The organism is Pseudomonas sp. S12(2018) (assembly GCF_024355235.1).
Classification (GTDB): Bacteria; Pseudomonadota; Gammaproteobacteria; order Pseudomonadales; family Pseudomonadaceae; genus Aquipseudomonas; species Aquipseudomonas palmensis.
Genome location: NZ_QLAD01000004.1, coordinates 57,672 through 420,192 on the forward strand (window position 1 = coordinate 57,672; position 362,521 = coordinate 420,192).

Sequence of the window (362,521 nt, forward strand, 5' to 3'; positions counted from 1 at the left end):
CGCTGCAACTGAGCTGGGTGCCGGCCTGGCAGGCCGATGCCAACCAGGAACAGGTGTACCTGCTCGACGCCACCGGCAAGCTCGATGCGCAACGCATCATTGCCCCCCATGAAGGCCGCGGCCAGCTGAGCTGGCCACTTACCGCCGGCACCGGCACCTACCAGGTGGCCATCCCCGGCTACAGTTTCAGGCGCTACCGCCTCGAATACGACGATACCACCGGCGCCCAGTTCGCCCCCGCCAAGGTGCACTTCAGCCTCGAAACGGACCGCGCCACCACCCTGTACTTTCGCGTGAAAGCCGGTGAAACGGCGGTGCTTGCCGGCAAGTATCACGACGGCGTGCGCAACCTGACCCTGGAGCGCGTGGACGATGGCAAGCGCCTCAGGCTGGCGCTGCTCGAACACCGGGCCTATTGGCAGTTCGATCAGGTGAATCTGCCCGCCAGCGCCCAGGACCAGACATGGCGCCTGAACTTCGAAGGCACCGGCAAGGTGGCCTTCTGGCTGGACGGCAGCGCCAACCTGTTCGCCCTGCGCCCCCAGGACCTCGCCCCACTGGTGCACCGCGACGGCCAGGTAAGCCTGCGCAGCAGTGCCAAGATACTGGGCCCCACGCCCAGGCTGGGCAACAACCTGCCCTACGTGATGCCGCCACCGTCCAGCCATGCGGTGATCGATGCGCTGCAACTGCAGGCCGCCGGCTACTACACCTTTGCCGACGTGCTGGCACGCAAGCCGCGCTACGAACTGCCGTTTCGCCAGCTGTACCAGGAACGCTTCGGCATTCACCACGACATCACCCTGATGGCCGCCACCGGGCGCAAGTCCGACCTGATGCGCAGCCGCGCCAACGATGGCGCGCTGGACGACTGGCTGGCCACCAGCGTCGCCCTGGGCGGCAAGGGCCTGCATTACATCGCCTTTGCCGACGAACCCAACCTCAACTACGCCGACTACGCCACCTACCGCACCTTCTTCGCGGCCATGGCCCAGCGTGTGCGCGCCTACCCCGGCGCCCATGAAGCCGGCGTGCGCATCGCCATGCCGGCCAGCTCGCGGCTGGTCAACGGCCCGTTGCGCGGCGATGCGGCGCAGCGCGTCGGCCTGGACTGGGCACGGCGCCTGCTCAAGGAATTCGAACCGCAGATCGACGCCATGGCCTGGCACGAGTGGATGGTCCGCGACCTGCTCGCCACCCGCACCTACCGCGACTCGGTACGCCGCGCCGCCGAACTGGTGGGGCTGGACGCCAACGGTCGCCCGCGCAAGGCGTTGCTGCTCGACCAGACCAACCTGTCCAGTGGCTCGACCCTGAGCCTGTACGAGCAGAACACCCACTATGCCGGCGTATGGTGGGCCTCGGTGGTCATCAATGCCTCCCAGGACGGCCTGCTGGACATGCTCAACTGGTTCCACATCGCCGACGAGCCCGAGTGGCCCAAAGGCATGGTCAAGGTGCTGGGCAACAACCGCTTCGAGCTCAAGCCGGTGGGCCTGGCCCAGCAGTTCATCGCCCAGCACTGGCTCGACCAGGTGCTGCACCTGGACAACGACGCCTTCGAGGTCGATGCACTGGCCATGGCACGCGGCGCACAGCGCAGCCTGCTGGGCGTCAACAAGGGCGAACGCCTGCAACACGTCAGCTTCGCCACCCCGGCCAGCCGATGCCCACAGGCCGCTGCCACGCTCACCCTGTTCGGGCCGGACAACCAGCCGCGCGCCGCGGCACTGGATTGCCAGCACGGCCAGGTACGTTTCGAACTGCCCGGGCAGACCCTGTTTGCCCTGCGATGGAGCGCCTCATGAACACAGTGCCGAAGATCTCTTCCCCTGCCGGATACGGGAGCCACCATGAATATCGTCAGCAAGTTCAGCCAGCGCGTACACCAGAAAGGCCTGCGCGCCACCCTTCGCAGCGCGTACAAGCGCTACGTGTTCTTTCACTGGGAGCTGCTGTGGATGGAGCGCGACCTGGTCAGCCCGGTGCCGCCGCATACCCTCAAGCCCTATGCGCCGCTACGCGTGGAGCGCATCACGGTGCACAACGTGCAAGGCTTTGCCAAGCACTTCGGCGACCGTGTCGAAACCATGCGTGAACTGGCGGCCGAAGGGCATACCGGGCTGATGTTCCTGGACGAAGACAGCCACGTGGTGGCGTTCATCTGGGGCAGCCCGCGTCACTACCACGACCGTCATTACTATGGCTGCTGGTTCCCGGTCGAGCCGGGCGAGTTCTTCGAGTTCGGCGGTGAACTGGCGCGCCAGTACTGGGGTACGTCGCTGTCGGTCGACCTGCAACTGGCCCTGTGGCGCGCCATGGCCGAACAGGGCTGCGACAAGGTGGTCGACGTGTGCGAGACCCACAACATTCCGGCGCTCAAGCTGCACCTGCGCATGGGCTACGTCGAGCAGGGCCGTGTGATGCACGTGTACTGCCTGTTCGGTCGCTGGAAATTCTTCCGCGAAACGCGCTACAGCGGCTCGCGCCTGGATGCCTTGCGCAAACCGGCGCCGCGCAGCACTACTGCCACGGTGTCCTGAACCGATGACCCTGACCTTTACCTGGCACGCCTCGTTGCGTGCCGACGACTTCCCCGCCGACGCCTACGAGCAGTTGCGCGAGCGGCTGCCCGATGCCACCCCCTTCAACAGCCTGGCCTGGCTGCGCGCCGCCGAGGCTGCCTTGCCGGCCAGCCAGCACCTGCAGGTACTGCTGGGGCACGCACAAGGACGCCTGGTGCTGTGCCTGCCGTTGGTCCGCACCCTTGAGCGCCACGGGCCGCTGGACTTTGCCGTGGTGCACCACCTGGGCTACCCCATGAGCGACCGCATCGGCCTGCTCATCGACCTGCCGACCAGTGCCGCCGGCCAGGTACTGGCAGCCATTCGCACGCGCCTGCCCCATGCCCTGCTGCAACTCAACGAGGTAACGGGCGATTCGCCCTGGCTGCAGCAGTGGGCACGCCGCAGTTCCACCCACGAACAGCGCACCGCCTGCCGTGCGCCGGTGCACCAGATAAGCGAAGCCGACCGCCAGGAAGTCAGTGGCGACCCGCGCTACAAGTTGCGCCGCGCGCGCAAGCGCATCGCCGCCTGCGGGGCACAGGTGCGCCGAGTAACCCCCAATACCGCCAACGCAGCTTCCTGGCTGGAAGCCGTCAGCGCGGTCGAGGCCGTGAGCTGGAAAGGCGACGACGGGGTCGGCATCTTCTCGGTGCCCGCGCAGCGCCAATGGATGTTCCAGGCCTTCACCGCGCTGGCGGCCGATGGCCGTCTGCGCCTGGTGGTGCTGGAACTGGACGGGCGCTGCATCAGCTACCGCCTGGGCCTGCTCGAACGGGGCCGCCTGTACGACTACAACCTCGCCTTCGTGCCGCAGTATGCCGACCTTGGCAGCGGCCGGGTGCTGCTGCAGGAATGGATCGACTGGGGGCTGGACGAAGGCTGGACGTGGATCGACGCTTCAAGGGTGAGCCTGGAGAACTCCAGCCACCAGCTGCATGAGCGCATGACCGGCCAGGTCGAGCACCTGCGCCACAGTTTCTACAGCTGGCGCCCGTCGGGCCTGTGCCTGGGCATGGCGCTGCGCCTGTGGCAACGCATCAAGCCCTGGATCAAACGCCGCCAACAACAGCCCGTGCCGGCACCTGCCACTTCCCCCACTGCCACACCGACAGCACAGGAGCGCCCGGATGCCGTCCCAAGTCATAGTCAACGCTGACGATTTTGGCCTCAACGAACACACCAACGCGGTGATCCTGCGCGCGTTCCAGTGCGGCCTGATCAGCTCTGCCACCGCCATGGCCAGCATGCCGGCATTCAAGGCCGCCTGCGCGCTGGCCCAGCAACCGGCCCTGCGCGGGCGCGTGGGCCTGCATTTCAACCTGACCTACGGGCGCCCGCTGAGCGAGCCGATCCGCGCGCTGGCGCAGTTCTGCAATGCCGAGGGCGAGTTCGACCTGGGCCTGTCGCGCAAGCGCCTGTGGCTGGGGCGCGCGGCCCGCCAGGCGGTGCACGAGGAACTGGCCGCGCAATGGCAGCGCTGCCTGGACCATGGGCTGACCCCCAGCCACCTGGACTCCCACCAGCACGTGCACAACCTGTGGCCCATCGGCGAAATCGTCGCCCGCTTCGCCGCCCGCGAAGGGGTGCCGATACGCCTGGCCCGCAATGTGGGGCACAACATCGGCCCGGCAAAACGCCTGTTCAAGACGTTGCTCAACCAGCGCCTGCGCCAGTTGGCCAGGCTGACCGCCGACCATGTGTGTACCCCGGTCGACCTGCGTGACGGCCTGGCCCCACGCCATGGCGTGCTCGAAGTGGTGGCGCACCCCAGTGCCCTGGGCAGCCACGACTTCGGCGATGCCTACCTGGGCAGTGGCGAGTCCTTGCAGGCCTTGCTTGACCAGCGCCTGGCGGGCGTGCCCAGGGTCGGCTACGCGTCGCTGCGCGAGGCGCGCCAGAGCACCCTGGACACTGCCTCCAACAGATAACTACCACCGCTTCGCCCGGCTGATCGGTTGTGCTGTCGGTCCACGGACCGGAGCACGACCATGCCTACCTCCCCTTCACGCATTCCCCACTCACCGTTCATCGTCCAGCGCCTGCCCACCTGGCTGAAACACACCAGCGCCCAGGACGCCGAAGACCTTCGGCGCCATCTGGCCCTGACCCATGTCATCCCCGATGCCGAACCGGACTGGCTGGCCAACGGCCTGCCCGATCAGCGTGACGCCGTGCGTGCAGCCAGGCGTCGCTATCGGCGGGCCAGCCAGACACTGGCAGGCACCCTCAAGGCCTTCCAGGGGTTGCTGGCATTTGCCGAGCCGCTGCTGCAGGCGCGCCTTGACGCCGAACTTGGCGAAACCCTGAACCTGCACACCACCGACCTGGTGCAGTTTCACGAAGAGGCCGACCTCTGGCAGCTCGCCACACGTACCACCTACCAGAAGCAGAGCCTGCTGCAGGCAGCGCTGCAGAACTTCGGTGACGACGTGACTTTCCTCGGCAAGAGTGCGATCACCCTGCAAGGCCATTTCCACCTCGACCTGACCGACGCCGGCCTTGCCTACCGCTATACCCGCCATCGCCTGTCACCGGCCGTGTTCGCCCGCCTGTGCCGCGAACTGGACCTGGGCGCCCGCTACCAGCAGCACCTGCAGGCAGTCTTCGAAACACCTGCCACGCAAGACAGGGTGCGTCGCGACTCGATCGATGCCAATCGCCAGTTGCTGCGCCTGGAGGTCACCGTGGCGAAAGCGCGCCAGCGCATCGGGCCAACCGCCAGCCGCCGGTTGCTGGCGCTGCTGGACGCGCCCGCCGCAGCAGGCGCCGAGGCCCCGCCAGTGCAGGCCAGCCTGCTGAGCATGAGCGGCGTACCGTTGCACGACATCCTGCTGTTTGCCCTGGCATCTGAGCAGCAGGCAGACAGCCTGCTGCTGTACCTGCCCGGCGACCCGGACGATGCCCTCACCGAGCATGCGTCGATGCCGGCGCTGGAGCGCTACCTCAAAGGGCGCCTCAACCACCCCGGGTTTCGCAGACTGTTTCAGCGCTACGTACCGCTGCAACAGCAGCAACACCTGTTCGATGTGCTCGGACACAACCTGGCCCGGCAGGTGGTCGACAAGGACGGACCGTGGCACTCGCAGGAGCAGGACAGCCTGTACCTGAGCCTTGCCCCGGTTGCCGGCGAGCTGTTCGGCGTGCTGCAGGACCGCCACCTGCAACGCCTGAAGGATGAAGCACGGGTACTGATGGTGCCCACCGCTGAAGCCGACGAGAAAGCGCGCAAGGACCGCCTGGAACAATGGGAGACAGGCGCGCTGAACGTGCTCAATGCCGCGGCGATGTTCGTGCCGGCGCTGGGCCCGGTCATGCTGGCGGTCACTGCGGTACAGCTGATCAAGGAGGTGTATGAAGGCGTGGAGGACTGGCAGGACGGCGACGTCGAGGGCGCCATGGCGCACCTGCAGTCGGTGGCGATCACTGCCGGCATGCTGGCCGGTTCGGTGCTGGCGATCAAGACAGCACCAGCGCTGGTCGATGCGTTGATCGAAGTGCCGCTGCCCGATGGCAGTACGCGCCTGTACCTGCCCGACCTGGCACCCTACCGGCTGGACACGTCGCTGCCCGCCGAGGTGACAGCCAACGACCAGGGCCAGTACCGGCACGCGGAGCGGCACTACATCAGGCTCGGCGCCGACCTGTACGAGCAGCAGTTCGATGCGCACCAGCAACAATGGCAACTGCGCCACCCCGAGCGTGAAGACGCCTATCGCCCCGCGCTGGAGCACAACGGCCAGGGTGCCTGGCGCAGCGTGCATGAACAGCCGCTGAGCTGGTCGCGAGCCACCCTGCTGCGCCGTCTGGGCCCGCTTGCGCAAGGCCTGAGCGATGCAGAACTCGAACAGGCCTGCCAGGTCAGCGGCACCCGCGAAGACGCGCTGCGTCGGTTGCACGCCGCCAATCTGGGCCTGCCACCCTTGCTGGCCGATACGCTGCAACGGCTCAGGATCGTCCGGCAACTGCGCGCCGAAAACGTCACGGGCAGCGTCGGCAAGGCCCTGTTCGAGCAGCGTTACCTGGCCCTGGTGCCCCCGCAGCCGCACATCACGGCCCTGTGCGCACGCTTGCCCGGGTTGAGCCCGGTGCTCGCCCGCAGCCTGCTGGACACAGTCGGCCCGGCCCGACTGGCACGCTGGGTGCCACCGGCAGCCATCCCCACCAAATTGCTGGAAGAGGCCGCCACGCTGGCCGCCCGTGTTCCCCTGGTACGCGCGACCGAAGGCCTGTATTGGCCAGCCCTGGCAACGCCGCAAAGCACGCGCCTGGCGCTGTTGTGCCTGGAGCACGCCCCCGGCTGGGATGCCTCGGTGGTGCTGGAAGCACGCACGGGTGGCCCGCGCGGCCCTCTGCTGCAGCGCGTGGGTCGTGCCACCCAGGCGCAGCGCAGGGTTCTGGTGCACGGTGCAGAAGGCTACCAGGCCTTCAAGGACGACCTCCCGCTGCACGCGCCCGGCGACGACCTGTTCGCGGCCCTGCATGACAGCATCGCTCCCCGCTATCGCCAGGTGCTGGGCCTGGACACCAGGGCGGCGCTGCAGCAACGCGTGCTGTCGATGCTCGAACGCCCCCGCGGCGAACTTGCCACCTGGCTGTGGTCCGGCGAGGTCCGCGGCTGGGCCAGCGAAGCACGCCTGCTGGGCGGCAGTGACCGCCCCGGCTACCCGCCGGTGTCGGCTGCCAGCTCTTCACAGGAGGCCCGCTACCGCACGCTCTATCCGCATGCCAGCGGCGAAGAGGCGCGTGCCACACTGGCGGCCTGGGAGGCCAGCGAGATTCCGGCACAGGCGCGGTTGCGCACGCTCGAACAAACCCTGCAACGCCTGAAAAGCGCGTTGACCCTGTGGGCCCTGCCCAGTACAGCACGGCAATCGGCGCGGGAGGAAATCATCGCCGCCTGGCAGCGCCTGTCGGTGCGCGAGGTCGCCGACGGCGAAGCCATCATTCAACTGAACCTGGACTTTCTAGACCTGACCGACGGCGACCTGGAAAGCTTCCCTGCGCTGGAGGCCAACTTCGATCACGTGAATGAGCTGTCACTGGAGCAGAACTCCCTGACCCGGCTGCCTGACGCCTTTCTGCGCCACTTCACCCAGCTGCATCGCGTCAGCCTGAACGGCTGCGAACTCACCAGCCTGCCCACCGGGCTGGGTGATCGGCTCAGCGTGCTGGACCTGGCCAACAACCGCCTGGTCTGGGACGAGCACCTGCAGCACGCCCTCGAAGGTTACCCGCAGCTGCACAGCCTGAGCCTGGCGAACAACCCGCTGGCAACCCCGCCCGACTTCGCCCGCCTGAACCGGCTGCAGGGCGTGGACCTGTACAACTGCAGCCTGGCGACCTATCCGGCAGGGCTTGATCAGCTGGACGCGCCGAACCTGGTGGACCTGTCCGGCAACCAGCTGCAGGAGCTGCCACCGACCGCCATCCTCTCACCTCCGCTGGCCCGGGCGCTGCGCCTGGAACACAATCCGCTGAGCGATGCTGCCTTGCAGGCGGCCGATGCCTACTACACCACCCACCGTATCGACCTGCTGGTGGCCGAGATCGATTACAACGAACTGCTCGACGACGCCACGCCACAACAGCGGGCCAGCTGGCAACGACTGCAGCAGAGCCTGCCGTCGGGGTTCTTCCGGGACCTGCGTGCCATGTTCGACAGCCCGCCCTACATCGTCGCCCCCCTGACCTACCGGCGCCGCCTGTGGCGCCTGCTGACCTGGATGGACGCCAATGCGCCCCTGCGTGAGCAGATTCTCGCCCGCACAGGCGGCACCCTGCTCGACCTCGAACAGTTGGGCGAGGTGTCACAGGCCCTGGCCATCCCGGACCTGGCAACCCGCTCGCGCACCTTGCTGGCGACCATCGTCAACCACGTGCGTCTCAGAAAGCTCGGCTTCGGCGTGCTGAGCCTTTCGTTCAACATGTCCGAAGACAGCTACGCGACGCTCTACCAGTGGGCGCTCAAACGTATCACCCGCCTGCCGGGCCTGGACCTGGCCCAGGCGGCGCGTGCCGACGAGCCGGTGATCATCGACGCACTGATCGATGTGATGCCGCTGCCGGGCGAAGCCTGGATAGAACAGCAGCGCAACCTGCTGCTGGCGGTCGACCCGACCACCTCCCACGGCCTGGACGAAGTACTGGCCATGAACCATGAAGAGGAACCGGTCTACCCTGCATGGGAGCACCACTTGCGCGAACGCTTCGCCGCACAGTTCGCCGCCTCGCGGGCAGCGCTGGACGACAGCCTGGAGCAGGCAGCCGAAACGCTGAGCGAAGGTGAACTGCTGGTGGAGGCGCAGCGCTTGCGGCAGGTGTACGAACAACGCCTAGTCGACCTGCGCAGAACCCTGACCGAGGGAGTGGCGCGAGGCACCATCGACTGACAGGCGGGCGCCGGCCCGGAGCGTACCCGGGCCAGGCTGGCTTTTGTGCCGGGGCCGGCGTTATGCTCGGCTGAACCGTTTCATTCACCATGGAAAAGAGGTATTGCGTCATGGATCGTCTGGACTCGCTGTTTCCCGCTGCCACGGATATTCCCGAGGCCTATCGCCTGGGCGACCCGCTCGAGCAGCGCGACTACCTGGTGGATGGGCAGCTGCACCGCTGGGAAGGCCCGCTGGCCACGGTGCGCAGCCCGGTGTGGCTCAAGACCGACGACGGTGAGCAGCAGGTGATACTCGGCAGCGCCCCGCTGCTGGACGCCGATACCGCCCTCACCGCCCTGGACGCCGCCGTGCGTGCCTACGACAAGGGCCGCGGCGTGTGGCCGAACATGCGCGTGGCCGAGCGCATCCAGCATGTGGAGGCGTTCCTGGCCCGCATGCGCGAGCAGCGCGCGGTGGTGGTCAAGTGGCTGATGTGGGAAATCGGCAAGAACCTCAAGGACTCCGAGAAGGAGTTCGACCGCACCTGCGACTACATCGTCGAGACCATCGGCGCCCTCAAGGAACTCGACCGGCGCTCCAGTCGCTTCGAACTGGAGCAGGACACCCTCGGCCAGATCCGTCGCGCGCCCCTGGGCGTGGCGCTGTGCATGGGCCCCTACAACTACCCGCTCAACGAGACCTTCACCACCTTGATCCCGGCGCTGATCATGGGCAACACCGTGGTGTTCAAGCCGGCCAAGTTCGGCGTGCTGCTGATTCGCCCGTTGCTGGAGGCGTTTCGCGACAGCTTCCCGGCCGGGGTGATCAATGTCATCTACGGGCGTGGCCGCGAGACCGTCAGCGCGCTGATGGCCAGCGGCAAGGTCGACGTGTTCGCCTTCATCGGCACCAACAAGGCCGCCAGCGACCTGAAGAAGCTTCACCCGCGCCCGCACCGCCTGCGCGCCGCGCTGGGGCTGGACGCCAAGAACCCGGGCATCGTGCTGCCCGAGGTCGACCTGGACAACGCGGTCAACGAGGCGGTCACCGGCGCCCTCTCGTTCAACGGCCAGCGCTGCACGGCGCTGAAGATCCTGTTCGTGCACGAGCAGGTGGTGGACGCCTTTCTCGACAAGTTCCAGCGCAAGCTGGCCGACCTCAAGCCCGGCATGCCATGGGACCCGGGCGTCAGCCTGACCCCGTTGCCCGAAGCAGGCAAGGTCGACTACCTGGGCGGCCTAGTAACCGATGCAGTAGCCCACGGTGCCAAGGTGATCAACCAGGGCGGCGGCCAGAGCCGCGGTTCGTTCTTCTACCCGGCGCTGCTGTACCCGGTGAACCCACAGATGCGCGTGTACCACGAAGAGCAGTTCGGGCCGGTGATCCCGGTGGTGCCCTACCGCGACCTGCAGACAGTGATCGACTACGTGCTGGATTCGGATTTCGGTCAGCAGTTGAGCATTTTCGGCACCGATTCGGCCACCGTGGGCCGGCTGGTCGACACCTTCGCCAACCAGGTCGGGCGCATCAACCTCAACGCCCAGTGCCAGCGCGGGCCGGACACCTACCCCTTCAACGGGCGCAAGAACTCGGCCGAAGGCACCCTGTCGGTGCATGACGCACTGCGCGTGTTCTCGATCCGCACCCTGGTGGCCACCAAGTTCCAGGAGGCCAACAAACAGCTGATCAGCCAGATCATCCGCAACCGCGAGTCGAGTTTCCTGACGACTGACTACATCTTCTGATTGCGTGGTGGGCAAAACGGTACAAGCATAGGCTTGGATCGCGGCGCACCTATCGCGGGTCAAGCCCGCTCCCACAAAGGCAGTGATGAACACGTGGGAGCGGGCTTGACCCGCGATAGGGCCCGTGTAGGCAACACACTTTTTGCGTACCAATGGAGGAAAAAATGGCCACCCAACCCATCCCCGACGGTCAGCACAGCATCACCCCCTACCTGGGCATCAAGGACGCTGCCAGGGCCATCGACTTCTACAAGGCCGCCTTCGGCGCCACCGAAATGTTCCGCCTCGACGCCCCCGATGGCCGTATCGGCCATGCCGAGCTGAAAATCGGCGATTCCTCGCTGATGCTGGCCGACCCCTGCGACCAGGCCGGCGGGCTCACCAGCAGCCAATCCCTGCAGGGCAGCGCCATCGGCCTGCACCTGTACGTCAAAGATGTCGACGCTACCTTCGCCCAGGCGCTGAAGGCCGGCGCCACCCAGGTCAACGCCGTGCAGAACCAGTTCTACGGCGACCGCAGCGGCACCCTCAAGGACCCTTTCGGCAACCTCTGGTTCGTCGCCACCCACGTCGAAGACGTGTCGGTCGAGGAAATCCGCGCCCGCGCGGCAAAAATGTTCAGCCCGCAATGAACGCCACCTGCACGCGGCGATGGTCGCGTGCAGGGCTTTGAATTAAGGTGGCAGGCACAGGAAGGCTGGCCAGGATCGTCCATGCGAATCATCGAGAAAAACGCCGCGCTGGTGCGCACCCTTACCCCCGCCGAAGAGGAACTGCTGCGCGGGTTCGTGCTGGGCGCCCTGGAGGGCCCACGGCTGCTGCAGGCCAACCAGTTGCTGATGAAGGTACGCGCCGCCGGGCAGTGGCTGGCCTGCGAATGCCAGCCCAAAAGCATGCCGGTACTCAACGTCAACCTCAACGGCAGCACCGGCACGCTGTTTCTCAAGAACAACCCCGGCACCGCCGAACATGCGCCGGGCTGTGCCTTCACCAAGGACGAACGCGACACCGACGCCAGCCATAACGAGGCCGACACCCCGCCGGCGGCCTGGCTGGCACCGGACGCGCCGTTGCGCCTGATCGGTGATTTCCAGCGTGCCGCTGCCGGCAGCGGCGAAGGCAACGGCAGCGGCGACAGGCGCGAACAGCATCGCCTGCTCTCGCTGCTGCTGACCCTGATCGAAGCCAGCGGCCTGAACGTCTATGCCACCCACCTCAAAAAGGACCTGACCGCCCAGTTCGCCGAGCTGCGCAGCGTCGCCACCCGCTACCCGCTGATCGACCGCGTGCCCGCCAGCAACTACCTGGAAACCCGCCTGGACATGAAGCACATGATGATGCTCAAGGCACGTCTGCGCGACGCCACGGTGTTCGGCACACATCGGCGCCATGGCCTGCTGCTGGACTGCGTCAGCCAGATCAAGGCGCGCAAGGTGCTCACCGAACGCAGCGAAGACGGGTTCGACTTCCAGGGCCACCACCTGCTGTGGGGCGGTAGCCGCACCCCCGGCCCGCTGCTGGCGCTGGCCATCTATTCCCCCGCCACCGCCGGCAGCCACTTCTACGAACTGATCCATGTGGCCAGCGTGCCGGTGCTGTCACGCGCTCACCTGTTCCCGGTGTACCGCGACGAAGAGCGCGAACCGCTGAAGATGCTCGTCTCGCTGATCGACTGGATGGCCGGCAAGGGTGTGAAGGTGGTGATGCGCCGGCCGGTGATCGGCGGTCGGGTGATGGACGAACTGGTGCTCAGCTCCGACCAGGACCGGGTGCTGTCCGTGTCGCTGACCGAACAGCCGCTGGGCCCGGAGCCCGAAACGGAAAACTTCAGGCGCTTTGCCGATTTCAAAGGCCTGGACACCTTCCGCAAGTACGTGGCGGGCTTCTTCATGCGGGGTCGCGACTAGACCGTCCGTCGCTCACGCCGCACCCTCGGCGCATGACGACGGACCAATGTCAGGTAGCCCACATGAAAGGAGTTCGACCATGACCCGCACCCCGATCACCGCTCTGCTGTTCGCCGCGCTGCTGGGCGCCCAGGCCACCGTGGCCCTGGCCGCAGGTACCGGCCCGACCAACCCTGCCCCCGGCAACGGCGTGCCCAACTCCACCCTTCCTGGGGCCGGGGTGGATGTACCGGCCCCGTCCAACGAGCCGTCCATGCCCAACGGCACCGACCCACGTACCCAGGGCAACGACGACGGCCGCCAGGGCGGCATGAACACCGATGACACCCGTGGGCAGATGCCCGAGGGCACCGGTTCCGAGAGAAATGGCCACGAAGGCTCCGAAAGCAACAACAGCGGCGGTGTCAGCGGCCCGGCTGGCAGCTGACCGCTGCGCCCGCAAGCTGGCTCCTACCGGCAATACACACCCTGTAGGAGCCGGCCTTGCCGGCGAAGGCCCAAGCACTGCAACCGCTTGAGTGCCGCCCCTGCTGCCCCTATCATCCCCAGCCTCTTCCACCTGGGGCTCCCCGTGTCTGACCCTCGCCTGAAACGCCTTGGCGCTTGCCTGTTGGCAATCCTTGGCAGCGCCTACCTGGCGCAGAACATCGTGCCATGGCGCCAATTGATGGCCGATGAACGCACCGGGCCGGCCCAGACACGCCTGCTGCAATTGAGCGATGGCAGCCAGCTTGCGCTCAACCACGCCACCCATGTGGACATCCGCTTCACCGCGCAGCAACGACGCCTGGTGCTGCACGACGGCGAAGTGCTGGTGCAGGCCAGCAGCGACCCGCGCCCGCTGATCGTCGAAACCCCGAGCGGTGAAGTCCGCGCACACTCCGGGACGTTCAGTGTCGATCATCTGCACAGGGGCTCCCAGGTCAACGCCTACGCGGCTGACGTACAGGTCCTGCCACGGCTGGGCACCCCCAGCCTGCTGCCCAGCGGCAGCGGGCTATGGTTGCGCCGTGCCGGCAGCAGCTGGCAATGGCCAGCCCGGCCCAGCCGAATCAACACCCGGGCCTGGCCCGCCGGTAGCTAGCAGTCGAAGCGGTCCACCGCGCGGCGCCGCTCGTTGTCGTCGCGCATGTCGTAGTTGGCCGTGGTCTGGATGTTGCTGTGGTGCGCCAGCTTCTGCGCGATCGACAGGTCGTGCTCCTCGATCACCCGGGTGATGAACGAACGGCGAAAATCGTGGGGCATGATCTTTACGCCCACCTGGGTTCCGCGTTGGCGGGCGATGTAGTAGATCGCGTGCTTGGTGATGCGCTCGCGGGTGATATGGCTGCCGCGGCGGATACGGTTGAACAGGAAGGTATCGTCGGCCTGGCCCTCGGGCAGCTGCGAGCGGCGAAACTCCAGCCAGGCATTGAGCTTGTCGAAGGCCCACACCGGGGCGTACTTGATCAGCTGCTTGTTGCCCTTGCCCAGCACCTGCAGGCTGCGCTCGGCAAAGTCGATCTGCTTGAGGTCGAGGTTGACCGACTCGCTCTTGCGCATGCCGGTGCCGTACAGCAAGGCGATCACCGCCGCGTCGCGCAGCCCCTGCGGGCGCGGGTCGGCAGCGCAGGCCTCCATCAGTTCGCGGATCAGCGTGCGCTTGAGGTTGCGCCCCACCGGCAGGCGCGTGCCCTGGGCGGCCTTGACCGTGCGCATGCGCAGCAGCTGGTCCTGGCTGATCAGGCCCAGGCGCCAGGCCTCGTTCATCACCCCGCGAATCGCGTTGACGTACAGCGACGTGGTGTTCGGCGCATAGCCGTCGGCGCGCAACGCCGCCACCAGCGCAGTGACATGCCCCGGTTCGAGCAAGTGCCAGGGCACCTCCTTGATGTCGATGTCCTCGAAGTCCAGACGGTCGGCGGCGTCCTGCAGGATGTACTTCATGGTCAACTGGCTCGACGGGGCCAGTCGGGCGAGGTATTGCAGCAGGGGGTTGTGGAGCGATGCGTGCAGTGAATCAGGCAAACCGTGGGGTTCCTCTAGCGCAGTAGGGCAAATTCAGCCGGGGATGATACCCCTAGTCCACCAGGTAAAGCTTGATGGTTTCCCGGGTCAGCGAGATCACCTCGTGGGTGTAGCCCTCGGCATCGCTGGTGCCGTATTCCAGATACCCGTCCTTGCGCTGGATCACGTAGGCCACGCGTGGCAGCGGCCTGCCGGTTTCGCTGTCGGTGATGGGCAGGCGTGCACTGTAGAGCGGCGCCTCGACCTGCCTGGCGAAGGGTGCCAGCGGCGTGGCGTCGTCCAGCGTCGGCGCGGCCCACACAAAAGGTGGTATGTACGGGCTGTAGTCGTGCTTGTTCACTTCGGCCAGCAGCACCGAAACCGGGATGCGCATCACCAGTGAAAAGTACGCGTGATACGGGAACGCGGTGATGTACAGCTTGCACGGGATTGTGGTTCTGTTCTCGAGCAGGCGCTGGATGGTTTCGCGGGTCAGTTCAGTGCTGCTGGAGCGGCTCGGCAGGGTCTTGTCGAAGCTCATCTGCGCCAGGTAGTTGAAACTGCCATCGGGCGCGCGGCTTTCGAACTCGGGCGAGCCGGACAGGTTGTAGGTGATGACGTGCTCGAGGTCGAAGTTCTCGTCGCCGTCCAGCGCGCACACCAGCCGCTCGCTGATCTGGCCATTGCCGGTGTGGCGTTCGAACAGGCTGAGCAGGTCTTCGTCGGCCTGAAAACGCAGGTCGTAGCGATACGGGTTGTCGCTGAACGACACAAAGCGCAGGGGCAACGGGTCGATGCCGTGGTCCTTGACGCAGCCACTGCTCAACAGTGCACCGGCGGCCAGCGTGAAGCCGAGGGCGAAGCGGTGAAACACAGGCATGCGCCCTTCTTCCATGAGTGTGGCGGGCGCGCAGGATGCCCTAGCAGGCACTCTGCGGCAAGTGTCACGGCGCTTTGTGCGATGCCTCGTGAACCGCTGGCGCAGCGTGACCAACTGGTGTATCAAGGCGCCCTCCCGCCCCCATGGATGACACATGCGCCTGCTTCCACTGATCGTACTTGGCCTGCTGGCTGCCCAGCTCAGTGCCTGTTCACTGTTCATCCCGCGCGCCAAGGCCACGGTCGAACCGATTTCCCTGCAAAAGCAACTCGACAGCAACCACAGTGTGTACACCCTGACCTTCGCGGCAGATGTGGATGTGCTCGACGCCTTCCGGGGCAAGACCAGCCAGTTGGGCACGCGCATCGAATGCTCGATCACCGAGGATGAGAACCTCGCCTATGACCACCGCATGACGTATTCGCTGATCGGTGAGATCGAACGCGATGACCGACCGCCCCGTGATGGCCTGTTCACCTCGAAACTGAGCTTTCAGAAAAAAGACCAGTACCGCGACCTGAGCGACGCAGCGGCCCTCGACATGCTGGCAAGAAAGCCGGTACTGCCATGCACCATGAAGGCGTCCGGCTTCTTTGTGGGCTACTACTATTCGAAGCCGTTCACCTTGCAGGCCAGCGACCTGATCCGACTGATCAAGGGGCCGGTGCCTTCGCAGCGCCTATTTCTCAAACACTACTGAAGAACGTGCGGCGCCCTTGAAAACAGGTGCTTGACCTCAACCTAACTTGAGGTTTTACCCTTGCGCCTCCCTTGAGTGGAGTCGCCCCATGAGCACCAGCCAACCCGCTGTATTTGTGTTGTCCAACCCCGAAGGCCTGTACGACCCCAGCGCCAATGCCTATTCACACGTGGCCGAGGTCAGCACCGCCGCCAAGCTGCTGTACATCGCCGGCCAGGGGGGTGAAGACCCTGCCGGTACGCTGTCGCCCGACTTTGCCGAACAGGCGAGCCAGGCACTGCTCAACCTGCGCACCGCGCTGGAATCAAAAGGTGCGAGCCTGGCCGATGTATTCAAGCTGACCCTGCTGATCGTGGACCATAGCGAAGCCAGGCTGGCGCTGTGGGTGGCGGCTGCGAACGCCGCCTGGGGCCAGCTCAGCAAACCGACCTGCACCCTGATACCCGTGCCGCGCCTGGCACTGGACGGCATGCAGATCGAAGTCGATGCCGTGGCGGCCCTGCCCGCTACGAGCTGATGGCCCCTAGCGCAGCGTGCACTGCGTCTGCACGATCGAGCGGTTGATGCGGTCCAGCTCGCTCTCGGCAACAACCCTGTTGTGGACGTTGAAGGCCATTTCATAGGCCTGGTTGGCAAACGCGGTGCAGTTGGGCCGCTCGAGAATCACCGCATCCATGCGCAACGCGTAGATGACCAGGGCGTCCGCCGACTGACCGGCGCGTTCGCGGTAGGCATAGCGTTGCTGGCGGGCCTGCTCGAAGTTGGCCTGCACTGCCTTTTCATAGTTGGCCTTTTGCGTGCGCTGCACAGTGGCCACCGGCACAGTGAGCAATTGATACACCGCCTGCTCGTAGGTCTTGGGGAAGCGGACTTCGTTGGTTTCGTGCAGCAACGTCTGGTTCATCACGTACAAGGTGGTGGTCGGACAGTAGTCGAAGCGCCCGCAGGCCTTGCTTGCCTTGGCTTGCAGGGCATCTGGCTGAAACCGCTGCGCCGACCAGCCCAGGGCCAGGTTGTACTGCTTGAGCGCCGTGTAATCGGCCTTCAACGCCTTGTTGAACGCCGCGAAGCACGCCGTGGTCTGCGCCGTCTGCGCATCGCCACAGCCTTTCACGCCAGAGATGTCGTCCAGCGAGTCGCCGCTGTAGTCGAGGGTCAGCGCTGGCCGTGCAGGCGTTGTCGACACCGCCACACCCTGGGTCTTGAGTGCACTGTAGCGGGCCGTCATTGCTTGCAACCTGGCACCGTCGGCTTTCTGCACGGCGGCGATTTCCAGCAGTTGCTTGACTGCGTCGAGGTCCTGGGGCTTGAGGTCCTTGTTGCCGGTCAGTGCCTCCAGCAGGTCCAGCGTGGCATTGGCATCACCGGCTTCGGAGTCCATGCGCAGCGCGCTCAAGGTCGACGCATAGCGGCTCTGTTGCACGAACTCGCCAAGGTTCATTTCTTCAAGGCTTGCGTACTTGAGCGGCTGTGCAATCTGCTGGCTCATGTCCTGGGCACACGCCAGCGAGGCGTACAGCAGGGTGATGGCAAGGGTAAGGCTGGTCTTCATGGACGTCCTGACAAGGCAACGCCACCGCAATGGTCGCGGTGGCCCACACCTGCATCGGCACGGCTGGCGCTTCCTTTAACTCAGTACACGGCCCCCACCGGGTACACGAATGCATTCACGTCATAGAAGGGCGTGCGCTGGTAAAACCAGTGCAGGCGCGCACTCGGGCTGTCGGCGAACGCCTTGTCGTCCTTGAGGCGGGCCTCGAACTCGGCCTTGAGTGCCGGGCTCGCGGCCAGCATCTTGCGCGCCATCGGCTCCATCACGTATTCCTCTGGCTCCTCCGCCGCCACCAGGGTCGCGTTGAAGAAACCCCAGGCCCAGAACGAGTCGGGGCTTTGCGGGTGCAACAGGTTGATCGCCAGCACGCCCAGCGGCTGGTCGATGTCGATCAGCACCGAACCCGCCGCAAAGGTCTGCATACGCTCCAGCGGGTTGGCCACGCCACTGACCAGCAGATGCCCTTCATAGCCCGGAATCTCGTTGGCTGCCGCACGGTCCGGCTCGAAGCCACCGGCCACCTTCACCTCATCCATGCGGTACAGCGTCACCGCCATCGCCGTGGGCTGCTCGAGGGTGCGCATGCGGATGCCATGCGCCTTGAGCCGCGCGATCACCTCGGCCCACTGCGCCGGCACCACGTACTGGCGTGGGCGCTTGACCACCAGGTCGGGCTCGGTGTTGCCAGTGACCGGCACCGTCAGCGGCTTGGGCACGTTGCCCCACACGATCGTCCTGGCACCGGTGATCGGCGACTGTTCGTAGCGGTAGTCGCCCACCTTGAAATCCACCTGCTCCTCCTTGCCCGGCTTCCAGGTCAGCACCACCTCGCGCTGGGCCGCGAGCCGGGCACGGTCACTGGCAATGGCCTGCTGCAGCGAAGATGCCTGCTCGCCGATCACCTGGAACATCGTCTTGAGCATCACGTAGTTGCCCAGCACCTGGGTCTGGTACGGGTGCAGTGCATGCTGCTCGATCAGAATCGACGGCACGTTGCGGATATCGCCGTACTGGTTGGAGAAGCGCGCCAGGTCGGTGCGGTACGGGTAGTAGCCCTGAGTCGGGTCCTGGTTGTCGTTCATGCTGATGCACTCGTGCACCACATGCCCCTCGCCCTCCAGCGCCTGGTACACCGGCGCACGCATCACCGTGTCCATCCACGCGCTGCTGGCCGGCGACCAGCCATTGCCGTTATGGCAATACGAGCTGTCGTAGGGGTACATCGCGCCATCGGTGGAGTGGGTGTCGGCGAAGAAGCTCAGCTCGTAGGTGTTGAACACCCAGGCCACGTTGCGGATCTCGGCGCTGTCGAGCTTGGTGAAATCGCGGTTCAGGTTGAGGTTGCGCCCGTTCACGCGCCAGCCACTCTGGCGGGGGCCGTTCTGGTTGATTCGGCCATAGGCGCTGCGACGGATATCGCCGTCCACGTTGACACTGGGGATGAACAGGATGTTGACCTTCTGCAGCAGGCCGGCCAGCGGCTTGCTGCCGGTGGTCATGTCGCGCAGCAGCATGAACATCGCGTCCTTGCCGTTGGACTCGCCGGGGTGGATACCGGCCTCGATAAAGAGCGTCGGCTTGCCCGAACGCTTGAGCGCGGCGGGTGACTTGTCGGCCTCCAGCGAGGCCACCACCAGCAGCATCGGGTGGCCCTCGGCGCTTTTCTCCGGCAGCTCGCTGAGCACGATGGCGCCATTGGCGGCGGATACCAGTTGCTGAAGGTAATCGCGGGTTTGCGCGTAGGTGCTGGTGTCGGCAAAGCCGGTGGCTTCGGCGACGGTGATCAGGGGGTTGCCGGCGGGCGCGATATAGCGGGTACTGGTGAGGGTCTGCTCGAACATTGCCGGCAGAATGCGTTGCTTGGCGGCCTCGGGGTAGCCGCTGTCATCGATATAGGCCGGGGCGCCGGGCAAGGCCGCAAGGGCGGGCAGGCTGCCGAGCAGCAGCAAGGTGGCCAGCAGGGGCTGCGGGTGCAGGTCGTTCATGATGGGTCCTTATCATGCGTAAGCAGGCAACCTTAGCTGATAAGGGGCAATGTCACCGCGACGGGATGCCGGCGAAGCGCCGCGCGAGCGGCGCTCGGTGCCGGGAGCGCCGTTGCGCCACGCCGTTCTACCGCGCCGCCAACCCCATCTGCCAGAAATCCGCCTCCAGCCGCGACGCCTGGGCAAAGATCGCCACCAGCTCGGTGAAGCGCTGCTCGGTCATGCTGCGCGCCGCCAGTTCGTCCAGGTGCAGGCGCGCTGCAGCAGCCACGCCCTGATACCCCTCCCCGGCATACTCGCCAATCCACTCGCGGTACGGATGATCACCCAGCGCCGCCACCCCGTCGGGGCTCAGCGCCCGGCCGATCTCGGCGTAGCCGATCACACAGGGCGACAGCGCCACATGCAGGTCCAGCAAGTCGCCCGCCGCGCCGCAATCGAGCACGAAGCGCGTATAGGCCACGGTGGCCTGGTGCTCCGGCGCGGCCTCGATGTCAGCCTTGGACAAGCCCCAGCGCGCGCACAGGCGTACATGCAGGTCGGTCTCGTCCAGAATCGCCGCAAGCCCCGCCTGGGCGGCACGGATGTCCGAAGGCCGGCGGCTCTTGTACGCGGCCAGCGCCCAGGCCCGCGCGAACTGGATCAGGAACAGGTAATCCTGCACCAGGTAGGTACGAAACGCCGTTTCGGGCAAGCTGCCCTGGCCCATCTGGCGCACGAAGCTGTGGTCCACGTAACTGGCCCACTCGGTCGGTGCAGCAGCTTTCAAACGGTCGAAAATATCCATCCTTCACTCCCCCTGTGGGTACACGGCATCGAAAAACTCAAGCTCCAGCGCCACGGCACGCAAGAAGAAATCGGTGCTCAGCGCCTCTTCCTGCGGGCCCACGCGGTCGAGTTCGGCGCCCAGGAACGCGACGAAGTCGGCGAAGGCCGGGTTGTCGTGCAAGGTGATCCACTCGGCGTGCACGAAGTTGTCCGGCAGCGGCCTGGGCGCCTTGAGCGCCCAGTCCAGGTACAGGCCCTCGGCCACGTTGAGCACCGCCAGCACTGCCGCATAGGATCGGGTGGCCGCCGCCTGGCGCATGATCGCCTTGAAGCCGGCCGTGGGCTGTGTGTCGGCCGGCGCGGTACGTTGCGCCTCGCTCACGCCCAGTGCCTCAAAGGCGCGCAGGAAATAGGTGTTTTCATCGCTGGCGATCATGCCGGCGAAACGCGCCAGGCGCAGGCGCGCATCGAAGGTGTCGGCGGTGGCAATGGCCGCGCCGAGCAGGGTCAGGAAGCTGTCGATGAAGCGATGGTCCTGCACCAGGTAACGCACCATCACCGGGTCCGGCAGGCTGCCGTCGCACAGCTGGGTGACGAAACGGTGGCCGACGGCGGCCGACCAGGTGGGTTCGCTTTGTTTGCGCAGGTGTTCGGTGAAACGTGGGGCAGTCATGGAGCGGCCTCGCAGTGAGACCGGCAAAGAAGGCAGGCGCTAGATCCCATCCCTTCGCCGGCATGATCCGGATCAGGTTCGAAGGGTCACCGCGCTGCAGATGCCAGCGGTTTCTCAGCCCGTTGCCGGGGCTCCCCTTGGTGCGCACACTGTATACAGCGATGTGGGCAATGTGCAATGCGCAGGCACCGCATCGATGCCATCGCGGGTCAAGCCCGCTCCCACAGGAGCTGGCGCCGTCCTTGTGGGAGCGGGCTTGACCCGCGATAGGCATTCACACCGAAACCGGTTTCAACATCCCCCGCTCGACAATGAACCCGATCACCGCCTGCAAACCCTGCCCCGTCTTCAGGTTGCTGAACGTCCACGGCCGCTCGGGCCGCATGCGCCGGGTGTCCTTTTCCATGACCTCCAGCGACGCACCCACATAGGGCGCCAGGTCGATCTTGTTGATCACCAGAAAATCCGACTTGGTGATCCCCGGCCCGCCCTTGCGCGGGATCTTCTCGCCCTCGGCCACGTCGATCACGTAGATCGTCAGGTCGGCCAGCTCCGGGCTGAAGGTGGCACTCAGGTTGTCACCGCCACTCTCGACGAAGATCACTTCCAGGTTGCCGAACTTGCGCGCCAGATCCTCCACCGCCGCCAGGTTCATCGAGGCATCTTCACGGATCGCGGTATGCGGGCAGCCGCCGGTCTCCACGCCGACGATACGCTCGGGTTCGAGCGCGCCGGCTTCGGTAAGGATGCGCTGGTCTTCCTTGGTGTAGATGTCGTTGGTGACCACGGCGATCTGGTAGTCATCGCGCATGGCCTTGCACAGCGCTTCGAGCAGCGCGGTCTTGCCGGAGCCGACCGGGCCGCCGACACCGACGCGCAGGGGTTGCTGGTAGCTTTGCATGGCAGTTTCCTCAGGATCGGAACAATCGAGTGTATTGGGTTTCATGGCGGGCAGAGGCAATCGCTAGCAACGGCAGGCCGCCGCCCAGGTGTTCATCAGGTACGTCCAGCGCCCACTCCAGTACCGCAGGCAGCTCCTCGCACAACTCGCGCAGCAGGGTCTGGGCTGCCTGCTGACCGAACGGCACCAGCTTGACCCCGGCCATCACCGCCCCTTCCAGCCAGGCAAAACCATGCCCCAAGGCCAGCTCACGCAGCGGGATCTGCCAGTGCACGGCCAGCCAGGCCATGCCGCCCAGCTGGCTCAGTTCGACGCTGCTGCGCCAGGCCGACGCCTGACACAGCTGCCAGCCATCGAGCAGGCGCGCCAGGGCCTTGCCACGCTGGCGTTCCTCCAGGCGCAGCTCGGCGGTTTCGCGGTTGGCCAGCAAAAAGCTGCTCCAGTGGGCGAACGCATCGGCATCTTGCGCGCGGCACGCGCTGTACAGCCGTTGCAGCAGCGGCCAGTCGAGGTGGCCGAGGGTGTCGTGCAACTGCTCGCGCTGCCAGGCGCCAAAGCCGTCGGCCCCCGTCACCCAGCCCGCCTCCACCGCCCACTCCAACCCCTGGGAATAGGTGAAGCCCCCCACCGGCAGGTTGGCGCTGACCAGTTGCAGCAGGCGCAGCAACTGCAGGTTGGCGCTCATCAGCCGGCCAGCACCAGGGCGGCACCGGCCAGCAGGCCGCCGCCACAGGCCTTCTGCAGCCCGGGGTGACGGCGCAACAGGCGCCCGGCGCCATAGCCTGCCAGCAGCAACAGGCCGCTGACCGCGACAAAGCCTGCGCTGAACACCCAGAACGCGCCCGGGCTGGCTTCGACGCCGTGGGCCCAGCCGTGAAACAGCGCGAACACCGGCATGACCAGCGCCAGCAGCACCTGGCGGCTGGGCAGCAGCAGCGCCGCGGCGGCCACCAGCAGCGAGCCGATGATCATGCTCTCCATGCCGATCACGCCCCCGAACAGATGGCCCATCAGCGCGCCGCCGAACATCGCCGCCAGCGTGGCCAGCGGCAGCGCCAGGGTGCGCCCGGTCAGGGCGGCCAGCACCCCGGTGCCCAGCAGCATCAGCAGGTGGTCAAGCCCGGTGAGCGGGTGCAGCAACCCGTCCTGCAGGGGGTTGCTGTCGTGGCCGGGGTGGGCGAACGCAGGGACGGCGATCAGCAGCAAGGCAAACGCGAGGGTCTTTTTCATCGTGCAACTCCATGTCGAAATCAGTGGGCGTGGCCAGGCACGCGAACAAAGGGGTGATCGTTGTGGCTATGGCTGTGCGGCGCGCTCTGGTAGGCGCCGGCCTCGGGCTCGAACGGCGCCTGCTCCACCGCCACCTCAAGGCCGAAGCCACGCACCATGTCGTCCAGCACATGGTCGTGCTGGTACCGCACGAAATCGCGCTCGATCTGCAACGGCACATGCCGATTGCCCAGGTGATAGGCGGCGCGGGCCAGCGCCAGCGGGTCGGCGCAGCGCACCGTCGAGACCTGCTCCGGCGCCGCCAGCACGCGAATCACCTCACGCCCCTGGGCGTCGGCCAGCAGCTCGCCGCCGCGAATCAGCTGGCCGCGTTCGAGCATCAGCCCGGCCTCGCGCCCGTCATCCAGGGTGATGCGCACGCGGCTCTTGATGCGCGTATCCAGGCTCAGGGTGGCAGTGGCGCCGATGTGTGCGGCCTGGTTCAGGCGTTGCGTCAACAGGATCATGCTCGCTCCTCAAAACAGAAAATAACGCTGCGCCATCGGCAGCACGCTGGCCGGCTCGCACACCAGCAGCTCGCCGTCGGCGCGTACCTCATAGGTTTGTGAATCCACTTCGATGGTGGGCATCAGCCCGTTGTGCAGCATGTCGGCCTTGCGCACCGTGCGACAGCCCCGGGCCACGCCGATCAGGCTGCGCAGGCGCAGTTCATGGTGAACGCCACGCTCCACCGCGGCCTGGGACAGGAACGTCATGCGCGTGGCGTTGCGCGCCTGGCCCAGGGCGCCGAACATCGGCCGGTAGTGCACCGGCTGCGGCGTGGGGATCGAGCCGTTGATGTCGCCCATCGGCGCCATCACGATCATCCCGCCCTTGAGCACCAGTGCGGGCTTGACCCCGAAGAACGCCGGCGACCACAGCACCAGGTCGGCCAGCTTGCCGGCCTCCAGCGAACCGACTTCATGGGCGATGCCATGGGTCAGCGCCGGGTTGATGGTGTACTTGGCGATGTAGCGCTTGACCCGGAAGTTGTCGCTGCGCGCGGTGTCAGGCGCCAATGGGCCGCGGCGCAGTTTCATCTGGTGCGCCACCTGCCAGGTGCGCAGCACCACCTCGCCCACCCGGCCCATGGCCTGGGAGTCTGACGAGGTCATCGAGAACGCGCCGATGTCGTGCAGGATGTCTTCGGCGGCAATCGTCTCGCGGCGGATGCGCGACTCGGCGAAGGCCACGTCCTCGGGGATGCTGGTGTCCAGGTGGTGGCACACCATCAGCATGTCCAGGTGCTCGTCCACGGTGTTGACGGTGTACGGCAGGGTCGGGTTGGTGGAGGACGGCAGCACGTTGGCGTAGCCCGCCGCACGGATGATGTCCGGCGCATGCCCGCCGCCCGCGCCCTCGGTATGGAAGGTGTGAATGGTGCGGTCGCCGATGGCGGCCAGGGTGTCTTCGATGCAGCCGCTTTCGTTGAGGGTGTCGCTGTGCAGCGCCACCTGCACGTCCATCGCCTCGGCCACGGCCAGGCAACAGTCGATGGCCGCCGGGGTGGAGCCCCAGTCTTCGTGCAGCTTGAGCCCCACCGCCCCGGCCTCGATCTGCTCGCGCAGGGCCTGGGGTTGCGAGGCATTGCCCTTGCCCAGCAGGCCGATGTTGATCGGCAGTTCGTCGGCGGCCTGGAGCATGCGCGCCAGGTACCAGGTGCCCGAAGTACAGGTGGTGGCGTTGGTGCCGGTGGCCGGCCCGGTGCCGCCGCCGATGAAGGTGGTGATGCCCGACACCAGCGCCTCGTCGACCTGCTGCGGGCAGATGAAATGAATGTGCGAGTCGATGCCGCCGGCGGTGACGATCTTGCCCTCGGCGGCGATCACCTCGGTGCCAGGCCCCACCGCCAGGGTCACGCCGGGCTGCACGTCGGGGTTGCCGGCCTTGCCGATGCCGAAGATGCGCCCGTTCTTCACGCCGATATCGGCCTTGACGATGCCCCAGTGGTCGATGATCAGGGCGTTGGTCAGCACCAGGTCCATGGCCTCGGCGGCCAGCATCTGGCCCTGGCCCATGCCGTCGCGGATCACCTTGCCGCCGCCGAACTTGACCTCTTCACCGTAGACCGTGAAGTCCTGCTCGACCTCCACCCACAGCTCGGTGTCGGCCAGGCGCACGCGGTCGCCCACGGTGGGGCCGAACATGTCGGCATAGGCACGCCGGGAAATACGGCTCATGCCACGGCCTCCAGCTTGCCCATCACCCGGCCCTGGAAGCCATACACCTCGCGCTTGCCGGCATAGGCCACCAGGTTGACGGTGCGCGCCTGGCCCGGTTCGAAGCGCACGGCAGTGCCGGCGGCGATGTCCAGGCGAAAGCCGCGGGTGGCCTCGCGCTCGAACACCAGAAAGGCGTTGACCTCGTAGAAGTGATAGTGCGAGCCGACCTGGATCGGCCGGTCGCCATGGTTGGCCACGCTGACGCTGATCGTGGCGCGACCGGCGTTGAGTTCGATGTCGCCGTCGGCGACCTGGATTTCTCCGGGAATCATGGGCTGCTCCTGGGCAGGTCAGACGATAGGGTCGTGGACGGTGACCAGCTTGGTCCCGTCGGGAAAGGTCGCTTCCACCTGCACGTCGTGGATCATCTCGCTGACACCTTCCATCACCTGGTCACGCCCGAGCACTTCGCGGCCCAGGCTCATCAGCTCGGCCACCGTGCGCCCGTCGCGGGCACCTTCCATCACGCTGGCACTGATCAGCGCCACCGCCTCGGGGTAGTTGAGCTTCAGCCCACGGGCCAGGCGGCGCTCGGCGAGCAACGCGGCGGTGAACAGCAGCAGTTTGTCTTTCTCTCTCGGGGTCAGCTCCATGGTGCGGTCTCTCAAGTGGCCCAGATGCGCGGCGGGCATGGCGGCAAGCCGACGACGGTCGGTCGCAGGGCGCGCCACAGCCGCTGCAGGGTGGATTGCAGGCGTTGGTTGTCGTGGTCGAGCAGGCGCACCACCAGCAGCTGGCCAAGCAGCGTGGCGCCGGCGGGCACCGGCAGCGGGTGGATCAGTTCGCGCACCTGTTCAAGCAGTTGCTCGTTGGCCGGGGCGGCGCAGAAGGTGGCCAGCAGCGGGTGGCCGCCCAGCTTGTGCAGGTGCCCACCCTGCAGGCGCAGGCGCTCGTGCAGGCCGGGATCGTCGGGCATGTCCACCTGCAGCCGGCTGTCCACGGCGCCATGGCTGAAGGCCTCGCCCATTACCGGGCGGCCCAGGCACAGGGTTTCCCAGGCCAGCAGGCGCGCGCCGGGGGCCAGGCTGAAATGGCTGTGCAGCGATACCCGCGCGCCGGGGAAGCAGATGCTGTCCTGGGGCAGCCACTCCAGGGTGCTGCCCTCGGCCAGGTGAAAGCGCTGGCGCAGCACCGAGGTGGGCCCGGCGCTGCGGTAGAACTTGGTGGCACCGGGCATGGTCAGCAGCGCATGGCTGCCCGGCTCCAGGTGCAGGTTCAGGGCCAGGCGATCCCCCCCCACCACCCCGCCCGGGGGGTGCAGCACATACACATGGCAGGGGTCGCCTTCGGGGTAGAACGGGCGCTGCACCAGAAGTGGGCCGAAATGCTGGCGTGCACCAATTCGGGTCCGCCCCTGACCTGCGACGAAGCGCAGGTTCAGTTCGGCGTTCCAGCCGGCCGGATCAACCGGCGCGGGGATAAATCGTTGAGCTAGCGTCATGCACGGCGGCCCTGGGCAATGGAGTGGCGACACGGCAAGGCCGGTGTCTGACCAATCGATCAGCTATCGATGCCTGGGGCAATGCAGGTTGCGAGCCAATGTTGTGCATTGGCGTGGTCACGGCGTAGGAAACGCCCTGCGATGGTTACTGCTGGCCAAACAGGTCATGGGCGTCGAGCAGCCGGTAGGCGATCTCGGGACGTTTTTCGAGGGCGCGGCGGATGGCCGCCGGTATGCTCTGGCGGGTCTTGCGGCACAACCCTGGCGGGCCTTCGACCTCGATACGGATACCGCGCATGGTGCGCACTTCATTGGGGCCGGGGGCGATGTGCACCTGGATGCCGAGCTGATCGAACAGGCGGCGCTGCAGGTGTTCGAGGTCGGGCAGGCTCTGCAGGTTTTCCAGGCGTTGGAGCAGGCGGTTTTCTTCCTGGCGGGTCAGGCGCAGAATGCGCAGGTCGGCGCCCGGCGTTTCGAGCAGGCGTTCGCGCTCGCAGATGCAGGCACCGGGTGGGCAGGGTTGGCGCAGCGGTATGATGGGCTCCATGAGGCCCAAGCATAGTCACCGGTCCCTTCGCCGGCAACGCCCGCTCCTGCCCGGTTTGCGTCGCCTGCAGGCGCTGGCGTTGCCGGCGAAGGCGTCACTGGAGATCCTTGCATGAAACAACCCGAACTCGACCTGTTCGGCCCACCCGCCCTCGGCGCCCCCGAATGGATCGGCAAGCAGACGCTGCTGCTGCCAGGCTTTGCCCTGGACCTCGTCGAGCCCCTGCTGCCGGCCCTGCGCACGGTGCTGCGCGCCGCACCGTTTCGCAACCAGCTCACCCCCGGCGGGCGCACCATCGAGGTGGCGGTCACCAATTGCGGGCCACTGGGCTGGGTCAGCGACCGCCTGGGCTACCGCTACAGCCCCTTCGACCCGCTCACCGGCAAGCCCTGGCCTGCCCTGCCCACGCTGCTCGCCGAGCTGGCCGCTGCCGCCGCAGAGGCCGCCGGCTTCGCCCATTTCAGGCCCGACGCCTGCCTGATCAACCACTACCAGCCCGGCAACCGCCTGACCCTGCACCAGGACCGCAACGAACGCGACTTCAGCCAGCCCATCGTGTCGATCTCGCTGGGCCTGCCGGCGGTGTTCCTGTTCGGCGGGCACACCCGCAGCGAGCCCACCCGCAAGGTCGGCCTGCAGCACGGCGACGTGATGGTCTGGGGCGGCGAGGATCGCCTGCGCTTTCACGGGGTCAACCCGCTCAAGGACGGCGAGCACCCACTGCTGGGCGCCCGCCGCATCAACCTGACCCTGCGCAAGGCCGGTCAACCCGATTGAACTCCCGCCGGTCTGCGCCCCTCCCACTTCATAGGGTTTGTATGAACGATGGAGCACGGCAATGGCCAAGCCACTGCAGGAATACCAGCGCAAGCGCAACTTCGACGCCACCCCGGAGCCGGCCGGCAAGGCCCGCCGCGGTGCGCGCGCGCAGGCATTGCAGTTCTGCATCCAGAAGCACGACGCCAGCCACCTGCATTACGACTTTCGCCTGGAGCTGAACGGCACCCTCAAGAGCTGGGCCATCCCCAAGGGCCCGTCACTGGACCCCAAGGTCAAGCGCCTGGCCGTCCACGTCGAAGACCACCCGCTGGACTACGCCAGCTTCGAGGGCAGCATCCCCGCAGGCCATTACGGTGCGGGCGAAGTGATCGTGTGGGACCGCGGCGTGTGGCTGCCCGAGGGCGACCCGGCCCAGGCCTATGCCAGCGGCAAGCTGCGCTTTCGCCTGCAGGGCGAAAAGCTGAACGGCACCTGGCATCTGTTTCGCACCCGCCTTGGCGGCAAGAAGGAACAGTGGATGCTGGTCAAGTCCGACGACGAGGCTGCCCGCGCCGAGGCCGACTACGACGTGCTGCAGGCCCAACCCGACAGCGTGCTCAGCGAGCGCAGCCTGATCCCCCGCACCAAGGGCAAGGACAAGGACAAGCCCAAGGCCGCACCCCCGCCTCGCCGCCCAGCCAGGGCCGGCACACTGAGTGCGGCCAGGAAGGCCACCCTGCCCGCCGCCCTCACGCCGCAACTGGCCACCCTGGTGGAAACCCCGCCGCAAGGCGACTGGCGCTACGAGGTCAAGTTCGACGGCTACCGCATCCTGGCGCGCATCGACGGCGACGACGTGCGCCTGTTCACCCGCAACGGCCACGACTGGACCACGCGCATGCCGCTGCAGGCCAAGGCCCTGGCCGGCCTGGGGCTGAGCTCGGCCTGGCTGGATGGCGAAGTGGTGGTGGCCAACGCCGAGGGTATCGCCGACTTCCAGGCCCTGCAGAACGCCTTCGACAGCGACACCGATGCCAATATCGTCTACTACCTGTTCGACCTGCCCTACCTCAATGGCATGGACCTGCGCCAATGCCCGTTGCAGGAGCGGCGCGCCGCCCTGGCGGCCGTGCTTGAACCGGCCGACGAACAACGCCTGCGTTTGAGTGCCGACTTCGACGAAGCCCCCGAGTCCCTGCTGGCCAGCGCCTGCCAGATGCAGATGGAGGGCCTGATCGGCAAACGTGCCGACAGCCTCTATGTATCGCGGCGCAGTCACGACTGGATCAAGCTCAAGTGCAAGCAGCGCCAGGAATTCGTGATCGTCGGCTTCACCGAACCCAAGGGCAGCCGCGCCGCGTTCGGCGCCCTGCTGCTGGGGGTGCACGACGCCGACAGCGGCCAGCTGCGCTACGCCGGCAAGGTCGGCACCGGCTTCAATACCGCCACCCTGCAGAGCCTGCTCCAGCGCCTCACCCCGCTCGAGGTGAAAAAGCCCGCGGTCGCCAACCCACCCACCGGCGCCGAAGCCCGCGGCGTGCACTGGCTCAGGCCACAGCTGCTGGCCGAGGTGGCCTACGCCCAGATGACCCGCGAAGGGGTGGTACGCCATTCGGTGTTCCATGGCCTGCGCGAAGACAAGCCGGCCCGCGCCATCGGCCTGGAGAAACCCGTGAAAGCGCCTACCCGCAAAGCCTCCGACAACACCCTGCGCATCACCCACCCCGACCGGGTGATCGATGCCAGCAGCGGCACCGACAAACGCCAGGTGGCCGAGTACTACGCCCAGGTCGCCGAATGGATCCTGCCGCACCTCAAGCGTCGCCCCGTGGCGCTGGTGCGCGCACCGGAGGGCCTGAGCGGTGAGCTGTTCTTCCAGAAGAACGCCGCCCAGCTGAACATCCCGGGCCTGGAGAGTCACGACAAGGCCGAGGCCGGCCAGGCAGTGATGATCATCGACCGCGCCGACACCCTGCTGGGCGCGGTACAGATGAACACCCTGGAACTGCACACCTGGAACGCCACCGCCAGGGACTTCGACAAACCCGACCGTTTCGTGCTCGACCTCGACCCCGACCCGGCATTGCCCTGGAAGGCCATGGTCGAAGCGACCCAGCTGACCCTGGCGCTGCTCGACGAACTGGGCCTGCAGGCGTTTCTGAAAACCAGTGGCGGCAAGGGCATGCACGTGGTGGTGCCGCTGACCCGGCGTGCCGGCTGGGACGAAGTCAAGGCGTTCAGCCATGCCATCGTCACGCACATGGCCGGGTTGTTCCCCGACCGGCTGTCCGCCGTTTCGGGGCCGAAGAACCGCGTGGGGCGCATCTTCATCGACTACCTGCGCAACGCCCGTGGCGCCACCACCGTGTGCGCCTATTCGCTGCGCGCCCGCGAAGGGCTGCCGGTGTCGGTACCGATCCGCCGCGAAGAGCTCACCGAACTCAAGGGCGCCAACCAGTGGAACCTGCACAACCTGGGCGAGCGCCTGGCCAATGGCGACGACCCCTGGGCCGACTACGACAAGACCCGCCAGTCGCTCACCGTGGCGCTGCGCAAGCGCATGGGCGTGGCATGAAGGGCCTGGACTGGATCGACCTGCTGCAGTGGCCGGCCATGCTGCTCACCCTGGTGGCAGCATGGTGGATCGGCTCGCGTCAGCCGCGTCGGCGGCGCATCGGCTTCTGCTGCTTCATGGCCAGCAACCTGCTGTGGGTGGTGTGGGGCTGGCAGACCGAGGCCTGGGCATTGATCGTGCTGCAGTTCTGCCTGTGCGCCATGAACCTGCGCGGCCTGAAAAAGAATACCTCGACCCACGCTGCGTGCCCCAAGGAGTCCGCCTCATGAGCATTGTTCAAACCTTCGACCTGGGCCGCCTGGACACCCTGCTGCGCCAGTTCGCCGAGCGCCCGCAACCGCTGAACCTGGACAGCCAGCTGCTCGAACTGATGCAGGCCCTGCAGGCAGCCGGCCTGGAACGCCTGCCGTTGCCCGGCCAGGGCCAGACGCTGCAGCGCTGGCAGACCCTGGCGCGGGTGGCCGGCGCCGACCTGGCCCTGGCCAAGCTGTATGAAGGGCATACCGATGCCCTGGCGATACTCGCCGAATGCGCCGGGGCGCACCTGGCCGGCAGCGGGATCTGGGGCGTATGGGCGGCCGAGCCGCCCAGCGCACGGGTGCGCATCGTGGCTCGCGACAACCAGCGGGTGTACCTGCAGGGGCGCAAGGCCTGGTGCTCCGGCGCGCTGCAGATCGACCACGGCCTGCTCACCGCCTGGGACGAAGACGAACAGCCGCAACTGGTGGCGCTGGACCTTGCCGAGACGGGTCTGCACCGGGTGGCAGACGGCTGGCAGGCGGTGGGCATGGGCATTACCGCCAGCGTCGAGCTGGAACTGGAACACACCCCGGCGCACCTGGTGGGTGGCCCTGGCCAGTACCTCAGTCGCCCCGGCTTCTGGCACGGCGGCGCCGGCATCGCCGCCTGCTGGTACGGCGCCGCCGAGGCCCTGGCCGACTACCTGCGCGAACACTGTCGCCAGCCACGCCCCGACCCCCACGCCGACGCCCACCTGGGCGCGGTGGACGCTGCCCTGTGCGGCGCCGCTGCTGCCCTGCGCGAGTGCGCCGCACAGATCGACGCACAGCCCCAGGCCGATGCCCAGTTCGCCGTACGCCGGGTGCGCGCCCAGGTCGAATACGCCGCCACCCTGGTGCTGACCCACGTGGGCCGCGCCCTGGGTGCCACCCCGTTCTGCCGCAACAGCCACTTCGCCCGGCTCAGCGCCGACCTGCCGGTGTTCCTGCGCCAGAGCCACGCCGAGCGCGACCTGGCCGAACTGGGCCGGCAACTGGCCGGGCGTGAAGCCGGCGGGTGGCAGCTATGAGCGTCGACAACCCGATCAAGGCAGCCGGCAGTGGCACGCCATTGTCGCTGTGGCAGGCGTCCAGCGCCCTGGCCCAGGTCGCCACGGTGCAGGCCGATGAGCTGCTGCCCCCCGGTGCGCGCCTGGTGGTGGTGGCGCCCCACCCGGATGACGAGGTGCTCGGTTGCGGTGGCCTGCTGTCGACCTTCTGCGGCCGTGAGCAGGCGTTGCTGCTGGTGTCGGTGACCGATGGCGAAGGCAGCCACCCCGGCTCGCTCGCCTGGCCAGGCGAGCGCCTGCGCGTGCAGCGCCCCCTGGAAAGCCGCGCAGCCCTGGCCGCGCTGGGGCTGGACGTCGACCGGGTGGCCTGGCAGCGCCTGCACCTGGCCGACAGTGGCGTGGCCGCGCACGAAGCGCAGCTGGCCCATGCGCTGGTGCGTTGCCTGCGCCCCGGCGACCGGGTGCTGAGCACCTGGCGCCTGGACGGCCACTGCGACCACGAGGCCGTGGGCCGTGCCAGCGCACAGGCGGCGCAGACCGTGGGCGCGCAGCTGATCGAGGTGCCGGTCTGGGCCTGGCACTGGGCCCGCCCGGACGACCCGCGCCTGCCGTGGCGCCGTGCGCGCAAGCTGGCGCTCAGCCCGCAGCAACTTGCGCGCAAGCGCGCCGCCATCGCCGCGCATGCCAGCCAGCTCCATGCCGATGGCGAGCAGCCACCGGTGTTGAGCCAGACCACCCTGCAACGCCTTCTGCAACCTTTCGAACTGCTGTTTCTATGACGGGTGTTTCCATGAGCGTATCGCCGCAGTATTTCGAACAGCTGTTCGAGCACGATGAAGACCCCTGGGCCTTTCGGACCCGCTGGTACGAGAAGCGCAAGCGCGACCTGACCCTGGCCTGCCTGCCGCGCCAGTACTACACGCGCATCTTCGAGCCCGCCTGCGCCAACGGCGAGCTCAGTGCAGCGCTGGCCGAGCGCACCGAGGCCCTGCTGTGCCAGGACCTCAATGCCACTGCCGTGGAGCTTGCGCGCCGGCGCCTGGCAGCCTGCCCCCAGGCCAGTGTGAGCCAGGGCCACCTGCCCGGCGACTGGCCGGGTGGCGAGTTCGACCTGATCGTGCTCAGCGAGGTCGGCTACTACCTCGACCCCGCGCAGTGGCTGCAGGTGATCGAACAGGCCGTGGCCAGCCTGAGCCCTGGCGGTGCGCTGCTGGCCTGCCACTGGCTGCACCCCATCGACGGCTGCCCGCAGGATGGCCGCCAGGTACACGCCCTGCTCGATCAGCGCCTGCCGCTGTACCGCGCCGTGCGCCACGAAGAAGCCGACTTCCTGCTCGAATACTGGTGTTGCCAGCCGTGTGCCATTGACCTGCAGGAGCCTTGCCTATGATCGGCGTGATCGTCCCCGCGCATAACGAAGAACAGTACCTGCCGGCCTGCCTGCGCGCCCTCGGGCAGGCGGCGGCGCAGGCCGAGGCCCTTGGCGAGCGCGTAGAGATCGTGGTGGTGCTCGACCAGTGCAGCGATGCCAGCCAAGCCATTGCCCTGGCGCACGGCGTGCACACCCTGCAGGTCACTGCGCGCAACGTGGGCTACGCCCGGCGTGCCGGCGCCAGCTGGATGCTCGAGCGCGGCGCGCGCTGGCTGGCCTGCACCGACGCCGACAGCTGCGTGCCGGCCGACTGGCTGGTGTGCCAGCTGGACTGCGCCGCCGACGCCGTGTGCGGCACGGTGCACGTGGAGCAATGGCAGGCGCACCAGGATGCGGCGTTGCAGGCGCGTTACCTGGCCCACTACCAGGCCCGCGAGGACCACCGGCACATCCATGGCGCCAACCTGGGCATCTGCGCCAGGGCCTACCAGCGGGTCGGCGGGTTCCGGCCCGTGCCGCTGGACGAAGACGTGCAACTGATCAGCGACCTTGAGCTGAGCGGCGCGCGCATCGTGTGGACGGCACGCAACAGCGTGTCCACCAGCAGCCGTGGCGACTGCCGGGCGCGGGGCGGCTTCGGCGACTTCCTCACCACGCTGGCGGCTACCCCGTGAGCCGTGGCGCGGCGCAGGTGCATATCGGCATCTCGGGCTGGCGCTATGTGCCGTGGCGGGGCGACTTCTACCCCGAGGGCCTGCGCCAGAAGGACGAGCTGCACTTCGCCTCGCGGGCGGTCAACAGCATCGAGATCAACGGCACCTTCTATGCGCTGCAACGTCCCGAGCGTTTCGCCGGCTGGGCGGCCGAAACGCCGCCAGGCTTCGTGTTCAGCGTCAAGGCGCCGCGCTTCATCACCCACGTGAAGCGCCTGCGCGAGATCGACGAACCGCTGGCCAACTTCTATGCCTCCGGCCCCCTGTCGCTGGGCAGCAAGCTGGGGCCGACCTTGTGGCAGTTCCCGCCGAACATGCGTTTTGACGAGGGGTTGTTCGATGCGTTTCTGGCGCGCCTGCCGCACACCGGCAAGCAGGCCAAGGCCCTGGCCGCGCAGTGTGCCGAGCGGATGCAGCGTGCGGGTTACCTGGAGGGCGCCGACCGGCAGGTGGTGCGCCATGCAGTGGAGGTGCGTCACGAGAGCTTTCTGGACCCGGCGTTCGTGGCGTTGCTGCGCAAGTACCGGGTAGCGCTGGTGGTGGCCGACACGGCGAAGAAGTGGCCGCATGTGGAGGACTTGACCAGCGACTTCGTGTACATGCGCCTGCATGGGGATGTGGCGCTGTACAGCAGCGGTTATTCAGAGGCGGCCTTGCGCGGCTGGCAAAAGCGTATCCAGGCGTGGAAACGCGGGGCGCAGCCTGGGGATGCGCGGTTGATCGATGCGGCAAGTGCGGCGCCGAAGGCGGCGCATCGCGATGTGTACTGCTACTTCGACAACGACATCAAGGTGCGCGCGCCCTATGACGCCAGACGGTTGCTGGAGCTGCTGAAGCTGGACAAGGGCCTGGAAGCGACACCGGGTGCTGCGCTGTAGGAGCCAGCCAGGCTGGCGAACCGGACACCGCGAAACACCGGCCAACGCAGCGCGCCCTTCGCCGGCAACGCCGGCGCCTACATGCCGTTCACATACCCCTTGAGATAGTCGATCCAGGCCCGCACCTTGCGCGGCACGTGGTTGCTGGCCGGGTACAGCGCGTACACGCTCTGCTCGGCAAAGCGATACCCGGGCAATGCATCCAGCAGGCGCCCGGTACGCAGGTCGTCCTCGATCAACCACGCCGGCAGCAGCGCCACGCCCAGCCCCTGCAAGGCGAACGAGCGCAGGATAGAGGCATTGTCTGCCACCATCACCGCCCGGCCCGAAGGCTCGTACACCGCCGCCTCCCCCCTCTGATCGAGCAACGCCCAACCGGCCTGGCGCTCGAAACGCCCATGCACCAGCCTGGGCAAGGCGTTCACCTGGGCAAGCGTCGCCCCCGGCACGCCCACGCCCGGCGCCATCACCAGGTGCACTGCATAGGTCTCCAGGCACACCCCGCGGTAGCCTGAATCCTGCGCCTGCCCTAACCGGATGGCCACGTCGAAGCGCTCCTGCACCAGGTCCGCGTGGCTGGTGTGGGTTTCCAGCCGCACGTTGAGCAACGGGTGCTCGCGCATGAACAGCTGCAAGGCCGGCGCAACCACGCGCAAACCGTACTCCACCGTGGAGGTGACCCGCAGGCTGCCCTGCAACCCGCCATGCTCGGCACGCGCCTGCTCGATGGCCAACCGCGCCTGCTCCAGCACCAGCAGGCACTGACGGTAGAACCCCTCGCCGGCATCGGTCAACGCCACCCGGCGCGTGGTGCGGATCAGCAGGGTCACGCCCAACTGCGCCTCCAGTTGCTTGATACCGAAGCTGACCGCGGCACGGGTCTGGCACAGGCGTGTGGCCGCCGCCGTGAACGACCCCGCCTCCACCACGGCGCAAAACAGCTCGAAACGGTCCAGGCTGACCATGCAAAGGCCCCTTGATTGTCAAAATAATTCGACCAATCTGGCAGTATTGCGGGGCTTATTCAATCATCAGCACCGCCCTACACTGCGCCCATCGTTCTCCAGCGGCGCCCCGTCATGCCTTTTCGCAGCAAAGTCAGCCTGATCTTCCTGATGGGTTTTGCCCTCGACCTGCTCAACCTGTTCGTGCTCAACAGCGCCTACCCCGCCCTGCAGCGCCAGCTCGGCGCCTCGGTCACGCAGCTGGGCTGGGTCGGCAACGCCTACATGCTCGGCCTGACCCTGATCATCCCGCTGGGTAACGGGCTGGCGCAGCGCATCGGCGAGCGCGCCACCCTGCTGCTGTCGCTGGCCCTGTTCGGCCTGGGCTGTGCCCTGGCAGGCTCGGCCCGGAGCATCGAGGCACTGATCGTCTGGCGCCTGCTGCAGGGCCTGGGTGGCGGCCTGCTGATCCCGGTGGGCCAGGCGCTGGCCTACCGCGCCTGCCCCGCCAGCGAGCGCGCCGGCCTCACCTCGCGGGTGATGATGGTGGCCCTGCTGGTGCCGGCGCTGTCGCCGGCGCTGGGCGGGCTGATGGCCGACCAGGGCGACTGGCGCTGGGTGTTCTTCGCCCTGCTTGCGCCCACCCTGGCGTGCGCCGCGCTGGTGCTGGCCTGGCTGCCCGGCGGTCGGCCCCAGCCCAGCGTACGGCCGGCCCTGGACCTGCGCCTGTTGCGCCAGCCACTGCTGCACACCGCCATGCTCATCTACCTGTGCGTACCGGGCGTGTTCATGGGGCTCAACCTGGTGGCGGCGCTGTACCTGCAAGGCACGCTTGGCCTGAGCGCCACTGCCACCGGCGGGCTGATGCTGCCGTGGGCCGCCGGTGCGCTGGCGGCGATCGCCCTGAGCCGGTGGCGCTTCAACGCACTGGGCCCACGCCCGCTGCTGCTGGCCGGCATGGGCATTCAAAGCCTGGCGGTGCTGGCGTTGGCCAGCCCCTGGCTGGTCGCCCACCCCGGTTGGCTGGTGCTGCTGTATGCGTTGCTGGGCCTGGGCAGCAGCCTGTGCAGCAGCACCGCGCAGACGGCGGCGTTCGTGGCGATCCCCGAGGCGGCCATGGGCGCGGCCAGTGCGTTGTGGAGCCTGAACCGGCAGTTGAGTTTCTTTTTCGGGGTGGCGTTGCTCGGCGCAGTGCTCGACTGGCGATTGCCGGAGCCTACAGCCTACGCGCAAGCGCTGGCGCTGGGCGCCGCGCTGACCTTGCTGCCCTTGCCCTGGGTGCTGCGCCTGCCGGGCGCCGGGGCCGTGTTTGTTCAACCTGTGGAGTGAATGCAATGCCAGAGCGTAATGCGGGGTTTGAAGAGGTGCTGGAGGCGCATGTGCAGATCCGCCAGTGGCTGGCCGGCGAGGCACGGCCGCCGTTGCTGGAGCGCTTTGCCGAGGGGTTCTCGATGTTCACGCTCAAGGGCACGGTGCTCGACAAGGCGCAGCTGGAGGTTTTTTTTGCCCAGGCCTATGGCTCACGGCCTGGCCTGCGCATCGAGATCGATGAGATGCACGACGTGGCGCCGGGGGTGGTGACCTATCGCGAGCATCAGCAGGATGACAGCGGCCAGACCACGCTGCGCTGGTCGACGGTGGTGTTCGATGGGCAGGGCAAGTGGCTGCATTTGCAGGAGACCGCGGCCCTTGCGTAACCCCATCGCGGGTCAAGCCCGCTCCCACAGGGCCTCGCAGTGGGTGTGGGAGCGGGCTCGACCCGCGATGAAGCCGCCGCGGTCAGGCTTTCTTGCGCGAAGGCGCTGCCTTCCTGGCCGGCGCCTTCTTGCCCCCACCCAGGCTGCGCTTGAGCAGCTCGGTGAGGTCGATGATGTCCGCCCCCTTGCCTGCTGCCTGGTCTTCGGGCGCCTCCACGGTGGCGATCTTGCCCTGGCTGGCCTTCTCCTCCACCAGCGCCATGATGGTGTCCTTGAAGTCGTTGTGGTACTCCTGCGGCGTCCAGTGCCCGGCCATGTCCTCCACCAGACGCTTGGCCATCTGCAGCTCCTTCTTGTCCACCGTGGCCGCGCTCACGCTCTTGTCCAGCTCCAGCCCTTCGAGCCCGCGGACCTCATCGGGCCAGCGCAGGGTGATCATCACCAGGGCGTCCTCCAGCGGGCGCAGCAGCGCCAGGTGCTGCTGGGTATGCAGCACCACCTTGGCCAGCGCCACCTTGCCGGTGCTCTCCAGGGTCTGGCGCAACAGCGCGTAGACCTTGCCACCGCGCTTGTCCGGCGCCAGGTAGTACGGCGTGTCGAAGTGCTGCAGCGGGATCTCGTCACTGCCCACGAACGAGAAGATATCGATGGTCTGGGTGGCCTCGGGCCGCGCCTTGCGGATCTCGTCCTCGCTGATCACCACATAGCGGCCCTTCTCGAACGCCACGCCCTTGACGATATGCTCCTTGTCGATCTCCTTGCCGGTGACCTTGTTCACCCGCTTGTAGCCCACCGGGTCCATGCTGCGCTTGTCGAGCCAGTCGAAATCGACCCGGTCGCTGCTGACCGCCGTGGTCAGCGACACCGGGATATGCACCAGCCCGAAACTGATCGCGCCCTTCCAGATCGCCCTGCTGGCCATGCTCGTCTCCTCGCCTAAGGCAATGGGTTGCCACCGGTCACGCCAAACACTTCACCGGTGATGTAACTGGATTCCTGCGACGCCAGCAGCACGTACAACGGCGCACACTCGGCCGGCTGGCCGGGGCGCTTCATCGGCGTGTGCCCGCCGAAGTCGGGGATCTTCTCCGGCGGCTGCCCGCCGCTGGGCTGCAGCACCGTCCAGATCGGCCCCGGTGCCACCGCGTTGACGCGGATGCCGCGCTCGATCACCTGCTTGGCCAGGGCCTTGGTAAAGGCCACGATCGCCGCCTTGGTGGTGGCGTAGTCGAGCAGGGTCGCCGACGGCTGGTATGACTGGATCGATGCGGTGTTGATGATGGTGGCCCCGGCCGGCATCAGCGGCACGGCCGCCTGGCACAGCCAGAACAGCGCGTACACGTTGGTCTTCATGGTGGCGTCGAACTGTTCGCTGCTGACCTGGCCCACCTGCTTGCGTGCCACCTGCTTGCCTGCCACGTTGACCAGGATGTCCAGCCCACCCAACTGGTCGTGGGCCTGGCTGACCAGTTCGCGGCAAAAGGCCTCGTCCTTGAGGTCGCCCGGCAAGGCGATGGCACGCCGGCCCTCGGCCTCGATCAACTGGATGACCTCCTTGGCATCGCTGTGCTCGATGGGCAGGTAGTTGAGCACGATGTCCGCACCCTCGCGGGCAAAGGCGATGGCCACCGCACGGCCGATACCGGAGTCGGCGCCCGTGATCAGCGCCTTGCGCCCCTGGAGCCGGCCAAAACCCTGGTAGCTGTGCTCACCGTGGTCCGGCTTGGGTTGCATGCCGCTGTCCAGCCCAGGCGCCGACTGGCCCTGGGCCGGAAACGGCGGTTGCGGGTACTGGGTCAGCGGGTTGCGCATGCTGTACTGGTTGCTGGGTTTTGGCGTCGACATCGGGATCCTCCGGTACGGTTCAGTGCCTCAGTGCGTGGGGGCCTGCCTGGCGCAGCCGCAGCCACTGGCAGAACAGGGTTTGCCGGCCGGGTGATGATCGGCGCAGGCCTGACAGCAATAAGACTTGCCTTCGCGTTGCACGGGGTTGTCGCCAACCTTGCAGTTGCAGTCCGGGCAGGCACAGGTCTGTTGGTCCATGTTCTTGACTCCTGAAGGTGATGGTCGTCATCGGTGGCGCCGTTTGGCGCCCCTGCAAGAAGTGACCGGCCCGCGCGCGCAATGGTTCAAGGCAGTTGGTCCGCTTGCGGCAAAGCCGATGAAACCCTGGCCGCTTTGTGACCTCCACAGAACACGAGGGGCCCTTTCGCCCCGGTACCGGAGACCGCCATGACAAGCCACCTGGTCAAGCTGTTCACCCAACCCAACTCGGCGTGGGCCGATATTCGCCACGACGAGGAAGCCCACCCGCGTCACTACCTGTCACACCTGCTGTTGCTGGCACTGATACCCACCGTATGCCTGTTCATCGGGATCACCTCGGTGGGCTGGAGCCTGGCCGAAAACGAGAACGTGCGCCTGAGTGCCAGCAGCGCGTTGCAGCTGTGCATCCTGCTGTTTCTGGCGATCATGGCGGGCACGGTGCTGATGGGGGCATTCATCCGCTGGATGTCGCGTACCTTCGATGCACGCCCCACCCTCAACCAGTGCATCGGCTTTGCTGCCTACACCGCCACACCGTATTTCATAGCCGGGCTGGCCGGGCTGTACCCGAGCCGTTGGCTGGCGGTCACGATACTGGGCGCGGCCACGGTGTACGCGACCTTTCTGCTGTTCACCGGTCTGCCGACCTTCATGCGCATCCGCAAGGAAGACGGCCTGCTGTACTCGGCCAGCGTGTGGGGGGTGGGGTTGCTGGTGCAGGTGACCATCCTGGTGTCGATGATCCTGTTCTGGTTCAACACCCTGCAACCGGAATACCTGCGCCCGGCCGGCCTGGGCTAGCCGGGCGCATGGGGGTCAGGCGCGGTACAGCCTGCGCGGCTGCAGGCCCATGGTGCGGCGCTCTTCGCGGATCTGACCCACCAGGTCCGCGATGGCCCGCACGTCGGGCAAGGCGCTCAGCTGGATACCCGTGACCGTAAGCTCGGCATACTCGGCATCGGCCGGCAGGTGGATGGTCAGCGCCAATCCGTCGCTGCACGCCACTTCACAGCGCCATGGCAGAAAGGCGCCTTCTATCAGGCGACGCAGTTCCAGATCACACACTCCGTTCATTGGCATGATGCAACCCTCGATGTCTCAGGTGTAACCACTAGTAAGGGCCCCCCGGGCCCGACATTCAAATCGAAAACTCCAATACAGCCCCCGGCATCTGATTGACCGGGGCAATGAAACCGCACCGGCATGTTCAGCCGTTGCGCGTCACCGTCAGCCCCACCGCTGCAATGCGCTCGACCTGCTCGTAGCCAGGTTCGAGCAGTTGCTCGCCAAACACGTCAGGGTCCAGCTCCTGGTAGTGCCACGACCATTGCGGGGCGGTGAGCTGGGCACGGATGGCGGCAAGGAACGGGTCGTGCCCGTCGACCATCGCCACCCCGGTGTACAGCAGCAGCGTGCCGCCCTGGCTCAGGCGCCCGATTGCCTCGTTGACGATGCGCAGCGACAGGTCGGCGCCCAGGCTGCCGCCACCGTGCCGATAGGCGCGGCGGCCGGCATCGAGCATGTACGGCGGGTTGGCGACGATCAGGTCGAAGTTGCCGGTAATGCCCTGCAGTACATCGCTGTGCGCCACCGACACATTGGCCAGCCCGGCCAGGGCCACGTTGATCGCGCTCAGGCGCAGGGCGTCGGGGTTGATGTCCAGCGCGGTGACCTGGGCGTGCCGGCGTGCACGGCCGATCAGTATCGCCCCTACCCCGGCCCCGCAGCCGATATCCACCGCGTGGTTGATTTCGCTGAAGCGGCCCTGCAGGTGGCTGGCGATGAAGTGTGCGAAGCGATAGCTGTCGGGCCCGAAGAACACCGCATCGGCCTGCGTGGTGGGAAAGCCCGAATGCACGAACAGCAGGTCCTCCAGGCTCGACCAGCGCACCCGGCTGCGCCAGCAGTCGCCGTCTTCGTCGAGAATCTGTGCCACGCGCATCTGCGCCAGTTCGTCGGCCGACAGCAGCGAAGCGGTGAACGGACGGTTCCAGCCAAAAATGTCGCGCAGGGTGCGCGCCCGCGCCGCGCTCTGGCGCTCGTTGTTGCGCTGCTGGGTCAGCGGGGTGACGCAGGTGAAGCGGTAGCCGTCGGCCTGCAGACGCCGGCCCAGTTGCAGCAGGGCCTTGTCCGCTTCAGGCTGGCAGGTGTTCAGCAGCATGGTGCACTCCTTCAGTTTAGGCCGGTGAGCTGGCGGTACATCCGCGTGGCCTGCAGGCCGCGCGGCAGTGCATGGCGGTTGCCGGCCATGGCGTCGATCAGGCGTTCGATACGGCACTGTGCGGGCAGCGCCTGCAGCTCGATGTCGAGCGCGGTGTCGTCCGAAGGCATCGAGGGTTGCAGGGCGCTGCCCTGGGTACGCTCGGGGTTGCTGGCCGGCTGCCAGTCGCCGGCAATCCAGTCATGCAGCAGCTGCTTTTCATACACGCTGAACACCCCGAACATCGCCGCGCCCGGCCCCTCGATCACCTGCCAGAAGCGGCTGAGCTGTGGGTCCTGCCCGCGCTTGATCCAGCCCTTCTGTTCCAGTACGCCAAGAAAGCCCGGCATGCTGCCCGGCTCGGCCAGCCATTGATTGACGGTGCGCCCCTGGAAGCGGCAGTAGTCCGAATGCATGTGCTGGCCGAAGGCGCGTTTGCGTTCGAGCAGCGCCACCACCTCGGCCTCCGGGTCAAAGCCTGCGATGATCGCCGCCGAGCCCTGGCCCAGGTCGTTGAGCCGGTAGCCGGCGGCCACGCGCTGGTAGAAACGCCCGTCGTCCTGCTCCGGGCGCAACTGCTGCAGGGCCTGCACGGCCTTGCGTGCATGGCCGCTGCTGGCGTTGTCGATGGTGACGTGCAGGCGAAAGTACTGGGCATCCAGGCCCAGTTCGTCGAGCTCATAGGCGCTGATCAGCAGGTGCAACGGCAGCTGCTCATAGCCCAGGTTGTAGCCGATCACCTCGGGCAGGAACATGTCGCTGTTGGCCCCCAGCGCCAGTTGCAGGCAGCCTTGCAGGTAACGCTCGTCGGGCAGCGGCACCGGCTCGTGGCAACCGGCCTCGGCCAGCAGGCGGCGATAGATCAGCACATGGTTGCAGGCCGGGTCGCCATCGCCCAGCTCTTCGAGGTAGATACGGATCAGCCCGTGATAGCGCGGGTCGGCCCAGTGTCGCAGCAGCCCGTGCAGCCAGGCGCCGTCCACCGCCTTGGTGGGGGCCACATGGTGCAGAAAGTACAGCGCGTGAGCGCGAGTGCTGAAATAGCGCCGGGGCGCGCCAGCCTTGCGCCCGGCCAGGTACTCGGCGTATTCGCCGGCAACTGCGGCGGTGCGCCGGTCGGTCCACGCGTCCAGTTCGCCCGGGGTTGCCGGCAGGTCGTCCTGCAGACCCTGGGTGCGCAGCAGTTGCTCGGCCAGCCAGGCGGCACTGCCCACCAGGTCACCGCGCAGCAGCGCCTGGTAGCGGTTGAGCAGGTCGCCGGCCTGAACCTGCGCCAGGTCGGCAGTCGGGCGGGTTGCGTTCATCACGGTCATGGCCGTTGTCCTCTTGGCTGCCCCTTGCAGTCGATATGCAAGGGAATGGGCGCTGCGCTGCAAAGTTCCACAGCCCCGCCAAGCGGATGAAAAAGTCGTGCGGGCTTACCGTTCGTCTCATGCACGCAAAGATTTTAAAACTTTGCCCCGTGGCCTATCTCCACACCTATGTGAGGTCCACAAGGCTTCGCATCCCAATGACATGAGGATCAGCATCATGGACAAGAAAGAAAACTCGGGAAACTTTGCCAACGACAAGAACAAGGCGTCGGAAGCCGGCAAAAAAGGTGGGCAGGCCTCCGGAGGCGGCGCTGGCAGCCAGGGCAACAAGAAGCCTGACGCCACCAAGTCTGACACCCGCAAACCAAGTGGTGGTGGTCGTAGCTGACGCTCGAGCGACCGGCGCACCGAGGGTGCGTCGGTCTTGAGGACTCTTGATGAAGCAGTACGTCATCCACTTTCATTGCCCGATCGATCAGGGCACCACCGAGCGCTTTCGCGACCGTTGCCTGCAGGCGATCGACGAAGGGGCCAGCGCCCTGCTGCTCAACCTGTCGACCATCGGCGGCAGCACCCACCTGGGGTTCTCGATCTACAGCTTCCTCAAGTCGCTGCCGGTGCCGGTCAGCGCGGTGAATGCGGGCAACATCGAATCCATGGGCATCGTGATGTACCTGGCCGCCAGCGAACGCCTGGCCGTGCCCCACTCGCGGTTTCTGATCCACCCCATGACCTGGCACTTCAGCCAGAGCGCGGTGGACCACTCGCGCCTGCGTGAATACCTGTCGAGCCTGAACAACGACCTGGAGCGCTATGCGCGGATCTTCGAACTGGAGACCGCCCATGCCGAGCGCAAACTGGACATCATCCACTGCCTGTCGGCCGAGGAACGGGTGATCCCTGCCTACGATTCGTTGGCCTGCGGCATGGCCCACCGGCTGGAACAGGTAGTGTTCGACACCGATGCTCGCCACCTCACCGTCAGCGCCGAACACTGATGTCGAACAATCAGACTGAATTATTTGGTGGCTGGAAGGTACTTAGTTAGGCGGTATGAGTGAACACGCATCGGTCACCACGTTGAAAGGATTTTCAGGGAACCATGAACAACGCAAAACTCTTCGTCATCGACTATCAATTGCACGGCAAACAGAAGTCCTTCGTGATTCGTGCCGAGGCGATGGACAACGCCGAAGCCTGGCACTGGGCCAGCTGTGACGCCGGGGTGGGGCATATTCCGCGCTATGGGCGCGAGAAGGTAAAGAAGGTCAGCAAGCCACTGGCCGAGCGGTACGGAATCACCGAGGTGACGTGGCGCCAGAGCCACTGAGACGGCGCTGCGGTCAGCGCGGGCCAGGCCCGCGCTGACCGCAGCACAACCCGGTCAACCCGGAATCAGCAAGCCGCGCTGCACCGCCGGCCGCGCCAGAAACGCCTCCAGCACGCGGCGAACCTCGACGAACTCTTCGATCCGCACCAGATCCCCCGCTTCGTAGAAACCGATCAGGTTGCGCACCCACGGCAGCGTGGCGATATCCGCGATGCCGTACTCGTCCATGATCCAGTCGCGCCCGTGCAGGCGCCGGTCCAGCACGCCCAGCAGGCGCCGCGCCTCGTCCACGTAGCGCTGCAGCGGGCGCTTGTCTTCATAGGCCTTGCCGGCGAACTTGTTGAAGAAGCCCACCTGGCCGAACATCGGGCCGATACCGCCCATCTGGAACATCAGCCACTGGATCGTCTCGTAGCGCGCAGCCGGGTCTTCAGGCAGCAGCTGGCCGGTCTTCTCGGCCAGGTACAGCAGGATCGCCCCCGACTCGAACAGCCCCAGCGGTTTGCCCCCCGGCCCGTGCGGGTCGAGGATCGCGGGGATCTTGTTGTTGGCACTGAGCGAGATGAACTCGGCGCTCAGTTGATCCTCGGTGGCAAAGTCCACCTTGTGCGCCTCGTAGGCCAGGCCCGTCTCTTCGAGCATGATCGACACCTTCACCCCGTTGGGCGTGGGCAGCGAATACAGTTGCAGGCGCTCGGGGTGGCGGGCAGGCCATTTGCGGGTGATGGGGTAGGCAGAAAGATCAGTCATCGGCAGCCTCTGGTTCGGCAGTGGCGCAGGCGCGCACCATCACCCAGTCACGGTGACGTTCCGGCCCGCAGACAAAAATGGCCTCGCCCACCTGGCGGAAGCCATTGCGTTGGTAAAAGCGGATCGCCCGGCTGTTGTGTTCGTTGACCGTCAGGCGGATCGCCCCGCCCACCTGGGCCAGGGTGTCCTCAAGCAGGCGCTGGGCCGCGCCCTGGCCATGGTGCTCGGGCAGTACGTAGCAGCGGCTCAGTTCCGGCAGGCCGTCGGCCGCCTCGATACCCAGCGCCTGCGCCGCCTTGTCGATCAGGGTGTAGCCCACCACCACGCCGTCATGCTCCAGCACGCGCAATTGCTTGGCGCGGCTGATCAGGTGCAGGCAGAAGTGTTCGGGCTGAAGATGGCCTCGGATATAGGCGGCAAGCGCCTTGGCCGATGAATCGGCGGGGCTTGCCAGGGCGAAGGTCTGGCTGGCGATGTCGCTGAGGGCTTCAGCATCGGCCGGCCGGGCAGTACGGGTACTGAAAAGCATGCTGCAACATCCTGTCCAACGGGCGAACCTGCATGGTAGCCCGTTCCATCACCGACGCGACAGCACCCTACGCACTCAACGTCGCCGAAACAGCGGCCTGGGCTCGATCACCGAACGCCCGTAGAGCACGCTCATGCCCTGCAGGCCCTTGAGCGCGTCGGCTGCCGACTTGTCCTCGCGCACGGCAAAACTGTCGAAACCGCACTGGCGCATATGGCTCAGCTGGTCGCGCAGCACATCGCCGACAGCACGCAATTCGCCCTGCCAGCCCAGCCGCGTGCGCAGCAGGTAGGCCTGGCTGTAGCCACGGCCATCGCGAAACGAGGGGAAGTCGATGGCGATCAGCGGCAGCACGCCCAGCCACAGCTGCAGCGACTCGACATCGTCATCCGGCCCCAGCCACAGCCCGTGATAACCACTGGGCTGCGCCAGCCAGCGGTGCAGCGGCAAAATCAGCGCGCCCGTCGGCAGCGGCGCCTCCTGCTCGCGCAGCAACTGCCAGCTGTCGCCCTCCACAAGCTGCGCCTGCCCTTGGCGTATCGCGATCACATTGCGCATGTGGACACCTCCGGCTGCCTGGCATAGACGCGCTCCTTGAACGGCTCCAGCCCCACCCGCGCCACGGTGTCGACGAAGGGCTCGTCGAGTTCGCGGTAGGCGCAGTAGGTGGCCACGATCTGCTCGATCACGCGGGGGATCTCGGCGGCGCTGAACGACGGGCCGATCACCTTGCCCAGTGCGCTGGCCTTGCCCTGCGCCCCGCCCAGGGTCACCTGGTACCACTCGCTGCCGTTCTTGTCGACGCCCAGGATGCCGATGTTGCCGATGTGGTGGTGGCCACAGGCGTTGATGCAGCCCGAGATGTTCAGGCTCAGCTCGCCCAGGTCGTGCAGGTAGTCGAGGTCGTCGAAGCGGCTCTGGATGGCCTGGGCGATGGGGATCGACTTGGCGTTGGCCAGCGCGCAGAAGTCGCCGCCCGGGCAGGCGATGATATCGGTCAACAGGCCGATGTTGGCGGTGCCCAGGCCCTGCTCGCAGGCCAGACGCCACAGCGGGTACAGGTCGGCCTTGCGGACATCGGGCAGGATCAGGTTCTGCTCGTGGGCGATGCGGATTTCACCGAAACCGAAGTGCTCCGACCAGTCGGCCACGTTGTCCATCTGCTCGGCGGTGAGGTCGCCGGGGGGCGCCGCCGGGCCGGGCTTGGTCGACAGCACCACGCTGGCATAGCCGGCCACCTTGTGCGGCTGCACGTTGCGCGAGACCCAGCGGGCGAAGGAGCGGTCCATGGCCAGGTGGGTGCCGTAGTCCAGGTCGCCGTCGGGCTGCGCGGCGTAGCATGGCGGCGCGAAGCCTTCGGCCACCCGCTGGAACTCGGCTTCGGTGAGCTGCGCCGGGCCGTCCTTGATGTGTTGCCATTCCTGTTCGACTTCACGGGCAAAAGCCTCGATGCCCAGTGCCTTGACCAGGATCTTGATGCGCGCCTTGTACTTGTTGTCGCGCCGGCCATGGCGGTTGTACACCCGCAGGATGGCCTCGACGTACGACAGCAGGTGCTCCCACGGCAGGCCCTCGCGGATCTGCAGGCCCAGGATCGGCGTGCGCCCCAGGCCGCCGCCGACCATCACCCGCAGGCGCATCTGCTGGCGCCCGTCGCGGTAAAGGTACAGGCCGATGTCGTGCATCATGATCGCTGCGCGGTCCTGGCGGGCCGAGCAGATGGCGATCTTGAACTTGCGCGGCAGGAACAGGAACTCGGGGTTGATGGTCGACCACTGGCGCAGGATCTCGGCCAGCGGGCGCGGGTCGATGATCTCGTCGGCGGCGACGCCGGCGAAGGCCTCGGTGGTGATGTTGCGCACGCAGTTGCCAGAGGTCTGGATCGCATGCATGTCGACCTCGGCCAGGCGCTGCAGGATATCCGGCACCTGGGCCAGTTCGACCCAGTTGAACTGGATGTTCTGGCGCGTGGTGAAGTGGCCGTAGCCGCGGTCGTAGTCGCGCGCGATGCTGGCCAGGGTGCGCATCTGGCGGGCGCCGAGGGTGCCGTAGGGGATGGCCACGCGCAGCATGTAGGCATGCTTTTGCAGGTACAGGCCATTTTGCAGGCGCAGTGGCAGGAATTCTTCTTCGCTCAGTTCACCGGCAGTGAAGCGCTGCACCTGGTCGCGGAACTGGGCTACGCGCTCGAACACCAGTGCACGATCGTATTCGTCGTAGTGATACATGGTCGGACCTCATCAGGGAGGCCGCTACTATGGCTTCGAGGTGTACTGGGTTACAGATTCAGGTTGGGGGGATTAATGCGGATCAGTTGACCCGGTGGCGCCTGTATCGCGGGTCAAGCCCGCTCCCACAGAACGTTCACAGCCCCTCAAGTCGGTGCACAACCTGTGGACCCGCGAAGAGCCCTTACAGGCCGACAGTATCGCTACGCTTGAGCTCGCCGATCTTCTCCAGACGCGCCCGCACGATGTTGCGGCTGATGTTGAGCAGGCGCCCGGTCTGCAGCTGGTTGCCGTGGCAGTAGCGGTACGCGGTGCGAAACACCGTCTCTTCGATATGCTCGTACAAATCCTCGACGTTCTGCTCGAACAGCGCCGTCAGCGCCGCCTCCAGGCTTGGCGCCTCTGGCGTCTGCAGGCGCAGCGGCTGGGCGCTCTCCTCCTGGCGGATACCCACCGAGCGCATGTCCACCAGGTGCAGGTCGGCCGGCTGCACCACCTGCTGGCGGCACACCAGCAAGGCATGGTGAATGGCATTTTCCAGCTCGCGGATGTTGCCTGGCCAGCTGTGCCCCAGCAGCTTGCGCTCGCTCTCCAGGCTCAGGCTGGCGCGGCTGTAGCCCAGGCGCTGGCAATGCTCCTCGAGAAAGAACTCGGCCAGCGGCAGGATGTCGCCGGGGCGCTCGCGCAGCGGCGGCAGGCGGATGGTCGCCACGTGCAGGCGGTAGAACAGGTCTTCGCGAAAGTGCCCCGCCACCACCGCATCGGCCAGGTTGACGTTGGTGGCCGCCACCAGGCGCACGTTGATCGGGATCGGCGTGCGCGACCCCAGCCGCACCACTTCGCGTTCCTGCAGCACACGCAGCAGCTTGACCTGCATGTTCAACGGCAGGTCGCCGATCTCGTCGAGAAACAGCGTGCCGCCATTGGCCGCCTCGAACCAGCCCGCCTTGCTGTTGGTGGCCCCGGTGAATGCGCCCTTTTCATGGCCGAACAACTCGCTCTCCACCAGGGTTTCGGCAAAGGCGCCGCAGTTGACCGCCACGAACGGTTCGCGACCGCGCCGGCTCAACTGGTGAATATGCCGCGCCACCAGTTCCTTGCCGGTGCCGGTCTCGCCGATGATCAGGGTGTTGGCCTCGCTCGGCGCCAGGCGCTCGATACGGGCCAGCAGTTCCTGGGAGCGAGGGTCCTTGAACACCAGCACGGTGGCACGAACGGATTTGGTCAGTTCCCGGGCATGGGGATGGGTAATCAGCGACATGGTGCATTCCTGGCATTGATAGCGCCGGCCCATAGTGCACGAAACAAATTAGAACAAATAATTATTAATTCATCTTTGTATATTCCAATTTCACCTATCAGAAACCACCTGCTGAGGCACTGCTGCCACAGCAGCAATCCGGCCCAGGGGGTTGCTTGCGAATCAGCAGCGCGGTGCTGGGCAGCGTCTGTATGAAACCAGGAAAACCCTGCTGATTCAGCAGGTTGCGTGAATATTTCAGCACCTGGCACGGCTTTCGCTCTGCACCCGGCATCGTTGTTTCGCCCAAGGAAGCCCCTGATGAAATTCCCGCACTCCGTGGCCTTCGGCCTGAGCCTGCTCGCCCTCTCCTGCGCCGCCATGGCCGCCGACACCTACGCCCCCACGCCCGACCTGCTGCAGGGCGACGGGCGCGTTTCGGCGTTCTACCACTGGGAACAGGCGATCCCGGCCACCCCCGGCACGTTGCTGCGCAGCGAGCCGCTGGAGCAGACCCTCAGCCTGCCCGGCGCGGCCAGCCAGTTGCGCATTCTCTACAGCTCCACCGACGGCATCGACGGCAAGACCCCGATCGCGGTCTCCGGCGCGCTGTTCATTCCCCAGGGCAAGGCCCCGGCCGGCGGCTGGCCGGTGGTCACCTGGGGGCATGGCACCGTCGGCGTGGCCGACATCTGCGCGCCGTCCTGGTCGGGCCGCTCGTACCGCGACGTGCAGTACCTGGCGCGCTGGCTGAACGAGGGCTATGCCATCGTCGCCACCGACTACCAGGGCCTGGGCGTGCCCGGCGGCCACCCGCTGCTGAACAACCGCATGGCCGCCTACGGCATCCTCGATGCGGCCCGCGCCGTGGTCAGCGGGGTGCCGGGCCTGGCCAACAAGGTGCTGGTGGTCGGCCAGTCCCAGGGCGGCGCCGGGGCCTTCGCCTCTGCCGCCTATGCCCCCACCTACGCTCCGGACCTGGGCCTGAAGGGCAGCGTCGGTACCGGGGTGATCTACACCGTGGGCGCCAGCAACGTGGGTGAGCAGGACCCGAACAAGGTCGACGCGTCACTGGCCTACGGTTTCTACACCCTGCTGGCCGCGCAGCAATACGACCCGAGCATCGACCCGCGCGACTTCTACACCGACAAGGCCCTGCCACTGTTCGAACAGGCTCGCACCACCTGCCTGGCGTCGCTCACCGCCGATGTGATCGGCACCGGGCTGACCCCGGCCAACACGCGCAAGGCCACCGACGGCGCACAACTCAAGCCGTGGCTGGCGCAGGTCTCCTACCCGACGCTCAAGCTTGCGCAGCCGATCTTCATCGGCACCGGCGCCGAGGACAAGACCCCCGCTGCCGTCACCCAGGTCAGCCTGATGAAGGACGCCTGCGCTGCCGGCTCGGTGGTGGAGGGCCACCTGTACAAGGGCCTGGGCCACAGCGAGACGGTCAATGCCTCGCTCAAGGACTCGCTGCCCTTCGCGCGCAAGGTGTTCAGCGACCAGCCCGTCACCCCTATCTGCAACCCCAGCGTGCAATAAGCCAGGAGCCTGCCCATGAGCATCGAATTCTTTACCCGCCTGCCGCTGCACGGTGAAACCCAGTTCCTGCCCGGCGACCCGCGCAACCGCGGCGACTGGCATGCCGGCGGCGCCAGCACCGGCGCGGTGTCGGGGTTTGCGGTCGGTGACCACTTCACCTACATCGACTACCTGGGGCAGATTGCCCGGGCCGCCGAAATCAACGGCTTCGGCGGTGCGCTGATGGTCAATGCGCCGTCCGGCGAAGAGCCCTGGACGGTGTGCTCGCTGCTGGCCCGCGAAACCCGCACGCTGAAGTTCGTCACCGCGTTCCAGCCCTACCACTACACCCCGTGGGTGGCGGTGCAGCAGGCCGCCACCTACCAGCGCGCCAGCGGCAACCGGCTGGTGTGGAACATCATCAACGGCGGCTCGGACGCCCTCCAGCGCCAGGTCGGCGACCTGGCCGAGCACGACGAGCGCTACGCCCGCGCCACCGAGTTCATGGATGTGGTCAAGGGCTACTGGCACTCGGAGCACTTCCACTACGACGGGCGCTTCTACAAGGCCGAAGGCGGCGGCCTGCGCGGGCCGCAGAAAAAGGCTGAGCTGCCGCTGATCTGCACCGCCGGCTCGTCGATTGCCGCCCGCGAGTTCGCTGCAAAGCATGCCGACTTCTACCTGATGCGCGCCGAGCACCCCGACGAGATCGCCGCACTGATCGCCGACATCCGCCAGCGTGCGCTCACGTTCGGCCGCAGCGACATCCGCTTCGGCCTGTCGATCGACGTGATCGCCCGCGAGACCGAGGCACTGGCGCTGGCCGAAGCCAAGCGCTTTTTCGACGAGGGCGTGGCCAGGGGGGCCGCCAAGGCCAAGGCGGCCCACGAAGGGCTGCGTACCGCGCGCAAGCTCAGCTACGAGGAGGACTACCGGCCCGAGCACGACGAGCGTGGCTTCGACGATTTCTTCATCTACCCCAACGTGTGGTCGGGCTTCAGCCACATCGGCATCCCGCCGGGCCTGGCGCTGGTGGGCAGCTACGCCAACGTGGTGGCGCGCATTCGCGAGTACAACGCGCTGGGCATCGACCTGTTCTTCCTGGCCGGCTACCCGCACCTGGAAGAAGCCTACCGCCTGGGCGAGCACGTCCTGCCGCACTTTCGCGGTGAACGGCAGGCGCTGAGCCGGCCCGTGCAGGCCACCGCGCAGTTGCGCGCGGCAGGAGCCTGAGCCATGAACCCCAACCACTACAGCCGGCGCCAGTTCATCGGCCAGGGCCTGGCCATGGGCGGCGGCCTGCTGCTGGGCACCAGCCTGCTCAGCGGCTGCGGCCCGGATGACGCCCCCGCCCCCGCCGCCGGGGTTGCCCAGCCGCGGCACGGCGGGCGCCTGCGCCTGGGCATCCTGGACGGCGGCCAGACCGGCAACCTCGACGCCCACAAGCCCATCGGCAGCGGCATCGTGCGCGGCTTTGCGCTGTACAGCAAACTGTGGGAATGGGACGAGCAGATGCAGCCGCGCCTGGCCCTGGCCGAGTTCGCCGAGGCCAGCAGCGACGCGCGCAGCTGGACCCTGCGCCTGCGCCAGGGCCTGGAATTCCACAACGCCAAGACCATCGATGCCGACGACCTGATCTTCTCGATCCGCCGCCTCACCGACCCGCAGCTGGCTTCGCCCTACGCCGCCTTGCTGCACTGGGTGGACCGCGACAACCTGGTCAAGCTCGACAACCGCACGGTGCGCCTGAGTTTCAAGGACGGCCGCAGCTTCCTGCCACTGCCGGAAACCTGGGTGAATTTCGGTGGCATCGTGCCGGTGGACTATCACCCGGTCACCAACCCGGTCGGCGCAGGGCCCTACCGGTTCAAGAGTTTCACCCCCGGCCAGCGCTCGGTGTTCAGCCGCTTCGAGAACTACTACAAGGCCGGCAGGCCGTATGCCGATGAACTGGAGATCATCGACTTCAAGGACCAGGTCTCGCGCCTGGCCGCGCTGCGTGCCGGGCAGATCGACATGGCCAACGGCATGCCCAGCGAGCAGTTGCAGGTGCTCGAGCGCGACCCGCGGCTGAACCTGGTGACGTCGATCAGCGGCAACTGGCTGTCGTTCGAAATGAACACCAGCAAGCCGCCATTCAACGACCCGCGGGTGCGCGAGGCACTGCGCCTGCTGGCCGACCGCGACGAGCTGGTGCGCCGCGCCCTCAACGGCCAGGGCCGCGTGGCCAACGACCTGTACGCCCCGTTCGACCCCACCTTCAACCACGCCCTGCCCCCGCGTGCCCATGACCCGCAGCGCGCCGCGCAACTGCTGCGCGAGGCTGGCCAGGAACACCTGCGGGTGGAACTGGTGACCACCGCCGGGCCGGCGCTGGCCTCGGCGCTGGTGCTGGCCGAGCAGGCCAGGCGCATCGGCGTGACCCTCGATGTGCGCCAGGTCGACAGCGCCACCTTCAACGGCCCGCAGCAGGACCAGTGGCTGCTGAGCACCGGCGGCACCATCGGTGCGCCGTTCCTGGCCAGCGCCATGCACACCGACGCGCCGTTCGCGGTGGCCAACAAGACCCACTTCGACGACCCGCAGTTCACCCAGCTGTTTCTGCAGGCCATGGCCCAGCCGGACCTGGCCAGGCGCACCGCACTGGTCCACCAGGCGCAGCAGATCCAGTACGACAAGGGCGGCCTGCTGATCTGGGGCTATGCCAACCTGCTCGATGCGTTTTCACGCAAGGTCGGCGGCGCGGCGCCGGAGCAGACGTTGTTCAGCACCTGGCGTTTTGAAAACCTGTGGTTGAACAACGCCGCCTGAGCGCTCTGAAAAGTACAAGCGCACCCCTGTAAAAGGCATTTTTCCGTTACACCGCTACCGCCATCATGGCGGCAGCGGCGCTTGCCGCGCCTAACAACAAAAACGGAAAAATGCCATGTCAGCGCACGCCCGCCTGCCGTTGGCGGTACTCGCCCGGCGTCACCTGCGCATAGCGCAGGAAAAACCGGCTGAAGTACGCCGGGTCCTTGAAGCCCAGGCTGTAACAGATCTCGTTGGCCGAACTGCCGGTGAACACCAGCAGGCGCTTGGCTTCCTGCATCAGGCGCTCCAGGATCAGGCGCTTGGACGACAGGTCGGCGATACGCCGGCACACGTCATTGAGCCGCGCCTCGGTCACCCCTACCCCCAGCGCATAGCGCGACAGCGGCCAGTGCTCCAGGTAATGCGCCTCGATCAGCTCGTTGAAGCGGTGGAACACCTGCAGGTCCTCATGCCGGGTCTGGCGCGCCGGCAGCGAGCGCGCGCACAGGCGCAGCAGGCTGAGCATGATCAGCCGGGTCAGGCTGTCCAGCGCCGGGCCACGGCCCACCTGCGCGGCATTGATCTCGCGGTGCAGCTCGTCGAACAGCAACACCAGGCGCCGCGCCTCGTCGGCAAACCGTCCCTCCAGCCCGCTCAGCGCCACGCACGCCGGCGCCACCTGCGGCCCAGGCGCCAGCGCAGGGTCGGCTTCGAGCAGTTGCCATACCAGTTGCTGGCGCACGGTCAGCACGTGGCCGTCGGCGTCGGGCTCGGTGACGAACGAGTGCGGGGTGGTCGGCGGGGTAAGGAAGAACATCGGCCCCGACTCCACGTACTGCTGGTCATCCAGGTACACCCGCACCGTGCCGCTCTTGACGTAATGCACCTGAAAGTAGCGGTCGTGGCGGTGCACCGGCATGTTGCGGCCGAAAAAGCCGGCCAGGTTGCCGAGCTTGTCGTAATGCACCTCGGCATCGCTGTACCGCTGGTCGTAGACCTGCCCGATGTTGATGTTGGGAATCGGCGTGCGTTCGTTCATGACGGGGTTTCCTGCTGTGTTCCTGTTCTGCCGGCAGCTTAACGCCTGACACGCGCCGCTTGCCTTTCGTTAACATCTTAATTATAACGTTAACACATTAACGATTTGTCCCGCAGGGTGCTTGCCGCCCTGCCCTTGCCAGGAGAAGAGCATGAGCCGTGCCCTGCACGACGTTGCCACCGGCACCCTGTTCGGCGTTGCGCTGAACTACCAGGGGTTGCTGAACCAGCGTCTCGCCGAATTCGAACAGGCGCCGTACCAGAAGCCCCCGGTCAAGCCGGTGCTGTTCATCAAGACCCCCAACACGCGCAACCGCCATGGCGCCCCGGTGGTGTACCCGCAAGGTGTCGAACGCCTGCAGCCGGGCCCGGCGCTGGGCGTGGTGATCGGCAAGCGCGCCAGCCGCGTGAGCGTCGAACAGGCCCTGGAGCACGTGGCCGGCTACACCATCGTCAACGAGTTCAGCCTGCCCGAAGACAGCTACTACCGCCCGGCGGTCAAGGCCAAGTGCCGCGATGGTTTCTGCGTACTCGGCCCTGAGCTGGTGCCGACCGCGCAGGTGGCCGACCCGCATCAGCTGGCCATCGAGCTGTTCGTCAATGGCGAACTGCGCCAGCACAACAGCACCGCCAACCTGGTGCGCAACATCCCGCAGCTGATCGCCGAGATCAGCGAGTTCATGACCCTGCACGCAGGCGACGTGCTGATTACCGGCACCCCCGAAGGCCGCGTGGACGTGCTGCCAGGCGATCAGGTCGAGGTCCGGATCAGCGGCCTGGGCCGCCTGGCCAACCCGATCGTGGCCGAACAGGAGCAACGCTGATGAAACACGCCCATATCCGTTACCAGGGCCAGGACCACGCCGTGACCGTGGAAGATGGCAACAACGTGCGCCTGGCCGATGGCCGCCTGCTCGCCGAGCACGAGGTGCAGTGGTTGCCGCCGGCCACCGGCAGCATGTTCGCGCTGGGCCTGAACTACGCCGACCACGCCGCCGAACTGGCCTTTGCCGCACCCACCGAGCCGCTGGCCTTCGTCAAGTCGCCCGGTACCTACACCGGCCACAACCAGGTCACCTGGCGCCCGGACAACGTCAAGTACATGCACTACGAGTGCGAGCTGGTGGCGGTGATCGGCAAGCCGGCGCGCAACGTCAGGCGCGAGGACGCGCTGCAGTACCTGGCCGGCTACACGGTGTGCAACGACTACGCGATCCGCGACTACCTGGAGAACTACTACCGCCCCAACCTGCGGGTGAAGAACCGCGACGCCACCACCCCGGTGGGCCCGTGGATGGTCGATGTGGCCGATGTGCCGGATGCGTCCAACCTCACCCTGCGCACCTGGATCAACGGTGAGCTCAAGCAGCAGGGCAGCACCCGCGACATGATCTTCGACATCCCCTACCTGATCGAATACCTGTCCAGCTTCATGACCCTGCAACCGGGCGACATGATCGCCACCGGCACCCCCGAAGGCCTGGCCGACGTGGTGCCGGGTGATGAAGTGGTGGTGGAAGTGGAAGGTGTCGGCCGCCTGGTCAACCGCATTGTCAGCGAAGCCGAGTTCTTCGCGCTGAACCCGCAAGAGGCATGAACCCGATGATCAAGCACTGGATCAATGGCCGTGAGGTCGAAAGCAAGGACGTCTTCGTCAACTACAACCCGGCCACCGGCGAGGCCATCGGCGAAGTCGCCAGCGGCGGCGCCGAAGAAGTTGCCCAGGCAGTTGCAGCAGCCCGGGAGGCGTTCCCCAAATGGGCCGGCACCCCGGCCAGGGAGCGTGCGCGGCTGATGCGCAGGCTGGGCGAGCTGATCGAGCAGAACGTGCCCCGGCTGGCCGAGCTGGAAACCCTGGATACCGGCCTGCCGATTCACCAGACCAAGAACGTGCTGATCCCGCGGGCCTCGCACAACTTCGACTTCTTCGCCGAAGTGTGCACGCGCATGGATGGCCACACCTACCCGGTCGACGACCAGATGCTCAACTACACCCTGTACCAGCCGGTCGGCGTGTGTGCGCTGGTGTCGCCGTGGAACGTGCCGTTCATGACCGCCACCTGGAAGACCGCGCCCTGCCTGGCCCTGGGCAACACGGCGGTGCTGAAGATGAGCGAACTGTCGCCGCTGACCGCCAACGAACTGGGCCGCCTGGCGGTAGAGGCCGGCATCCCCAATGGCGTGCTCAACGTGATCCAGGGCTACGGCGCCACCGCAGGCGATGCCCTGGTGCGTCACCCGGACGTACGCGCCATTTCGTTCACCGGCGGCACCGCCACCGGCAAGAAGATCATGCAGACCGCGGGCCTTAAGAAGTACTCGATGGAACTGGGCGGCAAGTCGCCGGTGCTGATCTTCGAGGACGCCGACCTCGAGCGCGCGCTGGACGCTGCGCTGTTCACCATCTTCTCGCTCAACGGCGAGCGCTGCACCGCCGGCAGCCGCATCTTCATTCAAGAGAGCGTGTACCCGCAGTTCGTGGCCGAGTTCGCGGCGCGGGCCAGGCGCCTGATCGTGGGCGACCCGCAAGACCCCAGGACCCAGGTCGGCTCGATGATCACCCAGGCCCACTACGACAAGGTGACCGGCTATATCCGCATCGGCATCGAGGAAGGCGCCACCCTGCTGGCCGGTGGCCTGGAGCGCCCGGCCAACCTGCCGGCGCACCTGGCGCGCGGGCAGTTCATCCAGCCCACGGTGTTTGCCGACGTGAGCAACAGCATGCGCATCGCCCAGGAGGAGATCTTCGGCCCGGTGGTGTGCCTGATCCCGTTCAAGGACGAGGCCGAGGCACTGAAGCTGGCCAACGACACCGAGTACGGGCTGGCCTCGTACATCTGGACCCAGGACATCGGCAAGGCGCATCGCCTGGCCCATGGCATCGAGGCCGGCATGGTGTTCATCAACAGCCAGAACGTGCGTGACCTGCGCCAGCCGTTCGGCGGGGTGAAGGGCTCCGGTACCGGCCGCGAAGGTGGCCAGTACAGCTTCGAGGTGTTTGCCGAGATCAAGAACGTGTGCGTGTCGATGGGCAGCCACGCCATTCCGCGCTGGGGCCTCTAAGCGCATCGCGGGTCAAGCCCGCTCCTACAGGGACCGCAATGATCCTTGTGGGAGCGGGCTTGACCCGCGATGGCGAACTCACTGACCCACCACAAGAACAACAGATCCAGGAGTACCCCACCATGGGCGAAGTCGTCCTCGCAGCCAAAGTCTGCCACGTCCCCTCGATGTACCTGTCCGAACTGCCCGGCAAGCACCACGGTTGCCGCGAGGCCGCCATCGCCGGCCACAAGGAGATCGGCCGCCGCGCCCGCGAACTGGGCGCCGATACCGCCGTGGTGTTCGATGTGCACTGGCTGGTCAACAGCGGCTACCACATCAACTGCGGCGAGCACTTCAAGGGCACCTACACCAGCAACGAACTGCCGCACTTCATCAAGAACATGGACTTCGAGTACCCCGGCCTGCCGGCACTGGGCGAGTTGATCGCACAGGAGGCCAATGCCGCCGACGTGCGCACCCTGGCCCACAACATCCCGAGCCTGGAGCTGGAATACGGCACCCTGGTACCGATGCGCTACATGCACATGGACGTGCCCGCCGCCGACAGACTCAAGGTGGTGTCCATCGCCGCCTGGTGCGCCTGGCACCGCCTGGAAGACAGCTTCACGTTCGGCGCCGCCGTGCGCCGGGCCATCGAGAAGAGCGACCGCAAGGTGCTGGTGCTGGCCTCCGGCTCGCTCTCGCACCGCTTCTCGGACGACCGCAACGCCGAGGCCAACATCCACAACTGGACCCGCGAATTCGACAAGCAGATGGACCTGCGCGTGGTGGAACTGTGGAAGCAGGGCCGCTTCAGGGAGTTCTGCGCGATGCTGCCCGACTACGCCAGCCACTGCTACGGCGAAGGTGGCATGCACGACACCGCGATGCTGCTGGGCCTGCTTGGCGGCGCCGACTACGACAGGCCGGTGGAGGTGCTGACCGAGCCGTTCGGCAGCTCCGGCACCGGCCAGATCAACGCCATCTTCCCCGTCTGACCCCGCCAAGGAGCCCAGGATGCCCCACTTCATCGCCGAGTACACCGACAACCTCCAAGCCCAGGCCGACCTGCCCGGCCTGTTCGAAAAGGTCCACCACTGCCTGGGCGCCACGGGCGTGTTCCCGCTGGGCGGCATCCGCAGCCGTGCGGTGCGCCTGGACACCTGGCGCATGGCCGACGGGCAGCACGACTACGCCTTCGTGCACATGACCCTCAAGGTCGGCCACGGGCGCGACCTGGCCACCCGCGAACAGGTGGCCAAGGCCCTGTTCGCGGTGATCACCGAGCACTTTGCCGACCTGCAGAGCCAGCGCCTGCTGGCCCTGTCGTTCGAAATGATCGAGCTGCACCCGCAACTGAACTTCAAGCAGAACAACGTGCACGCGTTTCTGAACCAGCAGCAGCCGGGCTGAACCCGGCCCTGCGCTCCCCCATCGGCCCTCTGACCAAAAAGAACAAGATCATGAGCACAGCCAATACCGCCGCATCGGCCAGCCTTGCCCAGCACGACTCCACCCACGGCACCGTCACCTGGCGGCTGATGCCGCTGCTGCTGGTCTGCTACCTGTTTGCCCACCTGGACCGCATCAACATCGGCTTCGCCAAGATGCAGATGAGCAGCGACCTGCACTTCAGCGACACGGTGTACGGCTTCGGTGCCGGCCTGTTCTTCATCGCCTACGCGCTGTTCGGCGTACCCAGCAACATGGCCCTGGACCGGGTCGGCCCGCGGCGCTGGATCGCCACCCTGATGATCGTGTGGGGCGCGCTGTCCACCGGCATGCTGTGGGTCGAGTCGGCCTCGGGCTTCTACGTGCTGCGCTTTCTGCTGGGCGTGGCCGAGGCCGGGTTCTTCCCCGGCATCCTGGTGTACCTCAACCGCTGGTACCCGGCCCGGCGCCGTGGCCAGATCACCGCGCTGTTCGCGATTGCCGTGCCGATGGCCGGGGTGATCGGCGGGCCGCTGTCGGGCGGCATCCTGGAACTGTTTCACGACGCCGCCGGCCTGCGCGGCTGGCAGTGGATGTTCCTGATCGAAGGGGCCCCGGTGATGCTGCTGGGCCTGGTGGTGCTCAAGCGCCTGCCCGACAGCTTCGAGCACGTCAGCTGGCTGGACGCCGGCCAGAAGCAGCACCTGCGCGAGCAGTTGGCCAGCGAAGAGCAACGCAAGTCGATCACCTCGTTCGGCGGCATCCTGCGCAACCGTCAGGTATGGCTGCTGGTGGCGGTGTACTTCGCGGTGATGCTGGCGGTCAACACCCTGGCCTTCTGGATGCCGACCCTGATCCACGGCGCCGGTATCGGCAGCGACGGCCGCGTGGGCCTGCTCAGCGCCATCCCCTACCTGGCCGGCTGCCTGTTCATGATCGCCTGCGGGCGCTCGTCCGACCGCCAGCGCGAGCGGCGCTGGCACCTGTGCGTGCCGCTGCTGATGTCGGCACTCGGCATCGCCGTGGCCGGGCTGGCCCCGGGCAACCCGCTGATGGTGCTGGGCGGCCTGATCGTCGCCGGCATGGGCGCCAGCGCCGCCCTGCCGATGTTCTGGCAGCTGCCGCCGGCGTTTCTGTCCAACACCACGCAGGCGGCCGGTATCGCGCTGATCAGCTCGTTCGGCAGCATCGCCTCGTTCCTTGCGCCCTACCTGATCGGCTGGATGCGCGACACCACCCACAGCGCCAGCCTTGCGCTGTACGTGCTGGCCCTGTTCATCGCCCTGGGTGGCCTGCTGGTGCTGCGCACCCGGGCTGCCATCGTCAACCCCCAGTAAGAGATGCCGAACATGCTCGACCCTAGCCAGATCCTTCAAGCCGCCGCCCAGCTCGACCGCGCCGAGCGCAGCCGCGAGCAGGTGCGCCAGTTTTCCCTCGATCACCCGGCCATCGGCATCGAGGACGCCTACGCCATCCAGCGCGCCTGGGTGGCGCAGAAGATCAAGGACGGGCGCAAGCTGGTCGGGCACAAGATCGGCCTGACCTCGCGCGCCATGCAGGTGTCGTCCAACATCACCGAGCCGGACTTCGGCGCGCTGCTCGACGACATGTTTTTCGACGAAGGCAGCGACATCCCCTTCGAACGCTTCATCGTGCCGCGGGTGGAGGTGGAGCTGGCGTTCATCCTCGGCAAACCCCTCAAGGGGCCCAATGTGACCCTGTTCGATGTACTGGATGCCACCGAATGGGTGATCCCGGCGCTGGAGATCATCGATGCGCGCATCCAGCAGGTGGACCCGCACAGTGGCGCCACGCGCAAGGTGTTCGACACCATCTCCGACAACGCCGCCAATGCCGGGGTGGTGATGGGTGGGCGCGCGGTGCGCCCGGGCGACATCGACCTGCGCAAGGTGCCGGCGGTGCTGTACCGCAACGGCGTGATCGAGGAATCCGGGGTGTCGGCGGCGGTGCTCAACCACCCGGCCAAGGGCGTGGCGTGGCTGGCCAACAAGCTGGCGCCGTATGACGTGGCGCTGGAGGCCGGCCAGGTGATCCTGGGCGGTTCGTTCACCCGGCCGGTGGCCGCCAACCCCGGCGATACCTTCCATGTCGACTACGACATGCTCGGTTCCATCGCCTGCCGTTTTGTCTGACCTTCGGAGACTGCCATGCACCTGCCTGTGAACCGTTTCAAACAACGCCTGGCCAGTGGCGAGCCGCAGATCGGCCTGTGGCTGGGGCTGGCCAGCGCATATTGCGCGGAGCTGGCGGCCAATGCCGGCTTCGACTGGCTGCTGATCGATGGCGAGCATGCGCCCAACGACCTGCGCGGCATGCTCGCGCAGCTGCAGGCGGTGGCGCCCTACCCTGGCGAGGCGATCATCCGCCCGGTGATCGGCGACACCGCGCTGATCAAGCAGGTGCTGGACATCGGCGTGCAGACGCTGCTGGTGCCGATGGTGGAAAGCGCGGCCCAGGCCGGCGAGCTGGTGCGCGCCATGCGCTACCCGCCACTGGGCGTGCGCGGGGTGGGCAGTGCACTGGCGCGGGCCTCGCGCTGGAACAGCATCCCCGGCTACCTGGACCAGGCCGATGCGCAGATGTGCCTGCTGGTACAGATCGAGAGCGTCGAGGGGCTGGCGCAGCTGGACCGGATTGCGGCCGTGGAGGGGGTGGACGGGGTGTTCATCGGCCCGGCCGACCTGAGTGCGTCGATGGGGCACCGGGGCAATCCGGGGCACCCTGACGTGCAGGCGGCAATCGAAGACGCGATCGTGCGGATTCAGCGTGCGGGCAAGGCGGCCGGGATTCTCAGCGCCGATGAAGCGCTGGCGCGCCGCTACATCGAACTGGGCGCGGCGTTCGTGGCGGTGGGGGTGGATACCACGGTGCTGATTCGCGGGTTGCAGGGGTTGGTGGGCAAGTTCAAGGGTGAGGCGGCACCTGTCGACAAGGCTGGCGGGGTGTATTGATCTGACGGGCCGCTTCGCCGGCAAGGCCGGCTCCTACACAGGCTGCGGTGTCTGCAGGAGCCGGCCTTGCCGGCGAATGAGTTAGCGCCGTACTTGCTTCAGTTCTTCCAGCAACCCCAGCAACTGCTGCAGCTTCTGTTCACCGAACTGGTCCTGCAGCTGCTGGTAGTTGGCCTCCATGCTCTGGCTCATGGAGTCGAAACACGCCACGCCCTTGTCCGCCAGCTTGACCAGCACCCGCCGCTGGTCCTGCTCGGCCTTGCGCCGGCACACCAGCCCCGCCGCCTCCATGCGCACCAGCACACCGGTCATGCTCGGCTTGAGGATGCACGCCTGTTCGGCCAGCCGGTAGATCTCCAGCTCGCCCTGCTGGCTGAGGATACGAATGACCCGCCACTGCTGCTCGGTCAGGCCATGCTGGTTGAGCGAGGGGCGGAAGAAGCTCATTGCCGCCTCGCGGGCTTGCAACAAGGTAAGAGTCAGCGAAACACGAGGTTTGGACATGGAAGGCTACGGTCATCAGGTTATTTGTTAACACTTTAACAAAGAAGCCGGCGGCCACCTACCCGCCTGCGCAGCGCTGGCACCCGCGGTCAAGGCACGCGGCACGCAGGATCAAGACACGCCACCCCGCCAAGCCCCCTAATAGGCCTCGAAAGCTCCTCCACTTTTCAGGCTGCGCCATGATCACGATCGAAACGCCGACCTACTACACGGCAACCAAGAAATACAACCTGAGCTTCCCGACCCTGGAACACGATGAAGACGCGGACGTGGTCATCATCGGCGGCGGGTTTTCCGGCATCAACACGGCGCTGGAGCTGGCCGAAAAGGGCATCACCAACATCGTCGTGCTCGAGGCCCGCTACCTGGGCTTTGGCGGCACCGGGCGCAACGGCGGGCAGATCATGGCCGGCATCGGCCACGACCTTGAAAAGATCAAATCAGCCGTGGGCGAAGATGGCCTGCGCCAGATCTTCGAGATCAGCGACCTGGGCGCCGACATCATCAAGCAGCGCATCGCCCGGTACGCCATCGATGCCGACTTCTGCCACGGCTATGGCTACATGGGCTTCAATGCCCGCCAGGAGAAAACCCTGCGCGCCTGGGAGAAAGACTTCAAGTCGGTGAATTCCCAGCACGAGATCCGCTTTCTGGGCGGCAGCGAGGTCAGCCAGATCATCGGCTCCAACGCCTACGGCAGCGCCCTGCTGCACATGGGCGGCGGGCATGTGCACTCGCTCAACCTGCTGCTGGGCGAGGCCAAGGCCGTGGCCGGGCATGGCGTGCGCATCTTCGAGAACAGCCCGGCGCTGCAGGTGCAGTACGGCGAGCGCATCACCGTGCGCACCGGCCGCGGCTCGGTACGCGCCAGCAAGCTGCTGTGGGCCTGCGACAGCTTTCTGAACAGGCTTGAACCCGAACTGCACCGCTCCACCATCAACACCTACGCCTTCCAGATGATGACCGAGCCGCTGCCCGAGGATCTGATCCGGCGCATCAGCCCGATTCGCGGCGCCTACAGCGACATCCGCCCGGTGATCGACTACTACCGCGTGACCAACGAGAACCGTCTGCTGTTCGGCGCCGCGACGCCGCTGGTGGAGCATATCCCACGCGACCTCAAGGCCTGGAACCGGGCATTGATGCTGAAGATCTTCCCGTACCTGAAGGACGTGAAGATCGACCTGGCCTGGGGTGGCCCGATGGCCTGCAGCCCCAACCTGTTCCCGCAGGTCGGCACCCTGCCCGGGCGCAGCAATGCGTTCTACGTGCAGGGCTACTCCGGGTTCGGCGTGACGCCCAGCCACATCATCTGCAAGGTGCTGGCCGAGGGCATGAGCGAAGGCTCGGCCCGCTATGACCTGGTCAGTTCGATCCCGCGCCCGACGATTGTCGGCAAGGACCATATCCGCCCGCTGCTGCTCACGGCCGGCAAATCCTGGCACCAGCTGTCGGGGTACTGGAATGGCCGGCGCTGACCCCCCTTTTTTTCCACTGTTCAAGGAACACTGCCATGACCCTGACTGCACTCAAGCACAACATCCAGCTCGGCGAACTCGACGCCTGGGGCACCGTTGCCGACCTGGGCTCGGAGATTCTCGAAGGCGAGGTGCGTGCCTTCGGCAAGATGACCTTCGGCGCGCCGACCGACGCGCTCAGCAGCGCCTACTTCGGTACCACCCAGGGCAGGTTCCGCATGGTCTACCCGTTCAACGAGCAGGCCACGGTGATGACCGGCCAAGTGCGCCTGACCGATGAAAGCACCGGGCAGAGCACGCTGTACAAGGTGGGCGACAGCTGGTTCGTGACCAAGGGCACGCCGGTGCTGTGGGAGGTGCTGAGCGAGAGCTTCGTGAAGCATTACCTGGCGGTGGCCTGACGGGCCTCTTCGCCGGCAAGGCCGGCTCCTACGGGATGACGCGGTGCCTGTAGGAGCCGGCCTTGCCGGCGAAGGCATCACCTCGGTGCCGCGCCCAGCGCATCCCCGAACACCACCCACATCGCCCGCAACCGCCGCGCGTACGCCTGCGGCCCGGCATAGATCAGCTCTACATTCAGGCTGTCCACCACCCCCAGGTACGCGTCCACATACACCCCCCGCCGCGCCACCGGCACCTGCGGCAGGCACGTGCCCAGCGCCTGCTCGAACACCTCGCCCAGCCGCGCCAGGTACCCCTCGAAGCCTGCCGAGATGATCGGCCGCAGCGCCGCCGGCGGAAAGAACGCGGTACGCAGCAGAAACCGCAGGTGCGCCGACTGCTGATAGCGCTCACCCAGGCAGTGGGCATAGCCGGCCCCCGGCAACGCGTCGTCGCACTGCGCAAAGCACTGCTCCACATACAGCCGCTCGGCCTCCACCGCACGCTCGAACACCGCCTCGAACAGGTCGTCCTTGCTGCTGAAGTGCGCATACAGCGACGGCTTGCGCATGCCGGCCGCCGCCGCGATGTCGTTGAGCGAGGCGGCATCGTAGCCATGCTCGGCAAACTGCTCGACCGCGATCGCGCAGACCTTCTGCGCCGAAGGCGTGAGGGTTCTCATGCAGGGTTCTCCCGTATCAATGCCCGGCCAGGCTGCTCGCCTCGACCGGCGCGTGCCGGGTGCAGGCGCGCACCAGCAGCGCCACGACAACACCCGAAATCACCAGCAGCGACGCCCAGTGCGCCGCGCCCAAAGGCGCCATGATGCCCGACAACGGCGTGGCGAACGACGAAATGATCAACTGGAAGGCGCCCAGCAACGCCGCCGTGGAGCCCAGCGCGCGGCTTTGCGAAGACATCACCAGCGACATCAGCGTGGCCTCGAGAATGCCCAGGCCGAACATCGCCAGCGCCATGCCGGCAACGATGCCGGCCAGCCCCGCCGCGCTCAGGGCCCCTGCCAGTACCACCAGGGAACCGATCAGCAGGCACCCCGCACCGGCCTTGGCCAGGCGCAGCAGGCCCTTGCGCGCCACCAGCCGACCCGCCGCGATGGCGCCGAGCAGAATTGCCACCCCGGTGGCGCCGAACAGCGTGCCGAAGGCTTGCACCGACAGGCCGAAGTGGGTCTGGTAGACGAACGCCGCACCGCCGATGTAGGCAAACAGAAAGAAGAACACCGCCGCCAGCGCCAGCGCCGGGCGCAGGAACTGGCCATCGCTGCCGATGCGCAGGTAGGTGCGCAGGATGTCCCGCGGCTGCCAGGGCTGGCGCTTGTCGGCGGCCAGGGTTTCCTTGAGCACCCAGGCCGAGTTCAACAGCACCAGCACGCCGAGCCCGGCCAGGGTGAGCATGATCGCGCGCCAGCCAAGGTGCGCCCCCACAAAACCGCCCACCGCCGGTGCGAGCACCGGCGCCAGGCCCTCTACGGTCATCAGCAGGGCGAAGATCTGCGCGGCGCGCGCCCCTTCGGCCACATCGCGGACCATGCTCATGATCACCACCAGGGTCAGCGCACTGCCCAGGCCCTGGACAAAGCGCGCCGCCAGCAGGGTTTCGAGGCTGGGCGCCTGGGCCGCGGCCAGCGAACTGAGCACGAACACCAGTAGCCCGGCCAGCAGCGGCCGGCGCCGGCCCAGGGTGTCGACCAGCGGGCCGAACAGCAATTGACCGGCGCCCATGGCCAGCAGAAACACCGTCAGCGTCAGTTGCACCCCGGCATAGGTCGCGCCGTACTCGGCGGCGATGCTCGGCATGCTGGCCAGGTACATGTCGATGGCCGACGGCCCCAGGGCGCCGATCAGCGCCAGGGACACGGCAAATTTCACGTGGGGGGACTGCGGGGTGTGCATAGCTCGAATCCACAAAAAGGTCACAGGTCTGGCTGCCGAATGCCAACCTACCGACCGGTAGGTAGCCAGAACGTGCGAGCCTATACACTGTGCCCCGCAGGGTCAAGCCAGTGGTTTATCAGGCCGGGCCGGCCAGGCTATGGGAGCGGTAGTCCTTGGGCGAGCGTTCGAACTGTTTCTTGAACGAGCGGCTGAAGTGCGCCGAATCGGTGAAGCCCCATTTGTAGGCGATGGTGGTGATCGACTCGGTCTTGAGGATCGGGTTGGCCAGGTCGTCGGCGCTGCGTTGCAGGCGCGTGCGCTGGATGTAGCGGCACACGCTGTCGCCCTGCTCTTCGAACAGGCGGTAGAGGTGGCGCACCGAAATGTTCAGGCGGTTGGCCAGGTTCACCGGCGACAGGCCAGGCTGGCCCAGGGACTCGTCGATCACCTTCTGCACATAGCTGCGCAGGTTGGCGCCGTGCAGCGCCGCGCCCGGCTGCACCTGGTCATCGCCGCCCTCCAGGGCCGACCCCAGCAGCGACAGAAATGCACTGTGCAGGGCCTGGCCCTCGGCCAGCTCGCCCTCCCCCGGAGCGCTTTCCTTGCACAGCTGATCCATCAGCACATGCAGCATGCGCCCGCAGGCCTTGGTCTGGGAGATCTTGCCGAAGGTACGCGCATCGCCCCCCAGCTGCCGGCACACCGCCTCGCGCGAGAGCGACAGCGAGGCGTGTTCGATCAGGCCGAACGGCATGATTTCACAGGCCCCGACCGCGTCCATCAGCAGCATCTCGCCCGGTGCCAGCTGCACGCTGACCCCGTTCTGGGTGACCTGGGAGAAACCGGTGCGCTGGCTGACCAGAAAGCAGTGCTGGTCGTTGTCGCGGTCGGGCTTGATGCCGTCGCGGCGGATCAGCCCGGCGTTGGTGCGCAGGTTGGCCAGGGCCAGGCCGCCGCGTGACCAGGTGGAAATCTCGCCGATGAACAGCGAGCGGTTGAATGCAAGTTCGGTCTCGAAATGCCCGCAAATGTGCTGCATGTCGGCATTCCAGCGGTCCAGCGCAGTGCCGGCGAGCTGATGAGTACTCATGGGTAACTCCACGATGGCATCTTGTTTTTGTTGGGCAATAGTTAACATGTTAGCTATATGCACGCAACACGTTCGTCGTCGCCAGGGTGGAAGCAGTTTTGGTGCCAGTCTGCGGGTTCAGAGGCCTTCGACAAGCCGCGCCAGACCTTTCAATGCGGCCAGCAGCAGGTCACGCTGTGCGGGGTTCAGGCTGATGTAGCGACGAAACGCCGGCATGCGGTTGACCACCTCGCTGCCGCCCATGTGCTCCAGGGTCAGGGTCCAGCAGCCGCCTGCCAGGTCCAGGTGCAGGCGCTTGAAATCCAGCGGCATCAGCGCCTGTTGCAGGGCCGGGTCGTGGGTCAGGGCCTGCTCCAGCCGCGCCTGCCAGGACCGCTCGCCACGCAGCCGGTGCCAGCGCAGGCCGCTGCGCCGCAGTGCACCGGTATGCTGCAACGCCAGCCGCGCCGTGCCCTGTTGCGGGCCGGGCACCTGCAGGCGGAACTCGCACAGCACCAGGTGCATCAGCAACTGCGACTCGGTGCGCTCGCGCACCTCGAACGCCAGGCTGCCATCGGCCAGGGCGTAGCGTGCACTGCCCGGCCCCAGCACCTCGCAACCGGCCAGGCCGAGGTTGCGCTGCAGGTGCGCCAGCGTCACCCCGGGGCGGTAGCCCGAGGGCGCGCGGTCAAACAGCCTTTGCCACAGTGTGGGCAGGGTATGCGCCATGCTCGACTCCCGGTTGGTGGGCAAATTCGCGCGCCAGCACCTCTTCGACCGAGGCCGGCTTGAACGGGTTGACCTTCTGCACCACCAGGGTCCAGAACAGCGCGTACACCGCCGTGGCGCCGAGCATCCAGGCGAATGGCACGTACACCTGGGCCGGGTTCATGCCCGGCGGGGTGATGAACCACATGCCCAGGCCGATGCCGACGCTCGACAGCAATTGCGGCAGCGGGAACAGCGGCGAGCGGTAGGCCCGTGGCAGGTCGGGCCGGCGAATGCGCAGGATCACCACCGACAGCGTCACCAGCAGGTAGGCGGTGCTCCAGGCACACACCGCCGCCAGTACCAGGTGCAGGATGGTGTCGGTGTTGCCGCCCAGCCACCAGGCGTGCAGGCACGGGATCAGCATCGCCACCAGAATGCACACGATGGGGGTCTTGAAGCGTGGGTGCAGGTAGGTGAACACCCGGGGCAATGCGCCATCCACCGCCATGCCATAGAGGATGCGCGGCACCCCGGCCATCAGGGTGTTGATGGTGGCGGCGCCGGCGAACAGAAAGCCGATGCCCAGCCACAACGGGCCGATGTCGCCCATCACCTGTTGGGCAAAATGCGGAATGGCCATGGGCGTGTCCAGCAGGTGCGTGCCGCTGGCGGCGTCGAGCAGCACGTTGTCGACCTGGCGCTTCATCGCCGCGCCATAGATGAACATGCACGAGGCCACGCCCAACAGCCCCAGCGCCATGGCCCTGGGCAGGGTGCGCGCCGACTGGCGCAGGTCGGGTGCCAGCGGGGTGACGAACTCGCAGCCGACGAACATGAACATCGCCATGCCCACCAGCGACAGCACGGTGATCAGGTCGGTGCCCACCAGCGACGCGCCGAACCAGCCGTCCAGTTGCACCGCCGGGGCGGCGATCAGGCCGAGCACGCCGAACACCATCAGCGTGGTCCACATGCCGAAGGTGAGGATGATCTCGGCCTTGCTGAACACACTGATGCCGAACGCATTGAGGATGCCGAACACCACCACGAAGCCCACCCCCAGCAGCCACGAGCCACCGGCGGATTCGGCCAGGGTGTTGAGGTGTTCGAAGTTCACCAGCGCCATCACCCCGGCCAGGATGGTTTCGGCGGTGCCAGCGAACACGTGCACGATCAGGTAGGCCGACAGCGTGCCGGTGATGGCGAAGAAGCGCCCCATGCCGCAGTTGATGTAGTCGTACACCGAGCCGGTGGTGGGCAGGATGGCGGCGGCTTCGGCGAAGGTGGTCGACTGGGCGAGCATCATCAGCATGGCGATCAGCATGGCCACGGCGAACGCACCGCCGCCGATGCCGAAACCGGTGGTGGCGGTGAGGATCACCGGGCTGGCCATGATCAGGCCGATGGTGCTGGCCAGCGCTGTGGGGAACCCGACCGTGCCACGGTTCAGGTGCACGCTGAGGGTGTGGTTGAGCGACATGATGAGCGACCTCGAATGCCGTTGTTGTGGTTATGCGCCACTGTGCGCTGGCGGTTGACTGGCGTCTTGCCCGTGGCTGCCTGGGGTTTTGTTGCAGGCTGCCAGCGCACTTCTGGCCGTAGCCGGTTTGCCTGACACACCCTGCACTCAGGTTTTACGACCGCTTCGCGCTCGATCGTCGGCCAAGCCAACTCCCACGCCCTGCGGGCAGAAGCCGACCTCACAGCCCCAAACAACCTGCTTCTGGCCGCAAGGCCGTGGGAGCGGGCTTGCCCCGCGATCTGGCGCGAAGCGGCAGCAAAACCTGCGCACGCGGTTTGCCTGACACACCCTGCACTCAGGTTTTACGACCGCTTCGCGCTCGATCGTCGGCCAAGCCAACTCCCACGCCCTGCGGGCAGAAGCCGACCTCACAGCCCCAAACAACCTGCTTCTGGCCGCAAGGCCGTGGGAGCGGGCTTGCCCCGCGATCTGGCGCAAAGCGGCAGCAAAACCAGCGCACCCGGTTTGCCTGACACACCCTGCGGGCAGAAGCCGACCTCACAGCCCCAAGCAACCTGCTTCTGGCAAGCACCCCGGCACCTACCCGCCTGGCGCACACAATCAATCCATGTGGCAGCCAGATCAAAGACAGCCCCCACCGTCCCCGCCCTAAATGGCCACCACTCACGCCAACCCGGGGACCCCACCACCATGAACCTGCACCCTCACCTGCTTGCCGCCCTCAGCCTGGCTGCGCTGCTGGCCCAGCCATCAGCCCAGGCCATCGAGCTCTACGCCGATGACGAGTCCCACCTGAATGCCGACATCCTGGCGGTGTACGGCCTGTTCAACAGCCGCAAGAACTACGACGCCACGCCCGGCGGCTCGACCTGGCGCGAGGGCTTCATCAAGTATGGAATCAGCGGCGACCAGCGCCTGGCCGGCAACGGCAGTGCCTACGGCGCACTCAGCTGGGTCAGTTCCGCCACCTGGGGCGATGGCGACGCAGCCGGCAACACCGACGGCACCGAGCGCACCACCAAGCTGGAGGACGCCTACCTCGGCTGGCGCTCCGGCGAGCTGTTCCCGTTGCTGGGCAAGGATGGCGTGGATGCCTCGTTCGGCCGTCAGGTGGTCAAGCTGGGCCGCGGCTTTCTGATCAACGACGACGGCCCCAACCTCGGCAAGGGCCCCGCCGACGGCGCGCTGAACCGTGGCGGCGCCTATTACCTGGCGGCGCGCCACGCGTTCGACCGCACCGCCGTGCTGCGCCTGGGCGGCGAGCGTGGCGTGCACGCCAGCGTGCTGTGGCTCAAGTCCGACAACCGCGCCCAGGCCGAGACCGAACTGGCCGCCGGCACCCTGGACTACACCACCGCGGCCGGCACCCTGGGGCTGACCTGGATTCACGGCCTGGGCGTCACCGAGCAATGGGCCAGCGAATTCCAGCGCCAACGCGACGGCATGGACACCTACAGCCTGCGCGGCGAAGGCAACGCCGGTATCGACAACGCCAGCTTCGCCTTCGAGTACGCCTGGCAGGACAAGCAGGCCGGCCCGGAAAAGGCCTGGTACGCCGAGGCCGGCTACACCTTCGCCGAGCTGCCCTGGGCACCGAGCCTGACCTACCGCTACACCCGCTATTCCGAAGGCTGGGATGCCTTGTTCACCGGGCTGAGCACCGGCTACGGCACCTGGTTCCAGGGTGAGGTGGCGGCCAACTACGCGGGGCCGTTCAACAGCAATACCGGGGTGCATCACCTGGGCCTGGTGGCCAAGCCACTGGAAAACCTGACCCTGGGCGCGCTGTATTTCGACTTCGATACCCTGCACACACGCAACGCGCTGAACCTAGGTGCCCGCGAGCTGGACCTGTACGTGGAATGGACAGTCAGCCCGCACCTGATCGTCAGCCCGCTGGTGGGGCTGTACCAGCCGAAAAAGGACGAGAACACGGGGGGCAATCAGGTGGGCGGCAATGGCACCAACCTGTACAGCCAGGTGACGCTGGCGATGCCGTTCTGAGTTGGCTGGGGCGACGGCCAGGGACATGTCCAAGGCCATCGCCCCCGGGGTTACACGGTCGCGTGGGCCTGTTGCTTGAGGCGTTCGGTGTCGACGCGCACGAACACCGAGTCGGCCGTCACGGTGAGCACGTCGCCGGCCCAGACTTCGCAGATGACCCGGCTCTTGCGCCCCACCTCACCCTCGACCCACGCCTTGAGCACCAGCTCCACGCCCATCGGGGTGGGCTTGAGGTAGGTCAGCGAAAGCTTGCCGGTGACGCAGTCGATGCGCGGCAGGCTGCCCGGCTCGCGGCCTTCGGCGCGGTAGTGCCAGGCCATGGCGGTCCAGTTCGAATGGCAGTCCACCAGCATCGCCAGCAACCCGCCGTACACCAGCCCCGGCCAGCCGGTGAAGGTGGCATCGGGTTCGTGCCGGCACAGCACGTGGCTGCCGTCCTCGGCCCAGTGGCTTTTCAGGTGCAGGCCGCTGGGGTGCGAGGTACCGCAGCCGTAGCACACGCCCTCTGGCGCGGCGAGGTCTTGCAGGGGTAAGGCTTGGGCGTTCATAGGCTTCCTGATTGTTTTTATGGAAAGTCAGACCGTCGATGGTAACGCTGCCAGGCCCGCGCGCGAAAGCGCCAGGGGCCGCCGCAGAGGCTCAGGCCTCCACCGGCAGCCCTGCCGCCTGCCAGTCCGGCAGGCCGCTGTCGAGCCGGCGCACCTTGAAGCCGTGCTCGCGCAAGGCCGCGGTGGCGGTACTCGACAGCACGCACCAGGGGCCCCGGCAGTAGGCAACGATCTCCTGGTCCTGCGGCAGTTCGGCCAGGCGCTGCTGCAGCTCGTCCAGTGGCATGCTGATCGCCCCCGGCAAGTGCCCCAGGGCGTATTCCTCGTGGGAGCGCACATCCAGCAGGGTGATGCTCTGCTCGTGCAGGCGCTGCACCAGTTCGTCGCGCGACATCGCCTCCAGGCGCTCCTGCGCACTCATGCTGTCGGCCAGCAGCTCGCGCACCGCCAGGCGGTTGTGCTCGGCGAACTGCCCCAGTGCCGCCAGCACCTCCAGGATCGGCCCACCACCCAGGCGGTACAGCACGCGCTTGCCGTCGCGGCGGGTCTGTACCACGCCGGCGCGACGCAGGTGCTGCAGGTGCTGGGAGGTGTTGGCCACGGACAACCCGCACAGTTCGGCCAGGCGCTCGACCGCACGCTCGCCCTGGGCGATGTGTTCGAGCAGGTGCAGCCGATGCGCATGGCCCAGGGTGCGGGCCAGCTCGGCGATATCGATGAAATGTTGCTGAGGAAGGTCGGTCATTGACAGGAAGCTATCATTCGCCAATCATTCAATCAATTCATTGAATGTTTTATTCAGGAGCAACGCCATGTCCCCTCTGCTTCACTTCATCGCCAGTGCCAGCCTGATCGGGCTGCTGGGCACGGCGCTGGCCGACCTGTGGGCCGAAACACAGAAGCGGCTGCTGAAGGTGCCCACGCCCAGCTGGCCGATGGTCGGGCGCTGGGTGGCGCACCTGCGACATGGTCAGTTCATTCATGACAGCATCGCCAAGGCGCCGCCCGTACCGGGCGAAGCCCTGCTGGGCTGGGCGACGCACTATGTGATCGGGGTGCTGTACGCCGGGCTGCTGCTGGCGATCTTCGGCATCGGCTGGGCCCACAGCCCTACCCTGCTGCCGGCGCTGGCGATCGGTATCGGCACGCTGGTGGCGCCGTTCTTCATTCTGCAGCCGGGCATGGGCGCAGGCGTACTGGCCCGTCGCACCCCCAACCCCAAGGTGGCACGCCTGCGTAGCCTGGCAGCGCACACGGCGTTCGGGGTCAGCCTGTTCGTCGCGGCGCTGCTGCTCAATGGCCTGGGCCTGATGCCCCGGGGCTGAGCTCAGGCCTCACGCTGGCACCAGGCGTCTATCAGTACGTCCAGCAATGCCTGCGCATCCGTGGTGTTGGCGTCGACCAGGGCAATGGCCCAGCCACAGCCGGCCAGCTCGAAGTGTTCGCGCCAGTTGGGCCACGCCACAAGCCCGGCCAGGTCGAAGGAAAGCATGCCGCCCCGCTCGCCATGGCCGCCGTGAATCGACTCGCCCAGGCCGAATGGCTGCGGGTCGAAGGGCTTGAGGCTCACGTAGTACACGTGGTGGGTGTCGTGCTCCGGGGTGGGCGCGCGGTTGCACTGGGAGAAGTCCACCGACTGCCAGCCCAGCTCGCGCTCGTTCATCGGCTGTGCCTGCGCGAGCAGGTAGTCGAGCCCCAGCGTACGCCCACCCGGCCAACCGAGCTGGGTGGCACTGAAGGTTCGCTGGCGCGCCTTGCGTGGGTTGGCAAGCTCGCTCCAGCCCAGCTCGCGGGTCAGCACCAGGCCCTTGAGCAAGCGGTGCTCGCCATTGTTCAGCTCCAGCACGAACTGGCCGTAATCGGTGGGTATCACCCGCACCAGGTGCGTCGGTGCCCCGTGGTCCTGCCCCATGTCTTCTTCCCCTGATGTTACAAAGAATTTCGGCAACGCCGCAGGGTCTACCCAGTAGATCCCCACACAAGAGTCTGCCATGAAATTCGAACGCTTCGCCCAGGGCCTGGCCAAACAGGCCGGTCGCTCGCGCACCTTCCTCATCGCACTGGTACTGATCGTGGTCTGGGCCGTCACCGGGCCGTGGTTCGACTACAACGACACCTGGCAGCTGATCATCAACACCTCGACCACCATCGTCACCTTCCTGATGGTGTTCGTCATCCAGAACACCCAGAACCGCGACAACGACGTGCTGCACATCAAGCTCGACGAACTGCTGCGCTCGACCAAGGCGGCGCACAACGCGCTGATGAACCTCGACCAGCTGGACAACAGCCAGCTCAAGCAGTTGCTCAAGGAGTACCGGGAGATCGGCGAAGACCGCGCCACCGACCTGCCCGCCGATGAAACCGGGGGCAGGCGCGGCGACGCGCAGTGAGGCGGGCTACTGGTTGGCGCCGGTGAGGGTGTTGTAGCTGGTGATCAGGTTGCGGTAGTCGGGGATGTGGTTGGAGAACAGCGCGCCCAACCCCTCGACATCGTTGCGCCAGTCGCGGTGCAGTTCGCAGGCTGCGCCGAACCAGGTCATCAGTTGCGCACCGGCCGACGACATGCGGTCCCAGGCCGCGTCGCGGGTGATCGGGTTGAAGGTGCCGGAGGCGTCGGTGATCACGAACACCTCGAAGCCTTCGGCAATCGCCGACAGCGCCGGGAACGCCACGCACACCTCGGTGACCACACCGGCGATGATCAGCTGCTTCTTGCCGGTGGCCTTGACCGCCTTGACGAAGTCCTCGTTGTCCCAGGCGTTGATCTGGCCGGGGCGCGCGATGTACGGCGCGTCAGGGAACTGCGCCTTGAGCTCGGGCACCAGCGGGCCGTTGGGGCCGCTTTCAAAGCTGGTGGTGAGGATGGTGGGCAGTTTGAAGTACTCGGCCAGGTCGGCCAGCGCCAGCACGTTGTTCTTGAACTTGTCCGGCTCGATGTCACGCACCAGCGAGAGCAGCCCGGCCTGATGGTCGACCAGCAGCACGGCGGCGTTGTTCTTGTCCAGACGGGTGTAGGGAACACTCATGGTAATACTCCTTGCAGGGGTGGTCCGGCGCCGTGGCGCCGGAGTTGGGACAAACGTGAGTTGCATACAGACCCTAGTCGGCGCGTGTGACAGTGCCGCCGCCATTGGTCATCTGGCCGAAGCGCCCGGCGCGAAAATCGGCGAACGCCGCCTCGATCTCGGCATCGCTGTTCATCACGAACGGGCCGTAGCCGACGATGGGTTCATCCAGCGGCTCGCCGCTGAGCCACAGCACCGCCGCCTCGCTGTCGGCCTGCAGCAGCACTTCGTCGCCGGCACGCTCCAGCAGCACCAGTTGTGCCGGGCCCACCGAACGCTCGCCATTGACCGTGACCTGGCCGCGCAGCACCACCAGGGCGCTGCTGTGACCGGCCTGGGCAGGCAACCGCACGGGCTTGCCGGACTTGAGCTGCATGTCCCACACCTGCATCGGCGTGAAGGTGCGCGCCGGGCCGCGATGGCCGTGGTAGTCACCGGCGATCACCCGCAGGCTGCCGGCACCGCCGTGCAGCGCCACGCTGGGGATGTCGGCGGCCAGCAGGGTCTGGTAGCCGGCAGGGGCAGACTTGTGCCGGGCCGGCAGGTTGACCCACAACTGCACCATCTCCAGGGTGCCGCCACTGCGGGCGAACGACGGCGCATGGAACTCTTCATGCAGGATGCCGCCTGCGGCCGTCATCCACTGCACATCGCCCGGGCCGATCAGGCCGCCGGCACCGGTGGAGTCGCGGTGCTCCAGTTCGCCCTGGTAGACGATGGTCACCGTTTCGAAACCGCGGTGCGGGTGCTGGCCGACGCCGCGACGGGCGCTGGTGGGGGTGAAGGCATGGGGCCCGGCGTAGTCGAGCAGCAGGAACGGGCTGATGTGCTGGGCCAGGTTGTCGTAGGTGAACAGGCTGCGTACCGGGAAGCCGTCACCCACCCAATGCGGGTGCGGGCTGCTGTAGACGCCTTGGATCTTTTTCATGAGCTACCTCCTCTCGTGCATGAAGCCAACGATAAGGGCGCAACGCTGAGGGCGGTAGATAGCGTAAAGTGCCCTCAGCGTTCCATTTGGAGAACAGTGGTGGAAGACCTCAACGACCTGTACTACTTCGCCCAGGTGGTCGAGCACGGTGGCTTTGCCGCCGCCGGCCGTGCCCTGGACATGCCCAAGTCCAAACTCAGCCGGCGGGTGGCCGGGCTGGAGGAGCGCCTCGGGGTGCGCCTGATCCAGCGTTCCACCCGGCATTTTTCGGTAACCGACATCGGGCAGGCCTACCACCGCCATTGCGTGGCCATGCTGGTGGAGGCCGAGGGTGCGGCCGAGCTGATCGAGCGCCACCGTGCCGAGCCCCAGGGCATCGTGCGCCTGAGCTGCCCCACGGCGCTGCTGGATTTCTGGGTGGGGCCGATGCTGTCGCGCTTCATGGTGCAGTGCCCGCTGGTGCAGCTGCATATCGAGAGCACCAACCGCCATGTGGACCTGATCCAGGAAGGCATCGACATTGCGCTGCGGGTGCGGGTGCCGCCGCTGGAGAGCAGCGACCTGGTGATGAAGGTGCTGGCCAACAGCACGCAGTTGCTGGTGGCCGCGCCCGGCTTGCTGGCGTCGTTGCCCAGGCCCATCGTGCCCGCCGACCTGGCCGCCTTGCCGAGCCTGCACTGGGGCAACCCGCAGCGCGATTATCAATGGCAGCTCAATGGCCCGGACGGCGCCACGGCCAGCTTGCGGCACACGCCGCGGCTGGTGACCGACGACCTGGTGGTATTGCGCCAGGCGGCGCTGGCGGGCGTGGGGGTGGTGCACCTGCCACTGGTGGTGATCCGCGACGAGCTTGCCCGTGGCGAGCTGGTGCAGCCCACCCCGCACTGGGCACCGCAATGCGGGCTGGTGCACGCGGTGTTTGCCTCACGGCGCGGGCTGCTGCCTTCGGTGCGGCACCTGCTGGATTTTCTGGCCCAGGAGTTTGCCCAGAGCGGGATCGATTGATGTGCCAGGGTTTGCTGGCGCTATGCGCCAGATCGCGGGTCAAGCCCGCTCCCACGGGGATTGCGGCACTCTTTGAATAGGCGCTGTACCTGTGGGAGCGGGCTTGCCCCGCGATCGAATGCACAGCATTCGCTGAACCTGCACCCACCGTTCATCAGGCATACTGCCCCCCCACCCTCAATCCCAACGCACCGCCATGCAGCCGATTGTCCCCCTGGCAGAAAACTACCCCCACGGCGAGCGCATCGCCCCGCACTGCCACAACCGCGCCCAGCTGATCCATGCCCTGAGCGGGGTGATCACGGTCAACTCCAGCCAGGGCTGCTGGGTGGTTCCGCCAGGGCGCGGCGTATGGGTGCCCGCCGCCGTCGAACACGACCTGAAGATGGCCGGCCAGGTCCGCATGCGCACCCTGTTCGTCGCCTCCGACGCGCGCCCCGACCTGCCGCTGACCTGCCGCGTGGTGGACATCCCGCCGCTGCTGCGCCAACTGATCATCAGCGCCATGCTCATCCCCGCCGACTACCCGCCCGGGGGGCGTGACGAGCGGGTGATGCAGTTGATTCTGGACGAGATCCGCGTGCTGCCGATTCTGGCCCTGCACGTGCCGCTGCCGGTCGACCCGCAACTGGCCGCGCTGTGCCAGGCCCTGCGCGACGACCCGGCCAGCCCCTGGAGCCTGCAGCGCGCCGCCGCCCACAGCGGCCTCAACGCACGCACCCTGACCCGCGCCTTCCAGCGCGAAACCGGCCTGAGCTTCATCCAGTGGCTGCGCCGCCTGCGCCTGCTGGCCAGCCTCGACGCGCTGGCCGCCGGGCACTCGATCCTGAACGTGGCGCTGGACCTGGGCTATGACAGCCCCAGCGCCTTCAGCGCCATGTTCCGCCGCACCCTGGGGGTCTCGCCCAGTGCCTACTTCGGCAAGACCCCGGCCTACGGCCAGCCCGACGCCGACTAGTCAGCGTGCATGCTGGCGCAGCAGCAGCGACGCCAGCGCACACACCGCCAACGCCACGCACGACACATAGAACGCATCCGAATATGCCATCAGGTAGGCCTGCTGATGCACCGTCTGGTCCAGCTGCGCCAGCACCTGCAGGTGCGCCGGGGCCTGTGCATCGAGCACCCCGCCGGGCAGACGCTGCTGCACGGGTGCATCGAACAGCGTCAGGCTCTCATTGATGCGCTGCCCGTGAAACCGTTCGCGCAACGACACCAGCTGCGTCAGCAGCGCCGTGCCCACCGCACCGCCCAGGTTGCGCAGCATCGAGATCAGCGCCGAGGCCGAGCCGGCCTGGGCCTTGTCCAGCCCTTTCACCGCCAGCACCGACAGCGCCACCATGATCAGCGGCTGGCCCAGCCCGCGCACCACCGTGGAGGGGATGATCACGTTCTTTGCCGCGTCCGCCGACAGGTGCGCCCCCAGCCAGCAGCCCAGCGCCATGATCGCGAAGCCGCTGGCCACCAGCACCTTGGCGTTGAGCCAGCGCATCAGGCGCGGCAGCAGCGGCGCCAGCAGCAACTGCACCATGCCGTAGGCGATCAGGCTGATGCCGATTTCGCGGGCGTTGTAGCCCTGCACCTGGGACAGGTAGTTGGGCACCAGAAACACCAGCCCGAAGGTCGCCGCCCCGAACACCGCCATGGCCAGGCTGGCCACGCCGAAGTTGTAGCTGGCCAGCAGGCGCAGGTTGATGAAGGGCCGCGCGCCCCACAGCTGGCGCTGCACGAACAGCGCCAGCGCCACCACGGCAATCACGCTGAAGGTGACGATGAACGCCGAATCGAACCAGTCCTCGCGCCCGCCCTCCTCCAGCACGATCTGCAGCGCGCCCAGCCCCAGCGCCATGGCCGCGATGCCCAGCCAGTCGGCGCCGCGCAACTGGGCGCGGTCGCCGGCCTGCGCCGGGATCGACCACGCCACCGCCGCCAGCAGCGCCACCCCGGGCAGCAGTTGCAGCAGGAAGATCCAGCGCCATGAATAGGCGTCGGTCAGCCAGCCGCCGATCGACGGCCCGGCAGCCTGGGCCACGCTGTTGGAGAGGCTGAACAAGGCCATGCCCAGGGCGATCTTGCTCGGCGGCAGCTCGGTGATGATCAATTGCATCGACAGCGGGATCAGCACCGCCCCCGAAGCGCCCTGGATCACGCGGATGGCGATCATCGCCTGCAGGTTCGGCGCCAGCGCGCAACTGACCGAGCTGATCAGGAACACCAGCGAGCCCACCAGCATCACCCGGCGCAGGGAGAACACCTGCACCAGCCAGGCGGTGAGCGGAATCATGGTGATTTCCGCCACCAGGTAGGCGGTGGAGATCCACGAGCCTTCCTCGAACGTCGCCCCCAGCGCGCCTTCGATTTCCGGCAGCGCGGCACTGGTGACGTGCACGTTCATGCCCGCCATGAAGCAGCCGAACAAGCCACCGATCACCGCCACCCACGCGCGCAGCGATACCTTGTCTTCAGTGCTCATCGCGCACCTGCGCCGTGCGCGTATCGATGGTGGCGATCACCGACATGCCCGGCAGCAGCCGCGGCGTGCCGGGTTCCACCGGGTCGAGGTGAATACGCACGGCAAAGCGCTGCACGATCTTGGTGAAGTTGCCGGTGGCGTTGTCGGGCGGCAACAGCGCGAACACCGCCCCCGAGCCGGGCGAGACGCTGTCGACCGTGCCCTGCCAGTGCCGGCCGAAGGTGTCCACCTCCAGGGTCGCGCGCTGCCCCGGGCGCATGTGTTCGAGCTGGGTTTCCTTGAAGTTGGCCACCACGTAGGCCTGCTCCACCGGCACCACTGCCAGCAGTGGCAGGCCGGGGCTGACGTACTGCTGCACACGCACCTTGCGCTGCCCCACCACGCCGTCGAAGGGCGCCCGTACCTGGGTGTCGGCCAGGGCGTTCTCGGCCAGGGCCAGGGCCGCCTCGGCCTGTTCCAGCTCGGCCTCGCGGCGCACCAGTTCGGCCCGGGCCTCGCGCTGCTGGCTGGCCAGCACCTGGTGCCGGGCCCGCTGCATGGCCCAGCCGGCGTCTGCGCCCTTGAGCGTGGCCTGCGCCTGGGTGCGTGTGGTGCTGGCGCGTTCGGCACGCTGGGCACTCACCGCGTTCATGCCGATCAACTGGCGGTAACGCTGCCAGTCGAGTTCGGCGCGCCGCGCCTCGGCGCCGCCCGCCTCGCGCTCGGCGGCGGCACGGGCAATCGCCTGCCCTTGCCCCTCCAGCTGCGCCGCCAGGGTCACCAGCACGGCCTGCTGCGCCTGCACCGAAGCCGTACTGGCGGCCAGCGCCGCACGGGCCTGGCGCACCTGCTGGCGATAGTCGCGGTCGTCCAGCTGCACCAGCAGGTCGCCGGCCTTGACCACGGCATTGTCGGCCACGCTGACCTGGGCCACATAGCCGCCCACCCGCGCACTGATCGGCGCCCAGTCGGCGCGCACGTAGGCATCGTCGGTCTGTTCGTTGAAGCGCCCGCTGTGCCACACATACAAGGCAACCCCTAGTACCGCCAGCGTGCCGGCTGCGCCCAGGGCGCGGCGCAGCGTCATCACGCGCACGCGCTCGGTGGCTTGGGTAACCGGTGGTTCGGGGCTGACCGCCTGGTTCATGTTCGTGCTCCCTGTTGTTGTTCAAGGAAGCACTCTAAGGGGGTCAGCGGTTGGCGTTCGCTAGCGTACAGGCCAGTATTCGTCGCGAAATGGACAACCTGCCATCAGCCCAGCAGGTAGGTTTGCACCTCGTTCGCACAGGCCTGCGGATCTTCCTGCATGAAGCAGTGCCCGCCGGGCACCTCGCGCAGCTCGACCCTTGGGTTCAGACGCGCCCAGCGCGCCAGCGACACGGGTACGAAGGGATAGGTGGTGATGCCATGCAGCACCCGTGCGGGTGTCTGCACCTGGGCCAGGGCAGCCCACAGCCCGCGAGGGAACGAACTGAACACGTCCACTTCGCGCGCAGGCCGGCACTTGAGCACTACCCCTTCGCCGCAGTCGCCGATGGCGTGGTCCACATAGGCCTGCAGCGCCTCGTCGTGCCAGCCCTTGAAAATGCCGCGCCCGTGCAGCGCGGCGTAGGCCGCCTCGCGGTCGGGCCAGTGGCTGCGCCGGGTGGCGGCCTTGCGTGCCAGGCCGTGGCGACGGTGCATGCCGAACAGCGTGGCCACGCTCATCACCCCCAGCATCGAGCGGCTGAACACCACAGGGTCAAGCAATACCGCCCGCTGAAACAGGCCCGGTTGCAGCGCCAGCATCAAGCCGGTCAGCACCCCGCCGAAACTGTGGCCCATGGCAAAGCACGCCACCTGCCCGTATTCGCCACGGCCTGCCTGGAAGGCCTCGATCGCCAGCGCGGCGCTGCGGTTCCAGCCCACGAAGGCGCCGCCATGATCGCTGTCGCCATGGCCCTGCACATCGCACAGCCACAGGTCGAAATGCTCGGCCAGGCGCTCCAGCAACGGCTGGTAGGCCAGGCAGCAGAACCCGGTGCCGTGGATGAAATGCAGCAGCGGCTTGCCGCTGGCAGGTGAGCGCCAGCCGCGCAGGGTGAAGTGTTCGGCGCAGTCATGCGACCAGGGGATCAGTTCCATCGGGACTCGCTGTGGGGGTTACACAAAACCGGATTCTACAAACAGCAGTGGATACAGCGATAGCACCAGCAGTGCGGCCATCAGCCAATTGAACAGCTTGAGCCAGCGTGGGTCCTGCAGCACGGTGCGCAGCGCGCTGCCGAACATCACCCACACGCACACGCTGGGCAGGTTGACCACGGCGAACACCGCGGCGATCACGATCACGTTGGTCAGGTAGCCCTGGCTGGGTGCATAGGTGGTGATGGCGCCCACGGCCATGACCCAGGCCTTGGGGTTGACCCACTGGAAGGCTGCCGCGCCCCAGAAACCCAGGGGCTTGCGCGTGCCGGGTTCGGCGCTGGTCAGCGGGCCTGAATTGGCGATCTTCCAGGCCAGGTACAGCAGGTAGCTGGCGCCCACGTAGCGCAGCACGCCGTAGGCCAGCGGATAGGCCTTGAACACCTCGCCCAGGCCAAGGCCCACCGCCAGTACCAGCACCATGAAGCCGATACTGATGCCCAGCGCGTGGGGAATGGTGCGACGCACACCGAAGTTCACGCCGGAGGCCAGCAACATGGTGTTGTTGGGGCCGGGGGTGATCGAGGAGACGAAGGCGAACAGCACGAAGGCCATCAGCAGGTTGAGCGAGGTGAGCATGGCGGGTGTCCGGCGGTGTGTTGTTGTGAAGTGACACTAACCAAGTCGGTGCGCAGCGCTGCGATACAGTTGGGGGCAATTGTGGCACTACACTTGGCGAGCCCTCACCACCCTCCAGGCTTCCCGTGCCCTCGAGGGGCAATTGCCTTAGGATAACCCTCCTCGATTTCCGGAACAGAAGCCCTGCCATGCCCGTACATATCCGCCCCGCGCGCGTCGAAGACGCCAGCCAGATTCTCACCTTCATCACCGAGCTTGCCGAGTACGAGCGTGCCCGCCACGAGGTGATCGCCACGGTCGCCGATATCGAGCGCACGCTGTTCGGCGAAGGCAGCAGCACCCAGGCGCTGATCTGCGAGCGTGACGGCCAGGCCATCGGCTTTGCGGTGTACTTCTTCAGTTATTCGACCTGGCTCGGCACCCAGGGCATCTACCTCGAAGACCTGTACGTCACGCCCCAGGCCCGCGGCACGGGTGCGGGCAAGGCGTTGCTGCGCCACCTGGCGCAAGAGGCCTGTGCCAAGGGCTGCGGGCGCCTGGAGTGGAGCGTGCTGGACTGGAACGAACCGGCCATCCAGTTCTACAAGTCCATCGGCGCGCAGCCGCAGGACGAGTGGGTGCGTTATCGCATGGAAGGTGAAACGCTGCGCAGCTTCGCCCAGGGTTGAGACCACGCCATGTTCTTTCGATTGGCCGCCGACGGGCTGGTACTGTTTCATCTGACGTTCATCGTGTTCGTGATGCTGGGCGGGTTGCTGGTGCTCAGGTGGCCGCGGCTGTGCTGGCTGCACCTGCCGGCCGTGACCTGGGGCGTGCTGGTGGAGGTGCTGCACCTGCCCTGCCCGCTGACCGAATGGGAAAACCGCCTGCGTGCAGCGGCGGGTGACACCGGCTACCCCGACAGCTTTGTGGAGCATTACCTGATACCGCTGATCTACCCGGCCAAGCTGACGGCAGGCATCCAGCTGTGGCTGGGGGCATTGGTGTTCGTGGTGAATGCGGGGGTCTATGCGTGGTTGTGCTACTCGCGCAGGCGCCGTGCCTTGCGGTGAGTGCTCAGGCCGCTTCGCCGGCAAGGCCGGCTCCTACGAGAGCCTGCCTTGCCGGCGAAGTGGTCACCACAGCACCTGAATCAGGCGCTCACCTCCTCCCGCGCCGCATAGCGCTGCGCCAGCACCGCACACACCATCAGCTGGATCTGGTGGAACAGCATCAGCGGCAAAATCATCGCGCCAATCGCCCCCCCGGCAAACAGCACCTGGGCCATCGGCACACCGGTGGCCATGCTTTTCTTGGAGCCGGCAAACAGGATGGTGATGCGGTCTTCCACGTTGAACCCCAGCCGCTTGCCCAGCAACTGCGTGCACCACAGCACCACCGCCAGCAACACGCAGCACACCAGCGCCAGCCCCAGCAGCCGCACCAGCGGCACCGACTGCCACAACCCGCTGATCACCGCGTCGCTGAACGCGGTGTACACCACCAGCAGGATCGAGCCCTGGTCGACGGTCTTCAGCCAGCGTGCATTGCGAGCCACCCAGGCGCCGATCCAGCGCCGCGCCAGTTGCCCGGCCACGAACGGCACCAGCAGTTGCAGCACGATCTTCAACACCGCATCGAGGTTGGATCCGGTATCGCCCTGCACGCCCATCAGCACCATCACCAGCAGCGGCGTCAGCACGATGCCCAGCAGGCTGGAGGCCGCCGCGCTGCAGATCGCCGCCGGGATGTTGCCCCGCGCCAGCGAGGTGAAGGCAATCGCCGACTGCACGGTGGCCGGCAACGCGCACAGGTACAGCACGCCCAGGTACAGCTCGTCGCCCACCAGCGGCAGGAACAGCGGCTTGAACAGCATGCCCAGCAGCGGAAACATCACGAAGGTGCAGCCAAAAACCAGCAGGTGCAGGCGCCAGTGCCCTGCCCCGGCCGCCACCGCCTCGCGCGACAGCTTGGCGCCGTGCAGAAAGAACAGCAGCCCGATGGCCAGGTTGGTCAGCCAGCCAAACACCACCGCGCCCTGGCCCTCGCAGGGCAGCAAGGTGGCCAGTGCAATCACGCCGAGCAGGGCCAGGGTGAAATTGTCGAACAGCAACCGCAGGTGTTTCATGTCACGTCCTGTCTTGTTATTGGGATGGCGCAGACGGTAAGGTTTCTTTTCTTTTCCGACTAACGACAGAACCCCAAGAGTGTCGCCCAAAGGACAACCCCACGCCCCGCGCATCCCGCCCCTGAGCGAGCTCAAGGTACTGCCGCGCCCGCTGTACGGGCAGGCGCAGTCGCTGGCCAACATCGCCCTGGGCTTTCGCCACAAGCATGCCTGGGGGCAACTGTCGTATGCGGCCCAGGGCGTGCTGCATGTGCACACCGGCGCCGGACGCTACGTGGTGCCGCCGCAGCGCGCGGTGTGGATCCCGGCGCATACCCCCCATCAGGTCAGCTGCGCCGACGACACCTGCATCCGCAGCCTGTACATCGAGCACAGCGTGTGGCCGGGCACCCAGTGCCGGGTGATCGGCGTGAATGCCTTGCTGCGCGAGCTGATCCGCACCTTCAGCGGCCTGCCGGTGGCCTACGACACCGAGGGCGCAGACGGGCGCCTGGTCGCCGTGCTGCTCGACCAGCTGGCCAGCGCCCCGCAGGAAGACCTGATTCTGCCGCTGCCCCAGGACACCCGCCTGCGTGCACTGTGCCGGCGCCTGCAGGCACACCCCGAGGACAGCACCGGGCTGGCAGCCTGGAGCCTGAAGTACAGTGTTTCGGAAAAGACCCTGAGCCGGTTGTTTCTGCGTGACACCGGCATGACCTTTCGCACCTGGCGCCAGCGCATGCGCCTGCTCAGTGCGCTGCCAGCACTCAGCCGCGGCGAGCGCGTCACCGACGTGGCCCTGGCCTGCGGCTACGAATCGCTGTCGGCCTTTATCGCCGCCTTTGGCAAACAGTTCGGCCTGTCACCGGGCGAATTCCTCCAGACCCACCGGAAACCCATTACGTGAACCTGTTCAAACCGCATCACCTGCTGAGCGGCCTGCTGCTGGCCAGCCCTGCCGCCTGGGCCGCCACCGTGCCTGACAACCTCGACAACCTGGTAGAGGCCGCCAGCCAGGCCGTGATGCAGGAGCACGCGATACCCGGCATGGCCGTGGCCCTGACAGTCAATGGCCAGCACCACTACTACGACTTCGGTGTGGCCTCGCGCGACAGCGGCCAGGCCGTCGACCGCGACACCCTGTTCGAACTGGGCTCGATCAGCAAGACCTTCAACGTCACCCTGGCGGCCTATGCCCAGGCCACCGGCAAGCTGAAGCTGACCGACAGCCCGGCCAGCTACCTGCCCGAACTGCGCGGCCGGGCCCTGGAAAACACCAGCCTGCTGAACCTGGCGACCCACACCGCCGGCGGCTTCCCGCTGCAGTTGCCAGACAGCGTGCACGACAACGGGCAACTGATGCGCTACTTCAAGCACTGGACCCCGAGCTACCCGGCAGGCACCCGGCGTACCTATGCCAACCCGAGCATCGGCCTGCTCGGGGTGATCAGCGCCCGCCAACTGGACATGAGCTACCGGTCCGCCCTGCAGGACCTGCTGTTTCCGGCGCTGGGCCTGAACAACACCCATCTGCAGGTACCTGCCAACTGGCAGCGTATGTACGCCCAGGGCTATACCCGCGACAACGTCCCCGCCCGGCTGAGCCCTGCGGTGCTGGCCGACGAAGCCTACGGGGTGAAGTCCAGCAGTGACGACATGCTGCGCTTTGTCGAGGCGAACATGGGCCTGGAGAAACTCGATACGCCCCTCAAGCAGGCCATTGCCGCCACCCATACCGGCTATTACCAGGTGGGCCCCATGACCCAGGACCTGATCTGGGAGCAGTACCCCTACCCGGTCGCATTGCAGACCCTGCTCGACGGCAATGCCAGCCGCATGGCCCTTGAAACCCTCGACGTCACGCCGCTGCAACCCCCGCTGGCCCCGCAGCAGGCGGTGTGGATCAACAAGACCGGCTCCACCAACGGCTTTGGCAGCTACGTGGCGTTCGTGCCCTCGCAGCGGATCGGCATCGTGATCCTGGCCAACAAGAACTACCCCAACGAAGCGCGGGTGAAGCTGGCCTACCAGATCCTCGGCGCCTTGAACGAAGGTAGCCACTGACCGTGAGCAAACCGGTACGCGACACCCTCAAGCTGCTGTTGCTGCTGGCCGGGCTGTGGGGCTTCGCGCGCCTGCCGCCGAGCCTCGGCGCTAACCTGATACTGGTCGGCGGGCTGGCGGCCGGCGGCATCTATGCGCTGCTGAACCTGTCGCGCCTCTTCGCCTTTCTCAGCTACTGGCCAGGGTCGTTGCTGTACAGCGTGGTCGTGGTGTACCTGTGCAAGCTGTCTGCGCAACGGATGCTCAATGCGCGCTTTGGCATCGAGGTGGACTACCTGGACAACGCGGCGGTGGTATATGGGGCGCTCTATTCCATCCCGTTCTCGCTGATGCTGCTGGGGGTCTACCTGCTGTTGCCCCAGTGGCTGCGCAGGGCGGCTGGCAGACTACGCCCCGGCGCCGCCCCGGCCCCGGCGCAGAAAGTGCCGACGTTCGAACCCTTCTTTGCCGCGGCCCTGGTCTGTTGTGCGGGGTTTGCCCTGCAGCAGCTTGACGAGGGCCTGGAGTACGCCCTGATCGTAGATGCCATGCCCGCCTCCAACTGCGGCCCGGTCGATGCGGGCACTGCATGGCTGCGCAAGAACCACAGCCAGTGCTACAGGCTGCAGGGCAACCCGTTCACCGGCACCTTCAGCCTGCAGCAGGTCGACAGCCCGGCGCCCTGATGCTGCGTGCAGTGAACCTCTGCCGCACCGCGCCCCTCGAATGCTCAGGGGCCAGCGCTGGCCCGACCCCATGCGACGGTGCCTTCGATGAGTTTTACCCTGTGGATCGCCGTGTTCGGCGCCGTGTTGCTGATCCTGGCCCTGACCTCCTCGTACCTGCGCTGGATGCCGGTGACTACCTCCGCCGTGTGCCTGCTGCTGGGCATCGGCATCGGCCCGCTGGGGCTGGGCCTGTTGCACCTGGACCTGGACCACGCCGCCGGCTGGCTCAAGCACCTGACCGAAGTCGCGTTGCTGTTCTCGCTGTTCATCAGTGGCCTGAAGCTGCGCCTGCCGCTGCGCAGCCGTGTCTGGCGGGTGGCATTCGGCCTGGCCGGCCCGGTGATGCTGCTGAGCATCGGTGGCTTCAGCGTGGTGCTGCACTACCTGGGTGACATGGCGTGGGCGCCGGCCCTGCTGATCGGCGCCATCCTTGCGCCCACCGACCCGGTGCTGGCAGCGCTGGTGCAGGTCAACGATGCGCAGGACCACGACCCGCTGCGCTTCGGCCTGTCGGGCGAGGCCGGGCTCAACGACGGCGTGGCCTTTCCCTTCGTGCTGCTGGGCTTGCTGCTGGTGCAGGGCCAGGCCGTCGACGGCTCGGCGCTGTTCACCTGGTTGTGGCGCGACCTGCTGTGGGCGATGCCGGTGGGGTTGCTGGTGGGCTACTGGATGGGCAAGTTGCTGGGGCGCCTGACCCTGACCCTGCGCATCAGCCATGCCGACAGCACGCTCACCCCCAACGACTACCTGGCACTGGCGCTGATTGCACTGGCGTATGTGGTGGCCGACACCCTGCACGCCTATGGGTTTCTGGCGGTGTTTGCCGCCGGGCTGGGGCTGCGCCAGGCCGAGGTGAGCTTCACCGGCGGATCGCAGACCCCGTCCGAGCACCTGGCGCAACCGGTGGCCGGGCACCTGGAAGCCGCGCCGGAGAATGCGGTGCATGGCGACCTGGACAACCTCGAAGACACCCAGGTGGCGGCCGGGGTGATGATGGGCGACATGCTTGCCTTCGGCAGCCTGGTGGAGCGGGTGATGGAAGTGTTCCTGGTGACCGTGCTCGGCGTGGCGCTGGCCAGCCACTGGGACTGGCGCGCACTGGGCTTTGGCCTGGCGTTGTTCTGCGTGGTGCGCCCGTTGAGCGTGTTGCTGATGCCCTGGGGCAGCCTGCTCGACCTGCGCCAGCGGCTGATGGTCGGCTGGTTCGGCATTCGTGGCATCGGCAGCCTGTTCTACCTGTTCTACGCCCTGAGCCACGGCCTGGGCGGCACGCTTTCGGCGCAGTGCCTGAACATCACGTTGTCGGTGGTGGCGTTGAGCATCGTGGTGCATGGCCTGAGCACGCAACCGATGCTGAACTACTACGGGCGGCGCGGCTGACCGCCCCTGCTGGCGACGTACGCTTCGCACTTGACCTGCTGCCCCCCTGAACTAAAGTCAAAGGCTGCCCATCAAGGACAGATGGCTGCAGATAGGCGACGTTATCTGCGCGTTCAAGGATGCCAACTAATGGAGTGGTGGCAATGAGCAAACCTGCATCGACCCCTTTCATCCATACCCTTATCAACGACCTCGGCGCTGCCGCGATGTTGCCCAACATCATGCTCGGCGAAGAACTGGGCCTGTACCGGGCCATGGCCGACGGCCAGCCGGTGACCGCCCAGACCCTGGCCACACGCACTGGCTGCAATGCCCGCCTGCTTCGCGAATGGCTCAACGCCCATGCCGCCTCTGGCTACATGCAGCACAACGACGAACATTTCAGCCTTGACGAGCAGCAGGCCCAGGCCCTGGCCCATGAGGACTCCGCCACCTACATTGCTGGCGGCACCCAGGCCATCGCCTCGATGGTGCTCGACAAGGACAAGCTGGTGGCGGCGATGCGCGGCGACGGTGGCCTGGCATGGGGCGACCATCATGCGTGCATGTTCGGTGGCGTCGAGCGCCTGTTCCGGCCTGGCTACCGCAACCATCTGGTCGGCAGCTGGCTGCCGGCACTGGAGGGTGTGGTGGACAAGTTGCACGCCGGGGCCCGGGTGGCAGACATCGGGTGTGGTCTTGGCACCTCGACGCTGCTCATGGCCGAGGCCTTTGCGGCTTCGCATTTCGACGGCATCGACTACCACGCGCCCTCGGTGGCCACTGCCGGTCAACGGGCCAGGGACAGCGGCCTGACCGAACGGGTGCGCTTCACCCAGGCCAGCGCCAAGGACTACCCTGGCCGCGATTATGACCTGGTGTGCTTCTTCGACTGCCTGCATGACCTGGGCGACCCGGTGGGTGCGGCCCGGCATGCCTGGCAGGCACTCAAGCCGGGGGGCACGCTGTTGCTGGTGGAGCCGTTTTCGAATGATCGGCTGGACGACAACCTCAACCCGGTGGGGCGTTTGTTCTATGCGGTATCGACGTTTCTGTGCACGCCCAATTCACTGTCGCAGGAGGTGGGTTTGGGTCTAGGCGCGCAGGCGGGTGAGGCGCGCATTCGGGGTGTGCTTGAAGAGGCGGGGTTCAGCCACATGCGCCGGGCGTGCGAGACGCCGTTCAACCTGATACTGGAGGCGCGCAAGTAGAGGCGACGCGGCAATCGGGTGTCGAGCCACCAGGGCTGACAACTGCGATCCTGCAGGCCAGGGTGCGTTGCAACCAATGTGGGAGCCGGCAAGGCCGGCTCCTGCATTTTTAAAACCACCCTGGCCCGCAGGATCGCCATGGCACAACCCGATGTACCCACCTGCCCCAACCTGGCCTACCCTTCACCCATGCTCATCGTCGAAAACCTGCACAAGACCTTCACCACCGCCCAATGCACCCTGCCGGTGCTGCGCGGTGTCGATCTGCACCTGCCCGCCGCCACCAGCCTGGCACTGATGGGCGAGTCCGGCAGCGGCAAGAGCACGCTGCTGCACCTGATAGCCGGCCTCGAACGCCCCGACAGCGGGCGCATTCTGTTCGACGGCCAACCGCTACACACCCGCACCGAAGCCGGGCTCGCACACTGGCGCCGACAAGGCATCGGCCTGGTGTTCCAGCAATACAACCTGATCAGCAGCCTGGACGTGGCCGCCAACCTGGCCTTCCAGGCGCGCCTGGCCGGCCGCCATGACCCGGCCTGGGTCACCCACCTGGCCGAGCGCCTGGGCCTGGCGCCGCTACTGCAACGCTACCCCGAGCAACTCTCCGGCGGGCAGCAGCAACGCCTGGCAATCGGCCGCGCACTGGCCTCGCGCCCCGCGCTGGTGCTGGCCGACGAACCCACCGGCAGCCTCGACGAAGCCAGCAGCGAAAACGTGCTCGACCTGCTGCTGGAGCTGGTCGGGGCAAGCAACAGCAGCCTGCTGATGGTCACCCACAGCGCCCACCTGGCCACCCGCCTGCACCAGCGCCTGACCCTGCACCTGGGCCGGGTACGCGCATGATCGGCCTGTGCCTGCAGGCGCTGCTCAGCCACTGGCGGCGCCACCCCCTGCAATGCGCCAGCATCCTCACCGGGCTGTGGCTGGCTACCACCCTGTGGGCCGGGGTCCAGGCGCTCAACCAGCAGGCCCGCGCCGACTACGCGCGGGCCAACGCGCTGCTGACCGGCGCAGCGCAGGCGCAGGTGAGCCCGCGCCACGGCGAACGCTTCGACCAGCACGCCTACATTCAACTGCGCCGGGCCGGCTGGCCGGTGTCGCCGGTGCTCGAAGGCCGCCTGCGCTTTGCCGGCGCCGAACCGGTCAGCGTGAAGCTGCTGGGCATCGAGCCGCTGAGCCTGCCACCCGGCAGCGCCATCGCCGGCCAGGCCGCCCAACGCATCGACCCCGCCGCCTTCATCGGCCCACCGGGCCAGGCATGGATCGCACCCGACACCCTGCAGCGCCTTGGCCTGGCGCCCGGTGCCGAGCCGCTGAGCGGCGACGGCCAGCGTCTGCCGCCGTTGCAGGTACAGGCGCAGCTGGCCCCGGGGGTGATGGTGGTCGACATCGGCCAGGCCCAACGCCTGCTGCAGGCACCGCAACAGCTCTCGCGACTGCTGATACCCGCCGGCTACACCCCGCCCGCGCTGCCCGAGGGCCTGAACGAGCTACTGGTGGTGCAGGCCGCCAGCGACACCGACGACCTGCAACGGCTGACCGAAAGCTTTCACCTCAACCTCACTGCGCTGGGCCTGCTGGCCTTCCTGGTGGGGCTGTTCATCGTGCATGCGGCCATCGGCCTGGCCCTGGAGCAGCGCCGCAGCCTGTTGCGCACCCTGCGTGCCTGCGGCGTGAGTGTGCGTGCGCTGGTGACTGCCCTGGCCATCGAACTGGGGCTGTTCGCGCTGCTGGCCGGGCTGGCCGGGGTGGCCTGCGGTTACCTGCTGGCCAGCCTGCTGCTGGGTGACGTGGCCGCCAGCCTGCGCGGCCTGTATGGCGCCCAGGTGGCCGGGCACCTGAGCCTGCCGCTGCACTGGTGGCTGAGCGGGCTGGCCATCAGCCTGCTCGGGGCAGCACTGGCCGGTGCCGGCAGCCTGCTGCGCGCCGCGCGCCTGCCGCTGCTGGCGCTGGCACAGCCCCAGGCCTGGCGCCAGGCGCAGGTGCGCTGGCTGCGACGCCAGGCACTGCTGGCGCTACTGCTGCTGGCCGTGGCCCTGGGGTGCTGGCGCTGGGGGGCGAGCCTGCCGGCGGCCTTCACCCTGCTGGCCGCCTTGCTGCTGGGCGCCGCGCTGATGCTGCCACTGCTGCTCGATGGCGCCCTGGCGCTGTTGCAGCGGCTGTGCCACCGGCCGCTGGCGCAGTGGTTCGTGGCCGACAGCCGCCAGCAACTGCCGGCCCTGGCACTGGCGCTGATGGCGTTGCTGCTGGCGCTGGCCGCCAGCGTCGGGGTGGGCAGCATGACGTCCGGGTTCCGCCAGACCTTTCTGGGCTGGCTCGATCAACGGCTGTCGGCCGAGCTCTACGTGACCCCGCATGACACCGCCCAGGGCCTGGCCATCGCGGCCTGGCTACCCACCCAGCCAGGGGTGCGCGCCGTGCTCACGCAGTGGCGCACCGAAGTGCGCGTAGGCGGCGCCCCGGTGCAGGTGCAGGGGGTGATCGACCACCCGGCCTACGCGCAGCACTGGCCGCTGCTCGAACAGCGCAGCGAGGCGTGGCGCCAGTTGGCCAGCGGCGCCGGGGCGATGCTCAGCGAACAGTTGGCACGGCGCCTGGTGCTGGGCCTGGGCGATCGCCTGAGCTTGCCCGGCGCTGCACCCCTTGACGTGGTGGCCGTATACGCCGACTACGGCAACCCTCGCGGGCAGGTGCTGGTGAACGCCGACTGGCTGCGGCGCACCTGGCCCGAGGCCACGCTCAACACCCTTAACCTGCGCGTGGCGGGCGAGCAGGTGGCGACGCTCAAGGCCGCGCTGCAGCAACGCTATGCGCTGGGCGGCACCCGGCTGGTGGACCAACGCACCCTAAGGCGCTGGTCGGTGGAGGTGTTCGAGCGCACCTTCGCCGCCACCGCCGCACTTAACAGCCTGACCCTGGGCGTGGCGGGCGTGGCCCTGTTGATCAGCCTTTTGACCCTGGGCCAGAGCCGGCTCGGCCAGTTGGCGCCGCTATGGGCACTGGGCGTCAGGCGCCAGCACCTGGCCTGGCTGTCGCTGGGGCAGACGCTGCTGCTGGCCAGCCTGACCGTGCTGCTGGCAATTCCCATGGGCCTGCTGCTGGCCTGGTGCCTGGTGGCGGTGGTCAACGTGCAGGCGTTCGGCTGGCGCCTGCCGTTGCAGGTGTTCCCTGGCCAGCTACTGCAACTGGCGCTGCTGGGCCTGTTCACCGCCCTGCTCGCCGCCGCCGGCCCCCTGTGGCAACTGGCCCGCCGCCAGCCCGCCGAACTGCTGAGGCACTATGCCGATGGAACCTAGACACTGGGGCGTCCTGCTGCTGTGCCTGCTGCTGGGCGCCTGCGACCCCTCGCCACCGCCACCCGCCGGTTTTGCCGGCCTGGGCCAGGACGCCGCAGCCTTTGCCCCGGTGGTGCGCGGCCAACCGTTGCAGTTCCCGCGTGACCACGGCGCCCATGCGGGGTATCGCATCGAATGGTGGTACGTGACCGCCAACCTGCGCGATGCACAGGGCCGCGACTGGGGTGCGCAATGGACGCTGTTCCGTTCGGCGCTGCGCCCCGGCGCCGAACAGCCGGGCTGGGCCAGCCCCGCCGTATGGCTGGGGCACGCGGCGTTGAGCGGGCCGTTTGGCCATCAGTTCAGTGAAACGCTGGCGCGTGGCGGTGTCGGCCAGGCGGACGTGCAGGCGCAACCGTTCAAGGCCTGGATCGACGACTGGTCGCTGCAGGCGGTGGGCGGCCAAGGCATCGAGCAGTTGCAGATGCGCGCAGGCGGCAAGGGCTTCAGCTACGACCTGCAACTGAGCAGCCAGCAGCCCCTGGTGCTGCAGGGCGATCAGGGCTACAGCGAGAAGTCCGGCCAGGGCCAGGCGTCGTATTACTACAGCCAGCCGTTCTATACAGTGCGCGGTGAAGTACAGCACGAGGGCCGGCGCGTCGAGGTGACCGGCAACGCCTGGCTCGACCGCGAATGGAGCAGCCAGCCGCTGGCCCCCGACCAGCATGGTTGGGACTGGTTTTCGCTGCACCTGGACAACGGCACGCGGCTGATGCTGTTCCAGGTCCGTCAGGCCGATGCACAACCGTACCGGGCAGGCACCTGGATTGCCACCGACGGCAGCAGCACCGCGCTCAACGGTGCGCAGATCGTGCTTGAGCCGCTGGCCCGCACCCAACTGGTCGACGGCCCGCAGGTGCCCACGCGCTGGCGGGTGCAGGTGCCCGACCGGCAGCTGGACATCGAGGTCGACGCCCTGGTGCCGCAGGCCTGGATGGGCACCCGCTTTCCCTACTGGGAAGGCCCGGTGAAGGTACAGGGCAGCACGGCCGGGCGTGGCTACCTGGAAATGACCGGCTATTCGCGCTGAGCGCCACCGACGCAGCGGCTATTCTTGCCTGAACGCCCACCTGCCTGGAGTTGCACCATGCCTGGCCTGTCTACTTCCGCCCCCCGTGGCTGGACGCAGTGGTGCAAACCGCTGGCGTTCCTGCTGGTGGCCGCCATCGGCCTGTACTACGTGAAATGGTCGCCCTACTACGCCAAGTCGTTTGTTGCCGCCGACAGCCACAGCATCGGCGCCTCGATCCTGGACGATCACCAGTACGCACCGCTGACGGCAGCGCTGGCGTATGCCCAGGTGTACTTCCTGGCCATCTGGAAGGCGGCGCTGCTGGCGGTGATCCTCGGCTCGCTGGTTCAGGTGCTGATACCGCGCGACTGGCTGCTGCGCCTGTTCGGCAAGGCCGGGCTGGGCTCGACCCTGCGTGGCGGCCTGTTCGCCCTGCCGGGCATGATGTGCAGTTGCTGCGCGGCACCGGTGGCTGCCGGGCTGCGTCGGCAGAATGTGTCGGTAGGCGCGGCGCTGGCGTTCTGGATCGCCAACCCGGTGCTCAACCCGGCCACGCTGGTGTTCATGGGCTTCGTGCTGGGCTGGGAGTTCAGTGCCCTGCGCCTGGTGGCGGGTGTGGTGCTGGTGGTGGGGGTCTCGCTGTTCGCCCAGCGCATCTCGCGCCCGGACGTACTGCCCGAACCCGCGGTGGACGCGGCCAATGTGGCCAGTACCCCGGTGCCCGGCAGCCTGCTGGCACGCTGGATGAAAACCCTGTGGCAGCTGTTCTGGACCACCATCCCGATCTATGTGCTGGCCGTGCTGGTACTGGGCGCGGCGCGGGTATGGCTGTTTCCGCATGTCGAGGGCGGCATGGGTTCAGGGCTGGTGTGGCTGGTACCGCTGGCGGTGGTCGGCACGCTGTTCGTGATCCCGACGGCGGCGGAAATCCCGATCGTGCAGACGCTGATGGCCCTGGGGCTGGGCACCGCGCCGGCGGTGGCATTGCTGATGACCTTGCCCAGCGTGAGCCTGCCGTCACTGCTGATGCTGCGCACCTCCTTCGATACGCGGGTGCTGGTGTGGGTTGCGCTGCTGACGATGCTGGTGGGGGTGCTCAGCGGGCTGGTTGCGCTGCTGGTGCTCTAGGGCCGGCGTGCACCGCCCCCACAGCACCGGCACAGGTGCCTACAGCCGCCTTTCGCGCAGGTAGGCCAGCACCGCGGCCCGATCGCCGGCGAACTCGATGCGCGCCGCCTTGGCATCGCGCTGGTAGGCGTACATCGGGTCGTAGTACTCGCTCAGCAGGCCCTCGATCCACGCACGGTGCAGCTCCACCGCGCCGCTCGCACGCTGCACCTGCAACGCCGCGTCCATCGCCGCCGCCAGGCGCTGGTAACGCTCGCCACCCAGGCGCCGGACAATGCCCGACAGGCTCTCGCGCAGCCGCCCGGCAAAGTGTTCGAAGCCCTGCTCCGGCCCGTGGGCCAGCACGAACTCGGCGCACAGGTCGATCACATAGTCCTGCAGGATTCGTTGCACGCGGCATTCCAGGCTGTCTTCGAGCCACACCAGCGGCGCCTGCTGCATGCGCCGGTACAGGCCCAGCGGCACCGCGCGGCTGCCGATCATGCGCCCCTCGTCCTCGAGCACGAACTGCTCGATGCCGGCGTTGCGCTTTTTCAGCAGGTCCACCGCCAGGGTGTTTTCAAAACCGATCTGCGCCGGCTGCGCAGTGGCATGCCGGCCGAAGCTGGAGCCACGGTGGTTGGCGTGCCGCTCCAGGTCCAGCGCATTGTCCAGCTGCGCCAGCGCCTCGGTCTTGCCGGTGCCGGTCATGCCGCCCAGCAGCACGAAATCGCACTGCGCCACGGCCTGGTCGCCAACCTCCAGCAGAAACGTGCGCAAGGCCTTGTAGCCCCCGCCTACGCGCCGGTAGCGGATACCGGCCTCATCGCGCAGCCACTGCTGGGTGATCTGCGAACGCAGGCCACCGCGAAAGCAGTACAGCAGGCCATCGGGGTTGGCCCGGGCGAACTGCGCCCAGGCCTGGATACGGGCCTGGCGCAGCGCCCCGGACACCAGCTGGTGCCCGAGCACCATTGCCGCCTGCTGGCCATGCTGCTTGTAGCAGGTGCCCACCTGCTGGCGCTCGTCGTCGTTCATCAACGGCAGATTGCTGGCGTGGGTGAACGCGCCCTTGTCGAACTCGACCGGTGCGCGCACATCCATCAGGGGCACATCGTCGAGAAAGATCGAACGGTAGTCGGTGCAGTCGTCGTGCATCAACACACCTCGACCGCATGGGTGCCGCGCGCCACCAGCGTGCCGATCGGCGTCAGCGCCAGGCCCTGTGCCTGCGTCAGCTCGAGAAACGCCGCCTGCCCTTCGGGTGCCACCGCCACCAGCAGCCCGCCACTGGTCTGCGGGTCGCACAACAGCAGCTTGTGCGCCTCGCTCAACGGGCCGATGCGCTCGCCATAGCTGTCGAAGTTGCGCAGCGTGCCACCGGGTACGCAACCCTGCTCGATGTAGTGCTCGACACTGGCCAGGCGCGGTACCTGCGCCGCTTCCAGGCGCGCGGTCACACCGCTGCCATCGGCCATTTCCACCAGGTGGCCGAGCAAGCCGAAGCCGGTGACGTCGGTCATGGCCTTGACCCCCTCCAGGCGCGCGATCTGGCTGCCGATACGGTTGAGGGTGCACATCTGGTCACGCGCCAGGCCCACGTCTTCGGCGCGCAGCAGGCCCTTCTTCTCCGCCGTGGTGAGCACGCCGATGCCCAGCGGCTTGGTCAGGTACAGCTGGCAGCCGACGGTGGCGGTGTCGTTGCGCTTGATGTGGCGCTTGTCGACGATGCCGGTGACCGCCAGGCCGAAGATCGGCTCGGGGGCGTCGATCGAATGCCCGCCGGCCAGGGGAATGCCGGCCGCATCGCACACCGCGCGCCCGCCGCGGATCACCTCGCGGGCGATCTCCGGGGCCAGCACGTTGACCGGCCAGCCCAGGATGGCGATGGCCATCAGCGGGTCGCCGCCCATGGCGTAGATGTCGCTGATGGCGTTGGTGGCCGCGATACGGCCGAAATCGAAGGGGTCGTCGACGATGGGCATGAAGAAGTCGGTGGTCGAGACCACGCCGCGCTCGTCATCGATGGCATACACCGCCGCGTCGTCGCGCGAGGCGTTGCCCACCCACAGGCGCGGGTCGAGGTTCTGCGCGCCGCTGCCGGCGAGGATCACCTCGAGCACCTTGGGTGAAATCTTGCAGCCACAGCCGGCGCCGTGGCTGTACTGGGTAAGGCGTACTGGTTCGTTCATCGGTTGTCCCCCGGGTTCAAGCCCCTGAGTCTAAGGCAGGGGACCCGGGGGCGCTACGTGATGGTGGCTACTGCTAGACCTTGAACTGGGTCACCAGCAGGTTGAGGTCGACCGCAAGGCCTGCCAGCGCCTGGCTGGCGGCATTGCTCTGGCGTGCACCGGCCGCGGTCTGGATCGACAGGTCACGGATGTTGACCAGGTTGCGGTCCACCTCGCGGGCCACCTGGGCCTGCTCCTCACTGGCGCTGGCGATCACCAGGTTGCGCTCGTTGATGCCGGTGATGGCCTGGGTGATCTCGTCCAGGGCGTGACCGCACAGCTGCGCCACTTCCAGGGTGGCGTGGGCGCGCTGGTTGCTGTTGCGCATTGCCGTGACCGCCGTGCCGGTGCCCTGCTCGATGGTCCCGATCATGGTCTCGATCTCCTGGGTGGACTGCTGGGTGCGGTGCGCCAGCGCCCGAACCTCGTCGGCCACCACGGCGAAGCCCCGCCCGGCATCCCCGGCCCGGGCCGCCTCGATGGCGGCGTTGAGGGCCAGCAGGTTGGTCTGTTCGGCAATCGCGCGGATCACTTCCAGCACCTGGCCGATGTTGCGTACATCGCCCGCCAGGTGCTCGACCTGCTCGCAGGTGTGGGTCACGTCGTCGGTGAGCTGGCCGATGGAGTCGACGGTGCGCTGCACCTGCTCGCGGCCGTGGTGGGCGGTCTCGTCGGTCTGGCGCGAAGCCTCGGAGGTGCTCACGGCGTTGCGGGCCACCTCCTCCACGGCCGCCGTCATCTCGTTCACCGCCGTGGCCGCCTGCTCCACTTCGTCGTTCTGCTGCTGCAGCGCGCGATTGGAGTCGTCGGTGGCAGCCTGCAGCTCTTCGGCGGCCGAGGCCAGCTGGCTGGAGGAACTGGCGATTTTCTGCAGCGTGCCGCGCAGGCTGCCCTGCATGTCGCGCAGCGCCAGCAGCAGACGCGCAGGCTCATCCTTGCCGCTGATGCTGATCTCGTCGCACAGGTCGCCACCGGCGATGGTCTGGGCAATGCCCACGGCTTCGCCCAGCGGGCGCACGATGCTGCGCGTGAGCAGCACTGCCAGCGCCACGGTCAAAGCCAGCACCACGGCCAGAATCGCCAGCACCAGGCTGATGGCGCCATGGAATACCTCGGTGCTGCGTTGGGCCGCCTGCTCCCCGCCCTTGTCGTTGAGCGCAATGATTTCGAGCAGGTCGGTGAGCATGCCGTCTGCATTGGTCAGGTACGGGCCGGCGTCCACCAGCGCGATGGCGTCGTCCTTGCGCCCCTGCTGCAGTAATTGGACGACCTTGTGCTGATCGGCAAGGTAGCGCGTCTTGGCCTGCTGGTAGCGGGCGAACGCGGCCTGTTCCTGCGCCAGGGTGATCAGCCCGGCATAGGTCGCCTCCTGGGTGTCCAGCTGCGCTTCGAGCTGGTGCAGACGCGTGATCAGGTTCTGCAGGTCGTCGCCGTCGCGCAGTACCAGCAGGCGCAGGGTCAGGGTGCGGATCTGGGTGCTGGTCAGCGCTACGCCGTTGGCCGCGACAATCGAGGGCAGCCAGTTCTGGTCGACCTGGTTGGACTGTTCGTTCATTCGACGCATTTCCAGCAGCGACAGGCCGCCAAGGGCCATCGCCAGCAGGGCAATCAGCGCGAAGCTGAGGCCGGCACGCAGGGAAATGTTGAGGGAGCGCAGAAGCATGGGGTGTTCCTTGTGGCTGCAAAAGTACAACCCGCGCCGGGACAGGCGGCGCGGTCAGGTTCTGCAGGCAAGGCGGTGAAGCGGGAGGGCAGTGTTCTTTATGAGTGCTTGCTCCACTGCCGGCGGGATCACTCGGCGGCAGTGAAGCCATGATATCACATTGACATTAATTGTAACGTTGTCGGTGGTCAGGACTTGAAGCGGCCCACCAGTGCGTTCAATTCGGCCGACAGCGTGGACAGCCGTCCGGAGTCCTCCTGCGCCGAGCTGGCCAGGCTTTCGACCAGGCGCGCTTCGTCGTAGATCTGCTGGATATGCCGGTTGATCTCCTCGGCCACGCTGTGCTGCTCCTCGGCGGCGGCCGAGATCTGCAGGTTCTGGTCGCGGATCTCGTTGACCGACAGCTGGATGCCCTCGAAGCTGTCGCGCGCGCTTTCGATGGAGGTGACACTGGCCCGGGACAGGTCCTGGCAGCTTTGCATCTTCTGCGATACCTCCTGGGTCTTGCTGGCGAGGGTACCGAGCAACTGGTCGATTTCGCCGGTGGAGTCGGCGGTGCGCTTGGCCAGCGCGCGCACCTCGTCCGCCACCACGGCAAAGCCGCGGCCCTGGTCGCCGGCGCGAGCGGCCTCGATGGCGGCATTGAGCGCCAGCAGGTTGGTCTGCTCGGCGATGGCGCGAATGGTGCCCAGGATCTGGTTGATGCTGCGGCTGCCCTCCTCCAGCTCGACCATGGCTTGGGACGACTCGCTCAGGCGGTTGCCCAGGCGGTTGACGTTCTCGGTGGTCAGCTCGATCTGCTGCTTGCCTTCGGCCACCCGGCGATGCCCGCTTTCGGCGGAATCGGCGGCGTTGCTGCACGAGCGGGCCACCTCGTTGGCGGTGGCGACCATTTCGTTGAATGCGGTGGAAACCAGCTCCACCGCTTCACGCTGGCGCCCGGCCGCCTGGTTCATGTTGGTGGCCACCTCGCTGTTGACCTGCGAGGCGTCGTGCAGGTTGGTGGAGGCTGCGCCGATGCGCTGGATCAACTGGCGGATGGCCGCCAGAAACCGGTTGAACCAGCCGGCCAGCTCGGCGGTTTCGTCCTTGCCCTGCACAACCAGGTCGCGGCGCAGGTCGCCCTCGCCCTCGGCGATCGACTGCAGGCCCGTGCTGACCTGGCCGATGGGCTTGACGATCACCCGGGCGAACGCGGCGCCGATCAGCGCGAAGAAGATCGCCAGCACCACCACGATGATCCCGGCCAGGTAGGTCATGCGCGTGGCGGCGCCCATCACTTCGCGCTGCTCGATCAGGCCCACGAAGCGCCAGCCCAGGCCTGGGGAGGTCCATACGTTGGCCATGTAGCGAACCCCGTCGATCTCGACGTCGGCAGCCCCCTGTTCGGTGGCCGCGAGCCTGGCGTAGGGCTCGCCCAGGTCCTTGAGCGGCTTGAAGCTGTGCCCGTCGTCGCGCGGGTCGACCAGCACCACACCGTCCTCGATCAGCATCACGTAGCCGCTTTGACCCAGCTTGATGCTCTTGACCAGTTCGGTGAGGTTCTTCAGCGAGACGCTGACCACGAACACGCCGCGGGGCTTGCCGGCGCCGTCGAGCATGGCCCGGGCGGTGCCCACCAGGGCCACGTCGTCCTTGTCGTAGTAGTAGGCCGGGGTGCGCACGGTCTTGCCGGGGCTGGCCATCGCGGCCTTGTACCAGGGGCGCTGGCGCGGGTCGTAGTTGGCCAGTTGCGGGTCATCCGGCCACTTGGCGTAGGTGCCGTCTTCCAGGCCGATGGACAGGATGGCCGCCGCCGGGTGGGTGGCGCCGAAGCGTGCAAAGGCGTCGATCACCCCCTGGGCCGGCGCTGGCAGGGGCTGGCTGGCGGCGTCGGCAGCGCGGTAGTCCTTGAGCGTCTGCACAGCGCTGTATACAGGATCGGCCGACATCTGATCGACGTTCTGCTGCATCCCGTCGAAGAACTGGCGCATGTTGCCGTCGATCTGGCGTATTTCCCGGGTGCTGCCATCGATGAACTGTTCAACCGCCTGGGTGCGGATATTCATCACGCTGACCACCGCGACCACCGTCACCGGGATGAAAGCCACCAGTACAAACGCAAGGACCAGCTTGTTTTTTATATTCATCGCGCGCTTCACCCTCCCCGGGCATGAGGCGCCAGTCACCCGTGCAGCGTGAGTTCTGGCAATTTGCTATCACCGCTGTTTCGGCTGGGGAGGTGAAAATCTTTAATACAGTTTCGTGTACAAAAAAAAGCAGGATTGTTTCTAGTTGGTCGGCCGCATGGGGCGCGGCGCCGGCATGCCAGGCGTGGCGCCCTGCAGCACCAGGCGGGTGATGGTGGCGGCCGCCAGCGCGTAGTCGTCGCCCTGGGGCGCATGCACGCCCGTGAGCTGGGCCATGCGCCAGCCGAAATTGGTGTAGGTGCGGGTGGCCGACCAGATGAACAGCATCAGGTGTTGCGGGTCGACCGGGGCGATCAGGCCGCGTTTGATCCAGCTGTTCAGGCAGTGCACGTTGAGCTGCGCCTCGGCGCGCAGCAGGTCGCGGCACACCCCGGGCAGTTGCTTGGCCCCGTGCAGCAGCTCGCTGCTGAACACGTTGGAGGTGTACGGGTGGTCACGCACGATGCGGATGCGCGCCTGGATGTAGGCCGGCAGCGCCACCTGCGGGTCATCGCTGGCGCGCAGCACGGCGGAGGCCGCGAGCAAGGGTTCCAGAAAGGCCATCAGCACCCGGGTGTAGAGGTTTTCCTTGGTCTGGAAGTAGTAGTACAGGTTGGCCTTGGGCACGCCGGCGCGGGCCGCGATGTCGCGGGTCTGGGCGGCGTTGTAGCCCTTGCTGGCGAATTCCTCGCTGGCGGCCTCGAGAATCATCTGCTGGTTGCGTTGACGAATGCTGGACATGGCGATGGCACTTCGGGGAAAGACCCTCGCAATATACAAAAATACATAGCGATGAGGCTATGCATGCCAGGTTGCCGGCGCGCTTTCGCCGGCAAGGCCGGCGGCTGGAGTGGGTGGGACGCCTCAGGCCTCGGCCAGCAGGTAGGTGCGCAGGTCCCTGGAGACCTCTTCGGCCAGCAGCCCGACGATCACCTCGACACCGGCCTGGCGCAACAGGCGAACCCCGGCCCCGGCATTGCGCGGGTCCGGGTCGAGCATGCCGACGAACACCCGCTCCACCCCCTTGTCGATCAACGCCAGGGCACACGACGGGGTGCGCCCCTGGAACGAACAGGGCTCCAGGGTCACATACGCTGTCACACCCCGGCCCCCTTCCGGCAATTTCGCCAACGCCATCGCCTCGGCATGGGGCTGCCCCGGCGGTTGGGTGTGGCCCTGGCTGATCACCTGGTGATCGCGGACCATCACGCAGCCCACCGGCGGGTTGGGCCGGCACGCCGGCAAGGCACGGCGCCCCTCGATCAGGGCCAGTTGCATGAAATCGCTGTTGGAAGGGAGTATCGGCATAAGGTCCTTGCCCAGTGGGTTCCAGAATGAGCGAAGGCGACAGGGTACTCCTGCTGCACGTTGAGGGCACGATTTCTCCCGCATCGTGCGCTCACGCCGGTTGCCCGTTGTCGCTGCCGGCGGGCTTCGCTATAGTCACGCCCTGGCGTTCTCCGCGCCTGCCGTCCGCGCAAAGGGCCACGCCCCGGTACAGAACAGCCTCATTCGTCGATACGACTCCCGGCCTGCAAGCGGACAAGGCCCGACCCAGGAGATCGTATGCTCGCCGCACTGCCCCCGCACATCTGCCATGACGGCAGAATCAACCTCGAACACCAGCGCAAACGCGCCAAGACCCTGCTCAGGCACCTGCTGGCCGGCACTGCGCCGGCGCACTTCAAGCCCCTGCCCCACACCCGCGCCCCACGCCTGGCCGATGCGCAGTGGCTGATCGCGCAGGAGCTGGGCTTTGCCAGCTGGCCAAGGCTCAAGGCGCATGTCGACGCCATCGACTTTGCCGCACGCAACCCCGGCTTCGAAGCCGATGACGAAGCCCGCAGCGTGCATTGGCGGTGCGGCAACGACATCGCCCATACCCTGCGCCTGGCCGGTTTCAAGGGGGCCTTCCATACCTTCATCGACCCGCTGTGCATGGGCCCGGTACCGGCACTGCCGGAGCAACCGTTGCTTGCCCTGCGCAACGACTACATCAGCCGCGTGTTCGGCATGCCAGAAGCCGACGTGGCGCGGCGCAGTGCCGAGGAGTACGCCGCCCTGGCGCAGCTCGCCGGGTGCCCGCACGCCGTGCTGTGGTGCGAGGCGGATGCCTATGACCAGTTGTTCCTGATCCGCGTGCTGGCGGGCATCGAGCAGTTGCCCGAGTGCCTGGAACTGATCGAGATCAGCCAGGTGCCGGGGGTGCAGCGTTTCATCGGCATCGGCCAGCTCGCGCCGGACCTGCTGGCCTGGCTGTGGCCCCAGCGTCGGCGCCTGAACGAGGCAGCGCTGGCGCTGGCCCGGCGTGCCTGGGCGGCGTACAGCGCGCCCTCGCCACTGGCCTGGGCGCAGCTGGCCCATGCGCCAAGCCCGGCACTGCCCTTGCTGGCGCCGGCATTGCTGCGCCAGTTGCAGGAACTGCCGGGGCTGGCCGACGGCCTGTCGCTGACCGAGCGCCTGGCCCTGGGCATCGTCGCCGAAGCCGGCAGCCTGGCGTTCGGCCGGGTGTTCGCAGAGCTCATGGGCAGGCGCGAGCCACTGCCGTACCTGGGCGACCAGATGTTCCATGCGCTGATGCGCCCGCTGATCGATGCGCCCACGCCGTTGCTGATCGAAGCGGACATTCACCTGCCCTGGCCGCAACGCAGCCTGACCCTCACGGCCCTGGGCCAGCGGGTACTGGCAGGTGACGCCTACTGGCTGGACCAGGCGGCCCCCGAACGCTGGGTAGGCGGTGTACGCCTGCAGGCCGGGCTGGCGCACTGGGCACTGGATGCCCATGGCCAGCCGGTGTGGCGCCACCAACCGTCCTGATGCCTGCCGAACGACCGCCGACCTAGCCAAAGGTCGGCACCCCAAAACGTAACAATATGTACAAAGCACGCGGTTGATTGTTTATGCTGGCCTGCTCATGCCATGGCGCATAGCCACATCGACCTGTTAATCGACCATGAAAATCTTTCTCGTTCTACTGTTTGTCTTCTCCATCGCCTACGTGCACCTGCGCGGGCGCGTGCGGCACAAGCTCACCCGCCAGCTGGGCGATCACTCCAGCTTCCTGGCCCCGATCAACGTGTTTCTCTACCTGTTCTCCCGGCTGCCGGCCAAGCCCTACCTGCCGGTGGAGGCCTTCCCCGAGCTCAAGCCGCTGCAGGACAACTGGCAGGAAATTCGTGCCGAAGCCCAGCAACTGCTGCACGTGGGCGAAATCAAGAGTTCGCAGAGCCATGACGACGTCGGCTTCAACTCGTTCTTCAAGAGCGGCTGGAAGCGCTTCTACCTGAAGTGGTACGGCGAAAGCCACCCGTCGGCCATGAAGCTGTGCCCACGCACCACCGAACTGCTGCAGGGCATCGGCACGGTCAAGGCGGCGATGTTCGCCACCCTGCCGCCGGGCTCCAAACTTGTGCGCCATCGTGACCCGTATGCCGGCTCCTACCGCTACCACCTGGGGCTGGACACGCCCAACGACGAGGCCTGCTATATCTGCGTCGACGGCGAGAACTACCACTGGCGCGACGGCGAGGCGGTGATGTTCGACGAAACCTACATCCACTACGCGGCCAACCACACCGAGCACAACCGCATCATCCTGTTCTGTGATGTGGAGCGACCGCTGAAGTACCGCTGGGCGACGGCGTTCAACCGCTGGTTCAGCCGCAAGGTGATGGCCGCCGCTGCGGCGCCGAACGATGCGGGCGACAAGACCGGCGGGATCAACCGGCTGTTCACGCGCATCTACAAGATCCGCGAGCGCGGCAAGGCGCTGAAGAAGCGCAACCGGCTGCGCTACTACCTGGAGAAGTGGGCAGTGGTGGCGCTGTTGCTGCTGGTGTTCATCTATATCTGAGGTGGCCCTTTCGCCGGCAAGGCCGGCTCCTGCAGGCGGCGCGTGAGCCTGTGGGGGCCGGCCTTGCGGCAAAACGGCCCCTACCAAAGTACGCCCCCACCCCGACCATCGACCAACGGCGCCCCAGTGCCGAAAAAACTAGCTTCACTGTTCATTTTGTCGCAACACAAAAAGGTGAAGACGATGAGCATGATGGACTGGGATGGCTACCGCAAACAGCTGATGGCCGGTATCGGCGACCTCAAGCAACTCTCGCCCGGCACGGTCGACGGCTACATGACCGCCAGCGGCGCCGGGGCCAAGACCAACCACCTGGACGCAAAGACCCGCGAGCTGATCTCCCTGGCCGTGGCGGTGACCACCCGCTGCGACGGCTGCATTGCCGTGCACTCGGCGCAGGCGGTCAAGCAAGGCGCCACCCGTGAGGAAATCGCCGAGGCCCTGGGCGTGGCCGTGGCGATGAACGCCGGCGCCGCCCTGGTGTACTCGGCGCGCGCACTGGATGCGGTGGGCAAGGCCGGGGAGTAACCCGGCCCGGGGCCTGCGCTCAGGGCTGCGCAGGCCGCTCCATCAGCACCACCTCGATCGGGTCGCCGCCCACCCCGTGGGAGAAGAAGTCGCGCCCCTTGGCGACAAACCCGTGACGCTGATAGAAGCCCTCGGCATTGAGCGTGGACTCGACCTTGATCACCTCCACGCCCGGCGCCCGGGCCTTGGCCAGGCCCGCCTCCAGCAGGCGGCTGCCCAGTTGCTGGCCGGCCGCCTGCTGCAGCACGAACAGGCGCGTGACTTCGCCAGGTTCAGCGTCGACAAAACCGACCACCGTCTCACCCTGACATGCCACCACCATCGAGCCCTTGGCAATGGAACGCTCGTAATCCTCATGGGTTCGCTGGCCCATCCAGCCGCGCAACTGCTCATCCGAATAGCGCCCACCCGCCAATTGCGTGATCGACTGGTGCGTCACCGCAAACACCGCTGCCCCATCGCCGGCCCGGGCCGCGCGCAAGGTGATCGACTCCATGGGTTCCCTTCCCCTGTGAATGCATGAGCCGCCACTCTAGCCGGCCTGTACGGTGGCCTCAACCACCCGGGTTGGTGAACTGGATGTACAGGCAGAAGCTGCCCAGCAGCAGCCAGAAGCCGATGAACAGCCAGGGCGTGCGCATGGAGAACAGCAGCGACTTGCAAAAGCCCTTGTGGCTCGATTCCAGCTCGTTGAACAGCGGCGATTCGTCGTAGGCCAGGCCCATGGCCGGCTTGCTGTGCAGCAGGTTGCTCTGCTTGAAGTGCCAGTGATCGATGATCAGGTAGGCGGCCCGTATGCCCGGCCAGGCGTTGAGCGAGCTGACGATGCCAAGCAGCGCCATCAGGCACGGCACCACCAGGGTGAACAGCTTGCCCCATTCGGGGTTGAGGTTGGCCATCGACGAGGCAAAGGCGATCACCAGGAACGACTGCGCCGTGAGGTAGGCGTTGGTCCGGTTGGACAGCAGGCTGGTTTCGTACTGGATCTCGCGCCGGTAGAAGTCCAGGCGCTCCTTGGGCGAGCCGAACAGCAACGGGTCGTCTTCGTCGCTCGATTGCACGGGCAAGGGCTGGGTGATGATTTTCGACATGTCTGGGTATCCGCAACCAGTGGTCGAATTTGGAGCCCACCCCGGCGCCAGCGTTCAGTTGATTGCGCCGGTCGGGGCGCAATCCCTTAGAATGGCGCCCCACCCGCCCCCTTCGCCCGCCAAGGATTCCCATGCTGCAGATCCGCCCGATGACCGCCGCCGATTTCGACCGCTTCTGGCCCACCTTCCAGGCCGTGATCGCGGCGCGGGAGACCTACGCCTACGACCCGAACCTGAGCCTGGAGCAGGCCCGGCACCTGTGGCTTGAGGTGCCGCTGCACACGCTGGTGGTCGAGGACGAGGGCCAGTTGCTGGGCGCGTACTACCTCAAGGCCAATGCCGCAGGCCCCGGCAGCCATGTGAGCAACTGCGGCTACATGGTCGCCGAGGCCGCCCGCGGGCGCGGCGTGGCGCGGCTGATGTGCGAGCACTCCCAGCGCCTGGCACGCAACGAGGGCTTCCTGGCCATGCAGTTCAACTCGGTGGTGGCCAGCAACGAGGTGGCCGTGGCGCTGTGGCACGCGCTGGGCTTCGAGACCGTCGGGCGCCTGCCCAGGGCCTACCAGCATGCCCGCCTGGGCCTGGTCGACTGCCTGGTGATGTACAAGTGGCTGGGTGAAATGACTGCGCCCGAACAGCCAAGGCTGATCGGGCGCAAGAACATCGAGGCGGTGGTGTCGCGCAAGCGCGGGCGCTAGCCCTTAGAACGCAAGGCCGACCTTGATGCCGAACTCGTCACGCTTGAGCTTGATGTTGTCGGCCACTTCCGAGTCTTCGTCCAGCTTGTACTCGGTGCGGGTGTAGTACAGGCCGGCCATCACCGGCATCGAGCCCTTCTGGTTCATCAGCAGGCTGACTTCGGCATAGGGGTTGGTACGGTCCTTGAGGTCGACGGTGTCGTTGCCCACGTCTTCGACATGCAGCTTGGCCTTGCTGTCCAGCGAACGGCGTGCACCGGCTTCCAGGCGCAGGGTCATGTCGTCGAACTGGTGGTTGTAGCCCAGCGCGGCCTTGGCGAAGGGGGTGCGACCGGTCAGCTTCATGTCGTAGCCGTTGGATTCCAGCTCGTAGCGCGACCAGTTGTAGCCGCCGCCCACGATCAGGTCGACCGAGTTGCGCGCATCGATCGCGGCGCGCCAGCCCAGGTCCACGTCGGCCTGGCCTTCCTTGAGCTTGGTGTCGTTGTGGTCGCCGTACTTGAGGTCGACACCGGCCTGGTAGATGAAGCCGGATTCAGCGGTGAGCTTGTTGCCGAAGTTGAAGAACAGGCCGCCTTCACCCATGCGGTCGGTATCGGACTCGCTGCCGCCTTCGAGCTTGAACTTGTTGTAGGCGCCGAGAACACCAAAGGTTGCAATCGGGTCGGTGGGGGCTGCGGCCAGCGCACTCAGGGGGGCGGCCAGTACCGCCAGGGCCGAGGTCTTGAGCAGCAGGTTGCCGAATCGCTTGGACATCACTTTCAGTCTCCATTTATGTGAAAGGCACTCGGGGTCGAATGCGACCTTTCGAACCCCGGGCGTTTCAAAAAGTTCAGACGAAGGCTCTGGGGTGCGGGTTGTGTCACAGAAACCGTGTCGGGCGTTCACAAAACCCCGTGGGAGCTGGCATTGCCAGCGAAGGCAACGCCGCAGATATACAGCCGATTGAATGTTTGCAGCAGCGCGCAGTCCGATTCTTCAAGCCCCAGCCATCAGGAGTACCGCATGACTGCACGCAAACTGTTCACCACCCTTGCCCTGCTCGGCAGTGTCGCGCTGGTCCAGCTCCCGGCCCAGGCCGCCGAGCCCAGCGTGGTCGCGCCCGAGTCCCCGACCCGCGAGCTGAAGGTGCACGACAAGGCCCCCGACCTCTACAAGCGCGACGACATGGCCCTGCGCGGCTGGAAGGAAAAGGGCCTGAGCCAGCCCGACGAAGACAGCCAGTGGGTCAAGATCCAGGACAACTACGTGCTGATCGAAATCACCAACGGCACCATCAAGAAGATCGTGCCCGCCAAGGGCTAGCCCAGCACCGGCAGGCTGTAGCGCTCGGCGAAGTACTGGCGCAGGAACTCGACCGCCACGCGTACTTTCGCCGAGCTGGCCAGGGGCGAGGTGTACACCGCCCAGATGTCCGCCGCCTGGTGGTAGTCCTCCAGCACCGGCACCAGCCGGCCATCGGCCAGGCTGTCGTGCACATCCCAGTACGAACGCAGCAGTATCCCCCGCCCGTCCAGGCACCATTGGTGCGCCACCTCGCCGTGGTTGGTCGACAGCCCGCCGGTCACCCGCACGCTCTGCTCGCCCTGCGGCCCCTGTAGTTGCCAGACGCCGAACGGGTGGTCACGCTCCTTGATCACCAAACAGTCATGGCTGCTCAACTCGGCCAGTTGGCGCGGCGTGCCGCGCCGTTGCAGGTAGCCCGGTGCGGCGCACAGCACGCGCCGGTTGTGGGCCAGCGGCTTGGCGATCAGGTGCGGGGCAATCACGTTGCCCACGCGGATATCCAGGTCTACCCCCTCCTCGATCAGGTCCACCAGGCGGTCGTGCACGTCCAGGCGGATATCCAGCTGCGGGTAGCGCTCGGCCAGCTCCGACAGCGCCGGCGCCACGAAGCGCCGGCCCAGGCCCAGGCTGCTGGCGATACGCAACTGGCCCACCGGCACGCGGTGCTGGGTGCTGATGTCGTCGCCCATGCGCTGCACCGTCTCGAAGATCTGCAAGGCCCACTGGTAGACCCGCTCGCCCTCCTCGCTCAGCGACACCCGCCGCGTGGTGCGGTGCAGCAGGCGCACGCCCATCTGCTGCTCGAGCAGGCGCACACGCTTGCTGATGAACGCGGCCGACATGCCCAGTTGCTCGGCCACCGCGGCAAAGCTGGCGCGCTTGGCCACTTGGACAAAAATGTTGAGGTCTTCGAGGTTGGGCAGACTATTCACGATATGTGCACAAAGAATTCATGTTGGGCGAGATTATCTCTGACCCGATGGCTTATAGCATGCGCTCACCTGTTCCCAAACAACAACGAGTGAGCCGCCATGACCAAGACCTTCAAGATTGCCGCCATTCCTGGCGACGGTATCGGAAACGAAGTGCTGCCCGAGGGCATCCGCGTGGTCGAAGCCGCCGCGCGCAAGCACGGCCTGGACATCCAGTTCGAATTCTTCGAGTGGGCCAGCTGCGACTATTACCTGGCCCACGGCAAGATGATGCCCGATGACTGGTTCGAGCAGCTCAAGGGCTTCGATGCGCTGTACTTCGGTGCGGTAGGCTGGCCCGACAAGGTGCCGGACCACATCTCGCTGTGGGGCTCGCTGCTCAAGTTCCGCCGCGACTTCGACCAGTACGTGAACATCCGTCCGGTGCGCCTGTTCCCCGGCGTACCCTGCCCGCTGGCCGGTCGCGAGCCGGGCGACATCGACTTCGTGGTGATCCGCGAGAACACCGAGGGCGAGTACTCCTCGCTGGGCGGTCGCATGTTCGAAGGCACCGAAAACGAGTTCGTGCTGCAGGAGTCGGTGTTCACCCGCCGCGGCGTCGACCGCATTCTCAAGTATGCCTTCGACGTGGCGCAGACCCGTGAGCGCAAGCACGTGACCTCGGCCACCAAGTCCAACGGCATGGCCGTGAGCATGCCGTACTGGGACGAGCGCACCGCCGCGATGGCTGCCAACTACCCCGAGATCAGCTGGGACAAGCAGCACATCGACATCCTCTGCGCACGCTTCGTGCTGCAGCCGGACCGCTTCGACGTGGTGGTGGCTTCCAACCTGTTCGGCGACATCCTCTCCGACCTGGGCCCGGCCTGCGCCGGCACCATCGGCATCGCACCGTCGGCCAACCTCAACCCCGAGCGCAGGTTCCCGTCGCTGTTCGAACCGGTCCACGGCTCGGCGCCGGATATCTTCGGCCAGAACATCGCCAACCCGATCGCGATGATCTGGTCCGGGGCGCTGATGCTGGAGTTCCTCGGCAATGACGGCGCCGACCCGCGCTACCGCGCCGCCCACGATGACATCCTCGGCGCCATCGAGCACGTGATCGCCGCCGGCGACACCACCCGCGACATGGGCGGGCAGAAGTCGACCCAACAGGTCGGCCAGGCCATCACCGCGCTGATCGAAGGGTGAAACAACGGGCCGGTTGTCTGAATTGCCAGACAATCCGGCCCGTCACCTCTTGCGAGCCCACAAGATTCTAGGCAGAATCTGTTAACCAAAAGATAGTCGTTAACTTATAGTTAACAGAAGGAGGACGCTTTACCGCACTACCCCCCGGATTGCCTGCCGGGTACAGATAAGAACGCCAACGTCCAGGAGACGATGATGTCGCACAAGAATAAAAAACAGATAGATGTGTTCCTGATTACCGTGAGCCTGATTGCCGTGCTGCTCACCGTGATCGGCCTCGCCGTGTTTCCCTCCCAGGCCGAACAGGCCGCCAACCAGTTGTTCGAGATTGCCACCCGTACCTTCGGCACCAGTGTCCAGGTGCTGGTATTCGGCAGTTCGCTGGCCGTGCTGTATCTGGCGTTCAGCAAGTACGGCAACATCCGCTTCGGCAGCGGCAAGCCCGAATACTCCACCCCCACCTGGGTGTTCATGTTCATCTGTGCCGGCATGGGGTCCTCGACCCTGTACTGGGGCGTGATGGAATGGGCCTACTACTACCAGACCCCTGGTCTGAACATTGCCGCGCAATCGAGCCAGGCGCTGGAATACAGCGTCAGCTACTCGTTCTTCCACTGGGGCATCAGCGCCTGGTCGATCTATGCCCTGGCCTCGCTGGCCATGGCCTATCACTTCCACGTGCGCAAGAAGAGCGGCCTGAACCTGGCCTCGATCGTCGAGGCGGTGACCGGCTTCAAGGCCACCGGCCCGATCGGTCGCACCGTGGACCTGATCTTCCTGCTGACCATGATGGGCGCGCTGACCGTGTCGCTGGCGCTCACCGCCTCGACCCTGACCCGCGGCCTGCATGACCTGGCCGGCACCCCCGACACCTTCACCGTGCAACTGATGGTGATCGGTGCAGTGGCCATCCTGTTCTCGCTCAGTTCCTACATCGGCATCGATGGCGGCCTGCAGCGCCTGAGCAAGATGGTGTGCATCGGCGCGCTGGTGTTCGCCGGCGTGGTGCTGCTGGTGGGCCCGACCCAGTTCACCATCAACAACACCGCCAACTCCATCGGCCTGATGGTGCAGAACTATGTGCGCATGAGCCTGTTCACCGACCCGGCCGGCGACGGCGCGTTCACCCGCAACTGGACGGTGTTCTACTGGCTGTGGTGGGTGTCCTATGCCCCGGGCGTGGCCATGTTCGTGACCCGTGTGTCCCGTGGGCGCCAGCTCAAGGAAGTGGTGTTCGCCCTGCTCGCCGGTGGCAGCGTGGGCTGCTGGTTCTTCTTTGGCGCGCTGGAAAGCTACAGCATGCACCAGTTCATCAACGGCGCCATCGACGTACCGAAGATCCTCAGCGAGCAAGGCGGCGAATCGGCGGTCAGTGCCCTGCTGACAGCACTGCCGATGGGCAAGGTGTTCCTGGGCGTGTACCTGTTCATCATGGCGGTGTTCTGCGCCTCGCACATGGACGCTGCCGCCTATGCCGTGGCGGCCACCAGTACCCGCAACCTGCGCGAAGGCGACGACCCCACCCCCACCCACCGTCTGTTCTGGTGCGTGGTGCTGACCCTGGTACCGCTGGCCATGCTGTTCGCCAAGGCCTCGCTGTCGACCATGAAGACCGCCGTGGTGCTGACCGCGATCCCGTTCATGGTGATCCTGCTGATCAAGATCTACGGCTTCTTCAAGTGGATGCTGCAGGACTACGGCCACGTGCCGGCCCACCGCATCGAGGAAGAGGCCGCGCGCCTGGCCGGCGAGCAGCCCGAACAGCATGAACCCGTTGAGCAACCCGCAGCGGCCCCGGTAACCGCGACGGCCCGCTGAGTCGCTGACCCCGACCCACCTGCACGGATGCAGGCCTGACGGTCCTTTTTTTTGCCTGTTCTGTTAACCAATAGATACACGTAAACCAATAAGTAAAAGCCAATTGAACAACGGTGCGCCGGCCTGGCTGGACGCCCCCGTGAGGAGATAGCAATGAACGACTTCAAACGCCTGCCCGCCGATTTCTGCGCCAGCGCAGACGAGGCCTTCACCATTCCGGCCAAGTTCTACACCCAGCCTGCGGTGTTCGAGCACGAGAAGGAGAACATCTTCGCGCGCAGCTGGATCTGCGTGGGTCATCGCAGCGAAGTGGCCGAGAACAACGCCTACATCACCCGCGAGATCATCGGCGAGAGCATCATCGTGGTGCGTGGTCGCGACAGCGTGCTGCGCGCCTTCTACAACGTGTGCCCGCACCGTGGCCACCAGTTGCTCAGCGGCAGCGGCAAGGCCAAGAACGTGATCACCTGCCCGTACCACGCCTGGACCTTCAAGCTCGACGGCGAACTGGCCCACGCACGCAACTGCGAGAACGTGGTCAACTTCGACAAGCAGAACTCCACCCTGGTGCAGCTGCGCGTGGAAGAGTACGCAGGCTTCATCTTCATCAACATGGACATGGACGCAGGCAGCGTCGAAGATCAGCTGCCCGGGCTGCAGGCACGCATGCGCCAGGCCTGCGCGGTGATCGACGACCTGCACCTGGCAGCACGTTTCGTCAGCGATACCCCGGCCAACTGGAAGTCCATCGTCGACAACTACCTGGAGTGCTACCACTGCGCCCCGGCGCACCCGGGCTTCTCCGACTCGGTGGACGTCGGCCAGTACAGCCACACCACCTACGGCAACTGGACCCTGCAATATGGCCTGGCCAAGCCGTCGGAGCAGTCGTTCAAGTTCGACGAAAGCGTCAAGGACCCCTCCTTCGCCGGCTTCTGGGCATGGCCGTGCACCATGTTCAACGTGCCGCCAGGCGCGAACTTCATGACCGTGATCTACGAGTTCCCGGTCGACGCCGAAACCACCCTGCAGCACTACGACGTGTACTTCCTGAACAAGGACATCACCGAAGAGCAGCAGAAACTCATCGACTGGTACCGCGAGGTGTTCCGCCCCGAGGACCTGCGCCTGGTCGAGAGCGTGCAGAAGGGCCTCAAGTCCCGCGGCTACCGTGGCCAGGGCCGGATCATGGCCGACCGTGAGCGCAGCGGCATGAGCGAGCACGGCATCGCCCACTTCCACAACCTGATCGCCGTCGCCCACCTCAACGACTGACAACGCCCGCCCCCGGTACGCCGGGGGCGGCATGGAGTGCCTTGCGTGAAACTCAACGATCCCACACTGCTGCGCCAACAGGCGTACATCAACGGCCACTGGTGCGATGCCGACGACGGTCGTCAGGTCGAGGTCTGCGACCCGGCCAACGGCGAGCGCCTGGGCAGCGTGCCGCTGATGGGCGGCGCCGAGACGGTACGCGCCATCGAAGCCGCCGAGGCCGCGCTGCAAGGCTGGCGCGAGCGCACCGCCAAGGACCGCGCGCAGGTGCTGCGCCGCTGGTTCGAACTGCTGCTGCAACACGAAGACGACCTGGCCCGGCTGATGACCTTCGAGCAGGGCAAGCCGCTGCACGAAGCACTGGGCGAGATCCGCTACGCGGCCTCGTTCATCGAATGGTTTGCCGAGGAAGGCAAGCGCGTCTACGGCGATGTCATCCCCAGCCCTTCCAACGACAAGCGCCTGCTGGTGATCAAGCAGGGCATCGGCGTGTGCACCGCCATCACCCCGTGGAACTTCCCGGCGGCGATGATCACGCGCAAGGTGGCCCCGGCCCTGGCCGCCGGCTGCACCATCGTGGTCAAGCCAGCCAACGAAACCCCCTTCTGCGCCCTGGCGCTGGTGGAGCTGGCCGAACGTGCAGGCATCCCGGCCGGGGTGTTCAGCGTGGTCACCGGTGATGCGGTGGCCATTGGCGCCCAGTTCACCGGGCACCCGGCCGTGCGCAAGCTGAGCTTTACCGGCTCCACCCCGATCGGCCGGCTGCTGATGGGCCAGTGTGCCCAGAGCATCAAGAAGGTGTCGCTGGAACTGGGCGGCAACGCGCCGTTCATCGTGTTCGACGATGCCGACATCGACGCCGCCGTCGAAGGCGCGCTGGCAGCCAAGTATCGCAACGCCGGCCAGACCTGCGTATGCGTCAACCGTTTCTACGTGCATGACAGCGTGTATGCGCAGTTCACCGAACGCTTCGTGGAGCGCGTGCGCGCCCTGGGCGTGGGCCACGGCACCAGCGCCGCGAGCCAGGTCGGCCCGCTGATCAGCGACAAGGCCGTGGCCAAGGTGCGCAGCCTGATCGACGACGCCGTGGCCAAGGGCGCCGACCTGCTGCTGGGCGGCGAAGCCCATGCGCTGGGTGGCAACTTCTTCGCACCCACGGTGCTGGCCAACATTGCGCCGGGCACCCAGCTGCTGCAGGACGAGATCTTCGGCCCGGTGGCGGCCATCGTGCGCTTTCGCAGCGACGAAGAGGTGATCGCCCAGGCCAACGACACCCTGTATGGCCTGGCGGCGTACTTCTACAGCCGCGACATCGCCCGGGTGTTCAAGGTGGCCGAGGCACTGGAGTACGGCATGGTCGGTATCAATACCGGGCTGATCTCCAATGAAGTGGCGCCGTTTGGCGGCGTCAAGCAGTCGGGCCTGGGCCGCGAAGGCTCGCGCTACGGCATCGAAGACTATCTGCAAATCAAGTACCTGTGCCTGGCCGTGTGAGCCAGTGGCAGTCGAGGTGAATCATGGCCAACAAATACGAGATGTTCAGTGTGCAGGTAACCGCCGTCGAGCAGGCGACGCCGCTGATCAAGCGCTTCACCCTGGCCCGTGAGGACGGCGCGCCGATGCCGGCATTTACCGGTGGCAGCCACGTGATCGTGCAGATGCAGGGCGCCGACGGGCGCCAGTTCAGCAACGCCTACTCACTGATGAGCGACCCGCGCGACACCCGCAGCTACCAGATCGGCGTGCGCCTTGAAGAGCAGTCCAAAGGTGGCTCGGCGTTCATGCACCAGCAGGTCGAGGTGGGCAGCGTGCTGACCATCTCCAGCCCCAACAACCTGTTCGCGCTGGACCCGAGCGCGGGCCGGCACGTACTGATCGCCGGCGGCATCGGCATCACGCCGTTTCTGGCGCAGTTGCATGAACTGGAGGCCGGCAGCACCGCCTACGAGCTGCACTATGCCTTTCGCAGCCCCGAGCATGGTGCGTTCCAGGCCGAACTGAGCAGCGGGCCGCATGCGGCCAACACGCAGTTCTACATCGACAGCCTGGAGCGCAAGCTGGACCTGGCCACGCTGTTTGCGGGCCTGGATGACGCGGCGCATGTGTATGTGTGCGGGCCCAAGCCGCTGATCGATGCGGTGATCGCCACCGCAGCATCGCTGGGCATTGCCGAGCAGCGCGTGCACTGGGAGCAGTTTGCCGCGGCGCCGGTGACCGGTGCGGCGTTTACCGTGGTGCTGGCGCGCTCGGGGCAGGAGTTGCAGGTGGAGGAAGGCATGACCATCTTGCAGGCCATCGAGAAATCCAAGGCGGCCAAGGTGGAATGCCTGTGCCGCGAGGGTGTGTGCGGCACCTGCGAGACCATGATTCTGGAGGGTGAGGCCGAGCATTTCGACCAGTACCTGAGCGATGAAGAGAAGGCTTCGCAGCAGAGCATGATGCTGTGCGTGTCGCGGGCGCGCACGGCCCGGCTGGTGCTGGACCTGTAGATCGAATCGCGGGTCAAGCCCGCTCCCACAGGTGCAGTGCAGTTCCTGAAAACACTGCAATCCCTGTGGGAGCGGGCTTGACCCGCGAATGGCCTGCGCAGCAGGCCCAAGGTCTCAAGCCGGGCGCAGCACCAGCACCGCCAGTGGCGGCAGGTTCACCGCCAGCGACAGCGGCTGCCCATGGCTGGGCAACGCCTCGCTGTTCACCGCCCCGAGGTTGCCGTAGTTGGACCCGGCATACACCTGGGCATCGCTGTTGAGCACCTCCACCCACTGTTCGCCAAACGGCACCCCGATGCGATAACCCTCCCTCGGCACCGGCGTGAAGTTGGCCACCACCAGCAACGGCTCGCCCTCGGCGCTCCAGCGCAGCCACGCATACACGCTGTTGCGCGCATCGTCGCCGATCAGCCACTGGAACCCTTGCGGCACGCAGTCCTGCTGATGCAGCGCCTTTTCGTCGCGGTACAGCCGGTTCAGGTCGGCCACCAGCGACTGCACACCCTTGTGCTCGGGGTACTGCAACAGGTACCAGTCCAGTTCCGCATCATGGTTCCACTCGCGCCACTGGCCGAATTCGCAGCCCATGAACAGCAGCTTCTTGCCCGGATGGCACCACATGAAGGCCAGGTACGCGCGCAGGTTGGCGAACTTCTGCCAGCGGTCGCCCGGCATCTTGTCGATCAGCGAGTGCTTGCCGTGCACCACCTCGTCATGGGAAATCGGCAGGATGAAATGCTCGGAATACGCGTAGATCAGGCCGAAGCTCATCTCGTTGTGATGATGCGCACGGTGGATCGGGTCGTTCTGGATGTAATGCAGGGTGTCGTGCATCCAGCCCATGTTCCACTTGTAGTTGAAACCCAGGCCGCCCTGCTGGGTCGGCTGGCTGACACCCGGCCAGGCAGTGGATTCCTCGGCGATCACCAGCGCCCCCGGCGCCTCCTGGGCCACCACGTCGTTGAGGTGGCGCAGAAAATCGATGGCCTCCAGGTTCTCGCGCCCGCCGTGGCGGTTGGGCACCCATTCGCCGGCCTTGCGCGAGTAGTCGCGGTACAGCATCGAGGCCACCGCATCCACCCGCAGCCCGTCGATGTGAAAATGCTTGAGCCAGTGCAATGCCGAAGCCAGCATGAAGCCGTGCACCTCGTTGCGCCCCAGGTTGTAGATCAGCGTGTCCCAGTCCTGGTGGAAGCCCTCCAGCGGGTTGGCGTACTCATACAGTGCGGTGCCGTCGAACTGCGCCAGCCCATGTTCGTCGGTGGGAAAATGCGCCGGCACCCAGTCGAGGATCACGCCGATGTGGGCCTGGTGGCAGGCGTCGATGAACGCGGCGAAATCCTCGGCCGTGCCATAGCGCGCGGTGGGCGCGAACATCGACAACGGCTGGTAGCCCCACGAGCCGCCAAACGGATGCTCCATGATCGGCATCAGCTCGATATGGGTGAAGCCCAGCTCCTGGATGTAGGGCACCAGCCGCTCGGCCAGTTCGCGCCAGTTGTAGTAGCGGGCCACTTCACCGCTTTCATCCAGCTCGCATTGCCAGGAACCGGCGTGCAGTTCGTAGATCGACAGCGGCGCGTTGGTGGCCTGGTGCGCTGCACGCACGCGCATCCAGCCCTGGTCCTGCCACACATGGCCCAGCGCGGCGGCCACCTTCGAGGCGGTGCTGGGCGGCAGCTCGGTGGCCAGTGCCAGCGGGTCGGCCTTGAGCGGCAGGATGCCGTCGGGCCCGAGCAGTTCGTACTTGTACGTCTCGCCGGCCTGCAGGCGCGGGATGAACAGCTCCCACACACCGCTGGGCACGCGCTTGCGCATCGGGTGGCGGCGCCCGTCCCAGTTGTTGAAGTGACCGACCACCGACACCCGCCGCGCATTCGGCGCCCACACCGCAAAGCGCACCCCGTCGATGCCGTCAACCTGTGCGGGCTGCGCGCCGAACACCTTGGCCAGGTCGCGATGATTGCCCTCGGCGAACAGGTACAGGTCCATCTCCCCCAGCAGCAACTGGGTAAAGCTGTAGGGGTCTTCGGTGACCTGCTCGCCCCCTGCCCAGTTGATGTGCAGGTCGTACGCCTGCGGTTGCTGCAACCGCCCGCTGAACAGCCCGGGCACACTGCCCTGCTCCAGCTCCAGCAGCACCTGCCCGCTGTCGCGGGCCACCGCCCGGGCGCTCAGGGCATCGGGCAGGTAGGCGCGTATCCACTGCCCGCCCGCGCCATCCGGGTGCGGCCCGAGCACCGCGAACGGGTCGCCGTGCCTGGCATTGACCAGGTCATCGATATCCCTTGTGCCCAACCCAGCCTGTTCCCGCTTGTGCGCGCTCATTCATTCTCCCCACGTACTGACAAGCCCATGGAGGCCATGCAAGGGCACGGCCAACCAGCTCGGGCGATTCTCGGCTTCATACATAATTTCGTAGGCAGCCTTTTCCAGGCTGAACAGGTCCAGCGCCGCGCGTGCCCCGCCGGGCTGTTCCCAGGCGTGCGGCAGGTCGGCGGTGGCCAGATCGTAGGCCTGAACAAAGGCATGCCGGGCCTGGTGCAGGTAGCGCCGCGCCACGCGCTGACGGGCCTGGCGGGCCGGCGGCGAGACGTCCACCCCCGACGCGCTGCGCAACACCATCGCAGCAGCATAGTCGAACGAACGCAGCACGCCGCTGACGTCCTTGTACGGGCTGTGCTTGCCGCGTCGCTCCTCCAGCGGGCGCGCCGGCTCGCCTTCGAAGTCGATCAGATAGGCATCGCCCTGCACCACCAGCACCTGGCCCAGGTGCAGGTCGCCGTGTACCCGTATCAGCACGCCACCGACCGCCTGCATGGCCAGTTCGCTGACCTGTTCGAGCAGGCCCTTGCGCTGCTTGCCCAGGTCGTCGACCAGCGCCTGGCTGTCGGCATCCAGCTCATCGCGGTGCTGCTCCAGCAGGTCGAACGCCTGGTTGAGCTGGGCGCTGACCTGCTTGCCCCAGGCCTTGCCATCGCGCGCGCTACTCACCCGCGGCTTGAACGCCGGGTCCTGGGTGGGCGCGGCCAGCACCTGGTGCATCTGGCCCAGGCGCTGGCCCAGCTGCGCGGCAAAGGCCTGCAGCTCCTGCAAGGCATCGGCATGGGCCTGCGGGGCCTGGATGCCGGGTTCCATTTCGTCGCGAATCGCGCGTTCCAGGGTGTTCTGGGTCCAGTCCCAGGCGTCGCCCTGGTTGCTCAGGTAGCCCTGGGCGATCATCAGCAGGTGCGGCTGCCCGGTGGCGTCCACCCGGCTCAGCCAGCCCAGCAGCGGTGATATGTTCGGGTAGCCGGCGGCAGTGAGGTAGGCGCTCATCTCGAGCTCGGGGTGGATGCCGCCATTGACCCGGCGGATCAGCTTGAGCACCAGGCTGCCCCCTACCACCACCGAGCTGTTGGACTGCTCGGCCGACAGGTAGCGCACCGCCGGCTCGTCGCCCAGCTCCAGGGCGGCCAGCTGCTCGGTGGCCTGGAACTGCAACTCGCCGTCGCTGCAGCTCAGGCGCGTGCCATCGGCAAAGCCGGCCAGCACCGCGCGAATGAAGCTTTCGAGCACGAAACCATCGGTGATCAGGCCCACCTGGCGCCCCCGGCGTACCCGTGACAGGGCCAGTTGCTGGGGCAATGCGCTGGTCAGCTGGTCTTCGCCGATCAGGCCGAACGGCAACTGATAGCGGCTGGTCTGCCCGCCGCCGTCGACCTCGATTTCACTGAGCAGCACGGGGCTGGTGGCCGCACCGAAGCGCACGCCATAGGCGATGCGCACCTTTTCCAGCGCGGCGCCCTTACCCGCGAACCAGCGGCGCTTGGGCAGGTACTGCGGCAGGATGGCGTCTTGCAGGGTGTCGCGCGACGGCGATTCGAGCAGCTCTTCCATGCGCTTCTTGAGCACCACGGTGGTGAACTCCGGTAGCGGCTGCGCGGGCTGCACATGCCAGCTGGGCATCTGGTCCCTGGGCGCGAGCAGGAACCAGTAGAAGCCATAGGGCGGCAAGGTCAGCAGAAACGGCAGTTGGCCGATCGGCGGGAACGCGCTGCCGCCGAGCATCTCCACCGGCACCTGGTCGACATAGGCCGAGAGGTCCAGCTCTGCCGCCTGGGCGGCGCGGGACACGTTGGCCACGCACAGAATGGTCTCGCCCTTGCCGTCGCTGCCGGTGAACTCGCGGACATACGCCAGGATGCGGCGGTTGCTGGGCGAGAGCATGGTCAGGCTGCCGCGGCCAAAGGCCTTTTGCTGCTTGCGCACCGCCAGCAGGCGACGGTTGAAGTTGAGCAGCGAATGCGGGTCGCTGGCCTGGGCCTCGACGTTCACCGACTGGTAGCCGTACAGCGGGTCCATGATCGGCGGCAGCACCAGGCGTGCCGGGTCGGCGCGGGAGAAGCCGCCGTTGCGGTCGATGGACCATTGCATCGGCGTGCGCACGCCGTCGCGGTCGCCCAGGTAGATGTTGTCGCCCATGCCGATCTCGTCACCGTAATACAGGGTCGGGGTGCCCGGCATCGACAGCAGCAGGCTGGTCAGCAGCTCGACCCGGCGCCGGTCGCGTTGCAGCAACGGTGCCAGGCGCCGGCGGATGCCCAGGTTGATGCGCGCGCGACGATCCTGGGCGTAGTAGTTCCACAGGTAGTCGCGCTCGCGGTCGGTGACCATCTCCAGGGTCAGCTCGTCGTGGTTGCGCAGGAAGATCGCCCATTGGCAGTTGGCCGGGATCTCCGGGGTCTGGCGCAGGATGTCGGTGACCGGAAAGCGGTCTTCCTGGGCCAGCGCCATGTACATGCGCGGCATCAGCGGAAAGTGAAAGGCCATGTGGCACTCGTCGCCCTGCCCTTCGCCGAAGTACAGCTGGGTGTCCTCGGGCCACTGGTTGGCCTCGGCCAGCAGCATGCGGTCGGGGTAGTTGGCGTCGATTTCGGCGCGGATCTTCTTCAGCACCTGGTGGGTTTCGGGCAGGTTCTCGTTGTTGGTGCCATCGCGCTCGATCAGGTACGGGATGGCATCCAGGCGCAGGCCATCCACGCCCAGGTCGAGCCAGTAGCGCATCACCCCGATCACCGCCTTGAGTACCTGCGGGTTGTCGAAGTTGAGGTCGGGCTGGTGCGAATAGAAGCGGTGCCAGAAGTACTGGCCGGCAACCGGGTCCCAGGTCCAGTTGGAGTGCTCGGTGTCGAGGAAGATGATGCGCGTGCCGTCGTACCTGGTATCGGTGTCGGACCACACATAAAAGTCCCGCGCCCTGGAGCCGGGCTTGGCGCGCCGGGCCTTCTGGAACCACGGGTGCTGATCGGAGGTGTGGTTGATGACAAGCTCGGTTATCACCCGCAGGTTGCGCTTGTGCGCCTCGGCGATGAAACGGCGCACGTCTGCCAGGGTGCCGTAGTCGCTGTGCACGGCCTTGTAGGCGGCGATGTCGTAGCCGTCGTCGCGCCGTGGCGAGGGGTAGAACGGCAGCAGCCACAGGGTGTTGACCCCAAGCTCGGCGATGTAGTCGAGCTTGGCGATCAGGCCGGGAAAATCACCGATGCCGTCGCCGTTGGAGTCGAAGAACGACTTGACGTGCACCTGGTAGATGATCGCGTCCTTGTACCACAGCGGGTCGTTGATGAACGTGGCTGGGCGGGCTTTCTTCGCCATGTACGACTCCTTCTGGTTGGCGGGGGGCTAGCGGGCCGGGGTGATGCGCCAGATGCCGAACGGCTGGTGCCAGGGTTCGATGCGCATCCACTGGGTCTTGCCGTACCAGCTCCAGCGATGGCCGCTCATCAGGTCTTCGCCGAAGGTTTCGGCGTCGTCCTCCAGGCCCAGCTCCCACAGCGGCAACTCGAAGTGCGCCTCCTGGGCGTTGTGCGGGTCGAGGCTGACGGCCACCAGGATCAGGCTGCCGCTGGCCGGATCGCCCTTGGCGAAGTACAGGATGTTGTCGTTCCAGGCGTTGTAGAAGCGGATGCCCAGGTGGGTCTGCAGCGCCGGGTGCTGGCGGCGGATGCGGTTGAGCTGGGCGATCTCGGCAATGATGTTGCCGGGCTGGGTGTAGTCGCGCGGGCGGATCTCGTACTTCTCCGAGTCCAGGTATTCCTCCTTGCCCGGTATCGCCGCCGCCTCGCACAGCTCGAACCCCGAATACATGCCCCACAGGCCCGAGCCCATGGTGGCCAGCGCTGCGCGAATCAGAAAGCCCGGGCGACCGGAGTCGTGCAGGAAGAACGGGTTGATGTCCGGCGTGTTGACGAAGAAGTTGGGGCGGTAGCAGTACGACCACGGCGGCTGGTTGAGTTCGCTGAAGTACTGTTGCAGCTCGGCCTTGGTGTTGCGCCAGGTGAAGTAGGTATAGCTCTGCGAATAGCCGACCTTGCCCAGGCGCGCCATCATCGCCGGCTTGGTGAAGGCCTCGGCGAGGAAGATCACCTGCGGGTGCTGGCTGCGCACGTTGGCGATCAGCCACTCCCAGAACGGCAGCGGCTTGGTGTGCGGGTTGTCCACGCGAAACTGGGTCACGCCCTCCTGCACCCAGCCCAGCACCACGTCGCGCAGGGCCAGCCACAGGGCGGGCACCGCGTCGGCGGCATAGAAGTCGACGTTGACGATGTCCTGGTATTTTTTCGGCGGGTTCTCGGCATAGCGGATGGTGCCGTCGGGGCGCCAACTGAACCAGCCCGGGTGCTCGGTGAGCCAGGGGTGGTCCTGGGAGCACTGGATGGCGAAGTCCAGGGCGATTTCCAAACCATGCTCGGCGGCGGCGGCCACCAGCCGGCGGAAGTCTTCGCGGCTGCCCAGCTGCGGGTGGATGGCCTCGTGCCCGCCGTCGGCGCTGCCGATGGCGTAGGGGCTGCCGGGGTCGTCGGGGCCGGCCTGCAAGGCATTGTTGCGGCCCTTGCGGTGCTGGGTGCCGATGGGGTGGATGGGCGGGAAGTACAGCACGTCAAAGCCCATGTCGCGGATCATCGGCAGGCGCTGATGCACGTCGTTGAAGGTGCCGTGGCGGGCCGGGTCGTCGGTGACCGAACGCGGGAACAGCTCGTACCAGCTGGCAAAGCGTGCGCGCTCGCGCTCCACCTCAAGGGGGAACTCGGCGCTGCGGCTGAGGTAGGCACGGTGGTCGGCGCGGCCCATCAGGGCGCGGGTGTCGCCGTGCAGCAGCAGCTCGACGCCGGCCTGGGCAGGCAGGCTGGCCAGTTGCAGGGCCACCGCCTCCAGTTGCGCACGCAGCGGCTCGCTGCTGCGCTCGGCGCTCTGCATCAGGTGGCGGCGGCCTTCCTCCAGCTCCAGGCCTACGTCGACGCCGGCGGCGAATTTCTTCTCCAGCTCGTAGCAGTAGCTGGCGTACTGGTCGATCCAGGCCTCGATCATGAACAGGTGGCGGCCCACCTCGCTGACCGTGAAGCGCCCCTCCCAGCTGTCGTTGCCCAGCAGCGTCATGGGCACTTCGTGCCAGTTGGGGTGCTGCAGGCGGCGCCAGCTCAGGCGCACGGCCAGCACGTCGTGGCCGTCGGCGAAGACCTTGCTGGTAACGGTGACCTGTTCGCCCACGGTACCCTTGACCGCGTGCTGGCCGGCGTCGAGCACAGGTTCGGTGTTCTCGATCACTATGCGCGGCAGCAGCAGCGCCCTGGCCAGGGTCAGGGTGTGCTCGCTGGTTTCATCGGTGCTGAAAGGCTCATCGCGGGTCATCGAACATCGCTCCGTTACGCTGTGACGGTAAGGTTCAGAGCAATGGCAGGCGTGGGGGTTCAATAAAAAATGAGCGATGCGGCGCGGCCACGGTCGAAGAATGGGTCAGCCTTTGAACAGCCCTTTATGTGAGGTTCGGCCCATGAATATTCCTATTCCTGCTGAAACGCCCGATCCGAATATCGATGACCCCAATCTGCCACCACCGGTGCCCGAGAAGGAGCCCGAGCCGCCCAAGGAGCAGGAGCCCGTGGGCGACCCGCCCAGTGAAGAGCCGCCGGTGAAGGTGCAAGCGTAGACCGGGATCTGGCAGTTGCACTGCGGTGTGCCCATCGCGGGTCAAGCCCGCTCCCACAGGAGTGCGGTGGTTTACAGAAATGCGCGATACCTGTGGGAGCGGGCTTGACCCGCGATGGCTGAAACGCCGAGCTCAACGGTTGCACAACTCCTCGATGCTGATCTCGCGCATGCGAAACTTCTGGATCTTCCCGGTCACCGTCATCGGAAACTCCTCGACGAAACGAAAATGTCGCGGCGTCTTGAAGTGCGCGATGCGGCTCTTGCACCAGGCCTGCAGCTCCCCATCGGTGGCGCTGTGCCCAGGGTGCAGCTTGATCCACGCCACGATCTCCTCGCCGTAACGCTCATCCGGAATGCCGATCACCTGCACGTCCGCCACCGACGGGTGGGTAAAGAAGAACTCCTCCAGCTCGCGCGGGTAGATGTTCTCGCCACCGCGAATGATCATGTCCTTGTTGCGCCCGGCAATGCACACGTAGCCCTGCTCGTCCATGCTCGCCAGGTCGCCGGTGTGCATCCAGCCCGCCGGGTCGATCGCCTCGCTAGTGGCCGCCGGGTTGCCCCAGTAGCCCAGCATCACGCTGTAGCCGCGGGTGCACAGCTCGCCGATGGTGCCACGCAGCACGATGCAGCCGTGTTCGTCGACGATCTTGCTCTCCAGCTGCGGCTGGGTGCGCCCCACCGTGGTCACGCGCAGCTCCAGCTCGTCGTCCGGGCCGGTCTGCAGCGACACCGGGCTGGTCTCGGTCATGCCGTAGGCGATCTGCACCTCGCCCATGTGCAACTGGTCGATCACCCGACGCATCACTTCGATCGGGCAGGTGGCGCCGGCCATGATGCCGGTGCGCAGGCTGCTCAGGTCGTAGTCGCCGCGCCGCGGCTGGTCGAGCAGCGCGATGAACATGGTCGGCACCCCGTACAGCACGGTGGCGCGCTCGCGGGCCACGCCTTCGAGGGTCAGCAGCGGGTCGAAGGCGTCGTTGGGGTAGATCATGGTGGTGCCGTGGGTGATGCAGCCCAGGTTGCCCATGACCATGCCGAAGCAGTGGTACAGCGGCACCGGGATCACCATGCGGTCATGCTCGGTCAGGCCCAGGCTCTCGCCGACCATGTAGCCGTTGTTGAGGATGTTGTAGTGGCTCAGGGTCGCGCCCTTGGGGAAGCCCGTGGTGCCGGAGGTGTACTGGATGTTCACCGGCTGGTCGAACTGCAGGCTCTGCTGGCGCTGCTGGTACTCGGCCGGGGCGACCTGCTCGGCCATGCCGGCCAGCGCCGCCCACGGCAGGAAGCCGCCCGGCGGCGCGTCGTCGAGGCTGATCAGCCCGCGCAGGTCGGGCAGGCGCTCGCCATTGAGCTGGCCTGGCGCCTGGTGCGCCAGCTCCGGCAGCAGTTCACCGAGCATGGCATGGTAGTCGGAGGTCTTGAAGGTGCCGGCGCAGATCAGCCACTGGCAGGCAGACTGGCGCAGCACGTATTCCAGTTCGCTGGTGCGGTAGGCCGGGTTGATGTTGACCAGGATCACGCCGATTTTGGCGGTGGCGAACTGGGCGATGCACCACTGCGCGCAGTTGGGCGCCCAGATACCCAGGCGGTCGCCGGTCTTCAGGCCCAGCGCCATCAGGGCGCGGGCATGCAGGTCGATGCTGTCGGCCAGTTCGCGCCAGCTGTAGCGCAGTTGCTGGTGGCGTACCACTAGTGCCTCGCGCTCGGCAAAGCGCGCCACGGTGTTGTCCAGGGCCTGGCCGATGGTCATGGCCATCAGCGGTTTGTCCTGGCGACCCTGGGTGTAGCTCGGTTGATTCATGACGACCCCGTATTGTGATTGTTGTGGGTGCTGATTCACGCGAGACCTAATGTGGCGCAAATTAACGTTAACGTAAAGGTCATGGGGAGATTGACAGTGTTCGGTGCGGGGTTTACGTTAACGTAAAGGTGACAGATCGCAGCGCCTTGATCGCGGATCAACCACCACGCCACTCAAAGAACAATCGACAAGAAAGGTGCCAGCATGCGTTATCCGACCCTGAACTTCGCCCTGGGCGAAACCATCGACATGCTCCGCGACCAGGTGCAGGCGTTCGTCGCAGCCGAGCTGGCCCCGCGTGCGGCGCAGATCGACCAGGACAACCTGTTCCCCGCCGACATGTGGCGCAAGTTCGGCGACATGGGCCTGCTGGGCATCACCGTCAGCGAAGAATACGGCGGCGCGGGCCTGGGCTACCTGGCCCACGTGGTGGCCATGGAAGAAATCAGCCGCGGCTCGGCCTCGGTCGCGCTCTCCTACGGCGCCCACTCCAACCTCTGCGTCAACCAGATCAACCGCAACGGCACCGCCGAACAGAAAGCCAAATACCTGCCCAAGCTGATCAGCGGCGAGCACATCGGCGCCCTGGCCATGAGCGAGTCCAACGCCGGCTCCGACGTGGTGTCGATGAAACTGCGTGCCGAACAGCGCGGCGACCGCTTCGTGCTCAACGGCAGCAAGACCTGGATCACCAACGGCCCCGACGCCAACACCTACGTGATCTACGCCAAGACCGACCTGGAAAAGGGCCCCCACGGCATCACCGCGTTCATCGTCGAGCGCGACTGGGCCGGCTTCAGCCGCAGCAACAAGTTCGACAAGCTGGGCATGCGCGGTTCCAACACCTGCGAGCTGTTCTTCGACAACGTCGAGGTGCCCCAGGAGAACATCCTCGGCCAGCTCAACGGTGGCGTGAAGGTGCTGATGAGCGGCCTGGACTACGAGCGTGTGGTGCTCTCCGGCGGCCCTACCGGGATCATGCAGGCGTGCATGGACCTGGTGGTGCCCTACATCCACAACCGCAAGCAGTTCGGCCAGAGCATCGGCGAGTTCCAGCTGATCCAGGGCAAGATCGCCGACATGTACACCCAGCTCAATGCCAGCCGCGCCTACCTGTATGCCGTGGCCCAGGCCTGCGATCGCGCCGAGACCACCCGCAAGGACGCCGCCGGGGTGATCCTCTACACCGCCGAGCGCGCCACCCAGATGGCCCTCGAGGCAATCCAGATTCTGGGCGGCAACGGCTACATCAACGAGTTCCCCGCAGGCCGCCTGCTGCGCGACGCCAAGCTGTACGAGATCGGCGCCGGCACCAGCGAGATCCGGCGCATGCTGATCGGTCGCGAGCTGTTCAACGAGACGCGCTGAGGCGCTCAGCGGCAACGCCGCCATAACGCAGACCCACTCTTGCAGCTTGGAGCTTGCCGCTTGAAGCTGCGCCAGGAGCCACGATGATTCTGAAGTCTCAGTTGAACCCCCGCGCGCCCGAATTCGCGCTCAACAGCGCGGCCATGCTCGAACAGGTGCAAGGCCTGCGTGACCTGCTCGCCAGCGTGCACCAGGGCGGCGGGCCCAAGGCCCAGGAGCGCCACACCTCACGCGGCAAGTTGCTGCCGCGCGACCGCATCGACCGCCTGCTCGACCCCGGTTCGCCGTTTCTGGAGATCGGCCAGCTGGCCGCCCACGAGGTGTACGGCGAAGACGTGCCTGCCGCCGGCGTGATCGCCGGCATCGGCCGCATCGAGGGCGTGGAGTGCATGATCGTGGCCAACGACGCCACGGTCAAAGGCGGCTCGTATTACCCGCTGACTGTCAAGAAGCACCTGCGCGCCCAGACCATCGCCCAGCAGAACCGCCTGCCCTGCGTGTACCTGGTGGACTCTGGCGGCGCCAACCTGCCGCGCCAGGACGAGGTGTTCCCCGACCGCGAGCACTTCGGCCGCATCTTCTTCAACCAGGCCACCATGAGCGCCCAGGGCATACCGCAGATCGCCGTGGTGATGGGCTCGTGCACCGCCGGCGGTGCCTACGTGCCGGCCATGGCCGACGAGGCGATCATGGTGCGCCAGCAGGCCACCATCTTCCTGGCCGGCCCGCCGCTGGTCAAAGCCGCCACCGGCGAGGTGGTCAGCGCCGAAGACCTGGGCGGTGCCGACGTGCACTGCAAGGTCAGCGGCGTGGCCGACCACTATGCCGACAACGACGAACACGCCCTGGCCATCGCCCGGCGCTGCGTGGCCAACCTCAACTGGCGCAAGCTGGGCCAGTTGCAGGTGCGCACCCCGATCGCCCCGCTGTACGCAGCCGACGAGCTGTACGGCGTGGTGCCGGCCGATGCCAAGCAGCCGTTCGATGTGCGCGAGGTGATCGCGCGCCTGGTGGACGGCTCGCTGTTCGACGAGTTCAAGGCGCTGTTCGGTACCACGCTGGTGTGCGGCTTTGCCCACCTGCACGGCTACCCGGTGGCGATTCTGGCCAACAACGGCATCCTGTTCGCCGAGGCCGCGCAGAAAGGCGCGCACTTCATCGAGCTGGCCTGCCAGCGCGGCATCCCGCTGCTGTTCCTGCAGAACATCACCGGCTTCATGGTGGGCCAGAGGTACGAGGCCGGCGGCATCGCCAAGCATGGCGCCAAGCTGGTGACCGCAGTGGCCTGCGCCCAGGTGCCCAAGTTCACCGTGATCATCGGCGGCAGCTTCGGTGCCGGCAACTATGGCATGTGCGGGCGTGCCTACGACCCGCGCTTTCTGTGGATGTGGCCCAACGCGCGCATCGGCGTGATGGGCGCCGAACAGGCCGCAGGCGTGCTGGCCCAGGTCAAGCGCGAACAGAGCGAGCGCAGCGGCCAGGTTTTCAGCCCGCAGGACGAGGCGCAGCTCAAGCAGCCGATCCTGGACCAGTACGAACACCAGGGCCACCCCTACTATTCCAGCGCAAGGCTGTGGGACGACGGCGTCATCGACCCCGCGCAAACCCGCGAGATTCTCGGCCTGGCCCTCTCGGCAGCCCTCAATGCCCCGATCGAACCGAGCCGTTTCGGCATTTTCCGGATGTGACCGATGAGCGACTTCTCTACCCTTGAACTGATTCGCGACCCGCGCGGCTTCGCCACCCTGTGGCTGAGCCGCGAGGCCAAGAACAACGCCTTCAACGCGCAGATGATCCGCGAACTGATCATTGCCATCGACCAGATCGGCAACGACGCCAGCCTGCGCTTCATGGTGCTGCGCGGGCGCGGCCGGCACTTCAGTGCCGGCGCCGACCTTGCCTGGATGCAGCAGTCGGCGCAGCTGGACTACAACACCAACCTGGACGACGCCCGCGAGCTGGCCGAGCTGATGTACAACCTGGCGCGGCTCAAGGTGCCGACCCTGGCGGTGGTCCAGGGCGCAGCCTTCGGCGGTGCCGTGGGGCTGATCAGTTGCTGCGACATGGCCATCGGTGCCGACGACGCGCAGCTGTGCCTGTCGGAAGTGCGCATCGGCCTGGCGCCGGCGGTGATCAGCCCGTTCGTGGTGCAGGCCATGGGCGAGCGCGCCACCCGCCGCTATGCCCTGACCGCCGAACGCTTCAGCGGCGAGCGGGCCCGCGAACTGGGCCTGCTGGCCGAAACCTGCCCGGCCGCGCACCTGGATGCCGAGGTCGAGCGCTGGGTCGACAACCTGCTGCTCAACAGCCCGCAGGCCATGTGCGCCAGCAAGGAGCTGCTGCGCGAAGTGGGCAATGGTGAGCTCACCCCTGCCCTGCGCCGCTACTGTGAAGGCGCCATTGCGCGTATCCGCGTGAGCGCCGAAGGCCAGGAGGGCCTGCGCGCCTTCCTCGAAAAACGCACGCCAGCCTGGCAAACCCCCGCTTCGGACAAGGAGCCACGCCCATGAGCCGCCCTCTGCTGACCACCCTGCTGGTCGCCAACCGTGGCGAGATCGCCTGCCGCGTGATGCGCACCGCCAAGGCCATGGGCCTGACCACCGTGGCCGTGCACAGCGCCATCGACCGCGATGCGCGGCACAGCCGCGAAGCGGATATCCGGGTTGACCTGGGTGGCGCCAAGGCGGCCGAGAGCTACCTGGACATCCCCAGGCTGATTGCCGCGGCCAAGGCCAGCGGCGCCCAGGCGATACACCCGGGCTACGGCTTTCTGTCGGAGAACGCAGGCTTTGCCCGGGCCATCGAAGAGGCCGGGCTGATCTTCCTCGGCCCGCCGGCCAGTGCCATCGACGCGATGGGCAGCAAGTCGGCGGCCAAGGCGCTGATGGAAGTGGCCGGGGTACCGCTGGTGCCTGGCTACCACGGCGAAGCCCAGGACCTGGAGACCTTCCGCGCGGCCGCCCAGCGCATCGGCTACCCCGTACTGCTCAAGGCCACCGCCGGTGGCGGTGGCAAGGGCATGAAGGTGGTCGAGCAGGAAAGCCAGCTGGGTGAAGCCCTGGCCTCGGCCCAGCGTGAAGCGCTGTCGTCGTTCGGCGACGCACGCATGCTGGTCGAAAAGTACGTGCTCAAGCCGCGTCACGTCGAGATCCAGGTGTTCGCCGACCAGCATGGCAACTGCCTGTACCTGAACGAGCGCGACTGCTCGATCCAGCGTCGTCACCAGAAGGTGGTCGAGGAAGCCCCGGCCCCCGGCCTGAGCCCGGCGCAGCGCCAGGCCATGGGCGAGGCGGCGGTACGTGCGGCCCAGGCCATCGGCTATGTGGGCGCAGGCACGGTCGAGTTCCTGCTCGATGCCCGCGGCGAATTCTTCTTCATGGAAATGAACACCCGCCTGCAGGTGGAGCACCCGGTGACCGAGGCGATCACCGGCCTGGACCTGGTGGCCTGGCAGATCCGCGTGGCGTGCGGCGAGGCGCTGCCGCTGACGCAGGACCAGGTGCCGCTGCACGGGCATGCCATCGAAGTACGCCTGTACGCCGAGGACCCGGCCAACGACTTTCTGCCGGCCACCGGGCACCTGGCGCTGTACCGCGAGTCGGCGCCGGGCGAAGGGCGCCGGGTCGACAGCGGCGTGTGCGAAGGTGACAGCATCTCGCCGTTCTACGACCCGATGCTGGGCAAGCTGATTGCCTGGGGCGAGAACCGGGAACAGGCACGCCTGCGCCTGCTGGCGATGCTCGACAGCTTCGCCATTGGCGGCCTTAAGACCAACATCGCCTTCCTGCGCCGCATCCTGGCCCACCGCGCCTTTGCCGAGGCCGAACTGGATACCGGGTTCATCCCGCGCTATCAGGATCAACTGCTGCCCGCCCCCGTCGCGTTGCCGACAGCGTTCTGGCAGGCTGCCGGGCAGGCCTTCCAGCAATCGCGCCCCGCCTGCGTGCGCGCTGATGACCGGCACTCGCCGTGGGCAGCCGCCACCGGTTTCAGGCCGGGCGTACCGGCGCAGACCGCCCTGCACCTGCGCTGCAATGGCGAAGACCGGGCACTGAGCCTGAACCCCGGGTCGGTGTCCGCGCGCATGGACGGCGAGCACCTGGTGATCGAGCACGAAGGCGTGCGGCGCAGGCACCTGGCCGTGCGCCGTGGGCAAACGCTGTATCTGGAGTGGGATGGCGAGCTGCACGGGGTAAGCGCTTTCGACCCGATTGCCGAGGCGGACGCCGGCCATGCGCACCAGGGCGGCATGAGTGCGCCCATGAACGGCAGCATCGTGCGGGTACTGGTGGAGGTCGGTCAGGCGGTCGAGGCCGGCACGCAACTGGTGGTGCTGGAGGCCATGAAGATGGAGCACAGCATCCGCGCACCCCAGGCGGGGACGATCAAGGCGCTGTATTGCCAGGAAGGCGAGATGGTCAGCGAAGGGGCCGCGCTGGTGGAGCTGGAGGTTCAGGAAGGCTGACGACGCTGCACCTGCACAGGGTTTTGTGGGCGCCACGAAACCCTGTGTGGGCCGGCTTGCCAGCGACGCTTTTCAGCCCAGCCGGATAGACGCCTGCACCACCACACCGAGCACCTCGGTGCCCTCCTCCCACGTCAGTTTGGGCCAGGTGGGATTGAGCGGCTGCAAGTACCGCTGACCACCCTCCTCGACCAGCTGGCGAAACACCGCGACAGGATTGCCGGGCAGGCGCGCGATCACCAGCGCGCCGATCTCGGCAATTCGACCGCTGTCCACCAGCACCATCATGCCCGCCGGCACGCTCAGGCCCATGGGCGAATTCATCGCGTCACCTTCCACCGTCAGCCAGTAGCACGGGCCATCGGCCAGGTGGTCGCTGAGCACGGTCGGCGCGCCTTCGACAGGCTCGGCCAGGTGCTCCCAGTCCGACAGCGGGTAGCGGAATGCACCCAGCGCCGGTGTGGCATACACCCCGGACGGCTCCGCGACGGCGTCGTCGCAGACCACGCCCATGCGCCCCATGCCCAGTATCCGCAGGATTTCGTCGATGGTGGCCAGCGGTGGGTTGTTCCTTCCCCGAATCCAATGGCCAACGCCACCTTGGGTCACCCCGAGGCGTTCGGCCAGTTTCTCCTGCGTGAGGCCCAGCTCGCGCATTCTGGCTTTCGCCAGTTCATTCCATTTTTTCATCGCTGGCACGATACGGACTGACAGCAGCGACTCAATACATAATCTGTAGTATTTAAGCGATGGAATACAATACAACATGTACTTAGGATTGAAGGGTAATCTTTTCCTACTCACCACAAGGAAGGCAGCCCCATGACCCCACCCCCTTTCAACGACCTGGACAGCGAAGCGGCACGCCGCGCACTGGACTATTACCTCAACCCTACCCCATCTACGGTCAGCCACACGGACGACCAGCTGTTCATCGCCCGCCAGGACCTCTCGGCCGAAGCGGCCACCGAACACGCCTCGAGCATGCTGCGCTGCGCCGCAGCCAGCGCCTACGAGTCGGCCGACAACCTCAAGGGCAACCCACGGGACATGGCCTTCTCGGTGATGCACATGATCAACATGGCCAGGGCGCTGCTGGACCGCAGCCTCGCGGAACAGGCCAGGCGGCAGGAGCTTCAATCAAGGGAGGGATGATGGGCAACGGGAACGGCGGTGGGGCAGGCCGTGGTTCAACGACCAGGCACAGCGATGCGGAATTTTTTGCTGGATAACAGAAAATTCATTTGACTTGAAAATGAGAACGATTATTATTGCAAACAACTGGTCGCGAGACTGGTTGGATAACTGAAAGCCCTTAGGTCGGACTCTCAGATTATCTCCTCATCAGGCTAATCACGGTTTTTGACCCGGCTTTTTGCCGGGTCTTTTTTTTGGCTCTTCAGGCTAATGAAGGCGGGTGGTGCTTGAATGGCAGCGATGATAGCAAATGTATGTCTCGATATGTAACCCCGAGACAAGCCTTTGCCGATTCAGCACTTGAGAATCAATCTCATGTAGATTAAGCTGTCGCAGCGTCAGGGAAGACGCCCCCTTCTCTTCAGTCGTTTCTTTCTGCAAGGAGCTCGTACATGACCCGTCTGTTGCTGCCCCTTGAACACCATCACGATAGCGCCGACCTCGGCGAAGATGCCCTGCTCGTGCGCCTGAAAAAGCTGCCACGCCGGGTACAGCAGGTGTTCCTGCTCAATCGTCTCGATCAACTGTCGTTCGCCGCCATCGCCCAGCGCCTGGATATCGGCGCACCGACCGTGGAACGGCACATGGGCCAGGTGCTGCAGGCCGCCCTGCCGGTGCGCAGCGCCTCCAGCACTGCGGCGGCGCAATGGTATGTGCGCCTGCAGAGCCCGGACATCACAGCCAGCGAGCGCATCGACTTTCGCCGCTGGCTGGATGCCGCCCCCGAACACCTGCATGCGTTCCATGCCACCGAACTGCGCTGGCGCAACCTGCTGGCACCGGCCCGGCAACTGGGCGATGGGCACTGGTATCGCCAGGCCTGGGCCGGTGTTTCGCTGGGAGGCTGCTCGGTGGCGCTCGGCCTGGGGTTGGCAGCGGCGCTGGCGATCGGTTTCTGGTCGTGATCCAGGGGTGTAGAGTGGTTGGCACAACAACTCTACCGGAGCCTGGCCATGACCGTGACGCTGTCCCCCGTTAGCATCGATTGCGCATTCGATGCCGGCAACATCCTGCTCGTCGATGCCGGCAACCCGTCCCGGATTCACCTGAACATCCGCCCCGACACCCACAGCGGGCATTTCCAGTGGTTTCACTTCAAGGCCAGCGGGCTGACGCCCGGGCATACCCACGCCTTCAGCCTGGACAACGCCAGCCAGTCGTCCTATAGCGCCGCATGGGAGGGCTACCAGGCGGTAGCGTCCTACGACCAGCAGAACTGGTTTCGCGTGCCGACCCGCTACGACGGCAAGGCCCTGCACTTCAGCCTTGAGCCCCGCGAAACACAGGCCTGGTTCGCCTACTTCGAGCCCTACCCGCGCGCGCGGCACAATCAGCTGATCGAACGCGCCAGCGCCTTGCCGGGCGTGGAACTGCTGGCCACCGGGCGCAGCGTCGAAGGGCGCGATATCCCGTTGCTGCGGGCGGGCGACGGGGGCGCGGGCAAGCGCAAGCTGTGGATCATCGCCCAGCAGCACCCCGGCGAGCACATGGCCGAGTGGTTCATGGAGGGCGTGATTGACCGCATACAGGGTAACGATGCCACCGTGCAGGCCCTGCTGGCGGTCGCCGACCTGTACCTGATCCCCAACATGAACCCGGACGGTGCCGCTGCCGGGCACCTGCGCACCAATGCCAGGGGCAAGGACCTCAACCGCGCCTGGCAGGATGCGAACATCGAACACACCCCTGAGGTGCTGTTCGCCCAGCAGCAGATGAAGCTGTATGGCGTGGACCTGTTCCTGGATGCCCATGGCGATGAGGAAATACCCCATGTGTTCACGGCCGGGTGCGAAGGCAACCCGGGCTACACGGATCGGATCGCGGCACTGGAGGAGCGTTTTCGCAGCACCCTGTGCAGCGTGACCCGGGACTTCCAGACCACCCACGGGTACCCGCGCAGCAAGCCTGGGCAGGCCAACATGACCCTGGCATGCAATGCGGTGGGCCAGGCGCATGACTGCCTGTCGCTGACCCTGGAGATGCCGTTCAAGGACCACGACGACGCGCCCGATGCGGTGACCGGCTGGTCGGGTGGACGCTCCAAGGCGCTGGGCAGCGCGGTGATCGACACCTTGGCGAAGCTGGTCGCAGCGCTGCGCTAGGGGCTGGCGCACCGTCGCCCCGCAGCGCTCCCCATCGCGGGTCAAGCCCGCTCCCACAAGGCTTGCAGTGCCCTGTGGGAGCGGCCTGACCCGCGATGAGGCAGGTCAGGCCGGCGGCGGCCCCGCCACCCGCACGCAATCATCCGGCCCCAGCACCCGCCCATCCGCCGCACGCAGCTGCAGCGGGCCCACCGGCGCCCCGCTCTGGCGGTCCACCAGCACCGAATGCGCCTCGCCAGGCTGGTAGAAAAACGCCTCGCCCCACTGGCGCAGCCCCACGATCAAGGGAAACAACCCACGCCCCTTCTCGGTCAGCACGTACTCTTGGTACGCGCTGCCATCCGACGCCGGCACCAGCTCCAGAATCCGGTGCTCCACCAACTGGCGCAAGCGCGAGGCCAAAATGTTCTTGGCCATGCCCAGGTTGCGCTGGAACTCGCCAAAGCGGCGCAAGCCATCAAACGCATCACGCACGATCAACAGCGACCACCAGTCACCGATCGCGTCCAGTGACCGGGCCACCGGGCATTCGGCATCTTGCAGGCGGGTACGCTGAACCATGGTCGCTCTCGGCAGGCTGAAAAAAGTAGTTGCAATATAAAACCGGTCCTCTCAGCATACAACCAGTTTCATTATGCAACCACACAGGATATCGCCATGCCCGCCTCCCCTGCGCCCCGGCTTTCGCCGTGGCTCGCCCTGCTGTTCTCCGTCGCCTGCGCACTGGCGGTGGCCAACGTGTATTACGCCCAGCCACTGCTGGACGCGATGGCCCGCGACTTCGCCATCGACCCGGCGCTGGTGGGGCTGGTGGTGACCCTGACCCAGGTCGGCTACGGCCTGGGCCTGATACTGCTGGTGCCTCTGGGCGACCTGTTCGAGCGGCGCCGGCTGATCGTGCTGCAGTCGCTGCTGTCGGTGCTGGCCCTGCTGATGATCGCGCTGGCCACCAGCAGCGCCTGGCTGTTTGTCGGCATGGCCCTGACCGGCCTGTTGGCGGTGGTGGCGCAACTGCTGGTGGCGCATGCCGCCAGCGTGTCGGCCGACACCGAACGCGGGCATGTGGTGGGCATGGTCACCAGCGGTATCGTGATCGGCATCCTGCTGGCCCGCACCCTGTCCGGGGCGATGGCCGATCTGGCCGGCTGGCGCTCGATCTACGCCCTGTCGGCAGCGCTGACCCTGCTGATGACCCTGCTGCTGTGGCGCGTGCTGCCCGCACACACGGCTGCGCGCCCCAACACTGGCTACGGCGCGCTGCTGGTGTCGTTGTGGCAACTGGTGCGCGAGCAGCCGGTGCTGCGCCAGCGCGCCCTGCTGGCAATGCTCAGCTTCACCTCGGCCATGGTGCTGTGGACCCCGCTGGTACTGCCCCTGAGCGCCCCGCCGCTGTCGTTGTCGGCAACCGAGGTGGGCTTGTTCGGCCTGGCCGGCGCAGCCGGGGCGCTGGCCGCCGCGCGTGCCGGCGGGCTGGCCGACCGTGGCCTGGGGCAACGGGTCAGCGGCCTCTCGCTGCTGCTGATGATCGGTTCATGGGGCGCCATCGCCCTCACCCAGCAATCGCTGTGGGCACTGCTGCTGGGGGTGGTGGTGTTCGACCTGGGCCTGCAGGCGCTGCACGTGGCCAGCCAGAGCCTGATCTACCGCCTGCCGGCCGATACCCACAGCCGGCTCACCGCCGCCTACATGCTGTTCTACTCCATCGGCAGTGCACTGGGCTCGCTGGCCTCGACGCTGGCCTACGCCTGGGGCGGCTGGCTGCTGGTATGCGTGCTGGGCGCGGGGTTGAATGTGCTGGCACTGGGGTACTGGTGGCGCACCGTGCGCCAGCCGGCTCAGAACTGCACGTCGAGTATCACGCTGTCCAGGTAGTCGCCGGCCGGCGGCGTGGCCTGGTCGGTGTAGACCCTGGCGTTGTAGTTGAACACCTGGCTGCCGGCCGCGCTGCCACTGCCATTGCCGTTGCCCGGGTTGATGTCGGCGTCGCTGCTGGCGCGCCGCGCACTGCTCAGGCTGCCCCAGCGCACGCCCCCGCCACTCTTGAAGATGTCATAGGCCAGGTAGTTGCCGGCGCTGGATTTCATGCGCCGACGCCCGCCTGCCACGTTCTGCCCGTCATCCAGCCCCACCGTGTAGGCACTGCCCTTGGTACAGGCCAGGTTGACGTTCTGGCTCACCGTGGCGAACCCGCTGACCACCGGCGCGCTGCCGAACACGATGTTGGGCGAGCTGATCTGGCAGTCGTTGGTGACGGTCAGGTTGATGGTCAGGGTGGTAGTGGCGTTGAACACCTGCCGCCCCAGGCAGGCGCTGCCCAGCCCCAGCCCCCAGCAATAGTCGATGCTCCAGGCCACGGTGAACGTCTCCTGGTACAGGCCGGCCGCCACGTTGCTGGTCATTTGCGTGCGCAGGTAGATGGGCACGGTCTTGGGCGAGGTGCCGCCGAGCAGGCCCAGGGCATCGATGATGCCGTTGCGCGCAAAATCGTAGGGCTGGCCCCGGGTGATCGGGTAGCTGGTGCTGTTGTTGGCGTACAGCGTGTAGAGGATGACGTCGCCGGTGGGGCCCACCAGCCCGGTGGTGCCGTTGTTGGCGGTGAAGGTGGCCTTGAAGGAGTCATCCGAACGCAGCAGGGTCAGCAGCGAACCGGTGCAGCTCAAGCCGGCACTGGGCGCCGTGGTGGTCTGCACCGTGGTGCGTATCAGGGTGGAGTTGACCAGGCCGAAAGTGGCCGGCGTGGTTGCCAGCACCTGGCACAGCGCCTGGGCGCGCATGCCGGCCAGCAGTGCCAGCAGCGCAAGCAGCCCCGTCAGCCGGCGCTTCACTGGCACACCAGCGGGCCGATCAGCGGCACCTGGTCGGCCTGCGCCTTGAGCTCGAACTGCACCCGGCAACTGCCGCCTCCGGCCAGTTGCACCACCAGGCTGTTGTGTTCGCTCAGGTCCTCCAGGTACACCAGGCCATCCCAGCCCACCACCGCCAGCGCGCCGCTCTGCTCGTGGCGTACCTGGCTGCCCACGGCCAGGTCGTTGTTGCCGGCATCCACCAGCACCACGCTGGCGGCCAGTACCCGGCGCAACGGAAATTCCAGCAGGTAGCCGGCGCCGCGCCTTACCGCCACGCGCTGCTCCACATTCGGCGAGCGCACATCGGGGGGCAGTTCCAGCGGGTCGATCTCGTACTTGCCGCGGTAGTAGCCGCTGCCGTAGGGCACCAGCAGGTGCCCCTGGCTGTCGGTGTGCCCCACCACCTGGTTCTCGTAACGCACCGGCACATCGGCAAAGCCTTCGGTGCTGACCAGCACGAAGGCGTCGTCGATGCGATTGGCAAGGAACACCCCGGCGTCCATCAGCACCACCGAGCCGCTGGCGTCGGCCCAGCGGGTCATGTTGTCGCTGCTGCCGTACACCCCGGCCTGCAACTGCACCGATTGCAGGCGCCAGGTCAGGTCGGCCTGACGGTAGGTTTCACGGTCGCCACCGGCATAGCCCAGGTTGAACCCCACGCCGCCCTGGGCGGGTACGGCGCGGCTGTAGTTGACCCGCTGCAGGTTCTCGCCCTGCTGGTTGCGCTCCAGGCTCAGGGCCAGCGTGCCGTGCAGGTCGAAGGGCACCACCACCTGCGCCTGCACCGCCCACTGGCTGTCGTCCAGGTCGCGGTTGGCCGACAGGTACAGGCTGCTGTTGCCCCACAGCGGCTTGCTCCAGCTGAGGTTGAGCAGGCGCGTGCGCGAGTTGTCGGCGGCGCGCACGTCGAAGTAGCCCGCCCCCAGGCTGCCATAGCGTTGCAGGTTGAGGCTCAGGGTGACCTGCTCGCTGCGCTGGCTGAGGCGGATATACGGGCTGTCGACCAGCGACAGGTCGGCGTAGTCGCCATGACGCTCCAGGCGCTGGTAGTTGAAGCCCAGCCAGCGGTTGTTGTACTGGTAGCCCAGGCTCAACTGCTGGCCACTGCGACCTTCGAAGCGGCTCTGGCTCAGCGCCGTGTTGAGCACGCCGAAGTTGCCCACCCGCAGGTTGCCGCCCAGCCCGCCCAGGCCCAGGGACCCGGCCGCCTCGGCATGGCTTTCCAGCGTGAAGTAGTCGGTCAGGCCATAGCGCAGGCTGCCCGCCGCAACGCCGGGGCCGTAGGCAAAGTCGCGCACGGCATAGTCGCGGCGCAGGGCGCCGGCCGCCACCGAGAAGTCCGCCAGCCCCTGTTGCAGCAGGCTGCTGGTGACGTAGAACGGCAACGTGGTCGAGACCTGCCGGCCAAGGGCGTCGGTGGTCACCACCACCGCCTCGCCGGCACCGTTGATGAACGGCACGTTGGTCAGGGTATAGGGGCCTGGCTGCAGGTCGGCACTGGCGCTCTTGTAGCCATTGATGAACAGGTCCACCGACGAGGGCACCGCGGCTTCACCGGCGAAGGCCGGCAAGGGGTAGGTCACCAGGTCCGGGCGCACGGCAAAGTCCCGCGACAGCTGCACCCCGCCCACCCGCACCGAGCTGGTCCAGGGCAAGGCGCCGGTCAGCACGTCGCCGGCCTCGAAGGTCAGCAGGCGCGCTTCGTCGGTGTAGCGCCAGGTGGTGTCGTACCGCCGAAAACCTTCCTGGGCGCCTTCGTAGCCTGCCCCGCCGAGGCGCTGGCGCCACTGCCCGGTGGTGGAGAAGGTGCCCCAGCTGTCGAACACCCGCAGTTCGTTCCAGGCTGCCAGGTAGGTGCCCCCCTCATCGGTGTCGTTGAAGTAGGCGTCGTAGTTGAGCAAGGCGCCGAAACTGCTCAACGCCTCGCCGGCCGGCCCCAGCGAGCGCTCGCCGATGCGCTGGTTGGGCAGCCACGCCGCCGGCACCTGCACCAGCAGCCGCTGGTTCTGGCTGTCGTACTCGCTGTGCAAGCCATCGATGGCGTCCAGCGCCAGTTCCGGGCCGGGCTGCCCGGGCAGTTGCACGCCCGCCGCCTGCAGGTCGGCGGTGGCCATGTACAGGCGCCCGGCCCGCTGGTGCACCAGCACCACGCTAGCGCTGCTCATCTGGTTGACCACCAGTTCCAGGTACAACGGCGCATCGGCGACAGCCTCCATACTCGCAGGGGGTGGCGGCAGTTCGCCTGCGACCGCGCTGCCCGCCAGCAGCACCGCCAGCGTCACGCTGCGGGTGCAGGCCAGAGAAGTACTCACGCACGCCGTCCCACCATGTCCGGGTCCTCCCTGGCCCCTGCTCCATCTTCATGCGCCCTTGAGGCGCCGGGCTCAGTGGCCCTGGTTGATGGTCTGGGGCGGCTCGGCCCCGTTGACGCGCCCTTTGAGCACACTGGCCGCCGAGGCTGCTGCAGGTGCCGGCCAGCGCATGCTCGCGCCGGGCAGTACATAACCCAGCAAGCCGTCGACCAGCGGCTTGCTCTGGGCGCCCTGCTGCATCACCACATCGGTGAGGCGCGCATGCACCGGCCCCACGTTGCGGATCTCGACGAAGGGCTTGCCCTGCTGCAATACCTGTCGCCAGCTCAGCAACGGCGTGCCCACGCCCGCTGCATCACGCTTGCCCTCGGCGTCCGGCTTGCTCCACAGCCCCTGGCCGTAGACGAACAATGGCACCGAGTAGCGCATCTGGAAGCGGATCTGCGCCTGGGAAGTCTGCGCATCGCTGGCCGGCAGGGCGGGTGGGATCTCGTCGATGATGATGCGGTAGGCCTGTTCCTGGCCGGCCGGCGACTGGCCGGTGCGGGTCAGGCGAATCAGCTGTTTCTCGCCCGGCTTGATGGTCGCCACCGGCGGGCTGCCGATGATCTCGCGCTGGGGCTGGAACTGGTCGTCATACCCGTCCTGGCGCCAGGCGAACACCCTGACCTGCAGGTTAGCCGGGGTGGTGCCACGGTTTTCCAACCACAACGCCCCGGCCTTCTGGTCGGCCTCCAGCACCGGGTCGATCGGCCAGATCAACACCGATGTCGCCGCCTGGGCGCCCCCTGCGCCGAGCAAGGCGCCCACCAGCAGCCACTTGCCCATCCCTTGCCATCCACGTGCGTACAGCGCCATGCACCCTCTCCTTTGGCTTGTTCCGATACAACCCCGGGAGCGCACTCACCAGGACAACACCACTTGCACCACGTCGGTGTAGGTGCCCGCCGGCAACACGCCGGGTAACTGGGCTTGCGCATACACCGGCAGCTTGATCGCCGTCGGATCGCTGTAACTGACCGCCACGAGCTGACCGATGCCCAGCACCTGGGACAAGGCCGCGTCGCGGTACAACTGATAGGCCACCAGCGAGGTACCGCTGGTGCGCTTGAGGTTGCGTACCCCGTTGTTGTTCAGGCCACCGTCGACGCTCATCTTCAGGGCCACCCCGGGCGTGCATTGCAGGGTCACCGTGGTGCCTGCCAGCTGGGTGTTCACGCTGGCGGCGCCAAGCGCCGGACGGGTGCCGAAGTCCAGGGTGCCGTAGTTGCTGGCGCCGCCCACCACCAGGCAACCTGCCGCAATCGTTGCGCTGACCTGAAGCGTGCTGGTGAGTGCGGCATCCAGCGGCATGGGCACTGCCCAGGCCAGCACCGCAAGGCCACCGAGCAACCGGCGCATGACCTAGAAGCTCAGCTCGACCGCCACCGTGTCGGTGTACACCCCTGGCGGCAGCGACGGCTTGCCCACGGCGCGGCCGTACAGGTTGACGGTCTGCGCCACCCCGGTGCTGGTGGCGAGGGTGATGGTGCCGTTGATTGCCAGCAGATTGGTGTGCCCGGCATCGGTATAGAAGTCATAGGGCACGTAGTTGGTGCCCATGGCCAGCGCGCGGCTGCCACCGGTGGTGGCCGCGTCATGCGCGCCTGCGCCCACCTTCACCACCGGCGTGGCACCGGGCGAACACAGCACGCTGATGGCGCCGCCACCACCGGTGCCGATCACCTGGGCGCTGGCCTCGGTGAACAGGGCAATCTGCGAGCCGAAATCCAGGTTACCGAAGTTGACCCCGGTGGTGGCGGTCGAACCGTTCACCTGACAGGCCGCGGTCAGGGTCAGGGTGGCGTTGATATTGCCCGTGACCGTGGCCGCCTGGGCCTGGCTGGCAAGGGCCAGGCCAAGCCCGGCGAAGAGTATGCGTGAGACGTTGGGATGCATGAGTCACTCCTTGTTGTTACCAGTCCAGGGTCACCATCAGGGTGTCACGGTAGATGCCGGCCGGCAGCGCCCTGGGGTGTGCCACCACGGCGCCGTAGATCGGTATGGGGATTTGCGCAGCGCTGCTGATCGAGAAGTTGCGCTGCTGGCCGATGCCGTAGCGCACTGCACCGCTTGGATCGGCCGCCAGCTGGTAGGGGATGAGCTCGCTGCCGTTGCGCAGGCGGCGCACGCCGTTGGCATCGTTGCTGCCGCCATTGATGCTCACCGTGAAGGCCCGCACCGAGGGGTTGCAGCTGACCTGCAGGGTGCCGCTGCCGCCGGTCTGGTCGAGGTTGGCGCTCAGCGGGCGGGCCCAGCTTGGCCCCTGGGTGCCGAAGTCCAGCAGGCCCAGGCCGCCACCGGCCGGGCTGTCGTCCGGCACATTGCTGATCTGGCAGGCTGCGCTGATCACCAGGCGTGCATGGATATGCCCGCTGAGGGCGGCATTGGCCATCGGACACAACAGCAAGGGCCCGAGGCTGATCAACAGAATCTGCGATGTCTTCATGCTGCCAGTTCCTTTAGCACGCACAGGGTTACCAGGTGACGGTCACCTTGAGCAAGTCCGAGTAATGGCCGACACGGGGCACCTGGGCCAGGGTGTCGATGCGGGCGTACAGCGGCAGTTCCACCGACCCCGAGTCGGGTACGCGTGCATGCTGGGCGATGTTCACCGCCAGCGGAGTGCGCCAGGCCGGGTCCTGGTAGAGGCGGTACGGGATGGGACGGGCCTGTGGCGTGTCGCTGGCCAGGTAGCGCACCTCGCCGACGCCGCCATGCTGGCCGCCATCGACCTTTACCTGGTACAGCGTGTCGGGGTTGCATTCCAGACGTGGGGGGCGTTGTTGCAGCAAGGCGCCGGTCAGCGGGCCTTGCGGATCGTCCAGGCGCGCGGTACGGCCGAAGTCGAGCAGGCCCTGGGCCTGGGCGCCGGCATCGCGGGTCTGGTGCACCAGCTGGCAACCACGCTGTACATCCACGCGAACTTCCACCAGAAAATCTGCGGCGGCGGCAGCGTCTGCGACAACCAGCCCGAGCAGCGCAGCCAGAGAGCGTCCCTTCACCGTTACCCTCCTTGCAATGCAGGATCCATCTGTTCCAGAGGGTAGCAGCCGAAGAAAAACCTGCCAGCAAGCTCGGAAATGTATAGGCCGCGTACAAGAACCTTCCTACATGACCTGCCAGGCACGACATGACTGGCAGCCCAACCCCCTATTCGGTACATTAGCGCCGCCCACTCAGCCGGCCCCTGTGCCCGGCACCCCCAAGGAGCCTGAGATTGACCGCCTTACCGCCGTCCTGGATCCGTTCGCCGCTGCGCGCCCTGCGCCAGCGCCTGGCTGCCCGTGCACACCCGCCGGCCAAGCGCCTGGCGGCTGTTGAAGTCGATGAATTCTTCCGACGAAAGGCCGATGAGCAGGGCTATACCTTGAGCCACGGCCAGCAGCGGGTGATCGCCTGCATGGCCGAGCAGGCCGCGCACCTTGCTGACGGCACGGCGCGCAGCCTGTACCTGTACGGGGCGGTGGGACGGGGCAAGAGCTGGCTGCTGGACGGCTTCTTCCAGTCACTGGAGCATCCGCACAAGCGCCGCCTGCACTTTCACGATTTCTTCGCCCAGTTGCACGAGGGCATGTTCCGCCATCGCCAGCAGGACGATGCGCTGGGCGCGACCCTGGACGAGCTGCTGCAAGGCTGCCAGGTGCTGTGCTTCGACGAGTTCCACGTGCACGACATCGGCGACGCGATGCTCATCACCGGCCTGTTCAAGGCGCTGTTCGAGCGCCGCGTGTTCGTGCTGCTGACCTCCAACTACCCGCCTGCCGGGCTGCTGCCCAACCCGCTCTACCACCAGCGCTTCGAACCGGTGATCCGCCTGATCGAGGCGCACATGCAGGTGCTTGAAGTGGGCGGCGAGCAGGACTACCGCAGCCACCCGGCCTCCGGCAGCCAGCAGCGCTTCACCCAGGGTCACTACCTCTGGCCCGGCAGCCCGGCGCAGCGCCATGCCGCCGGCCTGGATCAGGCCGGCGCGCCGGTAAGGCTGCAGGTGGGCAAGCGCTCGCTGCACGCCCTGTTCAGCCAGGAGCGCGCGGTAGGCTTCAGCTTCGAGGCGATCTGCGAGCAACCCACGGCGGTGATGGACTACCTGGAGCTGGCGCGCCGCTACGACCACTGGGTGATCGAGCACCTGCCGGACCTGGCGCAGTGCTCGATGGCGGCGCAGCAGCGGTTCATCAACCTGGTGGACGTGCTGTATGACCAGGACAAGCATCTGGTGCTGGTCGGCCAGGCCTCGCTGTGCGAAAGCCTGGGCGGCAGCGCCATCGACCTGGCCCGCACCCGCAGCCGGCTGGGCCAGCTCAATGTGCTGGGCCCGGTGGCCTGCCCGGGTTGACCCTCAGCTGGCCCGCGCCAGGCTGGCCAGCACCCCTTCGATCTCGGCCAGCACGGCCGGGTCGTCCAGGGTCGAGGGCGGGGTGTAGGGCTGGTGGTCGGCGATCTTGCGCAGCACCGCCCGCAAAATCTTGCCCGAGCGGGTCTTGGGCAGGCGCTTGACCACCCGCACCTGGTTGAAGCAGGCCAGCGCGCCGATCTGCTCGCGCACGCTGGCCACCAGTTCGGCCTGCAACTGCTGCTCGCTCAGGCTGACCCCGTCCTTGAGCACCACCAGGCCCAACGGCACCTGGCCCTTGATTTCGTCGCGCACCCCCACCACCGCGCACTCGGCAATCGCCGGGTGGCGCGCCACCAGGTCTTCCATCTCGCCGGTGGACAGCCGGTGCCCGGACACGTTGATCACGTCATCGGTGCGCCCCATGATGTAGACGAAACCGTCCTCGTCGAGGTAGCCGCCATCGCCGGTGTGGTAATAGCCGGGGTGGCTGTGCAGGTAGGCCTGCAGGTAGCGCGCATGGTCGCCCCACAGCGTCTGGCTGCAGCCGGGTGGCAGCGGCAGTGCGATCACGATGGCACCCTGCTCGTTGGGGCCCAGAAGGTGCCCGTCGTCGTCCAGCACGCGCACGTGGTAACCCGGCACGGCGCGGTTGCTCGAACCCGGACGCACCCCGCAACCCTCCAGCCCGACGCAGGGCGCGGTCACCGGCCAGCCGGTTTCGGTCTGCCACCAGTGGTCGTGCACGGCCTTGCCGCTGGCCGCCTCCAGCCATTGATGGGTGCTGGAGTCGAGTTTTTCCCCGGCCAGGAAGATCTGGCGCAGCGAGCTCAGGTCATGGCGCTTGAACAGCTCGCCCTGCGGGTCTTCCTTGCGGATTGCGCGCATGGCCGTGGGTGCGCAGAACAGCCCGTTGACCCGGTACTGCTCCACCACGCGCCAGTAGGCGGCAGCGTCCGGGGTGCGGATCGGCTTGCCCTCGTAGAACACCGTGGTGCAGCCGTTCATCAGCGGCCCGTAGACGATCAGCGAGTGCCCCACCACCCAGCCCACGTCAGAGATGCCCCACCACACATCCCCCGGCTGCATGCCGTAGATATGGCGCAGGGCAAAGCGCAGCGCCACGGCGTTGCCGCCGTTCTCACGCACGATGCCCTTGGGTTTGCCGGTGGTGCCGGAGGTGTACATGATGTACAGCGGGTCGCCTGCGGCCAAGGCCACCGGTGGCACCGGGCTGGCCGCAGCCACTGCCGCCTGCCAGTCCAGATCGCGGCCTTCGCGCAGCTCCGCGCGGGCCTGCGGGCGCTGCAGCACCAGCACCTGGCGCGGCTGGTGGGTGGCCAGTTGCAGGGCCTTGTCCACCGGCGGCTTGTATTCGATGACGCGGTCGAACTCCAGCCCGCAGGAGGCGGTGAGCAGCAACGCAGGCCGCGCATCGTCGATGCGCAGGGCCAGCTCGTTGGCGGCAAAGCCACCGAACACCACCGAATGCACCGCGCCGATGCGGGCGCAGGCCAGCATTGCCATGGCCGCCTGCGGCACCATCGGCATGTAGATGATCACCCCATCGCCCTGCTTCACCCCCAGCTCGCGCAACAGGCCGGCCAGGCGCGCCACCTCGTCGCGCAGTTGCACGAAGGTGAAGGTCTGTCGGGTATCGGTGACGGGCGAGTCGTAGATCAGTGCGGTCTGTTCGCCACGGCCCTGCTCGATCTGGTGGTCGAGGGCCAGGTAGCAGCTGTTGAGTTGCCCGTCGGCAAACCACTGGTGGGTGCCGTCGGGGTTGGCCACAAGGGTCTGCGCAGGCTTGCGGTACCAGGCCAGGTGGTCAGCCTGTTCGGCCCAGAACGCGGCGGGGTCGGCAATGGAGCGGTCGTAGCTGTGCTGGTAAGTCATCGATCGGTAACCCTGAACTTTGTTGTTATTAAAAGGGCGAATATCGAGTATGGACGCCAATTGCGCGCCTGCCATGGTACTTAAGTCGGGTATCATCGCCGCCGTCTTCATTGCCCTTGCAGCCCCTTCATGCACACCCTCGACGACCTCAGGCGCGGCCGCCTGGCAGGTGCCACCCGCCTCGACCTGAGCTGCGGGCTCACGCAGTTCCCGGATGAGATCTTCGAACTGGCCGACAGCCTCGAAGTGCTCAACCTGAGCGGCAATGCGTTGAGCAGCCTGCCCCATGACCTGGGCCGGCTGCACCGGCTCAAGGTGCTGTTCTGCTCCCACAACCGGTTCACCGAGGTGCCGGCCAGCGTAGGCCAGTGCCTGCGCCTGGAAATGGTCGGGTTGCGCAACAACCGCATCACGCACCTGCCGGCCGCCGCATTGGGCCCCAACCTGCGGGCACTGGTGCTGACCGAGAATTGCCTTGAACAGTTGCCCGACGCACTGGGCGACTGCCAGCAGCTGCAAAAGCTGATGCTGGCGGGCAACCGCCTGCGCGCCCTGCCGGCCAGCCTTGCGCGGTGCCAGCGGCTCGAACTGCTGCGGGTGTCGGCCAACCGGTTGAGCGAACTGCCCCAGTGGCTGCTGACGATGCCCCGCCTGGCGTGGCTGGCGTATGCCGGCAACCCCTTGCCCCTGGGCCTTGCGGCGCCGCAGGCGCCGGGCCGGTGCGACGCCATCGACTGGCACGCCCTCGAGCTGGGCGAGGTGCTGGGCCAGGGCGCCTCCGGGGTGATTCACCGCGTGCAGGTGGCGGGCCGAAAGGCGGCGCTCAAGCTGTACAAGGGCCAGATGACCAGCGATGGCTCGCCGCTCAACGAAATGCAGGCGTGCGTGGCAGCTGGCGCCCACCCGAACCTGATCCCGCTGCTGGGGCAGGTAGCCAACCACCCGCACCAGGTGCCGGGGTTGCTGATGGCGCTGGTGGGCACCCACCTGTCTGCCCTGGCCGGGCCGCCCAGCCTGCAAACCTGCACCCGAGACGTCTACCCGCCTGACCTGTGCCTTGGCCTGCAAGCCGCAACCCGGCTGGCGACGGCCATCGCGTCGGTCGCAGCGCACCTGCACCAGCGCGGCATCACCCACGGCGACCTGTACGCGCACAACATCCTGTGCGATGCACAGGGCAACGCGGTGCTCGGGGACTTTGGCGCGGCATCGTTCTTTGCGCAGGATGGCAGTGTTGCAGCAGACGCATTGCAGCGTATCGAGGTGCGGGCGTTCGGGGTGTTGCTGGGGGAACTGCTGGCGTGTTGCGGGGAGGCGTCAGAGGAACTGGCGGACCTGCAGGCGAGCTGTGTTCAGCCGCAGGTGCTGGCAAGGCCGGATTTTGCGCAGGTTGAACGGGTGCTTCGCCGGCAAGGCCGGCTCCTGCAAGAGGCGTAGGAGCAGGCCTTGCCGGCGAAGTGGGTTATCAGCCCGCCAGGCCGACGTACACGTTCTGCACGTCGTCGTTGTCGTCGATGGCTTCCAGGAATGCCTCGACTTCAGCCATGTGCTCGTCGCTGAGCCCGCTGACCGGGTTCTTGGGGGTGTAGCCGATCTTGGCCGAGATCACCTTGAAGCCCTGTTGCGGCAAGGCCTTCTGTACCGCGTCCAGGTCGGTGGTGTCGGTGATGAACAGGGTCGAGCCCTCTTCTTCACCTTCCGCGAAGTCCTGTGCACCGGCTTCGATGGCGGCCATTTCCGGGTCGGCATCAGGGGTTTCAGGGCTGGCTTCGATCAGGCCGACATGGTTGAAGTCCCAGGCCACCGAACCCGAAGCGCCCAGCTGGCCCTTGCGGAACAGCACGCGAATCTGCGCCACGGTGCGGTTGACGTTGTCGGTCAGGCATTCGACGATCAACGGCACCTGATGCGGGGCGAAGCCTTCGTAGGTAACGTGGTGGTACTGCACCGCGTCGCCATCCAGGCCCGCGCCCTTGCGGATGGCGCGTTCCAGGGTCTCTTTGGTCATCGAGGCCTTCTTGGCCTGTTCCACGGCCAGGCGCAGGCGCGGGTTCATGTCCGGGTCGGCACCGGCTTTGGCCGCGATCTGGATCTCCTTGGACAGCTTGCCCATGATCTTGCCCTTGGCGTTGGCTGCTACTTCTCTATGCTTGGCTTTCCACTGTGCGCCCATCTCGACTCTCTTGTTTCAGCTGCCGGTTCAGGTAGCGACCAGCAAGGTGGCGTGCAGTTTATACAGGCTGCGCCGGGCAATCGACAAAAAAACGCTGGGCTGTTGCCGGGCCTGGTGAACCCTTCGCCGGCAGGGCCGGCTCCTAATGGCGTTGCAGGAGCCGGCCTTGCCGGCGAAGAGGCCAGCAACCACAACCTAGAAACCACTTTAAGTTGTTATTTTTATTTCATATATATCAATCAGATAAGCCAAAAACATCATGTAGTTAAGCAGCTTCACGCTGCGCCACTGCCTGCGCCGCCGCCAGCATCGCCCTGAGCAGCACTGCGCACCCAGCCGCCAGGTCTTTGGGGTCGGCATTCTCGATTTCGTTATGGCTGATGCCGCCCTCGCACGGCACGAAGATCATCCCGGCCGGGCCCAGTTCGGCCAGGAAGATCGCGTCGTGCCCGGCCCCGCTGACGATGTCCATGTGCGACATGCCCAGCCCCTGCGCCGCGCTGCGCACCGCCTCCACGCAGCCCTTGTCGAAGTACAGCGGCGGGAAGTCCGCGGTGGGCGTCAGCGTGTAGGTCAGCCCATGCTGCTGCGCGGTCGCGGCGATCACCTCCTGCACCTGGGCGATCATCGAGTCCAGCCGCGCCGGCTCCAGGTGACGAAAATCCAGGGTCATGCGCACCTCGCCGGGGATCACGTTGCGCGAGCCCGGGTACGCCTGCAGGCAGCCCACCGTGCCGCACGCATGGGGCTGATGCTCCAGAGCCACGCGGTTGACCGCCGCCACCACCGCACTGGCGCCTACCAGGGCGTCCTTGCGCAGGTGCATCGGGGTCGGCCCGGCGTGGGCCTCGACACCGCGCAGGGTGAGGTCGAACCATTTCTGCCCCAGCGCGCCGAGCACCACGCCGATGGTCTTGCGCTGGTCCTCCAGGATCGGCCCCTGCTCGATATGCGCCTCGAAATAGGCGCCCACCGGGTGCCCACTGACCGCGCGGGTGCCGGCGTAGCCGATCGCATTCAGCGCCTCGCCCACGCTCACGCCCTGGGCATCGCGCTTGGCCAGCGTCTCCTGAAGGGTGAACTTCTCGGCGAACACGCCCGAGCCCATCATGCACGGCGCGAACCGCGAGCCCTCCTCGTTGGTCCACACCACAACCTCAAGTGGCGCCTCAGTTTCTATCTGCAAGTCATTGAGTGTACGGAGAACTTCCAGCCCGGCCAGCACCCCGAAGCAGCCATCGAACTTGCCGCCGGTGGGCTGGGTGTCGATGTGGCTGCCGGTCATCACCGGTGGCAGTTGCGGGTTGCGCCCGGGCCGGCGGGCAAAGATGTTACCCACCCCGTCCACGCTGACGGTGCAGCCGGCAGCCTCGGTCCATTGCACGAACAGGTCGCGGGCCTGGCGGTCCAGGTCGGTCAGGGCCAGGCGGCATACGCCGCCTTTGGCGGTGGCACCCAGTTGCGCCAGCTCCATCAGCGACTGCCACAGGCGCTGGCCATCGATGTGGGCCTGGGTACTTTGCAGAACGTCCTTAGCGGTTTGCATGAGCATCTCCTGCTTGGCCGGCCTCTGCGGGCCGTGGGGTTACACGGTGGGTTTGAGGCTGGTGGCACGCGCGCCCTTCAGGCTGCCCAGGGCGTAGTAGATCACCCCGCCCAGCGCCGAGCCGGTGAACCAGCCGAAGTCGTAGAACCAGCTGAACGCCGGGCTGTGCAGCGACAACAGGGTCAGCACCACCGGCACGCCGAAGGCGATGAAGCCGGTCGCGTTCCAGGCCGGGTACACGTCGTCGCGGTACAGCCCGGCAAGGTCGAGGGTCTGCTTGCGCAGCAGGAAGTAGTCCACCACCATGATCCCGGCAATCGGCCCCAGCAGGCTGGAATAGCCCAGCAGCCAGTTGGAATACACCGACTCCAGGCTCACGTCCGAGACGATCAGGCCGAGTTTCTTGAGCAGCTCATGGGCCATCAGCAGCAGGCCCACCAGCCCGGTCAGCAGCACGGCGGTGGTACGCCCGATCCACTTGGGCGCCAGGTTCTGGAAGTCGTTGGTGGGCGAAACGATGTTGGCCGCGGTGTTGGTCGACAGTGTGGCGATGATGATCAGCGCCATGGCCAGCGCCACCCACAGCGGGCTCTGGATATGCCCGATCAGGCTCACCGGGTCGGACACCGTCTCGCCCACCAGCGAGGCCGAGGCAGCGGTCAGCACCACCCCCAGCGCGGCAAACAGGAACATGGTCAGCGGCAGGCCGAAGATCTGCCCCAGGATCTGGTCCTTCTGGCTTCGGGCGTAGCGGCTGAAGTCCGGGATGTTCAGCGACAGCGTGGCCCAGAAACCCACCATGGCGGTCAGCCCGGCGAAGAAGTAGCCGGTCACGCTGGCGCCTTCGGGGCGCTTGGGCGGCTGCGCCAGCAGTTCGCTGAACGACACGTTGGGCAGCGCCCACACCAGCAGCCCGGCACCCACCAGCACCAGCAGCGGTGCCGACAGGGTTTCGAGCCACTTGATCGACTCGGCGCCGCGCAGCACCACCCACAGGTTAAGGCACCAGAACAGCATGAAGCCGATGACCTCGCCGGTGCCGCCCAGCGCCTTCCATTCCGGCCAGAACGAGCCCAGGAAGAGGTGGATGGCCAGCCCGCCGAACATCGTCTGGATACCGAACCAGCCGCACGCCACCAGCGCGCGGATCAGGCACGGCACGTTGGAGCCGATGATGCCGAACGAGGAGCGCAGCAGCACCGGGAACGGGATGCCGTACTTGGTGCCGGGGAAGGCATTGAGCGTCAGCGGGATGAGCACGATGGTGTTGGCCAGCAGGATCGCCAACAGCGCCTCGCCCACCGTCAGGCCGAAGTACGCCGTGAGCACCCCGCCCAGGGTGTAGGTGGGCACGCAGATCGACATGCCGACCCACAGTGCGGTGATGTGCCATTTGTTCCAGGTGCGCTGCCCCACCTTGGTCGGGGCGATGTCATGGTTGTAGCGAGGGCTGTCGAGGACGTCGGTGCCGGCGTCGAGCTCGAACAAGCCGTCACGCTCGCTCACTTGCGATCGGGTCTGGTGCATTGGCCGCTCCACTTTTCTGGTTATGTGCACCTCGCGATGAGGCGCCGGAGTCTTGCGCGTGCAGGTAAGGCAATCACGGTCAGGTGATCTGAGAAATCTTGACCATTTACGCATCCTGTCAAGCAAGACAGGACTCGCCAGAAACCTTTCCTAACCCGTAAAAAGAAGTTTTATTCTTATTTTTCAGTAAGTTGAAAACAGAATAAGCATATAAAAAATAATCTTGCCCAATCCCGGATCGCCAACTAGATTCAATTCTTGACGGCGATGACAGGATTACTCCGGCGCCGATCACGACAAAAATCTAGAGCCGGTAGCAACCGGTCAAGCCTGCGAGGAGCTTCGTGATGACGCTTTTGATTCGTGGCGCCACCCTGATTACCCATGACGAGAGTTACCCGGCCGACGTGTACTGCGCAGACGGCCTGATCCAGGCCATCGGCCACAACCTCGACGTCCCCGCCGGCTGTACCGTGCTCGATGGCAGCGGGCAGTACCTGATGCCCGGCGGCATCGACCCCCACACCCACATGCAGCTGCCCTTCATGGGCACGGTGGCCAGCGAGGACTTCTACACCGGCACCGCCGCCGGCCTGGCCGGCGGCACCACCTCGATCATCGACTTCGTGATCCCCAACCCGCAGCAATCGCTGCTCGAAGCCTTTCACCAGTGGCGCGGCTGGGCCGAGAAATCGGCGGCCGACTACGGCTTTCACGTGGCCATCACCTGGTGGAGCGAGCAGGTGCGCGAGGAAATGGCCGAGCTGGTCAACCACCACGGGGTGAACAGCTTCAAGCACTTCATGGCCTACAAGAACGCGATCATGGCCGCCGACGACACCCTGGTCGGCAGCTTCGAGCGCTGCCTGGAGCTGGGCGCGGTGCCCACGGTGCATGCCGAGAACGGCGAGCTGGTGTACCACCTGCAGCGCAAGCTGCTGGCCCAGGGCATCACCGGCCCCGAAGCGCACCCACTGTCGCGCCCTTCGCAGGTGGAAGGCGAAGCGGCCAGCCGTGCCATCCGCATTGCCGAAACCCTCGGCACCCCGCTGTACCTGGTGCACGTGTCCACCCGCGAGGCGCTGGACGAGATCACCTATGCCCGCGCCAAGGGCCAGCCGGTGTACGGCGAAGTGCTGGCCGGGCACCTGTTGCTGGACGACAGCGTGTACCAGCACCCCGACTGGCAGACGGCGGCCGGCTATGTGATGAGCCCGCCGTTTCGCCCGCGCGGGCACCAGGAGGCCCTGTGGCACGGGCTGCAATCGGGCAACCTGCATACCACCGCCACCGACCATTGCTGCTTCTGCGCCGAGCAGAAGGCCGCGGGGCGTGACGATTTCAGCCGTATCCCCAACGGCACGGCGGGCATCGAGGACCGCATGGCGGTGCTGTGGGACGAAGGCGTGAACACCGGCCGGCTGTCGATGCAGGACTTCGTCGCCCTCACCTCCACCAACACCGCCAAGATCTTCAACCTGTACCCACGCAAGGGTGCGCTGCGGGTCGGCGCCGATGCCGACCTGGTGCTGTGGGACCCGCACGGCACGCGCACCATCTCGGCCAAGACCCACCACCAGAACGTCGACTTCAACATCTTCGAAGGCAAGACGGTGCGCGGGGTGCCCAGCCATACCATCAGCCAGGGCAAGCTGGTGTGGGCCGACGGCGACCTGCGCGCCGAGCGCGGCGCCGGGCGCTATGTCGAACGGCCGGCATACCCGGCGGTGTTCGACCTGCTGAGCAAGCGTGCGCAGCAGTGCAGGCCCGGCGCGGTCAAGCGCTGAGCCTTTAAAGCATCGCGGGTCAAGCCCGCTCCCACAGGTGTCGTGCGATCCCGGTGGGAGCGGGCTTGACCCGCGATGGGCGCGCCAGCGCCCCGGTTTCTATAAAAAAACAAAGAGGCCACTACCGTGATCAACGCCTTGAACCATCTCCCGCACCCGCAAGACGACAACGCCACCCTCGCCACGCATTTCAGCGACCTGGCTCCGCCCCTCACCCCGCGCCAGGCCGCCGTGGAAAGCGCGCGCTGCCTGTACTGCTACGACGCCCCCTGCGTCGACGCCTGCCCCAGCGACATCGACATCCCCTCCTTCATCCGCAACATCCAGCAGGACAACGTGCAGGGCGCGGCCATCAAGATTCTCTCGGCCAACATCCTCGGTGGCAGCTGCGCCCGGGTGTGCCCCACCGAGATCCTCTGCCAGCAGGCCTGCGTGCGCAACAACGCCCAGGAATGCGCCCCGGTGCTGATCGGCCTGCTGCAACGCTACGCGGTCGATCATGCCGAGTTCGCCGAGCACCCGTTCCAGCGTGCGCCCAGCACCGGCAAGCGCATCGCCGTGGTCGGCGCCGGCCCCGCAGGCCTGGCCTGCGCCCACCGGCTGGCCTGGCACGGGCATGAGGTGGTGATTTTCGAAGCACGGGAAAAGGCCGGCGGCCTCAACGAATACGGCATCGCCAAGTACAAGCTGGTGAACGACTTCGCCCAGCGCGAGCTGGACTTCGTGCTGCAGGTGGGCGGTATCGAGATCCGCCACGGCCAGGTGCTGGGCGACAACCTCAGCCTGGGCGAGCTGCAACAGCAGTTCGACGCGGTGTTCCTCGGCCTGGGCCTGGCCGCCAGCCGCCAGTTGGGCCTGCCCGACGAAGGCGCCCCCGGCCTGCTCAGCGCCACCGAGTACATCCGCGAGCTGCGCCAGGCCGACGACCTGAGCACCCTGCCCCTGGCCGAACGCTGCATCGTGCTCGGCGCCGGCAACACCGCCATCGACATGGCAGTACAGATGGCCCGCCTGGGCGCCCATGACGTCAACCTGGTGTACCGCCGTGGCCTGCAGGACATGGGCGCCACCCAGCATGAACAGGACATCGCCAAGGCCAACCAGGTACGGCTGCTGACCTGGGCCCAGCCCGAGCAGGTGCTGCTCGACGACCAGGGCCGGGTGCGCGGCATGCGCTTTGCCCGCACGCACCTGGTGGACGGGCGTCTGCAAACCACTGGGCAAACCTTCGAACTGGCGGCGGATGCGATCTTCAAGGCCATCGGCCAGGCCTTCGACGGCCAGGCCCTGAGCGACCCGCAGGCCCTGCAACTGGAGCGTGATGGCGAGCGTATCCGCGTGGACGACAACCTGCGCACCAGCCTGCCGGGCGTGTACGCCGGCGGCGACTGCACGCACCTGGGCCAGGACCTCACCGTACAGGCCGTGCAGCACGGCAAGCGGGCCGCCGAGGCCATCCATGCCCAACTGACCCTCAACGTGGAGGCCGCATAAATGGCAGACCTGTCGATCGAATTCGCTGGCATCAAGGCGCCCAACCCGTTCTGGCTGGCCTCCGCACCGCCCACCGACAAGGCCTACAACGTGATACGTGCGTTCGAGGCCGGCTGGGGTGGCGTGGTCTGGAAAACCCTGGGCGAAGACCCCGCCGCCGTCAACGTGTCGTCACGCTACTCGGCGCACTTCGGGCCCAACCGCGAGGTGCTGGGCATCAACAACATCGAGCTGATTACCGACCGCTCGCTGGAGATCAACCTGCGCGAGATCACCCAGGTGAAAAAGGCCTGGCCCGACCGCGCGCTGATCGTATCGCTGATGGTGCCGTGCGTGGAGGACGCGTGGAAAACCATCCTGCCGCTGGTGGAGGCCACCGGGGCGGACGGCATCGAGCTGAACTTCGGCTGCCCCCACGGCATGCCCGAGCGCGGCATGGGCGCGGCGGTGGGCCAGGTGCCGGAGTACGTCGAGCAGGTGACACGCTGGTGCAAGACCTACTGCTCGCTGCCGGTGATCGTCAAGCTCACCCCCAACATCACCGACATCCGCCAGTCGGCCCGCGCCGCGCACCGGGGCGGCGCCGACGCGGTGTCGCTGATCAACACCATCAACTCGATCACCAGCGTCGACCTTGAGCGCATGATCGCCCTGCCGATCGTCGGCGAGGCCAGTACCCACGGTGGCTACTGCGGTTCGGCAGTGAAGCCGATCGCGCTGAACATGGTGGCCGAGATCGCCCGCGACCCGGCCACCCACGGGCTGCCCATCAGTGGCATCGGCGGCATCGGCAGCTGGCGGGATGCCGCCGAGTTCATTGCATTGGGTTGCGGCTCGGTGCAGGTGTGCACCGCGGCGATGCTGCATGGCTTTCGCATCGTCGATGAAATGAAGGACGGCCTCTCGCGCTGGATGGACAGTCAGGGCTACCACAGCCTGCAGGACTTTCGCGGGCGCGCGGTGGGCCACACCACCGACTGGAAGTACCTGGACATCAACTACCAGGTGATCGCCAGGATCGACCAGCAGGCCTGCATCGGCTGCGGGCGCTGCCACATTGCCTGCGAAGACACCTCGCACCAGGCCATCGCCAGCCTGGTCAAGGCCGAGGGCGGGCACCGCTACGAGGTGATCGACGCCGAGTGCGTGGGGTGCAACCTGTGCCAGATCACCTGCCCGGTGGAGGGCTGCATCGAGATGGTGCCCCAGGACACCGGCAAGCCGTTCCTGGACTGGCTGCACGACCCACGCAACCCCTACCGCGAGGCGTTCTGAGGCTGCGCCCCGCGCAGGTCTTCGAAGCAGGCCTTGTTCCCGTCCACCTGAACAGACGCCCGGGGCAGGTTCGCCGCCTCCCCGGTCGGCGTCTCCACATGCCAGTAGCAGTGCTTGATCGCGCGGGTGATGGCCACGTAGGCCAGGCGCAGGATCTCGTCCTTCTGGGCGTTGTCGTAGCCTTCGGGGTCGCCCGCGCGGCCCAGCCCGGCCTGGCGGTACACCTGGTTCTTGTACGGCGAGCGCGTCAGGTGCTGGCAGTCACCGAGCATGAACACCGCATCGGCCTGCAGGCCCTTGGCGCTGTGGTAGGTGAGCTGGCGGAACCGCCGCTGCGCCGCCGGCAGGCCGGCCTCGTGGTTGAGCAAGGGCTGCAGGTGCTCGGCAATCACCGACTTGTCGACGCTTTTGCGGTACAGCAGCATCACCGACTCGCCATCGCGGTAGTGGTCCATCAACTGCCGGGCCAGTGTGGCTTCGTCGCGCTCCATCACCATCACCGGCACCGGCTGCTCGGCCGCCGGGCCGCAGGCACGGGCCTTCTTGCCGGCAATTGCCGGGGCCGACTTAACGATATGCTCGGCTGCATCGATGATGTGCTGGTGGCTGCGGTAGTTGTCGGCCAGCATCACGCGGGTGGTGCTGGGGGCGACGAACTGCTTGGCGAACTCCATGAAGTACTTGGGCGAGCTGCCGCGCCAGCCATAGATCGACTGCCAGTCGTCCCCCACGCACAGCAGCGAGGAATGCTGCGCCACCTGCCCCACGTGCATGGCCGGGCCGCGCCGGCGGATCTCGCGCAGGCAGGCGCGCAGCCACGAGACGATCTGCGGCGACACGTCCTGGAACTCGTCGATCATCAGGTGCGACAACGGGCGCAGCATCGGGTCGGGCAGCAGGCGCAGGTTTTCCGGGTTGTTCTCGCCGAACAGGGCGAACATGCGGTTGTAGCTCATGATCGGCGGCGACTGTGCCAGCAGGTGCGCCTCCAGCGCCTTCCAGTACAGGCTCAGGGCCTCGAAGAACAGCGCGTCGGTGTCGCCCTGCGGGAAGCTCATGCCGCCCACCGCCACGCTCACATCCAACCCCAGGTTCTCGATGAACCCGGCAGCGCCGACGAACGCATCCAGCAAGGGCGCCGCGCCCAGCTCGCCTTTTACCTTGTAGTCAAAGCCTGGCCCGGCCACTGCATCACCGGCCAGCGAGGCGGTGAGGCGTTTGGCCGCCGCGTAGTTTTCCAGCCAGATCACCGGCTTGTCGCAGAACGCCTGGAACAGCGTGCGCTTGATCACCCATTCGGCCCACACCGGCAGCTTGGCGCCGGGGCGCTTGTACTGCTGATTCTCCTTGGGGTCGAAACCCAGCACCACCCAGGCGTCAAGCTCGGCGATATGGCCGTGGAAATGAAAGCGGCTGCCGTTGATTTCGACGGTTTCGCGGCTGGGCTCGATACCCTTGATCGGCCAGGCACCTGCCTGGAACCACAGGTCTTCGATCACGTCGCACAGCTCTTCGTCGCGCCCGGACGACAGCTGGGTCACCGCCACGCGCTTCTGCACGTCGGGGTGGTCGCGGTCCAGGGCCTTGAGCTGCAGGGCTTCGCGGCGCAGCCCGGCAATCAGCTCGGCGAACCGCGGGCTGGTGTGCAGCAGGTCGCGGTAGCACAGGTTGAGTTGCTGGCGCTGGGCATCGTTGATGCGCAGGTCGAACGGGTTGCTGTCCACGCCCGCCTCGCTGCCCCCGGGCTGCTCGCTGCCCAGGGTCTCGAACGCCCGCACCTGGCTGAAGCCCGGCAGGCTGCGCACCAGCGGCAGGATGCGCGAATGGAAGGTGCGCACCAGCTCACGCGCCTGCACCGGGCTCAGGGCCAGTTGCCACAGGCCGAACACCTGCACCAGGCGGGCAATGAAGTCCTTGCGCGACTCGCGGGTGAAGGTGACCACGGTCATGGCCTCCAGCTCGAAACCCAGGTAATGGCGCAGCAACAGGATACGCAGTACCAGCGAGGTGGACTTGCCAGCGCCGGCGCCGGCGATCACGCAGGTGGACGGCGTGTCGCTGAAGATCATCTTCCACTGCGCTGCGCTGGGTTGGGCGTGGGCCGGCAGGCGCGCAGCGACGTCGGCCTTGAAGCGCTTCTTCAGCTCGGGGGTCAGCGGCAGGCGCCAGTCGTCGAACAGGGCATCGTCCAGCCCCGGCACGCCGTGGGCATCCGGGCGCGTATCGCGGATCACCAGCACCTGGCGCCCGGCCTCGAAGCCGTCCACTCGCCCTTCTTCATAGCCTTCACGCAGCCCGTCGGCATGCCCGGTGCGCTGGCCGTTGGCATGGCCCTGGAACCACGAATCGCGGTGCTGTGCCTGCAACCGGCTCAGGCCACGGCCCAGCAGGCGTGCGGCCAGACGTCTGACCCAGGGCAGTTGCGCGGGTGGGGTTAGATCCGTGGGTAGCTTGGGACGCTCGTGTGACACACCGACTCCGGCAATCAATTCAACCAGCGGCCATGTTCGCTTTATCACGACCAAATCACCAGCCGAATGCTTTCAGATCAGTGGATTAGGCGACGAAGCGGCGAAACTACCGCAGGTTATATATCGAACATAACGATCATATTTAGCCGATATTTACGCTTTTTTTCGATGTTTATCGAGAGGATCATCAGCGCCATCCACCTGATTACCGAGGACACGAGCATGCTGCAACTGCGCCCCTTCGACACCCTTGGCCACGCCAACCATGGCTGGCTGGATGCCCACCATCACTTCTCCTTTGCCGAATACCACGATCCGCGCCGCATGAACTGGGGCACGCTGCGGGTATGGAATGACGACCTGATCGCCGCCGGCAGCGGGTTCCCGCCGCACCCGCACCGCGACATGGAGATCATCACCTATGTGCGTGAAGGCGCGATCACCCACCAGGACAGCCTGGGCAACAAGGGCCGTACCGAAGCCGGTGACGTGCAGGTGATGAGCGCCGGTACCGGCATCACCCACAGCGAGTACAACGTGGAGGCCGTGGACACGCGGATCTTCCAGATCTGGATTGTGCCCCAGCGTGTGGGCCAGGCACCGTCGTGGGGCGTGCGGCCGTTTCCCAAGGGCGAGCGCGGCGAAGGGTTCGTGACCCTGGCCAGCGGGCGCGAGGGGGATGAAGGCAGCCTGGGGATCCGCGCCGATGCGCGGCTGGTGGCGGCGACGCTGAAGGCCGGGGAAAGCGCCGAGTACCGCATCGATGCGGGTCGTCGGGCCTACCTGGTGCCGGCCAAGGGCGTGATCGAGGTCAACGGCCTGCGCGCCGAGGCCCGCGACGGGGTGGCGGTGGAGGATGAGCAGGTGCTCAGGGTGGTGGCGCTGCAAGACAGCGAGATTGTGCTGGTGGATGTGGCGTAGGTACCGACGTCATCGCGGGTCAAGCCCGCTCCCACAGGGTTTGCGAACGCCGCAAAACCTTGTGGGAGCGGGCTTGACCCGCGAAGCTTTTAGGCGATGGCAGCGTCCACCAGCTCCTGCGCCTCACCCACCAGGCGCTGCAGGTGCGCGTCGTCGACGAAGCTCTCCGCATAGATCTTGTAGATGTCTTCGGTGCCCGACGGCCGCGCCGCGAACCAGCCGTTGGCCGTCATCACCTTCAACCCGCCAATCGCCTGGTCGTTGCCCGGCGCATGGCTGAGGATCTGCTCGATCGGCTCGCCTGCCAGCGTGGTCGACTTGACCTGCTGCGGCGACAGCTTGCCCAACTGGGCCTTCTGCTGCGGCGTGGCCTTGGCATCCACCCGGGTGGAGAACGGCCTGCCCAGCGCCTCGGTCAGCGACTCGTATGCCTGGCTTGGGTCGCGCCCGGTACGGGCGGTCATCTCTGCCGCCAGCAGTGACGGGATCAGGCCGTCCTTGTCGGTGCTCCACACCGTGCCGTCCTTGCGCAGGAACGAGGCGCCGGCGCTCTCCTCCCCACCAAAGCCCAGCGAACCGTCGAACAGGCCATCGGCGAAATACTTGAAGCCCACCGGCACTTCGTACAGGCGACGCCCCAGGCGTGCCGCCACGCGGTCGATCATGCCGCTGCTGACCACGGTCTTGCCCACGGCCGCATCGGCGCGCCATTGCGGGCGGTTCTGGAACAGGTAGTCGATGGACACCGCCAGGTAGTTGTTCGGCGCCAGCAGGCCGCCTGACGGGGTGACGATGCCGTGGCGGTCATGGTCGGGGTCGCAGCCGAACGCCACGTCGAACCGATCGCGCAGGCCGATCAGGCCCTGCATGGCGTAAGGCGAGGACGGGTCCATGCGGATCTGGCCGTCCCAGTCCACGCACATGAAGCGGAACGTGGGGTCGACCTCGGTGTTGACCACGTCCAGGTCGAGCTTGTAGTGCTCGGCAATCGCCGACCAGTAACGCACCCCGGCACCGCCCAGCGGGTCGACACCCAGGCGCAGGCCCGCACCACGAATCACATCGAAATCAATCACATTGACCAGGTCGCTGACGTAACTGCCCAGGTAGTCGTGACGGTGCGTGGTGCTGGCCTTGAGGGCCTGTGCATGGGCCATGCGCTGTACGCCCTTGAGGCCGTCGGCCAGCAGCTCGTTGGCCTTGGCCTCGATCCACTTGGTGACGTCGCTGTCGGCCGGGCCGCCATTGGGCGGGTTGTACTTGAAGCCGCCACTTTGCGGCGGGTTGTGCGACGGGGTGATCACGATGCCGTCGGCCAGGCCACGGCTGCGGCCACGGTTGTAGCAGATGATGGCGTGGGAGATGGCCGGGGTCGGGGTGTACTCGTCATCCTTGGCCAGCATCACCTCGACGCCGTTGGCTGCCAGCACCTCCAGTGCGGTAGCCGCCGCCGGGGTCGACAGCGCATGGGTGTCGATGCCGATGAACAGCGGCCCGTCGATGCCCTGCGCCTTGCGGTACAGGCAGATGGCCTGGCTGATGGCGAGCACGTGCGCTTCGTTGAAGCCCAGGTCCACGGAGCTGCCGCGGTGCCCCGACGTGCCAAAGGCAACGCGCTGGGTGGCGACGCCTGCATCGGGCTGGCCGGTGTAGTACGCGGTCAGCAGCTGGGGGATATCGACCAGCACGGAGGCTGGCGCCGGTTTACCCGCCAAGGGACTGAGCTTCATGCAAAACCTCAAGTAAAGATGTACAGGGTGATGAAAATACGCAGTTTACTGGCACTTCGACCACAACGCGACGGCGGCGATCCCGCGCGCCGCGACTATTTGTACTGCGGTGCCCACCAGCCGGGAAACATCCGCTGCACCCGGGGCTCGGCAAAACGGTCGTCGATCAGCATGACCACACCGCGATCTTCAGTGCCACGTATCACTCGCCCGGCCGCCTGGATCACCTTCTGCACGCCGGGGTACAGGTAGGTGTAATCGAAGCCCGCGTCGAACAGAGCGCCCATGCGCAGCTTGAGCTGCTCGTTCACCGGGTTGACCTGGGGCAGCCCCAGGGTGGCAACGAAGGCGCCGATCAGCCGGGTGCCCGGCAGGTCGACCCCTTCGCCGAACGCCCCGCCCAGCACGGCGAAGCCCACGCCCTGCCCGTCTTCGACAAAGCGTTCGAGAAAGCCCTTGCGCTGCGCCTCGTCCATGCCGGGCGACTGCGACCATTGCACGATGTGCGGGTAGCGCTCGGCCAGCAGCCGCGCCACCTGCTGCTGGTAGTCGAAGCTGCTGAAGAACGCCAGGTAGTTGCCCGGCTGGAGGCGGTACTGCTCGGCGATCAGTTCCACGATCGGCGCCAGTGACGCCTGCCGGTGCTGGAAACGCGTCGACACGCTGCTGATCACGCGCACCTGCAACTGCTCGGCGGCAAACGGCGAGGCCACGTCCAGCCACGCGGTGTCGGCCGGCAGGCCGAGCAGGTCGGCGTAGTAATGGCGTGGGCTGAGGGTGGCGGAAAACAGCGTGACGCTGCGCGCAGCGGCCATGCGCGGGCCGATCAGCGGCGCCGGCACCACGTTGCGCAGGCACAGGGTGGAAAGGCTGCGCCGGCCCGGGCCGTCGCGCTTGCTGATGTCGAACACGAAATGCTCGTCGAACACCTCACACAGGCGCAGGAACTGCGAAGCCTGAAAGAAGAGCTGCAACAGCGGCCCTTCGACGCCGGCAGGCTGCTGGTTCATGCTGTCCTGCACATGGCTGACAAAACGCTGCAGCGCCTTGAGAAAGGCCTCGGGCAACTGGCCGGTGGCGCGGTAGGGAACGTCCTGGTCCTTGTGCACGGCGTTCCAGGCCCGGTCAAGGCGCTGCAAGGCATTGGCCATGCCTGCCGGGGGATCACGCCGCAGGGCCTTCAATTGCCATTGATCGAGGCTCACGCTGTACATCTGGCGTGCACGCTCCACCAGGTTGTGCGCCTCGTCCACCAGCACCGCCACCCGCCACTGGTCGAGCTGGGCCAGGCCGAACAGCAAGGCGCTCTGGTCGAAGTAGTAGTTGTAGTCGCCCACCAGCACATCCACCCAGCGCGCCATCTCCTGCCCCAGGTAGTACGGGCACACCTGGTGCGCCAGGGCTACCTCGCGCAGGCGGGCCTGGTCCAGCACCGGCTGCTGCGCGGCGGCCTGGCGGGCGGCGGGCAAGCGGTCGTAGAAGCCCTTGGCCAACGGGCAGGCTTCGCCGTGGCAGGCGGTGCCGGGAAACTCGCAGGCCTTTTCCCGTGCCACCAGTTCCAGGCTACGCAGGGCCAGCTCGGGGCTGGCGTGCATGACCCGCTGCACGGCCTCCAGCGCCAGCGCCCGCCCCGGCGTCTTGGCGGTCAGGAACAGCACCTTGTCCAGTTGCTGCGGCACCATCGCCTTGAGCAACGGGAACAGCGTGCCCAGCGTCTTGCCGATGCCGGTGGTGGCCTGGGCCATCAGGCAGCGGCCGGTGCTTACCGCCTTGTACACGGTCTCGGCCAGCTCGCGCTGCCCGGTACGAAAGCTGGCGTGGGGGAACGCGAGCGCCTGCAGGCCGCTGTTGCGCAAGGCCTGGCGTTGCATCTGCTGCTGGGCCCAGCGCAGGAACAGCGTGCACTGGACGATGAAGAACTGCTCGAGTTCGGCGGCGGTATGGCGGGCCTCCACCAGGGTTTCGCGGTCGCTGTCCACGTCTAGGTACACCAGCGCCAGGTTCACCTCGGCCAGTTCTCGCTGCTGGCACAGCAGCCAGCCATACACCCTGGCCTGTGCCCAGTGCAGTTGGCGGTGGTTGTCGGGCTGGCTGGCCAGGTCGCCGCGGTAGGTCTTGATCTCTTCCAGGCGGTTGAGCGCCGGGTTGTAGCCGTCGGCGCGCCCGCGTACCTGCAACTGCTCGAACTGCCCCTCCAGCGCCACCTCCGACTCATAGCCCCGACCCCGACGCGTAACCACCGTGCGGTGGCCGGTGATGCCCTCCTGCGCCGAGGGCGACGGGGTGAAGCGCAGGTCCAGGTCACCGACCTTGGCGGTGAACTCGCACAGCGCACGCACCGCTACCTTGTAGCTCATGCTGCCGGCTGTGCCCACTGCACGTGGCACACCTCGACGGGCAGGCCGTGCTCGGTGCAGAAGGCGATCCAGCGCAGCTGGTTGTCCTGCAGGCGATCGCCCGGGCCCTTCACTTCGATCATGCGGTAGCGCCGTTGCCCGGGCCAGAACTGGATCAGGTCAGGCATGCCGGCGCGGTTGGCCTGGATATCCTCCAGCAGGCGCTCGAAGCAGCGCTTGAGGTGCGCCGCCGGCAGGCAGTCCAGGGCCTGCTGCAACAGCGTGGCATCCAGCAGTTCCCAGTACACGAAGGGTGATTGCAGGCCGTGCTTGGCCTGGTAGTTGGCCAGGATGGTGTGGCGGTAGCGCTCATCGTCCAGCTGCCCCAGGCAGGCGGCAAAATGCTCGGCGCGGCGCGCCTGGAAGCCGGCATCGTGCAGGTCCAGCGGGCCGCTCTGGAACGGGTGGAAGAACGCGCCGGGCACGGGCGCGAAGATGGCTTCCCAGCACAGCAGCCCGAACAGGCTGTTGAACAGGGTGTTCTCGACGTAGTGCACCGGCCCGTCATCGGCCGCCAGGTGCACCTGCACCGCCTGCTCCACGCCAAGCGTCGACAGATCGACAGGCAGGCACAGGTCCAGCCGGCTGATCGCTGCCGGGGCGCGCCGACGCTGTGGCGGGCCGCCCAGCTTGCGCTGCAGGCGGGGCACGATGCGCGCCAGCGCCTGGACCTCCAGCGCGTTGGCCGGTTTGGCGCCCACTACGCTGGCAAGCTCCAGGGCGGCGGCATGATCGGCGCTGCGCTCCAGCACGCGGATATGCCGGATGCGTGCCTGGGGGTGGTTGCTGCGGGGGTAGATGTTCAGGGCCTGGGCCCAGTCGCCGCTGCGCTCGCAATGCTGGCCAAGCTGGAACAGCAACCTGGCGCGGCGCCGTTCCAGCCACGGGTTGCTCGGCTGCAGGCCGTCCAGCAGTGCCAGCACCTGCTCGACCGGCTGCCCGGCCTCGAGCTGCTCGGCACAGGTGTGCAGGGCCAGGCACAGGTCGATATCGGCGCGCTCGCGCAGCGCCCGGGAATCCTCGCCGAACGCGACCTGCTCGTAGCGCAGCAGGCCAAGGTCGGCGAGCACGAACTCCGACCAGTCCTGGTGCAGGTTGCCGAAAAACAGCAGGCGCAGACGATCGCACAGCGCCTGCAGGTGCAGCACGTACACCGGTTCGTCGAATTCGGGCCACCACTGACGCAGGGGCCTGGCCTCGGCATACAGCGCCGACAACTGTTCGAGCAGTTCGCCCTTGGCAGCCCGCGGGCGCTCCAGCACGTCGGCGAAACAGCGGGCGATTTCGTCCTTGCGCAGCAGCTGGAACAGGTGGTCCAGGCCCAGGCTCGGCTGGTCGTCGAGCCAGCCCAGCGCCACCAGCGGCGCGGCGGCAGGCTCGATGGCGCCGATTTCCAGGTAGGTCAGCTTGCTGGCGCGAAACATCACCCCCTTGCGCATCACCATGCGTACCAGCAGGGCCTGGGAGGCCTGGCCCAGCGTCGCGAACTGTTGAATGAAGGCGTGTTCGTGTTCATCGAGCAGGTCGGCGTAGCGCAGTTGCACCCAGGCCAGTACCTGCTGAAAGTTGCACAGGTAATAGAACGGGTCGGCGACGGAATGGGCGATCACGGAGCGGGTAACCAGCAGAAGGAATCCACTGGTTATACATACAGACAGGCGGGCTTGGCAACCTCAGCGGATCAATGGCGCAACCGGCCCGGATCGCTGTCGCGGGCCCGCGCCAGCAGCGAACGTCCACCGGCGGCCGCTTCACTTTCGCGCTGGTAGAGCATCTGCAGCGTGCTCAGGGACAAGCCGCTGATCTCCTCCAGCCATTGCACCATGGGCTGTGGCGAGGGTACGCCCTTGAGTGCCTTGTGCAGGTAGGGCAGCGCCGCCTGCATGCCGGGGTGCCGCGCCTGTACGAAGCGCTCCAGGTTGCGCCCGCGGTCGACGAAGGGCGCGAACAGCAGGCAGGCCAGCTGTTCTTCGTTGAGGTTGTAGCCCTGCAGGGCGAAGTCGTCCGCCAGGCGGCGGCGCTGGCCGTGGCGCTCGCGGTCTTGCCAGGTTTCCATGGCCAGTGCCTGCAGCGCCGCCGGCACCGGTTTGCGCCGCAGCTGGGCCTTGACCTGCTGCAGGTGCTCGGCAATGCCCAGCGCATAGTCCTGCCCCTGCACCCACTGCGCGCGCAGCCCGGCAAGGTGTGCCATCAGCAACGGGTTGGCACAGGCCGACTGGCTGAAACCCAGGGCCAGCTCGTCATAGCGAAACCTGAGAAATTCGAGCAGCAGCACGCTCTGCCCCTGCTGGCTGTCCTGCAGCAGGTCGGCGATGTCGATGAAGCGCGGGATACGGCGGGGGCCCGGGACCTGCCGAAGGGGCTCGGCTGGCAGCCCCAGCACCTCGTTGAGGTAGATGCGGCGCAGTTGGCCAAGGCCCTGCAACAGGGCGCCAGGGTGTGAGTGGGCCGGCCTTGCACTGCTCAACCCGGCCTCGCGCATCATGCGGCGGCCCCACGCCAGGTAGCGTTTGCGCTCGGGCATCGGGTCGGCGTTGATCAATGCGTCCACCCCGCCCTCCCAGCCCATGCCCTGGCGGTAGAGTTCGGCCAGCGCCAGGTAGAAGCGATTGCAGAACATCGGCCGCACCTGGCCGGCGGTCAGGTGCCCGGCAACCAGGGTGTCGAACCGCTCGACCTGCTGCTGACGCGGCGACAGCGGCTTGAGTGCATCGAAGTGCTGGAGGCCGCCGTCGTCCAACACCAGCAGCTCGACCCGCAGGTCGTCATGCAGCACCAGCGCCGAATAGCCACGCTCGATGTTCTCGATCACCGCCGTCGACATGCCCACATGGCGGGCGGTGACCACGCGCAGCTCGAAGGTGGCCGGCGCACGCGCCGCAATGCTCAACTGCGCGGCGCGCAGAAACGCCAGGGCGAAGGAGCTGTCCTTGCCGCCGCCATGGGCCAGCATCACCTTGAAGTCGCCTATGCGCTCGATCCCGCCGGCGGCCACCAGCATGCGCTGGATAAGCAATTGCAGCGACGCGCGCTGGCCCTGGGTAAGGCACTCGAGCAGTCGCTGCAAGACCTGCTGGTAAATGTGAGTCATGGCTTGATCGTGGAGGGTACTCATGGTGTATACCTGATTCGATAACGACTGCCGGCAGCCGGAAGTTACCCGATGCGGGTAACAGGACATCGTTGCGTAACAACGGCAAAGTGAATTAAAAAAAGAATGATGGTCTTAGGATGTTTCTTACAACTTCCTACGATTGTTCCGACTCAGATCGAAACAGCATCGCCCGATGACCACCCTTGCCCCGGACAGCGCCCCCCGGCGCGTTGCGTGCGAGGGCCCCACCTCCATGAACAGTACAGCTGGCACACCATATCTCGCTCCTTGAGATGATTGATGGTTGGATGAACAGCGCCGCCTTAGGCACGACAGTGCCCGACGCCCATAGGAAACAGCAGCCCTTCCACGCGAAGATGTAATTTTACGGACACCGGAAAGTCTTTATTCCCACGCCCACAACATAACGCAAGCGCCGTACTTAGTCCGCACAAGTTAAATAGGAAACATCTGAAACTTTAATAAGAAATTTCCACAAAAAAGCCCGAGACTCGGCTCGGGCTTGGCGTGTCGCGCAGCCTGTCAGGCGTCAGGCAGCACCAGTACCACGCGGCCTCCACACGGGCACTCGTCCATGTGGCGGTGTGCGGCGACGACCTCGTCAAACGGGTAGGCCTTGATGATGTGTGGCAATACCTGGCGGTCGGCGGTGAACTGGTTGATATCGCGCAGTGCGCGCTGCAGCGCCACCTGGTCCTGGGTGATGCCCAGCTCCGGCTTGCCGGTGAAGTTGCTCACGCAGTGCACGAAGAACTGGATGTTCTTCTGGAACGCCGCACAGGCCGGGAACGGCGTCTGGTTGCCGCCCTGCAGGCCGTACAGCACCAGGCTGCCGCGTGGCGCCAGCACATCGCCCAGCAACGACATCTGCGGGCCACCCAGGCCATCGAGCACCATGTCCACGCCGCGGTTGTCGGTGTACTTGTTGATCTGCATGAGCAGGTCCTGCTCTTCGGTCACGATGACCTTCTCTGCCCCCAGCTTGAGCAGGTTGTCGCGCTCGGCGCTGTCCTTGGTGGCGGCGATCACCTTCAGGCCCAGGGCCTTGCCCAGCTGCACGAAGGCCGGCCCGGCGCAGTGGCTGGCGTCGGTGACCAGGGCGGTCTGCCCGGCCTTGGCCCGCGCCAGGTCGACATAGGCGAAATAGGCGATCAGCAGCGGCGTGTAGTGCACGCTGGCCTCGATCGGGCTGAGGATATCGGGGTAGCGGGTCAGTGCGTTGCGCGGCAGCACGATGACCTCGCCATACACCGGGTGCTCGTTGGGGCTGGTGGCCGGAAAGCTGGCGACCTTGTCGCCGATGGCCAGGTCGTCGACGCCGGCGCCGAGGGCGGTCACCACACCGGCCATTTCGTGGCCGATGCCGGCTGGCAGGCGCGCATGGGACGGCGCCAGGTTCTGCCGCCACAGCACGTCGTACCAGCTGATGCCGATAGCCTGCACCCGCACCTGTACTTCACCGGCAGCCGGTTGCGGCGTGGCCACGTCCTCGCACTTGAGCACCTCGGCCTGGCCGAATTTGTGAAAACGGATCATGCGGGACATCGCAAACCTCGCCTAGTGAACCTCTAATACCCGCAACTCTATCGGGGCTATAGCGGTTAGACCATCAGTGGCCATTAATAGTCAACATGCCTGTCATTGATTGGTGATAGCGCCTGCTGCGCAATTTATGCGGTGCAGGGTACCGTCTTTGCCCTTAAGATTCACCCCTGCCCCGACCAGACCTATGAAGCGAAGCCGATGAACCGTAACGACTTGCGTCGCGTCGACCTGAACCTGCTGATCGTGTTCGAGACCTTGATGCACGAGCGCAGCGTCACCCGCGCCGCGGAAAAACTGTTCCTCGGCCAGCCGGCCATCAGTGCGGCGCTGTCGCGCCTGCGCAGCCTGTTCGACGACCCGCTGTTCGTGCGTACCGGGCGCAGCATGGAGCCCTCGGCGCGGGCGGTGGAGATCTTCGCCCTGCTCTCCCCGGCGCTGGACTCCATCTCCACGGCGGTAAGCCGCGCTGCCGACTTCGACCCGGCCACCAGCACGGCGGTGTTTCGCATCGGCCTCTCCGACGACGCCGAGTTCGCCTTGCTGCCGCAACTGCTCAAACGTGTGCGCGCCGAGGCGCCGGGCATCGTGCTGGTGGTGCGCCGGGTCAACTACCTGCTGATGCCCTCGCTGCTGGCGTCGGGTGAAATCTCGGTGGGCGTGAGCTGGACCAGCGACCTGCCGGCCAATGCCAAGCGCAAGGTGCTGCGTCGCAGCAGGCCCAAGGTGCTGCGTGCCGACAGCAAGCCGGGCAGCCTCAGTCTGGATGAGTTCTGCGCACGCCCGCATGCCCTGGTGTCGTTTGCCGGCGACCTGAGCGGGTTCATGGATGAGATCCTCGAGAAGCTGGGGCGCAAGCGCCATGTGGTGCTGGCCGTGCCGCAGTTCAACGGCCTGGGCAGCCTGCTGACCGGCACCGACATCCTCGCCACGGTGCCGGACTACACCGCCGAGCAGCTGACCGCCGCCGGCGGCCTGCGCGCCGAAGACCCGCCGCTGGAGGTGCAGAGCTTCGAGCTGCATATGGCGTGGCGCGGGTCGCAGGACAATGATCCGGGGGAGCGGTGGTTGCGGTCGCGGATTCAGATGTTCTTTGGCGACCCTGACAGTCTTTAGGGGCTTCGCGCATGCTTGTTAGCTGGTCATTTCTACTTTTTCCGAGCCTCAAAGAGCCATTTACTTCCAGCTAATTGCTACATTTTGGGCATATTTGAGGGCATGCTTTGGATGGTTTGAAAAGGATGCCCCCAACCGTCATTGTTGTCCTGTAGAGGCGGCTCGCAAACTGCCAAGCGTCTGGGCAATATCCTGACCAGCACACCATCGCGATGACAGTCTGCATTCATCGCCGCAACGGAGAAAAGCATGGCGCGCTAGCCTGCAAATTCGCCAACACCTTCTCATACTCCAAATCTCCCTCAGCCTCTCGTGCAGGGATCACCTCGCCATGTAACTGAGCACGCAGGTCATCCCAACGCTCCAATAAAACCTGCCAGTTATATTCATCGTAGGTCCCTCGAAAGATCACCGGATGCACATCAATGCGCGGTAGCTCCGCCGCTGGAATATCCCGCTCCAACGCTTCGTCCAGTTGGCGACTCCAGTGACTGCCCACCCGGTCGACCCGGCCGATCTGCTGCTCGACCACCCCGGGGTTCCATTCTGGATGCATGAGGATCACGGTGCGGCAGGCCAGGTGCAGGTTGAGACCTTCGCGACCGACGGCGGATTGGGCCACCAGCACCCGGGGGAAGCTGTCGGGGCGATTGAAGGCCATCTGCAACAGGCGGCGGGTGGACTGCTCGGTGCCGCCATACATCAAGCGGGCGAAGCCACCCTCTTGATGGGCATATTCATCCTGCAGGCGGGCGAGGAGCGGCTCCCATTGCACGGCCACTTCGTCTTGGGCGACGTCGCTGTCGTCCGCGTACCTGTCGCTGGCGGCCTCCAGCAACTGACGAAAGGCCGCGCAGACTTGCTCGGGGGTCGGTGATCCGGCCGGATCGCCGGTCAGGTCGAGGATCGCCCGGGTGAACAGCGCCACGGGATGCTTCTCGGCCGCGTCAGCCAGGTCCTTGTTGAGTTCGGCGTCCCTGAGGCATCCGAACATAGCCCGGGGCACTTGCTCGTGTTCGCCCAGCCCCGCATCCAGCCACTCCAGCAGGCGTCGGCGTAGTTGCTCGCGGCGCGAGCCCTGGCTGTTGTACTGGCGAGCCAGCAATTCAGGGATCGCGGCAAGGTCCAGGGGCGACTGCAACTGGCGATGGGCAACCTGTACCGCGGCCCACTCGGAATGATCATCGGTGTCATCGGCGCGGATAACGCTCTGCGGCCAGTACACCCCGGCGTCCAGCCTGCGCAGCATTTCCCGGGCGTTGAGCAGGCGTACCAGGACGCGCATGGGCGCGGTGAAACGCCCGAACACCAGGACCTTCTCCTTGCGCTCGTGCACCGCTTCGATGGCGCTGATCGTGGCCAGGATCGCCGGATGCTCGAACAGGTGATGAGGGCTCTGGAACGCTTGGGCAGCGCTCTTCAACCACCATTGCACGCGCTGCTGGCGCTTTTCATCGAGCGGATTGAGCGGCTGGTCCGGCGTCGATGCGGACGGTTCCACAGGTTCATCAATCTGCCCGAGCAGGTCGGCGATCCCGTGACCGTTGGCCAGGGTCAAGCGCAGGCGCTTGGCCGTGGCGTTTTCCTCCAGTCGCGACGCCACCGAGAGCGCCTCGGTCGCGCACACCGCCTGGCGCCAGGGCAGCGCCAGGCGCTGAACATCCACGCTGACCGGCTCGCGGGTATTGCGATGGCTCTCCCCACGGGTGCGTTCGGTGAAGCGCAGGACGTCGGCGTCTTCGCGCTTGTCCCGGCGCAGCAGATAGGGACGGAGCATGGTCTGGAAGGTGCTGGCCGCGGTCTCGTAACGATGCCGTGCGGCGTCACTCGAACGCCAATGGATGCGCAGGTGACGGATGGCCTGGTCAAAGTCGTCGATCACCGGCTGAAGCCGGTCGCACACGGCCTCGTCCAGCCCCAGCCGCTGGAAGGTCTGCCGCCATTGCTGGACGTTCAATTCCACGGGGGTTGCGGTCAGGCACAGGCGTCGGCAATCCGGCGCGCCGCAGAGCATGCCGAGCAAACGGCTGAGGCCACCGCCGCTGCCGCGACCTTTATGGGCTTCGTCGATCACCACCAAGTCGAACGTGCCCAGGCCAATCCCGACGGTCTGCTCCAGCCAGCTTCGATAGAGGCTGCCGTTGCCGTAGTCGGTGTAGACCTCCGGGTGGGGCCAGGGGTGCTGTGCAGTGACATCGCTCAACCAGGCACTGGCAGGTTGGCGGGGATTGTCCCTGAGTGCGTTGACGATACTGGCTGCGGTATTGGTGACCCACTTATCGTATTTACCCGAGTGCAGATAACCGTTCGGATACCGGCTTCCGGTTGCCTTGCGCCACTGCGCAAACACCTCGGGCACCAGCTCCCTGCGCCAACGCTGGGTGCCCTCTCCAAGGCGCCAATTGGCGAAAGCATGGGACAGCAGCACGGTTGGCACCTCGAACCACGGGGTCTGCTCGCTGGCCTCTGCGGCCCCCCAGGCTTCGAAATAACCCAGCAACCCGCGAAGCATGGGGGGCACGCTGACGCCGCCGCGTTTCAACTCGTCCTGCCACTGATAGCCCAGTCCCGGCGGCGCGATGATTGCGGCACGGCCTCCAGCCTCGTTGACCGCACCAATTAGCTCGACGGCGATACGGGTCTTGCCCATGCCCACTTCGTCGGCCAGCACGACACTGTGTTCGCCGATGCGCTCGGCCAGCGCCAGCACGCTGGCGCACTGGCCCTTGTTCAGGTGCGCAGCCGCCTCACCCTTTTCCCACGCCAATTGCTCCTGCTCCGCCACCCGCCTACGCAGGGCCGCCGAAACCTTCGCCCAGCTGAAATCCGTCCGTGTCATATCGCAGCTCCCAGGGGAAATGCACTGCCGAGCTTCCAATGAGCTTCGATGGTGCTTAGTGCCGTCTCGTAGCGCTGGCCTTCCGGGCCATCCGCCGTTTCCGCAAACCCTGGCCTGAATGCCGGTTGGCGCAGCGCGTGGAGAGGATTGAGCTCAAGGGCCAGGAACTGCTGCAACAGCTCGCAGCCGGCAGCCTGGCTGAGGGACTGCTCCAGGCGGGCACACCACAGTGGCCAGTCCCGAGGCTCCAGGGCCGTCTGTTTTGCGGCGATGCTTTCGATCAGTTCCATCATCTGCCGGATCGGATAGCGCGCAGCCTCCCCCGCAGATGCTCGGCTGCCCTGCCGGTCAGGCGAGTCCTGGGAGGGATCGAACGCATTGGGCAGTTCGTCTTCCCCGGGGGTGTGGGGGAATCCGTCGAGCTGCAGCCAAGCATCCTCCAGGCTGATGTCCGGCAAGCCGGTGGCGGCCAAACGGCCGAATCCGTCGAGTACCGGTACCACGGCAGTACGGGTAGCCCCGGCGTCCTGCCATGCCATCCGCACCTGCCGCGGTCGCGACCCGGACCAGACGAAGCCCTGCCCCTCGACCCAGGCACACGACTGCTCCGACGTGTCCAGCAGCGAGCAAGCCGGCTGCGCAAGCTCGTCGGCGCTCAACCAGCCGTGCTCCGGCGTCTCAGCATCCCGCCAGACCAGATAGGCGACAGGGGCCGCGGCGAATACCTCATCGCCCACTTCGAGGTCCTGGCCCTGACGCAGGTTTTCGGGGACACACTCCTGCTCCCGTTGGATCGGTAGTCGATAGCCGATCGCTTGCGGGTCGGCGACAGCCGTCTTCGCCGGATACCAGTTCATCGGTTCAGGAGCGAAGACCACTCCGGCCTCCAGGTTGCCCTTCAAGCGCCCCATCTGCAGGGTGAAGCCCTGTCGGGTCAGGTTGCCCGAGCCAAGGTAAAGCCACGGGCTGGCGGTTTTTCCCGAGTGGCCGACCTCGCTGGCGCTGAAGATGAACTTGGCGTGCAAGGTGCGCTGGGGCTGCTCAGCAAACCAGGCCGGCTGGGCCGCAGGTTTTACGCTGATGCCTGCCGCCTTCAATCCTGGGACGGCATCAGCGATGCCCTGACAACTCGCCTCGTTGACGAAAAGGTCCACGCAACTGCTCGCCGTCAATAGACGGGGCTCGCCCTCTTCACCGCGCAGGCGTCGGACGATGCTCAGCGGGACCGATGACTGCTCGACGGCCAGGGACGATTCATAAAAACCCGAGCCCATGGCCAAATAGTTGCGCGCGCTGCCACGGCCCGAGGCATGCAGTACCTTGGCTGACAACTGGTCGAGTAGGGACTTGTTGCGGTTATCGAAGAAGCGCGGGGTCAGGTTGGCTGCACAGGGCTTGACCAGCTTGAGCAGACACTTGTCCAGTTGCTCTACGACGTCTTTCGTATCCGAATTAGCCTGCAGCGCCCGCCCGTCGTAACGGCTGCGAAGCCAGCCCAGCAGTCCCCAGGCGCTGCTGATGTCCGCACACACCTGCCGAGTGGCGTCGGACGGCGACGACAGGTCATCGCTGTGCAAATCCAGGCACCAGACCAGGTCGAGGCTCTGTTCCAGGGTCTGTCGCGTCCAGTTACCGGTGGACACCAGCAGGCGCAGACACCAGGCACCGCTGGTGTCCGTGCTGCGAAAAGCCAGCAGCGCCACCTTGGCGTGCATCAGGTTGAACGGCAGCTTGCCGTTGGCCCACGGCAAGTGCAGCAGGCCCGGCACCCCGATGGGGTCGATCTGGCCCGCACGCGGGTCCAGCATCAGCGCCAGAAGCGTCTGCCCGGCATAGGCACGCTGATTGGCCTGCTGGTAGGTGAAGCGTTCAAGGGCCTCATTGAGGAAACCCTCGTCTGCGGAAAAGCCGCACAGCCAGCCGAACTGACCGGTGAAACCCTCCGGTACCTCGAAGTGCCGAACGAGAGAAGCAGGTACCTGGTTCATAGATTCACCTCTTCGATGGCTGTGCTCGGGTTCGCTGAAGTGCTGACCTGCGCCAGGCCCTGGAGATCCAGGTCCAGACACCGCAGGCGCTCAACACGGTGGGAGATCCAGGCGGGCAGCGCTGCATGGACTGGCACCTCGGAAACCTCGTCGGTCACCCGGTCGCCGTCGATTGGCGCGCCCTGGTGCAGGAATGCAGCGCCGGGCACAACCTCCCGGCCGCGCAGACGCAACACCCGGTCGTCGCGGCGGACCAGGTGGGTCAGCAGGCTCGCATCGTCGGGGTCCGCGCATTCGCGGCAGAAGGCCTCGGCCACGGTGATTGTCCGTTGCGCCATTGGGTTTTCAAGGAACAGGCGGGCCAGTTGCCGCAGGTGATCCAGGCGCGTGGCGATACGCTCGGGCAGGACATTGTCCAACCTGAAGCGCAGCGTGCTCAGTACTGCCAGATGCTGCTCCAGCGCGTTGAGCACATCGTAGGCCGCATCCTGGACCTGGAAGAACAACGCGCCGTAGTGCAGGTCGTTCCAGTGCTCGGGGTCGATGGCATCAGGTCGCAGGCGCCAGTCGAACCCCTGCGCCGGCTCGGCGTGACGGGCGGCCAGCCAGCGACGGATAGCGACGCGGCGTTCACCCCCGTCTGCACCGCTGTCGATACGCCGCGACAGCAGCGCACAGGCGGCTGCGGGCAACCCGTGCAGCGGTGAAAGCAGCTTCCGGACACCGGGCTTCAGGTCACCCACCGCGCGGCCTCTCAGCGCCCATTGCACCAGGGTCTCCAGCAGCGCGCCGTCATCCTCGCTGCTGGCATTGATGAACTCACGGCCGAAGTCCGTGCAGGCGAAGGCATTGAAGCGCTCGCCCTGGGCATGCACCAGCCCAAGGGCCAGCAAGGCCTGGCCGGAGCCCATGCGCATCGGCTGGCTGACATAGAAGCCGGGCTTGCACAGGGTCTTGAAGTCGAAACCGGCCTTGCCGCGCAGCTTCTCCGAGCCGCGCACCCGGCTATCACCCTGGCCGTTGTAATGGGTGAGCGCGAAGTAACAGCCCAAGGCTTCGACGGCATTGGCCGCGGCGATGTTCGAGTGCGTCATTCCGTGCCGGCGCAGGGCCTGGGCCAGGGCGACACCCAGGGTCGCCAGCAGCAATTGCTTGGCGTACCAGACAGCGCCCATGCCGGGCACGGCTCGCTCGTTGTACTCGCGAACCGCCGCGCCGATATCGAGTGTGCGGGTCCGTCGCTCGCTGCCCGCATGATCCGGGCCACACAGCCCCCAGGTCATGGTCATTACAACATCCTCTTCATCCGTGAAAGATCGGTATTCGTACTGGCATAAGGCCGCTAACGATAGCAAAATGCTGCAATCGCAACCAGATCGGATCGTGTCCCGGGAATGGTGTAACGGAACCAGCCGATGCACTCAGATTGGCCCTGCCTGAATACAGGCTGGATGCCACCTCGGCGACCTATATGAAGGATGAGATGACATGGACACGAAAGAGACCCTCGAACAGGGTGTTCTCTATGCGCAGGCTGGCTTCAACGAACTGCAGAACCAGTTCCTGAACGATGCATTGGATCAATACTCGGTGATGCTCAAGCAATCGATCACGAGAAAAGATGGTGAGTATGCAAACTGGACCCTGGATAAACAGCAGGGTCGAATCGCAGAGGCTCACCACGCGGGCTCATACAACATCGAAGCAGCTGGCAAAGGGGCCAACAACCACCGAGCCACCCTCGATGTAGGGCGACACAACGATCCAGTCACCGACATTCGCATCAACACCCCTGATGGCTCCAAGGACTACCAGCTCAAGTTCTACAAGACTGCCGAGGACAGCACCAAAGCCATCAACCATGGTGACTATCAGGACGTAGGCAAGATCGTCCCGGAGGAGCAGCTCGCTGACGCCCGAACCGTTGCCAATGACGAGGCGAAAAATAACGCACAGAAGCGGCCCGAGGTCAGCAAGAACTACAAGAAGACTGCTGAGACCCTGGATGACTCGATCCACTCGGACGACCGCCCTGACATCAAGAGCAAGTCACTCAAGCGTCGCGGCAAAGGCAGTTCGGAGGAGCTCGTCAAAGAAACAACCAAGGAAGACAAAGGCCCCGAGTACGCAGAAAAGGACCGCGTACGCGCTGAGTTCAATCGCATGCAATACGCGAATGCAGCCAAGGCAGGAGCAATCGGTGGTGCAACGCTAAGCGCCGCTTCCGAGCTACTTGGCATCATGCGCAGCGATGAATCCCTTACGATGGAGCAGTGCTATGAGGCAGCCGAGCGCATTGTTCTGAGCTCGATAAAGGGTGCCGGCAATGCCGTTCTGGTCACTGGCATTCAGCATCTTGGCCAGAACCTGATCGACAGCGCCTCACACACCGTACTCAAGAACGCAGGCGGCCACATGATCAAAGGCAACATCGCTTCGGCTGTTGCCAACATTGCTGTCAGCCTTGGCCAGAACATCTATAAGTTCTCGCGAGGAGAAATCGACAGTTTGGAGTTCGGCGGTTCAATGATCAGCACCACGGTGTCAGTCGTGGGCGGATCCTTGGCTTACAGTGCAGGCACCGCAACGGCGACCTTCCTGGGCCAATGGGTGGCTTCCGAGATCGCCTCCACAGCGCTGTTTGGCACCACGCTTGGCGCCCTTGGCCCCATTGCACTGGGCGCCGTATTCTCGATTGGGTTCTCCTTCGCTGTCTCGGCTTATGTTGGCCACTTCGCAGGCCAAGGTAGAAAGCTGGCAATGGAGGATATGCAGTCTGCGATGTCCCAGCTCACCAACGGCTCGATTAACCTGTCGCAGTACGCTGGGCTGGTCGGAACGATGTCCGAATTCAAGTTCGAGTGGAAGGACATGCTGCCGTTTTCCGGCAGTATCTCGGTATTCTCGGAATACCGTGCTCGCAAAGGTCAGCTCATGGCCGTGCAGAAGCAGATCGAGCAGCAGATCGCCAGCCTTCCCTCCCAAGAGGCAGGGGCCCTTTATCAGCTTAAGGCCAGCTACCAGCAGAAGATTCTGCAGATTGAAGAAGACTACGAGCGGCAACGCCAAGAGATCACACGACAGGCCGGTGAGCGTTATCAGATGTTGAGCAAAGACCTGAACGCTCACTTGGAACTTCAGTTCCTCATGTTCACCCCTATCAAGAATACTCTTCTCGGCGAACGCAAGGCGCTCCAGGCAGCCAGTACCGAGCAGCAACTCGAACAGGCGCGCATGGACTCCTATCGCGAGGAGCTCAAAACATTGCAGCAGTCGCTCGAAGCGACTGCATTCGAGGGTGGTGACACCGACAAAATCGCACGGACGATGCTCGCCACAATCGATGTCCGTCTCACGGACGTGCTGCCTGAGCAGACGTCTTGGGATCAGGCCTACGAATTTTTTGTGCGCCCGTAGTGCAAGGAGCCCAGGATGCTAAAGAAACTTGTCCATTACTTCACCAGTCGTAGTCTGGATAAGCATCTGCAGAAAACGCAGTGCATGATCGATGAGTATGAACGCGAGGCCGCGGCTAGCCAGGCCCGGGTTCAAGCTCAAGCCGATGCTTACAAGCTTCAAATCCAGCAGCTCGCCAAGCTGCGCGAGGAAGAACTCAAGCAGTATATGGAGTTCCTCAACGATCACATCGAGAAGACCACAGACTACATCAACCATCTCAAAGACCTCCCGCAGGCCATGTTCCTGTGTGTCGAGGCTTGGCTGCGCAAAAACATCAGCGAGCTGCGCTGGAATCTTGAGCGAGACAAAACCCAGGTCATCCGATCAACGATTTCGTACCTGGATGAACTCAATCAAGAGATAATCCGCCTATCGCGCGCCGACGAACGTCGCACCTGGCAAGCACAAATCGCGAACCGTACGCCTCGCGTCACGACCCCAGAGATCACCAAGCTCGTCAAACAATTTGCCCGAGATGCCAAGTCCGATGCCAAGGACTATGAACGGGATCTGAGCCGCATCAAAAGCTATCAGACCAAGCTGCGAAAGCAGCTAAGTGACCTCAGGGTTTCCACCTCCGAGCTCAAGGCCGAGAAAGAGCGGAACAGTGAACAACACCAGCTCGTTAGACAGCGAGTGAAGGCCCTCTACGAGCAGTGCGGTACCAAATTCAGAGCACTGCAGGACATCTTCGAAAACTACTACCAGTTCTCGGACAGCGAGTCGCCTCTGGCCAACCTGTGGATTTCACAAATGCCCAATGGCGGTACGCTCAGGGAAATCAATCAGGTGCTCATCGATACAAGGCCCGATTGGGAAGACGCCAAGCGCAGAACATCAGACCTCAAACATCGTAGAGCGATTATCCAAACGCGCATCAAGTGGGCTCATGACTTTAAAGAGTTCTCCACACTCGACGCGGACAAGGAAGCACGCTCAGAGATTTTCCATTCGCTGGCAGCCGCCCGCGAGCACCAGGACAATTTCTTCAACGCCCGTCAGGTGTTCACATCTCGTCGCGATGAAATCAAAAAGCTCATGGGCTGGATCAACGACCTGCACCCCTCAAAAACCATCGAACAGGTATTCACCCTGCTCTCGCGCGACGACACAGACATCTACTGGCCAGCGATCGGCCTGGCAACCAAGTCAGTGCGTCACCCAGCAAGGAGGCAACAATGAGCACATCAAGCACAATACGTGTGAGGCTCAGCTTCCAATGGGGTGCCTGGCAATTCAGGGAGTGCTTCATCGCCATTTCCGAGGCCGTGCGACTGGGTTACACCACCAACGATGAGTTAATCAACGTGCTGCCCCAATTTTCGGTCAACCGCCTTGTCCTGGGCTTGGACAAATTGCTCGCAGCGGAAATGGCACACCTCAACATGGACACGCTCTCCATCGATGACGACATGCGCATCGTCGAGGCACTCGCGGCTGGCCAGGTGTTTGAGCTGCCGCTGACCATCGAGCAACTGGAGCGAAACGACCCTCTGATGAGCAAGATTCTGATGGGTATTGGCGTACGAAACCCAGCGGGTGCGCTGTCGCTTTTGAAGCCAAAAGTTGAGGGAATCTGAGATGACATCTAAAGAGCACTTCAACCAGGACGACCTGAGCACATCTCCTTCCCCTGTCACGCCGGATCCAGACTTCCTCGATCACATCGACGACTGGCTGGAGTACCTGGTAAAGCTTGTCGAGATCACAGCCGATCCGATCACCCGCGCAAAGTATGAAAGACAGATCAGGTATGTCCTGCGATTCCGCAGTGGCGCCAACTGCAATGTCGCTCACAACAACACCTTGGCTAAATATTACACCGAGGCGGCTGGATCCACAGACGATGCATCGGACAGCAAGCCGGCATGCTCCCCCCGCGCTACCGATCGCAAAACGAAGGTTGGATCTGAACTTGCCGAATTGGGGCTGCACGATTCGATGGCCATCCATGCCACCGCGCCGGTGCAGGAGTGCTACCTGACTGACACTTATGCCTACTCCCAAATCCAAAAAGCCTTGGCTTGCGAAGACATTTTCTTCCTCCAAGGGCCTCCCGGTACGGGTAAAACCACTGCGATCGTGGAGATCATCCTCCAAACCCTACGTAGCAAACCCGAAGCGCGAATCCTCATCAGCTCCGAAACACACGTCGCAGTCGACAACGCCCTTGATCGCCTGACCACGCACCTTTCAGCTTCCGACATGTCCATGGTGATGCGCTACCCACGCTTCATGGTCGCCACCTTGGAAAACCCTGCAGCCATCGAAGTACAAGCTTTTGATCGGGCTGATGCTGTGTGGAGAGGTGCCTGGGAGAAAGCGCCGGAGCTCACAGAGCGGTTGTGGCAAAAGCTGGATCGCGGACGCACGAACAGCGACGGGAACGTCGACCTTCCCCGGTGGCTAGTCCGCAACCTCGCCGACCGGCATCAGATCATCGGCGTGACCTGCAACCAGGTGGATCACTTCATCGACAAGGACAGTGACATGTTCGACCTGGCCATTGTCGATGAGTGCTCCAAAGCCACCCTGCCCGAGTGGCTCATGGCACTCACAGTGGCCCGCAAGTGCGTGCTAGTGGGCGACCACAAGCAGTTGCCACCGACCTTCTGCAAAGAAGAGTCTTCGGCCCTCTCAGCACTCGACAAGGCCCAGGAGAAACTTATCAGAGGTGGCGTCATCGAGCGCATCTTTGAAAACTTCCCCGGGCACATGAAAGGCACGCTACTGAAGCAGTACAGAATGCTGCCTGAGATCGGAAAATTCATCTCCAAGCACTTCTACAACAACAGCCTCGCCCACAGCCGCACGGAAGGTAATGGTCTGTTCGAGCACTTCGCCTGGCTGACCTACGATTCCAAGGACTATTTCGTCCCCCCTGAACGCAAAAACGAAGAAGAGAAGACACTCATCAACCAGCGCGAAATTCAGATTATCGTTGATCGCCTGAAGACCATGTGTGAGCAAATCGTCGAAGCGAAAGCTGCGGTGACTGCTGATGCCGCCGCGGGTGGTGATGCTGCAAACTCTGGTGATGTGATGCTGAATGACAGCACCCTCACGCATGAAGACGAAGAGGCCAAGCCCTACTTCAGCGACGGCAAGCGGCTGAGCGTGGCCGTGATCACGCCGTACCGCGCACAGTGCAGGCAGCTCAAGCTTGTCCTGGGAAAACTCGATTTCCGTGAGCACCTGACGATCGAGGTGGATACCGTCGATGCGTTCCAAGGACGGCAGGCTGACGTCGTCTTCTTCTCGTTCGTGCGCACCGTGGGGCCGGCCACGTTCTATGCAGACGACCGACGCATGAACGTTGCCATTTCCCGGGCCAGAGACTGCGTGTATCTGGTTGGAAGCATCGACTACATCCGTAGCAAGAGGGTACCTGCACTGACAGCGCTCGTGGGAAGACCGGTATTAACCCGGGTTGGATGATGCAGGCCGCGGAGAAAACGCTCTCAGCGGGAACCTACCCTGGTCAAGCGGTTTCAGGTGGAACGATAGAGACTGAGAGGATGAATGGATCCTCGATAAGCCCAAGTACCGGGAGAGGGATGTCATCGAGCGTCTATTTGGCTGGCTGAAAGAGCACCGCCGGCTGGCCACGCATTACTGCAAGCTCGCAACAAGTTATGTGGCCATGGTCGCATTGGCCTGCCGCCAGCGGCGTTTAGGACCTCTCTTCGTAGAGTGCCTAGATCACAGCTGCAGCAGTATCGATGCCGCGCGTTCGCTTGGATCGATTGAGCCAGCCTTGCGTTGGTGGGTCGCCCAGTTTAAGGGCATCACGTTCCGGTATCATCGCTGCCTACCCCGTCAGCGTGTAAGCGACAGCTGATTAAACAAAGAAGATCCCGCCTTTCAAGATCTCATCGAACGCTTCGTGCGTGTTACTCCGCTGAAGTATCCGAACTTGCCAGAGATAGAATGAACGAACCATCTGGCCTTCGGAGGCCGCAAACTCGCGATAGGTTGTTCCGCGCGACACCAAGGCTGCACCACAAGCCCCACTCAGCTGCGTCGGCCGTACTGGCCCCCAGCCCGCATTCCAGTGGGAATAGTCCGCCACCGCTTTTCCATCCTCTAGAACCTCAACGTTGCCGCCCTCGTGGCGCACCTCATTTTGAGCAGCCTGCACGAGTGTCGGCACAAATAATCTAGATGGATAGAGGTTCAGCTGCAGGTATCCCATGCGATCAAAGTCAACCCGTCCCGCCAAAGGCAAAGACGCCGACGGGTCGTCCAAGAGCTCATCGATAGGCATTCTACGCAGCCATATCTTTCCGTCGAGCGGCTTCGTAGGAGCGCTCGATAGCGTAGGCATGTCGTGCCAGTAGGTGTCGAGATGTACTGCCAAGTCCTGATCCGCCACCTCACTGTCACCGACCTGCAACCAACGCACCAGCGATACCTCAACACAACGCCCCATCGTCATCTCTACGGGAGAGCTGAGCGCAACTAACTCATCACCGGGTCGCTCGGCTTCGACGCGGTCGACGACACCTCGCAGGATTTCCTCAATCACCGTTGAGTCCCCGCTGAAGTCCCCCCGAATCAGCCCCCATGCCGGACGTAACGGTCTCAGCGCAGCCAGCGCTGGATGAGCGGGCAATGCGTTAAGCGCGTAATGGCGAACGACGCCGGCCGACAGTCCCCACAACTGTTCTGCTACCACCAAGGTACGCAGATAGGCAGAAATCCCACGAAGGGCGGCACGACTCGAGTACGGCCCCACGAACCCTTCGCCCAGCGACCGCGAAAAGTGCCAGAAGTCCCCCTGTATAGGCGACTCAGGATAAGCCGTCTGGTTCTGTGCCCATTCGAACGCCATCTGGCGGATTAGCGGGAGCGAGGTTCAATTCTCTAGCCGGCTCAGATTCGTTCGTAAGTTCCTGGCCAGTTGCAGCCCCTGCATGCCATCGAAGTCACCGGGAATCTTGAAGTCTGGGGGGGCCACTTTAAGGTCAACATCGAGCGCCTGCGCCTCAAAACCGAGGGCCTCTAAGAACAGGTTGGACAGCAGGGACGGTTTGGGTGTGCGCTTCAACAAGTCTAGATTGGCAACGTAACCCTCCACCTCCGCCGCAATCCAGAAAATGCAAAGCGCCTCGACGACTTCCGCCTCAAGCTTGCACGAGTTCAGCAATCTCAGGAGCGCAGCCTCGGTTTCTACCGCTGTGGCAGGGGCGCCCAGTCGTTTTGCCAACTCCTGCATTGTCCACCATCGGCCCGCGGGTATTGGCCATCCGAGACGAGCAATGAGAATTCGAAGATCGTCCATCACTCCTCCTGAAAGTCTACTGTCGCCAGTTCTACTCCCCAGAGCGGCACAGTCAGGGGTAGCGTTCGAGTATCTTCGAGCACGCAATCGACCATCACCTGCGCAAATGCGACCGCTTCATCAATGCGTTTTTGCTTCGCATAGAAAGATGCGCCATACGTGGTCAAGACCGTCCAAGATCAGCACGAACGGTTTGTCGAGCGACTTGTAGTGGGATGCAGCGGCTTCCAATAAAGCTCGCAGGCTGCCTGAGGTAGAAGGAACGTTCGGATGAAATCGTTTGATCTGCGACCGGATAGACTCCTCGACAACGTGGCTGTGTACGCGATCCCGACCACGCTCCGTCGTGGACAAAAAGTAGTGGTGGCGTACAGTTGGAATATCTTTTTCGGCAAACGTGTCGCACAGAGCGCTGAGGTAGGTGCTCTTGCCACGGCCTGGCGGCCCAGTCAAGACAATCGCCTTACCGGCCGAGCGCATGACTTCCTCGACGAATTCGCGATGGAAGACTGCATCGGGTACCTCATACCCCTTAGGGACTGCAAAATCCTCGGGCAGCGGTGCAGGCGGCGTCGCTTGAAGGATCGCGCGAAGCTCTGGCAACGTAATCCAGCCGGACGGCGGCGGAGAGTCCTTCTGAGTAGCCCAGTTCAAAGCAAGAGTTTTGAGTACGGCGATGCCCTCCGGCGTGCCATGCGCGCGTAACCTTGCGTCAATCTCGTGTTCAAGAGTTTCGTAACCCTTATCGCTGTGCGTGATCTGCAACTGGTCGAGAAACTTCTTGCAGTCGTTCTCGTCGCCAAGCTCGGCGATAAGCGCCGCGCGCCTCGGACCAACAACTTTGGAAAAGTCAATCTTGCCGTTCGATAGACAGACTTCAATCTCGGCATCTGGTCGGCGATTGGTCAGCAGAGAGATTTCGCCGATCCGCGCGGGGTCCAGCGACCGGTATGCGTCATACCATTTTTTCAACATCGACCGGGATCGCTCTGTCTTGCCTGACTTCTCAAGCAACCAATCCCAGGACAGCGGATGTGCATCAGGGTTTGGCGTGAACTTTACCTGCTTGAGATCCTGCAGACCGTCTGAACGCTCCACCACGATGTCATCCAGCCCCATCGGTGCGTCCGCATCGACGTCACATTCGAACTTAACCATTGCGTAGCGACTCGGCGCATCTAGCCAGTCGCACAACACCCGCAACCCTTGCCGGTTCTGATAGATATAGCCGGCTGCGGTGATCGCCGTGTTCTTGATGTTCTCAGTCATCATTTGCGGTCCTTTGTGCCGCGATTTCAGGTGAGCCCATGTCCGTGCGGCACAAAACCGGCGCCAATCAGATCATCAACTGACGTTTCAGGTAAGCGGTCGGCATAGGCGCCCGGTTGGCTACACCAGCGCATCGAGGCGCCGCTCAGCGATGAAGCCTCTCTTACGCCAAGTTGCACGTACAAATGACTGGAAATTAGCCTTCCCCTTGAGTTTTAAATCGTCAGCATGATCTGTGACGATGATTTGCGGCATCATCCCGGTAGCCGCTTTAGTCTGTTCGCAAAACTCGACCAGCTTGTTAAACATGTTCGTTACCGCGCTTAAGTCGTCGTCCAAACGATCAGTGCTTGCAGTCTTCTCAGCTAGCGCCTTAGCGTCAAAGGCCTGGCCATGGTCAATTTTGGTCGGGAAATAGACCTGGGTGGGCTGATCTAGGAACAGGATGGGAGGGATTTTGCAGCCCTCTTCATGCTTCAGCGCGAACACCGAGTGGAGTGCAAGGAACAGTGTCAGGTGGGAATAAAGCCAGTTCGCCCCACTCCCCATCGAACGGAGGTAAACGTTACCCATGTCGGCACTCTCGTGCCACAGATCGAAAGTGTGCAGATCGAACTTTAGGTTGATCGGCTGGTAAGCTTCTTCAAAATCGAACCCGGCACCAATGCGGGCCATCTCACTGTTGATCAGGTCGCTCAGGTCGCCCATTTTTCCGCTGACGTTGTAGGCATCCAGGAGCGGCTTGATCACGGCCAATCTGTCTTTGATGAATTGGAGAGTACCCTCATACTCGGTTTTAGGCTTGCTATCGTAGTCCTCGATAACCCCCTCGATGCGGTGTTTCACGCGCAGCGCAATCTCATCAACCGTCTTGCTTTTCTTGAGATCTTCGACCTGCTTGGTCAACTGGTTGATGCTGGTCTGGATACCCGAAAGGACATCCTTTTCCTTGGCCAGCGATTTGATGAGTTTGTTTTCCTCATCTCTGAAACTCTCCCGCGCATAGGACGTGGTTTTGAGCTCACGGTTCATCCAGCCAATCGCGGCGGTCAGCTTGTTCGCCTCCACCTCCACTTGCTCATGGGGCGCATCGCAGAATGGGCAATACGCGTCGCTAACCTCGGCGTACTCCGGCACCGGAATCTCGGCGATGTTCTTGGCGAAATCTTCTGTGAGGCTGATCGAGGACTGCACCGCGTGGAGTTTGTCCTGAAGTTCACGAACGATGATCGTCTGTTTCGACCGGTCGTCTTCGAGCGCTTTTTTGCGCAGCGAGTAGGCGTCTGCCTGACTGTCTATTCGAACGTTCGCGTCGTGGATCTTGCGGAAAGACGGCTTGAGACTACCCGCAATCTGGGCGCCCGTAAGCGGGGTCAGATCCGTGCCACTGATCGCCCTGTACTCGGCCAGCAGGCCGTCGATGCGCTTAATAAAACGCTCTTTCTCGTCCTTTGTCTTAGGCAGCTGCGCCTCGATCTTCTTCTGCTCAGCCCGGAGATGATTTTGCTCTTGGGACAGATAGAAGTAATCCTGATCGACAAAATTCATGAATATCTTCAGGTGTTCGATCGCCTGGTCACGTTTCTCTTTTTCATCGAAACGGTAGAAGAGTGCATGCTTGTTCGCCACCAAATTTTGATGTTGTAGCATGTACGAGGCAAAGCTTCGTACTGAAGGCGTTGCGCTCTTCGACTTCCCATACTCACGCGGCGAGTCGTCTTCATCAATATCCGTCATGGTAACAGCGAAGTAGCGACCTAACTCTTTATTAAAGTCTCGTACTGATAAAAACATATTCGGCGTGAAGAATGCGTTAATATTCTTCATCCGCTGGAAAATCTCATCAAGCGAGCCACTGACCTCACTGATGAAAATCTTATTTGTATCGCGTGTTCGCGCCAGACACAGAAGCTCAGCCTCTAGCTGCAGAATGGTGAAATACATCTTCGCCCGGGTGGTAATGACACCTTTCGGAATCGTGTCATCGCTATTACCAAAGCAAAAATCGAATATTTCAATAATCGCACTTTTGCCCATCGAAGACTTGCCTGTGATGATGTTCAGGCCAGCCTTGAACGTGACCTGATGCACTTCATTATCACGATCCACCACACCGACAGATTTGACGTAACATTTCATAGCTGCACAATCCCTAGCGACTTGAATACCCGAGGAGCTTCTCGATCCTGCAAGAGCCTTGCCAGATTGCGCGCAGACGCCACTTTCTGCCCCAAACCCTTCAGGGGTGGATACGTTTTTTTTGTGACCCTGACGATCATGTCATCATCGATCGTCAGATACTCCGCGCTCACCAGACTCATCAATGTAATGTTGGTGACCTCTCGCAACGACTGGATCCGCTTATGAACACCCGCGATTCGCGTTTTATCGCCTACCATTGTGCGCCAGGTATTCCGCTCGCTGATACGGTGCAGGTATGTAGACGTCGCCTCATGCAGCACAAAAGGCAGCACAAGATAGCTGAAGAGAATGTTCTTCTGCGTTTCCTGTAGCTCGCTGTAGAACCCGTGGAGAATGGGTGCCATGATCAACGGACTGCGCTGCAGGGTATGAATGTGGTCAATGGTTGTAAAGTTCATCACCAAAGCCTCCAATGTAACTTCTCATTACCCTGTTCATCCTCATCGTCTGCCAACATGTGCCAGACCCCATTCCGAAACTCCACCGAGGTGCCATCGAATGCTGACATTCCATCGACGGGCTCACCGCAACGGGCATCAAAGAAGTTCTGCGATTCGAAACACCACTCCCCTTCAGGCTTTCGGGAGCAGCGCCTCATCTCGACCGACCTTAAACTCTTATGCCGTTTCAGCTGATCATGCTTGTAATTATCGACGTCAATCTTCTCGACGGTGAATCGCTTAAATTCGTTGGAGATGGTGTGCACGGCCACCATGTGCTCTAGTATCGCAGAGGATACTTTGTCGGCATACTCTATTTCATAAAGCTTCTTCACAAACAGCCGATCAACATAGCCGGACTTATCCTCGCTTTCGAAGATCGCCGGATCAACCACAGGGAACTTTCGCGAGTTTCTTCCGTACCGCGAGAACAACTTAGCAAACTTAATATCGAAATCTTCGTAGGTGATCTTCCATCCGTCCTTGGCAAGGCAAGGCTCGATCAAGTAGCCCAGCAGCGCCTGGAAATACTCATCACGCTGTGTGGGATCAATCCCTTTACCAAAGCGGCTTCGAGCATCGAGTGCACGCGATTTGAGGCCAGGCTCATCAGAGAGTATCTTGACCTTTTCGATCACGTCCTGCAGAACAGATCTTCTTTCATCTGCCATGACGAACTGCTGAGCCTGAACGGCCTTGGAAGGCTTCTTCCGGGATTCAGTTATACGCGCCTCACTGTCAGCCAGTACTTTGTCAAGCAATGCCAGGCGACCATCACCGCTGAGGTCGTTCCAATGGCGCAGCTCTGCCGTTGCGCCGTAGGACTGGGTCGTGAGCAAGATGAGCTCGGCATACTTCTCTTGCTTGAACTTCGGTGACAACCAATTCTTCAGGGTATTCCAGAAATTGATGTGTCCATCAGTAAGGTCATCAATGAAGTTTTTGACTTCGACCTGGACACTACCACTGACAGTGACATCACCATACACCTCAAGCCAGAGGGTCTGCCCTTCGACCAATTGGTGGCAGTACTCAAGTGTCACGATCAACTGGTAATCAATGGCCTCCAGCAATCTGGTTGCATCGTTGGCAAGCTTAGCCACAACATTCTCCGCTCTTTGCTTCACCGTTGCGGTGTGCAGATTCGCGAGGAGATCGAGCGCCGTCCTGGCCAATCCGCCTACCAAAGCGGCAAAATCAATTCAGGCACGAAAACCCTGTACCTTGTGTAGCCAGGCCACACAACTGTATCCATATACAGTCATAGAGGACGATAGCTTCGCGATTTTAGCGTGATGGCATTTTATTAGCAAAAAGCCATGCTCCGTTCTAATCCTGATAATCTAACTTGCTGGCTGTCAGCAACAAGGACGAAGGTGCATGGTTTTTTCGACGGATAACGGTGGGTTCGAATTTGATTGCAAAGCCGCGAAGATGTCACTCGGTTCCAGCACATGGTCAACCCGACTGAGCCAGCTTCGCAAGATGACCGGGCGAGTGAGTATTCTCACCGCCGACCTTCCGGATCCCGGCTACGCCATTGGGGTCCTTAGCAAACGCCCGACAGATGTCCACATCGTCACTCACTTGAACGCAGCATCAGCCGCGAAGAAGATCAAACAGGCGCTCCCGGATATACGCATCGCGCTGCATCCTGGCCTGGGTGCCAAAGCCATCTTCGTTGCACCCAAGACTCTATGGATCATGAGCGGTGACTTCGGCAGAGGCAGCAAGCTCGACGCAGGCGTGGGCTTTCATAGCCCCGAGCTGTATGAAAAAACATGGTCGCAGCTCTTCGCACGAGCATGGCGGGAAGCGCATGAAGTCACTAATGTATGAAGTTTACACAGGAGTACAAAAGTACCCCTGCACATGTAATCACCCCTCCGAGTGCGGATGTCCGCCGACTTCAATCGCTTGTAGTTCTTTTAGCCATACCTGCATCCCCAGTAACCTGTGCTGTCGTTTGCCTTGTCATTTCACAGAGCAGACGCCCGCCAAAGACCGACCGGATCGATAGCTGCCGCTCGTGACAAACGGCCCCATAGATATGCAGCCCCGCCCCGCTTCTTCCCATCCGCCATGGGGGGTAGATTTTTCTGACTGCCCCCAGTGTGCGCTACCTCGACAGGTGTCAAAAATCGTCATTCTTGATCGCGCATCCTGTCGAGGGTATCAAGGGGTATTTCTGGGGGTTACATTTCTACTTTTGCAAACTAGGAACACCGTCCTAGAGCCCTGTCAAAATGTTCTTTGGCGACCCTGACAGCCTCTGACAGACCAGCCTCCCAGCACACCCCGCAAAACATGGCCCCAAGCCACCATTCAGGTTATTGTCGACATTTTTCCCGGCAGAGGCGCTCTAATCGTGTCAGTGCCACTGACACAGCCTGTCAGTCGTCCTCGCTAGAGTCGCCGCCAAGCCCATCGACAAGGACCCGCCATGGCGGCCACCGATCACGACACCCTGGCCCTGCGCCTGGCCGATACCCTGCGGTTGCTGCAAAGCGGCGAGCGCCCTACCCGCCTGCAACTGGCCGAGCGCTTCGGGGTCAGCGAGCGCACCATCTACCGTGACCTCAACCGTCTGGGCGATGTGATCGAGCCCGGCGCCAACGGGGTCTACCAACTGGCCCGCCATCACCGCAGCAGCCTGTCCCCCGCCGACCTGCAGACCTTCGCCCGCATCAGCGGTGTCGAGCAACTGTTCCCGGCCAACGACCGACGCTCCTGGCTGGACCTGCTAAAACCCGGCCCCACCAGCTTCCTGGTACGCGACGGGCATTTCGCCGCCCAACGCCCGGACAGCTGCGACTTCCGCGAGCTGGGACGGGCGATCGAGCAACAGCGCCGCTGCCAGCTGAACTACACCGGCAAGCAACGCCGAATCGAGCCCTACAGGCTGATCCACAACAAGGGCATCTGGTACCTGGCCGCCACCGAAGACGGTCGCCTCAAGAGCTTCGCCTTCGCCCGTATCGATGCCTTGCAGGTGCTGGACGAATCCTTCGTTGCCGACCCGGCCACCCAGGCGCAGATCGAGAGCGACGATGACATCTGGTTCGGCGAAGACCGCCTCGAGGTCACCGTCCAGGTCGCCGCCAGCAACGCCTACTACTTTCTTCGGCGCAACGTGCTGCCGCACCAGGAACTGATCGAGCAGCAGGCCGACGGTCGCCTGCTGCTGCGCTGCCGGGTCAATCACCCGAACCAGCTGCTGCCGATCATCCGCTACTGGATCCCCCATGTACGCATTCTCGAGCCCGCCTGGTTGCAGCAGCAACTGCGCGACGAGCTCACCGACTACTTGCACTGAACAGCAGGACGACTGACATGACCGAAATGGAAAAGCCCCTGGGCGACGACTACAACCGGGACGACAGCATCGACTTCGAGCAGGTCAATCAGGATCAGGCCCGCTACCTCGAGGCCGAGCTGTTCGACGGCGACAGCAGCAACGGCGAGAAGACCACGGCGGTGGTCGCCTCCTTCGTCGACTCGTGCAACGCGCGGGGTGAAAAGCCGCTGGACCAATGGCTGAGCGACGAGTTTCGCAAGTACCCGCATCTGTGGAGCAACGAAGAGGAACTGCTGAGCACCAGCCAGCAGGTGATCGCCTCCACCGTGACTTTCAACCAGTCCCGCGAATCGCTGCACGCGCACATGGACAAGGGCCGCAGCAAGGCCTCATGGCTGGCCGGCGAAATCGAGAAGAACGCGGGCCTCTCCGGCTCGGTACACGTGGGTCAGTACGCCGGACACATCGACAAGGCGCTGGCCGATGCCACGACCAACGCACGGGACATGGTCACCACGCTCAAGGGTGACATCAACCGCAGCCCGCACCTCAACGGCCTGATTGCCGAGCAGCACCACGTCGACACGTTCAACATCGACGCCGTCAGCAAGGGCAGCCCTTACCGTGCCCGCGTGGTGGGCTCCCAGGAAGCGAACTCGGTGGACATCGAGATCGTCGACGGCAACGGCAATGTGGTCGGCAAGTACCAGGCCAAGTACGGCGCCGATGCCGACGCCACCAAAGAGCTGCTCAACCGCGGCGACTACGAAGGGCAGAAACCGCTGGTACCCGAAGGCCAAGGTGCGGACGTGCCCGACAGCGCGGAGGTGATCGAAGCCGATGGCGTGAAATCCCGCCCGCTGTCAAAGGAAGAAGCCCGCAAGCTGCAGGAAAAGGCCCAGCAGGAAGCCGAGTCGCGCCAGTACGACTGGAACGACACCAACCGCGCCACCATCGCCCGCCAGATCGGCAAGCAGGCAGTCATGGGCGCATGCATCGCAGTGGGCATGCAGGGCACGCGGATTCTGGCGCGGCGCTTCTGGAACCGGTTGAACGGCCGGGAAAACCCCAGCAGCCAGGACGACCTCAAGGAATTCTTCGAGAGCTCGCTGCGCGCCGGCACCAACACCGCTGCGCAAGTGGCGGTTTCCGGTGCCGTGGTGGTGGCAGTGAAGAACGGCTGGCTCGGCGCGGCGCTGCGCAACACCCCGGCCGGGCTAATCACCAACATCGCGTGCGTCGGTCTGCAGAACGCCAAGGTCCTCTACAAGTTCGGCAAGGGCGAGCTGACCGGCGAAGAGGCCATCGACGCCATCGGCAACACCACGGTAACCACCACCATGGCCATCGCTGGTGCAACCAAGGGCGCAGCGCTGGGTGCAGCGCTGGGTACGGTGTTCGGCCCGGCAGGTACGGCCATTGGGGGTTTTGTCGGTGGCGTGGCCGGTGGTATCGCCGGCGGGCAGATCGGCGAAGTGGTGTACGAAGCCGGCAAGTCGGTCGCCAGGACGGCTACCCGGGTCGCGGCCGTGGTGCTCGAAGGCACAGGCCGTGCACTCGAATCGGTGGGCAGCGGTCTGCGTAACCTCGCCTCCAGCCTCTTGTCCCTGTGGTGACTGCCATGAACCTGCTCGAACTCAAGGACAAGATCAAATCCCATCTGGTCGCCGGCTATCCCGGGCTGTACATCCACTCCGGCGAAGAAGCCAGGGTCGATACCATGCTGCAGGATGTCGCGAGCCAGTTGGGCATGCACCCCAAGGAATGGAACCTGGGTTATGGCTGGGTGGACTTCGTCAACAAGCAGCCACGGGGCAGCCAGGGGCCTAGGACAGACCTGGCCGAAAGCCTGCCATCACTGCTGGACGACGATCTGGACCACAAGCTGTTCATCATCAAGGACGCCCGCAGTGCGCTGGAAAACCAGCCGCTGGCGGTGGCTCGGCTCAAGCAGTTGCTCAACCGTATCCAGCGCCATCATCGCGGCACGTCGGCGGTGGTACTGGTCTCGGAGACCCTGCACATTCCGTCGCAGATCGAAGCGCAGATCACCCTGCTGCCCCTGCCGCTGCCCCGGGGCGAGGAAATCACCAGCCAGCTTGAAGCGGTGTGCCAGCAGCTTGACCTGCTGGTACCCGAGGGCCTGCGTCAGCGCCTGCACGCAGCGTGCAGCGGCCTGAACCAGGAAGAGATCCGCTCGGCACTGGCGATGGTCCGCCAGCACCACGAGCAGATCAACGATGCCGCCCTGGTACTGATCCAGCATGAAAAAGAGCAGATCATCGCCAAAAGCGGCGTGCTGGAAATGCTGCGGGTCAACGAGAACGCCACCGACATCGGCGGCCTGGAAAACCTCAAGACCTGGCTGGGCCGCCGCGCACAGATCTTCCGTCGCCTCGGCGAAGCGCGTGACGCGCGGGTGCAGGCGCCCAAGGGCGTGCTTATCGCCGGCATGCCCGGCTGCGGCAAGTCGCTTACGGCCAAGGCCGCCGCCGGCCTGTTCCAGTTGCCGCTGCTGCGCCTGGACATCGGCTCGCTGCTGGGCAAGTACGTCGGGGAAAGTGAGCACAACATGCGCCGAGCCCTGAGCATGGCCGAGTCGGTCAGCCCGTGCATCCTGTGGATCGACGAGCTGGAGAAAGCCTTCGTCGGCCTGACCAGCGGCAGCGGCTCCGAAGTCTCGTCGCGGCTGTTCGGCTACTTCCTGACCTGGATGCAGGAGAAGACCGGCGCAGTGTTCGTCATCGCCACCGCCAACAACATCGCTACCCTGCCGCCGGAACTGTTGCGCAAGGGGCGCTTCGACGAAGTGTTCTATGTGGGCTTCCCGAATGCGGTCGAGCGCGGCGCGATTCTCGATATCCACCTCAAGGGTGAGACGGTGCAGCTCGAACCCGCGCAGCGCAGCAAGCTGGTGACCCAGTGCCGCGACTACGCCGGGGCGGACATCCAGAACGCCATCAACGAAGCACGCGAAGCCGCCTTTCTGGACGGTCGCCCGCTGAAATTCGAAGACCTCGAAGCCGCCATCGACCTGACCGTGCCGCTGCGTGAAACCCTGCGCGATCAGGTGGCCAAGTACGAAGAGCTGTTCGAGAAGTTCAAGCTCAAGCCAGCTTCAGCCAGCGACGGCCTGAGCGTGGCGCAGATGATTCAGATGGCCGAAAACCACAATGCGCTGCGCCGCGAGGAAGTCGCCCGGCATGAAGACTGCCCTGACGACCTGCTGGAGAGGCTGGTCGGCGATACCGACGCCAAGGTTCGCACCGCGGCCTACGGCAACCCCAACTGCCCGGAAAAGCTGCTGACGCTGCGGATCAACATCGAAGAAGGCCAACCCGGCTTCGATCGCGCCCTGCTGCACCTCGCCTGCCTGCATGCCCACGCGCCGCATGACCTGATAGCGGCGCAGTTCGAACGCCTCGAGCTGGACGCCGAGCAACGCCGTCAGTTGGCGAAAAGAACCGACGACGAATCGTTGCAGCAACGTCTGCTGGCGGATCAGGAGCCGCTGGTACGCAGGGCACTGGCGACCAACAAGGCCGTGAGCAAGGTCGTGCAACAACAGTTGGCCAAGGACACAGCCGTTACCGTGCGCGATTACCTGATCGGCAACGACAACCTGCATCCCGAGGTACAGGAACAACTGGCCCGCGATCCTTCCTTCGAGGTACGCGAGCGCCTGGCTCGGCGTGACGAACTGAGCGAAACCGTGCAGTTGCTGCTGACCCGTGATGAAGACCAGGATGTACTCGAAGCGCTGGCCCGCCGCGCAGGCGCGACCGCCCTCCCCGACGCGGTACAACTGGAGCTGGTCAAATGCGACCCTGATGTGCGCGAGGCCCTGGCACGCAACGACAACCTGGGTGCCCCTGCCCAGTTGCTGCTGGCTCGGGACCCAAGCCTGCAGGTACGGCGCATTCTTGCCGACCACCCGAACCTCACCAGCGCCGCCCTGCAATGCCTGACCACAGACGTAGAAGAGGTACAGGCAAGCCTGGCTGGCAACACCAACCTGGGGTCCGCCTTGTTGCAGATGGGCCTGAGCCAGCATGAATCGGAGGACGTGCGTCGCGCTCTGGCAGGCAACAGCGCGCTCAATGTCGAGGTGCAGGCGCGGCTGCTGAAGGACCCCGAGCCCAACGTGCGCGAGGCGCTGGCAGGCAACGACCACCTGGCCGAGCAGATCCTCGAGGCACTGATGTACGATGAGCAGGACGATGTGCGCGAGCGTCTGGTGCGCTGGCGCGACACGGTACAGCCAAGCGTGCAGCGCCATCTGGCAGCAGACCCAAGCACCGACGTCCGCAGATGCCTGGCACGCGTAGCAGACCTGCTGGATGACGTGCAGCAGCAACTGGCCGGTGACCTGCCCGAGATCCAGCAGGAACTGGCGGAAAACGCCGCCCTCGGCACTGACATCCAGCAGCGCCTGCTGGAACGAGGCGATGCGCAGACCCTGTGTGCGCTGGCGGGCAATCAGGCCGTGACAGCACCGCTGCAAGCCCGGCTGGCCGATGACAGCAACATCGATGTACGAACCCGCCTGGCAAGCAACCCGGCGCTGGCCGGGCCGGTCGCCGACAAGCTGATCGGCGACGTGGAAGCGGTGCAACGCGCCCTGGCCGGCAACCGCCACCTGAGCGAGGCACAGTGCCTGCGTCTGTACAAGATCGGCAGCGAGCACGTCCGCCAAACCCTGGCAGCAAACACGGCCATCGGTGAAACCCTGATGACCCTGATCTGCCAGACGAAAACAGCAGCGCCAACCGAGGCCAGTGATTCGGTAGGAAGGGCCATCGGCACGATCTTCTCTGGTTACATGGGCGCGCAACAATCGCCCGTGAGCGGGCAGGAGCAGCCTCCAGGCAAGGAAAAGCTGGTGCTGGCTGCGCAAGGCAAGCTGCCTGCTCATCTGCAGGCCGACCTGTTGGCCGAAGGCGCACAGGCGCAACCCCTGCTCGAAGCGCTGGCCGACAACTCGACGCTGACCAGGCCCGTGCAAGAGGCCCTGGCGGCGCACAAGAGCGCCAAGGTCAGAGCTCGACTGGCCGCCAACAAGGCCGTCGACAGCGACATTCTGCGTCAGTTGCTGCGCGACCCCGAACCCGACGTGCGCATCGCACTGCTGCGCGACTGGTGGATGGATCGCGACATGGAACTGGAGCTGGCACAGGACAAGAATGTCAACGTGCGCTTCGCCGTGGCCGCCAATCAACACGTCGGCACAGCCGCACAACTGCTGCTGGCCAACGACCCGGACGAGTCCGTGCGTGCGCGCCTGATAGAACGTGACAGCCACTTCATGTTCACCCTGCATTCGCGGGCCCAGGAGATCCTGGCACAAGACGTCGAACAGGACATCCGCGAATCGCTGGCTACCTACCCCAAGCTCAAACCATCGGCGCAACTGGTGTTGGCCAAGGACGACGAGATCTGCGTGCGCATCGCACTGGCCAGGGGCAACAAGGACTGGAATGGAGGTGACCTGTGCGAGGAAGCACAACTGCAGCTGTTGCGCGACGAGGAAAGCAGCGTGCATCTGGCGCTGGCTGAAAACCGCCGGCTGTCTCCCGCAACCCAGGCGCTGCTGGCCCAGAACGCGCTGGCAAGCGTGAGGCTCAAACTGGTGGAGTCATCCAGCTACATGAATCAGCTCACCCCAGAGGCGCAGCGGATCCTGGCCAGGGACAAGGACAGCAAGGTCCGCCAGGAACTGGCGAACAGGCTGTTTGGCCTGCTGGCCATGCCCAGTGAAGAAGACGTGCAGTTGACCCTGGCCAGCGACCCGGACACAGAGGTCAGGCTGTCGATCCTGGTTTCCCTGCGCTATGGAAGCACCCGCGTAAGCGATGCAGTCAGGGCGCGGTTGATCGAAGGGCTGGACCACGACACCCGCCAGACCGTGGAAGAGATGCTCGACAGCTGCGAGGAAGATTGAGCCCTCCCCGAGTGGCATCTTCCGAGCAACCTATTCGCGCAGGTTGCCGCTATGTTGCAACCTGCGCAAACGAACTTTCCGCTCGACAGGCCCCTCTGTTGCCAACGGAAAGTATTACCCCTAGCATCGTGCGGTTAAACCCCGCCCAATCCGATAAAGGACACTCGTGATGCAATCGAAAACAGTTGAACTTCAATCCCCGGCACTGGACTCGATGACCGAAATCAAGCGCCCGGCACTGAAATTGAGCGAGCTGGATCCTGGTACCCTCAGTGACTTCGAGGCCATGTTCGGCCTGTGGAAAGAAGCGGATCACTGCGACAAGGAACTGCGCGACTGACGCCAAGGGCGGTGGCGGCAATGACAATGTCAGTTGATTTGCAGATCGTTTCAGGCTTGTCGTCGGCCGCCGCTTTGCCCGGCGTCCTCGGGGCGCATCTTGAAGCCCTTGGACATCCTGTGCACCAGCGTATCGATACACTCGATACCGGCGCTGCTGGATGTGCAAGGCACCCGGACACACCCTCTACTGCAGCCATCGTGCTGGTGCTTCCCATCCTGGGCGATAACGACCTGTCGGACGAACACCTGCTGAGCCTGCGGCACTGGCGCGATACCCAGAGCCTGGCGGGCCGACGCATTTTTGTCACCCTCAAGGGCGATCGTCATGTATCGGATGAATTCGTATCCCCACACCACCCCATCCACATCAAGTTGCGCAAGCTGTTCTATTTTCTCGGTGGGTTGAAGATTCTGCCCATCAAGCTGGACAGCGACACGCCGGCACGCATTGCATCGCTCATCGCCGCAGAACTGCAAGCAGGCAGCACAGCCCCCTGCAAAGCGTGGGACCATCTGGCGCAGCTCACCGGCAGGCCCCCCATGTGGGCCCCCGACCGCAAGCTGCTCGACTTCGATGACGAAGAGAATGGGTCGAGCCTGCTACTCGAGACTCCCCGAGCGCGGTTGAACGATATCTTTCACGCCATCCGGGCATTGACCCCCCGCACACTCAAGCTCAATCGGGCACGGTTGTGCGACAGCGATATGACCCGGCTGCCTGCCATCCCCAGCGTGCTGGCGGCAGAGCTGGGCAGCAACTGCATGAGCCTGCAGAGCGCGTCCACGGTGTTTCCCGGCTGCAAATGGCTCGGCCTGGGGGCGAACAGCTTGCAGACTCTGGACCTCACCGCTGCCCCCCCCGGGCTCGATACCCTGCTGGTGTACAAGAACAGTCTGCGGGAGCTGCGATGGCCCGCCACTGCTGGGTGTCGCCTCAAGCACCTGAGCCTCTATCGCAACAGGTTTCGACATATCGACTGGCCGGTCGATCAGCTGGACATCGAGCGGCTCAACCTGGGAGCCAACCCTGTCGAGGCACTGCCCGAGCAGTTGGCCCAAGCCCGTCATCTGCGCTGTCTGGGCATTGCCCGGACTCACATACGCCGCCTGCCGGACTGGCTGCTCGAGCTGCCCGCGCTGGTGGAAATCGATATCAGTCATATCGAAGACCAATTGCCGCCCGCGCAACTTGGCAAGTTGATCGATTCAGGTATCACGCTCATAAACAAGCCCAGGTAGAGCCCTGCCCCATGACCCTATTCAACTTCATCTTCGAACACATCAGCCAGCAGCAGTTTCTGGATGAATACTTCGATCGCGCTGCGTTGCACATCAAGGGCAGCCCGCAGAAATTTTCCAGCTTGTTGGATATGCAGGCCTTCAACCAGATTCTCAACAGCAACACCTTGCTGTACCCGAAGGTGCGCATCACCAACCACAACAACACCATTCACAAATACGATCTGATCGATGATGTGGATCGCTATGCAAACAACCAGAACAACACGCTGAACAAGAAAAAGATGCTGCACGCGATTGCCCGCGGCGGCACGCTGGTTTTCGACAACATCCAGCAACACAGTGCGCGACTGGAGAATTTCACCGATACGCTCGCCTCGGAACTCAATACGCGCATCGGCATGAACGGCTACTACACCGCCGCCAACCAGCGAGGCGTCAATCCTCACTTCGACAGGCACGATGTACTGGTGCTGCAGATCCACGGCAGCAAACGCTGGTACTACCGCGACGAACAGCATGTGTTGTCAAAGGCCATCCGTCATCAGCGCGTTCCTGCAATCGATGCGGCTGCCACCGGCTGGTCTTCGGTGCTGCTCGAACAGGGCGATGTCTTCTATTGCCCTCGCGGCCTCTGGCACTTCACTCGTACCGAAGCCCGGCACTCGGCGCACCTGGCTGTGGGGCTGTACCCACTGACCTTGAGGGAGTGGCTGGTGCGCCAGGAGCAGGATGAGAACTTCGCCACACTGCTGGAAACCTACGTGCGCCAACCGTTCCAACCTTCGACCTCGCCCATCCAACAGGTGCCGGTGCAGGCCCTGGTCGATCACCTGAGCGCCACCTCGCAGGCAGACTTCGACCTCGACCTGCACGCACGGCCCTATCTCGAGCTTGAATGATGGAACAGTTCTATTTCGTACTGACCGAACGCTGCAACCTGGCCTGCAGCCACTGTATCCGCGACTCTTCGCCTTATCGCGACGAAACCGCCGAGAAGGCGATGATCCTCGACACGCTGTCGCAGATCCGCCAGGACCATGCGCATAGCCTGGTGCTGCTCACGGGCGGAGAGCCCACGCTGCATCGCCATTTCGACAGCATTCTGCGGCACAGCCTTGCGCTCGGACTGCAGACCAAGATCAACAGCAACGGCGTGACGTCGTTCTACAAGCAGAACATCCTGGAGCAATGGGCCGGGCAGCCGTCACTCTCGGTACAGATATCCCTGGATGGCACAGAAGCCGAACATGACCTGGTGCGTGGGGCCGGCACCTACAGGCGCGCGCTGCGCACACTCGCCAGGCTGCGGGCACAAGGCATTTCGTGCAGTGTGTCGGCGACCGTCATCGACCTCGATTTTTTCGCGCGCATCGAACAGTTCATTCAACCGCTGGATGACCTTGAACTGACCCATATCGCAATCAAGCGGGCAACTTACGCAGGGCGCGCCTCATCAGGCATGGAGGTCTGCAGCCAGGCCTGGAACCAGCATGTCTATGCGCTGCGCAAGCAGCCCTACAAAACGCGCATCCTGGCGTTTCCAATGTACGACTTCAGTCGGCTGCAAGCGCTGGGTGACGACGCCATCGCCGAACTTGGCCGAACCATCACCACAAAAAACTGCGGTGCTGCGACGGCGAAGGTCTATATCTACCCCAATGGCGACGTGTGCTCCTGCACCTGCTTCAAGGCCCACCCCATGGGCAACCTGTACCAACAACCGCTATCGGCCATTCTTGCCCAGCCACTGCAGATCAAGGTGGAGCATCCCACCTGTCAGGGCTGCCGCTACTTTGCCGTATGCAACGGTGGCTGCCTGGGTAGCGGCTACCAGCATACCGGCGAGCTGGGAGAGCCCGACCCCCGGTGTCCGCAGATCCAGGCAGCACGTGGTGCAATACCGGCATTCAACATCTGATGCCAGAGGTGATGCTTGCGCTGGGTGTGTTGCGGCCAGCGCCAATCAACCAGCACTCACCACATGCTTCAACTCCTGAAACGCTGCCAGCCCCCAGGGGCCGAGCTCGCGCCCGATGCTGCTCTGCTTGTACCCACCCCAGGCGGTCTGCGGGAAGATCACCTGAGGCGCATTGATCCAGACCATGCCGGCCTGCAAGGCATCCGCTACCCGGTTGGCCGCAACGCGGTCGCGGCCGACCACCGTGGCCACCAGGCCAAAATCACCCTGGTTGGCCAGCGCAATGGCCTCGGCTTCGGTGCCGAAACGGCGGATGCAGATCACCGGGCCGAAGATCTCCTCGTTCCACAAGCTGCTGTCCAGCGCCACGTCGGTGAACACCGTCGGCGCAACGTAGAACCCCTGCGCCAAGCCCTGCGGGCGCCCACCGCCGCACTCGAGCCGGGCGCCCGAAGCCAGCCCGCGCGCGATGTGCGCCAGCACACGCTCGTACTGGGCACGGTTGACCAGCGCACCCATCTGCACCCCGTCGACAAAGGGGTCGCCAACGGTGATCGCCTGGGCGCGGGCCCTGACCTTTGCCACGAAGGCGTCCGCCAGGTGCTCGGCGACCAGCACCCGGCTGGTGGCCGAGCACATCTGGCCGGCGTTGTAGAAGCCGCCGCCACAGGTCAGCTCGACCGCCAGCTCCAGGTCGGCATCCTCCAGCACGATCAACGCAGACTTGCCGCCCAGCTCCAGGCTGACACCCTTCACCGTCTCTGCCGCGCGCTGCATTACCTGAACCCCCACCGCGTTGCTGCCGGTGAAGGAGATCTTGGCCACCTGCGGATGCGCCGACAAGGGTGCGCCCACGGCCAGCCCGGTACCGCACACGATGTTCAACACGCCCGCCGGCAGGCCCGCCTCGAGAATGATCCGCGCCAGTGCAAGCTCCGGCAACGGCGTGACCTCCGATGGCTTGAGCACCACCGTGCAGCCCGCCGCCAGGGCCGGCGCCAGTTTCCAGGCCGTGGTGACCATGGGGAAGTTCCACGGCACGATCAGCGCAACCACGCCACACGGCTCGCGGCGCAAGCGCGCGGCATAGTCGCTGGCAGGCAGCTCCACATCGCGGTCCTGCGCAGCGTCAAGGCCCTGGGCCAGGTCGGCGTAATAGTCAAAGGTGGCTATCACGTCGTCCACGTCCAGCCCCGCTTCGGCCAATGGCTTGCCGTTGTTGCGCGATTGCAGCGTCATCAGGGCTTGGCGGTTCTGCTGTATGCCCCGGGCAATGCGGCGCAACACCTGGGCACGCAACGCGCCAGTGCTGGTTGACCACTGCGCAAACGCTGCAGCGGCGCTTTGCACGGCAAGCTCGACGGTTTCAGCATTGCCCCCGCCCACCGTGGCGATTAGCGCCTCGGTGGAGGGGTTGATGACCTCGAGCGGCGGGCCGTCGGCGAGCCATTGCTCGCCGATCAGCACGCCGGCGAGCACTTCGGATGAACATTCAGGAGGGAGCATCGTCATTCCTTCGCAAGCGGCTCAGAGGCCGGCCTGCAGCTTCTCGATGAACTGGCGGATCCGCTGGCAGGCGTCCAGCAGGTCCTTGTCGGCAACGGTGAACGACACCCGCACGAAGCCCGCGCAACTGGCGCCAAAGGCCTGGGCATCGAGCACCGAGACGCCGGTCTCGCGGAACAGCGCCCAGGCAAAATCGACGCCCGACAGGCCCGTGGCACGAATGTCCAGCAGCATGAACATGCCCGCCTCGGGCACCTTGCCCTTGATCAGCGGCACCCCGTCCAGCTCCCGGGCGATCAGGTCACGGCGGCGGGTGTAGAGTTCGCGGGCCGAGGCGACGATCTCATCGTCCAGCTCGATGGCCTTGAGCGCGGCTTCCTGAACAAAGCCCGGCAGACCGTAGAGCATGCACAGCAGCAGGTTGTCCAGGTGCTGGACAAGGCTCGTGGGCGCCACCACCCAGCCGACCCGCCAGCCGGTCATCGCGTGGGATTTGGACAGGCTGTTGAGCACCACCGTGCGCTCGGCCATGCCCTCCAGGCTGGCGATGCTGATGTGCGGCGCGTCGTAGGTCAGCTGGCAGTAGACCTCGTCCGAGATCACCCACAGGTCGTGACGCCGGGCCACCTGCGCCACCGCCTCCAGCTCCTCGCGGGTGTAGACGTTGCCGGTGGGGTTGTTCGGCGTGGCCAGGGCGATACCACGGGTGTTGGGGGTCAGTGCGGCTTCAAGCGCCTGGGCCGTGAGGCGAAAATCCTTCTCGGCAGGCTGCTCGATGCACACCAGCCGCGCACCGGATGCCTGCACGCTGGCAGCGTAGGTCAGGTACATCGGCTCGGGCACCAGCACGTCATCGCCGCTTTCGAACAGGCACATGGCTGCGGCGTACAGGCCGTTCTGCGCACCGGCCACCAGCGCGACGTTCTCGGCGGCCACCGGTATGCCCAGCAGCTTGCGCTGCTTGGCCGCGATGGCTTCGCGCAGCTTTTCCCGGCCCACTACCGGGGTGTAGTGGGTATCGCCGGCCTTCAGGGCCTGGATCGCGGCCTCGCAGATCGCATCGTCCGTCGCGAAATCGGGGTCGCCGATGCTGAGGATGATCGCGTTCTCGCCCCGCTCCTGCGCCTGGCAGGCAGCATAGTGGATGTCCCATGCGGCTACGCTCTCGCCGCTGATGCGTTGAACCAGAGATGAATACTTCATTTGAATTCCTTGTGGCGTGCAGACCGACGCCAATACGTTAGCCACTAGACTCGACGCTGCGAGGTGGTGCCCATCAACTTGAAGCTCTTTTCGATGATCAGGGCCAGGACGATGTAGGTGATCGCCACCAACAGCAGCGGCTCATAGACCCGCAGGGTCTGCGAACGCACGATGTTGGCGGCGCCGAGCAGGTCGGTAACCGCGACGGTGGAGGCCAGCGCCGTGGATTTGAGCAGCATCACGCTCTCCCCCGCCAGGGTCGGCCTGACCATCTGCAATGCCCGCGGCAACCAGACCCTGCGCAGGATCTGCCCGCGGCGCATGCCATAGGCGCGTGCCGCTTCGAGCTCGCCCCTGGGTACGGCGCGCAGGCCACTGCGCAGCACTTCGCCCACATACGCCCCCACGCTCAAGGTCAGGGCAAGGGCCACATACCAGAACCCTTCGCGCAGGTAGGGCCACAACACCCCGCCCCTGATCAGCGGGTAGCTGGCCAGCACGCTGCCGACGCCGTAATACAGGATGTAGATCTGCACCAGCAGCGGCGTACCGCGAATCACGCTGCTGACAAACCGGCAGGCGTTGGCCAGCACAACGCTGTTGGACAGGCGCCCCAGGGCCATCGCGATGGCCAGTACAAACCCGAAGCCTGCCGAGATGAGCAGCAACTGCACGGTCAGGCCGGCACCGCGCAGCAGTTCACTGGAAAAATCATTCAGCCAAGTCAAATCCATGATCGTCCCCTTATACGTTCCTGGGCATCCAGCGTTCGAAGCCGGCCTCGAACTTGCGGAACACCATGCTGGAAACCAGGGTGATGACGTAATAGAACGCCGCGACCACCAGGTAGAACAGCAGGTAGTGCTTGGTGCTGGCCGCCGCCTGACGCCCGGCGGTCAGCAGTTCGCTGTAGCCCACCACGCTGATCAGCGCACTTTCCTTGACCAGCACCAGCCACAGGTTCGACAGGCCCGCGATGGCGAACGGCAACATGCACGGCAGGATGATCCGGCTCAACAGCTTTGCGCGCGACATGCCGTAGGCCCTGCCGGCCTCCACCAGCCCCGCAGGAATGGCCTCGACGGCGCCGCGAATCACCTCACCCGAGTAGGCGCCCTGGACAATCCCCAGCACCACGACCGCAGCCAGAAAACCGTTGATCTCGACACTGGGCCGGCCCATCGCGGCCATCGCCAGGTTCAGCAGGTCGGTGCCTGCGTAGTACAGCAGCAGGATCAGCAGCAGTTCCGGCACGGCGCGGTACAGCGTGGTGTAGCAGTTGGCACAGGCGACCATCCAGCGTGGCCCCCTGAGCTTGATCAACGCGACGAGCAGGCCGATGCACAGGCCCAGCGCGAAGGCCCCCAGGGAGATACCCAGGGTTTTCACCGCGCCCTGGGCCAGGGTTTGAATCCAGCCCTCGGCGAACAGCAGATTGGACATTTCAGAAATGGTCATACAGGCACCCGATCACCCGCGCAGGTTTCAACCGCCTCATTGGGCGGCTGTGACACTGGATTTGAAGTAGCGCGCACCAATGGCGTCGTAGGTGCCGTCTTCGCGCACGGCCTTGAGCGCCTGGTTCAGCTTCTCGCGCAGGGCATCGTCGCCCTTGCGCACCGCCGCGCCGATGCCCTTGCCGAACAGCGGGTCGGCCGGCGCGATGCCCTTGCCGGCCAGCATCGCGTTGTCGGGCAGTGCCAGCATCGGCTCCACCGAGATCTTGTCGGCCAGCATGATGTCGATGCGGCCGCTGCGCAGGTCGGCCAGCAGGTCGTCCTGGTCGTTGTAGTAGCGGATGGTCGAGCCTTTGCCGAAGTACTCCTTGACGTAGGCAGAATGGCTGGTCGAGCCCTGCACGCCGATGATCTTGCCCTTGAGCCCTTCCGGGGTAGGCGTCAGTTCCAGGGCGGCATCCCCGACCCACAGTGCGGGCGTCTCGATGTACGGGTCGCTGAAGTCCACCACCTGCTCGCGTTCGGGGGTGATGGACATCGAGTTCATGATGACGTCCACCTGCTTGGAGCGCAGCGCCGGAATCAGGCCGTCCCAGGCCATTCCCTTGAGCGAGCACTCGGCCTGCATGCGCTTGCACACTTCGCTGATCAGGTCAGGCTCGAAACCGCTCCACGCACCATTGCTGTTTCTGAAGGAAAACGGCGGGTAGGGTTCCTGGGAAATCGCGAACACCACCTTGTCCTGGGCGTGAGCGACATTGATCGCCCCGGCCAGCAGGAGCGAGTGCACGACAGCAACGAGTGTCTTTTTCATTTAACAGTCCTTATGCAGCTATTGTTTGGTTTTTGGCAGCGGACAATGCAGGGGCACGCCCCCGCGGATGAATAGTGTTGTTATGAGCGATTGTTCTGCGCCATCACGAACTGGCGGCACCGCTCGCTGTGCGGGTCGAGCATCACCTGTTGCGGTGGGCCCTGCTCTTCGATCTGGCCCTGATGCAGGTACACGACCTGGGTGGAGACATCCCGCGCGAACGCCATCTCGTGGGTCACCAGGATCATCGTGCGGCCCTCCTGCGCGATGTCGCGGATCACCTTCAACACGTCGCCCACCAGCTCCGGGTCCAGCGCCGAGGTAGGTTCGTCGAACAGCATCACCTTGGGCCGTACCGCCAGTGCCCGCGCGATGGCGACCCGTTGCTGCTGGCCACCGGACAGAAACGAGGGGTAGTCGTGGCGCTTGTGGGCCAGCCCGACCTTCTCCAGCAACTGCTCGGCATGCGCGATCGCGTCCTGGCGCTTCTCACCCAGTACATGCACCGGGGCCTCGATCACGTTCTCCAGCACGGTGCGATGCGGCCACAGGTTGAAGTTCTGGAACACCATGCTCAGGGTCGCACGAAGCCGCTCGACCTGGCGCAGGTCGGCGATCTCGCGCACCCCGCCACGCCCCTGCCTGAACCTGACTTCCTCGTCGTTCACGCGCAGGCTGCCGGCGTTGGGAATCTCCAGCAGGTTGATGCAGCGCAGCAAGGTGCTCTTGCCCGAGCCGCTGGAACCGATCAGGGACACCACGTCCCCCTCATGGGCACGCAGGGAGATCCCTTTGAGGACGTGATGGTCGCCGTAGCTCTTGTGCAGGTCATCGATGGCGACGACGGGGGTCGACTGCATGCTTGGCAGCCCTTTTTCGTGGATCATGCTTCGATGTCCCATTGTTGTTGATCAACCCGACCGGACAGCCCCGTCAGGCAGGCAGAAAGTCCGAGGCGTTCAGTTCGATGACGTGCGGCTCGCCGCTCTCCAGGCCTTGCAGCAGATCGCGCAACCCGTCCAGGCTGCCGGCGGTGTGGTACTGCACATGACAGGAGCGTGCGAAGGCCGCGAAGTCCGGCGTGAGGATGTCCACGCCCAGGGGCGCAATGTCGCGCGCCGTCATGTAGTCGCGAATTTCGCCGTAGCACTGGTTGTTCCACAGCACCAGGATGACCCCGATGCCGTGCTCGCGCGCCGCGATCAGTTCGGCGCTCGAGAACTGCAAACCACCATCGCCCACCAGCGCCACCACGGCACGTTCAGGCAGGGCAACCTTGGCACCGATGGCCGCCGGCAGGCCGTAGCCCAGCGTTCCGTACCCGGTACCGGCGTTGAACCAGGTGCACGGGGCCGGTGCGCGATAGCCCAGCGCGCCCTGGTACACCGGCTGCGTCGAATCGCCAACCAGGATCGGCGCCGGCAGGCTGTCGCGCAGCGTATCCAGCAGCGCCTGCATGGCCTGCTGCCTGCCGGTCCAGCTGCCGCGCTCGGCGGCATTGACCCGCGGCACGTTCAACGCGGCCCAGTCACTGTCTGCGGCCGCCCCGGGCAGCGCTGCGATCAGGGCCTGCAGCCCCAACCGTGCGTCGCCAAGCAGCCCGACGGCTGCGCGTTGCACGCCCAGGATCTGCATCGGGTCGATGTCCAGGCGAATCACCGGCACCTGCAGGGCCAGTGGCCCGAGGCCGAAGAAGTCGTAGTCGGTTTCGCCCAGCTCGGTGCCCACCGCCAGCACCACATCCGCCTGGGCAAAGAGTGCCCGGCCATGGGCGGACGATTGCACGCCATCGAGCAGCAGCGGGTGCGCAGGCGGCAGGATGCCGCGTGCATTGGTGGTCAGCGCAACGGGGGCCTGGAGACGCTCGGCCAGTGCCCGCAGTGCATCACTGGCACCGCGCGCGCCGCCGCCGGCGAGAATCAGCGGCCGCCGTGCCGCGCCCAGCAAGGCGGCGGCCTGCTGTACGGCCGCCTCGGCAGGCGCGCTGGCCAGCGGCAATGCGCGAGGGCTCAGGTCCAGGCCATCGGCCGGCATTTCCAGCACATCCAGCGGGATCTCGATATGAACCGGGCGCGGCCGGGCGCAACCGAACAGCGCGAAGGCACGGGCAATCACCTCCGGCAGTTCCTGCGGGCGCTGCAGGGTATGGCTGAAGGCACACACGCCGGCCACCATGGCGCGCTGGTCAGGCAGTTCGTGCAGGTAACCGTGCCCCAGCCGCTGGTGCTCGCGACGGCTGGTGGTGGAAATCACCAGCATCGGCACCGAGTCGGCGTAGGCCTGGCCCATGGCGGTCAGAATGTTGGTCATGCCGGGGCCTGTGATGATGAAGCACACCCCCGGCTTGCCACTGGCTCGGGCATAGCCGTCCGCCATGAACCCTGCGCCCTGCTCGTGGCGAGGGCTGACATGGCGAAGCCGGCTACCGTGCAATCCGCGATACAACTCAACAGTGTGCACGCCCGGAATACCGAACACGGTGTCCACACCATAACCTTCAAGCAGTTTGACGAGCGCCTGAGCACAACTAGTCATTGGGTCTTCTCCTGTTATTTTTACCAGACCGCCGAGGCATTTTTCAGTAGATGCTGGGCAACCACAATCGAATTAAATTTGGCTGATTGTTGATATCTGCTCACCACTCCTGCCCCCTCCGCACAGGCCAAAAGGCCACTACCACCCACATTGCTGAACCTGCCGGAGGCCGTCGCCAATTCCGCTTCACCCATGATGTGAATAAAGCTTGTCATTTGTGTGGACAACGCACGCCTGGAAGCCGGCCTCGAGCGCCTCGGGGGCCAGGGTGCCGCGCTTGCCGATGCACACGAGCCGGGTGTGGGGCGTTTCATCGCCCCAGGCGCGGTCGGGCAGGATCTCGCAGCGGCTACCGACCAGGTGCATGATGAACCGCTTGCCCGGCACTTCGGCGATGTGCAGCGTGCCCTTGGCCCGATAGATCGACGCCGGCAGTTGCGCCAGCGTCGCGCGCAGCGTGTCGAGCGCCATCGGTCTGTCGCTGGCGAAACTCCAGGACTCGAACACGCTGGCGTGATCTGCCGCGTGCCCGCCCATGCTCGGCGCTGAGGCCGCCTTGGCCGGCGTGAAGGACGCCAGCGGGTTGCCGCGCCCCACGCCCAGCACCAGCTCCAGCGGTACATCGCCATACTGGCATTCGAGCATTCGCGCCCGGGGGTACAGCCAGCGGCTCTTGAGCGCCTCGATCTGGCTGCGTTCGACCCGGTCCACCTTGTTCAGCACGATGATGTCCGCCACGTCCAGCTGGTCCATGGCCAACTGCGCCATCTCGCCCTCGAGCTGCCCGAACTGCTCGGTGTCCACCACCGTGATGATGCTGTCGATCGACAGCGCATCGCGAAACTGCGGGTACTTCAGCGTGCGGGCGATCTTGCCCGGGCTCGACACCCCGCTCGCCTCGATCAGAATGTACTCCGGGCGGTTCTGCCGGTCGCCGAGCAGGCGCCCCAGTTGCTCGATCAGGTCGCTTTCAACCGTGCAGCAGATGCAGCCGTTGGCCAGGCTGAGGGTGGTCTGGGTCTGGCTGACGATCAGCTCGCTGTCGATGTTGATCGCGCCAAAGTCATTGACCATCACCGCCATGCGCAAGCCGTGATCGCTGCCCAGGATCTTGTTGAGCAGGGTGGTCTTGCCGGAGCCGAGAAACCCCGACACCAGCGTCACCGGAATGGGAGACTGCTTGTTCATCAAAACGGCCCGCCTCAGAAGTTGGGGAGTTCACGGCGCCAGGTGGCCGCGTGGGTGCCGGCATCGAACTCGCCGTTGCGGTCCCAGGTGATTTCACCTTCGAGCACGGTGATCTGCACCTGGGTGTTGTGAATGTTGCCCTTGGGCTCCACCTCGAACAGGTTGCGATCGAGCACGATCAGGTCGGCGGACTTGCCCGTCTCGATGGAGCCGGCCTTGTCCTCGATACCCATGCACCACGCCCCGTTGATGGTCATCACGCGCATGGCCTGCTCCAGGCTGATGGGCGAGCCGTAGAAACTGCCCTGCTCCTCGCCGAACGGGTTCTGCCGGGTGACCATGGCCTCGAAGCCGACCCAGGGGTTGATGCTGGACACCGGCCAGTCGGTGCCCATCACCGCAACGCCGCCATGCTCGAACACGCCCTTGAAGTTGTAGGCGCGCTGCATGCGGTCCTCGCCGAACACGGCGCGGGCGTTGGCGAACGATGAAGGGAACCAGCCCACCGGGGAGAACTCGGCGGTGACGTTGAGCGCGGCAAAACGCGGCAGGTTGGCATCCAGCAAGGTGGTGCTGTGCGCGCACTGGTGGCGCACGCCGTCGGGCCCGTTCTTGGCCCGCGCCATGGCCACGGCATCGAGGAACAGGTCGGAGGCGCCGTCACCGGTGCAATGGGCGATGACCCGGATACCCCGGCGGTCCATGTCCACCACCATGTCGGTGATGTGCTCGGGGGTCAGGTTGAGGTGGCCGCGCCAGCGCTCCTCCCCCGGCCATGCGCTGGACAGGTACGACGAGCGCGATTCGTGGGTGCCGTCGAAGTGGAACTTGACCGCATTGGCGTTGAGCCGTGCGCTGCGATAGAAGTGACGCTCACCCGCCAGCAGCTCCCAGCGCCGCTTGACCGGGAAGATGTCGTCCTGCCAGCTGATCGCGGCCTCCACGCGCACCGACAGCTCGCCCGCCTGGTCGATGGCCTTGAGCGCATTGAGACGGTGCTCGCACACGTGCACATACTTGGTGCCCACCACCCCATGACCGCTCTGGAACCACACCCCTTCGCGGTAGGCACGCTTCAGGGCGTGTTGCGGCGTGGGCGGCATGGCGGCGTGCATCAGTGCATAGGCGCCGTCCACCAGGATGCCGGTCGGCTCGCCGGTGACGCTGTCGCGCTCGATGTAGCCGTGGCGCGGGTCGATGGTGTCGGCGTCGATCCCGGCGATCTCGAGCGCCCTGGAGTTGACCATCATGCAGCCCCAGGAGCGATCCAGGATCGCCACCGGGCGGTCCGGCAGCACGCTGTCCAGCCATTGGCGCGACGGCACCAGCCCGGCCTGCTTGAAGGTGTAGCGCACGAAGTACTGCCCATACACCCAGCCGTCGCCCGGGTGCTCGGCCGCATAGTCGAGAATGGCCTGGCGCACCTGCTCCGGGGTCGGATCGCTGACGCCGACTTCGAGGTAGCCGGAGTACCCGGGCGCAAGCTTGAGGTCCGGGTGGGTGTGCATGTCGTAGATACCCGGCATCACGAAACGGCCGTCCAGGTCCACCACCTGGGTGCGCGGGCCGACGAACGCCTTCGCCTCGTCGTTGCTGCCCACCGCGACGAAGCTGCCATTGCGAATGGCCACGGCTTCGGCCCAGGGGGCAGACTCATCGACCGTATAGATGCGGCCATTCAGAAACACCAGGTCGGCGGCGCCTTGGGGGCCGGGCACATGGCTGGAGCGGTAATCGGTCATCGCACTCATCGCAGGGAACACCTTTGCATGGCACCGCCGCGCGGTACCAGTCCAAGAAAACCAGGTTGGGTAAAAGGCGCCGCAGGCGCCGTCGCCGGTCGGCTATTCGTCGTCCCGGGCCGGAATCCACCACTCCTCGCCACGGGCGGTGCGGATGTATTCGGGCCAGCGGAAGTCATGCGGGACCTTGAAGTCCCGGGGCAGCAGCGGCGCCTGCCAGCGTGTGCCGCCAATGCCGCCGCCGGTACGCTCGGTGAATTCCTGGCGGGCGGCGGCCAGCAGCTCGGGCCGCGTGAGCAGGTCGATCAGGGTGGCACCGATGGTCTTGGCCGCCACCTGGATCATCGGGTCGATGGTCTGGCGGATGCCGCCCAGAGCATTGGGCACCCAGTCCGGGTAGGTGTAGCCAGGCGGTGCCGAGAGCATCGGGCGGGCCACCAGCAGGCGCACGGTCGGGCAATGCCAGGTGTATTCGGGGTAGTCGTCCGAGGTCAGGTGCTTTTGCCAGGCGGGCATCTGCTGGCGCAGCAGGCGCTCGCACTCCTGTGGGTCGATCAGGGTTTCGGTTTCGGGCAGAAACGGCCGGGCCATGGGTTCGAGCCCCAGGTTGCCCTGGATCTGCTGCGCGATGGCGATGGCCTCGTCGTCCCAGGTGGGGGCGCCGATGGCCTGCAGGTTGTCGTAGGTGGCCTGCGCCAGCACATGGTTGGGCAGCCCGCCACGGGACTTGCACACCCAGGTCTTGTTCCACTGGCAGCCGGTGGCCAGGGCGGCGGCGGCAGCGTTGTTGTCCATCACCTGGGAGATGGCCTCGGCCTGCTCGAGCGAGTCGCAGCGCGACAGGTACTGGATCTGCGCGATGTGCGGCGGCAGGTTGTCGGCCGTGGCCTGGCCGGCGGTGAGGATCGCCTCGTTGTAGCTCCACAGCCCGGTGAACGGCAACGTGGAGCGGCGCATGCTTTCGTTCAGGGTATAGAAGTGCACCAGCGCGTCGTTGGCCCCAGGCGCCCTGGCGGCCAGGTGGTTCTGCGGGATCGGGCTGTACTTGTCCGCTGCGATCCAGTCCTGGGGCGAATCGCAGGTGAAGGTATAGATGTAGGCGTAGGCGATGCCGCAGTGCGTATCCCAGGTAGTGGTGTTGTTCAGCGGCAGCATGTACGTGGGGTGGAAGCTGATGGCCGCGTCCAGGTCATCGTAATAGCCCTTGGCCGCGTGCACCGGCTTGGAGGCGCGCAGCTTTTCCGCCGGCTCGCCGAAGAATTTCAGCGTGCCCGCAAGGCCATGTTCGAGCATGGCGGCCTTGGCGGCCAGCAGGCCACCCAGGGCACTGATGCCCAGCGCCGAATGAGGGTCGGTATGCCCCGGGGCGAAACGCGACAGCCCTTCGCGCGGCTGGCGCCGGGTGGTCGCTGCCTGGTTGTTGCCCGGCACCGCGTCGTACTCCGCGTAGGTCGCCAGCACAGGGCCGTCGCCGTTGCGAAACGTGGCGCAGAAGGCGGTAGGCATGCCGCCGCTGCCCTCCTCCACCTCGAACCCTTGCCTGCGCAGCAGCTCGACGTACCAGGCGCAGGACTTGTACTCACGAAAGGCCGGCTCGGCATAGTGCCAGATCACCTGGTGCCAGTCGGACAGGGTCGTTTGCTGTTGGTCCACCCAGTTCTGGGCAAAGGCCTTGGGCTCGATCATGCAGGGCATTCCTTATTGGTATGTGACCCCGCTGAGCGGCTCGGACCCGCAGGGCCTGCCTAGTATTGTTGAACCAGAAAATACGACAATCGATTTATTTCGCCATTAATGTTTATATTTGCTCAACAATAAGTCAGTGGAGCGCCCCATGCGTCTACCCTCGATGCCCGCGTTACGTGCCCTGGAAGCGGTTGCCCGGTTGGGCAGCGTGACTGCCGCGGCGCTTGAGCTCAACCTCACCCGCAGCGCCATCAGCCACCAGATCACGGGCATGGAGGACACCCTCGGCTTTGCCCTGACCGAGCGCCAGGGCCGGGGTATCTCGCTGACGTTTCGCGGCGAACGCTACGCCCGGGAGATCCAGCGCCTGCTGGCCAACCTGGAGGATGCAGGCCGGCGGGTCGATGACCAGGAGGTGTATGGCAAGTTGACCATCAGTTGCAGCTCGGGGTTTTCCACCTACTGGCTGTGCCATCACATCGGCGGCTTCGTGAAGGAATACCCCCAGGTCCAGTTGCACATGGTCACACCGACCACGGCGGATGACGTGAGCAACCACAACGCCGACCTGTTCATCTCCTACGGTATCGGCGACTGGCCTGGCATGCAGGTGGAACAGATAGCGGCGCTGAACTACTTTCCGGTCTGCAGCCCGCGGCTGATCAACGCCCTGGGCGGGCTCAAGACCCCGCAGGACCTGGCCGCGTTCCCATTGCTGCACATGAGCGACTACAGCGACTGGCGGGTGTGGCAGGCGGCGGCGAACACCCCGGAGCTGAACGTGGCCACCGGCATCCTGTTTTCCGATGCACATTGCGCACAGGCGGCGTGCATCGCGGCCCAGGGCGTTGCCATGGGCGACAACCTGTTGTGTGGCGACTCCATGGCCAAGGGGCTGCTGGTGCGCCCCTTCGATATCGTCATCCACTCGCACCGCGGCTACTACCTGGTCACCGACCTGCAGAAGTGCGAGCGGCCCGCCGTGCGGGCCTTTACCAACTGGATCAAGAACCAGCTGCAGGCTTCGAGGCAGTCCTGGACGGCGCTCTAGGCCGTTGGCTCCGGCCTGCTGGCGCCGCCAGCCGCCGCCCTAGAAAATCCGCTCGCTCCTGGCGTAATGGGTCACCACCTCGATCAGTGCCTGGTGCGCAATCGCGTGATCGCACGTCGCCAGGGCCGCCTGCAGGCTGTTCATGTACTCGAGCAGCTGGCGCTGGTTGCGCAGGGCGAAGTCGTGCTCCAGCCCCTGATCCTCGTAGATGAGCACGTAGCTGCGGCAAAAGCCCGCGACCAGAAAGGCCGCGCCGGCCTGGAACGGCTCGTCACGGATGATGGCCTCACAGTCGGCGTTGGCCTGCTTGAACGAGTCGGTGCCCGGCAGCGCGGCGGCGAAGCGTTGCACCATTTCATGAAAATTCATCGTTGTTCGTACCTCTTGTTGCGCCACTAGGCAGGCGTGGCGCGGTTGAAGGAAAGTCGTTGCCCACGGACTGCACTGTTCACCGTGGCGCCGTCCCACACCCGTTCGCCATTGACGAACGTGGCGACGATGCTCGATGAGAACTCGGTACCGGCAAACGGCGTCCAGCCGCATTTGGACAGCACCTGGTCATTGCTCACCCGGTGCGGGCGCTGCGGGTCGACGAGCACCAGGTCGGCGGCGTAGCCCTCGCGCAGGTAGCCCCGGCCACTGACCTGGAACAGCTGCGCCGGTGCGTGGCTGACCACCTCGACCAGACGCTCCAGGCTCAGCTCCCCGCAGAAGACACGCTCCAGGGCGGCCTGCAGCGCGTACTGCACCAGCGGAATGCCTGACGGCGCCTTGGCGTAAGTGCTGCGCTTTTCTTCGAGCAGGTGCGGGGCATGGTCGGTCGCCAGCACGTCGAGCCGACCTTCGGCCAGCGCCTTGACGATGGCGTCGCGGTCACTGGCCGACTTGATCGCCGGGTTGCACTTGATCAGAAAGCCCAGCCGCTCGTAGTCGTGATCGGTGAAGTGCAGAAAGTGCACGCAGGTTTCGGCGGTGATGCGCTTGCCGCTGAGGGGGCCGGGCTCGAACAGCTGCAGCTCTTCTGCCGTGGAGATGTGCAGCACATGCAGGCGCGTGCCGTGCTTGCGCGCCAGCTCGATGGCCAGCCGAGTGGACCTGATGCACGCCTGGCGCGAACGGATCAGCGGGTGCTCGCGGGCCGGAATGTCCTCGCCAAAGCGCGCCCTGGCCTTTTCCAGCTCGGCATTGATCATGGGCGTGTCTTCGCAATGGGTGATGATCGGCACTGGCGAAACCCGGAAGATCTCGTTCAATACCTCGGGATCGTCCACCAGCATGTTGCCGGTCGAGGCCCCCATGAACACCTTCAGCCCTGGCGTACTGGCCGGGTCGATGGCGCGAATGGCGGCCAGGTTGTCGTTGCTTGCCCCCATGTAGAAGGCGTAGTTGACCGCGCTCGATGCGGCGGCGATGGCGTACTTGGCTTCAAGGCTGGCCCGATCGAGCGCGGGCGGGTTGGTGTTGGGCATCTCCATGAAACTGGTGATGCCGCCCGCTGCACAGGCCCGCGACTCGCTGGCGATGTCCGCCTTGTGGGTCAGGCCGGGCTCCCTGAAGTGCACCTGATCGTCGATCATTCCCGGCAGCAGCCACAGGCCGTGCGCCTCGATCACGCCCTCCCCGGCAAGCGGCTGCAGGGCCTGCCCGATACAGTCGATGCGGCCCTCGCGCAGCCGCACATCGGCCGCCCAGGTGCGGCCTTCGTTGACCAGGGTCGCGTTGCGGATCAGCCAGGCATTGCGGGGTACGCTCATGGTGTCAGCTCCAGTGTCGTGTGATAGAGCACCTCGGTGGCCACCAGAAAGTCGTCCAGGGCCATGGCCTCGTGGGGGTTGTGCGAGCCGTGCTGGTTGCGGATGAACAGCATGGCGCTGGGGATGCCGACGTTGGCGAAAACCGCAGCGTCATGGCCGGCCCCGCTGGGGGTGAGCACGCCCTGCCAGCCTTGTTGGCGGGCCTGGCGCACCAGCGCCTCGACCCAGGGGGCGTGCATGGCCGCCGGGGCCGTGTCGATACGCAGGTCGAACTCGAAGCGAACCTGGCGGGCCTGCTCGATGGCCTGTGCCTCGTGCAGCGCAACCGCGTGAAAGGCCTCGAGCGTGGCCATGTCGAGGCTGCGCATCTCGAGGCTGAAGCTGACCTCGCCGGGAATACGCGAGACGGCATGGTGCGCCGCGTTGGTCCCCAGTGTGCCGACGGTAACCACCAGGTCTCGCCCGACCGCGAGGTACTCGCGCCAGCATTGGTCGATGCGGGCCACCAGCTCGCTCACGGCAAACACGGCGTCGTGGCGGTCCTCCCGAGCCACGGCGCCCGAATGGCCATCTTCGCCCAGGCAGCGAACCTGGTTATGGCGCAGGTTGCCGCGGATGCCGGGCACGATCCCCACGGCCTGCCCCATGCGCTCCAGCGACTGCGCCTGCTCGATATGCACTTCCAGATAGCCGGCAAACTGGGTGCGATCGACCAGCCACTGCCGACGGCCAATCGCTGCCAGGTCGGCGCCCACGGCCTGCATGGCCTGGCCCAGGGTGCGCTGGCTGAAGCGGTTGGTCAGCTGCAGGTCGTGCTCGCTCAACCCGCCGACCAGCGCACGCGAACCGATGTACGACTTGCCGTACCAGGCGCTCTCCTCGCCACGCAGCCCGATGACCCGCACCGGCTGCGCCGTGGCAACGCCCTCGCGGTCGAGCCGGCACAGGCACAGCAGGCCCGCCACAACGCCGGCCAGGCCGTCGTAGTTGCCGCCCTGGGGCACCGAGTCCAGGTGCGAGCCGTACCACAGTGCGGGCTGGCCATTGTCGCTCTTGCGCGTGAAGATCACGTTGCCCGCACGGTCGGTTGCCACCTCCAGCCCCTGGGTCAAGGCGAAGTCGCTCAGGCAGGCGATGGCGTCACTCTCGCCGGGGCCGTAGCTTTCGCGGGTAATCCCCTCCTGGGCATCGCGTGACAAGGCGGCGATGGTGTCGAACAGTCTGGCGGCCTGTTCAGGCCATTGCGCGATCATGGCAAGGCTCCAAACGGCTCGGCGGGCAAATCGTCGAGGGCGCCGATCAGGGTGCTGATCGAGGCAACGCCCTTGCGCCGGCAGTAGGCCTCCAGTTCAGACACCATGGTGTTCATGGTTTTCGGGTGCAGGAAGGTGGCCGTACCCACTTGCACCGCCGAGGCGCCGGCATAGATGAACTCCAGCGCATCGTCGGCCGTGGCAATGCCACCACAGCCAATCACCGGAATTTCCAGCGCCTGGGCGCATTGATAGGTCAGGCGAACCATCAGCGGGCGGATGGCGGCGCCGGATATGCCGCCCATGAAGTTGCCCAGCCGCGCGCGGCCTCGCTCGATGTCCACCGACAACCCGAGCAGCGTGTTGCCCACCACGACGGCATCGGCCCCGGCCTCCTGTGCAGCCAGGGCAACCGGCACCACCTCGCCGGCATTGGGGGTCAGCTTGACCCACAGCGGCAACGAGGTGACCTGGCGCATCAGCTCCACCACGTCGCGGGTACTTTCAGCCTGCATGCCGAACGACTGGCCATGCGCTTCCAGGTTGGGGCACGAGATATTGGCCTCGATGCCGGCCACGCCTGGCACATCGCTCAGCCGCGCCGCCAGGTCGGCAAAGCCCTGGGCCGTGGGCGCCGAAATGCTCACGATCAACGGCGCGTCGTAGTCGCGGTAGAACGGCACCACCTTGTCGATGAACAGCTGCGCGCCTTTGCTGGGAATGCCGATGGCATTCATCATCCCGTCGTTCAGCTCGCAGACCCGCGGCATCGGGTTACCGCTGCGCTTTTCGGTGGTGATGGTCTTGGTCACCAGTGCACCCAGCTGGTTGAAGTCCAGCAGGTGGGCAAGCTCTTCGGCAAAGGTGCCCGATGCCGGCATCACCGGGTTCTTCAGGCGCAACCCGCCGACCTGTACGCTCAGATTGATCATCACACCACCTCCGCCAGGTCGAATACAGGGCCTTCGAGGCATACCCGCTTGCCCACCCTGAGCCCGTCCACCTCGAACACCTCGACGCAGCACTGGCACATGCCCAGGCCGCACACCATCTGTTGCTCCAGCGCTACCTGGCCCACCAGGCCGAGCTCGGCGCTCAGCTTCTTCAGCAACTGGGTCAGCCGCCTGGAGCCACACGTGAACAGCGCATCGGTGCGTTCACGGGCGATGATCTGGCGCAGCAGCGGTTCGAGCCGTTCGGGCGAGCTGCTGCCATCCTCATCCAGCACCACCCGCACGTCGGCCCCCAGCGAGGCGAAGCGCTCGCGCGAAAGCAGGCTCTTCTCGCTGCGGGCACTCAGCACTGCGGTCAGGCGGATGCCCAGCCGATGCGCCGCTTCGGCCAGCGGCGCCAGGGTGGCCAGCCCCACACCCCGGGCCACGATGATCATGTGCTGCCACCCCGGCTGCAGGTCGAAGCCCTTGCCCAGCGGGCCTAGGATCTCCACGGTCTGCGCCTGGCCAAGCGTCTCCAGGCCATAGGTGCCCTTGCCGGTCACCTTGTACAGAAACTCCACCTGGCCCGTGGCCGGGTCGGCCTTGTAGGTGCTCATGGGGCGACGGAAGTACGGCTTGTGCTCGCCTTCACTCGGGCACAGCAGGTTGAAGAACTGCCCCGGAAGCGACTGGCTGGCGGCGCCGTCGGCCTGTAGCACCAGGCGCTTGTATTCATCGTTGACCCATTGGTTGGAAATCACGACCGCCAAGGTGTCGTCTGGGGGAGTCAGGGCACTCGCCTGGCAGCAGCCGGAAATCACGTTCATTGAGGTGGCCTCGCATTTGTCTAATTTTTTATACAGCACGGTCAAAAGTAGATGCCGCCTCAGTGATGAAGCGGCAGATGAAGCGGTGTTTCAGCGATTGCTTAAGCTGACTGTACTGCAGCTCGGTGTTTCTGTCTAATTTTTGATACGAATAAGCCAGGGCGAATTCATAACCATCCCGCCGGGCTAGGCCGGCTGCGGCTTCGGCACGTCGTGGGCCTGGCAGGCGGGAAGCAGCAACACCGTCGCGAGCATCGCCACCCCATACAGCGAGGCAAGCAGCATGATGGCCGCCGAGAACGAATAGTGCAGCGCTACGGCGCCCACCACCAGCGGCCCGAAGCCACCGGCGGCCCTGCCCACGTTGAACAGCACGTTCTGCGCCGTGGCACGGATCTGCGCGGGGTACAGATCGGAGATCAATGCGCCGTAGCCACCGATCATGCCGTTGACGAAGATGCCCATGATCGCGCCGGCAAACAGCATGACCGTGGGGTTGTCGAGGTTGGCATAGGCGATGACCATGAACGCTGCGCCGGCCTGATACAGCAGGAACATGCGCTTGCGTCCGAAACGGTCGGCCAGGTGCCCGAACAGCCAGATACCGAACGCCATGCCCAGCACCGTCACTGCGGTCCAGGTTCCGGAGGCCATCAGCGAGAAGCCGAACTTGTTCGACAGGTAGCTGGGCATCCAGATCATCAGCCCGTAGTAGCCGAAGTTCTGCACCGAGGTGAGCACCATCACCCCCAGGCTCGCCTTGCTGGTCTGCCGGTCCTTGAACAGGTCGGTGAAGCGCCGCGCGAAAGGCACCGGGTCGGCTGCGGCCTTCACGAATTCTGCCGGCTCGCTCATGGTATGGCGAACCACGAGCGAGACGAACGCCGGCAGCAACCCGACCAGGAACATGCCGCGCCAGCCGATGTAGGGCAGCAGCAATGGCGTGAGCAATGCAGCGGCGAGCACGCCGGCCTGCCACCCCATGCCCACATAGGAAGAAGCACGATTGCGCCGGTTGGCCGGCCAGGTTTCGGCGATCAGTGCCATGCCGATGCCGAACTCCCCGCCCAGGCCGAACCCGGCCAGGGTTCGATAGATCAGCAGGTCCCAGTAGCCCTGGGCGAATGCGCACAGCCCGGTGAATATCGAGAAGGTGAGGATGCACAGGGTCAGCATGCGCACCCGGCCATAGCGGTCGCTCAGTTGGCCGAAGATCAGCCCCCCGGCCACGGCGCCGAGCAACGTCCATGTCACCAGCGAGCCAGCCTCCGAGGAACTCAGACCGAGACCGATGGTGATCGCCGGCAGCATGAACCCGAGAATCAGCAGGTCGAAGCCGTCCATCGCATAGCCGGTCACGCTGGCTATCAGGGCCTTCTTGGGTGACGCGTCCTTCTTCGGACGCTTTTCGGAAGAAGCCATCTTGGTTTACCTCTTGTTTTTGTATGGTTTTTTAGACAGCTGACGCCTGAACCCGCCCAGGATCGCCGCCGGTCCGCCCGTGCAAGGCTTCACAAAGCGTACTGCCAGCCTGCGCGATTGTCTAAATATTTAGATTGCGGGCTCGCAAAAAAAACGCCGCGCTCAGAAATGCCACTCCAGGTTGATCGACAAGGCGTCCACGTCGATCCCGTCGCCACGGCGGTTGCCGAACTTGTTGCGCCAGTACTCATATCCGGGCCCGACCCATAGCGTGTTTCTTGCGCCCCCCAGCACAGCCCCTGCATCCAGCATCAGCGAGGTGCGCATCAGCTGTTCATCCGCCGTCGGGTTGCGCCGGTAGTCATCGCCCTTCTCGCCGCTGTAGCTGTAGAAGCCCTGGAACTTCATCGGCAGGCTGCCCAGCGCGAACGGTATGCCCCAGGTCAGGTTCAGCTGGTAGAACGGGTCGAACGCCATGCGCGAATGGTTGCCCGGCTGCCGGCAGCTGTCGAGCCCGCAGTGGTTCCATTCCCTGGCATAGAACAGGCTGAGGTCGAGAAACCCTGCCGGCAGCGCGAACTTGAGGGTCGGGCCTATCAAAATCATGCGCTTTCGCGACTGGAACGCGTTGTTCTTGGTGTTCCAGTCCAGGCCCAGGGTCAGCGCGACGTCCTTCACCGGCCCGAACGCCAGCGGCCGATCGAACACCCGTGCATGCTGCAACTGATTGCGGTAGGTCAGGTAGACCTCGGTGGCGCCGCTGCTGCTGTCCTTGCGCGGGTCATCGCGGTCGGACTTGAACACATCCACGTTGGCGAACTGCTGGCCCAGGGCGTAGCTGCTCACATGGGCAAGCTGGACAATGTGCTTGGCTATGTCCTGGCGCTTGCCCGGGTCCGAGAAATGGCTGCTGTAGCGATAGCCGATAAAGGTATCGCTGAAGGCTGGCGGCGGGCCAGCCATCACCATAGGGGTCATGAAAAGCGCGAACGCGGGCGCGCCGATGCGAGTCTTCATCAGGGAAGCTCCTATCAGGTGGGGGGTGGAGTTGTGGTATCAGGTGGCAGCGCAGGCGATGCCGCAGCAGCTGCAGGGTGGTGTGGACATGTGTCGGCCTTTTTTATATTTTTTGGACAAGCAACAGTTCATGTCTAAATATTGATACACTCGCGCCATGGCCTCGTCAAGCCGATCTGGTAGAACATGCCACCACGAAAAAACGACAAGGATCCCCCAGTGAACCAGATTGATTACCAGGCAATCGGCGAGCGCCTCCGGGCCTTTCGCATCGGCCGCCAGCTCAACGCCGACCAGGTGGCCGACAAGCTCGGCATCTCGCGGGCTGCGGTGTACCGCCTGGAACTGGGCAAGATCGTCAAACTCGACACCCTGGAGCGCCTGGCCGACCTGCTGAAGGTGTCGCTGACCAGCCTGCTGGGTTCCGATACGGAGTACTTCGACAACGCCCTCGGCTACTTCGAGCGCATGCGCCAGCTGGAGGCCCGTTCCAGCAGCGTCATCTCCTACTTCGACCCCTTTTCCTACCTGCTGACCACGCCCGAATACTCGGCGCTGTTTCAGACCATGCTCCACGAGGCTCGACCACAGGGCTTCAGCCCGGCACAGGAAGCGATGGAGAGCCAGATTCTGAGCATTCTGGACGAGCGCAAATCCACCTTCTTTCGCGAAAAATTCCAGGTCAGGTCGATTGTCAGCCTGCGTCAGATCGAGCGTTACCTGCACATCGGCCTGGTCGGTCGCCTGGACCTGCCCCCCAGCGTGCGAATGGAGCGCGCCCTGCTGGCACGCAAGGAAATCGAGAACCTGATCTCCATCGTCGAGACCAACAGCGATCACCCGGGAATCTACCTGATCGACGAGGCACTGCCCAGCGCCACCTTCCAGATCTTCGAGCAGAAGACCACCAGCTACGTGGCGGTGAGCCCTTACCGGCTAGGGGAGCTGCCCAACCTGCATGTGGGCATTGCCAGCGTCACCTCCTCTGCCCAGGCCGTGGACATGTACAAGAACATGTCCAGCGACCTGCTCAGCCGCGCCTGTTCCGGGCGCGAAGCCACGAAAAAACTGCAGCACCTGCTCGCCAAGCTGTGACTGGCGCTGGCACGCCAAGGCACGCAGGGCCCGGCAGGGCCGCTTTCAGCCCTTCCTTTGCGCCTCGGCCAGGCGCCGCTGGATTTCGCGGGTCTTTTCTTCCTGCTCCTTGATGGACGTCGGCGTGATCACCTTGTCCACTGCCTCGGTATCCGGGTCCGGTTGTTCCAGCACCGGGTCGGGGGATGGCGTGCCCTTCTGCGCCTGGTCCGACGAGAGTGGCCGCGGGACCTTGTCGCCCTGCTTGGTATCGGTGGGTTTCATCGGGTTCTCCTTCGAGTGCGGGGTGTTACTAAGCAGAACCCGTGAGGTAGGAAAAGTTTGAAGTGATTTGGCCGGCCGGTCTCAGATGAAGATGGTGCCGCGCAGGTAGAGCGCCGCGTGACCGCTGATGATGACCCGGTCGTTGTCCAGGACTTCGCAGTGCAGTTGGCCCTTGCGCGCCCCGCCCTGCTCGGCACTCAGGCTGCGCTTGCCCAGGCGTTGGGCCCAGTAGGTCGCCAGCGAAGTGTGGGCCGAGCCGGTGACAGGGTCTTCGTTGACCCCCACTCGCGGCCCGAACCAGCGCGAGACGAAGTCCATGTGACGACCCGGCGCGGTCACGGCAACCCCGCGCACCTCGAATGCGGCCAGGGCGGCAAAGTCGGGGTCGAGCCCGGCGACGATGCTTTCATCCTCGACCACCACCAGGTAATCGTCCGTGCGATACAGCGCCTCGGCCTGCTCCAGCCCCAAGGCCTGCAGCAGGCCAGGCGGCAGGGCTACGGCTTCAGGCTGCTTGGCCGGAAAGTCCATGGCCAGGCGACCGCCTTCGCGGCGCACTCGCAGTTCACCGCTGCGGGTGGAAAAACGCAGCGTGTCGCGGCATTCACCAAGCTGTTCGAACAGCACCCAGGCGGCGGCCAACGTGGCGTGCCCGCACATATCGACCTCCACTGCGGGGGTAAACCAGCGCAGCTCGAACACCTCACCGTTGCGTACCCAATAGGCCGTCTCGGACACATTGTTCTCTGCTGCGATCCGTTGCAGCGTCGCATCAGGCAGCCAGGCGTCCAGCGGGCACACAGCCGCCGGGTTGCCGCCGAACGTCTCGGAAGAAAAAGCGTCCACCTGGAAAATATCGAGTTGCATCGGGCACCCAAGTAATGATCGTCGGGCCTAGAAAATATCAACCAATCGTTGAATTATCAATTTATTGTTGAAATTCTGAAGCGGGAACCCGCGTTGGGTCGATTGCGGCCTTTCTCTCAACCAGCGCAGCACACCACCTCCGCCTCTTCACTTCCCCCAAATCCCGCAAGCCCGCCGTTCGATGTCAGAATTGCCCCCATTCGATCGTTTTGGAGACCACCATGCTTCGTGCATTTGAACGAAGGCTCGACCCTTTCCCTCCTGACGAGGTGCCCCCGCCGCCCGTGGGCCTGGCACGCTTTCTGTGGGCGTGCACGCGGGGTGCGCGCGGCTACATTCTGGCGTTCGCACTGCTCAGCGCTGCGGTGTCCATCTATGAAGCCTGGCTGTTTTCGTTCCTGGGCCAGGTCGTGGACCTGCTCTCCACCTGGCAGGCCGGGGGCGATGCGGCAGCGCAGGAACGCCGCGTGCTGTGGGGCATCGGCATCGTGATGCTGTGCAGCGTCGGGCTGGTGGCCCTGCGCACCATGGTTCAGCACCAGATACTGGCAATCAACCTGCCCTTGCGCCTGCGCTGGGACTTCCACCGCCTGATGCTGCGCCAGAGCCTGTCGTTCTTTTCCGACGAATTCTCCGGGCGCGTCACCACCAAGGTCATGCAGACCGCACTGGCGGTGCGCGACCTGCTGTTCACCCTGATCGAGATCGCCCCCGGCATCGGGGTGTACTTCATCGCGATCATCGCGCTGGCCGGCGGCTTCGCGCTCAAGCTCATGCTGCCCTTCGTTGCCTGGGTGGTGCTGTTCGGCCTGGCCATGCTGTACTTCGTGCCGCGCCTGGGCAAGGTCGGACAGGAGCAGGCCAACGCTCGCTCGATGATGACCGGGCGCATTTCCGACGCCTACACCAACATCACCACGGTGAAGCTGTTCTCCCACTCCAACCGCGAGGCGCACTTCGCCCGTGCGGCGATGGAAGACTTCAAGCAGACCGGCTTTCGCCAGATGCGCCTGGTCAGCCAGTTCGAGATCGTCAACCAGGCACTGGTGGTGGCCCTGATCATGGCCGCCGGCGGCTATGCCCTGTGGCTGTGGCACCAGGGCGAGGTCGGCGCAGGTGCCGTGGCGGCGATCACCGCCATGGCGCTGCGCATCAATGGCATGTCGCACTGGATCATGTGGCAGATGACCTCGCTATTCGAGAACATCGGCACCGTGCAGGACGGCATGGCCACCCTGACCCGCGGCCCCAAGGTCAAGGATGCCCCCGACGCCAAGGTGCTGCAGACCCGCGGCGGCGCGGTCACCTTCGACAAGGTGAGCTTCAACTACAACGGCGAGCGCCAGGTGCTCGACGGCCTGAGCCTGAGCATTCGCCCGGGTGAAAAGATCGGCCTGGTGGGGCGCTCCGGCGCGGGCAAGTCCACGCTCATCAACCTGCTGCTGCGCTTCTATGACGTCGACAGCGGCCAGATCCGCATCGACGGGCAGGACATCGCCCATGTGACCCAGGACAGCCTGCGCAGCGCCATCGGCATGGTCACCCAGGACACCTCGCTGCTGCACCGTTCCATTCGCGACAACATCGCCTATGGCCGGCCCGACGCCACCGACGAACAGGTCCGCAGCGCAGCCGCCAGTGCCCAGGCCGACGGTTTCATCAGCCAGTTGAGCGACCAGCAAGGCCATAGCGGCTACGACACCCTGGTGGGCGAGCGCGGCATCAAGCTGTCGGGGGGCCAGCGCCAGCGCGTCGCGATCGCCCGAGTAATGCTCAAGAACGCCCCGATCCTGCTGCTGGACGAAGCCACCAGCGCACTGGACTCCGAGGTCGAAGTGGCCATCCAGGAAAGCCTCGACGAGATGATGCAGGGCAAGACCGTGATCGCCATCGCCCACCGTCTGTCCACCATTGCGGCCATGGACAGGCTGGTGGTGATGGATGACGGGCGCATCATCGAGCAGGGTACCCACGCCGAGTTGCTTGCCAGAAATGGCACCTATGCGCAGCTGTGGCACCACCAGAGTGGCGGGTTCCTGGGTGAGGATCAGGGGGTAGCACAGGCCATGCATCAGGACTGAGCCGTACAAGCCTGCGATGGTCCGTGGTCAACGGCTATCGCAGCGTCTGCGCAGGCCGTTCATCCGCTGATCTGCACTTTGTTCACCTGGTCATGATCACAACACGATACTGACCACGCCCTCCACTTCACTCGGGAGCCACGAACATGGGGTATGTCACTACGCGGGACGGTGTCGAGATTTTCTACAAGGACTGGGGCCCACGCGATGCCCCGGTGATCGTCTTTCACCACGGGTGGCCACTCAGTGCCGACGACTGGGATGCGCAGATGCTGTTCTTCCTTGATCACGGCTACCGGGTCGTCGCACACGACCGCCGCGGCCACGGGCGCTCCAGCCAGGTGTGGGACGGGCACGACATGGATCACTATGCGGACGACGTTGCGGCCGTGGTCGACCATCTTGGCGTGCAGGGTGCAGCCCACGTGGGGCACTCCACCGGCGGCGGCGAGGTGATCCGCTACATCGTTCGCCATGGCCAGGAGCGTGTGTCGAAGGCTGCCCTCATCAGTGCCGTGCCACCGCTGATGGTCCAGACCCCAAACAATCCGGACGGCTTGCCCAGGTCGGTATTCGATGACTTGCAGGCGCAGCTCAAGGCCAACCGCGCACAGTTCTACCATGACCTGCCGTCGGGCCCGTTCTATGGCTACAACCGCCCAGGCGCAAACGCCAGCGAGGGTACCATCCTGAACTGGTGGCGCCAGGGCATGATGGGCTGCGCCAAGGCACACCTTGACGGGATCGTGGCCTTCTCCCAGACCGACTTCACCGACGACCTCAAGCGCATCACGATTCCCGTCCTGGTGATGCACGGGGACGATGACCAGATCGTGCCCTATGCAAACTCAGGGCCGCGGTCAGCGAAGCTGTTGCAGAACGGCACCCTGAAAACCTATGCGGGCTTGCCGCATGGCATGCCGACCACCGACGCCGACACGATCAACGCCGATCTGCTCGCGTTCCTGCGAAGCTAGACGACCGGGGCAGGCATCCACCTGCCCCTCCCTCTCACCACGCCGGGCTGGCAACCCGATGCCGCCCCGGCTTCATCGCCGAGGGTCGACCATGAACACTCGACACACACCTTCAACGGCCTCGCAGGTACTGAGGCTGCAACCCGATGACTGGGTGCCCAACAATACCCGGCTGCCGGTGCTGATCTACCCCCACGCGATTGCGCTGCATGGCAGTGATCCGGCGGCGCAAATCGAACGCACTTTCGAGGCCAATGGCTGGCCGGCGCAATGGCGCGATGGCATCTACGCCTACCACCACTACCACACCGAGGGCCACGAAGCGCTCGGCGTGGTGTGTGGCCAGGCAAGGCTGATGCTGGGCGGCCCGCGGGGCCGCGAAGTACAGGTGAGTGCAGGCGATGTGCTGTTGCTGCCCGCCGGCACGGGCCACTGCAAACTCGATTGCAGCCCGGGCTTTCTGGTGGTGGGGGCCTACCCGCCCGGGCAGCACGCAGACATCCGACGCGAAGCGCCAACCCAGGCCCAGCTTGCGTGCATCGCCAACCTGCCCTTTCCCGATCACGGCCCGGTGCAGGACCCGCAAGGGGCCTACCAGCAGCATTGGCTCAACCAGCGTTGAAGGGCAGCGTCTGGCTCCAGCGGGCCCAGGCCCGATTGCTCCCGAACCGCTAGAGACGCTACCCCAGCGCCTCTGCCGCGTTGTTTTAAATGATATTAATTCCTGTTATCTTCCTGCGCTCCCTGACCCCCAGCTCGCAGGTGTTTCGTGTCAAGCGCAGACCTCAAGGCGTTGTACCTTGCCCACCGTGAAGAAATTCAGGACTACCTGAATCGTCAGGTGCGCTGCAAGGACACCGCCGCAGACCTGACTCAGGAAACCTTCATTCGCCTGTCCGAACAGCTGGGGCGCACGCCCATCGACAACTTTCGCGCGTACCTGTTTCTGTGCGCGCGCAACCTGTTCATCGACTACCTGCGTCGCGAGCGCCACCGCAAGGGCGAGGTGGTCGAGCCCACCGAGCTGCAGGCGCTGGAGCAGAAGACCCCGAGCCTGGAACGCACGGTGATCGCCCAGGACCAGCTGGCCACGCTCAACCGCGTGATGCAGCGCATGCCCGAGCCTTGCCGCGAGGTGTTTCTGCTGGCGCGCGGCGAAGGCCTGACCTACGTGGAGATCGGTGAACGCCTGGGCATTTCGCCCAAGACCGCCTACAGCCGCATGGTGCGGGCACTGGAATTGCTCAAGCTGGGCATGTCCGAGTGAGAGTGGACTATCATGCGCCCCTGTACACCTCACCGCGCGCACAGTGACCCGACCCATGGCTGAACCGCCCTTCCCCACGCCGGCCCCGGCCTCGCCCGACGAGCCCCAGGCCGACCCCATCTCGCAGCAGGCCTGCGCCTGGTTCGCGCTGATCTTCGAAGGCTCGGCCAGCCAGGCCGAGCACGAGCAGTGGCTTGAGTGGATGCTGGCCGACCCGCGCCATGCCAAGGCCTACCTGGAACTCGAAGCGCTGTGGGCCCTGGCCGCCGAGCTGCCTGCCGTGCAGGCGCCGCCTGCCCCCAAGGCCCGCGGCGTCTCGCGGCGGCGCTTCATGCAACTGGCCATGGCGGCGTGCACCGCCGCAGTGGCCACCGGCTCGGCCACGCTGTGGCTCAAGGGCGACGGCCTGTCGTTTGCCGACCTGCACACGCGCGTGGGTGAAACCCGCACCGAGCGCCTGCCCGATGGCAGCGTGATCGAACTGGCCGGCAACACCGCCCTGGACCTCGACTTTTCCGGCACCACGCGGCGCCTGCGCATGCTGCGTGGTCAGGCCTATTTCAAGGTGGCCGCCGATACCCGCCCGCTGCGCATCGACACCGAGGCCGGCACCGTGGTCAGCCACCAGGGTGCGTTCTGCCTGTCCTGCGACGCCGGCAGCGCCGACCTGGCCGTCAGTGAGCACAATGCCGGGGTGCAAATCCCCGGCCAGCAGGCACAGCTGGGCCAGGGCGAGGCCGTGACCTTCGGCGCCGCCGGGCTCGGCCCGGTGCAGCGCGCCGAACTGGACCAGGTGCTGGCCTGGCGCAACGGCAGCCTGGTGTTCTTCGACACGCCCCTGGCCAAGGTGGTCAATCACCTGCAGCGCTGGCGCGAGGGCCGCATCTTCATCGCCGACGAGCGCCTGGCGGCACGCCCTGTGAGCCTGATCCTCAATCGCCAGCACCCCGAGCAGATGCTCGATGTGCTGGCGCGCACCTTGCCGATCCGCCTGAGCCGCTACACCGATCTGGTGACCATCATCCGCCCTGCCTGACCCGCCGATGGCTGATTGAAAATTATTTGCAGTACCCATCAGACATTTACACTCCTCGTGCGTCATCACCAGCAGATGAAACCCATTCGCAAACAGGCGAAGTCGTTCTGCCGAGGAGTCAAGGAAATGGCAACACCCCAGACGTTGTTCCCCCAGGGTTCGTGCTGGCGCATGTCGGCGCTGAGCGCCGCGATCAGTTGCGCGCTGCTGGCCCAACCGGCCCAGGCCCAGCTGCCCGCGCCCGGTACAGGGGCGGTCAGCGTGCACACGGCATTCGATATCCCCGCCCAGCAACTGCGCCAGGCATTGCTGGTGTTCAGCCAGCAGACCGGGCAGAACGTGATGCTCGACGGCAACCTGGACGCCGGCCTGCGCAGCGCACCGGTCAAGGGCAGCTACTCCGCCGATCAGGCCCTGGCCCAACTGCTGGCCGGCAGCGGCTTCACCTTCGGGCGCAGTGACGCCTCGACCCTGTACCTGGTACCGCTGCCAGACAGCGCCGGCAACAACATCGAACTGGGTGCCACCACCATCAACAGCGCCTGGAGCCTGGGCAGCACCACCGAGGGCAGCGGCTCCTACACCACCGGGCAGACCAGCACCGCCACGCGCCTGGACATGTCGCTGCGCAAGACCCCGCAGTCGATCAGCGTGATCACCCGCCAGCAGATGGACGACCAGGGCCTGAACAACCTGTCCGAGGTGATGCAGCAAACCCCGGGCATCACCGTCAACCGCGAGAACTCCGAAGGCTTCACCTTCTACTCGCGCGGCTTCGAGATCCAGAACTTCCAGTACGACGGCGTGCCCAGCCTGAGCACCGACGCCGGCAACCTGCGCGACAACTACAGCATCACCAACTCGGTGATCTACGACCGCGTCGAGGTGCTCAAGGGCGCCACCGGGCTGGTCAACGGCATCGGCTACCCGTCGGGGGTGATCAACCTGGTGCGCAAGCGGCCCACTGCCCAGTTTCAGGGCCATGTGTCCGCCGGCGCAGGCTCGTGGGATCACTACCGCACCGAGCTGGACGTGTCCGGACCGCTGCTCGACAGCGGCGCCCTGCGCGGGCGTTTCGTCGCGGCCCGTGAACAGCAGCACACCTTCATCGACTACCAGAAGCAGCAACAGGACATCTTCTACGGCGTGCTCGACGGCGACCTGTCTGACGCCACCGTGCTGAGCGTGGGCTACGAGTACCAGCAGAACGACAACGACGCGTCCTCCACCACCCACCTGCCGGCCTTCTACAAGAACGGCACGCCGGTGCGCTTCTCGCGCTCCACCAACCCGGCGGACAAGTGGGCCTACCGCAACCATCGCACCCAGCGCGCATTCGCCAGCATCGATCACCAGTTCGACAACGAGTGGTCGCTCAAGGCCACCGCCAGCTACCGCAACTATGCCTCGCGCGAGATCATCGCAGGCCTGGCCACCGCCCATGTCGACCCGAACGACAACAGCGTCGCCCACGGCTACTACCCGGGCGGTGCGGCCAAGTTCAACACCGATACCGACGAGAAGTCCTTCGATATCTACGCCAAGGGCCCGTTCTCGCTGCTGGGCAGAAGCCACGACCTGGTGGTGGGCTACACCTATGCCCACACCACCGCGCAATCGGACCGTACCGACGGCAGCACCGACGCCGTGGCACCCGATGCCTTCGACTGGAACAACAACGCCGCCTACCCCACCGACTGGGCCTGGTGGTCGACCTTCGATATCAAGACCACGCAGAAGGTCGGCTATGCTGCGGTCGTGCTCAAGCCCACCGACGCACTCAACCTGGTGCTGGGGGCGCGGGTCACCGACTACGCGTGGAGCCTGGACAGCATCAACGCGCTGCCGCGCAGCAGCCGCACCGCCACCCGCGACACCGGTGAAGTGATCCCCTATGCCGGTATCACCTACGACCTCGACGACCAGCACACCGTGTACGCCAGCTACACCGACATCTTCAAGCCGCAGCCCTACAACCGGGGTGCCGACAACAAGCCGCTGGACCCGCTCACCGGGCAAAGCTACGAAGTGGGAATCAAGGGCGAGTATTTCGACCGTCGCCTGAATGCCAGCCTGGCGCTGTTCGAGCTCAAGCAGGACAACCTGGCGCAGTCGACCGGCACCACCGGGGAGTTCGGCAATGAAGTGATGCGCGCCGTGCAGGGCGCCACCACCCGCGGTGTGGAGCTGGAAATGTCCGGCGAGATCCTGCCCGACTGGAACATCAACGCCGGCTACGTCTATCAGGCCTCCTACGACGCCGATCACCGGCGCGTGGCGACCAACCAGCCCCAGCACCTGCTCAAGGTCGCCACCAGCTACCGCCTGCCGGCCGAGCTGAACAAGCTCACCGTGGGCGGCAACTGGCAGTGGCAGAGCCGCACCTACTTCGTCGACGACACCTTCTACGACGACGTCAACGACGTGGCGCTGCCCAGCCACAAGTTCTTCCAGGACGCCTACGGCGTGGTCGGCCTGATGGCCGCGTATGACGTGAGCAAGCAACTGAAGGTGTCGGCCAACCTCAACAACCTGTTCGACAAGACGTACTACAGCGGCATCGGCAACTACTACTCGGTCTACTACGGCGACCCGCGCAACGTGATGTTCAACGTCAGGTACAGCTTCTGACGCGCAACGCGCACGCCATCAGGCCTGCTGGCGGGTCGCCGCCAGCACGATCTCGCGGATGCACACGCCCTGAGGCTGTTCGTAGGCGTAGCGGATCGCATTGGCCACATCGTCCGCCGACAGCACCACGCCGCCCATGCCGGCCTTCCAGTCCTGGTAGCCGGACTTGATCGCCTCATCGGTGGTGTGGCCGAGCAGCTCGGTTTCCACCGCACCCGGCGCGATGGTGATGACCCGCACGTTGTGCGCCGCCACTTCTTCGCGCAGGTTTTCCGAGATCGCGTGCACGGCAAACTTGGTGCCCACGTAGGCCACATGGTTGGGGAAGGTCTTGCGCCCGGCCACCGAGCCGACGTTGATCACCGTGCCGTGGTTGCGTTCGATCATGCCGCCCAGTACCGCATGGATGCCGTTGAGCAGGCCCTTGACGTTCACATCCAGCATGCGCTCCCACTGCTCGGGGGCCTGGGTGGCGGTATCTCCCAGCAGCATCACCCCCGCATTGTTGACGATCGCATCGGCCGGGCCGTACTGCGCCTCGGCCTCCTTCACCGCAGCCAGCAGCGCCTCGCGGTCGGTGACATCGACACCCTTGCACAGGGTGGCGGGCAAGCCCAGTGCGAGCAGGCGCTCCACGCGCCGGGCCAGCAGCAGCAGGGGGTGGCCCTGGGCAGAGAACAGGCGCGCGACTGCTTCGCCGATGCCCGAGCTGGCGCCGGTCACGATGATCAGGGGTTTGTTCATGAAAGTGCTTCCGTCATTGGTTTATCAGATGACGCAAAGCGTATAGTGCCGGCCACAGCAGATAAAATGCTTAATTCCTCTTGCAGACATCGGCCTTACCTATGGATATCCGGCACCTCAAAGCCTTTGTGGCGGTGTTCGAAGAACGCAACATCACCAGCGCCGCCCAGCGCCTGTGCATCAGCCAGCCGACCTTGTCGGTGACCATCCGCCAGCTCGAAGAAGCCTTGGGCGCCACCCTGTTCAACCGCCAGTCGCGAGGGGTGGAGGTGAGCGAGGCGGCGCGTTCGCTGTACCCGCAGGCCTGCGCGCTGGTCAGCGAGGCCGAGGCCCTGCGCCAGCGCTTTCGCACCAGCGATGCGCGCCAGCACCTGAGCCTGGGCATCGAGCCGGACCTGAGCCCCGTGCAGGTCGCTGCGTTTCTGCGCTTTGCCCACCAGGTGGTGGCGCACCTGTACATCACGCTGCACGAGGGCTGTGCCGGCGATGCGCGCCTGGCGGTGGAAGAACAGTGCTGCGAAGACGAGCTGTTCCTGCCGGTGTGGGACGACCCGTTCGTGCTGGTGAGCGCAGCCGGCAGGCAACCGGGCACGGTCACCAGCCTGTACCCCTGGGTCATCTGCCCCGAACACCCCTCCCACCAGCGCCTGATGGCGCTGTATGGCAACTCCACCGCGTCGGCGGTGGCCAGCAGCGGCTCGCTGCAACAGTCGCTGCTGCTGGTGGCGGCCGGGGTCGGCGTGGCGGCGCTGCCGCACTCGCTGGTGAGCGCGGCACAAGGGGTGCAGGTGCATGCGCTCAACAGCCCGCTGCCCAGTCGCCGGGTGGGCCTGTGCTACAGCGGCACTGCGCTGGAGCACCCGGTGCTGCGCCTGCTGCACGCCGCGCTGCGCGACGCCCCGACCGGTACCTGGGCGTCGCCCCTGCCCTGAGCACGAAGCGCCGAGGTCATGGCGCCAGGTCAGGGTCCGAGTCGCTGTGCTTCTGGCCGATCGGGTCGGTGGCCGGCGACTGCTGCGGCGCCTGGGTATCGATGCCCGGTGGCGGCGCAAGCTGCAGTATCTCGCTGGTGTAGGCCCACTCCTGCTGCACCCGGGCCGGGTCGTCGTTCAGGTGGGTGCCGTAGCTGGGCACGATCTGGTGCAGCTTCTGCTGCCAGGCCGGGCTGGCGACCTTGTCCTTGAACACCTTCTGCAGCACTTCGAGCATGATCGGCGCCGCCGTGGATGCGCCGGGCGATGCGCCCAGCAGCCCGGCAATGCTGCCATCGGCCGCGCTCACCACCTCGGTGCCCAGCTTGAGCACCCCGCCCTTTTCCTTGTCGCGCTTGATGATCTGCACCCGCTGCCCGGCCTGCCACAGGCGCCAGTCTTCCTTCTTGGCCTGGGGGAAGTAGGTCTGCAGCGCCTCGAAGCGGTCGTCGTCCGATTGCATCAGCTGGCCTGCCAGGTACTGCACCAGGTCGAACTGGTCGATCCCCACCTTGGTCATGGGCCACAGGTTATGGGTGGTCATGCTGGAGAACAGGTCCAGGTACGAGCCTTCCTTGAGAAACTTGGTGGAGAAGGTCGCGAACGGCCCGAACAGGATCACCCGCTTGCCATCGAGTACCCGGGTATCCAGGTGCGGCACCGACATCGGTGGCGCGCCCGTGGCGGCGATGCCGTAGGCCTTGGCCATGTGCTGCTGGGCGATGGTGGGGTTGTCGGTGACCAGGAACGAGCCGCCCACCGGGAAGCCCGCGTAGTCCTGGGCCTCGGGAATGCCGGACTTCTGCAGCAGCGGCAGCGCCGCGCCGCCGGCACCGATGAACAGGAACTTGGCATCGGCGGTCGACTTCTCGCCGCTCTTGAGGTTCTTGTACTCCACGTGCCAGGAGCCGTCGTCATTGCGACGGATGTCCTCGACCTCGCTGGACAGCTTGAGCGAGAAATTCTCCTGCTGCTGCAGGTGCGCCACGAACTGGCGGGTGATCTCGCCGAAGTTCACGTCGGTGCCGATCGGCGTCCAGGTGGCGGCGATCTTCTGGTTGGGGTCGCGGCCCTCCATCATCAGCGGCACCCACTTGCGGATCTGTGCCGGGTCTTCGGAGTACTGCATCGGCCGGAACAGGGGGCTGGCCTGCAGCGCCTCGTAGCGGCGCTTGAGGAAACTGATGTTGTCGTCACCCCACACGAAGCTCATGTGCGGCGTGGAATTGATGAACGAGCGCGGGTTCTTCAGCACCCCGTTCTTGACCTGCCAGGCCAGGAACTGGCGCGTCACCTGGAACGCCTCGTTGATCTCCACCGCCTTGGTGATGTTGATCTTGCCGTCCTTGTCCTCGGGCGTGTAGTTCAGCTCGGCCAGCGCCGAGTGCCCGGTGCCGGCGTTGTTCCAGCCGTTGGAGCTTTCCTCGGCCACCCCGTCCAGGCGCTCGACCATCTCCATCGACCAGCCCGGCTCCAGCTCGTTGAGCCAGATTGCCAGCGTGGCGCTCATGATGCCGCCCCCCACCAGCAGTACATCGACCTTCTTCGATTCCGCCCCCTGCGCCTGGCCGGCCGCCAGCGACACGGCCAGGCCCAATGTGGCCACGTTCCTTGCGAACTTCATGGCATATCCCCCCAATTGCATTACGAGACGATCCAGTGAGTGTGGCTCATGGATCGCGCATGACAAGCCGTACAAGCGACCCGGTGCAGTCAGTGGGGTTCCCTTGGATCGGGCCGCGGCGGCGCCAGGGCACGGGCAAAACGCTATCAAACTGAACCAATTCATCAGCTAAGGATCAGTTTTAGCATCGTGAAACCACAGGATTTGATACCTTGTCCGCGCTTTCTACACTTGGCCGGGATCGCTTGTGCCCTTCCCCTGCACGGCCTGCCAACACGCCTTCAGGAGGGATCTTGTGACCACCACCCACCCCAGCGACGCTTTCCAGATCGCCCTGGCCAACTGCGCCCGTGAACAGATCCGTACCCCCGGCAGCATTCAGCCCCAGGGGTTCATGGTCGTGGTGCAGGAGCCGGCCATGTTGATCCGCCAGGTCAGCGAGAACCTGCCGGACTGGCTGGGGGTGGAGATCGACGCCTTGCTGGGCGTGCATTTCGATGCGGTGGTGCAGGACGGTTGCAGTTTCGTCGAGCAGCTGGGCGAACTCGACGAAGACCAGTCCCAGCCCTATCACGTGGCCGACGTACAGTTTCTGATCGGCCAGCAGGCGCAGCGCCTGCCGATGATGCTGCACCGCCACGACCAGGTGCTGATCGCCGAATTCCAGCGCCCGGCCGCTGTGCCGGCGCCGAGCTCGCGCCTGTACCCGCTGGTGCGCTCCTTCGTTGGCGGCGCACCGGACAGCGAGAGCATCGACGAGCTGTGCGAGCGGGCGGTGCGCGTGATCAAGCGCCTGACCGGGTTCGGCCGGGTCAAGTCCTACCGCTTCGACACCGAGGGCAACGGGCTAGTCAACGCCGAACTGGTCGACGACGACTACCCCAGCTACAAGGGCCTGTGCTTCCCTGCTTCGGACATCCCGGCGCAGGCCCGGGCGCTGTACTGTGCCAACCGCATCCGCGTGATCGAGGATGCCGACTACCAGCCGGCGCGCCTGCTGCCGGCCGCCAACCTGCTCACCGGCCAACCCCTGGACCTGAGCTTCTCGACCCTGCGCAGCGTCTCGCCCGTGCACCTGCAATACATGCGCAACATGCAGACCTGGGCCTCGATGTCGGTTTCCATCGTGGTCGAGGGCCGGTTATGGGGGCTGGTGTCGTGTCATCACCGCACGCCGCGCAGCGTGAGCTTTCAGGTGCGTACCGCCTGCGAACTGCTGGGCCGGGTGCTGTCGCTGCAGATCGAGACCCGCGAAGCCCACCTGCGCCACGCGCGCATGCTCGAGATCCGCCAGCGCATCGTGCAGCTGCTGGGCGCCATCGCCGACCAGGACAGCGTGCGCCTGGGCCTGCGCGCCCTGCCCGACATCTTCACCGACTTCGTCGGCGCCGCCGGTGCCGCAGTGGTGTCCAGCACCGGCTGCGACACCTACGGGCACACCCCGCCCCAGGCGCGGATCATGGCCCTGGTGGGCTGGCTGACCGCCCGCGGCGACGCCGAGGTGTTCCATACCGACAACGCCGGGCGCGATATCCCGCACCTGACGGGGCTGGCCGACATGGCCAGCGGCATCCTTGCCGTGTCCATTTCCGAACTGCACCCGCATTACCTGATCTGGTTCAAACCCCAGCAGTCCCAGGTGGTGCACTGGGCCGGCCGCCCGGAAAAAAGCATCGCCCAGAGTGGCTCGCTGAACCCGCGCGAAAGCTTCGAGCAGTGGCAGCAGATCGTCGAAGGCTTCTCGACCCCCTGGGACCCCAGCGAAATCGAGGGCGTGCAGGAGCTGCGCCAGGCCATCCTCGGCATCGTGCTGCGCAAGGCCGAAGAACTGGCGCAACTGTCCGAATCCCTGGAAAAGACCAACAAGGAACTGGAAGCCTTCTCCTACAGCGTCTCCCACGACCTGCGTGCGCCGCTGCGGCATATCGCCGGCTACGCCGAGCTGCTCAGCGATGCCGAAGGCGCCAACATGTCCGAGCGCAGCCTGCGCTTTCTGGGCACCATCGAGAACTCCGCCAAGTTCGCCGGCACCCTGGTGGACAACCTGCTGAGCTTCTCGCAGATGGGCCGGTGCGCCATGCACCTGTCCGACGTCAACCTGTCGGCGATGGTCGCCTCCATCAAGCTGGAGATGCTGCCCGACTACGAGGGCCGCGACATCCGCTGGACCTTCAACGCCCTGCCGATCGTGGTGGCCGACCCGGCCTTCCTGCACCTGGCCCTGCGCAACCTCATCGCCAACGCCATCAAGTACACCCGCGGCCGGCCGGTGGCGCTGATCGAGGTCGACGTGCAGGAACGCGACGACGCCCACGTGATCAGCGTGCGCGACAACGGCGTCGGCTTCGACATGCAGTACGCCAACAAGCTGTTCGGCGTGTTCCAGCGCCTGCACCGCATGGAGGAGTTCGAAGGCACCGGCATCGGCCTGGCCAATGTGCGGCGCATCATCGAGCGCCATGGCGGCACGGTATGGGCCCACGGTGTCCCGGACCAGGGCGCGACGTTCTATTTTTCACTTCCAAAGAAAACCCTCATGCCCACTGCATGACCCACACGAGGGCGCTCCATGCTCAAACCGATACTCCTGGTAGAAGACAACCCCAACGACCTCGAACTGACCCTGCTCGCGCTCGAGCGCAGCCAGCTGGCCAACGAGGTGATCGTGGTACGCGACGGCGCCGAGGCGCTGGACTACCTGTTCCGCAGGAACAGCCATGCCGACCGCCCGCAAGGCAACCCGGCAGTGCTGCTGCTCGACCTCAAGCTGCCCAAGGTCGATGGCCTGGAGGTGCTCGAACAGGTGCGCGACTCGGCCGACCTGCGCAGCATTCCGGTGGTGATGCTGACCTCGTCCCGCGAAGAGCCGGACCTGGACCGCGCCTATCAGCTGGGCGTGAATGCCTACGTGGTCAAACCCGTGGAGTTCAAGGAGTTCGTCGGCGCCATCTCCGACCTGGGGATTTTCTGGGCCGTGCTCAACGAGCCACCGCCCGGTTCCACCCGGGTCGTGCGTCGCCCCAAGTCATGATGACAAGACATGCCTAGACGAGAGCCCGGAGCGCCGACGCCGCTCCCCAGAATAAAGCTGCTGCTGATCGAAGACAGCACCCACGACGTCGAGCTCACGCTGTTGACGCTGGAGCGCTATGGCCTGCAGGTCGACCCGGTGGTGGTGCACGATCACATCGGCGCCTGCGAGGCCATGCAGCAGCACACCTTCGACGTGATCGTGTGCGACTACCTGCTGCCCTCCTCGTCGGGCATCCAGGTGCTCGAGGTGGCCCAGCGGGCGGCCCCGGAAACGCCGTTCATCTTCCTGTCCGGCATCTTCGGCGAACAGCAGGCGGTGGAGACCATGCGCCTGGGCGCGGTCGACTACGTGCTCAAGCAGAACCTCAAGGTGCTGCCCAAGGCCATCCGCCGCGCCGTGCTCGAAGTGCGCGAACGCGAGAAGCGCCGCGCTGCGGAAAACGCCCTCGAAGAGGTCGAGACCCGCGCCCGCCTGGCCATCCAGGCTGCGGAGATGGGCGTGTGGGAACTGAGCGTGCCCAGCGGCTCGGTGCTGTGGGACGAGCGCTGCCGCGCCCTGTACGAAGTCACGCCCAGCTGCAACCTGCACCTTGACCAGGTGCTGGAGCACTGCCACCCCGACGACCGGGCTATGCTGCGGGCCAAGGTCGAGCAGGCCCTGAGCTGCGAATCGGTGTTCCATGCCGAATACCGCGTGCAGTTGTCGGGCGGTCGCCTGCGCTGGATCAACTCCAACGGCCGTTCGCTGTTCAAGGATGGCCGTTGCGTGCGTTTCAGCGGGGTGATGCAGGACATCAGCGAGCGCAAGGTCGCCACCCAGGCCCTGGTGCAGTTGACCGAAACCCTGGGCGAGCGCGTAGAGCAACGCACCCGCGAGCGCGACCGCACCTGGGAGCTGTCGCGTGAACTGCTGGGGGTGCTGCGCTTCGACATGACCCCGATCAACTTCAACCCGGCCTGGGAGGCGGCGCTGGGCTGGTCGCGGGACCAGATCGGCAGCCTGCGCCTGTGGGAGCTGATCCACCCCCTCGATCTGGACGCCACCATCAAGGAAACCCGCAGCATCGCCAGCGGCAACGTATCGACCCGCTTCGTCAACCGCATGCGCCACGCCAACGGCGACTACCGGTGGCTGTCCTGGACCATCGTGCCGGAGAACGGCCTGATGTACGCCGCCGTGCGCGACATCACCGATGAGCGTGCGGTGGTCGAGGAACTGGCCGCCACCAACAAGCGCCTGCGCGAACAGATCGACGAGAAGGAACGCGTGGAAGCCACGCTGCAGCAGATGCAGCGCCTGGAAGTGGTCGGCCAGCTGACGGCTGGAGTGGCCCACGACTTCAACAACCTGCTCACGGTGATCCTCACCAGCGCGACCTTTGCCACGCGCGACATTGCCCGCGGCAACCTGGACAAGGCCCGCACCCGGCTGGAACACATCACCGATGCCGGTGAACGTGGCGCCCGGCTCACGGCCCAGCTGCTGTCGTTCTCGCGCCGCCAGCGCCTGCAACCGCGCCCGGTGGACCTGAACGCCACCGTGCGCGGCATGCAGAGCCTGCTGAACAAGGCGCTGGGGGCCAATATCTGGGTAGAGATGTCGCTGGCCCCGGACCTGTGGACCGCCTCGGCGGACCTGACCCAGACCGAGATGATCATCCTCAACCTCATCATCAACGCCCGCGACGCCATGGCCAACGGGCCCGGCTCGGTGCTGCTGCGTACCCACAACGTCACCGTGGAGGCCGCGCCCCTGCGGCCCGAAGACCCGGAACCCGGCCACTACGTGGTGTTCTCCATCGTCGACTCGGGCAGCGGCATGAACGAGGACACCCTGCTCAGGGCCTTCGAGCCGTTCTTCACCACCAAGCCGGTGGGGCATGGATCGGGGCTGGGGCTGGCCCAGGTGTTCGGTTTCGCCAAGCAGTCCGGTGGTGGGGTGCGCATCGAAACCACCCTGGATGTCGGCACCACGGTCAGCGTGTACCTGCCGCGGATCCAGGGCGACGCGGTGGCCGTGCTGCCCAGCCCTGCGCCGGTGAGTGAACCGCATCAGCCGCTGGGCTCGACCATCCTGCTGGTGGACGATGACAGCACCGTGCGTACCCTCACGGCCACCTTGCTGGAATCGTTTGGCCTGAAGGTGGTGCAGGCGCGCAACGGCCCGGATGCACTGAACATGCTGAGCCCCGAGATCGACCTGCTGCTGACCGATTACGCCATGCCGGGCATGACCGGCGGCGAGCTGGCGGCCCTGGTCAAGCGCTCCTACCCGCAGTTGCCGGTGGTGTTCGTGACTGGCTATGCCAATACCGACGTGCTGGGGCTGAGCCATTCGACGGTGATCCAGAAGCCGTTCAGCGAGCGCGACTTGCGCAGCAAGATCTGGGCAGCGCTGGCGCGTTGAAAAAACCTGTACACGCTTTCTACCTGGCCGAGCAAAAAAGATTATTCTTGAAAGACATTTTTCAACGCCAGACTATGTGAGAGCCGAATATGAAGATCGATGACATGGACGCCTTCGTCGCCGTCATCCGCTGCCAGTCGACCAACCTTGCGGCGCAGTCGCTGCAGTTGACGCAGCCGGCCATCACACGACGCGTGCAGAACTTCGAGGAAGACCTGGGCACCAACCTGCTCGACCGCAACACCAAGCCGCTCAAGCCCACGCCCATGGGCTGGCGCGTGTACGAGCAGTGCAAGGCCATCCTGCGCGAGATCGACACCCTGCGCGAGCTGGTGGCCAGCCACGGCTCGCCCAGCGGCACCCTGCGCCTGGGCGTGCCGCAGACCATCGGCGATGTGGTGCTGCTCGATGCCCTGGCGCAGATTCGCCAGGCCTACCCCGAGCTGCGGACCCAGGTCGCCAGCGGCTGGGGCAGCGCGCTGATCGCCAGGATGGAAAACGGCGAGCTGGATGCGGCCGCCGCGCTGTTCCCCTCCGGCAAGATCTTCCCCGAAGGCATCGCCAGCCGTTCCATCGGCCGCATGCACCTGCGGGTGGTGGCCGCCAAGGGCAGCGCCAGCAAGCGCAGCTACAAGCTCAAGGACTGCTACAGCCAGGGCTGGGTGCTCAACCCCGACGGCTGCGGGTTTCGCGCCGGCCTGCAGCGCGCCTTGAGCGAACAGGGGCTGTCGCTGCAGATCAACCTGGAAACCTTCGGCACCGAACTGCAACTGGGCCTGGTCGTCAACGGCCAGGGCCTGGGGCTGGTGCCCGAGCCGCTGCTGGCCGCCAGCCGTCATCGCGACCTGCTTGAAGTGGTCAACGTCAGCGACTTCAAGCCCCAGGTCGACCTGTGGCTGTTTCACCCCAGCTACCTGGGCAACCTGCAGGAGCCGGTGGAGCTGTTCGGCAGCGTCACGGCGCAGCGGCTGGCGCTGTAGCAGCCCCGCCCTGCCCCGCATCAGCCAAGGCAGCGGGCCTCACTCCAGCGTGATGTTGCCCGCCCGGATCACCTCGCCCCACCGTGCGCCGTCATCGGCGATCAGCTTGGCAAACCCCGCCGGGGTACTGTGCTCGACGCTGATCCCGTTCTGCGCGAACCGCTCGGCGGTCTGCGGCGCCTGGGCAATCGCGGCAATCGCCGCGCTCAACTGCTCGACCAGCTGCGGCGAAGCGCCCTTGGGCAGCACCAGGCCGAACCAGCCCGATGCCTCGAACCCCGGCAGGCCTGCCTCGCTGGCACTCGGCACCCCTGGCAGCAACGGCGAGCGCTGCGCGCTGCTGAGCACCAGCCCCTTGAGCTTGCCGGCCTGGATCTGCGGGGCCAGCACGGTGAGGGTATCCACCGCCACATCCACCTCGCCGCCCAGCACCGCCGTGACCGCCGGCGCACTGCCCTTGTACGGCACGTGCAGCAGGTCGATGCCCGCCAGGTTCTTCAGCAACTCCCCGGACAGGTGGCACAGGGTGCCGTTGCCGCACGACGAATAGCTCAACGCGCCCGGACGCGCCTTGGCCTGGTCGATCAGCGCCTGCAGCGTGTCGACCTTGCTGGCAGCCGGTACGGCCACCACGTTGGGCACCGAGGCCAGCACCGCCACGGGCGTGAAGTCCTGCAGCGGGTCGTAGCGCAGGCCCTTCTGCAGGTTGGGCAGTATGGTCAGCTGCCCGGCGGTGGCCAGCGACAGCGTGTAGCCATCGGGTTTGGCCTTGGCCACGGCCTCGGCGGCGATTGCGGTGCCGGCACCGGGCTTGTTGTCGACCACCACCGGCTGGCCCAGCGAGGCCGACAACTGCTCGGCGTAGTAGCGCCCCACGGTATCGGCAGCGCCGCCCGGCGGGAACGGCACCACCAGGGTCACGGCGCGGCTCGGGTAGGCATCGGCCTGGGCCAGTGCGGCAACGCCCAGGGCCAGTGCGGCCAGGGCAAACTTGAGCGGTAGGATGATTTTCATGCAAAGGTCCTGGAACAGTCAGGGTTGAAGCAGCCCTCAGTCTTCACTGAAGGCCACATGGCGCGTGGCGCGCACCCGCGGGATGAGCATCAGCCCCACCGCCAGCACGCACAGAATCAACAGGGTCAGGCTCAATGGCCGGGTGACGAACACCGTGGGATCGCCCCGCGACAGCAGCATCGCCCGGCGCAGGTTCTCCTCCATCAACGGGCCGAGCAGATAACCCAGAAGCAGTGGCGCCGGCTCGCAGCGCAGCTTGATGAACAGGTAGCCCAGCAACCCGAACGCCACCGTGAGCAGCACGTCGAACAGGCTGTTGTTGACGCTGTACACACCAATGCAGCAGAACAGCAGGATCGACGGGTACAGCAGGCGGTACGGCACCGACAGCAGCCGCACCCAGATCCCCACCAGCGGCAGGTTGAGCACCAGCAGCAACAGGTTGCCGATCCACATGCTCACGATCAGCCCCCAGAACAGCTCGGGGCGCTCGTCGATCACCTGCGGGCCCGGCACGATGCCGTGGATCATCATGGCCCCGGCCATCAGCGCCATCACTGCGTTGGAAGGCAGGCCCAGCACCAGCATCGGGATGAACGAGGTCTGTGCCCCGGCGTTGTTGGCAGACTCCGGCCCGGCCACGCCCTCGATGGCGCCCTGGCCGAAGCGCTCGGGGTGCCTGGCGATACGCTTTTCGACCATGTACGAGGCAAACGCGCCCAGCATCGCCCCGCCCCCCGGCAGCACGCCCAGCACCGCGCCCAGGCCGGTGCCGCGCAGCATCGGCTTCCAGCTGCGCCGGTAGTCTTCGCGGGTCGGCATCAGGCTGCCCACCCGCGCCACCTGGGGCGGCTGGCCGCGGCTGCGCTCCAGGTTGGCGATGATCTCGGCGATGCCGAAGATGCCCATCGAGATCACCACGAAACTGATGCCGTCGCTCAACTGGGGCAGGCCGAAGGTAAAGCGCTCCACCCCGGAATTCACGTCGGTGCCCACCAGGCCCAGCAGCAGCCCCAGCAGGGTCATGGCCACGGCCTTGAGCACGTCGCCCTGGGCCAGCACCACGGCGGCCACCAGGCCCAGCAGCATCAGCGAGAAGTACTCGGCCGGGCCGAACTTCAGCGCCACTTCGGCCAGCGGTGCGGCAGCAGCGGCCAGCAGCAGGATCGACAGGCTGCCGGCAATGAACGAACCGATCGCGGCAATGGCCAGGGCCGCCCCGGCCCGGCCCTTGCGTGCCATGGCATGGCCGTCCAGGCAAGTCACCACCGAGGACGACTCGCCCGGCAGGTTGACCAGGATCGCCGTGGTCGAGCCGCCGTACTGGGCGCCGTAATAGATGCCCGACAGCATGATCAGCGCCGCCGCCGGGCTCAGGCCGTAGGTAATCGGCAGCAGCATGGCGATGGTGGCCACCGGCCCCAGGCCGGGCAGCACCCCCACCAGCGTGCCCAGGGTCACACCGATCAGGCAGTACAGCAGGTTGTTCAGGGTGAAGGCGGCTTCAAGGCCGATACCCAGGTGTGCCAACAGCTCCATGGGTCGCTCCTCAGACAGGCCAGGCCGGCAGGTTCAGGCCCAGCCCGTAGCCGAACACCAGCACGCTGAACAGCCCCAGCGCGCTGCCCACCGCCAGCAGTTCGCCCAGGTGCGCCTTGTGCCGGCCCAGGCCGCTGAGCAGCGTCATGCACAGGGTCGCCAGCGCCAGGCCAAGGCTGGGCAGCAGCAGCGCGAACGCCACCACGCTGGCACTGATGGCCAGCGCCGGGCGGACGATGAACAACCCGCCCAGCGTGACCTTCTCGCGGCCCAGCCACAGGCCGCGCACCAGCAAGGCCACGCCCAGCCCGCACAGGGCCAGGCTCACCAGCCAGGGAAAGTAGCCTGCGCCCATGCGCATCGCCGTGCCGCTGGCATAGGCGCTGCCCACCAGCAGCCCGGTCAGGCCGAAGCCCAGGAACAGGCAGCCGGCCAGCACTTCGCGGGCATCAAGGTTCAGGGTCAGGGAATGCGGGCGCGCAGTGGCGGCCCGTTGCAGAGCATCTCGCACGCAGGTCTCCAGGTGCCGGTACGGCACAAGGCAAGGCGATCCGCGCGTGCGGTCTCGGGGTGGGGTTGGGGTAGCTGCGCCGTTCAGGCGCTGCGTTGTGCCTGGCGCGCCGCGACCTTGGCGTGGGTCAGCGGGATCAGCTCGCGGCCGTAGTCGGCGGCGTCGTTGATCGGGTCGAACCCGCGAATCAGAAAGGTGGTCACGCCCAGCTCGTAGTACGCCAGCAAGGCATCGGCCACCTGCTCGGGGGTTCCCACCAGCGCGGTGGAGTTGTGCCCACCGCCAACCAGTGCAGCCATACCGGTCCACAGGCGCTCATCCACGCGCTCGCCTTGCGCCACGGTGTCCAGCAGGCGCTGCGCACCGACGCTCTGCGGCTTGTTGGCCACCACCGGGCCGGCGCGCTCCAGGCGCTGGCGAGCGGTATCGAGAATGGCATCGGCCTTGGCCCAGGCCGCAGCTTCGGTATCGGCGATGATGGGCCGGAACGACACGCTGAACTGCACTTGGCGCCCGTGCAAGGCCGCCTGGGCACGTACTGCCTGAATGGTTTCGCGGGTCTGCTCCAGCGACTCGCCCCACAGCGCGAACACATCGGCATGCTTGCCGGCCACTTCCAGGGCCGCCGCCGAAGAACCACCGAAAAACACCGGCAGGTGCGGCTTTTGCACAGGCTTGATGGCGGAGAAGGCGTTCTGCGCCTGGTAGAAGGTGCCGTGATGATCGAAGGGGGTGTCTTGGGTCCAGACCTTGCGCACCACCTCCAGAAACTCGTCGCTGCGCGCATAGCGCTGGTCGTGGTCGAGGTAGTCGCCGTCCTTGCGTTGCTCGCCGTCATTGCCGCCACTGATCACGTGCAGCGCCAGGCGTCCGTCGAGCAGGTGATCGAGGGTTGCCAGCTTGCGCGCGGCCAGGGTCGGCGCCACGAAGCCGGGGCGATGCGCCAGCAGAAAGCCGATACGCGGCGCCGCCAGCCCGGCCAGGGCCGTGACCAGAAAGCCGTCGGGCTGATCCGACCAGTACCCCACCAGAATCCGGTCGAAGCCTGCCTGCTCGTGCACCTGGGCAAAACGGGTGATGTACGCCTTGTCGAAGATCGGGCCAGCCGGATCGAGGGTCTCCGAAGACAGGCGGTGGCCGATCATGCCGATGAATTGAACGCTCATGGGGGGCTCCTTGAAGAGGGCGAAGAAAGCTTATTGGTTATAGAAGGTTCTTTCTTCAAAACGAACGCTTATAAGCTACCGAGCCCGCCACCCCTTGTGAAATTCATTTTAGGCATAACCTAATATAAAAAATGATTTATATCGAAACAGCTTTAAAATTCACTTTGCGCATATTAGCTTATGCTCAATTTGAATTTTGAGAATCATCAGGCGGTTGCTAGGCTGATTCGAAACCGTAGCCAGAGCCCCGACCATGACCGACCCCCTTCGCCTGGACCGCTTGCGTCAGTTCATCGACGAACTGGCCAGCCTGCTCGACCGAGAAACCGATGAAGCGGCCCTTCTCGATGATGGCCAGCGCCTGTTGCAGCAACTGGTGGCCCATGACGACTGGCTGCCGCCAGAGCTGGCCCAGCCCAGCCCCGAACGCTATCAGCAATACCTGCTGCACTGCGATTCGCGCCAGCGCTTCTCCATCGTCAGCTTCGTGTGGGGGCCGGGGCAGACCACGCCGGTCCACGACCACCGGGTATGGGGCCTGATCGGCATGCTGCGCGGCGCCGAATACGCCCAGGGGTTTGCCCGCAGCGAGCACGGCGCGCTGCTGCCGTCCGGCAGCCCGGTGCGCCTCGAGCGCGGCCAGGTCGAGGCGGTGTCGCCGCGCATCGGCGACATCCATCAGGTCAGCAATGCCTTCGACGACCAGGTGTCGATCAGCATCCACGTGTACGGCGCCAACATCGGCGCGGTCAGGCGTGCCGTGTACCTGGCCGACGGCAGCGAGAAACCCTTCATTTCCGGTTATTCCAACACCCAACTGCCCAATCTGTGGGACCTGTCAAAAGAGAACCTTGCGCCATGAGCACCCCGACCACCCGCACCTACGCCCACCTGCGCCAGCACTTGCTGGCCAGGCATGAACTGGCCCTGATCGATGTGCGCGAAGAAGCACCCTTCGCCGTGGAACATCCGCTGTTCGCGGCCAACATCCCGCTGTCCAGGCTTGAAATCGAAATCTACGCGCGAGTGCCCCGGCGCGATACACCGATCACCGTGTATGACGATGGCGAGGGCCTGGCGCAGATTGCGCTCCAGCGCCTGGGTCAACTTGGCTACAGCGACGTGGCCCTGCTCGAAGGCGGCCTGGCCGGCTGGCGCGAGGCCGGCGGCGAGCTGTTCCAGGATGTGAACGTACCTAGCAAGGCGTTTGGCGAACTGGTGGAAAGCCAGCGCCACACCCCTTCGCTGGCGGCCGAAGAAGTGCAGGCGCTGCTGAACGAAAAGGCCGACGTGGTGGTGCTGGATGCGCGTCGCTTCGACGAATACCAGACCATGAGCATTCCGGGCGGCATCAGCGTGCCGGGTGCCGAACTGGTGCTGCGGGTGGCCGAGCTGGCACCGAACCCGGCCACCCGCGTGATCGTCAATTGCGCCGGGCGCACCCGCAGCATCATCGGCACCCAGTCGCTGGTCAACGCCGGCATTCCCAACCCGGTATCGGCTTTGCGCAACGGCACCATTGGCTGGACATTGGCGGGGCAGACCCTGGCCCATGGCCAATCGCGGCGCTTTGGCGACGTGAGCCCGGCCAACCGGCAGCGCGCCGCCGAACAGGCCCGGGCCGTGGCCGACAAGGCCGGCGTCGTGCGTGCGGACAGCCAGACGCTGGCGGCGTGGCGCGCCCAGGCCGATCGCAGTACTTATGTGTTCGATGTGCGCACCCCCGAGGAATTTGCCCGGGGCCACCTGCCAGGCAGCCGCTCGACGCCGGGTGGTCAGCTGGTGCAGGAAACCGACCATGTGGCCAGTGTGCGCGGGGCGCGCATCGTGCTGATCGATGACGATGGCGTGCGTGCCAACATGAGTGCGTCGTGGTTGGCGCAGATGGGCTGGGAGGTGGCGGTGCTCGATGGCTTGGGCGCAGGCGACTTCAGCGAAACGGGTGATTGGCAGCCGCCGTTGCCGGCGTTGCCGCAGCCTTCGACCATCGACCCCGAGCAGTTGGTGCAGTGGCAGGCCGACGCCGACACGGTGCTGCTCGACTTCACCACCAGTGCCAATTACGTGCAGCGGCACATACCGGGTGCGCACTGGGCGATCAGGGCACAGCTGGAGCAGGCACTGGAGCGCTTGCCGGTGGCGGGACGTTACGTGCTGACCTGCGGCAGCAGCTTGCTGGCGCGGTTCGCGGCGCAGGACCTGCAACGCCTGACCCGAGTGCCGGTGTTCGTGCTGGAGGGTGGTACGGGCCGCTGGATTGCCGAGGGGCGGCCGCTGGAGTCGGGCGAGACGCACCTGGCGGTGCCGCGCAGCGACCGTTACCGCCGGCCGTATGAAGGCACCGACAACCCGCGTGAGGCGATGCAGGGGTACCTGGATTGGGAGTTCGGGTTGGTGGCGCAGCTGGGGCGTGATGGCACCCATGGGTTCCGGGTGATCTGAACCTCCTGAGCAGACCGTATCAGGTCTGCCCCTGGCCGACAGGCCGCATACGCAGGTGCGGGCAAGGCCCGCTCCTGCTTGCGTCGGGCACAAGCACAGTAGGCGCCGGCCTTGCCGGCGAATCGAGCGCGAAGCGCTCGTACAACCTGAACCCACCGTGGATCAGGCAGCCCCCACCCGCCGAGCCGCAATCAGCGCCCTGCCACCGGCTCGAACAACGACACCGCCGCCGCATCCACCTTGCGCGGCAACAGGCCCTGGGCAAAGAACACATCGGCAATCTGCTGCTGTTCGGCCAGATGCTCCGGCTTCACCAACTGCACGTCGTAACTGCGCCGCGTATTGGCCTGCTCCACCGTGGCCACATCCAGGTTGCCCCACAACGGCCCCAGCACCTGCGCCGCCTGCGTGGGGTTGGCCTTGGTCCACTGCCCTGCCTTCTGCAACGCACCGAACACGGTTTCAAGCACCTGCGGATGCGCCTTGGCGTAATCGCTGCCCGCCAGGTAGTAACGCTGGTAACTGGCCAGCCCCTGCCCGTCGCTCAGCACCCGCGCATGCTGCTGGCGCTGGGCGCTGGCCACGAACGGGTCCCAGGTGACCCAGGCATCGACCTTGCGGTTCTCGAACGCCGCACGGCCATCGGCCGGGATCAGGTAGGCCGGCTGGATATCGCTGAAGGTCAACCCGGCCCTGGCCAGGGCCTGTATCAACAGGTAATGGCTCCCCGCGGCCTTGGTCACCGCCACCTTCTTGCCCTTGAGATCCGCCAGGCTGTGCAGCGGCGAATCCGCCGGCACCAGAATGGCCTGGGCCAGTGGCGATGGCGTCTCGCGGGCAAAATAGGTCAACCGCGCCCCCGCCGCCTGGGCGAACACCGGCACGGTGTCGGCCACATCCGCCGACACATCGACATTGCCCAGGTTCAGGGCCTCCAGCAGCGGCAGGCCGCTGGCGAACTCATGCCAGCTGACCTGTATGCCCTGCTGCGCCAGCTGCTGCTCCAACGTACCCTGGGCCTTGAGCAGAATCAGCAGCGTCGAGGATTTCTGGTAACCGATGCGCAGGGTTTGCCCCGCGCTGGCGCTACCGATCAGGCTGGCGCCAAGCAGCGCGCCGATGGCCAGTTGTCGCAGACGTTTGAACGGTTGCATGGGGTCAGCTCCTGTCAGTGGGCCTGGGTCACGGCGACGCTGGCGGGCAGCACGAAGCCGCCGGCAAAGGTCGGCGCCACGTCCAGACGTTGGGCAATCAGGCCGTGGGCCTGGTAGAAGTCGGCGGTTTCCTGCTGCTCGGCGATGGTGCCGGCGTCCACGACCTGCCAGCGCAACTGGCGACGCTCGAACTGCAGCCGGGCCGCGTCCTGCGGGAAGCCGATGATCTGCGCCAGGGTCTTGGAGTAGCTGTCCAGGTTCTGGTTGGCCCACACCTGGGCCTTGGCCAGGCGCGCCAGGTAGTCCTGCAGGGCCGCGCGCCGGGCCGGGTCGGCCAACGCCTTGTCAGTCGCCGCCAGAAAGCTGTTGCCACTGGACAAGCCGCGACCATTGACCAGCACCCGGCCCTGGCCAGTGGTTTCGGCCAGCGCGGTATAGGGCTCCCACGTCGCCCAGGCATCCACCGAACCGTTGGCCAAGGCCATCCTGGCATCCACCGGGCCAAGGAAGCGGAACTCGACGTCCTTCTCGCTCAGCCCCGCGCTGGCCAGCGCCTTGAGCGCCACGTAATGGCCAATCGAGCCGCGCCCGGTGGCGATGCGCTTGCCCTTGAGGTCGGCCGCCGCGTGCAGCGCCGACCCGGGGTCCACCAGCACCGCTGTGCCATAGGCGTCGGACTTGTCCACGGCAATCGCCTTGACCTGCGCGCCGGACGCCAGGGCGAACAGCAGCGGCGCATCACCGATGATGCCGGCGTCCACCGCGCCGGCATTGAGCGCCTCGGCCAGCGGCGCGGCAGCCGGAAACTCCGCCCACTTGATGTCATACGGCAGGTCGCGCAGCCCGTCGGCGGCCTCCAGCTGGGCACGCATGTTGCCCTTCTGGTCGCCGATGCGCAGTTCGATACGCGGTTCGGCCAGCACCTGCCCGGCCAGCAGCAAGGCGCCAGCGAGGGCGAGAAGTCGTGAAATGGGTGGCATGCAGTGCACTCCTGAAGGCGATTGTAGAGCGACTCTACCGGCTCGCCATAAATCAGTGAAGTGCATTTTATGAATATCCTAATATGCAAATAGCGTTTAATTATCGCCATTAGCTTATAACCATAAAGAATTTTACAGCAGAAAATTTAACGCATACGGTCATAAGCCCGCCGATCTGCACACACAACTCAGGGCGGGACGACGGCACCCCCGGGTGCTCCCTGGATTTTCTGCGATGAGTGCCTGATGAGCCTGTCTTCTATTGCCGCGCCGTACCGTTCGATCGAGTCGGCCCCTGCCCTCGCCGACCTGGACCCACTGCTGTTTACCCTGACCCGCGAGCTGGCCGCCAGCGCCACCGAGGTGGACCGCAGCGGTGCCTTCCCCGCCGCCAACTTTGCCCTGCTGCAACGCCATGGCCTGCTCGCGCTCACCGTGCCGCGCGAGCTGGGGGGTGCCGGTGCCGACCTCGCCACCGCGCGCAAGGTGGTGGCCGCCGTGGCCAAGGGCGAGCCCTCCACCGCACTGATTCTGGTCATGCAGTACCTGCAGCACGTGCGCCTGCAGGACGACCAGCGCTGGCCGCTGTCGCTGCGCCAGCGCCTGGCCCGCGAAGCGGTGGAGCACGGCGCGCTGATCAATGCCTTCAGGGTCGAACCCGAGCTGGGCACCCCGGCCCGTGGCGGCCTGCCCTCGACCCTCGCGCGGCGTACCGCCGAAGGCTGGCGCCTGTCCGGCACCAAGCTCTACTCCACCGGCAGCCACGGCCTGAGCTGGTACCTGGTGTGGGCGCGCAGCGACGATGCCGACCCGCTGGTGGGTGGCTTTCTGGTGCACAAGGACAGCCCCGGCATCCGCATCGTCGATGAGTGGGATCACCTGGGCATGCGTGCCACCTGCAGCCACCGCGTCGAGTTCGACGATGTGCTGCTGCCGCTGGAGCACGCCGTGGCCGTCAGCCCGGCCAGCGCACCGCGCGCCGAGCTCGATGGCGAAGCTCAGCTGTGGATGGCGGTGCTGCTGGCCAGCCTCTACGACGGCGTGGCCCAGGCCGCACGCGACTGGCTGGTGAGCTTCCTGCGCGAGCGGGTGCCATCCAACCTCGGCCAGCCGCTGGCCAGCCTGCCGCGCTTTCAGGAGCGGGTCGGGCGCATCGATACCCTGCTGTTCGCCAACCGCAACCTGCTCGACTCCGCGGCCAGCGGCCACGTCACCGCGCAGCACGCCGGGCAGCTCAAGCAACTGGTCACGCACAACGCCATCCAGGCCGTGGAGCTGGCCATCGAGGCCAGCGGCAACCCAGGGCTTTCGCGGCACAACCCGCTGGAGCGGCACTACCGCAACGTGCTGTGCAGCCGCATCCACACCCCGCAGGATGACGTGGTGTTCCACAGTGCCGGGCGCTCGGCGCTGAGCCAGGAAGCGCCGTGACCCTCGCCCCCGGCTGACAGCGGCCGAACGGCCACGCACCGCCGCCCACCAAATCGGCCTATGCTCAAACAGGCCTGCCGGCGGAGGTGCACATGTGCGGACGACTGAGCCAGTACCACGGCATCCACGAGTTCGTGGACGCCCTGAGCATGCCCAACCCACTGGTCAACCGCGTGGGCGATGCGCCGCTTGGGCACTACAACGTGGCCCCCACCACCCAGCTGGCGGTACTCCGCCTGCAGCATGACACCCTGCACGCCGACCTGCTGCGCTGGGGCTGGCGGCCACACTGGGCGCAGGACAAGCCGGCACCGATCAATGCCCGCGTCGAGAAGGTGGCCCACGGCCCGTTCTTTCGCGCCATCTGGCCGCACCGGCTGATCGTGCCGGTCGACAACTGGTTCGAATGGGTCGATGAGGGCGGGCCTAAGAAGCAGCCCTACCTGATCCGCCGCCGCGATGGACGCCCTGCCCTGTGCGCGGCCATCGGCCAGCTGGGCGACCCACCCGGCGAACAGGACGGCTGCGTGATCATCACGGCCGACAGCCAGGGCGGCCTGCTGGATGTGCATGACCGGCGCCCGGTGGTGCTGGCTGCAGATGCGGCACGCCACTGGCTGGACCCCGCCACCTCCAAGGCATACGCCGAACAGCTGCTGCTGGACCTCGCCGAGCCCGCCCAGGTGTTCGAGTGGTACCCCGTGGACAGCGCCGTGGGCAACAGCCGCAACCAGGGCCCGGCCCTGGTGCAGCGCCGGCCCCCCTGAACGGCGCCTACTCGCCCAGGTACGCCTTCTGCACCTGCTCGTTGTGCAGCAGGTCGCTGGCCTGGCCTTCCAGCGCGATGCGCCCGCCATCGATCACATAGGCGCGCTGGCAGGTCTGCAAGGCAAGCCTGGCGTTCTGCTCCACCAGCAGCAGGGTCACGCCGCCCTTGACCACCTCGACGATGGTTTCGAAGATCTTCTGCACGATGATCGGCGCCAGGCCCATCGACGGCTCGTCGAGCAACAGCAGCTTGGGCCTGCCCATCAATGCCCGGGAAATCGCCAGCATCTGCTGCTCGCCGCCCGACATGGTGCCGGCCAGCTGAAAGGCGCGCTCCTTGAGCCGCGGGAAGATGCCGAACATGCGTTCGATATCTGCCTGGATCGCGTCCTTGCCGTCGGTTCGCGAGAACGCGCCCATCTCTAGGTTCTCGTACACCGTCAGTTTGGGGAAGATCCCGCGGCCTTCCGGCACCAGCGCCAGGCCCTGGCGGATCAGGTCGTAGCTCTTGATCGCCGCATGCGCCTTGCCATCGAAGGTGATCTGCCCGGCAACCGGGCTGAGCAGGCCGGCCAGGGTCTTGAGGGTGGTGGTCTTGCCGGCGCCGTTGGCGCCGATCAGCGCGACCATTTCGCCTTCGCGGATGTGCAGGTCGATGCCCTTGATCGCCTGGATGGCCCCGTAGGCCACCTGCAGGTCGCGTACTTCAAGAATGTTCTTCATGTTCAGGCCACCGCCTCCGAACCCAGATAGGCCTCGATTACCCGAGGGTCCCTTTGCACATCGGCCGGCAGGCCATCGGCGATCTTCCTGCCGAATTCCAGCACGGTGACGTGATCGCACAAGCCCATCACCAGCTTCACGTCATGCTCGATCAGCAGCACCGTCTTGCCGTCGGCCTTCATCTTGCACATCAGCTGGCGCAGGCCTTCGGTCTCGGAGGCGTTCATGCCGGCCGCCGGTTCGTCCAGGGCAATCAGCAAGGGTTCGGTGGCCAGCGAGCGGGCAATTTCCAGACGCCGCTGGTCGCCGTAGGAGAGGTTCTTGGCCAGTTCCCCGGCCAGGTGCCCGATGCCCACGTAGGCCAGCCAGTGCCGCGCAGCCTGGCGAATCTCGCGCTCTTCGCGCACGCAGGCCGGGGTGCGGAACACGGCCCCGAACACCCCGCAGCGGGTGCGTACATGGCGACCGATCATCACGTTTTCCAGCGCGGTCATGTTGTGGAACAGCCGGATGTTCTGGAAGGTGCGCGAGATACCCGCCTCCACCACCTTGTGCGGCTTGCTGATGTTCAGCGGCTTGCCGTCGAATTCGACCTTGCCCTCTTCGGCCCGGTACAGCCCGGTAAGCACGTTGAACAGGGTGGTCTTGCCCGCGCCGTTGGGGCCCAGCAGGCCGCGGATCTCGCCGCGCCGGATCGACAGGTCGATGCCGTGCAGGGCCTGCAGGCCGCCAAAGAACTTGCTGACCGAACGCAGCTCCAGTAATACGTCGCTCATACCTTGTCCGCCTGTTGGGCCGGGTGATCGAAGGCCGGCGTGCTCGCGGGCACCGTGGTGCTCAGCGCGGTCGCCGCCGGGGTGGGCTCGGGGTCGCCGTCATGCAGCTCGGCGCGGCGTCGGTTGGACGGCCACAGGCCCTCGGGCCGGTAGCGCATCACCAGAATCAGCGCCAGGCCGAACACCAGCATGCGCAGGGTCGAGGCATCCAGCACGTTGCGCAGCACCTCGCGGCTGACGAAGGTCACGTTGTCCATCACGAACGGCTGTATCCAGTTGACCAGGTCGCGGAACACCTCGGGCATCACCGACAGGATCAACGCCCCCAGCACCACGCCGCGAATCGAGCCCATGCCGCCGAGCACCACCATCGCCAGCACCATGATCGACTCCATCAGGGTGAATGACTCGGGGCTGACGAAGCCCTGGTAGCTGGAGAACAGCACCCCGGACACCCCGCCAAAGGTCGCGCCCATGGCAAATGCCAGCAGCTTGAGGTTGCGCTTGTTCAGGCCCATGGCCTCGGCCGCCACCTCGTCCTCGCGCAGGGCCATCCAGGCCCGCCCGATGCGCGAGACTTCGAGGCGCTTGGACAGCACGATGGCGAAGATCACCACCACCAGGAAGAACAGGTAGTAGCTGATCACCGGGGTGACCTTGAGCCCGAACAGGCTCCATGAGGTCTGCAGCGACAGCAGCGCCTCGGGCGCCTGCCCTGCGGCATGCGACCAGGCCCCGCCGTCGATGTGCAAGGGTGCGATGTTGCTGATGCCCTGCGGCCCGTTGGTGATGTTCACCGGCTGGTCGAGGTTGTTCATGAAGATGCGGATGATCTCGCCAAAGCCCAGGGTCACGATGGCCAGGTAGTCGCCGCGCAGCTTGAGCACCGGGGCGCCGATCAGCACCCCGCAGATGGCCGCGGCAATCGCTGCCAGCGGGATGATCACCCACAGCGGCCAGTTCAGCACGCCGTCCACCAGCCCGGCCATGTTCAGGTGCGGCGAGGCCAGCAAGGCGTACAGGTAGGCGCCGATGGCGTAGAAGCCGATGTAGCCCATGTCGAGCAGGCCGGCGTAGCCGATCACGATGTTCAGGCCCAGTGCCAGCAGCACGTAGAGCATGGCAAAGCCGAGGATGCGTACCCAGGTGGGCCCCAGGAACGGAATGCTGTCGACGACGAAGGGCAAGGCCACGAACGCCAGGATCAGCAGCAGGTACTGTGCGGTTTGGTTTTTCATGTGCGTTGCCTCCTAGGCCCGGTCGGCCTGGCGTTCGCCCATCAGGCCGTTGGGCCGGAACAGCAGCACCAGAATGAGCACGGCGAACGCGAAGATGTCCTGGTAGTTGGCGCCCAGGAAGCCCCCGGTGAGGTGGCCGGTGTAGCCGGCGGCCAGCGACTCGATCAGGCCCAGCAGCAGCCCGCCGGCCATGGCCCCGAACAGGTTGCCGATGCCGCCCAGCACCGCCGCCGAGAAGGCCTTGAGCCCCAGCAGCAGGCCCATGTAGGCGTCGGCCTGGCCGTAGTTGACCGCGCGCATCACCCCGGCGATGGCGCCAAGCCCGGCACCGATCAGGAAGGTCGCGGAAATCACCCGGTTGATGTTGATGCCCATCAGCCCGGCCACTTCCTGGTTCTGCGCGGTGGCGCGCATGGCCTTGCCCAGGCGGGTCTTGTCGACCAGCAGCCACAGCCCCAGCATGATCACCACCGAGATGATCATGATGCTCATCTGCACGTTGGTGACGGTGGCGCCGAACACCTCGATCGGGCGGGTTTCGACCACTTCGGGGAAGGTCTTGTAGCCACGCCCCCAGATCATCATCGCCAGGTTCTGCAAGGCGATCGAGATGCCGATCGCGAGGATCAGCGGGGTCAGGCGCGGGGCCTTGCGCAAGGGCCGGTAGGCGAACTTCTCCATGCCCTGGGCCATCAGCATGCACACCGCCGCCGCCACCATGATCGCCAGCAGCAGGGTCAGGATGCCGGGCGCAAAGCCCATGCCCGCGAGCATGCTCAGCACCGAGATGGTCACCATGGCGCCCACCATCACCACCTCGCCGTGGGCGAAGTTGATCAGGCCGATGATGCCGTAGACCATGGTGTAGCCCAGGGCTACCAGGGCATAGATGCTGCCCAGCACCAGGCCGTTGAGGACCTGCTGCAACAAGATATCGAAATTGCCTTCCACGAGCTGAATCCTCAAAACTGCGTTGTCGCTCACCGCGTGCGCTGGCAACAGCGACGCGGCGGCATGCCTGGCAGGTCAGAAATGAACGCTTCTTATTGTTGCGAGCCGGGCGGCCCGCTTGTTATTCGAGGTAGAGCAACGGCTCAGTCGCGCTCGACCGAGAGGGTTTTCCAGCCGCCGTCGGCAAACTGGAACACCGTGGCGGCCGGGCTTTTCAGGTTGCCGAATTCATCGAATGCGATGGTGCCGGTGACGCCCTCGTAGCTTTCGCTCTTGAGTACCGGCAGGTACACGGCAGGGTCGGCCGACTGCGCCTTGACCATGGCGGTGATCGCCGCCCAGGTGGCGTCGTACGCCGCAGGCGAGGACTGCACCACGCCCGTGCCGAACTTGGCCTTGAGCTTCTGCTCGAACGCCGCGCCCTTGGGCATCTCCAGCAACGGGGTGCCGTAGTTCCAGGCGTACACGCCCTCGGCGGCGCTGCCGGCCATCTTCTTGAACTCGTCGTTGGGCAGGTTGCCGATGTTCATGAACCTGGCCTTCAGGCCCAGGTTCTTCATCTGCTTGGCCATGGGGGCGGCCTGGTAGTCGAGGGCGGCGAAGAACACCGCATCGACCTTCTGCGACTTGGCGGTGGTGAGGATGGCATTGAAGTCGGTGGACTTGTCGTTGGTGTATTCGCGGACCACCACGTTGCCACCGGCGGCCTTGACCGCCTTGGTCACTTCGTCGGCCAGGCCCTGGCCGTAGGCGGTGCGGTCGTCGAAGATCGCGATGCGCTGGGCCTGCAGGGTCTTGACCAGGTAGTTGCCGGCATAGCGGCCGAGGGTGGCGTCGTCGTTGACCACGCGAAACACGGTCTTGATGCCCTGGCGGGTCAGCGCCGGGTTGGTCGCCGACGGCGAGATCTGCGGGATGCCGGCATCGGCGTAGATCTTCGAGGCCGGGATGCTGGTGCCCGAGTTGTAATGCCCGATCACCACCGCCACCTTCGAATCCACCAGGCGTTGCGCCACGGCGGTACCGGTACGCGGGTCGGCCACATCGTCCTCGGACACCAGCTTGAACTGGGCCACCTTGTCGCCCAGCTTCAACTGCTGCTGGTTGGCCTCTTCGATGGCGATGCTCACGCCATGTTCCACATCCAGCCCCTGGTGTGCAGAGGGCCCGGTCAGCGGGCCGGCAAAGCCGATCCGTACCAGCTGGGTGTCCGCCGCGTTCGCCGTGCCAGCCCCTATCAGTGTTGCCATCAGTGCAGCAAGGGCGGTCAAACCCCGGTTGTTCTTATTCATTCTCAGCTCCCAGTAATCATTGGACGAACTGCACACGCCTGGCCAACCTCGCCGGCGCACTTGTAAGATAACAGTCAGCAGGCAACTGTCAATGGGTGTATGCTTGAGGAAAATGAAAATGCTGACAAAAGCCACGCACGCCTTGATCCATGCACCTTAACGAGGCATGGGATTGCAGTAGAATCAGGCGCTTGCACCATAACAAGTCAGTTGTTTGATAACATATGGCTACATTTTCGCCGCTACTTCGGGTTTTTAGCGGGTCGGGTGATTTCGACGCAGATCGCGTTTGACGGATGCGCCAACCTGTTCAACCATTCAATCCATCGTGATGAGCACATCAGTTTCAGGAGCTACACAACTATGAATGCGTCGTTTGGAACGCGCAGGGCCAATCTGGCGGAGACAGTGATCCACGAGCTGTCCAACCGGATCGACAATGGCACATACGGGCCGGGGCAGAAGCTTCCGTCCGAACAGGAGCTGTGCAAGGAATTCGGCGTCAGCCGTCCTGTGATTCGCGAGGCCGTGGCCTCGTTGCGTCTGGGCGGTCGGCTGATCGCCCGCCAGGGTGTAGGCGTGTTCGTGGTCGAGCAGGACGTCAAGCGCCTGGGCTTTGCCCTGAGCACCGCAGTCGATGACGTGCGCGCCGCCGCCCACGTGCTGGAACTGCGCCTGGGCATCGAGACCGAGTCGGTCGCGCGTGCCGCCGAGCGCCGCAGCCCCACCAGCGTGGCGCAGATCACCGAGGCCTTCGACCGCTTCAACGCGCTGGACGGCTCCAACCTCGAGGAAGAGGCCCGTGCCGACTTCGAGTTCCACCTGGCGATTGCCCGCGCCACCAACAACCCGCACTTCCCGCAGCTGCTCGAAGCCCTGGGCCCGGACATCATCTTCGACCTCAACCTCAAGCACGGCCAGTCCACCGGCAAGAACCGCCTGGCGCACATCAAGAAGATCGGCCGCGAACACGGCGCGATTCTCTCGGCCATCAGCATGGGCGACGTCAACGCCGCCCGTTCGGCGGTGCGCAAGCACCTGGAAGAAAGCCTGTCGCGTTACCAGCGCCTGGTCGACAGCGGCGACTGAGCGGCGCTGTCGCCCTGCCCTGGCGGGTCAGCCCAGGCCCAGGCACACGTACTTGATCTCGAGGTAATCCTCGATCCCGTAGCGCGAGCCTTCGCGCCCCAGCCCCGATGACTTCACACCGCCAAACGGTGCGACCTCGGTGGCCAGCACGCCGACATTGACGCCGACCATGCCGTACTCCAGGGCCTCCGAGACCCGCCAGATCCGCCCCACATCCCGTGCATACAGGTAGCAGGCCAGGCCGAACTCGGTGGCATTGGCCTGGGCGATGACCTGTTCTTCGCTGTGAAAGCGAAACAGCGGCGCCACCGGCCCGAAAATCTCCTCGCGGGCCACGCGCATGTCCGGTGTCACCTCGGCCAGCACGGTGGGCTGGTAGAACGCCTCGCCAAGGGGGTGGCGCCGGCCACCGGCGACCAGTCGCGCACCGCCCTCCAGTGCGTCGCTCACCATCGCCTCGACCCCGGCCACGGCCTTGGCATCGATCAGCGGGCCGACGGTGGTGCCGGCCTGGCTGCCCTCGCCCACCACCAGCTCGCCGACCCGTTGGGCAAAGCGCTCGACAAAGCGCTCGTAGATGCCGTCCTGGATGTAGAAGCGATTGGCGCACACGCAGGTCTGCCCGCTGTTGCGGAACTTGGCCACCAGTGCGCCCTCCACCGCCGCTTCAAGGTCCGCGTCGTCGAACACGATGAAGGGCGCGTTGCCGCCCAGCTCCAGGGTCACCTTCTTCACCGTGGCCGCGCTCTGCTGCAGCAACTGGATGCCGATGGGCGTGGAGCCGGTGAACGACAGCTTGCGCACCACCGGGTTGGCGGTCAGTTCGCCACCGATGGCGGCCGAGTCGCCGGTCAACACGTTGAGCACGCCACGCGGTATGCCCGCGCGTTCGGCCAGCACGCACAGCGCCAGGGCGCTGAACGGGGTCTGCGAGGCGGGCTTGAGCACCAGCGTGCAGCCGGCCGCCAGGGCCGGGGCGGCCTTGCGCGTGATCATCGCCGCCGGGAAGTTCCACGGCGTGATCGCCGCGCACACGCCAATCGGCTCCTTGGTCACCAGCAGGCGTCGGTCGGCCTGCGGCGAGGGGATCACGTCGCCATACAGGCGCTTGCCCTCCTCGGCATAGAACTCCACATAGGCTGCGGCGAAGGCGATCTCGCCACGGGCCTCGGCCAGGGGCTTGCCCTGCTCGGCCGTCATGATGCGCGCCAGGTCTTCCTGGTGCAGGAGAATTTCGCGAAACCACGCCTGCAAGCGGCTGGCGCGTTCCTTGGCGGTGAGGGCGCGCCAGGCCGGCAGCGCCGCCTGGGCGGCGAGCACGGCGCGGCGGGTTTCGTCGGCGCCCATGCGCGGCACGCCACCCAGGCGCTGGCCGGTGGCCGGGTTGGTCACGTCAATGCTGCGGGCGCTGTCGGCGCCCACCCAGGTTCCATCGATATAGCAACGTTCACGCAGCAGATCAGGATCGGCAAGGTTCATGCTGATGGGCTCGCAGGGGAATGGGGGAAACGGCGGGAGGCAGACCCTGCCCCCGCCTGGAGGGTCAACGCGACGCCAGGGCCTTTTCGCGGATCTGGCTGAGGGTCATGCGCGGGGTCAGCGCCTCGGGATCGATCTGCACCTCGATCAGCGCCGGCTTGCCCGACGCCTCGCAACGCTCGAACGCACCCGCGAACTGCTCGGTGGCGCTCACCGTTTCGGCATGCAGGCCATAGGCCCGTGCCAGCGCGGCGAAGTCGGGGTTGTGCAGGTCGGTACCCGACACCCGCCCCGGGTAGCTGCGCTCCTGGTGCATGCGGATGGTGCCGTACATGCCGTTGTTCACCACCACCACGATGACCCGTGCGTCATAGTGCGCGGCAGTGGCCAGCTCCTGGCCGTTCATCAGAAAGCAGCCATCACCGGCGAACGCCACCACGCTGCGCTGCGGCGCGGTGAGCTTGGCCGCAATCGCCGCCGGCACGCCATAGCCCATCGAGCCGTTGGTGGGCCCCAGCAAGGTGCGAAACGCCTGGTGCTGGTAGCCGCGGTGCACCCAGCCGGTGTAGTTGCCGGCACCGCAGGTGATGATGCTGTCGGCGGCCAGGTGCTGGTTGAGCCAGGCGATCACCTCGCTCATCTGTACCGCGCCGGGCGAACGCGGGCATTCGAAGTTGGCCCGGTAGCCGCTGTTCAGGCGCTGTACCCACTCGGCGAACGCCTGTGGCTTGGCCGGCGCCAGCGCCGCCAGTTGCGCGGCGATGGTCGGCATGCCGGCGTTGATCGCCAGGGTCGGCTGGTACACCCGGCCCAGTTCCTCGATGCCGGGGTGAATGTGCACCAGCGCCTGCCTGGGCACCGGAATGTCCACCAGGGCATAGCCGCCGGTGCTCATCTCGCCCAGGCGTGCACCGATCACCAGCAGCAGGTCACTGCTTTTCACCGCCTCCACCAGCTCGGGGCCGGCGGCAAGGCCCAGGTCGCCGGCGTACTGGGGCAAGGTGTTGTCGAACAGATCCTGGCAGCGGAACGAAGCCGCCACAGGCAGGTTCTGGGCCTGGATGAAGCGCCGCGCATCGACCACCGCCTCGGCGGTCCAGCCGCCACCGCCCAGCACCACCAACGGGCGCTGTGCCTCGCCCAGCAGAGCCTGCAGGCGCTGCAGGTCGGCAGGTGCCGCCGCTGCCTCGATCCGGCGGGCCGGGCCGGCATCGGCCACTGCCACCCGATCCGTCAGCATGTCTTCGGGCAGGGCCACCACCACCGGGCCGGGGCGGCCGTTGGTGGCGCGGTGGAACGCCTGGCTGAGCAGCTCGGGCAGGCGCGCGGCATCGTCGACCTCCACCACCCACTTGGCCATCTGGCCGAACATGCGGCGGTAGTCGATCTCCTGGAAGGCTTCGCGCTCCACCTGGTCGCGGGCCACCTGGCCGATGAACAGGATCATCGGCGTGGAGTCCTGGAAGGCGGTGTGCACGCCGACCGAGGCATTGGTCGCCCCCGGCCCGCGGGTGACGAAGCAGATACCCGGCTTGCCGGTGAGCTTGCCGTAGGCTTCGGCCATGTAGGCGGCGCCGCCCTCCTGGCGACACACGATCAGCTCGATGTCGTCCCTGGCATCGTGCAAGGCATCGAGCACCGCCAGGTAGCTCTCGCCGGGCACGCAGAACGCGCGCTCCACGCCATTGATGCGCAAGGCATCGACCAGCACCTGCCCGCCCGTGCGCAGCCCGTTGTTGTCAGTGTTCATCTTGTTGTTCTCCATCAGGCGGCGCGGTCAGATGACCGAGTCTTCCAGGAAAGGACGGTTCTCGATCACCCGTTGATAACTCAGGGCACTCAGGTCCAGGGTGCGGTAGCCCCCGTAGATGATCAGCTCGCTCAGGCCGCGGCCGATGGCCGGTGCCTGCTGCAGGCCGTGGCCACTGAAACCGTTGCAGAACAGGAAGTTGCGCACCTGGTCATGGGGGCCGACGATGGCGTTGTGGTCGAGCACGCAGAAGTCGTAGTGCCCGGCCCAGGAGTTGACCACCTTGATCGCCTCGAACGCCGGCACACGCTCGGCCAGCACCGGCCACACCTCTTCCTCGAACTCGTCGTGCATCACGTCGAAGTCGCTGAAATCCACCTCCGGGTCGTGGCGTGGGTAGGTGCCGCCCAGGTACAGGTGGCCTTCGGGGCGGAAGAACACCCCGGTGGGGTCGATGGTCAGCGGCACGGTGCCGGGCAGCGGCGTATGGCAGTCGAACACGAACAGCGAACGGCGCCGCGCCTCCACCGGAATGTCCAGCCCGGCCAGGCGCGCCACCTGGCGTCCACGGGTGCCGGCGGTGTTGACCAGCTGGCCACAGCCGATCAACTGGCCATCGCCCAGGCGCACACCGGTGACCACATCACCCTCGCGCAGCACCTGGACCACTTCGTTCTCGACATACTCCACGCCCAGGCTGCGGGCCTTTTTGCGAAAGCCGTTCATGATCCCGTAGTTGTCGAACCAGCCCTCGTCCCTCTCGCCATAGGTGCCGCCGGCCAGGCTGTCGGGGTTGACCCACGGGAAGCGGCGGATCAGCGCCTCGGTGTCCAGCAACGTGACGTCGGCACCGTTGTCCAGCTGGGTCTGGTGCAGACGCTTGAGCACGTCGAAACCCTTCTGGTCGGCCAGGAACAGGTAGCCGTTCTCCTTGAAGGCCAGGTCGGGCCTGTCGCCATTGACCGCCATCAGTTCGGGGAAGTCGCGGATGAACTGCGCGCCAAAGCGCGAGATCTGGATGTTGATCGGGTTGGAGAACTGCACCCGGATAGAGCTGCTGGACAACGCCGTGGCCGATTGGGCATAGGTCCAGTCGCGCTCCACCACCAGCACCGAGCCGGTGAAGTCCGGGTTGCTGGCCAGAAAGTACGCGGTGGCGCTGCCATTCACCGCACCGCCGACGATCACCACATCGTAATACTGCTTTGTTGCTGTCGAAGCCATGGCTGGGGTCTCTTCAAAAGTGCTCGGAAAAGGTCATTTCGGGTCTTCGAAGTGGCCGGCGCCGGCGAAGTTGCCGCCGTGGTAGCGCGCTGCCGGCTCGTTCGGGTGCAGCGGCGGGTGCTCGGCCAGGACCTTCTCGCGGTAGTCGTCGGCGCTGTCCCTGGGCACGTAGCCGAGGGAGGACGCCAGGCGGTTGTCCCACAGGGTTTCGCGGTTGTCGGACATGCCGTACACGATCATGTGGCCGACCCGTGGCGCCAGCAGCGAGCGCTCGCACAGCTGCGCGAAGTCGGCGAACGACAGCCAGGTTGCGAGCATGCGCCGGTCCAGCGGTTCGGGGAACGAGGAGCCGATGCGCAGGTTCACCGACTCGATGGCGAACTTGTCCCAGTAGTAGCGGCCCAGGTCCTCGGCAAAGCACTTGCTCACCCCGTACAGGCTGTCGGGGCGGTGCGCTGCGCTGGCGTCGATGGTTTCGGTGCGGTCATAGAAGCCGATGGCGTGGTTGGAGCTGGTGTAGATCACGCGCTTGACGCCATGCTGGCGCGCCGCTTCATAGATGTTGTAGGTGCCCACGATGTTGCCGTTGAGGATCGCCGCGAAGGTGTCCTCCACCGGCACGCCGCCGGCATGGATGATGGCATCCACGCCCTCGGCCAGCGGCAGCACATCGGCCAGGTTGCCCAGGTCGCAGCGCACCAGCTCTTCGTGCGGCGCGGCGCTGCCCATGTCGGCGATATCGGTCAGGCGCAGCTCGTCGGCAAAGGCCTGCATGTGCTTGCGCAACACGCTGCCCAGGCGACCGGCTGCACCGGTGATCAACAAACGTTTGAACGGCTTGCTCATGCTTGAAACCTCGTGAAAGTCGGTTTGTCGTTACTAGGCCAGCGCCGCGAACGCATCGCGCAGCTGCCCCAGGGCCTGCTCCAGCTCCTGGCGCGAGGTGGCGAACGACAGGCGAATGTAGGGTTCGAGGCCAAAGGCCGAGCCCGGCACCGTGGCCACCTTGCCCACCCGCAGCAGGTAGCTGGCAAGGTCGGCGTCGGTTTCGATCACCTGCCCGTCCGGCGTGCGCCTGCCGATGAATGCGGCGCACTGCGGGAAGGCATAGAACGCGCCCTCGGGCATCTGCAGGCTCAGCCCCTCGATGGCCGCCAGGCCCTCGACCACCAGCGCCCCTCGGGCCTGGTACTCACGATTGGCCTGGCGCACGAAATCCTGCGGGCCATTTAGCGCCGCAGCAGCCGCCAGTTGCGAAATGGTCGACGGGCAGGTGGTGGTCTGCGACTGGGTCTTGTTCATTGCCACGATCAGCTCGCGTGGCCCGGCCGCATAGCCCAGGCGGTAGCCGGTCATGGCGTAGGCCTTGGACACGCCGTTGATCAGCAAGGTGCGCTCGCGCAGGTGCGGGCAGGCGCTGACGAACGACACGAACGGCTGCCTGCCCAGCACGATGTGCTCGTAGATCTCGTCGGAGATCACCAGCACCCGGGGGTGGCGCTCCAGCACGGCGCCCAGGGCCGCGAACTCTTCACGGCTGTAGATCGCCCCGCAGGGGTTGTTCGGCGAGTTCAGCATCAGCCAGCGGGTACGCGGGGTGATGGCGGCCTCAAGGCGCGCGGCATTCAGCTTGAAGCCGTGTTCGGCGCCGCACGGCACCACCTTCGGCACGCCGCCGTTGAGCATCGCCATGTCGGTGTACGACACCCAGTACGGCGCTGGCGTGAGCACTTCATCGCCCTGCTCCAGGGTGGCGAGAAACGCATTGAACAGCAGTTGCTTGGCGCCATTGCCCACGCAGATTTCGTCCAGTGCGTAGCGCAGGCCGTTTTCCCGCTCGAACTTGTCGACGATGGCCTGGCGCAGCACCTCCAGGCCATTGGGCGCGGTGTAGTGGTTGTAGCCCTCGAGCATCGCCTGGTGCGCGGCCTCGATCACGTGGGCCGGGGTGTTGAAGTCCGGTTCGCCCAGGCTCAGGTTGATCACCGGCTCGCCCTTGGCCAGCATCTGCTTGGCCAGCACCGATACCGCCATGCTCGGCGAGCTTTTCACCGCCCGCACACGGGCACTCTGAAAGTCCATGGGTCAGCCCTCCTGGCCGGGTTCGAAGGCGTAGTCGTCGCGTGCCTGGCTGGCACTGATGTAGCCAAAGCGCAGGTCGCGCGCCACCTCGTGGCGTGGCCGCTGGCGCGGGTCGCCGTAACCGCCGCCACCCGGCAGGCGCAGCACCAGGCGCCGATCGGCCGGCACGAACTGCTGGCCCTTGCCGCGCAGCAGGGTGCCGTCGTCCAGGCCCACGTAGCCCTGGGCCCCCTCCTTGCCCCCCTCGAGCCCACGCGCCGGGTACTGGATGCGGTCGAACATGGCGCTGAAGCGGAAGCTGTAGCCTTCGGCGGCCGACACCTCGATTTCCTGGCCCAGGCCGCCGCGCAGCAGGCCGGCACCGCCAGAGCCTTCGCGCAGTTCCTTGCGCCACACCACCACCGGGCCGGCCTGTTCGGTGGCTTCCACCGGCATGGTGTGCACGCCGCTGGGGAACGCGGTGGCGCTCAGGCCGTCCATGCCGGAGCGCGCGCCCATGCCGCCGCTGTTGAACATCAGCATCTCGGCGTTGCGCCCGGTCGGGTTGCTGTCCAGCGGGCGCACGCTCAGGTGCAGGTTCCACAGTGCGCTGGCGCCCTCGGCCGGCACCTGGCCGGGCAGGCATTTGTGCAGCGCACCCAGCACCAGGTCGGGCACGAAGTGGCCCAGTACATGGCGTACCGATACCGGCGCCGGGTGCTTGGCATTGAGAATGCAGCCCTCGGGCGCAGTGACCGCAAAGGGCTCCAGCGAGGCGCTGTTGTTGGGGATCTCCGGCGCCACGATGCACTTGAGCCCGTAGCAGGCATAGGCCTTGGCGTAGCCCAGCGGCACGTTGATGCCGAACTGGCTCATGCCCGAGGTGCCGCTGAAGTCGGTGAGAATGCCGTCCGGACCCACCGTCAGGGTCACCGCCAGCGTCACCGGCACGTCGTAGCCGTCCAGGGTCATGCTGTTGTGGTAGGTGCCATGGGGCAGCGACTTGAAGCATTCCAGGGTGGCGCGGCGGCTGTGCTCCAGGATGAACCCGCCGATGTGCTCCAGGTCGTCCAGGGCAAACTCGTCGAGCATGCTCAGCAGGCGCTTGTGCCCGGTCTCGTTGCAGGCCGACAGTGCGTAGAAGTCGCCGACCACGCGGTCGTTCTCGCGCACGTTGTTGCGCAGGATGTTGATCAGGTCGCGGTTCACCTGGCCGCGCTCGAACAGCTTCATGATCGGGATGAACAGGCCTTCCTCGTACACCTCGCGGGCATCCGGGCCGAAACCGCGCCCGCCGATGTCCACCACGTGGGCGGTACTGGCGAAGTAGCCGATCAGCCGGCCCTTGTAGAACGAGGGCGAGACGATGGTGATGTCGTGCAGGTGCCCGGTGCCCTTCCACGGGTCGTTGGTGACGTACACGTCGCCTTCGAAGATGTTGTCCGGGCCGATGTCGTTGATGAAGTGCACCACCGCCTCGGCCATGGTGTTGACGTGGCCGGGGGTGCCGGTAACGGCCTGGGCCAGCATGTTGCCGGCGCGGTCGAACACCCCGGCCGAGAGGTCGCCGGCTTCGCGTACGCTGGTGGAGAACGCGGTGCGGATCAGGGTCAGGGCCTGTTCTTCGACCACCGACACCAGGCGGTTCCACATCACCTGCATTTGAATATCGATCATTGTTTCGCTCATGGGTTATCGCCTTCCAAACGAATGCGGCTTAGCGCCGGACGACCAGCAGGCAGCCGTCGGGCTGGACCGTGGCGGTGAACGAGGACGACACGAAGGTCGAGGTTTCGCGCTCGGCGATGATCGCCGGGCCATCGATGCGCGCACCGGCCTGCAGCGCTTCGCGCTGGTAGATGCCGGCATCGACGAAACCGCCGGCGACCACGTCGAACACCTGGCGACGCGCCACTTCGTGGGCGCGGTGCGAGGCCTTGACCTGGCTGGCCAGCGCCACGGGCGGCAAGGGCGAACTGGCCTTGACCGACCAGCTGACGATCTCCACGTCCGGGCCTTCGATCGGGCGGCCGAAGAACACGGTGTAGGCCGCCTCGAACAGCGTCTTGAACTGCGCCGTGTCGCTGTTGCTGAAAGCCTTGAACGGCAGGCTCACGGGGATCTCCCAGCCCTGGCCGACGTAGCGCATGAACGCGGTGCACTCCATCTCCGGCTCGCCCTCGGGCATGCCCTGGCGCAGGAAGCCCAGGGCCTCGGCCTTCATGTCGTCGATCAGTGCATTGACCTGCCCCGCCTCGAACTCGGCCAGGCGCACGAAGGCGCTGCGTACCGCTTCATAGCCGAACGGCGCACGCAGAAAACCGATGGCCGACCCTACTCCGGCGCCGGCCGGCACCAGAAAGCGCGACACGCCCATCTTTTCGCACAGACGCGCAGCGTGCAGCGGGCCACCGCCACCAAAGGTGATCATGGTGTAGTCGGCAATGTCCTTGCCGCTCTCCACCGCGTGCACCCGGCCGGCGTTGGCCATGTTCTCGTCGACCACTTCGCAGATGCCGAAGGCAGCGGTGCGCGGGTCCATGCCCAACGGCTGGCCGATCACCCGGTCCACCGCGCTGGCGGCGTTGTCGACCGACAGGCGCAGCGCGCCGCCGGCGAAATTGTCGGCATCCAGGCGGCCCAGCAGCAGGTTGGCATCGGTGATGGTCGGCTCAAGGCCACCGCGGTCATAGCAGGCCGGGCCCGGCTCGGACGCCGCGCTGTGCGGGCCCACACGAATCTGGCGCATGCTGTCGATGCTGGCGATGGAACCGCCGCCGGCGCCGATCTCGACCATCTCCACCACCGGGATGGAAATCGGCATGCCACTGCCCTTCTTGAAGCGGTAGGTGCGCGCCACCTCGAAGGTCTTGGCGGTCTTGGGCACCTGGTTCTCGATCAGGCAGATCTTGGCCGTGGTGCCGCCCATGTCGAACGACACCACCGCGTCGAGCGCGTATTTGCGTGCAATGTCGGCGGCGAAGATCGCCCCGCCCGCCGGGCCCGACTCCACCAGGCGCACCGGAAACTCGGCGGCGCTCTGCACCGAGATGATGCCGCCGCCGGAATGGATCATGAACACCGGGCAATCGGCGCCGGCGGCCTTGAGGGTGACCACCAGGCGGTCCAGGTACGACTTGATCAGGGGTTTGACGTAGGCGTTGGCGCACACGGTGTTGAAGCGTTCGAACTCGCGCATCTGCGGCGAGACTTCGCTGGAGATCGAAATCGACAGGTGTGGCAGGCGCGCCTGCAGGGCGTCGCGCAACAGGCGCTCGTGGGCACCATTGATGTAGCTGTGGATCAGGCCGATGGCCACGCTCTGGTAGTCGCCCTCGCCGATGCGCTGCACCAGCGCGTCGATATCGGCCTGTTGCGGGGCGATCAGCACGTTGCCGCGCACGTCCAGGCGCTCGCGCAGGGTGTAGCGGTGCTCGCGCTCGATCAGCGGCGGTGGCAGGGCAATGTTGATGTCGTACTGCTCGAAACGGTTTTCGGTGCGCATCTCCAGCGTGTCGCGAAAACCTTCGGTGGTGATGAACGCAGTGCGCGCGCCGCGGCGCTCGATCAGGGCGTTGGTGGCCAGGGTGGTGCCGTGGATCAGTTGCTCGATATCCGACAGCTTCAGGCCTGCCGCGTCGACGACCGCCTGCACACCCGTGAGGATCGCACGCTCGGGCAATGCGTAGTCCGTCAGAATCTTGGTCGAGTGCAACACCCCGCCGACATCCAGCGCGATATCCGTAAAGGTCCCACCTATGTCCACGCCGACTCGGCATGCTGTAGCAGTCATCGTCGTTCCCCTGAATTCTTGTGCTTGTCACACCCGACTGGTTGGCGGGTTTAATGTAAGTTATATGTTGTCTTACAGGTGGTCAAGCACTAACACCACGCTTTTCCACCCTCGCCCGGGCTGGCGTGCCGATGCGCCGTGCGCACCGGCACCGCCTGCCTCAGCCGAGCGTCTTGACCATCCGCGCGCCGCCCACGGCCTGGGCCGTGGGGAACACCTCCAGACGCGAAACGTCCACCTGCTCGGGCAGGCGCAAGGCCGCCAGCAGCAGCTGGGCGATGTCCTCGGGCATGATCGAGGCGTAGCCGTCATACAGCTCGCTGCCCGCGGCCTGCATGCCCATGGCGGTACGGTACAGCTGGGTCTGCACGCGACCCGGGGCGATTTCGGTCACCCTCACCCCGCTGCCCAGCAGGTCGCAGCGCAGCGCGTCGCAGAACAGGCTGATGCCGGCCTTCGACGAACCATACACCGCCGCCCCGGGGTGCGGCGCACGCCCGGCACTCGAGCCGATGAAGAACAGGTGGCCATGGCCGCGCTGCACCATGCCCGGCAGCACCTGACGGGTCAGGTGCAGGGGCGCCTTGAGGTTGATGTCGAGCATGGTGTCGATCTCGGCCGGGTCCATGTCCTGGAACGCGGCGCGGCTCGACAGCACCCCGGCATTGTTGACCAGCACGTCCACCGGGTACTGGCTCAGCACCTGGGCAAAGGCGTCGGCCTGGCGCACGTCGGCCTCCACCGTCACCACGCCCTGCTCCTGGCCCAACGCCTGCAGCGCCTCACGGCTGCGGCCTACGGCAATCACCTGCAGGCCGGCATCGCGCAGGGCCAGCACGATGGCCTTGCCGATGCCGCTGGTGGCACCTGTCACCAGTGCACAGCGGTAGGAGGCCGGTAATGCGGCTGCTTCAGGCATAGATATAACCCCCGCTGACAATCACGTTCTCACCCGTGGCATAGCTGTTGCGGCTGCTGCCCATCATCACGATCCATTCGGCGATCTCTGCAGGTTCCGCCGCGCGGCCCAGCGGGTTGGCGGCGGCCAGCTCGCCGAGAAAACCCAGCTGGCGGGCGCGCTCGGTGGCAAAGCCGGCCGGCGCCACCGAGTTGACCAGGATCTGGTCCTTGGCACAGGCCTGGGCGAAGGATTTGGTCAGGCTCACCACCGCCGCCTTGGTGGCGGCATAGTGGGCGTTCTGCGGGTGCGCCTTGAAGGCGTCCACCGAGGTCACGTTGACGATGCGCCCGGTCACCTGCGGCGCCGCGACGAAGCCCTGCATGTGGCGCACGGCGGCGACCATCATGTGGTAGGTGCCCTTGATGTTGACCGCGTTTTCCAGGTCCCATTCTTCGTCGGTGATCTCGAAGATGTCCTGGCGCGGGTAGATCGCCGCGCTGTTGACCAGGCAGTGCACCCGCCCCAGTGCCTCGACGACCTGCCCGAAGGCTGCATGGGCGCTGGCCTGGCGCGAAATGTCCGCCGCCGCCGTGGCCACCTCGCAATCCAGGGCGCGCAAGGTGCTTGCCGCCTCGGCCATCAACTGCTCATTGCGATCGATCAAGCCGATTTTTCGTGCCCCACGCTTGACCATCAACCTGGCGGTTTCCAGGCCCAAACCCGAAGCCCCGCCAACGATTACGACCGTCTGACCTTCCATAACCACCTCCGCGCATTAGTCTTTACGTAAGATGCCTGTTGTCTTACATTTGGTCAAACCGAATTTGCCCCGCTCGATGCCCATACAGGACTGCGCCATGCCCGCTGCCGCTACTGCCTGCTCGCCCCGGGACCGCCTGCTCGACGCGGCCACCGAACTGTTCGCCACCCGCGGCTACCAGGCCATCGGCCTGCGCGACCTGGCCAGCCATCTGGGCCTGCGTGCCGGCTCGCTGTACCACCACATCGAGAACAAGCAGTGCCTGTTGTTCGAGCTGATCGAGTCGACCCTGGCCGACCTGGTGTTCGACACAAAACGCTGCATGAAAGGCGCCAGAACCCCCGAAGAACGCCTGCAGCGCTTCGTCCAGGCGTTTGTGCGGTTCAACCTGGCCCACGCCCATCGCGTGCAATTGGTGACTCGCGAGTACGTCAACCTGTCCCACGAACAGCAGTTGCAGATCGACGCGCTCAACCGCAGCCATGCGTCGATCCTGAGCGGCATCATTGCTAGCGAGTGTGCACGCGACGGGCGCCAGGGAGGCGCGATCGGCCTCGTCACCCATGCCGTCATCGGCATGCTGTACGGGCACGCGCAGTGGCGCGGGGTGCAGGTCAGCGAACAGGGCCTGACCCAGGCCCTGATCACCTTCGTCACGGGCATCATCGAAAGCGCAAAGAACAATTCCAACATGGCCTGATCTACATGCACCCACAGCGCAAGACCTTGCACAACGAGCTGCACGCCCGCCCCTCGCTGTACTTCGACGAGCCCGCCCACGTCTACCACCTGGCCTTTCTCAGCGACGACGCACGTTGCGAGGCGCTGCTGCAGCAGTGCTGCCCGGAGCCGGTGAGCCCCGGCGCCGTGCAGGGCATCACCCGACTGCAAGGCCACGCCCTGAAATGGGAACGACACGCCGAGTTCGTCACCCTCACCCTGGTGGTCACCACCACCGAGCAGACGCCGGCCTGGCAGCCCCTGCCCGCGCTGCTGATGGACAGGGTCGATGCCTTTTTGCCGTACCTGATCAATGCTGTGCAGATCATGGTGCACAACGACGCGGCATTTGCCGGCGAGCTGTCGCGCTACGGTTTCAAGGACCCGTGCGGCTCGTGCATTGGCGGGGGCGATGCGCGGGTATGGAGCGATTTTCGCCTGGGCGAGGACGGCACCAACCGCTTCCTGTTCGTCAACAGGCGCCTCAATGCCTACCGCCAGGGCCGCATGATCCGGCGCCTGCTGGAGATCGAGACCTACCGCATGATGGCCTCGCTGTCGCTGGACACCGCCAAGGCCCTGAGCGTGGAGCTCAATGCCTACGACAGAACCCTGGTGAGCCTGTCCGAGCGCAACGCCGACCCGCAGCCGGGCAACGCCAAGGCACTGCTGGGCGACATTGCCGGGCTGTCGGCGCAGATGGTGCGCAGCGCCGCGAAGACCCGCCACCGCTTCAGCGCCACCCAAGCCTATGCGCAACTGGTGTTCGAGCGCCTGGGCGAGCTGCGCGAAAGCCACCTGGGCGATTGCCAGCGGCTGGGTATCTTCATCGAACGGCGCTTCAAGCCCACGGTGCGCTACTGCGCCGTGACCGAACAGCGCCTGGACCAGCTGGCCAAGAGCGTGGCCAACCTGGGCGACCTGCTGCAGGCACGGGTGCAGGTGGAAATGGAGGAGCAGAACGCGGAGATCCTCAAGAGCCTGAGCACCCGCGCCGACACCCAGATCAAGATCCAGCGTGCAGTGGAAGGGTTGTCGATCATCGCCATCACCTACTACCTGCTCAACCTGTTCAAGCTGATCTATTCAGGCCTGACGGTGATGGGGCTGCAGGTCAGCGCACGGGACGCACTGCTGGGCATGGCGCCGCTGGCCATCGGCGTGCTGGGGTTGATTCTGGTGCGGGTGCGCAAGGTTAAGCACAACGATCACTAGCCCTGCGGCCAGCGTTTGAACCTGCGTTGCTTAAACCGAGCGCCATGGCCTGCAGCCTTGGCGCCGCTGGCCCGGCAGCGAAACGCAGCACGAACGGAAGCCGATCGCAATCAAGCAGCTTTTGATAGTTGGGGAAGGTTGATACGAGAAAAATGGCAGGGGCGGCTGGATTCGAACCAACGCATGGCAGGATCAAAACCTGCTGCCTTACCGCTTGGCGACGCCCCTGTGATGCAACTGGAAGCCCATGAAAGGCCTCGGCAGGAATGAGCGGAAATGTACCAACTTTCGCTTCGTCAGGGAAGCCCCCAACGATAAAAAATAACGAAAAAACAGGTGGTTACCGCATGGCTTACGGCATATCCGGCTTTTGCGGCCCATTCACGCAGCCAAATCGCGTCTCCTTCGACGGGCCGTACCCATAAAAAGAGGTGTAGCACTTGCTGAAATGGCTGGGCGAAACAAAGCCGCACGCCAGGGCCACATCGATCAACGCCAGGTCCGAGTGCTGCAACAACCGGCGACTCTCGGTAATGCGCAACTCCAGGTAATAACGGACCGGCGTGGTCCCCAGCTGCGACTGGAACAGCCGCTCGATCTGACGCCGGGACAACCCCACATACTGCGCCAACTGCACCTGGCTCAGCGGCTCTTCAAGGTTGGCCCCCATCAGCTTGATCGCCTCGCGCAGCGGCGCACTCATGTTCTGGTGCACGGTCGGCTGCACCCGGCGAAAGCGCGAGGCCTCGTAGGCCAGGATATCGACCACGGCATCCACCAGGCCACGCCCATGACGCTGGGCGATCCATTCCAGCACCATGTTGAACGCCCCCGCCGGGCTGCCCGCCGTCAGGCGGTCTCGGTCCACCGTGTAGCTCTCCCCTGTCACCTGGCTATGCCTGGCCAGCTCGGCCAGCGCCGCACGGTTCTCCGGGTGCACCGCACACTGGTAGCCATCGAGCAGGCCGGCCTGGGCCAGAAACCAGGCACCATTCCACAGCCCCGCCAACGCCCCCCCCGCCTGCGCAGCCCGTTGCAGCAACAGGGCCAGCTCCGGCAGCGGGCGCAGCACGGTGCGCAGGCCACCGCACACCACCAGCAGGTCCAGGCCTTCGAGCGTCTTCAAACCCAGCGGGGCATCCGGGCAGATCACCAGCCCCAGGTCGCTGACCACCGAGGCACCGTCAAGGCTGAAGGTGGTGGTGGCGAAGGCATCGGCCTGGATAAGGTTGGCGGTGACCAGGGTATCGAGCGCCTGGGTGAAGGCCGGCAACGAAAAATGTTCGAGCAGCACAAAGCCCACCCGCGCCCGGGGCCCGCTGCCGTAACCCTGCCCGCCTACAAAACGCAGGTTCGAGCCCTGCAGGGCACCGCTGAACTGCCGCCGTTGCACCACGTTCTGCCTCTTCTGGTTGTTCTGGTAAAGCGTGCAGAGCACGCCGGGTGGCACGGCAATATGCCTTCAAATGCCCCCGCCGCGATAGTCGTCGCCACGCTCGACAGTTGAAACTTTCTGCGCGCGCGCCCGGTCCAGACCTCTGACTATCACTTGTAAACGTGAGGGATCGAATGACGACGACAGTGGGCGACTTCCTGGTTGAGCGGCTGTATCAATGGGGCGTGCGACGTATCTACGGCTACCCTGGCGATGGCATCAACGGCGTGTTCGGCGCGCTCGACCGGGCCCGGGGCAAGATCGAATTCATCCAGGCGCGGCACGAGGAAATGGCCGCGTTCATGGCCGCAGCCCATGCCAAGTTCACCGGCGAGCTGGGGGTATGCATCGCCACCTCCGGCCCCGGCGCCTCGCACCTGCTCACCGGCCTCTACGATGCGCGCATGGACCACATGCCGGTGCTCGCCATCGTCGGCCAGCAGGCCCGCACCGCGCTGGGCGGCCATTACCAGCAGGAACTGGACCTGTTGTCGATGTTCAAGGACGTGGCCGGCGCCTTCGTGCAGCAGGCCTCCGAACCCTCCCAGGTACGCCACCTGATCGACCGTGCCGTGCGCACGGCGGTGGGTGAGCACCGCGTCACGGCGGTGATCCTGCCCAACGACCTGCAGGACCTGCCCTATAAAGAACCCGCCCGCGCCCACGGCACCCTGCATTCGGGCGTCGGCTACAGCAAGCCCAGGGTGGTGCCCTACGAGGCCGACCTGCAGCGCGCCGCCGACATCCTCAATGCGGGCAAGAAGGTCGCCGTGCTGGTTGGTGCGGGCGCGCTGAACGCCACCGACGAGGTCATCGCCGTGGCCGAAAAACTCGGCGCCGGCGTGGCCAAGGCGCTGCTGGGCAAGGCCGCCCTGCCCGACGAACTGCCCTGGGTCACCGGTGCCATCGGCCTGCTCGGCACCGAGCCCAGCTACAAGCTGATGCAGGAGTGCGACACCCTGCTGATGATCGGCTCGGGCTTCCCCTACGCCGAGTTTCTGCCCAAGGAGGGCCAGGCCCGCGCGGTGCAGATCGACATCCAGCCCGACATGCTCAGCCTGCGCTACCCGATGGAGGTCAACCTGGTGGGCGATGCGGCCGAAACCCTGAGCGCCCTGCTGCCGCTGCTCGACAGCAAGACCAGCCGCAGCTGGCGCAAGAAGGTCGAAGGCTGGCGCGCCCGCTGGGACAAGACCCTGGAAAAACGCGCCCTGGTCAGCGCCAACCCGATCAACCCGCAGCGGGTGGTGCACGAGCTGTCCCCGCGGCTGCCCGACCAGGCCATCATCACCAGCGACTCGGGTTCGTGCGCCAACTGGTACGCCCGCGACCTGAAGATCCGCCGCGGCATGCAGTGCTCGCTGTCCGGCGGCCTGGCCTCGATGGGTGCGGCCGTGCCCTACGCCATCGCGGCCAAGTTCGCCCACCCCGAGCGCCCGGTGATCGCGCTGGTGGGCGACGGCGCCATGCAGATGAACAACATGGCCGAGCTGATCACCGTGGCCAAGTACTGGCGTCAGTGGCAGACCCCGAACTGGATCTGCGCGGTGTTCAACAACGAGGACCTCAACCAGGTCACCTGGGAGCAGCGGGTAATGGAGGGCGACCCCAAGTTCGAGGCGTCGCAGAACATTCCCGACGTGCCCTACCACCTGTTTGCCATCTCCATCGGGCTCAAGGGCATTTTCGTCGAGCGTGAAGAAGACGTTGCCGCCGCCTGGGAGCAGGCCCTGGCCAGCGACTGCCCGGTGCTGATCGAGTTCAAGACCGACCCCAACGTGGCGCCCCTGCCGCCGCACATCACCGTGCAACAGGCGAAGAACTTCGCCACCACCCTGCTCAAGGGCGACCCCGACGAAGCCGGCGTGATCACCCAGACCGCCAAGCAGGTGCTCAGCGCGGTGCTGCCCAAGCGCAAGCGCTGATTGCATGCCCACGCCACTTCGCTGAGGCAGCGTGGGCAGTGTGCCTTCATCCAAACTGCATGATCCGGTGGCCGTTTCGGGCAATTTGCAAGCCTGACGCTGCCCATGCGCGGGCGACGCCGTTGATTCAGCGAGGTTTTTCCAGCGGTGCAGGCTGGCACCGTTGATGCAACGACTACCGAGGCGAACACGCCACCGTACCCGCCACCGGAGATCACCATGAATGCCATTGAACTGCTCGAAGCCGATCACAAGCGCGTAAAGGCCCTGTTGGCAAAACTGAGCGCATCCACCGAGCGCGGCGTCAAGACGCGCACCCAGCTGCTTGCCGAACTGGAGATGGAAATCACCGTGCACACCGAGATCGAGGAGCAGATCCTCTACCCGGCGTTCAAGCAGGCCGGCGGCAAGGAACAGGACGTGATGTACTACGAGGCCAAGGAAGAGCACCGCACCGTCGACTCCCTGGTGCTGCCCGACCTCAAGACCACCGACCCGTCGACCCCGGAGTTCACCGGCCGCGTGAAGGTGGTGAAGGAGCTGCTCGAACACCATATCGAGGAAGAAGAGTCCGAGATGTTCCCGCAGGCCCGCAAGCTGCTGAAAAAAGCCGAACTCGAGGCCCTTGGCGAACAGATGCAGGCGTTCAAGGCCAACTACATGAAGGCCCTCAAGAATACCACCAGCCACTGACCCCTTCCCCAGGCCCGCCGCCGGGCGGGCCCGTCCCACCTTTGGTCGTGCCCTTGGCAGTCACCTGTCACTTGCCTTGAACTCTGCCGCCACGTCCATCGTCATCCGCCTGAGAGTCCGTAAAACAGTGCTTGGCAATCAGCGCAGTGTGCCCGGCGTTTATCCGAACGTAAGGGAGAACCACAATGAACGGGACTGATCAGTCGGCCCACGGCGACGCCTCGCAGTCGCCACAGGGCACCCCGCAGGAACACCTGCACACCCTGGCCGAAGACGCCGGGGCATTGCTCGACGACGCCAGGGAACACGGCGCCAGACAGTACGAGCAGTATCGCGACCTGGCCGCCGAACAGCTCGACTCGCTGGTCGAAGGCGCCCAGTCGGCAGCCTCGGCCCTTGAAGGCAAGGATTCCCTCGGGCTGGCCCAGTACATGGCGCAACTGGCCAGCGGGCTGGGCGATTTTGCCGACCAGGTCCGCGACAACAGCATCGAGGACCTGGTGCACAAGGGCGCGCAACTGGCCCGCGACAACCCCACGCTGTTCCTGGCCGGCAGCGTCGCCATCGGCTTTGGCCTGTCGCGCTTCCTGCGCGCCAGCAGCAGCCACCCGACCGCGTCGGGCACCCCCACGCAGGCCTACGGTGCCAGCGCGCCCTACCAGAGCTCGGTACCGCCGCTGCGCGACAACCCCGTGCCCGCCGACCCGCTGGGCCGCACCCTGGCCGATGGCCCCAACACCCAGGACAGCTTCAAGGGAGGTGTGTGATGGAACGCGACCCACTCGATACCCTGCCCCCCGCGCCACCGGGCGAGCACGACAACACCAGCATCGGCAGCCTGCTGCGCCAGCTCACCCGTGAAGTGCCCGAGCTGTTCATCAAGGAGCTGGCACTGGCCAAGGCCGAACTGCAACGCAGCCTGACCACCCTCAAGGCCGGTACAGCCGCCGTGGCCGGCGGCGCCATGGTGCTGCTGGCGGGCCTGATCATCCTGCTGATGGCGGCGGTGTACGGCCTGGCCTACGTGGTCGCGCCCTGGCTGGCGGCGCTGATCGTGGGCGCGGTGACCCTGGTCATCGGCTTCGTGATGCTGCAGGCCGGCAAGAAGCAGTTCGACCCGTCCAACCTCACCCCTGACCGCACCCTGCATGCCCTGCAACAGGACAAGGACGCACTGAAGAGGAAAGTCTCATGAGCACCTCATTCGAAGCCGAATCGCACAAGAGCCCGGAAACCCTGGAGCAGGAGATCGACGCCAAGCGCGCCAGCATCAGCCACCTGGTGGACTCGCTGGAACACCGCCTCACCCCCGGCCAGCTGATCGACCAGGGCATGGCGTACTTCAAGGGCAACGGTGGCGAATTCTTCCAGAACCTGGGCACCACTCTGAAGCACAACCCGGTGCCCACCGTGCTCACCGGCGTGGGCCTGGCGTGGCTGGCGCTGAACCAGAACCGCCCCTTCTCACCCGGCTCGCCGACCTTTGGCGGCAGCGGCCTGGCCGACACGCTGGGCGACGCTGCCAGCGGCATCAAGGGCGCCATGGCCCAGGCCGGCGAGCACCTGCACCACGCCTCGGACGTGGCCCACGACAAGGCGCGCGACGCCGGCGACAGCCTGGGCAGCTCGGCCGACAAGGTGCGCCAGGCCGCGCACCACGCCAGCGACCGGGTGCAGGCCCAGGCCGCGCAGCTCAAGGGCCAGTTCGACCACCTGCTCAAGGACCAGCCGCTGGTGCTGGCCGCCATCGGCATCGCCCTCGGCGCGGCCCTGGGCGCGGCATTGCCCGGCACGCGCAAGGAGGACGAACTGATGGGCGAAACCCGCGATGCCCTGGCCGACAAGGTTACCCGCACCGGCAAGGCGCTGTACGCCGACGCCACCCAGGCCGTGCACAACGCCGACGCCAGCGCGCCGGCAGCTGCCGCGCAGGCCCCCCGCGAGGGGCCTGCCGACCTGTCCGACGGCCTGGGCTTCAGGCCCTGAGTGTCGCCCCGGCGCCCTGTGCGCCGGGGCGCGCCCCTCTGTGTTGCACCTACTTACGCGAAGCTGGAGAGACCATGAGAGCACTCACCTACCACGGCGCCCACGACGTCAGGGTCGATACCGTTACCGACCCCATTCTGGAAGAATCCGACGACCTGATCCTGCGGGTGACCGCCACCGCCATCTGCGGCTCGGACCTGCACCTGTACCGCGGCAAGATCCCGGCGGTCGAAGACGGCGACATCTTCGGTCACGAGTTCATGGGCGTGGTCGAGGAAGTCGGCACCGGGGTGACCGCGGTGCAGCCGGGCGATCGCGTCGTGATCCCGTTCGTGATTGCCTGCGGCAGCTGTTTCTTCTGCCAGCAGGACCTGTTCGCCGCGTGCGAGACCACCAATACCGGGCGCGGCGCGATCCTCAACAAGAAGCTCATCCCCTCTGGCGCAGCGCTGTTCGGCTACAGCCACCTGTACGGTGGCGTACCCGGCGGCCAGGCCGAGTACGTGCGCGTACCCAAGGCCAACACCGGGCCGTTCCGCGTGCCCGGCACGCTGAGCGACGAGAAGGTGCTGTTTCTGTCCGACATCCTGCCCACGGCCTTCCAGGCGGTGAAGAACACCGAGATCGGCCAGGGATCGAGCCTCGCCATCTACGGCGCGGGGCCGGTCGGGCTGCTGTGCGCGGCGGTAGCGCGGATGCTCGGCGCCGAACGCATCTTCATGGTCGACCACCACCCCTACCGGCTGGCCTATGCGCAGCAGGCGTATGGCGTGATCCCGATCAATTTCGACGATGACGACGACCCGGCCGATACCATCATCCGCCAGACCCCGGGCATGCGCGGGGTGGATGGTGTGGTCGATGCGGTGGGCTTCGAGGCCAAGGGCAGCACCACCGAAACCGTGCTGGCCGCGCTCAAGCTCGAGGGCAGCAGCGGCAAGGCCTTGCGCCAGTGCATCGCGGCAGCCCGGCGTGGCGGTGTGGTCAGTGTGCCGGGGGTGTATTCGGGGTTCATCCACGGCTTCCTGTTCGGCGATGCGTTCGACAAGGGCCTGACCTTTCGCATGGGCCAGACCCACGTGCAGCGCTACCTGCCCGAACTGCTGGGCTACATCGAAACCGGCGCGCTCACGCCGGAAACCATCATCACCCACCGCCTGTCGCTGGAGCAGGCGGCCGAGGGCTACAGGATCTTCGACAAGAAGGAGCAGGAGTGCCGCAAGGTCATCCTCACGCCTGGCGACAGCAGCATCGAGTTGCCGATGGCCATCGTCGACGACGGCGTGGTGGCCTGAGCCCGTGACGCTGGCCGGCAGCCTCGCCGGTCAGCGTCGGGCGGGTTCAGTGGTGGGCGTGCAGCGCTTCGATCAGCTGCGCCTTGGTCATGCTCGAGCGCCCCTTGATGTCCTTGCTGCGCGCCTCCTTGAGCAGGCTTTGCTTGGTCTGGCTGGCCAACGAGGTGGTGGAGGTGCGCGCGTGGCCGGCGCGGGTGCTGGCGGCGCGTTTGGCCGAGTCGGAGGCAGCGGCGTGCTTTTCGCCGGCCGGGGTGCTGCGACCTGAGCCGCCCTTTTTCTCGCCCCCGCCAGACTGCTTGTTCACCGTGGCCCAGGCACGCGCCTCGGCCTCGGCTTTGGGCGTGCCTTTTTGCTCGTAGCTTTCTTCGATGTGCTGCGCCTTGCGTTTCTGCTCGGCGGTGTACTTGGCTTTGCTTCCCTGGGGCATGGTGCTCACCCTCGATCCGGTTGAATGCGGGCCCGTGTCACGGGCCATTCAGGGGGTTTGAGGGCGCGCGTGCGCCAGGGTGCGATTGGGTGGATGAATGGCAGAGGAGCGAAGACCACCAGCCTCTTCGCTGGCACGCCAGTGAACGAGCGCGAAGCGCTCGCCACCTGTCCTACTGGGTAGCCCCGGCCATCTGCCCCGCCGGCTCATCCGCCCCGCCGATCGGCGCCTTGAGCAACAGGAAGTACGCCAGCGCCGAGCACAGCGCCACCACCGCACTGATCATGAACGCGGTATTGAACGAGCCCGAATACTGGATGCTGAACCCGGTCACGATCGGCGCCACGGACCCTGCAATGTAGCCGCCAAAGTTCTGGATCGAACCAAACGAGGCCACCCGCGGGCTGTCGACGATGGTGTTGACGATCATCCACGCCGTGGCACTGGCCATGTTGATGCTGAACAGCGCCAGGCACAGCAGTATCACGCACCCGGTCAACCCGCTCACATATGACAGCGGCAAGGTGAACAGCGCCGCCAGCACCAGCCCGGTGATCACGCTGAACTTGCGGCTGGCCAGCACGCTCATGCCACGCCGTACCAGCAGGTCGCAGAACCGCCCCGCCACGATGGTGCCCACCGCGCCGAAACCATAGGCCAGCGATACCACCCACGCGGTGTCGTACAGGTTCAGCCCGTGCTCGCGCTCGAAGTAGCCCGGCAGCCAGGTCAGGTGCAGCCACAGCATGTAGATCACGCCCATGAAGCCCAGCACCGCGCCCCAGGTGCTGCGATGCTTGAACAGGTCGAGCCAGCCGGCAAAATACGACGCCTTGGGCGCCTGCACCGCGTCAGCCCGCGGCGCCGGCTGTTCGCTTGGCAGCGCCTGGCCCTGCGCCGCCAGTTCGGCCAGGTACCTGGCCTTGCTCTTGTAGAACGTCAACCAGCACAGCGCCAGCACGATGCCGATCACGCCGGTGATGATGAACATCCCGCGCCAGCCGAAGTTGACCATGAACAGCGTCAGCAACGGTGGCGCCAGGCACGGCCCAAGGCAGGTCGACGACCACACGATGCCGGTCGGCGTGCCCCGCTCGTTGGCGTCGAACCATTCCGACAGCGCCTTGGCCGCCGAGGGGAACATCGGCGCCTCGCCGATACCCAGCAGCACCCGCAGGCCCATGAAGCCGCCAAAGCTGTTGACCAGCCCGCACAGCGACTGCGCCACCGACCAGGCCAGCAACGAGGCGCCCAGGGCGATCTTGCTGCCCAGGCGGTCGATGATCAGGCCCAGTGGCAACTGCGCAAAGGCATAGGCCACGGAGAAGGCCGACAGCAGGATGCCCATCTGCGAAGGGCTGATGAGCATGTCGCGCTGGATCGAGGTGTTGGCAATCGACAGCGCGCTGCGGTCCAGGTAGTTGACGATGCCGATCAACAGCAGAAACACGACGGTGATGCGTTGGTACTTCTTCAGTGCGTTCATCTGATGGCCTTTATTATTGTTGTTGCAGCGTCAAACGCCGAGGCGATCCTTCATCCACACGTCATCCCTGGAATACGCACGCCCGCTCAGGGCTGGCGTGCAGTCACTGCCACCTCCAGCAAGCCACGACGGCTCAGGCTTTCGATCAGCGCACGCAGGCCGAATGCCCATTGTGGCGCCTGGTCGCTGGTGGTCACGCGGTTGCACAGGCTGCCCAGCAGCGGGTTGCTGATGGTGACCACATCGCCCAGCTTGTGGGTGAAACCGCTGCCGGGCTGGTCACGGTCCTGCTTGGGCGCGAACAGGGTACCCAGAAACAGCACCAGGCCGTCGGGGTACTGGTGGTTCTCGTTGAGGGTCTGCTGCACCAGGTCGACCGGGTCGCGGCTGATCTGGCGCATCGAGCTGCGCCCCTGCAGCACGAAGCCATCCCGGCCTTCGACGCGCAGGTCGACTTCGGCGGCGCGCACGTCCTCCAGGCTGAAGGTCTCGTCGAACAGGCGCAGCAGCGGGCCGAGGGAGGTCGAGGCGTTGTTGTCCTTGGCCTTGGACAGCAGCAGCGCGCTGCGCCCCTCGAAGTCGCGCAGGTTCACGTCGTTGCCCAGCATGGCGCCGTGGATGGTGCCGTTGCTCGACACCGCCAGCACCACCTCGGGCTCGGGGTTGTTCCAGCTGGACTTGGGGTGCAGGCCGATATCGGCGCCGTGGCCGACCGCCGACAACGGCTGGGCCTTGGTGAACACTTCGGCGTCCGGGCCGATGCCCACTTCCAGGTACTGCGACCACATGCCCTGCTCCACCAGCAGCACGCGCAGTTCTTCGGCCTGGGCCGAGCCGGGCACGATACGCGACAGGTCGGCGCCGATGCGGCTGACCAGGGTGTCGCGAATCGCGTCGGCCTTGGCCGGGTCGCCCTTGGCCTGCTCTTCGACCACACGCTCCAGCAGACTGGCGGCGAAGGTCACGCCGGCGGCCTTGACCGCCTGCAGGTCGATGGGGGCCAGCAACCATGGCAGGCGCGCATCGCGCTGCTGCGGGTCGCTGTTGGCCAGCAGCGCGGGCAGCTCGATCAACGCCTCGCCCAGCGGCAGTGCGCGCAGGTAGGCGGCCGGGTCGGGTTGTTCGAGCAGGGCCGAGACGGTGGCCACATGGGCACTGATGTCATGCACGGCGCCGGCCCTGACCAGCACCACGGCGGGGCCCTGCTCGGGCAGCCACACCCGCCCTACCCAGCTGCCGGTGGCGAACACGGCGAGATCGTTGCTCAGTGCGAGAGGCGCGTGCGCCTGGTTCTGGTTGGTCATGTGTGCACTCTTGTTGTGGTGGTCGGTCATTGCGAAAGCGGCGCCAGTTGCAACTGCGCAGCGGTCTGGTTCAGCGCATCGAGCACCGCCGGCGACAGGCCCAGGCCCTCGCGCAACGCCTGCTCGCGCAGTTTCAGCCCGGCCTGGCCCGGCAGGCGCACCGGGCGCTGCGGGTCGAGCGGACGGCTGGCCAGCACCAACTGGCCAAGGAAGCTGCTCTCGGCGGTAAAGGCCTCAAGCCCGCCGAAGAAGCGCGGGTCGATCACCACTGCGGTGGCCGAGGCGCCCCACTGCTGCGGCGCGTCCTTGCGCCCGTGCCCGGCCAGGCCCGAGGTCAGCGCCTCGACCAGCAGGGCCAGGGCAAAGCCCTTGTGCCCGAAGGCCTGCCCGCCCAATGGCAGCAGGCTGCCCTGGGGCGTGGTGAAGAAGTCGCGCGGGTCGTTGCTCGGCGTGCCGTCGTTACTCATCAGCACGGCGTGGGGCAAGGTGGTGCCGGCATCGCGGCACTGGCCCACCAGGCCCAGGGTGACGCTGGACATGCTCACGTCCAGCAGGATCGGCTCGCCCTGGGTCGGAATACCCGCGGCAATCGGGTTGGGGGTGTAGATCGGGTCGATGCCGCCCTGGGCGCACACCAGCCCCACCGACGGGTCGGAGGAATACAGCAGGGCCACCAGGCCACGGTCGGTGTAGGGCTTGAGGTAGGCCGCCAGGCAGCCGATGTGCGAGGCACGGCGCACCACCGAGATGCCGATACCCTGCGCCTGGGCACCCTGCGCGGCGCATGCCAGGGCACGCTCCACGCAGTACGGGCCCAGCACGTAGTGGCCGTCGAACAGCGTGGCGATGCCGCTGCCCTGCAGGTGTTCGAGGTCGGCGGCACGTGCCTTGACCTCACCGCGCTGTACGCCACCGACATAGCGGCTGACCAGGTTCAGGCCGTGGGTGCGGTGCCCCAGCAGCTCGCCCTCGAGCAGCACGCGGGTCACCACCCGGGCCACCTCGGCGTCGGCCCCGGCACCCTCGAACAACTGTTCGACGAACCGGGTCAGCGTGGCCGTGTCGTAGCGCCGGGCTTCAGACATCGCCCAGGCCCTGGCGGCTGTACTGGCCATCGACCAGGCGCTGGATACCCAGCGGGTTGGCGTCCTTGAGGGCGTCCGGCAGCAGCGCGTCGGGCACGTTCTGGTAGCACACCGGGCGCAGGAAGCGGTCGATGGCCAGGGTGCCGACCGAGGTGCCGCGGGCATCGGAGGTGGCCGGGTACGGGCCGCCGTGCACCATCGCGTCACACACCTCCACACCGGTGGGGTAGCCGTTGACCAGCACGCGGCCGACCTTGTCTTCGAGCACGCCGAACAGCTGGGCGAAGGCCGGCAGGTCGTCACCGTCGGCCAGCAGCGTGGCGGTGAGCTGGCCCCGCAGGGCGCTGACGGCGCGCAGCAGCTCGGCGGCGTCGGCCACCTGGATCACGATGGTGCAGGGGCCGAACACCTCTTCCTGCAGCAGTTCGTCGTGTTCCAGCAGCAGGCTGACATCCGCGCCGAACAGCTGCGGCTGGGCCTGGTTGCCGGCTTGTGCCTGGCCGCTCAGGTGCTGGATGCCGGGGTGCGCCAGCAGTGCCTGCAGGCCCTTGCCATAGCTGGCCAGGGTGCCTGCGTTGAGCATGGTCTGCGGCGCCTGTTCGGCCAGGTGGCCGCCCAGTTGCTCGATGAAGGTGGTGAAGGCCGGCGAGCGGATGCCCAGCACCAGGCCCGGGTTGGTACAGAACTGGCCACAGCCCTGCACCACCGAGGCGGCCAGTTCCCTGGCCATCTGCGCACCACGGCTGGCCAGTGCCTGCGGCAGCGCCAGCACCGGGTTGATGCTCGACATCTCGGCAAATACCGGGATCGGCTGCGGCCGCGCCGCCGCCATGTCGCACAGGGCACGGCCGCCCTTGAGCGAACCGGTGAAGCCCACGGCCTGGATGCCGGGGTGCTTGACCAGCGCCTCGCCCACACCGCCACCGAAGATCATGTTGAACACGCCGGCCGGCATGCCGGTTTTGTCGGCCGCACGCAGCAGCGCCTCAGCCACGCGCTCGGCAGTGGCCATGTGGCCACTGTGGGCCTTGAACACCACCGGGCAACCGGCCGCCAGCGCTGCGGCGGTGTCGCCGCCAGCGGTGGAGAATGCCAGCGGGAAGTTGCTGGCGCCGAACACCGCCACCGGGCCCACGCCGATGCGGTACTGGCGCAGGTCCGGACGTGGCAGCGGCGTGCGCTCGGGCAGCGCCTGGTCGATGCGCGCACCGTAGAAGTCGCCACGGCGCAGCACCTTGGCGAACAGGCGCATCTGGCCGCTGGTGCGACCGCGCTCCCCCTGGATGCGTGCGCTTGGCAGCGCGGTTTCGCGGCAGGTCAGCGCCACGAAGTCCTCGCCCAGCGCGTCGAGTTCATCGGCAATGGCGTCGAGAAATTCGGCCCGGCGCACGGCCGGCAGGCTGCGAAACAACGGGAAGGCCGCGCTGGCACCGGCAACGGCACTGTCGACTTCGTCCAGGGTGGCCTGGTGGAAACCGCCCGGCAGGCGTTCGCCGGTGTGGGCGTCGACGCTGTAGACCAGGGTGTCGCCCAGGGCGCTGCGCTGGCCTGCGATGAAGTTGTGTCCGGAAAAGCTCATGTGCATTTCGCCTCTGTAAGGGTGCGGAAAGGTCAATCAGGTCACGGCGCCGATCTGCCACGGCACGAACTCGTTCTGCCCGTAGCCGTGTTGCTCGCTCTTGCTGCGCTGGCCCGATGCGATGCGCAGCATCTGTTCGAAGATGTAGGCGCCGCGTTCTTCAATGCTGGTGGAACCGTCGGCAATGCCGCCGCAGTTCACGTCCATGTCTTCTTCCTGGTGCTCGAACACCCGGTTGTTGGTGGCCAGCTTGATCGACGGCGCCGGGGCGCAGCCGTAGGCCGAACCGCGACCGGTGGTGAAGGCGATCAGGTTGGCACCGCCGGCGACCTGGCCGGTGGCCGACACCGGGTCGTAGCCGGGGGTGTCCATGAACACCAGCCCCTTGGCGCGCACGGCCTCGGCGTACTGGTACACGTCCACCAGGTTGCTGGAGCCGGCCTTGGCCACGGCGCCCAGGGATTTTTCGAGAATGGTGGTGAGGCCGCCGGCCTTGTTGCCGGCCGAGGGGTTGTTGTTGAGCTCGGCATTCATGCGCTGGCAGTAGTCTTCCCACCAGTGGATGCGCGCGATCAGCTTCTCGCCCACTTCGCGGCTGACCGCACGGCGCGTCAGCAGGTGCTCGGCGCCGTAGATTTCAGGGGTTTCGGACAGGATCGCGGTGCCGCCCGCGGCCACCAGGCGGTCTACCGCATTGCCCAGCGCGGGGTTGGCGGTGATGCCCGAATAGCCGTCGGAACCGCCGCATTGCAGGCCCACGATCAGGTGCCGGGCGCTGACCGGCTCGCGGCGCACCTGGTTGGCGTCGGCCAGCAGCGCCTTGACCTGCTCGATACCGGCGGCGATGGTCTTGGAGGTGCCGCCAATGCCCTGGATGGTGAACGCGCGCAACTGGGCGCCGGCGGTCAGCCCCTGGGTCTGCATCAGGCTTTCGATCTGGTTGGTCTCGCAGCCCAGGCCGATGATCAGCACGGCGGCGAAGTTGGGGTGCACGGCATAGCCGCCCAGGGTGCGGCGCAGCAGGCCCAGGGCTTCGCCGCTGGGGTCGACCGCGCAACCGGCACCGTGGGTCAGGGCCACCACACCATCGACGTTGGGGTAGTCGGCCAGCGCCTCGGGGTGGATATCGCGGCGAAAATGGTCGGCTACGGCACGGGCAACGGTCGCCGAGCAGTTCACCGAGGTCAGGATGCCCACGTAGTTGCGGGTGGCCACCCGCCCGTCGGCACGCACGATGCCTTCGAAGAAGGCTGCCCTGGCCGGCACGCTGTGGGCGTCTTCGCCAAAGGCGTAGTCACGGGCGAAGTCGCCCATCTCCACGTTGTGCACATGCACGTGTTCGCCGGCCTCGATGGGCTGCGAGGCAAAGCCGATGATCTGGCCATAGCGGCGCAGCGCCTCGCCCTGCTCCACGCGCTGGCTGGCCACCTTGTGCCCCGAAGGGATCGACTGGCGCACGGTGACCGCCTCGGCGTCCAGGTGCAGCCCCTCGGGCAGCACCTGGCGGGCAATCAGCACGTTGTCCAGCGGGTTGAGGCGGATGACCGCAGGGTCTTCGCTGCTGCGGGTTCTGGCAATCAGGTGCATGGGACCTCTCAGGGCGCTACGGCAAGCTTCTTGTTATGGCATCACGCCCGTCTTGTGCGGGCGAATCTGCACCAACTGTAAGGAGCCGGCCGGCGTATTCCCAATGAGATGATCCGATCAAGCGATAACCCTGGGTTATCGAAGTGCGAATTCTCGTTTCATTTATAGATCGTTTTATGACCCTCGGCCTGACGGCGCTGGCGGGCGAAGTCCAGCAGGATATCGGCGAACACCTGCGCCGAGCCGGTCAGCGGCTGGTCCTTGCGGGTGATGATGCCGTACTCCAGCGGTGCCAGGTGCAGCGGGGTCTGCAGCTCGCGAAACTGACCGCTGGCCAGCTGCGCCGCCACCATCGAGCGCGGCAGCATGGCGATCATCGGCCCCGACTGCAGCAGTTGCAGGAACATCGGCATCGAGATGGTATCCACGCTGTCGGCGGGGGTGGCGATGTTGGCAGCGCGAAACGCCCGCTCCAGGCGGTCGCGGATCGGCGTGCCGACCGGGTACAGCACCCACGGCCAGTCGCCCAGGGCCTCCAGCGGCGTGATCTCGAGCTGGTTGAGCGGGTGGCTGCTGTTGACCACCAGGCAGAAGGGCTCGGGCTCCAGTGCCTGGAAGTCGAACAACTGGGCGAAGCGCGGTTCGGTGAAGCGCCCGATCATCAGGTCGAGCTTGTTCTGTTCGAGCATCGCCAGCAGGTAGTCGCTGGACTGCTCCACCACTTCTATCGACAGCAGCGGGCTGCGCGCCTTGATCGCGGCAATGGCCTGGGGCAGCACCACCGAGGTGGCGGCGAAGATGCCGCCCACCTTGATGAAGCCGTGGCCGCCCTTGCGCAGGCGGTTGACCTGGTCGACGAAGGTGTGCGAGTCGGCCAGCGCGTTCTGCGCATAGCGCACCACGTACTCGCCCAGCTCGGTGGGCGGCATGCTGCGCGGCAGGCGTTCGAACAGGGCAAAGCCGAACTGCTCCTCGAGGTCGCGCAGCATCTTGCTCAGGGCCGGCTGGCTGAGGTTCATGCGCGAGGCGGTGGCGTGCATGTTGCGCGTGCGCGCCAGGGTGTCGATCAGCACCAGGTGCTTGAAGCGCACCCAGTTGCAGAAGCTGGAATGGGTAATGTCCGAGGGCATCGGCTCAGTGCCTCCTGAAGGTGGCGGCGCAGGTCATGTCATTGCGCCCGCAGGTAATGCAGCAGGGTGTTCAGCGCCACCGAGCGTGGGCGCGAACGCAGGGTCAGCAGGCCCAGGTTGACCATGCTGATGGGCAGCTCCACCGGCAGGATGGCGACCATGCCATAGCGCGCATAATGCTCGGCCACGTCGTTGGGCACCACCGCGATCATGTCGGAGGCTTCGAGCATGGCGGTGGTGGCCAGGATCGAGGCGGTCTCGACGATATCCAGCGACTGCACCATGCCGCCGGCCTGCAGCGCGCTTTCCACGCGCCGGCGCATGGGGCTGCCGAGCGGGTGCAGGATCCAGGTGAGGCTGACCAGGTCGGCCAGTTGCAGCGCCGCGGCGCCGGCCAGCGGGTGCCCTGCCCTGGCGATCACGCGCATCTGCTCGCCGATGTCGAACAGCTCGATGTCCAGGTCCTGGCTGTCACCCTGGTCGGGCAGGCGCCCGAGCACCACGTCGAAGTCGCCGCGCAGCAGCGCCGGCAGCAAGGTGTCGCTGGTGCCCACCTCGATGCTGATGCGCACCTTGGGGTGGTCGCGCTTGTAGGCCAGCACCGCGCCGGTCAGCAGGCGCGGCACCGGGCCCATCACCGTGCCCACCCGCACCAGGCCCATGGCACCGCGGGCCAGTTCGGCGATCTGCGCCTGGGCGTGCTCGAACTCGTGCAGCGCGCCCTGGGCATAGCGGATCATCACCTCGCCATACAGAGTGGGCTGCATGCCCCGGGGCAGGCGCTCGAACAGGCGTACGCCCAGGCGCTCCTCCAACTGCTGCAACAGCAGGCTCGCCGCCGGTTGGGTGGTGTGCATGGCCGCTGCGGCGCGGCGCAGGTTGCCGAACTCGCCCAGGGCGTTGAGCAAGGTGATCTGGCGGCTGGAAATTTTCAGCGCGCCAAGGCTGCGTGGCAGCAGCGGATCGGCTTCAGGGCTCGCAGACATATCGAATTCGGTATCCCTGGTTAGGAAACCGCGATTATGCACGTATCGCTCGGCAACCTACAGTCGGGTCTCCAAGTGGTCACCGAGAACAAGAGCCCGCCATGAGCATTCGAATTACCCACCTGAGCGTTCGCGATATCCGTTTCCCTACCTCGCTGTCGCTCGACGGCTCCGACGCGATGAACAGCGCACCGGACTATTCGGCGTCCTACGTGGTGCTGCACACCGACAGCCCCCTGGAAGGCCATGGCCTGACCTTCACCATCGGCCGCGGCAACGAGATCTGCGTGGCCGCGATCCAGTCGCTGGCACCGATGGTGGTGGGCCTGACCCTGGAAGAGATCACCGCCGACATGGGCGCCTTCTGGCACAACTTCACCGTGGGCGACAGCCAGCTGCGCTGGCTGGGCCCGGAAAAAGGCGTGATCCACCTCGCCACCGCCGCCATCATCAATGCCGTGTGGGACCTGTGGGCCAAGCACGAAGAAAAACCCGTGTGGAAGCTGCTGGCCGACATGAGCCCCGAGCAACTGGTGCGCTGCCTGGACTTCAGCTACGTCACCGACGTGATCACCCCCGAGGAAGCCATCGCCCTGCTGCGCCGCAATGCGCCGGGCAAGGCCGAGCGCGAGGCGCAGATGCTGCGCGAAGGCTACCCGGGCTACACCACCGCACCGGGCTGGCTGGGCTACAGCGAAGAGAAGATGCGCCAGCTCACCCGCGAGGCCGTGGCCGATGGCTGGACCCACGTGAAGCAGAAGATCGGCGCCAACCTGGAAGACGACATTCGCCGCGCCGGCATCCTGCGTGACGAGCTGGGCTGGGAACGCACCCTGATGATGGACGCCAACCAGGTGTGGGGCGTGGACGAATCGATCGAGAACATGCGCCGCCTGGCCGCCTTCGCACCGCTGTGGATCGAGGAGCCGACCAGCCCCGACGACATCCTCGGCCATGCCACCATTCGCCAGCGCATCGCGCCGATCGGCGTGGCCACCGGCGAGCACTGTCACAACCGGGTGATGTTCAAGCAGATGTTCCAGGCCGGTGCGCTGGACTTCTGCCAGATCGACGCGGCGCGCCTGGGCGGGCTGAACGAGGTGCTGATCGTGCTGCTGATGGCGGCCAAGTACGACGTGCCGGTGTGCCCGCATGGCGGGGGTGTGGGTTTGTGCGAATACGTGCAGAATATCGCGCTGTTCGACTACATCGGCGTTTCGGCCTCGCTGCACAACCGCGTGCTGGAATACGTCGACCACCTGCACGAGCACTTCATCGACCCGGTGGTGATCCGCCGCGGCCGCTACATGCCACCGCTGCGCCCCGGCTACAGCATCGAGATGCATGCCGACACCCTGGAGCGCTACCAGTACCCGAACGGCCCGGTGTGGCTGGACATCGCCCGCACCTGATCGACACCCAAGCCCGCCGCCGCGCCCTGCGCGTCGGCGGGCCGCACCATCAATACCGGGGTTAACAATAATGACAATCCTCAATACCGCGACAGCGGCGGCCGCGCCCGCCGTGCCTGCCGAACAACGCCTGAACAGCCTGCTGCTGCGCAAACTGCTGCCGCTGCTGGTCATCGTCTACGTGATGAGCTTTCTGGACCGCACCAACATTGCCCTGGCCAAGGCCAGCATGGGCATCGACCTTGGGCTGTCGGCCGCTGCCTACGGCCTGGGTGCCGGGCTGTTCTTTCTGACCTACGCGCTGGCCGAGGTGCCAAGCAACCTGATCATGCACCGGGTGGGCGCACGTTTCTGGATCACCCGCATCATGATCACCTGGGGCCTGCTGTCGGCGGGCATGGCGTTCGTGCAGGGCGAGACCTCGTTCTACATCATGCGCCTGCTGCTGGGCGTGGCCGAGGCCGGGCTGTTCCCGGGGGTGATGCTGTACCTGACCTACTGGTTCGACCGCGAACAGCGGGCACGTGCCACCGGTTACTTTCTGCTGGGCGTGTGCCTGGCCAACATCCTCAGCGGGCCGCTGGGCGGTGCGTTGCTGCAGATGGACGGCTTGCTGGGCTGGCATGGCTGGCAGTGGCTGTTCGTGATCGAAGGCCTGCCGGCGGTGGCGCTGGCGTATGTGGTGTGGAAGAAACTGCCTGACGGGCCGGCCTCGGCCAAATGGCTGTCGGAGGCCGACAAGCGCGACATCGAGCAGCGCCTGAACGCCGAAAAAGCCGCCGCGCCGCCACAGACCCGCCTGAGCCAGATGTTTCGCGACAAGCAGATCTGGCTGGCGATCGCGGTGTACTTCGTGCACCAGATCACCATCTACACGGTGATCTTCTTTCTGCCGGGCATCATCGGCACCTATGGCAACCTGTCGCCGTTCCAGATCGGCCTGCTGACCTCGGTACCGTGGATTGCCGCCGCCATTGGCGCCGCGACCTTCCCGCGCCTGGCCACCACCCCCACCCGCTGCCGGATGATCATGTTCTTCGGCTTGCTGACCATGGCGGCGGGGCTGGTGATTGCCTCGTTCTCCAACTCGTTCATCGGGCTGGTGGGCTTTTCGCTGACGGCGCTGATGCTGTTCGTGGTGCAGTCGATCATCTTCGTGTTCCCGTCCAGCCGCCTGAGCGGCAGTGCACTGGCGGCGGGGCTGGCGTTCGTGACCATGTGCGGGCTGTTCGGCGGGTTCGTCGGGCCGTCGGTGATGGGGTTGATCGAGCAGACCACCGGTAGCACGCGCAACGGGCTGTGGGTGATCGCCGGCCTGCTGGTGCTGGCGGCGCTGATCAGCACGCGGTTGCGTCAGGGGCAGGAGGAGAAGGCTCAGGCCTGAGCCCATCTCGAATCGGCGCTGCCTGCATCGCGGGTCAAGCCCGCTCCCACAAGGATCATCGCGGTCCCTGTAGGAGCGGGCTTGACCCGCGATGGTGTTCATATCATTCCGAATGATAGTTACCTTCGCCCCATTCGATTCGTTGTTAATAGTTACAAATCGCAGAATCCGCCCACTCTCAATACATTGGCGGATCTATCCATGGAACACTCACTCAAACCCTTGCGCTATCCCCTTGCTGCCCTGGCACTGGTGGTGATGAGTGCCTGTGGTCGTACCCCGGAGGCCCCGCAAGCGCCCGGTGCACCGAAAGTCACGGTGGCCAAGGTGCTGGAGCAGCCCATCAACGAATGGGACGAGTTCACCGGCCGCCTCGAAGCCCCCGAAACCGTCGAAGTACGCCCGCGCGTTTCCGGCCAGATCGACCAGGTAGCCTTCACCGAAGGTGCCCAGGTCAAGAAAGGCGACCTGCTGTTCCAGATCGATCCGCGCCCGTTCCAGGCTCAGGTACGCCAACTTGAAGCCCAACTGCAACAAGCCCGCGCCACCGCCACCCGCAGCCAGACCGAGGCCCAGCGCGGCGAGCGCCTGCGCAGCAGCAACGCGATTTCCGCCGAACTCGCCGAGTCGCGCACCAGTGCCGCCGCCGAAGCCCGCGCCGGGGTGGCCGCGATCCAGGCGCAACTGGACCTGGCCAGGCTGAACCTGAGCTTCACCCGCGTGACCGCGCCCATCAGCGGCCGTGTCAGCCGCGCCGAGTTCACCGCCGGCAACATCGTCACCGCCGATGTCACCGCGCTCACCAGCGTGGTGTCCACCGACAAGGTCTACGCCTACTTCGACGCCGACGAGCGCGTGTACCTCAAGTACACCCAGCTGGCCCGCGACGGCCAGCGCGGCCAGAGCACCCCGGTGTACCTGGGCCTGTCCAACGAAACCGGCAACCCGCACCTGGGCCAGATGAACTTCGTCGACAACCAGGTCAACCCCAAGACCGGCACCATTCGCGGTCGCGCGGTGTTCGACAACAGCGACGGCCAGTTCACCCCCGGGCTGTACGCGCGCCTGAAACTGGTCGGCAGCGCCACCTATTCGGCCGTGCTGATCAACGACGAGGCCGTGGGCACCGACCTGGGCAAGAAGTTCGTGCTGGTGATGGACAAGGACAACAAGGCCGATTACCGCGCCGTGGAGCTGGGCCCCAAACTCGAAGGCCTGCGTATCGTGCGCAGCGGCCTGAGCAAGGAAGACCGCATCGTGGTCAAGGGCCTGCAGCGTGTACGCCCTGGCTCGCCGGTCAGCCCTGAAGAAACCCCGATGGCCAGCGACACCACCCTCGCCGCCCTCGCCCAGCAACGCCAGGCCCTAGAAGCCAGCACCCCGAGCAAGCCGGTCACGGTCAAGCTCGCCAGTGCCGCGGCACCACGCGGTTAAGGGACCAGACCGATGAATTTTTCCCAGTTCTTCATTACCCGGCCGATCTTCGCCGCCGTGCTGTCGCTGCTGATCCTGATCGCCGGCAGCATCTCGCTGTTCCAGCTGCCGATCAGCGAATACCCCGAGGTGGTACCGCCCACCGTGGTGGTGCGCGCCAACTTCCCCGGCGCCAACCCCAAGGTGATCGGCGAAACCGTGGCCGCGCCGCTCGAGCAGGCCATCACCGGTGTAGAGAACATGCTGTACATGTCCTCGCAGTCCACCGCCGACGGCAAGATCACCCTGACCATCACCTTCGCCCTGGGCACCGACCTGGACAACGCGCAGGTGCAGGTGCAGAACCGTGTGACCCGCACCCAGCCCAAGCTGCCCGAGGAAGTCACGCGTATCGGTATCACCGTCGACAAGGCCTCGCCCGACCTGACCATGGTGGTGCACCTGACCTCGCCGGACAACCGCTACGACATGCTCTACCTGTCCAACTACGCGATCCTCAACATCAAGGACGAGCTGGCTCGCCTGGGTGGCGTGGGTGACGTGCAGCTGTTCGGCATGGGCGACTACTCGCTGCGCGTGTGGCTGGACCCGAACAAGACCGCCTCGCGCAACCTGACTGCCAGCGACGTGGTGGCTGCCATTCGCGAGCAGAACCGCCAGGTGGCCGCCGGCCAGCTCGGTTCGCCGCCCGCCCCCGGGGCCACCAGCTTCCAGCTGTCGGTCAACACCCAGGGCCGCCTGGTGAGCGAAGAGGAATTCGAGAACATCATCATCCGCTCTGGCGCCGACGGTGAAATCACCCGCCTCAAGGACATCGCCCGGGTGGAGCTGGGCTCCAGCCAGTACGCCCTGCGTTCGCTGCTCAACAATCAGCCGGCGGTGGCGATCCCGATCTTCCAGCGCCCTGGCTCCAACGCCATCGAGATCTCCGACGAAGTACGCGCCAAGATGGCCGAGCTGAAGAAGGACTTCCCCGAGGGCATGGACTACAGCATCGTCTATGACCCCACCGTGTTCGTGCGCGGTTCGATCGAAGCGGTGGTGCACACCCTGTTCGAGGCGCTGATCCTGGTGGTGCTGGTGGTGATCCTGTTCCTGCAGACCTGGCGCGCCTCGATCATCCCGCTGGTGGCGGTACCGGTCTCGCTGATCGGCACCTTTGCGGTGATGCACCTGTTCGGCTTCTCGCTCAACGCGCTGTCGCTGTTCGGGCTGGTGCTGGCCATCGGTATCGTGGTGGACGACGCCATCGTGGTGGTGGAGAACGTGGAGCGCAACATCGAGCTGGGGCTCAACCCGCTGGAGGCGACCAAGCGCGCCATGAGCGAAGTGACCGGGCCGATCATCGCCACCGCGCTGGTGCTGTGCGCGGTGTTCATCCCGGCGGCGTTCATCTCCGGCCTGACCGGGCAGTTCTACAAGCAGTTCGCCTTGACCATCGCGATTTCCACGGTGATCTCGGCGTTCAACTCGCTGACCCTGTCGCCGGCGCTGGCTGCGGTGTTGCTCAAGGGCCATCACGCCCCCAAGGACCGCTTCTCGAAACTGCTCGACCGCCTGCTCGGCGGCTGGCTGTTCAAGCCGTTCAACCGCTTCTTCGAGCGTGCCAGCCATGGCTACGTGGGCACCGTGGGCCGCGTGATCCGCAGCAGCGGCATCGCCCTGTTCGTGTACGCCGGGCTGATGGTGCTGACCTGGATGGGCTTTGCCGCCACCCCGACCGGTTTCGTGCCCGCCCAGGACAAGCAGTACCTGGTGGCCTTCGCACAACTGCCGGATGCGGCCAGCCTTGACCGCACCGAATCGGTCATCAAGAAGATGAGCGAGTTCGCCCTCAAGCAACCGGGTGTGGCCGATTCCATCGCCTTCCCGGGCCTGTCGATCAACGGGTTCACCAACAGCCCCAACAGCGGCATCGTGTTCGTCGCACTCAAGTCGTTCGACCAGCGCAAGGACCCCAGCCAGTCGGCCGCGGCGATTGCCGCCACGTTGAACGCGCAGTACGCCGACATCCAGGAAGCCTACATCGCGATCTTCCCGCCACCGCCGGTTCAGGGGCTGGGTACCATCGGCGGTTTCCGCCTGCAGATCGAAGACCGTGGCAACCTGGGCTACGAGGCGCTGTACAAGGAAACCCAGAACATCATCGCCAAGAGCCACAACGTGCCGGAGCTGGCCGGGCTGTTCACCAGCTACCAGGTGAATGTGCCGCAGGTGGATGCCGCCATCGACCGTGAGAAGGCCAAGACCCACGGTGTGGCGATCAACGATATCTTCGACACCCTGCAGATCTACCTGGGCTCGCTGTACGCCAACGACTTCAACCGCTTTGGCCGTACCTACCAGGTCAACGTGCAGGCCGAGCAGCAGTTCCGCCTGGATGCCGAGCAGATCGGCCAGCTCAAGGTGCGCAACAACCAGGGCGAGATGATCCCGCTGGCGACCTTCATCAAGGTCAGCGACACCTCCGGGCCGGACCGCGTGATGCACTACAACGGCTTCATCACCGCCGAGATCAACGGTGGCGCAGCACCCGGCTACAGCTCCGGCCAGGCCGAACAGGCCATGGCAAAACTGCTCAAGGAAGAGCTGCCCAACGGCATGACCTTCGAATGGACCGAGCTGACCTATCAGCAGATCCTGGCCGGCAACACCGCGCTGTTCGTGTTCCCGCTGTGCGTGCTGCTGGCGTTCCTGGTACTGGCTGCCCAGTACGAGAGCTGGAGCCTGCCGCTGGCGGTGATCCTGATCGTACCGATGACCCTGCTGTCGGCCATTACCGGGGTGATCCTGTCCGGTGGCGACAACAACATCTTCACCCAGATCGGCCTGATCGTACTGGTGGGGCTGGCGTGCAAGAACGCGATTCTTATCGTCGAGTTCGCCAAGGACAAGCAGGCCGAAGGGCTCGACCCGCTGGCTGCGGTGCTGGAAGCCTGCCGGCTGCGGCTGCGCCCGATCCTGATGACCTCGTTCGCCTTCATCATGGGTGTGGTGCCGCTGGTGTTCTCCTCCGGGGCCGGCGCCGAAATGCGCCATGCCATGGGTGTGGCGGTGTTCTCCGGGATGATCGGGGTGACGATTTTCGGCCTGTTGCTGACCCCGGTGTTCTTTGTGTTGATCCGTCGTTATGTAGAGCGCAGCGAGGCCCGCAAGGCGGCCCGCCAGCTGCAGCTGGAGAACCAGGCATGAACCACTTGAAACTGTGGGCACCGAGCCTGCTGGTACTGGCCCTGGCCGCCTGTGCGGTCGGCCCGGACTACCAGGCCCCGCACACCGACGCCGCGCACCTGGCGGCGGCCGATGCGCAGGAGGCCAAGGCGGCCTTCGACCGCACCCGCTTCGATGCGATCTGGTGGCGTCAGTTCGACGACCCGGTCCTCAACCAGCTGGTGAGCCAGTCGCTGGCCGACAACCGCGAGCTGCGCGTGGCGTTTGCGCGCCTGAAGGCGGCGCGGGCGATTCGTGACGATGTGAGCAACGATGCACTGCCCACCGTCACCAGCCGCGCCAGCAGCGACCTGGGCAAGGGTCAGATACCTGGCCAGACCGACCGCCGGGTCAACAGCGAGCGCTACGACCTGGGCCTGGACATGGCCTGGGAGCTTGACCTGTTCGGCCGCATTCAGCGCCAGCTGGAAGCCAGCGAGGCGCAGGAGGCCGCGGCCCAGGCCGACCTGCAACAATTGCAGGTGAGCCTGATTGCCGAGCTGGTTGATGCTTATGGACAACTGCGCGGTGCGCAGTTGCGCGAGAAGATAGCCCTGGCCAACCTCAAGACCCAGCAGGATTCGCGCGGCATTACCGAAACCCTGCGTGATGCGGGGGTTGGCAACGAACTGGACGTGGTGCGCGCCGATGCGCGCCTGGCAGCGGTAGAGGCCAGCGTGCCGCAGCTGCAGGCCGAGCAGGTGCGTGCGCGCAACCGCATCGCCACCTTGCTGGGGCAGCGGCCGGATGCGTTGAGTGTCGACCTGTCGCCGGCGCAGTTGCCGGCGATTGCCAAGGCCCTGCCGATTGGCGACCCGGGCGAACTGCTCAAGCGTCGCCCGGATGTGCGCAGCGCCGAGCGCCAGCTGGCGGCGGCCACGGCGAATGTGGGGGTGGCCACGGCCGACCTGTTCCCGCGGGTGAGCCTGAGCGGCTTCCTGGGCTTTACCGCAGGGCGTGGTTCGCAGTTGGGGTCGAGTGCGGCGCAGGCGTGGGCACTGGGCCCGAGCATCACCTGGGCGGCGTTCGACCTGGGCAGTGTGCGGGCGCGTCTGCGTGGCGCGAATGCCGAGGCCGAGGGTGCGTTGGCGACCTATGAGCAGCAGGTGCTGCTGGCGTTGGAAGAGTCGGAGAATGCGTTCAGCGATTACGCCAAGCGTCAGCAACGGCTGATGGCGCTGCTGCGCCAGAGCGAGGCGAGCCGCAAGGCGGCGGACCTGGCGTCGATTCGTTACCGCGAGGGTACGGTGGATTACCTGGTGCTGCTGGATGCCGAGCGTGAACGGCTTACTGCCGAGGACGCGCAGGCGTTGGGCGAGGTGGACCTGTATCGCGGGATCGTGGCGATCTACAAGGCACTCGGTGGTGGCTGGCAGACCGACAGCGTGGCTGCGGCGAACTGATTCAGAGCTCCTTTGGTTGGTTAGCACCGACCACTTTGCCCCGCCATTGGCGGGGCTTTTTTTTGTGGCCTGAACGCAGTTTGCCTGTCGCCGTACGGCAAATCGCGGGTCAAGCCCGCTCCCACAACGGCTACGGTGATCCTTGTGGGAGCGGGCTTGACCCGCGATTGGGCATAACTGTCAGTAGTAGGCGTTTTCTTTCTGCGAATGGTCGGTCACGTCACGCACGCCCTTGAGCTCCGGAATGCGTTCGAGCAAGGTGCGCTCGATGCCTTCGCGCAAGGTAACGTCGGCCTGGCCGCAACCCTGGCAACCACCGCCGAACTGCAGCACCGCAATGCCGTCCTCGACCACTTCGATCAGGTTGACCTGACCGCCGTGGCTGGCCAGCCCCGGGTTGATCTCGGTTTGCAGGTAGTAGTTGATGCGCTCGTTGATCGGGCTGTCGGCATTGACCATCGGCACCTTGGCGTTCGGCGCCTTGATGGTCAGCTGGCCGCCCATGCGGTCGGTGGCGTAGTCCACCACCGCATCTTCCAGAAACGGGATGCTGACCGCATCCAGGTAGGCGGTGAAGGACTTGAGCCCCACCGCTTCGTCTTCCGGCTTTTCTTCACCTGGCTTGCAGTAGGCAATGCAGGTTTCGGCGTAGTTCGTACCCGGCTGGGTAATGAAAATGCGAATGCCAATGCCTGGGGTATTCTGCTTTTCCAGCAGATCGGCCAGGTAATCGTGCGCGGCGTCGGTAATCGTTATGGCGCTCATGTAAGTTCCTCACAGACTTGTGCGCAGTTTACGCCAACACGGCCGGCGAACAAAGTCCTAGTAATTCTGTCGGGAAAGTGCCACCGGCACCGCCGGGCCCAGACGCGCCTCGAACCAGCCACTCATGCGCCGGTACAGGCCCTTTTCCAGCCAGCGGTAACTGGCCCACGACGCCCCGCCGATCAGCGGCACGCACAGCGCGAACACCAGGTAGGGGTTGAGCCCCAGACGCTCGCTGGCAAACCAGCCGCCGTACAGCACCAGCACATGGATCAGGTACACCGAATAGGAGCAGTCGCCCAGTGCCTTGAGCACCCGGTTGCCCTTGAAATACGGCTCCAGCGAGATGCACGCCAGCACGATCAGCGCGCTAGGCAGGCCCCAGTGCAGCAGGCGTGACGAGGCATCCAGGCGGTAGATCGCCACCGATGCGGCCGCCAGGGTCAGCAACGGCAGCCACAGCCCCTGGGCAATCCAGCCGCGCCGGTAGAGCACGCCGATGGCTACGCCCAGCAGGAACTCGTAGATGATGTTGTTGCTGTAGAACCGCCCCAGCACGCCCAGGCCGGTGAGCACCTCGCTGACCGCGAACAGCGCCAGCGCCACCAGCCACAGGTGATGGCGCTGGCGCACCAGGAACACCAGCGAGAACAGCAGGTAGAAGAACATCTCGTAGTTCAGCGTCCAGCCCACGTTGAGCGTGGGGTACAGGCCGTAGCCGCCGGGGTTTTCCGCCGGAATGAACAGCAGCGACAGCAGCAGGTGCGACAGCTCCAGGGTCTGGTGCGGCATCCACTGGCTGGCCACCACCAGCAGCAGCGCCATCAGGCCGGTATAGAACCAGTAGGCCGGCACGATGCGCAGCACCCGGTTGAGCAGAAAGCGCCTGGGCGCCATGGGTTTGTCACGGGTCGAGAGGTAGATCACCAGCCCGCTGATGACGAAGAAGATGTCCACCCCGACCGCACCGCGATCAGCCAGAAACTGCCCTACCGGGCCGCTGGCCTTGAAGTCGAAGAAGATCTGCATGAAGTGGTGACAGACCACCACCCAGGCGGCGAGCGCCCTCAATGCCTGAAGCGAAAACAGCATGTCGATTCCCGTCTCTCGTTACCCCACCCTGGCCCCGCACAAATCGGGACCGCTTGCGGGTGGGACTACGAAAGGCCGGGAAAGATCAGCCCGATCTGCCCGGCGGTTGCCTCAGAGGTTCTCGTAGCGGTTCATGTCGAGCACGCCGGCCTCCACCGGATCGGTCTGCTGGATGTAGCGGCTCAGGTCATGAAAGTACTGCCAGAACTGCGGGTGGCTGCGGCGCACGCCCCAGCGCATGACGATGCGCTCGAAGCGGGCCGGATCGTCCCGCGCCGCCTCCATGTCCTCGACCCACTCGGGCACGTCGCTGGCCGGAATGTTGAACATGAAGTTGGGGTAGCTGCTCATCACCCCCGGGTAGAGGGTCAGGGTGTCCAGCCCCGGCTGGTAGCGGTAGGCCTCGCCGAGCATGAAGGCCACGTTGCTGTGGGCGCGGTTGCGCAGCAGGCTGTAGACCTTGCGCTGGCCGCCCTGCCCTTCGATGCGCAGCATGGTCGCCTCGGGCAACTGGCCGATCACCTTGAGCCCGGCCGCCGGGCGCGAGGCCAGCCGGCTCAGGGCCTGCTCCACGTCACGGAACTCCTCGCTGCCGGGCAGCGAGCAGTACGCGCCCTGGCAGCGGTTGATCGGGTCAGGCGCGGCGTTCAGGCTGCCGGTGCGCTCCACCAGCTTGAGGCCGAAGTCGCGCTTGGGGTCGCGCGGGTCGAGCTTGAGGGCGGTCGGGGTCTTGCTGTCGATCGCCTCGTAGTCCAGCCACATCTTGACCTTGCCGCTGTTCTGGTACCAGTCGCCGAGGATGTCGCTGCGCTGCTTGGCCGGCATCAGGCGCAGGAAGTTGACCTCGGCCCCGTTGCGGATCAGGTCGAAGTACAGGCGCGTCTGCGCCTGGTGCGAGACGTTGCCGTACACGTCGAAATTCACCGCCAGCTGGTAATAGGTGCGCTCGAACAGCGGGTAGTCGAACAGCCACAGGGTCTTGGGCACATCACCGATCAGGCCCTTGCTCACCGAGGCGCTGTCGAAGTGGCGGAAGATGGTCAGCAAGGCATTGTCGTTGCCGGCCCACAGGCTCGACCAGCTCGGTGGCGGCAGGTCGGCATAGGCGTCGCGGCGCAGTTTTTCGTACTCGTTGCGCTTGTCGCGGTAGGCGTGCCACAGGGTCAGGATGCTGCCCACGTCGTCGATCTGACCGGGCATCGCCAACAGGGGCGTGGCCTTGCCGCGGTACTCGGCATCGGTGATGTAGCGGTCGTGGGCCGGCTCCTGGAACAGGGTCCAGAAGTTGTCGCGGATCACGTCGGTGGCGATCTGCCCACGGCATACCGGGCCGCGAATGAAGGTGCGCACGAAGTACTCGGCGTTATCGAGCATGAACTGGTAGCGCGCTATCGCCGGGATCGCCTCGAAGGTCTCGAACGGGTTGGCGCGGTGGCGCGGGCCGTAGCCGGGCAAGGCCGTGGCATGCCAGTCGCCGCTGTAGAACAGCTGCTTGACGCGCTTGAGCTTGTTCGGCCCCATCGGGTAGGTGATGTGGGTCTTGTGCACGATCACGCCCTGCACGGGCATCAGGCGGTAGTAGAAGTCGGTGCCGGGCGGATCGTTGGGGCGGCGTGTGGCGATCAGGTCGATCGGCTGGCCGCTGGGCGTGCGCGAGCGCACCCACTGGAAGAAGTGGCCCTGCTCGCCGCCGACAAAGTAGATGTGCGCCAGGAACAGGTGCTCGTACAGCCAGCGCCCCACCAGCGCCTCGGTGGACCCGGGGCGGTTGAGCAGCGCCTCCCACTCGGTGATCTGCGCGGCCTCGCTGGCACTTGGCTGGATCGGGTTGTACTCCACCGGCGCACCGGCGGCGAACCAGCGCTGCAGGGTCTGGTACTCGGCATCGGTAAGGCCGGTGACGGCCAGCGGCATGCCCTCCCTGGGGTGGGCGCCGGCGTAGGCGTCGAACTCGCCGGGCAGCGGGCACATGTTGTTGCGGTTGAGCCCCAGCACGATCTCCTCGGGCAGCTTGGCATTGGGGGTGAGCGGCGTGTTGTGGCCCAGCTCGAGCATGCGCGCCATCAGCGCGGCCTGGCTGCCCTGGCTGTCGAGCACCGAACTGAAGCCCTTGCGCTGCCAGGCCTCGACGCTGTGCGCGTCGTAGAACAGCCGGGTCGGCGCGACCGCCGTACTGCGGTCGCCCTGATACACAGGCACCTTGGAGGCACCGCGCGCGGCGCCCTCGGCACTGCCCAGGTTCAGCTGGCAGGCCGCGTCGTTGCAGGCATGGCAGGCAACGCACTTCTCGGTGAAGATCGGTTGGATGTCCCGGGTATAGGAAATAGCCGGGCTTGTGACGGGGGCTTGTCCGAGCGCCGCGCCGCTGATGAGCAGTGCGAAGGCGCCGGCAAGTAAACGATGCACCATGTGCCGAATGTCCTGGGTATTGATAGCTTCACGATTCTACCGGTGGCGGCAGCGTGCCAACATGAATCAAATTCATGCAAACCGGCAACACGCCTAAAAACCGCGCAGGTTTGTTATTATTCCGCAACTTTTGTATTTGCCCGACCAGGTAGTCCTATGTCTGACCGCAGCGCCCGTTACCAAGCACTTCAGCAAGCCCTCAAAGAGCGCATACTGATCCTCGATGGCGGCATGGGTACTATGATCCAAAGCTACCGCCTGGAGGAACACGACTATCGTGGCACGCGCTTTGCCGACTGGCCTAGCGACGTCAAGGGTAACAACGACCTGCTGCTGCTTTCGCGCCCCGACGTGATCGCGGCCATCGAGAAAGCGTACCTGGATGCCGGCGCCGACATCCTCGAAACCAACACCTTCAACGCCACCCAGGTATCCCAGGCCGACTACGGCATGGAATCGCTGGTGTACGAACTCAACGTGGAAGGTGCGCGCATCGCCCGCCAGGTGGCCGATGCCAAGACCCTCGAGACCCCCGACAAGCCGCGCTTCGTCGCCGGGGTGCTGGGCCCCACCAGCCGGACCTGCTCGATCTCCCCGGATGTCAACGACCCCGGCTACCGCAACGTCACCTTCGACCTGCTGGTGGAAAACTACATCGAGGCCACCCGCGGCCTGATCGAGGGTGGCGCCGACCTGATCCTGATCGAGACCATCTTCGACACCCTCAATGCCAAGGCGGCGATCTTCGCCGTGCAGCAGGTGTTCGAGGACGACGGCATCGAGCTGCCGATCATGATCTCGGGCACCATCACCGACGCCTCGGGCCGTACCCTCTCGGGCCAGACCACCGAGGCGTTCTGGAACTCGGTACGCCACGCCAACCCGATCTCGGTGGGCCTGAACTGCGCACTGGGCGCCAAGGACCTGCGCCCCTACCTCGAAGAGCTGTCGAACAAGGCCGGCACCCACGTTTCGGCGCACCCCAACGCCGGCCTGCCGAACGCCTTCGGCGAGTACGACGAGACCCCGGCCGAAACCGCCGCGGTGATCGAAGAGTTCGCCGCCAGTGGGTTTCTGAACATCATCGGCGGTTGCTGCGGCACCACCCCGGGGCATATCCAGGCCATCGCCGAGGCAGTGGCCAAGTACCCGCCACGGGCGATCCCCGAGATTCCCAGGGCCTGCCGCCTGTCGGGCCTGGAGCCGTTCACCATCGACCGCAGCTCGCTGTTCGTCAACGTCGGCGAACGCACCAACATCACAGGTTCCGCCCGCTTCGCGCGGCTGATCCGTGAAGAGAACTACACCGAGGCGCTGGAAGTGGCCCTGCAGCAGGTCGAGGCCGGCGCCCAGGTGATCGACATCAACATGGACGAAGGGATGCTCGATTCCCAGGCGGCCATGGTCAAGTTCCTCAACCTGATCGCCGGCGAACCCGACATCTCCCGGGTGCCGATCATGATCGACTCCTCCAAGTGGGAAGTGATCGAGGCCGGCCTCAAGTGCATCCAGGGCAAGGGCATCGTCAACTCGATCTCGATGAAGGAAGGTGTCGAGGCGTTCAAGCACCATGCCCGCCTGTGCAAGCGCTACGGCGCCGCCGTGGTGGTGATGGCCTTCGACGAGGTCGGCCAGGCCGATACCGCCGCCCGCAAGCGCGAGATCTGCAAGCGCAGCTACGACATCCTGGTCGATGAGGTGGGCTTCCCGCCCGAAGACATCATCTTCGACCCGAACATCTTCGCCGTGGCCACCGGCATCGAGGAACACAACAACTACGCGGTGGACTTCATCGAGGCCTGTGCCTACATCCGCGACCACCTGCCGTATGCACTGACCTCCGGCGGGGTATCCAACGTGTCGTTCTCGTTCCGTGGCAACAACCCGGTGCGCGAGGCGATCCACTCGGTGTTCCTCTACCACGCGATCCAGAACGGCCTGACCATGGGCATCGTCAACGCCGGCCAGCTGGAGATCTACGACGAGATCCCGGCGCTGCTGCGCGAGAAGGTCGAGGACGTGGTGCTCAACCGCACCCCCGACGGCACCGATGCGCTGCTGGCGATTGCCGACGACTACAAGGGCGGCGGCGCGGTCAAGGAGGTCGAGAACGAGGAGTGGCGTTCGCTGCCGGTGGACAAGCGCCTCGAGCACGCCCTGGTCAAGGGCATCACCGCGTTCATCGTCGAGGACACCGAGGAGTGCCGCCAGCAGTGCGCGCGCCCCATCGAGGTGATCGAGGGGCCGCTGATGAGCGGCATGAACGTGGTGGGCGACCTGTTCGGCGCAGGCAAGATGTTCCTGCCCCAGGTGGTCAAGTCGGCGCGGGTGATGAAGCAGGCGGTGGCTCACCTGATCCCGTTCATCGAACTGGAAAAAGGCGACAAGCCCGAGGCCAAGGGCAAGATCCTGATGGCCACGGTCAAGGGCGACGTGCACGACATCGGCAAGAACATCGTCGGCGTGGTGCTCGGCTGCAACGGCTACGACATCGTCGACCTGGGCGTGATGGTACCGGCCGAGAAGATCCTGCAGGTGGCGCGCGAGCAGAAGTGCGACATCATCGGCCTGTCGGGGCTGATCACCCCGTCGCTGGACGAAATGGTGCACGTGGCCCGCGAGATGCAGCGCCAGGACTTCCACCTGCCGCTGATGATCGGGGGGGCAACCACCTCCAAGGCGCATACCGCGGTGAAGATCGAGCCCAAGTACAGCAACGACGCGGTGGTCTACGTGACCGACGCCTCGCGTGCGGTGGGCGTGGCCACGCAGTTGCTGTCCAAAGAGCTCAAGCCGGCCTTCGTGCACAAGACCCGCGAGGACTACGTGGAGGTGCGCGAACGCACCGCCAACCGCAGCGCGCGCACCGAGCGCCTGAGCTATGCGCAGTCGATCGAGGCCAAGCCGAAGTACGACTGGTCTGCCTACCAGCCGGTGGCACCGACCTTTACCGGTACCCGCGTGCTGGAGAACATCGACCTCAAGGTGCTGGCCGAGTACATCGACTGGACGCCGTTCTTCATCTCCTGGGACCTGGCTGGCAAGTACCCGCGCATCCTCAACGACGAGGTGGTGGGCGAAGCGGCCACCGCCCTGTTCGCCGATGCACAGGAAATGCTGGCCAAGCTGATCGACGAGAAGCTGATCAGTGCCCGCGCGGTGTTCGGCTTCTGGCCGGCCAACCAGGTGGCGCACGACGACATCGAGGTGTACGGCGATGACGGCCAGCCCCTGGCCCTGCTGCACCACCTGCGCCAGCAGACGATCAAGCCCGACAGCAAGCCCAATTTCTGCCTGGCCGACTTCGTGGCGCCCAAGGACAGCGGCATCACCGACTACGTGGGCGGCTTCATCACCACCGCCGGCATCGGCGCCGAGGAAGTGGCCAAGGCCTACCAGGACAAGGGCGACGACTACAGCTCGATCATGGTCAAGGCCCTGGCCGACCGCCTGGCCGAGGCCTGCGCCGAGTGGCTGCACGAGCAGGTGCGCAAGGAGTACTGGGGCTATGCCAAGGACGAGCACCTGGACAACGAGGCGCTGATCAAGGAGCAGTACGCGGGTATCCGCCCTGCCCCGGGCTACCCGGCGTGCCCGGACCACACCGAGAAGGAAACCCTGTTCCGCCTGCTCGACGGCACGGCGATCGGCGAGACCGGCCCGAGCGGCGTGTTCCTCACCGAGCACTTCGCGATGTTCCCGGCGGCGGCGGTCAGCGGCTGGTACTTTGCCCACCCGCAGGCGCAGTACTTTGCCGTGGGCAAGGTCGACAAGGACCAGGTCCAGAGCTACACCGCGCGCAAGGGGCAGGACCTGGCGGTAACCGAGCGCTGGCTGGCGCCCAACCTGGGGTACGACAACTAAGCGCTGGTGAGGCAAGGGTCTACACTGAGCTGAAGCCTTTTACAGGAGCAGATCATGGAAGACCCGGCCGAACACAAACCGCCGACCTTCTGGCAAATGCTGCACAGCGTGCTGGCTGCAGCCTTTGGCGTGCAGACCGGCAAGAACCGCGCCCGCGACTTCACCCACGGCAAGCCCGCGCACTTCATTGCGCTGGGCACGGCCTTCACGCTGGTGTTCATCCTGGTGCTGATAGGGCTGGTTCAGCTGGCGATGCACCTGACGGCACGCTGAATCTGTTCTGCCCCCATCGCGGGTCAAGCCCGCTCCCACACGGGCATTGCTGACCCGCGGTAGGCCGCAATCGACCTTCAGGGCTCCAGCCCGATCCCGCGCAGTATCACACTGGTCACCGTCTGCAACGCCCGCTCGAACTGCGGTTCGCTCAGCGGCTGGTGCGCGTTGAGCAGGTTCACCTGGTGGCTGAAGTCGGCATAGTGCTGGGTCGAGGCCCAGATCATGTACAGCAGCCCCGAGGGCTCCACCGGCAGAATCCGCCCGTCCTCGACCCACTGGCGAATCTTGCCCTCCTTGAGCTTGGCCCATCCGTACAGGCTGTCATCCAGCGCCGCCCCCAGGTGCGGCGCACCGTGGATGATCTCGTTCGCCCACACCTTGGAACCGTGCGGGCGGGTCCAGGAATGGTTCATCTTGGCGCGGATATAGGTGCTGAGCACGATGCGCGGGTCATCGTAGAGCTCGAAACACAGGGCGTCCTGCTTCCACACTTCCAGCAAGCCGAACAGCACCGCCTGGTACAGCTCGGCCTTGGTGCTGAAGTAATAGTGCACGTTGCTGCGCGGCAGCGCGGCGGCCTCGGCGATGTCGGCCATGGCCGTGCCGGCGAAGCCCTTCTCGGCAAAGACCTTTTCTGCTGCCAGCAGGATGCTGTCGACATTGCGTTGGCGAATGCTGTGCTTGTGCGCGGCCATGGGCGGGTCCGTTGCGGATGACCCTGCAAGGCTACCACCGCCAGGGCGATTCGTGCCGCACGCTCAAAAAAGTTGTGCCGCGGGCGGTGTTTTTCAGCGCCGTGCGCTGTCCGATACTGCGCATCACGGCATTACATCCCAAAGAAGAGGACGCACTCCATGACTATTCCCCTGCTCGGCCTGGGCACCTTCCGGCTCAAGGACCAGGTGGTCATCGACTCGGTCAGCCAGGCCCTCGAACTGGGCTATCGGGCCATCGACACCGCGCAGATCTACGGCAACGAGGCCGACGTCGGGCACGCCATCGCCGCCAGCGGCGTTGCACGCAACGAGCTGTTCCTGACCAGCAAGATCTGGACCGAGAACCTGGGCGCCGACAAGCTGATCCCCAGCCTGAAAGAGAGCCTGCACAAGCTGGGCACCGACTATCTGGACCTGACCCTGATCCATTGGCCGTCGCCCAAGGGCGCCGTGCCGGTGGCCGAGTTCATGGGCGCCCTGCTCGAAGCGAAGCGCCAGGGCCTGACCCGCCAGATCGGCGTGTCCAACTTCACCATCGCCTTGCTGCGTCAGGCCATCGAGGTGGTGGGCGCCGAACAGATCGCCACCAACCAGATCGAGCTGCACCCCTACCTGCAGAACCGCACGCTGGTGGATTTCATGCACGAACAGGGCATCGCGGTGACCTCCTACATGACCCTGGGCTATGGCAAGGTGCTGCACGATCCGCTGATCCAGCAGATCGCCGAACGCCATGGCGCCACCCCGGCGCAGGTGGCCCTGGCCTGGGCGATGCAGCTGGGCTATGCGGTGATCCCCTCCTCGACCCGGCGTGAAAACCTGGCCAGCAACCTGAAGGCAGCGCAGCTGCGCCTGAGCGAACAGGACATGGCGCAGATTGCCGGCCTGGACAAGGGCGAGCGCCTGGTCGACCCCGAGTCGCTTGCACCCGCCTGGGACTGATCAACCGCGGTCGGTGCACACCTTGGCCAGTTTCAGGTACTGCACGGTGTGCTGCCGGCCGGCAGAGTCCACGTAGGTCATGTACGCCTTCACCACGTCGCAGACCTCGGTGGCCGGCTCGTCCAGTTGCACCACGCGCGCCACGTCCAGTGGCATGCCGTACTGATAGACCGTGGTTGTCTGGGCCTGGGCGGCACCGGCCAGCAACAGCGCCAGGGGCAGCAGCATTCGCAGCGTCATGACAGTTCTCCCGTGAAATGGAAGGCACGCCCGGCACCGGCGCGCGCCGACCCTTTCAGTGTGGTGCCATGCCTGCCCTGGCGTCGCTTTCGCGGATCAACGGCATGCCCATCGCCTGTGCATAGCCGCTGGGAGCGAAGCGCCAGGTCACCAGCAGCATCAGCAGCACCGTCACGCTCAGCAGCAGCCAGGAGGCCTGGAAGTCGCCGCTGACGTCGCGCAACCAGCCGGTGACGTAAGGCACGATGCCGGTGATGATGAAGCCCACGCCCTGCACGAACGCCGCCAGCGCCCCCGCACTGGCGGGGGCCTTGAGGTGTTCGAGGGTCAGCGTGAGGCTGAGGCTGAAGCACGCGCCCAGGCCGAAGCCGATCAGGGCCACCCATAGCCCGGCGATTGCCGGGGCCAGCAGCAGGCCGAAAAAGCCTGCCAGTTGCACGGTCAACGCCAGCCACAGGCCGGGGCGCCGATCCACCAGGCGACGCAGCAGCAAGGGCAGCCCGAGGGCGCCGGCCACCTGGAACACGGTCATCAGCCCCACCAGCTCGCCACCGCCCTGGGCACTGCCGCCGACCTGCTGGTAGTAGGCCGGCAGCCACGCCACCATGCTGGTGTAGCCACCATTGATCAGCCCGAAATAGACCGCCAGCAGCCATGCCCGACGGCTGCCGAACAGGTGCCCGCTGGCACCTGCGCCGCCGACCGCCGCTTCGAGCTGCGGGCGCACCCAGGCCCATACCGCGAACGCCAGCAAGGCCGGCAACAGCCAGATGCCCAGGCCTGCCTGCCAGTGCGAGAACTGCTCGGCCACCCGCGGCCCGAGCACGGCGGCGGCCCCGCCGCCGCTCATCAGGGCTGCCGAATACACACCCATGGCCATGGCCAGGCGGTGAGGAAACCAGCGGTTGACCAGCCCCGGCATCAGCGCCTGAATGCAGGCCACCCCAAGCCCGGCCAATGCTGCGCTGGCGATCAGCGCAGCGGCGGAGTCGAGGGTCAGGCGCCAGGCGCAGGCCAGCGCGATGGCGGCCAGCCCGGCGAGCATCGCGCCCTGCTCGCTGACCCAGCGGCGCAACCAGGGTTGCAGCAAGGGCACCAGCCCCATGCACAGCACGGGCAAGGCGGTCAGCAGCGCGGCCTGCTGGTAGCCGATGCCGGTGCTCTGGCGGATGGCCTCCAGCAATGGGCCGATGCTGGTGAGGATGGGCCGCAGGTTCAGCGCCATCACCACCACCAGCAACAGCAGCAAGGTACTGCGAGCCTGCTCGCGCATCACCCCTGCACCTGCTGCCAGGCGGCGTACAGGCCCTGCTCGCCGGCTGGCTTCAGGGGTGCCAGGGGCAGCGACTGCTGCTGCGGCGGGCGTGCCATCTGCGCGTACACCGCTGCCGTCGACAGGCCATAGGGCTCGCCGTCTTCGTTGCTGTAGGCGAACCAGGCGCGCTCGATACCGCACAGGTGCATGGCAGCCAGGCACATCGGGCAGGGGTGGCCGGTGGCGTAGATTTCGCAGCCCTCCAGGCGCGGGCTGCCGAGTACCTGGCTGGCCAGGCGGATGGCCTGCAGTTCGGCGTGGGCGGTCGGGTCCTGGGTCAGGTGGATCTGGTTGACCGCCTCGGCGATCACCCGGCCCTGGTGCACCAGCACCGCCGCGAACGGGCGGCCGCCGGCCTGGATGTTCGCCCGGGCCAGCCCCAGCGCTTGCTGCATGAAATGTTCGTTGGCCATGGTCAGGCTCCTGTCAGGTTCAATGGGCATCGTGGGCCAGCAGCAACTCGACGATCCGCTGCTGGCCGCGTTCCCGGGCGTGCTGCAGGGGCGTCACGCCCTGGCGGTCGGCAAGGTTGACGTCGGCACCGGCGTCGATCAGCAGTTGCACGATGGCCTGGTGACGCGGGCCGCCATCGCTGAGCAGGATGGCTTCGAGCAGCCCGGTCCAGCCCAGCGAGTTCACGTGGTCGGGTGCAACGCCGGCGGCCAGCAGGCGGGCGACCACCTCGACATGGCCGCGCTCGCATGCGGGGATCAGCGCCGTGCCGCCATAGCGGTTGGTGCTCTTGAGGTCCGCGCCATGGGCCAGGGTCATCTCCAGAATCTGCAACTGGCCTTCGGCGCCGGCCAGCAGATACGGGCTGTCGTGCATCCAGTTGCTGGCGTTGACGTCAGCGCCGGCGTCGATCAACCGGCGCGCCGCCGCCACATGCCCACCGGCAGTGGCCAGCAGCAGCGGCGTATTGTTGCGCGAGTCGCGCTGATCGACGTCGGCGCCCTGGGCCAGCAAGGCGCCGACGCGGGTGGGGTTGCCGCTGGCGGCGGCTTCGAGCAAGGTGTCGGCCGCCCCGGCGGCCCCGGCGATGCCGAGGCTGGCGCACAGCCCGGCAACCCCGTACATCCAGTGTCTGAGCAATGACATGGCGCCTCCTTTGGTGCAATGAAGCGGGATTATCCGAGGCTTGGGGTGTAGCATGAAATTAATTGATTTCATGCATACCAGTGGGTAATCGAATGCTTGACCCTGTACTGCTGCGCAGCTTCGTGACCGTGGTGGAAACCGGCAATTTCACCCGCGCCGCCGAGCGCCTGCACCTGACCCAGTCGACCATCAGCCAGCAGATTATCCGGCTGGAGCAGCACCTGGGGGTGCGCCTGCTGGATCGCAGCCAGCGCCAGGTGTGGCCGACCGAAGACGGCGAGCGCCTGCTGGGGTATGCCCGGCGCCTGCTGCGCCTGGACGAAGAGGCGCGCCAGGCGTTCAGCCCGGTGCAGGCGCAACGGGCGCTACGCCTTGGGGTGCCGGAAGACCTGGCCGGGGAAGTGCTGACCGAGCCATTGAGCCGGTTCATCGGCGAGCGCCCGCATGTGCGCCTGGAGGTCGAGAGCGGGCTGAGCAGCCCGCTGCTGCGCCTGTACCGTGATGGCGAGCTGGACTTGCTGCTGGTCAAGCAATGGGGTGCGGACCGCGACCGCCATGCCGGCTGGCACGAGCCGTTGTCGTGGGTGTGCAGTGCCGGGCAGACGCAGCTGGCCGACCCGGTGCCGCTGGTGGTGTTTCCGGTGGGGGCGCTGTACCGGCAGGAAATGATCAATGCGCTGGAGGCCCGTGGGCGCAGCTGGCGTATCAGCTATTCGAGCACCAGTCTGGCCAGCCTGGGGGCGGCGGTGAGTGCGGGGTTGGGCGTGAGCCTGATACCGACCCGCAGCGTGTTGCCGACCCATCGGGTGCTGGGTGAGGCGCAGGGGTTTACCCCGGTCCAGGGCCTGGAGCTGGCGTTGTACGGGCGCAAGGGGCTGGATGCCGATGGCCTGGCGCTGCGCGAGCTGCTACAGGCCCTGTGCGAGCAGCGCGCAGGGTATCGAGGGGGCCAGCCCCCTACTCCCCCGCCACCCGCGCCCGGTAGCTCCCCGGGCTCTCCCCCGTCCATTTCTTGAACGCGCGATGAAACGCGCTGGGCTCCTGGAAGCCGGTCTGCTCGGCAATCTGCGCCACGCTCAACACACCATCGCGCAAGCATTCGAACGCCAGTGCACGGCGCACCTCGTCTTTGATCTGCTGGTACGAACACCCTTCACGCTCCAACTGCCGGCGAAAACTGCTCGGGCTCAGGCCCTCGGCTGCCGCCATGCCCAGCAAGGTTGGCCACTGCCCGTACTGACGCCCGCGCAGATGCCGGTATACCCGCGCCGCCAATCCGTTCTGGTTGCGGTAGCGCACCACCAGCCACTGCGGCGCACTGCGCAGGAAGGTCTTGAGCGCACCCAGGTCCTGCACCACCGGCAAGCGCAGGTAGTGCGCCGAGAACTCGACCTGGGTGCGGCCACTGCCCAACTGCAGGTTCGGCCCCCACAGCAACGCGTCGTCCTCCAGCACCGCACGCCCGTCACGCAGTTCGGTACGGTCGATGGCGATGCGCCGCCCCCCCAGCCAGCACAGCAGGCTGACCACCAGCACCAGGAAAGTCTCCTCGGCATATACCCGCGTCTGCGCATCGTCGAAATGCGACTCCAGGCTGATCACCGCACGCTGCCCGCGCACCACCAGGCGCCCGCGCACGTCACGCAGGAACAGGCCGAAGTTGCTCAGGCACTGGCGCAAGGCCTTTTCCAGCGTCGGCTCCTGGATCAGCCCACGGCAGATCAGGGCGAAACTGCCCAGCGGCATGCCGTGGCTGTCGAGGTTGAAGAATTCGTCGCCCAGGTCTTCAATGAGCAGCAGCCACAGCCGTGCGAACGCCTTGGCCGGCACCCGTGCATCGGGTGCGTCCACCACTGCCGGGGCGATGCCCGCCTGCACCAGCAACGCACTGGCGCGCGCCGGCTGTTGGCGCAGTGTGTGCAGCATGATGTGCACGAAGTACACCGCGACCGAATCGTTTTCCCGCATGACTGTTTCCGCTATGCAGCGTAAGAATATGGCAAAAAGTGCCAGCCTCGCTGGGCAGTTATGGCATAGGCCCAGGCGTGACCTTTGCCTAGACTCGAACCCATCCCGAGCGTGGCCCCGGGCGCCATTCTGGCAGAGCCAGGCAGCGCCCCGCCACGCTTTCGCACACTGGAGTCGCGTATGAACACCCCGCAAATCTATGTAGTGAGCGCCGTTCGCTCGGCCATCGGCACCTTCGGCGGCTCGCTCAAGGACCTGCCCCTGGCCGACCTGGCCACCCAGGTGACCCGCGCCGCCATCGAACGCTCCGGCATTGCCCCCGAACAGATCGGCCACATGGTCATGGGCAACGTGATCCCCACCGAGCCGCGTGACGCGTACCTTGGCCGCGTGGCTGCGATGAACGCCGGCGTGCCCAAGGAAACCCCGGCATTCAACGTCAACCGCCTGTGCGGCTCGGGCCTGCAGGCCATCGTCTCGGCCGCGCAGAGCCTGCTGCTGGGCGAGGCCGAGGCGGTGATTGCCGCCGGCGCCGAATCCATGAGCCGCGGCCCGTACCTGCTGCCGCAGGCGCGCTGGGGCGCGCGCATGGGTGACCTGAAGGGTGTCGACTACATGCTGGGCATTCTGCAGGACCCGTTCGAAGGCTTTCACATGGGCATCACCGCCGAGAACGTGGCGGCGAAAAACGGCATCACCCGCCAGATGCAGGACGAGGTGGCCCTGACCAGCCAGCAGCGCGCCGCCCGCGCCATCGCCGAAGGCCGCTTCACCAGCCAGATCGTGCCCATCGAGATCCCGAGCCGCAAAGGTCCGGTACGTTTCGAGGTGGACGAGCATGTGCGTGGCGATGTGAGTGCCGAGCAACTGGCCGGCATGAAGCCTGCCTTCAAGAAGGACGGCACCGTCACCGCCGGCAACGCCAGCGGCCTCAACGACGGCGCCGGCGCCCTGGTGCTGGCCACCGGCGAAATGGTCGAGCGCCTGGGCTTGCGCCCGCTGGCGCGCCTGGTGGCCTATGCACATGCAGGCGTCGAGCCCGAGCTGATGGGCCTGGGCCCGGTGCCGGCCACGCGCAAGGTGCTGGAAAAGGCCGGCCTGAGCGTCGCCGACCTGGACGTGATCGAGTCCAACGAAGCCTTCGCTGCCCAGGCCTGCGCCGTGTCGCGGGAACTGGGCCTGGACCCCGAAAAGGTCAACCCCAACGGCTCGGGCATTTCCCTGGGCCACCCGGTGGGAGCCACCGGGGCCATCATCGCCACCAAGGCGATCCATGAGCTGCAACGTATCCAGGGCCGCTACGCGCTGGCCACCATGTGCATCGGCGGCGGTCAGGGTATCGCCGTCGTGTTCGAACGTGTTTGAGTCGGAGTTAACCGTGAGTATTGAAAACATCGCCGTGATCGGCGCCGGCACCATGGGCAACGGGATTGCCCAGGTGTGTGCAGTGGCCGGCTACCAGGTCACCCTGATCGACGTGTCCGAGGCCGCGCTGGAGCGTGGCCTGGCCACCCTGCGCAAGAACCTGGAGCGCCAGGTCAGCAAGCAGACCCTGCAGGCCGAACAGGCCGAGGCAGCCCTGACGCGCATCGCCACCAGCACCGACTACGCGCAGCTCAAGGGCGCGCAGCTGGTGATCGAGGCAGCCACCGAGAACCTCGCCCTGAAGGTGAAGATTTTGCAGCAGGTGGCCGCCAGCGTGGCCGACGACTGCGTCATCGCCACCAACACCTCGTCGCTGTCGATCACCCAGCTGGGCGCATCGGTGAGCCAGCCCGAACGTTTCATCGGCGTGCACTTCTTCAACCCGGTGCCGATGATGGCGCTGGTCGAGATCATTCGCGGCCTGCAGACCAGCGACGCCACCTACGCCAGCGCCATGGCCCTGACCGAGCGCGTGGGCAAGACCGCCATCAGTGCCGGCAACCGCCCGGGCTTCGTGGTCAACCGCATCCTGGTGCCGATGATCAACGAGGCAATCATGGTGCTGCAGGAAGGCCTGGCCAGCGCCGAGGACATCGACACCGGCATGCGCCTGGGCTGCAACCAGCCCATCGGCCCGCTGGCCCTGGCCGACCTGATCGGCCTGGACACGCTGCTGGCGATCATCGAGTCGTTCCACGACGGCTTCAACGACAGCAAGTACCGCCCCGCTGCCCTGCTCAAGGAAATGGTCGCCGCCGGCTACCTGGGGCGCAAGAGCGGCCGCGGTTTCTTCACCTACTGAGGTACGGGCATGCCGCAGACCTGCGCCGAACGTTGCGCCAACTTTGAAGAACGTCGGGACAAGGCACTCGAACTCTTTGCGGTCAAGGGGTTCGGCCAGGTCAGCATGCGTGAACTGGCCAGCCACCTGGGGCTGACGGCGGGCTCGCTGTATCACCATTTCCCGAGCAAGCAGCACCTGCTGTTCGACCTGATCGAAGAGCTGTTCGAGGAGTTGCTGGCCACCCTGCAGCCCCATGGGCGCGGCAAGCCCGAGGCCACGGCGTTGAGCCGGGTGATAAAGGCACACTGGGCGCTGCATGCCGAGCGCCCGTTGCAGTTTCGCCTGGCCGAACGTGACCTGTGCTGCCTGAGCGAGGAACAACAGGCACGCATCGCCCAGCTGCGCCGTGAATACGAAACCCGCCTGTTGCAGCTGATCGCCCCTCACGCGGCCCTGCCGCCGCCGGCCCGGGAGGCGACCGGCCATGTCATCGCCACGCTGCTCAACAGCCTGCCCGGCTGGTTGCAGGCCTCACCGCTGGGGCAGCCACAACGCCTGGCGCTGATGGAAAACATGCTGCTGGGGGCGATAGAGCGCACCCTGCAGACTGGTGCGCTGGACGCTGCCGCTTGAACTCACGCCAACGTCAGGCCTATTTCAGGAGTTCCTGAATCTGGTCGCGCAGGCTGTCCAGGTCGAACGGCTTGGCCAGGATCGGTGCCTTGAACGCGATCGGGCTGCCCGACTCACGGATCTCCGCCGGGTAGCCACTGATGAAGATCACCTTCAGGTCCGGGCGCAGCTTGACCGCAGGTTCGGCGATCTGTACCCCTGAAATGCCGCCCGGCAGGCGGAAGTCGGTCACGATAAGGTCCAGGTGCGGCTTGCTGGCCAGGATCTTGAATGCCTGCTCGCCATCTTCGGCCACCAGCACGTGATAGCCCTCGCCTTGAAGATAGTCCTTCAGGATCATGCGAATGACCGGTTCGTCTTCGACGACCAGTACTACATCTTGCGCATCTTCACTCATGCCAATGCCTTCAACTCGTATTTGATTCATGGGGGATCGCTATACGACCCCGGCCTCACGCAGAGGTTGCCTGCTGCGCGCCACTTTCTTGCGGGCTGCGTACCAGTGGCAGGCGCACGCTGAATGTCGCGCCCTGGCCCTCGGTACTGCTGACCGTGATGCTGCCGCCATGGGCCAGCACGATCTGTTCGGAAATATACAGGCCCAGCCCCAGGCCGGCACTGCTCTGGTTGGAGCATACCCGCTCGAACTGCTGGAAGATGCGCTGCTGGTTCTCGGCACTGATGCCGATGCCATGGTCGCGCACCTGCACGCAGGCCATGCCCTGTTCCTCGAACACGCGCACCTGCACCGGCGACTTGGCGCCATAGCGCAGGGCGTTGGTGAGCAGGTTGGCGATCACCTGCTCGATACGAAACTCGTCCCAGTAGCCGACCAGTTCGGCGCCGGCCTGCAGGCTGATGCTCGAGTCGACCGCAGCCGCCTGGGCGGCGAAGTTCTCGACCAGGCCACTGACCAGCTGGCACAGGTCGAACGATGCGGGCCGGATCGACAGCTTGCCGGTACGGATGCGCGACACGTCGAGCATGTCTTCGATCAGCCGGATCAGGCTGTTGATCTGGCGCTCGTCACGCTCGACCATGGCGTGCATCTTGTCCAGGGTGAAGGCATCGGCGTTGTTGCGCGCCAGGTGCAGCTTGCGCAGCTGGGTCTCCAGTATCAGACCGTTGAGCGGTGTGCGCACCTCGTGGGAGACGATCGACATGAAGTCGTCGCGCATGCGTACCGCGTGCTCCAGTTCGCTGCGCGTGACCTGCAGCTGCGCCAGCAGCAGCTCCTGCTCCTGGCGGCTGCGCTCCAGGGCCTCCAGCTGCTGGCCGAGGGCCTTGCGCTGGCGGTACAGGTCGATGAACACCGCCACCTTGCTCTTCACCGCCTGGGTGTCCAGCGGCTTGTGCAGGAAGTCCACCGCGCCGCTCTCGTAGCCCTTGAAGGCGTAGTTCATCTCGCGCGCCGCAGCGCTCACGAACACGATGGGAATGTTCTTGGTCTTTTCCGTACCGCGCATCATCTCGGCCAGTTCGAAACCGTTCATTCCGGGCATCTGGACGTCGAGGATGGCCAGCGCGAACTCGTGCTCGAGCAACAGCGACAACGCATGGTCGGCCGATTGCGCCTGGTACACGTTGCGGTCCGGCCCCTTGATCAGCGCCTCGAGCGCCAGCAGGTTTTCCGGCAGGTCGTCGACGATCAGCAGGTTTGCTTGGATATGGCTTAGCATGCACGTGGTTCCAGCTTGGCGAGCAATTGCCCGATGCCATTCAATGGGAGTATGTGGTCGGGCCGGTGCAGCGCCAGCGCCGCCTCGGGCATGACCGCGACTTGCGCCTCATGCGGGTCCTGAATCAGGGTAGTACCGCCGTGCTCCTTGATGCGCGCCAGCCCGCGCGCACCGTCTTCGTTGGCGCCGGTCAGCAACACGCCGACCAGGCCGTCGCCATAGGCATCGGCGGCCGACTCGAAGAGGATGTCGATCGAGGGCCGGGAAAAGTGCACGCGGTCCTCCTGGCTCAGGGACAGGCTGCGGTCACGCTCCACCGACAGGTGATAGCCGGGGCCGGCCACGTAGATCATCCCCGGCACCACGCTTTCCTTGTCGCGGGCCTCCTGCACGGGGCGCTGCAAGCGGCGGCTGAAGACTTCGGCCAGCTGGCTGTGGCGGTCGTCGGGCAGGTGCAGCACGCACAGCAGCGCAATCGCGTAGTCGGCGGGCAAGGCGGCAAACACCGTGAGCAGCGCCGACACGCCCCCGGCTGAAGCCCCCACCACGATCGCATCGGTGCCTTTCATGACTTTCGGTAGATCCGTTCTGGCTTGACCAGCGCGTCGAAGCGGTTGGCGTAAGCGGAAAAATCCAGGGTTTCCTTGCTGCCCAGCACCAGAAAGCCACGGTGGCACAGCGAGTCGTGAAACAGGCCGAAGGCCCGGTCCTGCAGGGTCTTGTTGAAGTAGATGAGCACGTTGCGGCACGAGATCAGCTGGGTTTCGGAGAACACGCTGTCGGTGGCCAGGCTGTGGTCGGCGAAGGTCACGTTTTCGCGCAGGCTGCTGTCGATGATCGCGTTGCCATAGGCGGCAGTGTAGTAGTCGCTGAAGGCCCGGCGCCCGCCGGCCTTCTGGTAGTTCTCGGTGTACTCGCGCATGTTCTGCATCGAGTAGATGCCCTGCTTGGCCTTTTCCAGCGAGCTGGGGTTGATGTCGGTGGCGTAGATGATGGTGCGTTCGAGCAACCCTTCTTCGCGCAGCAGGATGGCCATGGAGTAGACCTCCTCGCCCGTGCTGCAGCCGGCAATCCAGATCTTGATCGAGGGCCAGGTCTTGAGGTGCGGCACCACCTCCTCGCGCAGCGCGAGGAAGTGACCGGGGTCGCGAAACATCTCGCTCACCGGGATGGTGAGGTACTGCAGCAACTGCATGAACACGCTCGGGTCGTGCAGCACCCGTTCCTGCAGGGCCGACACCGTGGCACATTCGAACTGGCGCACGGCATGCAGCACCCGGCGCTTGATCGAAGCGCCGGAATAGTCGCGAAAGTCGTAGCTGTACTTGAGGTAGATCGCCTCGATCAGCAGCCGGATTTCAATGTCGGTGTTACGTTCGATACTCAAATTCGCTCCAGTTGCGGCAGCCATACCCGAATCAGGGAGAACAGCCGGTCCAGCTCTATCGGCTTGGCCAGGTAGTCGTTGGCGCCGGCCTGCAGGCAGCGCTCCTGGTCATCCTTCATGGCCTTGGCGGTGACGGCGATGATCGGCAGCTTGCGCCAGCGCGGGTCCTTGCGAATGCGCCGTGTGGCTTCATAGCCGTCCATCTCCGGCATCATCACGTCCATCAGCACCAGGTCGATATCGCTGACCTGCTCGAGTTTTTCGATGGCCTCGCGGCCATTGCGACCGATCTCCACGATCGCGCCCTTGTGCTCCAGCGCACTGGTGAGGGCGAAGATGTTGCGCACGTCGTCGTCCACCAGCAGGATCTTGCGCCCCTCGAACACCTTGTCGCGGCTGCGCGCGGTCTTGAGCATGCGCTGACGTTCATGGGACAGCGTGGACTCGACTTTGTGCAGAAACAGCGTGACTTCATCCAGCAACCGCTCGGGTGAACGCGCGCCCTTGATGATGATCGAGCGCGAGTACTTGAGCAGGTCGGCCTCTTCGTCGCGGGTCAGGTTGCGCCCGGTGTAGACGATCACCGGCGGGAACGAGCGGATATCGTCGGCGGTCATGCGCTTGAGCAGCTCGTTGCCGAGCATGTCGGGCAGCTTGAGGTCGATGATCATGCAGTCGTAGATGTTCTCGCGCAGCAGCTCCAGGGCTTCCTGGGCCATGCCCACCGCGGTGATCTTGATGTCTTCGTCGCCGATCAGGCGGGCGATGCTTTCGCGCTGCAGGTCATCGTCTTCCACCAGCAGGATGTGCTTGAGCTTCTGGGTCAGCTTGGCTTCCAGGCGGCCGAACACGGCCTTGAGCTCCTCGCGGCTGGTGGGCTTGACCGCATAGCCGATCGCGCCCATGTGCATGGCCGCCTCGACACGGTCCTCGACCGAGATGATGTGCACCGGTATGTGCCGGGTGGACGCCTGCTCCTTGAGCCGCTGCAGCACGGTTAGGCCGGAATGGTCGGGCAGGCGCATGTCCAGCAGGATGGCGTCGGGGATGTAGCTGGCCGCCAGTTCGAAGCCTTCGTCGGCGGCCTGGGCCACCAGGCAGCTGTAGCCCAGTTCGTGGGCCAGGTCGAAGAGGATGCGGGCAAAGTTGGGCTCGTCCTCGATCACCAGGATGCAGCGGTTGCTGAACGGTGCCAGGTGACGGTCGTCGGCGAAGCTGGCCGCCGGGCGCGGGGCTTCGGCGGCCGGCAGCACGACGGGGGCCGCCACGGGCAACGGCGCGGCGGCGCGGGCCACCAGTGCCAGCGGCTGCGCCTCGACGCTCGGCTCGTACGACTCGGGCAGTATCAGGCTGAACACGCTGCCCTGGCCCAGTTGGCTTTCGACACGGATCTGGCCGCCCAGCAACTGCGCCAGGTCACGGGAAATCGACAGCCCCAGGCCCGTGCCGCCGTAGCGCCGGTTGGTGGTGCCGTCGGCCTGGTGGAAGGCTTCGAAGATGCTCTGCTGCTGGTCGTCGGCAATGCCGATGCCACTGTCGCGCACCGAGAACACGATGCCGGTGCCGGCCTGATAGCCGATGGTCAGCGCCACCTGGCCGCGCTCGGTGAACTTCAGCGCGTTGGACAGCAGGTTCTTGAGGATCTGCTCCAGGCGCTGGCGATCGGTGAACAGGGTGGCCGGCACCTGCGGCTCGACGGTGACGCTGAAGGCCAGCTGCTTCTGCTGCGCCAGCGGCTCGAACAGGCTGCGCAGGCCTTCGGCCATGCGGCTGATGTGGGTGGTTTCGGCGCGTACATCGAGCTTGCCGGCCTCGACCTTGGCGATGTCGAGAATGTCGTTGATCAGGTTGAGCAGGTCGTTGCCGGCCGAATAGATCGACTCGGCGAACTTGACCTGCTCGGCGCTGAGGTTGTCCTGCGGGTTCTCGGCCAGCAGCTTGGCCAGGATCAGCGAGCTGTTGAGCGGGGTGCGCAGCTCGTGGGACATGTTGGCGAGGAATTCGGACTTGTACTTGCTCGAGCGCTGCAGTTCCTCTGCACGCTCCTGCAACTCGACCTGCACCCGGTTCAGCTCGCCGTTCTTGCGGTCCAGCGCATCGCGCTGCTCGGCCAGCGCGTCGGTACGCTCGGCCAGTTGCTCGTTGGTCTGCTCCAGCTCGGCCTGCTGCGTCTCCAGATGGGCCTGGGACTCCTTGAGCACCCGGGACTGTTCCTCGAGCTCTTCGTTGGCGGTCTTGAGCTCTTCCTGCTGCACCTGCAGCTCTTCGTTGAGCTGCTGGGTTTCGGCCAGCACTTCCTGCAGGCGCTGGCGATAGCGCGCACTCTCGATGGAGGTGCCCAGGTTGTCGGCCAACCGCTCGAGAAACTCGATGTCGCGGTCCTCCACTGCACGCAGAAAGCCCAGCTCGACCACGCCATTGACCTGGCCGTCGTTGATCGCCGGAATCACCAGCACGTTGCGCGGGCACCCCTCGCCCAGCCCGGAGCTGACCTTGAAGTAGTCCTGCGGCACCTCGTCCAGGCGCATCAGGCGACGCTGCGCCACGGCCTGGGCAAGGATGCCCTCCTGGGCGCCGACGACCTGCTCCTGCCCCTGCTGCTCGCGGGAGAAGCCGTAGCTGGCCACGCGGCGCAGGCTGCCATGCTCGTCGCGCACGTACACGGCCGCCACCACGCTGCCCAGGTAATGGGCGAAGAACTGCAGGATGTTGTTGCCCAGCATCGGCAGGGTCAGTTGCCCCAGCACCTGCTCGGCCAGACGCGATTGCCCGGCGCGCTGCCAGGCCTGCTGTTCGAGGCGCTCGGCAGCGCGCTGCTGGGCCTCCAGGTTGGCCGCGTAGTTGCTGGACAGGTTGAGCAGGTCGCGGCGGCCGATGTAGGCCAGCAATGCGCTGAGCAGCACCACGAAGGCCAGGTAAAGGGAAATGGACCACTTCGTGGTGTTGCTGACCTGATCGTTGCGGGCAAGACGCAGCTGTTGCTCCATCGCGACGAAATCGTCGAACTCCTTGCGGATCTCGTCGGTCAGGCGCTTGCCCTGACCGAGCTTGATGGGCGTGCGGTAGTCGTCGTTGGCGCGGCGCAGGGCGATCATGTCCTTGCCGAAGTTGTTCCAGGCGGCCTGCAGGGCTTGCAGGCGGCTCAGGCGGTCGACCTGCTGCGGGTTGTCGGCCACCAGTTCCTTGAGCGTCTCGAGTTCGGCCTGTATGCGTGGCTTGGCCACTTCATAGGGGTCGAGGAACTGCTCGTCGCCAGTGAGCAGGAACCCGCGCATGCCGGTTTCCATGTCGATGGACAGCTTGACCGCCTCGTTGGCGTTGTTGATCACCCGGTCGGTGTGGGCGACCCACTGGATGACCGACAGCAGGTAGGCAATCACGGCGACGAAAACCACCGCACTGATCAGACCGACCCCCAGGGGCAGGCCGATGTTGCGGCTCAGCAGCTTGCGAAAGCTCTGCTGATCGGTCGAGGCTGGTTGACTCATTGGAAAGGCCCGAGCAAGTAGACGAACGAAAGAGTGTGACGGATTTTCGAGCAATTGTTCCAGTTTTCCGCCAGTTCAATGCCCGCAGCGTGGCGCCGTGCCCGTGTTGGCCGGGCATCGAGCCCGTATTTGAGCCAGTGCTGCGCCAAACGTTCCCTGTTTGGCCAGAGCCCGCTATGCTCACTGGCTGGTACGTTTGACGATCCAGGGAACTAAGCACCGCGTGCTGTTTACAGATAGTGTGTCACCCATTTTCACAGGATCCTGCCATGCCCGATAATCACCCTCTTCTGGTCGTCGAAGACGACGCCATCGTGCGCATGCTGATGGTGGATGTGCTCGATGAACTGGGTTACCAGGTGGTGGAGGCCAAAGATGCCGAACAAGCGCTGCAAGTGCTGGGCAACCCGGACAAACCCCTTGCCCTGATGATGACCGATGTCGGCTTGCCCGACATGGACGGCAAGCAACTGGCGGGCAAGGCCCGCGAACTGCGGCCGCTGTTGCCCATCCTGTTCGCCAGTGGCTATGCCGACAGCTTCGATGTGCCCGAGGGCATGCACATGATCGGCAAGCCGTTCAGCATCGACCAGCTGCGCGACAAGGTGACCTCGATTCTGGCCCTCTAGGCGCGCCGGCTCCCGCACCGCTGTACCTGCGGGAGCCGGCCTGCCGCCGAAGAGGCCGAAACGGGTGGCCTGGATTCTGGTTTAATACGCCTTTTTTGCCCAAAGGCCCGCCCTCCCCATGCACCCAACCGCCCTCCACGTCCTGGTCATCGGCTATGTCTGGCCCGAACCCCGCTCCTCGGCCGCCGGCGGGCACATGATGCAGCTGCTGGAGTGTTTTCTGGAGCGCGGCTGGCACATCACCTTCAGCAGCCCCGCAGCCATCGGCGAACACAAGGCCGACCTCGCGAGCCTGGGCATCGCCGAGCAGGCCATCGAGCTGAACAACGCCAGTTTCGACCGTTTCATCGCCGACCTTGCCCCCGACGTGGTGCTGTTCGATCGCTTCATGATGGAGGAGCAGTTCGGCTGGCGCGTCGAGAAGCATTGCCCAGCGGCCCTGCGCGTGCTCGAGACCTCCGACCTGCAGAGCCTGCGCGATGCCCGTCATCAGTTGCTGCGCCGGCGCCTGGCCGAGGGCCTGGACAGCAACGATTTTCGCGCGCTGTTCAACACCTCGGGCCCCGACCTGTATCGCCAGATGGCCGGTGCCGACCTGGCCCAGCGCGAACTGGCGGCGATCTACCGCAGCGACCTGAGCCTGATGATCTCGGATGCCGAAATAGACCTGCTGGTCAATGGCTTCGGCGTGCCCGAGGCGTTGCTGCACTGGTGCCCGCTGATGCTGGCGCCGCCCACCGAAGCCTTTAGGCCGTTCGCGGAACGCGAGCACTTTCTCAGCATCGGCAACTTCCGCCACGCGCCGAACTGGGATGCGGTGCTGTGGATGAAGCACAGCCTGTGGCCGATGATCCGCCGTCGCCTGCCCAAGGCGCAGTTGCACATCTATGGTGCCTACACGCCGCCCAAGGCCACCGCGCTGCACAATGCTGCCGAAGGGTTTCACGTGATGAACTGGGCTGAGGACGCCCTGCAGGTGATGAGCGGCGCACGGGTGTGCCTGGCCCCGCTGCGCTTTGGCGCCGGCATCAAGGGCAAACTGACCGATGCGATGCTGTGCGGCACGCCCAGCGTGACCACCCCGATTGGCGCCGAGGCCATGCACGGCGACCTGCCCTGGCCAGGACTGGTGGCCGACACCGCCGAAGGGTTGGCCGATGCCGCGGCGCGGCTCTACAGCGAGCAACCGCGCTGGGAGCAGGCCCAGCGCGACGGGCGCCAGCTGCTGAGCGCCCGCTACGACAGGCGCTGGCACGGCCAGGCCCTGGTGCAGCGCATCGAACACACGCTGGCGCACCTGGATGAACAGCGCCTGTACAACTTCACCGGGGCCATGCTGCGCCACCATCACCACAAGAGCACCCAGTACATGGCCCAGTGGATCGAGGCCAAGAACCGGCCTAGCGGCGGCGCAGCAGATACGTGTCCATGATCCAGCCCTTGCGCGCGCGGGCCTGCTCGCGCTGCGCCAGGATCTGCGCCTTGACCTGCATCAGCGGCCCCTCGATCAGCAGCTCGTCGGCAGTGCCCAGGTAGGCGCCCCAATAGATGTGCAGGTGCGGATCGTCCAGTTCGGCAAAGGCGCATTGCCCGTCCAGCATCACCACCACGTTGTCGATGCCTGACTCACCAGCCAGACGTCGGCCCGGCAGGATATGCAGCGGCTCGCCGATACGGTTCAGCGCAATGCGGTGAGCGGCCGCAAGGGCCTGGACGCTGCTGATGCCGGGGATGACTTCAAGGCTGAACGCCGGCTGCGCCACCCGCTCCAGAATGCGCAGGGTGCTGTCGTAAAGCGTCGGCTCGCCCCACAGCAGGAACGCGCCGCATTGCCCCTCGGCAAGCTCGTCGTGCAGCAGGCGCCCATACAGCGCAGCGCGCTGGCGGTGCCAGTCCTCCACGGCACCGACGTAGTCTGCAGCCGCCGCGTCGCGTTGCGGGTCTTCGACCTGCACCAGGCGATAGGGCCGGTTGACGTGGCGCTCCAGCAGCTCCTTGCGCAGGCGCAGCAGGTCGTCCTTGGCGGCGCCCTTGTCCAGCACGAAGAACACGTCGGCGCGGTTCAGGCTGTCGATGGCTTCGAGGGTGATCTGCCGGGGGTTGCCCGGGCCTATTCCAATCAGCAGCAGGTGTTTCATCGCAAGCTCTCCCAGGGGCGCGCGGCCATTGTCGGCCGGCCCGCGCCACTTGGCAAAGCCTGCGCCTACAGTACCGAGAAGTTGTAGCTGACGATCACCCGGGTCTCATCCATGTCGCGGGCGAATTTCTCGTAGTTGCTGCGGTAGGTGGAGTTGCGCAGGCGCACGCTGACGTCCTTGAAGGTGCCGCTCTGCACCTGGTACTTGAGTTCGCTGTCGCGCTCCCATTCCTTGCCCTGTGCCGGGCTGCCCGGCACCTTGACGTGATCGCCGCTGATGTAGCGGGTCAGGAAGCTCAGGCCTTCGAGCCCTACTGCCTTGAAGTCGTAGTCGTAGCGCACCTGCCAGGACCGCTCCTGGGCCGCAGCGAAGTCGTTGACCTGGGCGTAGTTGACCAGGTAGGGGTTGCTGCCATCGAGGTACGGCATGGCGTTCTCGCCGTACATGCGCTGCCAGCCGGCGCTGAGCTTGTGCCCGCCCAGGCTGTAGCCAAGCATGGCGCTGAAGGCACGGTGGTCGATGTCGCCGGCACGGGCACGACCGATGTCGTCGCTCTTGATCAGGCGCAGGTCGGCCGAGAGGCGGCCCACGCTCAAGGGCTGGCTGGCCACCAGCCCGAGGAAATGCTGGCGATAGATGTTTTCGAGCTTGGCCACCTGGTACTGCGCGCTCAGGCGCTCGTTGAAGCGGTACTCCAGCCCGGCCGTGTCGAAGTGGTCGGCGCGGGTGTCGCAGGCATAGCGCTTGTTCTTGCAGTGCACGCGGATATCTTGCTGGTCGGTCGAATCGCGGGCGGTGTACTTGTCGAGCCGCGCGGCGCTGAAGGTGAGGTTGTCGACCTCTCTGGACGTCAGCATCGCGCCATGGAACATGGTGGGCAACAGGCGCCCGTCGTTGTACTTGAGCAGCGGCATGTCCGGCAGCATGGCACCGTATTTCAATACGGTCTGCGAGTAACGCACCTTGCCGGCCACACCCAGTTTTGCGTACTGATCGGCCGAATGGCGCGGGTTGTGGCCGCTGGAAGGCAGCAGCCCGCTGTTGCTGTCGGCCGGGCTGGAATCGAGTTTGAAACCCAGCATGCCCAGCGCATCGATACCAAAGCCCACGGTGCCCTGGGTATACCCGGACTGCGCGTTGAGTATGAAGCCCTGCGCCCACTCTTCACGTTTCGACGCGCCCTGGGAGGAGGCGGTGTGACCGTCACGAAAGTCACGATTGAAATACACATTGCGCGCCTCGATGTTGACACTGCTGTCTTGCAGGAAACCACTGGCCTGGGCCGAAACAGTAACGAAGGACAACAACGCGCCGACCACCGGGCGTTGGGCAATGAAGGGAGTTGGGGCACGCATGAAAAGCAGTATCCAGAACGAAGGGCAAGGTATCCATCAGCCCCGACGGGGCTGGGCAAGGGCCGCTGCACACAACTAGGCAGCGACCGCTTATTGTCTCCAAAGCGCTCTGGCACGGGCCATTGGACCATGGTCTAGAACAGATGCCGATGCGGTAATTAATTCTTTAGTGTGGCGAGCACTGTGCAATAAGAAAGTTCCGTAGTGTGTTGTCGTAAAAGTTTGATGTTTATCGCAGGGCGATTGACTACACTCTTTTTACTGTGTTGTTTGTTTTCTACCCGGTGACGCGGCATCAATAGCGGCCTCAAGCGGTTGCGCCGCGCACGGCCCTTACCGACCAACAGGAGAGATGACAGTGTCCAGACTTGCAGAGTTTCGTGCTGCCGAAAAAGCCCTTCAGGAACAGCTTGCTCAACTGGAGGCACTGAAAAAAGACGCCGGCCTCAAACGGGAAATCGAATTCGAGCAGAAACTTGTCAGCCTGATGAAAACCTATGACAAGGGCTTGCGCGACATCATCAATATTCTCGACCCGGCGGCCACTACGCGCCGGCCTGCCAGCGCGCCCAAACAACGCCGTGCGCGCGTGGTGAAAGTCTATGAAAACCCGCATACCGGCGAGCTGATCGAAACCAAGGGCGGCAATCATCACGGCCTCAAGGCATGGAAGCAGGAGTACGGCGCACAGACAGTCGACAGCTGGTTGCGCAAGTGAAACAGTACTTCACACTTTTTTCACATGTACTGGCTCAGGATGAAGACTGCTAAAGGATTAGCGCCCCATACGCCCGCTTCGGCGGGCTTCTAATTCTTGCGCCCCGTCAGGCCTGGCCGACGGGGCGCAAACCGTTTGCGCAATCGCTTCAGTTCCGTATCATTGCTCCCTGACTGTTTTGCTGGCGCGCCAAGCGCCGGCCCTATCTGCGGAGTGCCCATGAGCCTGCAAAACCTCGACACCCTCCCCGGCGTCACCGCGCAACCGGATGCCGCGACCCACAACTTCGTGTTCAACCACACCATGCTGCGGGTCAAGGACGTCGCCAAGTCCCTGGACTTCTACACCCGCGTTCTGGGCTTCAGCCTCGTGGAAAAACGCGACTTCCCGGAAGCCGAATTCAGCCTGTACTTCCTGGCGCTGGTGGACAAGGCGCAGATTCCGGCCGACCCGGCCAAGCGTACCGAGTGGATGAAGTCGATCCCGGGCATCCTCGAGCTGACCCACAACCACGGCACCGAAAACGATCCCGCGTTCGCCTACCACAACGGCAACACCGACCCGCGCGGTTTCGGCCATATCTGCATTGCCGTACCGGACATCCGTGCGGCCTGCGAGCGTTTCGAGCAACTGGGCGTGAACTTCCAGAAGCGCCTGAGCGACGGGCGCATGAAGCACCTGGCCTTCATCAAGGACCCGGACGATTACTGGGTAGAGATCATCCAGCCGACCGAGTTCTGACAGCGGCCCCGGGGGCGCGCTCGTCGGCGCGCCGCCCCGGCGCACCTGGCTGTGGTATACCGGAGCTGATACCGGTTGAAGCCACCACAGCGAGGTAGCGCTCATGCACACCCTTGAATGTGTCCACCGCAACTACACGGTCACGGCAAACGTGGTCCCGCATGCCGGCATTCCCCTGCCGTTCGAAGTCGGATGCCGCATCACCTCCCCAGACAAGCACAGCACCCGGCGATTGTGTGCCCACGCGCCGCTGTTTCTGGCCGACCTGGAAAACGCCCAGCGCGCGTCGATTGCACTGGGCAAGTCGCTGGTCGACCAGCAACTGGACAAGGGCCGGTCGCTGTTCAAGTAGGCCACGCAAAAGCCCTGACAGGCTGACCTGTCAGGGCTTTTGCGTTGTTGCACCGTCACAGGCCGGCAAGGCCGGCGATGCGCCTCAGGCCGGAGCGCTGGTACGGATCAGGTGGTCGAACGCTGCCAGCGATGCCTTGGCCCCCTCACCCACCGCGATCACGATCTGTTTGTAGGGCACCGTGGTCACGTCACCGGCGGCAAACACGCCCGGCACGCTGGTCTGGCCCCGCGCATCGACAATGATCTCGCCACGGGGCGACAGTTCGAGGGTGCCCTTGAGCCAATCGGTGTTGGGCAGCAGGCCGATCTGGACGAAGATCCCTTCCAGCGCGATGTCATGCTGCACGTCGCTGTTGCGGTCCTTGTAGCGCAGCCCGTTGACCTTCTGGCCGTCGCCCAGCACTTCGGTGGTCAAGGCGCTGGTGATCACGGTCACGTTGGCCAGGCTGTGCAGCTTGCGCTGCAGCACCGCGTCGGCACGCAACTGGCTGTCGAACTCGATCAGCGTGACATGGGCGACGATGCCGGCCAGATCGATGGCCGCCTCCACACCGGAGTTGCCACCACCGATCACCGCCACACGTTTGCCCTTGAACAGCGGGCCGTCGCAGTGCGGGCAGTAGGCCACGCCACGGCTGCGGTACTCCTTTTCGCCCGGCACGTTCATCTCGCGCCAGCGTGCGCCGGTGGCCAGGATCACGGTCTTGGCCTTGAGCGTGGCACCGTTGGCCATGCGCACCTGGTGCAGCGCGCCGTCCTGGCCCGGCACCAGCGCATCGGCGCGCTGCAGGTTCATGATGTCGACGTCGTACTGCTTGACGTGCTCTTCCAGCGCCGTGGCCAGCTTCGGCCCTTCGGTCTCCTGCACGGAGATGAAGTTCTCGATGGCCATGGTGTCCAGCACCTGCCCGCCGAAGCGCTCGGCAGCCACGCCGGTGCGAATGCCCTTGCGGGCCGCGTAGATCGCTGCTGCCGCGCCTGCCGGCCCACCACCGACCACCAGCACGTCGAAGGCGTCCTTGGCATTGAGTTTCTCGGCCTGGCGCTCGCTGGTGCCGGTGTCGAGCTTGGCGACGATCTCCTCCAGGCCCATGCGGCCCTGGCCGAACACTTCGCCATTGAGGTAGACGCTTGGCACTGCCATCACCTGGCGTGCCTCGACTTCGGCCTGGAACAGCGCGCCGTCGATGGCCACATGGCGCACGTTGGGGTTGAGTACCGCCATCAGGTTCAGCGCCTGCACCACGTCCGGGCAGTTCTGGCACGACAGCGAGAAGTAGGTTTCGAAGTTGAACTCACCCTTGAGCCCGGCGACCTGTTCGATCAGCTCGGCGCTCGCCTTGGAGGGGTGGCCACCGACTTGCAGCAGCGCCAGCACCAGCGAGGTGAATTCGTGGCCCATGGGGATGCCGGCAAAGCGCAGGCTGATATCGCCCCCCGGGCGATTGAGCGAGAACGACGGGCGACGGGCGTCGGCACCGTCCTCGCGCAAGGTAATCAGATCCGACAGGCTGGCGATTTCCCGCAGCAGGTCGTGCATTTCACGGGACTTCGCGCCGTCGTCGAGGGAGGCAACGATCTCGATCGGCTGGGTGACCCGCTCCAGGTAGGCTTTCAACTGAGTTTTAAGCGTGGCGTCCAACATACGGGCGATTCCTTTTCAAACGGTAGAAAAAACAACGCCCGGGCAGAGTCGCCCGGGCGTTTTGCGGGGCGGGACAGACTTCAGGTGCGGTGGCCCGCCCTCGGCTGGTTCACGGTCTTAGATCTTGCCGACCAGGTCCAGCGATGGCGCCAGGGTAGCTTCGCCTTCTTTCCACTTGGCCGGGCAGACTTCGCCTGGGTGGGCAGCGACGTACTGGGCAGCCTTGACCTTGCGCAGCAGCTCGCTGGCATCACGGCCTACACCGCCGTCGTTGAGTTCGACGATCTTGATCTGGCCTTCAGGGTTGATCACGAAGGTACCGCGGTCGGCCAGGCCGGCTTCTTCGATCAGCACGTCGAAGTTGCGCGAGATGACGTGGGTCGGGTCACCGATCAGCGGGTACTGGATCTTGCCGATGGTTTCCGAGGTGTCGTGCCAGGCTTTGTGGGTGAAGTGGGTGTCGGTCGACACACCGTAGATTTCCACGCCCAGCTTCTTGAATTCAGCGTAGTTGTCGGCCAGGTCGCCCAGTTCGGTCGGGCAGACGAAGGTGAAGTCGGCCGGGTAGAAGAACACCACGGACCACTTGCCCTTCAGGTCGGCTTCGGAAACAGGGACGAACTCGCCGTTGTGGTAGGCAGTAGCGTTGAACGGTTTGACCTGGCTGTTGATGATAGGCATCGGTGACTCTCCTCAGGGTTGAAAAACTTGATGGGAGAATCCTAACCATTCATCGCCGATAGCGCTCATTGGCAAAGCTGATGCTGGTGATTGGTTTTGGCTATAAAGCTCAGTTCAGATAGACGATTTATGTTGATGCGATCGCGGGCCAAGCCCGCTCCCACAAAGACCGTTGCAATCGCTGTGGGAGCGGACTTGACCCGCGCTGGAGGCACCGCTTAGCGCGTAGGCGTACGCAGCGTCACGAACTCCTCCGCGGCTGTCGGGTGCACACCGATGGTTTCGTCGAACTGTTGCTTGGTCGCCCCGGCCTTGAGCGCGATGCCCAGGCCCTGGATGATCTCGCCGGCATCCGGCCCGACCATGTGACAGCCCAGCACGCGGTCGGTGTCGGCATCGACCACCAGTTTCATCAGGGTCTTCTCCTGCACGTCGGTGAGGGTCAGTTTCATTGGCCGGAAGCGGCTTTCGAAGATCTGCACCTTGTGCCCCGCCTCCAGCGCCTGCTCCTCGGTCAGGCCCACGGTGCCGATCGGCGGCTGACTGAACACCGCCGTCGGGATGTTCTGGTAATCCACCGGGCGATACTGCTCCGGCTTGAACAGGCGCCGCGCCACGGCCATGCCTTCGGCCAGGGCCACCGGAGTGAGCTGCACGCGGCCGATCACATCGCCAATGGCCAGGATCGACGGCTCGTCGGTCTGGTACTGGTCATCGACCTGCACGTAGCCGCGCTTGTCCAGTTGCACTTCGGTGTTCTCAAGCCCCAGGTTGTCGAGCATGGGGCGCCGGCCGGTGGCGTAGAACACGCAGTCGGCAATCAGCTCGCGACCATCCTTGAGGGTCGCCTTGAGGCTGCCATCGGGCTGCTGGTCGATACGCTGGATATCGCTGTTGAACTGCAGGTCGAGACCGCGTTTTTCCAGCTCTTCCTTCAGGTGCGTGCGCACTGCGCCATCGAAGCCGCGCAGGAACAGGTCGCCCCGGTAGAGCAAGCTGGTCTTGGCGCCCAGCCCCTGGAAGATTCCGGCGAACTCCACCGCGATGTAACCACCCCCCACCACCAGCACACGCTTGGGCAGGGTCTTGAGGTAGAACGCCTCGTTGGAACTGATGGCCAGCTCGCGCCCGGGGATGTCCGGAATCTGTGGCCAGCCGCCGGTGGCGATCAGGATGTTCTTCGCGCTGTAGCGCGTACCGTCCACCTCGACCTCATGGGGCCCGGTGAGGCGGCCGTGGCCTTCGAGCAGGGTCACGCCACTGTTGACCAGCAGGTTGCGGTAGATGCCGTTGAGCCGCTCGATTTCACGGTTCTTGTTGGCGATCAGCTGTGCCCAGTCGAACTGTGCATCTTCCAGCGACCAGCCGTAGCCTGCCGCCTGCTCGAAGTCATCGGCAAAGTGCGCGCCATACACCAGCAGTTTTTTCGGCACGCAGCCGACGTTGACACACGTGCCGCCCAGGTAGCGGCTTTCGACCACCGCCACTTTTGCGCCGAAACCGGCAGCAAAACGTGCTGCACGCACACCGCCGGAACCGGCGCCAATCACGAACAGATCAAAATCGTAGGCCATATCAGTCTCCTTGGCAGGCCGCCAGCATACCGCCAGCCAAGCCCATAAACAAAAAAGCCACCCGAAGGTGGCTTTGTGACGCAACCGACCGAGTGAACTCAGTAGGCCTTGCCGGTCTTGTAGAAATTTTCGAAGCAGAAGTTGGTCGCGTCGATGTAACCCTCGGCGCCACCGCAGTCGAAACGCTTGCCCTTGAACTTGTAGGCAATCACGCAGCCGTCCTGGGCCTGCTTCATCAGGGCGTCGGTGATCTGGATTTCACCGCCCTTGCCCGGCTCGGTCTCTTCGATCAGCTTGAAGATGTCCGGGGTCATGATGTAGCGGCCGATGATCGCCAGGTTCGACGGGGCGTCTTCCGGCTTTGGCTTCTCGACCATGTTGCGTACACGGTACAGGTCGTCGCCGATCAGGTCGCCGGCGATCACGCCGTACTTGCTGGTTTCCTGCGGGTCGACTTCCATGATCGCAACGATGGTGCAGCGGTACTGCTTGTACAGCTTGACCATCTGCTTGAGCACGCCGTCACCATCGAGGTTGACGCACAGGTCGTCGGCCAGCACCACGGCGAACGGCTCGTCACCGATCAGCGGGCGACCGGTCAGGATCGCGTGGCCCAGGCCTTTCATTTCGGTCTGGCGGGTGTAGGAGAACGAGCACTCGTCGAGCAGGCGACGAATACCGACCAGGTACTTTTCCTTGTCGGTGCCCTTGATCTGGTTTTCCAGCTCGTAGCTGATGTCGAAATGGTCTTCCAGAGCGCGCTTGCCGCGGCCGGTGACAATGGAGATTTCGTTCAACCCAGCGTCCAGCGCTTCTTCAACGCCGTACTGGATCAGTGGCTTGTTCACCACTGGCAGCATTTCCTTTGGCATGGCTTTGGTTGCTGGCAGGAAGCGGGTGCCGTAACCGGCTGCCGGGAACAAGCATTTCTTGATCATAAACGTCCTTAACAAGGGGCTGTGCAGTACGAAATTCGGCGCAGTCTAATCAGGCGGCGATGCGCTTACAATGCCCCCGTGGCCCGGCCGAATGAATGATAGAGAAAAACTCAGTGTAGATAGTTCCCGCAGGTTGCAAATAATCCGCGTATCCAGGCCCGCAGGCAGGCCTGGATACGCGGATGGGCGAGCGTTCTAGCCGCCTGTGCCCTGCCCGATCAGCACCCCATCGACCTTCTGGCCGTAGAGGTTGACGCCGTCATTGGCGTGGAACTTGAGCCGGGTTTTTTCCACCGAGCCTTCGACCAGGCGCGGGTCCTGAGGGCGCTCATGCGCGTTGATGAAGGCCGCCACGTCCCAGGCCTGCTGGTCGGTCAGCGTGCCTGGCTTGCCCAGCGGCATGTTGTGCTTGATGAACGAGGCCGCCGTGTTGATGCGGTGCATGCCGGCACCCCAGTTGTAGGAGTCCTTGCCCCACAGCGGTGGCATCACATAGTCCTTGGCCACCTTCTGGCCCTGGCCGCTGTCGCCGTGGCAGATGGCGCACTGCTGCTGGTACACCTGGGCACCGCGCTTGATGTCATAGCCCTGCGCAGGCTTGTCGACCTCCGGGTAGCCACGCCCCGGTGTCTCGACGCCGATCGGTGCCTTGCTCGCCAGCCAGTAGGCATACACCGACAACGCCGTCATCTCGGGGCTGTCGGCCGCCGGCGGCTTGCCGTTCATGCTGAACTGGAAGCAGCCCTGGATACGCTCGGCAAAGGTGTTGACCTTGTCGTTTTTCTTGCGATAGGCAGGGTACATCGGGTAAGCCCCCCACAGAGGCGCCGAATGCGCCAGCCGTCCCTGATCCAGGTGGCAGTTGCTGCAGTTCAGGCCGTTGCCCACATACTCGGGGGCCAGGCGCTTGGTGTCGACGAACAGCGCATAGCCGTCGCGCACCATCTTGCCGAAGGCGTTGTCGGGCAACTCGCTTTCGGCGGGGGGCTTGAAGCTGGCCGGCGTGCTGGCCGGCGCCACTTTCAGTTGCGACTGGTCTTCCATGGCGATCGGGGCCGCCTGAACGCCGCCCATGAACAGGGTCAGGGTAGTGAGTAGCAAGCGATTCATTTGGCGGCCTCCTGGCTGGCGCGGGTGGCAAAGTATTCAGCCAGCGCCTTGACCTCGGTATCGGTCAGGGCTTTGGCGACACCGACCATCAACTGGTTAGGGTCGTTGCTGCGCCGGCCGTCGCGCCATGCGTCAAGTTGCCCGGCCAGGTAGCTGGCAGGCTGGTGGGCCAATGGCGGAAAGTGCTCGCCTACCCCCACACCACCCGGCCCGTGACATTGCACGCACCCGGGGATGCCTCGGCTCCAGTCGCCGTAAAGCGCCAGCGACTCGACCGGGTCGGTTGCCATCTGCTGGCGACGGGTATCAGGGGTGGGCGGTACCGGCATTGCCGCCAGCGTGGCGCTGATGGCGCTGATCTCGGCGTCGCTCAGGGCCTTGGCCAGCGGCTCCATGATCGGCTGCTTGCGGCTGCCGTCACGAAAGTCCTTGAGCTGTTTGCTCACATAGGCGGCCGGCAGGCCAGCCAGGCGTGGGAAGCCGGCGGCGGCCATGCCCAGGCCATCGGGGCCATGGCAGCTCATGCAGGCCATGGCAGAGGGGTTCTCCCCTCCCTGGGTGAATATCTTCTGGCCATCGGCGGCAGTGGCGGCTTGCATTGAAAGCAACAGCAGGCTGCCTATCAGGATTCGATCCAGTGGGATCATCACGGACTCCATTTTTCTTGTTATAAGCTTAGACTTATAAAATATAAGCCTACCGATACTAGGCCTATCCGGCCAGCGCTACAACGCGGGCAGGCACAGAAAAATGCAGGGACAACCACTGAATCGTTTAAACGAGGCTCACGCCGTCACTTGGAGATGCACACGCTCACAGCCGCTTTGACATCCCCCGGGCGCAGGGGAAAATTGCTCAACCGCTCATGCAACTTGACCGCGCTGCCACTCGAGCGCTCGCTGATCTCCAGCACTGCAGCCGGGGACTTGTCCGAGAGCTTCTGCGGTACCACCACGCGCAGGCCGCTGCCCCGCTCCTCGATGGTCAGCGGGCCACGGCTATCGGCCAGTTTTTGCTGGACGCAGGTGGCAAACTCGCGTGGCGACTTGCCCGAGATCACGCTCATGGTCTCGGGGCTCTGTTCGATTTCGGCTACATTGGCACAACCGGTCAGCGCAACTGCCAGCGCTGGTACAACCCATTTCATCGGTACCCCTCCATAAAAAACCGTTGGACCATGGCCAGGCCGATTTGCTCCCTGGATTGGCAGTTTTATCTCTGGCCTTGGCACTCAGCCCCACAGTGTAACCCGACATCGTGCTATCGTTTTGATTTGCCAAAAGATCCCTTGCGGAGAGCGACATGAAATTCGTACACCAGCGCGAGCACCTCAATGAAGACGACATCGTCGTCATCCACTGCTCCCAGCGCTGCAATATCCGCCTGATGAACGATGCCAACTTCCGCAGCTTCAAGAATGGCGGCCGGCATACCTATCACGGCGGCGCCTTCGTCGACTTCCCGGCGAAGATCACCGTGCCCAGCGACGGCTTCTGGAACATCACCATCGACACCGTCGGCCCGCGTGCCCTGTCGGCGGTAAGCAAGCCGACCTTCACCCACACGATCAAGATCATCCGCCGTTCGTCGTCGAAGCTGAGATAACCCCATGAGCGAAAACATCAAGTACGTCATCAAGTACAACCTCGACGGCGAGCGTCGTTTCGACTTCGCCGTGCTCAGCAGCACGGCGCCACAGCAGGTCGAGGAAGCCTTGCGCAAACTGCACGGCGAAGACTTCAGCAAGATCACCGACATCAAGGTAAGCAAGGCGCTGTAACCCACGCCCACACAAGGAGCCCCGCGATGAGCCAATGGCCGGACCCACGTATCCTCGACCTGCTCGGTATCGAGTTGCCCATCATCCAGGCACCGATGGCGGGCGCCACGGGGTCGGCCATGGCCATCGCGGTCAGTAACGCCGGGGGGCTGGGCTCGCTGCCATGCGCGATGCTCACCCCCGAGCAGATACGCCAGGAGATCGCGACCTTCAGCCAGGCCAGTCGCGGCCCGCTCAACCTCAATTTCTTCTGCCATCGGCCACCCGCCACCGATGGCGAACGTGCAATCCGCTGGAAGCAGGCACTCAAGCCGTACTACGAAGAAGTGGGTGCCGACTTCGGCGCCACCACCCCGGTCTCCAATCGCGCGCCCTTCGACGAAGCGGGCTGTGCCTTGGTGGAAGACTGCAAGCCTGCAGTGGTGAGCTTTCACTTCGGCCTGCCTGCGCCCGAGCTGCTGGCGCGGGTCAAGGCCAGCGGGGCCAAGGTACTGTCCAGTGCCACCACGGTCGAGGAAGCACGCTGGCTCGAAGCCCATGGCTGCGACGCGATCATCGCCATGGGCTATGAAGCAGGTGGGCACCGCGGCATGTTCCTGAGCGATGACCTCACCACCCAGATCGGCACCCTGGCGCTGGTGCCCCAGGTGGCCGATGCGGTCAAGGTTCCGGTGATCGCGGCTGGCGGCATCGGCGATGCCCGCGGTGTTGTGGCGGCCTTCGCACTGGGCGCCTCGGCCGTTCAGGTGGGCACCGCCTACCTGTTCTGCCCCGAGGCCAAGGTGTCGGCCGCGCATCGCCAGGCACTGCACAGCGCACAGGCCAGCGATACCGCGCTCACCAACCTGTTTACCGGGCGCCCGGCACGCGGCATCAATACCCGCATCATGCGTGAGTTGGGCCCGATGAGCCCCCTGGCCCCTGCCTTCCCCCTGGCCGGCGGCGCCTTGATGCCCCTTCGCGCCATCAGCGAGCCGCAGGGCAACAGCGATTTCAGCAACCTGTGGGCCGGCCAGGCGCTGCGCCTTGGCCAAGCCCTGCCGGCAGCCGAACTGACGCGCCAACTGGCAGAAAAGGCGCTGGCATTGATGTCACGGTAAAACAGATCTTTCCGTTTGTCGGGCAATCGCTATATATTCCAATGCATAACGATTACCTCATGCACATGGAGCTGTTTGATGAGAATGCGCGCCCCTCGTTTTGCCCTGACCGCCGTATTCGGCATGCTGACCCTCAACAGCGCCTGGGCCGATGAAGTCCAGGTGGCCGTCGCGGCCAACTTCACCGCGCCCATCCAGGCTATTGCCAAGGATTTCGAAAAGGACACCGGCCACAAGCTGGTCGCCTCCTTCGGCGCTACCGGGCAGTTCTACGCGCAGATCAAGAATGGCGCGCCCTTCGAGGTGTTCCTGTCGGCCGACGACACCACCCCCGAAAAACTCGAGAACGAAGGCGAAACCGTCAAGGGCTCGCGCTTTACCTACGCCATCGGCACCCTCGCGCTGTGGTCGCCCAAAGCGGGCTATGTGGATGACAAGGGCGAAGTCCTGAAGAAAAACGACTACAAGCACCTGTCCATCGCCAACCCCAAGGCCGCGCCCTACGGCCTGGCCGCCACGCAGGTACTGGCCAAGCTGAACCTGACCGAGGCCACCAAGGGCAAGCTGGTCGAAGGCCAGAACATCACCCAGGCGTTCCAGTTCGTTTCCACCGGCAACGCCGAGCTGGGCTTCGTGGCGCTGTCGCAGATCTACAAGGACGGCAAGGTCAGCAACGGCTCGGCCTGGATCGTGCCGGCCAACCTGCACGACCCGATCAAACAGGACGCTGTGATTCTCAACAAGGGCAAGGACAACGCCGCCGCCAAGGCGCTGGTCGATTACCTCAAGGGCCCCAAGGCCGCTGAAGTGATCAAGTCGTACGGCTACGAACTCTGATGCCACTGGACGCCAGCGACCTGGGCGCCATCTGGCTGACGTTCAAGCTGGCGTCGCTGACTACCCTGATCCTGCTGCTGATCGGCACCCCGATCGCCTGGTGGCTGGCGCGCACGCGCTCCTGGCTGCGCGGGCCGATCGGGGCGATCGTGGCCCTGCCCCTGGTGTTGCCGCCCACGGTGATCGGCTTCTATCTGCTGATCGCCCTGGGCCCCCACGGCTGGCTTGGCCAGGCCACCCAGGCGCTGGGCCTGGGCACCGTGGTGTTCAGTTTCACAGGCCTGGTGATCGGGTCGGTGGTGTACTCGATGCCGTTCGTGGTGCAACCGCTGCAAAACGCGTTCAGCGCCATTGGCGAACGCCCGCTGGAGGTGGCTGCCACCTTGCGCGCCAGCCCGTGGGACTGTTTTTTCAGCGTGGTGCTGCCCCTGGCCCGCCCTGGCTTCATTACCGCGAGCATCCTGGGCTTTGCCCACACCGTCGGCGAGTTCGGCGTGGTGCTGATGATCGGCGGCAATATTCCCGACAAGACCCGCGTGGTTTCCGTGCAGATCTTCGACCATGTCGAGGCTATGGAGTACATGCAGGCCCACTGGCTGGCCGGCGCCATGCTGGTGTTCTCGTTCCTGGTGCTGCTGGCGCTGTACGCCAGCCGCCGCGGCAAGCCGGCCTGGAGCTGACCGATGAGTGCATTGATCCAGGCCCGGTTGCAGGTGGCCTTCGACGATTTCCGGCTGGATGTCGACCTGCAACTGCCCGGGCGCGGTGTCAGCGCCCTGTTCGGCCATTCGGGCTCGGGCAAGACCACCTGCCTGCGCTGCCTGGCAGGCCTGGAGCGGGCCGACCAGGCCTACATCGAGGTCAATGGCGAGGTCTGGCAGGATTCCGCACGCCAGTATTTCATGCCGCCCCACCAGCGCCCCATCGGCTATGTGTTCCAGGAAGCCAGCCTGTTCCCCCACCTGAGCGTGAAGAACAACCTGATCTTCGGCTGGCGACGCATCGCCCAGCACCAGCGCCAGGTCGGCCTGGAGCACGCCTGCGAGCTGCTGGGCATCAGCCACCTGCTCGCGCGCAAGCCGGACACCCTGTCGGGCGGTGAACGACAGCGCGTGGGGATCGCCCGTGCGCTGCTCACCAGCCCCAAGGTGCTGCTGATGGACGAACCCCTGGCAGCCCTGGACGGCCCGCGCAAACGCGAGATCCTGCCGTACCTGGAGCGCCTGCACGACCAGTTGCAGATCCCGCTGATCTACGTCAGCCATGCGCAGGACGAAGTGGCGCGCCTGGCCGATCACCTGGTGCTGCTCGAACAGGGCAAGGTGCAGGCCAGCGGGCCGATCAGCCAGACCCTGGCCCGCCTGGACCTGCCGCTGGCCCTGCAGGAGGACGCCGGGGTGGTCATCGAGGGCGAGGTGGACGCCCACGACGCGGCCTACCAGTTGCTGGACCTGAAACTGCCGGGCAGCGACCTCAGGTTGCGCCTCACCCACGAGGCGCTGGCCCCGGGGGCGCGCCTGCGGGTCAAGGTCCAGGCACGCGACGTGAGCCTGAGCCTGGCCGACGACAGCCGTTCGAGCATTCTCAACCGCCTGCCGGTGCGCGTGTGCGCGCTGCGCGCCGGTGACAACCCGGCGCAGATGCTGGTGAGCCTGGACGCCGATGGCACAGCCCTGCTGGCGCGGGTGACGCGCTACTCGAGCGACCAGTTGGGGCTGCACGAAGGCCAGCAGTTGTGGGCGCAGATAAAATCGGTGGCATTGCTGGGCTAACTTGCGCGAACGGCTGCTGTCCATCGTCAGAGCCCCTACGCGAGCGCCCAGCATGAGTGTCGACCTGCCCCCTTTGCCCAGTGGTCTGCATTACGTGGATGACAGCCGCCCCGGTTTCCATCGGCGCCTGCTGCGCAAGCACTTCGCCTATTTCGACGCGCACGGCCAGCGCATCACCGCACCGGATACCCTGGCCCGCATCAAGGCGCTGGCCATACCGCCGGCCTATACCGATGTATGGATCTGCGCCGACCCGCGCGGCCACCTGCAAGCCACCGGACGCGACGCACGTGGTCGCAAGCAGTACCGCTATCACCCCGACTGGCGCGAACTGCGCGACAGCCACAAGTACGACCGCATGCTGGCCTTCGCCAAACGCCTGCCGCGGCTGCGCAAGCAACTCGACGAGCACCTGGCGCGGCCCGGCCTGGACCGCGAAAAGGTCATGGCACTGGTGGTCAGCCTGCTCGACAACACGCTGATCCGCGTGGGCAACCGTCAGTATGCCCGCGACAACCGCTCCTACGGGCTGACCACGCTGCGCACTCGCCATGTGCAGGTCGAAGGCAGCGCGATACGGTTTCGCTTTCGCGGCAAGTGCGGCATCGAGCACCAGGTGACTCTCAAGGACCGTCGCCTGGCGCGCATCGTCAAGCGCTGCCTGGAACTGCCGGGCCAGGACCTGTTCCAGTGGCAGGACGCGCTGGGGCAATGTCACACCGTCGGTTCGGCGGACGTGAACGCCTACCTGCAGCAATTGACCGGTGCCGACTTCACCGCCAAGGACTATCGCACCTGGGCCGGCAGCGCGCTGGCGCTGGAGTTGCTGCGCGAGCTGCAATGGCAACCGGAAACCGAAGCGCGCCGACAGATCGTGGCCATGCTCAAGCAGGTGGCGTCGCGACTGGGCAATACCCCCGCCGTATGCCGGCGCAGCTATGTGCACCCGGCGCTGCTGGAGCGCTTCGTGCTGGGCGAGCTCCACGCGCTGCCACGGCCACGGGCGCGCCAGCGCATGGAGCTGGCCGAGGTGGCCCTGGCACGTTTTCTCATGACATTGAATGCATGCGATAAGAATGAAAATCATTAACTAGCACATTAAATAACCCTACTTTTTAAACGCCACCGTTCCATAGAAAAAAGACATATCCCCCATCAGGCAGAGAAATTTCCCATATGCGTTGAAGCCCCCTATGCTTGCGTCCATGGGCGATACCGGTTGTGCGTAATTGCCCATCTGCCCAATCGGAACCTGTGACTAAAGACCTCAACAGAATCTTGTGCTCGGGGAATTAATTTCCATCGAATGCGTCTTTAATGAAGGGAAAGACGGCTGTGCCACCGCGCACACCCGGCCTGTGCAGCTACCGCCTGCAAGGCATTCAAAGTTACCAAGGAGAAGTACATGCTGATACTCACCCGCAAAGTTGGCGAAAGCATCGTCATCAATGATGACATCAAGGTCACCATTCTAGGGGTCAAGGGGATGCAAGTGAGGATCGGCATCGATGCACCCAAAGATGTCCAGGTGCACCGTGAAGAGATTTACAAGCGCATTCAAGCCGGCAGCCCGGCGCCGGAGAAGGGGGATGATCATCAGTAACCAGGGCTAATCGAGTCGCACGGATGCGCTTGGTCCCGGCAACACGGTTCACTGAAGCTCTGGCGTATCCCGCCCGGCCTCCGCCACACCGATGAATGCCCTGACCCTGGCCACCATGCTGGCAGTATCGAACGGCTTGTCGAACACTGCAGAAAACAGGTCAGGTATGGCTTTGCCGATACTTGCCTGGGCCCCGCTCATGAGAATGACCGGTAGGTCCGCAAACTGCGCATTGCTGCGAATCGCTTTGGCCAACTCCTCGCCATTCATTATCGGCATCATGTAGTCGGTGATGACCAGGTCGATTCGCACCTTCTCCAGCACGTCCAGGGCCGTCTTGCCATTGGGCGCCTTCTCGACCTTGTAGCCGGCGTCCTCCAGGGCATACCCCAGGATATCGGCGATCACATACTCGTCGTCCACGACCAGAATCGTGCTCATGGCTGCCAGCCCAGGGCTTTCATGCCCCTTGCGCCGATGAAGCGGTGCCCGACATCACCGCGCTCGCCTGAACGAACGCCTTGTCGAGCTCGATGCCTGTCGAACGGATGACCAGCTCCAGCAGGGCCGGATCGTATTCACTGTCGCGCACCTTGAGGATCGACAGCAAGCGTTTGAGCTCGGCGTCCAGCTCGACGAAACGCATCAGGAACAGGTTGTCGACGATCGACGACAGCTCCGACGCGGGTGCGTTGATTTCAGAGCCGAACAGGTCGCGCATCTCCCAGGTCGCCAACACCGTCACATCCTCGGCACGCAGCTCGCCCATCAGCGCACGGAAGAACTCGTTGAGCCGCCCCTGGTTGGTGGCGAGCCGGGCAAACGCGCCCAGGCTGTCGATCAGCACCCGTTTGATGCGGTGCTTGCGTACATGGCTGAGCAAACGGGCGCCCACGCCATCGAGCAACCCTTCGGTAGTGGGCTGCCAGGCCAGGTGCACCGCCCCGCTTTTCTCCAGTGCCGGCAGATCGATACCGATGGCCCTGGCCTTGATACGCAAGCGCTGCGGGGTCTCGTAGAAGCCGAAATGCAGGCCCGGCTCGGCCACTGTGGCACCGGCCAGAAAACTCAGGCCCAGGGAGGTCTTGCCAATACCCGACGGCCCCATCGCCAGTGAGACCGAAGCGCTGGGAAAGCCCCCGCCCAGCAAGCCATCGAGACTGGCCAGGCCCGTGCCGACGCGGGTCAACACCTCGCTGCCCGGGCTGGAGGGGTGGCTGTAGAGTGCTTCAAGGCGCGGATACACCTTCAGCCCCTGCTCGGTGATCTCGCATTCGTGCACCCCGGACAGCGCCCCGCTGCCGCGGGTCTTGCGCAACTGGATGCGTCGCACCGAACGTGCGCCGTACAGGTCCTCGCCCAGCTCGATGACGCCATCGACCATGGTGTGTTCCGGGCTGCCGTCATCCAGGCGCGAACTGGTAAGCAGCAGCAAGGTGCAGCCGGCAAACGCGGCATGGCCTTGCAGCTCTGAAATGAACTTCTTGGTGTCGAGCACGTTTTCGGCGCGTGAACGTGCATTGAGCAGGCCGTCGACAATCAGCAGTGAGGCGCCCTGGCGGCCGATTTCACCGCGCAGCAGCTTGACCACCGCCTCCAGCCCCTCGCTTTCGAGGGTATCGAAGGCACTGACGAACTGCAGCTGGTTGCCCACCAGCGCAGGGTCGAAAAAGCTCAGGGTGGACAGGTACTGGAACAGACGCTCATGGGACTCGCTCAGCAGCGTCGCCACCAGCACCCGCCCGCCCGTGGCCACATGGTTGAACGCCAACTGGTTGGCCAGGATGGTCTTGCCCGAGCCCGGGCGACCCTGGACGATATAGGACGAGCCGGCCACAAGGCCGCCCTTGAGCAGGTCGTCCAGACCTTCGATGCCTGTAGCAAGACGCTTGAGCTGCTCCACGATAGGTTCACTCGCTTTGAAGGTTGTCGGGCTGGGGTGGCTGCCATGCCGGCAGGCACAGGGTCATGCAGGTGCCGCGACCGCTTTCGCTCTCGACCCTGATGCAACCGTTGCTCTGCTTGGCAAAACCGTAGGCCTGGCTCAACCCCAGGCCGGTTCCCTTGCCAAAACTCTTGGTGGTGAAAAACGGTTCGAAGATGCGCGGCAACACCGCAGCATCGATACCACGTCCGGGGTCGCGCACGCTGATGAGCACATGATCGCCAACCAGCCCGTCCCACTCCCCCTGCAGCACCTGGTTGCGTGCAACCAGTTCGATGCGCCCCTCGGCATCCATGGCGTCACGGGCGTTGAAGATCAGGTTGAGCAGCACCATCTGCAACTGGCCGCTGTCCACCTCGATATCCGATACCTCGCCCTGGATATCTACCTGCAATTCGATGCCCTTGGGCAGCGCCTGGGACAGCAACGCCTGGCTCGCCCGGACCAACTGCGCCACATCGACCCGGCTTGTGCTTTGCACCTTGCGCCGGGCGAACCCGAGCAACTGCTGTGTCACCTGGCTGCCGCGTTCGCCGGCATCGACGATATGCTGCAACAGGCGCTCGGTACGCTGCGGGTCGCGAGAGGTCATGGCCAGCTTGGCCGAGCCGATGATGATCGTGAGCAGATTGTTGAAATCGTGGGCCATGCCCCCGGTAAGCTGGCCGAGGGCTTCCAGCTTCTGCGACTGGAACAGCTGCGCACGCATGGCGTCCAACTGTAATGCGGCTTCCCGACGATCGGTGATGTCGCGGGTGATTTTCGCCAGCCCGACCACCTCGCCCTGCTCGTCCCGAATCACATCCAGTGCCGCCAGGGCCCAGAACTGCGTGCCGTCCTTGCGCATGCGCCAGCCTTCGTCCTGTGCCCCGCCGGTGCTCAGCGCACGATTGAGCAACCAGCCAGGCCGGCCTTCGGCGCAATCCTGCGGTGTGAAGAACATCGAGAAGTGCCGACCGATGACCTCGTCGGCGTTGTAGCCCTTGATGCGCTGGGCCCCCAGGTTCCACGACACCACATGGCCCTCGAGGTCGAGCATATAGATGGCGTAGTCCGCAACGGTCTGCACCAACTGCTCATAGCGGCTGGCGTGCATGGTTTGAAGGTCAGAGCGCTGGGAAGAATCCATGGCAAACCCGCAGGCACCGCAGTGAGGACAATGAGAAGGTAGACAACCGGGTGCCTCTGCAATTCCGTAATTTCGAAACAGTCGTATCGACCTGCAGGACGTGAACGATAAATCACTGGCGGAACAGTGGCGCAGTGATTGCCCGGTGTCAACGGGTGCTCACCTATCCGGGCAGTGCCCGGGGAAATCGTTCCGGGCCGGGGGGCAACTTGTTATAGTCCACAGGTGCAAGCGCAACCGGGGGAAGGACGTTGACCACAGATGCAAGGATGAAAGGCATTCACGATGACCTGGAGCACACCGCCGCCGATCTGGAGCAGATCGCGCGCGAAATGGCCGGGCATGCGCGCTACCTGCAGCACTCGGCCCACCCGCAGGATGCCCTGGAAGTGCAGCGCAGCATCAATGGGCTGCAGGCATCGATCGACCAGTTGCGCAGCGTGGCCGACCGCATCGAACCCTAGCCCCGGAGACGCCCATGCTGCCAGAGCGCCCACAGGGCCAACGCGGGCCGCTAACTACCCTCGTCTACAAGCGCCGGGGCCGCGTCGGGTTGTTTTTCGTCGCCGCCCTGTCGGTGCTGGCGGGCATGACCGACGCCATCGGCTTTCTCGCCACCGGCGATTTCGTTTCTTTCATGAGCGGCAACACCACGCGCATGGCCGTCGCCCTGGGCGATGCGCACTGGGCACTGGTGGCCCGCCTGGCCCTGCTGATCGGCGCCTTCATTGCCGGCAACGCGCTGGGGGTGATCATCGCCCGCCTGAGCGCCAAGCGAGCATGGCCGCTGCTCGCCCTGTCGGCGGCACTGCTGCTGGGGGCAGGCCTGTGGGGCGCGCAGGCGCAGTTGCCGGCGCTGCTGGGCGCGATCATCGCCATGGGCATGCTCAATGCGGCGGTCGAAGAGGTGAACGGGCTGCCCATCGGGCTGACCTATGTAACCGGCGCCCTGTCGCGCTTTGGCCGCGGCCTGGGCCGCTGGCTGATGGGGGAGCGGCGTCCGGGCTGGCGCGTGCAACTGGTGCCGTGGTCCGGCATGTTCGGCGGCGCAGTGCTGGGCGGGCTGCTGGAGCACCGCTACGGCCTGGCGGCGCTGATGGCCTGCGGTGGCTTCGCCCTGGCGCTGGCCATCGTGTCACTGCTGATTCCCCGTCGCTGGCTGCGGCGTTACATGGCAAAGTAGCGGGTGCGCGAGTTGACTCGAATATAACGATGAGTTATAAAGCCGCCTTGATCCGGAAGGTAAAGTGTCGCACACACCCTGTGCCTGACCTTGCAGCCGGATGATCCGTGCGAGTGTGGTGGAATTGGTATACACAGCAGACTTAAAATCTGCCGGCGTGAGCCTTGCGGGTTCGAGTCCCGCCACTCGCACCATCTTCTGAAAAGCGCCCCTTGGGGCGCTTTTCTGCTTTCTGCGTCCTGCGTTCTCCCCGCCCTGCCCCTGCCCCTGCGTCCATCTCCCTGCAGCAAAATCTGCAGGGATGAATTGACTTGTACAAATTTCCCTCTAACCTGCAAATATCTTGTACAAATAACAATACGTGTACAACTAAATGACCACAATGGTCATGGGTGCAGGCAATGTCCGAGTATCTCAAACGCTTTGCAGAGCGATTCTGCGCGATCGACGCGCACAACCTGGGTGTGCTGCGCGAGTTGTACAGCGACGATGTCCAGTTCCGTGACCCGCTGCATCAGATCCACGGCATGGCCGCGCTGCAGGATTATTTCGCTCAGCTGTACGCCAACGTCGATCAGGTGCGCTTCGAGTTCCACGGTTATGACCAGGTCGACGACGGGAAGGGCTACCTGCGCTGGACCCTGCACTACCGGCATGCGCGCCTGAACGGTGGGCGCCCGGTTCAGGTACAGGGTTGCTCGCACCTGATGTGGCGCGACAAGGTCTACCTGCACCATGACTACTTCGACGCCGGGGCGCTGCTGTACGAGCACCTGCCGGTGATGGGCAGCGTGATCGGCTGGCTCAAGCGGAGGCTGGCATGAGACGCATCTGGCTGACCGGCGCCAGCAGCGGCATTGGTGCGGCACTGGCCCCCCTGCTGCTGGCCCAGGGGCATCGCCTGGCGGTCAGCGCGCGCAATGTCCAGCCCTTGCAGGCATTGGCGCAGCGCTACCCCGACCAGGTACTGGTGGTACCGGGCGACCTTCGCGAGGGTGACCAGGTGCGCGCGATCGCCCAGCAGATCGCCCAGGCCTGGGGTGGCCTGGACCAGGTGATACTCAACGCCGGCACCTGCGAGTACCTGGACAGCGAAGCCTTCGAAGCCGCCATGGTGGAGCGCGTGGTGGCTTCCAACCTGTTCAGTGCCAGCCACTGCGTGGAGGCTGCCCTGCCCCTGCTGCGCCAGGGCCGACAGCCGCACCTGGTGGCCGTGGCCAGCGCCGTGACCTTTCTATCGCTGCCCCGCGCCGGTGCCTATGGCGCCTCCAAGGCCGCGGTGCGCTACCTGTTCGAATCGCTGCGCATCGACCTGGCCCGCGAAGGCATTGCCGTGACGCTGGTCAGCCCGGGCTTCGTCGACACCCCGCTGACCCGGCGCAACGACTTCCCCATGCCGCTGTGCTGGCCCGCCGAAAAGGCCGCACGCCATATTGCCCGGCGCCTGCACAAGCGCCCGTACACCATTGCCTTTCCGCTCCTGTTCATCGCCGGCCTGCGCCTGGTCGCGCTGCTGCCGGTGAGCCTGCAACTGGCACTGGGCAAGCACCTGTCACGGCCACTGCGCCAGGAACCCCACCCATGAAGATAGCCATCATCGGCAGCGGTATCGCCGGGCTTACCTGCGCCCACCTGCTGCAGCGCCAGCACGCCATCACGCTGTACGAATCCAGTGACCGGATTGGCGGGCACACCCATACCGTCGACGTGCAGCTTGGCGAGCGACACTACGCGGTGGATACCGGGTTCATCGTGTTCAACGACTGGACCTACCCCAACTTCATCCGCCTGCTCGATCAGCTGGGCATCGCCTCGCGCCCTACCGAAATGAGCTTTTCGGTCCACGACCCGCAGACCGCCCACGAGTACAACGGCAACACCCTCAACAGCCTCTTCGCGCAGCGCCGCAACCTGTTGTCGCCGCCCTTCTGGGGCATGCTCTACGACATCCTGCGCTTCAATCGCCAGGCCCTGAACGACCTGGAGCAGCAGCGAGTCAACGACACTCTTTCGCTGGGCGACTACCTGTACATGAACGGCTACGGCGAGCGCTTCATCGACCACTACATCGTGCCGATGGGAGCCGCCATCTGGTCGATGCCGCTGGCGCAGATGCTGGGCTTCCCGCTGCAGTTTTTCGTGCGCTTCTTCAAGCACCACGGGCTGCTGTCGGTCAACGATCGCCCGCAATGGCGGGTAGTGGAAGGTGGCTCGCGCAGTTACCTGGCCCCGCTGTGCGCACCGTTTGCCGAACGCATTCGCCTCAACTGCCCTGTACTGGGCGTGACCCGCGATGCCGACGGTGTCAGCCTGTTCAGCCGAGCAGGCATGGAGCGTTACGACAAGGTGGTGTTCGCCTGCCACAGCGACCAGGCGCTGCTGATGCTGCATGATCCCAGCCAGGCCGAGCGCGAGATTCTTGGCGCGCTGCGCTATGCCGACAACGACGTGGTCCTGCACACCGACACCCGCCTGCTGCCGCGTCGCCCCCTGGCCTGGGCCAGCTGGAACTACCGCCTCGGCGGCTCGCAGTCCCAGCCGGCCGCCGTCACCTACAACATGAACATTCTGCAGGGCATCGATGCCCCGCAGACCTTCTGCGTGAGCCTCAACCAGACCGGCGCCATCGACCCAGGCAAGGTCCTTGGCCGCTACACCTATGCCCACCCGCAGTTCAGCCTGGCCGGGGTACGGGCCCAGGCGCGTCACGCCGAACTGTGCGGTGCCCGACACAGCTACTACTGCGGCGCGTACTGGGGCAACGGCTTTCATGAAGACGGCGTGGTCAGCGCGCTGCGCGTGGCCGCCGAATTTGGTGAGCAGTTGTGAACAGCGCGCTCTACCAGGGCTGGGTCAGCCACCGCCGCCCCGCCAGGGGGGATTTCGGCTTTGCCTACCGCATCGGCCTGCTGTACCTGGACCTGGACGAGCAGGCGCAACTGCCGGCGCTGTCGAGGCTGGCCGGCAGGGGTCGATGGAGCGCCTTTGCCTTCGACGAGCGGGACTATCTGCCAGCCGCCACTCACCAGGGCACGCCCCTCAAGAGCGCCGTGCTGGACCTGCTCGAACAGGTGCTGCACCACCGCCCCCAAGGGCCGGTGTGCGTACTGACCCAACCCCGCAGCTGGGGCCTGGCCTTCAACCCGGTGAGCTTTTTCTACTGCTTTGAAGGTGACGGGCGTCTGGCTGCGATTCTCTGCGAGGTCACCAATACGCCCTGGCGCGAACGCTTTCACTACGTGTTGCCCGCCGACGGCCCGGGGCCGTGGAACTTCAGCGTGGCCAAGGCGTTTCATGTGTCGCCGTTCCTGCCCGCCGACCTGGAATACCGCATGCACTTCTGCACACCTGCAGCGCGTATCCGTGTGCGCATGGAGGACTGGCAGGCACACACCCGGGTGTTCAGCGCCGTGCTGAACCTGGCGCGCATCGAGTTGGACCGACGCAGCCTGCACCGGCACCTGCTGAGCTTCCCGTGGATGACCGCCAAGACCCTGCTGGCCATCCATTGGCAGGCGTTGCGCCTGCTGCTCAAGCGTCATCGCCTGTTCGACCACTTCGCCGCCCGGGGCACCTGGCGGCGAGCCAAACCGATCAATGCACCCGACAGCGCAAAGGACACCCCCCATGAAGAGCCCTGAGGCAATCCCGGCAAAACGCTTCGCGTCCGCCGGCAACGGCATCGGCGTGATGCTGCTGCGGCGCGCTGTGCTGCGCCAGCTCGAACGCCTGCGCCACGGCGCACTGGTGGTCATCGAAGCCAATGTGGTGCACCACTTCGGCGACGCCGGCGCGAGCCTGCAAGGGCATGTCCAGGTAGTGGACGACGCACTATGGGGCCTGGTGGCCAGCAACGGCTCGATTGGCGCAGGCGAAGCCTACGTGCACGGCTACTGGACCAGCCCGGACCTCACCGCCGTGGTCCGCGTGCTGGTGGCGAACCTGGAGGTACTCGACGGCCTGGAAGGCGGGCTGGCACGCCTGGGGCGCCCGCTGCTGCATGGCCTGCACTGGCTCAACCGCAATACCCGGCGCGGCGCCAGACGCAACATCGCCGCCCATTACGACCTGGGCAACGAACTGTTCGAGCGCCTGCTGGACCCGAGCATGATGTACTCGGCGGCCATGTTTCAGGGGGCCGACGATACCCTGGAACAGGCCCAGCACTACAAGTTGCAGCGCATCTGCCAGAAACTCGCCCTCACCCGCGACGATCACCTGCTGGAGATCGGCACCGGCTGGGGCGGCCTGGCCATTTACGCGGCACGCCACCACGGCTGCCGGGTAACCACCACCACGGTGTCGGCCGAACAGTTCGCCTATGCCCGTCGACGCATCGACGAAGCCGGCCTGCAGGACCGCATCACCCTGCTGCTGGAGGATTACCGCGACCTGCAGGGCCAGTACGACAAGTTGGTTTCCATCGAGATGATCGAAGCTGTCGGCCATCGCTACCTCAGCAGCTACTTCAGGCAATGCGCGCGGCTGCTCAAGCCCGATGGCCTGATGCTGCTGCAGAGCATCACCATCCGCGAACAGCGCTACGCACAGGCGTGCCGCTCGGTCGACTTCATCCAGCGCTACATCTTTCCGGGCGGTGCCCTGCCTTCGGTGGGGGTGATGCTGCAGGTGATGGGCCGCGACACCGATCTGAACCTGCACCACATGGAAGAATTCGGCCTGCACTATGCGCGCACCCTGCGCTGCTGGCACCAGAACCTGCAGCAGGCGCGCCAGCCGTTGCAGGCGTTGGGTTATGACGACACGTTCTACCGCTTGTGGGAGTTCTACCTGTGCTACTGCGAGGGGGGCTTTCTGGAGCGTGCCATCGGCACCGCCCAGCTGTTGCTGGCCAAGGCCGGCGCACGGCCCGCACCGCTGCTGGGGCAACCAGGCTGAACCGGCGGACAGCGCATTGGGCAGCGGTGCTGGGCAATGCGCTGCTGTTTCAGCTTGGCTGGTTCGCCTGCGTGCTGGGTGCTCGCCACCCCGCCTTGCTGGCAGTGGCAGTGGCCTGCCTGGTGACGCACCTGAGCTGCCTGGCCAGGCCCGGCGAGGTGCGCCTGATCGTCGCCGTCAGCCTGTGCGGCTGGCTGACCGACAGCCTGCTGCTGGCGCTTGGGGTGTTCGAGTTTGGCGGTCATCGTTGGCTGCCGCCGTTCTGGCTGCTGTTGCTGTGGCCGGTGTTCGCCTGCACCTTGCGCCACAGCCTGCACTGGACCGCCAACCCCTGGTGGCGGGCCAGCCTGCTGGGCGCGGTGGGCGGCCCGTTGTCCTACTGGGGCGGTGTGCAGCTTGCCGGTGCCAGGCTGCCATTGGGCACCTGGCCGAGCCTGCTGGTGCTTACCGCCGTGTGGGCCTTGCTGCTGCCGGTACTGCACCGTCTCGGCCGGCCTACTGCACCTGCTTGCGAAAGAACAAGGTGACCTGCCCGACTTCGATGCCGAACTTGGTCATGTAGGAGCGGTTGGCCAGGGTGTTCTCGTCCAGCAGGTACATCCAGTCGTCGAAGCGGATGGCCCAGGTCTTGCCGTCCACCGGTACGTCGAGCACGTACTGCCAGCGCAAGGCGAAACCGGCGTTCTGCCCGCGCGCCTCTTCCACCACATCCCCGGCCGTGCCGCGCCAACGTCCTGGGCCGTCCGGGCGAATGGTCCAGGTGCGTTGCTGCCGGGTGCCGTCGCTGTAGGTGAAGTGCTCGTTCAGCACCACGTTATCGCCTTCGCTGCGCCCTTCGATCAGCACGTGAAAACGCTTGATGACCTCGCCGGAACGCTTCTGCACGATGCCCCAGCCGTCGACGCGGCCGTTGAAGTACTGACGCAGGTCGAACGCCGGTGACTGGTTGCGGTAAGCCTCGACATCAACATTGCCGCAGCCGGCCAACAGCAGGAACACCAACAGGTACCAGGCTTTCATGGGGAGGCTCCAAGGAGTTGCCGACGCAAGTCGGGGTAGCGGCTGCGAGGGTCCAGCCAGATGGCGAAGAACGCACGGGCGAATGCCTGGTCACGCACTTCGTGCTGCAGGCGCTCCCCCACATAGAAGCGACAGCCAAGCCCGGGAACGTACACGCCCGTGATGCGCATACCCGCCTCGACATCCACGAACGCCTGCTGCATCTGCGCCTGCCACTGGTCCCGTTGCGCTGCCGTCAGCGGGGTGGCAGACAGACGCTGGATCTCCTCGAGGCTGACCTTGACCAACCGCTCGCGACTGACCGCGCGCCGGTAGGTGATCTCGAGGGCGAAGCCATCGTCCTCATTCAAGCGTGCACCGGGGGCCCACAATCGCGCCGTATAGATATCCAGGCCCCAGGTCCTGAATTCAGCACTGCCTACCAGAAGCGCATCCGGCAGGTCGGCCCGCCACCCCGCCTGGGCGTAACCGCAGGCCAGCACACCGATCAGCAACAGCAGCCTGCACAGCGCGATGGGTGGCGGTCGCATGCGGTACTCCCTGGCAGGCCCTTGGGCGGGGGGGTGCGGCGATACTTGCACATGGAAAATTTTATGTACAAGTTAATTGCCGTATCTGTACACGCTAGCACAGCCTGCAGAAGTCACTGCTTGACGAACACTACCCACGACGGCGAGGAGTCGATGATCTGCTCCTTGAACTCGATCTGGACCTGCCCTGCCCCGAACAGGCTGATGTCCTTCAGGCCCAGGCCACCCTGAACCACCACCCGTGCATCCTGTGGAAGCCGCGACAAGGCTGCCACCAGCTCGCCAACGGTCTTGTACTGCGCCATATCAACCTCACTGTGCAAAAGCCAATCGGCCATCTTCGCCGAGGCCCGCGAAGCCTCGCAAGGGCGCACCACGTTTTTAAATGGCGCGACGGGAAACCAAACCTTCAGCGCGCGGTCTGAACAGCGCCAAAAAATCATCTTGCAGATCAAGTACCTGAGGTTCATATCATGCGTTTCACCCTGCCTACCCTCGCCCTGGGCATCCTGCTGCCCCTGACTGCCGTTGCCGGCGACGGCACCACCGCCATCGGTGGCGGGCTGGGCGGCGCACTGGGCAATGTGGTTGGCCAGCAGATCGGCGGCAGCACCGGCGCCGCCATCGGTGCCGGGCTGGGTGGCGCTGCAGGTAGCGCGGCCGGTGCGCGCAAGGGCAACCGCACCCAGGCCGCCGTGGGCGGTGGCCTGGGGTCGGCCGGCGGCTCGCTGATCGGCAATGCGCTGGGCGGCTCCACCGGTTCGACCGTCGGCGCCGGCCTGGGCGGCGCGGCCGGGGGCGCGGTGGGCAATCATCTGGCAGATGACAACAGGCACAGCGCCAGCAAGCACAAGCGCAAGCACCGCCACCGTTAAGTCGCCTGCCACTACGCAAACGTCCGGCCATGTGCCGGACGTTTGCGTTTTGCATTGCAGCACAGTCGCGGTCAAACCACGCTGTACCACAGCACAAATGCCGCCATTGCGATGCCCTGCACGATCAGCAACACCCGAGCACCATCAGGCCGGAACGCCAACAGCCAATAGGCAAACACCAGTGGCAGGCACAGCAGGTTGGTCAGTGCCAGCGCGAAGATCGCCAGCACCGGGCCCAGCGAGGGGAACATGCTGGCCGGGCTCAACAGGCAGTACAGGGAAGCACAGAGACCAACCGCCGCAATGATGACTGCACAGACAACGCAGAAACGACGCGCGACGTCGCGCTCATCCAGCTCCCCAACCATGCAGCACTCCCTTTACCCGATCCGATCGCACGGATCCTACCACTTTTGCTCCCTCGCGCCGGTGCCTGCAACTGTCGATCAGTCGCCGCGATGGGCGAGCGCCTGCAGCACCTGGTTCACCTTGAGGCTGGCGGTCTCCATGCTGTCCAGCGAGGCCACCACCGCGCTCCAGTCCTTGTGCTGCGCCTGGTGCAGCGCATGGCTGGCCGATTCGTGGCAGATACGGTGGGGGTCGTCGAGCTGGGCGAATGCCCGGTCGTGCTGGTAGATCTGCTGGGTTTCCGGCATCAGGTACCACTTGCCCAGGCGGCAATGCTTGTGGTCCGACAGCTCAAGGTTAGGGTCCTGACTGAACAGGCGCAGGTACACCATCAGTTTGAACAACAGGTGGTCGAGCTTGACCGCCTCGCAGAACGAACTGAGCGCCATGTTCTCGATCAGGGTGGTCATGTGGTCCCCCATCACCACCATTTCGTCCAGGGTCTGCGCCGAGGTCGACACGTCGCCAGCCAGGCGCGTGGCTTCATTGGAGAGGTTGCCGATCGAGTTGCTCGCCGCCGTGGTATCGACATTGATGGCGTCCACCAGCACGCTGATGTCCTGGGTGGCCTGGTGGGTGCGCTGGGCCAGGGCCCGTACCTCGTCGGCCACCACCGCAAACCCGCGCCCCTGCTCACCGGCCCGCGCCGCCTCGATGGCGGCGTTGAGTGCCAGCAGGTTGGTCTGGTCTGAAATGGCCTTGATCAAGCCCACGATGCTGCTGATTTCGCTGACCCGCGCCTGCAGGTGGGTCACGCTCTCGACACTGCTCACGCCTTGACCGGCCATGTGCGTGAGCGAGGTGGAGAACGACGAAAGCAGTTCGGACGTCTCGCTGAACACGCCGCTGTTGGCCTTGAGGTGGTCGACCTCCCCGCGCAGGGTTTCGGCCTGGCTGACCACCCCATCACGGGTCTGCTTCATCGACTCGTCGAACATGCCCATCTTGCTGTGCAGATCACATTGGTAACGGCTGTAGGCATTGAGCTCGGCCTGCTCACCCTGGGTTTGCGCCAGCAAATCGGTCAGTTGCTGGTTTTCCTGCTGGAGCGCCAGATTCTGCTGCTTCAGCTCCTGCAACTCACGCGCCTGTGCGCTGACCTGTTCTCGCCACTTTCTACCAAACATTGCCACAACTCCCCGGCACGCAACGCCTATCGATATGTGCCTCGATTTTAAAGGCGCAGCAGGGAGGCAACATTGACATCAATCAGCCATCATGCATGAATTGGCCCCTTGCGCACTGCCGCAGAGCGTCTGCATCGCATTTTTCGCGCCCTTGAAAATGCCCATGGCCATGGCACAGTGCGTGGGCTGCAGTGTTTTCTCTTCGTTGTCGCAGGTAGCTGTATGGACAAACTCACCACCTTTCGAATGGGCCTCACCCTGGCTGCCGTACTGGGCCTGATGCCCCTGACGCTGCTGTTCATTGCCGGGTGCATCGGTTTTTTCTTCCCGATGTTGGTCATCAGTGAGCAACCGCTGTTCGCGATACCCATAGCCATGGGCCTGATGTCGATTTCGTTGTTCGGCCTCTGGTCGTGCTGGAAGATCTACCTGCTGGCGATGGCTGAAATACCCGTGGTACCCAACCGCCGCCTGCTGATCTGCGGGGTGGCAGTCACACTGATATGGGGCGGCGTGCTGGCCGGCTTCACTCACAAGTTCCCGCAGTTCGTGTACATCTTCACGATGCCCGGCCTGCTATCGGCCGCCCTGTTGTGGCATACACTGCGGCGGGAACGGCAGGCGGGGTGACGCGCCCCTTCATCCCCCCTTGGTCATCGGCTTAGCGCTGGTCAGCCTCCAGCGACCTATCGGGCCTGCGCCGCTCGAGGGCGACCGCAAGCCCCGCCAGCAGAATGGCCAGCGTGTAGGCAAAAAGACCAAGGTTGACGCCCAGGATCATCTTCTCCGAACCGTCGGTGAGTACCATCGAGCCGCCGTAGCCATCGCGCAGCCAGTACGCCATCAGGAACCCGCCGGTGACGAACAGGGTCAGCAGGCTCGCCAGCCTCAGGTTATCGCGCCCCCACACCAGCCAGACGCTGTACGCACCAATGGCGGTATTGGTGAAGAGTTGCCAGGTTTCATGCAGGCGCGCGTGTGGCTCCCAGGCCTGATTGAAGACGTGGGTATCATTGATTTCGAGGATCGGTACCACGACGGCGTAAAACACGATACCAACGGTGACCATCAACTTCGCTATCATCGCAAACTTCCTTGTTCAGACCATGACGGGACTATTCGGCACTGTAGCGCCAAGTTGCGTATATCGCGACTTTTATGGATTCAGTGTCCCTGAAGTACACTTCGCGGCATCAAACCGACAAGGCGAGACCATGAGCTTATCCATCAGGCAGGCCCTGACAGAGGACATCCACCACCTGACAGGCATTGACGCTGTTGCACGCAACGATGAACGCCGCCGCGAGCAGCTTGCGCAGGCCATCCGCGCACGTGAGTGCTGGATTGCCTGCAAAGCGAACGACGCCGCCGCCCCCTTGGGTTATGGTTGCCTGGACCGAAGCTTTTTCGGTGAGTACTTCATTCCCCTGGTGGTCGTTTCAGATGCATCCAGGCGCACCGGTGTCGGCCGCCAGCTGATGACACACCTGGAGCGAGTCGCCTCGGCGCAGAAGGTTTTCACATCCACCAACACCTCCAACCTGCCGATGCGCCAACTCCTGGCACAGCTGGGCTATCAACACAGCGGGACAATCGAAAACCTCGACCCGGGCGACCCGGAACTGGTGTTCGTGAAGTTCATGCGTTGAGCGGGCTTGTCGCCAGGCTTCGACAGAACAGAAAAGGATTTCATCGATGGCATTTTCCCCGACAGAACGTACTGCCCTGCTGGCGCTCAAGGGCGTAGGCCCCACCGTCATCACCCGGCTCGAGCAGATGGGCATCGATTCCCTGGCCGAGCTGGGCAGATCGGATGTCACTGACATCCTTGCCCAGGCATCTGCCGCATTGGGCTCGACCTGCTGGAAGAACAGCCCCCAGGCCAGGGCCGCCATTACCGCAGCCGTGGACCTGGCCAGAGGGCTGGCCGACGGTGAGCCCGCGCGCTAGCGAACTCCCCATCGATGGCGGAACCGCCCGGCGCAGCACTGGCATCGCCCGGGCGAATCTTTCAAAACGAGACTCAGTGCAGGGTAATGAAAACCCTCACCCTGTAGTCTGCAGCGCTAACGCAACAATGATGCAACTACCAGGACCCGTGACCATGAAGTGCAAGTACCTGTTGCCCCTGGTGCTGCTGGCCGGCTGCACCACCCAGCCCAATCATCAGCCCAATCATCAAGGCATCGACTGGGGCCAGGGCACTTGCCCGGCCCCAGACCCGCAGAGCATCTCGCCCAACCACCAACTGGTGATCGAAGATGGCAAGACGCTCAAGTGCCAACTGCGCCCCTACGTGTCGAACATGGCATGCCAGGGCATCGTCGACAGCCAGAATGAAGGCGTCATCTGCCAGGACAACGTGGGCAACCAGATCATCTTTCTGTTCGACGACAAGGGCGTGCTGAGCCTGCATCGAAGCCTGAGATCACGCTAAGCCACCCGGTGCAATGGAACCGCAAATGACCGTATGGAACGCCCTGGGCGCCGCCCTGCTTGTCCTGGCCAGCAGCCACGCTGCGGCTGCCGAAAACGCCAATCCGTTCGACAAGGCGCTGATGTACACCACGTTCGTGCCGAGCATCCTGGTGGCGGGCACCACCGCGCTGACCTTCAATGCGCCCGATCTGTTCAAGTCGGCCAGAAGCGACGCGCTGGCCTTCGTTGGCTCGGATGGCCAGATACGCGGCGCACAGTTCGAGCAGGCGTCTCGGCATTATCGTGCGACCGCCCGGCCACCTTTGATGACAGATCGGCAGCTGGCTCAGGCGATCACAGCCACCTACTGACCAGGCGAGGGTTCAGGCACCGGACTCAGGATCGCTCGCAGGCACGTCGCGCGTCTCCTTTCTCCCATCGCCCTGCTCGCGCAATGGCGAGCCCGCATGCGGGTGGTCGTCGCGACTGTGGTTTCCTGCCTCGGGATGCTCGCTCAGTACCGAGTTGCCGGCCTCCACATCGGTCATGTCTTCTTCGACCGCCGCTTCGTCGTCAGGCGGCAGTGGCACCTCTGGCGCCTCGCGCCTTGGATCGTGACCGGTTTCGTTGTCGGTGGTGCGCGTAACGCCCTGCTGTGACCTGTTGCCAGGTGCGTTCTCGTCGATGTCCATGGTGCTTCTCCAGGCTGCTGCACGGGATGCCCGCGCATAAGCGTGAGAAGCCTCGCAGGGTGTGGGAGTGCCGGGCATTGGACGAACGGTGCGCACAAGCGCAGGGCACCGGCGCCCCCACCGCGCAGTACGGGCTAGAGTTCAGCGCTCGATCGAATGGAGTCAATGAGATGCAGGTACAAGGACGATGTGACGCTGCTTTTGAACCGGTCCGCCAAGCCTTCGCCGCCATCCTGGATGAGCCCCACGAGCGCGGTGGCGGTGTCTGCATACAGGTCGGCGGCAAGACCGTCGTAGACATCTGGGGCGGCGTGAAGGATGCGCACGGCCATGCCCCCTGGCAGCGCGATACCCTGGTCAACGCCTATTGCACCATCAAGCCGATCACCGCTGTGGCGGTACTCATGCTGGTGGAACGGGGCCGACTGGGTCTGGATGATCCCGTGGCCAAACACTGGCCTGAATTCGCTCGACACGGCAAAGAACGAATCACCCTTCGCCAGGTGTTGAGCCATACCAGCGGCTTGCCTGCGCTGCGCCTGCCGGATCGCACGCCCCACATGTACGACTGGAACCACATGGTCCAGGTGACAGCAGACGAACAGCCGTGGTGGTCGCCAGGCACACAGGTGGGGTACGGCGCGACCACCTATGGCTGGATCATCGGTGAGCTGATCCGCCGCGTGGACGGTCGCGACGCCGGGGTTTTCATACACCAGGAGATCCTCGAACCCCATGCGCTGGATGTGTTCCTGGGCGTGCCTGCCGATCAGTTCAAGCGTATCGCTCACTTCGAGCATGCGCCCGGCCGAGTAGGTGACCGGTTCGCACAGGACCTGCGCACCCTCATCCTCAATGAGCCTGCGCATGTGGCGACCCTGGCATTCACCAACCCCAGCCTTTCACCCACCCGTACGGGTAATCCGCACTGGTGGGGCTACCACCAGCCGGGCGTCTGCAGCCATGGCAACGCCCATGGCCTGGCGGGCTTCTACAGTGCCCTGCTGCAAGGCAAGTTGTTGGGGCCACAACTGTTGAAGGCGTTCGGCACAGAGCAAAGTGCAGGGTTCGACCAGACCCTGCGGCGCCCCATGCGCTATGGCCTGGGTTGCATGATGGAACATTCCGCCGACCCTGACGCGTCCTATTGCATGGGGCCGCAGGCATTCGGTCATGTTGGGCTGGGCGGGCCGGTGGCGTTCGCAGACCCAGACCGGGAGATGAGCTTTGGTTTCGTGACCACCACCATGGGCAGCCATGTGCTGATGGACCCTCGCGCCAGAACGCTTGCGGCACTTGCCTTCGCAGCGGTTGAGTGACGCATCGTGCCAGCGCTTACCGGGCGCTGGCGTTTCAGTCCTGATCGGCCAGTTCGCAGACGCCATTCGCACGATTCTTGCCGGTGTACGACACATCCGGCGAGCCGTCGGGCCTGATGGTGAGCGACACGGTTATCCCGCTGCCCTTGGCTTCGAAATAGTTGTCGTTGAATTTCTTCAACGTGGCCTCTTTGCCATTGATATAGATCGGCCCGCCTTCATCGGCGTGAACCTCGATGTTGCCTGGGCAGGTGGCGTTAAGCAGCGGGATGTCCGCATGGGCAATGCCGGCAGCGCTCACCAGCAAGGCGCCCAACAGTAGCTGTTTCATCGAATTGTCTCCTGAGTCGGCCAGGTGCCGAAACATCAGCAATAGCTCACTTCAACGGTGCACGCCACCCTGGTGCAGGGGCGGATGAATCGAATGCGCTACCACAGCGATGGATTCAAGATGAAAAGAGCCCCTCTCGGTCAACCAGCAAAGTGGCTGCAAGCAAAATGCCACCAAGTGCAAGAATGTTCGGAGCTGTTTTAAAATGCGCACTTTGTCATTTCAAAGGAATGAACTAGTGGTAAGTCACAATGCCGTCGCGTGCCCACACTGTCACGGGCAAAATGTTCAACTGCTGTCCGTTATCCATGCCGCAGGCACCTCCCGCATCAAAACCACTCATCAAGTGCAATCCGGAGTAGGGCCAAGTGTTACGGTCGAGACGACGGGTAAACATCAGACTGACCTGGCCGCCAGCGTCTCTCCCCCACCAGGCAAACGCTTGCTGGGGCCCGTCATACTTACGATCGTGGGCTCCATCATCCTGTATGACGGCCTTAAACTCATGAACACCTGGTGGGGAGTCGATTGGACCAGGTTCTTCATTGGCGTTGCGTTCATTGCAATCGGCGTGATCGGTTTTGTTCGTCATTGGCGGTTCAACGTCGCGCAATACGACAAGTTGGAAGTCTGGCGCCGTAGTTGGCTGTGTCATGCTTGCGGCACCCGATTTGAGCCCTCATAACGTGTGAGGTCACTGTCCCGACGCGTACTTGAGCCCGTCTAGCGCGGGCTTTTTTTGAGCCATTTTTCTGCATGAGCATAATTTAAGAGCCGCCAGCTTCTGGTTGTACTCGTCGAGGCTCATGCCGCAGGCGCTGTCACCGTACTGGTTGGCCAGGTTCAGCTTTTGCTGGTTGATCCGGTCGGCGATGGTGGCGGCATCGGTCTGCTCATCACGCCCCTGGACATTGAAATAATGGTGGGTTGCCGGTATTGGTGAACATCAAGTCATCCGCAAGGCAAATCATGCAGCTAACGTTCCGACATCTCAGCGATGTTTCAACCGATGACATCATGGCGCTTAACAACAATCCAGATGTCTTACGCCAGATGCCCTTGGGCCGCCCCGACTTTGACGAAAAAAAATGCAAGGTATGGGTCGCCCAAAAAGAGGCCCAATGGGTCCTTAACGGATATGGGCCCTGGGCTTTCTTCGTCGAGAATGAATTTGCCGGTTGGGGTGGGCTACAGAAAGAGGGCGACGACGCCGATCTTGCCTTGGTGCTCCATCCACACTACTGGGGATTGGGAAAGGTAATTTTCAATGAAATCGTACGGCGCGCTGTTCAGGAGTTGAGGCTGGAGTCGATTACCCTACTGCTTCCACCAACCAGAGTTCGAATCAAAGGTGTACTGCGCCTAGGGTTTCGCCCTGACGGAGAAGTTGATATCGACGGTACGTACTTCAGGCGCTATCGGCTCCTTGTCGGTCCAAGCGCACAGCACCCGTAACCCTTCAACTCGCATCCAGAGGAGCAAGCGCGCCGCCTGTAAAGCCTGATGCGAGCTTCTAATAGATCGAGCTTAATCCAGCACTCCATTTATCACTTCGTAGATGATGCCAGTGGCAATAGCAACGAGAATCAAGTCTGTGCCAGCTTGTTGCCACTCATAGCCATCGTAGCGCGGTAGATGGCCGATAAGTCTTGCGTCGAGCTTTTTCGCGATGCCAGGAGGGAGCGGTTTTCCTCGTGCCAAGTTCTTCTGGATGCCAGGCGGTAGTGCTGGGCCTGGGGCCCAATAATTGTGGTAACTGTTCAGAACGTTCAGGACGCTGCCACGATCAATGTTCGGGCCGTGGTCCCAGTCATTTTGCCCTGAACGCGTTCCCTTAGCCCCGCTCCCCTGGTTGCCGTGGCCTTGAGCATTGTGAGCGTTACCCTTTCCGTTGCCTTGCCCTTTTCCATTACCGGGGTCAGCGCATGCGCCGACCGAGCCTGTAACTAAAACAAGGCTTGATAGCACTGAGATCAACGTTTTCGATTTGAGCATGGCCGTACTCTCAGAAAGGGGATAGCCCCTCCAATGTAGACGACGCTGTATGAAAAGGTTCATTCACCCCCATGCCGCATCCGGCCACGGAGGGCCACCAGAGTCACCATCTGCCTGCCAGGTAGAACATGCCTCCTGCAAACACAGTCAAGATGATGCCGTCCAGTACATCGCCAAATGCGGCGTTATCTGAGCGCCATGCTTCGAGCTGTGCGGCCAGAAAGAAGACCGCGATGAACAAGACGACGCCCGCGATGCGCCGCTGAACCTTGAACCTGGCTTTGTCGGTTCCGAACCACAGCATTCACGCCTCCTTCAGTAATCCATCCATAACCGCACGATAACTTGCGTAGGCGCTCAGGTCACGAAGGGCGGCGCATGCCGCCGCGAAGCATTACGTCTTGCCCCACCTGAATGCGCTCCCGCATTGACCCTGTTCCGACCGGTTGATGTTGATATTTGGGCCTCACTACACGGTGCAGGTGCTCGATGAAGATCGACCCGCGACCTTCGCCGAATTTATCAAGGCCGGGGACTACGGCCTGATGGAAAGCTTCACTGCGCACAAGCGCACCCTGAACCAGTTCAGGCGCTACACCGGTCGAGCAGAGGGTTTGTCGATCAGCTTCGAGCCTCACTTGCTCGGCTCCAAGATTGAGTTCGACCAGGACAGCAGCAGCCTGACTATCCGCAACCTGCCAACGCAGCTTACTGATCAACTGAAGCGCCGCGCGGCCTGCCCCTTCGGCGCCGCCCGCCAGTGCCTCAGCGCTTGTCATGGAGCTCGGGAGGCCAAGCGCTCATGAACCACATCATTCCGGGAATCATCACGTAGATCCAGTGCTTGCCAGGGTAAACGCAGATGCCGACAGTCCAGATGACGAGCAACGTACCGCCCGCTCGCCGACGCCGCCGCGGCGTGAACCATTCCTGAAATGCCTTATGCTTTTCCCGCAGTTTCACTACCACTCTCCCTGTTTGGTAAGCGGCGAAGCATAACACCAGCAGCGCTGCCCGCCAGCGCCTTCCCCCCATACGAAAACGCCGCCTGATGAGGCGGCGCTGACTGTAACGGACGTTACCAGGTCTTTGGCTCTGACTTTTTGTACGAGCCACCAGTCATGCACTTCTCGACCAAGTCTTCGCGAGCCTTGTTGTCTGGAGGCGACTTCAGGTAGTTGGGCTGGCAGTGTTCAGTAGTCGGCTCGTAAGCGGCAGTATCTACGGCGTCTTCTTTGCAGCCAGCCGAAATGGCTGCAGAGGCTGCTAAGAGGGAAAGAAAGAAGACGGATTGGCAACTGACCCAGGCGTGCAGCGTAAAGCGCCAAGAACAGTTATCCGGCGGACAAGAGTCGCGGTCGGAAAAACAACCAACGATGTGCACTCGGCCTGTCGCCAGTAGCGAGGCCGGGATGATTTCACCGACTGCCCTTGGAAACAGGGCCAGACGGGAAATCAACAGGAGGGTCGCCATCATGAAGTAGGACGAAGTGCCTCACCCAGCCATGGGATTTGGCAGCACCTGGCCGCTACAGAGCCAGGCGCTGGCAGGCCGAGAGAATAGCCTGCCCGGAGCGCGCTGGAGCCACCAGCCCCGATAGCCAGTAGGTCTTCGGACGGTCCTGAATCCGTCGCGGTCGATGGCAACGACGCCGGAAACGTAACCGGCCCAATCACCTGGTACTCCCCAGCACCAGGCTGCATTGGTCGTGACGCTCGCCCTCCCCCTGGCCCGGGAGTTTTGCGGCGGCGAGCGTTACGACCAATGCAGCCACCCACCGAGGCAAATCATGGAATCGACAATCGTCAGCGGCCAGTGGAAAGGTCACCTCGGGCGCGGCCTGGCCCCGCGCGAGCTTCAGTGCCTGCTCGCTGTTGCCCAGGGCATGACCGCGAAAGAGATCGCCCGCTCGATCGACATTGCACCGGGCACCGTCGCGAAGCGGTTGTCGGCGGCGATGTTCAAGCTTGGTGTACAGCGCCGCGCCGCGATGGTCGCCGAGGCCATGAAACGCCAGATCATCAGCCCGATGTGCTTTGTGCTTGTCGCGCTGATCGCGATGCACTCACTTGCTGCCGGCGGCGGTGACCCGATGCGGCGCGACCGCCGAGCCCCTGAGCGACGCATCGCCCAAGTTCGCGTGCTGCGCCGCGCCGAGAGCGTGGAACTGCACTCATAGGTGGCCACTGCCTTCCCAGTGGCGAACAACGGAGGATGCCGCCATGTAACCGCCAGCCCTTGCCGGACCGCCACATGCGGCA

Annotated in this window: 333 protein-coding genes, 2 tRNA genes, 4 pseudogenes and 1 riboswitch (1 of these 340 running past the window's edge); of the genes and pseudogenes, 164 read left to right on the forward strand and 175 right to left on the reverse strand. The window is 65.4% G+C overall.

All coding sequences use genetic code 11. The features are described from left to right. The 10 genes from DN388_RS10585 to DN388_RS10630 all read left to right on the forward strand — a co-directional run. On the forward strand, positions 1–1,808 hold the 3' portion of the coding sequence (locus DN388_RS10585) for a hypothetical protein (protein ID WP_254999627.1). Its footprint begins 121 nt before the window's first position; only the last 1,808 of its 1,929 coding nucleotides appear in the window; its start codon lies beyond the left edge, outside the window; it ends in the stop codon at positions 1,806–1,808. A gap of 45 nt (positions 1,809–1,853) precedes the next feature. After that, positions 1,854–2,543 (forward strand): GNAT family N-acetyltransferase, encoded by a 690-nt coding sequence (locus DN388_RS10590; RefSeq protein ID WP_043860598.1) that lies wholly within the window; start codon positions 1,854–1,856, stop codon positions 2,541–2,543. A 4-nt stretch (positions 2,544–2,547) separates the two neighbouring features. Further along, on the forward strand, positions 2,548–3,723 hold the full coding sequence (locus tag DN388_RS10595) for a GNAT family N-acetyltransferase (RefSeq protein WP_254999630.1): 1,176 nt from the start codon (positions 2,548–2,550) through the stop codon (positions 3,721–3,723). Continuing rightward, a complete protein-coding gene (locus DN388_RS10600; RefSeq protein ID WP_043860596.1) occupies positions 3,695–4,495 on the forward strand; it encodes a carbohydrate deacetylase in 801 nt (266 codons plus the stop codon). The genes DN388_RS10595 and DN388_RS10600 overlap by 29 nt, the downstream gene beginning before the upstream one ends. Positions 4,496–4,555: 60 nt before the next feature. Further along, positions 4,556–8,956, forward strand: a complete 4,401-nt coding sequence (locus tag DN388_RS10605; protein ID WP_254999632.1) for a leucine-rich repeat domain-containing protein — start codon at positions 4,556–4,558, stop codon at positions 8,954–8,956. A gap of 110 nt (positions 8,957–9,066) precedes the next feature. Then, positions 9,067–10,683 carry an NADP-dependent glyceraldehyde-3-phosphate dehydrogenase gene (locus DN388_RS10610; protein WP_054914453.1) on the forward strand — a complete coding sequence of 539 codons (1,617 nt, stop codon included), beginning with the start codon at positions 9,067–9,069 and terminating at the stop codon, positions 10,681–10,683. A 164-nt stretch (positions 10,684–10,847) separates the two neighbouring features. Beyond that, on the forward strand, positions 10,848–11,315 hold the full coding sequence (locus tag DN388_RS10615) for a VOC family protein (RefSeq protein ID WP_058540228.1): 468 nt from the start codon (positions 10,848–10,850) through the stop codon (positions 11,313–11,315). Between the two features lie 81 nt (positions 11,316–11,396). Further along, entirely contained in the window at positions 11,397–12,590 is a 1,194-nt protein-coding gene (locus tag DN388_RS10620; RefSeq protein WP_100632725.1) for a hypothetical protein, read from the forward strand. Between the two features lie 79 nt (positions 12,591–12,669). Further along, positions 12,670–13,017, forward strand: a complete 348-nt coding sequence (locus tag DN388_RS10625) for a hypothetical protein (RefSeq protein ID WP_043860591.1) — start codon at positions 12,670–12,672, stop codon at positions 13,015–13,017. 144 nt (positions 13,018–13,161) lie between these two features. Continuing rightward, positions 13,162–13,674 (forward strand): FecR family protein, encoded by a 513-nt coding sequence (locus tag DN388_RS10630; RefSeq protein ID WP_054914451.1) that lies wholly within the window; start codon positions 13,162–13,164, stop codon positions 13,672–13,674. Here DN388_RS10630 and xerC read toward each other — a convergent pair. Further along, positions 13,671–14,516 carry a tyrosine recombinase XerC gene (xerC, locus tag DN388_RS10635; protein ID WP_229590266.1) on the reverse strand — a complete coding sequence of 282 codons (846 nt, stop codon included), beginning with the start codon at positions 14,514–14,516 and terminating at the stop codon, positions 13,671–13,673. The two genes, DN388_RS10630 and xerC, sit on opposite strands and share 4 nt — an antisense overlap. Before the next feature lie 133 nt (positions 14,517–14,649). Then, on the reverse strand, positions 14,650–15,456 hold the full coding sequence (locus DN388_RS10640) for a hypothetical protein (protein WP_043860589.1): 807 nt from the start codon (positions 15,454–15,456) through the stop codon (positions 14,650–14,652). Positions 15,457–15,610: 154 nt separating this feature from the next. Here DN388_RS10640 and DN388_RS10645 point away from each other — a divergent pair, with 154 nt between their 5' ends. Both DN388_RS10645 and DN388_RS10650 read left to right on the forward strand, forming a co-directional pair. Further along, complete coding sequence (locus tag DN388_RS10645; protein ID WP_043860588.1) at positions 15,611–16,156, forward strand: hypothetical protein; 546 nt, start codon at positions 15,611–15,613, stop codon at positions 16,154–16,156. Positions 16,157–16,244: 88 nt separating this feature from the next. Continuing rightward, complete coding sequence (locus DN388_RS10650; RefSeq protein WP_254999655.1) at positions 16,245–16,673, forward strand: RidA family protein; 429 nt, start codon at positions 16,245–16,247, stop codon at positions 16,671–16,673. 6 nt (positions 16,674–16,679) lie between these two features. On the opposite strand, the gene DN388_RS10655 is transcribed toward DN388_RS10650, so the two are convergent. The 13 genes from DN388_RS10655 to DN388_RS10715 form a co-directional block, all read right to left on the reverse strand. Beyond that, complete coding sequence (locus DN388_RS10655; protein ID WP_058540233.1) at positions 16,680–17,708, reverse strand: hypothetical protein; 1,029 nt, start codon at positions 17,706–17,708, stop codon at positions 16,680–16,682. Positions 17,709–17,788: 80 nt separating this feature from the next. Continuing rightward, positions 17,789–19,693: a M14 family metallopeptidase gene (locus DN388_RS10660; RefSeq protein ID WP_254999659.1), complete on the reverse strand. Its 1,905-nt coding sequence runs from the start codon at positions 19,691–19,693 to the stop codon at positions 17,789–17,791. A gap of 127 nt (positions 19,694–19,820) precedes the next feature. After that, the gene (locus DN388_RS10665; protein ID WP_043860584.1) at positions 19,821–20,480 is read right to left on the reverse strand and encodes a TenA family protein; all 660 of its coding nucleotides are present in this window, start codon (positions 20,478–20,480) and stop codon (positions 19,821–19,823) included. A gap of 3 nt (positions 20,481–20,483) precedes the next feature. Continuing rightward, positions 20,484–21,134, reverse strand: a complete 651-nt coding sequence (locus tag DN388_RS10670) for a TenA family protein (protein ID WP_054914446.1) — start codon at positions 21,132–21,134, stop codon at positions 20,484–20,486. Between the two features lie 32 nt (positions 21,135–21,166). Next, positions 21,167–21,282: riboswitch (TPP riboswitch) on the reverse strand. A gap of 126 nt (positions 21,283–21,408) precedes the next feature. Next, positions 21,409–22,035, reverse strand: a complete 627-nt coding sequence (gene ureG / locus DN388_RS10675) for an urease accessory protein UreG (RefSeq protein ID WP_043860582.1) — start codon at positions 22,033–22,035, stop codon at positions 21,409–21,411. Positions 22,036–22,045: 10 nt separating this feature from the next. Beyond that, a complete protein-coding gene (locus DN388_RS10680) occupies positions 22,046–22,720 on the reverse strand; it encodes an urease accessory protein UreF (RefSeq protein WP_254999662.1) in 675 nt (224 codons plus the stop codon). Continuing rightward, positions 22,720–23,265: a HupE/UreJ family protein gene (locus tag DN388_RS10685; protein ID WP_058540237.1), complete on the reverse strand. Its 546-nt coding sequence runs from the start codon at positions 23,263–23,265 to the stop codon at positions 22,720–22,722. The genes DN388_RS10680 and DN388_RS10685 overlap by 1 nt, the downstream gene beginning before the upstream one ends. Positions 23,266–23,285: 20 nt before the next feature. Further along, the gene (gene ureE / locus DN388_RS10690; RefSeq protein ID WP_123753068.1) at positions 23,286–23,771 is read right to left on the reverse strand and encodes an urease accessory protein UreE; all 486 of its coding nucleotides are present in this window, start codon (positions 23,769–23,771) and stop codon (positions 23,286–23,288) included. Between the two features lie 9 nt (positions 23,772–23,780). Further along, positions 23,781–25,484, reverse strand: a complete 1,704-nt coding sequence (gene ureC, locus DN388_RS10695) for an urease subunit alpha (RefSeq protein ID WP_254999678.1) — start codon at positions 25,482–25,484, stop codon at positions 23,781–23,783. Then, positions 25,481–25,798 carry an urease subunit beta gene (locus tag DN388_RS10700; RefSeq protein WP_054914443.1) on the reverse strand — a complete coding sequence of 106 codons (318 nt, stop codon included), beginning with the start codon at positions 25,796–25,798 and terminating at the stop codon, positions 25,481–25,483. The genes ureC and DN388_RS10700 overlap by 4 nt, the downstream gene beginning before the upstream one ends. Positions 25,799–25,816: 18 nt before the next feature. Then, positions 25,817–26,119 (reverse strand): urease subunit gamma, encoded by a 303-nt coding sequence (locus tag DN388_RS10705; protein ID WP_043859641.1) that lies wholly within the window; start codon positions 26,117–26,119, stop codon positions 25,817–25,819. A gap of 11 nt (positions 26,120–26,130) precedes the next feature. Further along, the gene (locus DN388_RS10710) at positions 26,131–26,967 is read right to left on the reverse strand and encodes an urease accessory protein UreD (RefSeq protein WP_100632718.1); all 837 of its coding nucleotides are present in this window, start codon (positions 26,965–26,967) and stop codon (positions 26,131–26,133) included. Between the two features lie 145 nt (positions 26,968–27,112). Next, positions 27,113–27,514 carry a hypothetical protein gene (locus DN388_RS10715; protein ID WP_054914649.1) on the reverse strand — a complete coding sequence of 134 codons (402 nt, stop codon included), beginning with the start codon at positions 27,512–27,514 and terminating at the stop codon, positions 27,113–27,115. A 111-nt stretch (positions 27,515–27,625) separates the two neighbouring features. On the opposite strand from DN388_RS10715, the gene alkB reads away from it, so the two are divergent. From alkB to DN388_RS10755, 8 genes are all read left to right on the forward strand, one after another. Then, positions 27,626–28,291 (forward strand): DNA oxidative demethylase AlkB, encoded by a 666-nt coding sequence (gene alkB / locus DN388_RS10720; protein ID WP_054914441.1) that lies wholly within the window; start codon positions 27,626–27,628, stop codon positions 28,289–28,291. 61 nt (positions 28,292–28,352) lie between these two features. Continuing rightward, positions 28,353–30,848, forward strand: coding sequence for a DNA ligase D (gene ligD, locus DN388_RS10725; protein ID WP_254999699.1), 2,496 nt, complete (start codon positions 28,353–28,355; stop codon positions 30,846–30,848). Further along, positions 30,845–31,117, forward strand: coding sequence for a hypothetical protein (locus DN388_RS10730; protein WP_078481216.1), 273 nt, complete (start codon positions 30,845–30,847; stop codon positions 31,115–31,117). Before ligD ends, DN388_RS10730 begins: the two co-directional genes overlap by 4 nt. Next, positions 31,114–32,157: an acyl-CoA dehydrogenase gene (locus DN388_RS10735; protein WP_254999702.1), complete on the forward strand. Its 1,044-nt coding sequence runs from the start codon at positions 31,114–31,116 to the stop codon at positions 32,155–32,157. Before DN388_RS10730 ends, DN388_RS10735 begins: the two co-directional genes overlap by 4 nt. Continuing rightward, the gene (locus DN388_RS10740; protein ID WP_254999705.1) at positions 32,154–32,915 is read left to right on the forward strand and encodes a PIG-L deacetylase family protein; all 762 of its coding nucleotides are present in this window, start codon (positions 32,154–32,156) and stop codon (positions 32,913–32,915) included. The genes DN388_RS10735 and DN388_RS10740 overlap by 4 nt, the downstream gene beginning before the upstream one ends. Positions 32,916–32,926: 11 nt before the next feature. Further along, on the forward strand, positions 32,927–33,526 hold the full coding sequence (locus tag DN388_RS10745; protein ID WP_254999708.1) for a trans-aconitate 2-methyltransferase: 600 nt from the start codon (positions 32,927–32,929) through the stop codon (positions 33,524–33,526). After that, positions 33,523–34,182: a glycosyltransferase family 2 protein gene (locus DN388_RS10750; protein ID WP_043860031.1), complete on the forward strand. Its 660-nt coding sequence runs from the start codon at positions 33,523–33,525 to the stop codon at positions 34,180–34,182. The genes DN388_RS10745 and DN388_RS10750 overlap by 4 nt, the downstream gene beginning before the upstream one ends. Further along, positions 34,179–35,099 carry a DUF72 domain-containing protein gene (locus DN388_RS10755; RefSeq protein ID WP_043860032.1) on the forward strand — a complete coding sequence of 307 codons (921 nt, stop codon included), beginning with the start codon at positions 34,179–34,181 and terminating at the stop codon, positions 35,097–35,099. The genes DN388_RS10750 and DN388_RS10755 overlap by 4 nt, the downstream gene beginning before the upstream one ends. A 77-nt stretch (positions 35,100–35,176) precedes the next feature. On the opposite strand, the gene DN388_RS10760 is transcribed toward DN388_RS10755, so the two are convergent. After that, positions 35,177–36,064: a LysR family transcriptional regulator gene (locus tag DN388_RS10760; RefSeq protein WP_254999711.1), complete on the reverse strand. Its 888-nt coding sequence runs from the start codon at positions 36,062–36,064 to the stop codon at positions 35,177–35,179. Between the two features lie 114 nt (positions 36,065–36,178). Here DN388_RS10760 and DN388_RS10765 point away from each other — a divergent pair, with 114 nt between their 5' ends. Together DN388_RS10765 and DN388_RS10770 are read left to right on the forward strand one after the other, a co-directional pair. Continuing rightward, the gene (locus DN388_RS10765; RefSeq protein ID WP_254999713.1) at positions 36,179–37,372 is read left to right on the forward strand and encodes an MFS transporter; all 1,194 of its coding nucleotides are present in this window, start codon (positions 36,179–36,181) and stop codon (positions 37,370–37,372) included. 5 nt (positions 37,373–37,377) lie between these two features. Continuing rightward, the gene (locus DN388_RS10770; protein ID WP_254999716.1) at positions 37,378–37,740 is read left to right on the forward strand and encodes a DUF4440 domain-containing protein; all 363 of its coding nucleotides are present in this window, start codon (positions 37,378–37,380) and stop codon (positions 37,738–37,740) included. Positions 37,741–37,822: 82 nt separating this feature from the next. On the opposite strand, the gene DN388_RS10775 is transcribed toward DN388_RS10770, so the two are convergent. Genes DN388_RS10775 through DN388_RS10785 form a run of 3 tightly spaced genes read right to left on the reverse strand, consistent with a single transcriptional unit; the run spans position 37,823 to position 39,783 of the window. Then, a complete protein-coding gene (locus tag DN388_RS10775) occupies positions 37,823–38,662 on the reverse strand; it encodes a Ku protein (RefSeq protein ID WP_043860036.1) in 840 nt (279 codons plus the stop codon). Between the two features lie 14 nt (positions 38,663–38,676). After that, complete coding sequence (locus DN388_RS10780; protein ID WP_043860037.1) at positions 38,677–39,585, reverse strand: SDR family oxidoreductase; 909 nt, start codon at positions 39,583–39,585, stop codon at positions 38,677–38,679. A gap of 27 nt (positions 39,586–39,612) precedes the next feature. Beyond that, the gene (locus DN388_RS10785; protein WP_043860038.1) at positions 39,613–39,783 is read right to left on the reverse strand and encodes a metallothionein; all 171 of its coding nucleotides are present in this window, start codon (positions 39,781–39,783) and stop codon (positions 39,613–39,615) included. Positions 39,784–39,972: 189 nt separating this feature from the next. Here DN388_RS10785 and DN388_RS10790 point away from each other — a divergent pair, with 189 nt between their 5' ends. Continuing rightward, complete coding sequence (locus DN388_RS10790) at positions 39,973–40,587, forward strand: Yip1 family protein (protein ID WP_043860039.1); 615 nt, start codon at positions 39,973–39,975, stop codon at positions 40,585–40,587. A 15-nt stretch (positions 40,588–40,602) separates the two neighbouring features. Here DN388_RS10790 and DN388_RS10795 read toward each other — a convergent pair whose 3' ends face one another. From DN388_RS10795 to DN388_RS10805, 3 genes are all read right to left on the reverse strand, one after another. Next, positions 40,603–40,866: a DUF1652 domain-containing protein gene (locus DN388_RS10795; RefSeq protein ID WP_043860040.1), complete on the reverse strand. Its 264-nt coding sequence runs from the start codon at positions 40,864–40,866 to the stop codon at positions 40,603–40,605. Positions 40,867–40,993: 127 nt separating this feature from the next. After that, on the reverse strand, positions 40,994–41,947 hold the full coding sequence (locus DN388_RS10800; RefSeq protein ID WP_043860041.1) for a class I SAM-dependent methyltransferase: 954 nt from the start codon (positions 41,945–41,947) through the stop codon (positions 40,994–40,996). Positions 41,948–41,958: 11 nt separating this feature from the next. Beyond that, complete coding sequence (locus tag DN388_RS10805; protein WP_254999728.1) at positions 41,959–43,299, reverse strand: iron-containing redox enzyme family protein; 1,341 nt, start codon at positions 43,297–43,299, stop codon at positions 41,959–41,961. A gap of 217 nt (positions 43,300–43,516) precedes the next feature. Here DN388_RS10805 and DN388_RS10810 point away from each other — a divergent pair, with 217 nt between their 5' ends. From DN388_RS10810 to DN388_RS10820, 3 genes are all read left to right on the forward strand, one after another. After that, positions 43,517–43,687: a KGG domain-containing protein gene (locus tag DN388_RS10810; protein WP_078481227.1), complete on the forward strand. Its 171-nt coding sequence runs from the start codon at positions 43,517–43,519 to the stop codon at positions 43,685–43,687. 49 nt (positions 43,688–43,736) lie between these two features. Beyond that, entirely contained in the window at positions 43,737–44,297 is a 561-nt protein-coding gene (locus DN388_RS10815; RefSeq protein WP_043860043.1) for an ATP-dependent Clp protease proteolytic subunit, read from the forward strand. A gap of 104 nt (positions 44,298–44,401) precedes the next feature. Further along, positions 44,402–44,629: a DUF6555 family protein gene (locus DN388_RS10820; RefSeq protein WP_043860044.1), complete on the forward strand. Its 228-nt coding sequence runs from the start codon at positions 44,402–44,404 to the stop codon at positions 44,627–44,629. Between the two features lie 54 nt (positions 44,630–44,683). Here the strand turns inward: DN388_RS10820 and DN388_RS10825 are convergent, their stop codons facing one another. The 5 genes from DN388_RS10825 to DN388_RS10845 all read right to left on the reverse strand — a co-directional run bounded on the left by DN388_RS10825 (position 44,684) and on the right by DN388_RS10845 (position 49,397). Then, entirely contained in the window at positions 44,684–45,379 is a 696-nt protein-coding gene (locus DN388_RS10825) for a glutathione S-transferase N-terminal domain-containing protein (RefSeq protein WP_254999732.1), read from the reverse strand. Further along, complete coding sequence (locus tag DN388_RS10830) at positions 45,372–45,908, reverse strand: GNAT family N-acetyltransferase (protein ID WP_043860046.1); 537 nt, start codon at positions 45,906–45,908, stop codon at positions 45,372–45,374. Before DN388_RS10830 ends, DN388_RS10825 begins: the two co-directional genes overlap by 8 nt. 75 nt (positions 45,909–45,983) lie before the next feature. After that, complete coding sequence (locus tag DN388_RS10835) at positions 45,984–46,466, reverse strand: DUF934 domain-containing protein (protein ID WP_043860047.1); 483 nt, start codon at positions 46,464–46,466, stop codon at positions 45,984–45,986. Then, a complete protein-coding gene (locus DN388_RS10840; RefSeq protein WP_043860048.1) occupies positions 46,454–48,136 on the reverse strand; it encodes a nitrite/sulfite reductase in 1,683 nt (560 codons plus the stop codon). The genes DN388_RS10835 and DN388_RS10840 overlap by 13 nt, the downstream gene beginning before the upstream one ends. Positions 48,137–48,320: 184 nt before the next feature. Continuing rightward, complete coding sequence (locus DN388_RS10845) at positions 48,321–49,397, reverse strand: sigma-54-dependent Fis family transcriptional regulator (RefSeq protein WP_043860049.1); 1,077 nt, start codon at positions 49,395–49,397, stop codon at positions 48,321–48,323. A 300-nt stretch (positions 49,398–49,697) separates the two neighbouring features. Between DN388_RS10845 and DN388_RS10850 the strand changes: the two genes are divergently transcribed. The 3 genes from DN388_RS10850 to DN388_RS10860 are packed head-to-tail and all read left to right on the forward strand — an operon-like array spanning position 49,698 to position 53,711. Beyond that, entirely contained in the window at positions 49,698–50,921 is a 1,224-nt protein-coding gene (locus DN388_RS10850; protein WP_254999740.1) for a lipase family protein, read from the forward strand. Positions 50,922–50,936: 15 nt separating this feature from the next. Then, positions 50,937–52,133 carry an LLM class flavin-dependent oxidoreductase gene (locus tag DN388_RS10855; protein ID WP_058540253.1) on the forward strand — a complete coding sequence of 399 codons (1,197 nt, stop codon included), beginning with the start codon at positions 50,937–50,939 and terminating at the stop codon, positions 52,131–52,133. Positions 52,134–52,136: 3 nt separating this feature from the next. Continuing rightward, positions 52,137–53,711 (forward strand): ABC transporter substrate-binding protein, encoded by a 1,575-nt coding sequence (locus DN388_RS10860; RefSeq protein ID WP_054914430.1) that lies wholly within the window; start codon positions 52,137–52,139, stop codon positions 53,709–53,711. Between the two features lie 118 nt (positions 53,712–53,829). On the opposite strand, the gene hpaA is transcribed toward DN388_RS10860, so the two are convergent. After that, positions 53,830–54,732 carry a 4-hydroxyphenylacetate catabolism regulatory protein HpaA gene (gene hpaA, locus DN388_RS10865; protein ID WP_254999743.1) on the reverse strand — a complete coding sequence of 301 codons (903 nt, stop codon included), beginning with the start codon at positions 54,730–54,732 and terminating at the stop codon, positions 53,830–53,832. Between the two features lie 151 nt (positions 54,733–54,883). On the opposite strand from hpaA, the gene DN388_RS10870 reads away from it, so the two are divergent. The 8 genes from DN388_RS10870 to hpaI all read left to right on the forward strand — a co-directional run bounded on the left by DN388_RS10870 (position 54,884) and on the right by hpaI (position 62,179). After that, positions 54,884–55,555 carry a fumarylacetoacetate hydrolase family protein gene (locus DN388_RS10870; RefSeq protein WP_043860075.1) on the forward strand — a complete coding sequence of 224 codons (672 nt, stop codon included), beginning with the start codon at positions 54,884–54,886 and terminating at the stop codon, positions 55,553–55,555. Beyond that, complete coding sequence (locus DN388_RS10875) at positions 55,555–56,328, forward strand: fumarylacetoacetate hydrolase family protein (protein ID WP_123753080.1); 774 nt, start codon at positions 55,555–55,557, stop codon at positions 56,326–56,328. Before DN388_RS10870 ends, DN388_RS10875 begins: the two co-directional genes overlap by 1 nt. Positions 56,329–56,333: 5 nt before the next feature. Continuing rightward, positions 56,334–57,794, forward strand: a complete 1,461-nt coding sequence (hpaE, locus tag DN388_RS10880) for a 5-carboxymethyl-2-hydroxymuconate semialdehyde dehydrogenase (protein ID WP_043860079.1) — start codon at positions 56,334–56,336, stop codon at positions 57,792–57,794. A gap of 122 nt (positions 57,795–57,916) precedes the next feature. Continuing rightward, positions 57,917–58,774, forward strand: a complete 858-nt coding sequence (gene hpaD, locus DN388_RS10885) for a 3,4-dihydroxyphenylacetate 2,3-dioxygenase (protein ID WP_043860073.1) — start codon at positions 57,917–57,919, stop codon at positions 58,772–58,774. A gap of 19 nt (positions 58,775–58,793) precedes the next feature. Further along, positions 58,794–59,189 (forward strand): 5-carboxymethyl-2-hydroxymuconate Delta-isomerase, encoded by a 396-nt coding sequence (locus tag DN388_RS10890; protein ID WP_043860072.1) that lies wholly within the window; start codon positions 58,794–58,796, stop codon positions 59,187–59,189. 50 nt (positions 59,190–59,239) lie between these two features. Next, positions 59,240–60,544 (forward strand): MFS transporter, encoded by a 1,305-nt coding sequence (locus DN388_RS10895; RefSeq protein WP_043860071.1) that lies wholly within the window; start codon positions 59,240–59,242, stop codon positions 60,542–60,544. 12 nt (positions 60,545–60,556) lie between these two features. Next, positions 60,557–61,360, forward strand: a complete 804-nt coding sequence (hpaH, locus tag DN388_RS10900) for a 2-oxo-hept-4-ene-1,7-dioate hydratase (RefSeq protein ID WP_043860070.1) — start codon at positions 60,557–60,559, stop codon at positions 61,358–61,360. A gap of 15 nt (positions 61,361–61,375) precedes the next feature. Further along, positions 61,376–62,179, forward strand: a complete 804-nt coding sequence (gene hpaI, locus DN388_RS10905) for a 4-hydroxy-2-oxoheptanedioate aldolase (protein WP_254999756.1) — start codon at positions 61,376–61,378, stop codon at positions 62,177–62,179. An 81-nt stretch (positions 62,180–62,260) separates the two neighbouring features. Here the strand turns inward: hpaI and hpaR are convergent, their stop codons facing one another. Further along, complete coding sequence (gene hpaR, locus DN388_RS10910) at positions 62,261–62,683, reverse strand: homoprotocatechuate degradation operon regulator HpaR (protein WP_043860068.1); 423 nt, start codon at positions 62,681–62,683, stop codon at positions 62,261–62,263. A 179-nt stretch (positions 62,684–62,862) separates the two neighbouring features. On the opposite strand from hpaR, the gene DN388_RS10915 reads away from it, so the two are divergent. Then, positions 62,863–64,161, forward strand: a complete 1,299-nt coding sequence (locus DN388_RS10915; protein WP_078481239.1) for an FAD-binding oxidoreductase — start codon at positions 62,863–62,865, stop codon at positions 64,159–64,161. A 35-nt stretch (positions 64,162–64,196) separates the two neighbouring features. Then, positions 64,197–64,562, forward strand: coding sequence for a cupin domain-containing protein (locus DN388_RS10920; RefSeq protein WP_100632703.1), 366 nt, complete (start codon positions 64,197–64,199; stop codon positions 64,560–64,562). 77 nt (positions 64,563–64,639) lie between these two features. Here the strand turns inward: DN388_RS10920 and DN388_RS10925 are convergent, their stop codons facing one another. The 5 genes from DN388_RS10925 to DN388_RS10945 form a co-directional block, all read right to left on the reverse strand. Then, positions 64,640–65,224, reverse strand: a complete 585-nt coding sequence (locus DN388_RS10925) for a TetR/AcrR family transcriptional regulator (RefSeq protein ID WP_078481241.1) — start codon at positions 65,222–65,224, stop codon at positions 64,640–64,642. Between the two features lie 16 nt (positions 65,225–65,240). Beyond that, a complete protein-coding gene (locus DN388_RS10930) occupies positions 65,241–66,455 on the reverse strand; it encodes a multidrug effflux MFS transporter (RefSeq protein ID WP_088515092.1) in 1,215 nt (404 codons plus the stop codon). Positions 66,456–66,573: 118 nt separating this feature from the next. Further along, complete coding sequence (gene feaR / locus DN388_RS10935; protein WP_058540261.1) at positions 66,574–67,527, reverse strand: transcriptional regulator FeaR; 954 nt, start codon at positions 67,525–67,527, stop codon at positions 66,574–66,576. Positions 67,528–67,644: 117 nt separating this feature from the next. After that, positions 67,645–68,235, reverse strand: a complete 591-nt coding sequence (locus DN388_RS10940) for a DUF3156 family protein (protein ID WP_043860062.1) — start codon at positions 68,233–68,235, stop codon at positions 67,645–67,647. Further along, positions 68,195–69,697 (reverse strand): APC family permease, encoded by a 1,503-nt coding sequence (locus DN388_RS10945; protein WP_088515095.1) that lies wholly within the window; start codon positions 69,695–69,697, stop codon positions 68,195–68,197. Before DN388_RS10945 ends, DN388_RS10940 begins: the two co-directional genes overlap by 41 nt. A gap of 693 nt (positions 69,698–70,390) precedes the next feature. Here DN388_RS10945 and DN388_RS10950 point away from each other — a divergent pair. Beyond that, positions 70,391–71,704 (forward strand): alginate export family protein, encoded by a 1,314-nt coding sequence (locus DN388_RS10950; protein ID WP_253086960.1) that lies wholly within the window; start codon positions 70,391–70,393, stop codon positions 71,702–71,704. A gap of 50 nt (positions 71,705–71,754) precedes the next feature. Here DN388_RS10950 and DN388_RS10955 read toward each other — a convergent pair whose 3' ends face one another. Both DN388_RS10955 and DN388_RS10960 read right to left on the reverse strand, forming a co-directional pair. Then, positions 71,755–72,252, reverse strand: coding sequence for a PaaI family thioesterase (locus DN388_RS10955; protein ID WP_043860059.1), 498 nt, complete (start codon positions 72,250–72,252; stop codon positions 71,755–71,757). A 91-nt stretch (positions 72,253–72,343) separates the two neighbouring features. After that, the gene (locus tag DN388_RS10960) at positions 72,344–72,997 is read right to left on the reverse strand and encodes a metalloregulator ArsR/SmtB family transcription factor (protein WP_043860058.1); all 654 of its coding nucleotides are present in this window, start codon (positions 72,995–72,997) and stop codon (positions 72,344–72,346) included. Positions 72,998–73,064: 67 nt separating this feature from the next. Between DN388_RS10960 and DN388_RS10965 the strand changes: the two genes are divergently transcribed. Beyond that, complete coding sequence (locus DN388_RS10965) at positions 73,065–73,577, forward strand: DUF2938 domain-containing protein (RefSeq protein ID WP_054914421.1); 513 nt, start codon at positions 73,065–73,067, stop codon at positions 73,575–73,577. A 2-nt stretch (positions 73,578–73,579) separates the two neighbouring features. Here DN388_RS10965 and DN388_RS10970 read toward each other — a convergent pair whose 3' ends face one another. Beyond that, a complete protein-coding gene (locus tag DN388_RS10970; RefSeq protein WP_254999788.1) occupies positions 73,580–74,164 on the reverse strand; it encodes a hypothetical protein in 585 nt (194 codons plus the stop codon). A gap of 79 nt (positions 74,165–74,243) precedes the next feature. Here DN388_RS10970 and DN388_RS10975 point away from each other — a divergent pair, with 79 nt between their 5' ends. Then, complete coding sequence (locus DN388_RS10975) at positions 74,244–74,645, forward strand: low affinity iron permease family protein (RefSeq protein ID WP_043860056.1); 402 nt, start codon at positions 74,244–74,246, stop codon at positions 74,643–74,645. A 6-nt stretch (positions 74,646–74,651) separates the two neighbouring features. Here the strand turns inward: DN388_RS10975 and ycaC are convergent, their stop codons facing one another. Together ycaC and DN388_RS10985 are read right to left on the reverse strand one after the other, a co-directional pair. Further along, positions 74,652–75,281, reverse strand: coding sequence for an isochorismate family cysteine hydrolase YcaC (ycaC, locus tag DN388_RS10980; protein WP_043860055.1), 630 nt, complete (start codon positions 75,279–75,281; stop codon positions 74,652–74,654). Positions 75,282–75,354: 73 nt separating this feature from the next. Beyond that, positions 75,355–76,248 (reverse strand): pirin family protein, encoded by an 894-nt coding sequence (locus DN388_RS10985; protein ID WP_254999792.1) that lies wholly within the window; start codon positions 76,246–76,248, stop codon positions 75,355–75,357. Positions 76,249–76,344: 96 nt separating this feature from the next. Here DN388_RS10985 and DN388_RS10990 point away from each other — a divergent pair, with 96 nt between their 5' ends. Both DN388_RS10990 and DN388_RS10995 read left to right on the forward strand, forming a co-directional pair. After that, positions 76,345–77,253, forward strand: a complete 909-nt coding sequence (locus DN388_RS10990; RefSeq protein ID WP_173925050.1) for a LysR family transcriptional regulator — start codon at positions 76,345–76,347, stop codon at positions 77,251–77,253. Positions 77,254–77,449: 196 nt separating this feature from the next. Beyond that, positions 77,450–78,211 carry a helix-turn-helix transcriptional regulator gene (locus DN388_RS10995; RefSeq protein ID WP_043860226.1) on the forward strand — a complete coding sequence of 254 codons (762 nt, stop codon included), beginning with the start codon at positions 77,450–77,452 and terminating at the stop codon, positions 78,209–78,211. Here the strand turns inward: DN388_RS10995 and DN388_RS11000 are convergent, their stop codons facing one another. The 4 genes from DN388_RS11000 to DN388_RS11015 all read right to left on the reverse strand — a co-directional run bounded on the left by DN388_RS11000 (position 78,212) and on the right by DN388_RS11015 (position 82,468). Next, a complete protein-coding gene (locus DN388_RS11000; protein ID WP_043860227.1) occupies positions 78,212–79,726 on the reverse strand; it encodes an MDR family MFS transporter in 1,515 nt (504 codons plus the stop codon). Further along, entirely contained in the window at positions 79,716–80,792 is a 1,077-nt protein-coding gene (locus tag DN388_RS11005) for an HlyD family secretion protein (RefSeq protein ID WP_229590267.1), read from the reverse strand. Before DN388_RS11005 ends, DN388_RS11000 begins: the two co-directional genes overlap by 11 nt. Positions 80,793–80,956: 164 nt before the next feature. Then, the gene (locus DN388_RS11010) at positions 80,957–81,829 is read right to left on the reverse strand and encodes an alpha/beta fold hydrolase (protein ID WP_058540269.1); all 873 of its coding nucleotides are present in this window, start codon (positions 81,827–81,829) and stop codon (positions 80,957–80,959) included. 18 nt (positions 81,830–81,847) lie between these two features. Further along, positions 81,848–82,468 carry a LysE family translocator gene (locus tag DN388_RS11015; RefSeq protein ID WP_088515103.1) on the reverse strand — a complete coding sequence of 207 codons (621 nt, stop codon included), beginning with the start codon at positions 82,466–82,468 and terminating at the stop codon, positions 81,848–81,850. Positions 82,469–82,656: 188 nt separating this feature from the next. On the opposite strand from DN388_RS11015, the gene DN388_RS11020 reads away from it, so the two are divergent. Both DN388_RS11020 and DN388_RS11025 read left to right on the forward strand, forming a co-directional pair. Beyond that, the gene (locus DN388_RS11020) at positions 82,657–83,136 is read left to right on the forward strand and encodes a GNAT family N-acetyltransferase (protein ID WP_043860231.1); all 480 of its coding nucleotides are present in this window, start codon (positions 82,657–82,659) and stop codon (positions 83,134–83,136) included. A gap of 9 nt (positions 83,137–83,145) precedes the next feature. Next, positions 83,146–83,520 carry a DUF2784 domain-containing protein gene (locus DN388_RS11025; protein WP_043860232.1) on the forward strand — a complete coding sequence of 125 codons (375 nt, stop codon included), beginning with the start codon at positions 83,146–83,148 and terminating at the stop codon, positions 83,518–83,520. An 80-nt stretch (positions 83,521–83,600) separates the two neighbouring features. On the opposite strand, the gene DN388_RS11030 is transcribed toward DN388_RS11025, so the two are convergent. After that, on the reverse strand, positions 83,601–84,575 hold the full coding sequence (locus DN388_RS11030; RefSeq protein WP_043860233.1) for a bile acid:sodium symporter family protein: 975 nt from the start codon (positions 84,573–84,575) through the stop codon (positions 83,601–83,603). Between the two features lie 79 nt (positions 84,576–84,654). On the opposite strand from DN388_RS11030, the gene DN388_RS11035 reads away from it, so the two are divergent. The 9 genes from DN388_RS11035 to DN388_RS11075 all read left to right on the forward strand — a co-directional run bounded on the left by DN388_RS11035 (position 84,655) and on the right by DN388_RS11075 (position 95,373). Next, positions 84,655–85,461, forward strand: coding sequence for a helix-turn-helix domain-containing protein (locus DN388_RS11035; protein WP_104572510.1), 807 nt, complete (start codon positions 84,655–84,657; stop codon positions 85,459–85,461). A 2-nt stretch (positions 85,462–85,463) separates the two neighbouring features. Further along, entirely contained in the window at positions 85,464–86,618 is a 1,155-nt protein-coding gene (gene ampC, locus DN388_RS11040; protein WP_063611988.1) for a class C beta-lactamase, read from the forward strand. 2 nt (positions 86,619–86,620) lie between these two features. After that, positions 86,621–87,283 (forward strand): hypothetical protein, encoded by a 663-nt coding sequence (locus tag DN388_RS11045; protein WP_043860235.1) that lies wholly within the window; start codon positions 86,621–86,623, stop codon positions 87,281–87,283. Between the two features lie 87 nt (positions 87,284–87,370). Continuing rightward, entirely contained in the window at positions 87,371–88,705 is a 1,335-nt protein-coding gene (locus DN388_RS11050) for a sodium:proton antiporter (protein ID WP_043860236.1), read from the forward strand. A 143-nt stretch (positions 88,706–88,848) separates the two neighbouring features. Beyond that, positions 88,849–89,895 (forward strand): class I SAM-dependent methyltransferase, encoded by a 1,047-nt coding sequence (locus tag DN388_RS11055; RefSeq protein WP_043860237.1) that lies wholly within the window; start codon positions 88,849–88,851, stop codon positions 89,893–89,895. Between the two features lie 189 nt (positions 89,896–90,084). Further along, complete coding sequence (locus DN388_RS11060) at positions 90,085–90,741, forward strand: ABC transporter ATP-binding protein (protein WP_255000123.1); 657 nt, start codon at positions 90,085–90,087, stop codon at positions 90,739–90,741. Further along, on the forward strand, positions 90,738–93,194 hold the full coding sequence (locus DN388_RS11065) for an FtsX-like permease family protein (RefSeq protein WP_254999803.1): 2,457 nt from the start codon (positions 90,738–90,740) through the stop codon (positions 93,192–93,194). The genes DN388_RS11060 and DN388_RS11065 overlap by 4 nt, the downstream gene beginning before the upstream one ends. Continuing rightward, positions 93,184–94,263 carry a lipocalin-like domain-containing protein gene (locus tag DN388_RS11070; RefSeq protein ID WP_104572513.1) on the forward strand — a complete coding sequence of 360 codons (1,080 nt, stop codon included), beginning with the start codon at positions 93,184–93,186 and terminating at the stop codon, positions 94,261–94,263. The genes DN388_RS11065 and DN388_RS11070 overlap by 11 nt, the downstream gene beginning before the upstream one ends. 57 nt (positions 94,264–94,320) lie before the next feature. Next, entirely contained in the window at positions 94,321–95,373 is a 1,053-nt protein-coding gene (locus DN388_RS11075; protein WP_054914409.1) for a permease, read from the forward strand. 39 nt (positions 95,374–95,412) lie between these two features. Here DN388_RS11075 and mnmH read toward each other — a convergent pair whose 3' ends face one another. The 6 genes from mnmH to DN388_RS11105 all read right to left on the reverse strand — a co-directional run bounded on the left by mnmH (position 95,413) and on the right by DN388_RS11105 (position 102,722). Beyond that, positions 95,413–96,510, reverse strand: a complete 1,098-nt coding sequence (gene mnmH / locus DN388_RS11080; protein ID WP_054914408.1) for a tRNA 2-selenouridine(34) synthase MnmH — start codon at positions 96,508–96,510, stop codon at positions 95,413–95,415. Continuing rightward, positions 96,510–97,544 carry a selenide, water dikinase SelD gene (gene selD, locus DN388_RS11085; protein ID WP_043860242.1) on the reverse strand — a complete coding sequence of 345 codons (1,035 nt, stop codon included), beginning with the start codon at positions 97,542–97,544 and terminating at the stop codon, positions 96,510–96,512. Before selD ends, mnmH begins: the two co-directional genes overlap by 1 nt. Before the next feature lie 73 nt (positions 97,545–97,617). Continuing rightward, the gene (locus tag DN388_RS11090; protein ID WP_254999810.1) at positions 97,618–99,246 is read right to left on the reverse strand and encodes a methyl-accepting chemotaxis protein; all 1,629 of its coding nucleotides are present in this window, start codon (positions 99,244–99,246) and stop codon (positions 97,618–97,620) included. Between the two features lie 188 nt (positions 99,247–99,434). Next, positions 99,435–101,375 carry a methyl-accepting chemotaxis protein gene (locus DN388_RS11095; RefSeq protein WP_043860244.1) on the reverse strand — a complete coding sequence of 647 codons (1,941 nt, stop codon included), beginning with the start codon at positions 101,373–101,375 and terminating at the stop codon, positions 99,435–99,437. Between the two features lie 141 nt (positions 101,376–101,516). Continuing rightward, entirely contained in the window at positions 101,517–102,155 is a 639-nt protein-coding gene (locus DN388_RS11100) for a TetR/AcrR family transcriptional regulator (protein ID WP_254999813.1), read from the reverse strand. A gap of 123 nt (positions 102,156–102,278) precedes the next feature. Further along, entirely contained in the window at positions 102,279–102,722 is a 444-nt protein-coding gene (locus DN388_RS11105; RefSeq protein ID WP_043860246.1) for a bifunctional diaminohydroxyphosphoribosylaminopyrimidine deaminase/5-amino-6-(5-phosphoribosylamino)uracil reductase RibD, read from the reverse strand. Between the two features lie 258 nt (positions 102,723–102,980). Between DN388_RS11105 and DN388_RS11110 the strand changes: the two genes are divergently transcribed. The 3 genes from DN388_RS11110 (at position 102,981) to DN388_RS11120 (ending at position 105,795) form a co-directional block, all read left to right on the forward strand. After that, entirely contained in the window at positions 102,981–104,231 is a 1,251-nt protein-coding gene (locus tag DN388_RS11110) for a DUF1835 domain-containing protein (RefSeq protein ID WP_254999817.1), read from the forward strand. A 136-nt stretch (positions 104,232–104,367) separates the two neighbouring features. Then, positions 104,368–105,267, forward strand: a complete 900-nt coding sequence (gene lpxO, locus DN388_RS11115) for a lipid A hydroxylase LpxO (RefSeq protein ID WP_043860248.1) — start codon at positions 104,368–104,370, stop codon at positions 105,265–105,267. 183 nt (positions 105,268–105,450) lie between these two features. Continuing rightward, a complete protein-coding gene (locus DN388_RS11120; protein ID WP_078481264.1) occupies positions 105,451–105,795 on the forward strand; it encodes a carboxymuconolactone decarboxylase family protein in 345 nt (114 codons plus the stop codon). A 19-nt stretch (positions 105,796–105,814) separates the two neighbouring features. On the opposite strand, the gene DN388_RS11125 is transcribed toward DN388_RS11120, so the two are convergent. Together DN388_RS11125 and DN388_RS11130 are read right to left on the reverse strand one after the other, a co-directional pair. After that, positions 105,815–106,291: a GNAT family N-acetyltransferase gene (locus DN388_RS11125; protein ID WP_043860250.1), complete on the reverse strand. Its 477-nt coding sequence runs from the start codon at positions 106,289–106,291 to the stop codon at positions 105,815–105,817. Positions 106,292–106,349: 58 nt separating this feature from the next. Beyond that, complete coding sequence (locus DN388_RS11130; RefSeq protein ID WP_043860251.1) at positions 106,350–106,886, reverse strand: hypothetical protein; 537 nt, start codon at positions 106,884–106,886, stop codon at positions 106,350–106,352. Between the two features lie 131 nt (positions 106,887–107,017). Between DN388_RS11130 and DN388_RS11135 the strand changes: the two genes are divergently transcribed. Further along, positions 107,018–107,584 carry a GNAT family N-acetyltransferase gene (locus DN388_RS11135; RefSeq protein WP_043863946.1) on the forward strand — a complete coding sequence of 189 codons (567 nt, stop codon included), beginning with the start codon at positions 107,018–107,020 and terminating at the stop codon, positions 107,582–107,584. A gap of 3 nt (positions 107,585–107,587) precedes the next feature. On the opposite strand, the gene DN388_RS11140 is transcribed toward DN388_RS11135, so the two are convergent. Next, on the reverse strand, positions 107,588–108,340 hold the full coding sequence (locus DN388_RS11140; RefSeq protein WP_043863947.1) for an outer membrane beta-barrel protein: 753 nt from the start codon (positions 108,338–108,340) through the stop codon (positions 107,588–107,590). A 249-nt stretch (positions 108,341–108,589) separates the two neighbouring features. Here DN388_RS11140 and DN388_RS11145 point away from each other — a divergent pair, with 249 nt between their 5' ends. Continuing rightward, positions 108,590–108,889: an RcnB family protein gene (locus tag DN388_RS11145; RefSeq protein ID WP_043863948.1), complete on the forward strand. Its 300-nt coding sequence runs from the start codon at positions 108,590–108,592 to the stop codon at positions 108,887–108,889. Here the strand turns inward: DN388_RS11145 and DN388_RS11150 are convergent. Beyond that, positions 108,886–109,803 (reverse strand): LysR substrate-binding domain-containing protein, encoded by a 918-nt coding sequence (locus DN388_RS11150; RefSeq protein ID WP_054914402.1) that lies wholly within the window; start codon positions 109,801–109,803, stop codon positions 108,886–108,888. The two genes, DN388_RS11145 and DN388_RS11150, sit on opposite strands and share 4 nt — an antisense overlap. 99 nt (positions 109,804–109,902) lie before the next feature. Here DN388_RS11150 and DN388_RS11155 point away from each other — a divergent pair, with 99 nt between their 5' ends. The 5 genes from DN388_RS11155 to DN388_RS11175 all read left to right on the forward strand — a co-directional run bounded on the left by DN388_RS11155 (position 109,903) and on the right by DN388_RS11175 (position 116,576). Next, on the forward strand, positions 109,903–110,994 hold the full coding sequence (locus tag DN388_RS11155; RefSeq protein WP_254999829.1) for a tartrate dehydrogenase: 1,092 nt from the start codon (positions 109,903–109,905) through the stop codon (positions 110,992–110,994). 195 nt (positions 110,995–111,189) lie between these two features. Beyond that, on the forward strand, positions 111,190–112,812 hold the full coding sequence (locus tag DN388_RS11160) for a BCCT family transporter (protein WP_303627078.1): 1,623 nt from the start codon (positions 111,190–111,192) through the stop codon (positions 112,810–112,812). Between the two features lie 153 nt (positions 112,813–112,965). Beyond that, positions 112,966–114,087 carry an aromatic ring-hydroxylating dioxygenase subunit alpha gene (locus DN388_RS11165; protein WP_043863952.1) on the forward strand — a complete coding sequence of 374 codons (1,122 nt, stop codon included), beginning with the start codon at positions 112,966–112,968 and terminating at the stop codon, positions 114,085–114,087. A 45-nt stretch (positions 114,088–114,132) separates the two neighbouring features. Continuing rightward, positions 114,133–115,581: an NAD-dependent succinate-semialdehyde dehydrogenase gene (locus DN388_RS11170; protein ID WP_043863953.1), complete on the forward strand. Its 1,449-nt coding sequence runs from the start codon at positions 114,133–114,135 to the stop codon at positions 115,579–115,581. 23 nt (positions 115,582–115,604) lie between these two features. Further along, positions 115,605–116,576: a PDR/VanB family oxidoreductase gene (locus DN388_RS11175; protein WP_043863954.1), complete on the forward strand. Its 972-nt coding sequence runs from the start codon at positions 115,605–115,607 to the stop codon at positions 116,574–116,576. Between the two features lie 114 nt (positions 116,577–116,690). Here DN388_RS11175 and glgB read toward each other — a convergent pair whose 3' ends face one another. From glgB to DN388_RS11190, 3 genes are read right to left on the reverse strand one after another with little or no spacing between them, the layout of a single operon-like run. After that, the gene (gene glgB, locus DN388_RS11180; protein ID WP_100632682.1) at positions 116,691–118,904 is read right to left on the reverse strand and encodes a 1,4-alpha-glucan branching protein GlgB; all 2,214 of its coding nucleotides are present in this window, start codon (positions 118,902–118,904) and stop codon (positions 116,691–116,693) included. After that, positions 118,905–122,213 carry a maltose alpha-D-glucosyltransferase gene (gene treS / locus DN388_RS11185; protein ID WP_054914399.1) on the reverse strand — a complete coding sequence of 1,103 codons (3,309 nt, stop codon included), beginning with the start codon at positions 122,211–122,213 and terminating at the stop codon, positions 118,905–118,907. It lies immediately after the preceding gene. Between the two features lie 27 nt (positions 122,214–122,240). Continuing rightward, on the reverse strand, positions 122,241–124,247 hold the full coding sequence (locus DN388_RS11190) for an alpha-1,4-glucan--maltose-1-phosphate maltosyltransferase (protein ID WP_058540282.1): 2,007 nt from the start codon (positions 124,245–124,247) through the stop codon (positions 122,241–122,243). Between the two features lie 142 nt (positions 124,248–124,389). On the opposite strand from DN388_RS11190, the gene DN388_RS11195 reads away from it, so the two are divergent. After that, entirely contained in the window at positions 124,390–124,545 is a 156-nt protein-coding gene (locus DN388_RS11195; RefSeq protein ID WP_167400188.1) for a hypothetical protein, read from the forward strand. A 132-nt stretch (positions 124,546–124,677) separates the two neighbouring features. On the opposite strand, the gene DN388_RS11200 is transcribed toward DN388_RS11195, so the two are convergent. Beyond that, on the reverse strand, positions 124,678–126,351 hold the full coding sequence (locus tag DN388_RS11200; protein ID WP_254999832.1) for an AMP-binding protein: 1,674 nt from the start codon (positions 126,349–126,351) through the stop codon (positions 124,678–124,680). A 204-nt stretch (positions 126,352–126,555) separates the two neighbouring features. Here DN388_RS11200 and DN388_RS11205 point away from each other — a divergent pair, with 204 nt between their 5' ends. From DN388_RS11205 to DN388_RS11220, 4 genes are all read left to right on the forward strand, one after another. Continuing rightward, positions 126,556–127,719, forward strand: a complete 1,164-nt coding sequence (locus tag DN388_RS11205) for an isovaleryl-CoA dehydrogenase (protein WP_254999833.1) — start codon at positions 126,556–126,558, stop codon at positions 127,717–127,719. Positions 127,720–127,802: 83 nt separating this feature from the next. Continuing rightward, positions 127,803–129,407: a carboxyl transferase domain-containing protein gene (locus tag DN388_RS11210; protein WP_254999834.1), complete on the forward strand. Its 1,605-nt coding sequence runs from the start codon at positions 127,803–127,805 to the stop codon at positions 129,405–129,407. 3 nt (positions 129,408–129,410) lie between these two features. Then, on the forward strand, positions 129,411–130,229 hold the full coding sequence (locus DN388_RS11215) for a gamma-carboxygeranoyl-CoA hydratase (protein WP_254999835.1): 819 nt from the start codon (positions 129,411–129,413) through the stop codon (positions 130,227–130,229). Beyond that, entirely contained in the window at positions 130,226–132,184 is a 1,959-nt protein-coding gene (locus DN388_RS11220) for an acetyl/propionyl/methylcrotonyl-CoA carboxylase subunit alpha (protein ID WP_058540283.1), read from the forward strand. Before DN388_RS11215 ends, DN388_RS11220 begins: the two co-directional genes overlap by 4 nt. Before the next feature lie 72 nt (positions 132,185–132,256). On the opposite strand, the gene DN388_RS11225 is transcribed toward DN388_RS11220, so the two are convergent. Next, complete coding sequence (locus DN388_RS11225) at positions 132,257–132,874, reverse strand: LexA family transcriptional regulator (RefSeq protein ID WP_063611980.1); 618 nt, start codon at positions 132,872–132,874, stop codon at positions 132,257–132,259. A gap of 132 nt (positions 132,875–133,006) precedes the next feature. Here DN388_RS11225 and DN388_RS11230 point away from each other — a divergent pair, with 132 nt between their 5' ends. The 3 genes from DN388_RS11230 to DN388_RS11240 all read left to right on the forward strand — a co-directional run bounded on the left by DN388_RS11230 (position 133,007) and on the right by DN388_RS11240 (position 135,483). Beyond that, positions 133,007–133,339 carry a hypothetical protein gene (locus DN388_RS11230; RefSeq protein ID WP_043863964.1) on the forward strand — a complete coding sequence of 111 codons (333 nt, stop codon included), beginning with the start codon at positions 133,007–133,009 and terminating at the stop codon, positions 133,337–133,339. Positions 133,340–133,773: 434 nt separating this feature from the next. After that, a complete protein-coding gene (locus DN388_RS11235; RefSeq protein ID WP_043863965.1) occupies positions 133,774–134,286 on the forward strand; it encodes a DUF4880 domain-containing protein in 513 nt (170 codons plus the stop codon). A 48-nt stretch (positions 134,287–134,334) separates the two neighbouring features. Beyond that, positions 134,335–135,483: a M14-type cytosolic carboxypeptidase gene (locus tag DN388_RS11240; protein ID WP_058540284.1), complete on the forward strand. Its 1,149-nt coding sequence runs from the start codon at positions 134,335–134,337 to the stop codon at positions 135,481–135,483. A gap of 105 nt (positions 135,484–135,588) precedes the next feature. On the opposite strand, the gene DN388_RS11245 is transcribed toward DN388_RS11240, so the two are convergent. After that, entirely contained in the window at positions 135,589–136,044 is a 456-nt protein-coding gene (locus tag DN388_RS11245) for a helix-turn-helix domain-containing protein (RefSeq protein WP_043863967.1), read from the reverse strand. Between the two features lie 96 nt (positions 136,045–136,140). Between DN388_RS11245 and DN388_RS11250 the strand changes: the two genes are divergently transcribed. Further along, a complete protein-coding gene (locus DN388_RS11250) occupies positions 136,141–137,355 on the forward strand; it encodes an MFS transporter (protein ID WP_254999836.1) in 1,215 nt (404 codons plus the stop codon). Here the strand turns inward: DN388_RS11250 and DN388_RS11255 are convergent. The 7 genes from DN388_RS11255 to DN388_RS11285 all read right to left on the reverse strand — a co-directional run bounded on the left by DN388_RS11255 (position 137,319) and on the right by DN388_RS11285 (position 143,685). Next, a complete protein-coding gene (locus DN388_RS11255; protein ID WP_100632862.1) occupies positions 137,319–138,257 on the reverse strand; it encodes a spore coat U domain-containing protein in 939 nt (312 codons plus the stop codon). The genes DN388_RS11250 and DN388_RS11255 overlap by 37 nt on opposite strands. Before the next feature lie 47 nt (positions 138,258–138,304). Next, a complete protein-coding gene (locus DN388_RS11260) occupies positions 138,305–140,545 on the reverse strand; it encodes a fimbria/pilus outer membrane usher protein (RefSeq protein ID WP_255000125.1) in 2,241 nt (746 codons plus the stop codon). Between the two features lie 168 nt (positions 140,546–140,713). Then, positions 140,714–141,469, reverse strand: coding sequence for a molecular chaperone (locus DN388_RS11265; protein WP_255000127.1), 756 nt, complete (start codon positions 141,467–141,469; stop codon positions 140,714–140,716). A gap of 75 nt (positions 141,470–141,544) precedes the next feature. Then, the gene (locus tag DN388_RS11270; RefSeq protein WP_043863969.1) at positions 141,545–142,042 is read right to left on the reverse strand and encodes a spore coat U domain-containing protein; all 498 of its coding nucleotides are present in this window, start codon (positions 142,040–142,042) and stop codon (positions 141,545–141,547) included. Between the two features lie 3 nt (positions 142,043–142,045). Continuing rightward, complete coding sequence (locus tag DN388_RS11275; RefSeq protein ID WP_043863970.1) at positions 142,046–142,579, reverse strand: spore coat U domain-containing protein; 534 nt, start codon at positions 142,577–142,579, stop codon at positions 142,046–142,048. Positions 142,580–142,595: 16 nt separating this feature from the next. After that, positions 142,596–143,129 (reverse strand): spore coat U domain-containing protein, encoded by a 534-nt coding sequence (locus DN388_RS11280; RefSeq protein ID WP_254999837.1) that lies wholly within the window; start codon positions 143,127–143,129, stop codon positions 142,596–142,598. Positions 143,130–143,157: 28 nt separating this feature from the next. After that, positions 143,158–143,685 carry a spore coat U domain-containing protein gene (locus DN388_RS11285; protein ID WP_078481712.1) on the reverse strand — a complete coding sequence of 176 codons (528 nt, stop codon included), beginning with the start codon at positions 143,683–143,685 and terminating at the stop codon, positions 143,158–143,160. A gap of 260 nt (positions 143,686–143,945) precedes the next feature. On the opposite strand from DN388_RS11285, the gene zapE reads away from it, so the two are divergent. Continuing rightward, positions 143,946–145,019, forward strand: a complete 1,074-nt coding sequence (gene zapE / locus DN388_RS11290) for a cell division protein ZapE (RefSeq protein ID WP_229590271.1) — start codon at positions 143,946–143,948, stop codon at positions 145,017–145,019. A 3-nt stretch (positions 145,020–145,022) separates the two neighbouring features. Here the strand turns inward: zapE and DN388_RS11295 are convergent, their stop codons facing one another. Next, on the reverse strand, positions 145,023–146,912 hold the full coding sequence (locus tag DN388_RS11295; RefSeq protein WP_254999839.1) for a propionyl-CoA synthetase: 1,890 nt from the start codon (positions 146,910–146,912) through the stop codon (positions 145,023–145,025). A gap of 129 nt (positions 146,913–147,041) precedes the next feature. Between DN388_RS11295 and DN388_RS11300 the strand changes: the two genes are divergently transcribed. Continuing rightward, positions 147,042–148,349 carry a leucine-rich repeat-containing protein kinase family protein gene (locus tag DN388_RS11300; RefSeq protein WP_054914392.1) on the forward strand — a complete coding sequence of 436 codons (1,308 nt, stop codon included), beginning with the start codon at positions 147,042–147,044 and terminating at the stop codon, positions 148,347–148,349. A 28-nt stretch (positions 148,350–148,377) separates the two neighbouring features. On the opposite strand, the gene DN388_RS11305 is transcribed toward DN388_RS11300, so the two are convergent. From DN388_RS11305 to DN388_RS11315, 3 genes are all read right to left on the reverse strand, one after another. After that, complete coding sequence (locus DN388_RS11305; protein WP_043863975.1) at positions 148,378–149,085, reverse strand: YebC/PmpR family DNA-binding transcriptional regulator; 708 nt, start codon at positions 149,083–149,085, stop codon at positions 148,378–148,380. 265 nt (positions 149,086–149,350) lie between these two features. Then, a complete protein-coding gene (locus DN388_RS11310) occupies positions 149,351–150,631 on the reverse strand; it encodes a Zn-dependent hydrolase (protein ID WP_043863976.1) in 1,281 nt (426 codons plus the stop codon). Positions 150,632–150,670: 39 nt separating this feature from the next. Further along, positions 150,671–152,158 (reverse strand): NCS1 family nucleobase:cation symporter-1, encoded by a 1,488-nt coding sequence (locus tag DN388_RS11315; protein ID WP_043863977.1) that lies wholly within the window; start codon positions 152,156–152,158, stop codon positions 150,671–150,673. A gap of 347 nt (positions 152,159–152,505) precedes the next feature. Between DN388_RS11315 and hydA the strand changes: the two genes are divergently transcribed. The 3 genes from hydA to preA all read left to right on the forward strand — a co-directional run bounded on the left by hydA (position 152,506) and on the right by preA (position 156,714). Then, positions 152,506–153,945, forward strand: coding sequence for a dihydropyrimidinase (gene hydA / locus DN388_RS11320; RefSeq protein WP_054914390.1), 1,440 nt, complete (start codon positions 152,506–152,508; stop codon positions 153,943–153,945). A 126-nt stretch (positions 153,946–154,071) separates the two neighbouring features. Continuing rightward, positions 154,072–155,439: an NAD(P)-dependent oxidoreductase gene (locus DN388_RS11325; RefSeq protein ID WP_254999841.1), complete on the forward strand. Its 1,368-nt coding sequence runs from the start codon at positions 154,072–154,074 to the stop codon at positions 155,437–155,439. Further along, complete coding sequence (gene preA, locus DN388_RS11330; RefSeq protein WP_254999842.1) at positions 155,440–156,714, forward strand: NAD-dependent dihydropyrimidine dehydrogenase subunit PreA; 1,275 nt, start codon at positions 155,440–155,442, stop codon at positions 156,712–156,714. On the opposite strand, the gene DN388_RS11335 is transcribed toward preA, so the two are convergent. Beyond that, a complete protein-coding gene (locus DN388_RS11335; RefSeq protein ID WP_254999843.1) occupies positions 156,696–159,185 on the reverse strand; it encodes a UvrD-helicase domain-containing protein in 2,490 nt (829 codons plus the stop codon). The two genes, preA and DN388_RS11335, sit on opposite strands and share 19 nt — an antisense overlap. Positions 159,186–159,407: 222 nt before the next feature. On the opposite strand from DN388_RS11335, the gene DN388_RS11340 reads away from it, so the two are divergent. Continuing rightward, positions 159,408–160,106 (forward strand): pirin family protein, encoded by a 699-nt coding sequence (locus DN388_RS11340; RefSeq protein ID WP_043864092.1) that lies wholly within the window; start codon positions 159,408–159,410, stop codon positions 160,104–160,106. An 89-nt stretch (positions 160,107–160,195) separates the two neighbouring features. Here the strand turns inward: DN388_RS11340 and pgm are convergent, their stop codons facing one another. From pgm to DN388_RS11365, 5 genes are all read right to left on the reverse strand, one after another. Continuing rightward, positions 160,196–161,836 (reverse strand): phosphoglucomutase (alpha-D-glucose-1,6-bisphosphate-dependent), encoded by a 1,641-nt coding sequence (pgm, locus tag DN388_RS11345; protein ID WP_058540290.1) that lies wholly within the window; start codon positions 161,834–161,836, stop codon positions 160,196–160,198. Between the two features lie 95 nt (positions 161,837–161,931). Then, positions 161,932–164,193 (reverse strand): ATP-dependent DNA helicase, encoded by a 2,262-nt coding sequence (locus DN388_RS11350; RefSeq protein WP_254999848.1) that lies wholly within the window; start codon positions 164,191–164,193, stop codon positions 161,932–161,934. After that, a complete protein-coding gene (locus tag DN388_RS11355) occupies positions 164,190–165,842 on the reverse strand; it encodes a VRR-NUC domain-containing protein (RefSeq protein WP_058540292.1) in 1,653 nt (550 codons plus the stop codon). The genes DN388_RS11350 and DN388_RS11355 overlap by 4 nt, the downstream gene beginning before the upstream one ends. 71 nt (positions 165,843–165,913) lie before the next feature. Continuing rightward, positions 165,914–167,323 (reverse strand): hypothetical protein, encoded by a 1,410-nt coding sequence (locus tag DN388_RS11360; RefSeq protein WP_082405692.1) that lies wholly within the window; start codon positions 167,321–167,323, stop codon positions 165,914–165,916. A gap of 546 nt (positions 167,324–167,869) precedes the next feature. Continuing rightward, positions 167,870–168,892 (reverse strand): zinc-dependent alcohol dehydrogenase family protein, encoded by a 1,023-nt coding sequence (locus tag DN388_RS11365; protein WP_043863985.1) that lies wholly within the window; start codon positions 168,890–168,892, stop codon positions 167,870–167,872. A gap of 198 nt (positions 168,893–169,090) precedes the next feature. On the opposite strand from DN388_RS11365, the gene DN388_RS11370 reads away from it, so the two are divergent. Then, positions 169,091–170,005, forward strand: coding sequence for a LysR family transcriptional regulator (locus tag DN388_RS11370; RefSeq protein WP_043863986.1), 915 nt, complete (start codon positions 169,091–169,093; stop codon positions 170,003–170,005). Between the two features lie 226 nt (positions 170,006–170,231). Here the strand turns inward: DN388_RS11370 and DN388_RS11375 are convergent, their stop codons facing one another. Genes DN388_RS11375 through DN388_RS11385 form a run of 3 tightly spaced genes read right to left on the reverse strand, consistent with a single transcriptional unit; the run spans position 170,232 to position 176,121 of the window. Then, positions 170,232–172,844, reverse strand: coding sequence for a helicase-related protein (locus DN388_RS11375; RefSeq protein WP_080922933.1), 2,613 nt, complete (start codon positions 172,842–172,844; stop codon positions 170,232–170,234). Then, positions 172,841–174,832 carry a hypothetical protein gene (locus DN388_RS11380; RefSeq protein ID WP_043863987.1) on the reverse strand — a complete coding sequence of 664 codons (1,992 nt, stop codon included), beginning with the start codon at positions 174,830–174,832 and terminating at the stop codon, positions 172,841–172,843. The genes DN388_RS11375 and DN388_RS11380 overlap by 4 nt, the downstream gene beginning before the upstream one ends. Beyond that, positions 174,829–176,121, reverse strand: a complete 1,293-nt coding sequence (locus DN388_RS11385) for a hypothetical protein (RefSeq protein ID WP_043863988.1) — start codon at positions 176,119–176,121, stop codon at positions 174,829–174,831. The genes DN388_RS11380 and DN388_RS11385 overlap by 4 nt, the downstream gene beginning before the upstream one ends. A gap of 199 nt (positions 176,122–176,320) precedes the next feature. Here DN388_RS11385 and DN388_RS11390 point away from each other — a divergent pair, with 199 nt between their 5' ends. The 5 genes and pseudogenes from DN388_RS11390 to DN388_RS11410 form a co-directional block, all read left to right on the forward strand. Next, entirely contained in the window at positions 176,321–178,249 is a 1,929-nt protein-coding gene (locus tag DN388_RS11390) for a hypothetical protein (RefSeq protein ID WP_043863989.1), read from the forward strand. A gap of 15 nt (positions 178,250–178,264) precedes the next feature. After that, positions 178,265–179,473: a hypothetical protein gene (locus DN388_RS11395; RefSeq protein ID WP_043863990.1), complete on the forward strand. Its 1,209-nt coding sequence runs from the start codon at positions 178,265–178,267 to the stop codon at positions 179,471–179,473. After that, positions 179,470–179,871 carry a hypothetical protein gene (locus tag DN388_RS11400; RefSeq protein WP_043863991.1) on the forward strand — a complete coding sequence of 134 codons (402 nt, stop codon included), beginning with the start codon at positions 179,470–179,472 and terminating at the stop codon, positions 179,869–179,871. Before DN388_RS11395 ends, DN388_RS11400 begins: the two co-directional genes overlap by 4 nt. A gap of 1 nt (position 179,872) precedes the next feature. After that, positions 179,873–181,729, forward strand: a complete 1,857-nt coding sequence (locus tag DN388_RS11405) for an AAA domain-containing protein (RefSeq protein WP_043863992.1) — start codon at positions 179,873–179,875, stop codon at positions 181,727–181,729. A gap of 88 nt (positions 181,730–181,817) precedes the next feature. After that, positions 181,818–181,952 (forward strand): annotated as a pseudogene (locus DN388_RS11410) (transposase); the annotation flags it as partial. Positions 181,953–182,132: 180 nt separating this feature from the next. On the opposite strand, the gene DN388_RS11415 reads toward DN388_RS11410, so the two are convergent. The 6 genes from DN388_RS11415 to DN388_RS11440 form a co-directional block, all read right to left on the reverse strand. Further along, entirely contained in the window at positions 182,133–182,819 is a 687-nt protein-coding gene (locus tag DN388_RS11415; RefSeq protein ID WP_235384369.1) for a hypothetical protein, read from the reverse strand. A 330-nt stretch (positions 182,820–183,149) separates the two neighbouring features. Next, the gene (locus DN388_RS11420; protein ID WP_235384371.1) at positions 183,150–183,575 is read right to left on the reverse strand and encodes a hypothetical protein; all 426 of its coding nucleotides are present in this window, start codon (positions 183,573–183,575) and stop codon (positions 183,150–183,152) included. Between the two features lie 120 nt (positions 183,576–183,695). After that, complete coding sequence (locus tag DN388_RS11425; RefSeq protein ID WP_235384376.1) at positions 183,696–184,844, reverse strand: ATP-binding protein; 1,149 nt, start codon at positions 184,842–184,844, stop codon at positions 183,696–183,698. Between the two features lie 120 nt (positions 184,845–184,964). Next, the gene (locus DN388_RS11430) at positions 184,965–186,983 is read right to left on the reverse strand and encodes a DUF3732 domain-containing protein (protein WP_043863994.1); all 2,019 of its coding nucleotides are present in this window, start codon (positions 186,981–186,983) and stop codon (positions 184,965–184,967) included. Next, positions 186,980–187,444 carry a three component ABC system middle component gene (locus tag DN388_RS11435; RefSeq protein ID WP_043864094.1) on the reverse strand — a complete coding sequence of 155 codons (465 nt, stop codon included), beginning with the start codon at positions 187,442–187,444 and terminating at the stop codon, positions 186,980–186,982. The genes DN388_RS11430 and DN388_RS11435 overlap by 4 nt, the downstream gene beginning before the upstream one ends. Next, positions 187,444–188,589 carry a hypothetical protein gene (locus DN388_RS11440; RefSeq protein WP_043864095.1) on the reverse strand — a complete coding sequence of 382 codons (1,146 nt, stop codon included), beginning with the start codon at positions 188,587–188,589 and terminating at the stop codon, positions 187,444–187,446. The genes DN388_RS11435 and DN388_RS11440 overlap by 1 nt, the downstream gene beginning before the upstream one ends. A gap of 277 nt (positions 188,590–188,866) precedes the next feature. Here DN388_RS11440 and DN388_RS11445 point away from each other — a divergent pair, with 277 nt between their 5' ends. The 8 genes from DN388_RS11445 (at position 188,867) to DN388_RS11480 (ending at position 200,227) form a co-directional block, all read left to right on the forward strand. Further along, on the forward strand, positions 188,867–189,325 hold the full coding sequence (locus DN388_RS11445; RefSeq protein ID WP_254999856.1) for a hypothetical protein: 459 nt from the start codon (positions 188,867–188,869) through the stop codon (positions 189,323–189,325). A gap of 604 nt (positions 189,326–189,929) precedes the next feature. Continuing rightward, on the forward strand, positions 189,930–190,802 hold the full coding sequence (locus DN388_RS11450; RefSeq protein WP_254999858.1) for a YafY family protein: 873 nt from the start codon (positions 189,930–189,932) through the stop codon (positions 190,800–190,802). 17 nt (positions 190,803–190,819) lie between these two features. Next, positions 190,820–192,400, forward strand: coding sequence for a hypothetical protein (locus DN388_RS11455; RefSeq protein ID WP_254999860.1), 1,581 nt, complete (start codon positions 190,820–190,822; stop codon positions 192,398–192,400). Between the two features lie 5 nt (positions 192,401–192,405). Continuing rightward, the gene (locus DN388_RS11460) at positions 192,406–196,725 is read left to right on the forward strand and encodes an AAA family ATPase (RefSeq protein WP_254999867.1); all 4,320 of its coding nucleotides are present in this window, start codon (positions 192,406–192,408) and stop codon (positions 196,723–196,725) included. A gap of 169 nt (positions 196,726–196,894) precedes the next feature. Then, on the forward strand, positions 196,895–197,065 hold the full coding sequence (locus tag DN388_RS11465; RefSeq protein WP_157811395.1) for a hypothetical protein: 171 nt from the start codon (positions 196,895–196,897) through the stop codon (positions 197,063–197,065). A gap of 20 nt (positions 197,066–197,085) precedes the next feature. Beyond that, the gene (locus DN388_RS11470) at positions 197,086–198,306 is read left to right on the forward strand and encodes a hypothetical protein (protein ID WP_254999869.1); all 1,221 of its coding nucleotides are present in this window, start codon (positions 197,086–197,088) and stop codon (positions 198,304–198,306) included. 11 nt (positions 198,307–198,317) lie between these two features. Continuing rightward, positions 198,318–199,208 carry a cupin domain-containing protein gene (locus tag DN388_RS11475; protein WP_043864000.1) on the forward strand — a complete coding sequence of 297 codons (891 nt, stop codon included), beginning with the start codon at positions 198,318–198,320 and terminating at the stop codon, positions 199,206–199,208. Next, positions 199,208–200,227: a radical SAM protein gene (locus DN388_RS11480; RefSeq protein ID WP_196933054.1), complete on the forward strand. Its 1,020-nt coding sequence runs from the start codon at positions 199,208–199,210 to the stop codon at positions 200,225–200,227. Before DN388_RS11475 ends, DN388_RS11480 begins: the two co-directional genes overlap by 1 nt. Positions 200,228–200,272: 45 nt before the next feature. Here the strand turns inward: DN388_RS11480 and DN388_RS11485 are convergent, their stop codons facing one another. The 10 genes and pseudogenes from DN388_RS11485 to DN388_RS11530 form a co-directional block, all read right to left on the reverse strand. After that, positions 200,273–201,733 carry an aldehyde dehydrogenase family protein gene (locus DN388_RS11485; RefSeq protein ID WP_254999872.1) on the reverse strand — a complete coding sequence of 487 codons (1,461 nt, stop codon included), beginning with the start codon at positions 201,731–201,733 and terminating at the stop codon, positions 200,273–200,275. A gap of 21 nt (positions 201,734–201,754) precedes the next feature. After that, complete coding sequence (locus DN388_RS11490) at positions 201,755–202,936, reverse strand: pyridoxal phosphate-dependent aminotransferase (protein ID WP_043864003.1); 1,182 nt, start codon at positions 202,934–202,936, stop codon at positions 201,755–201,757. 44 nt (positions 202,937–202,980) lie between these two features. Next, the gene (locus DN388_RS11495) at positions 202,981–203,670 is read right to left on the reverse strand and encodes an ABC transporter permease (RefSeq protein WP_043864004.1); all 690 of its coding nucleotides are present in this window, start codon (positions 203,668–203,670) and stop codon (positions 202,981–202,983) included. 10 nt (positions 203,671–203,680) lie between these two features. Then, positions 203,681–204,394: an ABC transporter permease gene (locus DN388_RS11500; RefSeq protein ID WP_043864005.1), complete on the reverse strand. Its 714-nt coding sequence runs from the start codon at positions 204,392–204,394 to the stop codon at positions 203,681–203,683. Positions 204,395–204,430: 36 nt separating this feature from the next. Beyond that, positions 204,431–205,207, reverse strand: coding sequence for a transporter substrate-binding domain-containing protein (locus DN388_RS11505; protein WP_054914377.1), 777 nt, complete (start codon positions 205,205–205,207; stop codon positions 204,431–204,433). Between the two features lie 80 nt (positions 205,208–205,287). Continuing rightward, positions 205,288–206,052, reverse strand: a pseudogene (locus tag DN388_RS11510) (ABC transporter ATP-binding protein); the annotation flags it as partial. A gap of 88 nt (positions 206,053–206,140) precedes the next feature. Beyond that, on the reverse strand, positions 206,141–207,742 hold the full coding sequence (locus DN388_RS11515) for a 5-guanidino-2-oxopentanoate decarboxylase (RefSeq protein WP_043864007.1): 1,602 nt from the start codon (positions 207,740–207,742) through the stop codon (positions 206,141–206,143). A 186-nt stretch (positions 207,743–207,928) separates the two neighbouring features. Further along, positions 207,929–208,930, reverse strand: a complete 1,002-nt coding sequence (locus tag DN388_RS11520) for a GTP-binding protein (protein ID WP_088514445.1) — start codon at positions 208,928–208,930, stop codon at positions 207,929–207,931. 14 nt (positions 208,931–208,944) lie between these two features. Beyond that, entirely contained in the window at positions 208,945–210,681 is a 1,737-nt protein-coding gene (locus DN388_RS11525) for an amidohydrolase (protein WP_254999878.1), read from the reverse strand. A gap of 93 nt (positions 210,682–210,774) precedes the next feature. Beyond that, complete coding sequence (locus DN388_RS11530; RefSeq protein ID WP_210014135.1) at positions 210,775–212,358, reverse strand: amidohydrolase; 1,584 nt, start codon at positions 212,356–212,358, stop codon at positions 210,775–210,777. A gap of 148 nt (positions 212,359–212,506) precedes the next feature. On the opposite strand from DN388_RS11530, the gene DN388_RS11535 reads away from it, so the two are divergent. Continuing rightward, the gene (locus tag DN388_RS11535; RefSeq protein ID WP_058540305.1) at positions 212,507–213,409 is read left to right on the forward strand and encodes a LysR substrate-binding domain-containing protein; all 903 of its coding nucleotides are present in this window, start codon (positions 212,507–212,509) and stop codon (positions 213,407–213,409) included. A gap of 39 nt (positions 213,410–213,448) precedes the next feature. Here DN388_RS11535 and DN388_RS11540 read toward each other — a convergent pair whose 3' ends face one another. The 7 genes from DN388_RS11540 to DN388_RS11570 all read right to left on the reverse strand — a co-directional run bounded on the left by DN388_RS11540 (position 213,449) and on the right by DN388_RS11570 (position 220,617). Further along, the gene (locus DN388_RS11540) at positions 213,449–213,778 is read right to left on the reverse strand and encodes a hypothetical protein (protein WP_078481115.1); all 330 of its coding nucleotides are present in this window, start codon (positions 213,776–213,778) and stop codon (positions 213,449–213,451) included. A 26-nt stretch (positions 213,779–213,804) separates the two neighbouring features. Beyond that, a complete protein-coding gene (locus tag DN388_RS11545) occupies positions 213,805–215,163 on the reverse strand; it encodes a dihydroorotase (protein ID WP_123753119.1) in 1,359 nt (452 codons plus the stop codon). Beyond that, on the reverse strand, positions 215,160–216,416 hold the full coding sequence (locus DN388_RS11550) for a Zn-dependent hydrolase (protein WP_254999881.1): 1,257 nt from the start codon (positions 216,414–216,416) through the stop codon (positions 215,160–215,162). The genes DN388_RS11545 and DN388_RS11550 overlap by 4 nt, the downstream gene beginning before the upstream one ends. Further along, complete coding sequence (locus DN388_RS11555) at positions 216,413–217,348, reverse strand: dihydroorotate dehydrogenase (protein WP_043864015.1); 936 nt, start codon at positions 217,346–217,348, stop codon at positions 216,413–216,415. Before DN388_RS11555 ends, DN388_RS11550 begins: the two co-directional genes overlap by 4 nt. Beyond that, a complete protein-coding gene (locus tag DN388_RS11560) occupies positions 217,348–218,178 on the reverse strand; it encodes a dihydroorotate dehydrogenase electron transfer subunit (protein ID WP_254999882.1) in 831 nt (276 codons plus the stop codon). Before DN388_RS11560 ends, DN388_RS11555 begins: the two co-directional genes overlap by 1 nt. 186 nt (positions 218,179–218,364) lie before the next feature. Further along, a complete protein-coding gene (locus tag DN388_RS11565; RefSeq protein ID WP_043864017.1) occupies positions 218,365–219,600 on the reverse strand; it encodes an MFS transporter in 1,236 nt (411 codons plus the stop codon). A 162-nt stretch (positions 219,601–219,762) separates the two neighbouring features. Next, entirely contained in the window at positions 219,763–220,617 is an 855-nt protein-coding gene (locus DN388_RS11570) for a hypothetical protein (protein WP_052504312.1), read from the reverse strand. A 219-nt stretch (positions 220,618–220,836) separates the two neighbouring features. Between DN388_RS11570 and DN388_RS11575 the strand changes: the two genes are divergently transcribed. Then, positions 220,837–221,712, forward strand: a complete 876-nt coding sequence (locus DN388_RS11575; protein ID WP_052504313.1) for a helix-turn-helix domain-containing protein — start codon at positions 220,837–220,839, stop codon at positions 221,710–221,712. A 45-nt stretch (positions 221,713–221,757) separates the two neighbouring features. Here DN388_RS11575 and DN388_RS11580 read toward each other — a convergent pair whose 3' ends face one another. Both DN388_RS11580 and DN388_RS11585 read right to left on the reverse strand, forming a co-directional pair. After that, positions 221,758–221,976, reverse strand: a complete 219-nt coding sequence (locus tag DN388_RS11580; protein WP_043864019.1) for a hypothetical protein — start codon at positions 221,974–221,976, stop codon at positions 221,758–221,760. Between the two features lie 81 nt (positions 221,977–222,057). After that, entirely contained in the window at positions 222,058–222,843 is a 786-nt protein-coding gene (locus DN388_RS11585) for a PhzF family phenazine biosynthesis protein (RefSeq protein WP_254999883.1), read from the reverse strand. A 221-nt stretch (positions 222,844–223,064) separates the two neighbouring features. On the opposite strand from DN388_RS11585, the gene DN388_RS11590 reads away from it, so the two are divergent. The 6 genes from DN388_RS11590 (at position 223,065) to DN388_RS11615 (ending at position 230,835) form a co-directional block, all read left to right on the forward strand. Continuing rightward, complete coding sequence (locus DN388_RS11590; protein ID WP_054914368.1) at positions 223,065–224,924, forward strand: ABC transporter ATP-binding protein; 1,860 nt, start codon at positions 223,065–223,067, stop codon at positions 224,922–224,924. Between the two features lie 146 nt (positions 224,925–225,070). After that, positions 225,071–225,901 (forward strand): alpha/beta fold hydrolase, encoded by an 831-nt coding sequence (locus DN388_RS11595; protein WP_043864022.1) that lies wholly within the window; start codon positions 225,071–225,073, stop codon positions 225,899–225,901. Positions 225,902–225,992: 91 nt separating this feature from the next. Beyond that, positions 225,993–226,523, forward strand: a complete 531-nt coding sequence (locus DN388_RS11600; RefSeq protein ID WP_078481125.1) for a cupin — start codon at positions 225,993–225,995, stop codon at positions 226,521–226,523. A 147-nt stretch (positions 226,524–226,670) separates the two neighbouring features. Then, on the forward strand, positions 226,671–227,168 hold the full coding sequence (locus DN388_RS11605) for an RNA polymerase sigma factor (RefSeq protein ID WP_043864025.1): 498 nt from the start codon (positions 226,671–226,673) through the stop codon (positions 227,166–227,168). Positions 227,169–227,223: 55 nt separating this feature from the next. After that, positions 227,224–228,204 (forward strand): FecR domain-containing protein, encoded by a 981-nt coding sequence (locus DN388_RS11610; RefSeq protein ID WP_054914364.1) that lies wholly within the window; start codon positions 227,224–227,226, stop codon positions 228,202–228,204. 126 nt (positions 228,205–228,330) lie between these two features. After that, positions 228,331–230,835 carry a TonB-dependent receptor gene (locus tag DN388_RS11615; RefSeq protein ID WP_254999886.1) on the forward strand — a complete coding sequence of 835 codons (2,505 nt, stop codon included), beginning with the start codon at positions 228,331–228,333 and terminating at the stop codon, positions 230,833–230,835. Positions 230,836–230,853: 18 nt separating this feature from the next. Here DN388_RS11615 and DN388_RS11620 read toward each other — a convergent pair whose 3' ends face one another. Further along, positions 230,854–231,579, reverse strand: coding sequence for an SDR family oxidoreductase (locus DN388_RS11620; RefSeq protein ID WP_043864027.1), 726 nt, complete (start codon positions 231,577–231,579; stop codon positions 230,854–230,856). Positions 231,580–231,680: 101 nt separating this feature from the next. Between DN388_RS11620 and DN388_RS11625 the strand changes: the two genes are divergently transcribed. Beyond that, positions 231,681–232,511 carry a LysR family transcriptional regulator gene (locus tag DN388_RS11625; RefSeq protein ID WP_254999887.1) on the forward strand — a complete coding sequence of 277 codons (831 nt, stop codon included), beginning with the start codon at positions 231,681–231,683 and terminating at the stop codon, positions 232,509–232,511. A gap of 16 nt (positions 232,512–232,527) precedes the next feature. Here the strand turns inward: DN388_RS11625 and mqo are convergent, their stop codons facing one another. Continuing rightward, on the reverse strand, positions 232,528–234,174 hold the full coding sequence (mqo, locus tag DN388_RS11630) for a malate dehydrogenase (quinone) (protein ID WP_058540324.1): 1,647 nt from the start codon (positions 234,172–234,174) through the stop codon (positions 232,528–232,530). 295 nt (positions 234,175–234,469) lie between these two features. Between mqo and DN388_RS11635 the strand changes: the two genes are divergently transcribed. The 4 genes from DN388_RS11635 (at position 234,470) to DN388_RS11650 (ending at position 240,594) form a co-directional block, all read left to right on the forward strand. Beyond that, complete coding sequence (locus DN388_RS11635) at positions 234,470–236,725, forward strand: ATP-binding protein (protein WP_254999888.1); 2,256 nt, start codon at positions 234,470–234,472, stop codon at positions 236,723–236,725. A gap of 18 nt (positions 236,726–236,743) precedes the next feature. After that, positions 236,744–237,205 (forward strand): response regulator, encoded by a 462-nt coding sequence (locus DN388_RS11640; protein ID WP_043864031.1) that lies wholly within the window; start codon positions 236,744–236,746, stop codon positions 237,203–237,205. A gap of 9 nt (positions 237,206–237,214) precedes the next feature. After that, positions 237,215–239,614 (forward strand): hybrid sensor histidine kinase/response regulator, encoded by a 2,400-nt coding sequence (locus DN388_RS11645; protein ID WP_043864032.1) that lies wholly within the window; start codon positions 237,215–237,217, stop codon positions 239,612–239,614. An 89-nt stretch (positions 239,615–239,703) separates the two neighbouring features. After that, a complete protein-coding gene (locus DN388_RS11650; protein ID WP_254999890.1) occupies positions 239,704–240,594 on the forward strand; it encodes a LysR family transcriptional regulator in 891 nt (296 codons plus the stop codon). Positions 240,595–240,633: 39 nt separating this feature from the next. On the opposite strand, the gene DN388_RS11655 is transcribed toward DN388_RS11650, so the two are convergent. The 4 genes from DN388_RS11655 to DN388_RS11670 all read right to left on the reverse strand — a co-directional run bounded on the left by DN388_RS11655 (position 240,634) and on the right by DN388_RS11670 (position 244,824). Continuing rightward, positions 240,634–241,608, reverse strand: a complete 975-nt coding sequence (locus DN388_RS11655) for a tripartite tricarboxylate transporter substrate binding protein (protein ID WP_054914351.1) — start codon at positions 241,606–241,608, stop codon at positions 240,634–240,636. Between the two features lie 36 nt (positions 241,609–241,644). Continuing rightward, a complete protein-coding gene (locus tag DN388_RS11660) occupies positions 241,645–243,147 on the reverse strand; it encodes a tripartite tricarboxylate transporter permease (RefSeq protein WP_043864035.1) in 1,503 nt (500 codons plus the stop codon). A 10-nt stretch (positions 243,148–243,157) separates the two neighbouring features. Next, entirely contained in the window at positions 243,158–243,658 is a 501-nt protein-coding gene (locus DN388_RS11665; RefSeq protein ID WP_235593657.1) for a tripartite tricarboxylate transporter TctB family protein, read from the reverse strand. A gap of 83 nt (positions 243,659–243,741) precedes the next feature. After that, complete coding sequence (locus DN388_RS11670; RefSeq protein ID WP_254999893.1) at positions 243,742–244,824, reverse strand: LLM class flavin-dependent oxidoreductase; 1,083 nt, start codon at positions 244,822–244,824, stop codon at positions 243,742–243,744. Between the two features lie 253 nt (positions 244,825–245,077). On the opposite strand from DN388_RS11670, the gene DN388_RS11675 reads away from it, so the two are divergent. Both DN388_RS11675 and DN388_RS11680 read left to right on the forward strand, forming a co-directional pair. Beyond that, complete coding sequence (locus DN388_RS11675; protein ID WP_088514431.1) at positions 245,078–245,686, forward strand: cysteine dioxygenase; 609 nt, start codon at positions 245,078–245,080, stop codon at positions 245,684–245,686. Continuing rightward, the gene (locus DN388_RS11680) at positions 245,683–247,266 is read left to right on the forward strand and encodes a rhodanese-related sulfurtransferase (RefSeq protein WP_058540329.1); all 1,584 of its coding nucleotides are present in this window, start codon (positions 245,683–245,685) and stop codon (positions 247,264–247,266) included. The genes DN388_RS11675 and DN388_RS11680 overlap by 4 nt, the downstream gene beginning before the upstream one ends. A gap of 191 nt (positions 247,267–247,457) precedes the next feature. On the opposite strand, the gene DN388_RS11685 is transcribed toward DN388_RS11680, so the two are convergent. After that, a complete protein-coding gene (locus DN388_RS11685; RefSeq protein ID WP_254999896.1) occupies positions 247,458–248,420 on the reverse strand; it encodes an aliphatic sulfonate ABC transporter substrate-binding protein in 963 nt (320 codons plus the stop codon). A 14-nt stretch (positions 248,421–248,434) separates the two neighbouring features. Beyond that, on the reverse strand, positions 248,435–249,391 hold the full coding sequence (locus DN388_RS11690; protein WP_153002448.1) for an ABC transporter substrate-binding protein: 957 nt from the start codon (positions 249,389–249,391) through the stop codon (positions 248,435–248,437). A 255-nt stretch (positions 249,392–249,646) separates the two neighbouring features. On the opposite strand from DN388_RS11690, the gene DN388_RS11695 reads away from it, so the two are divergent. Both DN388_RS11695 and DN388_RS11700 read left to right on the forward strand, forming a co-directional pair. After that, positions 249,647–250,831 carry an acyl-CoA dehydrogenase family protein gene (locus DN388_RS11695; protein WP_254999897.1) on the forward strand — a complete coding sequence of 395 codons (1,185 nt, stop codon included), beginning with the start codon at positions 249,647–249,649 and terminating at the stop codon, positions 250,829–250,831. 92 nt (positions 250,832–250,923) lie between these two features. Beyond that, positions 250,924–251,598 carry an SOS response-associated peptidase gene (locus tag DN388_RS11700; protein ID WP_254999898.1) on the forward strand — a complete coding sequence of 225 codons (675 nt, stop codon included), beginning with the start codon at positions 250,924–250,926 and terminating at the stop codon, positions 251,596–251,598. Positions 251,599–251,605: 7 nt separating this feature from the next. On the opposite strand, the gene DN388_RS11705 is transcribed toward DN388_RS11700, so the two are convergent. From DN388_RS11705 to DN388_RS11725, 5 genes are all read right to left on the reverse strand, one after another. Next, positions 251,606–252,322, reverse strand: a complete 717-nt coding sequence (locus tag DN388_RS11705; protein WP_043864043.1) for an ABC transporter ATP-binding protein — start codon at positions 252,320–252,322, stop codon at positions 251,606–251,608. Positions 252,323–252,324: 2 nt separating this feature from the next. Further along, positions 252,325–253,098: an ABC transporter ATP-binding protein gene (locus tag DN388_RS11710; protein ID WP_054914344.1), complete on the reverse strand. Its 774-nt coding sequence runs from the start codon at positions 253,096–253,098 to the stop codon at positions 252,325–252,327. Then, entirely contained in the window at positions 253,095–254,336 is a 1,242-nt protein-coding gene (locus DN388_RS11715; protein ID WP_043864045.1) for an ABC transporter ATP-binding protein, read from the reverse strand. The genes DN388_RS11710 and DN388_RS11715 overlap by 4 nt, the downstream gene beginning before the upstream one ends. Before the next feature lie 12 nt (positions 254,337–254,348). Next, the gene (locus DN388_RS11720) at positions 254,349–255,287 is read right to left on the reverse strand and encodes a branched-chain amino acid ABC transporter permease (RefSeq protein WP_043864046.1); all 939 of its coding nucleotides are present in this window, start codon (positions 255,285–255,287) and stop codon (positions 254,349–254,351) included. A 143-nt stretch (positions 255,288–255,430) separates the two neighbouring features. After that, positions 255,431–256,579, reverse strand: coding sequence for a branched-chain amino acid ABC transporter substrate-binding protein (locus DN388_RS11725; protein WP_052504315.1), 1,149 nt, complete (start codon positions 256,577–256,579; stop codon positions 255,431–255,433). Positions 256,580–256,942: 363 nt separating this feature from the next. Between DN388_RS11725 and DN388_RS11730 the strand changes: the two genes are divergently transcribed. Further along, the gene (locus tag DN388_RS11730) at positions 256,943–257,668 is read left to right on the forward strand and encodes a FadR/GntR family transcriptional regulator (RefSeq protein ID WP_043864047.1); all 726 of its coding nucleotides are present in this window, start codon (positions 256,943–256,945) and stop codon (positions 257,666–257,668) included. A 27-nt stretch (positions 257,669–257,695) separates the two neighbouring features. On the opposite strand, the gene DN388_RS11735 is transcribed toward DN388_RS11730, so the two are convergent. The 9 genes from DN388_RS11735 to DN388_RS11775 all read right to left on the reverse strand — a co-directional run bounded on the left by DN388_RS11735 (position 257,696) and on the right by DN388_RS11775 (position 269,636). Next, positions 257,696–259,147 (reverse strand): NAD-dependent succinate-semialdehyde dehydrogenase, encoded by a 1,452-nt coding sequence (locus DN388_RS11735; RefSeq protein ID WP_254999899.1) that lies wholly within the window; start codon positions 259,145–259,147, stop codon positions 257,696–257,698. 64 nt (positions 259,148–259,211) lie between these two features. Then, positions 259,212–260,897, reverse strand: coding sequence for a thiamine pyrophosphate-binding protein (locus DN388_RS11740; protein ID WP_254999901.1), 1,686 nt, complete (start codon positions 260,895–260,897; stop codon positions 259,212–259,214). Between the two features lie 27 nt (positions 260,898–260,924). Then, entirely contained in the window at positions 260,925–262,121 is a 1,197-nt protein-coding gene (locus DN388_RS11745) for an FAD-binding oxidoreductase (RefSeq protein ID WP_254999903.1), read from the reverse strand. Positions 262,122–262,154: 33 nt separating this feature from the next. Further along, complete coding sequence (locus DN388_RS11750; protein ID WP_078481152.1) at positions 262,155–262,967, reverse strand: NAD(P)-dependent oxidoreductase; 813 nt, start codon at positions 262,965–262,967, stop codon at positions 262,155–262,157. A gap of 33 nt (positions 262,968–263,000) precedes the next feature. Beyond that, complete coding sequence (locus tag DN388_RS11755; protein WP_254999904.1) at positions 263,001–264,203, reverse strand: aminotransferase class I/II-fold pyridoxal phosphate-dependent enzyme; 1,203 nt, start codon at positions 264,201–264,203, stop codon at positions 263,001–263,003. A gap of 3 nt (positions 264,204–264,206) precedes the next feature. Beyond that, positions 264,207–265,859 carry a hydantoinase B/oxoprolinase family protein gene (locus DN388_RS11760; RefSeq protein WP_236171901.1) on the reverse strand — a complete coding sequence of 551 codons (1,653 nt, stop codon included), beginning with the start codon at positions 265,857–265,859 and terminating at the stop codon, positions 264,207–264,209. 40 nt (positions 265,860–265,899) lie between these two features. Continuing rightward, on the reverse strand, positions 265,900–267,975 hold the full coding sequence (locus DN388_RS11765; protein WP_043864054.1) for a hydantoinase/oxoprolinase family protein: 2,076 nt from the start codon (positions 267,973–267,975) through the stop codon (positions 265,900–265,902). 160 nt (positions 267,976–268,135) lie between these two features. Beyond that, positions 268,136–268,894: an SDR family oxidoreductase gene (locus DN388_RS11770; RefSeq protein ID WP_078481155.1), complete on the reverse strand. Its 759-nt coding sequence runs from the start codon at positions 268,892–268,894 to the stop codon at positions 268,136–268,138. After that, the gene (locus tag DN388_RS11775) at positions 268,887–269,636 is read right to left on the reverse strand and encodes an SDR family NAD(P)-dependent oxidoreductase (RefSeq protein ID WP_043864056.1); all 750 of its coding nucleotides are present in this window, start codon (positions 269,634–269,636) and stop codon (positions 268,887–268,889) included. Before DN388_RS11775 ends, DN388_RS11770 begins: the two co-directional genes overlap by 8 nt. A 97-nt stretch (positions 269,637–269,733) precedes the next feature. On the opposite strand from DN388_RS11775, the gene DN388_RS11780 reads away from it, so the two are divergent. Then, on the forward strand, positions 269,734–270,336 hold the full coding sequence (locus DN388_RS11780; RefSeq protein ID WP_054914335.1) for a TetR/AcrR family transcriptional regulator: 603 nt from the start codon (positions 269,734–269,736) through the stop codon (positions 270,334–270,336). Positions 270,337–270,341: 5 nt separating this feature from the next. Beyond that, positions 270,342–271,571, forward strand: a complete 1,230-nt coding sequence (locus DN388_RS11785; RefSeq protein WP_054914334.1) for a DUF3422 domain-containing protein — start codon at positions 270,342–270,344, stop codon at positions 271,569–271,571. Between the two features lie 153 nt (positions 271,572–271,724). On the opposite strand, the gene DN388_RS11790 is transcribed toward DN388_RS11785, so the two are convergent. Both DN388_RS11790 and DN388_RS11795 read right to left on the reverse strand, forming a co-directional pair. After that, a tRNA-Gln gene (locus tag DN388_RS11790) sits at positions 271,725–271,799 on the reverse strand. 124 nt (positions 271,800–271,923) lie between these two features. Then, positions 271,924–272,964: a GlxA family transcriptional regulator gene (locus DN388_RS11795; protein ID WP_255000131.1), complete on the reverse strand. Its 1,041-nt coding sequence runs from the start codon at positions 272,962–272,964 to the stop codon at positions 271,924–271,926. A 176-nt stretch (positions 272,965–273,140) separates the two neighbouring features. Here DN388_RS11795 and DN388_RS11800 point away from each other — a divergent pair, with 176 nt between their 5' ends. From DN388_RS11800 to DN388_RS11825, 6 genes are all read left to right on the forward strand, one after another. Continuing rightward, entirely contained in the window at positions 273,141–274,931 is a 1,791-nt protein-coding gene (locus DN388_RS11800; RefSeq protein ID WP_254999909.1) for a thiamine pyrophosphate-requiring protein, read from the forward strand. A 219-nt stretch (positions 274,932–275,150) separates the two neighbouring features. Further along, positions 275,151–275,624 (forward strand): hemerythrin domain-containing protein, encoded by a 474-nt coding sequence (locus tag DN388_RS11805; protein WP_043864060.1) that lies wholly within the window; start codon positions 275,151–275,153, stop codon positions 275,622–275,624. 185 nt (positions 275,625–275,809) lie between these two features. Then, on the forward strand, positions 275,810–276,391 hold the full coding sequence (locus DN388_RS11810; protein ID WP_104572566.1) for a hypothetical protein: 582 nt from the start codon (positions 275,810–275,812) through the stop codon (positions 276,389–276,391). Next, positions 276,391–276,819: a phage holin family protein gene (locus DN388_RS11815; RefSeq protein WP_196932838.1), complete on the forward strand. Its 429-nt coding sequence runs from the start codon at positions 276,391–276,393 to the stop codon at positions 276,817–276,819. Before DN388_RS11810 ends, DN388_RS11815 begins: the two co-directional genes overlap by 1 nt. Further along, a complete protein-coding gene (locus tag DN388_RS11820; RefSeq protein ID WP_254999913.1) occupies positions 276,816–277,610 on the forward strand; it encodes a DUF3618 domain-containing protein in 795 nt (264 codons plus the stop codon). The genes DN388_RS11815 and DN388_RS11820 overlap by 4 nt, the downstream gene beginning before the upstream one ends. A 74-nt stretch (positions 277,611–277,684) precedes the next feature. Further along, complete coding sequence (locus DN388_RS11825; protein ID WP_196932836.1) at positions 277,685–278,905, forward strand: zinc-dependent alcohol dehydrogenase; 1,221 nt, start codon at positions 277,685–277,687, stop codon at positions 278,903–278,905. Between the two features lie 46 nt (positions 278,906–278,951). On the opposite strand, the gene DN388_RS11830 is transcribed toward DN388_RS11825, so the two are convergent. From DN388_RS11830 to DN388_RS11865, 8 genes are all read right to left on the reverse strand, one after another. Continuing rightward, positions 278,952–279,332: a hypothetical protein gene (locus tag DN388_RS11830; RefSeq protein WP_043864065.1), complete on the reverse strand. Its 381-nt coding sequence runs from the start codon at positions 279,330–279,332 to the stop codon at positions 278,952–278,954. 172 nt (positions 279,333–279,504) lie between these two features. After that, entirely contained in the window at positions 279,505–280,818 is a 1,314-nt protein-coding gene (locus tag DN388_RS11835; RefSeq protein WP_054914329.1) for an MFS transporter, read from the reverse strand. Positions 280,819–280,904: 86 nt separating this feature from the next. Further along, entirely contained in the window at positions 280,905–282,122 is a 1,218-nt protein-coding gene (locus DN388_RS11840) for a fumarylacetoacetate hydrolase family protein (protein ID WP_058540534.1), read from the reverse strand. A 26-nt stretch (positions 282,123–282,148) separates the two neighbouring features. Further along, positions 282,149–283,207 (reverse strand): Ldh family oxidoreductase, encoded by a 1,059-nt coding sequence (locus DN388_RS11845; protein WP_054914328.1) that lies wholly within the window; start codon positions 283,205–283,207, stop codon positions 282,149–282,151. Then, positions 283,200–284,786 carry an aldehyde dehydrogenase (NADP(+)) gene (locus DN388_RS11850; protein ID WP_254999914.1) on the reverse strand — a complete coding sequence of 529 codons (1,587 nt, stop codon included), beginning with the start codon at positions 284,784–284,786 and terminating at the stop codon, positions 283,200–283,202. Before DN388_RS11850 ends, DN388_RS11845 begins: the two co-directional genes overlap by 8 nt. A 36-nt stretch (positions 284,787–284,822) precedes the next feature. Next, positions 284,823–286,373, reverse strand: coding sequence for a UxaA family hydrolase (locus DN388_RS11855; RefSeq protein WP_054914327.1), 1,551 nt, complete (start codon positions 286,371–286,373; stop codon positions 284,823–284,825). A gap of 158 nt (positions 286,374–286,531) precedes the next feature. Next, positions 286,532–287,503 carry a LysR family transcriptional regulator gene (locus DN388_RS11860; protein WP_043864069.1) on the reverse strand — a complete coding sequence of 324 codons (972 nt, stop codon included), beginning with the start codon at positions 287,501–287,503 and terminating at the stop codon, positions 286,532–286,534. A gap of 38 nt (positions 287,504–287,541) precedes the next feature. Next, positions 287,542–288,489, reverse strand: coding sequence for a LysR substrate-binding domain-containing protein (locus tag DN388_RS11865; RefSeq protein WP_054914325.1), 948 nt, complete (start codon positions 288,487–288,489; stop codon positions 287,542–287,544). Between the two features lie 101 nt (positions 288,490–288,590). On the opposite strand from DN388_RS11865, the gene DN388_RS11870 reads away from it, so the two are divergent. From DN388_RS11870 to DN388_RS11890, 5 genes are all read left to right on the forward strand, one after another. Then, the gene (locus DN388_RS11870) at positions 288,591–289,901 is read left to right on the forward strand and encodes an L-fuconate dehydratase (protein WP_254999916.1); all 1,311 of its coding nucleotides are present in this window, start codon (positions 288,591–288,593) and stop codon (positions 289,899–289,901) included. A 70-nt stretch (positions 289,902–289,971) separates the two neighbouring features. Then, positions 289,972–291,285 (forward strand): MFS transporter, encoded by a 1,314-nt coding sequence (locus DN388_RS11875; protein WP_078481163.1) that lies wholly within the window; start codon positions 289,972–289,974, stop codon positions 291,283–291,285. A 201-nt stretch (positions 291,286–291,486) separates the two neighbouring features. Beyond that, the gene (mexE, locus tag DN388_RS11880; protein WP_043864073.1) at positions 291,487–292,719 is read left to right on the forward strand and encodes a multidrug efflux RND transporter periplasmic adaptor subunit MexE; all 1,233 of its coding nucleotides are present in this window, start codon (positions 291,487–291,489) and stop codon (positions 292,717–292,719) included. Positions 292,720–292,731: 12 nt separating this feature from the next. Then, the gene (locus DN388_RS11885) at positions 292,732–295,911 is read left to right on the forward strand and encodes an efflux RND transporter permease subunit (protein WP_054914324.1); all 3,180 of its coding nucleotides are present in this window, start codon (positions 292,732–292,734) and stop codon (positions 295,909–295,911) included. After that, the gene (locus DN388_RS11890; protein ID WP_043864075.1) at positions 295,908–297,332 is read left to right on the forward strand and encodes an efflux transporter outer membrane subunit; all 1,425 of its coding nucleotides are present in this window, start codon (positions 295,908–295,910) and stop codon (positions 297,330–297,332) included. Before DN388_RS11885 ends, DN388_RS11890 begins: the two co-directional genes overlap by 4 nt. Positions 297,333–297,512: 180 nt before the next feature. Here DN388_RS11890 and nfuA read toward each other — a convergent pair whose 3' ends face one another. The 3 genes from nfuA to DN388_RS11905 all read right to left on the reverse strand — a co-directional run bounded on the left by nfuA (position 297,513) and on the right by DN388_RS11905 (position 301,598). After that, positions 297,513–298,097, reverse strand: a complete 585-nt coding sequence (gene nfuA, locus DN388_RS11895; protein WP_058540345.1) for a Fe-S biogenesis protein NfuA — start codon at positions 298,095–298,097, stop codon at positions 297,513–297,515. A 57-nt stretch (positions 298,098–298,154) separates the two neighbouring features. Next, positions 298,155–299,189, reverse strand: coding sequence for an acyltransferase (locus DN388_RS11900; protein WP_058540346.1), 1,035 nt, complete (start codon positions 299,187–299,189; stop codon positions 298,155–298,157). A 111-nt stretch (positions 299,190–299,300) separates the two neighbouring features. After that, on the reverse strand, positions 299,301–301,598 hold the full coding sequence (locus tag DN388_RS11905; RefSeq protein ID WP_054914322.1) for a fatty acid cis/trans isomerase: 2,298 nt from the start codon (positions 301,596–301,598) through the stop codon (positions 299,301–299,303). Between the two features lie 156 nt (positions 301,599–301,754). On the opposite strand from DN388_RS11905, the gene metH reads away from it, so the two are divergent. After that, positions 301,755–305,462, forward strand: a complete 3,708-nt coding sequence (metH, locus tag DN388_RS11910; RefSeq protein ID WP_058540347.1) for a methionine synthase — start codon at positions 301,755–301,757, stop codon at positions 305,460–305,462. 54 nt (positions 305,463–305,516) lie between these two features. Continuing rightward, entirely contained in the window at positions 305,517–305,735 is a 219-nt protein-coding gene (locus tag DN388_RS11915; protein ID WP_043864080.1) for a DUF2970 domain-containing protein, read from the forward strand. A 77-nt stretch (positions 305,736–305,812) separates the two neighbouring features. On the opposite strand, the gene DN388_RS11920 is transcribed toward DN388_RS11915, so the two are convergent. Beyond that, a complete protein-coding gene (locus DN388_RS11920; protein WP_043864081.1) occupies positions 305,813–306,433 on the reverse strand; it encodes a TetR/AcrR family transcriptional regulator in 621 nt (206 codons plus the stop codon). A gap of 159 nt (positions 306,434–306,592) precedes the next feature. Here DN388_RS11920 and dkgB point away from each other — a divergent pair, with 159 nt between their 5' ends. Next, entirely contained in the window at positions 306,593–307,396 is an 804-nt protein-coding gene (gene dkgB, locus DN388_RS11925) for a 2,5-didehydrogluconate reductase DkgB (protein WP_043864082.1), read from the forward strand. Here dkgB and DN388_RS11930 read toward each other — a convergent pair whose 3' ends face one another. The 4 genes from DN388_RS11930 to DN388_RS11945 are packed head-to-tail and all read right to left on the reverse strand — an operon-like array spanning position 307,397 to position 310,028. Beyond that, positions 307,397–307,636, reverse strand: a complete 240-nt coding sequence (locus tag DN388_RS11930; RefSeq protein WP_043864083.1) for a DUF2790 domain-containing protein — start codon at positions 307,634–307,636, stop codon at positions 307,397–307,399. Positions 307,637–307,691: 55 nt separating this feature from the next. Beyond that, on the reverse strand, positions 307,692–308,909 hold the full coding sequence (locus DN388_RS11935) for a cyanate transporter (protein ID WP_236176164.1): 1,218 nt from the start codon (positions 308,907–308,909) through the stop codon (positions 307,692–307,694). Next, positions 308,909–309,364 (reverse strand): nucleoside deaminase, encoded by a 456-nt coding sequence (locus DN388_RS11940; RefSeq protein ID WP_078481169.1) that lies wholly within the window; start codon positions 309,362–309,364, stop codon positions 308,909–308,911. Before DN388_RS11940 ends, DN388_RS11935 begins: the two co-directional genes overlap by 1 nt. Positions 309,365–309,383: 19 nt before the next feature. Next, positions 309,384–310,028 (reverse strand): ankyrin repeat domain-containing protein, encoded by a 645-nt coding sequence (locus DN388_RS11945; RefSeq protein ID WP_043864086.1) that lies wholly within the window; start codon positions 310,026–310,028, stop codon positions 309,384–309,386. A 113-nt stretch (positions 310,029–310,141) separates the two neighbouring features. On the opposite strand from DN388_RS11945, the gene DN388_RS11950 reads away from it, so the two are divergent. Further along, complete coding sequence (locus tag DN388_RS11950; protein WP_229590210.1) at positions 310,142–311,065, forward strand: LysR substrate-binding domain-containing protein; 924 nt, start codon at positions 310,142–310,144, stop codon at positions 311,063–311,065. On the opposite strand, the gene DN388_RS11955 is transcribed toward DN388_RS11950, so the two are convergent. Next, positions 311,007–312,017, reverse strand: a complete 1,011-nt coding sequence (locus DN388_RS11955; protein WP_236176162.1) for an AraC family transcriptional regulator — start codon at positions 312,015–312,017, stop codon at positions 311,007–311,009. The two genes, DN388_RS11950 and DN388_RS11955, sit on opposite strands and share 59 nt — an antisense overlap. 180 nt (positions 312,018–312,197) lie before the next feature. Between DN388_RS11955 and DN388_RS11960 the strand changes: the two genes are divergently transcribed. From DN388_RS11960 to DN388_RS11970, 3 genes are read left to right on the forward strand one after another with little or no spacing between them, the layout of a single operon-like run. Beyond that, positions 312,198–313,382: an acetyl-CoA C-acyltransferase family protein gene (locus DN388_RS11960; protein WP_043861759.1), complete on the forward strand. Its 1,185-nt coding sequence runs from the start codon at positions 312,198–312,200 to the stop codon at positions 313,380–313,382. A gap of 13 nt (positions 313,383–313,395) precedes the next feature. After that, on the forward strand, positions 313,396–314,244 hold the full coding sequence (locus DN388_RS11965) for a 3-hydroxybutyryl-CoA dehydrogenase (protein WP_043861758.1): 849 nt from the start codon (positions 313,396–313,398) through the stop codon (positions 314,242–314,244). Between the two features lie 9 nt (positions 314,245–314,253). Then, on the forward strand, positions 314,254–314,859 hold the full coding sequence (locus DN388_RS11970; RefSeq protein WP_078481178.1) for a TetR/AcrR family transcriptional regulator: 606 nt from the start codon (positions 314,254–314,256) through the stop codon (positions 314,857–314,859). A gap of 19 nt (positions 314,860–314,878) precedes the next feature. Here DN388_RS11970 and DN388_RS11975 read toward each other — a convergent pair whose 3' ends face one another. Genes DN388_RS11975 through DN388_RS11995 form a run of 5 tightly spaced genes read right to left on the reverse strand, consistent with a single transcriptional unit; the run spans position 314,879 to position 321,413 of the window. Then, positions 314,879–315,256, reverse strand: coding sequence for a response regulator (locus DN388_RS11975; protein WP_043861756.1), 378 nt, complete (start codon positions 315,254–315,256; stop codon positions 314,879–314,881). A gap of 55 nt (positions 315,257–315,311) precedes the next feature. Then, a complete protein-coding gene (locus DN388_RS11980) occupies positions 315,312–316,538 on the reverse strand; it encodes a hybrid sensor histidine kinase/response regulator (protein ID WP_043861755.1) in 1,227 nt (408 codons plus the stop codon). Beyond that, positions 316,532–317,107 (reverse strand): chemotaxis protein CheB, encoded by a 576-nt coding sequence (locus DN388_RS11985; RefSeq protein WP_043861754.1) that lies wholly within the window; start codon positions 317,105–317,107, stop codon positions 316,532–316,534. Before DN388_RS11985 ends, DN388_RS11980 begins: the two co-directional genes overlap by 7 nt. Further along, positions 317,104–317,925, reverse strand: coding sequence for a protein-glutamate O-methyltransferase CheR (locus tag DN388_RS11990; protein ID WP_043861753.1), 822 nt, complete (start codon positions 317,923–317,925; stop codon positions 317,104–317,106). Before DN388_RS11990 ends, DN388_RS11985 begins: the two co-directional genes overlap by 4 nt. Continuing rightward, positions 317,922–321,413 (reverse strand): response regulator, encoded by a 3,492-nt coding sequence (locus tag DN388_RS11995; RefSeq protein WP_054914314.1) that lies wholly within the window; start codon positions 321,411–321,413, stop codon positions 317,922–317,924. The genes DN388_RS11990 and DN388_RS11995 overlap by 4 nt, the downstream gene beginning before the upstream one ends. A gap of 269 nt (positions 321,414–321,682) precedes the next feature. Between DN388_RS11995 and DN388_RS12000 the strand changes: the two genes are divergently transcribed. After that, positions 321,683–322,042: a response regulator gene (locus DN388_RS12000; protein WP_054914313.1), complete on the forward strand. Its 360-nt coding sequence runs from the start codon at positions 321,683–321,685 to the stop codon at positions 322,040–322,042. 118 nt (positions 322,043–322,160) lie between these two features. Further along, positions 322,161–323,474 (forward strand): glycosyltransferase, encoded by a 1,314-nt coding sequence (locus DN388_RS12005; protein ID WP_254999925.1) that lies wholly within the window; start codon positions 322,161–322,163, stop codon positions 323,472–323,474. Here DN388_RS12005 and cobF read toward each other — a convergent pair. Beyond that, positions 323,443–324,180 (reverse strand): precorrin-6A synthase (deacetylating), encoded by a 738-nt coding sequence (cobF, locus tag DN388_RS12010; protein ID WP_254999927.1) that lies wholly within the window; start codon positions 324,178–324,180, stop codon positions 323,443–323,445. The genes DN388_RS12005 and cobF overlap by 32 nt on opposite strands. Before the next feature lie 65 nt (positions 324,181–324,245). Then, positions 324,246–325,535 carry an OprD family porin gene (locus DN388_RS12015; RefSeq protein ID WP_054914311.1) on the reverse strand — a complete coding sequence of 430 codons (1,290 nt, stop codon included), beginning with the start codon at positions 325,533–325,535 and terminating at the stop codon, positions 324,246–324,248. A gap of 358 nt (positions 325,536–325,893) precedes the next feature. Here DN388_RS12015 and DN388_RS12020 point away from each other — a divergent pair, with 358 nt between their 5' ends. The 3 genes from DN388_RS12020 to DN388_RS12030 all read left to right on the forward strand — a co-directional run bounded on the left by DN388_RS12020 (position 325,894) and on the right by DN388_RS12030 (position 327,346). Next, positions 325,894–326,253, forward strand: a complete 360-nt coding sequence (locus DN388_RS12020; RefSeq protein ID WP_043861747.1) for a histone-like nucleoid-structuring protein, MvaT/MvaU family — start codon at positions 325,894–325,896, stop codon at positions 326,251–326,253. Positions 326,254–326,472: 219 nt separating this feature from the next. Beyond that, complete coding sequence (gloA, locus tag DN388_RS12025) at positions 326,473–326,994, forward strand: lactoylglutathione lyase (protein ID WP_043861746.1); 522 nt, start codon at positions 326,473–326,475, stop codon at positions 326,992–326,994. A 103-nt stretch (positions 326,995–327,097) separates the two neighbouring features. Beyond that, positions 327,098–327,346: a hypothetical protein gene (locus DN388_RS12030; protein WP_254999934.1), complete on the forward strand. Its 249-nt coding sequence runs from the start codon at positions 327,098–327,100 to the stop codon at positions 327,344–327,346. An 84-nt stretch (positions 327,347–327,430) separates the two neighbouring features. On the opposite strand, the gene ahpF is transcribed toward DN388_RS12030, so the two are convergent. From ahpF to DN388_RS12065, 7 genes are all read right to left on the reverse strand, one after another. Continuing rightward, positions 327,431–328,993, reverse strand: a complete 1,563-nt coding sequence (gene ahpF / locus DN388_RS12035) for an alkyl hydroperoxide reductase subunit F (RefSeq protein WP_236176158.1) — start codon at positions 328,991–328,993, stop codon at positions 327,431–327,433. 117 nt (positions 328,994–329,110) lie between these two features. Then, positions 329,111–329,674: an alkyl hydroperoxide reductase subunit C gene (ahpC, locus tag DN388_RS12040; RefSeq protein ID WP_043861743.1), complete on the reverse strand. Its 564-nt coding sequence runs from the start codon at positions 329,672–329,674 to the stop codon at positions 329,111–329,113. A 218-nt stretch (positions 329,675–329,892) separates the two neighbouring features. Beyond that, a complete protein-coding gene (gene gorA / locus DN388_RS12045; protein WP_088514405.1) occupies positions 329,893–331,248 on the reverse strand; it encodes a glutathione-disulfide reductase in 1,356 nt (451 codons plus the stop codon). A 98-nt stretch (positions 331,249–331,346) separates the two neighbouring features. Next, the gene (gene galU, locus DN388_RS12050) at positions 331,347–332,186 is read right to left on the reverse strand and encodes a UTP--glucose-1-phosphate uridylyltransferase GalU (protein ID WP_043861741.1); all 840 of its coding nucleotides are present in this window, start codon (positions 332,184–332,186) and stop codon (positions 331,347–331,349) included. Between the two features lie 195 nt (positions 332,187–332,381). Then, positions 332,382–333,296: a c-type cytochrome gene (locus tag DN388_RS12055; protein WP_043861740.1), complete on the reverse strand. Its 915-nt coding sequence runs from the start codon at positions 333,294–333,296 to the stop codon at positions 332,382–332,384. Next, positions 333,293–333,943, reverse strand: coding sequence for a cytochrome c (locus DN388_RS12060; RefSeq protein ID WP_043861739.1), 651 nt, complete (start codon positions 333,941–333,943; stop codon positions 333,293–333,295). Before DN388_RS12060 ends, DN388_RS12055 begins: the two co-directional genes overlap by 4 nt. Before the next feature lie 146 nt (positions 333,944–334,089). Then, positions 334,090–334,443, reverse strand: a complete 354-nt coding sequence (locus tag DN388_RS12065; protein ID WP_043861738.1) for a hypothetical protein — start codon at positions 334,441–334,443, stop codon at positions 334,090–334,092. A 155-nt stretch (positions 334,444–334,598) separates the two neighbouring features. Here DN388_RS12065 and DN388_RS12070 point away from each other — a divergent pair, with 155 nt between their 5' ends. The 8 genes from DN388_RS12070 to csrA all read left to right on the forward strand — a co-directional run bounded on the left by DN388_RS12070 (position 334,599) and on the right by csrA (position 340,388). After that, positions 334,599–334,901, forward strand: coding sequence for a DUF1883 domain-containing protein (locus DN388_RS12070; RefSeq protein ID WP_043861737.1), 303 nt, complete (start codon positions 334,599–334,601; stop codon positions 334,899–334,901). A 4-nt stretch (positions 334,902–334,905) separates the two neighbouring features. After that, the gene (locus DN388_RS12075) at positions 334,906–335,076 is read left to right on the forward strand and encodes a hypothetical protein (RefSeq protein ID WP_088514404.1); all 171 of its coding nucleotides are present in this window, start codon (positions 334,906–334,908) and stop codon (positions 335,074–335,076) included. 26 nt (positions 335,077–335,102) lie between these two features. Next, positions 335,103–336,176, forward strand: coding sequence for a nitronate monooxygenase family protein (locus DN388_RS12080; protein WP_054914306.1), 1,074 nt, complete (start codon positions 335,103–335,105; stop codon positions 336,174–336,176). Between the two features lie 78 nt (positions 336,177–336,254). After that, complete coding sequence (gene modA, locus DN388_RS12085) at positions 336,255–337,013, forward strand: molybdate ABC transporter substrate-binding protein (protein ID WP_100632574.1); 759 nt, start codon at positions 336,255–336,257, stop codon at positions 337,011–337,013. Then, positions 337,013–337,693, forward strand: a complete 681-nt coding sequence (modB, locus tag DN388_RS12090) for a molybdate ABC transporter permease subunit (protein WP_054914304.1) — start codon at positions 337,013–337,015, stop codon at positions 337,691–337,693. The genes modA and modB overlap by 1 nt, the downstream gene beginning before the upstream one ends. Positions 337,694–337,696: 3 nt before the next feature. Next, the gene (gene modC / locus DN388_RS12095; protein WP_078481840.1) at positions 337,697–338,785 is read left to right on the forward strand and encodes a molybdenum ABC transporter ATP-binding protein; all 1,089 of its coding nucleotides are present in this window, start codon (positions 337,697–337,699) and stop codon (positions 338,783–338,785) included. A 52-nt stretch (positions 338,786–338,837) separates the two neighbouring features. After that, a complete protein-coding gene (locus DN388_RS12100; RefSeq protein ID WP_254999940.1) occupies positions 338,838–339,875 on the forward strand; it encodes a DNA topoisomerase IB in 1,038 nt (345 codons plus the stop codon). A 315-nt stretch (positions 339,876–340,190) separates the two neighbouring features. Next, positions 340,191–340,388 (forward strand): carbon storage regulator CsrA, encoded by a 198-nt coding sequence (csrA, locus tag DN388_RS12105; protein WP_043861731.1) that lies wholly within the window; start codon positions 340,191–340,193, stop codon positions 340,386–340,388. Between the two features lie 48 nt (positions 340,389–340,436). Here csrA and DN388_RS12110 read toward each other — a convergent pair whose 3' ends face one another. From DN388_RS12110 to DN388_RS12120, 3 genes are read right to left on the reverse strand one after another with little or no spacing between them, the layout of a single operon-like run. Further along, positions 340,437–340,829 carry a response regulator gene (locus tag DN388_RS12110; protein ID WP_054914301.1) on the reverse strand — a complete coding sequence of 131 codons (393 nt, stop codon included), beginning with the start codon at positions 340,827–340,829 and terminating at the stop codon, positions 340,437–340,439. 19 nt (positions 340,830–340,848) lie between these two features. Next, complete coding sequence (locus DN388_RS12115; RefSeq protein ID WP_043861729.1) at positions 340,849–342,294, reverse strand: ATPase domain-containing protein; 1,446 nt, start codon at positions 342,292–342,294, stop codon at positions 340,849–340,851. 4 nt (positions 342,295–342,298) lie between these two features. Then, positions 342,299–343,462, reverse strand: coding sequence for a nitrogen regulation protein NR(II) (locus DN388_RS12120; RefSeq protein WP_043861728.1), 1,164 nt, complete (start codon positions 343,460–343,462; stop codon positions 342,299–342,301). Positions 343,463–343,731: 269 nt separating this feature from the next. Between DN388_RS12120 and DN388_RS12125 the strand changes: the two genes are divergently transcribed. The 9 genes from DN388_RS12125 to DN388_RS12165 all read left to right on the forward strand — a co-directional run bounded on the left by DN388_RS12125 (position 343,732) and on the right by DN388_RS12165 (position 350,071). Further along, positions 343,732–343,926 carry a hypothetical protein gene (locus tag DN388_RS12125; protein WP_043861727.1) on the forward strand — a complete coding sequence of 65 codons (195 nt, stop codon included), beginning with the start codon at positions 343,732–343,734 and terminating at the stop codon, positions 343,924–343,926. A gap of 14 nt (positions 343,927–343,940) precedes the next feature. Continuing rightward, positions 343,941–344,645: a YoaK family protein gene (locus DN388_RS12130; protein WP_043861726.1), complete on the forward strand. Its 705-nt coding sequence runs from the start codon at positions 343,941–343,943 to the stop codon at positions 344,643–344,645. A gap of 109 nt (positions 344,646–344,754) precedes the next feature. Continuing rightward, a tRNA-Leu gene (locus tag DN388_RS12135) sits at positions 344,755–344,839 on the forward strand. A gap of 207 nt (positions 344,840–345,046) precedes the next feature. Beyond that, positions 345,047–345,469 carry a nuclear transport factor 2 family protein gene (locus DN388_RS12140; protein ID WP_043861725.1) on the forward strand — a complete coding sequence of 141 codons (423 nt, stop codon included), beginning with the start codon at positions 345,047–345,049 and terminating at the stop codon, positions 345,467–345,469. Beyond that, positions 345,466–346,230 carry an SDR family oxidoreductase gene (locus DN388_RS12145; RefSeq protein WP_254999943.1) on the forward strand — a complete coding sequence of 255 codons (765 nt, stop codon included), beginning with the start codon at positions 345,466–345,468 and terminating at the stop codon, positions 346,228–346,230. The genes DN388_RS12140 and DN388_RS12145 overlap by 4 nt, the downstream gene beginning before the upstream one ends. Further along, positions 346,227–347,474, forward strand: a complete 1,248-nt coding sequence (locus DN388_RS12150; protein WP_104572580.1) for an NAD(P)/FAD-dependent oxidoreductase — start codon at positions 346,227–346,229, stop codon at positions 347,472–347,474. Before DN388_RS12145 ends, DN388_RS12150 begins: the two co-directional genes overlap by 4 nt. Next, positions 347,471–348,286 carry a DUF1365 domain-containing protein gene (locus tag DN388_RS12155; protein WP_088514397.1) on the forward strand — a complete coding sequence of 272 codons (816 nt, stop codon included), beginning with the start codon at positions 347,471–347,473 and terminating at the stop codon, positions 348,284–348,286. The genes DN388_RS12150 and DN388_RS12155 overlap by 4 nt, the downstream gene beginning before the upstream one ends. Further along, complete coding sequence (locus tag DN388_RS12160) at positions 348,273–349,544, forward strand: cyclopropane-fatty-acyl-phospholipid synthase family protein (protein ID WP_043861721.1); 1,272 nt, start codon at positions 348,273–348,275, stop codon at positions 349,542–349,544. Before DN388_RS12155 ends, DN388_RS12160 begins: the two co-directional genes overlap by 14 nt. A 26-nt stretch (positions 349,545–349,570) precedes the next feature. Beyond that, positions 349,571–350,071: a DUF2878 domain-containing protein gene (locus DN388_RS12165; protein WP_054914296.1), complete on the forward strand. Its 501-nt coding sequence runs from the start codon at positions 349,571–349,573 to the stop codon at positions 350,069–350,071. Here DN388_RS12165 and DN388_RS12170 read toward each other — a convergent pair. From DN388_RS12170 to DN388_RS12180, 3 genes are all read right to left on the reverse strand, one after another. After that, positions 350,040–350,564: a DUF3833 domain-containing protein gene (locus tag DN388_RS12170; RefSeq protein ID WP_054914295.1), complete on the reverse strand. Its 525-nt coding sequence runs from the start codon at positions 350,562–350,564 to the stop codon at positions 350,040–350,042. The two genes, DN388_RS12165 and DN388_RS12170, sit on opposite strands and share 32 nt — an antisense overlap. Beyond that, positions 350,561–351,094 (reverse strand): chalcone isomerase family protein, encoded by a 534-nt coding sequence (locus DN388_RS12175; protein WP_254999945.1) that lies wholly within the window; start codon positions 351,092–351,094, stop codon positions 350,561–350,563. Before DN388_RS12175 ends, DN388_RS12170 begins: the two co-directional genes overlap by 4 nt. A 113-nt stretch (positions 351,095–351,207) precedes the next feature. Then, positions 351,208–351,399, reverse strand: coding sequence for a hypothetical protein (locus DN388_RS12180; RefSeq protein WP_043861717.1), 192 nt, complete (start codon positions 351,397–351,399; stop codon positions 351,208–351,210). 168 nt (positions 351,400–351,567) lie between these two features. On the opposite strand from DN388_RS12180, the gene DN388_RS12185 reads away from it, so the two are divergent. Next, positions 351,568–351,969 carry a glycine zipper domain-containing protein gene (locus DN388_RS12185; protein WP_043861716.1) on the forward strand — a complete coding sequence of 134 codons (402 nt, stop codon included), beginning with the start codon at positions 351,568–351,570 and terminating at the stop codon, positions 351,967–351,969. Between the two features lie 71 nt (positions 351,970–352,040). On the opposite strand, the gene DN388_RS12190 is transcribed toward DN388_RS12185, so the two are convergent. Both DN388_RS12190 and DN388_RS25360 read right to left on the reverse strand, forming a co-directional pair. Continuing rightward, complete coding sequence (locus DN388_RS12190; protein WP_043861715.1) at positions 352,041–352,337, reverse strand: hypothetical protein; 297 nt, start codon at positions 352,335–352,337, stop codon at positions 352,041–352,043. 78 nt (positions 352,338–352,415) lie between these two features. Further along, positions 352,416–353,504 (reverse strand): methyl-accepting chemotaxis protein, encoded by a 1,089-nt coding sequence (locus DN388_RS25360; RefSeq protein WP_303627083.1) that lies wholly within the window; start codon positions 353,502–353,504, stop codon positions 352,416–352,418. Positions 353,505–353,612: 108 nt separating this feature from the next. On the opposite strand from DN388_RS25360, the gene DN388_RS12205 reads away from it, so the two are divergent. Then, the gene (locus DN388_RS12205; RefSeq protein WP_254999946.1) at positions 353,613–354,134 is read left to right on the forward strand and encodes a hypothetical protein; all 522 of its coding nucleotides are present in this window, start codon (positions 353,613–353,615) and stop codon (positions 354,132–354,134) included. Positions 354,135–354,165: 31 nt separating this feature from the next. On the opposite strand, the gene DN388_RS12210 is transcribed toward DN388_RS12205, so the two are convergent. After that, a complete protein-coding gene (locus DN388_RS12210) occupies positions 354,166–354,588 on the reverse strand; it encodes a hypothetical protein (protein ID WP_213607339.1) in 423 nt (140 codons plus the stop codon). 130 nt (positions 354,589–354,718) lie between these two features. Here DN388_RS12210 and DN388_RS12215 point away from each other — a divergent pair, with 130 nt between their 5' ends. The 4 genes from DN388_RS12215 to DN388_RS12230 all read left to right on the forward strand — a co-directional run bounded on the left by DN388_RS12215 (position 354,719) and on the right by DN388_RS12230 (position 356,293). After that, positions 354,719–355,153 (forward strand): GNAT family N-acetyltransferase, encoded by a 435-nt coding sequence (locus DN388_RS12215; protein WP_213607338.1) that lies wholly within the window; start codon positions 354,719–354,721, stop codon positions 355,151–355,153. A 46-nt stretch (positions 355,154–355,199) separates the two neighbouring features. Next, positions 355,200–355,454, forward strand: coding sequence for a hypothetical protein (locus tag DN388_RS12220; protein ID WP_054914290.1), 255 nt, complete (start codon positions 355,200–355,202; stop codon positions 355,452–355,454). Between the two features lie 154 nt (positions 355,455–355,608). Next, complete coding sequence (locus tag DN388_RS12225; protein WP_043861710.1) at positions 355,609–355,941, forward strand: hypothetical protein; 333 nt, start codon at positions 355,609–355,611, stop codon at positions 355,939–355,941. Between the two features lie 25 nt (positions 355,942–355,966). Beyond that, positions 355,967–356,293, forward strand: coding sequence for a DUF2388 domain-containing protein (locus DN388_RS12230; RefSeq protein WP_043861709.1), 327 nt, complete (start codon positions 355,967–355,969; stop codon positions 356,291–356,293). 129 nt (positions 356,294–356,422) lie between these two features. Here the strand turns inward: DN388_RS12230 and DN388_RS25410 are convergent. Beyond that, positions 356,423–356,614, reverse strand: a pseudogene (locus DN388_RS25410) (hypothetical protein); the annotation flags it as partial. A gap of 170 nt (positions 356,615–356,784) precedes the next feature. On the opposite strand from DN388_RS25410, the gene DN388_RS12240 reads away from it, so the two are divergent. Beyond that, positions 356,785–357,933 carry a serine hydrolase domain-containing protein gene (locus DN388_RS12240; protein ID WP_254999947.1) on the forward strand — a complete coding sequence of 383 codons (1,149 nt, stop codon included), beginning with the start codon at positions 356,785–356,787 and terminating at the stop codon, positions 357,931–357,933. 34 nt (positions 357,934–357,967) lie between these two features. On the opposite strand, the gene DN388_RS12245 is transcribed toward DN388_RS12240, so the two are convergent. Next, complete coding sequence (locus tag DN388_RS12245; protein WP_043861706.1) at positions 357,968–358,264, reverse strand: hypothetical protein; 297 nt, start codon at positions 358,262–358,264, stop codon at positions 357,968–357,970. A 235-nt stretch (positions 358,265–358,499) separates the two neighbouring features. Next, on the reverse strand, positions 358,500–358,919 hold the full coding sequence (locus tag DN388_RS12250) for a hypothetical protein (protein WP_143516626.1): 420 nt from the start codon (positions 358,917–358,919) through the stop codon (positions 358,500–358,502). A 314-nt stretch (positions 358,920–359,233) separates the two neighbouring features. Here DN388_RS12250 and DN388_RS12255 point away from each other — a divergent pair, with 314 nt between their 5' ends. Continuing rightward, on the forward strand, positions 359,234–359,719 hold the full coding sequence (locus DN388_RS12255) for a GNAT family N-acetyltransferase (RefSeq protein ID WP_058540376.1): 486 nt from the start codon (positions 359,234–359,236) through the stop codon (positions 359,717–359,719). Positions 359,720–359,791: 72 nt separating this feature from the next. Here the strand turns inward: DN388_RS12255 and DN388_RS12260 are convergent, their stop codons facing one another. After that, positions 359,792–360,259 carry an anti-virulence regulator CigR family protein gene (locus DN388_RS12260; protein WP_082405690.1) on the reverse strand — a complete coding sequence of 156 codons (468 nt, stop codon included), beginning with the start codon at positions 360,257–360,259 and terminating at the stop codon, positions 359,792–359,794. A 103-nt stretch (positions 360,260–360,362) separates the two neighbouring features. After that, on the reverse strand, positions 360,363–360,563 hold the full coding sequence (locus tag DN388_RS12265) for a hypothetical protein (RefSeq protein WP_043861703.1): 201 nt from the start codon (positions 360,561–360,563) through the stop codon (positions 360,363–360,365). 175 nt (positions 360,564–360,738) lie between these two features. On the opposite strand from DN388_RS12265, the pseudogene DN388_RS12270 reads away from it, so the two are divergent. Beyond that, positions 360,739–361,065 (forward strand): annotated as a pseudogene (locus DN388_RS12270) (nucleoid-associated protein); the annotation flags it as partial. Positions 361,066–361,337: 272 nt separating this feature from the next. Here the strand turns inward: DN388_RS12270 and trbK are convergent. After that, positions 361,338–361,736 (reverse strand): entry exclusion lipoprotein TrbK, encoded by a 399-nt coding sequence (gene trbK / locus DN388_RS12275; RefSeq protein ID WP_369682777.1) that lies wholly within the window; start codon positions 361,734–361,736, stop codon positions 361,338–361,340. Between the two features lie 313 nt (positions 361,737–362,049). Between trbK and DN388_RS12280 the strand changes: the two genes are divergently transcribed. Then, on the forward strand, positions 362,050–362,439 hold the full coding sequence (locus DN388_RS12280) for a response regulator transcription factor (RefSeq protein WP_254999952.1): 390 nt from the start codon (positions 362,050–362,052) through the stop codon (positions 362,437–362,439). Positions 362,440–362,521: the final 82 nt, after the last annotated feature.

Excerpts from the sequence above, each read along its gene's own strand:
- DN388_RS11660 (WP_043864035.1), bottom strand. The coding sequence starts at position 243,147 with ATGGAGCTGTTGGCACACCTGGGTATCGGCCTTGAAGCCGCCTTCACC.
- DN388_RS11295 (WP_254999839.1), bottom strand. The coding sequence starts at position 146,912 with ATGACTTACCAGCACAGCTACGACCGCTCCATTGCCGACCCCGCCGCG.
- ycaC (WP_043860055.1), bottom strand. The coding sequence starts at position 75,281 with ATGAGTGTTCCCTACACCCGTCTGGACAAGAACAACGCCGCCGTGCTG.
- mnmH (WP_054914408.1), bottom strand. The coding sequence starts at position 96,510 with ATGCACGACGACTGCACCGACTACCGTTCGATCTTTCTCGACGATGTG.
- DN388_RS12190 (WP_043861715.1), bottom strand. The coding sequence starts at position 352,337 with ATGGTTGGGGAGCTGGATGAGCGCGACGTCGCGCGTCGTTTCTGCGTT.
- DN388_RS11265 (WP_255000127.1), bottom strand. The coding sequence starts at position 141,469 with ATGGGCAAGTGGCTGCTGGTGGGCGCCTTGCTCGGCGCAGGGGGCGCC.
- DN388_RS10715 (WP_054914649.1), bottom strand. The coding sequence starts at position 27,514 with ATGGAGCCCATCATACCGCTGCGCCAACCCTGCCCACCCGGTGCCTGC.
- DN388_RS11770 (WP_078481155.1), bottom strand. The coding sequence starts at position 268,894 with ATGCCTGAAGCAGCCGCATTACCGGCCTCCTACCGCTGTGCACTGGTG.
- DN388_RS11540 (WP_078481115.1), bottom strand. The coding sequence starts at position 213,778 with ATGAATTTTCATGAAATGGTGCAACGCTTCGCCGCCGCGCTGCCGGGC.
- DN388_RS11885 (WP_054914324.1), top strand. The coding sequence starts at position 292,732 with ATGAATTTTTCCCAGTTCTTCATTACCCGGCCGATCTTCGCCGCCGTG.
- DN388_RS11875 (WP_078481163.1), top strand. The coding sequence starts at position 289,972 with ATGACAATCCTCAATACCGCGACAGCGGCGGCCGCGCCCGCCGTGCCT.
- DN388_RS12140 (WP_043861725.1), top strand. The coding sequence starts at position 345,047 with ATGTCCGAGTATCTCAAACGCTTTGCAGAGCGATTCTGCGCGATCGAC.
- ureG (WP_043860582.1), bottom strand. The coding sequence starts at position 22,035 with ATGCAAAGCTACCAGCAACCCCTGCGCGTCGGTGTCGGCGGCCCGGTC.
- DN388_RS11065 (WP_254999803.1), top strand. The coding sequence starts at position 90,738 with ATGATCGGCCTGTGCCTGCAGGCGCTGCTCAGCCACTGGCGGCGCCAC.
- DN388_RS10710 (WP_100632718.1), bottom strand. The coding sequence starts at position 26,967 with ATGACGCTAGCTCAACGATTTATCCCCGCGCCGGTTGATCCGGCCGGC.
- DN388_RS11155 (WP_254999829.1), top strand. The coding sequence starts at position 109,903 with ATGACCAAGACCTTCAAGATTGCCGCCATTCCTGGCGACGGTATCGGA.
- DN388_RS11695 (WP_254999897.1), top strand. The coding sequence starts at position 249,647 with ATGAGCCTGTCTTCTATTGCCGCGCCGTACCGTTCGATCGAGTCGGCC.
- DN388_RS11610 (WP_054914364.1), top strand. The coding sequence starts at position 227,224 with ATGGCTGAACCGCCCTTCCCCACGCCGGCCCCGGCCTCGCCCGACGAG.
- DN388_RS11030 (WP_043860233.1), bottom strand. The coding sequence starts at position 84,575 with ATGAAACACCTGCGGTTGCTGTTCGACAATTTCACCCTGGCCCTGCTC.
- hpaI (WP_254999756.1), top strand. The coding sequence starts at position 61,376 with ATGCACCTGCCTGTGAACCGTTTCAAACAACGCCTGGCCAGTGGCGAG.
- DN388_RS11340 (WP_043864092.1), top strand. The coding sequence starts at position 159,408 with ATGCTGCAACTGCGCCCCTTCGACACCCTTGGCCACGCCAACCATGGC.
- treS (WP_054914399.1), bottom strand. The coding sequence starts at position 122,213 with ATGGCGAAGAAAGCCCGCCCAGCCACGTTCATCAACGACCCGCTGTGG.
- DN388_RS11165 (WP_043863952.1), top strand. The coding sequence starts at position 112,966 with ATGAACGACTTCAAACGCCTGCCCGCCGATTTCTGCGCCAGCGCAGAC.
- DN388_RS12075 (WP_088514404.1), top strand. The coding sequence starts at position 334,906 with ATGAGCGAAAACATCAAGTACGTCATCAAGTACAACCTCGACGGCGAG.
- DN388_RS10845 (WP_043860049.1), bottom strand. The coding sequence starts at position 49,397 with ATGTCGCTGATTACCCATCCCCATGCCCGGGAACTGACCAAATCCGTT.
- DN388_RS11900 (WP_058540346.1), bottom strand. The coding sequence starts at position 299,189 with ATGCTGTTTTCGCTTCAGGCATTGAGGGCGCTCGCCGCCTGGGTGGTG.
- DN388_RS11250 (WP_254999836.1), top strand. The coding sequence starts at position 136,141 with ATGCCCGCCTCCCCTGCGCCCCGGCTTTCGCCGTGGCTCGCCCTGCTG.
- hpaR (WP_043860068.1), bottom strand. The coding sequence starts at position 62,683 with ATGTCCAAACCTCGTGTTTCGCTGACTCTTACCTTGTTGCAAGCCCGC.
- DN388_RS10820 (WP_043860044.1), top strand. The coding sequence starts at position 44,402 with ATGAACAACGCAAAACTCTTCGTCATCGACTATCAATTGCACGGCAAA.
- DN388_RS11350 (WP_254999848.1), bottom strand. The coding sequence starts at position 164,193 with ATGAGCTACAAGGTAGCGGTGCGTGCGCTGTGCGAGTTCACCGCCAAG.
- xerC (WP_229590266.1), bottom strand. The coding sequence starts at position 14,516 with ATGAAGTACATCCTGCAGGACGCCGCCGACCGTCTGGACTTCGAGGAC.
- DN388_RS12225 (WP_043861710.1), top strand. The coding sequence starts at position 355,609 with ATGAAGTGCAAGTACCTGTTGCCCCTGGTGCTGCTGGCCGGCTGCACC.
- DN388_RS11490 (WP_043864003.1), bottom strand. The coding sequence starts at position 202,936 with ATGAAGTATTCATCTCTGGTTCAACGCATCAGCGGCGAGAGCGTAGCC.
- DN388_RS11560 (WP_254999882.1), bottom strand. The coding sequence starts at position 218,178 with ATGAACGTGATTTCCGGCTGCTGCCAGGCGAGTGCCCTGACTCCCCCA.
- DN388_RS11360 (WP_082405692.1), bottom strand. The coding sequence starts at position 167,323 with ATGACTCACATTTACCAGCAGGTCTTGCAGCGACTGCTCGAGTGCCTT.
- DN388_RS12100 (WP_254999940.1), top strand. The coding sequence starts at position 338,838 with ATGAGTGTCGACCTGCCCCCTTTGCCCAGTGGTCTGCATTACGTGGAT.
- DN388_RS11930 (WP_043864083.1), bottom strand. The coding sequence starts at position 307,636 with ATGACGCTGCGAATGCTGCTGCCCCTGGCGCTGTTGCTGGCCGGTGCC.
- DN388_RS11100 (WP_254999813.1), bottom strand. The coding sequence starts at position 102,155 with ATGTCCAGCATTCGTCAACGCAACCAGCAGATGATTCTCGAGGCCGCC.
- DN388_RS11765 (WP_043864054.1), bottom strand. The coding sequence starts at position 267,975 with ATGACTGCTACAGCATGCCGAGTCGGCGTGGACATAGGTGGGACCTTT.
- DN388_RS11135 (WP_043863946.1), top strand. The coding sequence starts at position 107,018 with ATGCTGCAGATCCGCCCGATGACCGCCGCCGATTTCGACCGCTTCTGG.
- DN388_RS12065 (WP_043861738.1), bottom strand. The coding sequence starts at position 334,443 with ATGAAATGGGTTGTACCAGCGCTGGCAGTTGCGCTGACCGGTTGTGCC.
- modA (WP_100632574.1), top strand. The coding sequence starts at position 336,255 with ATGAGAATGCGCGCCCCTCGTTTTGCCCTGACCGCCGTATTCGGCATG.
- DN388_RS11120 (WP_078481264.1), top strand. The coding sequence starts at position 105,451 with ATGAGCATGATGGACTGGGATGGCTACCGCAAACAGCTGATGGCCGGT.
- DN388_RS10765 (WP_254999713.1), top strand. The coding sequence starts at position 36,179 with ATGCCTTTTCGCAGCAAAGTCAGCCTGATCTTCCTGATGGGTTTTGCC.
- metH (WP_058540347.1), top strand. The coding sequence starts at position 301,755 with ATGTCTGACCGCAGCGCCCGTTACCAAGCACTTCAGCAAGCCCTCAAA.
- DN388_RS11105 (WP_043860246.1), bottom strand. The coding sequence starts at position 102,722 with ATGCCGATACTCCCTTCCAACAGCGATTTCATGCAACTGGCCCTGATC.
- DN388_RS12145 (WP_254999943.1), top strand. The coding sequence starts at position 345,466 with ATGAGACGCATCTGGCTGACCGGCGCCAGCAGCGGCATTGGTGCGGCA.
- DN388_RS11615 (WP_254999886.1), top strand. The coding sequence starts at position 228,331 with ATGGCAACACCCCAGACGTTGTTCCCCCAGGGTTCGTGCTGGCGCATG.
- DN388_RS10920 (WP_100632703.1), top strand. The coding sequence starts at position 64,197 with ATGACCCTGACTGCACTCAAGCACAACATCCAGCTCGGCGAACTCGAC.
- DN388_RS11460 (WP_254999867.1), top strand. The coding sequence starts at position 192,406 with ATGAACCTGCTCGAACTCAAGGACAAGATCAAATCCCATCTGGTCGCC.
- ligD (WP_254999699.1), top strand. The coding sequence starts at position 28,353 with ATGGCCAAGCCACTGCAGGAATACCAGCGCAAGCGCAACTTCGACGCC.
- DN388_RS10705 (WP_043859641.1), bottom strand. The coding sequence starts at position 26,119 with ATGGAGCTGACCCCGAGAGAGAAAGACAAACTGCTGCTGTTCACCGCC.
- modB (WP_054914304.1), top strand. The coding sequence starts at position 337,013 with ATGCCACTGGACGCCAGCGACCTGGGCGCCATCTGGCTGACGTTCAAG.
- DN388_RS10605 (WP_254999632.1), top strand. The coding sequence starts at position 4,556 with ATGCCTACCTCCCCTTCACGCATTCCCCACTCACCGTTCATCGTCCAG.
- hpaE (WP_043860079.1), top strand. The coding sequence starts at position 56,334 with ATGATCAAGCACTGGATCAATGGCCGTGAGGTCGAAAGCAAGGACGTC.
- DN388_RS12000 (WP_054914313.1), top strand. The coding sequence starts at position 321,683 with ATGCCCGATAATCACCCTCTTCTGGTCGTCGAAGACGACGCCATCGTG.
- DN388_RS11550 (WP_254999881.1), bottom strand. The coding sequence starts at position 216,416 with ATGATCGCGCAATGGCCTGAACAGGCCGCCAGACTGTTCGACACCATC.
- hpaH (WP_043860070.1), top strand. The coding sequence starts at position 60,557 with ATGCTCGACCCTAGCCAGATCCTTCAAGCCGCCGCCCAGCTCGACCGC.
- DN388_RS11640 (WP_043864031.1), top strand. The coding sequence starts at position 236,744 with ATGCTCAAACCGATACTCCTGGTAGAAGACAACCCCAACGACCTCGAA.
- DN388_RS12030 (WP_254999934.1), top strand. The coding sequence starts at position 327,098 with ATGCACACCCTTGAATGTGTCCACCGCAACTACACGGTCACGGCAAAC.
- csrA (WP_043861731.1), top strand. The coding sequence starts at position 340,191 with ATGCTGATACTCACCCGCAAAGTTGGCGAAAGCATCGTCATCAATGAT.
- DN388_RS12180 (WP_043861717.1), bottom strand. The coding sequence starts at position 351,399 with ATGGCGCAGTACAAGACCGTTGGCGAGCTGGTGGCAGCCTTGTCGCGG.
- DN388_RS12070 (WP_043861737.1), top strand. The coding sequence starts at position 334,599 with ATGAAATTCGTACACCAGCGCGAGCACCTCAATGAAGACGACATCGTC.
- DN388_RS10700 (WP_054914443.1), bottom strand. The coding sequence starts at position 25,798 with ATGATTCCCGGAGAAATCCAGGTCGCCGACGGCGACATCGAACTCAAC.
- DN388_RS11935 (WP_236176164.1), bottom strand. The coding sequence starts at position 308,909 with ATGCGCGAGCAGGCTCGCAGTACCTTGCTGCTGTTGCTGGTGGTGGTG.
- DN388_RS11375 (WP_080922933.1), bottom strand. The coding sequence starts at position 172,844 with ATGACACGGACGGATTTCAGCTGGGCGAAGGTTTCGGCGGCCCTGCGT.
- alkB (WP_054914441.1), top strand. The coding sequence starts at position 27,626 with ATGAAACAACCCGAACTCGACCTGTTCGGCCCACCCGCCCTCGGCGCC.
- trbK (WP_369682777.1), bottom strand. The coding sequence starts at position 361,736 with ATGATGGCGACCCTCCTGTTGATTTCCCGTCTGGCCCTGTTTCCAAGG.
- DN388_RS10940 (WP_043860062.1), bottom strand. The coding sequence starts at position 68,235 with ATGGCGCATACCCTGCCCACACTGTGGCAAAGGCTGTTTGACCGCGCG.
- DN388_RS10640 (WP_043860589.1), bottom strand. The coding sequence starts at position 15,456 with ATGCCTGTGTTTCACCGCTTCGCCCTCGGCTTCACGCTGGCCGCCGGT.
- DN388_RS11235 (WP_043863965.1), top strand. The coding sequence starts at position 133,774 with ATGACCCGTCTGTTGCTGCCCCTTGAACACCATCACGATAGCGCCGAC.
- DN388_RS10970 (WP_254999788.1), bottom strand. The coding sequence starts at position 74,164 with ATGGGGCAGGACCACGGGGCACCGACGCACCTGGTGCGGGTGATACCC.
- DN388_RS10795 (WP_043860040.1), bottom strand. The coding sequence starts at position 40,866 with ATGCCAATGAACGGAGTGTGTGATCTGGAACTGCGTCGCCTGATAGAA.
- ahpC (WP_043861743.1), bottom strand. The coding sequence starts at position 329,674 with ATGCCTATCATCAACAGCCAGGTCAAACCGTTCAACGCTACTGCCTAC.
- gorA (WP_088514405.1), bottom strand. The coding sequence starts at position 331,248 with ATGGCCTACGATTTTGATCTGTTCGTGATTGGCGCCGGTTCCGGCGGT.
- DN388_RS11840 (WP_058540534.1), bottom strand. The coding sequence starts at position 282,122 with ATGACCAACCAGAACCAGGCGCACGCGCCTCTCGCACTGAGCAACGAT.
- DN388_RS11225 (WP_063611980.1), bottom strand. The coding sequence starts at position 132,874 with ATGAAAAAATGGAATGAACTGGCGAAAGCCAGAATGCGCGAGCTGGGC.
- DN388_RS10860 (WP_054914430.1), top strand. The coding sequence starts at position 52,137 with ATGAACCCCAACCACTACAGCCGGCGCCAGTTCATCGGCCAGGGCCTG.
- lpxO (WP_043860248.1), top strand. The coding sequence starts at position 104,368 with ATGAAAATCTTTCTCGTTCTACTGTTTGTCTTCTCCATCGCCTACGTG.
- DN388_RS10740 (WP_254999705.1), top strand. The coding sequence starts at position 32,154 with ATGAGCGTCGACAACCCGATCAAGGCAGCCGGCAGTGGCACGCCATTG.
- DN388_RS10950 (WP_253086960.1), top strand. The coding sequence starts at position 70,391 with ATGAACCTGCACCCTCACCTGCTTGCCGCCCTCAGCCTGGCTGCGCTG.
- DN388_RS11370 (WP_043863986.1), top strand. The coding sequence starts at position 169,091 with ATGAACCGTAACGACTTGCGTCGCGTCGACCTGAACCTGCTGATCGTG.
- DN388_RS10790 (WP_043860039.1), top strand. The coding sequence starts at position 39,973 with ATGACAAGCCACCTGGTCAAGCTGTTCACCCAACCCAACTCGGCGTGG.
- DN388_RS12125 (WP_043861727.1), top strand. The coding sequence starts at position 343,732 with ATGAAAGGCATTCACGATGACCTGGAGCACACCGCCGCCGATCTGGAG.
- DN388_RS12005 (WP_254999925.1), top strand. The coding sequence starts at position 322,161 with ATGCACCCAACCGCCCTCCACGTCCTGGTCATCGGCTATGTCTGGCCC.
- DN388_RS11680 (WP_058540329.1), top strand. The coding sequence starts at position 245,683 with ATGAGCACCCCGACCACCCGCACCTACGCCCACCTGCGCCAGCACTTG.
- DN388_RS11010 (WP_058540269.1), bottom strand. The coding sequence starts at position 81,829 with ATGGAACTGATCCCCTGGTCGCATGACTGCGCCGAACACTTCACCCTG.
- DN388_RS12150 (WP_104572580.1), top strand. The coding sequence starts at position 346,227 with ATGAAGATAGCCATCATCGGCAGCGGTATCGCCGGGCTTACCTGCGCC.
- DN388_RS11850 (WP_254999914.1), bottom strand. The coding sequence starts at position 284,786 with ATGAGCTTTTCCGGACACAACTTCATCGCAGGCCAGCGCAGCGCCCTG.
- DN388_RS11745 (WP_254999903.1), bottom strand. The coding sequence starts at position 262,121 with ATGGCTTCGACAGCAACAAAGCAGTATTACGATGTGGTGATCGTCGGC.
- DN388_RS11570 (WP_052504312.1), bottom strand. The coding sequence starts at position 220,617 with ATGAAGACTCGCATCGGCGCGCCCGCGTTCGCGCTTTTCATGACCCCT.
- DN388_RS10960 (WP_043860058.1), bottom strand. The coding sequence starts at position 72,997 with ATGACCGACCTTCCTCAGCAACATTTCATCGATATCGCCGAGCTGGCC.
- DN388_RS11090 (WP_254999810.1), bottom strand. The coding sequence starts at position 99,246 with ATGCTTCTGCGCTCCCTCAACATTTCCCTGCGTGCCGGCCTCAGCTTC.
- DN388_RS10760 (WP_254999711.1), bottom strand. The coding sequence starts at position 36,064 with ATGGTCAGCCTGGACCGTTTCGAGCTGTTTTGCGCCGTGGTGGAGGCG.
- DN388_RS10805 (WP_254999728.1), bottom strand. The coding sequence starts at position 43,299 with ATGACCGTGATGAACGCAACCCGCCCGACTGCCGACCTGGCGCAGGTT.
- DN388_RS11730 (WP_043864047.1), top strand. The coding sequence starts at position 256,943 with ATGAATGCGTCGTTTGGAACGCGCAGGGCCAATCTGGCGGAGACAGTG.
- DN388_RS10685 (WP_058540237.1), bottom strand. The coding sequence starts at position 23,265 with ATGAAAAAGACCCTCGCGTTTGCCTTGCTGCTGATCGCCGTCCCTGCG.
- DN388_RS11800 (WP_254999909.1), top strand. The coding sequence starts at position 273,141 with ATGACGACGACAGTGGGCGACTTCCTGGTTGAGCGGCTGTATCAATGG.
- DN388_RS10645 (WP_043860588.1), top strand. The coding sequence starts at position 15,611 with ATGCGCCTGCTTCCACTGATCGTACTTGGCCTGCTGGCTGCCCAGCTC.
- ureC (WP_254999678.1), bottom strand. The coding sequence starts at position 25,484 with ATGAGCCGTATTTCCCGGCGTGCCTATGCCGACATGTTCGGCCCCACC.
- DN388_RS11480 (WP_196933054.1), top strand. The coding sequence starts at position 199,208 with ATGGAACAGTTCTATTTCGTACTGACCGAACGCTGCAACCTGGCCTGC.
- DN388_RS10670 (WP_054914446.1), bottom strand. The coding sequence starts at position 21,134 with ATGACTGCCCCACGTTTCACCGAACACCTGCGCAAACAAAGCGAACCC.
- DN388_RS11780 (WP_054914335.1), top strand. The coding sequence starts at position 269,734 with ATGCCCGCTGCCGCTACTGCCTGCTCGCCCCGGGACCGCCTGCTCGAC.
- DN388_RS11475 (WP_043864000.1), top strand. The coding sequence starts at position 198,318 with ATGACCCTATTCAACTTCATCTTCGAACACATCAGCCAGCAGCAGTTT.
- DN388_RS10655 (WP_058540233.1), bottom strand. The coding sequence starts at position 17,708 with ATGAAGACCAGCCTTACCCTTGCCATCACCCTGCTGTACGCCTCGCTG.
- DN388_RS10590 (WP_043860598.1), top strand. The coding sequence starts at position 1,854 with ATGAATATCGTCAGCAAGTTCAGCCAGCGCGTACACCAGAAAGGCCTG.
- DN388_RS12280 (WP_254999952.1), top strand. The coding sequence starts at position 362,050 with ATGGAATCGACAATCGTCAGCGGCCAGTGGAAAGGTCACCTCGGGCGC.
- DN388_RS11590 (WP_054914368.1), top strand. The coding sequence starts at position 223,065 with ATGCTTCGTGCATTTGAACGAAGGCTCGACCCTTTCCCTCCTGACGAG.
- DN388_RS12110 (WP_054914301.1), bottom strand. The coding sequence starts at position 340,829 with ATGAGCACGATTCTGGTCGTGGACGACGAGTATGTGATCGCCGATATC.
- DN388_RS10770 (WP_254999716.1), top strand. The coding sequence starts at position 37,378 with ATGCCAGAGCGTAATGCGGGGTTTGAAGAGGTGCTGGAGGCGCATGTG.
- DN388_RS10835 (WP_043860047.1), bottom strand. The coding sequence starts at position 46,466 with ATGCGCAATGTGATCGCGATACGCCAAGGGCAGGCGCAGCTTGTGGAG.
- DN388_RS10985 (WP_254999792.1), bottom strand. The coding sequence starts at position 76,248 with ATGAAAAAGATCCAAGGCGTCTACAGCAGCCCGCACCCGCATTGGGTG.
- DN388_RS11735 (WP_254999899.1), bottom strand. The coding sequence starts at position 259,147 with ATGAACCTTGCCGATCCTGATCTGCTGCGTGAACGTTGCTATATCGAT.
- DN388_RS12265 (WP_043861703.1), bottom strand. The coding sequence starts at position 360,563 with ATGCTGTGGTTCGGAACCGACAAAGCCAGGTTCAAGGTTCAGCGGCGC.
- DN388_RS12175 (WP_254999945.1), bottom strand. The coding sequence starts at position 351,094 with ATGCGACCGCCACCCATCGCGCTGTGCAGGCTGCTGTTGCTGATCGGT.
- DN388_RS11245 (WP_043863967.1), bottom strand. The coding sequence starts at position 136,044 with ATGGTTCAGCGTACCCGCCTGCAAGATGCCGAATGCCCGGTGGCCCGG.
- DN388_RS12215 (WP_213607338.1), top strand. The coding sequence starts at position 354,719 with ATGAGCTTATCCATCAGGCAGGCCCTGACAGAGGACATCCACCACCTG.
- DN388_RS11070 (WP_104572513.1), top strand. The coding sequence starts at position 93,184 with ATGGAACCTAGACACTGGGGCGTCCTGCTGCTGTGCCTGCTGCTGGGC.
- hpaD (WP_043860073.1), top strand. The coding sequence starts at position 57,917 with ATGGGCGAAGTCGTCCTCGCAGCCAAAGTCTGCCACGTCCCCTCGATG.
- DN388_RS11940 (WP_078481169.1), bottom strand. The coding sequence starts at position 309,364 with ATGGCCAACGAACATTTCATGCAGCAAGCGCTGGGGCTGGCCCGGGCG.
- DN388_RS11435 (WP_043864094.1), bottom strand. The coding sequence starts at position 187,444 with ATGAACTTTACAACCATTGACCACATTCATACCCTGCAGCGCAGTCCG.
- DN388_RS11645 (WP_043864032.1), top strand. The coding sequence starts at position 237,215 with ATGCCTAGACGAGAGCCCGGAGCGCCGACGCCGCTCCCCAGAATAAAG.
- DN388_RS10830 (WP_043860046.1), bottom strand. The coding sequence starts at position 45,908 with ATGCTTTTCAGTACCCGTACTGCCCGGCCGGCCGATGCTGAAGCCCTC.
- DN388_RS11020 (WP_043860231.1), top strand. The coding sequence starts at position 82,657 with ATGCCCGTACATATCCGCCCCGCGCGCGTCGAAGACGCCAGCCAGATT.
- DN388_RS12130 (WP_043861726.1), top strand. The coding sequence starts at position 343,941 with ATGCTGCCAGAGCGCCCACAGGGCCAACGCGGGCCGCTAACTACCCTC.
- DN388_RS25360 (WP_303627083.1), bottom strand. The coding sequence starts at position 353,504 with ATGTTTGGTAGAAAGTGGCGAGAACAGGTCAGCGCACAGGCGCGTGAG.
- DN388_RS12255 (WP_058540376.1), top strand. The coding sequence starts at position 359,234 with ATGCAGCTAACGTTCCGACATCTCAGCGATGTTTCAACCGATGACATC.
- DN388_RS11600 (WP_078481125.1), top strand. The coding sequence starts at position 225,993 with ATGAACACTCGACACACACCTTCAACGGCCTCGCAGGTACTGAGGCTG.
- DN388_RS10945 (WP_088515095.1), bottom strand. The coding sequence starts at position 69,697 with ATGTCGCTCAACCACACCCTCAGCGTGCACCTGAACCGTGGCACGGTC.
- ahpF (WP_236176158.1), bottom strand. The coding sequence starts at position 328,993 with ATGTTGGACGCCACGCTTAAAACTCAGTTGAAAGCCTACCTGGAGCGG.
- DN388_RS11825 (WP_196932836.1), top strand. The coding sequence starts at position 277,685 with ATGAGAGCACTCACCTACCACGGCGCCCACGACGTCAGGGTCGATACC.
- DN388_RS11145 (WP_043863948.1), top strand. The coding sequence starts at position 108,590 with ATGACTGCACGCAAACTGTTCACCACCCTTGCCCTGCTCGGCAGTGTC.
- DN388_RS12060 (WP_043861739.1), bottom strand. The coding sequence starts at position 333,943 with ATGATCCCACTGGATCGAATCCTGATAGGCAGCCTGCTGTTGCTTTCA.
- DN388_RS11175 (WP_043863954.1), top strand. The coding sequence starts at position 115,605 with ATGGCCAACAAATACGAGATGTTCAGTGTGCAGGTAACCGCCGTCGAG.
- DN388_RS11005 (WP_229590267.1), bottom strand. The coding sequence starts at position 80,792 with ATGACGCTGCGCCGCGCCCTGGGCGCAGCCGGCACGCTGGCGGTACTA.
- pgm (WP_058540290.1), bottom strand. The coding sequence starts at position 161,836 with ATGAAGCTCAGTCCCTTGGCGGGTAAACCGGCGCCAGCCTCCGTGCTG.
- DN388_RS11715 (WP_043864045.1), bottom strand. The coding sequence starts at position 254,336 with ATGAAAAACCAAACCGCACAGTACCTGCTGCTGATCCTGGCGTTCGTG.
- DN388_RS12120 (WP_043861728.1), bottom strand. The coding sequence starts at position 343,462 with ATGGATTCTTCCCAGCGCTCTGACCTTCAAACCATGCACGCCAGCCGC.
- DN388_RS11815 (WP_196932838.1), top strand. The coding sequence starts at position 276,391 with ATGGAACGCGACCCACTCGATACCCTGCCCCCCGCGCCACCGGGCGAG.
- DN388_RS11955 (WP_236176162.1), bottom strand. The coding sequence starts at position 312,017 with ATGCGGGAAAACGATTCGGTCGCGGTGTACTTCGTGCACATCATGCTG.
- DN388_RS11755 (WP_254999904.1), bottom strand. The coding sequence starts at position 264,203 with ATGGACTTTCAGAGTGCCCGTGTGCGGGCGGTGAAAAGCTCGCCGAGC.
- DN388_RS11000 (WP_043860227.1), bottom strand. The coding sequence starts at position 79,726 with ATGAGCACTGAAGACAAGGTATCGCTGCGCGCGTGGGTGGCGGTGATC.
- DN388_RS10855 (WP_058540253.1), top strand. The coding sequence starts at position 50,937 with ATGAGCATCGAATTCTTTACCCGCCTGCCGCTGCACGGTGAAACCCAG.
- DN388_RS11750 (WP_078481152.1), bottom strand. The coding sequence starts at position 262,967 with ATGAGCAAGCCGTTCAAACGTTTGTTGATCACCGGTGCAGCCGGTCGC.
- DN388_RS11425 (WP_235384376.1), bottom strand. The coding sequence starts at position 184,844 with ATGACTGAGAACATCAAGAACACGGCGATCACCGCAGCCGGCTATATC.
- hydA (WP_054914390.1), top strand. The coding sequence starts at position 152,506 with ATGACGCTTTTGATTCGTGGCGCCACCCTGATTACCCATGACGAGAGT.
- DN388_RS11830 (WP_043864065.1), bottom strand. The coding sequence starts at position 279,332 with ATGCCCCAGGGAAGCAAAGCCAAGTACACCGCCGAGCAGAAACGCAAG.
- DN388_RS11300 (WP_054914392.1), top strand. The coding sequence starts at position 147,042 with ATGCACACCCTCGACGACCTCAGGCGCGGCCGCCTGGCAGGTGCCACC.
- DN388_RS10965 (WP_054914421.1), top strand. The coding sequence starts at position 73,065 with ATGTCCCCTCTGCTTCACTTCATCGCCAGTGCCAGCCTGATCGGGCTG.
- galU (WP_043861741.1), bottom strand. The coding sequence starts at position 332,186 with ATGATCAAGAAATGCTTGTTCCCGGCAGCCGGTTACGGCACCCGCTTC.
- DN388_RS11855 (WP_054914327.1), bottom strand. The coding sequence starts at position 286,373 with ATGCACCTGATTGCCAGAACCCGCAGCAGCGAAGACCCTGCGGTCATC.
- DN388_RS11685 (WP_254999896.1), bottom strand. The coding sequence starts at position 248,420 with ATGCAACCGTTCAAACGTCTGCGACAACTGGCCATCGGCGCGCTGCTT.
- DN388_RS11845 (WP_054914328.1), bottom strand. The coding sequence starts at position 283,207 with ATGTCTGAAGCCCGGCGCTACGACACGGCCACGCTGACCCGGTTCGTC.
- DN388_RS12080 (WP_054914306.1), top strand. The coding sequence starts at position 335,103 with ATGAGCCAATGGCCGGACCCACGTATCCTCGACCTGCTCGGTATCGAG.
- DN388_RS11160 (WP_303627078.1), top strand. The coding sequence starts at position 111,190 with ATGTCGCACAAGAATAAAAAACAGATAGATGTGTTCCTGATTACCGTG.
- DN388_RS11280 (WP_254999837.1), bottom strand. The coding sequence starts at position 143,129 with ATGAAGACATCGCAGATTCTGTTGATCAGCCTCGGGCCCTTGCTGTTG.
- DN388_RS11960 (WP_043861759.1), top strand. The coding sequence starts at position 312,198 with ATGAACACCCCGCAAATCTATGTAGTGAGCGCCGTTCGCTCGGCCATC.
- DN388_RS10780 (WP_043860037.1), bottom strand. The coding sequence starts at position 39,585 with ATGTCGACGCCAAAACCCAGCAACCAGTACAGCATGCGCAACCCGCTG.
- DN388_RS11390 (WP_043863989.1), top strand. The coding sequence starts at position 176,321 with ATGGACACGAAAGAGACCCTCGAACAGGGTGTTCTCTATGCGCAGGCT.
- DN388_RS11505 (WP_054914377.1), bottom strand. The coding sequence starts at position 205,207 with ATGAAAAAGACACTCGTTGCTGTCGTGCACTCGCTCCTGCTGGCCGGG.
- DN388_RS11400 (WP_043863991.1), top strand. The coding sequence starts at position 179,470 with ATGAGCACATCAAGCACAATACGTGTGAGGCTCAGCTTCCAATGGGGT.
- DN388_RS11430 (WP_043863994.1), bottom strand. The coding sequence starts at position 186,983 with ATGAAATGTTACGTCAAATCTGTCGGTGTGGTGGATCGTGATAATGAA.
- DN388_RS12160 (WP_043861721.1), top strand. The coding sequence starts at position 348,273 with ATGAAGAGCCCTGAGGCAATCCCGGCAAAACGCTTCGCGTCCGCCGGC.
- DN388_RS11395 (WP_043863990.1), top strand. The coding sequence starts at position 178,265 with ATGCTAAAGAAACTTGTCCATTACTTCACCAGTCGTAGTCTGGATAAG.
- DN388_RS11310 (WP_043863976.1), bottom strand. The coding sequence starts at position 150,631 with ATGCAAACCGCTAAGGACGTTCTGCAAAGTACCCAGGCCCACATCGAT.
- DN388_RS11985 (WP_043861754.1), bottom strand. The coding sequence starts at position 317,107 with ATGAAAGGCACCGATGCGATCGTGGTGGGGGCTTCAGCCGGGGGCGTG.
- DN388_RS11190 (WP_058540282.1), bottom strand. The coding sequence starts at position 124,247 with ATGACCCGCGATGAGCCTTTCAGCACCGATGAAACCAGCGAGCACACC.
- DN388_RS11860 (WP_043864069.1), bottom strand. The coding sequence starts at position 287,503 with ATGCCCTCGGACATTACCCATTCCAGCTTCTGCAACTGGGTGCGCTTC.
- DN388_RS11805 (WP_043864060.1), top strand. The coding sequence starts at position 275,151 with ATGAATGCCATTGAACTGCTCGAAGCCGATCACAAGCGCGTAAAGGCC.
- DN388_RS11835 (WP_054914329.1), bottom strand. The coding sequence starts at position 280,818 with ATGAACGCACTGAAGAAGTACCAACGCATCACCGTCGTGTTTCTGCTG.
- DN388_RS10890 (WP_043860072.1), top strand. The coding sequence starts at position 58,794 with ATGCCCCACTTCATCGCCGAGTACACCGACAACCTCCAAGCCCAGGCC.
- DN388_RS11920 (WP_043864081.1), bottom strand. The coding sequence starts at position 306,433 with ATGGCCGCGCACAAGCACAGCATTCGCCAACGCAATGTCGACAGCATC.
- DN388_RS11555 (WP_043864015.1), bottom strand. The coding sequence starts at position 217,348 with ATGATCAATCTGAGCGTACAGGTCGGCGGGTTGCGCCTGAAGAACCCG.
- DN388_RS12240 (WP_254999947.1), top strand. The coding sequence starts at position 356,785 with ATGCAGGTACAAGGACGATGTGACGCTGCTTTTGAACCGGTCCGCCAA.
- hpaA (WP_254999743.1), bottom strand. The coding sequence starts at position 54,732 with ATGAACGAACGCACGCCGATTCCCAACATCAACATCGGGCAGGTCTAC.
- DN388_RS10895 (WP_043860071.1), top strand. The coding sequence starts at position 59,240 with ATGAGCACAGCCAATACCGCCGCATCGGCCAGCCTTGCCCAGCACGAC.
- DN388_RS10975 (WP_043860056.1), top strand. The coding sequence starts at position 74,244 with ATGAAATTCGAACGCTTCGCCCAGGGCCTGGCCAAACAGGCCGGTCGC.
- DN388_RS11585 (WP_254999883.1), bottom strand. The coding sequence starts at position 222,843 with ATGCAACTCGATATTTTCCAGGTGGACGCTTTTTCTTCCGAGACGTTC.
- DN388_RS10660 (WP_254999659.1), bottom strand. The coding sequence starts at position 19,693 with ATGAACGACCTGCACCCGCAGCCCCTGCTGGCCACCTTGCTGCTGCTC.
- DN388_RS10925 (WP_078481241.1), bottom strand. The coding sequence starts at position 65,224 with ATGAGAACCCTCACGCCTTCGGCGCAGAAGGTCTGCGCGATCGCGGTC.
- DN388_RS11365 (WP_043863985.1), bottom strand. The coding sequence starts at position 168,892 with ATGTCCCGCATGATCCGTTTTCACAAATTCGGCCAGGCCGAGGTGCTC.
- DN388_RS11230 (WP_043863964.1), top strand. The coding sequence starts at position 133,007 with ATGACCCCACCCCCTTTCAACGACCTGGACAGCGAAGCGGCACGCCGC.
- DN388_RS11870 (WP_254999916.1), top strand. The coding sequence starts at position 288,591 with ATGAGCATTCGAATTACCCACCTGAGCGTTCGCGATATCCGTTTCCCT.
- DN388_RS10745 (WP_254999708.1), top strand. The coding sequence starts at position 32,927 with ATGAGCGTATCGCCGCAGTATTTCGAACAGCTGTTCGAGCACGATGAA.
- DN388_RS11775 (WP_043864056.1), bottom strand. The coding sequence starts at position 269,636 with ATGGAAGGTCAGACGGTCGTAATCGTTGGCGGGGCTTCGGGTTTGGGC.
- DN388_RS11470 (WP_254999869.1), top strand. The coding sequence starts at position 197,086 with ATGACAATGTCAGTTGATTTGCAGATCGTTTCAGGCTTGTCGTCGGCC.
- DN388_RS11760 (WP_236171901.1), bottom strand. The coding sequence starts at position 265,859 with ATGATCGATATTCAAATGCAGGTGATGTGGAACCGCCTGGTGTCGGTG.
- DN388_RS11785 (WP_054914334.1), top strand. The coding sequence starts at position 270,342 with ATGCACCCACAGCGCAAGACCTTGCACAACGAGCTGCACGCCCGCCCC.
- DN388_RS10915 (WP_078481239.1), top strand. The coding sequence starts at position 62,863 with ATGATCACGATCGAAACGCCGACCTACTACACGGCAACCAAGAAATAC.
- glgB (WP_100632682.1), bottom strand. The coding sequence starts at position 118,904 with ATGAGCGCGCACAAGCGGGAACAGGCTGGGTTGGGCACAAGGGATATC.
- DN388_RS11060 (WP_255000123.1), top strand. The coding sequence starts at position 90,085 with ATGCTCATCGTCGAAAACCTGCACAAGACCTTCACCACCGCCCAATGC.
- DN388_RS10735 (WP_254999702.1), top strand. The coding sequence starts at position 31,114 with ATGAGCATTGTTCAAACCTTCGACCTGGGCCGCCTGGACACCCTGCTG.
- DN388_RS12055 (WP_043861740.1), bottom strand. The coding sequence starts at position 333,296 with ATGAATCGCTTGCTACTCACTACCCTGACCCTGTTCATGGGCGGCGTT.
- mqo (WP_058540324.1), bottom strand. The coding sequence starts at position 234,174 with ATGAAGTTCGCAAGGAACGTGGCCACATTGGGCCTGGCCGTGTCGCTG.
- DN388_RS11385 (WP_043863988.1), bottom strand. The coding sequence starts at position 176,121 with ATGACCATGACCTGGGGGCTGTGTGGCCCGGATCATGCGGGCAGCGAG.
- nfuA (WP_058540345.1), bottom strand. The coding sequence starts at position 298,097 with ATGAGCGCCATAACGATTACCGACGCCGCGCACGATTACCTGGCCGAT.
- DN388_RS11530 (WP_210014135.1), bottom strand. The coding sequence starts at position 212,358 with ATGATCGAGCCCAAGGCCTTTGCCCAGAACTGGGTGGACCAACAGCAA.
- DN388_RS11455 (WP_254999860.1), top strand. The coding sequence starts at position 190,820 with ATGACCGAAATGGAAAAGCCCCTGGGCGACGACTACAACCGGGACGAC.
- DN388_RS10825 (WP_254999732.1), bottom strand. The coding sequence starts at position 45,379 with ATGACTGATCTTTCTGCCTACCCCATCACCCGCAAATGGCCTGCCCGC.
- DN388_RS10615 (WP_058540228.1), top strand. The coding sequence starts at position 10,848 with ATGGCCACCCAACCCATCCCCGACGGTCAGCACAGCATCACCCCCTAC.
- DN388_RS11950 (WP_229590210.1), top strand. The coding sequence starts at position 310,142 with ATGCTTGACCCTGTACTGCTGCGCAGCTTCGTGACCGTGGTGGAAACC.
- DN388_RS11130 (WP_043860251.1), bottom strand. The coding sequence starts at position 106,886 with ATGTCGAAAATCATCACCCAGCCCTTGCCCGTGCAATCGAGCGACGAA.
- DN388_RS11305 (WP_043863975.1), bottom strand. The coding sequence starts at position 149,085 with ATGGGCGCACAGTGGAAAGCCAAGCATAGAGAAGTAGCAGCCAACGCC.
- DN388_RS11205 (WP_254999833.1), top strand. The coding sequence starts at position 126,556 with ATGCGTTATCCGACCCTGAACTTCGCCCTGGGCGAAACCATCGACATG.
- DN388_RS11055 (WP_043860237.1), top strand. The coding sequence starts at position 88,849 with ATGAGCAAACCTGCATCGACCCCTTTCATCCATACCCTTATCAACGAC.
- DN388_RS12170 (WP_054914295.1), bottom strand. The coding sequence starts at position 350,564 with ATGAAAGCCTGGTACCTGTTGGTGTTCCTGCTGTTGGCCGGCTGCGGC.
- DN388_RS11675 (WP_088514431.1), top strand. The coding sequence starts at position 245,078 with ATGACCGACCCCCTTCGCCTGGACCGCTTGCGTCAGTTCATCGACGAA.
- DN388_RS11980 (WP_043861755.1), bottom strand. The coding sequence starts at position 316,538 with ATGCTAAGCCATATCCAAGCAAACCTGCTGATCGTCGACGACCTGCCG.
- DN388_RS11650 (WP_254999890.1), top strand. The coding sequence starts at position 239,704 with ATGAAGATCGATGACATGGACGCCTTCGTCGCCGTCATCCGCTGCCAG.
- DN388_RS10955 (WP_043860059.1), bottom strand. The coding sequence starts at position 72,252 with ATGAACGCCCAAGCCTTACCCCTGCAAGACCTCGCCGCGCCAGAGGGC.
- DN388_RS12185 (WP_043861716.1), top strand. The coding sequence starts at position 351,568 with ATGCGTTTCACCCTGCCTACCCTCGCCCTGGGCATCCTGCTGCCCCTG.
- DN388_RS11095 (WP_043860244.1), bottom strand. The coding sequence starts at position 101,375 with ATGAATATAAAAAACAAGCTGGTCCTTGCGTTTGTACTGGTGGCTTTC.
- DN388_RS10850 (WP_254999740.1), top strand. The coding sequence starts at position 49,698 with ATGAAATTCCCGCACTCCGTGGCCTTCGGCCTGAGCCTGCTCGCCCTC.
- DN388_RS12245 (WP_043861706.1), bottom strand. The coding sequence starts at position 358,264 with ATGAAACAGCTACTGTTGGGCGCCTTGCTGGTGAGCGCTGCCGGCATT.
- feaR (WP_058540261.1), bottom strand. The coding sequence starts at position 67,527 with ATGAGTACTCATCAGCTCGCCGGCACTGCGCTGGACCGCTGGAATGCC.
- DN388_RS11655 (WP_054914351.1), bottom strand. The coding sequence starts at position 241,608 with ATGAAAATCATCCTACCGCTCAAGTTTGCCCTGGCCGCACTGGCCCTG.
- DN388_RS11495 (WP_043864004.1), bottom strand. The coding sequence starts at position 203,670 with ATGGATTTGACTTGGCTGAATGATTTTTCCAGTGAACTGCTGCGCGGT.
- DN388_RS11465 (WP_157811395.1), top strand. The coding sequence starts at position 196,895 with ATGCAATCGAAAACAGTTGAACTTCAATCCCCGGCACTGGACTCGATG.
- dkgB (WP_043864082.1), top strand. The coding sequence starts at position 306,593 with ATGACTATTCCCCTGCTCGGCCTGGGCACCTTCCGGCTCAAGGACCAG.
- gloA (WP_043861746.1), top strand. The coding sequence starts at position 326,473 with ATGAGCCTGCAAAACCTCGACACCCTCCCCGGCGTCACCGCGCAACCG.
- DN388_RS11525 (WP_254999878.1), bottom strand. The coding sequence starts at position 210,681 with ATGAGTGCGATGACCGATTACCGCTCCAGCCATGTGCCCGGCCCCCAA.
- DN388_RS10785 (WP_043860038.1), bottom strand. The coding sequence starts at position 39,783 with ATGGACCAACAGACCTGTGCCTGCCCGGACTGCAACTGCAAGGTTGGC.
- DN388_RS10610 (WP_054914453.1), top strand. The coding sequence starts at position 9,067 with ATGGATCGTCTGGACTCGCTGTTTCCCGCTGCCACGGATATTCCCGAG.
- DN388_RS11015 (WP_088515103.1), bottom strand. The coding sequence starts at position 82,468 with ATGCTCACCTCGCTCAACCTGCTGATGGCCTTCGTGCTGTTCGCCTTC.
- DN388_RS11240 (WP_058540284.1), top strand. The coding sequence starts at position 134,335 with ATGACCGTGACGCTGTCCCCCGTTAGCATCGATTGCGCATTCGATGCC.
- DN388_RS11810 (WP_104572566.1), top strand. The coding sequence starts at position 275,810 with ATGAACGGGACTGATCAGTCGGCCCACGGCGACGCCTCGCAGTCGCCA.
- DN388_RS11700 (WP_254999898.1), top strand. The coding sequence starts at position 250,924 with ATGTGCGGACGACTGAGCCAGTACCACGGCATCCACGAGTTCGTGGAC.
- cobF (WP_254999927.1), bottom strand. The coding sequence starts at position 324,180 with ATGAAACACCTGCTGCTGATTGGAATAGGCCCGGGCAACCCCCGGCAG.
- DN388_RS11515 (WP_043864007.1), bottom strand. The coding sequence starts at position 207,742 with ATGACTAGTTGTGCTCAGGCGCTCGTCAAACTGCTTGAAGGTTATGGT.
- DN388_RS10800 (WP_043860041.1), bottom strand. The coding sequence starts at position 41,947 with ATGCTGCTGAACACCTGCCAGCCTGAAGCGGACAAGGCCCTGCTGCAA.
- DN388_RS10600 (WP_043860596.1), top strand. The coding sequence starts at position 3,695 with ATGCCGTCCCAAGTCATAGTCAACGCTGACGATTTTGGCCTCAACGAA.
- DN388_RS11140 (WP_043863947.1), bottom strand. The coding sequence starts at position 108,340 with ATGTCCAAGCGATTCGGCAACCTGCTGCTCAAGACCTCGGCCCTGGCG.
- DN388_RS10730 (WP_078481216.1), top strand. The coding sequence starts at position 30,845 with ATGAAGGGCCTGGACTGGATCGACCTGCTGCAGTGGCCGGCCATGCTG.
- DN388_RS10750 (WP_043860031.1), top strand. The coding sequence starts at position 33,523 with ATGATCGGCGTGATCGTCCCCGCGCATAACGAAGAACAGTACCTGCCG.
- DN388_RS12210 (WP_213607339.1), bottom strand. The coding sequence starts at position 354,588 with ATGATAGCGAAGTTGATGGTCACCGTTGGTATCGTGTTTTACGCCGTC.
- DN388_RS11315 (WP_043863977.1), bottom strand. The coding sequence starts at position 152,158 with ATGCACCAGACCCGATCGCAAGTGAGCGAGCGTGACGGCTTGTTCGAG.
- DN388_RS11890 (WP_043864075.1), top strand. The coding sequence starts at position 295,908 with ATGAACCACTTGAAACTGTGGGCACCGAGCCTGCTGGTACTGGCCCTG.
- DN388_RS11500 (WP_043864005.1), bottom strand. The coding sequence starts at position 204,394 with ATGACCATTTCTGAAATGTCCAATCTGCTGTTCGCCGAGGGCTGGATT.
- DN388_RS12015 (WP_054914311.1), bottom strand. The coding sequence starts at position 325,535 with ATGCGTGCCCCAACTCCCTTCATTGCCCAACGCCCGGTGGTCGGCGCG.
- DN388_RS11260 (WP_255000125.1), bottom strand. The coding sequence starts at position 140,545 with ATGGAGGCTGTCGCCGATGCGCCGTTGTACCTGGAACTGGTGGTCAAC.
- DN388_RS10995 (WP_043860226.1), top strand. The coding sequence starts at position 77,450 with ATGCAGCCGATTGTCCCCCTGGCAGAAAACTACCCCCACGGCGAGCGC.
- DN388_RS10810 (WP_078481227.1), top strand. The coding sequence starts at position 43,517 with ATGGACAAGAAAGAAAACTCGGGAAACTTTGCCAACGACAAGAACAAG.
- DN388_RS11220 (WP_058540283.1), top strand. The coding sequence starts at position 130,226 with ATGAGCCGCCCTCTGCTGACCACCCTGCTGGTCGCCAACCGTGGCGAG.
- DN388_RS11195 (WP_167400188.1), top strand. The coding sequence starts at position 124,390 with ATGAATATTCCTATTCCTGCTGAAACGCCCGATCCGAATATCGATGAC.
- mexE (WP_043864073.1), top strand. The coding sequence starts at position 291,487 with ATGGAACACTCACTCAAACCCTTGCGCTATCCCCTTGCTGCCCTGGCA.
- DN388_RS11740 (WP_254999901.1), bottom strand. The coding sequence starts at position 260,897 with ATGAACACTGACAACAACGGGCTGCGCACGGGCGGGCAGGTGCTGGTC.
- ureE (WP_123753068.1), bottom strand. The coding sequence starts at position 23,771 with ATGATCCTGTTGACGCAACGCCTGAACCAGGCCGCACACATCGGCGCC.
- DN388_RS11420 (WP_235384371.1), bottom strand. The coding sequence starts at position 183,575 with ATGGACGATCTTCGAATTCTCATTGCTCGTCTCGGATGGCCAATACCC.
- modC (WP_078481840.1), top strand. The coding sequence starts at position 337,697 with ATGAGTGCATTGATCCAGGCCCGGTTGCAGGTGGCCTTCGACGATTTC.
- DN388_RS12250 (WP_143516626.1), bottom strand. The coding sequence starts at position 358,919 with ATGACACAGCCAACTACGGCGCCAGACTTCCAACTTGTCGTATTGCGC.
- DN388_RS11110 (WP_254999817.1), top strand. The coding sequence starts at position 102,981 with ATGCTCGCCGCACTGCCCCCGCACATCTGCCATGACGGCAGAATCAAC.
- DN388_RS11970 (WP_078481178.1), top strand. The coding sequence starts at position 314,254 with ATGCCGCAGACCTGCGCCGAACGTTGCGCCAACTTTGAAGAACGTCGG.
- DN388_RS10680 (WP_254999662.1), bottom strand. The coding sequence starts at position 22,720 with ATGAGCGCCAACCTGCAGTTGCTGCGCCTGCTGCAACTGGTCAGCGCC.
- DN388_RS11210 (WP_254999834.1), top strand. The coding sequence starts at position 127,803 with ATGATTCTGAAGTCTCAGTTGAACCCCCGCGCGCCCGAATTCGCGCTC.
- DN388_RS10840 (WP_043860048.1), bottom strand. The coding sequence starts at position 48,136 with ATGTATCACTACGACGAATACGATCGTGCACTGGTGTTCGAGCGCGTA.
- DN388_RS11820 (WP_254999913.1), top strand. The coding sequence starts at position 276,816 with ATGAGCACCTCATTCGAAGCCGAATCGCACAAGAGCCCGGAAACCCTG.
- DN388_RS11915 (WP_043864080.1), top strand. The coding sequence starts at position 305,517 with ATGGAAGACCCGGCCGAACACAAACCGCCGACCTTCTGGCAAATGCTG.
- preA (WP_254999842.1), top strand. The coding sequence starts at position 155,440 with ATGGCAGACCTGTCGATCGAATTCGCTGGCATCAAGGCGCCCAACCCG.
- DN388_RS11075 (WP_054914409.1), top strand. The coding sequence starts at position 94,321 with ATGCCTGGCCTGTCTACTTCCGCCCCCCGTGGCTGGACGCAGTGGTGC.
- DN388_RS12230 (WP_043861709.1), top strand. The coding sequence starts at position 355,967 with ATGACCGTATGGAACGCCCTGGGCGCCGCCCTGCTTGTCCTGGCCAGC.
- DN388_RS11200 (WP_254999832.1), bottom strand. The coding sequence starts at position 126,351 with ATGAATCAACCGAGCTACACCCAGGGTCGCCAGGACAAACCGCTGATG.
- DN388_RS11215 (WP_254999835.1), top strand. The coding sequence starts at position 129,411 with ATGAGCGACTTCTCTACCCTTGAACTGATTCGCGACCCGCGCGGCTTC.
- DN388_RS10875 (WP_123753080.1), top strand. The coding sequence starts at position 55,555 with ATGAAACACGCCCATATCCGTTACCAGGGCCAGGACCACGCCGTGACC.
- DN388_RS11865 (WP_054914325.1), bottom strand. The coding sequence starts at position 288,489 with ATGTCTGCGAGCCCTGAAGCCGATCCGCTGCTGCCACGCAGCCTTGGC.
- DN388_RS10625 (WP_043860591.1), top strand. The coding sequence starts at position 12,670 with ATGACCCGCACCCCGATCACCGCTCTGCTGTTCGCCGCGCTGCTGGGC.
- DN388_RS11625 (WP_254999887.1), top strand. The coding sequence starts at position 231,681 with ATGGATATCCGGCACCTCAAAGCCTTTGTGGCGGTGTTCGAAGAACGC.
- DN388_RS11025 (WP_043860232.1), top strand. The coding sequence starts at position 83,146 with ATGTTCTTTCGATTGGCCGCCGACGGGCTGGTACTGTTTCATCTGACG.
- DN388_RS11255 (WP_100632862.1), bottom strand. The coding sequence starts at position 138,257 with ATGCGCGCCCAGGCGCTGTGCCAGGTGCTGGCAACCACGCCGGCCACT.
- DN388_RS11380 (WP_043863987.1), bottom strand. The coding sequence starts at position 174,832 with ATGAACCAGGTACCTGCTTCTCTCGTTCGGCACTTCGAGGTACCGGAG.
- DN388_RS11580 (WP_043864019.1), bottom strand. The coding sequence starts at position 221,976 with ATGAAACCCACCGATACCAAGCAGGGCGACAAGGTCCCGCGGCCACTC.
- DN388_RS11535 (WP_058540305.1), top strand. The coding sequence starts at position 212,507 with ATGCGTCTACCCTCGATGCCCGCGTTACGTGCCCTGGAAGCGGTTGCC.
- DN388_RS11595 (WP_043864022.1), top strand. The coding sequence starts at position 225,071 with ATGGGGTATGTCACTACGCGGGACGGTGTCGAGATTTTCTACAAGGAC.
- DN388_RS12260 (WP_082405690.1), bottom strand. The coding sequence starts at position 360,259 with ATGCTCAAATCGAAAACGTTGATCTCAGTGCTATCAAGCCTTGTTTTA.
- DN388_RS11905 (WP_054914322.1), bottom strand. The coding sequence starts at position 301,598 with ATGGTGCATCGTTTACTTGCCGGCGCCTTCGCACTGCTCATCAGCGGC.
- DN388_RS11705 (WP_043864043.1), bottom strand. The coding sequence starts at position 252,322 with ATGAAGAACATTCTTGAAGTACGCGACCTGCAGGTGGCCTACGGGGCC.
- DN388_RS11125 (WP_043860250.1), bottom strand. The coding sequence starts at position 106,291 with ATGGAGTCGATCACCTTGCGCGCGGCCCGGGCCGGCGATGGGGCAGCG.
- DN388_RS11995 (WP_054914314.1), bottom strand. The coding sequence starts at position 321,413 with ATGAGTCAACCAGCCTCGACCGATCAGCAGAGCTTTCGCAAGCTGCTG.
- DN388_RS11450 (WP_254999858.1), top strand. The coding sequence starts at position 189,930 with ATGGCGGCCACCGATCACGACACCCTGGCCCTGCGCCTGGCCGATACC.
- DN388_RS12220 (WP_054914290.1), top strand. The coding sequence starts at position 355,200 with ATGGCATTTTCCCCGACAGAACGTACTGCCCTGCTGGCGCTCAAGGGC.
- DN388_RS11565 (WP_043864017.1), bottom strand. The coding sequence starts at position 219,600 with ATGGCTTCTTCCGAAAAGCGTCCGAAGAAGGACGCGTCACCCAAGAAG.
- DN388_RS11620 (WP_043864027.1), bottom strand. The coding sequence starts at position 231,579 with ATGAACAAACCCCTGATCATCGTGACCGGCGCCAGCTCGGGCATCGGC.
- DN388_RS11405 (WP_043863992.1), top strand. The coding sequence starts at position 179,873 with ATGACATCTAAAGAGCACTTCAACCAGGACGACCTGAGCACATCTCCT.
- DN388_RS10870 (WP_043860075.1), top strand. The coding sequence starts at position 54,884 with ATGAGCCGTGCCCTGCACGACGTTGCCACCGGCACCCTGTTCGGCGTT.
- DN388_RS11275 (WP_043863970.1), bottom strand. The coding sequence starts at position 142,579 with ATGCATCCCAACGTCTCACGCATACTCTTCGCCGGGCTTGGCCTGGCC.
- DN388_RS10595 (WP_254999630.1), top strand. The coding sequence starts at position 2,548 with ATGACCCTGACCTTTACCTGGCACGCCTCGTTGCGTGCCGACGACTTC.
- DN388_RS10665 (WP_043860584.1), bottom strand. The coding sequence starts at position 20,480 with ATGGATATTTTCGACCGTTTGAAAGCTGCTGCACCGACCGAGTGGGCC.
- DN388_RS10775 (WP_043860036.1), bottom strand. The coding sequence starts at position 38,662 with ATGGCCAGCAGGGCGATCTGGAAGGGCGCGATCAGTTTCGGGCTGGTG.
- DN388_RS11485 (WP_254999872.1), bottom strand. The coding sequence starts at position 201,733 with ATGCTCCCTCCTGAATGTTCATCCGAAGTGCTCGCCGGCGTGCTGATC.
- DN388_RS11050 (WP_043860236.1), top strand. The coding sequence starts at position 87,371 with ATGAGTTTTACCCTGTGGATCGCCGTGTTCGGCGCCGTGTTGCTGATC.
- DN388_RS11545 (WP_123753119.1), bottom strand. The coding sequence starts at position 215,163 with ATGAGCGTACCCCGCAATGCCTGGCTGATCCGCAACGCGACCCTGGTC.
- DN388_RS11270 (WP_043863969.1), bottom strand. The coding sequence starts at position 142,042 with ATGCGCCGGTTGCTCGGTGGCCTTGCGGTGCTGGCCTGGGCAGTGCCC.
- DN388_RS11520 (WP_088514445.1), bottom strand. The coding sequence starts at position 208,930 with ATGAACAAGCAGTCTCCCATTCCGGTGACGCTGGTGTCGGGGTTTCTC.
- selD (WP_043860242.1), bottom strand. The coding sequence starts at position 97,544 with ATGAACGAACCAGTACGCCTTACCCAGTACAGCCACGGCGCCGGCTGT.
- DN388_RS11445 (WP_254999856.1), top strand. The coding sequence starts at position 188,867 with ATGGTTTTTTCGACGGATAACGGTGGGTTCGAATTTGATTGCAAAGCC.
- DN388_RS11975 (WP_043861756.1), bottom strand. The coding sequence starts at position 315,256 with ATGAGTGAAGATGCGCAAGATGTAGTACTGGTCGTCGAAGACGAACCG.
- DN388_RS10650 (WP_254999655.1), top strand. The coding sequence starts at position 16,245 with ATGAGCACCAGCCAACCCGCTGTATTTGTGTTGTCCAACCCCGAAGGC.
- DN388_RS10620 (WP_100632725.1), top strand. The coding sequence starts at position 11,397 with ATGCGAATCATCGAGAAAAACGCCGCGCTGGTGCGCACCCTTACCCCC.
- DN388_RS11710 (WP_054914344.1), bottom strand. The coding sequence starts at position 253,098 with ATGAGCGACGTATTACTGGAGCTGCGTTCGGTCAGCAAGTTCTTTGGC.
- DN388_RS10930 (WP_088515092.1), bottom strand. The coding sequence starts at position 66,455 with ATGCACACCCCGCAGTCCCCCCACGTGAAATTTGCCGTGTCCCTGGCG.
- DN388_RS10815 (WP_043860043.1), top strand. The coding sequence starts at position 43,737 with ATGAAGCAGTACGTCATCCACTTTCATTGCCCGATCGATCAGGGCACC.
- DN388_RS11725 (WP_052504315.1), bottom strand. The coding sequence starts at position 256,579 with ATGAATAAGAACAACCGGGGTTTGACCGCCCTTGCTGCACTGATGGCA.
- DN388_RS11945 (WP_043864086.1), bottom strand. The coding sequence starts at position 310,028 with ATGTACGGGGTTGCCGGGCTGTGCGCCAGCCTCGGCATCGCCGGGGCC.
- DN388_RS11670 (WP_254999893.1), bottom strand. The coding sequence starts at position 244,824 with ATGAGCGTTCAATTCATCGGCATGATCGGCCACCGCCTGTCTTCGGAG.